Genomic DNA, 461,373 nt, shown 5'->3' with positions numbered 1-461,373 from the left:
TCAAGTTCTCGTATTCCAATATAAACTACCAGACAATCTGAAGAAACTGAGGTTCGATAGTTTGAACTATTTAATGCTTTCTGCTATTCTCCTTGCTATGACGGGGTCAATTTTAATCTACAAATCATTCGAAATAAAGGAGACGGATAAGATTAAAAAATTTGCCACCTATCTTCAGTTGGATCGCGATATTGATGGAGAGTATTTGCTTTCTAATCTTATGCGACAAATCAAGAATGATTTAGTCATCAATAGTAAAATGATCAACCCTCAGAGTCAGAGGGAAAGCATTATTCAGCGCATAAAAAGAACTTATTTTAATACCTATTTCAATAATTATGAAATTGAAATTGCGCTGTTTGACGAAAAAGGAAAATCAATATCCAAAAAACATAAAGGGAAAACTGTTGAAGAATTGAGACAGAAATATCAGTTTCCTGAGTTTTACACAAGCTTTGAGGGTATATATTATGATGGTCAGATGGATCTGCAAAAACGCAAAAAGTTTGTCTGCTTTGTTGAATTAGAACGCTATCGAAATGTAACGGGATATCTCGAAATAGAACTGCGATTGAAAAAATTCTCTGGTAAACGAGTACTTCCTCAGCTATTAGTGGATAGATCTCAGCGCTCAACTACTGATTACGATTATGCGATTTATCAATCTGGTGAACTGATTTATAAATCAGGAGAATTTGATTTTGAATCGCTTGTGAATAGTGATTTGTTGGATAATTCTGAATTATACCTTTCTGGAATCGAAGAAGATGGCTACTTTTATTTAGGTTCGAGATCTGGTGCTAAATCAATATTGATCGCTAGCCCAGTGTATCCAAATGCCAATATAGTTTCTAACTTTTCATTTTTATTCGCACTCTTTTTGGGTGTAGCTAGCTTAATTTTTCTTCTCAATTATACACTACTTCCAAATGATACCATTCAACTTAATTTCTCCACAAAGATTTTACTTTATTCAGGAGCTTCCTTTGTTATTCCGCTTGTATTAGTTGGTGTAGCTGTGATGACAAGTACTGACGCTTCTAATAGACGGGAAATTGATAAATCAAACCTTAAAAAAGCATTGGTATTGACAGAGGATATCAATGATAACTTAAGTTCATTTTATACCAAGGAAATTAACAAAGAACTGTTGGAGAATAGTGTGTCGGAACTAGCACAACACTCGGGTATGGATTTGAATTTGTACAATACTGATGGTCGATTATTGGCGTCGAGTACGCCCATGATTTTTGAATCGAATATAATATCGGAGTATTTGGTGCCTGAGGCTATGAATCAACTTATTCGTAAGCGTAAAGAGAGTTTAATTTTGGAAGAGACCATTGGAAACTTCTTATATAAAACTTCTTATGCCGCTGTGTTATCGCCTGAATCTGGTGAATTGTTAGGTGTATTGGCAGCTCCCTATTTTGCATCTAAAAATCACCTGACTAGGCAGCAGGTTCAACTATTTGGAAATATTATTAACATTTTCACGTTTGTTTTTATTTTATCAATCCTTATCGCCTATTTCATTATTTCTAAATTGACTAAGCCAATTGTAGCCATTGCGGATCGCCTGCATCAAACAGGTTTTGTGCAAGTCAATGAACCCATCGAATGGAATACGGATGATGAAATTGGAACGTTGGTCAATGAGTACAATAACATGCTTGGGAAATTGGAGAGTACAAAAATTGAATTAGCCAGAAATGAAAAAGAAGCAGCATGGCGCGAAATGGCTAAGCAGGTAGCTCATGAGATCAAAAATCCTTTGACACCCATGAAGCTTACCATTCAACACCTACATAGAATCCTAAAGGACAAGGAGGGAGATAAAAAATCCCTCGAAATCCTGCTAAGCCAAATTGATACTTTAGACGAAATCGTTACTTCGTTTAGTCATTTTGCTAAGATGCCAACTCCAGAAAGAGAGCCTTTTGACATCCGTCAAACACTCGAAAAATCAATTGATTTGCATGTGGATAAGAAAATCGAGAAAGAATTGGAATCTGGCGTATTCAAAGTGATGGGGGACAAAAAACTATTTGGAAGAATTTTCAACAATCTAATATTGAATGCATTTCAAGCGATGAAGTCAACGAAAGATGCCAGCCTTTTTGTGTCTTTGCTAAAACAAAATGATAGTGTTCATATTAGATTTAAGGATAAGGGCGAAGGAATGGCTAAAGACATCCAGGATAAAGTATTTACACCAAACTTTAGCACTAAAGAAACCGGATCAGGGATTGGCTTAGCAGTAGCCAAAAGAGGAATAGAGCATGCAGGAGGAAACATCTGGTTTGAAACCGAATTAGGTTTGGGCACCACTTTTCACATCGAACTTCCACTTTATAAAGAAGTGTAATGAGAATCAAGGCATATTTTACTCATGCCAAAATTGGTAGCTCCTTCTTCTTATACTTGTTTGTATTACTTCATAATCAGTCCGTATGGGCTCAATCATCGCTAAGATGTCAAACTTTCAAAAGCAGCGAAACTGCAATCGCCCTGACGGATAGCTTAATCATTGACCCTGAATCAATTGTATTAGAACCAAACTTAGCATTCGAGTTTGATTCGGGAAATAATCGAATAACTACGCTTACTCCAGCAGCGCAAGAAATTGAAATTTGCTATCGAGTGATTCCTTTACAATGGAATAAAGTATACGTCCATAAGTCAAAAAGCCTCTATGACTCAACGGCTTCATTTACCGAACGACCCATTATCAACAACTATGTATATCAAAAAGAGGAGTTGTTTTCTACTCCTGAGATTTACAAAACTGGTAGTTTGACCCGTGGAGTTACCTTCGGAAATTCACAAAGTTTGAATGTGAATTCGGTTTTTAATTTTCAGATGGATGGGAAGCTATCTGATAATTTGAACATTCGTGCGGATATCACAGATCAAAATGTGCCGTTTCAGCCAGAAGGTAATACACAACAGCTTCGTGAATTTGATAATATCACTTTCGAAATATACAATGACAATCTTTCGCTGAAGGCTGGAGATGTGGTTTTGACTAATGGTCGATCAAATTTCTTGAGGCATTATAAAAATGTACAAGGAGGCCAATTTGACATCACTTATAGCATCAATGAAAAGGTAGCTGCGAGATCGAGCATTGCAGTTGCCGCTGCCAAAGGTCAATTTGCTGACGTTACTGTGACTGCTATCGAGGGACTTCAAGGGCCATATCAATTGCCAGGGCCAGATGGACAAAAATTTGTGGTGGTTTTGGCTAATTCGGAGCAGGTGTTTTTAGATGGAAAATTAATGACAAGAGGGTATAATCATGATTATATCATAGACTACAACTTAGGAGAAATAACATTTAACCCAACTATTCAGATTACTCAATTTTCCCGGATAAGAGTAACTTACGAATATTCGGATCAGAATTATAGCCGATCTGTGATCAATGCCAGACAAGAAATCATTACTCCTAAAAGTAATTTTCACTTCGAATATTATCGTGAAAAAGACAATGAGAACAAACCATTGGCATTTTTGCTATCAGATAGCGACAAATTACTCATGAGTCAAGCTGGCGACGATCAATTGCCAATACCCTTGGAAGGAGGCAATGAATCTGACTATAATTCTAACGCCGTCTTGTATGAAAAAATGGATACCCTAGATCTAGATGGGAATCCAACCGAAATCTATGTGTATTCCAGAGATTCCACCATGCAGTTATATAAAGTATCTTTTTCTAATGTCGGTACTGGCAATGGCAGCTATCAGCTATTAATTAATGACGTGAACGGTCGTGTTTACGAATGGGTGTCCCCCACTGGAGGGGTTAACCAAGGTTCTTATTCAGCGGTGCGATTTGTACCAGCTCCAAATGCCAGACAACTCCTTGTATTAGGTGCAGAAACCAAATTGGCACCTTTTATTAAAACTTACGGCGAGGTCGCGTTCTCAAATCAAGATTTGAATTTGTATTCTTCTTTAGGAAATAGCGACAATAAAGATTTGGCTTATAAAGTGGGTTTATTGGTGGAGGATATGCCATTAGAAAATATGCCTAAATCTCACCTCTCTGCTAGTCTGGATTTTGAACATGATGGCGCAGATTTTAAACCCATTGACCGATACCGTTCTATAGAATATGATCGTGATTGGAGCTATAGCCCTCAATTAGACACTTTTAGAACAGCTGATAACATTTTAAACAGTTCTGTTTCAATTCACCGAGACTACCAAAATTTACTAACCGGACGGTTTTCATTGCGTAAAAAGGAGAATGCCATAGATGGTTTTCAACACGAAGTGGAAATGAAAAAAAGTGTGGGGCCTGTTAAACTTTCTGCTGGTCACTTTTATTTAAAAAATGAAAATTTGATTGAAAAATCAGCATGGCGGAGATGGTTTGGTGAAGTTTTTATGGATCGATTTTTTATAGTGCCTGGCTACAAAATACAACAAGACGAGAATGAAGTCAGACTTACTGAAAATGATTCGTTGTACCGTACAGCCATGAATTTTACAGCACACCAATTCTATTTAAGAAACAATGATTCTCTGAAAGTCAAATACAGGTTGGACTATACGCTTAGAGAAGATAGAAATGTGCAAGAAGGTTTTCTGTTGCCTTTCTCGAAGTCCAAAACACTTTCTGCCAATACTTCTGCAAATGTGAATCAAGCTAATCGATTGGACTTGACATTTACCTATCGCCAAGTTGCTTATCAAGAAGCATTCAGCTATCTCGAAGATGAGAATTCTATACTTGGACGGCTCAATTGGCAGGGAGGACTTTGGGATGGTCATGTACGTACCGACCTCTCCTATGCTACTTCTAGTAGTAGAGAAATTTTGCGGGAGTACATTTATGTCGAAGTGGCCGCTGGAGAGGGAACCCATACTTGGCGGGATTTAAATGGCGATGGAGTACAGGATTTGACAGAATTTTTTGAGGCGATCAATTTTGATGAGCGAACTTACATACGAGTATTTGTACCAACTACAGAATTCGTAAATGCTTTCAATACGGTTTTCATATTTTCTGTGAATTCTCAAATGCCTAAAAGCTGGAACAACAATGGTGGAATAGTAGAAGTATTGAGCAAAATTTCTAACCGCTCTAGTGTGAACATCAACAAGAAGAATACGAATTCGGATTTCAATTCAAGGTTCAATCCATTTGAATTAGATATTGCCAATGCGGATTTAATATTTGTTCGTGAGGCATTGAGAACCGTTTTTTTTTACAACCGTTCGGGTCGAGGGTTTGGTGGTGATGTAGGTTATTTGGTTAATCATTCTAAGCAATTAATTTCTAGAGGTATAGAATCCAGAGCTACTCGGGAATACAGTTTCAATTTACGTTTTCATTTGAGTCAGGAGCTTTCTCTTACCGGTGGTTTCAAACAGTCAGAAAAGGAAAATGCTTCACAGTTTCAAGAGAATCGCAATTATTTGATCAAAGCGAAGGAACTCATACCTGGCCTTATATGGCAGCCTGCCAATAACCTTAGATTTAGTAGTACCTACAGATTGGCTGTCAAGAATAATGTATTGGTACTCGATGGAAATGAAAATTCTAAAATTCACGAGATGGTTTTCGAATCTCGCTGGTCCAATGGTGTGAAAAATGCGCTGAATGCAAATTTCCGAATAGTAGATATCGCTTTCGAAGGCGACTTGACCAATGCAGCATCCTATGAATTATTAGAAGCACTCCAGCCAGGGACTAATTATTCATGGCAATTTAATTACAGTCAAAAGCTCCTTTCAGGACTGCAAATGAATCTGGGATATGAGGGTCGAAAGTCTCTGGATCGACCAGTGATTCACATGGGCCGAATGCAGGTAACCGCCCTGTTTTAGTGTATAATTCATTTTCCGTTGAACGTTGAAACTCCTATGTCTGTCGAATTTTCCCAGCACTTGGTATAATTAATTTTTTTCTGGTGAGTTAATTATAGTACTTCGAATAGAAAACAAATCCATCCTGTTATGATGTTACTTAGTTATCTCGTTAAAAAAGGGGACGAATTTTACTGGAAGATGTTTAAGCTCGTAGCCGCCGTAATAAGCTATTCTGCATTTCTAATATTACTCTGGGTCAATACCTGATCAACCCCTCTGACGTTTCACATTTCGCATTAAGTTATTGGCAAAAATGAAGTCTTGAAGTTCTTTGACTTCACAGTCGAAAATGGATTCGTTATTACCTTCCCATAGTTTTTGGCCTTGGAATATGAAGCTTACCTTATCGCCAATTTCCATAACGGAATTCATGTCGTGAGTTACTACTACGGTAGTGATATTTAATTCTTCTGTAATTTCTTTGATTAGGTTATCAATGGTAATGGATGTTTGAGGATCGAGACCTGAATTGGGCTCATCACAAAACAAATACTTAGAGTTGTTCACAATAGCTCGGGCAATACCCACACGCTTCTTCATGCCACCGCTGATTTCAGACGGCATTTTTTCATTGACGTTCGTCAATTCTACTCTTTCCAAACAGTGATTGACACGATCTAATTTTTCTTCCTTACTCATTGAAGTCAATACATTGAGTGGGAACATTACGTTTTCTTCAACAGTCATAGAATCAAAAAGTGCTCCCCCTTGAAAAAGCATGCCGATTTCTCTTCTGATTTCTGTTTTTAGATTTTTACCTGCATTCGTAAAATCTCTTCCATCAAAAAGAACCTGTCCTTCGTCTGGCTTTATCAAGCCTACGATATTTTTGAGCAGCACACTTTTGCCAGTTCCACTGGCACCAATGATTAGATTTGTTTTTCCTTGATCAAAGGATATACTGATATCTTTGATGACCTCTTTGCCATTAAATGACTTACTGATATTTTGTGCTTCTATCATCCTTAGAGTAAGAGTTTAGTGAGCAAAAAGTCAGCTGTGAGAATCCCAATACAGCTGTTTGTAACGGCGGCTGTACTTGCTTGACCAACCTCTAAAGCACCGCCACTAGTGAAATAGCCTTTATATGCAGAAATAGCAGCTACGACCAAGGCGAAAGTAAATGACTTGGTTAACGCAAAGAATACATTGTACTCCACAAATTCATATCGAATCCCATAGATGTATTCATAGCCCGTCAAAGTACCTGTCAATGTTCCAGCGAGATAGCCACCCAAAATGCAAAGGAAAGCAGACAGTACCACTAACATAGGATAGGTAAAGAAAGAGGCAATGATTTTAGGTAGCACCAGATACGAAGCAGAATTGATCCCCATGACCTCCAAGGCATCTATTTGCTCTGATATACGCATGGTGCCTAATTCGCCGGCAATATTGGACCCTACCTTACCAGCATAGACGATGGCCATTACCGTAGGGGCTAATTCTAAAATGGTCATATCTCGTACCACAAGTGATATGACATAATTCGGAATAAATGGACTGACCAGATTGTAGGCCGTTTGCAAGGTGGTCACTGCGCCAATAAAGATAGAAACTATCGAAACGATGAAGATTGAGTTGACTCCAATCTTCATGCATTCATCTATAGTTAATCGTACATAAGTGAGAAAACTTTCTCTCCTCACAAACATAGATCCGATAAATAGTATAAAGCGTCCTAGGCTAGCCATTTAGTTTTTCAATTTCGCCACCAAAATAACAATTTTAGACTACCTCTCAGAATTTAAAATCACTTTACCGACAATTATTTTTGTAAACCTTTAATTTGCTACCAACAATAAAAGAATAACTATGAATAAGACGATTGTGGTATCTGGTGGAACGAAAGGAATCGGTAGAGCCATTATTGAAAAATTTGTCTCTGAAGGATTTGATGTAGTGACATGCGCAAGAAATCAGAAGGATTTGGATGAATTGGCTCATTCAATTAGCCAGTCGCAAATCCATACATTTCGAGCGGATTTGTCCAAAATAGCAGACGTAAAAAAATTCGTTGAATTTGTGAACGCTTCTGTCGAGAGAGTAGACGTATTAGTGAACAATACGGGCACATTCATCCCGGGTGAAATTCATACGGAAGATGAAGGAGCTCTGGAGCTAATGATCAATACCAACTTATACAGTGCGTACCATTTATCAAGGGGACTTATCCCTAAAATGCTTGAGAATAAAAGTGGAGACATATTTAACATTTGTTCTGTTGCTGGATTAAAAGCGTATCCCAATGGCGGTTCTTATAGTATATCCAAATTTGCGATGCATGGTATGTCTTTAGGGTTACGAGAAGAGTTGAAACCCCACGGTATTCGTGTTACATCTGTACATCCTGGTGCCACGCTCACTGCTAGTTGGGAGGGAGTGGATTTACCTGAAGAGCGATTTATTAAATCATCGGATGTAGCTGATGCTATTTGGTCGGTGTACCAACTATCCAAAAATTCTGTCATTGAAGAATTAGTTATCCGTCCGCAGTTAGGGGATATCTAATCTTTTCCAGCGTTTAGAACTTTGGAAAAGCCTGTCCTCACTATTTTTGCATTATGTCTGATTCACATAAATATTGCCCTTCATTAATCGATTACAAAAGAAGGGAGACAATCGAAGTAAACATAGGAGGCGTACCCATGGGTGCAAATAATCCTATCCGTGTTCAATCCATGACCACAGTAGACACCATGGATACAGAAGGCTCTATAGAGCAGTCTATCCGCATGGTGGAATCAGGATGTGAATATGTAAGAATCACCGCACCTAGTATCAAGGAAGCACAAAACCTTGAAGAAATCAAAAGAGGACTTAGAGCCAAAGGATATCAGGTGCCTTTAGTGGCAGATATTCACTTTACACCTAATGCAGCAGAACTGGCGGCTAAAATCGTAGAAAAAGTTCGTGTGAACCCTGGCAACTATGCCGACAAAAAGAAATTTGAGGAGCTGGCTTATACAGATGAGACCTATGAGTTAGAACTTAAAAGAATCAGACAAAAATTTGAGCCATTGGTCAAGCTTTGCAAGGAACATGGTACGGCCATGCGAATAGGCACGAATCACGGCTCATTGTCAGATCGGATCATGGGTCGCTTTGGCGATACCCCGCTGGGTATGGTGGAGTCAGCTTTGGAATTCCTTCGCATCTGTGAAGATTTAGAATTCTATGACATCGTCATTTCTATGAAGGCCAGCAATACCCGAGTGATGGTACAAGCCTATCGGCTTTTGGTGCATAAATTGGAAGAAGAGGGTTTGAGGCCTTATCCCTTGCACTTGGGAGTGACTGAAGCAGGAGATGGTGAAGATGGAAGAATCAAATCTGCTGTTGGTATTGGCGCATTATTAGAAGACGGCTTGGGTGATACAGTTCGAGTTTCGCTTACCGAAGAACCAGAATTTGAAGCTCCAGTTGCTCAAGCATTGGTAGATCGATATTCAGATAGAGCAGGTCATGGGGCAATTGCTCCATTGGCGGAAAGCCCTGTAAATCCCTTCGTGTATGAAAGGAGAGTTACTCAGGAAGTTTTGAATCTTGGTGATCATAATGTACCCAGAGTCATTGCTGATTTCAGCAAAAAGGGAAAAATTGAGATCAAAGACCTGAAAGAAATTGGACATTTCTACTTGCCAGAGCCAGACAAGTGGCGCATGAATGACACTGGTGCGGATTATATCTATTCTGGTATTAATCCTATTGAATTCATGCTACCCAATGGATTGCAGGAGATTATAGACTATTCGGTTTGGAAAGATTTGTCCGATCAAAACAACAAATATCCACTGGTCACTATAGATGAATTGAGCACTGTGGATAAAGAACAGGTCACATTTGTATCTATGGAGGCCAATGAGTTAAATAAAATAGACCAATTACAAGGTCATACTCAGGCTATCATTCTGCTGCATACGGCCAATAAACATGCCATGGCCTCACTTCGCAGATTCGTTTTTGAATTGATTATTAAAGAATTAACCCTGCCCATAGTGATCAATTGGCATCAGGAGATTTCCGACAAGGAAGACTTTCAATTGGCTTCGGCTACTGATATTGGTGGCCTTTTGATCGATGGTTTGGGTGATGGTGTGATGCTAGCGGGCAATGGCAATAAAAAGGTAGAAAATGAGACGGCTTTTGGCATCCTTCAGGCTGCTAGAACTCGTATGACTAAGACGGAATATATCTCGTGTCCGTCATGCGGAAGAACTTTGTTCGATCTGCAAGAAACTACGGCCATGATTAGAAAAAGAACTGATCACCTCAAAGGAGTGAAGATTGGCATCATGGGTTGTATCGTCAATGGACCTGGCGAGATGGCAGATGCGGATTACGGATATGTTGGTTCAGGTAAAGACAAGATTACTTTATACCGTGGACAAGAAGTGGTGAAGCGTGCCGTGCATTCGGATTACGCAGTAGATGAATTGATTCAAATCATAAAAGACGACGGTAGCTGGGTGGAACCAGAAGCCATAGACGCAATCTTAAACTAATGGAAGAAAAGAAAGAAAAAAGTGGGTGGAAGGAGTTCTTCTCTTTAGGAGAAGTATTTGGATATTTTTTTAGAAAAAATGACCCCAATCAGAAAAAGGACCTCAATCTCCGTATGATGCACGGCATCAACAAATTTGCCATTATTGCGTTTCTCTTGGGTATGATTTATTTCATCATAAAGAAAACACTTTTGCAATAATGATCGATGTAGAAACCTACCGAGAATACTGCCTGTCTAAACCGGGCGTAACAGAGAGCTGTCCTTTTGGACCTGATACGCTAGTTTTCAAAGTCATGAACAAAATGTTTGCCCTAACTAACCTCGCTTCCTTCGAATTTATTAATCTCAAATGTGAGCCCGAACGAGCACAGGAACTCCGTGATCAGCACGAAGCCATTCGTCCCGGTTATCACATGAATAAGCAGCATTGGAATTCTGTCTATATGGATGGCACCTTACCTGATCAGTTGATTTACGAGTTGATTGACCATTCTTACGAATTGATTGTAGATAGCTTGCCAAAAAAACTGAAAGAGGAATGGAAAGACCTGAAGAGATAGTCGATGTAGAAATTTCCCTTTAATTCTACTTTACCCTATTGTTTACAAAAAGGTTATTACTTCTAACTCCTATACCATTTAAGCAAAGAATTACCGTTTATGTAAGGATTAATATTATTTCAGTGCTATCTTTTCTTTGAAGAATTAAAAAAAGATTAACCCATTCCATTCAATTTAATGTAGTAATGGAAAATAATTTCGTACCCTAACTTAAACTACATAGCATGAAAAAATTCACCTTACTATTACTCATTTTAATCCCTTTATTTTCTTATTCACAGACTATTTTCATCAATGAAATACACTACGATAATGACGGTGGTGATGTGAATGAAGGTATTGAAATAGCAGGGCCAGCTGGCACTGATTTAAGTTCCTTTTCTTTGATCTTGTACAACGGAAATGGAGGCGCAGTTTATAATACTGAGGCACTATCAGGAGTGATTCCTGATTTACAAAACGGATTTGGAACCGTATTCTTTTCAATCTTGGGATTACAAAATGGATCACCAGATGGTGTTGCATTCGTCGATGGTTCAAATCAAGTCATACAGTTCCTGAGTTACGAAGGAACAATAACAGGGGTAGGAGGGGCTGCTGATGGCCTTTTGAGCCAAGATTTAGGAGTAGCTGAATCCAGCACTACACCTGAAGGTCTTTCTCTTCAATTGGTAGGTGAGGGCACTACTTACTCGGATTTCACATGGGCAACTGAAGCTTCAAGTTCATATGATGCCATCAATCTGGGTCAGACCTTTGGAATGAGCGAGCCAACCATTTTCATTAATGAAATTCATTATGATAATGAAAGTGGAGACGTAAATGAAGGCATTGAAGTAGCAGGAACCGCTGGTACTGATTTAGCTGGATGGGCTTTGCTAATGTATAATGGTAGCAACGGCACTCTTTACAACACGGTTAATTTGTCTGGAGTTGTTCCTGATCAGGATTCAGGATATGGCACATTGTCTTTTTCTATTTCGGGCATCCAAAATGGGGCACCTGATGGGGTGGCTTTGGTCAATGCAGAAGATGAAATTATTCAATTTCTGAGTTATGAAGGAAATTTTGTGGCCGTCGGTGGTCTGGCAGATGGATTGGAAAGCGTAGATATTGGTATAAGCGAAACTGGTAGCACGTCAGCAGATTTTTCATTACAACTTACTGGCGAAGGTCAATCGTATGAGTCATTTACATGGATTGCTGAGGCGAGCACTTTTGGAGCCATCAATACTAGCCAATCTTTTGGTGAAGGAAATCCAGATCCAGATCCAGACCCTGAGCCAGTGTCAGGATTACTCTTTATCAATGAAATTCATTATGATAATGCAAGTACTGATAGCAATGAAGGTATTGAAGTGGCGGGAACCGCTGGTCTTGATCTTTCGGGTTGGACACTAATACTTTACAACGGAAACGGCGGTACAGCATACAATACAGTAAACTTGTCTGGTACTCTTCCAGAACAGCAAGCTGGATTTGGAACAGCTTTTTTTGCTATAAGCGGTCTCCAAAATGGCTCACCTGATGGTGTTGCATTGGCTGACCCTGACAATAATTTAATTCAATTTTTAAGTTATGAAGGTTCATTTACAGCCATAGGCGGTGCAGCAGATGGCATCCAAAGCGAAGATATTGGTGTAGAAGAAACAAGTTCCACAGCGATTGGGTTGTCATTGCAGTTAGAAGGAGCAGGTTCTTCTTACGAGGACTTTAGCTGGGCTGAGGTGACAACATCTACATACGATCTAGTGAATGTCAATCAAACTTTCGAATCACCTGTGCAGCACGTTTTTATTAATGAAATTCACTATGACAATGCCAGTACGGATTTAGGAGAAGGTGTTGAAGTTGCTGGAAATGCGGGCATAGACTTAGCGGGTTGGTCATTGGTTCTATACAATGGTAGCGGAGGAGCTCCTTATAACACAGTCGCTTTGAGCGGACTTATCCCCGATCAAGACAATGGATATGGCACGGTTTCTTATAGTATATCTGGAATTCAAAATGGAAGCCCAGATGGTGTTGCTTTGGTATCACCAGATAGTGTGGTGCAATTTCTTAGCTACGAAGGAACAATGTTAGCTGTAGGTGGTCCTGCGGATGGTCTACAAAGTGAAGAAATTTCACAAAGTGAAACAAGTAGTACACCAGAAGGACAGTCGCTACAATTGGTAGGAACTGGACAGGCTTATAGTGATTTTGAATGGGCTGCCCCTCAAAACAATACTTTTGGTCTAGTCAATACTTTACAAAGCTTTGGAGGACCAATTGTGGTGGAACCTCCAGTTTCTGATACAGTTACGGTAGCCCAAGCCAGACAGCTGCCACTGAATAGTGAAGTCGTGCTTCTTGCCGTTTTGACAGCCACTGATCATTTTGGTGGGCCATCTTATTTACAAGACGAAACAGCTGGTATTGCGTTATTTGACCCAATAGTTCAAGGAGAAGGATTATTTGACATCGGAGACCAAGTTTGGGTTTCTGCCGTTGTGGGTGAATATAGTGGCCAAATCCAACTCGTGAATGTGGAGAGTGTTGAATTGGTGAATTCGGGTGTTGAGATCATTCCTCCAGTCGTTACGTTAGACCAACTCGGTGATTATGAAGGTCAATTGGTGACTATCAGTGATTATACTTTCGATGTTTCTGAAGGGGTATTATTTCCGAATACCAACTATAATATTACGGATCTTACTGCTACAGCAGAAGTTAGAATTGACGGAAATACCGATTTGGTAGGCCGAAACCGACCAGAAATACCAACTACCATTACAGGAGTAGTAGGTAGGTACCAAACCTTTTTGCAGCTACTTCCTAGATTTATAGCTGATCTTCCTGGAAACACACCTTACGAATCAGGTGGATCAGATATACCTTATAATCAAACGCTGGATATCGCCACATGGAATATGGAATTTTTTGGAACTACGATCAGTGGATATGGACCTTCAGATGTGACTTTGCAGGCCAGCAATGCTGCAACAGTGCTTTCAGCATTGAATGCCGATATTATCGCAGTACAAGAGGTATCAAACGATGAACTTCTTCAGTCTATCGTGGATGGAATGACCAATTATCAATTGGTTTGTTCGGATGTTTATTCTTATTCTTTTGAGGAGCCAGATCCAAACAACCCTTTTCCTGCTCAAAAGCTTTGTTACATCTATGATACTTCAGTAGCAAACCTAGTTTCGGAACGAGCAGTGTTTGATGAGTTTTATACACAAGCCAGACAAGGAGAGATTACTGATCTGGATGATTATCCCACATCAAGTGGGGCGAGTTCTTTTTGGTCGAGTGGAAGATTGCCTTATCAATTGATCGCTGATGTGACCGTCATGGGTACGACTAAAAGAATCAATCTGATCAACCTTCACGCCAAATCAGGTTCTTCTTCAAGCGATTTAACTCGTAGAGCATATGACCTTGCCGTATTAAAGGATTCTCTGGATGCTGATTACTCATCTGATGCTGTTGTTATATTGGGTGATTACAACGATAATGTAACCACATCTATCGGTGGTGGCCCCTCTACCTATGAAGTCATTTTGAATGATACAGATAATTTTGACGCTATTACAAGGTCTTTAAGTGAAAGCTTCACGCCGACCTATATCGGTGGGTCTGGTAGCACGATTGACCATATCACGATCAGCAATGAGTTGTTTGAAGATGTGATAGAAGGATCTGAAGCCATTTATTTCCCTTTCAATAGTATTGAAAACTACGAAGGAACCACTTCTGATCACTTGCCAGTAGTGGCACGGTTCGACATTGTGCCTCCAGTTGAAGCTGAAATTACTGAAGAGCAAACGGTTTTCTTAGGCTACGGACCCATGGAGTCTACTCTGCTTACAGCGACCCCAATTGGAGGTGCAGCACCCTATACTTTTGCTTGGAGTAATGGAGAAAGCACAGCTACCATTACTATTGCTCCAGAAGAATCTACTACCTATTCAGTGATAATAACTGATGCCAATGGCGAATCTGTAGAAGCTTCATCCTTGGTGAATGTTGTTGATGTGTCCTGTGGTTCTTGGAGAGGTCATCGCAAAGTGCAGCTATGCTTTCGAGGAAATAGTTTGTGTGTGCCTGAACTCGTAGCGACTAAGTTGATCAGTAGAGGAGCCGTTTTAGGCGATTGCAACGAAGAAGAATCTATTCGTCTGTCTCATTTTGAAGTGTCTCCTAATCCATTTCGTGATCAGGTGAATTTGAGTCTAAAGAGCAATAAAGATGCTTCAGTTGGTGTGATAATAAAATCACTTTGGACTGGACGGACTGTTTATCAAGGTGATGAGGTGGTGATGTCAGGAGACAATGAGTTTAATATTGATCTAAGTGACGAGCGTTGTGGTTTTTATGTGTTGATTATTACGAATCAAGCCACCGGTCGAGTAGAAAAAATACTAAGACTCTACAAAAGATAATTTCTAATTAGAACTATAGTGTAAAGGTCTTGGTGAAAATTGCCAAGACCTTTTTTTATCTAAAAATATAGTTAGTTGGTTGAAAATGAGCAATGATTATTTGATGGGTTGGACTAAAAGAATAATTGATACGACTCTTTAATGATTTCTACAATCGACTGGTACAAAACTTCATATCAAAAAAAAATATTGATTAAATTAGTGTTCAACCAGTTAGAGAAAAGACCATGACAGTATTATACGTGGATGACGAGTCTATACCTCGCATCATATTCGAGAAAATATTTGATCCTAAGTATTCCATCATGATGGCCGATTCAGGTCAAGAAGGGCTGAAAAAGTTAACGCAAATCAAAGATGATTTTATTGTAATCATTAGCGACATGCGAATGCCTGGTATGGATGGTGTGGATTTTATCCAAGAAGCTAGGGCGAAATACAGTAACATCGAATGTTTTATCCTGACTTCTATGGATGACGAACCAAAGATCAAGCAGGCTATTGAAGACAGTTTGATCAGTAAAGTCTTTCACAAACCTTTGAATGCATCAGAAGTAGAAGCAGCTATCGAAGAGGCCGTGAGTCGGGTGGCTTGACAGGTTTTCGCTACCGACTCTCCACAAATTTCTTGAAATTCATTAACCAGCGCTTAATTGGTTTTTTGTAAATACTCGGAACCAATATGGCCATGAGTCGCGGCATCACCCAATTGATGCGAGTGTACTCGATGAAACTGGTGTACTGTGTTTGATTTTCGGAAATCGAGGTAAACGTGCACTTCATGGTATTGTCCATATGCGTATGGTGATAGTGAGCTTCAAAAGATCCAGGAAGATTGTTGGCTGTGATTGTCTCAGTCAATTCCATTTTTTGATTTCCATGCTCATAAAGCATTTTAGAAACTGCTCCATTTTCTCCAGCTACACCACTTATTAGTTCTTTGCTTACAAAGCCCTCTTGATATTCTTTGAGGCAAGCAGAATCTGCAAAATATTTAACTACCATATCCAGTGGTTTGTCTATGACTATTTGCGTTTCAATCTTCATCTTTAAAAACCAGTAGTTTATTTAAATTTAGCCCATATTAAAGCCATTACTTCGAGTAACCTCTTTAATTTTAGACAAAACCCAAAAAATGACATACAAATACTTAGCGCTTGGTGACTCTTATACCATTGGAGAAGCCGTAGCGGCAGACGAGCGATGGCCGCATATCCTACAAGGTCGATTAGTTGGTGATGGAATCAAAGTAGAATTACCCAAGATTATAGCTACCACTGGTTGGACCACGGATGAACTCCAAGCGGCTATTGACAAAGAAAACCCAGCTAAAAACTACGATTTGGTCTCGCTCTTGATAGGAGTGAACAACCAATATCGCGGCTATCCCATCGACCAATACAAAAAGGAATTTGAATCCTTGCTTCAGCAAGCCATAGCCTTTGCTAAAGGCAAATCCGAACGAACTTTTGTCTTGTCGATTCCTGACTACGGCGTAACACCATTCGCAGCATCTAAAGACCCAGCCAAAATCGCGAAAGAACTAGATCAATATAATGCCATAGCCAAGGCTATTTGTGAAAAATATCAGGTGGCTTTTGTAGACATCACACCTGGTAGCAGGCGAGCAGCAAGCGAACCATCATTGGTCGCAGAAGATGGTCTGCATCCCTCAGGCAAAATGTATAAAGAATGGGTGGATGTTGCCTATCCTGTGGTGAAATCCATGCTTTCTGAGTAAAATTGTACTATTTGGAGATAATATGTTGATATTAGATTTGAAGGCGTAATAGTCTTTCAAGAATACAAGAGATTAATTATATATATCAGGAAATATTATCCATTTTTGAGGGTTAGTGATTGTATCCACCTAATCCCTAATTGAATAAAATTTGTGAGGAGAACTAGTTTTCCTATATTGTTTGTGTTATGCCTTGTTTTTTACGCTTGTAAAGACAACGTGGTATGCCCTGCCTTTCAGAGTACCTATATTCTGGACGATTCCTTGCGCTTTGCTAAATACTCCTATTTTGCCAATGATAGCACACCGAAATTAGCTTTGGCTTCTCGACGAACTAAGTATGGCGTAAATAAGAAAACCAGCCTGTTTCGAAAAAATTATGAGCTGATGACTGCCCCAAAGAAAAATGTGCTGTCACCAATTCCTGAGGATACCACAGAGTTAATCATTGATCAGGGCGAATTCTTGGCAGAAGATTTCGTGGACACGGATACCTTAGGCGTAGATTCCTTGTCTACTGCTCCTTTGTTGGCGCAGGTAGAGGAGGACACTGTACCAAAAGGGCCTCGATATAAATATCGATATGAGGAAACTGCTGCGCACAATCAAGAGCAGGTATATTACAACAAATATTTTGGTGAGTTATTTATTGATAACCGTCCGCCTCCTTCTCCTGAGAAGTTGGAAGAAGAGCTAGCTCAAGAGTCGGATACGACCCAAGTGAAAAAGAAAGGCCTAGGAGGTTTGTTCAAAAAGAACAAAGATGAAAAACAAGCCGAACCCGAAAGTGCAACCGAAGAAACCGTTGTAGAGGAAGAAGGAGCACTTGAAGAAACGCAAGAAGTTCAAGAAGACATACCAGAAGAGCCTGAAGAAGATGGACAATAACCCATCTGATTTTCATTAATTTTCCATTCGTTTATTAATTATTTTCGTAGCGTATTTTATGCTAGATAATTCCATACCCTTAGCGGAAAAATTGAGACCCCAGACCCTGGATGAGCTGGTGGGTCAGGATCATTTGAAGAATATTCTGAATCGAGCCATTAATTCTGGAGCTGTACCTTCCATGATCTTGTGGGGACCTCCTGGTGTGGGTAAAACTACCATTGCTAATATCATTGCCAATTCAGCTAAAATGCCATTTTTCACTTTAAGTGCCATCAGTGCAGGAGTGAAAGACATTCGTGAAGTCATTCAAAAATCTAGATTAGGGTCAAAAGCAATTCTGTTCATTGATGAGATTCATAGATTCAATAAAGGGCAACAAGATGCACTCTTGGGTGCGGTTGAAAAAGGTCAGGTTTCACTGATTGGTGCTACTACGGAGAATCCAAGTTTTGAAGTTAATGCTGCATTGCTCTCGAGATGTCAGGTGTATACGCTCAATGCTTTAGCAAAAGAAAATTTGACCGAACTGATAGACAAAGCCCTCAATCATCCTGATATTTTCAAAGACAAGAAAGTAACCATCAAAGAAGATCAGGCTCTAATGCGATTGTCTGGCGGAGATGGTCGTAAGCTGCTCAATCTGCTGGAACTGGTGGTCGATTCCCTAGACAAGAAGGCAGTAGTTACCAATGAAGTGGTGACAGAGATTGCACAAAAGAAAGCCGCCATCTATGACAAGAGCGGCGAAATGCATTACGATATCATTTCTGCTTTTATCAAATCCATTCGAGGGAGTGACCCGAATGCAGCGGTTTATTATTTGGCAAGAATGATCGAAGGGGGAGAGGATGTAAAGTTTATCGCTAGACGATTATTGATATTGGCCTCAGAAGACATTGGCAATGCCAATCCTACGGCGCTGGTGATCGCCAACAATGCTTTTCAGGCAGTGAATGTGATTGGCTATCCAGAGTCTAGAATCATTCTCAGTCAGTGCGTGACGTATCTGGCTTGCTCTGCCAAAAGCAATGCTTCTTATATGGCCATCAACAAAGCACAACAGTTAGTACGTGAGACAGGTGATTTGTCTATTCCTTTAGGCATTCGTAATGCGCCAACCAAGCTCATGAAAGAAATTGGTTATGGAGAGGGCTACAAATATGCCCATGATCATGCGGGCAATTTCGTGGACTTCGAGTTTATGCCAGAGGAAGTGAAAGGAAAGACATTATTTAATCCTGGAAAAAATCCTCGTGAAGAAGAAATGAGAAAAAAGCTCAAGGCGCAGTGGAAAAGTAAGTATGGGTATTAGGTAAGATGGTTATCTTTCAATTTTTAATCTCTATCCATATTTCTGGAGAAGAGATGTATGCTATATCCTTACCGTTATTTGGATAAGCGCGCAATTTATATTTCCCTTCTTCAGTAAATCTGAAATATCCAGGAGAACCTCTAAATGCCTCTCTCGCTGATTTTGTAATGACCCATTCTTCAGTATATGATGAATTCTGATTAATTACTGTATCCTGATATTGTATTCTCACACCATTAGGATGCTTTTCAGTTTCGATATATTTATGACTAGGATCGTATGGGTTCAAAGGATACCATTCGACTCTCAAACCAAAGGATGGAATATTAGCGTTCTTTGAAATTGAGAATGTCTTATCACTTGTACCTGTGTTTATTAAATTAAAAAATATCTTAATGTCTTCTCCTAATTGGTATCTTTTCTTATTTGAAGTGATTGAAATGTCCCACAAATTTTTTCGTAAGAGGTCACTAAAATCCTTCCTTTCATTTTCTGCATTTTTTTCAGAATAGAATTCTGGATATTTCTGTTGAAGAGTATCAAGGTAATTCAATGCCTCCTGTATTTGTACAATAAAATTGTCAGAATAATTATCTCTTCGGAGTTTGACCTGCTCAAAGAGAATATTTGGGTAGAGATTTGTTGATGGATATTTTATTAAAAAATCTTCATATAATTTAATTGCAATAGGATTGTAAGAATTATCACCTCCTTCATGAGAGCCATTTTCTGTATACTGGAGCATTGTGAATTCTGCATCATCTGCAAACAAGCTGTTTGGATATATGTTCAACAGAGAATCGTAATATGAAAATGGGTAAGTCATATCCGTAGAGCTAGCTTCAGTATCGCGTCCTACAAATCGAAATAGTTGGAAATATATATTTCCAACTTTCCATAAACGCTCATCTTCACTTACCTCTTCAGTTTTTATATTTTGTAGTCGATCATAAGCTTCCTTCGTTTTTTTCATTTTTGTCTCATGATAAATAATTCGTGTTTCAGGAAATTTTGACTGGAGTATTGTGTCTAATCTAAGAGCGACTTCCACATTGCCTTGATAGTTTAATTGCGTAATTGAATTAAGGTAAAAGCTCGACAAAATTTCGTCGTCATCAACAGAGTCTCTCATATAGTCCATCAGATTCAAAATCTCTTGCATATTATATCTCGTGGTAGTTAATTGAGATTTCATACCCTTTATTCGATCGATTATATCGTTATTGGCACTTGTTTCAAACTCATTTTTAGCTAGTTCATATATTTCATAGGCTTTTTTGAAAGAATTATTCTTTCTATAGAAACCAAGAGAATCTGCATATGCAATGAATGCATTTTCAGAATTGATCCTGTCTTTGGTGTCTTCACTTAACTGAATTAAATAATCTTTTCTGAATACTTGAATAATATGCCTAGTGTTTAAAAAAACCTTATCATCCAAAATGCATATTTGTCTAATATTATCGACCACAGGAGGTGATAAGATTTTTAGTTCAAATGTTTTTTTGTTAAGTATGAAAATGTTTAGACCCCTCCAAAACCAAATGTGTTCATTCCCATTTTCCATTTGAAAGCGTTGTCTTTGACCTTTCTTCTTTATTGTATTTAATGAGTCATTTTTGATATCATATTGAATTAATCCTTTGCTTAGACTTCCATTTAATATCCAAATCATATCATTTTCAGCAATCACATTATTGATGTCAAAAGGGTAAATGAAAATTGGCTTTACTTTGTCATCTTTCTGAATGTAGATATTTGGAGATTGATAATCAGTAGTTTTATACTGAGTAATTTCTATACCATTGATTGACCTTGATTGTAGTATTTCTTTTTCAAAATTCGTTGATAAAATTTTATCATCTTCAAAGTTGTATTCATACTTCTCATTTATTGATAGTATGTTCTTTGAGAGTATTTGAATATTTCTGATATGCACTTCAGATAATCCTCTGGCGGTATTCATCGTTTTTCTATTGATGGTAAATAGACCATCCCATGTACCAATGAATATGTGTGTTTTTGAGAATTTGACAGTAGAAACCGGACGAATACTGCTGTATTCATAGTTTAAATCGCTTTGAGGGTCATAGACATAAATTCCTTTACGAAAATTGCAGATCCAAATGAATTGAGTAAAAGGGTCTACGAAAATGGAATTCCGCTTTAGACCATAAGAATATTTACCAAACCTTCTGTTTAAATTGGACCAAGTGCTGTCCTTTAAGTTGAGTTCATATGAATCGCTATTAGTACTAAACGTCCAGATGAGCGCTGAGCCAAATGGCGCAAAGGTGAAGTCATCTATTTCAATCGTGTCATTCTGATAAAGAACTACATCTATGTCCTCTGCTATGAACGTTAACCGTGATGCCAGTTTTTCTTTTTCTTCTGAGTTAGACTTTGGGCTACAACAAATGAGTATAAAAGTAAAGAGATAAAAATGTTTCATCTTAATTGGCTAAATAACGATTGATTTTTATGTAGCGGAATGTCTTTCAATTTTGCTGTATTCCACTAAATAAAATGTGCTCTAAATTAGCGAATCGCACAAATGTACACAGTAGTTACCTTTATTCAATTAAGATTGTACTTTCAAGGTATTTAAATTTTGAATGAGCTTTCAACTATGATCGGTATTTAGCATTCAATTTAGAAAGGAGGGAGGAGAACTGCTAACCGAGAGGTTGTATTTTTAAAAACTGACCATAAACAATCTAGTAAGAAATCCAGCTTTTTCCAGAAACCAGCACTGAACCCCCCTGCAAATTGTAAAACCATTCGGTATAGCCTGTGGTTTGGGAAGAATGTCATAACTTAGAATTGCCCTGCTCAAGGGCGGAATGATATGACAATCAATGCGGACTTATATTAACTATATCCTTCTTGTTTTTATGCTATTGCTGACATTCGCTCAAGAGGTCAGTGCACAGATGATTTACCCGCACAAATTTTTTGGTGCAAGGGAGTATGGATCAGGGCGAGATGTTTGGAGCATACAGCAGGCAAATGACGGTCGGTTGTACTTCGGTACTTCCTCTACACTGGCCAGGTTTGATGGCGAGCGATGGGAGCACACAGCCATTCCAGGGGACAATACGATTTATACTATTGGAGTTTCTGAAGGTGATCAGCACGTGTTTATAGGTGCGGGAGGCAGGTTCGGTTATTTTGATGAAGCCCTCACATACCACCCGCTTAGTGAGCAACTCCCTGATTCAGTTGCAGATTTTGGAACCATCTGGAATATAGTAGTGAGCCCCGATGGAGTTTACTTCAGGGCTACTAAGTACATCTTTCGTTTTCACGAAGAACAACTTGAAGTAATCAGCGGTGTGGGTGATTCGGAACGCCCTTTTGATTTGATTGCTATGGTGGATGGAGAGATTTTTACCCACATTAGAGGGATTGGACTTGCCAAAATTGTAGGTAGTCGATTGGAGCTGCTTGATGGTCTTGGGTTCGATCTAAAAACAAATGCCTACTTGCCTCACCCAGAAGGCATACTCATCGCTTCGAGGTATGATGGACTTTTTTTATTCGATGGGGATCGCGTCCGACCATTTATTTCCGAGGCCGACGAACTTTTCAAAGCACATCATATCTACCATGGAATTACCCTAAAAGACGGCAACTTTGCCTTTGATATACTCGGGGAAGTTCAGTATGGAGATGGTGATTTTGACTTAAGTGCCACGGCCAGTTCAGGATTGTCTATCACCTACACCAGCTCTGATGAAACTGTAGCCGCTGTCTCTGAAAATATTGTGACCATTGTAGGCGTAGGTACTACCACTATTACCGCTTCTCAGGGAGGAAACTCCGATTACAATTCGGCATCTGATGAGATGCAAGATTTGACTGTTGAAAAGGCGGAAGCGATTGTGACCATAACCGAACTTAACCAGACAACCGATGGACTCACAAAAGAAGTGACAGTTGCCACCTCTCCTGAAGGGCTTTCGGTTTTCGTGACGTACGATGGAGAACCAACGGCTCCCTCGGCAGCCGGTAGCTACGAGGTGGAAGCCATCATTGACGATGTAAACTATAATGGTTCTGCCAAGGAAACGTTACAACTGACCGATCCTGTGGTTTCGGGAATCAATAATAGACGATCTACGGGTTCTTTTAATGTGTATCCTAATCCGGTTCGATCGTTTGTCACAATAGAAACAGATAATGGATCTGAGGCTAATATGATTCGCGTATATGACCTCAGCGGCCACCTTAAAAAAGAAGAAGCATTCAATGGATCAAAACACTTACTCAATCTACAACTGCAACCAAGTGGAGTCTTCTTGCTTATCATTAGTGACAAGAGTGGCGCCTTGCTACTTCGCCAGATAGTCAAAAAAGAGTAAAAACGATTCTTTGGACTTTCGGAATTCCTTTGGCTCTTTGGCCAAAGGTTTTTTGATCTGAGCGTACGAATTTTAGACGAGCAATGTTCAAGCATTGCAGTGAAGCTAGATGAGGTTAATTACAAACCTTAACTTCGTTAAGTTATGCTAGCTTTTTTGGATGCCCAGCTAGTAATACCTGTACGAAATTGGTGAGGTTGTTTTGACCAAGGTTAATGTCCAGCCTTTTTTTACAAGTGCTTTAACCTTTGTACAATTATTCTCTATTCGACCATACATTGTTGTACTCCGTATTTTTATGAAATGGCCGATATTAAAAAGAGAATCAAAGTAATGATGCTTACCACGGTTGTGAAAATTCCTGTGCCTTTAGACTTGGTCCATCCAGACAGTCCTATGATCGCTAATAGTGATAAAAGTCCCACCATATATCCAAAAAAACCAATTATTCTTGGGGTGTTTAAATCGCTTTGGTTGACTTCTGTAGGATAACCTTCTGTGGTAGCCAGTAATATATTTGTCATGGCAAATACAGCAGTAAGAAATCCGCCAGAAGAAGTTGTAGCCAGTTTTAAAATGATATTGCTCAGCCGGGTTTTCGATTCACTTATCAGTAAGTTAGCTGTTAAGGCTATAGAAAAGCCGCCTAAGAATACTGACGTGAGTATGAATTGACTGGCAAGTTTGTTCCAATATTCAAAAGGTAATTCTACCATGCTATCTATAGTTAGATGTGATTATAAGTTAGAGTGTTGTATTGCTGCTTTTGTTATTCTTCTTTCTTGTATTGTAAAAACCAATCGTAAATGGATACAGTAAATGAAGTCTTCTCAGTCATTGTTGTAAACTGATCTGAATAGACTCTGCTCCAGGCATCATGTCCTGTGTCATTAAAAACAGTAATTCTTGCTTTAATCTCTGGATTGTCAGCATTTATGGCCTCCACCAATGGAACTGACCCGAAATTTTCAAAAGGGGGTACCGTAGTGTCAGAGTCTCCGTGAAATGCCCAGATCGGTATTTTAGTGAGGTTGGTGACTATATGTGCTTCTCCTCTTGCACTGATAGGTACAATGGCCGCGACATAATTGTCGTCTCCTCTTTCTCCTATATAATACCATGTACCTCCGCCTCCCAAACTTAGGCCAGTGAGGTAGATTCTCTTTGTGTTGATTTGATATTCATCTATCATATATTTAATAAAATCGTGAATGTCTTGATGATTCCAATACCAGGGAGTCTTGAGTCTTGGAGAAGCTACTATATAAGGAAATGAAGGCTTCCATTTCCCGTTCTGGATGAGACCTGGAGGAGTTGTGCCTATGAGAAGTTCATTCAATTCTTCTTCATCAGTGCCTGTGTATTCAGTAGGATCCCATCCATGCAAAAATACTAACAAGGGAAACTCTGCTCCATTTTCTGTATATCCACTGGGTGTATACACAAAATGACCATACACAGCATCAGTTGAGCCCAATGGATATGCCACATGAATACCTCCTACATCCTCAGGTAAATCTTGCAGGTCAGTAGAATCTATAGTCAAAGTAGGTTGCAGAGGAGTGTCCTGATATTCCGTTGGAGGCACTTCCGTATTGGAGGTATCGCAAGACGAAAAAAGTAGCGTTAGGATTATTGCTACAGGAAGTAAATTATTATTGATCGATGACTTCTTAGAGCTTGAAAAAGATGTTTTTTTCAAGCCTATTTGATTGATTAAGTCTATTGTAATTTTTAGGAATTTCATTTATTAGTTACATCGACCAGTTATCGGTAGTATACCAATCGCAAATGAATAACACTAAACTAGTGAAATCTGCCGTGTCCGGCAAAGAGGTGTATCCAAAGTTTGCAGAAAGCGGAGCTACTTAAGCTAATAAGGCCTTCCACAATGCATGGGTATCTTATCGGTCTTTAATTGTTATTGAATTTCAATAACGTATGATGTGATTGACTTTATTTTCGTCCCTTTTGCTGCTTGAAATACATAAAAGTCCGAAAATGCATATTTTTTCCCACTTTCCATTTTTATAATTCCGTTAGCTGCTCCTTCTTTTCCGTGCGATAATATTTGGTCGATTTTCAACTCTGTCGACTTTTCAGATTGCATTTTTTCCATTTCTTGGATGAATTTTTCTTTTCCCTCGATATTTCTATCTCCAATGATTTTCCAAATAATTTCATCCGTGATGCTGTCGACAATAAACGCTATATCACCTTTAGCAAAAGCAATATTGAAGTTTTTTAGGAATTCCATTTTCGGTGAGTTCCCACAATTTGGACTTGAAATGATTTTTGTCATTTAGGCAAACATTAAATTCAGTTCTGATTTTTTTAGCTTGTTACCAATTAGGAACCAGCGATCACATTGATCGTTATTAGCTTTTAATTTATAAAAAAATCGATTAGGACTGTATGCAATTTTTATAGACTAATGGAACACCTTCTTTCTAGCATCACCGTATCCCTCCAAACTCCATGCTGTTGAGCGATTTTTTCTCGTTGGCCTACGAGTCTGAACCCTAAGCTTTCGTGCAAGCGAACACTGGCTTCATTTTCGGGAAAAGTAACTGCTTGTAACGTCCAGATTCCCTTGGCTTCTGATTGACTGATGAGTTCTTTGAGTAGTTTTTTGCCGATGCCCTTGCCTAAGTGATTAACATCGATATAAATACTGACTTCAGCTACTCCGCGGTAAGCATGCCTTTTTGAAACAGGGGAAAGCGCAGCCCAACCGATCACTGAGCCGTCTGTTCCCTTCGCCACCAGTCTCGGCTCAGGCAGATGACTCTCATCCCAAACATCCCAGTTGGGTGTTTGGGTTTCGAATGTGGCCTGATTGGTATCTATTCCATCCTGATAGATGCGTTCGACGGCTGGCCAATGCTCTGGTAGCATGCGGCCGATGGTCATAGTCCTCTATCTGCTACAAATTTTTGTGCAAAGTCTTTGATCATTTTTTGTGTGGATCGGAAGCTGTCCAAAATCTCTTCTTCGGAACCAGTCGCTTTGGCTGGGTCAGGGAAGTTGTGATGAACACGCTCTCCGGTTCCTGGGATATATGGACAATTCTCTTGTGCATGATCACAAACTGTGATGATGTAATCGAATTTGATGTCTAGATATTCCGTAATGTTGTTGGAGGTATTGGAGGAGAGGTCTATTCCATCTTCTGCCATCACTTTGATGGCTCTGGGGTTCACCCCATGAGTTTCTATTCCGGCACTGTAAACGTTGAGTTGATCGCTGGCGAAGTGATTGAAATAGCCTTCGGCAATTTGACTTCTACAACTATTGCCAGTACATAAGATGATAAGATTTTTCATTTGATTGTTTTAAGTAATATGTGGGTTGTTGCAAATGAAGAGGTGGCTCGATACTCCGAGCCACATTTATTTTTTCAACAACATTGTCGAGCGTTCGGGTTCAAGCTTGGTTTACATACCGTTGGTTTAGCGAATAACTCTAATCGAATGTTGCCATCAGCAAACAATACATCTTCTACGCTGAAGTTCGAAGTTCTGATTTCGAGATCGCCATATTCAAAAAATACTTCTGCTTCTTCATCCATGGGTTTCAATTGCTCGACTTTGTCAAATATGTCTAGAGCTTTTTTAGAAGTCCAAGGTTTTCTCATTTGTTCGAGTGGGTTGACCATGAGCTGGATAATGGTTTGTTTGTAGCTGTCAGGATTGCCGCCGCAGTCCACTGACTCAATGGTAGCATTTTTGACTTCAGTAATGTGAAATGTAGGCTTGATAAATTTGCCGCTTTCGATTTCAAACTCTAACCCCAACTCTGGATTTTCTCTAAGGATGTTTAAAAATTCTGATGTTTTCATATTGATTGTAAAATTACGATTAATAATTGATTAATCCTATTATCGTAAAAATACGATGAAAGTTACGTCGTTATAGAAATAAATAAAAAAAGGGCTCTGAAATTAATTTCAGAGCCCTTTTGTAGAAATAAAATATTTTCTACTTGATGGTGAACTCCACTTTTGTCTGATCCCATACGATAGATACTACACCTGCATCAGATATATTGATGGCAAAGCTTTCAATTACATCGTCTAGGCTAGTGGTAGAAACTTTGAATCGACCAATATCTTTTGATTTATCATAATCGTAAGCGCCCCATTGTTTAGCGTTTGAATTGATGATAATAGTCCACTCAGATTTGCCAGGAATCGTAAAAAGCGCATATTTTCCCGCTTTTACATCTAGTTCTCCAACTTTTGCGTCCTTGGATAATTCCAATGTTGTGGCTTCATTGGCTCCTGTTCTCCAAACTTTATCGAATGGAACCAATCCTCCATAAATATCTCTCCCCTTTTTTGACGGGCTGCTATAGTTGATGGTAATGTCGGTACCATTTACAGTCGCTTTTGATACTTTGGGAGGGCTGGCTTTTTGCTGAGCATGCAAGCTCGTTCCGGCCATTAGGCAAGCAATCAAAAAACTGTAGGCAGTAATTGTTATATTCTTTTTCATAAGGTGAAATTATTAGTTTGGTTTGACAACGGATTAATGTTGACTTAAGTTCGTATTATTTTTTAAAAGGATGGAAGGCTCATATTCATATTTTTCCAAATTCTCAGAATTTTAAATTAACTTGACGATCTGATTATCCACCACCTCTAATAAGCATAATGAAGAGACAAATTAAGGTTTTAATAATTGATGATGACGAAATAAACAATCTGATTTGTACTAAAGTGATCAAAGATTATAACCCTGAGATGCTGGTAGAATCATTAACAAGTTCTACTAAAGGTCTCACACATTTAGAAGATTTGGTTAAGAACAAACCAGAGGAATTGCCCGACGTGATTTTATTGGATATCAATATGCCGACGATTAGCGGATGGGATTTTATCCGTGAGTATCGAAAAATGATGACTGCAGTGGAAAGTGAAAAAATAAAACTTTTTGTGCTTACCTCTTCTCAGTATTATCAGGATGCAGAATTAGCCGATCAGTATAGAGAAGTGCAGAAGCTCTTTACCAAACCTTTGACCTCTGATATTCTTAAAGAAATTGATACTTATCTGAATTAACGAATCTTTAGTTCGCCAAGCGATTTTTTGAAATTTGATACGATCTCATCTTTGAGATGGTGTTGGCCATCTTTTACTTTCCAGTCTCCATCCACTACCGTTCCATTGAAATTTGTCCGATCTCCACTATATACAAGTGTCGATAAAATATGCTCAGGTCTGCTAGTACCAATCAATGGCGAACTAGCATCAAGTATAACCGCATCAAAGGGTTGACCAATAGTAAAGTAATTTTCAGACTTGTTTCCCATGGCCTTTCTGCCACTTTTTATTACCATGTCTATTCCAAAAGCACCAGTATCTCCGTTGGTGTCCGAAATGAACTGATTTCTTCTGTGCGTTGTCAAACGCTGTCCATAATCAAGGATTCGTAATTCTTCCAATGGATTCAATCCAATATGACTATCTGTGCCAATGGACCATTTCCCTCCTTTTTGTTGGAAAGATTGGAGTGGGAAAATCCCATCGCCCAAATTGCCTTCCGTGGATGGGCAAAGCACGACGTGGGCGCCTGATTGGGCTATACCCATCACTTCAGAGTCAACTAAATGTGTAGCATGTACCAAGTGAAAGTTCCCATTTACATCATAGTTGTCCAACAACCACTCAACAGGTCTTTGTTTATAAAAGTCTAAACAATCTGATACTTCTTTGAGCTGTTCGGCGATGTGCATGTGAATGGGTAAGTCTTTCGCTTCAGCAAAAGCCGCCCGCATCGACGATTCATCTACCGCCCGCAAAGAATGAATGCCCAATCCTATATTAGCTTTAGCGTAAGATTGAGTAGCTTTCTCAGATGAGTCTAAAAGTTCTAGGTAGTCCATTGCAGTGGCAGAAATAAACCTCCTTTGTTTTTCTACAGGATTTTGACCAAATCCACCTTTTTGATAAAAAATAGGAACCAGCGTAATGCCAATGCCAGCTGTTTTGGCTGCGCTGACTAATCGTTGGCCCATTTCAGCCAGGTTGGTGTAAGGCTTGCCGTTTGGGTCGTGATGTACGTAGTGAAACTCTGCTACATGGGTATAGCCGTGAGACAGCATTTCGGCATAAAGCATCGCGGCAATATGCTCGAACTGATCTGGATTCATGGACAGCGCAATATTGTACATGGTCTCGCGCCAGCTCCAAAAGTCATCCTGAGAGGTAGGGTCGGGGTGAATCTCCGCCAAACCAGACATGGCATACTGAAAGGAGTGCGAGTGCGCATTCTGGAATCCCGGAATGGCAAATCCACTTACAGTTTCGATATCTCCTTCCAATTTTTCAGTAGAGATATTGGAAATGATTCCTTTATTGTCAACTTCCACAAATGCTGGACACATCCAACCCTCATTGGTCAGTAAACCCTCAAATTTGAATATTTTGTTCATCGATTCATCTCGTTTAGTGTGCCAATAAGTGTTTCGAATAGCTGACCAAGATTTTGACGCACCAAGTTTGCTCGATTTTCATCATATTTTGTTTCACCATCATCCATGTAAACCGTCTTTGCCATTTCTAATTGTAAGGCATGTATGTTTTTTTGAGGCTGGCCAAACGTCCTTGTGAGATTGCCTCCTTTGAAAGGGTGGTTGTGGTTGAATGAATAAGAGGTGTTGGATAAAACCTTTGTCGCTGCTTCTATTATTTGAAGAGCTGCTGCTTTTTCATCTGCATCACCAAGGATCAGATCAGGGAATTTTTCTGCTCTGATACCTGGAACATATTGCCGGATCGAGTGTGCATCGAAAAACAGTACATGTTTGAATTGCTTTTGGAGTTTGGTAAGTTCTAGACGGATTTGATCATAATAAGGGTAGTAATAACTACTGATCCTTCGATTGATTTCTTCTTGAGAAGGTCCCTCATTTAAATAAATGTTCTTATCGTTAAAATCAGTGGTGGGGCATAAGGCCGTAATTACGCGGCCATCGTTGTACAGTGGTTTGCTCTCAGCGTTTCTATTCAAGTCAATTACCCATCGACTGTATTTTGCTTTCACCATTTTGATTCCCAAATCTCCTACGAAATCATACAATTGATCGACAAACCAATCCGTGTCGTCAATGGCTTTAATCATTTCTGGGTCGTATTGGTCACGAATACCATCCGGTATATCAGTTCCACAGTGAGGAACACTGACTAGGATGGGTACTTGGATGGCTTTGGGTTCAATAATTTCAAATGACATATGCGAATTTAATTTTTTTGAATCGTATATATGACCTCTCAATTCGACTTTACTTATCGCTTAATACTTTTTGATCTTATAACTTTGTGCAATAAATAAAGACTATGATCATTTTAGACAACGCCGTACTCTCAGACGATATCAAAGAAAGACACTTTGTGTGTGATCTCAACAAGTGTCATGGGGCGTGCTGTGTGGAAGGAGACTTGGGAGCGCCGTTGGAAACTGATGAACTGCCCAAATTAGAAGAAGTGCTGGAGGCGGTAAAGCCGTATATGTCGGAAAAAGGACTGATGGTTTTGGAAACAGAGGGTAGTTATATCCTAGATGAGGAAGGAGATTATTCTACAACAACCATAGAAGGACGAGAATGCGCTTTTGCCATCTATGATGATAAGAATATCCTGAAATGTGCCATAGAGCAAGCTTATTTAGATGGAAAAACTAAATGGAAGAAACCCATTTCATGCCATCTATATCCGATTAGAATCACCAAGTATGATCACTATGATGCATTGAATTATGATCAGTGGGATATTTGTGATCCGGCTTGTAAACTTGGTGATGAGTTGAAAGTGCCTATTTACAAATTTTTGAAAGAGCCTCTCATCCGAAAATATGGAGAGAAGTGGTATGATCAATTAGTTTTAGAAATTGAGGGTATTTAAAGTTTACGTTCGATAATTTGAATGAGTGAGTCTGAAGCGGCGTTAATACCTTTTTCAGTTCCTAGTATATCGCCTTTTATGATCATGATTAATAATAGTGCATCTACATATTCCGTCTTGGAGTTTATTTGGAATACTTGTTGCGTAAGTCCATTACAGAAAGAGTTGTAAGTGTGTACCGATTCGTAGTACCCCGTGATGGATTCTAATAATTCACTATCCATACCAGAAAGCACCTCGCTGAATTTTGCTGATTCGTAGGTCGGCGTACGCAACGGAAACAATTGAAGTCCTTGCCATTTTGGGATTTTGCTCCAAGCACCATTCCATATAAAGGGTTTAGTCAATTCTTCTTCGGTGCTCTTGGATAAGATACTATCAGCCGTTTGCGTCATGGACCCATGATAAGGAATGACTCGATTAAGTTGGTTTTTGTGGCTCTTTAATTCTTTTATGATATGAGAAAGAATCACTTTTTGGCGGTTTCTATCTTTTCGGCCAGAATTCCACTCATTGAGTAAGAGGCCAAGAAATACTCCAAAAATGACAATGATGATTTGAGTGAAATACTCCCAGATTTTTTGCTTAAACATGGTTAAATGAGATTGGTATTAATGGAGCTAATATAATTATCAAATTTTATCATTGAGACCTTCAGATTCAAGAATTCGATTCATTTCTATAATAATAGTATCTAATTCTTCAGATGATATTTTGAGTTTGTCTATCAGATCCATTTTGCTTTTCATATCTTTTTCCTGAACAATGATGGACATTAACCCTTGCATTCTACTCAACGGAGCTCTTACCTCATGCGAATTGAGATGAGCATACTTGAGCAGTTGTTTGTATTGCTCTTGTACTTTTTGAGTTCGATCTTTGACCATGCGATCTAGATTTTCATTTATTTCTTTTAATTCAGCGTTGGCATTCGCCAATTCGGCAGTTCTTGTTTTTACATCTGATACTAAAGTTTTTTTATGTTTTTCCAGTGATCTTCTGATTTGCAATTGAATTAAGAAAATGCTAGTTACAAAAGATGAACTTACTATTTCGAATCTTGCAGTAAACATTACTTCTTGATAATTAACCCAAAAGGAAGGTTCTTGACTGATTCCACTAATGATATTTACAACAATAATTGCGGGAGCCAGAAAGACGCCGTAATAGATTAGTGTCAGTAGTACCCATAAGAGTCCCTGAATATAATAGTTGTACTCGTTTTTGTAAATGACCCTATAATAATAGAAACCAAAAAATAGGGATATGAAATGCATGGAAAAATTGGCCAAATAGGAGCCATTTGGTGCCGTGTTCATCGTAGTAAGCAAGCATTCAATGATTAAATAAAGTGGGTTGTTGAGGTAAAATAGGCTAATTAATAGAGGGATTTCTCTGAAGTCTGTAGCCACACCTGATAGACCAGGAACTTTGAATTGCACAAAACCTAACAAATATGAGATGATCCCAAAAAGCGTTGCATAGCCTATTTGTGAAGTATACTTATTCTCAAAACCCCACTTGAATGCTGCCATATTGAATGATAATATTTGGCCCCACCCAATATACTAAAAAACAATGTTTATGGCCTAAACAGGCTATTTGGATTTTGTTTACCAAAGCGTTATTTGCAATCAATCAGGCAATTAGCTAATTTGGTAGGAATTCAGATTGGGAAAATTAATTATAATGAAGCGAACCAAAATGTGCGGCCCATCTGAAAGAGCACAGGATCTTGGTTCAACCTGCTTAATATCACCTGTATTTAGATGGGCTGAGGAGTAATTGATTAGAGAAAATCAATCACTCTTTCAGCTTATTTTTTATTCTCTTTTACATTCTATTTTCCAAAAAGGAAAAGCCACAGTATTACCAACGTCTATCCATTCTCCAATCCAGCTATAGCCTTTATCGCTGAAATTGTGAAAAGTGAGTCTTGAATATCCATCATAACCTTGTGGTGATTGCTGTGTTCTGTAGAGTATGATTTTGTCTTTTTCCAGATTGCCTATCCAGTGCGACAAAGGCGCTCCAGTTGAGGAAGAACTGTAATAGTGAACATTCCATCGAGCACTATCTACATCATACTGACGAATACTTCCTGAATGAGCCCCATCTTGTTTGAGAGTAAAGTCTTGTACGCCCATGCCATTCAAAATATATTGAAAAGTCCAAGTCATATCCACGGGTTCTCCCCATTCGCCATCTGATCCTTTTCTATAAGACTTGCAGTTGCAAGTTCCGATCATGGGTTCGTAATCTTTGATTTGTTCTGGAGCCTCTGGATTTGGTTTGCCATAAGGGTTCTTTTTACTGGGCGCATAATCATATTGTCCGAAACATGAGAAGCTGATAAGTGCGAAAAGCACGCCAATTATTTGAGTTTTCATAGTATTTATTTTTTTAACTAATATCCGCCTTCTAATGGGATTCCCCTAGGTTGATGCAGTAAGCGTAGGCAGATTTGCAGTAAACTAGTTCGTTGCTTGCAAATAGGATTTGATGTGAGCAACTCTGCTTTGAGCAATGTCAACTTTGGTTTGATCATCTAGGGTAAGATAGGAGTTGGAATTGTAACTGACTTCGGACACTTTTTTCATGTTGACTATCGCCTTGCGATGTACGCGTAAGAACTGAAGGTCTTGTAGCTTTTTCTCGAGTGCTTTGAGTGAGTTTCTCATGGCATAGGAGTGTTGACTAGTGGTATGGATTTTTACGCAATAATCATAAGCTTCAATCCATACAATATCTGAAAGGGGAATGATTTTATTTTTGTTTCCAATTTTGATAGATAAAGCCTGAGGACTTTCTGTTCGCACTTGATTTTGTAAATTCAGAATTTCTATAGCCAAATTTTGATTGGTGTTGACCATACGGAATAGACCAATCATTGCGCCATATGAAAGCGTATAGATCGGTGCCTTCTGGAAAAAGAAAAACACGCAATTATCCCAAAGACTTTCAAATTTTAATATTTGATCTGAAATACCAATATGCAGCAATGAAATGAGTAATACATTGATAGCAATGAGGATAATAAGATGTTGAACAATGGACCAAACTTTGGTCAAATGGAAGATTCGGTCAGACTGACCCGTATAAATTACAATTCCAAAATAAATTAAAGAGGTGAGCAGCCACACTATCCAGCGATAGGCATGACCAATGGCGAGCTCTATAATAGAAAACTGGTCAGAAGGCACGAGATCAAACTGCAAAATGTAATAATACTGCTGAAAGGATTCGAAAATAATTAGAATTATTACCATCAACAGGGCGTACCATGTGAATTCATGATACTTGACCATCAAAAACCGAAGGAAGTCTATTAGTTTATATGAAGATTTTTGATTCATTAGTTCGCCAGTAGGTCATTTATTTTATCCTCAGTCTTGTTTCTGATTTTGTCATACAGATTATTCTGAAAGGAATGAAAATGCTCTTTTGAAGTACTTTCCTTAATAACACCAGCTTCAAGATAATGAATGTAATCGCATAAATCGAATAGGGAATTCAATATATGAGATGTAATTAGTATTGTTTTATTTTTTTTCCTGAGTGTTAATAGAATAGAATGAAGCACTCGGCCTGATTCCAGATCCAGTCCATTGAATGGCTCATCTAGAATCAAAAAAGGTTTATCTAATTTTAAGACCCCAAATATTGCTAACTTCTTTTTCATGCCCGTTGAATAATCATCTATGACTTGATCTAGAGGAAGCTGGAAGATTTCATTCCAATCTGAAATGTTAAAAATTTTATTGGGAAAAAGTTCTAAGTATTCTCGACCAGTGATATTTGGATAGAAATAATTTTCAGTCGGTAAATATGCGATTTGCTTCTTAGTAAGTGCTTCAGTTTGAAACTTAAAAGAACCAGATTTTGGTTTGATAAGTCCATGAAGTGCATTCAGTAGGGAAGTTTTACCTGCACCGTTAAGTCCTACGAGACCATGAATTTTGTTTGTTTCAAGATTGAGTTGAAGTTGATTTAGAACATTGGCATCTGAACCGTATGAAATAGTGAGTTTATTAATTGAAATCATGGAGGTAAGTGTTTAGTGTTTTAATGGCTTTAAAATGTAATTTGATACTAAGCGCCCATATCGCGGGTAGAATAAATGGAAGTGCAAACACAAGTGCTCCAAGAGATAATAGTACTTTATTTCTACTCGTATTGTTTTGCGGTTCATAGAAGGCATATTTAATAGTTAGTGCATAATATTGATAGGAGAGTAAGACCATAATGAGAATCAAAGGAAGGTACCAACTCTTCAAATGAAAAATGCAGAATAGAAGAAAGAGGGGTGCATATAACATAACTGAGAAAAGTATCATGCCACTAATCCTAGTTGAGAAATAGCCTTTAGCGTTTTGCTGCGAGGCAGTTAGTATACTAAGAGATTCATTCTGATCGTAGCAACCTATCATGAGTAAGCCGATCAGTAATATTGTAAGTATACCAAATCCCATTTGAAAGGAAAAAAACATTCCTACTACCCATAATATTATAATCAGATATAAATATCTTCTAAACCAGCTTTTCCACTCAAAGTATTGATCTGAGATGAATTTTAAGCTATGTGCGGCCTTTGCACCTGAACCGAGAGGTGAAGTGGTATTCACTAGAGCAAATAGTGACAATAAATGAATAATAATATAATCAAATTGGTATGATATGATAAGTCCAATCAATATGGGAATTGATGTCACAAGATATTCGATGAAACAAACAAGTTTGTGTTTTTCTATGTAAGCCTTCAAAAAATTAAGATCGGGACGAAACCAATGGAAAGATGCGAATAGAAATATGTGAGCAACTAGTGAGATCAAACTGCTTTGCCTTTGACTGGCGAGAACCGTAATACCACATATCGTCATGGCTAGTATTACAGCCAATACAGATTGGTAAAGCCAATTGACTTCTTTGAAAATATATCTTAGCTGTTTGAATCGCAGCTCTAGAAAAACCTTAATCATTAAATTCTTTTGCTCATTAGTTTCCTTTTCTTATTGATTTATTACAGTCCCATGGTTTAATTTATTTTCAATAAACACGGTAGAAAAATAATAATTTCCAATTTTGGACAATTGGAAATACTTGGATCAATTTTCAAAAAAGAAAATTTTGTATCTTTAGATCACTATGAATATCAATCTAACCCTAGGAGCTGTTGTTTTCTTATTGTGGTCAACATTCAGTACCTGGTATTATGTCTGTCAAATCAAAGGACTATGCCTAGAATCAACAACAGATGTAGAAACCCCTATGGCGAATGTGGCACCTACACAGCCACCAGCTGAGCCAGCAGTTGAAGTCAAAGAAGAACCTGTTTTACAGCCTATTCTCATTACAGAAGATCAAATCTATTTTGCTAAAAACTCAACTCAATTTTTGGATCCGACTTATGTTGAAAGTGTGGCGACCAACTTAAAATCTGAAATTGAAGGAAGAACGGTAGATATTTCTATCGTGGGATATACCTGTGATTTGGGAAGAGAAGCCTATAATTATCAACTTGGATTAGATCGGGCAGAAGCAATTCAAAATTTCTTAGAAAATAGAAACATAGAAAATTCAAATTTCAAAACAAGTTCGAAAGGAGAAAGCGAAGCATCGCCCGGAACAGAAGAACAACGCCAAAAAGATAGAAAAGTATCCATCACCATAAAATCAACGGACTAATGACTCAGGCAATTTTAGAAATAGTAGGTATGCTACTTGGCGCACTGGCAATAGGAATATTTTTCACGTATCAATATTGGAAATCTAAGTCCAATAAAATTGCTCAAAGTAATGATTCTTTGAATCGTGAAATCGATAGTTTAAAATCAAAAGAAAAAGAGCTGGAATTAAAACTAGCCAATCAAACAACAGTCGAAAAACCAGCAGCAGCACCGAAAACAATTAAACCTGCAGAATCCCCACAAGACAATGGAAAGTCTGATGCGTTGGAAGCTGAATTGAAAAATTTGGAAAAAGAGGTAAGAGCGCAAAAGAAAAAGGCCAAAGAATTGAGAGCTTCTGTAAAAGAATTGAAGCACGACCTCGAAATCAAAGACGAACAACTCGGAGAGAAAGAAAGGGAATTAGAAGAGGTATCGGGTCATTTTCAGACACATAATATTTCTTACTACAAGCAGATTGATGGCAAGCGATACAAAGCGGCAACTTTAGCAGAAGCAGATGAGGCGGTAGCTGGTGCTGGTGATGGACGAATTTCAAAAGCTGATGCTGAAAAAATATTTGCACTTATTTCAGATGGACATTCTTATACCCAAGTAGAAAAGGACACGATGCATTACATCCGAGAGAATTACAATTGGACCCCCGAGGCTGACGAGCTATTTAGAAGGAAAGTAAGGAGTTGGGCTGCCAAAGGGCATCATTTGGACTGATTTTCTACTCGTCTTTGATCACATCTACCGGATTGGCCAAAGCAGCTTTCACAGAATGGAAACCAGAAATGGCTAATGTGAGCCCAAGAATAGACAATCCAGATACTACAAATACCCAATAAGAAATTTCAACTCTGTATTCAAAATCCTGCAGCCATTGTTGCATCAAATAGATTGTTGCAGGTATGCTCAGTACTATGGATATAAATATGAGTTTAGCGTGCTGTTTAGATAGGAGCACGGCTAATTGCCAAACAGTGGCGCCTACTATTTTTCGAATCCCAATTTCTTTAGTGCGTTGTTCTATGGCATAGATAATTATTCCCAATAGACCAAGACTCGCGATTAGAATGGCTAAACTAGAGAACAAAGAAAGGACTTTCAGGAAGTTCTGTTCTTCTTCAAAGTCAGCTGCAAAAACCTCATCTACAAATTGGTATTCAAATGGGCGATCTATGATGAACTCCTGCCACTTTGATTCCATTTTAGTAAGTAAATCGGTGACCTGACCAACGGATGCAGTCTTCATGGAAAGGACTAGATAATGATGACCGCTAGCATATAGGCCAGATTCTAAGTGAAATAAGGCAAATGAGTCCACCGTTCCTCTCAGTCCGCGATAGTTGAAATCTTTAATTACTCCTATTATCTGGAATTCCTTGTCATTATTGCCATAGTCATAGACTATTTTTCTGTCTAGTACAGATTCATCAAGGTTCCAGCCTATTGTCCGGATGGTTGTTTCACTAACAATGACTGAATTGACATCATCTGGGAATGCTTTAGAAAAATTTCTTCCGTACAAAAGTGGCACTTGCAGCGTAGATAGATATTGATCATCTACAAGCGTATAGTCAATTGGAGTTGTTTTGACAGGCGCATTGACAGGCTCAAATTGATCGCCTGACCAGTGATAAGGAGGTACGTCAGTGCATATAGTTCCATGTTTGATCCCAGAGATTTTGCTCAGCTCGTTATAGAATGTTTCTCTCTCGGACGGTTCCATCCATTCCATATTTTGAATCGTTACCAAGTTACTTTTCTCAAACCCCACATCTTTTTCATTGGTAAACTTGAGTTGATTAAAAGCAATGAGGGTACAAGAAATCAATATTACAGAAATAGTGAATTGGACAATCACTAGCCCGTTTCTGAGTGGTGCGCTCTCTTTGCCACTTTTGATTTTACCCTTCATGGCATCTATCGGTTTGAAAGCACTTAGAAACAGTGCAGGATATCCGCCGGCGACAAGACTCATGCCTAAAACAAGAGCCAATAGTAGGCCCAATACTTTTAGTTCGAAGATGTCAGTAAATGATAAACGTACTTGAGTTAAATCACTAAAAAATGGCAAAACATACCATAGGACGACAATTCCAAGAACAGCGGAAAGCACACAATAAATTAGGGATTCAGTCATATAGCCCAAACTCAATTGCCATCTAGAAGAGCCTAATAATTTTTTGATTCCTGAATATTTTGCTCGTTTTAGATGTTGAGTCGTGGTGAGGTTAGTAAAATTGATGCAAGACAGTAATATGATAAATGTAGCAGCCATACCATAGGCATAAACAATTTGGACATTTACGGGTTGATTGATGCGGTTTAGGACGTGAGTATTAAGGTGGATATCGGACAATGGTTGTAAGAAAATATCCCATTGTTTACCTTCTTTCAGATAATCGTCATAGGACATATTCATTACACGTTGCAAAGTCTGCTCTGCATGAATTCGCGGAATATCTTTTATTTTTTCTCTTACTACAGAGAGATCAGCCTTGGAGTCTAATTCAACGAAAGTGACAAAACCCGTCCATACCCACGACCAGTTCTGTTGTTTCACCCTGCGAATACTATTCATTGGCATTAGCATATCAAAGGTGATATGTGAATTGGCTGGAACATCAGCCAGTACGCCTGCCACCTTATGTATATAAGTATTACCGGCATACTCAAGTTCTAGTGTCTCATTTATTGGATTTTTGTCTCCGAAGTATTTCTTGCTTGTAGATTTTGTAATTAGAATATTTTTCGGATCCGATAATAGACTTCCATTTTCATTTCCACTAAGCAATGGAAATGAAAACATTTCTAGAAAATTCGAGTCGGCTGCAATTATATTTGGCTCTTTAAAAGAGACTTTTTGGCCGCTTCCATTTTTGTATGTGACTAAATATTCTTGCTGAGGGAATAATCTTGTGCCTCTTTTTACTTCTGGTATATCTTCGGTTATAGCAAAAACAACCCCCGGACCTGTAGAACCAAATTGCTCATCGACCTGATCACTCCAAATGAAAGTTTGATTGACCCTAAATAGATGATCACCATTTTCATGGTAATTATCAAAACTCGTTTGATAATCGACATATAAATAGATCAGCAAAGAGGTGCATATTCCGGTAGACAAGCCAAGAATATTGATCAATGAGAAGAGTTTGTTACGCTTCAAGTTTCTGAAAAATTGAGCAAAGTAATGTTTTAGCATAATTTCAAGTATAAGTCGAAAAGAAAGAAACTAATTTTATGCCACAACTGTAATGCGCAATATGTCAATGGGTTATGGATTATTAAGGACTGAGTAATTGTACATAATCGGACGAAATTTAAATTTCTGCACTCAATGTCGTCTGAATGTAGTCTAGTTACTCGCTTCTGTAACTCGTTTATTTAGTTTGATTTTCTGTTTTCCTTTTCTGATTCTGATATTCAATACTTCCACAATAAGTGAAAAGAATACAGCAAAATAGATATAACCTTTAGGAACGTGATGACCCATGGCTTCTACAGTCAACATAAACCCGATCAGAATCAGAAAAGAAAGTGCCAGTACTTCTAGAGACGGGTGCTTAGAAATAAACGCACTGATTTTTCCTGCAAAAGCCATCATAATGAACATGGCAATGATTACAGCTATGATCATGATTGTCAGTTGGCTGGTCAGTCCAACAGCCGTTAAGATAGAATCAAAAGAGAAAATAATATCTAGCATGATAATTTGAGCAATAGTGCTAGCCAGTGTGGCGGTAGTTTTGGATACTGTTTCGTGAGATTCCATAACTTCCATTTTATGACCAATTTCAACGGTGCTTTTGGCTATTAAGAACAACCCACCACCAGCTAAGATTAAATCTCTACCACTGAATGCATGACCGAACAAAGAGAAAAGCGGTTCAGAAAAACTAATAATCCAGGTAATTCCAAAAAGTAGCCCAATTCTAAAGACCAATGCACACATCAATCCAATATTTCGAGCCTTGGCTTGCTGCTCTTTTGGTAGCTTATTTGAGACAATTGAAATAAAAATAATATTGTCTACACCTAGGACTATTTCCAAAAAGGTAAGTGTCAATAAGGCAATGAGGGATTCTGGTGTAAGTAAGGCTTCCATAGTTGTATCAGTTGAATAGATTCCAATATTAATAATCTGAGTTGTATTACTAATATCAGTAGCTAATTTTTTTATTAATAAAAACTTATTTAATATTTGTAACTACGAATAACGTAATTCCGTTAATCTCACAAGTATGAAATTAGAAGAAGTAATAAAGCAGGCATCGTTTAAAAATTCAAAGGAGAAAGCCATCATCAATGTCTTGTATACAAGCAATTGGCTGAGGGATAGATCGGAAAGTGTTTTGAAGCCTAAAGGCATAAATGAACAGCATTTTAATATCCTTCGAATTTTGAGAGGTAGGCATCCTCATACGATCTGTCCAGGAGAAATTAAGGAAGTTTTAATCAATAAGAGAGGAGACTTGACAAGGCTTTTGGACAAGTTGGTTGCCATGGAATTGGTAAATAGGGATATTAATCCAGAAAATCGGCGAATGATCAATTTGAAAATTTCTAATTCAGGTATGGAATTGCTATCAGATTTGGATCCGAAGTTTGAGGAGCTGAATCAAAAGAATAATGCACTGACCAAAGAAGAATCTGAGCAGCTGAGTGATTTATTAGATAAAATGAGAGGGTAAATTTTTTGCCTTAAAATTCGTAATTACAATAAACGTAAAAACAAGTATAAAATGAAAAAGATAATAGCTTTTGCAGGGAGTAATAGCTCTACATCTATAAATGTTCAATTAGTAAAGTACGCCTCTTCCTTGATTGAGCAGGCTGAGGTGGAGTTTCTAGATCTTAGAGACTATGATGCACCTATATATAGTGCAGATATCGAAAAAGTGGGCATACCTCAACCCATCAAGAATCTTGTATCCAAACTTGCTGAAGGTGATGCCTATATTATAGGATCACCAGAGCACAACGGAAGCCTAACGGCATTCATGAAAAACACAATTGATTGGGCATCAAGAGTGGAGGCTAAATTTTTGGGTGGTAAGCCTGTTTTACTATTGAGCACTTCTGGAGGAAAACGTGGGGCTGCCAGCAGTTTGGAAGACCTTAATAATAAAATGAAATATTTTGCAGGCGAAGTAGCAGCTACATTCAGTCTTGGATCATTCTATGATACATTTGATAAAGAGAAAGGAGTAATCACTAATGAGGAGGAAAAACAAATCATCGCTGAAGCAATTGTTCAGTTTGAGAAGGCATTATAAGGATCAATAGCAATTAAATATCGAATGAAAAGAATAGCACATTTATTAAACAATCCCAATGCTGAAGATTTGGGCAAATTTCTAATCAGGTTCATTTTAGCTTTCGGGATGCTCTTTCATGGCTGGGGCAAACTCACAGGAGGAGCCAATAAAATTGCAGGAATGTTGGAAGGTATGAGTATTCCGAGTTTTATTGGATATGGAGTTGTTGTTGGGGAATTCGTTGCACTTCTATTGATCATAGTGGGATTCAAATCCCGATTAGCCGGACTTATAATGTCCTTTACTATGCTGGTAGCCTTATTATTAGTGCATACTGGAGATATTTTTAGTGTGAGTGACCGTGGTGTTTGGGCTATAGAACTATTGGCTATTTATTTAGTTGGAGGAATAGCCATCGCATTTCTGGGATCTGGGAAATACAGCATATCCAAAGGTGAGGGAGATTGGGATTGATCTAAACAATAAATCATAGTAAAGAAAAAGCTCTGATTTCTATCGGAGCTTTTTTCGTATCTTGAAGAATGACTATTAGAAAACTAGAATCAGGTGATATTGAGGTAGCCAGCAGGTTGATTGAATCTGTGAGTGATAGATATATACGTGATGATTTTTCTAAACTAGGTTATCAAAATTATAAACAAAAGGTTTTGGATGACGGGATGCGGGGAAACATGGAAGAAGGCTTTATGTATTGGGCTGCTTTTGAAAGCGAAGCACTGATAGGAATAATCTCCGTTAAACCGCCCAGCCACCTTTTTAATTTATTTGTCCATATGGATCATCAACGCAAAGGTGTTGCAATGCAATTATGGAAACATGTATTGTCGCAACTCCACCCTAAAACCGTGACTGTCTATTCATCAAGTTATGCAGTCGTGTTATATGAAAAGTTAGGATTTGTTTCTAACGGGTCGAAAATAGTCTCGAATGAGCTGACTTGCTACCCAATGTTGTGGTCTGAGGATCAAACGAGAGCATGATAAAATCATTCAGAAAATGCCAATTTTGAAGGAAATGCTTATAAGGTAGGTAATTCGCCTATGATTTTTGGCCTCGAATATTCCATTAATCTGCGATTGGAGCTAGAATACCCACTTTTACTTTTTAGCGGATTTTTGACCTCATTTTTATTTCCTCTTTGCGTAAAAAATTATTTACGGATATCCTGTATTTTTTTATAGCTAATTGGTGCTCATCTTTGAACTATAGAATTTTATTATTCACAACGGATTAGTTGAATTGGATTAAAAATTTAAAATTATGCAAGGATATTTCATCAGATCGTCGAGAGTTACACCATCAGTTTACTTCAATCCTAAAAAGGAGCTTTTGGATCTACGTGGGAAGTCGAGCCCTGAAAATCCTTTGAACTTTTATGGTTCACTACTTTTGAATATGGATAAATATGTGGAAAGTAGCGCAGGTAATATAACTGTGAATCTTGCGTTTGAATATTTTAATACCAGCTCATCAAAGTGCATATTCAACTTGCTAAGAAAATTAGATAATATCAATCAGTTAGGAAAAAGAGTAATTGTAAACTGGTATTATGAGAATGACGATGAGGATATGCTGGAGGCAGGAGAAGATTTTAGCTCATTCTTTGGATACAAATTCAATTTTGTGTCAGTGCCAGTAATTAATTCACTAGGAGAAGAAACAGAAAAAGAACCGCAATTAAACGCGGCATAAAATATTAATTGGGACAGAAAACAATAAAGTTATGAAACCGAAATTCAAATCAGCAGAAAGAGCAGTAAGACAGGTAGTTGTAGGTACATTATTGACCTTCGGGTTCGTGCTGGCCTGCACGATGTTGAGTGTTATGATATAATTACAAAGGAGTCAGCAGCAGAGAGATTAGTAGTTCGACCGTAAGCAATTACCTGCAAGTATCACGGTTGAAAGATAGGGTTCGTTTTTGCCAGCTATGGGAATTAAAGGTATTTGACGAAGACTCTAAAGTAATTTATTAAGGTGGTTAAGGTTGCGCGAAAGCGTGACCTTTTTTTTGTTTTGCTGACTAAAAATGCCCTCAAAAATTCGCCTCAGCGACGTATTGACGTCTTACATCAACGCTCCTAGCAATTCCTCCAATATTTTTATTAAATTTAGTAAAGAGAAAAGGGTTGTCTTATTTATTCATATAATGGGTAAACTGCGCTTCCTTTGATGAAAAATAAGCTAAATCCACCAGCATGTCTAGTACACAGATTCAGGAAGAAAAGTATCTGGATATCATTAATCAATTTGCCCTAGGTCTGCTCAATCAGAGCACGATCAAGGAAACGCTGTGGAGTGTAATAGACAATGTGGTCTCCAAATTGGACTTTTACGATTGTGCCATTTATTTGCTAGATGAGAAAAAAGAGCATTTAATTCAAGTAGCTTCACAAGCTTATAAAGATAAAGAACCCAGAAATACAGATGCCACTTTAATAAGAGTGGGCACAGGAATCGTGGGCAAAGCTGCGCTCGATCAAAAAGCTACAATTACCAAAGACACGAGCTTAAGTGATGATTATATCACAGACGATCAGTGGCGTTTTTCAGAGATCACGGTTCCCATTATACATGAAAATGAACTGATTGGAGTCATTGATTCGGAACATCCTGAAAAGAATTTTTTCCAACCCATTCACTTAAATATTCTAACCACCATTGCTTCTATGGTGGCAATTAAAATTGTTCAAGCCCGCCATTTAGAAAACTTAGAAGAAAGAGAAAAGAGCTTTGACTTGATCTATAGTAGCACGAATGATCTCATGTTTTTGATGGAGGTTGAACCGAATGAAGTTTTTAGATGCGTTTCGGTGAATCGCGCATATTTAGAATTGTCAGGTAAAGATAAAAAAGAGGTGATCGGAAAGACCATAGATGAAATTTGGGATACTAATCATGCACAAGTCATAATAACCTATTATCAGCAAGCTATAGCCACAAAAAAACCAGTTACTTACCAAATCCAGTTTGATAGTGAAGAAGGCCAAAGAATAATAGAGACAAAAGTCACTCCTGTCTTTGATTATCGTGGAAAATGCACCAATCTATCTGGTATCTCCAGAGACATAACAGCTGCTCAAGTGGCCAAAAATGAGCTTAAATATGAGAGGGAAAAATATCAAACACTTTTTTCAAAGGCCAACGATGCCATATTCATTTCAAAAGAAGATATAATCATTGAATGTAATGAACGGACTTTAGAAATATTTGGCAGAGAACGAGAGGAGTTGATAGGCCATAGCCCGTATGAGCTGTCACCCGAATTTCAGCCGGATGGAGGTGCTTCAAATCGGCGTATGGATATGGGAAACTTCCAATGGGTTCACAATAAAAAAGACGGGACTCCCTTTACAGCAGATGTCACTTTGTCCAGATTCATTTTTAAAAATGAGGAATACACCCAAGCCATCATTCGAGATGTGTCCGAAAGAATTGAAGCTGAAGAAATATTACGTGCGAGTGAAAAAAGATATCGAACGATTTTTGAAAACTCCTTGGATGGAATATATAAAAGTACCCCAGAAGGTAAATTTGTCGAAGTTAGTCCGGCATTAGTAGCTATGCTGGGGTATGGCTCTGAGGAGGAACTTCTCGCAATTGACATAAAAAAGGATCTATATTTCAAAGAAAAAGATCGTTTCAAACATTCCAATCAATACAGATTAAAGAAGAAAAATGGTGAAGAAATTTGGGTGGAAGATCATGGTTTCTACCATTATGATGATATGGGAAAAGTGATGTTCCACCAAGGTATTTTAAGAGACGTGACCGCTAAGAATCAAAAGCAAAAGGAGATGGAAAACCTTTTAAATATGACTAGCGATCAAAATAAAAGGCTACAAAATTTTGCCCATATTGTTTCTCACAACATTCGTTCTCACAGCGCCAATCTCACTTCTTTAGTTTCCTTCATGGAAATGACTCAAGATAAAAAGGAGAAGGAGAAAATGTTTCAAATGTTGAAGAGTAGTACCGGTCAGTTGGAAGAAACAATCATGAATCTCAATGAGATTATTACGGTCAACCAAAACTTGAACAAGCCAATTGAAAAAAGGAATCTTTTAGAAGAAGTTGAAAAAACACTACAAGTACTCAATGGCGAAGTGTTAGAAAGTGGGGTGGAAATTAAGGTGAAAGTCCCAGAGCAGCTCGAGCTTCAAATCATACCTGCTTATTTAGATAGTATATTATTGAATCTGATAAGTAATGCATTGAAATATCGAAGAGAAGAAGCAAAGAGTGAAATAAATATAAGGGCTAAAAAGACAGATGGAGCAGTTGAGATTCAAATTTCCGACAACGGATTAGGAATTGATATGAGCACACATGGCGATAAAATATTTGGTATGTACAAGACATTTCATCACAATGAAGATGCAAGAGGGTTTGGATTATATATTACCAAAAATCAAATTGAAGCTATGAAGGGAAGAATTGAAGTTGAAAGTGAAGTAAACAAGGGCACTACATTTATAATTTATTTCCATGAAATCCATTAATTCAATTTTTGTGGTTGAAGATGACCCCATTTCATCTTACGTAATTAAGCTTGCCTTACAACAACACCCCGCATTTGATGAGGCGCTCGAATTTAAAAATGGTCAGGTGGCAGTAGATTATCTTAATGAAAACACCAGCAATGGAGATTTGCCAGAACTCATTTTGCTGGACATTAACATGCCTGTAATGGATGGTTGGGACTTTTTAGAGCATTTTTCAGCCATGGACTCGAGCAAAGAAATTCCAGTTGTGATGTTGACGTCATCCATCAACCCAAACGATATCGAAAAGGCGAAAGCTCACCATTTGGTCAAAGGCTTTTTATCCAAGCCCTTAAATAAAGAAAAGCTGGATGAAATTTTGACTTTTATATAATTTAAGATCCAGGAAAACCCTCACTTGTAATGGTTTCCACGATTTGTTTCATATGACGCTGGGTATGCCCGCTCATGAACAGTATGACCTGATACGTATCTACTGTTCCGAAAGGAAAATCGTAGTATCGATTTCTCAGATCCTCTTTTGTTTTTTTTACAAAAATAATATTGGATTTTCTTTGCAAATTGAAGGCATCGAGAGATCCTTGAAAAGAACCAAAACTATTGGTCGGTTCAAATTCTGGACGGGTTTTTACTTTCTGATCTCGACTAGTGATGATAGCCAAAAGCTGATCATCAGCCATTTTAACTTCACTTCTTTTAGAGGGATCTGGATCGGTTTTTAGAGCCATCTCTACGATACCAAAAATGTTCTTTTCAGAAATTGCAATATGTTCCATGGTTTCTGCAATTGACCACGCATCCTCACCTGGCTTATAGTTCAGCTGATCCTCCGATAGGTCTTTTACTGCAATTAACAATTCACTCTGAGATTGTTTCAAATAATTAATTGCAGTGGATTTTTCTTCTTTAGTAAGTTTCTGTTGAGCGTAGGTATTCAAGCCAAGAAGAAGCAAAGCTTGTATAAGCATTAAGGTTTTAAAGTTTTTCATGATGTATTGACTTGTTTAGAATGAGGACGCTTGGTTTAATTCGATTAGAAAAAAAATCTAAGTTTTCATTATGAAGATAATCAGAACTTGCGCTTGATTCCAATTTTGGCTGTGATCTTTTTCTGATGCTAACTAAACTGTTTGAATATCGTATCTTCGATCTAAACAAACCACAATGAACCGATCCAAAGCTTCGTTAACCTTTATTTTTATAACACTTTTAGTCGATGTCATTGGATTAGGAATAATCATTCCAGTGATTCCAGATCTTATCAAAGAGCTGATCAATGGCTCATTGGCAGAAGCGGCATTGTATGGCGGATGGCTTATGTTTTCTTATGCTAGTATGCAATTTGTATTTTCACCAATCATGGGTGGATTGGGTGATCAATATGGTCGTAGACCTGTATTATTAATTTCTTTATTTGGTTTTGGACTTGATTATTTACTCTTGGCTTGGGCACCTACTATTGGCTGGTTATTCGTGGGACGAATATTGGCTGGTATCACAGGAGCAAGTATGACTACGGCTTCCGCCTATATAGCAGATATTAGCAAGCCAGAAGACCGTGCTAAAAATTTCGGAATGATTGGAGCCGCTTTTGGACTCGGATTCATAATTGGGCCAGTGATCGGAGGACTACTTGGTGTGTATGGTTCTAGAGTGCCGTTTGTAGCTGCAGCGGTATTGACCTTACTCAATTGGCTTTACGGTTATTTTATCTTGCCAGAATCACTTGCGAAGGACAAACGAAGAAAATTTAACTGGAAACGTGCCAATCCGGTAGGGTCGCTCATTCAGCTCAAAAAATTTCCAGTTACAGTTAGTCTGATGGTGGCTATGTTTTTTGTGTATCTGGCTTCGCATGCTACGCAAAGTACTTGGGCCTATTATACCATGGAAAAATTTGGATGGGATGTCAAGATGGTAGGGTATTCTCTTGGGTTTGTCGGGCTCATGGTGGCCATCGTTCAAGGTGGGCTCGTGCGAATAGTCATACCCAAAATCGGAGATAGAAATGGGGTGTACTTAGGACTCACACTGTATTTTATCGGATTTGTCTTGTTCGCCTTTGCATCTGAAGGCTGGATGATGTTTGTATTTATGGTTCCTTATGCTCTGAGTGGATTTGCAGGGCCTTCGCTCCAGAGTATCATGACTGGTCAGATTCCTGAAGATCAGCAAGGAGAATTGCAGGGTGCGATTACCAGTATGATCAGCCTGACTGCGATCATTGGACCACCTTTGATGACAGATTTGTTTGCTCGTTTCACCAATGAATCTTTGGGTTTGTATTTTCCTGGCGCACCTTATTTGATGGGTGCCATTTTTACCTTTATGAGTATTGGTTTTGCCTTGCGAACATTAAGAAAATATTCTAGTGCTTTTGGATAAATTTCATAGCAAAGCAACCCCATGTGTAATTTTTGCATCCTAATGGAGACTAATACTTAAACTCAAAATAAAAAACCAAACATGCTCGCATTTACTGCTCACAGAAAATCCTCAATTTTCTGTGTTTTAATTCTCCTAATTACATTCAATTCTTTTTCTCAAGGCATCAAAGGCACGATCAAATCGACTAATGGTGAGCCGCTTCCATTTGCTACCATATATGTCCGAAATATTGAAACTGGGTCCACTTCAAACGAAGAAGGCTACTTCGAATATCCTTTGCCAGCAGGCAAGTACGATTTGGTTTTTCAATACATGGGCTACAAATCCGTGGTCAAATTTGTAGAAGTCACCAACGGATTTTCTGAAGTAAATGTGAAACTAGACCCTCAGACCATTGTGCTTCGTGATGTAGAAATCCGCGCTGGTAAAGAAGACCCTGCCTACACCATCATGCGGAAGGCCATTGCAAAAGCCAAATTTCATCAAAACCAATTGGATAGCTATGAGGCAGAAGTGTATATCAAAGGTTCTGGGCGGTTGATTGACTCTCCTTTCTTTTTGCGTAAGCAAATGGCTAAGGAAGGCATGGATTCCACCACAGCTTTTGTAACTGAGTCTATTTCACAGGTGAAATTTACACGTCCAAATAAGTATGAGGAAGAAGTACTGTCTATAAGAAGTAATGGAGACGACAACAATACCAGTCCGATGGAATATCTCAAAGGCAGTTTCTATGAGTCTCAAGTAGCTAGTGCAATTTCACCACTCTCGCCAAAAGCATTTGGCTATTATAAGTTTGAGTATTTAGGAACGTATACCGATCAAGGCTATGACTATAGTAAAATTCGAGTGATCCCTCGGTCTAAAGGTGATGATGTGTTCGAAGGCGAGATTGACATAGTGGAGGAATATTGGAGCATTCATAGTCTCAATTTGAAAACGAGTTATCTGGGTATAGAATTTTTAATCAACCAGATTTACAACCCCATTGAAAACAAAGTTTGGTTGCCTATCAGTCATCAGTTCGATGTAGAGGGTACATTTTTTGGTTTTGAATTTGAGTACAATTATTTGGCTACAGCCAAAAATTACAAGATCGAACTGAACAAAGACCTGGACGTAGAGCTAGTGGTGATCGATGAAAAAGTGGACAAAGAGTTGGCCGCAAAACTCGAAGCACAAAACAAAAATGTGGATAGTGAAGTGATAGAAAAAGTGCAATCAGGCAAAGAAATGACACGCAAGGAACTTCGGAAACTGATGCGGGAATATGAGAAGTTAGAATTAGAAAAAGATACCGTTCAAAACGTAGAATTTGTATCTAATATCACCGTAGACTCTCTTGCTTTTAAGAAAGATTCAAGCTTTTGGCAGTCTGTTCGACCCATTCCATTATCTGAATACGAAATCAAAGGCTATCACAAGATGGACAGCATGGCTGTGGTAAACAAAAAAGAATCTGAAGGAGATACGATTAAAACCAAAGCAGGAAAAGAAAATTTTAAAATTTATGATTTGCTATTAGGCAACACTTACAAAATAGGTGACAAAACACATCTTGAATTGAAACCACTTCTAGCAAGCCTTAATTTCAACACGGTGGAAGGCTATAATTTGTATTATGAGTTGGCCTACACAAAGACTTTCGAGAATAAATCATGGTTGGAAATCGCTCCTCTCGTACGTTATGGCTTTTCTATCAATCAGCTGCAGAGTAAGCTGAAGACTAACTATAAATTTGGCAATGAGAATCTAATCTTAGAAGGCGGAAGGTATGTCTATCAAATCAATCCTGATGAACCAATTTATCCGATTCTGAACTCACTGACTACTTTGATGCTGGAAAGTAACTACATGAAAATCTATCAAAAGGAATTTGTTTCACTGAAATATGCACACAAAATATCAGACAAATATAGAATAGGATTATCAGCAGAATATACTAATAGATTGCCGATGGAAAACCAGACCAGCCATACCTGGTTCAATCAAGAAGACAAAGAATATACACCCAATGCACCCATAAACGCTGAGTTGGGAAACACCACCTTTCTTGAGCATCAGGCTTTTTTGACTGGATTGAGTCTCACGATGAAACCATGGCAGAAGTACTACATTAAAAACAAGGAAAGAGAATCTATCAACCGCTCGTCGCCAGAGATAACGCTGGCGTATGATAATGCCATTCCAATCGGAGATGCTGAGATTTCTTATCACAAAGTGTCTGCGGACGTTACACATGCGCTGGATATTGGTATCAGAGGTCGTCTGAGTTTTAGAGTTGGGGGAGGTGGTTTCCTAGCGAAGGACAGCCTTACTTTCCTGGACTACAACCATTTCATGGGTAACAGAACACCCATTCAGGATGTAGATGTAGTGAAGAGTTATCGTTTGCTACCCTACTACAACTTCAGTACGGATGGTGCCTACTTCAATTTGCTCACCCATTATCAGTTTAGAAAGCTTTTCTGGTCCCGCTTCAAGTTTGCCAGAAAAAGAGGCGTCAAAGAGAGCGTCTTCGTTAATTATTTGGGTACAGATTCAGCTCAGAACTATACTGAAGTTGGTTACAGCATCGATAATATATTTAGGCTATTCAGACTGGAAGGTGTAGCAGCCTTTCAGGATGGCGAGTATGTGGATTGGGGTATTCGGTTTGGTGTTGCTGCTTTCTTGGATGAGATGTTTAATTTTTGAGTGATAGAATCGTCAGATTGAAGCTCTTAACGCCTAATCAATTGCAATATTCTTCTGAAACGCTGTCTCAAATGAAATAGTCGTATCGGTTCCTTCTACACCAGCCAGCGGATGAATCCGACCATAAAGCACATCGCGAAGGTGGCTGTTGTCTTTCGCAAATATTTTAATAATCAGAGCATACTTGCCAGTGATGTTTGAGCATTCCACTATTTCAGGGATTTCCTTGAGTGCAGCGATCAAACTATTCACATATTTCGCGTTGGTTACCTGAATTCTCGTCATGGCCTCCGTCGTGTACCCAAGTACTTTTGGATCGAAGACATAGGTGGCATTTTTGATCACTCCAGATTGCTTGAGTTTATTTACCCGCTGGTGAACCATCGTATTAGAAATCCCTAGTTCACTTGCTAAAGTTGAATAAGGAACACGGGCATTTTCACCCAGTCGACGGAGAATTTTTTTATCTGTATCGTCAAATTGACTGATCATGTTTCGTATGGAGATTGAATAACGTCAAAAATAACTAATATGTCCTTGTAAAAGTTAAAATGATCTAAAAAGTATAAATAATGAATTAAATGGGTTGATATATAATTAATAAAGAAAAATATGACTTCATTTTGCATTCAAATATTTAAGCTATGCAACACGAAGAAATCATCGATATTTTTTGGAAGGAATACGTAAAAACTACACCTTCTGCGGGCAAAATCCATGAGCTATTAGAAGCAAAAGGGGAGAAAATCAGTAATGATCACATCGCTTTCCGTACGTTCAATCACCCAAGCATCAATGTGGAGCAATTGGCTAAACCATTTTTGGCTTGTGGGTATGTGGAAAAAGACGATTATGTTTTTGAAGCAAAAAAATTAAGAGCTAAACATTACGAGCATCCTGATGCAAGAGCTCCTAAAATATTTATCAGTGAATTACTCTTAGAAGAATTTTCTCAAGAACTTCAATACATTGTGTTGAATAAAATCAACCAGATTCCAATGGGTCTGATCGAGACCAATTCAACCATTTTTGCAGGCAGACCTTGGGGAACCATATCTCATGAAACTTATTTGAAATTGAGAGAGGAATCAGAATACGCGGCTTGGATGTATGTTTATGGTTTCTGTGCCAATCATTTTACTATCAACGTAAATCAACTGACGGCCATCGAATCTTTAGAAGAAATGAACAATTTCTTGAAAGAAAATGGTTTTCCGATGAATGTATCAGGTGGTGAAATCAAAGGCTCACCCGAGGCATTACTTGAGCAGGCGAGCATATTAGCTGACAAAAAAGCTATTGAATTTGCCGAGGGATCATTTGAAGTGCCTTCATGTTACTATGAGTTTGCTAGAAGATACAAAGATGCAAGCGGTCAACTTTTCAATGGATTTATCGCAAAGTCTGCCGACAAAATATTTGAAAGCACGAATGCGGCTTCATAAGACAAGACTCCTAAATTAACATTTAACCCAAAATGATAAGTCAGCTCAGGCGCTTCGGCGAGGGCTGACTTTTTTTATACCTAATCGTCATTACCCGATTTATTCGGGTAATCCCTCTCAGATTGCAGATGGCCTGAATACTCCGCCGTCTAACTGTGCAATGACGACACATACTTGCCTTTCTCCTTGATTTTGAGTAACTTATCTACTCCCAAAAATTATTTTATTATGAATCTCATCACAAAAATTGACCAATGGATGGATGCACGATTCGCTCCAGCCTGGTTAGACTTACTTAGAGTCATTCTCGGATTATTTTTATTTATCAAAGGCCTCATTTTTACAGCCAATTTTCAAGTGCTCGCAGACAATGTCCAATCGATGGGCATGGTATATATGGCCGTGATAGCTGCGCATTACATTTATTTAGTGCATGCTGCAGGCGGATTGATGATCGCGCTCGGAGCTTATACTCGAGTGATGTGTGCGCTGAATATACCCATTCTTACTGGTGCAGTCATATTTAATGCTACCCATTTCTTGACCATTGATAGTTTAATGGAATTAGAAATGTCTGCTTTGGTATTATTAGGGTTGATTGTTTACTTCCTATTCGGAGGAGGTCGTTTCTCAGTAGATGAGCTCCGACGTAGAGATGCCAAGCGTAAACAAGAGCTGGCTGGGTTTTAAGCTAACTTCTTTTTATTGTCATTTCGCAATGATTTCGACGTAAGTCGGAAGATTGGAGAAATCTTCTTATTGAGAAGCTGGCTACTTGAAACTCAGAAGATCCCTTCGCAAGCTACGGGATGACTTAAGTGTTAAAAGCCTGTGAGAAACTTTGCATCCCTTAAAAATTCCCCAAATCAGCGATTCTTCTATCTTTACAGGACTGGTAAAGGTTATTAAAAACGTTCGAAAAATTCTTAAATGTGTGGCAGATACGTCATCGTAACTAAAATTAATAAAATTGAGAAGCGCTTTAATGTGGAGGCTTCAGATTCAAGCGGCTACCAGCCGAATGTAAATGTTTCTCATGGGAATATGGCACCAGTGATTACAAATGATAAGCCCAATGAACTTCAGTTTTTTATGTTTGGATTTAGCCCTTCATGGGCATCCAAGCTCACTTATATAGTTAATGCTCGGGCTGAAGGTGATCAAAACAAAGAGAACGACCCGAAGTACAGTGGAGGATTTGGAATCATACGAAAACCCATGTTCAGACAAGCGATACGGTCTACTCGATGTTTGATCCCAGCGGATTGTTTTATCGAAGGGTCGCATCACTATGGATTGTCAAAGCCGTACGCCATTTACAAGCAAAATGGTGATAGACCATTTTCATTTGCTGGCATTTGGGATGAGTGGGTAGATAAATCCACTGGAGAAGTTTTTAAAACTTTTGCTATTATCACGACCATGAGCAATACGGTGACCCAAGCTATTGGCCATCCACGTTCCCCTGTGATGCTTAGCCGAGAGGAAGAGTCCATCTGGCTGTCTAATGACTCAGACCTTAATGAAATTACCACCTTACTTAAACCTTACCCTGGGGATGAGCTAAATGCTTATCCTATTTCAGCGGCCATCAAAAGTCCAACGGCCAATGGAATGGATCTACTAAGGCCTGTGGGGCAAAGACTCTCAAAAGAATATGACTACGAAATTTATAACGTCTTGGAAGTTGAAGGTATGGGAGAGTCAAAAGACAAGAAACGGTTCGAAAGAGGGACTCAAGGCAATTTGTTTGATTGAATTGTCGAATGGATGTTCTGAATGTTGAGTGAGTCACAAAACTTTGCACCCCTCATAACTTCCCCAAATCGCTGATTCGTATATCTTTGCGGCTATGGCAAAAAATGACGATCAGAATCTATTAAAAAAGATCATAGCTCACTCCAAAGAGTATGGTTACGTATTCCCTTCTAGCGAAATATACGATGGCCTCAGTGCTACTTACGACTACGGTCAATATGGTGCAGAATTGAAGAAAAACATTCGGGACTATTGGTGGAAAGCCATGGTGCAAATGAATGAAAACATTGTAGGAATCGATGCCTCTATATTCATGCACCCGACCACGTGGAAGGCTTCCGGTCATGTGGATGCTTTCAACGATCCGATGATTGATAATAAGGATTCTAAAAAGCGATATAGGGCTGATGTGCTGATTGAAGACTTTGTGGCTAAGATTGAGGCTAAAATTGACAAAGAAGTAACAAAGGCAGAAAAGCGATTTGGTGATGCCTTCAATAAAGAAGAATTTTTGTCTACCAACGGCAGAGTCTTAGACAATCAAAAGAAAATTGATACCATCAATGCCCGATTCAAAAAAGATATAGAAGAAGAAAACTTTGATGATCTGAAATTATTGATAGAAGAATTAGGGATCGCGTGTCCAGTTAGTGGATCTAAAAATTGGACGGAAGTCAAACAATTCAATTTGATGTTCTCTACCGAGCTTGGAGCGGTAACCGAGGGAGCGAGCAAAATATACCTAAGACCAGAAACAGCACAAGGCATTTTTGTGAATTATCTCAATGTGCAGAAAACTGGACGATTGAAATTGCCATTTGGAATTGCTCAGACCGGAAAGGCATTTAGAAATGAAATTATAGCACGTCAGTTCATCTTCCGTATGCGTGAATTTGAGCAGATGGAAATGCAGTTTTTCATCAAGCCAGGAACGGAAATGGAATGGTACGAAAACTGGAAAGAAAAAAGAATCAACTGGCATAAGTCCTTAGGGTTAGGCGAGGAAAACTACCGTTTTCACGATCACTTAAATTTGGCACATTATGCCAATGCAGCCTGTGACATTGAATTCAATTTTCCGATGGGCTTCAAGGAGCTAGAAGGGATTCATTCTCGTACAGATTTCGATTTAAAAGCGCACGAAGAGTTTAGTGGCAAGAAATTGCAGTTTTTCGATTCAGAAGAAGAGCGATCTTATGTGCCATATGTGGTGGAGACATCGATTGGGTTAGATCGTATGTTTTTGGCGGTACTGTCTAGTGCGTATACGGAAGAGACATTGGAAGATGGAAGTAGCAGAATAGTGCTTCGTATCCCTCCTGTATTAGCACCTGTGAAAGCAGCCGTTTTACCTTTGGTGAATAAAGACGGTTTACCAGAAAAAGCTCGTGAGATCATGGAAGAACTGAAGTATTCGGTCAATGTCCAAATGGATGTGAAAGATGCTATTGGTAGACGATACAGACGACAAGACGCTATTGGAACTCCTTATTGTATTACGGTAGATCATCAGACTTTGGAAGATGGTATGGTGACCATCCGTGAGAGAGATTCTATGGAGCAACGTAGAGTGTCCGTAGATGAAGTCGTAGCCGAAATAGAAAAAGCAGTAGACTTGAAGCAATTATTGAAAACATTATAATCATTACAGATTAGGACAAGTAAGGCTCGCATTGCGGGCCTTTTTTGTGTCTTCATATTGACCGGGAGAGAGATGTCACCCACGGCAGAACAGTCTACAGTGGACTGCTCTGCTTTCGCGTTAGAAGTGACGTTGATATATCAGAACAAACTTTGCCACCCAACCAATCTTCCTTATCTTTTCTTCATGGATATTCTGTACTTGGTATTAGCGGCGGCTGGCTTGTTTGGATTGGCACTTGTGCTAGCCAATTTGTGGTCGATAGGGGTGGCTTGGCGCAAAGCAAAGAGCTGTGGGTTATCTGTTACATTTGTAGAAGCTCAATCACTTACCAAGTTCTTCGAATTAAAAAATGAGTTCCTTGATGCTTGCGTAAAACTGAAGGCCATAGACCCGAAAATATCAATTAGAGATGTGGTAAGACATCACATGGCTGACGGAGATACGCAGGCGCTGCTGTCGCATTGGAAACAGTTGCAAGCAGAGCAGGCTCCAATCACATTCAAGTCTTTAATTCTCTATGATTTAGCAGGCAAGGATATGGATCAGCTGATTGAGAACCTCAATAGAGAATACGAGCTCATCATATCAGACATTGAAGAGCATGGATTGGATGTTTACTACTATTGTAAATTTAAAATTTCCGGTGACAGCTCTGGATGGATTATACCTGATTTGAATGAATTCAAGAAAACAATTGAAGAGAAAATTAATCTGGCCTTATTGTCAGGAGACCTTTCGAATTTTGAGGCTTTGGCGAATTTTATCAAAGAAGAATACCTCAATGAAAAATTCTGGAATTCACTTTGTCATGGACAGATCATTGATCAACAAATTCGTATAACTAAAGGATGAAAGTCTATTGTTTAACGGGTCTGGGTGCAGATACATCGGTTTTTGATTTACTCAAAATCAATCATACTAAAGTATATATCGAGTGGATACCCACACACCCATGGGAGACTATGAATGCCTATGCCAAAAGGTTATGTGATCAGATTGATCATTCAGAGCCTTTTGTGTTACTCGGCGTTTCTTTCGGAGGCATGCTGGCAGTAGAAATGAATAAATTCATCCAACCAAGGAAAACTATTCTTATTACATCATCAGCTCGAAAAAGCGAAATGCCGCTTTGGATTCAGCTGGTTTCTAAGATCAAATTGAATCGGATAATTCCTTCTTTCTTTTTTGGGTCTAATCCCAGATGGCTGATCTTTTTTTCGGGAGTTAAATCTGAAAGGGGTAAAAAACTAGTGACTAAAATCGTCAATAATTCGGATCGGAAACTAACTAAACTCTTTGTCGACCAAGTACTGACTTGGAACAATGAATGGCTTCCTGAAAATGTAGAAAGAATATATGCCAATCAGGATAAGTTGCTTATCCCCCCGAAGGGGATAGATGGCAGGTTTATAGAAAACGCTGGGCATTTTGCTATTATAGAAAACGTCAAAGAAATATCCGTACTTGTGGATGAGATTTTGTCTGATTTGAATTGATATATTTACCGAATGACTAATTTCATCTTGCTAATCTTACTACAGACTGAGCCTCCTTCTAATGACTCTTTTGATGTGGTGATATTAGCTTTTTTAAGTGTTGCCGTGATTATTTTGGCAGGAATGACCGGGAGAGTGAATATGGGATTTCAAGTGCCAGGGTTTCCTCGGCCTCTATCCGCAAAAAGGAAACAAATCCTAAATAAACATTTCCCTTTTTACAAGCAACTTACTCCTGATAGACGAAAAAGATTCGAGCAAAAAGTGCAATATTTCATCCATGTCAAAGAATTCATTCCAAGACAAATTCCTATAGTAACTGAGGAGATGAAAGTGCTGATTTCGGCCTGTGCAGTTCAATTGACCTTCGGTTACCCAAAGGTGTTTTTAAGTCATTTCAAACGTATTTTGGTCTATCCTGACAATTATTATTCAACCATTAATAAAACCTATCACAAAGGCGAAGTCAATCCTAGATTTAGGACAATCGTACTCTCATGGAAGGCGTTCGTAGAAGGGTATTTCAATCCAATAGACGGGAGGAATTTAGGCTTACATGAGATGGCTCATGCACTTAGATTAGAAAATCTAATTACCAATGCAGAGTTCAATTTTTTGGATGAAGAAGTACTTCAGCATTGGCAATATTTGGCTGATCAGGAAATGGCAAGCATTAAAGAGGGAAATAGCCGAATGTTTAGAGAATATGCAGGAACTGATCCAGATGAGTTTTTTTCGGTAGCCATAGAAAACTTTTTCGAACGCCCCGAAAAATTTAAAAGCCTGATGCCCAATCTCTATGCGATCTTAGTGCTACTTTTGAAGCAAGATCCTTTAAATCCGATTTGAGAATGGCCAAAAGAAAGCCACATGCTGCAAGTATTAGAAATCAAGACACAGCCACTGTCAAGGATGTGATTGATGCTATGCTCAAATCTTATAATCTCAATAAGAAGTTTGACCAGACCACTCTTCTATCTACATGGAACAAAATAATGGGACAGGCCATAGCCAACCGTACATCCAAGTTGGAAGTACGAAACAATGTGCTCATAGTAACGCTCAATTCTGCACCTCTGAAACACGAACTCAATCAATCCCGTCACAAAGTACTTGAACTCTTAGAAAAGGAGTTTGGTAAACCAGTAGTGAGAGATGTGTTGTTTGTATAATCAAATCTAAAATGCCTAAATTGGTTTTAATAAAATTGAAATCTAATCCTCGTGGCTAAGCCTACTATTCTAATCATGTTTTCTGGCGGAGTTGACTCTGCTGGCGTATTGCATGAGTTATTGTCTAACGAAAAATACAAGTCATACGCTCTCATTGTCCACCATATTCATATTTGGAATAGAGAAAATCGAGCACTTGCAGAAGTGGAAGCAGTTAAAAAAATTCTTAATTGTTATATGCAACAAGGGGAACCTCAATTCCTTTTTACACAAAGCACTTTTGACACCAGAGGTTTTGCTCCTTTGAAATCCAATAGATTTCCAATGGATATGGATGTGTGCGCATTTACAGCTTCTCAAATATGTGCAGCTCGACCTGATGTGGTGCATGTCGCTATGGGGAGAACCAAAACTGATGTAGAAGGTGGGGGAGATGGTTTTGAACTAAGAATGCAGAGAGCCCAGGCCATTTTTAAATCTTCGTTAAGCCTCGAAAAACATAAAACAGCGGAATACATTTTTCCCGTCGTTGATTACACCAAACAAGAAATTTGGAATTTTCTACCAGACGAGGTAAGGCAATCAACTTGGTGGTGTAGGCGACCCGTTTATGAGAATAAGGTAGCTAAACCTTGCGGTAATTGTTCTACATGCAAGGAGATGTCAAAAATAATTGATTCTTAGTGGAGAGACTTTTTGAGCACATCAACAAATTCAGCGAGGTTTCAGAAGAAGATTTGAAATTGATTGAAAGTGTGGTTTCGAAAAAAGTGATTCAGAAAAAGGATCACCTTTTAACTACTGGTCATAAGTGCCACCACAAATATTTTATTCTTTCTGGATGTATGCGATCCTATTTTGTAAACAAAAAAGGTGCAGAACAAATCGTCAATTTTGGGATAGAGAATTGGTGGATGACGGACTATGATAGTTTCGTCAACGAGAGCATTTCTCATATCAATATTCAGGCATTAGAAAATTGTGAAGTGTTACGGTTGAGTAAATCGGATTTTGATGATATCGTCTCAATTTCACCGGCACTCAATAATTACTTTCGTGTGATTTTAGAGAAGAGGCATATTGCAGATCAAAGACGAATTCAATACATGTTCAATATGTCCGGGGAGGAAATATTTGATCATTTCAACAACAGCAACCCTGATTTTGTACAACGTATCCCACAATACATGCTGGCTTCCTATCTTGGATTTACTCCGGAATTTCTAAGTAAAATAAGAAAGAAAAAAGCTGAGACCGGTTCTTAAACTACATTAAGAAATACATCCATTTACTTCCAGAGATTTGAGTAATAAATATTTTACTCTAAAATCATTTTAAAAATGGAACGAATAAGTTTTCAAAATACCCCAGATGGATTGTATAATGGACTCTATGCTATGGGGAATTACCTGGATAAGATTGGTCTAGATAAGCAGTTGCAATACTTAGTGGATTATCGTGTTTCTCAGATTAATGAATGCGCTTTTTGTTTGGATATGCATTTCAAAGAAGCAATTGCAGCCGGAGAATCTACTGTACGTCTGAGCATGCTTTCTGCTTGGAGAGATTCAGATAGATTCAGTGAAAAAGAAGCAGTCATTCTTAGATATGCCGAAGCATTGACCTCTCTTCCGAACAACAATATTGATGAGGATATATATGGACCTATGAAAAAGCATTTCGATGACAATGAAATAGCGGCTTGGACATTAGCCATTGTTCGAATCAATTGTTGGAATCGATTGATGAAGGCTTTTAAAACAAAGGCAGGTGAATACAAAGTCGGGCAGTTTGCATGACGAATTGGTCGACTAATTGGGTGGTTGGTCGACCTATTTTTGGCTCTTGTGGTGCGTGACAGTGTATTATTTGTAAAAATGACTATATTCTATCAAGAATAGAAAGTCAATGAAGCAAAAAGACTTAATCGCCCAGCTAGAGCACACCAATGATCGGCTGTGGTCTTACGATACCGAACTGATTTGCACTTATGTGAATTCGAACATGAGTGAGGATTATCTCAGGGCCTTTGGTCGGAGATTGACCATAGGGTTGTATGTTCTCGATAATGTACCAGAACCGATTTTTTCGATTTGGAAAGAAAGATATCAGCGGGCACTTGCTGGGGAACGGTTTACTATTGTAGATCATTTTGAAATAGAAGGTGTCCCTGAGTATGTCGAGGTAAGTTTTAATCCCATCCGTGAGAATGGAAAAATCGTTAGCGTGGCTTGCTCATCTAGGGATATTTCTGTTGGTAAGAGAACCGAACTCAGACTCGAGCAGAGTGAAGCCAATCTACATGCACAGATAGAAAATACCACGGACAGTATATGGTCAGTCAATGACAAGTACGCTTTGGTGACTATGAATTCGGTTTTTAAACGTGAATTTGATCGGGTGTTTCGCAGTGACCTTCATTTGGGAGATGTTATTATTGATTACTTACCTGAACCTCACCGCACGATTTGGAAAGATAGATACGATCGTTCTTTGGCAGGAGAGAAATTTGAATTAGTGGAAACGCACGAATTCGAAAAACCACCAGTTCATATTTCAATTTCTTATAACCCGGTAAGTGTAGAAAACAAAATTGTAGGAGTTGCTTGTTTTACTAGAGATATCACCGCATTAAAGACTTCTGAAGTGGATTTGAAAGGGGCTCTAGCTTCCAGAGACAAACTTTTTTCTGTGATCGCTCACGATTTGCGAGGACCGATTGCTAACATCCTTCAACTGACCAAATTGCTGAAAAAACAAAAAGGTGATATTGAAGTGCACCAAAGTGCCTTGAATTTGCTCGCCAATTCTTCTGCCAGCGTGTATCGTCTATTAGACAATCTGCTCAATTGGGCGCTGTCGCAGCAAGGAATTATAGAGCTTAAACCTGAGAAACATCAGCTTAAGGGTTTGGTTCATTCCGCCATGGAAGCCTATCTGATCAATGCAAATTTGAAAAGGTTGAATGTAAAAGTTGACATCAAGGAAGATCTATTTGTGGTTGCTGATAAATCCACTTTTAGCAGCGTGATTGCTAATCTTTTTAATAATGCCATTAAATACACCAGCAAAGGGGGTACAATTTGTTTTGATGCAATTCCTAATGACGAATTAGTGACTGTTCAGATTAAAGATACTGGTATTGGGATGTCAAAGGAGCAAATCGAATCATTACTCAAAAAGAACTTAATAAAATCTACTTTGGGAACTAAGCACGAAAAAGGCACAGGTTTAGGGCTGGTGCTCACCAAGGAGTTTGTAAAGCTGAATAAAGGTCAATTGAATATAAAAAGTGAGGTAGGTAAAGGATCCATCTTTGAATTTACTGTCCCCACAGCATCATGATTTAGGCCATGGTATGGAAGACGTTCTGTACATCGTCGTCCTCTTCTAATTTTTCTAGCAGTTTATTTACATCCTCTTGCTCTGCTTCAGACAGCTCCTTTGTAGTGGTAGGAATTCTTTCAAATCCAGAGGATAAAATTTCGATGTTGTTTTCTTCAAAATACTTCTGAAGCGAACCGAAATCAGCAAATCCACCATAGACCATCATGCCGTCTTCATCATCAAAAACTTCTTCTGCTCCAAAGTCGATTAACTCCAACTCAAGTTCTTCCGCATCTAGATCAAATGTTTCTTTGTTGAGTCGGAAGTTGCATTGGTGTTCGAACATGAATTCTACAGAGCCAGAGGTACCCAGATTACCATCGCACTTCGTGAAATAGCTTCTTACATTGGCCACAGTTCTGTTGTTATTGTCTGTAGCTGTTTCTACAAGTACCGCAATACCGTGTGGCGCATAGCCTTCGAAAAGTGTTTCCTTAAAGTCGCCTTGAGCCTTATCTGAAGCACGTTTTATGGCTCGCTCTATATTGTCTTTAGGCATGTTGGCTGCCTTAGCATTTTGCATCACAGCACGCAGGCGTGAGTTGGTATTTGGGTCAGGTCCGCCAGCTTTTACAGCAATTACGATGTCCTTACCAATTCGGGTGAATGTCCTTGACATGGCACCCCATCTCTTCAATTTACGTGCTTTTCTAAATTCAAATGCTCTTCCCATTTCTAAAGATATTTTAAGGTTACAAATATAGGAATCAGGATTTAAGATTCAATGCTCTTTTATCTTATAGCTATTGAATTTTGAACCTTAAATCTTGATCTAATCAATTGTCAATTTCACATTCCTTGAACGTGATCCCATGAGATGCTAACTCACTCAAGACTGGTTCGTAAATCTCCTTTTCCGTAGGAATGTGAACACCTTTTGGACTCATTTTTCCCTGCAAAATCAATTGTGCTGAAACTGCCAGTGGCAAGCCCACAGTCTTCGACATGGCAGTACGAACGGCATCTTCGCCTTCTATAGCCATGTAGGATTGAATTTGTTTCAATTCTTTTCCTTCATAATACTCAAACTTGTGCCACATCACAATCATGTCTTTTTCATCTGCTGTGATAGTCCATTTCTTCTTTAAGATATGTTCTAGAATTTGTGCTGGCGTACCTTTTTTCAAACCAACCAATTCATCCTCAAATAGACCGAGCCACTTCAGTTTGTACATTTCATCAGATTCCAAATCTAGATTTAGATAATGAGCCAATTTCAATTCTATAGAATCATCTGGATTAAATGATAAAAAAGAATTGATAAACTGTCTGTGAGTCATTTTATCTACTTCGTGCAATTCATAAGTATCGTCAGTGGCTCCTAGTTGAACAAATACATCCCAAGCTTTACAGTAGCCCACTTGTCTTAAGGTTCCTCTGTAGAGAGTCTTAATATCTTGCAGCTTATAAGCATCCAGATATTTTAAAGAATCTCTGTTTGCATATCCTTCAAAATAGCCATACTCAGGGATGTGAATCACTTCAGTTCTTCTGAATAACTTTTGATAAGGAATATATTTATATCGGCCTTCTTGGATGAATTTAGTATAGCCTTGTCCAGCTAATACTACGTTTCTAGGATTCCATGTGAACTTATACTTCCAAGGATTGTCATCATTGCTTGGAGCTAATAATCCTCCGGTAAAAGTTTCAAATGCTCTCAGTTCATGACCAGCTTCTCTGATTCTATCCAGAACTTTCATGGCAGACATGTGGTCTATACCTGGATCAAGTCCCATTTCCATGATTAATCCAGCATTATTTTTCTCAAATTCTTCGTGGAGCGACTTGATCTCGTCCGTCACGTAGGAGGCAGTGAGCATATTAATGCCATGAGCTGCGCAGATTTTGGCTACATGGATATGAAATGAAGCTGGCATCATAGAGATGACCAGGTCAAACCCTTCTGTCAATTTTTGCTGATGTGCTTCATTGAAAATATCGAAAGCCATGGCTTCACCTCTTGTGCTGCCATTGATTTTATCTTTGGCAAGCGCCTCATCCAAATCTCCTACCACCACTTGCCAGTCGTTCGCATCTGCGTGATCTAGTAAAAATTCAATCAATGTGGAGGAAGATCTTCCTGCACCAAGTACAAGTACTTTTTTCATTATAAGTGTATTATGTTTTGGGTATTCATGCTGTTTTTATGAGCCTTACTAGACCCAAAAAAGAAGCAAATTATTCCATTTTCGAGGCGACTAACAAAACATTTAGTTAAAAAAATAAGTATTAAATTGTCCATCGCACTTTAGTGCATTTAAACCTAGATTTCTAGCCATGGCCAAAAAAGTAACCCAGCAAGTAGAAGCAGAAATATTCGATTATTCGGAGTTGAACGCCAGAGAAAAAACGCTGGTAGACGATGCCAAAGAGGCAGTGGCAAATGCGTATGCACCTTATTCCAATTTTCATGTAGGTGCAGCAGTTTTATTAGCCAGTGGCATCGTGGTGAAAGGTAGCAATCAGGAAAATGCAGCGTATCCCTCTGGCCTCTGTGCAGAACGAGTGGCTATCTTTAGTGCAGGCGCCAATTATCCCAACGAACAAGTGAAGATGATAGCCATAGCTGCCAAGCCTAATGAAGCGCATGATTTCGTAATGGCTTCTTCTTGTGGCAACTGTAGACAAGCCATGATGGAATATGACAGCAAGCAAGAAGAGCCTATCCAGCTGCTTTTTGTGCGTCCTAACAATGAGATTATGAAAACGACGGTGGGAGACTTATTGCCTTTTGGATTTGATTCGAAGAGTTTGAGGGGGTGAAACAAAAAAGCTCCGTATCTCTACGAAGCTTTCTGGGTGAAAGACCGGACTCGAACCGGCGACCTCCTGGACCACAACCAGGCGTTCTAACCAACTGAACTACAATCACCATATTTCATCAACCCTATTGGTTGGTTGACCCCTTAAAAAGGAGTGCAAATTTAGAAATTTGTGTTCTTAAAATCCAAAATTAATTCAGCATTTATTTTCTGTCGAACATTAATCGTTCGCCATTCATGCCTTCGTTCATTTGTCCATTGGCATAAGCCAGATGTCCAGACACAAAAGTATGAGTGATTTTGCTTCTAAATGACTGACCTTCAAATGGGCTCCAGCCGCATTTCGAAAGTACATTTTCTTTTTTTACTAGCCATTTATCTGCTGTATCTACCAACACTAAATCAGCATAGTACCCTTCTCTAATATAGCCTCTATCTTTAACTTCGAATAGAATTGCAGGATTGTGACACATCTTTTCCACCACTCGTTCAATAGATATTTTTCCATTTAGATGATGTTCGAGCATGGCAGGTAAGGCATGTTGAACGAGAGGGCCACCTGATGGACAGTTGAGATAGTCGTTATCTTTCTCTTCAATGGTATGTGGTGCATGGTCCGTGGCAATCACGTCAATTTTGTCATCCAGCATCGCCTGAAAAATGGTATCTCGATCAAAGGCAGTTTTTACCGCAGGATTCCATTTGATCAATCCTCCTTTGGTGTGATAGTCCTCATCAGAAAACCACATGTGATGAATACAAGCTTCAGAAGTAATAAGCTTATCTTTTAGTGGAATAGAATTGTCGAACAGCTCTGTTTCTTTTCCTGTAGAGATATGCAAAACATGAAACTTGGTGTTGTTGGCTTTGGCCAATGCCACTGCTTTAGAAGATGATAGGTAGCAAGCCTCTTCACTTCTAATTAAAGGGTGAGCGGAGAATGGGATTTTACCGTTATACTTCTCTTTGAAAAGTTCCGTATTTCTACGAACGGTAGATTCATCTTCGCAATGCGCCGCTACAATCAGTTCCGCTCTTGAAAATAGTTCGGTCAAAGTCTTTTCATTATCTACGAGCATGTTGCCAGTAGAAGATCCCATGAAAACTTTGATCCCACAGACCTTCTGCCTATTGGTTTTCATCACTTCTTCAATGTTGTCGTTAGAAGCTCCCATGAAAAAGGAGTAATTGGCTAACGACGATTGAGCAGCAATGTCATACTTGTCTTGAAGCAATTTCTGAGTGAGTGCATTCGGAACCGTATTGGGCATTTCCATGAAAGAAGTAATGCCACCAGCAACTGCAGCTCTACTTTCAGTATAAATATCAGCTTTATGCGTTAGTCCAGGCTCTCTGAAATGGACCTGATCATCTATGAGTCCGGGCAGTAAGAATTTGCCGTCAGCATCAATAGTCTCAGCTGTATCATGCGAAAGCCCAAATCCAATTTTTTCTATTCGCTGGTCCTTTATCAACACGTCGTGAGCTAGAATGCTACCTTCATTTACGATTTTAGCGTTTTTGATAAGTGTATATTTGGCCATTCTTCTGATTTTATTCAATGAAAGTCTGATTTGTACAATTGACATCAAGAATCGAGTGAAACTTAATAAATTGCATCACAAAATTAATTGGCTCCTGCTACTAATTGCTATCCATGGCGAATAACATCGAAAATTTCTCAGATTTTAAGTTCAACAAGCAAGTGCTAAACGCTATTGAAGATGCAGGATATGCTTCGCCAACACCTATCCAAAAGAAAGCAATTCCACTGATTTTATCTGGTCACGATGTAATGGGCATCGCACAAACGGGTACCGGAAAGACAGCTGCGTTCGTATTGCCACTACTCATGAAATTGAAATATGCTCAAGGACAAGACCCAAGGGCTTTGATATTAGCACCCACTCGAGAGCTGGCCATTCAGATCAATGAAAACATTAAAAAGTATGCTACCTATGTTGACTTGAGATTCACAGCAGTTTATGGAGGTACTGGTATGAAGGTTCAAGAAGAAAAATTGTCGGAAGGAATAGATATACTGGTGGCTACGCCTGGGCGATTTATGGATTTATACCGCAAAAGAGCATTTGGCACCAAACAATTGAAAACATTGGTCATCGACGAAGCTGATAAAATGATGGATATGGGATTTATGCCTCAGATTCGAAAGATTTTAGAAATTATCCCTGTGAAAAGGCAAAATCTGCTTTTTTCGGCTACCATGTCGGCCATTGTTGAAAATCTATCTGCTGAGTTTTTAGAATTTCCGGAAAAAGTTGAAGTGACTCCGCAATCTTCCACAGTTGATACGATTACTCAGTCTTTGTTTTTGATTCCAAATTTCAAATCAAAAATCAATCTACTAGGCCATTTATTAGAGAATGAAGAACTGAAAAGAGTGATCATTTTTGTGAAGACGAAGGCAAATGCAGATAACATTTTTAAGTTTATAGATCGTAAGGTCACTAAATCTGTAAAAGTGATTCACGGCAACAAAGCTCAAAATACAAGATTAAACTCTATTGATGCCTTTAAAAATGGTGACATTAAAATTTTGGTAGCTACTGATGTAGCGGCTAGAGGCCTTGATGTGAGCATGGTTTCTCATGTGATTAATTTTGACGTGCCATTAATTTATGAAGATTATGTGCATCGAATTGGTCGTACTGGGAGGGCAGAAAATACTGGTATCGCTATTACGTTTGCCAATCGGGCGGAGGAATTCCATATCGAACAAATAGAAAAACTAATAGAAAAGAAAATTGAGATAGAATCAATACCAGCTGAAGTAAATATTGAAAAGACGCCTTTTGTTGAGCAACAAGAACAATTAAGAGAAATTGACTACCGAAAGAAGAAATTGGACCCTACTTATCAGGGGGCATTCCATGATAAAAAAATTAAAAAGTCAAAAGGTTCAAAAAAGAAGCGCTAGAACACATTCCATTCGTCTAAGGAATTGGCTGATTCGTCGAAAAAATATTTTGATTCATAGAATTTAATTCAACAGGATAAAGAAAGAGGTTATAATTGCTACAGAAAGATGGATTAAAAAGTCTTTCTTTCCATAGCTGGTTGAAAAGATCTTGTGGGGAATAGGTACATCGGTACCTAATCCCACAAGTATCGATCCTCATCCTTATCAACTTCAGCTCCAAATCATCACAATAATTCCAGGTAACAAAGTATCATTTTAAGAGAATTAGTTCGTCTTTTTTTGACTTATTCAGATTAGATTTGCGCAAAATTTTCGAAGGAAAATGTATTTGTTTGAATAGCTATAAATCCCGAATTAAAATGATAGCAAATCTTAACGAGCGTACCCATTTTCAGCATAGACATAATGGGCCATCTAATGATGATATTTCGCAGATGTTGGACGCAATTGGAGTCAATTCTGTAGATGATTTAATTGATCAGACTGTACCAGAAAACATCAGAAAAAGAACAAAACTGAATATTCCGGAAGCATTAGATGAGTTTAGCTATGTTAGATCGGTCAAGGAAATAGCTAGTAAAAATAAAGTTTTCAAGTCTTTTATTGGTTTAGGTTATTACAACTGTGTGACGCCAGCAGTCATTCAAAGAAATATTCTGGAAAATCCAGGGTGGTATACTGCTTATACTCCTTATCAGGCAGAAATTGCTCAGGGTAGGTTAGAGGCTTTGGTGAATTTTCAAACCATGGTTTCAGACCTCACAGGAATGGAGATTGCCAATGCATCACTTTTGGATGAAGCTACCGCAGCTGCTGAAGCCATGTCCATGCAGTTTTCATTGAGAAAAAAGGATAAAAAAGCTGCCAATAAATATTTTGTTGACGAAAGAATTTTTCCTCAGACATTAGACGTACTCAAAACCAGAGCTTTGCCAATAGGCATTGAATTGGTTATCGATAAATATGAAAATATTGATATTTCTGAGCCAGATTATTTTGGATTGATTGTACAGTATCCAAACGCAGAAGGAAGTGTAGAAAATTACAAAGAGCTCTTTAGTCTTGCTCAAGAAAACCAAGTGTTTATTACCGCGGCAACAGACCTAATGAGTTTAGTATTACTAACTCCTCCAGGTGAAATGGGCGCGGATGTAGTAGTAGGAACGACGCAGAGATTTGGTGTTCCTATGGGATTTGGAGGCCCACATGCTGGCTTTTTCGCAACAAGAGAAGAATATAAGAGACAAATACCAGGTAGAATTATTGGTGTTTCGCAAGATAGTCATGGCAACAAGGCCTATCGAATGGCGCTGCAAACAAGAGAGCAGCACATCAGAAGAGAAAAAGCTACTTCCAATATCTGTACTGCTCAAGTATTATTGGGTGTGATTGCCGGCGCTTATGCAGTGTATCATGGACCAAATGGATTAAAAAGAATTGCTTCCAGAATCCATGGTTTGGCATTGTTGGCCTGTAAGTATCTGGGTGAAATGGGCTTTGAGCAAGAAAACAAAGTATTTTTTGACACTTTGAAAATCAAAGCCGATGATGTGCTGAAAGAAAAAGTTAGGACTGAAGCAGAATCTAGAGGCATCAATTTCAATTATTATGGCGACGGATCAATAGGTGTTGCATTTGATGAGACGCACACCGTAGATGAGTTGGTAGAGGTGGTTGCTATTTTTGGAAAAATAGGATCTACAGTAATTGATTCTTCATCTGTTATTGAAGCTGCTAATCAGGTAGAAATCAATTTCAACGGAGATTTTGACAGGACATCTTCTTTTATGGAGCATCCAGTGTATCAAAAACATCAATCTGAGCACGAAATGCTTAGATATTTAAAAAGACTAGAAAACAAGGATTTGTCCTTGGCTCACTCTATGATTTCACTGGGGTCTTGTACCATGAAATTAAATGCTACTTCTGAAATGGTTCCAATCACATGGCCAGAGTTTGCACAAATGCATCCTTTTGCACCTGTCAGTCAAACCGATGGCTATAGAGAATTGATCTCTAATTTAACGGAATGGCTGTCTGAGATTACTGGATTTTATACTACCTCCTTACAACCGAATTCAGGAGCGCAAGGAGAGTATGCTGGACTGTTAGTTATTAAGGCTTTTCAAGCAGATAAAGGAGAAAGCCATAGAGATATTACGATTATCCCAACATCTGCGCACGGCACCAATCCTGCCAGTGCGGTTATGGCAGGAAACAAGGTGGTGCTGGTTCAGTGCGACGAGAAAGGCAATATAGACGTAGCCGACCTAAAAGCTAAAGCCGAACAATACAAGGATACACTTTCATCTTTAATGATCACCTATCCATCTACTCACGGCGTATTTGAAGAAAGTGTGATTGAAATCTGCGAAATCATTCATCAAAATGGTGGCCAAGTATATATGGATGGTGCAAATATGAATGCTCAGGTTGGACTCACGAGTCCTGGTCATATAGGCGCTGATGTTTGTCACTTGAATTTGCATAAGACTTTTGCTATCCCTCATGGTGGTGGTGGTCCTGGTATAGGGCCAATTGGTGTAGCCAAGCATTTAGCACCTTACTTGCCAGGAAGTCCATTGGTAGACATTGATAATGGAAAAGCAATAAGTTCAATTTCTGCGGCACCATTTGGTAGTGCTGGTGTATTGCCTATTTCTTATGGTTACGTAGCTATGATGGGGCCTGATGGCTTATTGAATGCCACAAAAATGGCCATTCTAAATGCCAATTACATCAAGTCTAGATTGGAAACAAAGTTCCCTATTCTCTATACTGGAATAAATGGTAGGTGCGCACATGAAATGATCGTGGATTGTAGAGCATTCAAATCATTCGGGATAGAAGTAGAAGATATTGCCAAACGATTGATGGATTATGGATTTCATGCTCCTACTGTTTCTTTTCCTGTAGCTGGTACACTTATGATCGAGCCAACTGAGAGTGAAACTAAAGAGGAATTAGATAGGTTCTGTGATGCTTTATTGCAAATCAGAGAAGAGGTTGAAGCCGTTGAAAATGGAACGATGGATGCCAATGACAATGTATTGAAAAATGCACCACATACTGCAGATTCAGTATTGTCTGATGATTGGAATCATAGCTATTCGAGATCTGAAGCAGCTTATCCACTGGATTATCTAAGAACGAATAAATTTTGGCCTTCTGTGGGTAGAGTAGATAATGCATATGGAGATAGACATTTGTTCTGTAGCTGTATTCCTGTTGAGGAATTTGAAGAAGAAGCTATAGAGGCTTAGAAACTCGGGCAACCGTCTTTTGACAATTGCCATTATAAGTTCAAGTCAAAGCCTAGCTTGGCAAGGTTTTGGCTTGAATTTTACTTAAATTCAATCAATGAAAAAACCTTTACTTCTCCTTTTTATATTCGTTATAGTCAGTTGTTCTTTGCTTATTGGGCAAGGAGCGGTGAATTCTAATGAAGAGAAGACTGCGTTGAATTTTGCTCGTCCAGAAGAAAGCACACTCAATTATAATAGTAAGTTAGTTGCCAAACCCTTGGATTATGAATTGTCCGCTGTGGGGGATCATTCCTTCAAAGTGAAATTCATCAACCAACCTTCTGATTACTTAGATATTAAAATCTATGATGTAATTGGTAATTTGATCCTCAAGGAAAGCGTAAAACAAGCTAAAGACTCAGAATTGGAATATCAATTTGATGAGATCAAATCGAAGATTTTTGTCATCAAAGTCAAATCTGGCAAGGAGAATCTTACAAAAAAGATAAACCTCTAATTTATTTCCTGGTTCGTGCCATCAGTACTGAACTTCACATTCATTTTACGGCTTTTTTTTGCTTATATTGTGTCCGATATTGATACAGTTTTTTGTTCAATATGGAGCGCTTTTATATTAAGCGTATGGCTAAAACATGCTTTGTGTGTTATAGGCATGTATTTTAATAATTGGCACATATTCTGAATAACAAGATTACATAAAAGAAAAAGACCGTGGAAAAAGAACTAGGAAACATACTAATAATTGACGATGATGAAGATGTGCTATTTGCAGCTAAAATGCTGCTAAAGAAACATGCCAAGAATGTCATCATTGAAAAAAACCCAAAGAAGATTCCTTTTTTGATGAACAATGATACTTACGATGTGATTTTGCTGGATATGAATTTCAGTAAAGACATCACCAGTGGTAAGGAAGGGTTCTATTGGTTGGAACAGATATTAGAACGTGATCCTAAAGCCGTGGTGATTTTGATAACCGCATTTGGAGATGTAGAAATGGCTGTTCGTGCCTTGAAAGAGGGAGCAACAGACTTCGTGTTAAAGCCGTGGCAAAATGAAAAATTGTTGGCCACTTTGAATACAGCTGTCAAGTTAAAAAAATCTTACAAAGAAGTAGATCAACTCAAATCGGCTAAAAAGCAACTCGAAGAAGAATTAAACCAACCCTTCAAAGAAATAATAGGTGAAAGTCAAGCGATCAAAGACGTATTTAAGATCATAGAAAAGGTGGCGCAAACGGATGCCAATGTCTTGATCTTGGGTGAAAATGGAACTGGCAAGGAGTTGATTTCAAGAGCCATTCATACGCAATCACTTCGAAAAGACAATGTTTTTGTAGGAGTGGATATGGGAGCGATCACAGAGACACTTTTTGAAAGTGAGCTGTTCGGTCACAAAAAGGGATCGTTTACCGATGCGAAAGAAGACAGAACGGGCCGATTCGAAGTGGCAAATAAGGGTTCGTTATTTCTTGATGAAATAGGTAACCTGAGTTTGCCACTTCAGTCTAAGTTACTTACCGTTATTCAAAATAGGCAGGTGACAAAAATTGGTGCCAATAAGGCTTCTAATATTGATATACGTCTTATATGTGCTACGAACATGCCTATTTATGATATGGTGGAGGAGAGCACTTTTAGGCAGGATTTATTGTATCGTATCAATACGGTTGAAATTCACTTGCCTGCATTAAGAGAACGATTGGATGATATTCCTTTATTGGCGGAGCATTTTGTAAAAACTTATAGTTCAAAGTACAGAAAAAGTGGAAAAAAGATAGGTGCAGCAGCACTTAAAAAATTACAAAAATATCATTGGCCAGGAAATATAAGAGAATTGCAACATGCCATCGAGCGTGCGGTAATTATGAGTGACGAATCTTCATTGTCACCGGATGATTTCTTTTTCTTGAATCATAAACCAGAAGGTCAGACAGATAACGAAGAAAATACTTTTAATCTAGATGAAGTAGAAAGAAATGTAATCAAAAAAGCCATTGATAGACATGATGGCAACATATCGAAAGCAGCCAAGGAACTAGGATTGACAAGAGCATCACTTTATCGCCGATTGGAAAAGCATGGCCTATAGTAATAATTTCAAGCTTAATCTTATCGTACGTGTGCTTTTGATTTTTTGCACGTGCATTTTCTTGGTCAACCTCTTTTATACCGAGTCTTATACGCTTACAAAAGTGCTTGTTTCTTGCCTTTTGGCGTATGAAGTCTATGTGTTGATTAAGTATTTGGACAAAACCAATCGAGAATTGGCGGGATTTCTGAATTCCATTAAATATGACGATTTCACTCATACTTATACCACCAAAAAGTCAGGTACCTCCATGGATGGACTGTATGAGCAGTTCAATAATGTAATTAAAAAGTTTCGTGAGATCAGAGCCGAGAAAGAAGCGCAACACAACTATTTACGAACCATTGTTCAACACGTAGGTATTGGGATTATCACATTCGATAAAAGCGGAGAAATTCAAATTATCAATTCAACAGCAAAATCACTATTAGGAGTAGACCTCATCAAAAATGTGAAACAACTGAGTAGTGTGAGTGAAGAGCTAGTAAATAGTTTGATGGAATTGAAAACGGGTGGTCGCGACCTGATGAAAATCGAGAAGAAGGGAGAAGAAGTTCAATTGGCCATCTATGCTATTGAATTGATGCGAAGGGATGAAGAATTCAAATTGATTTCTATCCAAAACATTAAGAGTGAATTGGAAGAAAAGGAGATGGATGCATGGCAGAATTTGATCCGTGTATTAACACACGAAATCATGAATTCGGTTACGCCCATTTCTTCATTGGCAGCTACGATCGAAACAGAATTAGAATCTCAGATCAATGCTGAAGATTTTAAAATTGAAAATATTTCTAAAGAGGATTTATCTGACTTCCATATGGCTCTTCATACCATTCATAAGCGAAGTGATGGATTGATCAAATTTGTGAGTGACTTCAGAAACTTAACAAGGATTCCTATTCCTCAGTTAGAAGATATTCTGATCTGTGATTTGATTAGACCCATGTTGAATCTGCTCAGATTTGATTTAGAACAAAATGATATCAAGGTAAATCTGGATATAGTTCCTGAACAATTGATGATCAGAGTGGACAAGGAGCAAGTAGAACAAGTACTGATTAATCTGTTGAAAAATGCCATTCAGGCCATGGGCGAAAATGAAGAACTTAAAAAGGCTAAAGAAATTTCAATAAGTGCCGTTGTAGAAAATGATGAACGTATAACAGTCAAAATAAAAGATAACGGAACAGGTATAGATGAGGAGGCATTGAAAAAGGTTTTTATTCCATTCTTTACCACTAAAAAGTCTGGCTCAGGAATTGGCCTCAGTTTATCCAAACAAATTATGCGAAAGCATAACGGAAACATCTCCGTTCAATCTGTAGTTAATGAAGGGACAGAGTTTACACTTACTTTCCCTAGATAGAATTATTTTCAAACTTATCAGTCATGGAAGTATGTACCCTAATTATATTAGTGGTTAGAATACGTTTTCATGGCGATCATTAGCAAAAAAAAGATACCATTTACCATTAGCCAAAAGCTAAGGACCTACTTGCATAAGTACAAGCGGACTATCGCTGTGCCCATCGAATATGAGAGTTTGCTTCGTTACGATAACTCAATTCCATTATATGATTCTCAAGGTGTAGATACACTTTGGGAAACCGTTTTTTATCCGCAATCGGACATGGCTATGATTCATCATGATTTGAAGCAGATATATTCAGAAATCAAAGCGGATGGAGATGTGAGCGTCATGGATCACCTCATGGTGGAGCGTGTCGACATTTGCCAATATGGAAATACAAAGCCTTTTCGAGTCCGGATAGTCAATAGAATCAATGACAATTTTGATTATTTCTACATCAAAAATGCGGATGCATCCAGAATCTATGGATTAGAATTAGAGCATTTGTTGTCTCCTAACAGGATCAATTATGTGGTACATAAAAACACATTGATTGAAGAGCATATAGCGGGTATTCCTGGAGATCAGTTTATCAAAGAATACCTGAAAGACAAGAATTTGAATGAAATTCGTTTAGCTAAGGAGTTTGTAAAGTTCAATGAAAGGTGTTTTGTGAGGCTTCTTGGAGACATGCATTCAAGTAATTTTGTAGTCAATATTATTCCAGATTTCGAACAAATATCTTATCGACTCAAGGCGATAGATTTTGATCAGCAATCGTATGAAGGGAGAAAGAATATATATCTGCCTCAATATTTCAAACAAAATAATGCGCTAATCAATATGGGGCTTAAACACATGACTCCCGAGACTGTACGTCAATATCAAAAAGAGGAGCGGTCGTTGATAGCTAATCGCCTGCGCGTAGCCAGGTATAGAGTGGTTGATTTGATGCGAGCTATGATCGATGATACGATTTCCTTTCCTAAAAATGTATTATCACTAAAAAAAGACCTTGCAGAATTTTATCACGAACCTAAATTTATGAAATGCCGAAATATGGGTGAAATTGTGAAAATGAGTCTTTGGATGGTATTCAAAAAAACAGAAATGTATAATTTTTAAGCATATGAAAAACCTGATTGTTTTATTCCTTATGGTCCTCATAGCTTCCTGTGGAGCAAAAAAAAATGAGCCGGAAGTTGTGTTTGAACAAGACAAAGATGTAAATCTGCCTGCGGAGGGCTTCAATTACGAGGCCTCTGATCCGGAAGCAGTAATTATTGCCGATAAAGTAATGACAGCCATGGGGGGTCGAAAGGCTTGGGATGAGACCCGATATATCACTTGGACTTTCTTTGGCAAAAGAAAACTGTTGTGGGATAAACACACAGGGGATGTTAGGATCGATTATTTAGATAGAAAGGAAAAGCTATTGGTTAATATCAATAGTTTGAATGGAAAGGCATCTGTAGACGGGGAGGAAATAACAGATGCAGATTCTTTGGCAGGCTATTTGAAGAAAGCTAAGAGTATATGGATCAATGACTCCTATTGGTTAGTGATGCCATTCAAGTTGAAAGACGCGGGAGTGTCCTTATATTATTTAGGAAATGACACCACAGCATTGGGCATGGAGTCCTTCGTGCTTCAACTGGCTTTCGAAAATGTAGGCGATACTCCCAACAACATTTATAATGTTTGGGTTGATGCTGAAAGTAATTTAGTGACTCAGTGGGCATTTTTTGAAAACTCGGAGCAGCCGAATCCAAGTTTTATTACTCCTTGGGATGATTATAAAAAATATGGTAATATCATGTTGTCTGGGGGTAGAGGCAAGGGCCAGCTTACAGAAATAAAAGTATTAAACGAAGTACCAGAAAACGCTTTTACTTCGTTCGGAAAAGTGACTATAACGACTAAAAATTTATAAAAATGATTGTATTAAAAAAACTTTCTTTATTTGGATTACTGATTTGCTTGAGCCTGACTGTATGGGCGGAAGACGGAATTTTTATTTTATCTAAAACTAAAACGTTGAAGAGTGGAAGTGTAGCTACATCCGAAATTTACCTGACTGCCGATAAAATGTTAGTGAAAAATTCTGGGTCGGACAATAGTACGATCATTTTCGACGGTAGCTCAGAGGTCTTTACTTTTATAGACAATAAGAAAAAGGAATATTATCAATTTGACAAGGCGACTTTACTTCAGTTAAAGGAACAAATCAAAATGATGGCCAAAATGATGAAACAATTTGCTGCTAACATGCCAGAAGAACAAAAAGCTAAATTCGACCAAATATTGAACCCATCCAATGGCGATTTAATGACTTACAATGCCAATGGTAAAAATGTAAAAATTGGCTCTTGGAATACAGTAGGATATGACGGATTGAACGATGGGAGCAAAGTGCTTCAGATGAATATTGCATCATATGGTACACTAGGCGTAAGTGAGAGTGAATTTGGAGTAATGAAGCAAATGATGAATTATTTCAAAGAAAACCTTCAAGAAGTTGTGGCTTTGTTGCCAACAGGCGGATCGTTTTCTCAGCTCAATTTTGACGAGAAGAGTCCAATATTAAAAGACGGTATTCCTGTAAAAACAATTGCTTATAAAGAGGGCGAAGCCGTCAACGAAAATACTGTGGAAACGTTAGCGAAGAAATCAATATCGTCTGACCAATTCAAGGTACCTGCAGGCTACAAGCAACAGCAAATCAATATGCAGAGCATGGGTAGATAAGCATTATCCATCCTCAAATGAAATTAAAGACAGTCTAATGGCTGTCTTTTTTGTTTCTAAAAGTAAAATTTGGCGGCGAAGCTTAGAGCTTTCAGCTGGACTCTGGTATTGGTCTCTTCTATGGGCGTTCTTCCAGATTGGCTTTCGATTGCAAGTACAAAACTATCTGAACCAGTATAAGCTATTCTGGCATTAAATGAAGAAGTGAGTTTTCCTTGAGTTGAAAATACATTGGTGAGTGTATTGGCATATCCTCCTAAAACAACGGAAACGGGTAAATTAATCCACTTTTTAAAATTTAAAGAAATATTGGCAGCTGTATAATATTGCCACGATGGATCAGATCTTTCAAGCGTTTCGCCATAAGCCAATTGAGCATCTGCATGAAAAGCTATACTGGGACCGATGGCATAGGATGCAGTAAGGCCGCCACCGCCATTCAATGCAGGAACATCTCTAGTCAAATCAGCATAAGGTTTACTTGCTATGAGATCTGCGAAATACTGATTGACATCAACAATACTAGATTCAGTATTGGTCAATTTAAAATAACCTGAAAGCGCAAATTTTTTGGTGTGCTTGATTTTGAAAAGAACCCCGGGTTCAACCGTGATGATAGTATTTACCCCACTAATGAAAATGCTTTGGGCGTTATTTCCAATGCGAGCCGAATAATTGGCATTGACAAAAAAGCAAATCCAATCTTTAACTTTTTGAGTGTATCCAAATTTTAGATTTACAAAAAGTAATTCTCCGGATAGGTTGAAAATAGTAGAATCTCCTGCGGGAACACCATCTGTAGTAAATACTCCGGATTCTCCAAGGCCTAATTCTAAAAAAAATGAAGTATTTGTAAAAGGGGACTTCATCCCTTCGAAATTGGCATATATGTTGTTGTTGAGCATGGGAATCTTCCCTTGTTTTTGCTCAATCTGCGAAAAGGAATGAAGAACTAGTCCTAGATAAAAGAAAAGTATCCAAATCGTCTTTTTCATTTGGTGTTTTCTGTTTTACTTAGAAAAAACCACGTAAGCTTTGTTTCTCCTGTAGTTGATTTTACTCTTGGGACATTCCCAAAGGGTAATTCTAATCCGCTTGACATATTGACCAAGCCCTGCGTATACATCAGATCGATGGAGAATCGAGATTTTTTTATTTTGAATATATAACCCAATCCAAATATCGCCGAGTAATTAATATTAGTAATGTATGAGCCAATGTCAATGTCTTCTCCTGTCTTTAATTCGTTTAAATTGGATTTTAAATTGAAAGCAGACTCTATTCCAGCCATAAATTGCCAGCGTTTGTTATCAGAAATCAGTTTGAGAAGAATTGGAAGAGCAAAGTAATCAAACTCTAATACGGAAATATCTACTAATCTAGGAACCGAAGGCTCTTCTATCCCCTGATCTATTTGATCGTAATACTCTTCATTTTCTTCATACACTGTTCCAGCTATATTTTTATAACCAGGAATAGCTGTGAGGTAGACATCTTCTTTTATTGGGATATCAAGAACTAGGCCTACAGACATAGAACTATGCATTCGAAACCCCACATCGAACAGCTTTTTTACTCGATCCCCTTCAAATTGATTGGTTACTGAACCAACATAAAGACCAATTGCTTTTTGGCTATAAGCTGAATTTGCCATGAATAATATGGAAATTAATGAAGCCAGATAAACCATTCGATCTTTCATCAATTCAAATATAAAGATCAGAATGAGATAGGAGCATGAATTTCAAATTGAATAGAAAGAATATTATCATTTCCATTTTTATTCCCCCAGATTCCCAAGTTATCTAAGTAGTCCGTAATTGGATTGATAAACCCAAATTGGATTCCAAAAGCAAAATCGTTAGGCAGATAGTACTTAGCTCCAAGTTGAGTGGGTAGTTGGATGATCATGTTACGATAACTCTCGCCTATGGGTCTGGTATCAGGTTGGTCTATCAGATCGTTGTCATATTGATCTTTAGGATTAAATCGAAATAATCCTATGCCTTGTGAAATATATACCTTTAGTTGTTCTCTATGCACAAAGTTGTACTGAGCTTCATAGTTCAGCCCAAAGAAACTGGTTTTAAAATAGGTGTTTGGAGTGGCAGTAATTCCAGTATTGTCTGTCGTGGTGTAATCTAGCTCCTGTCCTGAAATAGAACCAATCGCAACCTTGATATTGCCATTTAGTTTTTTGTCTTTGTTCAACTTGAGGCCAAAGTTGAATAGCAATGATCCGCTAGAGTAAGCACTTCCAAGGTCACCACTGTAGAAAGCCGGTCCTATACCCACATGAATTTCTTTTCTTTTTCGCTGAAGTGAGTCCTGAGATTGACTTTCATAGCTGGCTAAGAGACAGCCAATGAGTAAGAAGAGAAAAAATCTATTTTTCATAGTAAAAAAATAACCACGCCATATGAACAGCGTGGTTACTAAAATAAATATTGTATTTCGAATTAAATAATTTTACAAATCAGTCAAGTCGAATGATTCCATAAAGGCAGTGGTAAACTGTCCAGATTTGTAAACCTCATCATCCATTAATTTGATATGAAAAGGGATTGTAGTTTTTATTCCCTCAATTACAAATTCACTCAATGCTCTTTTCATCCTTACTATGGCTTCTTCTCTTGTTTGAGCAGAAACAATCAGCTTGGCAATCATAGAGTCATAGTTTGGCGGAATGGTGTATCCAGCATATACATGACTATCTACCCGTACACCATGTCCTCCAGGCATGTGGAGGTGAGTGATTTTTCCTGGTGAAGGACGGAAATCTTTCGCAGGATCCTCTGCATTGATTCTGCATTCGATCGCGTGAAGCTGTGGAAAATAATTTTTTCCAGAAATTTTGATTCCTGCAGCTACTTTGATTTGCTCTTTGATCAAGTCAAAATCAGTTACTTCTTCAGTAATTGGATGCTCTACCTGGATACGAGTATTCATTTCCATGAAAAAGAAGTCTCCATGCTTGTCCAGAAGAAATTCTACAGTTCCTGCTCCTTCGTATTTAATGGCTTCTGCTCCTAAGATGGCAGCTTTACCCATCTCTTCACGCAGCTTTTGAGTCATTTTTTTAGCCGGGGAAGGTGTTTCTTCAGTCAGCTTCTGATGTCTTCTCTGAATCGAACAGTCACGCTCTGACAAGTGACAAGCACGTCCATTGCTATCGCCAATGATCTGAATTTCTACATGGCGCGGTTCCTCAACGAATTTCTCAAGGTACATGCCATCGTTCCCGAAGGCCGCTTTGGACTCTTGTCGAGCATCATCCCAAGCTTTTTGAAATCCACTTTCTTCCTTCACTATTCTCATACCTCGTCCACCACCTCCGGCCGTAGCTTTTAGGATCACAGGATATTTGATCTTCTTAGCGATTTTCTTTCCTTCTTCTACAGAACTTAACAGTCCTTCCGAACCAGGAATGGTTGGAACGCCAGCTTTTTTCATGGTGTCCTTGGCAGTAGCCTTGTCACCCATGTTGTTGATCATATCTGCACTTGCACCAATAAACTTGATGTTGTACTCTTCACAAAGTTGTGAGAATTCGGCATTTTCTGAGAGGAAACCAAATCCAGGATGAATCGCATCAGCATTGGTAATTTCCGCAGCCGAAATGATGGTTTTCATATTCAAGTAAGAGTCCTTACTTGGTGGAGGACCGATACATACGGCTTCGTCGGCAAATTTGACGTGCAAACTTTCTTTGTCGGCTGTAGAGTAGATAGCTACAGTGCTAATACCCATTTCACGACAAGTTCGAATGATTCTTAATGCAATTTCGCCTCTATTGGCTATTAATATTTTTTTAAACACGTGTCAGTCTTTAATTTCTACAAATCAATTATGACGGGTCAACCAAAAATAATGGCTGATCGTATTCTACTGGTTGAGAATCGTCTACTAGAACTTTTACAATTGTTCCTGATACTTCAGATTCGATCTCATTAAAAAGCTTCATTGCCTCAACGATACATACCGTAGAGCCAGCAGATACTTTGTCACCTACGTTTACAAATGCTGGAGATTCAGGATTTGCAGATCTGTAGAAAGTACCAATCATAGGTGATTTGATTTCAACATGATTGCCTGCAGGAGCACTGTCTGCAGCAGGAGCGGTAGGAGCAGCAGCGGCTGGTGCTGGTGCGGCAGCTACCGGAGCGGCAACTGGTGCAGGAGCAGCAGCTCTTTCTACTATCTGAGTATCATTGCTTCTCTTGATATTAACTTTGAATTCTTCCGTTTCTATCTTTACTTCTTCCAGCCCTGAACTTGACAAGAAGTCTATCAATTCTTTGATTTCTTTTACCTTCATCTGCTAAGTGTTTATTCGTTTATGTCAGTTCAAACAAAGTTCAAACTCTATCAATTAGTTAGTGATGTTTATGGAACTTACTTGTTCCAAATTATTTCTATAGTTAAAATTAAAGAGAATCACTTGATTTAAAAATTGGGTGACGCTCATAAAAAAAGAGTAAGAATTACTTCTTTACTCTTTCTACATAATTTCCTGTTTTACTTTCTACTTTTATGATGTCTCCCTGGTTTACAAAAAGAGGAACCTGAATAGAGGCCCCCGTTTCAGTAGTTGCCGGTTTAGAGGCATTGGTAGCAGTGTCTCCTTTCAAGCCTGGTTCTGTGTATGTGATTTCCATGATCACATGATTTGGTAATTCACAACCAAGGATTTGCTCTTCTTCAGCATGAAAGATGATTTCTACCTGTTCGCCATCTTTCAAGAATTGAGGGGCATCTATAAGAGCTTCCTCAATATTGACTTGCTCGTAGGTGTCATTATCCATGAAGTTGTATCCCAAATCGTCTTTATAAAGAAATTGATAATTTCTTCTTTCGATTCGAGCAGTATTCACTTTGTGCCCGGAGGTGAATGTATTGTCAATAACTTTACCAGTTTTGACGTTTTTTAATTTTGTACGGACAAAGGCAGGGCCTTTGCCTGGTTTTACATGCTGAAATTCGATGATGAAATACAAACCGTGGTTGTATTCAATGCACATCCCATTTTTAAAGTCAGCGGTTGAAGCCATTTTCTTACTTTTTAAATGTTGTCTTATTTAGAATCGTATGCCCACTTTAAATAAATGGATCCCCAGGTGAATCCGCCACCGAATGCAGCAAGGATTACATTATCACCTTTTTTTAATTGTTTTTCGTAGTCCCAGAGACAAAGTGGAAGTGTTCCACTGGTCGTGTTGCCGTATTTTTCAATATTGAGCATCACCTTGTCTTCATTTACCTCCATTCGACGGGCAGTGGCATCAATAATTCTTTTGTTCGCTTGATGCGGAACCAACCAGGCAATGTCATCGCCTGTTAAATTATTTTTTTCCATGATTTCAGCTGCAATATCCGCCATGTTTGTAACGGCAAATTTAAAAACGGCAGAACCTTCTTGTACAGCGAAATGCTTATCTGCTTGAACGCTTTCCACAGTAGCAGGCATACGGCTACCACCTCCTGGCATTTGTAGGTACTGAGCGCCTGAACCGTCGGATCTTAGGATAGAATCCATTAAACCTACATCCTCAGTAGTGGGCTCTAGTAAAACTGCTCCACCACCGTCACCAAAAATTATACAAGTAGCTCGATCTTTATAATTTACTATGGAGGACATTTTGTCCGCTCCTATGATTAATACTTTCTTGTACTTGCCTGTTTCAATGAATTGCGACCCTGTTGTAAGAGCGTAAAGAAAACCAGAGCAAGCCGCTGAGATGTCGTAACTGAATGAATTGATGGCGCCAAGTTCATCAGCTATGATGTTTGCCGTAGCTGGAAAGGGCATATCAGGTGTTACAGTAGCACAAATGATAAGATCAATATCTTCAGGCTTCGTGTTGGTCTTTTCCAGAAGAGCTTTAGATGCTTTGACACCCATTACAGAAGTTCCTTGTCCTTCTCCTTTCAATATGCGTCTCTCCTTGATGCCTGTTCGAGTGGTTATCCATTCGTCGTTTGTATCAACGATGGTTTCCAATTCCTTATTCGTAAGTACGTAATCAGGAACGTAACCATGAACACCTGTAATTGCTGCTCTTATTTTAGTCATTTGAAATGTTTATTCTTTTGAACTGGTCAGTCTATTTGGCAAATAGCCAAAAACGTTGGCAATTTAATGAATTAATTGACTTTTGGTAGCCAGAATCGACTATCAAAATAGTATGCGTGCATAACTGATATAAAACACAGAAAGTCTGCTTGAAAAGCAGACTTCATATTTTTTATAAAAGTTCAAAAGAAATATTAAGCTAATACTTCTTTTTCTATCACTACCTTGCCTTTGTAGTACAATTTGCCTTCGTGCCAGTAAGCTCTGTGTGGTAAATGTGCTTCACCAGTTGTAGCGCAAACTACATAGTTTTTAGCTTCTGCTTTGTAGTGCGTTCTTCTCTTGTCTCTTCTCTGCTTCGAGGTTTTACGCTTTGGATGTGCCATCTTTCTTTTATTTTAATTCTTTAAATCCTTAATATTTTTCAGCGCAGCCCATCTTGGGTCTATCGCGTCCGTATCATCTTTTTCGTCGGTGTTTTCATCTTCAGATGTGTAGACCAACGTTACTTCTTCCTCTTCGTCCTCCTCTTCATCTTGAAAGTCGGGGTGGATCTTTTTCATCGGAACAGCTACTGTCAAGTATTCGTAAATATTTGATTCTACGTTGATACTCTCTTGTGTGCTTGGTATGATCAAAAGATCATCTCTGCTGTCGTCGAATTCCTCACCGTACTTGACGATCAAGTTTTCTTCAATATTGAGGGGATAATCAAATGACTTGAGACTTCTGTCGCAAATCAATTCAATCACTCCTTCAATTTTAAAATCTATTGAAATTAGTGTTTCTTTTTTTTCTAAAATCACGGTACACTTTCCATGACCGGACTCAATTACACTTTCTTCAATATTTTCAAAGAGCTTCTTGTCAAACTCAAAATCAAATTCATGAACCCCTAATTTGAGCCCATAGATATCAATTTTATATAGTCTGTTTCCTTTCATTTTTCCTTATATAGGAAATGAGTGCGCAAATTTAGATATATATTGTTAATAATTAAAATCTTATCTAGAAATTTGAAAGGAAATAATAAGTACTGAGAAATGCCAGAGACTATGCATAAGGATCTTAATCAATTTACACAACGGTTTGAACCAGATCTCCTAGCTGAAATCAATTCATTAGGACAAATAAAAAAATTTAAGGCAGGTAAAGTGTTGATTGATTTTGGATCCAATGTGAAAAGTATTCCATTATTATTATCTGGATCAATAAAGATCATAAGGGAAGATCCAAATGGAAATGAACTTTTTTTATACTTTCTTGGAGGAGGTGATACCTGCGCGATGAGTCTGACCTGTTGCATGAGTCATAAAAAGAGTGAAATTAAGGCCATTGCAGAGGAGGATACGGAGGTGATTATGGTTCCACTTGAATATATGGATGGATGGATGAAATATGCTACATGGAGGCAGTTTGTGTTTGGTTCTTACAATGAACGATTCGAAGAAATGCTTCAAGCTGTGGATTCACTTGCATTTATGAAGTTGGATGAACGGTTGATGAATTATTTGTTGGATTGTAAACAAAGTGCTGGGGATTTTGCTATTAATAAAACCCATCAGCAAATAGCAAAGGATTTAAATACTTCTAGAGTGGTTATATCACGCTTACTCAAAAAACTTGAATTGGAAGATAAAATCGAGTTGCATCGGAATAAAATCGAGATTTTATAAGCGTAACAATAGTTACAAATTACGCTAAACGAATCCATTACATTTGCAGATAGTATTAGAACGCATAGATGAGTAACATATTTCCATTTCTTAAATCACTCAATAATTATAACAAGGCAAAATTTAGGCTTGACATATCAGCTGGTTTAGTAGTAGGCGTCATGTTGATTCCGCAGGGAATGGCCTATGCCATGATCGCTGGGTTACCGCCTGTGTATGGATTGTATACCGCTATTTTTCCTTCGCTTTTATATACTTTTTTTGGAACCTCTCGGCACGTGTCTGTTGGCCCAGTAGCCATGGACTCCCTGATCTTGTTTGCAGGAGTGAGTACTATAGCTGTCGTTGGGACCGATCAATATATAGGGTGGGTAATTGCAATTAGTTTCATGGTCGGACTCTTACAGTTTTCCTTTGGCGTGTTGCGGCTAGGCTTTTTGGCCAATTTTTTATCAAAGCCAGTTATACTAGGATTTACTTTTGCAGCGGCAGTTTTGATTTCAATCAAGCAATTGAAATACTTATTGCAAATCAACCCTGATCAATACACTAATATTTTTACCGAATTGCTATTCTATATCTCTCATATTGGCGAAGTACATATGGCAACGTTTTCACTTTCGGTTAGTGCAGTGATATTGTTAGTTGTTGGTAAAAAAATTCGCCCAAAATTTCCTACTAGTTTATTGGTTGTTGTCCTGGGCATTTTGTCTTCTTACTTCTTAGATTTTAGTCAACTAGGAATTGAAGTTGTCGGAATAATGCCTACAGGATTTCCAGCTTTTTCATTGCCTGCATGGGAGGGTTTGCCTTGGAAACCGGCTGCATCGATTGCATTTACACTGGCACTTATGGGTTTTGTAGAAATTTATTCTATAGGTCAACGGCTTCAAGACAAACACAAATCAGAATATGAAATAGATCCCAATAGGGAGTTAGTTAGTATTGGATTGGGCAATATGGTTGGCTCTTTTTTCAAATCATTTCCAGCGACTGCTGGATTCAGCCGATCCGCAGTAAATGAGTCTTCAGGTGCTCAAACTGGAGTTGCAGCATTGATTTCTATTTTAGTTGTGATACTTACTTTGTTTTTTTTAATGCCTGTTTTTCAATACTTACCAAATGCGATATTGGGTGCAATTATTTTCGTTGCCATATTAGGATTGATTGATACAAAGCTTGCATATAAATTATGGAGAAATGATAGACATGATTTCTTCATGTTTGTTTCATCCATATTGGGCACATTGGTTTTTGGAATTGAATATGGTATTGGTTTAGGTATTGTATTGTCATTATTAGTTCTTATTTACAAAACCTCTACGCCACACATGGCAGTTTTAGGTAGAGTGGTAGGCACATCCTATTTTAGAAATCTGGAGCGCTTCGATTCTGCAGTTGATGATGAATTCGTAAGTATTTTACGATTTGATGCTCGATTATTTTTTGCGAATGTTAGATCGTTAAAATCCAAGGTAGAAGATCTGGTAAAGAAAAAACCAGCTATGAGGAAATTTGTTTTAGATGCACAAAGCATGATCGATATGGACTCTAGTGGAATGGATGGTTTGGAAGATATCATAGATTATTTGAACCAGAAAAACATAGAGTTTCATATGGTAAATATTATTGGCCCAGTGCGTGATAAATTGTTTAATTCCAGATTGATTGAAAAGATTGGGTTAGCTTTTGTTCATGACTGTATTTCCGATGCCATCAACGAAGGTGCTGATGAAACCAAGTTGACCTATCAAACCAATTTGAATAAATAATCATTCATTGATCAAAGAGATGGCAGATCTAATTTCATCTCGAAGCGAATGAAGGTACTCTGGTAGATATTCTTGATTCATATCAAGCAACCAAAAATCTCCATTCGGAAGCTCCAAATAGATTCCGCCTCCATCTGCAGCATCTGGAGCTCCTATTATAGTTGCTTTTTCATTGAGTAATTCGGAAGGAATTTCAATTTTCGATTCTTTCAATCGCTCAAATATGGATTGATCAAGTTTGATGAATTCACTTTCATAAACGCTTTGACTGCTAGGGTATAAGTCATTTGCGTCTTCAAATATAGCATTTGGAGTGAGTTTGAATATTTCAATACATTCTTCACCTAAACAAAAACCATAGAAATGTCCGAAAATAATATATTCGGCATCTGCTTTGGTTAATGCATCTTCAATTGGAATAGCAGACTGATCATTACAAGATGTTATAAAGATTACGATTAAAAAAAATGCAGCTAAGGATTTCATGATTTGTATCTTATTTTTACTAAGACACATTTGTTGATCTAATGGTTGGAAACTTGATAATGATTTTAAATATTAGAACAGTTTTTTATTATAAAGTGATTTTCTAATGAAGTATATCTTACTTTTTTTTATTACTCTGGTTTTCTTCGGGAGTGCGGTCGGACAATCTCGAGCTGAAAAAAAGAAGTCAAAAAAGGAACAAAAGGCAAAATCTTTTGCAGAGGTGAAAGAGTTTTTTGAGAATGGAGAATTCCAGTTTGTGGCAGAATGGGCAGATACTCAAAAAGGCCGTAGAGTGAATTTAATTTCAAACCCTAATTCATTTTCAAAAAAGGAAAATAAAATCAATGCAAATTTACCCTATTTCGGAGTTGTGCAAGTGGCTACAATGGACGGAGATGCAGGAATAAGTATTGAGAATGAATCGCCTCATGAAGAGGACGTAAAGTACAACGACAAGAAATTTAGGATTATCTATAAATTTAATGTCAAGTCTTCTCGGGGAGGAGAAATACTAAGTTGCATCTTCACTATTCATTTTAATAAGAGTGCTTCACTTTCTATTAGAAGCTCTCAGAGAAATCAGATTTCTTATACTGGGGAAATCTCCCCGTTCAACTAATTTAAAACTTGCGGTATTATTTTTTGATCGAAAATCAAATTTAGGACATAGGGATATATGTAATTGGATTATTCTAATGCGTATCTAAAATCTATCGAATATAAATCCTCATTCATCGATTCCATTCACCTGAAGTAAGAAAAAATTTACTGATTTGTATAGGTAGCCAGATTGGTATTATGAGAAATGCTTTAGGACACTTTTGAATTTCAGTATATGAAAACCTTAATCACCTTTTTGATATTAAGCTTAGTGCTTGTTTTGAATACCAAGGGTCAATTTTATTCTGGCAAATTCGAAAGTGTACCTGTGCTTGAGGATTTTGATCATTTTGTTGTACATCAGCATCCTCATCATCATAAATATGGAGGAACCCTTGATGTAAAGGCTTTTGTAAAATCAGGAGAATTGTGGCATAGTACCGCAGAGCCAGTTGATGAGGAAACAGCAAAAGTGTTTATTGAAAAATTTGGACAGGGACTTGATATTTTGTCTGTCTATGAACTAGATATTGAATTAGACGGTGAGGTATGGGAGTTTTTCATGTTGGGATATGAGAATGAATACAAGAAGGCCAGTTTTGTGGTCGTAGAAGAAATATTTGACGATATATATGACAGTGAGCCAGTGGAAGTACATACTTTCCATTGGGACAGAAGCACTGCAAAGAGATAGCTGATTTTGGAATTTAGTGGATTAATGCTTCGTGTTTGACGGCACACTTGCAAGAATTTGCAATGAAGCACATTTGATTGGCCTTGTGGTGTAACTGCAAGGCCAATTCTTTTTTTTGAGGGTCTGAGATAGTAACTTCTGGCTTTAAAATTACTTCGATAAAAGCTCCACTACCATCTTTGTATTCTTCCATTTCTCCAATGGCCTCATCTCGATAGTCTATGACAATAATTCCTTCCTCTGAACATAGATGTAAATACCAAAGCATGTGACAGCTACTTAAAGAGAATAAAAACAATTCTTCTGGATTGTATCTGCTCGGATTTCCCATGAATGCTGGGTCAGAAGAACCTGCTATCACTGGTTTGCCTTCTACCCGAATGTTGTAGGATCGATCATAAGATTTATAATTTTTAGTTCCTTCTCCACGGTTTCCTGTCCAGATCAGTGAACTTTGATAGGAATGTATTTTAGCCATTGATTTGAATTGTCTAGCCCTAAAAAAAGCCCTATGAAATTATAGGGCTTGTAGTGATATTTTATTCGGGTGTTTTTTCGTCTGGAAATTCTTCTTTGAAATTGACCCAGAATTCCTCGAGAGTAGACTTCATATCTTTTCTTAAGTATATCAGCCCAAATAAATTGGGGAGTGTCATTACAGCTATCGTAATAGCTGAAAGCGTCCAAATGATCGTAGTATCTGTGAATGCCGCAAAGAAAAAGGCGACTACATATACTATTCTATAGTACTTTACAGAACCACTTCCCCATAAAAAGGTCATCGCTCGATCTCCGTAATAGGACCATGAGATCGCTGTGCTAAAAGCAAATAGTAAGAGTCCTATGGATACAATATATTGTCCCCAATCCCCAAAGAAACCTCTAGTAAATGCAATTGTTGTAAGCGGGGCGCTATGAACTAACGACTTTCCAGTAAAGGTTACATTGAGGTCACTTGGCTTTCCATTCAGAATATTGACCTTACCCGTAAAAAGTTGGCCATCTTTAAAGATTTTAACTTCTTCAGCCAAAGACCTTGCATGAATGATAGTGATATCATTTTCTATGATTCCATTGTTAACTTCCAGGTTTCCTGAAAATTCAGGAAGCAAAGTCTCACCTGAGATATGGCCATATAAGCTTTCTACCCCTTCATCTGTTTGATCAGTAAATTCTGAACCGACTAGAATACTCATATCGGAAACCTGAAAATCATTGACGTGTTTTTCATTCCAAACTCCGGAAGAGAGCAATACAAGGCCTGTAATGGAACAAATGATAATGGTATCAATGAAAGGTTCTAAAATGGCAACCATGCCTTCTGAAACAGGTTCGTGACCTTTTGCAGATGCATGGGCGATAGGAGCGCTACCTTGACCAGCCTCGTTAGAGAATAACCCTCTATTTACACCTCGATTGAATGCGAAGGCTATGGATGCGCCAATAAAACCACCTGATGCAGCTGAGCCTGAAAACAAATCGGCAAAAATTGAAACGAACGAAGATCCGATATTTTCAATATTAAAGAGGATAACTGCAAATGCTCCAATAAAGTAGATAAGAGCCATGCCAGGGACAAGTTTTTCAGTAACTGCGGCAATTCTTTTAATTCCTCCAATGATAACAATGGCTAATAAAAACGCTAATACTCCACCTGTAACAATATGGTCAATGTCGAATGTGGCATTTAGCGAATTAGCAATACTATTAACCTGTGGTAAACTCCCTGTGCCAAATGAAGATAAAACAGTGGCAATAGCGAATGCCGCGGCCAACCATTTCATATTCATCTTATTTTTCATGAAATACATAGGGCCTCCTGCCATCGTTCCATCAGCAGTTTTCTCTCTGTATTTATGCGAAAGTGTAACTTCAACGAATTTGGTACACATACCCAATGCCGCAGTAACAAGCATCCAAAACAGAGCGGCTGGCCCTCCAATATGTATGGCCAGCGCTACTCCAGCAATGTTTCCAGTACCTACTGTACCAGATAGCGCTGTTGCTAGTGCTTGAAAGTGGGAGGTATCGCCTTCATCATCTGATTTATCGAATTTGCCTTTGACTACCTTAATAGCAAAGCCGAAATACCTAATCTGAGGAAATTTGAGGTAGATGGTAAAAAACAGCCCGGTTCCGAGCAGCGCATATGGAAACCAAATGGCACTTCCAATAAAACTGTCAATGAGGAGTAAAAATTCGTTGAGTTGCTGCATAAGCCGGGGTTAATTAATTTTTAGTTAGTTGTGACCGACAAAAATATAAAAACTGACAAGGAATAAAACTGGAAGGGACTATATTATATGACTGGCAAAAAAATACCTCCAGACCGTTTGGTCGGGAGGTTCTCACTAGCTCCACCTGTAACTTAAGAGCTATAAAATCACTTAACGCTCACCAAGGGTTCATTTCAATCAAACAAATAAAGTAATGGTGAGCAAATACATAAGTATTGAAAATACTAGCTTTAAGATTTTCATGCTTCATTAATTTATACTTAAGTAAGATTAGCCATTTACTAAGATTAATGTAATACCTAATAGTAGGTATATTGAGGCCATTTCTACTTAGAATAGCGAAAACCATCAATCATGCCTTCTTGTATGGCATATTTGGTAAGACCAATTAATGATTTGGTTTTTAATTTCTTCCCAATGTGCTTTCGATGTGTATCAACGGTTCGAACACTGATTTCCAATTTTTCAGCAATTTCCTGCGAAGAACATTCATTGACTATCAATGCTAAAACTTCTTTTTCTCTTTCAGATAATTTCATTGGGCATTGTTGTGACTGACAATCAAATATTGCTTGTTATTAATCTCCATACAATCCGTATTGGTAGGGATATTTGGATGAAATTTGAATTTCCAACTGTCATATTTTGAAATCGTTTTAGTTTTACGATAATCTTATGGAAGCACTACTTCATTTAAAACAAAAAGTAAATGAACTGTCAGAGATGACAGGCGAGGAATGGTTGGATTTTTCTTCTAGATGGAAACCTTGGAACGTGAGCAGGGGGAATTATATCATTCAGACAGGCCAAGTAGAAAAATATTTTTACTTTGTTCATGATGGGGTGCTCAGAGCATTTTTGTTAAATAATGGAGCAGATATAAGTGTTGGATTTACATACAAGGGTGATTTTACTGGAGCTTATGACTCGTTTCTTGAGCAACAAGCAGCCGATTGGAGTATTCAAGCCACTACTCCTGCCGCATTACTAAGAATAGGATATACGGATCTTATGGCGATGTTTGATCGTTACAAATCTGTAGAACGCTGGGGAAGGTTGTTTAACGCTCGGGCGCTGATTGGAATGGCCAGACGACAAGTGGAGGTGCGTAGTTTTTCAGCCGAAGAGCGATTTGATCGTCTATTCGAACAAAGCCCGCACATCTTCCAATTGGTATCACAAAAACATCTGGCATCTTATGTTGGAATGACGCCTGAGACTTTTAGTCGGATGAGGAAACAACGTTTAGAAAAAGAATAAGTGCTGAAATTTTTCTTGATCTAGATCAATTTTTGATCCAAATCCACCGATTACCTTTACAAAAAAAACTCAAAATGGACAAAATAGAATTAATTGATTCACTTATTGAAGATACCCAAGAGGTAAAAGAGGAGGCCACACGATTTGCTTCTTTGGATCAGGAGGAATTGAATTTCAAACCTAGTCCTGAGCAGTGGAGTGTGTTGGAATGCATAGAACATCTCAACATTGCAGATGCACACTACATTGCCCAATTCGACAAAAAACTGAATACTGCTCCAGTATCGAATAATCAGGACTTCAAGCCAGGCTGGATGGGAAATTATTTTGTAATGAGTATCAAACCTAAAGAAGACGGTACGATTCCGTCTCCTATGAAAACGTTGAAAAAATTCCGCCCTGAGGTGAACGTGCAATATGATACCCTTTCAAAATTTTTGGAAGATCAGGATCACTTGATAGGTGCGCTAGAGAAGAGTAAGTCGTTGGATTTGAATAAACTTAAAATCACATCTGCGATTGGGCCTATTGTAACTTTTAAGCTTGGAGATGCTTTTAGGTTTTTGATTGGACACAATCAACGACATATTATTCAGGCTCAGCGTGTGCTTAAAAAATTGGAATTGACCTCCTAAACGGATTGAACTAATTCATTTCTAAAGGCAAATTTGATTAGACCAACGATCGTTTTTGATTTGGTTTTTTTCAGAATGTGCTTGCGATGTGTGTCCACGGTGCGCTTACTTATAAACAACTGATCAGCTATTTCTTCACTCGAAAATTCTTGTACGATCAATTGTAAGATTTCTAGTTCTCTTTCGGTTAGGCATTCGGTTTCGTCAGTAATTTGTTTTTGTTTTTCTATTTTTTCGAGCATGAGAGACATGACCTCTTTGCTGTAGAAAGTACTGCCATCAGTGATGCGGTCTAATGCATTAAGCAGTTCTTTTTTTCCGGTGTTTTTTAGGATATATCCTTCTGCTTCGGACATTAATATTTCACCTACTGTTTCTCTATTGTTGTGCATGGATAGCACTATCACTTTTATATCGTGATATTTTTCCTTTACCGTTTTTACCAATTCAGTGCCTGACATTCCAGGCATACTCAAGTCTGAAATAAGTATGTCCACTTCATGATTGGCCAAAAGGTCTAATGCTGTTTGTCCATCGTTGGCTTGATGCTTAATTTGATATTTATTTTGACCGATCAATAAAGATTGAATGCCATCTATGAACATTTGATGGTCATCTACGATTAGCATGTTATAAGATTCTTTATCCATCAGACGGCTAGTTTTAGTGAAATTTCGGAACCATTTCCTGGGCTAGAATCTATGTGTACTTCGCCATTGAGGATTTCCATCCTAGATTGGATGTTTAGCCACCCAATCCCGCTAGATGTGGTAATCATATGAGGATCAAATCCTTTCCCATCGTCTTTTATGATTATACTCAGCGGTTCTTGCTTGACTACTTTCAACCAGATATTTTTAGCTTCTGCATACTTCAGTGCATTGTTTAAGACTTCTTGAATAACACGATACAAAGCAATGGCCTCACTTTCTGGTAGGTCAATTCGATCGGAAGGAAGGTCAATATGTACTTTTACATCTCCCGCATCATTGATGATGTGAACCTGTTCCTTAATGGCTGCTTCGAAGCCGATAGAGATGAGTGCATTGGGCATCATATTGTGCGAAATGTGCCTGACCTCAGTGACAGCATCATCTATTAGCTTTAAAGAGTTTTGCCATTGTTTGTCCACCTCAGATTTCACCATATCTTCCAAAGCAGAGATATTTAGTCGAGCAGTCGACAGCAATTGGCCCAAGCCGTCGTGCAGTTCTTGGGCAATCCGTTTTCGTTCTTTTTCCTCTCCTTCGATTAGAGACTTAAACCCAAGTTTTTGATTGATTGCTTTTTCTTCTGCTAGCAGAGTACGTTGTTTTTGTTTATATCGATTGAAGGATAAAAAACCAATCAAAATAAATAGACCAATTCCGCCGATTGAGGCATAAAATCTGTTGTTGGCATTCTTTATTTCAGATGCACTGAGTTCATTCTCTATAGATAATAATTCAATTTCCTTTTCTTTTTTTTCTGTTTCGTATTGCGTTTGAAGAGTAAGAATTGCCTTGCTTTTTTCTAAATTAAAAATACTGTCATTAAACATTTGTGCTTGCTGGAGATGTTTATAGGCATTTTTATAGTCTCCCAGCTTTACATAGGACTGTTGCAACATATCGTATCCAAAACGTATCAAATCTGTGTATCCTATAGGCGTAGCAAGTGCTATGGATTCTTCAAAATATGGTATGGCTTTTTTGTACTGACCTACATGGAAATAATTTTCTCCTGTAATCACCGTGTTGATTGCTACACCTTGGTCATCACCAATGAGTTTTCGAATCTCTGTGGATTGATCAACAAATTTTTTAGCACCGACTAAATTGCCTTTTCTCAACTCATATTCTGCAAAATCCAAATATGCATAACCTAATCCTATACTGTCTTGATCTTGTTTTCGAATTTCAAAAGCCTTGAGCATGTAGGGGTGAGCTTCGTCGTATTTGTCCTGTTTCATTAAAAAAGTCATTTTGAAGCCATAGTAAGTTCCTTGCGTTTTAGTGTCATTGGCAATTTGAGCTGCTTGATAGGCCTTATCTGCGGTTTCATTTGCTATTTCGTACTGACCATGTCTATGATAAAAACCTGCCAACTCGATGCTGGTTCGCCCAATGCCACGGTGATCTTGGAGTGAGTCAAAAATAGAAAGCGCATATAAATAGCTGGGTAGAGATTGCTCGAAATCCCCTCGTAGGTATGTCGCCACTCCATGATAAAGGCTTGCATACGCAGCTTTTTTTGTCCATCCATTCGACTCGGCGATATTTTTTGCTTCTTTCGTCATCAAGATGGCACTATCGAAATTTAGACTGTAAATCTCGTAATAGTTGTCGATCACGTAGCCTACAAATGCCTCATCATTTAGACTTCTTGCATGTTGGAATAAAGAATCCTTAGATTCACAAAAAGCTTCGATTGCTCCAAATGTTAGTAAAATGGATACGATAAAGGCTTTGGATGAATCAGATCCAAAAACCTTTGATAGGAATACGGCGAACATAACTTTATTTCCTTTTCAAGTTGATAAAAGCTGGAATTCGCTGGTCGAATAGATGCATACTAAATTAAACCAATCGTTCCAAGTATTGAAAGTCGATAGGATTTTCTTTTTTATACAGCTAATTTAATATTGACTTCGCAGCCTTCTCCAATGTCACTTTGAATTTTAAATTCTCCGTTAAGCAGCTCAATTCTTGATGCTATATTTCTCCACCCAATGCCACTAGACGATTTTATTTGGTTGATATCAAACCCTTGCCCATCGTCTTTTATTAACACTTGAATACCATTGTGATCAGTAATAGTCAACCAAATATGCTGTGCCTTGGCATATTTCAATGCGTTGTTCAACACTTCCTGGATGACTCGGTATAGCGCGATGGCTTCATTTTCTTCTAAGTTGATTTTTTCACTAGGCAATTCACTATGGATTTTCACCTGACCCGCATCATTAATAATGTGGATTTGCTCTTTCAATGCAGCTTCAAAACCTATAGAAATGAGTGCATTGGGCATCATATTGTGCGAAATGTGTCTGACTTCAGTTACAGCATCGTCAATTAATTTTAAAGAGTTTTGCCATTGTTTGTCTACTTCAGACTTTACCATATCTTCCAAAGCAGAGATATTTAGTCGAGCGGTCGACAGCAATTGGCCCAAGCCATCGTGTAGCTCTTGGGCAATTCTTTTTCGTTCTTTTTCTTCGCCTTCAATCAGGGATTTAAATCCTAGTTTTTGGTTGATAGCTTTTTCTTCTGCTAGTAGAGCCCGTTGCTTGTGCTTATATCGATTGAATAGAAGAAAAATGGTCAGTAATAATAACCCTGTTGTACCTATTGCGGCCATTAATCGATTATTCGCTATTTGAATTTCTGATACTTGGAGCTGATTTTCTATTGATAAGAGCTCTATTTCTTGCTCTTTTTTCTCTGTTTCATATTGTGTTTTTAATTCTAGAATTGACTTATTTTTCTCTTGATTAAAAATAGAATCTCCTAACGATTTGTGAATTTTATAATAAGTAAGGGATTTGCTATGTAAGTTGAGATTTTCGTATAGTTGACTGAATACCAGATATGCTTGATGCATTTGGCGAGTATTCCCTAAAACCTCAATTTCATTGATCAGTCCCGGCGCCATTTTTTTTGCTTCCATCAAACGACCTGCTAATCTATACGAATCACATAGATTCACTTTAATCATTATACTTCTATTGTTTTTGCCATTATTCTTGATCAAAACTAGTGCTTGTTCTAAATACTGAATGGCTTTATCATGTTGTAGAAGGTGATTGTGAAGTACCGCAAGGTTTGATAAAATATCTATCATTCCGTTGGTGTAATTGGTGGCTTCTGCCAGCTGTAATGCTTCCATGTATGCTTCCATGGCTTTGTCATATTGGTTGAGGTTTTTATACAACACGGCCAAATTGATATAGGTGCCAACAGCACCACGCTGATCTCCATGTTTGAGTTTGATTCGAAGTGATTTTTGATAATAATCATTAGCCTCATCATAATTATTCAAATCTGATAATAGCATCGCCATATTATTATAAGATTTAGCCACTGCAAGTTCATTGCCCAAACTATCTTCTATTACAGTTGATTTAAGCAGATACTCAAATGCATTTTGAAAATTGCCCTGATACTGGAATGTTAACCCGATGTTGTTGTAGCACCTTGCCATGTCTTTTGCATTCTTCTCAGAAAGCGCCATATCGAGGCTTTTAGTAAATTGTTCACGGGCTTTACTATACTCACTTTGATAGAAATAAGTAATTCCACGATTCATAAAAATCGAACTTAGAATTTCATAATCTTGAAATTCACCCCCATCAATTTCTGCTTCTGTAAAATAGAAATGAGCAGAGTCATACTGGCTTTTGTAGTTAAATGTGGAGGCAAGTTTGATTTTGGACAGCGCTTCTTTCTTCTTGTCATCAAACTGCTTAGATAAACGGATGGCAAGCTTAAACGTATTATGAGCTGAATCCAGATTGATTTGAGTCAGTTCAGTTCCTAGTTCAATGAGAGGATCAATTTGATCATGACCTTGTGCAGTCTTGAGCACTTGATTCAGACTATCAATTTTGTGATCAATATTTGTTTGTTGAGCATAAGATGTGACTACTGTTGAGGTAATTATTAAACTCAAAACAGTTTTGATATTTAAATAAGGCATGGTGATTAGCTTTTTGTAAAAATTAGCTAATCATATTCAGAAAATAAGTTTTGAAATAGGAAAATTGAATTTCAAGCTTACTCAGCTTATCTAATCAAACCATTGAGGTCATCAACTATTGTATTCGTAGAACTGTCTGGAGAGGATTTTTCAGTCTGTATTTCTTCTGTTTGTTTTAATTCAATTTCATCCAAAGTATCAGTGCAAGAACTAAATAAGGATACAAATAAAAGCGAGCTGAGAATTTTTTTCATTTTCTTAAGTTTAAGTAGATATGAAATTTAATACAGAAACTGCATTCTAAAAATTAGAATGCAAATTTTTTCTAAAAATGGTTGGATCAACCTTAAACCAATCGCTCTAAGTATTGGAAGTCAATGTGATTTACTTTTTTCAGCGCATCTATCTTTTCTTTTGCCTGCTGGGCATCCGCATGCTTAGATTTTGCCCCTATGAGCATGATGTTTTTTCGAGTATGTTCATTGGAGACAAATTCAAACACTTTGGACTGGTAGCCATGTTGCTCTAGAATGAGGGCTCTTATAGTATCTGTCACCATTTCAAAATGCCGTTCCTGAAAAATACCATATTGCAGCAATGGACTTTCTTGAGTTTTGCCTTTGACCTGCTGGCGGACTTGTTTGTGACAGCATGGTGCACATACGATCAAATCGGAGTTAGCGGCAATTGCCTTGGCAAGAGCATCATCAGTAGCAGTATCACAAGCATGTAATGCGATTAATACATCTATGCTTTCGTTGTTGTAGTCTTCAATTCTCTGATTGATGAACTGCAGTTGCTCAAAACCGCATTTTTTTGCTTTATCATTACAAAAATCAACCAGTTCCTGACGCAGTTCAATACCAGTGATTGTTACGTCAAGTCCTTTTTCACGTTGAAGAAAGTCATAAAGCGCAAAAGTGAGATATCCCTTGCCCGACCCCATGTCTACTAAACTGAGTACCTTTTTTTTGACATTTGTTTCAATCTGATGATCCATGATTTCCAGATATTTGTTGATCTGGCGGTATTTGTCGGCCATCTTAGGAATAAGTTCACCCGAATGGGTAGTAATGCCCAACTCGGATAAATAAGGTGCATCTAGAGGGGCGCGCTTGATTTTTTTCTTATCATGTGAATTTGATACGCTGGCTTGGGAAGTCTTGGATTCCGTGATTGTAGCTTTACCCTTTTTATTCAGCATCAGTTGATAGGTTGCTTCTGTCGTGAGCAATGTTGCATGTTTGAATTTGTCAGAAAGCTGTGATTCTAATTCGGCCAGACCATCATTTAGGTCAAAATTTTTTGTGAGGTCTTTGGTCTTGTGTCGGAAGTTAAATGAGAGTTTTTCATTTTCCTTCATTTCAACCAGCCTGATGAAAATATTTTGAAGACCATTTGATTTATATCTGGGTTTGCTTAGCGTTAGCTTACTAAATTCGCTTGCTTTAATGACCTCACTTACTTTTTCGACAAACTCCTCAATGCTTTTCATTTGGCAAAAGTAACAGGTTCTCTATTTTTTGACTTTTTTTGGGCGTACAATCGCATGATATGATAAAAGTATCCGTCATTATTCCAACATACAATCGCCCAGAATCTCTACAAGTTGCTGTTCAATCTGTGTTGGATCAAGGTGTTGTTGATGTGGAGGTTATTATCATAGATGACGCCAGTAACGAAAGTCATATTCCAGCCATAGAAGAAGTAGCGCTCTTGTCTAAGGAAATAACGCTTTTTAGTAGGCAAGAAAACCATGGTGTTTCTTCATGCAGAAATTTAGGACTGAAGGAAGCAAAGGGTGAGTTTGTTGTGTTTCTCGACGATGATGATGTTTTGTTAGCTGGCATGTTAGAACGATCAATAGCTGCTATAGAAAGAGCAAATGCAGATATTGTTAGTTGCCGATCAGCTGTAAAAGGTTCGCAGATAACAAAAAACAAATTAAAAAGATATAATGCACAGCAGCAGGATGAGCTTGATTTGTATGATATGGAAAATTCTCCTGCCGAACATATTTTTTTATATGCTCCTCAAATTCACACATTCTTGTTTAGAAAAAAATCTATAATCGACGTCAAGTTTGTCGAGCAACTCAACTATGGGGAGGACATGGTATTTTGGATGAAATTGGCGGAGAAAGGTTTGATCTTCAAGAAGCTAGATTTTGTAGGAGTAGTTTATAACTTAAATCCATCAAGTGCTTCTTCTAAAGAACCAGTTGAATCTAAAATAAGGTTCTATAATTATTTGTTGAGAAACCTTAAACTAAGTAACCAGACAAAAAACTTGGTATATATAAAATTGTCTTATTTGAGCTTTTCGCAAAGAAGGTGGTCAGTCATCAAGTGGTTTATTAAGTCATTGACGAGACCAAACCTCTTGATTAAACATGTTCGATTCTATTTCAAAAGTCTTTAGGTCGCGAAAATTTCAATATCACTGGTGCGTTTCCTTTCATTTGATACGTGCTCTTGGCGTGATCACTTGCATCAAGTCCATTATTGTCAAGCCCAATCCAAATTTCATTTTCGTGGAGGAGTAAGGCTTCTGCCATTCCATACTTTTCTGGTTCGTATAGCTTGCCATTGGCATGGCTGGCTACATGTTTGTAATGGAATTTCTGAACCACCTGTTTTGTAGTGGTGTTTACCTTTGTTACATAATTCCCATTCCGTTCTAGCATATATAGATGCCCATTTTCAAACTTTGCGTCAGAAAAATCATTGCTTTCGGTTTGTGGAATATCAAATTGATCAACAATTTTCCAATTGTTCATATCAACTGCAATGATATTCCTAGGTTGACGTTCTTTGACCAGATACATAATCTGTTGATCACAATCAATAGCTAATCCTTCCCAACCAGCATTTTTCCATGTTTCAGGATATAGCTTAAAATCTTCAAAATTTATAGGTATTATTTCAAGCGTATTAGAATTGGGTTTCAAAACATTAATTGTGCCTGTGTATTCATTAGCTAAGTACATAGAGCCATCGCAATGATCTATGGCTTCCAAGTCTAATCTTTCTGGAGTGGTAATGGATCTAACTTCATTGGCGGTCCAGCTATTGTCACTAAAGATGGGGACATACAAATAGGTGTTCCATGGCTTATCAGCCACTATAAAAATGGTGTCATTTTTTTTGGTGATTCCACTAAAGTCAAAATTGAGCGTATCTGACTTTATCATTTGATGGACAGAAATCAATTTGAGCTCAGAATAGGAGTTTTCCTCTTTCGGATTAAATGCCCATCGATAGCTTAGTAGAAGAACTAGGCCTAAGGTTAATGTTTTCATTTTTTTGCTACTGAAGATTTAATTTTATTAAACCCTTTCTATCATAGCTCCAATAGCATTGAGTCTCTGATCAATATTTTGGTAGCCTCTGTCTATTTGTTCTACATTGTGGATCAAACTTTCGCCTTCCGCCGACATTGCAGCAATGAGCAAAGAAACACCAGCTCTAATATCGGGAGAAGTCATCTGAATTCCTCGTAATGGCGCAGATTTGTTTAGTCCGATCACGGTCGCCCTATGTGGATCACATAGTATGATTTGTGCCCCCATATCAATCAGTTTATCTACAAAAAACAGTCTACTTTCAAACATTTTTTGATGAATGAGGACTGTGCCCTTGGCTTGTGTGGCTGTGACTAATGCAATGCTCAACAAATCAGGAGTAAATCCAGGCCAAATTGCATCAGCAATCGTCATGATCGAACCATCTATAAATGTTTCAATCTCATAATGTTCTTGAGCAGGAATATGAATATCATCTCCTTTGAAATCCATCTTTATCCCAAGCCTTTTGAATATGTCTGGAATAATTCCCAAATGCTCTATTCCTGCATTTTTGATAGTCAGATCAGATTGAGTCATTGCTGCAAGACCGATAAAACTCCCAATTTCAATCATATCTGGAAGCATGGTGTGCTCAGTTCCTCCCAATTCCTCAACACCTTCAATGGTCAATAGGTTGGATCCTACACCACTGATATTTCCACCCATTCGATTGATCATCTTACACAGCTGCTGAAGATAAGGCTCGCAGGCTGCATTGTAAATGGTGGTTTTACCTTTTGCTAATGAAGCTGCCATCACAATGTTGGCTGTACCCGTTACAGATGCTTCGTCAAGTAGCATGTATGTGCCTTCAAGGTGTGAGGCATCAATATTGTAATAACCGGTTTTCTTTTCGTATTTAAATTTGGCTCCGAGCTTTTGGAATCCGTCAAAATGGGTGTCAAGTCTTCTTCTCCCAATTTTATCACCTCCAGGCTGAGGAATTTTACCTTTTTTGAATCGGGCAAGCATTGGTCCCAGAATCATAATCGACCCTCTTAAGGAACTGGCCATTTTACGATATTGTTCTGTTTCCAGAAAATGAATATCGACATCGTCAGCTTGAAATGAATATGATTCTTCTCCCAGTTTTTGGACCTTTACGCCCATTTCCTGAAGCAATTCTATCAGCTTGTTGACATCCCTAATATTAGGAACCTTATGTATGGTTACTAGCTCTTTAGTTAGTAATACCGCGGATAAAATTTGAAGCGATTCGTTTTTGGCGCCCTGAGGAATGATTTCGCCATTTAGAGATTGACCTCCAACGACCCGGAATGAAGCCATTTATCTTCTTCTTTTGTGATTGGAATTTCTTTTGTTTCTGTTGTTTCTATTTCGATCGTTTCGATCATTGTTGTCTCGATCGTTACGTCTTTCTTTTCGTATCGGCTCAAATAGATTTCCAGCTTTTACTTTTTCCATGTCGATATCCAACTGATTTTTGGACAGCTTACGGATATTTTTATACACCACGTCATCTTCAATACTGTCTCTATTGTAAGAATAAATGAAAGTCTTCATCAATTTCCCAATGTGGATGATAGCAGCTTCCTGTTCTTCCGCATCTTCCAACGTAATGGCTTTATCGACTAAGAGTTCAATGTTTTTACCGAAATGTCTGAAAGTAATTTCATTATTAGAGTAGCCTAATTTTTCAGGTTTTTTCTCTAAGATTTCCTTACTAGGAGTCGGAAATGGTCCATCAATATCTATGGTGAAATTTGATATGATGTGAAGATCATCCCACAGCTTTTGCTCAACTTCAGGAGTATTTTGCATGGCTGGGTTGATTTGTTTCATCAACTCCACCATTGTTGCTGCTTTTTTTGATCTTTCCTCTTTGTCTTCGATTGTATTTAGATGAGCGACTAAGTCTTGTACGTTTCTACCGTATTCTTTTAAAGTAACGTCCTCTCTAACTGTATTGTATTTTATCATGAGATGTGATTTGCTCTTTGTGCAAGGTTCAAAATTAACCCATTAATTAATATAATATAGCACAGAATATAATTTTAACTGATTTAGTGGCCGATATCAGCAAATGAGAGAAATAAATAGCGGATGCTGTAACTCAAAGAAATGTTTTTGAGTTCTAACCCTATCTATATCGCAAAAACTTAAATGATTAAAAATATACTCTGGGTTGTTGGGGGAGCTGTAATTCTTTTTGCAACAATCGTAATCTTTCAAATTGCTACCACAAGAAATCATAGCCCAGCTGCTACTACAGAACTAATTACATCAGACTATCAGATCAAAGTCAAGTACTGCAGACCGTACAAAAAAGGGAGGGAAATATTTGGAGAACTACTTCCTTATGATACCTACTGGCGAACTGGTGCTAATGAGCCTACGATCATTACGTTTTCTGATGAATTTACATTTGGAAACCAAACAGTTGAGGCGGGAAGCTATAGGTTATACACGATCCCGGGCGAAAAGCAATGGCAAGTGGTCCTCAATTCAGAGACGGAAAAATGGGGATTGTGGGAACCAGATTTTGCGCTGGATATAGCCAATATTACTGTACCTGTCATGCAGTCGGATTCCTGCGCAGAGCAGTTTTTAATTCAAATCGTCGAAAATGGAAATGGAGCAGAGATTGCCATGATTTGGGACTTTACCAAAGTAGTGGTTCCTATAAAAATTTAAAAATATTTGATCGAGGTGCAACTTTTTGACCCTTGCCTACATCTTATACATGTACTCATAATACAATGAGGTCAGAAGAGACGCTTCTGCACCCCAATGGTCAAAAACAGTTAAAAATGAAAAACAGGTGCCAGTTATATGGTGCCTGTTTTTTTATGTGAAGCCATTTCATTTGTTTAGCTTGCTGCCTAATAAAAATTTGGACAGGCCAGATTTCTTACTCCATTCTATTTATGACAAGGACTGGCTTTTGCACACTTCTTTTACTTTTCATTTGTTTCATTACTTCAGGCCAATCATCAGATGCTCTTACGGGATATGACATTGCCAAACGAATGTTTGAAGCTTCGAGCAAGATTCAGGCGCTGACCTATACTATAACAAAACAGGAACGAATAGATGGTGAAATGACTCGGCAGATTTCATTCACCAAAATGCAGAAAAGCCCTTATAAGGTATATCTTCGACAATCCTTTCCTAACGATGGTATGGAGGTGCTTTACGTTAAGAATGAAAACAATAACAAAGCACTTATCAACCCAAATGGATTTCCTTGGTTGAATTTGAAACTAAATCCGATGGACGGTATCATGCGTAATGACCAACATCATACCATTTTTCAGTCAGGCTTCGATCATGTTGTTTCTATTTTGGAATTTCTCTGTGATAAATATCAGAGCGAAATTGATGATATGGTCGTTTATAATGGGATCGTTGAGCAACAAGGACGACCAAGTTATTCCATCACTTTCAGCAACCCATATTTTGCAATTAAGACATATACAGTACTTAAAGATGAATCGATAGAAGATATTGCGGATAAGTATAAGTTGAGTGCATATATGATTCTAGAGCATAACCCTTCGATTAAAGAATACGATGACGTGGAAGAGGGGCAGGAGATCATGATTCCCAACGATTATTCTCCTAAGCTGCATTTGGCTATTGATACAGCTGATTTTGTTCCATTGAAAATGGAAGTGATAGATGATAAGGGATTATATGAAATGTACGAATACTCTCAGGTCGTAATTAATCCTGAACTAGACGAACAGGACTTTTCATCTGAAAATAAGGATTATGGTTTTTGATTTAAAGCTTGATAACAGACAGAGTCAAAAAAAACCTTCTTATGTTCAAGACATAAGAAGGTTTTTATCTGAAGGAACTAGCCTGCCAGATTTTATTTAAATGCAGGAATCCCAGTAATCTCCTGCCCCAAGATCAGCAAATGAATATCATGCGTACCTTCGTAAGTCACAACTGATTCCAAATTCATCATGTGACGCATCATTGGATACTCTCCAGTAATGCCCATACCACCATGAATCTGCCTAGCTTCTCTTGCAATATCGAGTGCAGTAGCTACCGCATTTCTTTTAGCCATTGATATCATTGGTGTGGTGGCTTTGCCTTCTTCGAACATTTTACCCAATTTCCAGTTGAGCAGCTGAGCCTTGGTGATTTCTGTCAACATTTCTGACAATTTCTTCTGAATCAACTGAAATGACCCGATGGGTTTATCGAATTGAACTCTTTCGAGCGAATATCTTCGGGCAGAATCGTAACAGTCCATAGCTGCACCAATAGCACCCCAAGCGATTCCAAATCGAGCAGAATCTAAGCACATCATGGGTGCTCCCAATCCACTTTTATTAGGCAACAAATTCTCTTTTGGTACCTTCACGTTGTCAAAAACGAGTTCGCCTGTGCAACTAGCTCTTAAAGACCATTTGCCATGAGTTTCTGGCGTAGAAAAGCCTTCCATCCCTCGTTCTACTACTAGACCATGAATTCTTCCTTCTTCATTCTTTGCCCAAACTACGGCAACATCCGCTTTAGGTGCATTGGAGATCCACATTTTTGCGCCATTCAACAAATAGTGATCTCCCATATCTTTGAAGTTAGTTACCATGCCACTTGGATTAGATCCATGATCCGGTTCTGTAAGTCCAAAACATCCTAACCATTCACCAGACGCGAGCTTTGGTAGGTATTTATTTCTTTGTTCTTCATTGCCAAATTTGTAAATCGGGTACATGACCAAAGAGCCTTGAACGGAAGCTGTGGAACGCATGCCGGAATCTCCTCTTTCTATTTCCTGCATGATTAAGCCATAAGAAATGTAATCCATACCACCTCCGCCATATTGGGTAGGTATAGTTGGGCCGAAAGCTCCGATGTCACCAAACTTTTTCACCATCGGATATTCAAAATGGTTCTTTTCAGCCCATTCTTCAATGTTTGGAGTGATTTCTTTTTTTACAAAATCCCGAATAGATCCTCGGATCATTTTGTGTTCTTCGGTCAATAAATCATCGATTTGATAAAAATCTGGAGATTCGAATTCGTCTGTGAAATTTGATTTCATGAGAAGGGCTGTTGTTTATAATTGTTATTAAATCATTCGGGGCTCAAAATATTACCGATTTGGGTAATAATGAAATTTGCAGCTCGCAATCTGTCATTATCCTTTGAACAAGTTAAAATTGTATCAATTGTATTTTTATTAAGTCAAAAAATGATATTTGTCAGATTGAAGCAATTTATTGAGTAATTATCTACGGAATCCATGAATTAAGTCCAATAATTACTTTTGATCTTTGTAGGTTGTTCAAAAATAGACCCAAATTTACAATATTAAACGACAACAATACCCACATGACGAAATCGAATTTTGATAAGAAAATATTGGATCAACTCCATCAGCTAGAAGATAAATATGAGGCCATGGGACAGGATTTGTCTTCCTATTTGGATGGGTTGCTACACGCCGATTATCTGACGTATTGGGATTATATCCATCTCGACACACTGCTGAGTTTACAAAATCCCAAGACTCAATTTCCCGATGAAAAAATATTCATTATCTATCATCAAATCACAGAATTGTATTTCAAATTGATTCTAAATGAAATTGAGCAATTGGCTTTTGATGATGAAATAGACGCCGATCGATTTTTGATCCGACTCAACAGAATCAATAGGTATTTATTGCATTTAGTTGATTCATTTGATGTGATGATTGATGGAATGGATCAAAAGCAGTTTCTGAATTTTCGAATGTCATTATTGCCAGCGAGTGGCTTTCAATCTGCTCAGATCAGAATGTTTGAGATTTCATGTACAGATTTGCTGAATTTGGTAGAAGAATCCAAAAGACCTGAGATGGAAAAAGAAAGTCTGGACGAAATGTATAATTACCTGTATTGGAAACGGGGTGCAACAGAGTTGGCGACAGGTAAAAAGACACTAACGCTCAAACAATTTGAAAATAAATACTCTGGAGAATTTTTACAGCTGGCTAATAAATATAAAAGTGAGAATATCTGGAAAAAGTATGAGTCACACTATAAATCCGCGGATCAAGCTCCAGAAATAGTAGAAACACTCAAAAAGTTGGATCAATTGTCTAATGTGCAATGGCGCCTGGCTCATTACAAATCGGCTGTGCGATATTTGCAGAGAGATCCTGAAGTAATTGCAGCTACTGGTGGAACCAACTGGCAAAAGTATCTACCTCCAAGATTTCAAAGAGTAATATTCTTCCCAGCGTTATGGAGTCAAGAAGAAAAAGACAATTGGGGTAAAAGTTGGGTAGATGAGACTGTCTTTAAGAAATAATTGAATTGAGAATAATTCTTTACATATCGTTTTTGCTAACAAGCACATTCACTTTTGGTCAAGGTGTGAAAATGAACACTTATTTTGATCAGGAGAAGACTGTGGTCAAAGAAACGTTTGTAGTAGATGATACAATTTCTAACCGACTCAACGGGCCTTATACTTCGTATTACCTATCTGGTATAAAAAAATCTGAAGGCTTTTATACCAACAACAAAGCTTCGGGTGATTGGGTTTATTATTTCGAAAATGGTAAAGTGAGACAAACTGGTTCGTTTCTTCTTGGTCGAACGGTGGGTATTTGGTCGGATTATTTTGAGAATGGCAAATTACGTTCTGAGGGAATCTTGTCGAATGGAAAAAAAGGTGGTGAATGGTCTTATTATTATGAAGCAGGCAGTCTCAAAAGCAGAGGTCAATACGACGATGAGATAAGAACGGGTACTTGGAGTTACTATTACGAAGAAGGTGGACTTAAGGCTCAGACACTTTTTAAGAATGGAAGTGGAATTTACAAAGAGTTTTATGTTTCTGGAAAACTGAAAATGCAAGGGCTCAACAAATCGGGAAAGAGCGATAGTCTTTGGGTATATTATTTTGAAACTGGCGAAAAAATGGCAGAAGGCTATTTTAAAAATGGGCTCAAAACAGGGCCTTGGAAATATTTTTATAAAAACGGAAAGGTTTCGGCTGAAGGTGGTTATGAAAAAGGCCAAACTTTGGGCAATTGGATTTATTATTATCCGGATGGAGCTAAAAGTGCTGAAGGATTGCAAAAAAATGGAACCAAGGACGGTTATTGGAAGATGTTTTATGAATCGGGTGAAACCAAAGGAGTAGGTGAATTCGATGAAGGAACTGGGGCATATAAAGAGTATTATATCAGTGGAAACCTCAAAGTGACAGGTCAATTCAAGGGGGATTACAACTTTGGGAAATGGACTTACTATGATGAAGAAGGTAATATAGAAGGGTCGGCCTTGTTTGATGAAAATGGGAAGGGCGAATACGAAGGGTACTACTTGAATGGAAATTTGAAGATGAAAGGTCAATTGTCGCAAGGAAGAAGAGAAGGTGAATGGACACTATTCAAGAGAAATGGAGAAGTAGCTGGAACTTATTTACCTGTTTATGGAGATAATAATCCAGTTTTTCTTAAAAGCGAAGCTTTCGCCCAGCAGGTTAATGACGAAGATTATGAAAAGCCAGAATATAAATTCAAAAATAAAAAATCAAGATATTTCACCGCCCGTGTCAATGAATACAAAGGGGTGATTTTTGGGTCGAACCCGCTGTACTCTCTGCTGGGTTATATGCCACTGGCGGTGGAATATTATTTGCAAGAAAGACAGGGCTACGAACTCATTTACACTTATCATAGGAATCCATTTTATGAAAACCATAATAAACTGGAAACGGGAGATTTGTTTTCTACAGGATCAAGCGTCGTAGCACGGCAGAAATTTTACAGTAAAGATGAGACATTTGGTATGTTTTATTTTGGACATTTGATTGGAGCAGATTTCATCAATCATTCCACTCATGTGAGTGAAGGAGGAACCTTGAATACCAGTGAAGTTCATGCTAAGGAGAACAGATACTATTACGGGGTATTTATTGGTGATCGATGGCTGAAAGATCCGGCAAATGCGGGACTTACCATAGACGTTTATATTGGGGTCGGTATCGGCCAACGTTTATATTCTCCGCAATACGATGGAAATACCTATGATTCTTATTTCTATTCTTTAAATAAATCAGGGACTTACATACCAGTTTTCTTTGGGATAAATATTGGCTATCTCGGATTCAAAAAGACTAAGAATCCGATACCTTCGCCCAGATAAATACCACTCATGAACAAAATATTGAAGTACAGGCTTAAGCCTGAAGTAGCACTGGATGAAGCCAATTTGGATGCTTTTATTTCTCCAAAAATCAAAGGAGGTGCCAATTGGAAGCTACTAAAACGATCCATTGATGCTCGTGGAAGGAAAGTTTCGGTAGATGTGGAGATTGGTCTTTACGATGATAAAGTTGATCCTTGGTCTATCACTTATCATAAGCCAGAGCTCAATGTATCTTCAAGACCCATAGTTTTGATCATTGGTACAGGCCCAGCGGGGCTTTTTGCGGCGCTTCGTTGTTTAGAGTTGGGAGCAAAACCCATACTTTTTGAAAGAGGCAAAGATGTTCAGGATCGTCGTAGGGATTTGGCAAAAATTAATAAAGAGCACATCGTTAATCCTGATTCTAATTATTGTTTTGGTGAGGGAGGAGCAGGAACCTATTCGGATGGTAAATTATATACCCGATCAAAGAAGCGAGGTGATGTACGGCGAATTTTAGAGATGCTCGTGGTGCATGGTGCGAGTGAGGATATTCTCAAAGACACACATCCACATATTGGGACCAACAAGCTCCCGAAGGTGATTGCAGATATTCGAGAAACGATTATTACTTGTGGAGGAGAAATTCATTTCAATAGTAGGGTAGTTGACTTTATTGTCAACAAAGGAGAGTTAAAAGGTGTGATTTTGGCCAATGGAGAGAGGCATGAAGGTGAGGGAGTTATATTAGCTACAGGGCATTCTGCCAGAGATATATTTGAGCTACTGAAAAATAAAAATATCACCATCGAATCAAAACCATTTGCTTTAGGCGTAAGAGTGGAGCACCCTCAAACATTGATCGACAGCATACAATACCACTGTGATCATAAAGGGAAATACCTACCCGCAGCTCCCTATGCCTTAACAACCCAAACAAGACTGAATGATATTCAAAGAGGAGTTTTTTCATTTTGTATGTGTCCTGGGGGGTTTATTGTGCCTTCAGCTACAGCGCCTGGTGAAGTGGTAGTAAATGGAATGAGTCCTTCCCGACGTGATTCTAAATTTGCCAATTCTGGAATTGTGGTAGCCATCGAAAATGATGATTTAAAAGATTATCACAAACATGGAGATTTTGCTGCATTGGCTTTTCAATCTGAGATAGAGAAAAAAGCTTGTGAGATGACAGGTGGACAGCAGAAAGCGCCGGCGCAGAGATTGAGTGATTTTATTGGGGATCAATTGTCGCAGAATTTACCAGATTGTTCTTATCAGCCTGGACTAGAGTCGACTAAGCTTTCAGATGTTTTACCAACACATATTTTCAAACGTTTGCAACTAGGATTTAAAGACTTTGGAAAGAAATCCAAAGGCTATGTGACTACCGAAGCCGTGGTAGTCGGAGTAGAGAGCAGAACCTCATCACCAGTGCATATTCCAAGAAAATCAGATACTTGGGAACATATTCAACTGAAAAGATTGTTTCCTTGTGGAGAAGGGGCTGGCTATGCTGGAGGAATCATGTCAGCCGCGATAGACGGAGAAAAATGTGCCGAAAAACTAGTAGAGAAATACATTAATGTCTGAAAATAAAAAATTAACTGTTGTACTGGGAGCAACAACTGATCCATCGAGATACGCTTATCTGGCGGCAGAAAGATTAAAGAATCATAAAGAAGACTTCAAACTAGTAAGTATCAAAAAAGGTGAGGTTTTTGGTCAGCAATTTCTGGATTTGAAATCCAAACCTTTCATCGAAAATGTGCATACCATTACGCTCTATATTGGTGCTATTCATTTGAGTCAATGGCAAGATTATATGCTCAGCCTGAATCCTGAGCGTATCATATTCAATCCAGGAACAGAAAATATGGAACTGGCAAAAGCGGCCGAAGCAAAAGGTATAGAGACTGTTTTTGGATGCACATTGGTCATGTTAGGGACTGGACAATACTAGTCAGTTAGGAAAGTTCTACGGTCAATTGTATTTTTAACTCAACTTTGTACCATTAGATTTTCCTTTTGAGAAATTTGATAATTATCATATTGACTGTCATTCCTAACCTATTATGTGCTCAGAAAAAGGAATACAAACGCTTTGAGACTAGGCCTATCCATGAAAACTATATCATAGATTACTCAGATCAACTTTCTATCAAAATCTACGGCATTCTAAAATCCAATAAAATTGCGCATGTCAATTATGAAACAGAACAAAAGATTGAGTACAAGCCCAACGAAAATTTCAATATAGGATTTGGATTAGGTTACAAATGGTTTGGTCTTGATCTAGCATTCAATCTTTCAGGTGTCAATAATGACGATGATATCTATGGTCATACCAAGAGGTTCGATATTCAGTCTAATATTTATACCAGACAATTTGCAATAGACATTCACTGGCAGAAATATCGAGGTTATTATGGTTCTAACCCAGAAGACTATCGAACGAGTTTTGACCCAGACAACCCTTACCCAATACGACCAGACATACGAACAGTCAATTATCGATTGAGTGCATTGTACATTTTTAAACATGACAAATTTTCTTATCGAAGTGCATTTACATATAATGAAAGACAGATTAAAGGAACAGGATCTTTTCTTGCTGGTCCATTTTTCAACTATTATAGGATGGATGCTGACTCGACCCTGATTCCACTAGAAGCCCAAAGTGATTTTGATTCTGAATATGATTTTAGGGGAAGTGAGTATATAAATTTCGGTCTTGCTGGTGGTTATGCACACAATTTTGTTATTGGCAAACGAGTGTTTTTTTCAATAACTATGGCCTTGGGGCTAGGTCCTGAGATCAAAAAGACACCAGCTCTTGATGGAAGGGAAGCATCGAACAAAAGTAAATTTGTAGGGCAGGCTGTGATTCGTGCTGCTATGGGATACAATTCTGAAAAATTTTATGCTGGTCTATCTTCAGTAGGAGTTTATTCTGGAGAAAGAGAAGAGGAAGATTATCTGGAAAGAGGTGTGAGTCACCTCAAAATTTTCATTGGTAAACGATTTAACCCACCCAAATTCTTATTGCCAAAGAAAAAATAAAATCCTACTTCAAGTTCTCACCTTCTTGTAGCACATTCATAGAATCGTAGATTAAAATTTTAGACCAAAGGCTACCGCAATCCGATAAAAATTTCTTGTGTGCAGGTTCTACCTGATATTTGTCTTGTTCTTCTTTGGAGCCGAAAGTGACCATCAAATGATAGCTGTAAGAATTGTCAACTACATCTCTAGCCGTGAGCGCTGGCACGCCTAAATGAGCCGATCGGATGTATTCCGAATTTTCTATCAATTCGTTCAGCCCAGTTTCAATTTTATTTTTGTCTGCCTCGCTATCGGGATTATTGAGCCAAATCAATACCGAGTGAGCAAACTGGCCACTGATCATATCTTTGGTTTGCACCGGTTCACAACTTGTAAAACACCAGATTAGGAGGAATAAGAAAGTGAGATTTTTCATGATGCGTCTTTAAAAATTTGGTCTAATATAGTCATTGAAAAAGAAATATCCTTGTTTGGGTATTTTGGGTGTTAAACATTTCAGAAGACCATAAATAGCTAGGATGCTTCTAAAGTTGGATTTTGTTTGGAGGGATAATTCATTTAACTTTTCTATATACAAACTGTAATAAGTACTATGAAAATTTTTAAAATTGGAACATTCATGATTCTTAGTGTTTTACTGATGCAATGTGGATCACAAGAAGAAACAGTAAACCGGTTAAATGCACAGATAGACTCATTGAAGATGGAGCTTTCAGATCTGAATCAATCGAATATGAAGCTTACACTTGAAAATGATGATCATTTTACTGTGATACAAAATCTGAATGAAGATTTGGCCAAACTGCGTGGTGATGAAAAATCAGAACCTGTTGTGACTTCTGCAATACGACAGTTAATTAAAGATGTGCATTTAGGCTGGGAAGATTTAGGCAAGAGTAAATCTAAAGAATTACTGATGGCGAATTTTTTAGAAAAATACTCAGTCAACGCAGTAAGGTTTGATTTGAATAATAATCCTAACGCAAAACAGAGTAATTACAAAACCTTTGAAGCTCATTTAGATGAATTGATTGAAAGGCAAGGTATTTCAATCAACTTCGGGAAAGTAGAAATTTTATCTTCTGAGATCAAGGAAGATTTTTTCTATGTAGCCTATAAAACAACAGGTCGAGTGTATCAAGAAAACAAAGAAGTCATGACCAAGTCATTGATAAGTGTGATCAGTGGAAGGATTACTGATAAGGCTAGGATTGGGAACTACTCTTGGGTAGCCATCGACCAATGATAGTTGAATACCGACTGACATAATTAAAAATGGCACTAACTTAAATTGGTGCCATTTTTAATTATGGGCCTTCATTCAAAAATTAACTTCTATTTAAAAAACATCATCTAGCCTGCTGAAACCCATATTTATTTACAGTAGTAAAATGTAATTTTCAATTTCAACCAAAGAAAGATTGAAATGAAAAAGCTATTTATATTCTGCATAGGCCTATGCCTGTGCAGAATCGGTATTTGTCAGGTCGAAAAAATCAACAATGGATATAATCTCAAAGAGCATTGCGATCCTTCCAATTGTAAATATTTCAAATTCACGAATAATGTGAGTTTTCCTCAAGGAGAAGGAACAGATTGGGAAATGGCCAATTCTGAAATTGCTGTTAAGAACACTGGATTTTACTTGTTGACTGGTGATATGTACGTGAAAGGCGAAGAAATGGGAGCAAGGCTCAAATTTGAAATAGAGCTATTTAATTCGAGCGACGAAATCATTTTCACAACCCAAACGGACTTGATAGAATATTATTCCGAACCTGGGTTTGCCGAGCCCATAGTTTTGAGTGGGAAGATTCCTGCTGATATAGCGAAAGAAATGGATTTCCTGAATTTTATGGTGATCGAAAGTGAGACCGTTCCCTATTACGAATTAGCTACCGACTGTTATGGGCCTTGCAACAATTATCAACTAAACGCCAGTATTAAAGCGTTGAAAAAATCAAAATAGTATTTAATATCCGCATCCAAAATCCATTCCTATTGGAGATCCAGCAGGAATAACTTCAGCTGTTTTGCTTTTAAAATCGGACGGATCTTCTTGAAATTGTTGAATGAGTTGCAAAGCATATTGACGATTGGCTGTTGCTCCCTTGTCATAGGTTTGACTTTTGGTTGCCAGTTTGTTTTTTAGCTTGATAAGAGTTTGATAGACTATCGCATTTACCTGAGGGTTTGTGTCAGAGCTAGTTGCTAGTTGCATCAATTGATTTAGCAAGTTTAAGTTAATGACATTTTGAATCTCTCCTAAATATCCTGATTTCGGTTTTTGATACCAGGTAGCAGCTAACATTTTGTCCAGTAGAAGTTCAAATTCAGGCTGGCTAGCATCACGACTATTGTATTCGATCATTCTAGAAGCTCGTTGCGGATTGAGCATTAAAGAGAATGTAAAATCAGCAGCTGTTTCTGCCGCTCCTAATGCATCGAAATTCGGACTCGTTCGTAATTTGACTAATTCATTGGTACGGGTTTCATGCAAAGGTCTAGGAGGTAGAAGCATTAGAAGATCTTCTGACAATGTTAAAGCAGAAGGAGTTACCGTTTTTAACAAAGCATCTATAGCTTGAATTTGAGAATCGCCTGGGACAGCCTGGGTAATCAACTGACCATCTCCTTTGAGGGCATATCTATAATTTCGGCCTCCTATTAGTTTGACTGCAGCTTCAACCTGATATCGATGTAAAAAATATATAGGAACTAGTACTTCTTCTAAATGAGCGTAGGCCACGTCATTTTTAATTGAATTTCGTCCTAAATTATCGAGTGCGAGGGCACGCACATTCATGATGTGGTTGAGTTCGGCAACTGGACTTTTCCCGTTATCCCATAAGTGGGCATAAGGATGAGAACCTCCAGCTGGTCGAGCATCCTGATCGGAGAGGAAAGTCAAACCATTGGCTAAAGATTTAGTTATGATTGCCTGTAGTGCCTCTTCTTCATTCATTTGATCTGAAAACTGAGTGTATCCATAGGCAATAGCCACCTTGTCCCAAGCCCCTATTTTGTCTTCATAGGCATTATCTAAAGATATTTGGCCATCAATCAATTCAATTTTAGGATGAGGATAATCCATCACTGAGGCACGATCTTCGGCACTGGAAGTATAGCTATGAGCTAGGCCTAATGTATGTCCCACTTCATGAGCGGATAATTGTCTTAGTCGTGCTAGTGCCATTTCTTTCATGGCTGGATTAGTTGCTGAGTCGTTTTCATAAGGAGAAAGTAAGCCTTCAGCAATAAGATAATCTTGTCTCACTCGTAACGAGCCCAAAGAAACATGACCTTTAATAATTTCGCCCGTCCTTGGGTCAACCACACTGGCTCCATAGGACCAACCCCTGGTCGAGCGATGCACCCATTGAATGATATTGTATCGGGCATCCATCGGATCGACGCCTTCAGGTAAAAGCTTGACTTGGAATGCGTCTTTGAATCCTGCGGCTTCAAAAGCCTGATTCCACCAAGATGCACCTTCTAATAAAGCACTTCTGATCGGCTCTGGTGCTCCTCGGTCGAGATAATAGACTATCGGTTCCACTGCTTCAGAAATTTTAGCATTTGGGTCTTTCTTGATCAACCGATGACGACAAGTAAACTTTTTCAATAAGGGCTCATCAATAGGTGTGGCGTAGTCATAATATTCGATTCCGTAGTATCCAGCTCTTGGGTCAAATTTTCTTTTTTGATAGTCACTGTCAGGTAATTGAACAAATGAATGGTGAACCGTCACTGTAACTGCTTCCGCCGAAGGAGTAACTGTGTTTATCCAATTGCCTTGTGGTTGGCCTGTAAAAGTAAGAATGGCATCAAATTCTGTGTTTTTTGGAAAATTTTTGATCCTTTCTTCATTCAATGCAGATCGACTTAAATCAAGCTGATAGTTGCCTTGATTTGTTTGTGCCAAGGTTTGTATGATCCCTACAGCATCTCTAATAATAAAATCTGTAATATCAATTTTGAAAGTGCTGTTGTTGTTTTCAAGGATTTCAAAGCCCCATATAACCGACTGTGCAAATGCCTCCTCGACGGCACGAGTTTCGTCAATATTATTGCTAATGGCACGAAAGTTATAATTGGGTTGAATTAAAAGAAGCTTAGTTCCGGCTTTAGAAAATTTCACGATTTTTTCACCGCTTAACTGACCTCTGTCCAGTCCAATATCATTAGATCCTACGCCTGAAGATAAAGAAGGTAGGTAGAGAAATTCTTCCTCCAAACGTGAGATATGTAAATAAATTCGACCCGTATTTTCATCTAAAGAATAGTCTATAAACCCTCGAAATAAACTCTCAGTAGTTTCATTTATTTCTTTGGGCGATTTATTTTTAGTTCTTTTTTGAGCGCAAACTTCTGAACACATCAGTGCCAATAGAGTTAAAATATAAAGTGGCTTCATTTTAGAGTTGAGTTTTTGAGTCGATCAGTATTTCGTGAATTTATTTGCAATAAATGCTAGACACTTTCTAAGTGTGTCATAGTATAATGTCATATAGAAAAAGGCCGTCATGAGCCAAATGACAATAATATTGAAGTAGAATGTACTGATTTGAATATTGCCAAAGACCTTGACAGGCGCATAAAAATGTGCATTTCCAAAATTTGAATCAGGCGTTTTGAAAATTGGGTCTTTTTTCTGAATCAATTCATCTTCGGCTTCGTATATTTTTTCTATTTCATCTCGATTGGTGACCAGGTTTTCCAGCGTCTTATTATGGTTTTTGTTTTTGAGATCCAGCAGTCCATCCTTCCCTATGGTCTCTACTAGTTCATAATAATGAGACTCCCTTTCTTTGACTGCTTCGTCTTTTAGGTTTTTATATTTCTTTTTCAACAAATTCAATTGCGCTAAAATCTGATGGTGAGAAGTAGAATCATACTTATCCATGGTAAGGAAGCGCAATCGATAGAATTGTGTATTGCCGTCTTTGCTCTGAATTTTTTCTAGTTCCTTTCTACATATATCTATTTCATGTTGTAAAGCTTCGGATTGATTTCCTGCTTCTACATTGGTGTAAACTAATCTCAGTTTAGCTTGAATTTTAGGTATTAAGTAGGCAAAATTGAAACTAGCATCACTCATCCTTTTGTCATAATCGAAAAAATTTCTTTCGTAGTCGTTGTTTCTAAAAAGCTCAACTGCTAGGGCTTCATATGCCCATCTTGAAACCATGGTATCACCGATGACTGGCACATGTTTTTTGTCTCCTATTTTGTGATGTAATTCATCAAATTTGATCATAGCACCTCCTAACAGGAGCTGGGGTACCAATATCAATGGAATCAAAATGTAAATAGTGACAATAGAATTTAAACCAGAAGAAATGTTTAGACCGATCATATTGGCAAAACAAGCCGTCGAGAATAGCACCAACCAAAAGCTAAAACTCAGATTATTGATTTCTAAAAGGTAATTACCAAACCAAACAAAAATGAACATCTGAAGCGCAGAAAGGCCAAATAGGTAGATGATTTTTGAATTGATGTAGCTGAATCGACTGAGGTTCAGAAACGATTCCCGCTCCAGTACTTTTTTGTCTTTGAAAATTTCCTCTGCACTGACTGAGAGCCCCAGAAAAAGCGCAACCACTACAGTCATAAATAGATAAACTGGAATGTTTTTGTTTTCGCTAAAGATGTATTGACTGCCTTCAGAGTATTTTGAGAGAATACCCAGAATCAATGCCAAAAGTGGCGGCTCAAATAGATTGAGCAATATGTATTGAAGGTTCGTTTTTTTGGAAAGCAATATCCTTTGAAGGAAAATGTTTGATTGCTGGGCCAGATTAGGGATCAAGAAGTTGGAAGGAGGCAGAGCAGTTTGAAACTTGATCTTCTTTATTTTAGGAGCAATATTCTCCTTGTATTTGTCGTACCACTCTGCTGGTGTTATTTTTCGTCTTTTGGTGGCTTCACCGTTGTCGTTTATCACTTTAGACTCGATGATATGTAGAATCTGCTCTGGGATTACATTTCCACATACCCGACATTCACTTTCTGCTGCGTTTACCTGTGTATTCATTGTTTTGAAATACACGACTGCATCTACAGGATTGCCATTATAAATGGGATACCCACCCTTATCCAAAAGCCATAGTTTGTCAAATAATTTGTAGATATCAGAAGAGGGCTGGTGAATGATGGCAATCACCAATTTACCTTTTCTACTTTGCTCTTTCAATAAGTTCATGACTACTTCAGAGTCCATTGAAGATAGCCCTGAGGTAGGTTCATCCACAAAAAGCACAGAAGGCTCTCTGAGCAACTCCAAGGCGATATTGAGTCGTTTACGTTGACCGCCACTTATAAACTTATTAAGCGGGCTGCCTACTTCTAAATCTCGAATTTCATCAATGTCCAGATCTTCAAGCACTTTGTTGATTGCTTGATCCAATCGTTTCTTAGAAAAGTCGCTGAAAGACAACCTCGCATTGAAAAACAAATTTTGGTAAACAGTGAGCTCTTCAAATAATAAATCATCCTGTGGAACATAGCCAATTACCCCAGATTGAACACATCTAGGAATGCTGTGTCCATTGATTTTTATTTTTCCATCCGATGGATTCAGTTTTCCATTCAACAGGTTAATGAGTGTGGACTTTCCTGTGCCACTTCCTCCCATAATACCTATGAGCTGACCGGATTCTTCGTAGAAACTGAAAGGTTGAATGCCATTCGTACTGTTTTTGAAACGGAACTGCATTTCGTCCCCATGAAGCACCAGATTGACTTTTTTAAGATCAAGTAAGAATTTTTTACTGATCTCTGATTCATATATAGGCTCAATGGTACTTCCTTTAATGATGGAGCCAGACTTGAGTATATAGGTTTTATTCTTGGATATCTTATTTCCCTCCAAATACAAATTAAGTGGCCCATCATACTGTATTACAAATGTGCCTATGCTCTGAATGAATAGTACTTTGATTTGCCCAAATAAATTTTCAACATGAATATGCCTGAATTCAGTAATCCCAGGTTCTTTCTTTTTTTTCATCATCCAGGCGATCTCCTCAGGCCATTCAGTCACCTTGTTGTCGATGATCATTCCATTGGGCTTGGACAATTCTTTTATTTCTGGATCAAGGATGAAAGAAGTAATGTCACTAATCTCCTGCTTTGGAAGGTTGAAGTTTAAAGCAACCAACTGCATAAAGTCATTCTCCTTTTCAGAAACCTTATCGTCTGTGTTGATCAGCTCTACTAGCTGAATAAAAACAATAACACGCTCATGCTGAAGAAGTTCTTTGTTGAGTTGTTGGCAAATTTTAGTAACCTGAATGATGTTTTTAGTCTCATTTTCGAGTTCCTCTTCAGAGGAAGAAGCCTCCCGTCGATAAAACTCTACATAATCTTGATACAGATTCAAGTACTGTACAGCGAGCTCGTGATTAAGTTGTGCTTGTAGATAGGGCTCTACGATGATATGACCCGAATCAACGACTTCGTCTTTTACACTTTCAATAATGGCAAACAAGCGCATCAAGGCGTTGATAATCGATTCACTCATGGAGTTAAGTTAATTGTTTTAGGTTTAGAAATTAAAGATAGAAAAAAAGGCATCCAATCCGATGGCTATCGGGGCTGGATGCCTTTTAATTAATTCGATTTTCTTATTAAGCTTAGCCTATGATTTCATTTCTTGTGCTTTCGACATTGCTTGAAATGTCATCTAGTTGACCTTTTGTAATTCCTATAGCCGGATCTACGCCTTCGTATATGATTTTCATAAACTCTAACAAAGGTCTTACTGATTCAATGTCAGGGTCTTCAGCATATTTTGAAGCAAACTCAGCCAATTTGATGGCTGATTTCTTTTGCTCTGCCACAATGTTGAGCATTCTAGGGTCGTAATCACTAGAAATAGCCAATTGGCAAGTAATGTATATGCCTTCGATCCAGCTACCAGCGACTACTAAGAAAGACATTTTGTCTTGTCCAGCCTTGTTAAGTTCAGTGTATGTGTTGTAAAATGATTTTGTAACGATAAGAATCAAAGAATCTTTATTGTCAAGATTTTTCTCAACTCGTGCCACCATATCATCATCAAATACACCTGGGATTGACAAACCATCGATGAGTACTTTAGAAGCCTTCAGCATTTGCATGGTTTCTTCTTGGCTATTGTAAGTACAAGCATAACTTAAGTCAGCTCCATAAATACCCAAATTCAGTGCCTTGTCTCTTTGGGTTTCGTATTTATCTACATTATCGATTGGATTGGTAATATTCCATACGAATGCTGCCCCTGCATCTTGTAGTAATTCTGTTACTTCGAATGAGGTCGGAATCGGGTATTCAAATTCTTTCTTTACTTTTTCTTTTACATTTTCTAAAGTCGCTTTTTCAGCTTCATCAGATTTTTTACCTGAACTGCAAGCAACAATTGTAGTCGCAAGCATGGCGATACATAGGATATTTAGAATATTTTTCATGGTATTGATTTAAAGGTCATCTCTTAACAATTGAGGCAATTTAAAAGATTGGAATAGAAAAGTAAAGCCAAATCAAAAATTTGATCTGGCTTCGTCAAGTGTGATAAGTTTATATTTTTTTTACAGCGCTATTTATTCATTCGCGGCACTATATATGGCATCCAATAGACCGTTTTGTTTTTTATCATTCCGAAGCTCCCAAAACATAATACCACCCAGTCTTTTTTCTTTCGCATACTGAACTTTTGCAACTAATGACTTAGGGTCATCATAGGTCGCGAACTGGCCAAGGCTTTCGCTGTAAGCGTAAGGTGCCATGGAAGTACTGTCCCAAAAGATTTGAAATCCGTTATCAGCGGACAATGTGCTGTCCAGATTGGGGTAACCGATTCCTTTTAGGAATTTTCCTGATTGGTATAGGCCGCTGTTCTCTTTTGCAACATTTTCCCAAACTCGAGCATAAAAAGCAGCGCCAATTACAATTTTCTCACTGGGTACGCCTATTGAATCAAGAAATTGAACCGCATAATCCGTAGATACTTCTTGTGATGGATTGGAGAAAAGAGCAGTGTGATGGCCAGTTTCTGTACTATATCCATTGATCAAGTCGTAAGACATCAAGTTGACACGATTAAAAAGGGGCATTACCTTATCCCATTCTACAGATTCAATAAGAAATTGATCGAAGCCACCAGCGGCAAAGCTGAGTTCATACTGATCACCTAAAACCGCTCGCAGTTCTACCACTAAGGCAGTAAAATTTTGTTTGTCTTCAGGTTTGAATGTATGGCCGGGGAAACCTTCGATGGCAGGATATTCCCAGTCCAAGTCAATTCCATCTGCGTTATAAACTTGGAGCATATCTTTTACTGAAGCCGCAAATACTTTTCTATTTTCATCGCTAGAGAATACGGACGAGCAAGTTTCACAGCCTCCCCAACCTCCAAGCGAAACCAATACTTTTAAGTCTGGGAATTGTTTTTTTAGCGCAGTGATCTGTAGCAGAGATAGACTGTCTTCAGCATTATCTATGGTCAGCTGATTGCCTTTGAGGTGCATAAAACTGAAAATAATTTGATCCAATTTATCAATAGGGTAGTCTGATATATCTGAGCCACTGCCACTGTAGTAGGCAATAATATCAAAAGATGACTCATCAACTTCTTCAATTGCTTCTTGTGGTGCGTCTTTAGTGCTACACGCAGACCCTAAAAGTACCATGCCAACAAGAATTAAAAAATGCTTCTTAATATTCATATATGATTTTTAAAAATGAAAAATGAATTCATCATGCCTTCTTGATGAAGGTAAATCATAAGAATAACTTGAAGAAAGGTATTCGCTGAACAGAAGATTTGTATATCTGAATGGGACTTATAAGCTACTCATCCCAAAGATTAGAAACCGTGTAATCAGATCCGGGCAAGGCGAAAAATTCTCCTGTCACATACCTGAAGTGCTTGTCTAACGAATTGATTGAATCCATCTCATCCGAGGAAAGTTTAATATTGGCTGCTTCTTGGTTTTGCTTGAGTCTGCCTTCGTTGGTTGATTTTGGGATCACTACGGTATCTCGATTGACGGCCCAGGCAACAAGAATTTGAGCAGGCGAATATCCGTGTTTTTCAGCTATTTTTTTAATAATGGGGATCTCAAATAAATCAGGTTCGTTGTCTGCTTTCATTTGAGCAGCACGATCACGTGATCCAAGAGGAGAGTAAGCGGTGACTACAATGTTTTCTTCTTTGCAGAATTGGAGCAATTCTTTTTGCTGGAGGAGAGGATGCAACTCTACTTGATTAACCTCTATTTTTTGTGTCGCCGATAAGTTGACTTGTTTAATTTTCTTGACACTAAAATTAGAAACACCAATATGTTTCGTCAAACCAGCTGATTGAACACTTTCCATGCCTCTCCAGGTATCTTCTAGCGGAATATCTGAAAGGCTAATCAATCCACTTGCATCTTGTGGAAAGATGACATCTTTGCGATGCGCCACCGGCCAATGTATAAGATAAAGGTCTAGATAGTCCAATTGCAAGGACTTAAGTGTGATATTTAAACACTCTTTTACTTCAGCTTCATGATGATGGGTATTCCATAGTTTGGATGTGATCCACAGCTCTTCTCTGTTGACTTCTCCAGTCATGATAGCGTCATTCAGAGCAGCGCCGATTTCCACTTCGTTTTGATAGATATATGCACAATCAAAATGCCTATAGCCTACTGAGATCGCCGTACGAATCGCTTTGTAAACTTCTCCGGGTTCAGACTTCCAAGTGCCAAGCCCTAAGGCGGGCATTTGATCACCGTTACTCAATGGATATGTTTTCATAAAACAGATTTTATCTAAAAGTACAAGTTTTCTTAACAGAGTAAAAATGTAATGACACAAAAAAACCTCTTGAGTAAGCTCAAGAGGTTTTTATTATATTCTAATATTACTTTTTAGAAATTGAACTTAAATATCCATTCTCCGTCAACTACAAGAACTCTACCAGAGCCACTAGTACTAACATCAAAAGTCAATTCTAAAGCATTCTTACCTACACTCATGGACATATCAGTCCCATCGCTTCTAGATACAATTGTACCTGTATCATTACCGAATTCCCAATTGCCAGAAGCAGGCCAAACTAAAAGTTGGTCTCCTGTAGCGGTAGTTGTATATGAACCACCATCCTGATTTCCAGAAAATGTCACAGTAAACCCATCCCAGTCGATGTCACCATTATTTCCATCTAATTTGGCACTAGATACTGTTGCTGTACCTTGAACAAGTAATTCTGCCTGATCTGAAAGAGTAGTATCTTCTTCTTCTCCTCCATCATCATCTCCTCCACAGCTCGCCATTGCTACTACGAGTGATAGGAACAAGGAGTACTTAAAAATGTTTACAAAATGTTTCATTGTTGTTGTGTGTTTTAAAATTTATAAAATCCTAATCCATCAAAAATATACTTTTTTGGATATTATACCTAATAACCCGATTACATTTCGATCAAAAAATAATGAGAATGAATCGCTAACTGGGAAAACTTCGTAGAGTAATTTTGTTTAGGCATCTTTTTTCACAATAGTAGCCGTCATTTCGCCTTCACAGACCAATTTGCCTCCTACTTTTGCTGTGCCTTTCATTTTGGCAATTCCTCTTCGGATGGGGGCTAGTAATTCACATTGGATTTCGAGGGTATCACCTGGTAAAACCATTTTCCTGAATTTGAACTTTTCCACTCCTAAGAAGTAGGCCCAATAATTTTCTGGATCAGGCACTGAGGTGAGTACCAAAATACCACCGATTTGTGCCATAGCTTCAATTTGCAAAACCCCTGGCATGACAGGATTATCAGGAAAGTGCCCTTGAAAGAAAGGCTCATTAAAAGTCACATTTTTTATTCCTGCTACTGTCGTATCATCTTTATAATAAATTTTGTCTATCAAAAGAAATGGATAGCGGTGAGGTAAAATTTTCGTGATTTGATTGATGTCAAAAGCCGCTGGCATCGTTGGATCATATGCCGGAACTACGGATTCGGTTTTTTCCATACTAATATTATTAACAATTGTTTGATTTGATTTGCTGGCAATTTAGTGAAAATTCTAGAAGATGAGATTGAAGCAATCAAAATTAGAATGATCATTTTGGGTCTGGAATTTCACAAGCCCTACCCGTTAATAATTGACTTTCGGATCAATCCACCTCTGGCCAACAGAAAAAGTGTTTGGTTACGATCTTACTCATCGCTTTTATGTTTGGCAAATCCGTGGCTTTGACGATGTCTAGTGTGAGTCCTTTTTTGGTCAGGATTTTTATTTTTTGCCCACTAGAAATGTAAGCGGAGTTGCTGATTTGACCTGATCCAGTATAATATTCCAGCTCTTCAGCATTAAGCTTATATTGGTTTTGAACTTTGTTTTTCAATCTTTCCACCCACTCATCAAGTGGTCTTTCACTGGCCAGTATGATTTTAAAAATTTTCCGTTCCAACAGTTTGGTGCTTAAGCCCGATAAAACCGTGTCTTCATGCTCTCGCCAAAATTTCATAGAACCCCAGATATCACTGTCGTCTAACAAGGCAAATAGATCTAAGATTTCAGGGTCTTCATTGAAATGCTTCAATTCAATGTTGCGTTCCAATAGCATTTTTAATGCAGGAGTGGCTTCTACTTTTACTCCGTGCTGCGTGAGGTGCTTGGCTCTTTTGATCAATTTGATCAACATTTCTTCTCCACTCACGGCAGTTTTATGTAGATAAACCTGCCAGTACATGAGTCGTCGTGCACTCAAGAAATTCTCTATGCTATAGATGCCTTTTTCTTCGACTACAATTTCGTCGTCTTTCACATTCAGCATATTGATGATCCGTTCAGAACCTATATGGCCTTCTGAGACTCCAGTGAAATAGCTGTCACGTTTGAGGTAATCGAGCCTATCAATATCAAGCTGGCTAGAAACCAATTGGTAGAAAAATTTTCTTGGGTATTGGTTGGTGAAAATTTGCAACGCAGTGGTTAGGGCACCATTGAATTCCTGATTAAGTCTTTCAAAGAAAAGGACTGATATTTTCTCATGCGTAACGTTGTTGAGCAGATTAAACTCTAGCGTATGTGAGAATGGGCCATGTCCGATATCATGTAGTAAAATAGCAATCAGACAAGCTTCAAATTCATCATCGGAAATATCTACTCTTTTTGAGCGTAGGCTATACAACGCTTGTTGCATCAAATACATTGAACCAATAGCATGATGGAATCGGGTATGCAAAGCGCCAGGGTAAATAAGACTGGTAAGCCCAAGCTGTTTGATCTGTCGCAGACGCTGAAAGAAGGGGTGTTCAATGATTTCAAAAATCAGATCATTCGGAATGGTGATAAAGCCATAGACCGGATCATTGATGATTTTGTTTTTGTTAGTCGTCAAATTGAGATACGATTAGTAGGTAGTTGTGTGCGGTTTCCCTTATTTTGAACCATCGTGCAAATTAATTGTTCGAATTATTCAAAGAAATATACAATATGCGAAATTATGAAATATTATGGGCTGATGATGAGATTGATCTTTTAAAGCCCCATATACTTTTTTTGAATAATAAAGGATACAATGTCACTGGAGTGAATAGTGGCTCGGATGCATTGGATGAAATGAATAAAAATGTTTTCGACGTTGTCTTTTTGGACGAAAATATGCCTGGGCTGACGGGATTGGAAACTTTGGCGGAAATTAAAACTCATCATCCCAATGTACCTGTGGTTATGATTACCAAAAGTGAAGAGGAGCATATCATGGAGGAGGCGATAGGTGCAAAGATTGCCGACTATTTGATAAAACCATTGAATCCCAATCAAATCTTGCTTTCTGTAAAGAAAATACTAGATAATAAACGTCTGGTGACGGAAAAAACCAACATGAGTTATCAGCAAGATTTTAGAAACATTAGCTCTGCTGTGAATGAAAACTTGGATTTTCAGGAGTGGATAGATGTTTATAAAAAGATGGTTTATTGGGAATTGGAAATTGATGAAACAGAAGAGCGAGCAATGGCAGAAGTGCTCAATATGCAAAAAGACGAAGCTAATTCTGAGTTTTGTGATTTCATTACCTCTAATTATGCGACTTGGCTAAATGATCCTAACGCTGAGAAACCTCTTTTGTCACATCGAATTATGCGAGAGCAAGTATTTCCTTTGCTTGAGGATAAGAAACCCGTGTTTTTCTTTTTGATTGACAATTTGAGATATGATCAATGGGAAATATTAGAACCCATTATTTCTGAATACTACAACGTAGAAAAAGAGGTGCCTTTTTACGCCACATTGCCTACAACTACAGCCTACTCAAGAAATTCAATATTCAGCGGTATGCTTCCTGATGAAATGGCCAAAAAGCATAGTGATATTTGGATATCTGAGGATGGTGAAGAGGGAAAAAATATGCAGGAAGAAGAATTCCTAAGAAGAAACTTGAAGAGAAATAACCATGACATCAGTTTTTCTTATCATAAAATTCTGCAAAAGCAGCAAGGACGTCAGTTGGTTACGAACATCAATAACTTGCTAAATAATGACCTGAATGCCATTGTTTATAATTTTATTGATGTCCTTTCGCACGCCAGAACGGATATGAAAATGATACGTGAATTGGCGCCAGATGAGCCAGCCTATAGATCATTGACCTTGTCTTGGTTTAAGCATTCTACGCTATTAGAATTGCTTCAAATTTTAGCTCAGAAAGATGTTAAAGTAATTATTACTACGGATCATGGAACGATCCGAGTGAAAAAGCCTTTTAAAATCGTAGGAGACAAGAAAACAAACACTAACCTTCGGTACAAAGTGGGGAAAAACCTTAATGTAGATAATACAAATGGTGTTTTTATCTGTAGAAATCCAGAGGAAATTCATCTTCCAAAAGAAAATGTTTCAAGTTCATATATTTTCGGGATGAAGGATGATTTTTTCGTTTACCCCAATAATTTTAATCACTTTGTAAATTACTACAAGGATACTTTTCAGCATGGAGGTATATCTATGGAAGAAATGATTGTTCCTTTGATTCACTTAACCCCCAAGAGTTAAAAGCAGTGCAGTTAATATTATCCGATCTAGAGAAAATTGATAAGGTCGCACAGGAAATCATCAAATATGCTGGAAATGAAAAAATTTGGCTATTTGAAGGCGAAATGGGTGCAGGCAAAACGACATTGATCAAAGCCATTTGCAAGCAGTTAGGGATTGTAGATGACACCAGTTCACCCACTTTTGCTTTGGTAAATGTGTATGAAAATAAAAAGGAGCAAGAATTTTATCATTTTGATTTTTATAGGTTAGAAGAAGAGGTGGAAGCCATAGATATAGGAGCCGATGAATATTTCTACTCTGGCCGACCTTGCTTTATAGAATGGTCTGACAAGATACCCTCCCTAATCCCATCTAAAAACCTAAAAATTAGTATTAACTTAGATGCTGAAAGGAATAGAATTATCAGCCTAAGTAAGCATGAATAAGCAATTGATGGGAAGCGTATCCGCACTGGTGGAAGAATCAAAACTGTATCCTCAAGAGAAATTGGCGGCTATACGTACCTCCAACCAATCCTTGAATATTGGTATTCCAAAAGAGAATTCTACTTATGAAAATAGAGTGCCGCTAACGCCTAAAGCTGTGGCGGCATTGACCAATCATGGTCATAAAGTCCTTATAGAGACAGGTACAGGCAATGCAGCTAATTTTTTTGATAAAGAATATACAGAAGCTGGGGCTAATATTACCAAAAGTGCAAGTGAGGTATTTAAATCTGACATTATTATCAAAGTAGAGTTTCCGACAAAAAAGGAAATTGAAATGATGAGTATGGGCAAAACCATCATTTCTACGATTCATGCTGACAAAGATTTGGGTCAAAGGCTTTCTTTGTTGAATGAAAAGAAAGCAACAGCCATAGGTTATGAATTCATAGAAGATCAGATTGGGGGATTGCCCATAGTAAGAGCTATGAGCGAAATAGTGGGAGCAGTGGTGATACCTACAGCTGCAGAATATCTCACGACCAACCAAGGCGGAATAGGAATTATATTGGGTGGAATCACGGGAGTTCCACCAACAAACGTAGTGATATTGGGAGCTGGTACGGTTGCTGAATATGCTGCCAGAACGGCCTTAGGTTTAGGGGCATCGGTGAAAGTGTTCGACAGACATTTGTACAAATTGCATAGACTGAAGCACATTTTGTCTTCTCCTGTCTTTACTTCTACCATTGATCAAGTGGCCTTAAAAAAAGCATTGATGGAAGCTGATGTAGTGATAGGTGCCGTTCGGGCTGATAAAGGCACACTTAAGAAAATAGTGAGTGAAGATATGGTCAAAGCCATGAAAAGCAGTGCCGTAGTTGTTGATGTGAGTATTGATGAAGGTGGCTGTTTTGAAACTTCTAAACCCACTAATTTGAAAAATCCTGTATTTGAAAAGTTTGGAGTTAAGCACTATTGTGTACCCAATATAGCTTCTAAAGTACCAAGGACTTCTACTAAAGTTTTAAGCAACATCTTTACTCCAATCCTCAATAATATTGCGAATAGTGGAGGTGTGGATCAAATGATTTTTGAGAATAAATGGTTTATGAAAGGTGTGTATACCTACAAAGGATACATGACCAATTATCATTTGTCGGAAAAATTCAAGTTAAGATTCAAGGATCTTAATCTGCTAATGGCAGCAAGATTTTAGAATTTATTTTCCTTCGTTACATTCAGCCAAAGCTTTTTCAGCTTCATCTGCCCTACGTCTTGCAGTAGTAGCTTGTTCTTTAGAAAAATCTGCAAGTTTGATTTGTTCTGTTAGCTGAGCTTTAGATTCCATAAGCTCTTTTTTGAGTTGTTCATTTTCCGCTTCTAACTCGCCAGAGCAAGATGATGCGGCAAAGGCAACGACTAAAGTACTTGCCAGGATGGTGAGTTTAAAATTCATTCTAAAAAGGATTGATTTGTATATTTCTTTAAAGTAGTTATAAAATAGAATACTTCCAATGAAAGTTTTTGTTTTTGAGTTTAAATTATAGTTGAGCTTCTAATATTGCTATTTTGGCTTCGGCATCTGCTTTTTTCTTGCGCTCCATAGCAATGACTTGCTCAGGCGCGTTATTTACAAATCTGTCGTTGTTTAATTTCTTGTCAATACCAACTATAAACCCTTTGAGCCTTCCTATTTCTTTCTTGGCATCTTCTTTTTGATCTTCCGCGTTGGCATGTTCACCAAGCGGAATGAAAAATTCATTTCTATTGACAATAAAACTCGAGGCGTTCTCTACTTTTTCGTTAGAATATGCAATAGAACTGATGTTTGCCAGTTTCTGAATGACTACTTCATGTCGATTGAATCTACTGGAATCTTCTGAATTAATGATCAGTTGTAATTCTGTTTTAGGAGATATTCCAAAGTTATTTCTGATATTTCTAGATTGTGAAATGATTTCAAATACCTCTGCGGTTAGTTCCAACTCTTCCTTTTTGATTGAGGCAACAGCTGGCCACTTTGCTATGATCAAGTAATCATTCTCACTTCTGTCTTTGATGTTTTTCCATATTTCTTCTGAAATAAAAGGCATGAAAGGATGTATCATGCGCATCAATTGCTCAATGAATCCGATGGCTTGATTTATTGTTTTTTGATCTGTAGGTTGCCGATAAGCGGGCTTAATCATCTCTAAATACCAAGAGCAGAAATCATCCCAAACCAGCTTGTATGTTGCCATTAAGGCTTCTGACAATCTAAATTTGGAGAATAAATCATTGATTTCCTCTAGAGCTTCATTGAATCGGTTTTCAAACCATGTAGCGGCTACAGCAGCGGCTGGATCTTGAGGAATATCTTTTACTTCCCATGATTTAATCAATCTAAAGGCATTCCAAATTTTGTTTGAAAAATTTCGACCTTGTTCGCAAAGTTTCTCATCAAAAAGCAAGTCATTTCCTGCAGCAGAACTCAAAAGCATGCCTACTCTAACTCCATCGGCTCCGTATTTGTCCAAAAGTCCAAGTGCATCTGGGGAATTCCCTAAAGATTTGGACATTTTTCGACGCTGAAGGTCACGTACCATTCCTGTGAAATATACTTTTTCGAATGGCTTGTCTTTACCAAATTCATAGCCAGATATGATCATTCTTGCCACCCAGAAGAAGATAATATCCCACCCGGTTACGAGTACTTGTGTAGGGTAGTAATACTTGTATTCTTCATTTTCTGGATTTCTGAACCCATCAAAAACAGAGATAGGAAGCAAAGCGCTGCTAAACCAAGTGTCAACAACGTCTTCATCGCGCTTTAAGTCATTCATGGTGAGTGACTGATCTCCTGAATCTTTTTTGGCCATTGCCAGTGCTTCTTCTGGCGTTTTTCCTACTGCCACTCCATCTTGGCCATAGTAATAAGCAGGGATTTGTTGTCCCCACCAAAGTTGTCTTGAAATGGGCCAGTCTTTGATATTCTCTAACCAGTGTTTGTAGGTGTTTTTGAATTTTTCTGGGAAGAATTCAATGTTGTCGTTCATGACATTTTCTAGTGCTGGAGTCACTAGTTTTTGCATGTCTACAAACCATTGCAAAGAGAGTTTTGGTTCAATGGCAGTATCAGGGTTTCTTTCAGAGAAACCAACTTTATGTCTCAAATTCTCAGTTTTAACTAAGCTTCCAAGATTTTTTAATTCTTTTGAAATGAGTTTTCTAGCACTTTCTCGAGATTCACCAATATAGAATTGCGCTTTTTCATTGAGCGTGCCGTCGTCATTTAGAATGTCAATAGTTTCAAGATTATGCTTTTGACCCAAATCATAATCATTGGTATCATGAGCTGGCGTTACTTTCAGACAGCCTGTTCCAAATTCAATATCAACATAGTCATCTTCAATAATTGGAATTACTCGGTTTACCAAAGGTACAATTGCCTTTTTGCCTTTTAGATGGGTGTACCTTTCATCACTAGGATTGATACAAATGGCTGTGTCGCCTAAAATAGTTTCAGGACGTGTGGTTGCGATAGTTACAAACTCATCAGACCCCTCAATGGCGTACTGAACATGATAAAGTGCTGCATCAACCTCTTTAAAAATCACTTCTTCATTAGAAATGGTTGTTTGGGCAGTTGGATCCCAGTTCACCATTTTATAATCTCTATATACAAGTCCTTTTTTGAAATAGCTAATAAACACTTCCTCTACGGCTTCAGAATTTTTCTCGTCCATTGTAAAGAATGTTCTATCCCAATCGCATGAAGCACCGAGTCTTTGCAATTGATTCAAGATAATTCCACCATATTTCTCTTTCCATTCCCAGGCATGAGATAAGAACTCTTCGCGGCTAAGGTCAGATTTTTTTATCCCTTGTTCTCGAAGCATACCGACTACTTTCGCTTCAGTGGCAATTGATGCGTGATCTGTGCCAGGGATCCAACAAGCCTCTTTGCCTTCCATTCTGGCTTTTCTAATCAGTACATCTTGAATGGTATTGTTGAGCATGTGACCCATGTGAAGAAGTCCTGTCACATTTGGAGGAGGAATAAGAATAGTATAAGGTTCTTTATCAGGGTTGGGTTCTGAATGAAAAAAACCTTTATCTAGCCATTCTTGGTAGATTTTTCCTTCAACTTCTGCTGGATTGTATTTTGTAGAAATGGACATTGCTCGTCATTAAAAAAATTGAACGGCAAAATTATAAAAATTAAGCGCATAGCCACTTTTTTTAGTCGGTAATGTGGCTGTGAACTCGAATCAAATGAAAATAAAAAAAGAATACTTTTCAGTATTCCTTTTTGAATATTTGTTATCCGTTAAAATTAGGACTCTTCGGCCACAGGAGTTTCTTCTTCTACGCCGTTTATTTTATTACGAATACCTAATTCCATTTCTTCCATGAGTTCAGGATTATCAAGTAATAAATTCTTTACTGAATCACGACCTTGACCTAATTTGTTTCCTTTGTATGAGAACCAAGAACCTGCTTTGTTGATAATGCTAAGCTCTACTCCCAAATCGATAATTTCTCCTACTTTCGAAATGCCTTCCCCATACATAATATCAAACTCAACCACTTTAAACGGAGGGGCAACTTTGTTTTTCACCACTTTCACTCTGGTTCTATTACCAAGAACGTTATCAGCACTTTCTTTAATCTGCCCAATTCTCCGTATGTCTAGACGAACAGAAGAATAAAACTTAAGTGCATTACCACCAGTGGTAGTCTCAGGATTCCCGAACATCACACCTATCTTTTCTCGAAGCTGATTGATGAAAATACATGTACAACCTGTTTTGTTGATGGCTCCAGTTAGTTTTCTTAAAGCCTGGCTCATTAATCGAGCCTGAAGCCCCATTTTACTTTCGCCCATTTCTCCTTCGAGTTCTGCCTTAGGTACAAGTGCTGCAACCGAATCAATGACAATAATGTCAATGGCACCAGAACGAATCAAATGTTCGGCGATTTCAAGCGCTTGCTCACCATTATCTGGTTGAGAAATGAGGAGGTTTTCTGTGTCAATCCCTAGTTTTTCGGCATATACTTTATCGAATGCGTGCTCGGCATCTATAAAAGCTGCCATGCCACCTTGTTTTTGTGCTTCTGCAATGCAGTGTAGGGTAAGTGTCGTTTTACCTGAAGATTCAGGGCCGTAGATTTCTACGATTCTACCTCTCGGTACACCTCCTACTCCCAAAGCAATATCTAGACTAATTGAGCCAGTCGGAATAGAAGGGATGTCAACCACTACATTATCAGATAATTTCATTACAGCTCCCTTACCATAAGATTTTTCAAGTTTATCTATGGTTAGTTGAAGTGCTTTCAGTTTCTCAGTATTTTCACTCATTATGAGGTGTTTTTCTAGTTCTATAAATCATGTGCAATTTATTTGAATTTTGTAATTATTCATGATTTCACACATTTCATTAATAATAAAAATATTAGCAAATATATAGTTATTAAAATTACAATTGGAAGTAAATACTAAAAAAATTAGCAATAAGCATATTGAATTTTTATGCTTTGCTATTGAGTATATGGGTTTATGGTGTTTAGTTTTGACAAAAGACACTTGAATGAATAAAAACTTAAAATTCCTTTTAATCTCCTTTTTAATAATAGGTGCTATTTTAAAACATGAAATGATCAGCTATTTGTACATGCAAGGTAAAGGGCAGTTTGAAGTGCTTTGGAAAGCCAAACCAATAGAAGATTTATTGAATGATGATTCTGTAAGTGAAGAACTTAAAATCAAGATTTTATTAATTGAGGAAATAAAATCTTTTGCTAAGGTTGAATTAAGCCTAGATTCTGATGGTTTATACACTACTCTTTATGGCCAGCAAGGGAAAGATATTTTATGGAATCTTACTGCATGCGAACCCTACGCATTAAAATCTGTGGAGTGGACTTTCCCAATAGTTGGTTGTGTTTCATACAAAGGATTTTTCGACTTGGATATAGCAAAAAGAGAAGAACAAGAATTAATAGGAAAAGGATTTGATACGCGTATTAGACCAGTGAATGCTTGGTCAACTTTGGGATGGTTTTCAGACCCAATCCTTTCTAATAATTTGGACAGAAGCAATGGAGGCATTGCAGAGTTATTTATTCATGAAATAACACATGGCAATATCTTCCTTAAAGATTCAATAACCTTTAATGAAAATTTGGCATCTTTTATTGGTGAGCAAGGTGCTATGTTGTTTTTGAAGAAAAAATTTGGCCCTGAGAGTGCAGAATTAAAAGAGTACTATCAATCAGAAAGAGATGCTCAACGCTTTATTAATCATTGTTTGAAAGGCGTATTGGAACTGGATTCCTTGTATCAATCATTTCCTGAAGATATGGAGACTGCCAAAAAAGATGAGATTAAAAAGTTATACATGACCCATTGGGCAGCCAGATTAGACTCGATTTCTTTTTTTGATAAAACAGCTTATCATGGTCGATTTGATAAAAAACTACCGAATAATGCATTTTTCATGGCATTTGATCGCTATGACTCAAAAAAGGAAGCATTTGCTCAGCAGCTAAAATTTGAGTTTAACGATGATTTAAAGGCTTTTATTCGGTTTTATAAGGAACAATAGTCTTTGAATTAATTATATTTCCTTTGTATTAAATAATTGTTATGTCTTTCTGTAACTCAAGTATTAGTAATTAATATTTGAGAATTTGCGTGAAGAAATTATTAATTCAAATTTCACAGTTATAAGATAATTACATTCTAATATGTCAGGGAATAAAAAAATCCTAGTAGTAGATGACGAAGTTGATATTCTAGATCTATTGAAATACAATCTAGAGAAGGAAGGGTATCAAGTAGAGGTGGCGGATAATGGAATTAAAGGAGTGGAGATTGCTCAGAAATTTATTCCCGATTTAATTCTTTTGGATATCATGATGCCAGGACAAGATGGTGTAGAAACTTGCCGACAAGTCCGTGAGATCAAATCTCTTTCAAACACTTTTGTGCTCTTTTTGACTGCTCGAGTAGAGGAGTACTCTGAAATTGCAGCATTCGATAGCGGAGCAGATGACTATTTGACAAAACCCATAAAACCGCGTGCATTGATGAGTCGAATCAATGCCATTTTCAGACGTTCTAGCAAGGATATAGATGTCGAAGAGAAAATTACAGCAGGCGATTTGGTTATTGATAGACAAAGTTATTTAGTCTCACAAAACGATAAAGAGTTTACGCTACCTAAAAAGGAATTTGAGTTGTTGTTCTTTTTAGCTCAACACCCAGGCAAAGTTTTTAGCCGAGATGATTTGTTGGTTAACATTTGGGGAACGGACGTATTTGTGTTAGCTAGAACAGTGGATGTTCATATTAGAAAAGTGCGAGAAAAAATTGGAGATGGCTATATTACTACAATTAAGGGCGTAGGGTATAAATTTGAGCTTGACTAATCACAATTGAATGTTATTGAATTCTAGGGGACTGGCTCTGGTATTGGCTGCAAGCATTGCAGTCATCATAGGAGCAAGTTTAATACTTGTGCCAGACCTTCCTGCATACGTTTTTTGGCTCATTCCTATTATTTGTTTTGGAACAAGCTACATCCTTATTAATGTAGTTCTTGAGTTTTTGTTTTTCAAGGAATTGAGAAACATCTATGACATGTTCGAGAAAATCAGAAATAATAATTTAGCCACATTAGAACCTAAGAGAACATACGGGCACAGTTCTTTGAATCAAATTCAACAAGAAATTTACTCTTACGCCCATGTAAAACAGTCCGAAATTGAAGAGTTAAAGCAAATGGCGAAGTTCAGGCGTCAATTTCTGGCAGATGTCTCTCATGAACTCAAAACGCCAATTTTTGCGGCGCAGGGATTTGTTCACACACTCTTAGATGGTGCCATAGACGACAAGTCTATTAGAATGAAATTCCTCAAAAAGGCAGCAAAAAACCTAGATGGCTTAGATGCACTTGTTCAGGACCTGTTAACTGTATCACATATGGAAGCAGGAGATATTACCATGCAATTTGAACCAACTAATATTTGCACAGTAGTAGAGGAGATTTTTGATCAACTTGAAGAGCGTGCAGCAAAAAAAGGAATCGAATTAGAGCTGAAAAGTGATCAGGACAAAATTTTGGTTTTAGCAGATAATCAAAGAATTCATCAAGTGTTTGTCAATTTGGTATCGAATGCTATAAAATATTCGGATGAGAATGGGGATGTTAGCGTCACCTTGAAACCGAATATTGACAAATTGGACATTATAGTCAAAGACAATGGGATTGGTATCCCATCAGAGCATTTGAATCGCGTCTTTGAGAGATTTTATAGAGTGGACAAAAGCAGATCAAAGGCGCAAGGAGGTACTGGATTAGGACTTTCCATCGTGAAGCATATCGTTGAAGCCCATTCTAGCGAAATCAAAGTGGTGAGTAATGTAGGAGAAGGCTCCTCATTTAGTTTTGAATTAGACCTCTATAAATCAGAGTAGAATTCAAAGCTTCCTTTCTTTATTAATTAAATTCATCTGTACTTTGCCTCATGAAGAAAAATGTTTGGAATGCGGAAGATCTGGTTGTCTATGATGATGACAACTATACCATTATTAATAAGCCCGCTCATTTATCTACACTTGAAGATAGAAACGATAGTGCCAATGTATTAAAGTTGTTTAGAGCTATAGATGATAATTATCAAGTCTGCCATAGATTGGATAAGGAAACTAGTGGAGCTTTACTTTTGGCTAAAAACGAAGAGGCCTTCAAAGTAGCCGCATTGCAGTTTCAAGAACGAAAGGTTGAGAAAGTTTATCACGCATTAGTCAAGGGCAGATTTATGAATGAAGTTATTCAAGTTGATGTACCATTGAGGACATCAGGGTCAGGACGTGTTCTGTGTGATAAAAGATCGGGCAAAGAGGCCGTGACTTTATTAAGGCCAAAGCACTTTTTTAAAGATTATACCTTAGTTGAAGCCAAGCCAATAACAGGAAGGACACACCAAATCAGAGTGCATCTTGCTTATCTTAATTTTCCTATTTGCGGTGATGAATTGTATGGAGGTGAACCTATATTTCTTTCATCAATTAAAAAAGGGTTTAAATCTAAGCCAAACCAAGAGGAGAGACCGTTATTTAATCGCGTCGGGCTTCATTCGCGCAGTATAAAACTAACAAACGTTAATAAAAATATTATTTCGTGTAATTGCGATTATCCAAAGGATATGGACATTATTTTGGAAAAGCTTAGTAAGTTCAATTAGTATTTTACAAAAAATAGAATATTATACTCATATCTTGAAGAAATGAAATGTCGCCAATTGATGAGAGCCTTCAAATAATTTTAATAATGTTTCATAAATGTTGTCAAAATGATAATATTGCGAGTACTATAATTGTCGATATTAGAATAGTAGCAATTCTAATGCTGGTGATTGAATTATATTGAAATAAAGAATTAAACCAATTTTTGGCAGTATTTGCTGAAAGATTTTTTATTTTATTTTTAACTAAACCATATTTTATTATGAGAAAACTATTACTGATTTTCTTGTTCGTGTCAGGCTTGATAGCACAAGCCTCCGCACAGGACAGGACGGTTTCTGGTAAAGTGACATCCGCTGAGGATGATTCAACACTTCCGGGAGTGACAGTTGTGTTGAAAGGCACGACTACAGGTACTACCACAGATTTAGATGGTAATTACAAATTGTCCGTTCCAGGAGATGGCGGAATTCTTGTTTATTCTTTTGTGGGTCTTGCTACTCAAGAAATTGAGATTGGAGCAAGAAGTGTGATCGATCTTGTGATGCAACCTGATGCTCAGCAACTTTCAGAGGTTGTTGTAACTGCGTTTGGTGTTGAGCGAGAAGAAAAATCGCTTGGTTATTCTGTTCAAGAATTGGATGGTGATAATCTTACTGAAGCAAGAGAAAACAATATTGTTAACGCTCTTTCAGGTCAAATTGCTGGTGTACAAGTAACAAACGGCTCTGGAAACGTTGGATCTTCAAGTAGAATTGTATTAAGAGGCCCTTCTTCTTTGACTGGAGAAAATCAGCCACTTTTTGTTGTGGATGGAATTCCGATCAACAACACAAACTATAGAACAGATGCAACTACTGCAGCATTTGGTGGTGCAGATATGCCAAATGGAGCTTCTGATATTAACCCTGATGATATTGAAACAATTTCAGTATTGAAAGGTGCAAATGCAGCAGCTTTATATGGCTCTAGAGCAGCAAATGGTGTGATTCTTATCACAACTAAAAAAGGTAAAGGAACTAAAGGAATTGGAGTTTCAATTAACTCAAACGTTACTTTCCAAAATCCTTTGAAATTACCTAGCTATCAGAATTCTTATGGTGGAGGATATGATCCTAATTATTATGAGTGGGTAGATGGAACACACGGAAGTGGTGGAGCAGATGAAAGTTGGGGACCAGCATTGGATCAAGGATTAGAATTTAGACAATTCACAGATCAAGATGGATCAGCCAGTCCTTGGGTTTCTAGACCTGATAATGTGAAGGATTTCTTCGAAACAGGAGTAACTCTAACTAATAACATTGCGCTTACAGGTGGGAATGACAAAGCTCATTTTAGACTTTCTTATACTAATTTAGATCAGAGCGGTATGCTTTATAATACCGATATGAAGAGAAACACAGTCGCTGTAAGTGGTGGAGCTCAACTTACTGAAAAATTATCAACAGAAGCATCTATTAACTATGTGAAATCTGGTTCTGATAATATTGCAGGAGGTGGATATGATAATAACAACTCAATGCAGCAGTTTACTTGGTTTCAAAGACAAGTTGATATTGCAGCTTTGAAAGATTACAAAAATCTTCCTCTTAATTCAGGTGGAACTTCAGCTGATGGTACGCCATTGAACTGGAATACAAACTTTAATAACAACCCATATTGGGTGTTGGACAACAATACCAACTCATTCTCTAAGACTAGAGTTTTTGGTAATGTAAAAATCAATTATGCTATTACCGACTGGTTAAGCGTAATGGTTAGGTCTGGTACTGATTTCTTCACTGATTTACAAGAATATCAAAGAGCGCATAACTCAAATGATTTTCCTAATGGATTTTATGAGGAGTATGCTAGAACTTGGCAGGAGACGAATTCTGATTTTGCATTGACTTTCAACAAAGATTTCAATGAAGATTTTGGTGTCACTGTAATGGGTGGAGGAAATTTAAGAAAGGAGACATACTCTAGAAATATAATGACTGCTGATGAATTAGAGATTCCAGGTACATATACTATAGCAAACTCAGCTTTGCCTATCGTAGCTAGTAGCTTTGATTCGGAAAGAGCTATGCAAAGTTTGTATGGAACAGCGCAGTTTAGATTCAGAAATTATGTGTTTTTGGATGTAACAGCAAGAAATGACTGGTCAAGTACATTGCCAGAAGCAAATAATTCATTCTTCTATCCTTCTGCTTCTGTAAGTGCGATTGTGTCTGATATTTTAGATATTCAGTCAAACGTATTGTCATTTGCAAAAATTAGAGCGAGTTGGGCACAAGTAGGATCTGATACGGATGCATTTCAAGTGCAGGATGTATTTACTTTGAGAGATGATAAATGGAATGGATCTGTTACTCAAGCGACAAGAGCTCAAAAATTATTGAACCCAGATTTGAAGCCTGAAATTACAACGTCTATTGAATTTGGAGTTGATTTAAGATTCTTGAATGATAGATTCGGAGTTCAAGCAACATATTTTGACGCAACAAGTACAGATCTAATTGTAGAAGTTGATGTTTCTGGTGCTTCTGGATATACTTCAAAAGTTTCGAATGTTGGAGAAATGAATAATAAAGGTATTGAACTACAGTTGAATGCAACTCCACTTAAAATTGGAGATTTCACATGGGATATTGTAGCAAACTATGCCAGAATTAGAAATGAAGTTGTTACTCTAGGAGGTGTTGATAACCTAAGATTAGATGGCCAATGGAATGTGGACGTAGTTGCAAGACCAGGAGAATCTTACCCTGCACTATATGGACCTGATTTCCAAAGAGATAGTGATGGGAATGTAATTCATTCAAACGGACTACCTCAAAAGGATCCTACAAGTAAAGTATTAGGTTCTGCTTTCCCTGATTGGACTGGTGGAATTAGCAATACTTTCAGCTTTAAAGGGATTAGCCTTGGCGTATTAGTAGATGCTAAGATTGGTGGTGAAATATACAGTATGACCAACGCATGGGGACGTTATGCTGGTATCTTGGAAGAAACACTAATCGGACGTGAAGACGGTATTGTTGGTGTTGGTGTGATGCAACAAGGTGTAGATGGTGATGGAGATCCTATTTATGTTCCAAACAATGTAGTTGCAGACGCTCAGTCTTACAATCACGCATCATTTGGCAATAATGTTGCTTACGGATCTGTGTTTGATGCGAGCTATGTTAAACTTCGTCAAATCATCCTTGGTTACAAATTACCAAGCGCATGGTTAGAAAACACACCATTTACATCAGTAAGTGTTTCTGCAGTTGGTAGAAATTTGGCAATATTATACTCTAAGGCACCACATATTGATCCAGAGACTGGATTTAGTAATGGTAATGGCCAGGGTATTGAGCATGCGCAAATTCCTTCTGCTAGAAGCATTGGGTTCAATGTGAATCTTAAGTTTTAAGCTTTAAACGATTTTAGATATGAAATTTAAAATAAATTATAAAATATTGTCTTTGTGCCTATTAACCATATTTGCGGTTTCGGCATGTACAGATGACTTTGAGGAAATGAACACAAACCCTAATGGGCCTGTAGTCATTCCTTCGGATCTTGTTTTAGCAGGTATTATTGAAACAACTGCTGATCGACTTTTTGATACTTTTCATGGTGGAGATATGGCAACATGGTCTCAACAGTTTGGTAAAGTACAGTATAACGATGAAGAGCGTTATAGCCCGAGAGCTACAGTATTGAACAATACATGGAATGGATTTTTCTCTGTAGGCTTAACTGATGCAAAGGAAATGGCAGTTTTAGCTAGAGCAGAAGGAAATGAGGCTAATATTGGAGTTGCTTATGCTCTTCAAGCCTACTTGTATTCTTTACTGGTTGAAATGTACGGACCAATTCCTTTCACTGAATCAATTTTAGCTTCAGAAGGTAATACTACTCCTGCTTATGATGATGAACAAACTGTCTATGAAGGTTGTATTGCATTACTAGATAGTGCAGTAACTAAACTTCAGGGTGAAGGAACCATTAGTGCAGCTCAGGACATTATGTACGAAGGAGATGCTGGCAAATGGATGAAGTTTGCAAATTCTTTGAAATTCAGATTGTTGATGAGAATGGCAAGTGCAGGAGAGAACGTAAGTAGCGATCTTCAAGCAGTTGTAAACAGTGGTGTACATTTCACTTCAAATGATGACAATGCTCAATTGAATTATTTGTCTACTAATCCTAACGCCAATCCATTATGGAATGACGTTATTTTTGGTACGAGAAGTGAGTGGAAGATTAACCAAACGATTGTCCAGTTGATGGAAGGTTTGGCTGATCCTAGGCTAAATGTTTATGCACAACCTAATGACGCTGGAATTATCAGAGGTGTTGCTCCAGGTATTATTAATCCTACAATTAATGGATTTGATTATGTGAATACTTCGGCACTTGGGGAATATATTTTAGCTCCAGACGCACCAGGTGTTTTTATGTCTTATTCTGAATTGATGTTTTTAGTAGCTGAAGCTGCCAAAAGAGGATACATTTCAGGAGGTGATGCTACAGCTCAAGCGTCATACGAAGCGGGTATTGCTGCTTCTTTTGATACGTATAACGGGTTCAAGAATGCTGATGGTTCTACAATCGCAATTGATGCTACTTCCTATATGAGTAGTTCTGCGGTTGCATACAGTTCTGCAACTGCGTTGACTCAAATTGCAACTCAGAATTATATTGCTTTATTCGGACAAGGCCAAGAAGCTTATACAGAATGGAGACGAACTAAAATTCCTGTTCTACCTTCAATTGCAGATCCATTGGCTGATTTAGCTGGAGATGGTATTCCTACAAGGTATACATATCCTACTGATGAGCAGACTTTGAATGCAGCTAATTATAACGCAGCCTCAAAGATGCTTGATGGTGGGGATGAATTAGATTCACCGCTTTGGTTTATGAACTAATCTTAATTTTAAATTAGTAAGAAAGATGAAAAACATATTATATATATATATTCTGGCTTCTGCTGTTCTATTCTCGTCTTGTAATGATAGCGAGGATTTGATGACAGATGGAGCTATGGAAGGTGCTATTTTGAATATTTCAGGATCAAGTGGTTCATTGGCAGGTGCTCCTGCAGCTGGTATGGATTTGGCAGATGCTGAGATTGAATTCCAATTAGCTGAATTGAATTACAACATTGGCTTTGAAGGTAATTCAGGATTAAATGTTGATAAATTAATTGTCACAAAAACTTACGATGGTCAAACTGTCGAAGTGGCTGAGGCTAATGGTGGAAAGAATGGCTCTTTGAGCGTTGAGTATTCCTCATTGTCTGATTATTTAGAAGGGTTTGATGGTGTTTCTGAATCAGATCTAAGAATTGGTGATGTGATAGCTTTCAAAACCGTTATCGTAATGAATGACGGTAGAGAACTTGATTACCCAAGTGGTAACTTGAGTATTGGTATCTCTTGTCTTGCAGACTTGTCTGGAACGTACATGATGACTAACACAGTATGTCCTACTTCTCCAAGTTTGCCAAGAGAGGTTACAATTACCAAAAATGCAGATGGTAGTTGGCATTTAACTCGTGCAGATGGTGGATTATTAAGTACTTGCTCTACGAATACAACGTTATTGAATGCAGGTAACATCATTGAGCAATGTGGAGAAATACTTCCTAGTATCGATCTTGATTTTGGTTCTGCTGGTGGAAGTTATGACATTGGTGATATTGCAGGAGGAACATGGGATGCCGCTTCTGGTACACTTACGATGGAGCATACGCAGTCATTTTTCTCATGGGCAGGTGCATCGTACACATCTACCTACGTTAGACAATAATTTTTGACTTTTAATCATATCAATATGAAATTGAATAAATTAAAATACATCATTCCAGTGGCTCTGTTAGGCTTTGTGCTTTGGAGCTGCGATGAGAGTGACAATACGGGAGATTCTGGATTGACTCCAAATAATCCTTCTGTAGATATTACCGCATTGAGTAATTCGTTTACTATCGATGAGCAGGATACTACGTTTGTAATTACTGCAACATTGAGTGAAGCTGCTATCGTTGATATTAGCTTAGATGTAAATACCAGTGGTACAGCAACTGAAGATGAGGATTATGAATTAAGTGCGCATCAAATGATTATACCACGAGGTAGCCTTACTACTTCTATGGAGGTGATCATTCATGCAGATGAAGTAACGGCAGAAGAGGATGAAACGCTTATCGTTAGTATTGGAGATGATACTAATGCAAATGCACGGATTACTACTACTGAATTTAGTTTTACACTAAACAATGCTTTGGATTTTGCAGTGAACGACTACGTAGAGATCTCACTTTCTTGGGATAATGGTGAATTGGCTCCAGATGGTTCTTCTTCGTACTGTGATGTTGTAGATTTCGATATTTACATTTTACCTGACGGTTCTGGCAGTACTGCTGATGATGTGACAGGAGGAATGGCTACAGGTTCTTGTCCTGAAAGTTCTGATTTGGATCTTGCCGATGGAACTTATAACATCTATAAGTCTTTGTGGAAGAGTACTACTTCTACAGCAGGTACTGTAGATTGGGGTGAGTTAAGTTTTGATGTTCCAATTACTGTTACAATTACTCGATATAATAATGACGGTACGATTGACGGACAAACGTCATGGACTGAAGGAGCTGATGAAACAATTACTACAGCAGCTGCGAATCATAACTTGTTTTTCGGTGTAGGTAACTTAATTGTATCTGATGGAAACTATTCATTTGAATCTCCTGCAGGTGATACTACAGGTGAGGTGAAAATTGATAATTCTGTTAATTATCATGTCGAATAGTCGATTAGATTATTAATTAATATACTAAAAGAGGTTGCTTGTTTAGGCAACCTCTTTTTTTTGCCCATGTGTCCCGTCCTGAAATAACTTGGTAAGAAATTGACTTATTATGAAGTTGTCGAGTTAAATGTTCAATCAAATAAAACAGACGTAGAAGGATTGTACTATAGGCTTTAAATCAGCTCTGGAAATGATGTTAAAATGTTATCTGATCCAAGTAGCTTATGGGATTTAGCGAAAGTGTACTGTTTTGTTCTTGCTTAAAAATGAAAAGTAGGATAGTCTTATAAAAATTGGTGAAGATAATTACAGGCTGTTACACACTAGCATAAAGGAATCGGGCAAAGAATCGTGCTGTAATAATGGTGAAGAATCTATGTATAAATCTGTATGTAGTTATTAAGTAAAAGAATTAGCAATACCTATAAGAGTATAAACGGCAAGACAGTGTAAATGAATTGACTGCCAGCCGTTAGTATATAAATAGAGAATTGTTACAGTTTGCTCTTTTGTAAGGAACCAACTCCTTATGGATTACCAATAAACAGGTTGAGTAGTCGTAGTACGAGGAAGCACCAAACAATCGTCTGGAAATACTGGTAACCCACTTCTCTCAGGTAGTGATACCCCTAAAATCTCAATCGTGTCCGCCTTGACATCTGAAACGGTAAAGTATCCAACTACGGGTTCATCAATGTTGTCAATGTTTAAGATGTTACCCCTGATAATTGCAGGTGGAGCATCAAATATGTCACCGCTTATAGATATTTGAGATTCAAGTAACTGATAAAAATTATAGGCTTCTTGACTGAGGCTATATCGCTTAGCTGCCAAAACGTATTTGTTATAAAATCTGTAACCATCGTCTGGAAGAAAAAACAATTCCGCATCTGTAAGATCACTGCCTCTTGGAAACGAACTGAGAATGAGTTGCGAGCCGCTTTCAGTTTGCCAGCAGTCTGCACAACAGGATTTAGGCATTGGTGTGGGAGGCATTCCGCCGACGTATAGTTCTGGGTAGGTTTTGATTAGATAGGTACCTGAATACTTCCACATATAGTGACTGGCTGTGCTGGATGTTTTTCGAAACCTGGCATATACATCAGTACCACCTTGATAATCTACGTTACCTGTAGATGTTACAACGGGATATTTGTTAAATGTAGTGTACAGCGAGTCGAGGTCTACGGCTTCTATGGCTGCTTCAGGAAGTGAATTGTACGACTTATCGTCAACTTCTATGGTGAGTATATATTTTCTGCCAATCTCTGCTTTAAAGTTGTCTGGCCCAAAATAGAATCCGTTTTCGGTATGAATGAACCTGATATTGTTTCCAAGATCGTCTCTCAAAGCTACTTTCGCACCAATTACACCTTTTATAGTACCCTCGAAAATATCACCGTATCTGGCTGTTTCTGTTACTCTAATGGATTGTTCAATGTCTTCAGTGGTAATATGTGCCTCAACCACCAAAACAGTTTCAAACTCACTATTATCCACATCGAGCGGTTGACTACAAAAGTTAAAAATACTTGCTAGGGCTATTAATAATATTGGACGAAGTCTCATTATTCGAAATTAAAAGTGACTGATACAGAAGGAAATGGAGTAGTTAATAATATCAATTGATAAGGTTGTGGTGGGGCACCTTCGGTATCTTGATAGTAGATAGAGAAAGGGTTGCTCCTTCCATAGACATTGTATACAGAGAAGTTAAATTCTCCTTGATATTTTTTTAAGAACGTAAAGTCTCTCGTAAGAGATAGGTCGAGTCGGTGATAAAATGGACCTCTCGCATTATTTCTTTCAGTGTAAAGCGGTAGGATTTGACCTGCATAATTGAATTTTCCAACCGGTTTAGTAAAGACTTGCCCACTTTTTAAAGTAAGTGTGGTTGATAGCTTCCACTTTTTAGGAAGCTCATAGACCAATACATTGGTGAAATTGTGTGGGCGGTCATAGTTGGCGGGATACCAATCTCCTCCGTTGATAGATTCTATTTCATTGAAAGCTCCTCTAATTCTACGTTCACTTCGCGAGTAGGTATAACTAATCCAGCCATTTAATCTACCAGAGGTATTGCTCTTTATGTAAAGTTCTAGTCCATATGATTTTCCAAATCCAGTGAGTAGCTCAGTTTCAATGTGATCATTTAGGAAGAGTTCGGCGCCATCTTTATAGTCAACAATATTGTTTACTGTCTTATAAAAGACTTCTACCGAAGTTTCAATTTTGTTGTCTCTGAAATTTTTATAGAGCCCTACTGATGCTTGATCAGCAATTTGAGGTTTCAATTCATTGTCACTAAGCTTCCAAGTGTCGCTTGGAGCAATAGCGTTTGTGTTAGAAATCAAATGTATATATTGATACATCCTGTTTAGAGCAACTTTAAAGGAGGTTGATGAGTTAATACTATATCTAGCAGATAGCCTAGGTTCCCAGCCTGTGTAAGTGGTAATTACATCTCCATTTGCATAATAGGTGGTATCAGTAAGATTTTCTTCGCTCAATGGTTCGTGTGGGCGATAGCCATAAATAGCATGTTCGCCTAGATACTGATAAATGTTATATCTTAAACCTGCAGAAAAGGAGATTTTTTTTGATGGGGAAACATCTAATTCTAAATAGCCGGCAAATTCATTGGCATGTTCTTCTTGAACTTTTTGAGTAACAAGGCTATTGGCTTCTGATGGTTGAGGAATGAGCTCACCGGGTTGGAGATTTGTTCTTGAGAAATCAACTCCAGCGTTTACTGATAATTTATCAGATTGCATGTACTCAAAATCTACTTTTCCAATGAGGTTTTCAATTTCTGCATTAAGCTCAAAGGCATTAATTGAACTGTTGTTTTTGATTTGATTTTTATACTGACTTTGGGATAGACTGATTTTACTACTAAGCTTATCCGAAAAGCTATGATTCCAACTAATTGATTGATTAAAATTGGACCAATGATAGGAGGTGTCTCCTACGAAATTAAAGCTATCTGTGCTTCTGTATAGAGCATATTTAATCTTGTTCTTGTCGTTTAGTCGATAATCAGCAATCACATTGACATCAGAAAAATCGGCAGAACTTTCGCTGATTTGAGGATTGTTAAACGCATTTAAGATATAATCTAAATACGACTTCCTTGCGCTAACTAATACGGCTAACTTATCCTTAATGACTGGCCCCTCTACCATTATACTGGAAGCACTGACTCCGACAGTTGCTTTTGCCTTCCATTTGTTATAATCACCAGACCTATACTCAATATCTAATACTGAGGAAGCTCTTCCTCCAAAGCTCGCGGGTACAGCACCTTTATATAGTGATACATTCGAAACCACATCAGCATTGAAAGCTGTATAAAAACCAAACAAGTGTGATGGATTGTAAATCGGGACACCGCCTAATAAAATCAGGTTTTGATCGGCGGATCCCCCTCGCACATTAAAACCACTTGATAACTCTGACCCAGTGTTTACACCTGGTAGCATAGCGATAGATTTGATAATATCGACCTCGCCCATAGCTTTTGGTAATTCTTTGATAGATTCTATTGACAAAGAACTTTTCCCTACATTGGTGCTTGAGACATTTGCATCCGGCCGTTCGCCAGAGATCACCACAGCATCCAATTCCTTAACGTTTGGTTTTACATACAATGTGAATTTTCCACTACCTCTAACATCAATAACAAATGTACTCGTTGTGTAGCCTATGGATTGCACGTTGATTTTATGTTGTCCTAATGGAACTCGAGCTTTGAAATCACCATTTATGTCAGTGACCGTTGCAATATTCTGATCCGCGATTCTCACTATTGCCCCAATAAGACCTTCGCCAGTTTCCTGATCCTTTAATGTTCCGAAAATTGCGTCTTTTTTATCAACGTTATTGAATTTTTCTCCGTCAACAATTGTAACTTTTTGGCCAAATGAAGTCATACAGGATGCTGCGATGACTGCAAAGGTTAGTAAATATTTTTTCATTAATTATTAAATTCAAAAGGTTCGAATTTCCAGAATTCCATTTCGTCAGCATTGTCTTCGGTAGACCCCCGGATTATATAAATAGCGCTATTTTTTTTGAAATGCGAAATGTTTTTAAAGTTCCTATCTCCAGGGAATGTTATTTTTTCAAGCTGAAGTTCCCCTAGAATATCAGTGCTATTTACCAGATTACTTAGAATGAAAAGCCCGTAAACAAGTTGGTTGTCAACTACTTGGGCTATTCCTTCTTGAGATATTTTGGTGGGGAAGTCATTTTTCCTTATAAAGGATTCAGTTTGAAAATCAAATGACCAAACCTCTTCATTATTATTGGTCAATAGTATTTCTGAACCCAGATTAAATGACGGTGTTGACGTGTCGTACTCAAAGGGGAGTTCACCCATATTGGTCCATACGCCGTTTTCAAACTTATAGAAGAGTTTTAATGGTTGGTATAGAGCATCTCGTCCTCCCAATACATATACGATATCGTTGTGTTCTGCGGCAAAGGAGGCGTAAGATACGAATGGAGTGGAGGGAAGCGTGGTATAACTTCCATTTTCATATTTGTAAAATCCATTTTCTAGTTGATAAACAAGGCTTTGTCCTATCGCAATTTGCTCTGAAGACCCTGAACCAAAGTATCCACTAGGGGTGCTGAAAGCTCCTTCGACAGGAATGATAGATGAAGGAACTATGGTTTGTGTCCATTGAAATGTGGTTAAATCTAGACTGTACATTTGTGTATTGGGAGTCCCGTCTTTATACATTCCCATGCTGAGATTGGCTGTATGAGTATTTAGAAAAGTAATGCCATTAAAAAAAGGAGGATTGTTTATGTTTGATAACTGAGTCCATTTCCCAGTTTCATAATAAAAGGTGTCCACTGCGTAAGATATTCCTTCCATAGTAGCAATTATTGGTTGTTTATAACCTTGCTGAACTTTTGGTACCTTAACCCATACTTCATAGTCTCCAAATCGATCGGTAATTTCGGCAGGAGTTGTACCAAACTTTATACTTAGATCGTTTGTTAGGTTTCGTCCAGTGATTTTTGTTATTTCCCCATCTTTACCTATTGTTCTTGATACATTATTAATTACACCTTCAAATGTGCTGAAGGTTTTAGATTCGCTAAAGTAGATATTATCAGAAGTGGAAAAATAGGCTTTATAATAATAGTCACTCGTTTGTGAAAGGGAGTCGATCTCTGAATAATATAAGCCAGTTGTGTTTTTACTCCCTAGGGATTTAATAATAGGGTCATTAAATTCCTCGTCACTTGCTAGATAAAATCCATGGTCATTGATAGATTCATTGTTTTCAACTACTCGGGCCAATAATCGTACTTTATTACTGGATAAATAGATGAGATCTTCTAACTGAACAACATTATCTTGGAGGTTCTCTTCCGTGAACATGCATGAATGCAATGCGAAAACCCAAATGGAAAATACGACTACTAGTAACTGTTTCATGAAATAGGTTAATGAAAACGAAAGGGTTTGATTTTAATGCAGATGGCGAAAATAGTATCAAATTTGTTATAATAATGAATGAATCGTCCGATTTGTATGAATGGTAGATACTGATGATGGATGTCAGTTTTATTGTTTGGAAAAGAAGCACTCTTCTTGGATCGCATCTTTACTGTATTTTTGATTAAAGGAGAGTTTTTATTAAGATCTTCAGGGATAAAGCTTTAGTTAAACTTTGAAGTTCATTATTGATAGAACCAGTTTATCCATGGTTCGATTTTCAATCTTGTCTTAGTATTAAATTTTACGATTGAACTTATATGGTTTGTTCGAATTATAACTATATGGTCTAAAGTGGCTAACTATATAAATGTGCGAGTTCTTTGTTTGATAGATGAGAAAAACTAGATAATCCTGATTTATTCATGCGTGAGAGCAAAAATCAGGTGATGCTTTTTGCAAAATCAAACATTTGGAGTTTATTTCTTTAAAGTAGTTACATATTTTATAACATGTATTGCATTTCAAAAATTAAACTTCTATTTTTGTGTCCCTTTTTGAGGGGAGTAGGATTTTGACTAGAAAAAATCGATAAAACAGTGGATTCAATAAGTTATAAAACAGCGATGACCAACAAGGCAACTGCCAGTAAAAACTGGATAGTTGTAGATGCTGATGGAAAAGTATTGGGAAGATTGGCTAGTGAAGTGGCCAAGATGATAAGAGGCAAGCACAAACCTGGGTATTCCCCTAACGTGGATTGCGGTGATAACGTGATCGTTATCAACTCTGATAAGGTGAAAATGACTGGGAAAAAGTGGACAGATAAGAAATATATCTCACACACTGGGTACCCAGGAGGACAGAGAGAGCAAACCCCTAACGAAGTATTGGCTAAGTCATCCACTATTCTTGTTGAAAGAGCTGTAAGAGGGATGCTTCCTAAGAACAGACTTGGAAGAGCTTTGTTTGGAAACTTGTTTGTATATGAAGGCACTGAGCACAAGCACGAAGCTCAAAGTCCTAAAGAGATAAAATTATAATCTAGATGGAAGTAACTAACACCATTGGAAGAAGAAAAACATCTGTAGCCAGATTGTTTATGACACCTGGAAAAGGTGAGGTAAAAATCAACAATAGGGAATTGAAAGAATATTTCCCATTTGAAATCTATCAAACTATCGTAAAGCAGCCATTAGTTTTGGTTGAAGAAGATGGAAACTTTGATTTTAAAGTGAATGTTGGTGGCGGTGGCTACAAAGGCCAGGCTGAAGCAATAAGATTAGCAATATCAAGAGCATTGGTAGAAGTAAATCCAGAGCACAGACCGGCGTTGAAAAAAGAAGGTTTCATGACTAGAGACCCTAGAATGGTAGAACGTAAGAAGCCAGGTAGAAGAAAGGCGAGAAGAGCGTTCCAGTTCAGTAAACGTTAATCATATTTTATTTTTATATATAAGTAAACTTAATGGCTAAAATAGAGCATAAAGACTTACTTGATGCTGGTGTTCATTTCGGACACTTGACGAGAAAGTGGGATCCACGTATGGCGCCGTATATCTTCATGGAGAAGAACGGTATCCATATTATCGATCTACATAAATCGCTTGAATGCCTCGAAGAAGCATCAAATGCACTCAAGCAGATCGTGAAATCAGGACGAAAAGTAATGTTCGTTGCTACCAAAAAGCAAGCACGTGAAATCGTAACTGAGGAAGCAAAGAGATTAAGAATGCCTTACGTAACCGACAGATGGTTAGGTGGTATGCTGACTAACTTTGCGACCATTAGAAAATCTCTTAAGAAGATGTCTTCTATGGACAAGATGTTGAAAGATGATGCTTTCAAGAATCTTGCAAAAAGAGAAAAGTTGATGATTAGTAGAGAGAAAATCAAATTAGAAAGAGTCCTTGGAGGAATCGCTGATTTGACAAGACTTCCTGCAGCACTTTTCGTAGTAGATATCAAAAGAGAACATATCGCTATTAAAGAAGCACAGAAATTGAACATTCCTGTATTCGCAATGGTAGATACTAACTCTGATCCAAATCAGGTGGACTTTCCAATTCCTGCAAATGATGATGCATTCAAATCAATTCAATTGATTATTGGTCACATCGGTAAAGAAATGGAAGAAGCACTTGCTGAAAGAAAGAAAGATAGAGACGAGAAGAAGGATCAGGAAGAGGCAGCCGCAAAAGCAGCCGCTGATGAAAAAGCAGAGACAGCAGAATAATTACTAAGTAAATATTCGTTACAATATAAGAAAATTGAACATTGATTACTCGGTGTTCAATTTTTGTTTAAATCGATTTTAAAAGACATAAATACATTAATAATGGCAATTACTGCACAAGATGTAAACAAGCTACGTCAGATGACTGGAGCTGGTATGATGGATTGTAAGAAAGCTTTGGTTGAATCTGATGGTGATTTCGACAAAGCGATCGAAATTCTAAGAAAAAAAGGTCAGAAAGTTTCTGCTTCCAGAGCAGATAGAGAAACTAACGAAGGTATTGTAATCGTAAAAACAAACGAAGACCATACGGTTGGTGTATTGGTCGCATTTTCTTGCGAAACTGACTTTGTTGCTAAAAACGAAGAATTTGTTGCTTTGGGTGAAAAACTAGCTACAGCGGCATTTACTAACAAGCCTGCTGATGCAGCAGCATTGAAAGCATTGAAAGCTGATGGTGACTTGACATTCAATGACAAAATCACTGAATTGATAGGTAAGATCGGTGAGAAATTGGATATCGTTGCTTATGAAGTGATGGAAGGGGAAGCAGTTGTTCCTTATATCCATGCTGGTAGCAAATTAGGAGTTTTAGTTTCGTTGAAAAATACCAACGGTGCTGATGTACTTGCTGCGGGTAAAGATGTAGGAATGCAAATTGCAGCAATGAACCCAATCGCTGTTGATAAGGATGGTGTAGATTCTACAGTGGTAGAGAAGGAAATCGAAATTGGAAAAGATCAAGCAAGACAAGAAGGCAAGCCAGAAGCTATGTTGGAAAAAATTGCTATGGGTAAATTGAACAAGTTCTATAAAGAGAATACTTTGTTGAGCCAGGCTTTTGTAAAAGACGGCGGAATGAATATTTCACAGTACTTGGACAGCGTGAGCAAAGGAATGACTGTTGCTGAATTCAAAAGAATCACAATCGGATAATTTAAAATCCAATGATAATAAAAAAGCCATTTCGATATCGAAATGGCTTTTTTTGTGCTCTGTGAGTTGGGTTTTACTTTTTGCCAAATAGTTTTCTCAACTTTGATTTTTTCTCAACTACAGGCTCTTCTACAACAATTCCTGCGAGCCAGTTAGAGGCGGGTTGCGTGTAGTCGAATTTCTGAGACTCGATAGATGGATTTACCTTTTTAATGGCTTCAGCCAATACGTTTGAGGCTATGGTAGCCATAGGAGATTCCGATTCTAGAACGGCAATTTTGTCTATTTTCAAAATCATGTCTTTCCCTTCTTTATTTACAAAATCATTTTTGATCCAAATTCTGCATTCCCCATCATATCCTTCTAGCGAGCGTCTATCCACCAGCCAATGCACATTTTCATGTTCTTTAGCAATTGCTATAGCCATTCGCATGATTTTTTGCATGGATGCTAATCCGACAGTCCCTTTCCACCCAAACTGGAAAGTCGTGTTGTCTTCGTCAAATTGAAAAATCGCGTCTTCTGCTTCAAAAAGAGTTTTCATAAGAAATTTTTATTTCTGGTTGTAAAATCTGTGAAAGGCGGAGCGCAAAATTAGTTCAAATCAAAAAGATAAACTAGTCAGACTCCGATGAAAAAGTCATTAATACATGAAAGGAAATGTAATGGTTTGATAAATTTGCCACCTATTTAAACAAATCATATTCAATGACATCAGATCAATTGAAAGAAGCAAAGGCCCGAGTGAGTGATCTCCGGGGCTATCTTTGACTACGATATTAAAGTAAAAGAAGTAGAAGAGGAAGAATCCATTACTACTCAAGCAGATTTTTGGAATGACCCAAAACAGGCTGAAGCCATGCTCAAGCAAATCAAAGCCAAGAAAATTTGGACGGATGGCTTTGAAAAGGTGAATTCCATGTGCGAAGACCTTGAGACACTTTATGAGTTTTACGAAGTAGATGAAGTCGAAATGACTGAGATCGATGCGGAGTACAAGAAATTTATAGTGGTGCTGGAGGAACTGGAATTCAAGCGAATGCTTAGTGGCGAAGAGGATCAGTTAGGTGCAGTGATGGAGATCAATCCAGGTGCTGGCGGAACTGAAAGTATGGATTGGGCTTCCATATTGATGCGAATGTATATCATGTGGGGTGAGAAGAATGGCTTCTCAGTAAAACAATTGAACTATCAGGCAGGTGAAACCGCAGGTGTGAAGTCGGCAACTCTAGAGTTCGATGGCCCATTTGGCTACGGATATCTCAAGTCCGAAATCGGAGTGCATAGATTGGTCAGAATTTCACCATTTGATTCGGGAGGGAGGAGACACACTTCATTTGTTTCTGTTTATGTTTATCCTATCGTAGATGATTCTATTGAGATTGAAATCAATCAGGGAGATATTGAATGGCAAACTTCTCGATCAGGAGGAGCTGGTGGCCAGAACGTAAACAAGGTAGAAACTAAGGTGCAGTTAACACACAAACCTTCAGGGATAGTTATAGTTTGTTCTATTGAACGATCACAATTAGCCAACAAGGAGCACGCCATGAAAATGCTTAAATCTCGACTTTATCAAATTGAAGTGGATAAACGCAATGAGAAACGTGACGAAGTGGAAAGCAACAAAATGAAAATCGACTTTGGAAGTCAAATAAGAAATTACGTATTACATCCCTATAAATTGATAAAAGACGCCCGAACCGGAGTGGAGCGAACAGATGTGCAGAATGTATTGGATGGTGATTTGGAGGATTACATCAAAGCTTTTTTAATGGGGCAGGGCCTAGAAACCGACTAAATGATATTAGCAGCTATCGACATAGGTTCGAACGCCGTGAGGCTTCAAATCAACCGCCCCATCACCTATGATGGGGTCACTATTTTTAAAAAGCTTCAATACATACGTTTCCCATTGCGTTTGGGCTCTGACGTATTTGAAAATAGTCAAATCGGAGATGAAAAGTTTCGCGAGTTTGTCAAGCTCATGCAAGCTTTTAAGAACATGATTGATTTGTACAAGGTAGATGAGTATTATGCCTGTGCAACTTCTGCTATGCGCGAAGCTGAAAATGGAAATGCATTGGTACAAGCCGTGAATGCGGCTTGTGATTTGGATATCAATATCATCAGCGGTGATATGGAGGCTGAGTTGATCAATAGAGTGATTGCCTTTAACCTTCAGCCAGACGAGCAGTACTTACACATAGATGTAGGTGGTGGTAGCACGGAATTGACACTTTATCATGGTGATCAAAAGGTGGTGTCTAAATCTTTCCCGCTAGGCACTGTAAGAATGCTGAAACATTCAGAAAGGGCAGAAACTTGGAGCGAAATGCTCCAATGGATATTGGATCACAAGGGCAAAGTAGGACATCTGATAGCCATTGGTACTGGAGGTAACATTCGTAAACTCTATGAATTAACGAATAAAGAAAAAGGGAAATATATCGGTTTGAAGAAGCTAGAGGAGGAGTTAGAGATTCTAAAGAATATGGCTTATGAGGAGCGAGTGGTTAATCTCCAGCTCAATGAGGATAGAGCTGATGTAATTATTCCTGCCTCAGAAATATACATCACGATAATGAAAAAAGCTGGCGCACGAAAGATCATGGTTCCGGATGTTGGCTTGAAGGATGGTATTATCAGTTATCTTTATGATAAGAATGTCTTGAACAAACAGATTTAAGTATCTTAAAGTCTTGAAGAAGATAGTATCAAAAACCAAAGTAGCTGCTGAGTTTGTAAAAAGCGAAATCTGGAAAACCACCGATGCGGAAGGTTGGAAAGGTTTTAGACTCAGAGTGTTAAAAATTCTAGTCATCACGGCTAAAGAATTCAAAAAAGATAATATTGTACTTCAGGCTTCGGCTTTGACCTACTTGACGATCCTATCCATCGTTCCTGTAGTCGCTATGATTTTCGGAATTGCCAAAGGTTTTGGAATAGAAAACCTAATAAGAAAAGAGCTCGATAAGATTTTTATAGGTCAGGAAGTGGTGAAAGAAACCATTTTTGATTTCGCTCATAATCTACTTGCCAATACCAAGGGAGGAGTAATTATCGGCGTATCCATTGTCGTTCTCTTTTTTACAGTAATGAAGCTATTGAATAATATTGAAGTGGTGTTCAATAGCATTTGGGGCAAACAGAAAGGACGAATTCTAATAAGGAAATTCACTGATTATTTGGCGATGATTGTCATCTCCCCAATATTAATCATACTATCAAGTGGGGTTACTATTTTTGTTCAGAACCAATTACTGGTGATTGGCCAAAATGGTGAAATGGAGGCATTAATCACGCCTGTAGCAGCTTTTTTTGTGCAGCTGTCACCTTATGTGCTGATATGGCTTCTGTTTAGCATGATCTACGTGATTATGCCCAATACGAAAGTTAAATTTGTAAATGGGTTAATTGCTGGTGTCATTGCTGGTACCATTTTTCAATTGGTACAAAAAGGGTTCATTACGTTTTCATTTTTAATGGGTAACTATGGAGCCGTCTATGGAGGTCTGGCAGTCCTTCCCTTATTCTTTATTTTTTGCCAGCTCAGTTGGGTCATTGTTTTTATTGGAGGTGAATTGTCCTATGCAATTCAAAAAGTAGATGAATACATCCCTGATGAAACCAACATCAAGTTTAGCATGGTTGAGAAGAATAAAATTGCACTTTTGATAGTACACGCTGTGGTCAAGGCATTCGAAAAAGATGACGAACCTTGGACAAAAAGAGAGTTGTCCATAAAGCTCCTGATCCCTCATAGATTTGTTAGTAACGCAGTAAATCGACTGGTTTCCGCTGGTGTATTAGTGAGAAGCCTGAGCGATAAAGGCGTCAATTACATTTATTTACCGGCATTGGATATCAATCAAATTGATATAGATCTAGTGTTAAAAAGACTGGAGGAAGATGGAGATAGGAAGCTTCATCATTCAAAAATCAAATCAATTGCTTCGCTAGATCGAGCGATCAATCAATTGAATATTGATATTGAAAAGTCCAAAGGAAATAAATTACTGAAGAATATTTAGTCACACTCTTTTAGTATAATTCATTGTTGAAATAGTTATATTTACTTAGCCAAATATGGATAAGTAAAGAAAGGAACAATGAAGCACTCCACTAAACTCCCTTGGCGATGGGGCATTTTTACCATTTGCCTATCGCTACTCGTACAATCTTGTATTCTCGAAGAAGATAATCCTCCCGATGATGATGGTGATGGAATAGAAAATGCAGTAGACTTGTGTCCAAATATTGCCAATCCAAAGCAAGAAGATTCTGATGATGATGGAATAGGTGACGCATGCGAAACAGATATTGACAAAGATGGTGTAATTGATGATATAGATAATTGTCCAACTATTGCCAATCCAGATCAAGAAGATGGCAATGAAGATGGTATAGGTGATGCTTGTGAGGGCGATATTGATGAAGATGGTGTCATTGATTATGAAGACAACTGTCCAGAAACTCCAAATCCAGATCAGGCTGATGCCAATGAAGATGGTATTGGAGATGTGTGCGAAGGAGACGATGATGAAGACGGCGTCTTAAATTATTTAGACAATTGCCCGGACACGGCGAACGAGGATCAAGCAGATTTCGATGGAGATGGCATTGGCGATGTGTGTGATGAAACTACCACTGCTGAAGATAAAACGCATATTCAGAATGCCTTGGATGAGTCGTACAACTGCATTAGAAATTTGAAAAATGGGGATGGGTTAGATTTTATTTTCGAAGATATGCTCGCGTTCTCTGGAGGGGAATTTGGAGACGAGCCTTGGGGAGATGCACTGATGGAAAACCTCATGACTGATTTATTTGAAAATTTAGATGAGACTGAATCCATCGGACTATTTTTAGAAGAGATAGGAGGTGTATATGCTTTTTCTAAATCAGACAGCACTTGGACACAAAGCTCAACATCTACCACGCGATTAGAGTTGCAGTTTCCTTCAACAGCTGATGTTAGTGGTAATAACTCAAGTATTATTCTTGAAGACTATGATGAACAGGCTGTTGTTATCGAAGAAGAGACTTACAATCTACCTACTTCTATGAGCTTGAGCTTAGAAGTGGATGAGGTGGAACAGATGGCATTAAGGTTAAATGAATTGGTTTATGGCACTGGAAGCCTGCCAATTCCTACCAAAGTAGATATTGAAATATTTCTTAATCCTACTACATTTCATATTGTTTTCGACAACTCAGAAACTAATCAATATTCCTTAGCCCTAGATATTTCTAATCAAGATGAATGCGGTTATGGAGTCGCTTTGGATGTAGAGTTAGCTCACGATGATTTCGAAAACTTAGTATTAGAGAAAGATATTGAATCACTTACAGCAGAAGTGTATTTGGGTTCTCTTTCAGTAGTGACGGCTTCTGATTTGGCGCCTTTGTTTGCTCTGACAGACCCTACGGAAGCTCAAATCAATGAATTGGTAGACTTAGATCTGCTGATTAATGGATATAAAATAGCAGACATTGAGTATAATGAGTCTGAAGAGATATTATACTTAATCTTCAAAGACAACAGCAAGGAAGATGCGTTCAACTACTTTGAAGACTTCTTCAATGACGTATTAGGATTGATTGAAGACTATACTGGTGATCTAGGAGATTTGTTTAATTAAAAATTAACTAACAGCGCATTAATATTTTTTCTGACGTTGCTTGAAGGACCAAGTGAAGTGAAAAACTGCCACTACAGTACCATCTGCGGTTATACCCTCTGTTCTGAGTTTCACAGTTTCTGATTCTCCTGAGGCCATGCATTTTTCTACAGCTTCAAATACTTTGTTTCCTTCAGCGCACGTGAATTTCACGCGAGTGGTTGCTCTTTTCACAAATTCACCATCCATTCCTACGATAATGGAAGCTATTCCTGGTTTGATGCCTTCTATAGCCATAAGTGCTATTGCCCCAGTCGAAAGTTCAGCAGCCATGGCCATAACAGCAAAGTACATCGAGCGAAAAGGATTTTGGTTGAGCCACCTGTGAGCCACTGTAGTCGTCGCATGATCAGATTCTAATGCTATCACTTTCATACCAGAAGCCCACCCTAGTGGGATTTTAAAAAATAGGAATGATCTGAATAACCAGACGTTGAGCATGCGTTTTCTATATCGCTCTTGCAATTGAGATAATGTCATTTGATACTTATTAATGTAAAAGTGAATCTAGTCATTTAGTCAATGACGACCAATTTCATTCAAAACTATGACATAGATCATCATTCGATTCAAATACTTAAGTACATTTGCCTCATGCTTTTGCGGATCATCTCCATATTGCTCATTTCAGTCATGATGTACAAGCCCATCTTGTGCACATGGACGGTCGTAGATTTTGCAATGAATAGAGATTATATCGCAGCTTATCTCTGCGAAAATCAGGATCAACCAGAATTAGAATGTCAAGGCAAGTGTTTTTTGATGACGAAGCTCAAAAATCAAATGAATGACAGTCAAGAACACAAGGCAAAGCAATTGACACAGCTTAGTAAAATAGAAGTGATGAGTTTACATGCGGCATCAAAATTTGCTTTTGGCAATTCAGGTTTCATTTCTCTCATCAGTCCAGATGATCCAAATACTAGTACTGGCTACTTGGCTGGTATTTTTCACCCACCTATCGTTTGAGGTTGTCTTTTTAGATGACCAAATAATTAAAATTTTTATTCCCAAGTGAGGGAAATATAGTATTCACTCTTTGTACTAGAGAGTGCATCATTTAATTATTAAAACATATAATAATATGGACTTCGATGTCCAAATCACAATATTTCAAACGATGAAAAATTTACATAAAATATTATTAATTGCAGTTTTAGCTATAGCTCAAGCTTGTTCGGATGACAATGAAAAGGATGACATGAATCCAACAGATGGCATGATAGAAGTGGCTTCAGTAGCTGTCCCTGATTCAGACTTCAAAGTAGTAATGTTCGTTGATGAAAACGAAACATTGGAAGTGGGCTACAATGAATTTTCCTTGGGCCTTTACACCAATGATGGGGAATGGTTGAGCAACTCACATTTGAGTATTACACCAATGATGGATATGTCCGAAATGGATATGATGCACAGTGCGCCTTTTGAATCCGACGAGCATGACGCAAGTATGGAGATGTTACAAACATTTGCCACTGTATTTGTTATGCCTTCTATGATGGGCGATTGGACTTTGGATGTTAGCATCATGGAAATGGATTCTGAATTTGAAGGTGAAGTATCTCTTCCTGTTACCGTAACTGAACCTGAATTAACCAGACTTAAATCTGTTACCAGCAATGAAGTGGGTTATTTCATTACCATGATAAACAATCCAGATTTTGCGGTTGACAGCAATGAAATTGAGTTTACTATTCACAAACGTGAGACAATGATGAGTTGGCCAGCAGTGGAAGATTTCACTATCGAAATCGAACCAGAAATGCCAGCCATGGGCCATGGTTCTCCAAACAACGTAAACCCAGTACATGAGGGTAACGGACATTACAAAGGCACGGTGAATTTTACCATGACGGGTGACTGGGTGATCAATGTCATTGTGAAAGACGGTGATACTGTGATTTTAGAAGACGAATTCGAGGTAGTTTTATAATCTTAAAGAATCCTTCAAGACAGAGTCTTGAAGGATTCCTGAATTATGCAAAAGCATATATTTTATACCGTTTTTATAATTGCCCTTTTGCCAATGGTCGGCAAGGCTCAGATTTCGCAAGATGCGTGGCTGGATTCTATTCAAAGCGAATCCTACATCGGTATGGAGGTGTGGTTGGATGAAATGGAGCTGGCTAGTAGCCGTCAACTTGAGGAGAATGCCACTTTTGGTTTCTACAAAAACAACCCATTGAATAGCACAGAAGAGGTGCTTTCTAGACTGCCAGGCATGAGTATGATCCGTAGAGGTAACTACGCCTGGGAACCTACGATCAACGGATTGAGCAGCGGACAGATCAATGTCGCGATCGATGGCATGCGAATGTTTGGTGCTTGTACCGACAAGATGGATCCAGTTTCATCCTATGTGGAGCCCAATAATCTGGAAAGCATAATTATCGAAAAAGGAGGCAGTGGAAGTGCACATGGTAGCACGGTAGGTGGTGCTGTGGACTTCAAACTCAAGCGCCCTAAGTTCAATAGTGCGATAAGTGGAAGTCTTAATTCCAGATATGAAACCGTTTCCAATGGCATTAGTCAGTCCGCTAGTTTGAGTTATGGTACGGACAAGTTGGCGATACGTATGAATGGTAGCTATCGTAGCTATCAGGATTATATAGATGGTAACGGCGAAGAAGTTTATCCTTCTGGATACAAAAAGCTAAACTACTCCCTCAGTGGCGCTTATCGAGTCAAGAGCAATAATTTGATCAATTTCGATTTTTTGATTGATGATGCCAGAGACATTGGTTATCCGGGATTGCCTATGGATGTGGCTTTCGCGAAAGCAAAAATTGGAGCAGTGAGCTATACCCTATTTGAGCCAGTGAATTGGATCAAGGAAGTAGAATTTAAGGCTTACGCTAATGCGGTAGATCATTTAATGGACGATTCGAAAAGGGCCGATGTACCAGTCAGAATGGACATGCCAGGAGAAACTAAGACGTATGGAGGCTATGCACAGGCCAGTAGCATGTCTGGTGATCACACGATCAAGGCCAAACTGGATGGATATGCCACCAATGCCTATGCGGAAATGACGATGTTCATTCCCAATGAGCGCGATATGTTTATGCTCACTTGGCCAGATGTAGACCGTCAGGACATAGGCATTTTTGTTTCGGATAGTTGGCAAACTACGGAGCAATTGACCACTCAAATCAATATTCGAGCAGAGCAGGCTTTTACGCAAATGAATAGCGACATGGGCAAAGGTCAGTTTGCTGTTTTTGGTTATGAGGAAGACGACTTTCAGGTCAATCATTTGGTGTTGAATACGGGTGTATCTGCAGAATATCAATGGTCTCCAGCACTTTCTACAAAAGTAGGCGGGAGCTATGGCGAACGACTACCTTCTGTTTCTGAATTGTATGGATTTTACTTGTACAATAATTTCGACGGATATGACTATTTAGGCAATCCAGAGATCAAAAAAGAGGGTTCGTATCAGCTGACCGCATCCCTGAAATATCAGCCCATGGACAAGCTGGAACTAAACGTCAGCGGATTCCACTATTGGTTCAATGATTATATCATAGGGTACATAGATGAAAGCTTAGATGCCATGACGATCGGCGCCAAAGGAGTAAAAGTGTATGAAAATGTAGATGGCGTGACGTTTACTGGATTTGATGCGCAAGTTTTGTACAGTGCTTCTCAATTTTTTCAGATACTGTATGGCGTGAAGGCCACTTATGCCACAGATGGAGAGGGCATTCCATTGCCGTTGATTCCACCTTTGAAAAACAACTTGACGCTCGTAGGGCAAGTCAAAGGTTTTAAACTGCAAGCAGAAGGCGAGTGGTCCATCGCCCAAAATCAGATCAGTGAAAATACTGGAGAAATTGCTACGCCAGCTTATCAGCTGATTCACTTGCGCACCAGTAAGGATTGGGATTTGGAGAAAATGAATTTGGGATTTTCTTTAGGTGTAGAAAATTTGCTAGACGAAAGCTATCGAGAGCATCTCGATTGGGGTGGCGTATTACGACCAGGAAGAAACTTCTATGCTTCGCTCAAGGTGGGTTTCTGAAAGTCCACTCATCTAATTGAATACGTCATCACACGGCGAGAGTCCGGGTGATCCGCCAGAAGGAGAGCAGCTGTATCCAAATCAGATTGCCCAGACTTACGCTACACAATGACGAGCGAAATTCCAACCCTTCCAAAGTTCAAAACTTTGGAAGGGTTTTTTATTGAGTCGAAAGCCGTTTTTACTATCTTCGGGAGTTATATAATAGATATATAGTCACCTTTGTCGCTATATCACTACGTTGGGCACAATACCTTCCAAACCAAATGAAGCAGACCTTTCTAATTTTTTTAATTGTTGCAGCAGCTTGTACTAATAAAAGTGAAACTTCAACTGAAAATCCTGAAACCAAGGATGAAGCAAACGTGCAACCACAAACGGAGGAATCAATTCAAGAGCTGGAAGAAGAAGTTGTTGAGGAACATGAAAAATCTCAGCTGACTCTTTATTTGAACGGTATTTACGAATATGACTACCCGAACGATACGAAAGACATGAACGAAAATCAATATGTCGCATTTAGAAAAAATGGTGATACGGTTGATGCATGGTATTTTGGAACTTCGGATGAATTTGATGAAGCAAGAGAAGGGTATTTGCCAGGCTATTTTGTTTCAAAAATCCAAAGTCTTTCGAATAAGGGTGACTCCATATTTTTTTCAGTACTAACGGCTAATAATCAATGCTATACTAAGAGACCACCAATTGGGATAGTAGATAAAACAGAATTAGATAAGTCATTCGAGAAGTGGCACGATTACGGAGAGATCCAAACAATAGATTATGCTGGAAAACTTGATGGGCTTAAGTTGTACATTTCAATGTTTGGAGAAACAAGAACGTATAAAAAAACTCGGAATTATTTTCACCCTGGTATTGACAACTATGATCCGACTAAATGTCAGAAAGCTCCTCTACTTCAAATTGACCAAAACATAGATAACCTCACTGAAGAGATGGTATTAGATTTCTTAGGTACATTCAGCGTGATCTGTGAAGCGAATGTGGAATTTGGACAATGGAGTAACGAACTATTGTTCAAAATTCTTTCAACGAATCCTGAACTTGCACTCAAAGTATTCTCGAAAAGTTTGAGCGAACTCGATACAACAAGCATCTATGAGGAACTAGAATCTCCCCTGCATGATTTAATACCAATTGACAGCATTACTTCAAAGATTGAACCTTTGGAAATTGACGAACAACTAAAGAAATCTGTGCTTGAGAGACTTGAAAATCTTAAATAACTGTGCCCAACAAGCACTATCATCCATAAGCTAACTGAGCTATTTGCAAAGGCTGGAGCTATCCGATACTTTTATAGAAATTTGAAAAGTCCAGCTTACGGATGATAGCTGGACGTTAACCTTCATGCAGTTATGAGAAAAATCGCAGATACTTTCAAACGAAAATGGTCAGAATATATCCTTGAAATAATAGTAATTGTTTTGAGTATTTTCGGAGGATTAGAACTTGAAAATTGGAATGAAAATAGAAAAGAAAAGCAAGCTCTAAAAAATTATCTGGAAAAGATCGCAACGAACATTAAAGAAGATATAATAGTGGCTCAAAACATGTTGGAATCCAGAAAAGACCATTCTGACCTTTGTGCTGATGCTACTGAAATGATTGCGAATCGAGATTTTACAAGTGAAGCCCAATCGACAATTACCAATGCTGTTTTCGTAATGATAATTGAGCAACCACTCAACTACAATAGAAGTGGATTTGAGTCATTAAAGAGTTCTGGATACCTGCAGCATCTGGACAACCCTAAAGTTGAGGAATTGATTTATGAATATTACAATGCTTCTGATAAGGTAATATTCGAAGAAAACAGTCTCCAAATATGGGCTAATGATTTGGATCTCCAATTGCACAAATCCGGATTTTTCTCTCAATGGATTGAACTTGAAGCCAGGCCAAATCAGAATATTCAGGAAGTATTGGGTAATTATACAGATCAATTGTGTGAACATGAAGGACATGATATTGTCCTTTCTCTTTTATATAGGGGATATTTATTCACAGCCTACTTAACAGGGTTTTATGAAGAACAAATTATTGCTGGAAAAGAGGTGATAAAGGCAATTAATGCATTCAGAAATGAATAAGTACGAAAAACAGATGGCTAACAATATATAAAAAAACATAGGGTTCTTCTGCAATCCGAAAGTTCATGGGGTTCTAGTAAGTTCGCCAAGTAAAATATAAATTTAGAAATCGGTCTTGGCTCGTAGGTCAGGAAAGCAAGGTGCTATTAAATCCCTACATTTTTTATCAAGACGATATCTATATCTTAAAAGCGCAGATTTCGTTAACTTTATAGTATGACTGCCGAACAGAGAAAAATATCGCTTATCAACTGGATTACGAACCTTCAAGATGAAGATGTGCTTGAGCAGATTGAAGGAATTCAAAAATCGTCACTGGACGAACTCCCTGATGCGATCGTTAAACTGCTAGAAATAGCTAACTCAGAGCCTGAAGAAAGTCTTACAGTTCATACTTCAGTTCGAGACATTTTGAAATGAAAGAAGTTCGCTGGACTGAAACTGCGAAGCAGACTCTTCAGGAAACGTCAGACTTTATTCTTGAACTTTGGGACTCAAGGATTAAAGAAGAATTCTTAGATCAACTTGAATATCGAATTGAACAAGTTCAACGAAATCCTGAATTAGGGTCCTCATTAGAACACACTCCCTTCAGAAAACTTATAGTTCATAAGACAGTTTCACTGTTCTATGTGAACGACTTGGAATACATCAAAATTCTGGTGATTTGGGACAACCGATCTGATCCTGACGAACTGCTTGAAAAACTCACAGATGCTAACAAACACTAACGGGCAAGGCCACATGAGCCATTTTTAGTGCTCATCGGGCTAAACCGCTCACCATTCCACCAGGTTAATTTTAGTGGTTTCTACCCTGCCCTTCTGCTAGGTTTGATTTCTTGTGTTTCGCAGTGGCTTTCTGGAAGTTAATCGCACCGTTCAGGTGAGCTCTTTCTCCGCTATTTATTACTTTTATGTCCACGCCCGCTAGTTGGGCGTTGGAAGCAATTAAGAATCCATTTATGAAGGTCTATTTTCTTCTCTTTTCATTTTGGTTACTCACCACTGACTTATTTGGACAAAGTATTACTCATTTGTCGTTAACCTATTCTCCCGTTTCAACATTTCGAAGAATTAGCAATAACAATGAATTAGTATCTTCAGAGTTAGTTAATATCTTAGACAGCCTTGATAGCCCATTTTTTGGAGGGATTATAAAGTTCGATATTTCGCATCAATTTAAAAATCACAATCGTATTAGTGGAGGGATTAGTTACAAGCGACTCGGTAAAACTATAACAAAGCAATATTGGACTTACGAACCTGACCTAGAAAACCCATATACGATTCCGTCTCCTGATGACTTCTATATAATTGAAGATGTTGCAAAAGAATCATACAACTATTTATCCTTATCTCTCTCTTTTGGACGTAATTTCAAATTGAATAGCAAACTAACAATAACACCTTTTGTTGGGGTTGACCTAGATTATCTATTAAGTTTCAACAGCCAATATGAAGATGACATGGTTAACTACAAGGATTTAGTTCTCGCAGGAACAGCAAAGATTCAAATTGAGTATATGTTGTCGGAAAAATGGTGTATTCAACTAGCATCAATATACAATCAATCTTTTATGCCAAATTCAACAATAGAATACATACATGACGATAGACAATATGCCGACTTACTAGATTTCGAAGTAAAGCAATTTAGCTACTATTACGGAGTAGAATTAGGTATTGCTTTCAAAATGAAAAAATGAGGCTGACATACTGAGATCAAATCATGGCGGCTCAGAGGTAGTTGAAAACCCTCTGCATTCTGGAAGCCCCGCCATATCTCAGATTAGCACTATGGAATCGAAAAGGGATAGAATACGCGTTCCGGCCCAAATCAGAGATTTGGCTATCTTGTAGCCGAAAAAAAATACACGCCAAGCACCACAGAGGATAGCTGGGCGCTGTGCTTCATCATGAGAAACGGTTAACCAATGTTAAAATTCTTTAGAAAAATTCGCCAAAACGTACTTATGGAAAACAAAACGGGAAAGTATTTTAAATATGCGATTGGCGAAATAATCCTTGTCGTCATTGGAATACTGATTGCCCTTTCAATTAATAACTGGAATGAACAACGAAAAGAAAATCAAAAAGAACAAATCATATTAAGAAGACTAGAAAAGGAATTTAAAGCCAATAAGGAACAGCTTATTAGCAAGATAAACCAAAGAAATAACATCATTAATAATTGTAAGCGGCTATTGTATTTTTATAGTGAACCCAAAAAAGCTAAGCGAGATAGTATGATGTTTTTTTTGAGTAGTATTCTTCCAACTACTTTTGATCCAATTCAAAATGACTTTGTACTTTCTGGAACTATTGAAATTTTAAAAAATGAAGAGCTAAAACAATTACTTGTTAATTGGAGTACAGATGTTATTCAACTTCAAGAAGTAGAACAAATGTTTCTGAGATACGCAGAACAAGACCTTTTTTCCTATACAACTGAAATAGGTATACGACGCGATATACTATACCATTTTTGGAATCAGGCTCAGCCTGGCATGCTAGAATCTAACCAAGTGACTAATTTAATATCCCAAAAATCTAATCTTAAAGCCCAGACAAAAGAAGATTTATTAGCTGACCCGAGATTAGAAGGTCTTATTGCGCAGTCACTTATTTACAATATGTTTAATAATGAAGAAGCTGAAACTTTAATGAAGAGAATTAAATATATTCTTCAAGTTTTAAATACTGAAATTAAAGAATAACGAAAGCACACCTTATACAAAACGTCCTCAAAACACCAACTAATGCAGATCTGGTACTCAAACCCGTCGATCAAGTCGCAATCCGGCTATTCATGGAGAATATAAGAATATCCGACCCAACGAAAGTTAAATTTTCTTTTGGTCGTAAATCACTTGATCCTAAAACCACAGAGATAACAACGAGTAACTTCGAATGAGCCTCATTTCAATTTTTAAAAATAATTTCAATTATTAGCTTTTAAAAAAAGGGGATTAGCTTACATAGGAATAAGATGATAATTATCTTCCTATTCCAAAATCAAATTAACTAAAGCTAAGCTCAATGAAATCTAAAATTAGTTCACTCCTGACTGGAGTAATTCTTACCGCCTTCTCAAGCTTGAGTGCTCAAGAAAGTATCAACAGAGAAATTTTGCCAATTATATCAGCCGAGGCTGCTACATATACAGAGTTGGATGTACGAAATACCAAACCGCCCAAGCGATTTCAGGTGACTGCACCAGAGGGAGCTCCTAACGTTGTCATCGTGCTCATAGATGATTTGGGAATAGGGGCTACGAAAACATTTGGCGGCCCAATCAACACGCCTACCATGGATCAATTGGCTGGGAATGGACTGCGCTACAATAATTTTCATACCACGGCGCTTTGCTCTCCTTCACGGATGGCCATCAAAACAGGTAGAAATCACCATACCTGTAATACAGGATCTATTATGGAAACGGCAACTGCTTATCCAGGCAACACGGGTTCACTGCCAAAAAGCGTAGCGCCATTGGCTGAAATGCTAAGATTGAATGGATACAGCACAGCCGCCTTCGGAAAATGGCATGAAACAGCCGCTTGGGAGACCAGTGTTTCTGGGCCATTTGATCGTTGGCCAACACACCAGGGGTTCGATAAGTTTTATGGATTCATTGGAGGAGAAACGGATCAATGGGCACCATTAATCTATGACGGATTGAAAAAGGTGAACCCACCAAAAATGGAGAATTACCATTTCACCACAGACATGACCAATCAGGCCATCAATTGGGTGAAAGCACAACAGTCCATGACGCCAGACAAACCGTTCTTTGTGTATTTCTCTACGGGGGCGGTTCATGCACCCCACCATGTTTCTAAAGAATGGTCGGATAAGTACAAAGGGAAATTTGATCAAGGTTGGGATGAGGTGCGAAAAGCCACTGTGAAAAGGATGAAATCCATGGGAATCATTCCTGAAAACACCAATTTGGGGCCTAAACCAAAAGACATTAAAGATTGGAATAAACTCACTGATAATGAAAGAAAGCTTTTCGCCCGCCAGGCAGAAGTTTTTGCAGGATTTATGGAAATGACTGATTATGAAGTGGGTCGATTGGTAGAGGCCATCGAAGAGATCGGAGAATTGGACAATACCCTGGTGATGTTCATAGCTGGCGACAATGGTACCAGTGCAGAAGGCGGCATGGTAGGCATGTACAATGAAATGACTTACTTCAATGGTGTAGAAGAAAAAGTAGAGGACTTACTTCCATTGATCGACGATTGGGGATTGGAAAATACTTTTCCACATATGGCCGCTGGATGGGCAGTAGCCTTTGATGCTCCATTTACCTGGACGAAGCAAGTGGCCTCAGATTTTGGAGGTACACGAAATGGTATGATTGTTCATTACCCTCAGGGTGTGAAGGAGAAAAATGGGATACGGACCCAGTTTTCGCATGTCACGGATGTAGCACCTACCATCCTGGAAGCAGCAGGCTTGCCCGAGCCCAAAGTCGTGAATGGGGTACCACAAATACCAATGGCTGGTGCAAGTTTAGTTTATAGTTTTAACGATGCGAAGGCCGCCGAAAGACACAATATTCAGTATTTCGAAATGTTTGGGAATAGAGCAATCTATAACAATGGATGGTTCGCAAGAACGATTCACAGAGCACCGTGGCAAGTGAGCAACCTACCACCATTAGATACTGATGTTTGGGATCTTTATAACGTAAAAGAAGATTTTAGTCTGACGAAAAATTTGGCTTCAAAGTATCCGGAGAAACTGGAGTATTTGAAAGGCCTCTTTATGGCTGAGGCTGAAAAATATCACGTGCTTCCTATTGATGACAGAACCATTGAGCGGGCAAACGCAGAATTGGCAGGAAGACCTGATTTATTAGGTGGCCGAAAAAGCCTATTGCTTTATGAAGGCATGGAAGGAATGATGGAAAATACATTCATGAACATCAAGAATAAATCATTTTCTATTACGGCCGACGTTGAAATTCCCAAAGGCGGTGCTAAGGGCGTGATACTGACACAAGGTGGAAGATTTGGCGGATGGTCTGTGTATGTCAAAGATGGCAAACCATCATTTATCTATAATTTCCTTGGATTGGAAAATTATGTAGTTTCAAGTGAATCTGAGTTGGTCGAAGGTCGAACTTCAGTGAAAATTGAATTTGCGTATGATGGAGGAGGTTATGGCAAAGGTGGAGAAGTTACTGTTCTGGTAGATGGAAAATCAGTGGCCAAAGGTCGTGTAGAAAAAACACAACCCAACATCTTTTCGGCCGATGAAACAGCAGATGTAGGGTTAGATAATCAAACCCCAGTAGCGGTAACCGAAAATATTGGCTATGGACCTGTGGAGACAAAATTCACTGGTAAGATTCATAAAATTCTGTTAGAAGTAGAATGATCTAGCATTGATTGTATTGAGGGTAAATTACCCTCAATACAATTTTATCGATTAATAAAACTATGCTCTCCCTTAGGCCCAACTGCGAAAACTGCAACAAATCCCTGGCCCCTAACAGCACCGAGGCCATGATTTGTAGCTATGAATGCACCTTCTGCTCAGCATGTGTAAATGAAGTACTACACAATGTCTGCCCTAACTGTGGAGGTGGTTTTGAGAAAAGACCCATTCGCCCAAAAAGTGAATTGCGAAAGCATCCATCAAGTATAGAGCCAGTGCTAAAGCCTGTCGATCAAGTCGCATTCCGACCACTCATGGAGAAAAATAAGAATATCCTTCCCGAAGAAAGGTAAATTTTCATTTTGGTTGTAAATTGTAAATCGCTTGATCCTCAGGCTATTTAAATAACGATATTTTAGCATTTCAAACCCATCCCAAAATGAGATTTTCATACGCGCTTTCCATTCTGACCCTCACTTTTGCTTGCGAACCGACTAAAGACGCATCCGAAACGATTGACAATCCTTATGTAGTCGCACTCAACGAACCCGTTGATTTTGCGAATGCTACGGCGGATGACCTGCAGGAGTACGGTGAATACACCATCAATCAGTCCGCTAAAGCTGTAGCCGATATCAAAGCGGTCAGTACGCCGACTTTCGAAAATATATTCGGCACGTTTGATGACATCAGTAACAACATGTCTACAGCGTCAAGTAAGAGCTTCTTGATGTACTGGACTTCTCCTGATTCTGTGATTCGAGCTACTGGTTTGGCAGGATACAAGAGAATAGACTCATTATCTACTGGAATCTACTCCGACAAGGCGTTGTACGATAAAATGGTGAGTTATACCGAAACCGAAGAATATGCTAGCCTGAGTGAAAAAAAGAAACTGTTGGTGGATGATTTGATCGATGGATTCGAACTGTCGGGTGTAAGCTTAGGTGAAGAAGACTTAGTAGCCTATAAAAAGCTAAACAAAGAAATCAATGATTTAACTGCCGAATATGCTACGAATATGAATACAGCCAATGAGTTGTTGATATTGAATGAAGTTGGAGCAGAGGGTTTGCCTGAAAATTTTAAGAAAACCTATGCCTCTGGTGAGGGCAGATATGAAGTTCCCGTAATCAATGCTACTTCTGGACCGGTGATGAAGAACTCGTCAAGGGAGATGACTAGAAAGAACTATTATATGAAATTCTATAATCGCGCTTCGGATAAGAATTTAGCCATTTTGGATGCGCTGGTGCAGAAGAGATATGAACTGGCGCAGTTGATGGGATATGATACTTATGCCGACTATAATCTGGTGCCAAAAATGGCCAAAAATCCTGACAATGTCTGGGACTTTGTGAATGGTTTAGTGGAAGCAAGTACAGACAAGGCTATTAAAGATCTGGAAGAATTGGATCAAGCCAGAATGAATAGTACAGGTAGGACAGATTCATTGTTAGATCCTTGGGATATTTCTTATTATAAAAATGAAATATTGAAAACTGAATACAACGTGGACCCAGAGGAAATCAGAAACTACCTGCCTATGGATGATTGTTTGGAAGGCATGTTTGCCGTGTATCAAAATCTATTGAATCTGGAGTTCAAAAAGGTAGAAAATGGCAGCGTGTGGCATGAAGAAGTGGATATGTATGAGGTATACGAAGAAGGACGATTGAAAGGTAGATTCTATCTGGATTTATTCCCAAGACCAAATAAAGAAACCTGGTTTTACTGTGTGCCATTGGTAAGCGGTAAGGCAAAAGAGGGAGGATATGAAGTGCCAGAGGCCATGCTATTGGGCAACTTCACTCGACCGACCGAGACACTTCCATCGCTCCTGAGTCATGGGGAACTGAGTACTTTATTTCATGAGTTTGGGCACATCATGGATAAAATGGCTTATGAGGGAGAATTTTCATTACAATCGGGTTCGAAATCTGATTTTACAGAAGCCATGTCTCAGATTTTTGAAAACTGGATATGGGATTATGAAACCTTGAGTTCATTTGCTAGACATTATGAAACTGGCGAGGTTTTACCGGAAGAAACCTTCAATAACATGTTAAATGCAAAGAATGTGTCTTCTGGTTATTCTTCAATTAGATCACTAAGAAACTGTATCTACGACTTGAATTTGTACAACTTGTATGATCCTGAAAACAAAATCTCTACAGATGATCTATGGAAGAAAATAGATGAGGAAATGGGCGTCATGAATGGTCATGTAGAAGGGACACATTATCAGGCCAGCTGGATTCACATCAATACGCACCCGGTTTATTATTATGGCTATTTGTGGTCAGATGTATATGCGCAAGATATGTTTAGTGTATTTGAGAAGAATGGTTTGCAAGATCAGGCTACTGGTGTGAAATACAGAAAGCTGATTTTGGCTAATGGCTCGCAGCGAGACGTTGTTGAGGCTGTAGAGGAATTTCTAGGCCGACCATCTAACAACGAGGCTTACATGAAGAGCCTAGGGTTATAATCCAGCGACTGAAGCATGATGGTCTTGCCTCAAATGAATGCCTTCGGTATGACAACAAGCCTTAGTCAGCAACAAGTAGCTGCCTAAACGCCTCCGTATCATATTTCGCCATACCTGTATGTTTGGCGATGATTTTTCCTTCTGGTGAAATCACAAAAGTGGTGGGTATAGATCGGCTGCTGAAGATTTTAGGAAGTGAGGAGGCCAATTGATAAACCGGAAACGAATAAGACTTCCTATCTAGGAAGTTCTTGGCTTTATCAAAATTTTCGTCTTGACTGATCAAGACAAAAGCTACATTTTCATTCTTTACTTTTTCGTACAAATCGTGAATATCGGGCATCTCTGCTACGCAAGGTGGGCACCAAGTGGCCCAAAAGTTGAGAAAGACTGTTTGGCCTTTGAACCGATTGAAATCCACTATATTTCCTTGTTCACCTATTAGCCGAAAATTGTAATCTGCTATTTGTTGATCTTTTGCATCAATGGTTTCGGTTTGTATGATACCTGTTGACAAAACCAAGCGCTGCATAAACCCAACCACTTCCGCGTAACCGAATAAGTAGAACATGACGACTAGCGCAATGATAAGCCACCAATCGGATAAGAATTTTTTCATAAATATTTGTAATTCAATCTCCTTGGTAAGGATGTGGAAAACTTCTTTGAACTTATACAAAAGTTGAGTGATAATAATTCCTCGAGGTGATTAAATTTGATGCACTCAATTTTTCAATTACCATAAATTAACAGAATCACATGAGTCAAAAGCATATTTCTTTGATTGCCTCTGAGCATAATGTTCCAGTATCTGGTGTTGCCGCTATTGTTGCCTTATTAGACGAAGGTGCTACCGTTCCATTTATCTCTCGATATAGAAAAGAACAGACAGGCAGTTTGGATGAAGTGGCAGTGGCTTATGTAAAAGATCGTATTGGCAAGTTACGTGACTTGGATAAAAGAAGAGAGGCCATTCTGAAATCTATTGAAGAGCAGGGGAAGCTGACCGATCAATTGAAAAAGAAAATTGATGGTGCATTGACCATGACGGAGTTAGAGGATATCTATTTGCCGTATAAGCCAAAAAGAAAAACAAAAGGTTCTATGGCCAAAGAGAAAGGGTTGGAGCCATTGGCAAAAGCCATATTCGAACAAGGCCTTGGTGATCCGGACGAAATGGCTCTTCAATATGTCAATGAGGAAAAAGGAGTGGCAGATGTAGAAGAAGCCTTGCAAGGCGCAAGAGATATTATGGCAGAATGGGTGAGTGAAAATGCCGAAATACGTGGAGGATTGAGAAAGTTGTTTTTAGATAAAGCAGTGATCAAATCTACCGTGATGAAAGGCAAAGAGCAGGAGGGACAGAAATACAAAGATTACTTCGAATGGGAAGAGCCGCTAAAAAAATGTCCTTCGCACAGATTGTTGGCGATGAGAAGAGGCGAAAAAGAAATGATTTTGTCCCTAGACATATTTCCAGATGAAAATGAGGCTAATTTTTTATTAGAGAAAAAAGTAATCACTGGTCAAAATGCCAACGTCAAGCAAGTAAAACTGGCATTGAAAGACGCCTACAAACGACTGCTAAAACCTTCCATGGAAACCGAAACCAGAGTATCCACAAAGAAGACTGCTGATGATGAAGCCATTCAAGTATTTTCAGAAAACTTGAGGCAATTGTTGTTATCTCCTGCACTAGGTCAAAAAAATGTTTTGGCTCTTGATCCAGGTTTTAGGACTGGCTGTAAAGTTGTGTGTTTGGATAAACAGGGAAAGTTGTTGGAATTTGAAGCGATTTTTCCTCATGAGCCGCAAAGAAGAACCCGCGAAGCTGCAGAAACAATCAAGCACATGGTGGCAAAACATGATATTGAAGCGATTGCGATTGGAAACGGAACTGCGAGTAGGGAGTCAGAAAGTTTTATTCGGTCGATTGGATTACCATCCAATGTCATTATCGCGATGGTAAGTGAAAGTGGTGCGTCCATTTATTCAGCTTCTGAAGTGGCAAGAGAAGAATTCCCTGATCAGGATTTGACTGTGAGAGGTGCCGTATCTATTGGGAGAAGGATGATGGATCCATTGGCGGAATTGGTGAAAATTGATGCCAAGTCTATTGGTGTTGGTCAGTATCAGCATGATGTTGATCAAAACTCCTTGAAACATTCCCTCGATGATGTAGTAGAGAGCTGTGTAAATGGCGTAGGCGTAGAGTTGAATACAGCCAGCAAGCAACTGTTGACTTATGTTTCGGGATTGGGGCCGCAATTGGCAGACAACATTGTCAAATTCAGAAATGAAAATGGCCCATTCAAAAATAGGGCAGCTTTGAAAAAAGTGCCAAGAATGGGAGATAAGGCATTTGAGCAAGCAGCAGGTTTTTTGCGGATTCGCGAAAGTGATAATGTGCTAGACGCTAGTGCTGTGCATCCAGAGCGGTACGCTACCGTACAAAAAATGGCTGCTGACTTGAATAGTACGGTTGCCAATTTGGTTAAAGACTCTTCGGTAAGAGCAAAAATTGACCCTAAAAATTATGTAACGGACGAAGTAGGACTGCCAACCTTGAAAGACATCATGGACGAACTGGCTAAACCTGGACGCGATCCTCGCGAGCAATACGAGGTCTTTTCTTTTCAAGAAGGAGTCAATGAAATGAATGATTTGAAAGTAGGTATGAAATTACCAGGACTTGTGACTAATATCACGAAATTTGGTGCCTTTGTAGATGTAGGTGTCCATCAAGATGGGTTGGTTCATGTGAGTCAACTCTCGGATTCATTTGTGAGTGATCCCGCAGCTGTAGTCAAATTGCAGCAGCAAGTTCAGGTTACGGTTACTGAGATCAATATAGCGCAAAAACGGATTTCTTTATCTATGAAATCAGACCCATTTGGGAAACCAAAAAAGAAATTTGAGAGAAAACAAGAAGCAAAACAGGAAGTACAAGGAGACCTGCAATCCAAATTAGCAATGCTCAAAGGAAAATTTAATAACTAAATCTTCGTTTTATGGTATTAGTGGGGATTTCACCTAGAAAAAGTCTAATTTAATCAAGGAAAAATCTTTTATTACTTTTGTAGTAAACCAAAAAATCAATCATAATAAAGATAGAAATGCAGAAATCAATCGTACTAGCGCTCAGTATTCTTTCTTGTTGCGTGTTCCAATCTTCTTTTGCTCAGAAAAAAATAAAATATGATAAGGATATATTTCCTCTCATCGAGGCGAAAAACTATGATGAGGCGATGCCTCTGTTGTGGAGTTTTCTGTCTGATCCTAAAAATGCAGAGGAGCCTAATGCCAATCTTCAGGTAGGACTATATTATGAGGGGCTGGTTGATCAATATCATATTGTATCAGATTCGACGGCTATTTTAGGAGCTTCTGATACAGCAGTTGTTTACCTGACTAAGGCCAAAACTTTGATTACTGAAAAGGAATTGAAGAAAAATGATGAATTCTACCAAGCTTTTCATAGAAGGGATTTAAGAACTGGTGATTTCGGAATTAAAATATCTGATGTTCAATTAGATATTGAAAAGAAACTCCAAAGTCTTCGAAATGTTAATAAATATGCCAAGTCTATTTATGCTGATTTGTATAGCATCAATAGTGCGAATGAGCTTTCGATGGCCACTTATAAAGCACTTTCTTCCCAATACCCTAACATTAATGACTTGTATCTCATGGCAAGTGAGGAATTGAAGGATAGTTTAGTGACAGTCATAGATAAAAACACAGAAATTAAGGAAAAATTCGAGAATGTCAGGGATGCGGTAAGTCGGATAGGAAAAAAAGGATATAGTCCAGAACTCGAGTGGAAAGAAATTAGTGTATATGGCGAAGATGGTTTGAGTACTGTAGATTTTTTCGCTAACGATGTAGTGGCTTGGAACTATGGGCTTTGGGCAGAGAATACACATGATGTGATTAAAAGAGATGTTTTCAGACTTAAAAGCCAGATTAGTCAAACGATGAAAGATATAAAGCTAGAATCCAATCAAATAAATAGTGGGTCTGGAATCTTAAATGAGAAACCCATTACAGCATTAGATTCAAGTTTACTGGCCGACATTGACAAGTTTGACGAACAAGCTTTGTCTAAGGATTTACTTATCATTCAGTTAAGTGAAAACAAATTTGATTACTTAACCAATGAAAGCATAAATGAGCGATTAGCAAATATTGATGATGTGGATTATCAATTGGCCGTTTCTGATAGTGTGGTTCAACTTATTGGCATTATGGAAAAATCGGTGGCTACATTAGTTGAGCCAGGGATTACCATTGGTACAAAAAAATATGGCGAGTTGGTAAATGAGACCTACGGTGGAGATATTGGTTTGATCAAATATCGAAAAGAGATGGAAGCCAAACTCACCTCTGCAAAAAGTAAATGGTCGAATTATAATGAGCAATATCGAATTAGGGCACGCTGGGGTGTAAGTGAGGACGGATTAGATTCGCTGTATCTCATTCCTCGGATGGACACTACTTACGTTCCGCATGATTTCTCTAAATTCTATTCTATCGTTTCTATGAAAGACGATTCATCCAATACCTATGTGGTAGGTTTAGAATTTAAAGGGGCTACCGACAAAGGGTTTGTTGCCAAAATCAATAACGCGAGAAAGATTGAGTGGAAAAAGAATTTTGCATTGACTAGTTTCAAATACAGTGATAGTGAGTTTTTGGTTTCGGGAGCGTTTATCCCTTCTCAGGAAGGCACAATTGCGTCATATATCTTCTCTATGGTGCCTGATTCTAAAAACAATATCATAGCAATTTCTACTACACCTCAAGGAGAGATGAATTGGGTCAATCAGTTGAAAATAAGTCGAGCGCCAGTAGATGTGAAATTTAATGACATTGTAAAAGAAACCATCTTCTATACTAAAACAGAAAAAGAGTTGGAGAATGGAGCGGGAGACCCTAATGATCCTGGGTATTTTGTAGTGGATAGAAGTGGCAACGTTAGATAATCGAATTTTATTTCTTGGGTGGGTACTGCTTTGTGGATTAACACAGTGTGGTACTGATGATATCAGCAAATCGTTTGGTTCGGATCAAGCGAATAGGCTGTTGTCTGCTGATGATACCAAAGCGTGGTCACTTTTTGCACGAACAGAAGATGGTACCAATGTGTTCAATGATTGTCTTGAAGGCAACACACTGACATTCATTAATGAAACAAGTGAGGACTCATTATATATGCTGGGCCGAAAAGTAAACTGTGGATCATCTTCTTCTACCGACACACTGTATAAAGCAAAGTATACCCTGGATGCTGATGCTAATGAGACCTTTCAAAATTTGATTAGTCTGACAGACGAATCATTTGAAACCATAGAATCAATCCAAGTGGAGGAGTTGACATCCATGCTGTTGAAGATCAGTTATACTGTAGACGGAAAGGCAATTGAAGAGCGGTATGCTCACTAATTTTCTTCATTTTTCATTTTCACTTAGGATTGCCTATTTATCTTTCTAATTTTGCGCTAGGAACAAAATCTCTATTATGAAACCGACAGACGTCAGCAGGTCTTTGCTAGACGATTTTATAGGTGCTGTTGGTTACATCGCCCCGGCGAACCGGTGACCATTAAATAAATATTAGCACATGAAATTTTACAACTCAATAATCGATACAATTGGAGATACTCCATTGGTCAAACTCAACAGTGTAGCTCACGGCGTAAAAGGTACCATCCTTGTTAAACTTGAGTATTTCAATCCAGGTAATTCTATGAAGGATCGTATGGCTTTGAAAATGATAGAGGATGCAGAAAAAGCGGGTATTCTGAAACCAGGAGGTACTATTATAGAAGGTACGTCTGGAAACACAGGAATGGGATTGGCATTGGCTGCAATCTCAAAGGGTTATAAATGTATCTTTACTTTGGCTGATAAACAAAGCCCTGAGAAAATGGACATTTTGAGAGCGGTCGGCGCCGAAGTGCACGTTTGTCCAACAAATGTTGAGCCCGAAGATCCACGCTCGTACTATTCTGTAGCTAAAAAATTGAATGAAGAAATTCCGAATTCGTTTTATCCCAACCAGTACGACAATATTTCAAATGCGCTGGCACACTACGAAAGTACGGGTCCAGAAATTTGGAGAGATACTGAAGGTAAAATCACGCATTATGCCGCAGGAGTTGGTACAGGTGGTTCTATGTGTGGAGTAGCGAAATATCTGAAAGAACAAAATAAAGACGTAGTATCAGTAGGAATTGATACTTACGGATCTGTATTTAAGAAATATAAAGAAACAGGTCAATTTGATGAAAATGAAGTATATCCATATCTGACAGAGGGGATCGGTGAGGATATTTTACCTAAGAACGTCGACTTCAGCTTGATCGATCATTTTGTAAAAGTGACAGATAAGGACGGTGCATTAATGACCAGAAGACTGGCCAAGGAAGAAGGAATGTTTGTGGGGTGGTCATGCGGATCAGCAGTGCACGGTGCTATCGAATATGCAAAGGAGAACCTGAAAGAAGACGATGTCATGGTAATTATTATGCCAGATCATGGAACTCGATACTTGGGCAAAATCTACAATGACAACTGGATGCAAGACCATGGTTTCACCGAAACAGGTACTTTCGCTACGGCTAGAGATATTGTAGCTAGTAAGAATGGCCAGGGAGAATTATTTACTGTAAAAAGCTCAGCTAAGATCGGTGAAGTGATTTCCACGATGAACGAACATGGCATAGATCAGGCACCTGTAGTGAAGGATGATCAGTTTGTGGGTAGTATCTCCGATGCCAAAATCTTAAAGGCATTGATTGCGAATCCTGAACTAAAAGACCAACCAATTTCTGAAATCATGGATGCTTCCTTTAAGTTCATCGCATTAGACAATACAGTAGATGTAATGTCTAAAATTCTAGACAAAGACACCAAAGCATTGCTCGTACGAGACGACAAGAACAAAGTACATATTTTGACACAAACTGATTTGTTGGTCAGTTTGACTAAGTAAATTTTTATATCAACAATGAAAAGCACTGTTAGATAATAACAGTGCTTTTTTATGCCCTAAGGTTAAGAACGGCCATTTTAATGGTCAGCAGATGATTTAATTTGTTAATTTGCCTTATGCGCTTTTTAAAAATACCTCTGTTTCTTTTTTTTGTAATCTGCCAAATCAGTACCGTTCGAGCTCAACTAGATAGTTTAAAGCAAGAACTTAATACAGCTGCTGGAGAAACAAGAATTGATATTCTCAATAAGATCGCCTTTACCTTTGGATATTCTAATGTGGACTCAGCACGCAAGTACGCAGTGCTTGCTCAGCAAGAGGCCGGTCATTTGAACTATGAGGAAGGTCTCCTTGATTCATGGCTCAATTTAGGTTACGCTTATTTTGACGAAGGACAGACAGATACCGCCATAGTAATTATCAAAAAACTGATAGGCACAGCGCAGCAACAAAAATATATTGACCCTGAAATGGAAGCCTATCTGGCCTTAGGGATCATGTTTGATGACAAAAAAAAATTGGACAGTGCAGCCTGGGCTTATCGTCAAATGATTGTATTAGGGAAAACCCACGATAAAATCCAAAAAACAACGGCTGCCATAGGTAATTTGGGCAATCTATATCGACAGCAAGGGCTTTACGATTTAGCCATTGCTCAGTATGTGGAAGCAGCCGAATTGAACCTTGAGCAAGGATATGATCATAAACAGGCCAACTACCTTTCGAATGTGGGTGCAGTCTATCTTGAAACCGAAGATTATGAAAAGGCATGTGAATATTCTGGGAAGGCCTATGAGTTGATCAAGGATACGGACTACACCCGGGCCAAATGGTACGCCCGGACAGGGTTATGTTTGGCGCTGAGCAACCTGGGTCGGTTTGAAGAAGCAGAGGCAGGATTTAGCGAAATTCTAGAGGAAGCCAAGGCACTCAACGATGTATATCAGATACCCACCTCACTACACAATCTGGCAGACACCTATAATGACTCTGAGAGGTATGACGAAGCTTTGGTGTTTTGTCTGGAGGCACTCGAGCGATTCGAAGCATTAGAGTCCAAAGGAGCCATCGTGCAAACACATACTTTGCTGTGTTTGATCTATGGCAATCTTAATCAGGAGAAAAAAGGATTGGCACATTGTGACATAGCGCTAGAAATGGCGCAGGCTAATAACCTATCTTCCACTTTATTGGATATATACAAAATTCAATCTGAAGTCGAGGCTCTAGCCAATCAATTTGAACCCGCTTATCATACGCGTTTGTTGTACGAAAACATCAAAGATGAGCAGTTGGGCAAACAAAAGGAGAAAAATATAGCCGCACTCAATACCAAATTTGAAACCAGAGAAAAGGAGCTAGAAATAAAAGTACAGCAAGAAAAACTTGAGGCTCAGGATCAACGGATCAGCCAGCAACGTACCATTCAACTACTCAGCTTGATTGTACTAATTTTTGTAGGAGGCATGGCGTTTTTGATTTGGCGAAATGCTAAAAAGCAACGCCAGATTAATAAACAGCTCTACGAACAAAAGGAAGTGATAGAAAAGACAAGTAAGGAAAGAGAAACCTTGCTCAAGGAGATTCATCACAGAGTAAAAAATAATCTACAAGTCATTTCCAGCTTGTTGAGTATGCAGTCTCGTCAGATGGAAGAAGGAGAAGCAAAAAGCGCTGTTCGAGAAGGTCAAAGCAGAATCAAATCCATGTCTCTGATTCATCAGAAACTATACAATCAAGATGAGCTTTCAAGAATCAACATGAAGGAATACATTGATGAATTGAGTGGTTTTTTATTTAATAGTTTTAAACCAGGTGATAAAATCAAGCAAATCGTAGAATCCGAAGATATTTTGTTGGATGTAGACACAGCCGTACCCATAGGCTTGATAATCAATGAACTGATTTCTAATGCACTTAAATATGCTTTTCTTCATGCCGAAGAAGGGCAAATTAGCATAAGCTTAAAAAATTTGGGTAATGGCTGCCAATTGCAAGTAGCAGATACCGGCCATGGTCTACCCGAAGGATTCGATCAAAAACAAAGTATGGGCATGCGACTCGTTCATATTTTGGTTGATCAACTCAATGGCGAATTACAGATTGATCAATCAAAAGGCACATTATTTACAATATTTTTTGATGATAAGCGAGCAGCATAATATATTTTCACCAAATGATTCGGATACTCATTGTCGAAGATGAATTGATCATAGCCAATGATCTGAAAGATATATTGGAATCTATGGACTATGAGGTGCTTGGTATAGCCAAAAGTTATGACGTAGCCAAGCGAATTTTAGAAAGCGAAATTCCAGATATCGTTTTGCTCGACATCCAGATCGAAGGATCAAGAGACGGCATAGAGTTGGCACAATTGATCAAACAGAAGTTTCAAATTCCATTCGTATTTATTTCCTCTCACACGGACAAGGCTACCTTAGAAAGAGCCAAGGATTGTCAACCCAATGGGTTTCTTGTGAAGCCGTTTGAAGATGATGATGTAAGAGTGGCTGTTGAGCTAGCATTGAGTAATTTTTCTAAAGAACAGAATGCCGGGCTCGATGAAGACCATGCTGGATTTGTGATGAATGACAGTCTCTTCATTCGTCAAAAAAACCTGTCAGTCAAAGTGAAATACGATGAAATCATGTATGCTAGTGCAGATGCCAATTACTGTACCTTGTACTTATCGGATAAAAAATATGTCCTCAGATCTACACTAAAAGAGCTGGAGCAAAAACTGTCAGACAGAAGGTTTTTTAGATCACATAAGTCGTTTCTAATCAATTTAAATAATCTAACCGCAGTACATTCCGAATACCTTTGCATAGGTGATGAAGAGCTGCCTATTGGACGAGAACAACAGTCTTGGTTGATGAAGCAGATCAACAAAATTTAGTTTTACAGTTTTATTTCAATCCAAAATTCTGCTGATTAAATACAGTATTTCGCAGTTAATCCCAGCTTTCAAGTTAGGTTATTAATTAAGCCCTAGTATTGAATTTTCACAAACTATTTTAGATAACCATGAAAATTTTAATACTTGGAATGCGCCTTCTGGCCCTTTTATTTTTTTTAATTTCCCTTCAATCTTGTGATTTAGAAGATCTACTGGAGGATGATGATCAGACAGAAAGTATTTCTGGAAGTATCCCTTCCATATTTGTTGGCAGTTGGTATTCAGAAAGTGGTACTTATTTGTATGAGATTGGTTCCATAAATTCAGATTACTTTATCATGACAGGTAATGCTGAATATTATTATGATGAGTATACGTTCTTAGATGATGTGTATGAAGTAGAAGGAAGGTCTGCTTCTGGTTCAAGTAAAGATTTCTATTTAAGGACTACTTCTGTTTCTGGAGTAATAGAAATCTCTCAGGTAAGTGCCAGTTCTGGCTACACCAAGGTCAGTGAGGGTTGGGCTGCTGATGAAGAAGAAGAGGAGGAGGAAGAGGAAGAAGAGCCACTAGAAAGAATTCCCGATGAGTACTTAGGAACTTGGTATAACGTCAGCGGGGTTCACATTTTTACCGTAGAGGACGATATCAGTCGCTATATTCAAACCAACAATATTGTTTACTATTTTGATGATGAGAATATCTCCGAGCCAGCAAGCGGAATTACTGAAGTAGTAGGAACGAGTACTGGCGGTTCAGTTAAGCAGTTTTATTTTAGTGCAGGGAGTAGTAGTTCTCAAGTGGAGATCTCAACAACTTCATATACTGAAGGATTCAACTATTACTGGAATTCTATATCTGCAATTTCTACGCCAGTGGCACAGTTTAGTGCATCCAGCCAGTCTATAGAACCGGGACAAGAAATTACTTTTACAGACGAATCCATGTTTGTGGGTTCATATGAATGGACATTCGAGGGAGGGACTCCAAGTTCATCTACCGAGAAGAACCCCGTCGTTACGTACGATTCACCCGGTATTTTTGATGTGACTTTGAAGGTGACCAATGCCGTAGGTTCAGATACTGAAGTAAAGAATGACCACATCACAGTAGAAAGCCCCAAAGTGATTCGCGGGTTTGCCTGGTGTGGAAATCCTACTACTAGTAGTTATACCGCCAATTCAGGTTATTCCTTTAATTCCGAAGGGGGTTCAATTACCATTAGTAGATCAACTACAGGTTCTTATGCGGTTACTTTTGGAGGTATGGCCATGTCGAATAGTCACGTGCAAGCATCACTTTATGGTACCAGTGAAGGGGCAGTCAGAGTATTGTCTTGGGGCAACTCAGGAGCGGATTTGGTTGCTAATGTTCGGACATTCGATAATGCTGCGAATTTGGCTGACCGATCATTTACCATCTTTGTGACCGGAGAAGGTTTTGAAGGTGCATATTTGTATGCCGACCAGGAATCATCTGGAGGATATACGCCAGATACCTCTAAATCCTACAATAGCAGCGGAGGATCACCAACAATCAGTAGCCCTTCTGTAGGAACTTATACGGTCACGATCCCAGATGTGGGAGATAACCTTGGGAATGTACAAGTAACAGCTTCTAATGCGGTTAGCGCCATCGCCAAAATTAATAGTTGGTACGTTTCGAACGGTGATCTGAAAGTGGAGGTAAGGACTTACCATTCTGGAACGGGTGATCTAAAAGATGCAAAATTCAATCTGCTTTTCACCAAGAGTTTGACTAACATGACTGGAGCATACTGCTGGGCAGACCTTGAAACTGCCGGATCGGCATATACGCCACTAAGAACAGGTAATTCGAGTGGTGGTGGCATTACATCTCAAAAGGTGTCTACAGGCATGTATGAGGTGACCATCAAACAACAAGCTGGATCTGGTAATACCATCTTGGTAACCGGCTATGGAGCTAATAATAACAAGGCCGTCATTAGATCATGGAGCACAAATGGGGACGATATGATCGCCACTGTGAATACCTACAATAGCGCTGGAACCCTTACGGATGCAGAATTCACTTTGTTCACCATATACGGCGATTAACGAAATCAATAAATATCAGATGTGCGCTTTCTAGTTTGTGAAAAACGATGAATCTAAATTGAGCCGCATCTGGTTTTTACTTGGATATGTTGCCACAAACGAGTGGTGACATATCCTAAAAAAAATCCCTTTCTGAGCTCCAGAAAGGGATTTTTTGATTTATAAATGGTCATAAAAAACATGGCCTACTTTTTGTATTTCATGTTTTGTTAACCATCCGTTATTAATATGAAATACTGGATTTTAGGTTTTAGAATTCTAGCGTTCCTCATGTTTATGTTAATCGTGTTCGCTAGGTAATGTTTGGGAAGACAGTCCTTAATTGTTTATTTCTTTGAGTAGCTGCTCTGTTGCTTTTTTCAGCTGACTGTCTTCATTTCTGCTTCGTTCATCTGGTGCATTATCTAAAATAATGTCTGGAACTGCAGGTCCCAATTCCATATTTTCTCCAGTTGCTTTTACATACCAGGCACGAAAAGGTAACCTGATCAAGCTACCATCTATCAACCGTCTTCCGCTAGTGGATATTACAGCTCCGAAAGTAGGTTTCCCAACCAAAGTACCTACACCTAAATGCTTGTACGCATGTGAAAATATTTCTGCATTGGAATAGCTACTTTCATTGCATAGCGCAATGGAAGGCTTAGTCCAAGCTGGTAATGGCAACCTTTCACTATAAGGATAGTAATCGGCAAATTCTTTGTTGTTGTCCAAGCTTTCAGTAGCTCCTCTCGGAATCGTATAAGCATGTTGCTTCACATTCAAAATGGCCATTAGATGATCTGTTGTCCATCCTCCACCATTGAACCTTACGTCGATGACAATGCCCTTCTTGCCATATCCAGCTGCAGCTAATTCTCTTTCGAATCGTTCGAAGCTCGACCAACCCATAGCTTGAATATGGATATAGCCAAGTTGCCCATTGGAAAATTCATCTACTAGTTTCTTTTTTGATTGTACCCAGGCTTTGTATCGAGCGTTGCTATTACTGGAGACTGGTCTGATTTCAACTTCTCTATTTTGTCCATCGGTACTTTTTACTGAAAGTAAAACTCGCTCATCAGCTGTCTCATTCATCAAATCATAATAATTCACATTCGAGGTGATGGAAGTTCCATTCACTGCGGTGATTGTTTCGCCAATCTTAATAGTACTAATCTCTCTATCGGCTGGCATTTGGGGTAGTTTACTAATGACTTGCACGCCATCCGCTACAGGTTTGAGTTCTACGCCAATGAGACCAGTCTTAGTTGATTGGACTTCTTTGCGCAGATCTCCTCGATAGAGTCCCATATGACTGGCATTTATCTGACCAAGCATTTGATTGAACACCGTGTTGAAGTCTTCTCGAGTGGATGCTTTCATTGCCAATGGCTTATAAATGGATTTAAGATTATTGAAATCTTGCCCGTGAAAATTAGGATCATAAAATCGTTTATCCAGTGCCTTCCAAGCTTCTTCGAATATTTGATTCAATTCTTCTTTGAAATCTATATTCAACTTAGCTGAAATTGGGAGTGCTTCTTTTTTATCGTTAGACAGTTTGAATCTGGCCGGTTTACCTCCTTTCATGGTTGCATAGATGTATTCATTTTTAGCTCCCATGTATAGACTAGAAGGCTCTTCGCCGCCTGAAGTTATCGCTGTGTGGTCTTTTTTATCCCATGATATTTTGAACAAATCGACGTCTACTTTTGCAGGTTTTCCCCAGCCATCAGTACTAGTGCGGTAATAAATCGTTTTACCATCTTTAGAAACCAGTGGGCTAATTTCATTGCCATAAAAGGCAGTCACTTGTTCTAGCCTTTCATGAATGTCTTCAAAGTCGATTTGAATGGGAGTGATGCTATTCTCTTCTTTTTTATCATCTGACTTTCCTTTATTCTTTTTCTTTGAGGAATCAGGTTCGCTCTTAGGCTTTTTTTCTTCATCGTCTTCGTATTTCCACTCGTCGGCAGTTTTTTCCCAATCAGATTTTTTCAACCAAAGAAACCAGATGTCATAATCGCCGTTGCTACGGGCTGATGTAAATACTAGTTTACTTCCATCAGGACTCCATACAGGATCGCTGTCAAGTTTTGGATGCATGGAGATGTTGACTGGGCTCTTACTGCCGTCTGCTTTTAGAATGTAGATCTCTTCATTGAAATTCAAGTCATCCATGCTGTAAGCCAGCCATTTAGAGTCAGGTGACCAAGACACACCGTATGGTTGCGCCCAGCCAGACAATAGAGTTTTTTCATTAGAAATAAATCCCTTATTAGAGATGGAAGCCGATAAAAACTGACCACCACCTCGTCTAAATACAAGCGTTTTGAGGTCAGGTGAGATCACAAGGTCTGATTCTTCTTCAGGAGTATTTGTTATTTTGGATACATCCAATTTTAAAGTTTTAAACAAATTCCCTTCGCTTATGTCGCCTGACCGAACGGCGTAGATGTCATAATTTCCTCCTCGATCAGATACAAATAGGAGTGTTGAGTCATTTACCCATTGAGGTTCTAGGTCTCTATATGGTGAATTAGAAAGGTTGATAGTTCTGCTTTTTTCCTTATCATTTTCAGTAATAAAGATTTCACCTCTTATAACCAAAGCACTATAATCTCCACTTGGAGATGGGATAATTTGATCCACATCATTACGGTATGTTTTTCTCTCTATTGGGTCAAATCTATAGTCAGATCCTATGGCCAAATTAATTGGAGTAGTCTGCTTGGATGAAACATTTACTGAAAGCAGTTGGTCACCTTTATCCAGTAAAATGGTTTGTCCGTTATTGCCAACGCTAAATGAGCTAATGCCCATATCTGCAAATGATGTGACGGCCTGTACATCTCCACTTATTGCGCCATTGGTATCCAGCGTTAATTGATGAACATTATATTTTCCACTTCGGGCTGATTGAAAGAATAATGTCTGATCATTACCCCACTTCGGATAGATGTCGTTGTGAGTATCTGTAGTTAACTGGCTATAGGAATTATTTTGCGAATCATACAACCAAATATCAGTGTTGGCAGGGCCATTGTAGGCTTCTCTTTCATCTCGACAAGAACCTTTTACAAAGGCTACAAATCGTCCATTTGGAGATTGTGTGGCATAGAATCCTAAGGCATTCATATAACGATAAGGCGTGCCTCCAGATAGGTTGACGACTTGTACTTCATTATCCCATTCAATCAAGCGATAGTTTCTGTTTCCATGAAAAAGCACTTTTCCATCCTGAGTGACATCACTGGGTGTGTCGCTTGATGAATGAAAAGTCAATTGCTTAGGTAATCCTCCAGTTAGACTGATGTAATAAACATCATTGTTGCCATTCCGGTCACTTCTGAAAACCATTCCTTCTCCGTCAGGTGTCCAAAATGGTTTCGTTTCATAACCTTCATGAATGGTTAGTCTTCGTGGGCTAGTTCCATCTGCATTCGCTGTCCATATATCTCCTTGATAGGAGAAGGCCATTTGATTGCCATCGGGGCTCAGCACAGGAAAGTTGATTAAAGGATTAGAGATTTGGGCGAAGCTAGAAAATGCGACTGCCCATGCCAAAAGGGTTAATGTCAATTTTTGCATAGAATATTGAGTTTTATCAGATACTAAAATAGAATATTATCCTTTACCTCTATGCTCATTTTTTTTATTGGTATTATTTTGAATTGATCGGTCTAAAAAAGATACCTTTCCAGGTATTGATACCTGAATCGGGAAATACTTTATTTAAATTCTACTCCAGAATAGCAGCTGATGATGAGATATCTGATGCGTGGTTTGAGGCACAATTCAAGTTTATGGCCAACTCATTGGTTGATGCGTTGGCCTGCTGAAGCTGGTGTTTATTAATCGTTTGGTTATAAATTTCCCATAACTGATCATGCAGACTTTCTATTGTTCTGGTTTGCACAAAATTTAGAGCTTCTTGACTCATTTGCTTGTGCATTTCATGGTTAGAAAGAATCTCTACTATTCTATTGGCAAATTTCTTGGCTTTCCTTGGCTTGACTAAGAAACCGGTCTTATTGTTTTTGACAATTTCTGAAGGACCACCAGCATCTGCTGCCACCACGGGAAGTCCAGAAGCCATGGCTTCGATGACTACGTTGCCAAATGTTTCGGATTCAGAAGGAAAGAAAAAGAGGTCACAAGAAGCATATATTTTTGCTAAATCTATACCTACCTTTTTGCCTGTAAATACGGCCTTAGGCATTTTGTTTTCAAGCCAATCTCGTTTGGGACCATCACCTGTAATAATCATGGTGATTGTTTTGTCAGCTTTTCGAAGTTTTTTGTAGACTTTAAAGATTGTCTTCATTTCCTTTTCTTTGATAAGTCGACTTACAAAAAGCACTTTTTTGTTTCCTTCTGGAATGACTACATCAAAAAGTGTCTCGTCGCGGAATGTCGGATTGAAGTTTTTGACATTTAATGATCGACCCCAAACTTTAAGCTTACTTGCTGATATGCCTAATTTTAGCAAGTCTTTTTTGACTGTTCGGGTTGGGACTAGAGTTAAGTCTGAATTTCTATAGTACCACATGAATAAATACTTGGCTATTCTGCCTATTAGAAAATCGCCTGCTCGCCCAACGTAATATTTTAAATATAATGGATAGTGCGTGTGATAAATATTGACTACTGGAAGGTGGTTTTTCTGCCCATATTTAATGGCGAATCTTCCGAACAAGGAAGGAGAAGTGAAATGAATAAGGTCAGGGGAGAATTGATCTAAGACATTTTTCAGTTTTTTGTTATAAGGCAAGCCTAAACGATACCCTTTTTGTGCGGGTACCTTCAAGTAGGGACACAAATGAATTTTATGAGGGATGGACTGGAGGTCCTTTGGTGGATGGGAGGTAATAACTAGAACTTCAAATTGATCCTTGGGAATAGCATGCAAGATTTTATGAAGGGTCACACTCACTCCATCAAAGTTTTCCTCAAGTATATCTGCAAAAATGGCTATTTTCCTCATGGCGAAATTCATGCTGTTTCGTAAAAATCGACCAACAAGAAGCCAACTCTAAAAAAATAGGGTTATTAAAAAGGCAAGCTTTTTTTAATGGAAATTTAACTTCAAATAATCGAGCACAGCATCAGACAACGATGGCATAACATTGAAAGAGGGGTGGTTGTCTGTCTGAGTTTCAAGACTAAGAATAAATTCATGAATTAACTCCGGTTGAACTGTGTCAAAAGAACTACTCAATCCATATCCTAAATGCTCCATATACATCGCATTAGCCTTTTGTTCAAAGTCATCAGGTTTGTACAACAGCAACAAAGGTTTCTGAAGTGCCAGAGATTCGAAGATGATATTGGAACCAGCTGAGCTGACTACACCATTGGCTCCTGATAACATTTGCTTAAACTTCATATTATCTGAAGGGTAGTTTTGGATTCCATTAATGTTAACTGGATGGCCGAAATTTTTTATTTTCATTCCATTGGCTGTTAAGGCTTCTAATACGGAATGACCATTTCCATCTCTAAAGTAAGAAATCAGATAGTCGCCTCTATCGTTTTCAAATTCATCAAAACTCAAATCTGGCTTGACCAATATGGATTTGTTATCCTTGGTTGGAAGTTCGCAAAAATGTATGATGAACTTATGACTGGCCCATTGACTGGCTATACGAACTTTGAAATTTTCTCTTAATAGCTCACTTTTAGGTAATTGGACCGGATGCTTACAATAAGGAAATACAAGTCCGTGACCAATGGACAGAATGGGAATGCCCAGCAACTTCGCAACCCATGTGCTCGGAGCGTCACCATCTGAAATCAGTACATCGGGTCGAAATTTTCGCAGCTGCCTGTAATCTTCAATTAATCTTTTAATAAAATCAATCACAGATGACTCGGGAAAAATGGAATCGATTTGCTCTACTTCATAATTTTCTTCAAGTACTGGAAGTGCATCACGCCCAACATAAACCTTAAGCTTATATTTCCTTAATATTAGCTTTTTGAGAAGATAGTGTGCTCTAGTTGAATGTCCCCGCCCTCGTCCATGAACGTAATATGCGATTCTCAGAGGCATCTCCTAAATTCGGTTGGATCAGGGGTGTTATTAGCCTTAATGATCATTGAAATAAAGTTAAAATTCATTTTTAAAAAGCGTGTTTTCATTTAATAGGAGCAGTGTTTTGCCCAAATCTCAGTTAATTCATGACCCCTCACTTAGTTGTAAGTTGTCGTTCTGTTTGACACATAAAAATAGGTGGGATTCTTTGAAAATGACACTCTTGAAAAATCTTAACGATAATTTAATAGACCGAAAATCCATTGAGTTTATTCTGATGGATTTTGACGAAGGCAATCAGGTCAAAAACTGGATAATCAAAGAGTTTGGTGAATATCTAAGCGATGGATACTTAAAATATTTTCATTGTCCAGGTTTGGAAGAATGGAATGCTTCCATAGCTAAAAACACAAGCCACAAAGTAGCTACAGGTGCAGTTCTTGTGAATCTTGATTGTGACAATTACACGGGTCTCCGCGGTGGTGCTTTTGTTTTGGAGCAGTTTCGACAAGCAGAGCAAAATATTGTGTTGTGGCAATTTTCAAAAATTAAAGAAGACGGTTCATTTGGTAGAATATCCATTACCAGAGATTTATTCAAATTTTTGGGTGGATACAACGAATCTTTTTTGCCCATGGGATATCAAGATGATGATCTTATGGCTAGAGCGAAAGCGAGTGGAGCACTTCTAGTTCACAGAAGGAATCCGGAATTCAACCAAGCCATACCCAATGAAAAATACAAGCCAGCAACAATGACTTACAAGCAAATGAAAATGACAAATAAAGCTAAATCCAAAAAAAACATCAGACTAGGTAGGCTCATGGCTAATTCAGGACAGTTTGGCTTGGAAGAGATCTATGTGCTGGATGTAGATGGTAAGATGGTCAGGTATGAAAAATTGAATCACTGATATGAAATTTTTAATCCTACTTAAAAAGGCTTCTCCCAGAGTTTTCATTTTGGCAATATTCGTTAGCGTGCTCTCTGGAGTTTGTTCTACGTATGTCATCAAGCTCATCCATCAGTATATCAAATTTGGATTGGTAGAAGGTCAAAACTTTTTCACACAATTTGCGATTTCCGTCTTTTGTTTCGGTGTGTTTGGCGTGCTATCCTCTTACTTTATTTCGGTACTTACCCAGTCTATGGTATTCAAGTTAAGAGTAGAATTATCCAAAAAGATTTTAAACGCCTCATTTCAAAAAATTGAAAGAAAACTCGATCTTGTTCTTCCTGTTCTCACAGCAGATATCAACTTAGTATCCGCAAGTATGAATCGGTTGCCCCCAGTCGTGACTGGTTTGGCGACGGCCATTGGGTGTTTGATTTATCTATTCTATTTATCGTGGGTTTTGACTTTAGGGTGTACTGTCATTTTTGCATTTGGTTTTGTTGTCAATTATGTGGCTCTACCATATCTGAAAAAATACAGCGAACAGGCTAGAGAAGAATGGGATAAGATTCACAAAAATTTTGAAGGAGTGGTTCTTGGAATGAAGGAATTGAAACTGAATCAAGACCATCGCGAAAATTTCATTCGTAAAAACATTGAACCAAGCTGCCTTAACGAAAGAGCATTCCGTGTAAAAGAAGAGACCTTATATGCTGTGTCTGCAAGAGTGATCGAGGTAGTGTTATTTTTTGGAGTTGGGATTCTCATATTTTTGATTGATGGGAATGATTTAATTACTAAGGAGTCTTTTGGTAATTATTTACTCGTACTACTTTTTACAGTGGCTCCACTTGCCACAGTGAGTGGCTTCCTCAAGCATCTCAAGCGAACTCAAGTTTCCCTCAACAAAATTGAACAAATCGGAATTTCATTAGCATCCGAACTAGAGGATCAACAAGCTGATAAAGTCGCGCCAAATTGGAGTTCTGATCTAGATCCCATTTTTTCACTTTCCAATGTGCATTTCAATTACGGTCAGGATGAAAATTTTTCTATTGGCCCGCTCAACATGGCAGTAATGAAAGGAGAGATTATTTATGTGGTAGGCGGGAATGGTAGTGGTAAAACGACCTTCATTAAAACGCTGACAGGACTGTATCAAGCAACAAGTGGAGAACTTTGGTTTAAAAATCAGAAAATTGATCAGCATAGTCTCGATCATTATAGGAAACATTTTGCAGGGGTTTTCACGGACTATCATTTGTTTGATGATCTGCACCATATCGAAAATAGGATGATAGACATTCATGCAGAGGCATTGCTTGAGCAATTAGAAATTGGTCACAAGGTGCAAATTAGGGACAAGAAAATTTCAACGACCAGATTGTCGTACGGTCAGCGAAAGAGATTAGCCATGATGGTCTCTATTTTGGAAGATAAAGAGATTTACATTTTCGACGAGTGGGCTGCCAATCAAGATCCCTATTTCAAGGAAATATTCTATGCGAAATTATTACCACAGCTTAAAGATCTCGGAAAAACTATAGTGGCTATTTCACACGATGAAAAATACTTTTCATACGCAGACCGAGTGGTGAAAATGGAAGAAGGTGAGCTTGTTGAAATCAATTATCCTAAAGATGTTTTGTCTAGTTGATTGTAATAATTTTTGGAGTCCAAGTGGTGGAGGGGTTCGTCGCTATCATTTGGAAAAAATAAACTACTACAAAAAAAGGAATGACATCAAGTATGTGTTTGTGATGCATGATGCAAAAACATACACAGAAAAAATAGGCGATAATATTTTCATAGAACACCTGAAAGTACCTAAAGTATTGGGGCAATGGGAATATCGCTACCTCGTTCGACAATCAGTCTTGGAGCCTCTGCTGCTCAAACTAAACCCCGATGTGATTGAAGTTGGTTCGCCTTACTTCATGCCTCGAATTGTAAATTCAATTGTGAAGAAACATCAGCTAAAATCTAAGGTTTTTGGGTTTTGGCATGCTGATTTTCCTGTCACCTATGTAAGGAGATTTTTGAATAAAATGCCATTCAATATGGCTCAAAAAGGAGAATCAATCGCTTGGAGATTTGCCAGAAAACATTACAATTCAATGGATGGAGTAATTGCTTCAAGTCAAATAATTATTGACCGAATGAAAGACAATGGGATGACCAACATCCAATTTGTACCTTTGGGTGTAGATAAGGATGCTTTTCATCTATCCAAGCGAGACGAAAAAATGGTTGCTAAACTCAAAGTTGGCGAACCTGACCGACTAATTATGTTTTTTCCTCATAGATTCTGTCGCGAGAAGGGCTTGAGGCTATTGCTAGTTGCTTATCCGCTGCTTTGCAAACGACTCAGTCATGAGCCTACCTTGTTGTTGGCAGGGACGGGTCCGGATCTTGGTTTGGTCAAATCTGCTGCAAATACACATACTCATATTCATTATCTCGGCTTTGTGAAAGAGATAAATGATATGGCCGCATATTATGCAAGTGCAGATTTAGGTTTTGCTTTGAGTAGCTGGGAGACTTTTGGGCTATCCTTAGTAGAGTCCTTGAGCGCTGGTCTACCGCTAATTGCCGCTAATGATGGTGCTGCCAAAGAGCACATAGAAAAATCCGAGGCGGGGTTGGTTCTTGATGAGTTAACGGCGGAAGAATTGTGTGAGAAAATAGTGGCGTTTTCAGAATTGAAGAATAAGTCTGAATGGAAAGAAAAAGCCAGAAAGTATGCCGAAAATTTAAGTTGGAAAAACTGTTTTGATCGTCAATTGAGTAGCTACCAAAACGTTTAGGTTTCTAAAAATCGCCATTTGATTAGTTGGCCAATTTTTAACTTATCCATCCAAATTCCCCATGGGAAGCCGATTAGAATGAGCTCAGACATAAATTTACCAAACCAAATATTCATAGTTAGGAAAATTCCAATATGCATCCCAATAATAGCCAATGTAATAAACGGCCTGGTACGTTTGAACCACAATAGAAATCCGAAAAATTCAGTTGTGATTCCAATAATCAAAATGATTGTAGCAATGGGTACACTTAAAAAGGCCAATTCTTGAAGAAAATTGTATTCTGCCATACCATATTTAGATAAGTGGTCTACGCTTTTCTCACTCATCCAAAGCCACAAATGACGACCATCCGTCCATTGAATTCCAGTAGCAATAAGCTTTGAAAATGAAGCAGTAGTGTATCCAAACCCAACGAAAAAATAGACCAGACCCATAGTAACACCTTGGCGATATCTATTTTCATCATATAGATAAACACCCAGACCCAAAGCCAATAGACTCAATCCTATAAAATTTGCACTATGTGGGATTTCTCCCAGACAATATCTAGCGCAAAAAAGTAAATGTAGCAGTCCAAAGCAGGCCAAGTATAGCCACTTAGGGCCAATTCTAACAAAGGCCAAAATGCTGAGCAAGGTTAAAGTTCCAGCGAACCATAAAGGAAGCTCATTGCCATGCATAAAACCAATATTAATATGCGTGGCGATGCCTAATGGGAGAACAACTTCCTTGATTTTTAAGGTATAAAATGCCCACGACCATGCGAGATCTATTGAATTGAAAATTACATATGCTTCGAATATTTTGAAGTAAATCTTTTGACCAGTAGTTAGTTGGGTACCGGATCCAAACAAATTAACAATTACTTGATCAGTGATTTTCATTTTGGAAGTAAATGGAAGTATCCAGAGATGGATTAAAATGATTGCCTTTTTGATCGAATAGTATAAATGGTAGTGCTGATGTCTCCACATTGGAATCATCAGTCAATCGACCAGAGACTTTGACCGCCAGTAACCTTCGATTTTTAAGATGCTCTTCTCCTATCATAAATCTGAGTGCAGCTACCCGATCGTTGTTCCAGTCTTTTGTTTTACACACGAAGTTGGAATAGTCAATATTGTCTATTTCTAAAGAAGTAGTAGTGGCAGGATTTCCAGGAAGGTCAGGGTAATTGGTGATCTTCCAGATTAGAGAGTCTGGCATATCGCTTACATCTCGAATGAGTGCACGTGTCCACGGCTGACCAGCCTTGGAGAACATAGGATAGATGCTAAATGGCCAAAACTCACCTTTATGGGTGGCTACCAGAAAACCATTAACTATAAACAAGAGAAGTAAAATTCTTCTTGCCTGTTTTCTAAACATGAGTCTTTTTATTCATAGCCAAATATATTTAGTGAGGGATTAGAATAAGCTCTGAATGGCTTGACTTTACTAAAACATAACACAGTCTTGATCTACAGTAAAAATTATAACTAAGGCTTAATAATGGCTTAAAAAACAGGAGATATCTAAAATGTACTTTTAACAATAGTTTTAAAATGTATTCAAGATGTTTTTCAAGCACTTAAAAAAGACGGAAAGAATTAGTTGGTTAGTACTATTGTTAGGCTTTGTGATGGTTGCGGTTCTGAGCTGTTCAGAAGCCGAAGACCCTCAACCCAATCAATCCAAGGAAGAACAACAAGAAAGTAGAGATCAGTTACTCGAACTGATAGGCGCTATTGACTCTTGATTCATAAGAATGAATCTATTCCAAATCCAGCATTGTAACCATCCAAATCCGGTTGACATGACATGAATAAATGAAATGTGGATGTTGTTACCCAGGACAAAGTGGTTGAATACCTCAAATACAAAAACCAAACTAAACAAGAACCATTTTTTAGGGCTAAAGTAGGAGAGGCCTCCTATTAAAGCGAAAATTCCTACTGATCCCCCCATCCAAGCTCTGGCAAATCCATAAGAAACAAAATGAGTATCTGGCCAGAAGATTTGCAAAATATTGAACAGTCCACCGAAAAACAGTCCAATCAAAAGGTAGGTGAAAAAATAAATGAACATCGTAGCCTTGGTTCCATGCTGGGATTCAAAGGATTGCACTGGAAACATGAAGCCAAATAGGGTAACAAAAAGAATGTGGACGAAATCATTATGAAACCATGCAGTAGTCAAGCCAGTGGCCATAAAGTGCCAAAAATCGGTTTTAAACTGCCCCATCCACATCATCCACTCGCATTGCAACATCATTTGCCAGGTGCCTTCGTCGCAATTTCTACGAGGGGCAAATCCTAATGTGGCTAGAATGTACCAAACGATTAAAAGATAAAGTAGACTAAATTTTCTACTAAGAACCCATTGTCGAACGGAATGATAACCAGTGCCTTGCGGATTAGTCCATGGCCAGATGTATGGAATCCATTGTTTGCTGGCTTTATTTTGATTAGACCCCAAAAGATTTACATTTTATATATCCAAACAATTGTTTGGTCGATAAAAAATTGTTGTGCTGTGTTTTCTGAAGCTTGTTGGCTTAATGCCAGAAAAAGTGAGATGTCTAAAATCCTGCTTTTTATAATATTCGAACACTTCTTTGTAACCCTTTCTATCACTATCGTCTAATATCAGAACGCCGTCGGATGTAAGCTGAGCACAAGCATTTTTCGCGCAAGCCACCCTATGACGACCATCAATTAGAATCAATTGATAAAGTATCTCTTCACCTTCAGTCAGAATGGCATTTGCATAATTTCGATCAAGCTCATAGTATTTAACCTCAGCATTTTCCAAATGAGCAATTTCTTTTCTTACCTTTTGGTACCATATCTGGTCATATTCAATTGACTTGACTGTCTTGAGCTTGCTAGCAAAATATTGCGTTGAAAATCCTGATCCATACTCAAATAAAGACAGGTCGGCATTGAGTCTTTCAGAGAAAAAATCAAGAATGGCGTAATTCATCCAGGGAATAGGATTGCCATTTGCATCCACAGGTTTTTTCTCACTTTGTGATTTTAAATAGGCCTCCCGTACAAAATAAGACTCCTTGTGAAAAGAGAAATTGTAGAAGGTTTCGAATACCCGGGTCCATTTCATTCTAAAAATGATAAAAAGTGACTTGGTTAGGTTGGATTGGTAATACGCAATTGCAATGTAGATGATAGAAACTAGGATTCAGAGTGGTTTTTGGTGAGTTAACATAAACTTATTCTTTACGGAATTATACGTTAACATTCGCCTATCTATATGATTAGAATATTGATATTTCACTATCAATTATTAGAAGAGGGTTACGTTCAATCTTGTTTGCTTCTATGATTTTATCATACATATTTGCACTTCAATATCGAAGAAATTGAATAAAAACGCACCCATCGGAATTTTTGATAGCGGAGTCGGGGGACTTACGGTAGCTCAAGCAGTTAAAAAACTGTTGCCAGAAGAAGATATGATTTACTTCGGCGACAGTGCACATTTGCCGTATGGGGATAAGTCAGCTGCTACTATTCAAGCCTATTCAATCAAAATCACAGACATTTTACTCCAGCGCGGATGCAAAGTAATTTTGATTGCTTGCAATTCGGCTTCAGCTGCAGCTTTCGATCTGATCAAAGCTTACGTAGGAAGTAAAGCCCACGTAATCAATGTGATCGATCCTGTGATCGAGCACCTGAAGGAAGGTGCGTCTAGAAAAAAGGTGGGTTTGATTGGGACGCTTCAGACGGTTAATTCAAAAGTCTTTGAAACTAAAATCAAAAACGAAAAGGTAGATGTTGAGTTGAGCGCTTTGGCTACACCTTTGTTGGTACCTATGATTGAAGAAGGTTTTATCCATGATTCGATCAGTCATGAGATTATCGCCACTTATTTAAGTGACCCTTCGTTGGCCGAAATAGACGCTTTGATCTTAGGATGCACACATTATCCAATCATCAAAGAAGACATAAAAGAATTTTATAAAAACGAGGTAGAGTTGGTTGATTCTGCTAATATTGTAGCACGAAGCTTAAAACAGCAATTAAAGGCCCTGAATTTACTAAGCGACAAAACAGAAGGTAATGATCAATTTCTCGTATCAGACTACACCCCAGCTTTTGAAAAAGCAGCACGCCTTTTCTTCAACAAGGAAATTCACCTTGAGAAGTACCCTCTCTGGGAGTAATTGTTGCTGTTGTTGTTGCTAATTTGATCTTAAAAATCGGATCATTCTTTTCTGCCTATCAGACTGGCTAATCGTCTGGAAATTCCTCTGAGAATTCTTAACTTACTTTTTATTTAATTACTGATGATAGCATTCTTATTCTATCTCCCTTTTATGTTAGTGTTTGTGCTTTTGGCTGTCTATGCTGAGCGCAAAGTATCTGCTTTTATGCAAGACAGGTTGGGGCCTATGGTAGTGGGTAAGTATGGTATTCTTCAAACTTTCGCTGATACGCTGAAAATGCTTCAGAAGGAAGACATCATTACTAAATCTGCTGATAAGGTGCTATTTATAATGGCGCCTGTAGTCATTTTCACTTCGATTTTTGCTGGTTTTGCGGTCTTGCCTTTGACTTCTGACATTGTCGGTTCGCAAGTAGAAACAGGCGTCTTCTTTTTGATGGCCGTGATTTCTCTAGATGTGATTGGGATTCTCATGGCAGGGTGGGGATCCAATAGTAAGTTTTCACTTTTTGGTTCTTTGCGTGCCGTGGCACAAATCGTGTCCTATGAAATTCCTCTTGGACTTTCTATTCTTTGTGTAGTCATGGTCACCCAAACGTTGAATCTACAAGAGATGTCGATTCAGCAGGGCCTTCTGAATACTGAAAATGCTTATGGTGGTTTTCTCTCATGGAATGTGATGCGGTATCCGATGCTCTGGATGGTATTCATCATTTATTTCATAGCTTCTTTGGCAGAATCCAATCGCACCCCTTTTGATTTGCCAGAATCTGAGTCTGAACTCATCGGAGGATTCCATACTGAATACTCAGGGTTTAGATGGGCGATCATTATGCTTGGTGAATATGGCATGATGCTTTTGGTCTCATTAGTGGCCGTGATCCTTTTTTTTGGTAGTTGGAATACTGCTTTGCCAAACTTGGGGCCAATGAAATTGGCGGATTGGACAACTGGAACGCACGGAACCATATTGGCAGATGCGATTGGGATTTTTTGGTTGATAGGTAAAGCCATGGTTCTAGTTTTTATACAGATGTGGGTTCGCTGGACATTCCCAAGGGTGAGAGTGGATCAAATGATGGCTCTGAGTTGGAAATACTTGACACCGATAGCTCTGTTAATGGTTTTTATATGTGGCATTTGGAAATTGTGGATAGGCTAACTGACTGAAAGATTTGAAACAATATTTTAAAAATATCATCCAAACTTCTTCTTCGCTCCTCTACGGGTTGAAGATCACCATGCGCCACTTCTGGCAAGCAAGGAATTCTCGTAAGCCAGTAGGTGTGGAGGATAAAACCTATTTTGAGCAAAAAGATGGAATTGTGACTTTGCAATATCCATTTGAGGAATTGCCTGTGCCCGATACGGGCCGTTACCAATTGCACAATGAAATCGACGACTGTATTGTTTGCGATAAATGTGCTAAAGTTTGTCCAGTCAATTGTATTGATATAGAGCCCGTTCGAGCCGTAGAAGAAATTGGAAAAACCTCTGATGGGACGTCCAAAAGAATCTATGCAGCCAAGTTTGACATTGACATGTCGAAATGTTGCTTTTGTGGCCTCTGTACGGTGGTTTGTCCTACAGAGTGTCTCACCATGACCAAAGACTACGATTTCAGTGTCTTTGATTTGAAAGAGCACAATTTCGAATTTGGTGATATGAGTCCTGAATTGGTAGCTGAGAAGCAGGCAGAATTTGAAGCCCATCAAGCTGAGAAAGAAAAAGCCAAAGCGGTAGCCGCTGCAGCCAAAGCTGAAAGTGCAACTTCTGAGGAGGTACAAAAGCCTGCTTCCGCTAAAGCTACGGCTGGCAAGGGTGGTTTTAAACCAAAGGTGAAAATGGGTAAATCGGCTGTTCCTAAGCCTTCAACAGAAAAATCGGAGGCAGGCGCTGCTACTGGAGAAGCCAAGCCAGCACGGCCAGCATTCAAGCCAAAGGTGAAACCTGTTATAAAACCTACAGATACGGCTGGTGCCGAGGACAAACCAAAAGCTGCAAAACCAGTATTCAAACCGAAAGTGAAACCAGTAGTTAAGAAGGCAGAAGAGGCTAGCGATGATAAACCAAAGGCTGCTAAACCTGCCTCTTCGGCGAGCAGGCCTGTGTTTAAGCCAAAAATAAAACCTGTAGTAAAAAAGAAAGAGGATCTGACTGAAGATCAATCGGAAGTTAAAAGTGAAAAACCGAAAGCTAAGAAGCCGGTTTTCAGACCTAAAATCAAACCTACCTCCCCAAAAGGTTCGGCAGATAAACTTGCCTCTGATGAACCTACGGCTGGTAAACCCAAAAAGAAAGATTAAGTGGAAGGATTGAATAGCATAGCGTTTTATATTCTGGCCGGATTCTCCGTGTTCTCAGCCTTGGGGATACTCTTTTCTCGAAATGTAGTACATGCTGTTTTTATGCTTGTATTGGTGTTTATGGGTATTGCAGGCGTATTCATCATTTCCAATGCCGAGTTTGTGGGGGTTACACAGATTATGATCTACATAGGTGGTATTTTAATTCTGATGATGTTTGGTATCATGCTCACACATCGCATCGATGGCAATCGACTCGAAACGCAAAATAGGAGAGTAGTTATTGGCAGCCTTTTAGGATTAGGTCTCTTAGGAGTATTACTATATCCATTGAAAGAAGGCTTTCCGCTTTTTGATTTTGAGAAAGGAGTAGAAAGTGGTTTAAATGTAACCGAACAAATCGGAGTTCATCTGATGACCACTGAATTAATCGCACTAGAAGTCACCGCAGTATTATTACTGATGGCGCTCGTGGGAGCAGCCTACATCGCAGGATACAATTTAAAAAAGAAACATGGTACCGATTGAGCATTACATCATATTCAGTTCCTTGTTGCTAGTCATTGGACTAGTCATCATTCTCATCAAGCGGAGTGTGATTATGATCCTAGCTGGGATAGAGTTGATATTGAATGCAGCTAATATCAATCTGATCGCATTTTCTCAAAATGACCCCAATCTATCTGGACAGATGATGACATTATTTGTCATCGTGGTAGCTGTGGCTGAATCGGCCGTAGCATTAGCTATTGTTTATCAGATATTCAGACATCAAGGGGTGTCGGATCTAGACCAACTCAACGAACTCAAGGGCTGATGAATAATATGTGGTTATATATCATCTTATTTGCTCCACTTTTAAGTGCTGGAGTATCCTTTTTTGTTTTGAAAAAACAGGCTGGCCTTGTGCTAGTGTCCTTTTCAACTTTGACCTTGGTTGCTTCAGTTTTAGCCTGGTTCAGTTTCCCTTTTGATTCGGGCATCGAAATGGATTGGATGATTGTGGGGGCAAACCGTTTTCAGGTGGGTTTGTATTATGATCAACTCGCCGGTATCATGGCGATTGTAGTAGCTATTGTGGCATTGTTGGTGGCTATCTTCTCCTTGGAGTACATGAAGCACGATGAGGCGCAGCCTCGATATTTTGCCTTGCTTGGCTTGTTTGCCTTTTCTATGTATGGTATTGTGTTGGCTTCCAATCTGTTGTTGACGTTTGTGTTCTGGGAGTTGGTCGGATTTAGCTCTTATCTGCTGATCGGTTTTTGGTTCGAAAAAGAAGCACCGCCTATTTCGTCCTTCAAGGCATTTTTGATGAATAAAATTGGAGACATCGGTTTCTTGCTTGGGATTTTCATCCTGTTCGCCTATTTCAAAACATTAAACATTCAATCCCTCATTGGGCTCGACCCATTGAATGCTGGTTTGCCTACAACAATGCTTGTGCTGATGGGCATTGGATTGTTTCTTGCTGCAGTGGGTAAGTCGGCTCAGTTTCCGCTTCAAACTTGGTTGCCAGATGCCATGACGGGTCCTACGCCAGTTTCGGCCTTGATTCACGCAGCGACCATGGTAGCGGCTGGCGTGTATTTGATGGTTCGAGTCTTTCCTTTGTTAGCGCCTGAGGTGCTAACTATAATTGGTGTGATTGGAGGAATTACTGCCTTTATGGGAGCCTTTGCAGCATTCGCGCAAAATGACATCAAGAAGATTTTGGCCTATTCCACAGTTTCCCAGCTGGGCTATATGATTATGGCAGTGGGTGCTGGTTTTCCAATTGCTGCATTCATGCATCTTACAACACACGCCTTTTTCAAAGCGGGTCTGTTTTTGTGTTCTGGTAGCATTATCCACTATTTCCACGAGACCCAACATGACGAAGGTTTGTCCGCCGATCAGCCTGAATTTGACCCTCAAGACATTCGAAATATGGGTGGAATGCGAAAAGTGCTACCCGTAACTTTCATTGCATTCACATTTTGTATGTTATCTCTGGCTGGCTTGCCTTTGTTTTCAGGTTTTCTTTCTAAAGAGATGATTTTGAATGGATTGGCTTCCGCCAATCATCTACCAATGTTTGTTATGGTTTTTGGATTTTCGTCTGTATTTATGACGGCTGCTTATATGGCTCGCCTGTATTTTAAAGTATTTTTCAATGGTGATGCTCAGGGTAAAAAATATAAAGAAGCAAGTACTGTGAAGCTGCCACTTTTGGTGCTTTCACTGCTTTCCATTGGCTTTGTTTTTTCTGTAAATCCATTGAATCCTGATAACAGCTGGTTATTGCCAATACTAGATCAATTTAGTGGAAAAGCAATCGCAGGACATTTCACTATTGTGCCTATTTTATCTATTGGCCTCTCATTGACTGGTTTGTTGTTTTCCTTTTTCTATGTAGAAAAGAAAATGTTTGTTGGCTTGGTTTTGAGTATCAAATCATTGACGTACCAGTTGTCCAATAAAAACTTCTTTTTGGATGATATCTACAAGACCACGATCGTTCGAGGTTCCTTACTTTTGGCGAAAGCCACCTATTGGTGGGATCAGCAGGTGGTAGATCGTATAGTGAATGTGATTGGAAAAACTCAAGTGGTACTTGCTTATTTGACTGGTTGGTTCGATAGGAATGTCGTAGATGGCGGTGTGAAGCTGGTGGTATGGACTGCAAATTTTAGTGGCAACAGAACTCGCCAAATTCAAGGAGGAAACTTGCAGGGTTATTTGGTCTGGGCAGTTTTCGGATTGCTTCTAATTTTTTATTTTTTGAACTTTTGATTGGATAAATATGGCAATGGATCATTTACTTTCTTGGTTGATCTTTATTCCGTTGATCGCAGCGGTGATCATGCTAGTCATTCCTAAATCTCATGCACATCTCTATAAGTGGATATCGCTTGGTGCGTTGGGTGTGGTAACGGCTCTTTCCGTTGTATTGGTTTGTGTTTTTGATCAGCAAGTGATTGGTTATGGAGCAGAGAGCATTCAATTTGCACAGCAGATCGACTGGATTCAATTGAATGTAGGTTCGTTCGGAAGTCTATTGGTTCAATATTACATAGGCGTAGATGGATTGAGTTTGGCTTTAGTATTATTGTCAGCAATCATTTTGTTCATTGGAGTGATCTCCTCATGGAATATCAAACAAAATATTAAAGGTTATTTTTTGCTTTACATGGTGCTCAGTACCAGTGTGATTGGCTGTTTTGTGGCCTTAGATTTCTTTCTGTTTTATCTCTTCTTCGAGTTCATGCTTTTGCCGATGTACTTTTTAATAGGTATATGGGGGGGCAAACGGAGAGCTTATGCATCTATCAAATTCTTTATTTATACGCTAGTCGGATCATTGTTGATTTTAATGGTGATGATTGGACTCAACCTGTCGGTAGTTCAAAATCCAGATTCTACGGTTCATACTTTTGACATTATGAAAATGATGAATCCAGATAATTTCATCTCTGGTTCATTGTTGGCTTTGGATTTCGATGGACTGCTATTTGGAATGACTTATAGAGCATGGGCGTTCATTCTGTTGATCATAGGGTTTGCTATTAAGTTACCTGCCGTTCCTGTACATACTTGGTTACCCGATGCACACGTGGAGGCACCAACACCAATTTCTGTAGTCCTAGCTGGAATTTTATTGAAAATAGGAGGGTACGGTTTTTACCGAATTGGCTATACGATATTTCCTGATGGTGCTCTAGCCTATGGCTGGTGGATTGCACTTTTTGGAGTAATCGCTATCGTCTACGCCGCTTTAGTAGCCATGGCTCAGGCTGATTTAAAAAGGTTAATTGCTTATTCGTCGGTTTCCCACATGGGATTTGTGATGTTGGGTATGGCAGCGCTGACTGTGGAAGGCAGTGCGGGTGCGCTCTTTCAAATGTTTAGCCATGGAATTATCTCCGGCCTACTTTTTTTGATGGCAGGCGTGCTGTATGACCGAACGGGCGATCGTATGATTGCCAACTACAGTGGATTGGCATCCAAAATGCCTTGGTTCAGTGTGGCGGTAGTGATTTCCTTCTTTGCGGCGCTTGGGTTGCCAGGCTTCTCTGGATTTATTGCAGAGTTTTTGGTGCTTGTAGGTGCGTTCGATGGTGCTATCAATGGTTCGATTGTAGATATTTTTATGCCTATCCTTGGTTTACTCGGGTTGGTTTTAGGAGCGGCTTATTTCCTCTGGACTATCCAAAGGATGTTTTTTGGGAAATACTGGGTGCGAGAAGAGAGTTGGTTGTTGCCTGACCTTAATACTCGGGAATGGATCATGATTGTGCCTTTAGTCCTTCTGGTATTGCTTTTCGGAATATTCCCTAACCTACTGCTTGATTTAGCCAATGAAACTGTGACAGGCTTCGTCGATTATGTGAATACACAAGGACAAGAAAATCTTGACCTTATAAATGCTGTCGAGCGATGAATTTGAGTACATTAGATCAGCAACTACAAACCATTCTCGGAGATTTTGGTATTTTATTGCCAGAGGCGATACTCGTCATTGGCAGTTTTGTACTCATCATTATGCAATTAATCCTGAAGGATAAAGGAAGCCAAATCAAGACCATTTTTAATCTCTTTTTATTAGGACTGATTTCATTGTCCATATCATCCGCCTCGGTTCCAGGAAATTATTTTAATGGGTTGTTATCAGTAACATCTGTCAACGGTCTGGCCACGCCATTTTTTATATTAGTAACTGGTGTGATTTTACTTTACCCTAGAGGGGAAGCGTTGCTCAAACGAGGTGAGTATCACTTTTTGTTATTGATGATATTGCTTGGCGCCATGCTTCTGATTCAAGTCAATAATTTATTGTTGGTTTATCTATCCTTAGAGCTAATATCTATCACTTCCTATATACTCGTTACGTTCAATTTTGATCGAAAAGGCTTTGAAGCTGGCATCAAATACCTGCTTTTTGGAGCGATGTCAAGTGGATTGATGTTGTATGGATTGTCTTTGATATATGGATTGACTGGGACACTCCAAATTGATCAAATAGGCATTTTCATTGGTCAACAACCTGATTTGGGTCTTTGGTTGCCGATGGCTTTGGTGCTATTTTTCGTGGGTATTTGGTTTAAACTTTCTCTCGCTCCTATGCATATTTGGTCTCCTGATGTTTACGAAGCAGGTCCGACTCCGATAGTTGCATACATATCTATTGTGCCGAAAGTAGCAGTTTTGATCTTTTTCACACAGTTTGCCATTTCTGCTCAATTGGATGCTTTGTCTTTCGATTGGAAAATGATATTTGCTGGATTAGCAATTGTTAGCATGTTCGTTGGAAATCTTACTGCTCTCAATCAGACCAATGCCAAAAGAATGATGGCTTACTCGTCTATAGCACACTCTGGGATGCTCGTGATAGGAGTAATCGTGGGAAATGCTTTTGGTATACAGTCCATGCTGTTTTATGGGATTGTGTATGGATTTATGAATTTGGGTGTCTTTTATCTGATAGATATATTTCATCAGCAGGGATTTACTGAAATCAAATCGTTGTCAGGATTGGGTCGAAATTTTCCATTGATGGGAGTTCTGGCAGTAATCTTAATGATCTCATTAACCGGTCTTCCGCCTACCGGCGGGTTTACTGCTAAGCTTTTGATGTTTACTTCTTTGTGGGATTATTATCAATTTGATGGAAGCCAATACTTGATTTGGTTGTTTGGATTGGGATTGTTGAATACAGCTATTTCCCTTTTTTATTATTTAAAAATCCCATATTATTTATTCATTCACTCAAGTGATGAAAAAAAAGAAATAAATTTCTCAAAAAAAGATGGCATTATAGTGTCTATCATCGTGTTCCTAGTTTTATTACTATTCTTTAAAGCCGACCTATTGCTGAACGTATTAAATCAGTTTAACTTTGCACTTTAAGAAGTGATATGAGCGACCCTATTAAACATGAGTGCGGGATAGCGCACCTCCGTTTGAGAAAACCCCTACAGTACTATATAGACAAGTACAATACACCCCTCTATGGCGCCAATAAGCTGCTACTTCTGATGAAGAAGATGCAGAATAGAGGACAAGATGGGGCGGGAATTGCCAATATAAAACTGGGACTTGAGCCTGGTTATCGATATATCAGTCGATACCGATCCATCGATGCAAATTCATTGCAAAAGATCTTTGATAAGGTGGCTAAAAAATTCAACAAGGCACTTAAAGAAGGAGGAAAGGAGAATTTCCTGGATGAACAGTGGCTGAAAAAAAATTACGGATTTACTGGAGAAGTATGGTTAGGGCATTTACGCTATGGAACCCACGGTAAAAACAGTATTGAAAGTTGTCATCCATTCTTAAGACAAAACAATTGGCGATCTAGAAATCTAGTTGTAGCTGGAAACTTCAACATGACCAATGTGGATGAGCTTTTTGATATTCTGATATCATTGGGCCAGAATCCAAAAGAAAAGACCGATACCGTAACGGTAATGGAGAAAATTGGTCATTTTCTAGATGAAGAAAATCAAGAAATTTTCGACAAGCACAAATTCAAACTATCTAATAAAGACATCACAAAAAAGATAGAAGAAGAGCTTTCGATGATCAATATCCTGAAAAAATCATGTAAGGATTTTGACGGGGGATATACCATGGCTGGCATGGTAGGTCACGGCGCTTCATTTGTGGCTCGTGATCCTGCAGGTATCCGCCCCGCTTACTATTACGCGGATGAAGAAGTGGTGATTGTGGCTTCGGAAAAACCGGCCATAAAGACGGCAACCAATTGTGCATACGAAGATATTAAAGAAATTACGCCAGGGCATGCATTGATCATCAATCAGGACGGTAGTTTTTCTGAAGAGCAGTTTATAGATATGCTGCCAAAGAAATCATGCAGTTTTGAACGAATTTATTTTTCGAGAAGTTCTGATCCAGATATTTATCGTGAAAGAAAAAAACTAGGAGAACTCTTAGTGCCAAAAGTCCTTCAGTCAGTCAATTTCGATCTTAAGAATACCATATTTTCATTCATCCCGAATTCAGCAGAGACCGCCTTTTTAGGTCTTATGAGTGGTTTGGATGAATACTTAGTGGCCAAGCGTAAAGAAATTATTATTGATGGCAAACCACACACTGGTGACCTTGAAGATATCTTGTCTTTTCGGCCTCGAGTAGAAAAAATGGTAATCAAAGACGCCAAACTTCGAACATTTATAGCGGATGATTCTTCTCGAAATGAATTAGTTGCTAATGTGTATGATACTACCTACGAGGTAGTGAATAAAGGAATTGACAATCTGGTGATTATAGATGATTCGATCGTAAGAGGTACTACGCTGGAGAAAAGTATCTTGACTTTGCTCGACAAGTTGGAACCTAAGAAAATCGTGATTGTATCTTCTGCCCCTCAAATCAGATTTCCTGATTGTTACGGAATTGATATGAGTAAAATGAAAGATTTCGTTGCTTTCAGAGCAGTGCTTGAGCTGCTAGAAGAAAACGACAAAACTTATATGCTAGAAGAGGTTTTAGCAAAATGTGAGGAGTCTGAAGGAAATACTGATGCGCCGAATCACGTTTTGGATTTGTATAAGCCATTCACAGCAGATGAAGTATCGGCGAAGATTACGGAAATTGTTCGGCCTAAAGACATGAAAGCGGATTTGGAAGTCATTTTCCAATCAGTAGACAATCTACATAAGGCTTGTCCAGATCATAAAGGAGATTGGTATTTTACTGGAAACTTCCCAACTGTAGGGGGCAATCGTGTAGTGAATAAATCATTCGTTAACTTCATGAAAGGGGTGACAGTAAGAGCATATTGAAAATAGCTTTTATAATGAAATTGAAAGGCCACATTAGTGGCCTTTTTGCTTTAGGATTGTGGAGAATCGAATGTAACAATGAAAGTAGTGCCGCTACCTAGTTCGGACTCACATGCCAAAGTTGCATTCAAAAGTTGAACGTATTTGAGCACAATTGACAACCCAATTCCGCTAGAAGATTCGCCAGCTGTAGGCTTGGCAGATAAAGTCTGGAACTTTTTAAACATACTTAGTTGATCATCCTCTGAAATACCAGGTCCCTCATCTCGGAGCTGAACCTGAACGGTATTTTCTTTTTGTATAGCAGTTAAATAGATGCTTTTATTGAGGGGTGTGAATTTGATGGCATTGGACAGCAAATTATCGAAGATATGGAAGATATACTCCTTTAGTCCTGTAATCTTGAGATCAGGTTCTAAGTTAGTGTGAATAGTAATTTGCTTATCAGTAGCTGCTTGTGAAAAATTGTTTGTGATCTCTTTCAAACTATTGCTAAGATTGACTTCCTGATAAGTATCCGTTTTTTGTGATTCTATTTTTTCGACGTCCAGAATTCTCGTCACCATGTCGCTTAATCTTTTGGATTCATTTGTAATATGATTCAGCATTTTTACTTCTTCTGGTTTTAGCTCTGCCTCGTGAAGAATTTTAGAGATACTATTGATGTTGTTTATTGGAGCTCGAAGGTCATGTGACAAGATGTGAATGTAGCTGTTCTTTTCATCATTTAGATTAGTCAATTCCTCGTTTCTAATGCTTAGCAAGCTGTTTTTTTGTTCGATGGTTTTTTGATGAGCCATGAGAGTTTTGTTGGCTTTCGATTTTATTTTACTTCTATTGAAAAGGAAAAAGGCAATGAGGAGGACAAAAGCAACTGCTATGAGCAACACATTTTTTATGAGTTCCTGTTGCTCGGCTTCTTGTTTGTTTTTTGCAATTTCCTCATCCATAAACATCTTTTCCTGCATGAGAAGTACCATTTCTTCATTTTGATGATTAGAAAAGTTCTTGATAAAGTCATTGAACTCAGATCCAAAATACCTTTGAACACTTCCCTTTTTTGTTTTGGCAAATTCTTCGCTTTTTAAATACGCATTGAATGGTTCGTCCCAATCGGAATCTTTATTAAAAATTACACCAAGTCCGTGTCCTTTTTTTGCGTAAGCATTGAGACGTTTGATTGGCAGGTCTTTGTTGAGCGCTAGCAAATATCTCGTGAGGTCGCTATATCCGAATGTTTTCGGTGATGAGATCAATTCTTCAATTATTTGGGTACTCTGTTCTATATAACGAATATCAAAATGTGCTCCGGTTTCCCGAATTAATTTCAGGTTTTGATCGTAAGTTGTTCCTAGTACAGATATCGCAGTAAATTCATTATAAGGATTCTCAAATTCACTTTCATCAAAAATAGAAGGATTCGATCTGTGCGTGACTAACACCTGAAAATCTGGGAAATAAGGTACTGAGAATTTAACATTTCGTTCTCGATCCGCAGTCCAGGAAATGATATCTAACCCAATATCCCCTGCATGTTCTTTGGTTTGAATTTGGTCAAAAATCTCAGCCATGGTATTCCATTCAATCCAATGGTATTGAATGTGCACACCGTATTGGTTAGCCAAATAGCGCTGAAAACCGACCATCATTTCATATTCAAGTCCTTCCAGTTCGCCATTATTAGTCATTAAAAAAGGGTCGTTCAATTTGTATTGAATGGCGATTATTCCTGCTTTTTGCTTTTGTGCTTGCTCCCAAGTAAGGTTACTAGCCCATACTGTAGGTTTAGGAACCAAAGTAATGAAAATGAATAAAATGAAAATGGATTGAATACTAAGAAATGGGGTCTTCCTCATAGCTTTAATGTACCATATAATTGCGTTGGTACAAGATAATCAAATTTGATGCCTATTTATGATTAGATACCTTTTGGTAAGTAGAGTGTGAAATTCAGCAGCTGGTATGACAGGTTACCACTCAAACATGACCATTAAATTAGGTGCAAATCCGAGCGCATTTCTATCTATCCATACGGGAGGAGGAGGGTTGCCTCTAAAGGCACGGTCAATTAGATTCTCAGTGTCAAATACATTGATAATAGAAAGCCCGAAGGTGGCTGACCAATTTCTTTTATCGGTTCTAGGGATTTTGTATGAGGCCGAAAAATCTAGAGAATGTACATTTGGGTAGCGCTCTGGCTGGTCAGCAAATGGATTCGGTTGTTTTGGGACGTCAGGAGGAAGGTTGTCTTGAGCTCGCTGATAAATGACTTCTACATAGGCAATTTCTAAAGATTGTGCATTTAGCCCCGATCCGTATTTCCAAACTCCTGATAGCTTCCATCTGTCTTTTTGAAAAGCGGATCCAACATAAATGACATGAGGTTGAACATATTTTGACTTATAAGTAGTTTGGTTTGTAGTATCTAACGTGATCTTCGAGCCACCATAAGAATAACCAACCCAGGCTGTAGTGGCTTTGTTTAAGGCTCTTTTTAAATAAGTATCAAAACCATAGAGCACATTGTTGGCAGTAAAATAGTCACTGGTATTATTTAGAAAGAGGCTTTCATAGTACGTGATGTTATTGGCAGTTTTGTAAAAGGCTTCTACGTCAAGCAACCATTGATCTTGATTGATTGTAAAGCCTGTCATGTATTGCATGCCATTTATGACATGGCCATCATCCTCTTGGGCTAATTGCCACAAGGCATTATCAAAACCACCTACACCAATTTGCAGATTTCGTACTTGACTTAGAAACTGATGATAGCGACCAGTCGAAGCTTTGATATTCAACCAATGATTGACGGAATAATTGGCTTGTACTCTTGGAGATAAGTAGAAAGCTTGTTTTGGGCTGAAATAACTTCCTCTTATTCCCAATTGGAAACTTAGTTTTTCGCCATACCAGTGCAAATTGGCAAAAGGTGATAAAGTGTGTGCTTTAAAATTGTCGTCTCGGATGACCAGTTGGGTCACACCACTAGTGATATTATCGGTTGTATTGAAGTAATTCAATTGAGTAACTTGTCTCTTGTAATCAATTCCAACTTGCAAGTCATGCGATGGTTGATTAATTCTTGAAAACTCTATCCTGGCATTATAATCTTTAATTGTATTATCTGCTTTTATTTCTCCCATTGGAGAAGGAGAATGGCTAGAATAGGTGTAGCTACCCAAAGTGTTTATGAGTGAAGCGGACCAATTATTGTTGATCTTATATTGCCATTTAGAATTGATGCCATAGTTTTCAAAGTTGATTCCTTCCATATTATTACTTGCGACACCCTTGACTAAATTGTAATCCAAATCAGAATTACTATAAATTCCGGAGATTGAAATTTCATTCTTACTATTAGGTTTAGCAATTAGTTTGACATGGTAATCCTGAAAAGTGGCATTTACATCCGAAGTAATATTACCCTCGTCATCAGCTATGCCAGTAGCAGCAAATATGGATTCAGTGATGGCATTGAGCTTAGGGGATCTGACGGAGGGTGGATACGAGTGTCTGGCTCCTACAACTAATCCAATTTTTTTGTTCAATGGGGTTTTAGCATAAACCATCGCGTACAGCGTGTTCGCACCGATTCCATATCTAGACTCATTATCAATTTCATCCTCTGTATTGATATAAACTGCTCCACCTACTCGGCCACCATCTCTTGGGTGGTATCCGCTACGATAAACCTCTACATCGTTGACTACTTTTTGATTGTATGGCGAAATGGTGCCAAAATAATGACCCCTATGATACATTGGAATGTTGTCAAATAAGATGAGAGATTGATCAGGAGCTGTGCCTCGAATGAATAAATTTCCAGGTCTGCCGTCAGGGGTAGTTATACCCGGTAGGGCAGCCAATGAGGCGAAAATATCTCCATCAGTTTCACCAGGTAGAAGGGGTAGATCTTTGACTTCAATAGTGATATTTTGTTGACTTGGATCCATATTAATCCCTTTGGTGATATAGTCCTCAATTATTACATCATTCAACAAATAGGTTTGAGTCATCAGTTGAATGTCCAGTGAGTTTTGATTGAGCAGATATTCAAAAGGTAAGATCTTTTTTTCATAGCCAGGAGCATAAACGATTATTGTGTCTGATAGCGAGGGCTTATATTGAAAAGTAGCCTTTTCTTGATCAAGTTTAATATCCGTTGGGTTCGAGTTGATTAAAACGAAAAATGGTGGTAAGATTTGAGTAGAAGCAAGAGAATCGGTGAGTTTAATTGAATAAGCACTCTCAGTTAATACGATGGTATAAAAATCTTCTCCGACAGAAGTTATTTTCACAGGCAACTCAGCTTGAGCCTTTTCTATAAACTCATACAAACTACTGTTTGTATCAAATTCCTTTTGAATGTACGCAATTACAGCTGGGTCGTACGAGAACCTAGCATCCAGCTTCTTTTCATATTGTTTGATCGCCTGGAGGAAGGGGAGGATTGGCTGTGCTTTTAACACACCCATCCCAATGCACATTAGAAATGTGATGAATAATAAATGCCGCATGTTCAACTTTTCTCTTATTCGGACAAATATAGTGTTTTGTCTTCAAGACGATAAGTGATTTCCAATGTCGGGAAAATTATTTGAAGAGACTGATTGAGATTGTTTTTGGGGATAGAGCCAGTAAATCGCCGTGCTAGATTTACATTTTTAAATTCTACTTTCAGTCCAAAATTTGATTCGAGCTCATCGAGTACTTGTTTTAGAGGAGCATTGTCAAAAGTGATATGATCCTTTATCCAATCCGGATATTCCAGATCAAATAGTTTTTTTGCACCCCAAATTCCTTCGAAAAACAAACTGGACTCGCCTTTACTAAGTTCTATAGACTCGCCTTTGGTTGCTGTAGCTCGCACACGTCCTTCATAACAAACGGCATGCAGTGCTTGCTCCATCTGATACACTGTAAATCTAGTGCCTAGTACAGAAACTGTACCTTCAGAAGTTACTACTTCAAAACCACCTTTTTGAGGTACTTCGATATATGCTTTTCCCTTCAACTCTAGTCTGCGTTTACCACCTGTCCAATCTTTCTTTTTCCATTGAACGCTTGAATTGGCACTTAAATAGAGCGTGGACGTGCCGTCAGGTAGTGTAATCGTTTGGGATTCCCCATAGGCGGTTTCATACGTCGTAGTTGTGATGGACTGATAGAGCATAGGGCCTACAAATATGGCCAACAAAATGGCTGCTGCTATGGAGAAATATTTCCAAGTATTCATAGCAATTACCCTAGTTTCTTTTTTAACATTCAACACATCTTGCATGTCAAAAACAGAAGTGTCATTATTAGGTACCCAATGATCTATTTCTTCAGTTATTTGCAGGTATTTCAGGAACTCATCATGAGACAGGTGCTTCTTTGCTTCTTCAGCAGAAATATCTCCGTTCAACCATTGAACGAGTATGGCATCCTTGTCTGTGTGATTGTTTTCCATGACTTTTTTATTTTTCTAATCTTAAGACGGTTTAAGTGCTATTAACCCTACCTAAATTGAAAAGTGGTTAAGTTCGTCCAAGTTGGCACGAATTGATTTCAGAGAAGAAGTAATATGTTTTTCAACTGTTTTTACCGAAACCTCTAATGCATCAGCAATTTCTTGATTTTTCATTTTGTCTATTCGGCTCATCAAAAAAACGACACGTTGTTTTTCAGGTAAGTCAGAAACTACTGCTTCCAATTGTTCTTTAAATTCATCCACTTGATAAAGAAATTCAGGATTGGATTCTAATTGAGCTTCACTTCTGTCACTGCGTTTTTCAAACTTGAGAACAACTTTTTGATGAGCTGTATCATCTAGAAATATCCTGTTTGCGGTTGTAAAAAGGAAGCTTTTGGCCTTGTCGAAAGCTACCTTACTGCAGTTATTCCATAATCTGATAAAAGCTTCCTGAGCACAATCTTTCGCTTTCTCCAAGCTTCCAAATCGATAGAATAAAAAATTCCTTAAAGGAACTTCGTGAGCTTTGTGTAATCGGGAAAAAGACTGCTCTTCACAAACAGAGGGCTGATCCATATTTTTTTTGGTGGTGGTTTTCAAATATAATCACCTTATAAGAGATGAAAAGGCTTATTCTTAATTTTTGGAACAATTTTGGATTAGAACAACAAATACTAGAGTAGGGTACTTCTGAGTTACTCCGTTGTATTGTTGAAATTGATTAGAGAAAATGAAGAGGATTATAATTATTGCACTTATCGGAGTTCTGACATGGTCTGAATGGACTGTGGCTCAAGACCAAGGTAGTACATCTATGACTGAGCAAGGAGTTAATGAAGAGTTGAATTCTAAGCAGCTTTTAGAAATTTATCCAAATCCAACTTCAGAATATTTAAATATTTCACAACAACAATTTGATGGCAGTATTTCCCAATTGGAAATTGTTGACCTTTCAGGTCACACCATTTATAAAGTCACAGAAAGATTTACCCAACTTTCTATTTTTGTCGGGAACTGGCAAAAGGGTATATACATGGTATTTTTTCGACAAGGCAATACTGAAGTGAAACACAAAATAGTAGTGCAATAGCGCTTTGATTTGAGGTTATGTGATAAGTCAGCCCGTCAGAAGGATAAGCTATGAGAAGCATCTGCTGAGGGCTGACTCACTTTGTTACTCTACTCTTAATGATTCAATCGGGTTAACTCTGGATGCTTTGATGGCATGATACCCAATCACTATAACGGCTATGGCCAAGGTGGCCATTCCGCTCATTACAAATGGCAGACTTGTAATTTCTATTCTGTAAGCAAAATTCTCCAACCATTGTTTGGTAAGATATATCGTGACTGGAATAGAAAGAACAATCGCTAATAAAAGCTGAAATACAAATCCTTTAATAAGCAATCTGAATATGGAAACTGGAGATGCTCCCATGACTTTGCGGATACCAATTTCTTTGATTTTACTATTGGCAACCAACATAATTAAACCAAACAAGCCGAGCCCAGCAATAAGTATAGAGAGCACCGTTGCAATCACAATTAACTTATTCATACGAGCTTCGCTTTCGTACTGCCTGCTGATACGGTCGTCAATGAATTCGAAATTGGGAGCTTCGGATGGAAAAGTTGCTTCCCATTCGTTTTCCAAAATTTCGATCGCATCGTGTAGATTGTTTCCATTGTATGTAAATACAATTTTAGGTACGTATGAATCTTTTACATCCGCATCAGTCACGCCAGCGAAGATTGGCATGATGTTTTGCACGATCACCAAAGGTTCGACCTCTGTATGCAAAGAAGAATAATGAAAATCTTTCACCACACCAATGATTTGATGTTCACCAAATTCTGGGCCTGGCAATTTTCCACCAACGGGGTTTTCTAAGCCAAAATATTTGGCGGCACTTTGGTTGATTATGACTGACTGTCTTTGGTCCAACCCGTTGTCCACTTCAAAATTTCTACCTTGTATAGGTTCAATATTGAAAGCATTCAGGTATTCGGCATTGACTACGAGCAGGCGAAACCATTTGAAATCATCGTTATCATCATTAAATGCCACATGTGTCCATCCATTGGACCCAAACAGATGATTGCCTAGAGCTATTTTTGATATTTTTGGATGCTTTTCGAGTTTTGTTTTTAAAAGCTCTCCATTCTCCATACCTGAAATAAGCACATCGCGAATTCCTCGGCCATTGGGGTCTATGGGCAACTGAGCCGAGATCACAGCTTTATAGTCATAGCCAAGGTCTTTGTCCATCAAGTAGTCAATTTGCTTGCGCATAATCAAAACAGTGCTGATCAGAAAAACAGTGACCAAAAACTGCAAAACAACTAAACCCTTACGAGCGGCAAGTTTTCCAGTGGTCTGATTACTGCCATTGATAATGTTGATGGTCTTAAAAGCTGTAACAATGAGCGCAGGGTATGTACCAGCTATTAGCCCAATGGTGAGTCCGATGGCCAGATAAACTCCTATATGCCACCATTCAAATTGGAAAAAAATCTCTGTGCCTGTGAGTGCATTGAATGTAGGGATTAAGAAAAATGTAACGACCGTACCGATAGTCATAGCCACTATGGCCAATACTAGACTTTCACTTAAATACTGGTAGATCAAAGTATGCTTGGAAGCACCAAGAACCTTGCGCATGCCTACTTCTTTCGATCTTTTTAAAGATTGGCCGGCTGATAATGTGGTATAATTAACACATGCCATTATCAATACCAGTAAACCAATGGCGCCGAGTATCATCACATATTGCGGATTGCCTACTGGAGCATTGCCTAATGGAATGTCAGGATTCAAATGAATGTCTGTCAAAGGTTGAAATCCGATTTGGTATTGATCCTTTTCAAGCGGCTGATCACCATATGTCACCCCTTGACTCAAGACTACATCTTGTGTTTTACTTTCTACAGATGAAATATTGGTGCCTTCCTTTAGCAGTACATAGGTTTCAGGTATAATATTAAACCATGCAGTGTAAAGCCGATCAGGATAAATTCGACGACCGTTTTCTGCTGAAATGGCCATATCAAAGCGGATACTAGACTCTACTGGAAAATCTTCAAACACTGCTGAGACCGTCAGGTCATGAATCAAAGTGTCTATTTCCACGGCGATTGTTTTTCCCATTGGATTTTCCTGCCCAAAGTATTTTTCGGCATAGCGCTTCGAAATGGCAATATGCTCTCTGGAAGGCAGGAAAGTAGATCGATCTCCGTAGATCAAAGTAATATCGAAGACTTCTAAAAAGTCCGGACTAATCAGTGCGATGATTTCGTCTATTCGTTTTTCATTTCTTCCCACCAAAAAGTCATTTTCAATGTACTGGACAGCTCTTTCTATTTCAGGGAAATTTTCCTCAAATAATGATTCGAAGAGGAGAGGTGTATGTGAATTGAAAAACTCGCGGCCATCTCCATAGTTCTCTTTCACCCAGCTTCGGTAGATTCTATCCTTTTTGCTATGATAGTGATCGTAAGTAACTTCTTGCTTCACGTAGAGGCCTAAAAGTAGGAAGCAAGTAATACCTAAAGTCAGACCGAGTAAATTAATAGCGCTGTTGAATTTATCTCTCCACAGCACACGAAAGGCGATTTTTAAGTTGTTTTTAGTCATGGTAAAAAATGAGTTATTGAGTTTTTGATTTTCTTTTAGAGCTGATAATCTAAAGGAGCGGAGTACCAGCCAGACATATAAATATTTGGCATGATTGGTTTGTCCCTGTTGAACCTTTTGCTCAAAAATTTCATACAAGTCCCCCTGCAAGTCTTCGAGTAAATCGGGGTGACAATACCAAGCAAGAAACCGATCGGCCCATTTGGGTGGTTGTTTATTCATTAGATTCCAGCAAATGCTAGTTTTGGCATTTTGTTGTATAGCGAGACTCTAAGCTCCATCGTGTCATCAAGCACTTTTCTTCCCACTTGCGTTAGTACAAAGAAGCGTTTTCGTCGACCACCACGATCAGCCGTAGCTCCGCCCATTTCGGATTGGGTGAACCCCTTTTTTTCTAGACGACGAAGCACAGAATGCACTGCAGTGACATCCATTTTTCGATTGGTGTTTTTTTTGATTTCTTCTAGAATGGCTACCGCATAAGCTTCTTCATATAGTGAGCCTATGGTGAGTAGTACCAATTCTTCCAATTCTCCTAAATGTTCTCCTTTCATGATTTCAAAGGTTTGTTGTACAATTATACAAGAAATAAAATAATTAGTTGTGTGTTTGTACAACTAATACAAAAATCAAATGTTCCGAAATGACTATTTCAACTCCGTATTCACAACAATCTAATTAGCTTTTCTGGCAGTTAAGAGTTTGATAAATTTGCACAATGAGACCAGCAGAATTAGATTCTGGCATTTTATATCAATATAGATGCATGGATGGAAGTGCCTAATGAAATGGAGGATTAGTGAGTAATAAAAAAAGTTTTGAGCATGCCAGATTTCAGCTACCTATGATCTATTCGGAAGACCTTGCGAATATAGGAATCAGGTGAATACTCAAATGATGAAAGCTATTCAGAGCTGGGTAAAGAAATATTAGACTTCTATCAATAAAACAATAAAGCCTTCAGAATGCGAAGGCTTTGTAGTTTTATGTCTCTAACTGATACTAATCCTCGTCTTCCAGATCATTCTCATCTTCATCGTCTTCATCTTCATCGTTATCGGTCAGATAATCAAATGCAGCAGTCATGTCGCCATAGGATTGTTGAAAGATAATTTTACCTTCATTATTAAAGTCGAAAGACTCATATACTTTCACAATTACAGACTTTTCCTCTGTAGAATCTGTCGCTGACTTAATCATCTTCCAGTCTCCGTAATAACGAACTGAACCATCTACTTTTTTGGTGTCAACACTTACACCTGGCAATAAAACTGGATCTGTAAGTAGTTGAAGGTCGAAAGCACCCAAAAACATCTTGTCCATAGCTTTGATGTCGTCTAGACTCAAAGAATCTTTATCTCCAAAACTTGTGCCTCGAATGATTACATCATCAGCATACCAAGCATCATAATCCAAATTTTCGGATTTATAGCCTTCAATGTAAGCCATTACGACTTTCGAATTAGTATCAAATGCTTCATTAGCGGCATTGTCTTGAGGGGGCTGACATGCACTGAGCACTAGCAAAATGCAAATCATTGAGTTAAATAGATTCATTGGTAAGTTTTAAGTTTGTTTTACTTCAATTTAGCGAAATAACTTTGCTAAGTTCGAACTCCCCTAGAAATCAATTATTTACGATTGATACAAATGTTGAATTAGGAACCTTTGATTTAGATTTAAATGAAATTTGAAGGATGATTAATAAAGCACTACTCCTTATTGATATTCAAGATGGACTTGATGAGGTGGAATATTATGGTGGCCAGCGCAACAATCCAGATGCTGAAGCGAATTGTAGAAGAGTTTTAAACCTATATAGGGAGAGGAATTGGCCAATTTTTCATGTCAAACACAATTCTGTGAATCCAGAGTCACCATTGTACCCAACCAAACAGGGCAATCTGATAAAAGCTATTGTTGCTCCAATCAATAATGAGTCTATAATTGAGAAAAATGTAAACAGTGCTTTTGTGGGAACTGACCTCAAAGAACGATTGGATGAGCAGCAAATAGACGATTTGACGATTGTAGGGCTTACTACGGAGCATTGTGTGTCTACGACTGCAAGAATGGCTGCAAATTTGGGGTTTCAAGTCACAGTTGTTTCAGATGCGACGGCAGCTTTTAACAAAGTGGGAGTAAACAAAGAAATCTATAATGCGGAGGTCATTCACTTGACTTCTTTGGCCACGTTAAATGGTGAGTTTGCAAGGATTGTAGATACGCAAACCGTGCTGGATGAGGCTTAGGCTTTTAGACTGACGAAAAAGGTGCTGCCTTTGCCTACTTTTGATTCAAGCCAGACTTTGCCCCCAAGATCTTTCACATATTTTTTAACAATAGATAGGCCTAATCCCGTGGATGACTCATTGCCCGTAGGTTCGGCACTCAGCTTTTGAAAACGCTGGAATATCAAGCCTTTATCTTCTTCAGTAAATCCAGGTCCTTGATCAATTATTTTAAATATGATTTGCCCCTCCTTTTTGTTGACTTTTAAGTTGATTTCTGTGTCTTGAGGAGAGAATTTGACTGCATTAGAGAGTAAATTTTCAAGGACAAGAAATAATAGCAAGTGGTCTGTTTCTATGGTCAGTTTACTATTTGGAACCTTCACTTTCAAATCAATGCTTTTGTTGGTCGCTGCTGGCATATACCTTGAAGACACATCATCTACCAATTGAGCAATATCTACTTCTTCTTTTAGAACCGCTTTGTTACTGCTGTCAAGTGTGCTTGGGTTAAGAATTTTTGCAATCATCTGACTCATTCGATTAGCAGTCGTACCAATTTTTTCCAGGTAGTCTTTTTGTTCGTCATTCAAATTTTTGTTGTCATTGGTCATAATTCCCAATAACCCAAGAATGTTACTTAATGGAGATCTGAGGTCGTGAGCCAATATATTCACCAAATTATTTTTGTCTTCATTCAAAGCTAAGAGCTGAGCATTCCTGTTCATCAGCTGTTCGTTTTTTTGACGGATGTCTTTTTGTTGTAATTCTATTTGATCCTTTTGCTCAATGATGAGATTTGTGGTTTTTTGATTTTTGTAGAATAGGTACATGATAATGATCAAAAAAAGCAGCACAGTTCCAATCCCAAGAATCAATATTCGCTTGTACGTTTTTTCTTCTTCTAATTTTAGGTTTGCATTTTTTATTAGTGCCAGTTGGATTTCTTTTTCTTTAGTTAGAATATAAGTCCCCAATTGTTCTCGATCATAAGTGTTATCAATAAACTGATACAATTCACTCCCCAGATACTTGGCTATGATATCTGCTATTTGTGGTTTAAAATTTTCATCTTTTAGAAATTCATTGAATGGAATATCCCAGTCACTGGATGGAGGCATGATGAATCCATAACCTATTCCCCTTACAGTAAAGAAGTTTTGGCGGATTAAATCACGGCCATTCTTTATCCATATCAGATAAATAGGTAAGTCAATGAATCCGAACATATTATCTGAGCGACTAATATGATCAAGTACGTTTTTATCACTATCTATATAATTGATTTTGAAATCCATACCTAGATCATCCCGCATACGTTTTAAAAATTTTTCGTAGGTAGTACCAGCGATCGTGACAGCAGTCATATCTTTCATCAAGTCATGAATATCTTGCAGTTGGCGAACGATTGGTGTGCCTTGACTGGAGACCAAAACGGTAATGTCAGGCAAATAGGAATCTGTAAATTTTAATCTTTGCTGACGTTCTTTTGTAATTGAAAAGGCAGAAACCCCAATGAGATTTTGATGATTTGATGCTGCTACTTCGTCAAGGATACCTCCAAAACTATCCGCTTGTACCCAATTAAGATTTAGATCAATTCCGTGCTCTTGTTTTATATACTCACCAAATGCCTCAAAGATTTCATATTCCAAGCCCGTTAATTCCTGCTCGTTATTGTAATGAACAAAAGGAACTGAAGTGTACCAGAGTAAATCTAGTTGAGCTTTTTTATCTTCTTGCGCTTGTTTCCAAGAACTGGCTAAGATGCAGTTTGGAACACAAACAAATAAGGCTAGAATAATCAAGTAGAAGCGCATACATTAAATATGCTGAATAAACTTGGTTTTCGCAATTTAAGAATGGTTGAATATAAAAAGGACATCATGCTAAGCATGATGTCCTTTTGTTATCTACTGCAGTTTTTTGTATTTGATCCGCTTTGGTTCTACGTTTCCTTGACGCTTCATTCTATTCTCTTCATAAGCTGAGAAAGGCCCATCAAAGAAATACACCTGGCTATCTCCTTCGAATGCCAATGTGTGAGTGCATACTCTATCCAAAAACCATCTGTCGTGACTTATGATCACTGCACATCCAGCGAAATTTTCTAATGCTTCTTCTAAGGCCCTGAGCGTGTTGACATCCAAATCATTGGTAGGCTCATCAAGAAGCAGCAGATTTGCACCTTGCTTCAAAGTCATGGCTAAGTGTACTCGGTTTCGCTCTCCACCTGATAGCGCACCTACTTTTTTACCTTGATCTGAACCACCAAAATTGAACTTACTCACATATGCTCTGGAATTCATTTGTTTTCCTCCCAATTCAATCAGTTCATTACCATCAGAGATCACTTCCCAAACTGATTTATTAGGATCCAGATCATCATGCTCTTGATCTACATAAGCGATCTGGACTGTTGACCCAATGTCAAAAGATCCACTGTCTGGTTTTTCCTTGCCGGTAATCATATTGAAAAGAGTAGTCTTACCAGCGCCATTGGGCCCTACGATTCCTACGATGCCTGCTTGAGGAAGAGAAAATGAAAGATTTTCATATAAAAGCTTGTCGCCAAATGCTTTCGATACACCTTCCACTTCAATTACTTTGTCACCCAATCTTGGCCCTGGCGGAATATAGAGTTCTAATTTGCTTTCTCTCTCGTTGGCATCTTGTCCAGCGAGTTTATCGTATGCAGCGAGTCTGGCTTTGCCTTTCGCTTGGCGACCTTTGGGAGTCATTCGAACCCATTCTAATTCTCGCTCTAGTGTTTTTTGTCTTTTTGACTCAGTTTTCTCTTCTTGAGCCAATCTTTTTTGTTTCTGATCCAACCAAGAGGAATAGTTGCCTTTCCATGGAATGCCTTCGCCACGATCCAATTCAAGGATCCAGCCAGCTACATTGTCTAAGAAATATCTATCGTGAGTTACAGCTATTACCGTTCCTTTGTATTGATTTAGATATTGTTCCAGCCAAAGCACAGATTCTGCATCTAAGTGGTTGGTAGGTTCATCTAATAAGAGTACATCTGGTTCTTGTAGCAAAAGGCGGCAAAGTGCTACTCTTCTTTTCTCGCCACCTGACAGGTTCTCTATTTTGGCATCTCCAGGAGGCGTTCGGAGTGCATCCATCGCCCTTTCTAATCTGCTGTCCAGTTCCCAAGCATTGGCCGCGTCAAGTTTTTCTTGTACCACCGCTTGATCCTGTATCAACTTATCCATAGCGTCAGGATTGTCCAATACCTCTGGGTCTGTAAATTTGGCATTGATGTCCTCAAATTGTTGAAGTAAATCAACGATCTCCTGAACCCCTTCCTCTACCACTTGTTTAACGGTTTTAGATGCGTCGAGCTGAGGCTCTTGCTCTAGTAGACCAACGCTATATTCACTAGAAGAAACCACTTCACCTTGATATTCTTTATCTATGCCAGCAATGATTTTAAGAAGCGACGATTTACCAGAGCCATTAAGGCCTAAGACACCGATTTTAGCACCATAAAAAAAGGAGAGGTAAATATTTTTTAAAACTTGTTTCTGTGGAGGGTAAATCTTACTTACCCCAGCCATAGAAAAGATGATTTTTTCGTCGCTCATGGATCGTATTTTTTCTGACAAATATGCAAAAAATATTCTGCCTTTAGCCTGATTTTGTAAATTTGCAGCCGATTTATCAAAGTAAAGGCATTCGCCAAATATTGTGGAAATACCATTCGGTCACGTAGAAAATAATAAACTCTTTCGGTCAGCTTTTGGACAAGTGGAGGCACTGGAGTTAAAAGAAATCAAAGAGGATGAACTAACGGCAGCAGTCGCTTATTTCACTACTAAATACAACAAGCTTAAAACTAAGCTGGACGATATTGAAAAGAAAATCAATACTGAAAGTAACAAGGGCTCATTTCTTTCAAGTCTACAGAATATTGCAGATTCTATTCCTTCACATGATGGATTGGGTGACTATCAGGTTCTATTGGATCGGATTATTCCTTTGGAGTCATTATTGGAGGATTATATACAAAAAAATAGAGCTAAAAACACAGATATTAAGCAGGCTTTACTTTTGGAGCTAGATGCCATATTAGCAAATAATGATCAGGAAGAGGCTTTTGAGCAAATCAAAGATTTGAAGTCTAGGTGGTTGAAAACGGGGAGTGCTGATCAATCAGTAAGAGCTGAGTTGGAAGAAAAGTTTAAATCTGGTGTCGACGGTTTCTTTGAAAAAAGAAACGCTTTCACCGAAGACAAAAAGATGCTAGTAAAAGCACGGCTGGATGAGTATCAATCCATCATAGTTGAGATCAAGTCTTTCATTGAAAATAAGGATTTTCAAAAAAGCCTTGATCGCGTGAAAGAGCTTCAGAAACAATGGAAGGAAGTGGGAAGAATTCCTGAAAAGGACTTCAAAGCCATTAACGATAATTATTGGAAGGTTACCCAAGACTACTTTGATAAGCAAAAGAAGCGAAAAATATCAGATCGAAAGCTTAAAGCCAAAGACGGAAAAGAAAGCCTGAAAAATAAAAAAGAGATTCTTGAGGAATTGAAAGCGGCAGTTCAAAATGCTTTTGGAGGTGATGTTAAGGCATTTGACACTTTAAAAACTAAATGGAAGAATAGTGGGCACGTTTCTAAAAAGTCTCATCCTGAAGTGCACGAATCTTTTATGCAACTTTCTAGAGAGTGGCAAGAAAGGCAGTTTATTTGGAGCTTAGCACAGAAAAAGAACAAAGGATTTGCCAAAAAAGATGAAAAGAGTCAATTCAAGGATTTACTGAAAGTCATCCGTGATTTGCTTTACCGAGATGAAACAGAGCTAAAGTCCTTCAATGAAAATATGGGTAATATGCACATCAACAAAGGTTCTTTTGTAGATATGCTAAATGACAAGCTCAAAACCCAACAAGACAAAGTCTCCCTCAAAAAGAATCTCTTGAAAGAATGTCAAGAGAAAATAAAACAACTCTAAGGGTAGATGCGTTAGGAGATCAAAAAATATCTGAATCATTTTGATATCAGTTGTATTTTTTTTTGATACCAATTATATTAAGTAAAATAAATCCTGAGATAAATGGGTCAATAGTTTGATTATTGATTGAAAAATTTATTTTTGCACGATTATATAAAACACCAGAATTAAAGCAAGTAAATTATGTATTGGACACTAGAATTAGCATCATATTTGGAGGACGCCCCTTGGCCGGCTTCAAAAGATGAATTGATTGATTATTCTATTCGATCTGGCGCTCCTTTGGAAGTGGTTGAAAACTTGCAGGAGTTGGAGGACGATGGGCATCCATTTGAAACAATCGAAGAAATATGGCCGGATTATCCTACCAAAGAAGACTTCTTCTTTAATGAAGACGAGTATTAGTCTCTTGCTGCCAAACTTTTAATAAGAAATTGAGCCTGGCTTTCTATGAAAGGTCAGGCATTTTATTTTCTCCTTTTCAGTATCGAAGTGGCAATCATCAGGTCTTCTGGTGTCGTAATTTTTAAATTGTCATAGCTGCCTTCTACCAAATGTATTGGCTCGCCATGAGCCTCCAGCACACTAGCGTCATCTGTAAAAGCGTTGGATTCGCTATTTTTGAAAGCATTTTTTATGAGATCAACCTTAAATGTCTGCGGGGTTTGGATGCTATAAAACTGGTTTCGATCGACAGCTTTATTTTGTCCACCTACCTTTTGTCTGATTGAGTCTTTCATTTGAACAGCCGCTATTCCATTGCCCGTTTTTCGCGCTTGAACCACGGTGCGTTGGATTACTTCGCTAGAGATGAGCGGCCTTGCCCCATCGTGAATGGCCACGATGCCATCTTCATTAATTACACTCAGCCCGTTTTTCACAGAATCAAACCTTGTGGATCCTCCTGTAGTGATTTGATGAGTCGTTTTATAATTGTGTTGTTTTACCAAACCTTGCCAGGTTTTTAGATGGTCTTCTGGCAAGACTAGTATAAGGTGCATGGTTAAGCCAGAATTATAGAAGGCATCTAAAGTGTGCATCAGAATAGGTCTGCCTTCTAATTCAATAAATTGTTTTGGTTGGGCGGTCTGCATTCTGCTCCCAGATCCGCCAGCCACTATCACCACATAGTTTTTCATTGTGACAATATTAGGTGATTCTATAAAACAAAAAAACTCTGAAGTAGTCTCCAGAGTTTTTCATATTGTTTTTTTAATCTTATTAGATGATCAACATGGCATCGCCATAACTGAAGAACCTATATTTTTCTTTGATAGCTACCTGATAAGCTTCCATGATCAAATCAAATCCACCGAATGCTGCTGCATTCATCAGAAGCGTTGATTCTGGTAAGTGGAAGTTGGTGACCAAAGATTTTACAATTTTAAAATCATAAGGAGGAAAAATAAATTTATCTGTCCAGCCTTCGTTAGCTTTCAGGCGGTCATTGGCATTTACCGAAGATTCTAATGCACGAAGGACTGTTGTACCAATCGCACATACTTTTTTCTTTTCGTCAAGCACCTTATTGACCAATTGGGCTGTTTCTTCTGATACTATATAGTTTTCAGAATCCATTTTGTGCTTGGTCAAATCCTCTACGTCTACTGGTCTGAATGTGCCCAACCCTAAGTGCAGTGTAACTGCTTCAGTATCTACACCTTTAAGCTCAAGTCTTTTGAGCATTTGTCTGGTAAAGTGAATACCAGCAGTTGGGGCAGCTACAGCGCCCACATTTTCGGCATAGATGGTTTGAAATCTTTCTCTATCTTCAGGTTCAGTTTTTCTTGCTATTTCTTTTGGAAGAGGAGTCTCACCCAATTCGTCAATTGACTTGTAGAATTCTTCATCCGTACCGTCAAAAAGGAATCTGATAGTTCTTCCTCTTGAAGTCGTGTTGTCAATCACTTCAGCAACTAAGTCTCCTTCACCGAAGTACAACTTGTTTCCAACTCTAATTTTTCTCGCAGGATCTACCAGTACATCCCAAAGATGAAGTTCTTTGTTGAGTTCTCTAAGTAAGAAAACTTCGATCTTAGCTCCAGTTTTTTCTTTGTTTCCATATAATCTAGCTGGAAATACTTTAGTGTCATTTAGAATGACACTATCACCTTCGTCTAAGTAACTGATTAAATCCTTGAATACTTTATGCTCGATCTCTCCAGTATCCTTGTGTACGACCATTAAACGAGATTCATCTCTATTTTCAGTAGGATAAAGCGCTAATAATCCTGGTGGGAGGTCAAATTTGAATTCTGATAATTTCATCTGTTTGTATTTTATTTAATCAGTACACGAAACAGGCCGATACGAATAATTATTCTCGTGGCAAGCTTCATATAAATCTGTTTTTTTGGAATGGATTCTGAATTGAATACGTGGCTGAAAAAGGAAGTTTAAAATATTCAATTGCATTCATGTAATAAAAGTAACGATTGTACGACCAATACGTCAAAATAAGAGGGCAAAATTAGTAAATTGTTCCGATAAATATTGCTTGTAAATAAATTTATTATACGATGCTCATCATTCGTTTGATTTGGGAAAGTTTTCGATTTGCCTTCAATGCTTTGAGGATGAACATGATCCGTACTGTTTTGTCTTTTTTAGGCGTTACCATAGGGATTTTTGCCATTATTTCAGTTTTCACTTTAGTGGACTCTTTGCAGAGAAATATTAATAACAGTTTGAACTTTTTGGGAGCAGATAATGTGATTTTAGAAAAATGGCCTTATCAGTTTGGAGGTAAGTTCTATCCTTGGTGGAAGTATTATCAAAGACCAAATACAGATTATGAGGAGTTTAAATATTTGCAAGCCAATTTAGTCAACCATGATGGTGTTGCTATTTATGCTTATAAATCAAATATAACGGCCAAGCAAGGAAGTAATAGTAGCGCTGGACTGAACATGATAGGGGTTTCCTACGGTTATAAGGATATTAATGATTTGCAATTGGCTTCGGGAAGGTATTTCAGTATTCAGGAAACCGAAAATGCAAGCAACGTAGCGTTGATAGGTCAACGATCCGCAACAGAATTGTTCCCATTTCAATCTCCACTTGGACAAATACTGAAAGTGCAAGGCACAAAATTCATGGTAATTGGAGTGATTGAGGAGGAAGGGGAGGCTTTGCTGAATACTCCCAGTAATGATGACAATATTTTGATTCCTTATAAAACGCTCAGTAAGTTTTATTTGGTAAGTAAGTATAAGGGCATAGGTTCTTCCATCAACATCAAAGGCATGGATGACGATCCTGGGCAAGAACGATTAGAAGGCGAGTTGACTGGGTTGATGAGAAAGAAACGTGGACTAAGGCCCAAAGAAGAAAATAATTTTGCCTTAAACCGACCAGAGGCTTTTGCTACCTTTCTCAGTCAAGTATTTGACATTTTAAATTTGGCAGGATGGATTATTGGAAGCTTTTCGATTTTAGTGGGTGGCTTTGGTATAGCCAATATCATGTTTGTGTCTGTTCGTGAGCGAACCAATATTATAGGGATTCAAAAATCTCTGGGTGCAAAGAACAATTTCATTTTGTTTCAATTTCTGTTCGAGTCCGTTTTTTTAAGCTCGATTGGAGGTGGTTTTGGTATTTTACTGGTTTACTTTCTTACATTCATGGACTTGGGTTCGCTAGAGCTTGTTATGAGTTTGAATAACGTACTAATTGGTTTCTGTGTGTCTGTAATAATAGGTATCATATCTGGAATGGTGCCTGCAGGATTAGCCGCTCGAATGGATCCGGTTGTTGCCATAAGGTCATAAAAAAAGGACTCATTTTGAGTCCTTAAAATTTTCCAGGATTTTATGAAATCTTTAGTTTTAAATAGCTGATTTCAAATTATTAATTTTTCCCGTAAGTTTTTCTTAATTTTCTGCTGCTACACTATCTACAGCTTCAGTAGCTAGAGAGTCAACAGCCTCCATTGCTTCTTCAGCCATGTCAGTTGCTTCTTCAGCCACTTCTTCAACAGCTTCAGTTGCTTCTTCCATTGGAGCTTCTTCAGTGCTTTCAGATGACCCTTTTGAGCCACATCCTACTACAAATAAAAAACTCATTGCCGCAGCAATCAAACTAAGGTTTCTTAAAAACTTCATAAATACGAATTGGTTTAGTGAAACTTGAAGCTAGAACGATAATTTCACTTTACCAAGAAAAATTGTTAATGTTTGTTAACGGTTTTACTTAACTATCAGGTAGTCAAATAATTACGGTTTAATCATTGAATTGACTCATAGTTCTTGAAATACCTATGGTGCAAAAAGAAAGAATCATTTCGCAGGCTTTATCCATGGAAAAAGGCAGGTTTTTTAATTGTTCTTTTGTGAACTGGCTTAGTACGTAGTCCACTTGCTGGCCTTTGTGGAAATCATTTCCAATTCCAAACTTGAGACGTGCATAGTTGTTTCCTCCAGTTTGTTCATCAATATTTTTCAAACCATTATGTCCAGCATTATTGCCTTTGGCTCGCATGCGCAAATGATCTTGTGGCAGCGCTATGTCATCTGTGATGACCAGCAAATTCTCTTTACTTATTTTAAGGTCTTGCATCCAGAAATTGACTGCCTTACCACTCAAGTTCATGTAAGTGGTGGGCTTAATGAGGTGAATGGTTCTTCCTTTGTATTTGAATTCACATTTGTTGGCGAGCTTGGTGTGCTCGAATTTGGCACCCTGGGCTTCTGCCAATCGGTCGAGAACTAAAAAGCCAATATTGTGACGAGTGAGTTCATACTCGGGGCCGATATTGCCTAGGCCTGCAATGAGATATTTCATTCGATTTTTTTTAAAAGAAAATTAATACTTAAAAGTCAAAAAAAAATCCCACTCAAGGAGCAGGATTTTTAAAATCGTTTTGTGAATGCTTATTCAGCTGCAGGGGCTTCTTCTCCTTCAGCTCCTTCTTCAGCTCCTTCAACGCCTTCTTCTTCGCCCTCCTCATCAGCAGATTTGCCTCTCAATGCTCTAGGTACTTCAACAACAGCGATTGACGCTTGTGGCGTATCTAGAATTTCGAAGTTATCTGTGATAACGTCACTTACTTTGATTGCTTTACCAAAATCAAGCGCAGTGATATCTAGATCGATATGCTCTGGCATGTTTTTAGGCAATGCTTTGATAGTTAGTAATCTTCTTTTGTGAATCAATGTACCACCGTTAGATACACCTTTAGATACACCTGTCAAGTGAACTGGAATATCCATTTTGATAGTTTTTCCAGCAAACCACTGTAAGAAGTCTACGTGTAAGATCATTTCACTTACTGGGTGAAATTGAATGTCTTGCATAATACATCCATACTCAGTTCCTTCTACATTCACATTTACAAAGTGAGCTTCAGAAGTATAAACCAATTCTCTGAAAAGAATGGCTGGTGCTGAAAAGTGAATTTGCTCTTCGCCACCGTAAATTACACATGGTACTTGACCCTCGGCACGAAGATTTTTCGCTTCAGTTTTGCCGAGATTCGCTCTTTTATACCCTACAATCTCTATAGTTTTCATACTATTATATATATGTTATTGAATAAATAATGAACTAATTGATTCGTGGTCATGGATTTTTCTGATTGCTTTTGCAAAAAGCTCTGCCATGCTAGCCACTTTTATTTTCGAAGATTGACCTTCGTTGATTTTGATACTGTCAGTTACGACCAACTCTTCCAATTCAGAGCTGTCTACATTCTCATAAGCCTTGCCTGATAGAATCGGGTGCGTACAAAATGCTCGTACAGAAATGGCGCCTTTTTCTTTCAATAAATTGGCCGCTTTGGTTAACGTGCCAGCAGTATCTATAATGTCATCAACAAGGATGACATTTTTTCCTTCTACATCACCAATGACCTGCATAGATGCAATTTCATTGGCTCTTTTTCTATGTTTATCACAAACGACCATGTCTGCCTCGAAGAACTTGGCAAATTCTCTTACTCGTTTTGTGCTTCCTACGTCAGGAGCAGCAAAAATTAAATTGTCAAGCTTCAATTCCTTGATATAAGGCACAAATATCGAAGCACTTACTAAGTGATCTACTGGAATATCAAAAAATCCTTGAATTTGGTCTGCGTGTAAGTCACAAGTCATCAAACGATCCGCGCCAGCTGCCTGCAATACATTGGCCATGAGTTTGGCTGCGATTGAAACTCTAGGCTTGTCCTTTCTGTCCTGACGAGCATAGCCATAATAAGGAACCACACAAGTCACCGACTTAGCACTCGCTCTTTTGGCAGCATCGATCATGAGCAAAAGCTCTATAAAATTGTCTGAAGGTCCAGTAGTTTGAATGATGAAAACATCACATCCGCGAACAGTTTCGTTATAACTAAATGAAAGTTCACCATCGCTGAATTTTTTGGAAGTAGAGTTACCAAGTGGTTTACCGTAACTATTAGCGATTTTGGTGGCTAATTCTTTGGAACCGTTTCCGGCGAAGATTTTAACTGCAGACATGTCTCGTGCGTTAGTGAAATAAAAGAAGCTATCTCAAGTGAGACAGCTTCTTTTTTGTTGGCCTACTAGGGCTCGAACCTAGACTCTTCTGGACCAAAACCAGACGTGTTGCCAGTTACACCATAGGCCAATCTTATACCCCCTCTTATTTTGGGAACACAAAAGTAGAAATTTGCTTGAATAAAGCCAAGGGTTGGCAATAAAAAAGGTGAATATTTTTACTCTTTTTTTAGTTATGCCCCTCAACCCATTTTTTGGCGTTGATAAACGCCTGAATCCAAGGGGTAATTTCGTTTGATGATTCTGTATAGTGTGCCCAATTCCAAGGAAATAAAGAACGCTCCAAATGTGGCATCATAGCTAAGTGCCTACCATCTTTGGAATAAACTCCAGCTACATTATAATCAGAACCATTAGGATTGCCCGGATAAGCTTCGTTAGCATATTTCATACATACGGTATAGTCACTTTCAGTTTGTGGCAATACAAACTTACCTTCTCCATGCGCTACCCAAACGCCTAGTCGTGTGTCAGATAGATTTCCGAGCATGATGGAATCATTTTGAGAAATGGTAACATCAAGGAATATCGATTCAAATTTCCCTGAAGCATTGTGTTCCATCTTAGGATGATTCTCGATTTCAGGGAATACCAAACCAAGTTCCATCATCAATTGACAGCCATTGCATACGCCTAAACTTAATGTATCTGGTCTGGCATAGAAATCCTTCAGTGTCGCATTGGCTTTCTCGTTGTATAAGAAGGCGCCTGCCCAGCCTTTGGCAGAACCCAAAACATCTGAGTTGGAGAATCCGCCAACAAATACGATCATATTCACGTCTGTCAAATCTTCTCTTCCAGAAATCAGATCTGTCATGTGCACATCTTTCACGTCAAAACCTGCTAGGTGCAATGCGTATGCCATTTCCCTATCGCCATTGACTCCTTTCTCTCTAATAATTGCCGCTTTGGTTCCAGACTTTTCTTTTCTTGATTGGTTGATACCAAGGTCTTTTAGCTGACCAGTCCACTCTTTAGGAAACTGGTACTGAAGAGCTTGCTTTTTATAGCTTTCAAATCTAGACTTGGCATTAGTAGCTTCTGTTTGATGCTGCTCAAGCAAGTAAGAAGTTTTGAACCAAGTGTCTCTTAAACTATTAATATCAAGAGATATACTTTGTTCTTTAGTTTTTACACTGAATTTTCTGTCTAAGTTGATTTGACCTATCGATTTAAAATCTATTCCTTCTAGTGCATTTAATGAAGTATCATTCTTCACTTGAATAACAAGTGCTGGGCTCTCGCTAAATGCAATTTGCGAAAGGTTTGAGTCTAACATACTTAAATCAATTCCTGCTCCACTCTGAGTAGTGGGGAAATGCATCTCCAGCAGAGTAGTGATTAAGCCTCCGGCAGAAATATCGTGTCCCGCCAGTACATTTCCTTCTTTGATTAGCTGTTGTACTGCTGCAAATGCCTTTTTGAAATAGTCTGCTTCAGGTGAAGAGGCAGGGTTAGTTCCTACTGCATTTTTAATCTGACCAAAACTAGAGCCGTCTAGTGCAAATGATCCATCAGAAAGTGGTATATAAATAAGCGTAGAGTCAGACACCGGCTTGACGTCTGGCGTTACGGTCTGACGAATATCCGAAACTTCAGCTACAGTGGAGATAATTACAGTGCCTGGTGAGTCAACTGTTTTGCCATCATTGTATTTCTGTGTCATGGACAAAGAATCCTTTCCAGTAGGGATATTAATACCCAAAGAGATCGCATATTTACTCACTGCTTCCACAGCCTCATATAATCTGGCTCTTTCTCCATCGGTTTTTGTCGGCCACATCCAATTGGCACTTAAAGAAACCCCATTCAATCCATGAGTTAATGGTGCCCATATGAGATTAGTCAATGCCTTAGTAATCGCTAGCTGTGAACCTTTGGCAGGATTAGCAATAGCAGCTACTGGTGCATGACCAATAGAAGTAGCGATCCCTTTGTTGTTTACAAAGTCTAAAGCCATCACAGCCACATTGTTTAGCGGCAATTGAATTTCTCCACAAGTCTGTTGTTTGGCAACCCGACCAGTTACTGACCGGTCTACTTTGTTTGTTAGCCAGTCTTTACAAGCTACGGCTTCAAGCTGCAGCACTTGCTTCAAGTCTTCTGTAAAATCCGCATCATTAGAAGAAGTGGATTGATAGGGTTTATTAAGTTTTTTGTCCTTCAGGATGGTTTTTGGTGCTGAGCCAAACATGTCTGAAAGTCCCCAGTCCATGGCAGCCTTGTCACTGTCCTTGTGCTTCATGGTAAATTTCATATCGCCAGTCGCTTCTCCTGCTACAAATAATGGAGCACGTTCACGGTCTGCTATTTCTTTCAATCCAGCGATGTCTTTTTCAGCGATGGCTAATCCCATTCTTTCTTGAGATTCGTTACCTATGATTTCTTTATTGGATAGGGTAGGATCCCCCACTGGCAATTGATCAATATCGATTTGCCCACCAATATCTTCGATCAATTCAGACAGACAGTTCAAGTGGCCACCTGCACCATGATCATGCACTGAAACAATTGGATTTTTATCACTTTCTGCCAATGCTCTGAGTGCATTAGCCACTCTCTTCTGCATTTCAGGATTGGATCGTTGGATGGCGTTCAGTTCGATGGCGTTTGAATGCTCTCCAGTAGATACTGAAGATACAGCACCACCACCCATACCGATGCGGTAGTTGTCGCCGCCCATTACAACGATTTTGTCCCCTTTGGTCAATGGTTTTTTCTGAGCATGTTCCAGTTTCCCGTATCCTACACCACCTGCCATCATAATGACTTTGTCGAAACCTTGTGTGTCTCCATTCTCTTCATGTTCGAAGGTGAGTACACTTCCACAGATGAGTGGCATTCCAAATTTGTTTCCAAAATCACTCGCACCATTAGATGCCTTGATTAAGATGTCTAACGGTGTTTGGTAGAGCCAATCTCTAGCTTTAATGTTTTCTTCCCACTTTTTCCCTTTTTCCAACCTTGGATAAGAGGTCATATAAACAGCAGTTCCAGCCAATGGAATACTGCCTTGCCCACCAGCCATACGATCCCTGATTTCACCTCCTGATCCAGTGGCGGCACCATTGAAAGGTTCAACGGTGGTTGGGAAGTTGTGTGTTTCTGCTTTGAGCGAAATCACCGAATCAATGTCTTTAGTTTCGAAGTAGTCTGCTTGATTCTGTGTTTTTGGTGCAAACTGCTCTATTTTCGGACCTTTAATGAATGCCACATTGTCTTTGTAAGCTGACTCGATTTGTCCAGGATGTTCTTGAGAGGTCTTCTTTATGAGTTTAAAAAGTGATTCTGGCTTTTCTTCACCATCGATGATAAACTGACCATTAAATATCTTGTGGCGACAGTGCTCCGAATTCACTTGGGAAAATCCAAATACTTCGCTGTCCGTCAGTGGACGACCTAGTTTTTTAGCTACACCTTCTAAATAAACGACTTCTTCTTCACTCAAAGCCAGTCCTTCACTCTGGTTATAACTTCTAATGTCGTTAATATCTTGAATGGGTTCAGGTTGGTTGTTTATTGTAAATGTCTCTTCACCAAGTACATCATATTTTTGATTTAGCATTGCATCAAAAGCACCTTCTGTGTAGAATTCTTCGATTCTCTCAATGCCTTCTATGCCCATGTTTTGAGTGATCTCAACCGCATTCGTACTCCATGGAGTAATCATTTCTTGTCGTGGCCCTATAAATGAGCCAGATAGAGATTTTTCGGACAAGACTTCCGCATTTCCAAAAAGCCATTGCAGCTTTTCTATTTCTGTAGCGTTGAGGTCGGATTTTGATTGAAGAAGGTAGTAGGTCGTAGTGTTTTTCTTGAATATAAAGATCATCGAAGAAGGACTGTTTATCAGCCGCAAAAGTAAGATGAAATTGGGAAGTACTTATAACCTATTGCTCAATATTTAGTTTAAAATGTAAATGAATAATTTGGTTTAGGAGAGTTTGAATGTAATGGGAAGTATCATACGAACATTTACAGGTCGACCTCTTAACATTCCTGGTTTCCAATTGGGTGAATTTTTTATCACTTCAATTGCTACTGCATCACAATCAGCGGACAAACCTTTCAATATTTTTGTATTCACGACTTGACCCTGTTTATTGATTCCGAATTGTACAAATACGATGCCTTGAGTGTCATTTTTTCTAGCAGACTTAGGGTATTTTAGGTTTTTGCTAATGTATTTATAAAATCCGGCTAGCCCTTTTGCTGGCTCAGGTTGGATGCTGAGTTGATTATATGTGATTTGAGTTCCATCCTCCAAAAAAGACATTCCATCAATTAAATATCCATTTTCATAGGATTCACGATAGAGTACTCGTCCTTCTGTGGAAAAACCTTCCCAATTACCATTTTTAAATCCATCGACAACAAGACCAGTGTCTTTCAGTTTTAGGTTTGAATAATAAGATCTAAAAATACCTTGTCCGTCTTTTACCATTGTATTCCCTAAAGAATCCCAACTATTCTCTATTCTTATGTTGATAGTATCTTTCGTCAAAGTATTTGTATGGTTTATAATTCGAAAGCTAATTTCTTCCTGCTTCTGTCCATTTGGGAAATAGGAACTTAAGTCCAATACAAATCGGCCTTCTGATATTTTATAAATGGACATTAGACTGCTGTCAGGATAAAATTCGTAAACCAACCCAATGCTATTTCCTTGTTTATCAGAATTCTTAGTAAGTTTTAAATGGTTGTTAGAGATATAATATTCCCTTTCAATGATTTGGGCATCATTGGATTCAATTATCTTATAGTAAAACGCATTTTCTACGGGACATTCCTCATCGTTTTCATTGAAATAGTATTTTTGATTTTCTTGTGCGGTGACAGTGAAATAAGTTACAAGATAAATAGCTAATAAAAGGATGTTTTTCATTTTGATTCTTGTAAAAGGAATTTTTTAATTGTTGGTAATGATAGATCAATTAACTCATGATGCGGACTTTCAATGATGGAAATTGAAGCTGAGTTAAGTCTATCAAAAAAAGATTGATGTTTTTCAGGTATGATGATTCTGTCGTACTTGCCAAAAATGAGATGTGTTTTGAATTTGGCTTGATTGATCAAATGTACTAAGTCAGTTTGTTTAAGTCTTAAGTGTTTTAATGTGATCCAACATTTCAGCACGCGAAGCCTTTGTTCTTCATCCTTCAATTGACTTTTTGAGAATTTAATGGTCCAAGGGTTCATCAATCTGGTTTTTTCAATGATATTCAGAAAAATAAAAAAGGGCTGTGGGTTATTCATAAAAAACCGAAACATCTGCTGGGGGCCTAAGGGAAAAGTTGCGAACTCAAATGATCTTCTTTTTACTATTCCATCTGGAGCCATGAAAATGCAGTGATCAATACGATCACTAAAGGAATTAATTGTACTGGTCACATATCGTCCTCCCATGCTATATCCTAGTATAGAAAATCTGTCGATATTCAATTCATTCAAAAATCCATTCAATATCTTCTTCCATTCTTTATGCGTCATGTATTTGGCACCTTTGACTCGGTCGCTTCTACCATGAAAGAATAAATTGACACTTATCACTTGGTAATTTTCAATTTCAAACGAGAAGTTTTCAAATACTAGATAGTCCTGACCAAAACCATGAAAACAAATCAGTGATTTTTTACCATGACCATAAATCATGTATTCTAATTGTATGTTAGGTGAAAAGATGTAGAGTTGGGGTGAATTGTTCATTGCGGACAAAAAAATACGAGAAAAATTCGAACAAATATTCGTTTCGTTCGTAGAAACTTCGGAAACTTTTGGTAATAATAAAGTTTCCTTAGTTCCTTTGCCTTACAATGATTATTAATACAAAAGAGAAAATACTGGAAAATGCCGAAGCACTCTTCAATAAATATGGAGTGCGAAGTGTTTCAATGGATGACATTGCTAGAGAGTTATCGATTTCAAAAAAAACAATTTATCAGTTTTTTAAGGATAAGGACGAGCTAGTAACTCTTATCACAAAAGGGCACATAGACCGTGAAAGAGCGACTATGGCTGAAATAAAAAACACAACTTCGAATGCTGTGGAAGAGTTGTTTAACCTTTCACACTGTATTAGGGAGCATATCAAGGAGATCAATCCTTCTATGCTTTTTGATATTCAAAAATTTCATCCTAATGCATGGGCACTTTGGCTGGAATACAAAAGTGTGTTCATTAAAAACACCATTTTAGATGTGATAGCCAAAGGGAAGAGTGAAGGATATTTTAGACAAAAACTAGATGCTGAGATCATCTCTACTTTCCGAGTTGAATCCATTGAGTTGAGTTTTGATGATAAAATATTTCCAAGAGACAAATTTGAATTTACTGACGTGCAAATGGCCTTATTTGATCATTTCGTACATGGACTAATGACTGTTAAAGGTCAAGAATTATATAATAGCTTGATAGATGCTAAATCTTATGAGAGTAATTAAACAACCAATACTTTTAATACTACTTACCATGAGTTTGATGGCAGTTCACCAGGTGAGCAATGGCCAAAACTCCGAATCGATGAGCGTCTCCTTAGAAGAGGCGATAAATTATGCATTAGAGAACAACCAGCAAGTAATAAATGCCAGGTTAGAAGAAGAAATTGCTGACCGTCAGGTTGGAGAAATTCTAGCGGATGGCTTGCCTCAGGTGAACCTGAATGCTGATCTTACACATAATTATAAAATCCCTCAGACTCCTGTTACCAGTGATTTTGCTACAGGAGAGCCACTTGAAGAAACATTGTACATTCCTTTTGGTGCAGATTATACCAGCCAATGGGGAGCGTCATTTTCTCAAATGGTTTTTGATGGATCGTTTTTTATAGGCTTGGAAGCAGCAAAGACTTTTACCCAACTTTCCAAAAAGGATCATATCAAAACTAAAATTGATATAGCTGAGGTAGTATCCAAAGCATATTTTGGTGTTTTGGTTAATGTGGAGAGATTGGCTTTAGTCGAGCGCAATTATTCGAGACTGGATTCTTTACTTCAAGAAACACAAATCATGTATGAGAATGGTTTTGCCGAGAAGATAGATGTGAATAGAGTAAAAGTTCAATTCAACAATGTGAAAGTCGAGAAGAACAATTACCAACAGATTGTTGATTTGTCAGAATCGCTCCTCAAGTTTCAAATGGGTTTAAAACCCAATGCATCTATTGTACTTACTGATGAGATCCAATCTATTGGGTATTTCGATTTTGAATTGGCCAATAATTTCACCTATGAGCAGCGTATAGAATACTCGCAAATGAATATTCGAAAAGAGCTCAAGCAATTGGATATCAAAAATGTAAGAGCTAAGTACTATCCCAAAATCGACCTTATAGCCAACTATGGTAGAAATACAGGTAATACCTCGTTGGACGGTGTTTTTACTGACGAATGGTTCGGTGCAGGAGCTATCGGCTTACGGGCTTCTATGCCAATTTTCGATGGTATGAGAAAACGTCGTCAGGTGCAGCAGCGACAGCTTCAAGCAAAACAAATTGACTACTCTTTGAATTTATTAGAAAATAATATTGATATCGAGATAGAGCAGGCCTTGACTACGTACAATCGTCAAATTGAAATGATGCAGGCTCAACGAGAAAATATGGATTTATCTCAGGAAGTCTACGAGGTAGCCAAGATTAAATACAATGAGGGCGTTGGGTCGAATATTGAAGTTATCGACGCCGATGCTACTTACAAACAAGCACAAATAAACTTTTATAATGCGCTCTATGACGCGCTCATCTCAAAAATTGACCTGCAGAAAGCCTACGGCATTTTGCTCTAAGCTAATAATCACTTTAAAAATGAAAAAATTAACATACATCATTCCATTGATTCTTGTTTTTGCTATCAGCTGTTCTAGCGATTTGGAAACAAAGAAAAAAGAAGTTGAAGAGCTTAAGAATCAAATTCAAGATCTAAAAGGACAAGTGATTGGCCTCGAAGAAGAAATCAGAAAAGAAGACCCAGCTTATGGGAAAATCAAAGCGAATAAAACACTCATTACAGTTTTAGACGTAGCACCAAGATACTTTGAGCATAAAATTGAAGTTAGAGGCGCCATCGAATCTAGAACCAATGTAACGGTAAGCCCACAGGTGCCGGGGAAAATAGTAAGAGTAAATGTTATTGCTGGCCAAAGTGTAAAAAAGGGACAAGTCTTATTTTCGTTGGATAGTGAGATCATCAAAAACAACGTGGCCGAACTTGAAACGGCGTTGGAATTGGCCAATATTATGGCCACAAAACAAGAGAATCTTTGGGAAAAAAATATTGGAACTGAAGTTCAATATTTACAAGCCAAAAACAACAAGGAGTCTTTGGAGAGAAAATTAGCTACTGCTAAATCTCAATTGGATCAAACTAGAGTCTTGGCTCCGTTTTCTGGAACTGTAGACGCTATGGATGCCAAAATTGGAGAAATGGCTCAGCCTGGTATCCCTCTAGTTAGAATCGTAAATCCCAATGATGTACACATAAGTTCAGATGTTTCAGAGCGATTCATAGGTAAGTTCAAAAAAGCCGATAAAGTGGATATTTATTTTCCTTCTCAGGATAGAGAAATGATTAGCCAAATAGCTTCTGTTGGTCAAGTAATTAACAGCCAGAATAGAACATTTGAAATGGAGGTTTTTCTACCAACGTTGGATTTTATTGTTAAGCCTAATCAAGTAGTCGTACTTAATTTAAAAGACTACGAGAATACGAATGCATTGGTAGTGCCGACAAAACTCATTCAGAAGGATAATACAGGGTCATTTGTATATGAAATCGTAAAAGATGGAAACAACCTCATCTCGAAAAAGGTGTATGTAAAAACTGGTATAACCTTCAACAATGAGACAGAAATAATTGCAGGGTTGAAAGCAAACCAACGTCTGGCAAATAAAGGCTTCCGCGACCTTTCTGAAGGAGTAGTGGTAAGCATCCTTAAGGATAATTCTGCCAATTAATCTAAAACTCAAAAGAAATTGACATGGCTGATAGCAATGTAAAAAATAAACAAATAGAGAAGGAGTTTGGGCTGACCACTCTCTCGATCAACAACAGAACCACGGTGCTAGTATTGAGTGCCCTGATCGTATTGATGGGGATCTCAACTTATATAAATCTTCCGAAGGAAAGTTTTCCAGAGGTAAGACAACCCAAAGTGTATATAGGTACACCACATCCAGGAAACTCACCAGTGGATATGGAAAATTTAATTACCAGACCAATAGAGAAGGAATTAAATACTATTGCTTCTGTGGAAGAAATCAGGTCTACATCAGTTCAGGATTATTCCACAATAATCGTAGAGTTTACATCTACAACCTTGATAGAAGATGCTTTGACTAAAGTCAAAGATGCCGTAGATAAAGCGAAAACGGAATTGCCAAATGATTTGGAAAAGGATCCGAATATTTTTGAAATGAATCTTTCGGAGTTTCCCGTACTGAACATTAACCTATCAGGTAATTTTAGTATAGAAGAATTGAATGACTATGCCGAAGATTTGGAAGATGAAATTGAAAAAATCAGTCAGATTTCCAAGGTGGATATTCGTGGAGTAGATGAGAAGGAGGTTAGAGTAAATGTTGATCCATATCAAATGGAAGCTCGATTGGTAAATTTCGGAGATATCGAAAATGCCATTCGTTCTGAAAATATCACACTTTCTGGAGGTAATCTAAAAGAAGGCGACATTCGTAGATCTATAAGAGTGGTGGGTGAGTTCGATGACCCAATGGATTTGCTCAAAGTGGTTGTCAAACACGAAAAGGGCAACATTGTTTATCTAGGAGATATCGCTGAAATTGAGTTTGATTATAAAGAAAAACAAAATTATGCACGTCTGAATGGCAAGCCAGTGGTTATGCTTGATATTGTTAAAAGAAGTGGTGAAAACTTACTGATTGCGACAGACAAAATAGATGAAATTATTGCCGACTTTAAAGCCAATAGATTTCCTGAAGGCATGGAGGTCACCAAGACGAACGACCAATCTCAGCAAACTAGAGATATGGTAAGTAGTTTGGAAAACAATATCATCTCTGGAGTTTTGCTGGTAGTACTTGTGCTGCTATTCTTTTTAGGTACAAGAAATGCCCTATTTGTAGGAGTAGCCATCCCACTTTCCATGTTCATGGCCTTCATGATACTTGGCATGTTTGGGATTACGATCAACATGATGGTATTGTTTTCATTGATTATGGCCTTAGGTATGCTGGTGGACAATGGGATTGTAGTAGTGGAAAATGTCTATCGCTTGAGAGAACAGGGGCTGTCTCCATACCAAGCTACTAAAAGGGGAGTTGGTGAAGTAGCATGGCCTATTATCGCCTCTACTGCGACTACTTTAGCGGCATTTTTACCTTTAGCTTTTTGGCCAGGAATAATGGGTGAATTCATGAAATTCTTGCCTATTACTTTGATGGTGACCTTAGGTTCTTCACTTTTCGTTGCACTCGTGATCAATCCTGTTTTGATTACAGCATTCATGAAGCTGGATGATGGCAAACCGGCTGATAAGAAAAAGATATTTACTTATTTTGGAATTTCGCTGGTATTGGGGATCATTCTAATACTCATTAGTGCTCCCGCGATCGGACGATTATCAATAGCATTGGGTCTAATTATCCTACTCAATGTATTTGTTCTTATTCCCATTTCTAGAAAATTTCAGAGCTCATTTCTGCCTTGGTTAGAGGGGATTTATAGTAAGTCAATGAAATTTGCCTTAGAAGGATGGAAGCCCTATTTGTTTTTCTGGGGCACTGTAGGCATGTTGTTTTTCTCGATCATGTTAATGCAAGTATTTCCTCCTAACGTTGAATTTTTTCCTAAAACGCCACCAAAATATGTGAATGTATTTGTGGAGTATCCAATAGGAACAGACGTAGAAACAACCAATAGATTTACTTCTAAACTGGAAAAGAAAGTAGCAGAATTGGTAAAGCCATATGGCGATGTAGTAGAATCTATTACAGTAAATGTAGGTGCCGGTGCAGCTGATCCTATGGATCAATCTGCTTTCGGACAAAGCGATACCCCAAACAAAGCCAGAATCACAGTAAACTTTGTTGAGTTTAGAGATAGAAATGGCGTTTCGACCAATGATATTTTGGACAAAATCAGGTCTTCCATGGCAGGGCACCCAGGTGTGTCAGTGACCGTGGATCAAAACAACGATGGCCCTCCTGTTGGTAAGCCAATTAGTATTGAGATTATTGGGGATGATTTCGCCACTTTAATTGATTTATCAGAGCAGATGAAAAAGTTTATCAATAAATCAGGTATTGAAGGTATTGAAAAGTTGAAATCTGATCTAGAGACTGGGAAGCCCGAATTGGTGGTTGACATTGACCGTGATAATGCAAGAAGGTTTGGGTTATCTACACAATCCATTGCGATGGAAATCAGAACAGCACTATTTGGGAAAGAAGTTTCCAAATACAAGAAGGGTGAAGACGACTATGAAATTCAAGTAAGATTGGCAGAAAAATATAGATATGATATTGATGCATTAATGAATAAAAGTATTGTCTATAGAAATCAATCTAATGGTAAAATAGTAAGTGTACCAATTTCATCCGTGGCCAAAGCTGAATTGAGTTCTACCTATGGGTCTATTAGAAGAAAAGATTTGAATCGCGTTGCCACATTGACTTCTAACGTGGTAAGTGGGCATAATGCTACGTTGATTAACGACCAAATCAAAGCTTTATTAAGCGATTTCAAAATGCCAATAGGCTATGAATTTAGATTTGGTGGAGAGCAGGAGAAACAAGCCAAAGAGATGGCTTTCTTGAGCAAAGCGCTTTTGATCGCAGTATTTATGATTTTCTTGATCATCGTGTCTCAGTTTAATAAAATCACTACTCCTTTCATTATCATGATGTCGGTTGTATTAAGTACAATCGGTGTATTCCTAGGCTTGGTCATTTTTCAAATGAACTTTGTGGTGATCATGACGATGATTGGTATTATTTCTTTAGCAGGAATTGTTGTAAACAATGCTATCGTATTGATTGACTTTATCGAACTCAGTCGAAATCAAATGAGAATGGATAAAGGCATTGATAAATTAGAGATGAGTGATATTATTGACGCAATTTCTACAGCTGGAGCTACTCGTCTGCGTCCGGTACTTTTGACTGCTATTACTACGATATTGGGATTGATTCCATTGGCAGTCGGAATTAATATCGATTTCATCAACTTTTTCGCCAATTTAAATGCAGATTTTTATTTGGGAGGAGATAATGTAGCATTCTGGGGGCCTATGTCTTGGACTATTATTTTCGGATTGACATTCGCCACTTTCTTGACATTGTTTATTGTGCCAGTGATGTACTTATTCTTTGCTAAAGTGAATAGAAAATTGGGGATAAGCTAAAATCCTATGAATTTAAGGTAATTGAAGCGAGACTTTGTAAAAGGTCTCGCTTTTTTTGTATCTTTTTAAAAGGATTCCGTGCATATATTTGCTGTCCAAAAATTAGAACAACATTTATATATCTGATGATAAACTTCGATGATACCCAAGTGGCATTCGCAGACAAGTCGAATTTTGATTTGAAAAGAATGTATTTCCTTTTTCTTTCTATGAACAATCCTATGATTGCTCGATTTGGAATTTGGATGACTGTTTTCGCACTTAAAATTCATTTGCCTATCAAATGGATGATCAAGAAAACCATTTTCGCTCAATTTTGTGGAGGAGAATCATTAGAGGATTCTAAAGGAACAGTTGAGAAATTGGGTCAATCTCACATCCGAACTATTCTCGATTATTCAGTAGAAGGTGAAGACTCCGAACAAGTTTTTGATGACAATCGAGATGAAATCATTCGTTCACTAGAATTAGCTGCCACGACAGAGAATATCCCGACTGGGGTGATGAAACTGACCGGTTTTACAGAGTTCAGCTTACTAGCTAAAAAACAAAGTGATACCGCACTTTCAGCAGATGAAGAAAATAGATATTCAGTTTTTCTTGAAAGAGTGGATCAGATTTGTGCCAAGGCTGTAGAAGTAAAAAAGTATTTGTTTATCGATGCGGAAGAAACTTGGATTCAAGACGTCATAGATGAGGTGGTTTATACTATGATGGAAAAATACAATAAAGAGACTGTGTACATCTTCAATACTTACCAAATGTACAGAACAGCATCTTTGCAAAATCTGAAGAATGCCCATCAACAAGGTTTGGACCGTCACTTCAAAGTGGGAGCCAAATTAGTGAGAGGTGCTTATATGGAGAAGGAGCGTGAACGAGCAGAACAAAAAGGATATACTGATCCGATCCAACCAAACAAAAAAGCTTCAGATGATGATTATGATGCAGCTGTAGCCTACTGCCTAGAGCATATCAATGACGTTTATCTATGCGTAGGCACTCACAACGAGAATAGCTGCAAGTTGACAGTCGAGCTCATGGATCACCATGGCATTGCAAAGGCAGACCCTAAAGTTTATTTTGCTCAGCTGTTCGGTATGAGTGAAAACTTGTCCTATACCTTGGCCAACGAAGGTTATAATATAGCTAAATATGTGCCATATGGACCAGTCGCTAAGGTACTCCCTTATCTAATGAGAAGAGCCGAGGAGAATACTTCGATTGCAGGGCAATCGAGTCGGGAGTTGACGCTGGTTAAAAAAGAAATTGCAAGAAGAAAACAAGTATAAAAGCATTCCCAAAGTTCTTAACTCTAGGAACATTGAAATAGAACAAGACTGATACAACATTACCTTCCTTCAATTTTTTGATTGGTAATTTTTAGTCACGGCTTTTTGGTTGAACAAAAATGATTAACTTCCGAGTTTTTAATACCAAAAATGCACTAGCGAATGAGTACAAGCAGTGAGAAGAGAGAGCCTTCGCTTTTAGAGGCATTCATACCCATTATTTTTCTAATCATTTTTCTATCTATAAATGTATCCATCTTCGGAGATGATGCACTCTCTGGATCCAATCAGATCGTGCTCATATTATCCGCGATGGTAGCTGCCATTATGGCTGTTAGGTTGGGATTCAAATGGAAAGACATTCAAAAATCAATGGTCAAAAGTATCACGTCGGCCATGGGTTCTATTTTGATTTTATTGATGATTGGCTCATTGGCCGGGAGTTGGTTGATCAGTGGAGTGGTGCCTGCTATGATTTATTATGGATTGCAAATATTGAATCCGACTATTTTTCTCTTTGCTGCATGTACAGTTTGCGCCATTGTTTCAATGGCTACAGGAAGTTCATGGACTACAGCCGCCACGGTAGGGATAGCTTTAATTGGGATCGGCCAAGCTATGGGAATTCACGAAGGAATTGTTGCAGGTGCGATATTGTCAGGCGCCTATTTTGGTGATAAAATGTCTCCACTTTCAGATACTACCAATTTGGCACCCGCTATGGCAGGTACGGATTTGTTTACTCATATCCGGTACATGGCTTATACCACGTTTCCTTCTATCGGGATTACGTTGGTGATATTTTTAATCATGGGTTTTTTCAATTCCGCACCAGAAACTAGTGTCAATACTGGTGAGGTACTATCGGCTATTACATCAAAATTTCATATTTCTGGTTGGTTATTCATAGTTCCAATTGTCGTTATCATCCTCATTGTCAAGAAATTACCCGCATTCCCAGCTTTGCTAATCGGGACTCTATTAGGTGTTCTTTTTGCATTAATCTTCCAGAGAGAAGTCATTTCGGAGGTGTCAGGATATACTGGAGTCTATTGGAAAACCATGTTTGTTGGTGTGATGAAAGCACTATACGGACATGTGGGAGTGACCACTTCCAACGAAATGGTGAATGAATTATTAAGCTCTGGAGGTATGTACAAAATGCTTAATACCATCTGGCTGATCATGTCTGCTATGATGTTTGGCGGAGTAATGGAAGGTGCAGGAATGCTGAGAGTCATAGCTAGAGCCATCATGAATAAAATTGAGTCAAGTGGCGCATTGATAGCCTCTACAGCCGGCACTTGCATGTTTTTCAATGCAACTGCGTCGGATCAATATTTAGCGATTGTTGTACCTGGAAGAATGTATGCTGATCTTTATAAAGAGAAGGATTTAGCACCTGAAAATTTAAGCCGTACACTAGAGGATTCTGGAACCGTTACATCCGTACTGGTACCTTGGAATACCTGTGGGGCCTATCACTCTAGTGTGCTGGGTGTGGGGGTATTGGCGTTTGCTCCATATTGTTTTTTCAATATCATTAGCCCATTTATGACTATATTATTCGGATATTTAAAAATCAAAATCCGCCGATTAAGTGATGTAAAATAAGAGTTGAATGAAGATTAGAAAGATTACGAAACAGGAAGTGAATGAACTTCCTTTGATGAGATACGAAGGGAAATATCAGATAATCGATGACGAAAGTCAAGTGAAAGAAGCAGTGGAAGCCTGCAAAAAAGCTTCAATTCTAGGCTTTGATACCGAAACAAAACCTGCCTTTAGAAAAGGTGAATCCTATCCAGTAGCCTTATTGCAGTTGTCATTGCCTGACATGGCATATCTTTTTAGATTAAATAAAATTAGTCTATCGAAAGATATCGTGAGTTTGTTTGAAGATCCTAAAATTAAAATTGTAGGAATAGGCATCAGAGATGATATCAAAGATTTGCAAAAGCTTAGAAATTTCAACCCTTTGGCATTTGTCGATTTGAATGAGCTTGGAGCCAAACTTGGATTTGAAAGCATTGGCGCAAGGAATTATGCGGGTATGTTTATGAATCACAGAATTTCTAAAAGTCAGCAGGTATCCAATTGGGAAAATGAAGTGCTTACGGAGTCGCAAATAAGTTATGCAGCCACAGATGCCTGGATTTGTCTTGACATATACAACAAGATGATGGAGATTAAGGCCAAGAAAGAATAGTATCATATTTTATTCATATTTTCAGAATCAATAGTATTTCTGCTAGGTAATTTATTTCTATATTTATCGTTAGGCAGTTTACTGGGCCGACAACCCTTCTTAAAGAATTAAATGGCGCATGAATAATCTTAGAAAAAAGCAGACCAACCAATTAAACCATCTCAAAAATATAGTCGCCTTCAGAGATCTGATGGAAGGGTCAGATGTGAATATTGTCTACCTCGGTAAGATTACGCAAAATACTATCAATGGTATTACTGCGATGACGGAGGAAGATATGACCGATAAAAAAGAAGACAAAAAAGTGTCTCGTCGTGTTTATCATGTTATGATCGAAGCCCTTCAGAATATTTGTAAGCATGCGGATAGTACAGCAGAATATGCTTCTGATAGCTTAGAAGATGGATTAGCTAAAGATGGTATTTTCTTGATCGGTGATAATGACTATGAATATTATGTGACCACTGGGAATCAGATTTCACTAGACAATGCCGTCAGACTACGAGATATTCTGGATCGTGTCAATTCACTTGACAAAGAAGAACTGCGGTCGCTACACAAAACGACCATGGAGAATACCACAATTTCTGAAAAGGGCGGCGCTGGATTAGGGTTCATAGATATAAAAAAACGTACAGGTACCGAGTATGAGTATTATTTTGAACCTCTGGATGCAAAGCATTGCTTCTTTATTCTCACTATTAGAATCAGAAAAGAGGACGTATAAAGTTTTAGTCCAATAAGTCAGTACTTCACTTTACCTCATTGTTCAGGAAAGTCAATGCTTTCATTTCAACAATAAATTCGCTATATTAAATAATATAATTATTGCTAGAATTAGCAATTAATCAACCTATTAGTAGGGTAAGCGGTTTTACCTAAAAGAAAATATAGGTACAAAAACGGATTGAATTGTGGTCTGAAATTCTCTAATATTGAATCTTAGAATAATTATAGACCATTTTAATAAAAAAGAATTTAGAATAATTCGATTGTCGCAATGGATGGATATTTCATAAGGCCTACTGGTACAACCCCATCGGTAAATTTCCGACCTGCAAACGGGGAGTTGGAGCTTCGTGGCAATTCGATGCCTGATGATCCATTGAGCTTTTATGGACATGTATTCAGTCATTTGCCAGAGTTGAACAATCAGGAACTTCAGGCAATCAATGTAAATTTCGCTCTCAAGAACATAGAAGATTCCATCACCTATCTCCATATTTTGGTGAAGAAATTGATTTCACTTGCTACTGATAAAAGGCCACTCAACATCACGTGGTATTACGAGAAAAACAGAACCAATATTCTTGATATCGGGCGTGAGATTAGCGAACACTACAATCATCCATTTAGATTTGTCGAAGTATTCAAAATCAAGGATCAATTGCGACAAGCATCATAGGTCTGTATTCTATTTAATCTTTTCTTTTTTTTTGGTTTGTAATATGATTTTCTATTAAGGAAATGGGGTGTGAATATTAAATGGTGTTTCGCATCCTAAATGATTTGAAAGTTATCATTTAATTGTAGAATCATGTATATTAGAAAAAACCAATTAGACCTGAATTTTTAACATAATTCAATAAGACCAACAGAGTGTATCGGTCGGAAACAGAGTATGAAAAGAGAGATTATTTTTTTTGCAGCTATAATCGCAATAATCATCAATATGACCAGCTTCGAGGCAGAAGCGTACAAATTGATAACCACTATTGATATATCTCAGACTGACTCTTCAATCACTCAAGAAAGTACTTCTGATGCTGATAATTCATTTTCTACCTTAACTATCCTATTGATCGTTTTACTGTTGGGAGTATCTGCAGGTGCCTACTATTATTTATCTACCTTGAAAAAGGAGGTATTCTCTAAGGATTTGCAATTGAGTGATTTTCATCGTCAGTTGAAGACCAAAGAAGCCCATGTAGCCAAAATTCAGCAGGCCTATCAAAAGACAGTTGGGCAGAAAAAAGAAATGAAAGAAGTATTCGCTAAAGAATACAATAAGCTAGTAGGCAAATACAAAGAGCTTTTGAAAATCAAAGAGAAACTTTCAGAACAACAGGCGGCCAGAGAAGAACTAGAAGAAACAAGTAAAACACTCGAAAAAACACAGGCGCTATTGTTGCAATCCGAAAAAATGTCATCACTAGGTCAGCTGACTGCTGGTATTGCTCATGAGATTAACAATCCCGTGAATTTTGTGGCCAACGGTGTGAATACTTTGAAGGACAATTTCAAACAGCTTAATGTTTTTATAGAAAATTACAAAAGAATATGCGAGCTGGAGAGTTTGGAAGAAATAAAGAAATATTATAAAATTCAGAGAGAAGACGATCATCATTTTACAGATTTGCAAACATCAACGGATGAATCACTGGATGATGTAGAATATGGAACAACTCGAATCACAGAAATTGTAAATGGTCTTCGGGTATTTGCCCGTCACGATGAAGTGGAGATCAAAGAAGCAAATCTTAACGAAGTGGTCGAAAATGCAATTGTGATTCTAAAACCTAAATACAAGAAGAAAGCCAAAGTGCTAAAGGATTTGGATGCGAATATTAAACCCATCAAATGCTTGCCTGGTCAGCTCAACCAAGCACTCGTCAACCTCATAGCTAATGCCTGTGATGCCATTGATTTCAAAGGAACAATCAATGTGAAGACCGAAGAACTGGACGATGACAACGTTAAAATCTCCATTAGAGACAATGGTAAAGGCATGTCCGAAGAAATGGTCAAAAAAATATTCGACCCGTTTTTCACAACTAAGGAAGTGGGTAAAGGAACTGGATTGGGTTTAGCCATTACCTATGGTATAATTGAAAAGCACAATGGTTCAATTTCAGTAGAGAGTGAAGAGGGTAAAGGGACGGAGTTTGTAATCACTATCCCTAAAAAGCTCAGAAAAGTTAATAAATCAATGGACTCAGCCATAGCTTAATTTTATTGTGGAAGGAATACTTAATAGAACATATAAAGACGAAGAAGTAAAAAGATTCAACATTCTCTACGTCGATGACGAGGAGGTTAATTTGCGAATATTTCAGCGAGCCTTCAAACGGCATTACAATGTCTTTACAGCAGAATCTGGAGCAGACGCGATCAAAATCTTAGAAAGTAACCGTATTGACCTCATCATGTCGGATCAGCGCATGCCAGGAATGACTGGTGTTGAATTGTTGATAAAAATAGTGCCACAATACCCGAATATCGCCCGTATGATCATGACTGGGTTTAGTGACGAAGATGAAATTATCAGGGTGGATAAAGAGGTTGGATTAGATCGATTTTTGGTTAAGCCTTGGAATCAAGAAGACCTCAAAGAGGAATTTGATAAAGCCTTAGAATTGCGAAATCCGACAGAAGATGCTGAACCAGAACCAGAACCAAAAGTGGCAACTAAACCTGCACCTGAGGTAAAGAAAAAAGCTACAGTACCTGCTAAGACGGCTACGCCTTCTAAACAAGAACTCAAAAAAGAAATAATTAAGTCTGTAGAGGCCAGAAAAAACATGATGTCCACGGTCAATATGGATCAGGTCATCGAATTTAATGTTTCACTTAGAGAATCTCTATTACCTAGACAGGAGGAACTTCGATTATATGTCGATGATGCATTTGTTCTATATGAGCACAACCGAGTCAATCACAATGGCTATTGGTTCGGCGAAGTTTCGGATAAATTGCTCATCACTTCCTTCAATACAAACTCAGGAGTCATTCATGCACTGACATTGAATACATTCATTTGTGCTACACTCATGGAGTTGATGTATAAAGATAGAATATTTGATCCGAGCGAAATTTTATCTTCTCTTTCTACAAGAATTCAAAACAGGTTTTTTGGAAAAAAATACGATGAGAATATCTGCTCAGTAGATATTGCTCTGCTGGTTTATGACAAGCAGGATGAGTCATTGTTGTTTGGAGGGGCGAATCATAATTTGTATTCTTTCAGTAAGAATGGAGAATTCAAAACCCTTTCTGGAAATATTTCCCCTCTCATTCCAGGAGTAGAACCAGAAGTGAAGGTGTTACAGTTTGATACTTTTGAAGTTTCTGAATTGTACTTTATTTCTAATAATGTGATTGATGATAGCACTAAGAAATCTGAAAGCAATTCAGCATTATTGAGTACTCAGCTGCTTCTTGAAGAATTACACAAGTTTCCGATGATAATGCAGGCAAAATTGCTTCATGAGTACAAATACAAAAGTTTAGTTGGTGTACGCTTTTAGGTGGAATTACTTTCAGAAATATAATTTGATGAATAAATAAGATGGCGATAGGCAATAATTTAAAAAAGGGAAATAAAAGCGAACCTTCAAAAAAGAAGGGTGTCATTGCTGAAAAAAAGGTAGAAAGCCCATCAGTAGAAAAAAAAGTAACCAAAGAGGCCTCTAAATCTGTATCGCAGGGTACTAAAGAGGTGAAAAAAGATACAACTCAATCATTGAATAAATTAAATCATGAATTGGAAAAATCTCAGCAAGTAGAGGAGAATAGCAGAATGCTGGTAGTATTCCCAGTCGGAAAAGAGGAATATGCATTTGAGATTAGCCAAATCAAAGAAGTAGTACCTGTACCGCCGATTTCTCCAGTTCCTCAGACGGGAGCGTACATCTTAGGCGTGGCCAATGTAAGAGGAAATGTGTTGGCTGTGGTAGACTTAGCAAGAAAATTTGGTCTGAAAAAAGGTCAGGATGAAGACCATATCAAATATGTGGTTGTGATCAAAAGTGAGGATGTAAAAGTCGCTGTGGCTTCTAGCCAGGTACCGGAGACTCTTATGATCAGGGAAAGTCAAATAGACAGCACAGCCGATGTGATGAGAAAAACCAATAGTGAACAGGGTTTTATCAATGGAGTAGTAAAAAAGGATAATAGAATGATAATTCTCATTGACATTTTAGAAATGGTCAAAGAGAGTCAAGAGTGATACGAAGCAAAAACGCATGAGCAAACTGAGAAAACTAAAAATTAGGCAGAAAATGATGCTATATATTATGGGGGCTACAGCACTCTTATATATCGTCATTTTTAGTTATGTCGGGTTCAAGTTAAAGGACGAATCATTAAAGGAGTCTATCAAATTGGCAGACTCGTATGCCATTCAAAAGTCCAACAACATTAACGCTCGAATGCAAGAAGATTTATCTATCACAAGGTCTATGGCTGTCATTTTAAGTGACTATGCTGATTTACCCGCTGATACCAGATATGAAATGCAAAAGTCATTAATGACAAGTATTCTAAAAAAATATAAATCGTATGATGCGATTTGGATGAGTTGGGAGTTAAGTGCCATTGATCCTGATTGGATATTGCCATATGGTAGACGGAGAATTACGTATTTCAGAAATGGAGATCAAATTGGCGAGACCATTGAAACAATTGATACAGATGGAAAAGATTTGACAGGTGACTATTATCGAATGAAAGCCAATCTCAACGAAGAAATGGCAGAGCCATATTTGAGCCTAGATTATGAAGATGAATCCTCAAATGGATACCTGATTACCTCGCCATGTGTGCCTATTATGAAAGGGAATAAGTTTATAGGGCTGATTGGTACGGATTATTCGATTTCGAATTATTCAGAAATAATTGATGATTCGAAGTACGAACATGGTTCTTCATTTTTGGTAGCAAACAGCGGCATGATAGCCACTAATGACAATAAAGAAATGGCAGTGGGTTCTGTTTCAGACCTGACTTATTATAATGAAGAATTCAATGTGTTGAAAAACATCGCCGAAGGAAAATTTACTTCCTACATCACCTATGATGAGAAAATGACAGAAGACATCTATGTGTCTTTTGCTCCTATAGCCTTGAATAGAGCTTCCTTGCCTTGGTCAGTTGGAACCGTATTGCCGCTAAGTGGTATAAGCAATACTTTTTCAATTGCATTTAGTTTTTTGATTTCAGCCGGAATTGTTGGTTTCTTTCTCATGAGTTTCATTATTTGGAAAATATCAGGGCGATTTACCAATAGGATCAAAGCGACCAATGACGCAATGAAAGAACTGTCTCATGGCAACCTAGATCGTTCGCTATTGCTCAATATTGAAACTGGAGATGAGATTGGAGAAATGCAAGGTTCTCTCAATGAATTGGTGTCCCAATTAAGTTATAAAGCTGAATTCTCTCGAGAAATTGGAGAAGGTAATTTGAATGCATCTTTTGAGGTATCTAGTGAACAAGATGTTCTGGGAATTTCCTTGATGAAAATGAGAGATAATCTTCAAACCGTCATCAATGAAACCAATGGTGTAATTAGAGATGCGGCTGAAGATGGAAATTTCAACTCCAGAGTTGAAGAAGAAGGAAAAACAGGCGCTTGGTATGAGCTTAGTGCTTCTATAAACAATTTGTTGGGCTCGTTTGTAGCTCCATTGATTGTCCTCAACAGAATCATCAAGGCTATGGCTGATGGCGACCTCACTAAGCGATATACGGATGATGTAAAAGGTGAAATTAAAGAAATGGCCGACAACTTTAATTTGGCTTTAGATAATGTGGATGGGCTTTTGCATCAAATTTCTAAAAGCACAGGAGTTGTAGATGAGGCATCTACGGAGATGAAAGTGACTACAGAAGAGATGAGGACTAACACTTCTGAGATAGCATCTGCTATTGCAGAAATGAGTAACGGTGCTCAAAATCAAGTGTCAAAAGTAGATGAATCATCCACGTTAATTGAAGGAATTTTGAGTTCCTCAAATGAAATGGCTTCGAAAGCAGAAACCATTAACCTTGCGGCGAAAAATGTAGCAGAGCGAAGTAACAAAGGGTTAGAAATGATGAACAAAGTAGTGTTCAATATGGATGACATTTCTGAGTATTCAACCAAAACTCAGGATTCCATAAAAGTACTCACCGAAAGATCAAAGGAAATAACCAGAGTGCTCGGAGTAATCACGGAAATTGCTTCCCAAACAAACCTATTGGCATTGAATGCTGCCATTGAGGCCGCTCAAGCGGGAGATGCTGGCCGTGGATTCGCAGTAGTAGCCGAAGAAATTAGAAAATTAGCAGAAGACTCAAGAACGTCTGCTAAGGAAATTGAATTATTGGTTAGTGGTGTTCAAAAAGACACTAAAGGGGCAGCTGACATAATTGAAATTATGAATGCGAGTGTGAAAAATGGAAGTGAAGCTTCGAGTGAAGCTTCAGATGTTTTTAAACAAATACTTGATTCAGCATCAGAGAATTTGAATTATTCTGAAGAGATCCTAAACGACACCAAATTGCAGATCGGAGATATCAATGAAGTGGTTTCACTTACCGAGTCAATTGTAGTAATTGCCGAAGAAACTGCAGCAGGAACTGAGCAGGTGGCCAGTTCGGCAACTGAGCTTTCTTCGGGTATGGAATCGTTTAATGACAAAACACAAAGCTTGGCTATGGTAGCTGAAAGCCTCAAAGATGGAGTGAGTATGGTTAAACTGTCTGGAACAGCAAATGATAATACTGCGATATTCAGAATGCGTGAAGCATTTGAACGCGAGAAAATGCTCTTGGATGCTCTGTTAGACTACATGCCAGACACTATATATTTCAAAGATCTGGAAAGTAAATTTCTAAGAAATAGCACATCCCATGTCAAGCAATTAGGAGCGGACTCCAATCAAGATTTAATAGGGAAAAGTGATTTTGATTTCTTTGGTGAACATGCTCAACGCGCTTATGATGATGAAATGCGCATAATAAGTACAGGAGAGCCTTTGCTCAACATAGAAGAAAAAGTAGACCGGCAAGATGGTACTACTATATATGTATCCACAACTAAATTACCGCTGAAGGATTTGGACGGAAAAATCATAGGTACTTATGGGATCACAAGAGACATAACAGAAATCAAATTGGCCTCAAAACGAGAAAGTGAGGTTCGTCAGCAGCAGATTCAAGGTCATTTGAACATGATCAAGAAGCAGAATGAACTTTTCGGTGATATATTAAACTTAGTTGACTATAAGATTGCACTAAAAGACCCTAATGGTGTGATCTATCTAGTAAATGATGCTGTGGCTAAGGATTTTGGATGTCCACCTTCTGAAATAATCGGCAAAAGTGATTTTGATTTTTACGACAGAGAATTTGCAGAAAAAATTAAGGAAAAAGAGGAGCAGTTAGTTGCTGCAAGAGAACCAGTTATAAGTCTTGAAAAAGTAAAATTTCAGAGTAATTTCAAGTACTGGTTAATAAGAAAAGAGCCAATTCTGATCCCTGAATTTGAGGACTGGGGATTGTTGGTAATTCAAAATGAAATTGAAGAAGATAAAGTTAATGATACTTACCTGACAAGTTTAAAGGAGAAGTATCCGATGATTGTCATAGACATATGATAGACAAAAACTTTGAGTAAGATTAAAGAAAAATTATGATCAATAATATCACTGTTAGGAAAAAGATGATGTTTTTCATCTTGGGGATTACTGTAATAATCTATTTGATGACGCTCGGATATATCGGATTTAGTTTAAGGGTAAAAGCTATTGATGAAGCTGAGCTTTTGGCGGATACTTACGCCTCAACTAAAGCGAATGAAATAAAAGCTAGTCTAAATGAAGATTTAGCTATTTCTCGATCAATGGCTCACATACTTGAAAGATTCGTTGATTATCCGAGAGAAGAACGGGATAGTATCAGAAAGGAACTAATGATAGGAGTCCTACTAGACAATCCAAAGTATGATGCAGTCTTCATGAGTTGGGAACTTAGCGCGATAGATCCTACCTGGAATTTACCTTATGGCAGAGAGAGACAAAATTTCTACATAAGAGATGGGAAGATTCAATCATCATCTGAAATTGCCAATGCTCAAGGGGATGATATAGGCAGTGTATATCATGGGCTCAAAGTGAACAAAAAGGAGGAATTATCTGAGCCTTATATGTATGCAGACTATGACTACAGTAAGGTCAATAGAGATTCGATTTTGGGTACTTCCACAGTGCTTCCGCTGCTTGCAGGAGATGTATTCTTGGGGTGTATTGGTGCCGATCTGTCCCTAAACGATTTTCAATCAATGTCAGAAATTGAATTCTATAATGATGGTTTTGCTTTTTTAGTATCGGCTGGAGGGAGCATTATAGCTCATCAGGACACGACATTATTCAACTCTTCATTATATGATTTAAGTTTTGTGAAGGATTTAACATTCGACTTGAAAGATTCTGTTGCTAGAGGTGAAAGCTTTTCATTTACGGTATTTGATGATGGTATAGGAGAGGATGCTTATGTGTCATTTTCTCCAATTAGATTGGGAAAAACAGATCAAACTTGGTGGGCAGCGACTATGGTTCCAGTTTCGGAAATCACAGCCTCATTTAATCGTACTTTGATCATCACTACAATTGTAGGTTTGGCAGGCTTGGCGGTGTTATTTGTTATCATACTAAGGATATCTAATCACATTACTTCATCGATAGAAATGTCAAATGATTTACTAAAGGATTTGGCAAAAGGAAACATAAATTCCAGCAGAAAATTGATCGTAAAATCTAGTGATGAGTTGGGCGAAATGGCGGATTCAGTGAATGTTTTGATGGATGAATTAAGCAAGAAAACTGCTTTTTCAAAGCACATAGGTGAAGGCAACTTGGATACTATTTTTCAGGTAGCCAGTGAGCAAGATATATTAGGGCATTCATTGATAGTGATGCGAGACAATCTAAAGAATGTTTTAGATGATGTAAAAGAAGTAGCCGAACAGGCTGGGGCAGAAGGTAACCTCAGTGCCCGAATTGAGACAGAAGGAAAACAAGGAGGATGGAAAGATGTTAGTGAATCTGTAAACAACCTTCTAGAGTCTGTTTCAACTCCGGTCATGGCAGTGAATTCCATCGTAAATTCTATGGCCGAAGGTGATTTGACGGAAAGATTCAGAGCGCATGCAAATGGAGATATGGCGCGACTTTCTGGTAACCTAAACAAAGCACTAGACAGTTTGACAGATTTGCTTTTAAACATCTCTAAAAACGCCAATTTTGTAGATGAGTCGTCTGCCGAAATGAGTGTGGTCAGCGAAGAAATGAATACCAATACGAGAGAAATTGCATCAGCCATTTCGGAAATGAGCAATGGTGCCCAAACTCAAGTGAGCAAAGTTGACGAATCATCTAATTTGGTAGAAGGTATTTTGAAATCGTCAAACGAAATGGGTGAACGAGCTGAAACCATCAACGAAGCGGCTAAACTCGGTGTGGCGAGTAGTGAGAAAGGCATGGACATGGTGAATAAGGTGGTGTTCAATATGGTCGATATATCTGAGTATTCTACGAAGACTCACCACTCCATTCAGGTGCTCACCGAGCGTTCTGCAGAAATTACAAGAGTGTTGAGTGTGATCACGGAAATTGCCTCTCAAACGAATTTACTGGCATTGAATGCGGCCATCGAAGCAGCACAAGCAGGAGATGCAGGTCGTGGATTTGCTGTTGTGGCGGAGGAAATCAGGAAGCTCGCTGAGGATTCAAGAAATTCGGCTAAAGAAATTGAAAAACTAGTTAATGATGTGCAAGCAGATACCACAGAAGCGGCTAAGGTGATTGGTATTATGAGTGAGAGTGTGAAGAATGGGGAGCAAGCTTCTAAAGAAGCTTCAGAGGTATTCAAAGAAATTTCTGACACATCGGACAGAACTTTCCGACACTCACAAGAAATATTGGAGGCGACCAAATTGCAGGTCAAGGATATTAATGCTGTAGTTGCTATTACAGAAAATGTAGTAGTGATAGCAGAAGAAACAGCTGCAGGTACAGAGCAGGTGGCTAGTTCAGCTACTGAGTTGTCCTCGGGCATGATGGGCTATACAGAAAAATCACAGCAGTTGGCCAAGGTAGCGGAAGATTTGAAAAGTGGCATAAGCAAGTTTTTACTAACCCAAGAAAGTGATACTAAATCAGCTGATTAGATGACTAAAATAATTGCAATAGTGAACCAAAAAGGAGGAACAGGTAAGACCACTACAACTGTGAATCTGGGCTGTGCTTTAGCTAAAAAAGGCAAGAAAGTTTTGTTGGTCGATTTGGACGCACAAGGCAATCTGAGCTATTCACTGGGTATATTAGAAATAGAAAAGTCCATTGGACAAGTCATTTTAGGAGAGGTGAATATTGAAGATATTTTGGTATCTACGGAAGGGTTGGATATCGCACCCGCCGAAATCGATCTGGCCGATGTGGAAATCAACATCGCTGGTGAATTGGCAAGAGAATCAATTCTGAAAAAAGTTTTGGAGCAGGTTAAAGGCTATGACTATGTATTAATTGACTGCCCACCTTCACTGTCATTACTTACGATAAATGCGCTAAATGCAGCAAGTCGTGTGATTGTACCCCTGCAAATGGAAGTGTTAAGTCTTCAGGGATTGGATCAGATAATTACTACAATTAATCAGATCAAAGAGGTGCTCAATGAAGAATTACAGATCATGGGATTACTTCCTGTTATGGTAGATAGTAGAAGAAAATTGAGTAGAGAAATCTACGAGCACATAGAGGAGAACTATAAATTCAAAATTTTTAATTCTAGAATTAGAACGAATGTGAGGGCAAGTGAAGCACCTTCTTTTGGAGAAAGCTTAATTAGTTATGCTCCGACTTCTAATGGAGCAAAGGACTACATGGCTTTTGCAGACGAAATATTAAAAGCTAAATAAGATAAAATTTCAGAGTCGATGGCTTTAGGAAAGAACATAAAGAAAGATAAATTGATCCCTTCTAAATCGAAGAAGGAGGAGAAAACGGTGAAGGCTAAGAAAAAACCGGCAACAAAACCTGTCAAAAAAACGAAGCCAAAACCAAAAAAAGCAACGAGTAAGACGGTAAAATCTCCAGTTTTAGAAAAGAGAGTGAAGGAAGAGGTGATTTCCTCTACAGCTATAGAAAAAGTAGAGGAAAAGTCTGTGCAGTCAAAAGCCAAAAGGGTTCTTCCAGCGAATTTCCTGACGAAGGAGGAAATGGAGGAACGGAATAGACTGAAAGCCAAATACGATCAGGATATTCTGAAGTTGAGAGGCCGAAATGTACAATTGATAGTCTTCAAGCTCGGAGGTGAGCGTTATGCGTTAGAAATTGATAAAGTAAAGGAAATAGTACCAGCTCCAGAAGTGTCCAAATTACCACGCGCTCCCAAATTTATGAAAGGGGTGGCGAATATAAGAGGTACGGTTATGGTCATCATGGATCTTGAAGAAAAATTCGAATTGTTCAAATCTGAAGAAATTTCAGATAAAACGTTTGCATTAGTTATTAAAAACGATCGCTTCAAGGCTGGAATCTTAGTGAGTGAAGTGCCAACTACCCTCAAGGTACAAGGCGATATCATAGAGAGCTCATCTGGAATCATGAGTAATACTGTTTTAGATGAGACCTTCATTAAGGGATTAATCAAGCAAGAAGAAGGTATGATTATTTTGCTTGATATCATTGAGTTGATAGAAAGTGATGAAATAAGAGTAATAGCCGAGTCTGTGGAAGACGGCAATTAATATGAAAGACACGAGAGTACTCATAGCGGACGATTCAGGCTTTATGCGCCTTTTGATTTCAGATATTTTATCTGAAAATGAAGGTATGCAAGTAGTAGGTGCTGCTGTGGATGGAAAAGATGCGGTAGCCAAAGTGAAAGAGCTAAAACCTGATGTGCTTCTTTTGGACATGAATATGGGTGAATACGACGGTATTTATGCTGTCAAACGCATTATGAAGGAGTGTCCGTTGCCCATTTTAATTTTAAGTGCAGTGGGCAATACCAATCTACAACCGATTTTTGATGCGCTCCAGGAAGGTGCTGTGGATTACTTAAATAAACCTTCCAGAGGCAATGCCAAAATGCGTCTCATTGAGGCGGAACTTATTCAGAAAATTAGGAGTGTAACTCGGGCCAAACCAATGGCCGTGAAGCCTAATAGTAAAAACACGAATCAGCACACTTTTGATGAAAAAAGTAAATATGATTTAATAGTCATTGGCGCTTCAACAGGAGGACCCAGTGCCCTAGAAGAAGTTATTGTTTCATTGCCTTCCAATTTGAACGTACCCGTGGTGATTGGTCAGCACATGCCTACCAATTTTATAGCCCCATTCGTAAAGAGACTCAACAAATTGAGTCCGCTCAATGTGGTGGTGGGTACCAAAGGGATGGAACCAACAGCAGGCACAGTAATCATAGCACCAGGTACTGGCAATATGGTTTTGGTAACAAAAGGAAAAAAGGTGAAGCTAGATTTTACCGATCAGCAATATAAAGAATACAACAATCCATCGATCAACTCAATCATGTTGTCAGCGGCAAAAGTGTATGGCGCTAAAACTTTAGGAGCGATATTGACGGGAATGGGAAAAGATGGAGTAGAAGGAATGAAGGCCATAAAAGAGGCAGGAGGTTACACAATTGCGCAAAATGAAAGGTCGAGCATTATTTATGGAATGCCAAAGGCTGCGGTGCAATGTGGTGCAATTGACAAGTCAATTGATATTAAAGAAATAGGAAGTTTTATAGTCAATAGTTTATAAAATAGGAAAAAGTTGAAATCCAAAGAAGAAGAATATAAAGAGCTCTTTCATTCGGAAGCACTTGAGAATTTCGAGGAACTAAACCGTCTGTTTACTGATCTGGAAAATGATCACACAGATTTCAATGCAATCAATTCGATATTTCGAATTGTGCATACCCTCAAGGGTAATGCCATGGGGATGGGATTTGATGACATTGCTGCACTAACGCACGTGATGGAAGATGTAATGGGCACAGTTCAGCAAGGTAACATGACGCTCAACAAAGACCTTTTTGACAGCTTATTTAAAGCCAATGATAAATTGGGTGCGCTGATAGATGCTTTGAAAAGCGGAGAGAGAGTTTCCTATCTAGGCATTAAAACAAAGCTATTTGTATTGTTGGAGAAACACTCAAAGGCCACAGAGTTAAAGTTGCAAACACAGCCCAATGAGCCGTCTAGTGAGTCAATTACTGATGCTAAGCCTCAAGTGGAGGATAAGGAGCAATCCAATGTAGAAGAGGAAGTTCAAGATGAGGTTTTGGTACCTACTGGCGACATGAGTAATACTACTCAGGCTGTGAAGTCCGAAATTACATTTACAGATGTCATTCAGATACCTGTCAAAAAGATGGATGAGCTGATGACTATGGTTGGTCAATTGATTATCGAAAGGGACAGGCTGATCACTTTGAATAGCGTGGATGGCAAACGAACATCAGAATTTGAAGGATTGCAGCGGATCACTTCAGATCTACAATATGGTGTGATGAATGCCCGAATGGTAACGGTCGGTTTTTTATTCAATAAGTTTCATCGAATTGTACGTGATGTCGCCTCCATAGAAAACAAAAATGTGAGCTTAGTTCTTCAGGGGACAGAGTGTGAGATTGACAGAAATATCCTTAAAATCATGAGTGACGCCATGATTCACTTGGTAAGGAATGCAGTAAGCCATGGCATTGAAAAAAGCGAAGACAGAAGAGCAAAGGGTAAACCGGATAAAGGAACCATTATACTTAGCGCACATTATGAGAAGGATAATGTAGTGATCGAAGTGGCAGACGATGGAAATGGAATCGATGCCAGTGTCATCCGTAGAAAGATTGTTGAAAAAGGCTTGGCTAGTAAAGAACTTGCACAGCAACTTTCAGATCAAGAGGTGATCATGTACATATTTGAACCTGGTTTTTCTAATGCCGAAAAAATCACAGAAATATCAGGTCGAGGCGTAGGTATGGATGTGGTGAAAAAAGCTGCTGAATCCATTGGAGGTCAGATCAATGTAGAAACGGAGGTTGGTATGGGCTCCACCATAAAACTGAATCTCCCATCTTCCATGGCTCTAAAAGGAGCATTGTTGTTCGAGCTGGAAGAGCAAGAATATGCAGTAGCCTTGTCGTATACTGAGGCAGTGATCTCCTTGTCTAAAAGTGAGATTCATAGAATTACAGATGGGCTTATGGCTCAATACTTGGATCAAACCATTCCGATCATATTCTTGAAGGATATTGTTTCGCTTGAGAAACTGGCCGATTGTCAGAAGGAGGGCGTACTTCATCAATCTTTTGAGGCATTGGAAGAAGATGCTAGACTAGATGTAATTGTACTTTCTTATGCAGGCAAATTACTTGGAGTAGTTGTAGATCGTTTACTCCAACAAAAGGAAATTATAGAAAAATCAATGGTTCGCCCATTGGAAAAAACGAAATTATTGAGTGGTACCACCATCTTAGGTAATGGTAAGGTATGTTTAGTAATTGATGTGACGACCATCTCAGATTTGATGTTCAAAACATTAGCTCAAAAAACAGTAGAAACTGAAAATCAGATATAAACTCATTGACCATGTTTAATAATTTAACAGAGAGGGAAAACAGCGCTACCGAGAAAATACTCAAGTTTGGACTGTCAAAAGCAGCACAAGCTTTTAAAAGTATTTTGAACTCCGAAGCCACCTTAGTAGGTATATCATCTAGTTTGGATCGAATAGATGATGTGCCAAAGTATTGTACAAAATCTGATGGTAAAACGCACCTGTTGAAGACGGAATTGGTAGGTGATCTCAAGGGTTTCTGTCATCTCATTTTTTCGGAACACGAAGTTCAGAAAATTCAAAATGCTGGTTTGCCAGAGGAAGTGCTGATGAATAACAATCCAGAAACAAGGTTGATGAAATTAGAGTTTTTAACGGAGATTGATAACATGGTAGCAGGTTCTGTTGTCACTCAATTAGCCAACTTTCTTGATCTAGAAATTTATGGTAATGTACCTTCACTACATGTCATGCAAGCAGGGGAAGTAAATAAGTATATTAAAGCAGAGTCTGCGGTCTATGATTCTGCTGTAGAATTCAGAGCAAATTTTAGCATACCCGAATTGGGTGTTGAGCCAGAGTTTGTTTGGTTGCTTCAAGAAAATTTCCTATCTAAGATTAAGGAAAAAGCAGAAAATGTATTAGCCAAAGAATTAACTTAATCAATGGGTAAATGATAGGTAAACCAAAACAAACGTGATAGATAGTATATCAGATGAAGAACTAGATGCGTTGATGCAGGCCTTGAAAAATAGGTACGGGCTAGATTTCACCAATTATGAAAAGAAGTCTCTGAAGAGGAGTATTGTGCGTCTCATGATGAAACACAAAATGGGTTCAATGCTCGAATTGTGGGCAAAAATCATCAAAGACAAAGAATTTTTCGAACGTGGGATCGATGACTTATTGGTAAACCTGACGGAGCTTTTTAGAAACCCAGATGCCTGGATAGTGATCAAAGAAAAGATTCTAGATCATTATAAAGCTAAGCCAAGGCTTAATGTCTGGCATGCGGGATGTTCGACGGGTGAAGAAGTTTATACCATGGCCATTGTATTAGAGGAAAAGGGTCTGTTGCAAAAGACAAAAGCGCTGGCCACAGACCTTAGTGATAGAGCCTTGAAAAAAGCAAAAGCCGGTGATTATTCACTAATCATTCTGGAGCAATACCTGAAACCGTTCCTATCTTTTTACCCGAATAAAAAGATGGCTGACTTTTTCAATTTTAATGAGTTTCATGCCACCATAAAACCAGCCTATAAAAGCCATGTGACCTTTGAACGACATAACCTCGTCCATGATGGCATGGTCACCAAACACGATATTATTTTTTGTCGAAATGTCATGATTTATTTCGATGAAAAACTCAAAATTCAAGTACTCGAATTATTTCACAAAAGCCTGAATGACGAAGGTTTTTTAGTGATTGGCTATTATGATATCATGCCAGATTCTGGTAAAGCATTGTTCGAAGTATTTGATGTGAAAACAAGAATTTATAAAAAGAAGAAAATTTAATAACACGCAGATGAGCAAGAAAGTATTAATAGTAGACGACTCCATGTACATGCGTACATTGATCAAGGATACGTTGAAATCTGAAGGATATGAAATCGTAGGAGAAGCACCAAATGGTGAGGCCGCGATAGATTTGGCAATGGAATTGTCTCCAGATTTGATCACATTGGATAACATCCTTCCGGATATGATCGGAACGGATATTCTAAAAGTGTTTAAGGATCAGGGAATCGCTTCTAAAGTCATCATGGTGAGCGCTGTCGGTCAGCAATCAGTGATCAACGAAGGTATTGAGTTGGGTGCTTCAGAATACATTGTCAAGCCATTCACTTCAGAAGATTTGTTGGCTGTTGTCAATCGAGTCATGTAGCTACTGGCTCTTTTAGTGAAAGAGAATATCGTATCCGTCAGTTTCCAACTGATGGTACTTCGATTTGTTGAATTGATAATGAAAAGCTCCCTTTTTTGAGGTAGTCTTATCTTTTGTGTCCAATTTTTCAAGTAGGCCAGTTGCTAATATTTTCTTTCGGAAATTTCTGTCATCTATCTCTTTCTGATAGATTTCCTGATATAGCTTGAACAACTGAGGCAAAGTGAATTTTGGTGGAAGTAGATTGAACCCCACAGGTCTTCTCCGTGCATTGTCCTGAAGTTTAGCTAATGCGTCCGTTATCATTTGTGCATGATCTACGACCAAATCAGGAATATCGTGGAGCTCAAACCAAGCCGCCTCATGCCTTTCTACCAGCTCTTTTCTGTAGGACTGCAATTGTATAAGACTGTAATAGGCAATGGAAATTACGCGATCTCCCGGATCACGGTCCACACTGCTGTAACAGTGCAACTGCTCCAAAAAAACACTTTCTAATCCCGTAAATTCAGTGAGGATTCTAGAGGCAGCCACTACGGCAGACTCATTGGGCTGAACAAAACTACCTACCAGTGACCATTGTCCCGCAAAGGGTTCTACCTTCCTTTTGAATAAGAGGACCTTAAGCTTCTCTTCTTCACTATCAAATCCGAAAATTACATTATCTACAGCTACCAGTATGGGCTGGCCTTTTATATATGCAGTGGAACTTTGGTCGGACATTAGTTTTTGGTTTGAGTCCAAATTAACAGGATTATTCATAATTGTACATAATACGGTTGTAAATTAATTTATAAACGTTAAATTTACGTTTATAAAATTTGATACAAATGTCTCAAGATATAGAGGAGGTAAAAAGAATATTCATTGAGCGCTTTGGTAGCGAGCCGTTGGTAATTCGGGCACCAGGTAGAATCAATATCATTGGAGAACATACCGACTATAATGACGGATTTGTTTTGCCTGCGGCTATTGATCTTGCTGTATATCTGTTCATTCAAAAGAGTGATACTGATCGCTCAAAGCTCATGGCTTTGAACTTGGATGAGTCTTATTCTTTCTGCACGCAGGATGCACTTGTTCCTGTAAAACAAGACTGGGTTAATTTTTTTTTAGGTGTTATTGATCAATTCCAAATCGCAGGACATAATATAGAAGGGTTTAATTTGATGTTTACCAGCGACATCCCGATAGGTTCTGGCTTGTCTTCCTCTGCAGCTTTGGAATGTGGTTTTGGTCAGGCACTCAGTGAGTTGTTTGACCTTCAGGTCGATAAAGTGGAATTGGCAAAAATGGGACAAGCAGCCGAACATAAGTTTGCTGGAGTCAAATGTGGAATCATGGATCAGTTCGCTAGCTGCATGGGAAGACAAGATCATGTGGTGAAATTGGATTGTAGAAGCCTTGAATATGAATTCTATCCTGCAGATTTTAAGGATTATGAGTTGGTTTTGTTTGATTCTAATGTCAAACACAATCTGGCTGATTCTCAATACAACATCAGAAGATCACAGTGTGAAGAAGGAGTGAAGGTCATTCAATTTATTAATTCCAGTGTAGCATCTCTTCGAGATGCTACACTGGATGATTTAGCTCGAGCCCAATCAGAAATGGAAGAAGTAGTTTATCGAAGGTGCAAGTATGTAATAGAAGAAAATATAAGAGTACAGGCCGTATGCAAAGCCCTTCAATGTGGTAATATTGAGGAAGTAGGAAATCTCTTGCTGGAGACACATAAAGGATTGAGAGACGACTATGAAGTGAGCTGCAAGGAATTGGATACACTTATAGAAATAGCTTCGGCACGTGATGGGCACATCGGAGGCCGAATGATGGGCGGCGGTTTTGGTGGTTGCACGATCAACTTAATAGAAAAACGAAAAGTAAATGATGTAATCACTGAAGTCACTAAACGATACCATGAAATATTGGGAATAGAAACTAAAGTTTATCGTGTAGCGATTGCAAATGGAGTAGGACGGTATAATTAAAAAGCCAAATGGAATTTAACGCAAATGATCATTCGCATAGACGATTGAATATATTGACTGGCGAATGGGTACAAGTATCTCCTCATCGATCTAAACGCCCCTGGCAGGGACAAGTAGAGAAATTGTCCATGGATCGACGACCAGCGTATGATGACAAATGTTATTTGTGCCCGACCAACGAAAGAATCGGGGGTGAACAAAATCCAGATTATAAGGATGTGTATGCTTTCACCAATGATTTTGCAGCTTTGCAATCAGACATTCCATCGGGCGGTGAAGAAAATGGATTGCTTCAATCCAAAAGCGAGCGAGGATTGTGCAAAGTCATTTGTTTCTCACCTCGCCATGATTTGACCATTCCTGAAATGGATACAGATCAAATCAAACTGGTCGTGGATTTGTGGGTAGATCAGTGCCAAGAGATTGGTGCTTTAGATTTTATCAACCACATTCAAATTTTCGAAAATAAAGGTGCTGTGATGGGCTGTTCTAATCCCCATCCTCACGGTCAAATCTGGGCGCAGGAGACGGTACCTGTGGAGCCTGCTAAAAAGCAATCGAGACAATGGGCGCATTATGAAAAAACAGGGAGTAACCTTTTATTGGACTATTTATCACAAGAGCTTAAACAGCAAGATAGAATCATATTTGAAAATGATCACATGGCAGTTTTAGTGCCATTTTGGGCGGTGTGGCCTTACGAAGCTATGATCGTTCCTAAACAGAAAATGGCACGCATTACTGAAATGAATCAGGAAGAAAGATTCGCTCTTGCAGAAGCCTATCGTTATCTGACCATCAAGTATGATAATTTGTTCGAAACTTCATTTCCTTATTCAGCAGGGATCCATCAAGCACCCTACGACGGCGATTCGCATGAAGAGTGGCAGTGGCATATGACGTTTTATCCTCCATTGTTGCGATCCGCCACCGTTAAAAAGTTTATGGTGGGATACGAAATGTTAGGCAACCCGCAGAGAGATATCACGCCAGAATTTGCGGCAAACCAGATCAACAAGCAGTCTGAAATCCACTATTTAAACAAATAGGAATCAGTTAATTCTGGTGATTTTCAATATAGAAACAGGTTCAACGAAGTACTGATCCAATTCTTCCTGCCTTTGAATTTCCTTGACAACTTCCATTCCTTGGGTCACCTGACCAAAAGCGGCAAAACCATATCCATCGGGATTTCTGGCACCCCCGAAGTCGAGCGAAGGCTGCGAGCCAATACATATAAAAAAGCTACAAGTAGCAGAATTGGGTTGGTCTCGCGCCATGGATAAGGTGCCATTTTGATGCGAGAGGCCTGTTTTTTCAGTGGTTTCAATTTTAATCGGAGCCATTTCTTCTTCTTCCGGCATATCACCACCTTGGATCACTTCTATTTGGATTTTTCTTTCTGCCTCGTTGGCAGGTGTACATGCTCTAAAAAAGCTAGAATTGGTGTATAAACCAGCATCTACATAACTTAGAAAGTTAGCAACAGTCACTGGTGCCTTTTCTGGATATAGTTCAATTTCAATATCCCCCATAGAGGTTTCTATTTTACAATGAATGGTCTTTTCCGAACATTGAAAAAATAAGAGGGTTATTAGACCTGCGAGAATGGAATGGCGCATAAGAATAAAGATTAATGATTGAATTTATCTATTGAAAAGATAGGTATAAAATTTACTTGTTTTAACGTCAGCGATTAAATTGCTCAGTAATTATCCTAATTAATCTTTATATTCAATTCTAGAATCCAACTTCTGAACTTTGAGCGAAATATTCATTAGCTATATCCCGGAAGACAAACGCAGAGCCAGACAACTTGCTGAAGTGCTCGATGAGTTTGGCTGGTCTGTTTGGTGGGAATCCGCAATTGCTGATGATGAGCATTTCGATGCTCAGATCCAATCCGCATTGAAAAAGGCCCATTGTATCGTTGTACTTTGGTCACCTGGCGCCGTGGGTAATGCTACTATTTTGGAGCAATCTCAACTTGGACTCAAGAAAAAAAATCTGGTGTCTCTTGTTTACGATGACGTTCACAATCATCAAACGCTTCCTATATCAGAGTATACCAATCTTTCACATTGGAAAGGAGACGCAGCCGACAAAGGCATTCGTATTTTATTGGGCGATATTTATGATCTGATCGGTCACCCTCCCAAACGGACTACTGAGCGTTTATTTAGGAATTTGGTGACCTTTGTGTCTTTGATGCTGGTCGTGGTTTGGACTACATTTATTCTGTCTATTCAGCATAGAAATAAAACGCAGGAAGCTCGGGACTGGGGAGAATATTTGACAGCAAACGAAAGTATGGGCTATCAAGAATACCTTCAACTTTACCCAGAAGGCAAGTTCATTCGTACGGCTAAATTCAAAATAGACAGTTTGCATGAAGCGGAAAGCTGGGAGAAAGCTCTGATTGCCAATTCTGTGGAAGTATTGGAAGCTTATATTCAAGAAAACCCTAAAGGTTCTTATAAAGATGCTGCCTTTGCTCGAATTGCAGAGTTGAAAGACGAGTCTGCCTGGCAGGAGGCTACAGAAGAAAATACCGTAGTGAGTTACAAGGTCTATCTCAGACTTTCACCCAATGGCAAGTTTGCCAACGAGGCCGAACGAATCATTGCGGAAAGGACAAAACCCAAGGCAGTAGCCAAAGCCAGACCTGTAGAAAAAACTTATTTGCTTGAAACCTTTTCTGCACCCAAACCAGTGCTCAGTGTGGCAGTAGCGCCTAATGGACGTAGAATTCTGACCAAAGGCTGGGACAATACTGCCTGGCTCTGGGATCTGCAAGGCAACTTGATCGAGGAACTCAAAGGGCATACCGATTGGTTGACTTCAGTCGCTTTTTCACCCAACGGCAATCGAATGGCGACTGGCTCATGGGATAAAACAGCAAAACTCTATGATGTAAATGGACGAATGATTGGTGAGTTTAATGGCCACACTTTTCATGTGAGTGATGTCGCTTTTTCTCCTGACGGAGAATACCTGGCTACGGCTTCTTTCGACAAAACAGCACGGCTGTACAAGCTAGATGGAACCTTCGTGCAATCCTTTGAGGGACACAAGGAATGGATCAATGCAGTGGCATTCTCTCCAGATGGCAAGTACATTCTCACAGCATCCAACGACCATACCGCCCGCATGTGGGATTTGAAAGGTAATATGGTGGCGGAGTTTTCAGGACATATTCATTGGGTGACTTCTGTCGCTTTCTCCCCAGATGGCAAGTTCATCATCACGGGATCGAAAGATAAGACTGCCAGAATCTGGCGACTGAAAGACCGTAAAAACAAAAAACTAATCGCACACACCAAACCAGTCAATGCTGTAGCTTTTTCTCCTGATGGCAAAAAAGTGGTCACGGCATCAGCAGATCACACCGCTATCCTATGGACACTCAACGGCAAAGAACTTCGTCGCTACACCAAACACAAAGGTCAAATCAACGATGTTGCCTTTACTCCAGATGGACGAAAAATCCTGACAGGGTCTAGTGATCGTACAGCGAAATTATGGGAGGTAGAGTGATACTTGACTGAATTAATTATTCATGTGGTTTATCTTAAAAACAACTAGGGGATACTTATAGGAACGAGTTCTGTGATTGAATCCAAATGATTATTACCGATCCCTCAGCCGATACATAAACTTCAAACCACTCCAGTCCGAGTCTATGGCAGCAACTTTCACGTCGACTAAGCCGGCATCTAGCATATAGTCACGGATGTGGTTTTCTCTGAACGGGGAGGGCAGTTCGGAAGACAGCTTGACCCAACTGACCCATATCGAACCATTTTTCTTGAGAAAGTGGATTTGTTTAGCAGCTACTTTCAGATCATTTTCTTCCCGACAAAAGACATGGATGAAGTCCAAAGATTCTGATTCTGGGTGATTTACTTGTTCGACTAGTTCGGGCCAGTCAGAAAATAAGCCATGGTAGTGATCGGGTGCATTGACGAGTAAAACCTTGAATGCGGATTTAATGCCAAGCTTCTTGGCCAGTGGTGTGGAAGAGTATCCAGCAGTCATTATTGATTGGAAGAGTGAATCTTAAAGATAATAAGAAATTCATTGAGGTTGGCAGTAGATTCCACCGATATATCACATTATTGTCCTTAAAATCCTCGATATTTAAAGCTGGAAAACGGAATTCAAAAAGTGTGTTTCTTTTTCTTACCCCACTCCAAAACTTCTAGTTCTAATTTTCTTATTAATTAAACGAATCGAATTTATGAATTTAGAATCGAAGTATTCCTATGTCCTTATAGTGTTAATTACTTTTTTGATAGGGATGGGTTGCGAACCAAAGCAAAGCACCAATCTCGCAGCTCATACACTTATTCCTCATCCAGCGGAAATCGTGGCCACGGGCGAAAGATTTCTGTTAGCTTCAACTTTTACTGTTCAAATAGCAGATGAGTCTTTGCAAAACCTGGCTGATTACCTTATAGGTGAAAAGTCATTATTTAAAATGGTAGACTCTCAAGATGCTGATCTATTGCTGACTTTGAATGCCAATGACCAAAAATTAGGTGAGGAAGGCTATGAGCTTGAAATTACCAAAAGTCAAATTAGTATTTCGGCGAATCAGCCACAAGGGATATTCTATGGACTGCAGACATTGATGCAGCTGATGCCTTTGTCAGGGGATGAATCTGTAGAACTGCCAACGGGTACAATCAGAGACTACCCGCGGTATGCTTATCGAGGATCTATGTTGGATGTATCTAGGCACTTCTTTGGAGTCGATGATGTGAAGCGCTATATCGATTTTATAGCTGCCTATAAGATGAATATTTTGCACCTGCATCTCACTGATGATCAGGGTTGGCGAATTGAGATTAAATCTAAACCCAACTTGACTGCTATGGGTGCATCTACAGAAGTTGGAGGAGGGCCGGGTGGTTTTTATACACAAATGCAGTATCTGGAGATGGTACAGTATGCAGCGGATCGATTCATTACCATTATTCCTGAAATTGATATCCCTGGGCACACACAGGCGGCTTTGGCTTCGTATCCAGAACTCAACTGTGATGGTAAGGCAGGAAAGTTGTACACGGGGACTAAAGTTGGTTTTAGCACACTTTGTACAGATAGCGAAGCAACTTACCAATTTGTAGACGTCGTGATCCAGGAATTGGCAGCGATCACTCCTGGTCCTTACATTCACATTGGCGGTGATGAGTCGCATGCGACTAAAAAAGAGGACTACATCTACTTCATCAATCGGGTGCAGAAAATTGTAAGTAAATATGATAAGATATTGATAGGGTGGGATGAAGTCGCTCAAGGCGAAATTGATAATGAATCCATGGTGCAGCAATGGAATAGCGCTAGTAATGCTACCCTCGCTGCAGAAAAAGGCAATAAAATCATTCTGTCACCAGCGAAACTGGCTTATATGGATATGAAATATGACAGTACGAGCCGTATTGGTTATGACTGGGCGGCTTTGATTGAAGTGGATCAAGCTTACAATTGGAATCCAGATACGATCAACGAGACCGTATCTCCACAATTGATCTATGGTATAGAAGCTCCTCTTTGGACGGAGACGGTAGAAAACATGAAGGATATTGAATACTTGGTATTTCCCCGACTTCTGGGCTACGCTGAAATAGGCTGGTCGCCACAGTCAGTCAGGAAGTGGGGAGATTATCGTACACGACTGGCTACTTATGGTTCTCGATTTGAAGCTGATGACATCGGATATTATCGTTCACCTTTGGTAGATTGGGGGAAGCGAGATTCCATTTTTGTCAAATAACCAAAGCGGCTAAAAAAGAAATGCCGCAGCGTGCGGGCTGCGGCATTAAAAGGCATGATAAATGGGCTTAGACTCCCATTTTTCTTAAGTAAGCTACTAATTCATAATTAGTAGCTTGTTATTGTTTTGTTATTTTAATAATACTATACTAGTAAAAACTGGACTTAAACTGACTATTATAAATGCAGTCTGATATTGAATCGGTTGAAAATCTTCATCAAATAAAGCATTAGAAATGAAAATATCATACACCAAAGTATACCAGGAATTCCACTTGAGAAATATTCTGGAATGATTTGCAATCCTATGGCTAAATTGAAATAAATAATGATCCCTGGAAGAATATAAATCAATAGGGGATTGGCAGCAGCAGGCATAAAGAAATTGCTCCATGCGGTTTTCTTTTTCACTTCCATCAGCCCATACAGCGCATAATAAATGAAGGTACATATGCCAGCGGAGTACAATGTCCAGGATGGCGTACCACGAATTTTTGAAACTTCGTAATACGGTCTTAAAAGATAGCCCAATAGAAAGAATAAAAGTCCAAATCCGATGACTTTCCAGTGAATTTCAGGTGAGTTTTTGCCGTCAAAAAACAAGAGTGAAATAATGACCCCAGCACAAACTAAGGTCACATGAGTTAGATGTCCAGCAAGAAACTTGAACCAGCCGAATTCTCTAACGGCCAATCCGTCCGTTAAATTGAGACAATTGGCTAACACACAAATGAAGAAAAATACAATTAGCGCTTTTAGGTTGCCATTGGTAAACCAATAGAAGACCACAGTAAATAAGTATGCCCACCCGATCAGACCTAAGATGCCCCACCATTTTGGAGTCATTCCGATGGATCCATTGTCTTGAACATATAAGAAATACAATGTCACAAATCCGAGCATACCGCCATATTGCAGGACGTTTTTCCAGATTGTTGGGAAATCGGTGGTGTATTTGTTCCAAATAGGAATGGGGAGTAGGTAAGCTAAAAATGCCCAAAACGCTGGGGTGATGTACATTTTAGCTTCATTGTACCCATATTCAGCATTGACCATGAATAAGCCCATAACGATCAAGGCCAATGAGCGCTTGAGAGTATGTTTCCAAATGATGGTTGGTTGGTCTCCTTTGACTAGTCTGGCATTGAAGGCAAATGGAACTGACATGCCTACTATAAAGAGGAAGGCTGGGAAAACCAGGTCCACAAATGTCATGGCGTCGGCATCAGCTGGCATGTGCTTCATCCATTGAGGTACATCGGACACACTTGCCAACTCATTCACAAAAATCATTACCAAAATAGTAATCCCCCTAAAGGCATCGATAGAGACGATGCGCCCATTGTACAAATTTTCTTTGATTGTCATTTTAGATTCATTAGATGCAAAGTAAAATACACTTCACATCTAAATAAAATCAAAAAATTAGCTCAATGGCATTTAATTAGGTATTAACGGATAGTTTATGACAAAGCAGCCAGCGCCTTTTCAAAATCGGGGTCTTGTACGATTTCAGGTACTTGTTCAGAATATATGACTTTGTGATTTTCATCGAGCACCACGATAGCACGAGAATGTAAGTGCGCCATTGGGCCATCTGTGATCGTTACTTCATAATCTTTTCCAAATTGGCCAGTGGCAAAATCAGATACAGTTTCAACACTGTCGATACCTTCTGCTCCACAGAATCGGGCTTGTGCGAAAGGTAAATCTCTGGAGATACAAAGTATTTTAGTGTTTGACAGTCCTGCGGCTTTTTCATTGAAAGTTCGGACAGATGCAGCGCAAATTCCAGTATCGATACTAGGGAATATATTCAGAATTACACGTGAGCCCTTATAATCTGCAAGCGATACATGAGATAGATCGTTTTTGATCAAGTCAAAATCTGGTGCTTGTGTGCCATTAGCAGGTAAGTTTCCAATGGTATGAATTTCGTTGCCTTTTAGTGTGATAGAAGCCATAATAAGTTTTTTTAGTTTGATAGAGTAAATATAGGCATAGGAGTGGCTGATGCTATTAACAGGAAGGAAAATACTTTTAAATGGACTTCAAATTGACTATACTTAATGTGAGAAAAATCACTTATTAGATTCAAAACCAGCGTATTGGAATATTATTTTCAATTGTAAGTACGTAGCAGTTATGAATAATGATTTTTTCTCATTAACCAATTAACCAAAATGGCCTCTAACAAAAAATGGTGGGTACTTATCTCCACGCTATTACTCATTTCTCTTGTTTTCCTCTTTTATTTCTTTGTTTATGTCAAGAATAAAGAAAACGAAATAATTGTCAATAACATGCGTGTATTGAATCAGATCAACAAAAACATTGGATCTAGACTTGATACTTTTTATAAAATTCATGAATCTGAATTTAATGATGCTAAAACCAAAAGAGAAATCCATGATGGAACAACTAAAAGATTGGGTAAAGCGATCTCTGAGACAAATGATGACGTTATACAGAGACTGAAAAATGAGGGCTTCTCTGCAAGTAATAACGATTCAACTGAGAGCATAATAAAAAACAATAGTATAATTTTTTATTATGATGCTGGTAATTATAAATATACACAGGAGCCACAGGAAATTTTTGATTACCCACTTATTCAACGTAAAGATATTTTTGACTTCATCACTATTAGTGAGCTCAGCGATGATGGTAAGGAGCTTTCTATCCTATATACTAATGGCACTACAGGAATAAGTTATCTACCCGGTGATTCTACTCATTCTAATTTTAGTTCAAGGAGCTTTTTTGAAATGATTTTTGGGTATCAAGAATTTGTGGTTTTCAATTCTTCTTTACACAATCATAAGGATGTATATGTCACAGGTTATGTGAATAAAGCAAAATTTAATGATCTTAAAAGAGAGGTCTCGGTATTTACTATTACGTTAACTGTAATCATCATAATTCTGATGCTGTTGAGTCTTCCATTACTCAAACTTAGAATAATGAGTAATGTAGAAAGACTGCATATATCTGATGTCTTTTTGTCTGCTGGCGCTACTGTAATAGGTGCTTCTGTACTACTCATTTTACTTCTTTTTTTTAGTTCAAATATCTTGTATGAGCGCAATAATCAAGAAGAAAAGCTAAAGCAGTTGTCAGTGAGAGTAAAGGAAGGGTTCTATCAGGAATTGGATTCTGCTTTGGCCAATATGAAAAGGATTAAAAGTCGGACACATCATGGTTTGAGCGCATATTTCAGTGCAGCAATGAGTAGGAATGCAAATGCCACACAATATTGCTCGTTCTTCAAGAATCTGCCAGAGCCGGATATCTATCAGAACAATCGCCTATTGTCCTTTAAAAATTCATATGATTATGTTGATCAATTTGGGTATCCAAATGGTTATTTCTGGGCGGATAGAGCAGGTAAGGTTAATCTATCACTATCTCAACTGATCAACCCACCACAGAAAGGAGCTAATTTGAATCACCGATCTTATGTGATGGATGTGGTCAATCGATCCACCATAAAATATCGCGATGATAATATAGCCATCGAATCCGTTCGATCAATTTATGAAGGTGTATATGAAGTTGGGTTGGGCATGGCAACAGATGTTCCGGATCTACCAATTCTTGCGCAGAGCAGTACATTTGTTAGTCTTTTTGATCCTATAATGGAGCAAGGCTATGGCTTTTGCATTTTTGATAAGAAGGGAAAAACATTATTCCATTCTGACAAATCTAGAAATCTAAATGAAAATTTTTTAGATGAAACGCAGCAGGAATTCAACACCTATCTTAATAGTGGAATGGATCATTTTGGATCAGTGGTGTATGCTGGTTCAAGACATTTTGCCTATATGTCTCCATTGAAAGAATTGGAAGGACTTTATCTTGCCACCTTTGTAAATAAGCAGTTTGTAAGATCGCCCAATGTAATCGCGATGAATGCTACTATTGTGGCACAGTTTGTTTTCTTGATCTTGCTGACTTTGATTTTTGTGATTTTATATTCTTCAACTTTCAAAAGAAGCAAATTAAGACAACGTGTATTTCCATTCAATTGGCTTCGTCCTTATATCACTTCAGATCTTCGTTATCAGAAGATTTATTCCAAACTGTTAGAATCTAATATTATCGCAGCTATTTTTCTGTTTTGGATTGGATTAAAAATGGAAAGTGCTGAAGGCAAAATCTTTGCATTAGTATTTATTTTGACAGCATTGATCATGCTCCATTTCTATATCTTGTCACTCAATTTACCCTTTCAGAAGAAAATATATACCCTCTTTTCAAAAACAAATTACCCTAAGATATTTTTACTTTTTTGTTTCATATTCCTAACCTTGAGCTCTTGGGAGTATTTCACACGTTATTTTCTGCAAGGCCAATTTGTAGATTCGATCTGGTTTGTATCGTTCAATCTGATTTCTGCGATCTGGGTTTATCCTTTATTCAAAAATGTGCTTTCAAAAAGGCATCAGCCTATTTCTGACGTATTCGAACATCAAGAAGAATCTAATGAAAATCTTGATTTGGAAGAACTAATATATGATTCTGGAGTCCCATCAGATAAGGACGAAATATCCGTGCATTCAGAAAATGAGACCAATTTTTTACATAGAAAATTCTTAGCATATAAAATTTACATTTTCACATGGATCATACTTTTAGCTATTATTCCTACGTCAATTTTCTTTTCCATCACTTTTAAAAAAGAAAAGAGTATCATGTACAAGAGCAACTTACATGCTGTGCATACTCAGGAGAAAAATTGGAGATCGAAAAAGGCTCTAGCCTATTTCGAAAAGAACGAAAAAGGGAAGCTGAAAGTAAAGGATTTAAATTACTTTCTTGAGGGGATGGAAAAGCAAACAGTTGACCTAGAAGGCAAGGTTGATTCTGTGAATGAACTTACAAAGTTGAGGTTGTCTATCACTCAAAAAACACCATTTACCAGACATGTCATTCCAGCTGGTTTCTACCAATTTAAGTGTTTTGCAGATACTCAAGAAGCGAAAAGCTCCGTATTTGATGAATACTATCAATATGTGAGATTTTATTTTGATAATTATGGAAAGCAAAGTCAAGGATATATCAAGGATTTTAGTCATGAACAAGACTGGGTATTGAGTAATGACCGCATGTATTTCAATGATACAAAAATGCTTATACAAGGTAATTCGCAATCTTTGACTGATATTTTCACTAAATATCCATTATTACATATCATATTATTAATTACTCTTTTGGTATTAGTGTACAAATTGAGCGAATATGCTTTGCATCGAATTTTCGGTTTAGACTTCAAAGACTATGTGGATCAAATGGTAGGCGTTAAAGACCTAGATGGTTTGGTAGAGGAAATAGAGCAGGTGATAAAATTTTCCTTCAGCAGTGAAAATAACAATAGTATAGGGGCTATTAAAGGAAGTAAATCAGGTGAATCCAAAACTAAAATTTCAGGCTATAATCTGACCAGTTCATTCAATAATTGTTTGATCACTGGTGTTAATGCGTCGCACTTATTTCGAGTAAGAGAGCGACTTAGAAAGAACGACGATTTTCATTTTGTAACCATCGATTTTTTTGATCTTAAACACGGAGATATCGACGATTTTGAAAAAGAAGAAAAAGTCGAAAACTATATTGAAGCGACTAAACTCAATAATATCATACTGAAAATTGCAAATCTTTCAGGAAAAAGTATAGATAGTTTTATGAGGGATGCTTTACAAGGGAAGGTCAAAAAGCAATCGAAGCCGATATTGGTATATATTGAGCATTTTGAGTATGCATACAATGACAGAGCCTACAACAAAAGAAAAATGCTAATCTTAGAAAGATTAGTAGACAATCCCTCTATAAGGGTAGTAATATCTTCAGAAGTAGATCCTAAAAAGATTTATAATTTTCATCAATCCAGTATCGAATTGCTGAAAAAGAAACTGGCAAATAATGATGATGAATTTATGCAAACTAGGAGTTTACTACGAGAAATTAGCGTAGACTATAAAAAATGGATGCATTTGATGGGGGGATTTTATAAAATTACGGCTCCTCTCGAAATGACAACAAAGGAATACGTCAATTCGAAAGATGATGTGCTCAGCGAAGAGTTAAAAAATGGGGTGTACCTCAATCAGCTCATCAATCGATATGAGAAAAATTATGATCCAGATATTTCTGAAGAAGATTACACGCTAAATATTCAAGAGTTGTCATCTTCCTATTATTTTTCAATATGGGGTTCGTTATCGAAAGAGGAAAGACTTATTGTTTATGATATAGCAAAGGACAAGTTTGTAAATACTAACAATGTAAACGGAATTATAGACTTGCTGCACAAAGGCATCCTAAAATTTGATCATTCGCTTCGACTAATGAACGAAAGTTTTACCAATTTTATATTATCAGAGGTACATAGCAATGAGGCATTGGAAAGAGAAATGGAGTCTAGAAAAAAAGGCAAGTGGAGTACAGCCTCTGCTGTCATTATTTTGGTAATCATTAGTTTAATCATCTTTGTGTCCTTCGGAAAAGTAAGTGCTCTAAATGATGTGAATGCTTTAGTAAGTTCTTTAGGTGCTGTATTAGCACTATTTTTAAGAGTGAGCGGCTTGGTGTCAATCGGTGGAGGATCTAAATAGCTGAAGGAAACAAAAAAGCCGCTTTAATAATCAAAGCGGCTTTATTTATATTAATTCTCTTCAGTATCCATCTTAACTGGATCAGGTACTTTTCCAGGTTGTAGGAAATCTTCTTCGTTGACCATATCTGCTTTGCCAAGATAAGTCCAGCTGATCACATCCGTATATTTGTCAATCACTCGATTGATATCTTCAAGAGTCACTGCGTTTACACGTTCGGTGAAATTCTCAGCCATTTCCCAACCGCCTTTGAGCTCATTGCTTCCTAAGCTTTGAGATTGAGAAGAAAGTGTTTCTTGTCCCATGTAGAACTGGGTCAGGTATTTCTGTTTCTTGTTGATCAATTCCTTCTCGTCAAATCCCACTTTCTTTAATTTACTTATTTCATCCACCATCACCTGAATAGATTGCTTGGGGTCAGTGGTAGAGATATAAATGAGATTGTATGGATTAGTTACTTTGCCATTGTCATAGTAGGAATAGGGAGCATACGACAAGCTTCTTTTCGTTCTCAACTCTACAAAATATCGCTCACTCAATATACTCATGGCGATCATCATGGCTGTTCCATCTTCAGAAGCCAATGTCGGCGCACTCATGATACCAGCAATATAATTGGTGGCAATGTCTCTGTCATTGATATTGTTTGATACATCTCCAAGCATGTTTCTTTCCTCAACTGGAGGAAGAGTTCCCTTTGGGAGTTTGGCGAGCGATGCTGCTACTTTCTTCTTCAAATCTGCCACATCCAAATCACCCACCACTACAAGAAAGCTTCGATCTTTCCCGATTATTTTGTTGTAGTAAGATTTCAAATCTTCAAGGCTTAAATTTTCCAATGATTGGGCAGATCCATTTGGATTCTTTTCATAGTTTTTGCCTTTGAATACATTGGCCATTGCAGCTTGAGATAAACTCTGATCAGGATCAGCGTCGTTTTGTTTGGCTGCCGCAATCAGCTGGTCTTTTAGTAGTTGATATTGCTGTTCATCAAAAGCAGGATTCATGATCGCATCTACGAACAATTCCCAAGACGCATCCCAGTTTTGCTTTACACAACGCATATTGATTTGACCGTAGTCATAGTTGGTACCTGCAGCTACGGTAGTACTCATTTTTTCCAGAGCAGTGCTGTAGGCCAACTTATCCGTATTGGTAGTGCCGCCAGTTACGGCCAGCTGAAGTGCAAAATCCTCAATCCCGCTTTGCTCCAAATCGTAGTTGGCAGTACCTCCACCTATAAATAATCTGGCACTTACTATTTCTTTTGGCACAGATTTATAAATTACTTTTAAGCCTTTTACTTCAAACTCTTGAGTTTGACCAAAAATTGGGCTCACCCAAATCAGACAGGCAAGCAGAGCTATGTTTGTTCTTAGAATATTCTTCATCATCTTATTTTTTTAGGTAGGCTTGCAATGAATTGAGTTCCATGTTTTCTTTCATTTCTGGCGACACGAGTAGACCAGTTACACTTGGCTTGTTCTTTACATAGTTTCTGACAAAAGCTTGGATATCTTCTCGGGTCACTTTGTTCAGGTTTTCTACATAGTTGGTATAGTATTCTATGCTAGCAGAAGACCACCAGTACGTCACCGTATGAATGAATTGAGAAGTTTTCTCTCTACTATATGCTTCTTGAATAGCCAGCATATTTTTTGCCGTTTCCATTTGCTCATCGGTAAAGTAATCATCCGAATCCCATTGTGCGATCTCCGCATCTAAGGCAGCAAAAGCTTCTGTGACTTTTTCTGGATTGGGTACCATAAAAATATAAACTGGCCCTACGTATTTATTGGTGGAGTAACCCACGTTCACATTCATGGCCAATCCACTTTCGACCAAGTTTTGCTGAAGCTTTGAAGACCGTTGTGATAAAATAAAGCTAAATACGTCTGCTGCATAAGTCGCAGGTATATCATTTCGTGTATCTGGCCCATGGTATCGTATCAATCCAATAGGCGTCTGAGCATTTTCATTCTCTGTAATGAAATAGGTGTCTTCCTTCAGTGATTCAAATTCTGGAATAGGATATTTTTCGAATGGATCGAAATCGGAAGGCTTCCAATCACCAAATACCTTTTTGGCTTTAGCCAATACTTCTTCGTGATCTACATCGCCAGCCACTACTAAAATGGAATTGTTTGGGTGATAGTATTTCCCCTGAACGATTTTCATTTTTTCTGTAGTTGCCGTCAAAATCACATCATGATCTCCTATGACATTTTTTCTGCTGTACAAGTCTCCCCACATCTGGCGGTCGCTGTCTCGAAAAAGGAAGAAGACAGGATTGGACTCAGCACGCTGAAATTCACCATCTACCACAGGGTTTTCATTTTTCATTTCTTGCTCATCGAATAATGGGTAGCGAATGGCGGAGTTCATAAACTCCATACCTTCTTGCACTTTCAGATTGCTGAGTGTCACGAAGTAATTGACACGCTCGCCAGAGGTAGTACCGTTGAATACGATGCCTAATTCTTTGGTGCGTTCTAGGAAGGCTTCTTGTGAAGGCAAATCTTTGTTGGCCTTGAAGAACATGTGCTCGTAGAGGTGAGACAGTCCATCGAATTCGGGCGATTCGGTATATCCACCATTACGCACGGTGATTTCTATGGTTGCTAGTGGCACGGTGTTGTCCTCTATCGTCAGGACTTCCAAGCCATTGTCTAGGGTTTCTAAAAAGAAATTGTCTGGGAGTTTTTGCTGAGCAAAGGCAGGTGCCGAAGCGAAAAGCAATCCCAAAGTCAGGATTTTGATTGTTTTCATGAGTTTTTGAATTTATTAAAGGGTTAATCTATAAACTAACTGGAAAAATAGGAATAATAAATACATAGGAGGAAGATTTCTTTTGTAATCTGACGCTATGTTTCCCTTTATAGACTTCTAGGACTACGGAAAAGTTGTATCTATTTCAATGTATTTTAAAACAGAGCCAGATATATATGATCCGTATTTGTCTTATGCTATCAACTGTGGGGTTGAAGTCACATTAATGAAGGAGTTTTAATAATTGTTTTATAACATGGTAGCTTAAATGAGTCGGCACGATTTATGTCTATACAGGATCTCAACCAAAAATCAGTTACGTGAAATTTACCGTCATATTTCTTCTCTCTACATTATTATCTTGTGTAAGTCCATATAAAATACATAAACTTAAACCAATAGGAGAGCGATCTTATTGGGATTGGGGGCGGCATTATGCCATTTCAGAAGTAAATAATCTAGAATTGAAAATCGCATATGAGAATAATACTTGGGACGAACTAGGTTTTAATATTGAGGTAATTAACAAGAGAGAAGATACAGTCCTCGTTGAACCTGAAATATTTTTCATCGAATACTTAGAAGTTCTAAGTGAAAATAGTCACGGTGCAATTAGAAAATCAATTGATCCTGAGAAAAAAATCACTGAATTAGAGAAGCAAATTTCTCGACATAAAGCTGATGAAATAAATACAGCGACAAGGCAACTTTTTGAGGTGGTGCTTGAAGTGGCCTCAGACGTATCTGAATCTACCCAAAATAAAACTGATGAAGAAAAGATTCAAAAGGATATAGAAAGGCAACAGAATCGTGAATGGAGAGATTCAGAAAATCAGCAATTGAAACTTCAACAAATGTCTTTAAATCAAAAAAGAAAATATTATGATATGACCTTGCTGCGAAAGACTTCTTTACCTCCAAACACCAAAATATTTGGTAAATCAAATTTTATTTTGAGTAAAACGGCCAAGTTTTACCGGGTGTATATCCCAATAGAAATGGATACGATGATTTTTGAATTTGAACAAAATATTCTCACTCCCTAGTAAGAACCTAACCATAGTTGATAGGAAGGAAAATAAACGATTTACAAATTAAACTAAGAGGATATACTCATATAAGTCAGCAAATCAGCTATTTCTCAATTTTAATTAGAGTACGTAATCGATTTCGATGCAAATGAATTAAGCAATCAAAACCATGATTGACATTATGGCTGAAAAGAAAGGCGAGTCATTAGAGGAATGGAAAAAAATACTGAAAGAAAAAGCCTGTGAAAAGCCTGGTGAGTCCGTGAAGTATTTGAAAACTAAACATGGAGTCACCCACGGTTTTGCCGATACCATTGTCTCGCTCTCAAAAGAAGAAAATCAATCTTCAGAAGATTTGGTAGAAATGCAATGCAAAGGAAAGGGGAGTCTGCTGCCGATCTAAGAAGCATTGATAGTTTACTTAAAAACACTAGGTAATGATGTGACGATCACGCCAAAAAAAGGGAGTATCAGCCTTGTCAGGAAACATCAGTTTGTGCTCATCAAACCAGCCACAAAAATAAGGATCGATTTGGGGTTCAAACTCAAAGACAAACCCATTACAGATAGATTTGGTACCATGTGTACGCATCGAGTGATGATTGCTGAAGTTTCCGAGGTTGACAATGAATTGAAGAGTTGGATGCAGGAAGCTTTTGAGCAATCCGTTTAAATTGCACCTTTTAAACATTAAGATTAATTTCAGCTATGCGAAAAATAAAATTTGTCATTTTATTCCTAACATTAACCTTATCCATCTCTGGATTTACACAAGATAAACCCGCTTATCGATTATTTAATAATAGTGGAAAAGCAGCGAAGTATAATAAGATGATTCAGGACTTGTCGAACAGCGACATGGTCTTTTTTGGAGAATATCACACCAACCCTATTTCACATTGGTTGCAATTAGAAGTGAGTAAAAGCTTATATGAAATCAGAGGTAAAGACTTGTTCTTTGGTGCAGAGATGTTTGAAAGTGGGAATCAATTGGTTTTAGATGAATATTTGAAAGGGTTTTACCCTGAAGATAAAATGCTTCCAGAAATGACACAATTGTGGGGCAATTTCCAGACAGATTATAAACCTCTTTTAGAATACGCAAAGGAAAATCAATTGAGGTTTATAGCAACCAATATTCCAAGAAGGTATGCTTCAATAATCAATAAAAATGGTATTGAGTCACTTGAAAAATTGAGCCCTGAAGCACGTGCTTTGATTAGTCCAGATTTACAGAAATATTTTGATCCCTCGGTAAAAGCTTATGCTGAAATAGCTCAGTACATGGGTGAACATGTGCCTCCAAATATTCTGAATATTCAGATGGCTCAAGCTTCCAAAGATGCCACTATGGCTTATTTTTCCCTCAAAAACTTCAATGAAGGTGATTTGCTGCTTCACTTTCAGGGTACTTATCATTCTAATTATGACCAAGGTATTATTTGGTGGATAAACAAAATTCGTCCTGGCTTGATAATCAAATCTATAACAACTGTAATGCAGTCAGAATGGGATGAATTGAATAAAGAAGAAAAAGAAACGATAGCGGACTATATCATTGTGGTGGATGATAACATGACTCAGACTAAAAGGGATTAATTCATGTTTTAAACAAATGAGGGGTTTTTAATCAACCGAAGCAAATATCACTTATGTCCTAGTTGATAGATCTTCACTTGCAGCTGAGTTTCTACCCATCATTTTCAACTCCTTCAAATTACCCATCATTTCTCAGATTGATTTATATTTAAAGTACATCTAAAAAAATACGCCATGGACCAAGCACTCAAAACCATGATTGACAATATGCCTGAAAAGACAGGCAAGGCATTAGACGAATGGAAAAAGATACTGAAGGAAAAAGCCTTTGAAAAGCATGGTGAGGCTGTGAAGTATTTGAAAACTGAACATGGAATCACCCACGGCTTTGCCAATACCATAGTCTTGCTATCAAAAGAGCAAAATCAATCTTCAGAAGATTTGGTAGGAATGCAATACAAAGGAAAAGAGAGTCTTTTACCTATCTATGAGGCGTTGGTTCGTTACCTAAAGTCTTTGGGTAGCGATGTGACGATTACTCCCAAAAAGGGCAGCGTCAGCATCATCAGGAAGCGTCAGTTTGTATTGATCAAACCTGCCACCAAATCACGAATAGATTTGGGGTTCAAACTTAAAGACAAACCCACCACAGATAGATTGGGTGACTCAGGCCCATTTGGTACCATGTGCACGCATCGAGTGATGATTGAAGAAGTATCCGAGGTTGACAATGAATTGAAGATTTGGATGCAGGAAGCCTATGACCAATCAGTTTGATACCAAAGGATTACCGCTTTCTTTCATAAGAATATGAATACTATAAAATCTGGAATATTATCTTTTGGCATGTCAGGCCAAATTTTTCATGCACCTTTTTTGGATACTCATCAAGGTTTTGAGCTCTGTGCGGTGGTAGAACGATCAAAAAAGAAAGCCAAGTCCATTTATCCACAAATCAAAAGTTATGATTCGGTCGATGATTTGATAGTTGATGATAGTATCGAGTTGGTCGTTGTCAACACACCGAATGTTACCCATTTCGAGTTTGCACTAAAGGCACTGCAGGCCAAAAAGCATGTTTTGGTAGAAAAGCCTTTTGCTATAACTTCTGAGGAGGCTAAACATCTTTATCAGGTCGCTAGGGAAAATAATGTTCAGATTTTTCCCTACCACAACAGGCGATACGACAGTGACTTTCTATCTGTAAAAAGCGTGTTGGAATCAGGCCAGCTGGGTGATTTGGTAGAAGCTCATTTTCGATTTGACAGATACAAGCTTGAACTTGGTTCCAAGATACCCAAAGAGACTCCAGTGCCTGGAGGTGGTTTGTTGTATGATTTGGGGCCGCATATTTTGGATCAGTCGCTTTCACTCTTTGGCAAACCAGAAAAGTGGGAGAAGAATCTGGGTCACTTTCGTCCCAATACTAAAGTGGATGATTATGCAAACATTCATCTGACTTACCCCAGTGGATTACAAGTTTTCCTTACAGGAAGCTTGCTGGTCGCAGCTCCCTTGCCTTCTTTCGTGGTTCATGGGACGCAAGGCTCCTACATCAAAAACAGAACAGATGTACAAGAAAAGCAATTGTCCGAAGGCATGCGTCCGGGAGATACAGGTTACGGTATCGAATCTGATGAAGCCGAAGGCATGCTAACGATTGTATCTAGTGATGGAGAAAAAACTCAAAAACGCATCCAAGCAGAGCCATCTTCTTATATGCACCTTTTTGAGGATGTTTATCAAGCGATAAGAGAAGGTAAATCCTATCCTGTTACCGAAGATCAAATCATTCAGCAGTTGGAAATTCTGGAAAAGTAAGGAGATAAACACTCATTAATGATTGCTATGAAAAATTCTAAAGTTGACTTCTTTTTTGATAAGACATCCAAATGGCAAGCTGAGTATGCGAAGCTTAGACAGCTTGTGCTCGATTGTCAGCTCAAAGAGGAGTTAAAGTGGGGGTGCCCATGCTATACCTTCCAGCAAAGCAATGTAGTGCTCATCCATGGTTTCAAAGAATACTGTGCCCTACTTTTTCATAAAGGCGTTTTGCTCAAAGACACTGAAAACTTGCTCATACAGCAGACCGCAAACGTGCAATCTGCACGTCAGATTCGTTTCACAAGCTTGGACGAAATTGTGAAAAATGAAGCAATCCTGAAAGCTTATCTCTTTGAAGCGATCGAGGTAGAGCGGTTAGGTTTGGAAGTCAAAATGAAGAAAACTGCTGAATTTGATAGGCCAGAAGAACTTGAACAAGCGCTTGGGGCAGACGCAGAACTAAAAGCCGCTTTTGAGTCCTTAACGCCAGGGAGGCAAAGAGGATACCTTCTACACTTTTCTCAACCGAAACAGTCCAAAACGCGTGTGTCAAGAATAGAAAAGTGTAGGCCACTTATTTTTGATGGAAAAGGATGGAATGAAAGATAAAAAACAGCTAAGCCAATTATTCTTCCTAAGTTTTGCCGTTGATACCAAAAGTTGTGTCGTTCAAAGATTTCATTAGCTAATTCACTGATTTTACTGCTGTTTTGCATCGTAATCTAATATCTAGAAGTTTTTATGATTCGGTCCATACTTATAGCCATTCTTATTCTAACGTCTTTTGCAGTTCAGGCACAAACCCGAACACAAATCATGGGCAAAGTAGTAGATAGCGAAAGCAACATGCCAGTAGAGTTTGCTACAGTGGCTGTAATAGACCCTGAGACAAAAAAACCAATCACTGGAGCCACCACTTCATTGGAAGGTACCTTTGCATTCAGTACTACAGTAACGGAGTTTGAAATTGAGATTAGTTTTATTGGGTTTGAAAAACGAGTGATTAGTGACTTTCAGATTACAAACAACCGTGTGGATTTGGGAACTGTTGTTATTAAAAGTGATAGCAAACAGCTAGATGAGATTGTGGTGCAGGGTGAAAAATCTCAGACTGAGTTTAGAATTGATAAAAGAGTATTTAATGTGGGGTCTGATCTCAGTGCAGCAGGTGCCAGCGCTTTAGATGTACTCACCAATGTCCCCTCCGTAAATGTGAACATAGAAGGGCAAGTAAGTTTAAGGGGAAGTACGGGCGTACAAATTCTCATTGATGGTAAGCCATCTATCCTCACTGCAAGCAACGATGGTAATGCGCTTGGATCCATTACCGCTGATATGATAGAAAGTGTAGAGGTCATCACCAACCCATCTGCGAAATACGAAGCGGAGGGTACATCAGGCATCATCAATATCGTATTAAAAAAGGAAGAGAAAAAAGGAACGAACGGCTCTATTTCCATCAATGGCGGGGTGCCCCATAACCATAGTATTGGTTTTAGTTTGAATCATAGAACGGAGAAATTCAATCTGTTTTCACAATTCGGAGTGGGTTATAGAGAGTTGCCGAGAGATAAAACCGCCTACAATCAAGATTTAGTGACTGACACGACCATTTATTCTGAAGGTGAGGAATTCAGAAATGAGAAATTCTATAATGTAATCCTTGGGACAGACTATCACATCAACGATCGCAATGTCATCACTTTGTCGGGTAATTATGCCTTAGAGCTTGAAGACCAGCCATCGGAAACTGATTTTTCTATGGTGGATGGTTCTGGTAACGTCCTTTCACAATGGCAAAGAACCGAAGAAACGGAGGCCACCAACCCAAAGTATCAATTTGATTTGCAATACAAAAGAGATTTTGAAGATCATAAAGATCACGATTTGTTGGTGTCTGCCACAGGTAGCTTCTTTGGCAAAACTCAGTCCTCAGATTTTTTGGATGAAACGACAGGAGGAAATGAAAATCAAGACGCCCAACAAAAAACAGAAACTACTTTCGACGAAGGCAAATACACTTTTAAGTTGGATTATACCAAACCATTTTCTGATGGGTTCATGCTTGAAACAGGGGGGCAGTATTTACTCAATGATGTAGGCAATGATTATGCAGTTCGGAATTTAGTCGATGGGGAATACGTGATAGACACCACACAGACGAACGACTTTGAGTATAATCAGGATGTGCTTGGTGTATATAGTACAGTAGCATACGAAAAGAATAGCTGGGGTTTGAAACTTGGGTTGCGCATTGAAAATACAGAGCTCAATACTTTGTTGGCCAATACTGGAGAAACCAATCATCAGAATTACACCAATTTCTTCCCTACGATTCACACCTCTTATAAATTGAAGGAAAGTATGTCTGTTCAAGCGGGCTATTCTCGACGCATCTATCGTCCTCGACTATGGGATCTGAACCCATTTTTCAACATTCGGAATAACTACAATATTCGTCAGGGGAATCCTGATCTTTTGCCAGAATATACAGATTCGTATGAGGTGAGTGGTATTTATAATAAAGATGCGTTGTCTTTGAGCACTTCCGTATATCACAGGTACACCACTGGGGTGATAGAACGCATATCCTATTTTGAAGACAATGTAAACATTACTCGACCTGAAAATATTGGAACCAATAATGCGACAGGTTTAGAGGTAAATGTCCAGTATGAACCTTTGAAATGGTTGACCGTCAACGCGGATTTTAATTACAACTATTTTGTGAGAAATGGAGAATTAGAAGGGCAGATTTTCGACTTTACTGCAGATCAATTGACTACGAAATTGACTACGAAGATGAAGCTTCCTCATGATTTTGATTTTGAGATGACAGGCAATTACCGTGGACCTTACCAAACTGTGCAAGGAGAAGTGTCAGATATGATTTTTCTGGATTTAGGAGCAAGAAAAAAGATACTTAAGGGTAAAGGGGTGATCAATATGAGCGTCAGAGATGTGTTTGCTTCTAGAATTAGAGAGAGCTTTGTGAACCAGCCAGAATATAATCTTTACGATCGATCATTACGTGGTCGATTCGTCACCGTTGGTTTCAGCTATGGATTTGGCAAGGGTGAGGCGATGACCTATTCCGGACGAAGACGATAGTTTTTTTTAAGTGATGTATATTTGAAAATATCACTTTTAAAATCAAATGATGCCTAACCTAAGTCCTAAAAAACTATTTCTAATTGACGCATGTGGAGCGATAGTGTCAGCGGTTATGCTCGGGTTAGTCCTGACTAGATTAGAGCCTATGATAGGAATGCCTTCTTCCGTACTCCAGTTTCTAGCCAGTATAGCATGTGTTTTTGCCGTTTATTCATTTTTTTTCTTCTGGCAGACACCAGCAAACTGGCGACTCTATTTAAGAGCTATTGCCTTGGCCAATTTATCTTATTGCCTGTTGACAATTTATTTGGTTGTAAAGCTCTACGACCAAATAACTCTTTTAGGCATGACCTATTTTATGGCTGAATTGATCGTTCTGTTGGCCCTGATAGTGTTTGAATGGAAAAGATCCTTTTCGGAAGAAAAGAGTTAAGGAAATGCACTAATGTTTAAGTGTGTAAAACCAAATTCAATTAACGGGTCTTTCTATAATTCAAAATCGCCCAGGTATTGAAAAAAGCTGCAAATCCAGTCATAACCAAAAAATGAGGCATCACATCTCTTAGTCCGCTGCCTTTGAGTACGATCATTCTGGTCACTTCAATAAAGTAGGTGACTGGGTTGGATTTGGCTATGGCCTGAGACCAGCCAGGCATACTTTCGATAGGCGTGAACAAGCCACTCATGAGAATAAAAATCATCATGAAGAAAAAGGCAATCGACATGGCTTGCTGCTGGGTTTCCGCGTAGGTGGAAATTAACAAACCAAGTCCGAGAAGTGCAATCAGATAAAGCGATAAGTATCCATAAAGCAAGAGCAAGCTACCTATAGGCACGATGCCGTAAATCCATTGGCCTACCACAAAAAGTCCTATGGTAAAAACAACCATCCCAATCACCCAAAAGGGAATCAGTTTGCCCAAAATGAAATGATGTTTTCTGATGGGCGTCACGTTGATTTGCTCTATCGTTCCGATTTCCTTTTCTTTCACGATGTTCAAAGCACACATATAAGCGCCCACCATCGTGACCAAAACCACTAAGATGCCTGGCACCATAAAAAAGCTATAATCCAGATCTGTGTTGAACCAATGGGTGGAGGTAATCTCAATATTGGGCTGCTTGTTGATTTTGGTTGTTGGCATCCATTCCATTCGAATGTTTTGATTGAATCGCTGGATGATTTGGGATAGATAAGCCCCTCCAATGTTCGCTTTGGTTCCGTTGATGGCATTGACGGCGATAAACAAATTACTGGCTTGCTCCTTAAAAAGATTGCGTTCAAAATGAGCCGGAATCTCTAAAACCAAATCAGTCGCATCGTTTTCAATTCCTTGAAAAGCTTCGTTATAAGATTGCTCAAAGGCAACAAGTTTGAAATAGCCAGAAGCAATGATGTCTGTAGCCAATTGCTGGGAATAGGTGGAGTGATCGTGATCCACAATAGAAATATTGATATTCTTCACTTCATAATCTGCTGCCAAAGGCATGATGAGGAGTTGAATGATCGGCATCACGAAAATCATCGGCAACAAGGCCTTGTTTCGGAAGATCTGTTTAAACTCTTTCTGCAAAAGGAATCTCAGTGTTCTCATGCCAGTCTGATTTTGAATTTTTTGAAACTGATGAACAACAGAAAAAATGTCATACCCAACAGGATAAGGGTTTCCTTCCAAATGGCTTCAAACCCTAGGCCTTTGATCATGACCGATTTCACAATGATATAATACCATTTGGACGGAACAATATTTGAAATGATCTGCAAGGGCCAGGGCATATTTTCGATCGGAAACATAAATCCGGTAAATAGCAATGTCGGGATCATCATACCCATCAGTGAAATCAACATGGCGGCTTGCTGTGAGTTGGTGCTATTGGAGATCAACAAGCCCAAGGCAAGTGCTGCGAGTATCAGTAAGGCGCTTTCTGCAAATAGCAAGAAGATGCTACCGGCTATAGGTAAGTCCAGCATAAAAACACTTAATAGCAATATAATCGTCAGGTTGAGCAAGGACAAAGCAAAATAAGGAAGTGCTTTGGAAATAATCACCCAAATGGGATTGATGGGGGAGACCAAGAGGATTTCCATGGTTCCCATTTCTTTCTCTTTCACGATAGATACTGAGGTCATGAGTACACATACCAGCAACAAGACCAATGCCATGACGCCAGGGACATAGTTGGTCACACCTTTCAATTCGGGATTATAAATCATTCGGATTTCTGTGCTGATCTGATAAGGAAGTTTCTGCGTAGGAGAAATACTTCTTTGATAATCCATAATAATGGAAGAGATGTAGTTAGTCAAGGTATTAGCCGTATTTGGATCAGACGCATCTGTAATAATCTGTACTTGCGCATGATACTCGTGTAGGAGACTTTGTTCGAAATTTTGTGGAAATACTACAACTGCCTTGGCTCTGCCTGTATTGAAAGCGGATGCAATGGCTTCGGCTCCTAGGATGCTTCTTTCTAATTTGAAGTTGCTACTTGCGGCTAGTTTTTCAGTGATAGCAAACGTCGTTTCATCCTTGGCATAGTCGCATACCACTATACTGGAATCTTTTATTTCATTGGTCAATGCGAAGCCAAAAAGAAGAATTTGAGCAATCGGCAAACCAAAAAGCATCAGGAGTGTCTTCGAGTCTCTGAACACGTGATAAAATTCTTTCCTGACGAATGAATAAAACTGTTTCATAGATTTAATCTCCTCGTTTGGCTCCTCGGGCTAATTCAAAAAATACATCATCCATGGTCGCGGCTTTAAATTGCTTTTTTAAGTTGGCTGGCGTATCCAAAGCTCGAATCTCACCATCTACCATCATTGATAGACGATTGCAATATTCTGCTTCATCCATGTAGTGCGTGGTTACAAATACAGTGATGCCACGGGCAGATGCTTCATAGATCAAATCCCAAAATTGTCGGCGGGTGACGGGGTCTACACCACCAGTGGGCTCATCCAGAAATACGATTTTAGGTTCGTGCAAAATCGCCACGGAGAAAGATAATTTTTGCTTCCAACCTAGCGGTAGCGAGCCGACCAGTTTGTCCACTGCTTCCTGCATGCCCAATTTGTCGATCAGCGCTTCTCCTTTGTTTTTTATTTCCTGATTGGAAAGACCATAGATACCCGCAAAAAATTTGATGTTTTCCATGACTGTCAAGTCTTCATACAAGCTGAATTTTTGACTCATATAGCCAATGCTTTTTTTGATCTGTTCGGTCTCTTTATAAATGTCACAATTGGCTATGGTAGCGCTTCCTGAACTAGGCTTTGAAAGACCGCAGAGCATGCGAATCGCTGTGGTTTTGCCAGCGCCATTGGCTCCCAAAAAACCAAATATTTCACCTTTATAGACTTCAAAGGTGATTTCATTGGCGGCTATAAAGTCCCCAAAGCGTTTGGTCAATCGATCAGTTTTGATGACGATCTCTTTCATGTCAAGCGTTCATCAAATGAATAAAACAATCTTCAATGGTCGGTGTAGTCTGATGGCAATCCAGATTTTTATGCGACTGATTAGTAAGAAAATGGAGTAAATCATCCGATCGATCGACATCATCAGTAAATGAAAAATGATGGTATTCACCAAAGGAATTAGTTCCACTTACAAAATCCACTTGCCTGAGATCATGCAGAAGTTTACTCATGTTGGCTGCTTTGATCGCGTAGAGTTGTTGAGGATATTGAGCCGTGATTTGTGTGGGTTGGTCGATCGACATGATTTTGCCATCCTGAATCAAGGCGATTCGTTCGCAGAGGGTAGCTTCATCCATATATGGAGTAGAGACTAAGATGGTGATACCTTCGGCTTTCAAACGTTTCAGCATTTCCCAAAATTCTTTTCTGCTCACCGTATCGACTCCAGTGGTGGGTTCATCCAGAAAAAGTACGGTTGGGCGATGAATGAGCGCACAGCATAAGGCCAGTTTCTGCTTCATGCCACCAGAGAGTTTGCCAGCCCTTCGTGTTTTGAATGGTTCGATCTGACTATATATGTCTTTGATGAGGTCATAGTTTTCCTGAATAGAGGTGCCAAAAAGTGTAGCGAAAAAATCCAGATTTTCTTCTACTGTTAGATCTTGATACAAGGAGAATTTGCCTGGCATATAGCCTATTCGCTTTCTGATTTCTCTGTAATCTTTTGCTACATCGAATCCATTGACCGAAGCTTCACCGCTATCCGCCAGCAATAAGGTGGTTAGTATTCGGAAAATGCTGGTTTTGCCTGCGCCGTCTGGGCCTATCAGACCGAATAATTCGCCTTTTTCTACTTCAAAAGAAACATCATCAACTGCTTGAATCGCTCCATTGTCATAGGTTTTGGTGATATGGTTGAGTATTACATCGCTCACCTTTAGAGGAATTGAATTTCGCCGTACATCCCTATTTTGTAGCTGCCATCGTTGACCACCGAAACTTTGACTGCATAGACCAGATTGGCCCTTTCATCTTTGGTTTGGATGGTTTTTGGTGTGAATTCTGCTTTTTCGCTGATCCAAATGATCTGGCCTTGGGTGGTTTTCATTCCGCCGTTTCCATCGTCTGTTTTTACGGTCACTTCTTGGTTTAGCTTGATGGTTGCGAGTTGATTGCCTGTGATATAAACCCGAAGTATGAGCGTGGAGAGATCTGCTATTTTATAGAGTACTTTTCCAGGCTGGGTCATTTCATAGGCTTCGGCGTACTTGCCAAGTACTGTTCCGTCGACCGGATTGATGATTTTATACTTTTGAAGCATATCATCGAGCTGTTCCAATTGATAGTTCAATGAATTGGCATCTTGATCTAAACCATTTAGATTGATAGTGAGTGTAGATCTTTGTGCGGCGATCTGTTTTTTGAGGGTCTCCACCTGAGCGTTGATATCATCAAGCTGTTTGGTAGTGGCTGCATCTTCTTTTACCAGATTTGTGATTCGCTTTTGCTCATTTTGTGCCGTTTTAAGTTGCGTTTGCAAAGTGGCGAGTTGTACAGATACGTTGGGCTTTCTGCTCAGCATCGCTTGTATTTGAGCTTCCAGTTGTTTCTTTTTTAGATAAGTCTGTGTACTGTCTATATAGCCGATCCATTGTCCAGCCCTGAGCTGCTGTCCCTCTTGGATGTCAAATGATTGGATAACTCCTGAGGCTTCCGACGATAAGATCGTTTCGACCGCTTCAAATGCCCCGGAAGCATCAAAGTCTTTTTCTGATGTAGTGCAACTTGTTGTACTTATGACCAGGCACGCGATTAAATAGGGGATGGTATTTTTCATATCGATTAGTTTCCAGTATCGGTTTTGAGTTGATAGACCGCCATGAGATATTGTATATCATGGATGATCATTTGAAGGTTAGCTGTATTCTCATCGTTGATCCGAGTCAATAATTGAGAGGTGGTAGCCACACCATTTTTGTATTTTGTTTCATACGAGGCGCGTATGGATTTTTTTAGATTGATGATTTCTTTATCCCGTTCAAGCAATTCTTGATATTTTTTGATCTCTTGTTGAGTCTGACTTACTTGCAATTGGGTATGATACAAAAATGTTTCTTCCTGCACTTGAATCATCTGACGATTGATTTCGGAGATATTATTATTGTTCTTGTTTTTGTACAAGGGGCTTAGACTCCAAGATGCACTCAGACCAGCTACTAAAATGTTGTTGAGACTGCTGGGACCAAAATTGATCCCGGGCTGGATGAAGGTGCCAAAGCCTAGCAATCCAATTTTAGGGTAGAGTAGTGCTTTATTGAGTCCGTCTTGAGAATCAATCAATTTTCGCTGATGGTCAAATACAGATAATTCAAGTCGGTTAATTTGATGGTCAAATGCAACCGCTTTTTCGGGCTTGATTAGTTTGGTATTTGCGCCCAAATCCGTGCCTATCATGGCTGATAGCATTTTTTTGTATGATTCGCTGGCATAAATCAATTCGGTTCTTTTTTGTGCTGCATTGATGATTTCCACTTTTATTTCATCTAAATCTGATTGATAGGCGGTGCCATTGGCAACGTGCGTTTCGATCAATTTGTAATTGGTCTGTAAGTTTTTCTCGAGGAAACCTAGTTGTTTGAGTTGCTCCTCAAGGAGCAGGATGCCAAAGAAAAGATGGTTTACTCGCTCACGGATTTCGTAGATAGAAACTTCCAATTCAATGTTTTGTAAAGCAGCCTTGGCTTTCGCGATTTCTTTGTAATTTTTAGTCATACCGCCATCCCAAATGGGCTGATTGACTTGTAGCACTGAGATGAAATTGGCCTCCGTTGAGGTGCCTTGACTGGCTGATGGAGCCCCACTGATCACGCCACCAATTAGCGTGACGTCAAATTGAGGCAAATAGGCTTTACTCGCATTGGAGATCGTGTATTCGCTAGCCTTATTTATCAAATCAAATTGTTGGATCAGTGGATAGTTCTGGGCTGCTGAGTCTTGCACTTGATCTATGGTCCAGGTAGAAGGCTGACTACGGGATGACGCACTAGTTACCACAAGTAGTAGGGCACACGCAGCAAAGTTTTTGAGTTGTAGTATCATGGATAGCTTAGTTATCTAGAATCATTTTGATCCATTTTGGAATTAATTTCTTTCGCTCCAACATCATTTTTTTGAATTCTGGGTCGGACATATGACTGATGCCTTTGATCATGGGCTTTGCAAGAAAAGGAAAGATGGTGAGTGAGGTAAGGTTCACTAGAATTTGCATGGAAGCTTGAGGACTGGTGTCAGGCATTTTGGCACGTAGTTGTTGGAAGAACACCGATTGAAGTATGGTTTCTTTCTGTTGGATTATTTCCAACAAATGTCCCGGTTTGTTTTTGAGCTCACCAATGATGAAATAGGGTAAGTTGGGCTGACTCATAAGCATGTCTATATAGGAATCAACAAACTGCTCTAATTTCTCTGTCAAGGAGGTGTTAGGATCGTTTAGCGTGGAAAGTACACCTTTCATAAAATGTTGAAAAGTTTCCAGCATGATCATTTCGAAGAGTTGGGACTTACTTTTGAAGTAATAATTAAGAAGGGCCAAGTTGATACCTGATTTTTCAGCTATATCTCTAGTTCTGGTGGCTTCATACCCCTTCTCAATAAATAACGACCTTGCAGCCTCTTTGATTTTATCTTCAGCTTTGAGTGTTTTGGTCATGTTCGGTTGTTAGATCAACTTGATTAAAATTAATTAAATCAATTGATTTAATCAAATGATTAACTTTTATCTTAAGGCAGGAGAACAAAACGGGTTGAATTTGGAATATTTGGTTTCCATAATCATTATAGATGTGATATCTTGTAACAAACTAGCTTATGAAATTATGAGAATTGCTACTATTATCATTCGAGTATTGCTGGGGCTTTTGTTTGTCTTTGCTTCAGGCTCTTATTTTCTGAATTTAGTTCCAGAACCAGAGTTGGCTGGTAACATGAAAACCTTTAATGATGGGCTGAATGCTGCAGGTTATCTGATGCCAACAGTAAAATTTTTGGAATTGATTTGTGGTTTGGCTTTCCTGACTGGTCGTTTTGTACCACTGGCTACAGTGGTCATTTTCCCGATTGCCATCAACATTTTAGGTGTACACACTTTTCTTGCACCTGAAGGGTTGCCCATAGCCCTATTTGTCCTGCTGTCTAATTTGTTTTTAGCCTATCGTAATTGGCCACATTATCAAGGCTTGTTAGAAAGCAAATAGATTTGTTTTTTGACTAAATTACTAGTACTTGAATTGAGCTACATTTTTTATTGAAATCAACTGGTCTATGAATAAGCACAAGCTTTCTACTTTCGTATTTGTTGTCAACGGTATCTTGTTTTTCCTTGGGGGAGCTGGATTGCTAGGAGATGGAAAGGTGCTGTTTGGAGCTATTCAGATAGTGGCGGGTGCCTGTAACATGGCTATATTGGTGGGCACAAGAAAAAGTCACAGACGTCATATCATCAACCTCCTGATTTTATTGATGAATGTGGTAGTAGCTGGATCCATAGCTTGGGACTATACCATAGCAGGAAAACAATACATTCAGTATGCATGGCTAGTAGCAGCCTTGATGTCGCTGGCTGCTTTTGGCATCCAGTTGCGCAAGGGAAATTCAGCGGAGTAACATTTCACATTTCGGCAGTTGAACAGGATTGAATCAACTTGAACAGCCTTGACTAGCCAGCTTTTTATCAATGGTTCTAATTTGTAATAACCAAAATAAAAAGCAATGAAAAAGTCGATCTTATTACTACTCATCATCATTTCTCTATTCACTCATTCCAACGCTCAGGAGGTGCTCCCGATAGATACCAGTACTTGGGATTTTCAAGGACGTGGTTATGTGATTGAAGAGTTTAAAGGGAAAAAGGCCGTTTACCTAATCGGTGCTATGTCACTGAAGGATATAAAATTTCTGAATGGTACGATTGAATACGATATCTTTTTAAAAGAAGAAAGATGTTATCCGGGCGTATACTTCAGATTGGCAGATGAAAAAAATGGCGAACAATTTTTTATGCGATTGCACTTATCAGGATTAGAGGATGCGACTCAGGCCGCACCGTTAGTCAACAATCTTACCCCTTGGCAGTTGATGTTTGGCGAGCGTTATTCCTTTCCATATACATTCAACTACAGTGGGTGGACACATGTAAAAATAGTGGTGAATGGCAAGCAAGCGCAGGTTTATTTGGACTATGCGACAACGCCTCATTTGTCTTGGGATCTTACTATGCCAGTGCAAGCTGGTGATGTCATCTTGCGAGGAGGTAGAGTCACTGGATTGCATATTGCAGATATCAAAATAGATCCAAATGCCACCGAAATCAAAAACTTTAATCCCATAAAAAGGGAGCCAATTGAAGGTCTGGTTCCTGAATGGGAAATTTCCGACATGTTTGAAGAGAAGCAGCTGGAAGACCCTTCAAAACTGCAGACTGTAATAGATGAAAGGAAATGGGGTAGGTCTGTACTAGTGGAGGAAGGCACTGCAGCCAATATTTCAAAAGTTCAAGATTTGTACAATGGAGAACCAGGCGAAACCGTCTTTGCTAAAATCACCATACAATCGGATCGAGATCAGCTCAAATTATTTGAGTTTGGTTATAGTGATCGAGTGGTTACAATCCTCAATGGAAAGCCGATTTATAAGGGCACAAATTTTTGGCGCTCTAGGGATTATAGATATTTGGGGACTATCGGGCTCTTCGATGCGGTTTATTTAGATCTGAAAAAAGGCAAAAACACCTTACTCCTTGCTGTGTCCGAAAGTTTTGGTGGCTGGTTGGTCACTGGTAGAATAAAGGATATGGAAGGTATAAAGATTAAGTAGTAACATGGGGCTATTTATTATGAAGAAAAAAGGATGGCTATGCAATTGGCCATCCTTTTTTAATACTTAATTGCAAATTTTTGGTTAGTTCAATTAAGCTGGGTTTATAGTTATTACATAACTATTTCCTGAGGGGTTTGTTTGAGTAAACTTGAAATTGCCGTTGAAGGTAAATTCATGCTTTCCCACTGCTGGATCATCAAGATAGATCCTACCTGGATTCAAATTTGAATCCACGAATTGTGCGTCAAAACCAACGCCTCTGGGAAAGAAAGAACTATTCCCCATTGAAATCAAACAATTATCTCCATTCGCGATTTTTGTTGCTACTGGAGGTTTAATGTTCCAAGTAGAATCATCATTTACTTGAGAGATTGTTGTGAAAACAATAACATGTCCTGTGTTATTTACAATTTCACATGATGCACCCATTGCCATAATAATAGTGTTTAAGTTATAAAAAATTGTTAGTTGAAATCAGACTAGTTAGAATTAATCTAGTCTTGATTTCTTGGTAAAGGTGAGTCGATCAATGAATGAAAAGATCAGGCTATAAGGGTATATCTATAGTTACCAATTTGTAGGTACCTATCAGTAAAAATGGGTACTTGAAGGGAATAAGCTTGGAAATGTTAAATGATTGAGATGACTTTAGTATGGTGATATTTAATTGCAATTGATTGTCAATTCTTCTTTCACTTTTTTCTCATCATCTAGAATCTCATAAAATGAATCCAAATAACCCATCATGTGATTCTTGGATTTGGAACTGAGTAACGAAGAACTTTGAATGAGTTCATAGAGCATGGCTTTTTTAGCCTGAAATTTCAGTAAAGTGGACTGATATACTTCAAATTCCTCACAAGGCCCTCTAAAGAGACGCTGAGTGATATCTTCTATGGGTAGAACATCTGCAGGAATGGCGTAAGGAGGATTTACAATTCCACAATAATCAAAGTCATACGGAATGGCAAGGGGAATAATAAAGTTTGAAGTATTGTTGGGCAACATGGTTTTCATATTGTGACGAGCCAGGATAGAGTAATCCGTATTGCCAATTAAATAATTGAATATGGAAACCATGTGCCTGTTTGATGGCGGAAATTGGCCATAATAAAACTTAGAATCACCGTCAATATAGCTCGCCAATCTGTCTGCCATGGCTTTAGTAGGTTCTATCAGAAAGGCAAACCTCTCGAATTCCACATTCCCTCTTTTCTTACCGGTATCATAGTATTTCACCTTTAGCAATCGAACTCGGAAACTTGAATCTGTCATTATATTCAACATTTTGTAGACATAATATTCAGCAAGCAAATACTGATCGTAAGTAGATCCTGATTTGCAATTGCCTACCATTTTCATTTTATCAAATGATTTGAGCATTTCGAGTTTCACCTTCTTTTTAGGAAAGTCCAATTTCAGTGGAGGGTAGAAGCAGTTTTCTCGTCGAAAGTTGCCTCTGGCTCTCACGCCTATTTTTCTCTGCACATCAACGCTGTCATTGAAAGCAAATTCTATCACTGCTTTCTGATATTTTGAGGTGTCTTTTTTTCTATTTAAAATTTTGAAATTGGATTTGATCGTAATTTCGAAAATGGAGTCGTTGCCAAACAAATCGTATGTATTCATGTTGGAATCCACACCATCTCTGAATGATGCATTTGATTGATACAATTCGTCAAAATCGTGCTGAGCTAGCGAAAGAAAAGGCAAGCATAGAAGGATGAAGTTGATAACAAGTTTTTGCATGAGTATGAAAGAACAAATCCTAAATCACAAATATATTTAAATTGATTTTGATCAACTTAGAACTGATTTTTGTTGAGTTTTTTGAAGGAGGGGTATTTTGATAATCGATACCACACGGTTTAAGATTAATATCTAAGCTTATACCTTTATTAATTATTTTGAAATAGATAAACTTACGCTAGACATGCATGACATACTCCTTCAAAATATAAGGCAACTCGTTTCAGTGAATGAGAGTGAATCGGAGCTGATTAAAGACTCTTTTAAAATTGTACCTCTCAAAAAGAAGGAATTCTTGCTAAGAAAAGGAGAATACTCCAATCATATGCGGTTTATCGCCAAAGGCTGTCTTAAACTTTATCGGGTTGATGAAGTAGGGGCAGAGCATATCCTTCAATTTGGCATTGAAGGATGGTGGATGAATGACCTTTTTGCCTATCTGACAGAGAAACCAGCGACTTATTATATCCAAGCGATCACGGACAGTGTGGTTCTTCAGATACACAGAGATGCACTGGAGAGACTTTTTGATCAAATTCATATGATCGATCGTTTTTTTAGAATTAAAACCCAAAACGGATATGTGGCGCTTCAAGAAAGAACAGTAGATCATATGAGCCAAACTGTGGAGCAACGTTACTTAGAATTCATCACTCGGTATAGAAGTATGGAGCAGCAGATTCCTCAATACATGATAGCTTCCTACTTGGGTGTCACACCAGAGCACCTCAGTGCCATACGCAAAAAATTGAGTGTGCAAGATCGATCTTAAGATACCTTAAGGAAATTGATTTTCATGATTTCAAACTTTGTAAGAAAAAGTTAAAATCATGAAAGTAACAACAATCATTTTAGTAGGGCTGTTTTTTTCCATTACGGTAAATGCGCAGTCTAAAGAAACAGTTGGGGAAAGCCCATGGGGATCTGATGATGAAATCGGTACCCTGAATATGATGACCGAAGCATCTCAGCTTCAGGTGCTATCCGAAGTGTCTAGCGGAAAAATCTATGACCTCAGTGTAGAGTATTTTGTAGGTATGCCCAGTTTCCATTCACTAGGAGATCCTGGGTATCAATATTGGCTTACGCATACACCGCATGGTACCGTAGTGGACAATCCAAACGGTCTCGGTGCAGCAATGAATAAAAAAGTCAGCTATACTGGAGATGCTATTTCTATGTACACCCATATGGGTACTCACATAGACGCGCTAAATCATTTTGGCCTAGATGGAAAAATCTGGAATGGGTTTACTCCCGAAGAGTACTTAGGAGACAAGGGATGGAAGAAGACTGGCTCAGAAAGTATTCCTCCAATTATCGCCAGAGGGGTACTGATTGATGTGGCTTCTGCTAAAGGGACACTGCCAAAAAACTATAGAATCACTGAAAAAGATTTACGACTGACACTTGAAAAACAGCAAATCAAGCTGAATAAAGGTGATGTCGTATTGATTCGGACAGGTCAAGCCCAATTTTATGAAGATGCCAATCACTATCTCGATAACTATCCCGGTATTAGCCTCGATGCGGTAAAATGGCTCGTGGAAGATCAAGGAATCATGTTATTGGGCGCTGATAATTTAAGCTTTGAAGCCTTTCCGCCAGAGCGTGAGGACAATTGGGTGCCGGTGCATACTTATTTATTGGCTGAGAAAGGAGTCATGTTTATCGAGCAGATGCAATTGGAGGAACTTGCCTCGGATCAGGTTTATGAATTTGCGTTCATTGCCGCATCCTTAAAATTGAGAGGAGCTAGCGGTTCGCCTATGCGTCCGATAGCCATTCCTACCATATCAAAACGATAAGACAATGAGTCATTTATCATTGTTCATTCTTTCGTTTTCTGTCGGAATCATGGTGGTGATCCAAGGAGGAATCAATGCACGACTAGGTGTCTTGCTAAACAATTCTTTGCTAGCCACTTCTACCGCCTTGGTGATGAGCGCCACTTTCACGCTCGTAGCTGTATTTGTCACAGTCAGACAGCTGCCGAGCCTGGAGCAGTTAAAGGGCGTTCCCAGCTACATGTGGTTTACCGGTGGAATTCTAAGCTTCATAGCGGTCACACTGTTTTATTACATCATTCCACGCATTGGTATTTCTACCGCAGTCACTTTCGGATTAGCAGGTCAGATTCTTTTTGCAGCTATAGCTGGTCATTTTGGTTGGTTTGACATGCCTATTGAGCCAATATCACTTAAAAAAACGATCGGAATAATGGTGATGATTCTTGGAGTGATACTTATCAAATTTTAATGAACATGGATTTAATAAAAGCAAATATCGAAAATCTCACCAGCCTATGGAATGTAGGTGGTGCCGCTTCCGGAAACCTGATTGCAACAGAAGAATATTCCGTGAGCGTAGTTTCAGATTCGGAATGGCCAAACAAACTATGGTTTCATAAAAACCCAGAGCGGAATGAACTTAAATCTGTTCTAGATCAATGGAAGGCTAATGATATCACCATACCGATATGGGAGCCGATTGATCATGAGCAAGAAGTGATTTTGAGATCATATGATTTTGAATTGAAAAATGAGTTAACGGGCATGTCAATATGCCTTGATCGGATAGCAAAAGCGAATAATGACTTGCGCTTGATCAAGGTAAATGACAGTAAGACCGCCGTAGTTTGGTCTGAACTTTTTCAAGAAGCATTTGGCTACTTAATTCATCCCAAAACAATAGCGCTTACCATGGATAAAATCGACTACTTCATTGGAAAAAGTGAAGGGGAAAACATTGGAACGGCAGTGCTTTTTCAGCGTGACGAGCAGGTGGTTGGGATTCACTCCATGGGCGTAGTGCCGGCACATAGAAGAAAAGGACATGCGAATAATCTTTTAATCAATGTATTAAGCTTGGCTCAAGCAAAAGGAGCGAAGTACGCCACACTGCAAGCTTCCTCCATGGGAAAAGGACTGTATCTAAAGACTGGATTTAGTGAAGATTTCCAATTAAAAAACTTTAAAAAACTAATAAAATGAAATTAATAGAAAATCTAAATTGGCGTTACGCCACAAAAATATTTGACGCTAGCAAAAAAGTGGCTAAAGAAGAATTAGAAATGCTCAAAGAAGCCATCAGGCTTTCTGTATCTGCGTATGGACTGCAGTTATACAAAGTGCTCATCATCGAAAATGATGAAATCAGAACGGAACTCAGAACAGCTTCATGGGATCAAAAGCAGATCACAGATGCCTCGCATCTATTTGTATTCTGTAATTATACCACGAATTATGACGAGCATGTCGACAGCTATATTCAGCGGGTCATTGAAGCGCAGGGATCGGATGAGGAGGCACTCAAAAGATATGGAGGTTTTATCAAAGATAGTATCAAAAACATGCCATCGGATGAACGGAAAAGTTGGTCAGAAAAGCAAACCTACCTTGCGCTCAATAATTTGCTGCTTGCCTGCGCCGAGATGAAGATAGATGCTTGTCCAATGGAAGGATTCGAAAATAGTAGCTACAACCGTATACTTGGTCTCGACGAAATGGGTATGAATGCTGCGGTTATTGCAACAGTAGGTTATAGAGCAGAAGAAGATGAAGCCCAAGCCAGAAAGAAGGTGAGAAAATCCACCGAAGAATTATTTAAATTGGCATAAAGCAAACTTGATCATGAGTGATATACAAAGAAATAAAACAAGACTAACAGGTATTTTATACCTGTTAGTGATTATATGTGCTGGCTTTAGCCAAGGTTATGTGAGAGGATCTCTTGTTGTTTTTGGAGATGCAGCTGAAACCATAGAAAACATATCTTCTGCTTTGGGGTTGTTCAGAGTAGGATTGGCCACCGATCTTGTTGCATTCCTATTGGATGTGGCAATTTCTGTTTTGCTTTATCAATTGCTCAAATCGGTAAATCAAACCTTGGCCATGGTCTCATCCGCTTTTAGGCTGATTGCGCATCCCGCTATTGGCAGTTTGAACTTACTCAACCATTACATGGTATTGGAAGTATTAGGCGGAAATATGGATCCTGTCCAACAGGAGATTTGGACCATGCTTTTCCTCAACGCACACAATTATGGATATCTATTGGCAGGCGCCTTTTTTGGTGTGCATTGTTTCTTGCTTGGTATTTTGTTGTATCGTTCTCATCTGTTTTCTTCTGTTTTTGGGATTCTGATGATGGTCGCTTCTTTGGGCTATTTGCTGGAGTCATTTGGAGATTTTCTTTATCCAGGAAATGAATACTTGCTGGCAAATGTGGTAGGCTTTACGGCTGGAATTGCAGAAGTATCTTTTACTATTTATCTATTGATAAAAAAGGAATAGTAAAAAACCTACACTGCACAATTATTAGGCTCAAACCTGAATAAGCATAAGAGCAAGAAGCAATTACACTTCTGTAGTCCCCACCACCTGCATGGTCTCAAGACTTGGGTCTTTACTTCCACCAAGCGGTTCTATCGTAACCGCAAAAGCAGCTGCGGAGGCTACAGATTTCATTTTAAGTAAGTCAGATCCAGAATCAAACACACCCATGTCTACAGGTACACCATCCACAATGGCCCAGAGCTGATATTGCTGATCTTGGCTCAGCGCTTGCAGATTTTGAATTTTGAGATAAACATCTCGCGTACTGCTATTCCAGTAGACCGTAGCGAGCGATTCAGGTGAATTTTCCGTGCCATTCATCGCTACTCGTGCGAAATTGGGATTGCCTAAGATCTCTACATCTGTCTCTAGGTTTCTGAGCCTTTGGTTGACAAACTGATAGTTGTCCGCTACTTCCTGGTTTTGTGTGATCATCACTGCCAACTGATCCTCTGCCGACTGCCATTGACTATAGAAATAAAACGCCAGTACAGAAGCCAATACCGCTATCGACACCGAAGCGGCTATGGCAAAATTGAAGGACTGCTTTTCCACTGGCATCTTCAGTACTTTGGTCTCGTGGTTCTTTAGCGCTAGTTGACCTTTGATTTTATCTTGTAGGTGAGTAGGAGGAGTGATGGCCAGGTGATTGGCAAGCGCACCCATGGTGCTTTCGATCAATTCCAGCTCTTGTTTGATTTCGTTATGGGTTTCGCATAGGCGTTCAACCTCGGCTTTTTCAGCCCCAGAGAGCTCGCCCAAAGCGTAAAGCTCTAAAATACCGGATGATATGTATTCCTCGATATTCATCTGACGTCTAACGTTTTTCTAAAATAAATCAGTGCCGAACGCACTCTTGTCTTTACCGTGCCCAGCGGAAGGTTTAGCTCTTCTGCTGCCTCTGCCTGAGTAAACCCACCAAAATACACCAAGTCCATCACCTGTTTCTGATTTTCATCTAGCTGATCTAGCAATTCGCGAACCCCTATACCGTCTTCGGTAGAAGGCGTGCTTTCACGATCCAGTTTATATACGGCATTTCCTACCTGATCGGATTTGCGACGCTGACTCATTTCTTTCGAGCGCAGTTTGTCAATCGCCAAGTTACGAGTCAAATTGAGCATCCAGGTAAATAGTTTCCCTTTAGCCACATCGTATGAATGGATCTTATCGTAAATTTTGAGAAAAGCATCTTGCAGTACTTCGTCCGCAATGTCTTGATCTACTACGACTCTGGAAACTACCCCATACAAAGCCGCCGAGTAGTTGGTGTACAAGTTCTCAAATCCTTTTTCGTCTTTACTGACGAGTAGGCGAACCAATTCCGATTCTGGGATTTGCAAAGTGGTGTAACTCAGTGTTTGGTTTGTTGAAGGAAAAGATAGTGATTTTTTTATAAGTCTATGGGCAAATGACTTTTTGAGAAATGGGGAAATAAAACCCCTTGCTTTTCGCTGTTATTTTCGGTATTCTTGTTTACCGTCTGTCCAGCAGCCAGACGGTCCCGCCAATTGATGCGCCTTAGGCTGTATCCACTGGCCTAACCGCAGCACTTCTGAGAGAAAATATTGTACAATAACTATATCCGGTTGTTAGCAAACATTAAAAAATGAACACAGAAGATAAAATTGACAAGCTAAAAGAATTTAAGAACGAAGATGCCTTTCGAAAATTCTTAATTGACTTTTTAATTAAAAGTAATTTTAAGGATGTGTTTCATACGCACAGGTACGGTGCTCCCGAACAAGGTAAAGATATCATTGGTAGAATTGAACACCCTATTACAGGTAATGATTGGTTTGCTTTTGTTGTAAAGAAAGGGAGAATCTCAGGTGGAACTAATGAAATTGAAACGATTAAGAATCAAATTTTACAGTCATTCGAATACCCTTATCTAGGATTGACAGGAGAAGAAATAAAAATTAATAAAGTAATAGTTGTAACGAATGAAAATTTTACTGGAGGAGCTCAGTCTCAAATTGCAACAAGTCCAAAACTCAAAGCCTACAACAACTTTTCATTTTGGTGGAATGAAAATCTAATTCCATTAATCGATAAAAATTACAATGATTTTTGGTTGCCTGGTGATTCTTTTGCCAAAGAGTTCTCAAAAAATTTCATAAAAGAACTTGAACAAGAAATCAGTGTAAAGGAATTAAGCCTTCAAAAAGTTGATGACAAAAAAATTCAAAGATTAATCGATATTTTCGTTGAACCAAAGATTACAATAGAAGAGGTTGAAGAGGATAAAAAAACGAAAGAGAAAAGAATTCAGAATAAAAAATTCCGAATAGAAACCCTAAACAAAATTGAAGAGAATTACTTGTTATCGGGAGAACAAGGTGCAGGTAAAACAAAAATTCTTAACAAAATTGCTTGTCAACTTGCCTTACCTGAAAATATTTCCAATAGCCATCAAATTCCAATACGCCTTAAGGCGTTAAATTTAAAAGGTGTAGATTTTAACATTCAAACTAGAGTGGATTTCAACCTTGACAAGTATGGTGATATTTTCTTTGAAAAAGAATTAATCAATAACTATCAAGTAATACTACTTATTGACGATTTTGACTTATTAAAATCTAGTGAAAGAGATATTTTAAAACAAAAGTTAGAGGAATATTGCGCTGAAAATCAGACATACTTCATAATTACATACAGTAAAAATGAACTTGGTATCAATGATTCAGTAAAAACCGTAAAAATCCACAATTTCAATACAAAGCAAATTGAAAGCTTTATCAATAAGTTCTTTGAAGGAACGACTGGTAGGTCAGAAAAATTTATTCAGATTTTAAAGGAAAGTAATATTTTATCAAAGCTCCCTACTACTCCTCTTACAATTTCGCTTATTTCACTTTTGTATGACCAAAATAACTTTGAAATACCTGCTACACTAAGCGATATTTATTCGGATTTTACGAATGTCTTACTTGGGAAAGTTGAGGTTTATAATAAAACGGAACTTTTAACTTTCAATTTAAAACGGAGGATATTCACTTCTTTGGCCCTAAAAATGATGGATGAGAGAATGTATGAAATTTCACTTGCAAATTTCACATCTTTCGTAAATTCTTTTCTGTCTGAAAGAAGCTATCAAAAACAATCTGATGAAGAAATTTTGGATATAATAGAAAAATCGCACCTATTATACAAAACAGATGAAGACGTTATAGGGTTCAAAAAACAAGCATTTATAGAATTTTTAGCGGCGGTTGAAGTTTATCACCATAAAAGGGGTAGTCATTATTCAAAGCTTATAGAAAACTTCAATGATATTCCTTGGCAAAATACAGCAATATTCTATGCTGGTCAATCAAAGGAACTTGATGATATGATAGATGATGTAGTTAATAATGCTCCAAATAATAATCTTAGAGATTGGTTTATTAACTCTAGCGGAATGGGTTATTTGGCACAGGCGTTATATCAAACCAAACCATCTGAACGACGGAAATTGGTTTTAAAGGCTTTAGATAATTTAATTTTAGCTTATCGTGAAATTAAACCATTAACACAAGACTCAAATTCAATGTTTTATGAAATGCCTATGCCTCTTCTATTAGGAACAATAAATCATTGGTATAACGAGAATTTCAAATCAATAACTTTGACTGCAACTCTAGAACAGAGTTTTGACCAATTATATGCAGACAATCTTGATTTTGAAGAAACATTCAAGCTTTTAATGATATCTAGTACATTGATGACTCCGTATATTAACTCAGATAAAAAATTTGAAAAGCTACTTGAAAAAGAAGAATTCATAAATCACCCAATACTTCCTTTAGTTGCTGATTTTGTTATAGAACTTGGTTTAATAAATAAAAAGAATGTTAAACCTGATATAAAAGATCGTATCGTTTCTCAGTTAAAAAAGAAAAGACAGTATTTAAAGGAAGTAATAAAGGAACCAGCTTATAGGTTTAATGAGTCATTTGCAATTGAAAATAAATAACGTTTGCTAACAATGGCAATAGATAATGTGGGGTTTAGTGGTTAAGGAGAGCTCCCCCCAATGGCGCGTTTAGCCATTTTCGGTGTAACGCGTGACACCCATTTGGCGTTTACTCAACTCTTTTGTAAGATCAAAAAGGGTAGAAGTTACGTTCCTACTCAAATCAGAGATTTGGCTATCTTGTAGCCGAACCTTAAACTAAATCACACGCTACGTTTGATACAGTCGACGTTGTGTGTAATGATTTTAGAAGGCTTTATGAAGTAATTGCATGAAACTCAGTAACAGAATAATATCGCTACTAATTGCCTTAACCTATGTTTTAACAGGCACTTTTTACGCTTATGAAATAGTATCTAATTCTATAAACGGAGGGATTCAATATTACATTCTACTTCCTGTTTCGGTTTTACCAGCTTTTATTCTTTTTGTAGAACCTGAACCAATATTGTACATCGCAACATGTCAACTCTTAACATTTGCATTGGTATATCTAATCACTTTTTCGATGGTAACTTTAATCCGAGGGAAACTCACGAAAAACTAGCTTAACGAAAAAATACACACAACATGGTGTAGTCACGAATGCCCTTACGAGCTTTCCGAATCAATGCCAGAATCAGCACCGCCGCTCCTCGCGGAATCTCTAGAATACCGATAACGCATTCGAGGTTTCCTTGGCGGTCTAAATCTGAGCTAATGGCTAAACAGACTTTTGTGGTTGTGCGCGGATCGGCTATCTTTCTGCCTTAATCAAACTGTGAGGGCACATCGTCCTACACAGGTTAGCGCCAACTTTCTGTATGATTTTGATTTGTGTTGACGGATCTGTGCGCCGCACCCCAACCTGACACCGCTCCTGTTTCGATCACTTTTCTGCACCTTTCTTTCGTTTATAAATGAATCGACTCACTTATAATCCCTAACAACACACTTTCGTTTCCTATGAGTACACTTCAGTTTCCAAAAGCATACATTGAATAGCTGAAAGCACACTTCAACCTCCCATGAACATACTTTGAACAGCCGAGTGCATACTTTAACCTCCCAAGAGCGTACTTTGAACAGCCGAGAGCATACTTTAATCTCCCAAGAGCATACTTTAACTACCCAAGAACACTCTTGGATTCCTTTATACCATAATTGATGTGACTTGTGGCGGTTGACTGCAGAACGAGAAGATGAACAGCAGCAATAACTTCTGACCTTTGCCGGTCATTAATAAATGGCGCTAACAATGGATAGATCGTCATGCCTTTACGTGAGCGGTGGAAGTCCGAGACTTCACTGCCATCGGAACGCTGTTCCGATCGGGAAACAATACAAGGCCGATCAATCCCTAGACTGTGCCGTGACCGCAGCTAACCCAACAGAATTCCAGATTAAAGCTTTTGTTGTTGTTGATCGGATCAGCTAGTTTAGAGGCTTTACAAACTTTTCCGGCTAGACACGCCGTCTATCCGGTCGTTAATACCCTCCAAAAAACAAAACCCCATCAGCGCCCTGCTACAATACACCAAACCCACGTGGCAAGCCAGTGCTGACAAGACTACATAAAAAATTGTGCAGCTAAAAGGCTAAAAATCCTTTAACCCATATTTTCAACAAAAGGCTGTTGTCGGACACGCTTTCCCGTGGCTGCATAGATCGCATTGGCTAATGCTGCAGCAATCGGCGGGAGCGATGGTTCGCCCAGACCCGTAGGGTCAATGCCGTTTTGCACGAAAAATATCTCGATGGCCTGAGGCGCTTCTTGGTGACGCATCAGTCTGTACTTGTTGAAGTTGCTCTGATCGGGTTGACCGTCAGTAAAGGTCATGGCGCTGTACATGGCATGACCGATGCCGTCTATGATGCCTCCTTCGACCTGATTTTTAGCGCCTTCAGGATTTACTACTATTCCACAGTCGATAGCACACCATACCTTTTGTATTTTAGGGAGATCATTTTCCATTTTGATGTCAACTACCTGAGCGACGTACGAGTTGTGACAATAGTAGGCAGATACGCCTCTCGAGATGCCCGGCATAGCGGAATCCCAGTTTGATTTTTCTCTCACCAGTTTGAGTACGCCAGCATAGCGCTTTGGGTCATAGTCGTTGTTTTCTCCTACGGGATTGGCTATCGCTCGGTCCAATAGTTCCAATCGAAAGTCAATGGGATCTTTACCCGCAGCTTCCGCCACTTCATCTAAAAATGATTGTTCTCCGAAAGCGATAAAATTGGATCGTGGTGCACGCCAGGCACCTACTGAAATGTTTGTCTTTAATTCTTGATCCTCTGCCAGATAGTGGTCTACCGCACCTGCCGGAAAGCGATCGTTAAAAACGGTTTGTCTATCGGTACTCGCACCTCTTACTTTAAATCCAGTAAGATTATTGTCGCTATCTAATGCGGCTTCATATTTTATCTGATAAGCTGGACGATAAGTGCCTTGGGTCATGTCATCCTCTCTGGTATAAATCAGTTTGACAGGCGCATTCATTTTTTGTGAAATCACAGCAGCTTCAAGCGCAAAGTTTCCATAAAGTCGCCTGCCAAATCCACCGCCCATGCGAGTCATCATGATAGAAATTTTATCTTCTGACATACCTAAAACGCTGGCTAAGGTTTTGTGCAGGTATTCTGGTGTTTGGATGGGACCAACCAGCTCAGCTTTGTCTTTGGTGACATGGGCAAAGAAGTTCATGGGTTCCATGGTATTGTGCGCCAGAAAGGGCGCACCGTATTTTTGACTGATCACTTGGCTCGCCTGCTCAAATGCCTGATCGGGATTGCCATCAATTCTTTTATCTTCCTCTTGCTCTTCTTGATCCACCAGGTCGGTGAGTTGTCGGATGTGATCCGCGGAATGCTCCCCGTCGGATACTTTTTCCCAAGTTACTTTCAGGGCCTTTTTTGCAGCCAAGACTTCCCAAGTACTGTTGCCTACTACTACGGCTAACTCTGGAAAAGCATTCACATCAGACCATTGTTTGTCGACGCCTTCAGGAAGTGAATTAATTGCGAAGATGTCGAGAATTCCCGGCATGGATCGGGCTTCAGTATCATCGATCGACTTTAGTTTCATACCAAAGGCAGGCGGATGGATCATCATGGCGATGAGCATGCCTTCTTTTTTGTAGTCCAAACCAAAGAGAGGTGCTCCTTTCATCAATTTAGGGCCATCTACATTTTTGGTTGGCTGACCGATGATCTTGAAATCTTTAGGGTCTTTGAGGGCTACTTCCTCAGGTACGGCAATATTGGCTGCCGAAGAAGCAATTGCTCCATAGCTGATGGTTTTTCCTGCACCGTCGCTTATGATCCCGTTTTCAGTTTTTAAGTCCGCCACAGGGACGTTCCATTTTTTACTTGCCACTTCCAGGAGCATACGTCTCGCAGTGGCTCCAGCCATTCGGAGGCTTTGCCACCCTTTTCGGATCGATTGACTCCCGCCAGCCAATTGGCGTACGTATTTTTGATTGTCATATCCCGCTTGTTCGACCACTACGTCTTTCCAGGCCACATCCAGTTCTTCAGCCACAATCATAGGCATGGAAGTTTTTACATTTTGCCCAATCTCGGGATTGGGAGACATGATAGTCACGATGCCATTGTCACCAATTTTCAGAAAGGCGTTTATGTCGAACCATTCTTCTGGCATGTCTTTGAGCTGGCTCGAAGTAGGCGTGCACGAAGCCAACCAACTGAAGCCAAGTACCAAGCCGCCGCTTGCCGTCGAGGATACTTTTAGAAAAGATCGTCTGTTATATTTTGTTTTGATCAGGGTCATTGTTCTGCTGATTTTGGAATGGGATTAAACTTCTTTGGCGGCGGTTTTAATCGCAGCTTTGATCCGAGTGTAGGTGCCACATCGGCAAATGTTGCCGTTCATGGCTTGTGCTATATCTTCATCCGATGGATCAGCATTTCGTTCCAAAAGGGATACGGCATTCATGATTTGTCCTGACTGGCAGTAGCCACATTGGGCTACATCGTGTTCGATCCATGCTTTTTGTACGGGGTGATCTCCGTTTTCAGAAAGCCCTTCTATGGTTGTGATGGATTTATCACCAATACTGGAGATAGGTAATAAGCAGGATCTGATGGCTGTCCCGTTCAAATGAACCGTACAGGCGCCACATTGTCCAATGCCACAACCGAATTTAGTGCCGACCAGATCCATATGATCCCTCAGTACCCAGAGCAGCGGCGTCTCCGGTGCCACGTCAATTTGATGGGTACTATTGTTTATGTTTAAAGTGAATTGAGCCATAGATTTAAATTTACTTGAATTGTAGGTGCCATCCAATCACTTCTAAATTAAACGGTGATCCGAAGATAATTAGTTTACGTCTGGTCAATCGACAAATGTGATTTGTGGCAAATAAACAACAGGTTTGGTCGGGTGAATGGTAAGAATTTCTATGGTAGGATATATTAAAAAAAAGCCTCCCCCCGCTGGCGCAAGATGAGCCTTGCCTGCGGCAGGCAGGCGAAGCGTAACTTGTGACTAATAATGAAAAGCAGAGTTTCCCACTCCGTCCCATTCTCAAATACGACTGGAACTTGGTTTAGCATTTGAAGTGCGCGTGTATCTTTATTTCTATATCGTCCTGATCTTACTTTAGTACAGATAGCAATACACCACACAATTCCCGAATATACCTTTTAATCAAAAATAGAATCGATATATAAACCACTTGTGGTTATATTCGGTTAGCCATCATTAAACAAAAGGTATGGAATCAAAGAAAAAAGGAATTGATCGAAGAGATTTTTTGGAGATTTCAGGCAAGACCGCAGTAGGCATCAGTCTGACTACTTTACCACTTTGGTCTTCCTCCTGCAACGAAATAGTAAATTCCAAAACCACACAAGGGGCCTGCTATCACGATTGCCCGGACCGGTGCAGCTGGAAGGTGAAAACCGTAGACAACAAGGTCATTGGTTTTGAAGCCAATCAAGACCAGTACTCCGCTGGAAAACTGTGCAACAAAATGGCAGATTTCCCTAACGATGTCACCTACCATCCGAATCGGATCTTAACGCCTCTAAAAAGAACAGGTCTCAAAGGAAAAGGCGAATTTGAAAAGATCAGCTGGGAGCAAGCCATCAGCGAGGTAGCTGCCAAACTCCAGTCTATCATAGAGGAAAAAGGCGGGGAAGCCATTCTCCCCTATAGTTTTGGTGGCAATCAGGGCAAAGTCCAGGGAAAAGCCATTCCAAATCGATTTTTTGCTCATATTGGCGCCAGCCAGCTAGAAAGAACCATTTGTGGGGATACAGCAGTAGCCGGAGTGTTGGCCACCAATGGCCAAACGACAGGTGCACTTCCTGAAGACATTGTTCATAGCCGATACATTATCCTTTGGGGTACGAATCCTGTGCGTTCGAACCAACATCTCTGGCCTTTTATTCAAAAGGCTAAAGCGCAAGGGGCCACTATTGTTTCGGTCGATCCCTTCCGTTCCGAGACTTCAGAGCAAGCCGACTGGCACATTCAACCCACTCCAGGTACCGATTCAGCGCTGGCGTTGGGACTCATGTATGTCATTCTCAAAGAAAACCTGCAGGATCAGGATTATATTGACCGATATACGTTGGGGATCGAAGAGTTAAAAGCGCATGTGCAAAAATATGATCCGGCATCTGTATCGCAAATCACTGGTCTGGAAGAGGATACCATTATTTCATTGGCTAAAGCCTATGCACAAAGCTCACCTTCTTTGATTCGGGTGCTGATTGGTATGGAGCATCAGGTCAATGGAGCCAGTGCCTTTAGAGCGGTGGCCATGTTGCCGGCTTTGACAGGTGCCTGGCGACAATTGGGTGGTGGATTGATGCACATGACCTATGAGCTATTCGGCGAATCATTGAATTGGGAAAGCATCAACTTACCTCAAGAGTTGGCCAATCAGCAAACCCGATCAATCAATATGATAGAGTTGGGAAAAGCATTGACTAGCAAGGATCTAAATCCTAGCATAGATGCATTATTTGTGTTTAATTCGAATCCAGCAGTGACCACGCCCAACCAAAACCTGATTCTTAAGGGATTGGAAAGGGAAGACTTATTGACTGTAGTATCAGAGCATTTCATGACGGATACCGCACGATACGCTGACTATATTTTTCCAGCCACCACTGTGCTTGAAAATTGGGATATTCTAGATTCTTGGGGATCGACCTATATCAATATCAACGAGCCAGCCATTGAGCCCTTGGGTGAATCAAAACCTAACTCCGATCTTTTCAGATTATTGGCTCAGGAAATGGGATTCGAAGATTCGTACCTATATGATTCAGATATTGGAATAGTAAAGAAAACACTACAAAGTGATCATGAATATCTCAAGGGGATCACTTTTGAATCACTGAGAAAAACAGGCGGACAAAGATTGAATCTGCCTGAACCATGGATGCCACATGCGGAAGGCAATTTTAAAACCAAAACAGGAAAGTGCCATTTCTATGATGAGGAAATGGAGCCGAATCTGCCCACTTATATTCCCAAGGAGTATAATAGAACAGACCAAGAGCAATATCCGCTGCACTTATTAACGATTAAAACACCCAAATATCTGCTGAATAGTAGTCATTCAAATATTTCCCATATCCTTAAAAAAGAAGGGAAGCCCTTCTTGGAAGTGCACCCCGATGATGCATCCTTTAGAAACATAGTGGATGGTGATGAATTGAAAGTATATAATCAACGAGGTCGAGTGTTTATTACGGCTCGTATCAGTAGAAAGGTCACACAAGGCGTGGTATGTATGCCTCAAGGATATTGGCCTTCTCTGTTGAAAGGGGGCTCTTCGGCCAATGCGCTCACAGACGATCTCTTAACCGATATGGGACGTGGAGCAGCCATACAAGAGGCGAAGGTTGAAATAGTAAAGGCTTAAACCAAACGTCTAGCCAACGCACTGAAAAATACACTAGAACACAAAATCCATAAAATATGAAATTTGATATTGATTCAGAGACTTATGAAGAAATTGCCAAGGTGATTCATAGCAGTGAAAGTCCTGTAGGCATAGATGCCAAAAAGACCCACATCCTGATATTGAACAAACTGCAAGAACTCTCCGATCGAATGGAGCGTATGGAGCAGTCCCTCAAGAAGGATTGACCTTCAGAGCGAAGGCCTTATCGGGTATTCAGACCGAGATTTTTCCACCACATATACATCCGGCTGGATATTTCGTCGTAGGGTTTGTTCCAGGCCCTCAGTAATGTCACCTACAGCATGCGCTTCGTACACGAAAGGTACAAATCACGCACGTTGTTAAACTTAGACCACAATTACTATTCCTGATTGGTAGGGACGTTGATGAAGCTCTGTGCTGACACGTGTTTGGATTGCGAACCACCATAAATACCTATGGATATGATGATGGCGGCTACGACGCCTATGATATATATGATCACCTTTTTCATGTTTGTTGTTTTTTGAATTTCATTCTAATGAGTTTTTGATTGGTGGGTTCATGCACCGACTCAGCGATGGGTTCAAATCCGTACCGGTCGTAAAAGGCTCGCCCAATTTTATTTTCTTTGAACACTTCTACTTCGAGTTCAGGATGGCTTTCGCTCACATGATCCATCAGTTGTTTGCCGAGGCCTTGTCCATGTTTATCCGGATGGACAAATATGGCGCCTACCTCATTGCCAATCATGCTAATAAAGCCTTCCAGCTCATCACCCGAAGAGACTACCCAAGTCACTGTATTGGGTAAATAGATTTCCCGTACTTTCTTTTTTTCATGCTCCATAAAGTCCGACTCCAAAAAGGGATGGGCAAGGGAGGAGGATTGAAACCATACGTTGACGATGGAATCAGTATCTGTTGTTTTATATGCTCTAATCATTGCTTTATATTTTGTGTTTTTGTGAATGGAATAGACTTTTCGATGCATCCATTCATTGATTACGAAAGCAAAAATGCAGACCCTATGAGCCCCAATCGACTCATGCGATGATATGAGACATCATTTTTCTAATGCCTGTAAAAGGTGTTTGGAAGTGTAAAAGCGTAGATTGTGTATTAACCCTTTGTTGCTTTTTCTTTAGAAGCGGAGAACTGAGACTTGTATTCTTTTGGCGTGAGGCCAGTGAGTTGCTTGAATATCCTATTCATGGAGGCCTTTGAATTGAAACCGCTATCAAAGCCTAATCCAAGAATGGTGAAGTTTTGTTTTTTAGGGTCAGTCAGCAGTTTTTTGAAATGTTCCACGCGGTATTGATTCACATAATCATAAAAGGTGATTCCAGCTTTGCTATTCAGCGTTTGAGAAATTTTGTGTGTAGTGACTTCTAGCTTTTCGGCGAGATGGTGCACCTTCAACTCAGCATTGAGATGGAGCGATTCATCTTCGAACAACCGATTGATTTGAGTTTGTAATTGGTTCAGATCCTCATCGCTGAGTGTGGAGGATTGATACTTTTGACCTGGTTTATCTGATTTCAGAACCACAGACCTGTTTACCGGATCATAATCAAAAAACTCAGCCACGGCATACTGCCGGATACCGTGATAGCTCAGGTAGACCATGAGGATCACAAACCAAACATTAAAAATCGGTCGGATATCTTCGATGCTTGTGGCTATTTCCAGACTCAAAGCACCCCAGGCGATAAATGCTGTGAACTTAAGGATAAGATAAATCCAAATGAAGTTTTTGAGCCACAGGAGATTAACTTGTGCGATGTCAGAGTAGTTGTTTTTAAGGGTATGATCATAGGCCTTGGTTTTTGATAAAAGCCAAAACAATGCACCGACATTGAAGACGTCATGTGCGAGTAAAAATATTTTATAGGGAACAGGCGGCGTGTTATAGATCTCGTTCAGGTCGACCAGCGTATAATCCGATAGGCAGAAATCTGTCAATAGGAAAATGTTCCAAATGACTGCATACAGACCAAACCACCACCATTCTTTTCTCAGCTGATGGCCTTCATCTAATAACAAAGCGGCATAAGTCAGGAAGGAAGCAAAGAGGTAAGGCGTGAGTAAGCTTCGAATAATCAGATTGGTATGAGTCAGGCCCTGCCGAATCCAAAGATCGATCACAAAATAGGAGGCAAGCAAACCAATCACCGCAATCAGCCAATAGTCGTTGGTATTTTTACCTTTCTTCGTAATTACGAACAAAAGCATAATGCACAACACACTGGCTCCTACGATGTTCACTACAATCATAAGCACAATTATATAGTACTTCATGCAGAATGCCTGGTTGTAGCGTATGCCCGACGACTCTGCACTGTTCAACTTTTATTGATTGGCTTCGCCAATGCAGTGAGGTGGGAGACCCAAAACAAAAGCCACAGCTCGTTGTACTCGCTGGATCTTTATGCATTCCCAATGGCGCGTTTAGCCATTTTCGGTGTAACGCGTGACACCCATTTGGCGTTTACTCAACTCTTTTGTAAGATCAAAAAGGGTAGAAGTTACGTTCCTACTCAAATCAAAGATTTGGCTATCTTGTAGCCGAAACTTAAACCCAATCAAGCGCCACAAATAATGCAGCGGCGCAAGGCATAATTAAAACGAATCAATGAAAATTACCGACGCTGAGTTTGAACATTTGTTTAAAGAGCACCAGCCTAAATTGAAATCATTCATCTATCGGTTGGTGACTAACACAGAAGATGTGGAGGATTTAAGTCAGGAAATTTTTATCAGGGCCTATAAAAACATTCATTCTTTTCAAGAAAAATCTTCCTTCAAAACTTGGCTGTTTGCCATCGCTAGTAATCTGATCAAAGACCATTTTAAAGCCCAAAAAAGATGGACGAGAAATGCGCAAGACAACTGTAGTCAATCCATCAAAAATGAGCCAGAATTGCAGCAAGAAGTCATGGAGGTGTATTTTAAGGATGACTTTGAAATTAAGAATCACATTGATTATTGTTTTACCTGTGTCATGAAATATCTACCACTGGAGCGGCACATTGCCATCATGATGGCAGATATCTATGATTTTAAGGTGAATGAAATTGCAGAGGTATTAAACAAAACCATGGGCAGCGTCAAACATATGCTCTTCACCTCACGAAAAACCATGAAACAGGTGTTTGATGAAGATTGCACCTTGATTCATAAAACAGGCGCATGCTGGAAATGTTCTGAACTCAGCAATACCGGAAATTCTAAAGCCGAAACCCAAAGAAAAATCACAGCACTAGAATTGGTAAAAGCAAAAGAACAAGCCAACGCCACCAAGCTATACCAGATGAGAACTGCCTTGATCAAAGGCATTGACCCTTTGCAAAGCAGCAACTTTCAACTCCACGATTTCTTATTGAATCAAACCGATCGTGCCAACGGAAAAACCTACCCGAAAGTAGAGAAGGAGTGTAAAGATTTATAAAATTTCATTTTTCACAACCGTTTTTGATTGTACTGAAGTCTAAAGGATAAATAGTACAAACTTAAAAACGTGAAAAATGAAAAAATTTATGGTATTCATTTACCCTCAAGGGGAATCAATTTTCAACCTTCCAGAAGAATCACAACAAAAGCACATGCAGAAAGTAGGGGCTTATTTGGGTGAGTTAAAAGAAAATGGGCTTTTGCTGGATGCACAACCCTTACAGCCCTTCGGGACTATTCTTTCTGGTAACAAAGCCACACTAACTGTAGAGGCGATTGATCAAGCAAACATTGCTGGGTTTTATACACTTCAAGCAAATGATCTAGAGACACTGATTGCGACTTTAAAAAATGATCCTCGTTTCGAGGATGCCAGCTGGCAATTGGAGATCAGAGAGATATTGGAAATGATGTAGCACCCACAAAGAATTAAATAAGATGAATTTTAAAAAGACAATTATAGTACGAGCAACTAAAGAGCAGGCGTATGAAGCGGTGACTAGTGGCATCAGAAACTGGTGGGGCAATAGCCATGCGACCATCTCAAAAATAGGCGACCAGTTTTCTATCTTTTTTGAAGAAGAAACGGAGTGGCGTTTTGAAGCGACCGTTTTAGATCCATTCAATGAAGTGCATTGGAAATGTATCTATGCCAACCACCATTTTTCTAATCTCAAAGACATTGAAGAAGAATGGTTGGATAGCGAAATAGTGTTCAAGTTTAAAGATTTGAATGAGGATAAGATTGAATTGAATTTTGAGCACCAAGGGCTTACGCCAGAGTTGAACTGCTACGAAATATGCGATGCAGGATGGACTCATTTTATCGCTACAAGTCTAAAGCAGTTTTTAGAAACAGGAAAAGGAGTGCCTAATTTGGTAGAATAAAACGTTACCGAATACTAGATAAATAGTAGCGGTTTGGGATTGATTCCAAACCGCTTTTCCTTAAATCGATCTCTCCAGTTCGGTCCCATATCCAACTACGACTGGAACTTGGTTTAGCATTTGAAGTGTGTGTCCAGACCTACCCTGTCACTCTATCTGCTTACCTCTTTTGAATACATATTTAATGTTTTTGGTATGGCTGATGTCTTCCAAAGGATTGTTATTCAAAACGACCAGATTGGCTAGTTTGCCTTTTTCTATGGTGCCGATGTTTTTTTCTTCTCCTAGTCCTTCTGCATTCACAATGGTAGCGGCCCTCAACGCGTCAATGTTTGTTAGGCCAACCGTAGTCAATAATTCCAGTTCTTTGTGAAGGTTGATGGTGCCATCTTCAGAGATCATGTGGTCCGAGCCAGCGCCAATTTTTACACTGTATTGGTAGGCGGTTTTTACCGTTTTCATTCCAACCAGGTATTTTGTCGAATCAATTTCCTCACCCTCTCCGGCGTCATCTAATCCAAAGGTGTAGATGAATAAAGTAGCATCTAAAATGCTATTGTTTTTATTCATCGCAGTGAATAATTGTTTCACCTCTTTGGTGTTTTCATCCCAGGCAATATCATTTAGTTTTTTCCGATAAGCTTGGAGTTCTTCTTGGCTTTCGAAGGAATGCCTCCCTCTGATATCTCCTTTTACAAATTCGTATTGGACGAGGTGTCCGGCATGTGACATCACATCAGCCCCACCGTTGGTAATGTCCATGGCTTTCGTAGGCGGTACGACCCCATGTGACCACACTTTTAAGCCTTGTCTTTTGGCTTCATCCGATACCTGTTTAAACAAGTCTTTGTCTACGTTTAGATATACTTTTATGGCCGTTGCACCCATTCCTTTGGCTTCAGCCACTACTTGTCTCAAATCTGATTCAGACGTAATGGCCCGCAGCCAGGATACTTCCCCTGCTTTGGCCCCTTTGGCCACTTCTTGCGGTCTTGGATCTTGTTCAAAAAACTCTGGCCCCGCGATGATAGTAGAAAAGAAGACGTCTGGCCCCACATCCTCTCCAATCTTCATGTTTTTCTGCAAAAGAGTGAGCATTCTGCCATCACCTCCCATGTCTCTTACGCCGGTAATCCCTTGCTGCACCGCAGTTTGCAAATGCGCTTGGGCTTCCTTTAATGTGCCATGGGTGATGTGAACGTGAGCGTCTATTAAACCAGGAATGATAAACTTTCCCTCAAGGTCATAAGTGATAGCTCCTTTGGGAAGGGTTAGTGAATGGCTGTAGTCGATAGCCGCTATTTTGTCTTCCTGGATAAGGAGGGTGCCCTTTTTTCCAAAATCAGAAATTGCATCAATGATGGTTGCATTTTTTAAAACAATATAACTGGACGTAGAGTCGGTTTGACCAACAGCTGAAAAGCTAAGGACGGAAATCAGAAGTAAATGAAGAATAAAGGTTTTCATGAGGAATGCATTTAGTTTTTTTGAGATTTTACTGCGAAGTAGCCCAGCATGGCACCTAGTACAATATTCCAGAGGGATAAAAGCCCGATGCGCAAGTGCGGCGGAAGTATGAATACCGTCGTCATCGCAGGGATCCAAAACCAGACCAGCGACCACCAGGCTTTTTGAAGACTCGCCCAGTCCATCTCTTTGCCTTCTATCTTGTTGTCCGTAAATCGGTGAAAAGTAACGAAGACAGGGCCGTAGATGATATTGGCAAAAAAAGAGACCGAAAGCGCGTAGAGGAAAGAACCTTTGGCCAAGTTGAACCACCATCCTTTCAGGATTATGACATCCATATAAGCGAAGAATCCTGTGAAGGCATATTTGAAAGTAATGCCAAGAAATGCCCAAATCAGCGCTTTCAAAATGAGTTTCCATGGCCCAGGACCGAAGAAATACCACTTTTTCATTCGAATACGCACAGCAAGGAGTTCGCCCAATGTGCCAAGTATGCCGATCTGTACGGCACTGGACAGCAAGGGGTAGTTTTTCACAAAATCTAAATAGGCTTCTATCATGATTGTCTTTTTAGGTGATACATGGCAACCGTAGTTTTAAAAAATAATCTCTTGGTTAAGTTTTATTCATACAATAATGGGCTGCTGCTAAGTCTTCGATGGCCACGCCCACTGATTTGAAAACAGTGCGTTTCGATGCTTTTATTAAAGACTTGTCTTTCAATAACTCATGAATGTCTGCTTGGATCAGTGTCTCTACCGCCAAATCTTCTTCTGTGGCTGGAATGATCAAATCACCCGCTTCTTGCGTAGCGGCGAGATAATTATCTACAAATACATCCGCTTGCAAAACGACTTCTGAGGCAAGCTCTCTGGCATCCGGTGTACAAGCACCTACGGCATTGATGTGCACCCTTTCTTTCAAGGATTGGTCTTGCAAAATGGGCTGGCGGGCAGCAGTGACAGTGCAGATAATATCTGCGGCTGCTGTGGCGTCTTCAACGCTTTCATAAACTGTAAATTTAATGTTCTTGTATTTCGAGCTGACTTTATCGCAGAAAGCCGCAGCGCGGGATTCGTTTTGACTCCAGATCGTCACGTTTTGAATCGCTCTTACTTCACAGATAGCTTCCAGGTGCATTTCCGCTTGCTTTCCGCTACCTAGCAGGCATAAGTTGGTGGCATTTTCTGTGGCTAATAAATCGGTCATCAGTGCACTGACGGCCGCTGTTCTGATAGCCGTGATCATATCCGCATCGAAGCTAGCCAGCAACTTCCCAGTTTTTGTTTCAAAAAGATGCAAGATGCCTTGATGCGAGCTTAGACCTTGCTTATAGTTTTCTGGAAACACACTCAACACTTTGATGCCCATGATTTGATAGGTGCGGATGTAGGCCGGCATCATGCCTAATATGCCTACGGGCTGCTCTGGTAATATCATTTTGGATCGTAAGGGGTTGATCAATCCTTCTTTGTCCATAGCAAACAATTCTTTCATAGCCGCTATGCACCCGTTCATGGAGAGCAGCTGAGCGATTTGTTCCGATGAATAAAAATCAGTCATACTAGGGTCTTACGTTGGCTATGATTTGCTTCAGTACTTTCTTAAAGATCAGTAATTCGTCTTTTTCAATCCCTTTTTCGGCATCGTGGGTGATGTCCGATGCTGCGGTTAGTGCTTCGTTTTCAATGTTTTTCCCATTTTCCGTAAGGAAGATGAGTTTGTCTCTTTTGTCTGAGCCATGTTTTTGCTTGACGACGAGCCCCTTTTTGATTAACCCATCTATTTGCCGAGTGATGGTACTCTTTTCTTTGCTCGCTCGTTTGGCCAGCTCTTGTTGGTTGATGCCATCTTCATTCCACAAGTAGAATAATATGCGCCATTGCTCCACGGTAATGTTTAGGCTTGGCCGTGTGAGCGCGGTCTCTAATCGACTGGCTAAAAGGCGCGAGGTTACACTGACCAACCGAGACGATGAATTGTATTGTTCTTGTTTGATAGTTTAAGGATTTATTAGTTGTAATATACAACTAATAAATGACTTGGGAATTAATCTTAATGGGCTGTAAATGCAAAAAGTCCCGTACATCGTACGAGGCTTTAGTCTTGCAGAGAAGGAGGGATCGATAGGACCGACCCTCGGCCCCCGGTGCCTTGTGGCACATTGCGCCAAATTTTGATCATAAAAAAAGCCTCACACTTTCGTGTAAGGCCTTTGCAGAGAAGGAGGGATCGATGGGACCGACCCTCGGCCCCCAGTGCCTTGCGGCACATTGTGCCAAATTTTGATCATAAAAAAAGCCTCACACTTTCGTGTAAGGCCTTTGCAGAGAAGGAGGGATTCGAACCCCCGGTACCTTGCGGCACGCTGGTTTTCAAGACCAGTGCATTCGACCACTCTGCCACTTCTCTAGGTCGTTATGTGATTTTCTCACTTTTGAGAAAATTGTATCCATCGATTGATTTAAAAAATATCTCTCGACGATAAGCTTCAGACTTAGATTCAAACACCTCTTGATAGTGTAGAACCCATGGCCTTTTTGCTTTTGTTGATCTAACCCTTCCAGCATTATGCCTTCTAAGTCGCAAATCAATATTTTTGGTATGACCGTAATAATAACTACCGTCAATTTCACTTTTCAATATATAGGTAAAGAACATTTTTCTTTCCTTTATTCGAACCCCCAGTATCTTGTTGCATGGCAATCCCCTTGGGGCGGCACGCTGGTTTTTCCCGAAGGGATCACTACGTGGCAAGACCAGTGCATTCGACCACTCTGCCACTTCTCTAGGTCGTTTTTATTTCCATTCCTTTGAATGGGAGTGCAAATGTAGAATAATAATTTTTTTTGACAAGGGTGGACTGAAAAATATTTTCAATCAGTCAAAAATAGATGTAGTTGTCTCGATTTTGTCGGATACTACTGCACGATCCACACTGGCATTGTATTCAAATCCTACGAGCAATATAAGTGATAGCAGATACAGCCATACCATCAAAGCAATGAGCATTCCGAGTGAGCCGTAGAACTTGTTGTAGTTAGAAAAATTGTTAATGTAAAATGAAAAAGCATACGAAGTAGCGACACAAGCTACTGCCGAGAATACAGCACCTGTAGAAAAGAAAGTCCATCGATCATGTATCGCTGGTGCAAAATAATAGATCATGGATATAGCAATGAAAAAGGCAATGATAATGACGCAGTATTTTAATGCCGTAAGTAGGTAGATGATGTAATCCTGTGTGATTAAACCCTCAGCCGATAGGTAATTCAATACCAATTTTCCTATCACCATTAGGATAATGGAAAAGAAGAGGACAGAAGATAAGACTAGCGTCAGGCCTGTGGCTATGATTCTGGTTCTGAAAAATCCTCTCTTGTCATTTGTTTTGTAAATGCTGTTGAATGTAGCCATGAGACTATGCATGCCATTCGTGGCTAGAATTAGCGCCAGAAGCGCACCAAAAGAAAGCAATCCTTGTCGTTTGTTGCTGATAATGTCGTGGATGGTACCATCGGCAGCTTCATACATAGCTTCTGGCATCACCGTCCCCAAAAAATTCATGATACTTTCTGTATCAATATGGGGAATGACAGAATGGATATATGGAATCAGTGTAAAAATGAAAATGATGGAAGGAAAAATAGCAAGTGTAAAACTAAAAGCTACACCATTAGCCTTATTGATCAAACCATGCTTGCTGGTATTCTCAAAAAACAAATCCAGCGTATTGTAAAGTGTGGTTTGCCTTTTGTTTAGTTTGATTGACTTAAGCCTCCTTATGAGATTAAGGTACCATTGGTAATACAACAAATGTTTATGAAGGTTTTTTCTTTTCATGCGAAATAGGGCTTCAAAAACTTAACTAGTTGTTCTGGAACTCTACAAGGCCTGTTACTTGCCATATTAATAAAAACTAATGTAGTCTCTCCAGTATTAATGAGCTGATTTTGCTCATTAAATATTTCATATTCAAAAATGATCTTTGCCTTCGGGAAGGTAGGAATTTTTACTTTTATAGTTAACAATTCATCATACTTACCAGGAAGCAAGTAGTTGGTGTTCATGTTGATGACAGGCATCATGATGCCGCTTTTTTCCATTTCGTTGTAAGAAAACCCAAGTTGACGAAGGGTCTCTACTCTGCCAATTTCGTAATACATGGCGTAGTTGCCATAGTACACATATTTCATTTGATCAGTCTCTGAGTATCTAACTCTGGTTTTGGTTTGGGCTTCAAACATTTAGATTTTTGAAATTAACATGCAATGGATTCTGAAATATATTGTATTTTTCTTATACAAAGATGTACAATTTGATAGTAAATATTTTGATAAGACCTTGGCTTTTCACGCTATTCTTTTTTGGACTTTATGGTGCCACTCAGGCTTCAAAATTATCTATAAAGTATAAACGACCAAATTCAGACCGGTATCTTGAAATTTTTCGTGCCTTAAAATCCAATCATAACTCCATCTATGGTGAATCTACTGACTATTTGAAAAGTGTATATCGTTGGCCAGACAAGATTGAGGTCATGGTGACGACTTGTGATGCATTAAACTCTAGTTATACTCCAGACGCCAAGCAAATTGTCATTTGTTATGAATCTCTGTATCAGAAAATAAATGACTATCCAGAAAACACGAACTCTGATGAAGCTTATGAACGTCGTGTATTTCAAAATGTCATGTTCACCTTTTGGCATGAGATAGGGCATGCACTCATGGATCAGTATGGGATGTGTGAGGGTAGAAATGTCAAAAGCTTGGAGATGCTTGCTGATGAGTTCGCGATTTTGTCAATGCTTTGGAGAGAAGAGGATTACTGGAAAGGCATTGTCATGATTAGTGCTTTGCATTACAAGAGTAAATCGGAGCGCATGCAGGGCAAAAATTATGAATCCCATCCTTCAGATGAATTGAGATATCAAAAAATGATTGTTTTGCTTTATGGTTTTGCCCAAAAATCTTATGCTAAGTTAAAAACTGAAGTCGATCAATTGGTGTGGTTAGACCAGTCAGCGCACGAATATTATTTGGGAAGAAGTGCCTTTTGGGAAGAAAATCTTCGGAATCACACGCGGTCGGATTTTTTTAATTATTGACTGTCAGCTATTTAAAAACATAGATAGCCTGCTCCTAAATCCTTTGTTTTTCTATTTTTGTTGGAAACAACATACCCTATGAACCTGGAATTCAACAAAAACGAAGACGCATACAAGCAGTTAATCTCTGAACTCAAGCATAAACTTAAAAAAGTAAAGCTTGGAGGAGGAGAAAAGAAAATAGAAGCACAGCATGCTAAAGGAAAACTGACGGCTAGAGAGCGAATTGATTATTTGATCGATGACCCAAAGGATTTTGTTGAAGTAGGAGCTTTTGTAGGAGAAGGCATGTATGCCGAACAAGGTGGCTGTCCTTCGGGAGGTGTGGTCATGGGCATCGGTCACGTGCAAGGCAGGCAGTGTGTAGTCGTAGCTAACGACGCCACTGTGAAAGCTGGTGCTTGGTTTCCAATCACAGCTAAGAAAAACCTACGCGCACAAGAAATTGCAATGGAAAACCGATTGCCGATCATCTATTTGGTGGATAGTGCTGGGGTTTATTTACCGATGCAAAACGAAATTTTCCCAGATAAAGAGCATTTTGGCCGTCAGTTTAGAAACAACGCCAAGATGTCCTCTATGGGAATCGTACAAGTAGCTGCCATCATGGGAAGTTGTGTGGCTGGAGGTGCTTATCTGCCCATCATGTCAGACGAAGCCATGATCGTAGATAAAACAGGTTCGATCTTTTTGGCTGGAAGTTATTTGGTGAAGGCGGCTATTGGTGAAACCATTGATAATGAAACGTTAGGAGGGGCGACTACTCATTGTGAAATTTCAGGTGTCACAGATAACAAATACGACAGTGACCAGGAGTGCTTAGATGCCATTAAGAAAATATTTGACAAAATTGGAGATTTCGATAAAGCAGGATTCAACCGTGAAGCGCCCAAAAAACCTAAGCTGGATGAAAAAGAGATCTATGGTTTGCTGCCAGTAGATCGCGTGAAGCCTTATGAAATGCGCGAGATCATCAAACGCATGACGGATGATTCCGGATTTGATGAATATAAGGCCGATTATGGTCAATCTATTGTTTGTGGGTATGGGAGAATTGATGGCTGGGCAGTGGGTATTGTGGCCAATCAAAGAACCGTAGTGAAAACTAAAAAAGGTGAAATGCAGATGGGTGGAGTGATCTATTCAGATTCAGCAGATAAGTCAGCACGTTTCATCATGAATTGCAACCAGCGAAAAATACCATTGGTTTTTTTACATGATGTGAGTGGATTTATGGTAGGTAGCAAGTCTGAGCATGGTGGTATCATCAAAGACGGTGCTAAAATGGTGAATGCCATGGCTAATTCTGTTGTACCAAAATTCACCTTCATCCTTGGAAACTCTTACGGTGCAGGCAACTATGCCATGTGTGGTAAAGCTTACGACCCAAGATTAATTTATGCTTGGCCAACTTCGAAATTGGCTGTAATGAGTGGGGCTTCAGCCTCAAAGACCTTGTTGCAAATCAAGGTTTCGGCTATGAAGGCCAAAGGCCAGGAGGTCTCAGAAGAAGATCAGAAAAAATTCCTTGCAGAGATTACAGATAAATATAATGAAGAGCTGAGCCCATATTATGCAGCATCCAGACTTTGGGTGGATGGCGTAATCGATCCATTGGAGACTCGAAGAATTATATCTTCCGGTATAGAGGCAGCCAATCATGCGCCTATCGAAAAACCGTTTAACGTAGGTGTGATCCAGACCTAAAACAAATTATCTATTCAGGTCGGTATGAATTAAACGCCTTTTTTCGTATATTAATTTAACAACTTGTTATTTTGGTATTTCGGTTTCTGAATCAACAACATTGGAAAAAATAAACGAAAAAGAACTTAAGGCTTTGATCTCCTTATTGGAAGATGAAGATCATGAAATTCTTGTGCATGTAGAAGAAAAGCTCCTTTCATTCGGGACAGATGTCATCCCATTTTTGGAAAAGGAATGGATGAATAATAGCTTGATCCCACGGGTGCGGGAAAAAATTGAAGACATCATTCATGATCTTCAATATGACCTTTTAAGTGAAAAGCTGATCGCTTGGAAAGAGTCAGGAGCAGAGGATCTGCTGGAAGGCATGATGCTCGTGGCGAATTACCAATACCCTGATCTTAATCTGAAGTTTCTGACCAGAAAGTTTGAGCAGTATTATCACAATGCCTGGAGAGAATTTTCTGAAGACTTGTCTCCAATGGAGCAAATCAAAGTGCTCAATGATGTGTTTTTTAATAAAATGAAATTCAGACCGAACGCCAAGAATTTCCATTCACCGGCTAACGGTATGATCAATGTGGTTTTGGAATCCAAAAGGGGTAATCCACTGAGTTTGTGTGTGGTGTATTTGCTTTTGGCCCAGCGATTGAAAATGCCAATTTACGGCGTGAATCTACCCAATCTGTTTATTGTTACCTATAAAACAAAGGATACACAGTTCTATATCAATGTGTTCAACAACGGTATCATCTTTACCACAGATGACATCAATAACTACATCAATCAGCTGAAGTTGGAGAGAAACGAAATCTACTATCAGCCATGTAGCCATGTGGATATAGTGGCGCGAGCATTGAGAAATTTGATTTCTTCTTTTGAAAAATTAGGTGAGTATAAAAAAGCTGATGATATCAAAATGCTCCTTCAGTCAGTAGATGAGATGAGTTATTAACCATTTCTACAAAAAAAAGTCATGCTCATAATGAACATGACTTTATAATTCTTCTTCCAGAAGTTTATTGAATAGGGTAATAAACCTCTGTTCTCCATTGAGCGGTGTCTGTTTCCATCATTGGATCAGTAACGTAGATTTCATAACCATTACCACTTGGTTCTAATTCGTTGAATTCCATGTAGGCTTGCAATTGCTTGTGCGTGTCATCTAATAGATTGTAATCTCCCATATGCACACCTAATACTGCCTTTCCTCCAGTAGTTTGTCCGGCTACAATACTTTCGTCAGAGACTTCTCCAGTTTCAGCCACAGGAATAGCGATATCAGCTTCCCATCCGCTTTCACTATAGTCCACATACACAGACATCGGCTGACCAGCTCCCATAACACCGTTGGCATTGATGTAGCCTAACAACTGGCCATAGATTTCTCCCATTCTAGGGCCTATAGACTCAGGTTGGGTTACATCAAAAACCTCTCTTATGGCGAGATAATTGATAGGTTCTGCATCAACTTCACTGATTTCAATGGTGAATACTGGTTTAGACTCTACTCTGCTTTTTAGATTAGCTAGTCCTTCTTCATACGTAGGGCCCAACATAGATTCCATCATCAATCCCATCAATTTGTAAAGTGGATTGCTGCCCATGTCTCCTTCAAATGTCCAGGTAACTTGCGTGCCACCATCAGATTCCTCTAAAGTAAAATCTGCATAAGATGGTTCGTCAAAACCACCGAAATAGAGTTCAGTTCTAACTTTCTGATTTGGAATGGCCTCTACGACTTCTTGCGAGCCAGTTCCGACTTCGTCATGAGTGCTTTCCCATTCTTTTTTAGATCCAACGCCTGAATCAGGGCCAGAAAAAGTGTAAGTGGTGCCATCAGGGTCGATTTGATCCCAAGGAGACCATTTGTTTGTTTTTTTAAGATTAGCCACTTCTTCGTAGATGGAAGAAGGTTCTGCATTGATAACAGTAGATCTTTCCAAAGTTACATTACTCGGAATTACCAATCCAATTACAAGAATTAGTCCAACCAAAATGGCCAGAACTAATAAAACCTTTTTTAAAATATTCATTGTTTAGTGTGTTAGTTTTGTTCAGACAAGATAATCAAATTGTCAATTCCATTCAATACCTATCGAAGAATCGATAATAGATGTCATCTGATTAACATTTGAGCATGAATATATCTTCACAAACCAAATATGCCACGTTTCCGCAGCGACTTTTTGCATTCAATATTGATTTTTTGGTATTCCTTGTAACAGCCGTATTGCTTTCTTTTTTGATTAAAGATGATTATTGGTTTTGGGGTATTCTTTTCAGCTTGGTTTGTGTTTATCATGCAGCCTTCGAGAGCTCAGGTTGGCAGGCCACTTTTGGAAAAAAATATGCTAACATTTTAGTAGTTAACGAGCTTGGGAGACGACTTACTTTTTTTCAGGCCCTACTAAGAATTATCACAAAATATCTCTCTTTATTGCTATTTTTTGGCGGATTTTTCATGATCTACTTTAGAAAGGATCGAAGAGGTCTTCACGATGTTTTAGTCAAAACTTATGTGGTAAATAGGAGTAATTAGGATAAGGCCATACCTAAATCTCATAAATAGTTGAGTAGTAGTAAAAAATGTCAACTATTCCCTGTGCGGTATGGAAATTAATTTTAATTTTAGGACTTGTTACAAACAGTAATAGAACCAATTCGCATAAGCACTAATCAGGTATGAAAAGTTTTTTTGACAGATTTGAGAATTTCTTTGAAGGATTTATATTTTGGAGTAGATGGGTGCAAGCCCCAATGTATGGAGGCCTGATAATAGGTGCATTTCTTTATATGTGGAAGTTCTTCCAAGAACTAGCCCACATGTACCACCAAGTAATTGGTGGAGATATTGAGTCGAAAGTTATGCTTACGTTATTGAGCTTAGTGGATATCTCGATGGTAATGAACCTGGTGGTGATGGTAACTATTGGTGGATATTCGATCTTTACTAGTAAGATTGACGTAGATATGCACGATGATAAGCCACTGTGGTTGGAAGGATTGGATGCAGGTATGCTTAAAATTAAATTGGCAACCTCGCTAGCGTCTATTTCTGGGGTGCAATTATTGAAAACATTTGTAAACTATAGGGAAGCAGCAGAGAAAGCTGGATCTGAAGGGATTATCATTGAAATTGTGATTCACATGGTATTCATATTCTCAGCACTCTTATTAGGATATACTGAAAAAATCATACATTCTTATCCTCATGGTCTAGCTGGTCACGGTCATGACGAAGAGGAAGAAGATCATGAAAAAGAGCATAAAGAGGAAGTTTAATATTTTCTTACTGAAAAAATTGAAGTCCCGATTTATCGGGACTTTTTTTATGGCTATGAAAAACGAAGAGACAAAAAATCCATGGAAAAAAGTGTCAGGGAAGGAAGTATATGACAACCCCTGGATTGCTGTAGAAGAACATCAAGTGCTCAATCCATCCGGCAATCCTGGAATTTATGGAAAGGTTCATTTTAAGAACAAAGCTTTAGGAATCGTTACATTGGATGAAGACCTAAATACTTGGCTGGTAGGCCAATATCGCTACACGATAGAAGAGTATTCTTGGGAGATCCCGATGGGTGGTGGATTGATAAATGAAAGCATTTTGAAATCAGCACAAAGGGAACTTAAAGAAGAAACGGGTATCACAGCCAAAAGCTGGGAAAACATACTTCGGATCCATACTTCTAATTCAGCTACAGATGAGGAGGGGTATGTTTTTGTGGCGCGTGAGTTGACTTTTGGTGAAACTGAATTTGAGGATACAGAAGATCTGAAAATAAAAAAACTTCCTTTGGAAGAAGCCGTTAGGCTGGTGATGGAAAATGAAATAACCGATAGCTTGAGTATCGCAGGATTATTAAAAACTAAAATACTGATTGATGAAGAAAAGCTTTGATTAGCGTTTGCAAACAGTCCTTAACCCCAAAACATTGACCTTAAAAGAACACTTCCGAACGAATATCACACTGGCTTATCCTGTCATGCTGAGTCAGATGGGGCATATATTAGTGGCCGTTGCCGATAGTATGATGGTTGGACGATTAGGTACTGTTCCATTAGCTTCTGTATCGTTGGCCAATAGTGTATTTTCTGTGATTATGCTGTTTGGATTGGGAGTGTCTTATGGAATGACTCCTCTAATTGCCTCGGCTGATGGTGCCAATGATAAGCGTATGGGAGCCAAATTCTTCAAGCATGGTGTTTATCTCAATTCTGCATTGGGAATTATCTTATTGTTCATAGGGTTGATCGTTGGAGAAGGGCTGATTCTATTAGATCAGGATACTGAAGTATTGGCTGGCGCACTTCCTTATTTTAATATTTTGGTACTCAGCCTGTTACCCTTGATGGTCTTCCAGTCTTTCCGTCAATTTGCTGAAGGGCTTTCTATGACACGGCAGGCCATGTACATTTCTGTTGCGGGCAATGCGCTCAATGTATTTTTTAATTATGGGTTGATCTATGGTGAATTAGGAATGCCAGAAATGGGTCTTATCGGTGCAGGGTGGGCGAGTTTAATCTCTCGTGTCATTATGGCTATATCTATGGTGGCTTTTGTGCTCACTTACAAGCCATTGAGAAGATACGTGATGCTTTGGTCTAAGATCAAGCTACGACCATTTGTGATGCGTAGAATATTAAATATTGGTGTGCCTTCGGGATTGCAGTATATTTTTGAAATAGGGGCATTTAGCATGGCGGCAGTCATGGTGGGATGGATAGGAGCAGAAGCACTAGCCGCACATCAAATTGCCTTGAACCTATCGGCAATCACTTATATGATAGCTACTGGTATATCTGCGGCTGGAGCAATAAGAACAGGTAATCAATTGGGAAGAAAGGATTATCCCACACTTCGGATGGCAGGTATGACTTGTTTTGCTATGGCTGCCATTATGATGGCCTTTTTTGGAGCAGGGTTTATTTTTGGGAATACCTATTTACCGACCTGGTATATCAATGAACCAGTGGTTATTGAAATGGCTAGTAGTTTGTTGATTATCGCGGCGTTTTTTCAAATTTCAGATGGTGTGCAAGCAGTAGGGCTTGGCGTGTTGCGTGGTATGGCCGATGTGAAAGTCCCAACTTTTGTAACCTTATTTGCCTATTGGTTTATGGCTATTCCTTTGGGTTATCTGTTTGGTGTTTATTTGGAATGGGGAGCCATTGGTATTTGGGTAGCTTTATTGATTGGGCTTACTTTAGCGGCAATCATGCACTTGGCAAGATTTCATGTCCTTTCTAAAAGATATATGCTTAAAAACCGGTGATTTTGGCCAGGTACTGATCAAACTCATCGGTCATTAAAATTTCTGTTTTCAGGCCGAGCGCTTGCGTCTCTTTTATTAACAATTCCTGATCTACATACAGCCAATCGAACCAATCTCCCTTTTTGCCTTTGTATTCGTACTGATATTGGATTTCTCCAAAATAGTGATCCGGTTTTTCTAAACCTTCTTCATACAAATATGAAATGTCTGATGAGTCAAGGATGATTTGGCCTCCAGGATTGAGCAATTGATTACAATGCTTGAAGAAATAGGGGAGTCCATCTAGTTTGCCAGCAAGACCCAGACCGTTCATTAAAAAGAGAAGGGTGTCGTATTTGCTGTCATGTGCAAAAAAATCTTCATCAACGATTTTCTCCATGCCCGAATGGCGTAAGGTCTCAATGCAACCTGGAGAGTTTTCAAGCGCTGTTGCATCCATTTCAAAAGCTTGCATAAAAAGAGCATGAGCACCTGCGCCAGCACCAACATCCAGGATTTTCCCATCGCACGAAGTAATGGCCAAATTCTCTAATTCTGTAAAATCCTGATGATCTCTAAAGAATACTTCAACGGGCATTTCTTCTGGCTCACCATAAGAATTGTAAGTTTTGAGGGAAACAGTATGGTCTCCCTTGTAAAAATCGAATATAGCTTCGCCGTGTACGTCCTTCAAAACCTATTTGAACATATTCATTCCTGAGAGTGCTCTTTTAGCTCCACCCATCTTGTTCATGGTCTTCATCATCTTTCGCATCTGATCGAATTGCTTTAGCAATTGATTGACTTCTTGAATAGACGTTCCGCTTCCTTTGGCAATGCGCTGTTTTCTGCTGCCATTGAGTAGGTCTGGTTCTTCTCTTTCTTTGATAGTCATTGATTTTATAATGGCTTCAATAGGTTTTAATGAATCATCATCAATGTCCACGTCTTTGATCGCTTTTCCTACACCTGGAATCATGCCCATCAAATCCTTGAGGTTACCCATTTTCTTGATTTGTTCCAGCTGAGAAAGGAAATCATCAAATCCGAATTGATTTTTTCGGATCTTCTTTTGAATTCTTTTGGCTTCTTCCTCGTCGAATGTGTTTTGTGCTTTTTCCACAAGGGAAACCACATCACCCATCCCTAGGATTCTATTGGCCATCCTATCTGGGTGAAAAACATCCAAAGCATCCAGCTTCTCACCAGAACTAATGAATTTGATCGGCTTATCAACAACCTTACGAATCGTTAAGGCTGCTCCACCTCGAGTATCACCATCCAATTTGGTCAATACTACACCATTGAAATCCAAGCGATCGTTGAAAGTCTTCGCTGTGTTTACCGCATCCTGACCAGTCATCGAGTCCACTACAAAAAGTGTCTCTGCTGGGTTGAGGGCTTTTTTGAGTGCCTCAATCTCATTCATCATCTGTTCATCTACTGCCAGACGTCCAGCGGTATCAACAATGATGGTTTTTTTGTTGTTTTCTTTTGCGTACTTAAGTGCGTTTTTAGCAATCTTAAGTGCGTCCTTGTTCTCAGGCTCAGCATATACATCGACCTCAATTTGCTCTCCTAATACTTTCAACTGACCTATCGCGGCTGGTCTATAAATATCACAGGCTACAAGCAATACATTTCTGTTTTGAGCTTTGAGGTGTCGTGCTAATTTTCCTGAAAAAGTTGTTTTTCCTGATCCTTGAAGACCTGATATGAGGATAACATTTGGATCGCCTTTGAGATTGATTTCTTCACTCTGACCACCCATTAGCTCGGTCAATTCCTCAGAGACGATCTTGGTTAATAATTGGCCAGGAGAAACGGCAATTAATACATCTTGTCCAAGAGCTTTTTCCTTGATGGAATCTGTGACCTCTTTAGCTACTTTGAAGTTAACATCTGCATCAATTAGCGCGCGTCTAATTTCTTTAACAGTTGTAGCTACGTTAATTTCAGTTATTCTTCCCTGCCCCTTAAGATTTTTAAAGGCCTTGTCGAGCTTTACACTAAGATTATCAAACATAATTTTTGATTCGTATTAATTGAATTCTAATTGGAATACCAAGTTTTAGACAAGTACTCAAATTGCTAAAAGCTGCTTTTTATGTAATTGTCACATGGACCCCATGTAATTATTCTGCAAAACTAATGATTCCATTTCAATGATTGAAAAGGAATGATTGAATGTTCTATGGGTTCTTGCTTGAATATTTATTTTTTGATGATTTGAAACATTTTTCTGTTGATTCAGTATTATACTAAAGATTGTACCTTGTATAACATAGTAATGAAAATCAAAAACTCATGAACAAACTCATAATATTATTTGGTCTATTGATAGGATTTCAATCGGCTGAAGCACAAAACGGCCGAGTACGTGAACGCGACTTGGAAGGTGTATGGAAAATGAAAATCTCTCTTGATGAGGACGTATTCGAGCAAGAAATAAGTGATGAAGACAATGCTTTTGCAAGATTGATACTTAGAGCTACGGGCAACCTAGTAGAAGGTATTCTAGACGAAATAGATATTGAATTAGAATTTCGTGACAACCATGAGTGTCGAATTTATGTGTCTGCTTTTGGAGAAGAAGAAGTGGAGTATTCGGAATGGTATATCAACAGTAGAGGAGAATTATATATCGACGATTCAGATTCCTTTCAAATGGGAGATGATGAATACTGGATCTTTGAAGACGGTGTTTTAGTCGCCTATGAAGACGGAAGACCATTAGATGATGACGCGGCAGTGTATATGGTGAGGGTGGATTGATAAGAAATAGCACATAGCTTTGTGGCAGCTATCTATTCGACTCCGAACATCTTCAATACCTCGTTGCGATAGCTGCTGCCTACAGGTAAACGAGAGTCTCCAAATTCAAGCATGTTGCCTTCTAGTCCTGTGATTTGATGAATGGAGACAATATAAGACTTGTGTATGCGGATAAATTGATCTGAGGGCAATGAGTCCTCAAGTTCCTTTAAAGAAAGAAGTGCCATGATCTTTTTTTGAGATTTGGTATGAAATGTCACATAAGCTTTTTGTCCTTCTACATATATTAAGTCGTCAAAATTAATTTTATACAATCGACGATCAGCTCGGACAGTCAGGTAGGTGTCTCGGATAGTAGCATTAACTTCTATAAGTGGGGTGTTCGGTTTGTTTTCGAATTTGTCAATGACCTTATTGACAGCTTGGTAGAACCGGTCAAATGAAAATGGCTTGAGCAAATAATCGGTAATATTCAAGTTGAATCCTTCTAGTGCGTACTCTTGATAAGCAGTAGTAAAGATCACTTCGGGAACATGTTTCAGACTTTTAATAAATGCCACACCTGTGATGTCTGGCATTTGAATATCGAGAAATATCAAGTTGACAGTCCCAGATTTGATCAGATCCATTGCTTTGAGTGGTGAATTAAATGAACCGAGTAAGTTGAGCTGTGGCACTTTATCCACGTAGTTTTTCAGATACTCGCGAGCCAGTCTTTCATCATCTATTATTAGACAGTTGATTTCCATGTTTAGAGGTCAATGATTAAATCTACGCAATACACATCATCTTTGATCGTATTTGTTAAACTGAACCTATCAGGATAAATGATTTCAAGTCGATGTTTTACGTTTTTGACACCCATGCCGCTACCTGATTGAGCACTGTTCTTGGGGATACTATTGACAACGCTAAAATGCAATCCTGCATCCGTTTTGGCAATGATTATTTCTACAAATGCCTTCTGGTCTTCTTCTACGCGACTGTATTTAAAGGCATTTTCAATCAATGGGACAAGCAACATTGGTGCGAGTTCTACGTCATCTAGGTTAGCTATTCCTTTAAAGGAAATATTTTGGTCATGTTCAGATTTCATCTTCTGAAATGCAGTAAAATTCTCGATATACTTTACTTCTGAAGAAAGTGGTACCTTATCCATGCTACAATCGTAAAACACATATCTGAGCATCTCCGACAACTTCAATATCGACTCAGGTGTTGACTTAGCATTCATATAGCTTAGAGAATAGATGTTGTTGAGTGCATTAAAGATAAAATGAGGGTCTATTTGTGCTTTGAGTAGCTTTAATTCCGTTTCCAGTTTTTCTTGTGTCAATTGTTTTTCGCGTTCTTCTAGTTTTCTTTTTTGCTTATACATCATATAGAATGTACCAGACATGTAGGCAAAAATGTCAATTAGAAAAATTCTTATAAAGTGAAAGCCCATTCTTGGTGGCCTTCCACGTAATCTTTCTGGTGACGGCAAGAAATTGACCTCTATTACTAAATAGACAAGAGTAAAAGTCAAAACGACAAGTATAGAGATGAATATATATTTATTGAATTGTTGATTAAACTTTGGGTAGACCCAAAGAATATTGGCCGAATAAATAGCAAATAACTTGATGGTAGTTGCAATTGCTAAAATCAGTGCTAAATTGAAGCTCATGAATCTAGTGTTCATACTCATCAAAAGACACAGGACTAATAGCCAAGCAAGGAATCCATACCATTTTTTATCTATAGATTTCATATTATCCACATAGATTAATTTGGTTCACTAAGTGTCACTTTCATTTTTAATGTTTTGTCAGCTGACATGGACTGAGCTCCAGCTGGAGAACCTGAAGGTCTTCCTGACCCACCGCCTCTTGGCCCACCTGCTCCTCCTGGTCCACTACCAGAACGACCACCAGGACCGCTTCCTCTCGACATAACACCAGAAGGTGAGCTTGGATTTTCCAAGCCCTTTATTCTTGTCTCAATTTTCAATGCCGATGCAGAGGCATCATCATACGAATAACCATCACCATATATTTCTACTAATGGAATTTGAACAATTAAATGAACTTTTTGATCATTTCCATAAAATTGAAAGGTAAAATCTTTGTCAGTCAAATCAGCCCTTTCAATAGTACCTTTTGATATTTGAAAGCCGGAGGTGAAAACCGAGGTAGTTATGGATAGATACTCCTGTTTCGGATCAAATAGGTTATCCCTTTGCTTTGACTCTTTCATTTCCGTGAGTGCTGGTTTTGACAATACCGGAAATACGATTGACGCATTGGTTTTTGGTTTTACCTTTGATTGTATTTTCAATTCAAAACCTCCAGCCATAAATTTCATTTGTGATTCTCTATCTGGAAATTGATACTCTAGGTAAAGTAGCTCCAGATTGTTTTTCACGTCATAAGATAATTTAGCACTTGAATCATACATTCGAGGCGTTTTTCTTTCTTGCTGTTCACTTGCTAATTCTTCTCCATTCGTCCATTTAGATACTACGCTTTGACCATATACCCATTGGCTAAACAGTACAAGAGTGAAGAGTAGTCTGACTTTTTTCATTTGCTGAATGTTTGTTTCAATGCAAAGAAACACCAGCTTGGCTTTTGTCCTATTTTTTTGAACGAAGCGGGTCAATGGCCGAACAAACCTGAGTATTAATCGAACATTCAGGTTCATTAGTGATTTACCACGTTTAATACAGATTTATGGTCTGTTGGTTCATAAAATTTCTCATTCTAAAATCAATGAACCAGTATTACATCATTATAAGGTCAACAAATGAAAGTTGGAACGATAAAATAAATGAAGCCATTCAATTTAGTATTAAAACTAGTAGACATGAAAAAGAACATAATTGTATTATTATCGATGCTCACATTCAGTATTGGAGCAATGGCACAGCCTCCTGGACGTATGGATCCAAACGAAATGATCGCTCGTGAAAAGCAAAATATTTATAAAAAGATCACTGATCTATCTGATGATCAAAAATTGCTCATAGATGGAATTTATGAGGAGTTTGGTGATACTATGATAGAGACCCGTAAGGAAATGCGCAATGGTAATGTGCCACGCGAACAAATGAGAGAAAAAATGATGAGTACCCTAGCAGAAAAAGATGCCCTTATGGCGGATGTACTCAATGAAGATCAGCTCAAAATCTATGATGAAATGATGGCTTCCAATAAAAAGCAAATGGAGCAAATGCGTCAAAAACGTCAACAGCAAGGACAAGGGCCGCAAGGTGATCGTGGCCAAGATGGAGACATGAACCCTTCACCAGATAATTGATTTGTATGGAATAGAGTATAATAACTAGAGCATGACTTTCATTCAATTCTCTAGTTATTATAGTACCCCCAATCAAATCCCATCCAAAATCAAGTCGCTTAAAAAAATACTGATTCCAAAGTGAATAAAAATTTATTATCTGTCATTTCCATTTTTCTATTTCAAAGCTGGACCTTTGCACAAACCTCCAACTTATCTGGGGTGTTGGTTGATGCCACGGATCAGACACCTGTCGTGGGAGCGACAGTACTCATGGTCAACATTAAAGATTCGACCCAGTCAAAATATACCATCTCTGATATAGAAGGCAGATTTTTAGTTGAGAATTTAAGTCGCGCGTTTTATAAGCTTCAAATTCAGAGCCTTGGATATGTGCCGTATACACAGATATTGAGGGTTCAAGGAGTTGATGCAAATATCGGCACTGTCGGTATTGATCCAGATATCAAAACTCTCGATGATGTTGAAATTCAGGGATTTATTGCTCCAGTCGAGAAAAAAGGAGATACAATACAATACAACGCTGAGGCGTATAAAGTGAATCCAGATGCCAACGCTACTGATCTGGTCAGTAAAATGCCTGGAATTGTAGTCGATCAGGAAGGAGTCTCAGCTAATGGAGAAAGTGTCCAGCAAGTTCTATTGGACGGGAAGAGGTTTTTTGGTCAAGACCCCCTGCTTTCACTTAATACGATTCCTGCAGAAATAGTAGACAAAGTGGAAGTGTTTGATCAGCAAAGTGAGAGATCCCAATTTACTGGTGTAGATGATGGAAACACAGTGAAAACCATGAATGTAGTCACCAAAGAAGACAAACGAAATGGACAGTTTGGTAATGCTTACGCGGGCTATGGAACAGATAATCACTACAAAGCGGGTGCAACCATCAATAGCTTCAACAATGACCAACGGACTACCATTATAGGAATGACTAATGATATCAATCAACAGAATTTTAGTTCTGAGGATTTGGCAGGGATCAGTGGTCAACGACGAGGATTTCGACCTGGTGGAGGAGGAAACCTAATGGTCGGAACGCAGGATGGAATTACGCAAACCAATGCCGCAGGTATTAATTTTTCAGATGATTGGGGCGCAAAAGGAACGATTGAAGGTAGCTACTTTTTTAATCAGTCTTTTAATGACAATGACCAACAAACTAATCGTGAAATATTCCAAGGCGATAGTACACAATATTACTTGGAAGATTTAGATTCTTATTCTGAAAACCTAAATCATAGACTCCGCGCCAGATTGACTTACAACATAAACGAGGACAACAAGCTTGTCTATAAACCCAATATAAGCTATCAAGATAACCAAAGTGTCCAGAATACAATTGCTGGAACCAGTAATGAAAATAGTGAGCTGATCAACAGCACCAATAATGATTTTTTAAGTCAAAACACGGCATTTAATTTTAATAACGAATTCAGTTGGCAACACAAGTTTGAAAAAATTGGTCGATCTATGATGGTTGAAATTGAAACCCAAAATAAAAATACGGATAGAGAAAACTATTATAATGATACTGTTCAAGATTCAGTCACTCAATACTTGACAGATGAATTAGAAAACATGTTTTCCACGAAAATCGAGTACTCAGAGCCTGTAGGATTGACAGGTCAGCTTTCGGGAAGCTACAAAATCGCTTACTCTCAGAGAAACTCTGATATTCGTACTTACTACATTGATCCTGATTCCGAGGAAAAATCATTAAGCGATCAGTTATCAAACAATTTTGAAAGCAAATATGTCGTCCATCAGCCAGAAGTTTCTTTTACTAATAACAATATGGGTAAATTTATGAGGTTTAGTCTGGCTTATCAGTATGCTACGTTAGACAATCATCAATTAAGTTCTGAGACTTTAAATACGACCAACAGCTTCCATAGTATCCTTCCGACAGCTATGGGAAAGATCGACACAAAGAATGGCGATATCTTCTTAAGGTATTCTACATCTACAAGTGCTCCGTCGGTTAGCCAATTGCAAAATGTGGTCAATAATACTAATCCATTGTTTATTTCACTGGGTAATCCAGACTTAGATCAAAGCTATTCTCACAACCTCATGGTACGATGGAGTGAACCGAACCCTGATAATAATAGAACTTTTAATAATTTCACTAGAATCTCAGCTACCCAAGGGTACATTGGTAGTCAAACTACTTTTTTGAATCAAGATTCTGTACTCTCTAGTGGTGTTAATATTCAAAAAGGGACACAGATTTCACAACCAAAAAATTTCAGCGGTTACTGGAGTGTCTCCAACAATACAACGTATAGTCTATTGGTTGAAAAACTCAAATCCAACGTGAATCTTTCGTTAGGTTTGAGCTATCAGCGAATCCCAGGTGAAACCTATGGTATTAGTAATATTGCTGATTCTTATACCGCCCAAACTCGAGTTGCCTTCGTAAGCAACATCAGTGAAAATATAGACTACAATCTGTACTATCAAATCAGTGGTAACCAAACAGTGAATAGTTTTCAAGAAAATTCTAATGCAAGCTATTATACCCAAACCATCGGATTGAAATCAAATCTCATATTCTGGAAAGGACTAGTATTTCGGAATAACGTTTTTTTCGAGAAGTACAATGGGATTAGTGACTCTTTTAATTCAAATTATATTCTTTGGAATATGAGTGTTGCAAAGAAGTTTATGAAAAACAAACAAGCCGAATTGGAACTTTCAGTCTTTGATCTTTTGGGTCAAAATCAAAGTTTCTCGCAGACGGTAAGTGCAGGATATGTAGAAGAAGTTCGGACCGAAGTATTGCAACGTTATTTTATGCTGACTTTCGCCTATCAATTACGAAGATTCAAATCCAATTAGAGGACCCGAGTGGTGAATCCTACGCTAGAAAAAGCCTACGAATTATCGAGAAAACAGGAGAATATTTATCAACAAAAGACCAAAGACAAAGGTGTGGCCTTTACCAACTGGCTAGATGGTACGAAGAAGTAGAAAGGACAAGCTTCAAAAGTTTCAACACGGTAGCTAAATCCATTGAAAATCACTATCTGTCCATCTTGAACTTCTTTGAAAACAGAAGTACCAATGCTTCTACAGAGTCTTTCAATACCAAAATCCAGACCATTAGGTCTCAATTCAGAGCCGTACGGAACGTGAATTTTTCCTCTTTAGACTAGCAAATAATTATTCTTGAAATTCACTATCCCCTAATTTTTTCACTTGATCCGAAGATACCCCGTACCCTTACGTCGGGAAGCATTCATTATATTCTTTTGAAATATAATTGATTTTAGCTACTAATTTCATTTTCCAGTTTCTAACCACTCTTTAAACGGTGTAACTTTGAGCCTACTTACAATTGCTTTATCGTCCCCCCTTGTTTTTAGCTGTAGAATAATCTTTCGGTTAAAATATGGTTCTATGGAAATGACGTTGTTTCGATTCACAAGCATTTGCCTGTTAATACGAAAAAACTGATTCGGGTCGCAAACTGATTCTACATATCCCATGTTTTTGAAAATGGGAAGTTTTTCTCCCGTAAAAGTGAGCATATATACTGTTTCATAGTCGATGTAAAACAAGGCAATGTCTTTCACAAATTTCACCAAAGTTTTGTCTCGCTGTTGCGTCAAAAAACTTTGCTGATACTGATGTGTAGTTTTGATTTGAACCGGTTGTGAAAGTTTATTCTGAAAGGCCTCGACAAGCTGTTTGTACTTGTTAAGTGCATTGTGAATTTCTTCTTCTTTAAAGGGTTTTAGAATATAGTCAATGCCATTATTTTTAATGGCTTGCATGGTGTATTCGTCATAAGCAGTACAAAAAACCACAGGAGTGGTTACATCTATTTGGTTGAATATTTCAAAGCTATGTCCGTCTGCAAGCTGTATGTCCAAAAAAAGTAGGTCTAATTTATTTTGATGCTTATTAAGATAAACTACGGAATCTGATATGGTTTCTAACTGTTTCGTAACTAAAAAATCATCATCTTGTTCAATGATTTCTTTGAGCAACTTTGACGTGTGCAATTCGTCTTCTACAATTAGGACATTCATAGTTACAGTAATTTCAATTTTACAATGAAATCAGTTCCATTTTCTTCTATTTCAACTCCCTTTTCTATGCCAAGTAATTCATAGCGTTTTTGTAAATTTTTCAGTCCAAAACCAGAGTTTGTTTTAGAGGATAATTTCAATTGGATATTATTACCAATTTCAATGCGATAATTGGGCAAACTTTTTATCTGAATTTTCAGAGGTAGTTTTGAAGTCATCATGTTGTGTTTGAAGCAATTTTCGACTAGCGTTTGTATGGCTAAGGAGGGCACTTGGTGTTCTAAGTATTCATGATCGATATCTATACTCACCTTTACAGCTGCTTCATTCCTATTTTTCATTAAAAATAAATATGAGTCCAACATCTTCATTTCTTCGTAAAGTTTTAGAGTACTTGCATCATTGTATTTGAGAGTTTGCCTATAAAAGTCTCCCAAACTCAGTACAAATTGTTCTGATTTAGGTTCTTGTAGGTTCACCATGGAGCGAAGTGTATTGAGTGAGTTGAACAAAAAGTGCGGGTCAATTTTTGCGCGTAATGCTTCCAGTTGCACTTTATAATTTTCCGTTTGAAGTTGTTCCTCTTTTAGCTTCGACTGCATTAACCTTTGATTGGCTTTTAAGGCATTTTGAATGACCAGAAACAAGACAGAAGCAGAGACAAGCTTGATCAAAAACATCCACTTTTCTTTTTCATTAATCTCCACAATAGCAAGCGTGAAAAATAAATATACTACAGAAACTGCAGCAAGTATAGATGCTATGGTGTATGCTATTTTGTATCTGCTCTTTATTCGTGTTACCCGGTCTAAAATATGCCACAAAACAAATAGAACAAAAGAGGCGTACAACCATTTGGTGTAAAAATCCAGAGAAGAAATACCACTCATGTTTCGGTTCGAAAACAGGTTTAATACAGGCAGAAATACAGCCAAAACAAAGGGGAGTATTTTTTCAATCGCTAACTTCATCCATTGCTATATTATTTGCTAATTTTAATTATCATATCTACTGAAATTTATGACAGAAATGGTATAATCTGTCATTGAACAAGCTCCTTATAATTATTGTATAAATTTTTTCTTCGTGGAGAATTATTCAAAACCGTAGTTATTCTGCTTTTTTGATCAATTGTGAATGTATTCATACACGCATCATCCGAATAATCCATATAGTTTTCTATCATATCGTAGGATCTACATGAATATTTATTCTGTAGACAGCCATAACTTGGTTCAGAAGCATTGGGAGTATCATAACAATAATCATCTACGTCACATTCACCATCTCCCCAAATATGACGCAAACCTAGCCAATGTCCAATTTCATGTGTACAGGTTCTTCCTAAGTTAAATGGAGAAAATATGTAGTCAAAATCTCCTTTTTGACTACTGCCAAAATATTTATAGCCAATTACAACTCCATCAGTTTCAGCTAAGCCTCCATCAGAGTTTAAACCTGCTAATCCAGAATTGCTAGGAAATTGGGCATATCCCAGTAAATCGCGTCCGGTAAACCCTCCAAAATTTACTGTCCATATATTTAAATATTTAGTAGGATCCCAAAATGTTGCAGGCTTTAGAGTTGTTTCAATAGGGTTTCTTAGAATTCCTTTTGGCCATTCCTGTCTTCCTCCGTTTACTCGATCAATTCCTGCTTCTGCTAATTTGTTTCCACTAGGGGAATATTCAGCCAAAAAGAACATGATTTCCATATCAGCTCCTACTGAATTGATATTAAATCCATTGGTGTATTCTTTTTTTCTATAATCCTCGTTTAGTACCTCTATTTGTGATTTCACTTGTTCAAAAGTAATATTTGGTCCCTCACCTATTTCTTCACCATTATGTATTATATGAACAATAACAGGGATTTTAATTGTTTCATTTGGAGCAGTAATATTTTCATCCTCTTTTGTACATGAAATGAGCATAAGGCAACTTAAACCGATTATAGCTTTCCCAAAAAAAATACAATAAAAACGAGAACTTATATGCTCCTCGTTTTTGATAATTTGTTTTAGAATAATTAAAACGCCTTGACCTATGTTCATTATACTTTGCAAATAACTAAAAAAATCGATCAGTAGAAAATGCTGTTTTATCAACTGATCGATTTGTTCATCAAAAATTTGGGATGCTAATAATTAATAACTTACCCTTTATTCTATTAGCTTTTACGCAAAAAAATAAAGTAGAATTACCTAGACCCTTTATATCTGGTTTTTAATTCTTTCCTATTTTCCTTTTTGGCCTCTTCGAATTTTTTGAATTGTACATCTGTCAAGGTGGTCTTCATTGATTCCGTCCTAATTTTATCCGCTTCTTTTAACGATTTAAATTTGGTAACTCTTGAACCATTGCCTTCTTTTATGTCCTGAACACTACTAAAGAACTCTAAGTTAATGACTTCAACTTTGGGTACTTGTTCAGTTGTTAAGGAAAGTTGTTCTGTTTGAAGAACCATTACCTCCTTTACTTTATCATGGGTGTCGCTACTCTGAGCATTGGCATATTGTGTACAAAATATGCCAAATAATAGAATGCTTAAAAATGGGTTTTTCATTTCTTTATAGTTTTTAATTGTTACTAAAAAATCATGTGAATAATGAAGAAGTCAATTGATTATGAAGGTTGTAGAATCATTTTTGTTAATCTTCAAGCCAGGTCTGCAACAGTGCTTTTCGCTCCTCTTTTATGGTTCGGAAAGTCTTCTTCTGCTCTTCATTGAAGATACGCATCAAGGCCTTTCCCCTTTCTATACCAAGGGGCTTTATAGCCAATATTTTTTCCATTTTAGTTTTATCGCTCAACAATATTGGTTTCACTTTTTGAGCTATATCTTTATTTACTTCCAATACAGAATAGTATTGCTCTTCGTTCAAGTCGTATTTCATTTTCATGAACAGAGTGGCTTTTTCAACCCTATTTTCTAAAAGGGCTATTTCACTGAAAGACTGTGCATGAGTTGTCCCAATCATTAAAAATGCCGATAATAATGCGATTACTTTTTTTCTATTTCTACTCATGAGTTTTAACTTAAATTTAGAGATACACTGTATAAACAGTGCCATTGATGTCTAAAATAGCTGTATTGTTAGCATGAAAAGTGAGGTGGGCCGTGAACGATTTACTTTCATCATCAGTTGTAAGCAATATATTTAGCATGGCTATTCCTCCTTCAATTTTATGATTAGATTTATTGATTTTTAAGTCATTCAAAGTATTTATGACTTGAGATGTAAAGTTCCTATTATCGCTAACTTTGGACTTCTGAGTTCCATTTCTTTCGTAAGAACCGTTAAAAATAGCTGTAGTTTCAGATGGCTCTAAACCTGCTATGGTTATTTCACTTTCAAAGCTATCTTGACTGGACATTCGAAGGGCATCATAAGTTCCTGTAACCGTAGTTTCAAAATCAAAAATAGAAGGCACTTTAAGATTAGTACAAGTCAATTCGTAGTTCGCTTCTGCATTATAATCATAACTAAGATTAGAAGATGTGTCTTGGACAGCGTACACAATTGTGTACAATGTGCCACATTCAATAGCTGCTTCAGAAGTATAGCAAGCTTGCTCTTCGGCAGTTAGTGAAGCCTGCTCTACCGTTTCCGTAAGACCATAAGTTTCGGAAGATAAAGTGCCTTCCACTACATCATACGCATCTTCTTCTGTGATTTCGGTTGTTTTCGTACTTTCATCTTTTTCACAAGATGTGAAAATTGTACCCAAACTTAACATGGCTAACAAAGCTATTTGGGGTACTTTTTTAAGGTTCGAAATACTCATCTGTTTTTTCATTTCATTAATTTCTTATGGTTTCACAAATGTATAAGGAAGTAGTGCCCCTATAGTGGATAAACTACATCAAGCGGACAAAATGCAAAATGAAATGACTATTACGAGGATAACCAATTCAAAAACATGGCTGCACGTACTTTACTGACAAGTATTTTTTCTGGTGTTTCTATTTTGACTTGTATATATAATCTTCGTCCAAAGTACTGATGAACAGAGTGAATACATTCACGATTGATTATAAACTGCCGGCTTGCTTTAAAAAATTGATACGGCGATAATTTTGATTCCAGTTCATCTAGAGTATGGTTGATATGATACATTTTTCCACCACTTGTATACACCTTATTGATGCCTCCTTTGGCGTAGAAAAACAACGTGTCGGCTACTTTTATGGGAATAATTTTATCTTGAAAATAAACTAGAATAGTAGATATGGCAGGATGTACAATTTGTTCTTCCACCTTTGCAAGAGCTTCCTTTTGTTTTGTTTTTTCTTTTTCAAAAAAAGATTTCAGATTGGAAAATTTATTGATTGACTGGGTGAGCTTTTCTTCATCAATGGGTTTTAGCAAATAATCAATGCTATTGGTATTAAAAGCATCTATGGCATATTCATCATAAGCTGTGCAAAATATAATAGGGCAAGTGATTTCTAAATTTCTATAGATCTCAAAAGATAAACCATCAGATAGCTGAATATCGGAAAAGATAAGCTCAGGCATTGCGTTTTCTTCAAACCACTTTAGCGCAGATTTTACTGACGGTATAATAGCCAATACTTCAGCAGTATCCATATTATTTTCAATCATTGCTTTCAATGATTTTCCTGCTTTGGCTTCATCTTCTATGATCAATACTTTCATGGCTTATATCAAAGGCATCTTTACAGTGAAGGTTTTGCTGTCATTTGTGATTAGGATTTCGCTATTCGATAGTAGCTTATACCTTTCTGCAATGTTTTTTAATCCAATTCCGTTGCTTGTATCCATAGTAGATTTACGTTGCACATTATTGCTTACCACTAGGTGATCGTCTTCAATGTATATTTTTAAAAATAACGGGTCTTTATCCGAAATAACATTGTGCTTCACAGCATTTTCTATCAACATATGCATGGCAACGGGCGGTGTTTGCTTGCTTAGATATATATTTGGGATGTCAATGTGTACTTGCAAGCCTTCTTCAAACCGCTCTTTCAAAATGTGTAGATAGGCTTTGGTGAACTCTAATTCATCTTGTAAACTAGCCAATAAAGAACGATTTTGATTGAGCTGATACCGAAAAACATTGCTAAAATTTAAGACGTACTTTTTTGTTTCGTCATCGGGTGCAATGCTGTGCAAGGTGTTGAGCGCATTAAATAAAAAGTGTGGATTGATTTGTTGTTGCAGGGCAAACAATTTCGCTTCTAGATTTTCTTGTTTTATAGTTTCTGCATCTCGTTTTAGACGTGCCGATTCTTTGATGATGAATAATAGATAGGTAATGAAAAATAGAAATGAAGTGATGATGATTCCTCTGAAAAATGTGAATGCTAAAGTCTTTTTTTGAGAGGTTGCGTTCTTAAAACTTAAGAATTCCCAATCTGTGAAGAACAGAAATGTGTTTTGGACTAAGAAAATGATGAAAACGCCAATAATAATAGAAAGAAGAACCTTATTCAAAAGCTTCTTTATTCGTTTTGATTTTATAATATACTGAATAACAGTCCAAATGAGAATAGTGTGTAAAAAGACTGCCGAAGCACTTTCCCAACCTGGACTAAACCCTATCCTGATTTGACTTTTTGGTAAGAAAACCACTAAGGATAGAAAAGCCGCAGTAACAATGCCAATCAAAAAGTTCTTATTTCCCAAAATGATCATGATATACATGTAAAAATAAAGATTAAATAAGTGGAAGTTTATTTTTTCAACATTACGCATACAAAACATAACATGAAGTGGTCATTGTTATTAATGAGCTGCCACTGATTGCAAAATCAAAGCATAAAGCAAATACCGAATCATACTGCGAAAAAGCCTGGTTTTGGTATACGAAACCAGTTCTGAATTCACTGAAATGTTAAATATGAAAAGTTTCTAATTATGACAGATTGATCAGGGAAGTATTTCATGTCCTGACGGAATGTATGACCAAAACTCAATGAAAATTTGAAGTGTTTAATTACGAGTACTTCAAGGCTATTCATATCAAATAGCTCAAGATATTCATAAATGGCGATGTATTCTGTAAATTTTTCTATCAAAAGCCATAATGTACTACTTTATAATTCATCAATTGAATATCTGTATAAAATTGATTTACATCAGGTATAGCGACTCAAGTAGAAAGGCCAGTTGGTAGTAGTTTCTTGTGCAGTTTTATAAAGGAGCCCATAATTTGTTTGCGCTTTGCCTTTTTATCGAAATTACTTCGATAAGGGTTATGGCCGATTCATGACCGCATTTGTCAGCTTCCTTTCATTTTTCAAATACCCCAATCACTTCAGACTTTACTTTTGAAAGAGAAAGTAAAAGATACAAGAAAGTAAAAGATACAAACATGAATATTTTTAAGAAAGGATTTTATGGACTATGGCTTGTCCTAATCGCCGAAGTTGCTCAAGGTCAAGACCATGGCCTATCAAAAATACTCAATCAAAATTTTAGCCTAAGCGGGAAAGTCATTGATGAAGCCAATGGTGAAACATTGGCCTTTGCTACAGTAGGAGTTTTAGCTTCAAGTATTGGTACTGTTACTAATGCCGACGGTTTTTTTACTTTGTTAAACATACCCTCAGATACCATGACGCTGGCCATACAATACGTGGGTTACAACACTATAAATATTCCAATTAAGGAAATCGTCGAACAAGATCCCTTGGTGATTAAATTGGCAATTTCTAAACAGTTTCTGGAAGAAGTAGAAGTGAGTGCTTCCAATCTTGATAAGCAATTGATAAGTGCAAATGAAAGAATCAGTCAAATCAGTATTTCTCCAGAAGCACTTTCGTCTCTGCCGAGTATGGGAGAGAAGGATATATTTAGAAGTATCCAACTGTTACCAGGTGTGAGTGGCACCAACGAAGCTTCGTCGGGTTTATTTGTTCGTGGCGGAACGCCAGATCAAAACCTGATCGTATTAGATGGGTTTACCGTATATCATGTGGATCACTTTTACGGATTCTTCAGCGCTTTTAATCCTAACGCAATCAAAAACGTTCAGCTGCACAAAGGAGGGTTTGAATCCAAGCATGGCGGTCGTTTATCCAGTGTGATGGAACTTACTGGAAAAACAGGAAACCAAAACAAATTTTCGGGAGGAGCAGGGATTGGTGCTATCAGTGCTAATGCGTTTGTAGAAGTTCCGATTGGCGAAAAATTTAATCTATTTCTGGCGGGTAGAAGATCCTATACCGATATTATTACGAGCGGAATCTACAATGATATCTTTGACTTATATAATGACAATGAATCTACCGCCCCAAGTCAAAATCCCAGTTTGCCATCCAGACCTGGGAGGGGAGGGGTATCGAACCAACAGGAAGCAACCGAGCCATCCTTTTTCTTCTATGATGCCAATGTTAAGTTGAGTTTTAGGCCAACTGCAAAAGATATTATATCATTATCATATTACAGTGGAAAGGACGACCTTGACAATTCCAGAGCAACCGCTAATAGTTTCGAAGATGTAAATGGTGATGTGACAGCCATTGAAACTGATATAACAGATTTACTTCAGTGGGGTAATGTTGGAACAAGTCTGAGGTGGGGACGTCAATGGAATGATCGGTTTTATACAAATACAATCACAAGTTTCTCTAACTATTTTAGTGACCGAGATCGTATCAATGATGTCATCATTGACCGGGCCGATTCTGTTATCAATAGCAAAATTGGTACCGTTGAGGTTAATGACTTGATTGATTATTCATTTGCTATCAATAATGAATACCTTCTCAATCAATTTCATACGATAGAATTTGGCGTACAGTCTATATTCAATGATATCACTTATGATTTCGTGGCAAATGACACTGTAAGTGTAATCAATGAAAAGAATAAGGGCGTGCAGGTCGCCTTTTACCTTCAAGACACATGGGACGTAAATAGCAAGCTCTCAGTTATTGGAGGTCTTCGTTCCACCTATTTCGATTTGACCGATCAGATGTATTTTGAGCCAAGGCTATCAACATCTTATTCACTTAATAAGAAATGGAAGTTAAAAGCAGCTTGGGGTCACTATTACCAGTTTGTCAATCGAATTGTTCGTGAGGACGTTTCTCAAGGTAGTCGAGATTTCTGGTTGCTGGCAGACGATCAAAATAGCCCTGTGAGTTTTTCGAGACATCTAATTGCTGGAATAAGCTATGAAACTAATGGATGGCTTTTCGATATGGAGCTCTATGATAAATCGCTGGATGGAATCGTGGAGTACAGCAACCGTCAATCTGCTACTGCACTGGTGGATTTAGAGGATACGGATTATTTCTTCGAAGGAACTGGTGTAGCCAGAGGTGTCGAATGGCTAATCCAAAAAAAGACGGGTAAATACAAAGGGTGGATTAGCTATACTATTGGAGAAGTAGTACACGATATTTCGGGGATTAGTGACAATCCATTCTACGCGCAACATGATACAAGGCACGAAATCAATCTGGTTAATACCTATGAGGTTGGACGGTGGGAATTTGGTGCTACTTGGGTTTATGGTACAGGCAAACCCTACACATCTCCTTACGGTGAATATGAACTCACTACATTGGATGGTGTAACCTACAACTATATCAGTGTCGGTGCTAAAAACTCATTCAGGCTACCCAACTACCATCGATTGGATCTTTCTGCAAACTATCGTTTCAGAATTGGCGAGCAAGGAAGCGGTCAAATAGGACTATCCTTGTTCAATCTTTACAATCGTGACAATATCTGGTATAAAGAATTTCTGGTTGAGGAAGAAGAGGTAGTAGAGACAGATGTCAACCTGATTGGATTTACCCCCAACATCAACTTCAGTTTAAAATTTTAATCGATCGAATCATGAAAAATAGCATGCACATCAGACTAACAGCAATCTTTACTCTTTTTTGGTTCATCTCCTGTGAAGAGGTACCTGACTTTGAAGCTGACGATACAGTCCCAGTAGTTGAAGCTTTTCTATATGTGGACAACCCTATAGATGACATCAAGATATCCAAAGTGATCCCATTTGAATCAGAAGCCACTGACAATGAAGTTGATGGGCTGAATATTGAAATAAAATGGAACGGCAAAATCTATCCATTAGTAAATGCAGAAAATGGAGGAGGTAAGTATTTCTATCCTGGAACAGACCTTGAAATAATTAGCGGAGACAACTATGAGATTAGTTTTCAATTCGAAGGAAATATCATCTCTTCCTCTACTACTGCACCTCCAGTGCCCACAGGATTGAGTATTTCGACAAGTTCACTTGAATTGCCTCAATTGATAGACCTGATTGACATAAGGGATCTTGCGCAAAGTGAAAATAGTAATGTCAATATAGAGTGGAACAATCCCAATGGGGACTATTATTTTCTGGTGATTGAAAACCTTGAGGGTAACCCTGAGCCTATAGATCTAAATAACACCCTAAATTTCAATTTTGAATTTGTATCGTCACCGACACAAGACAATTTCTTCACCTTGATTCCATTCGTTCATTATACTCAGTTTGGGACACATCGCATTATCGTGTACAGAGTTAATGAAGAATACGCATTGCTTTATGAGACAATTGAGCAAGACTCCCGTGACCTTAATGAGCCTTTTACCAATGTAAAAAATGGAGTTGGAATTTTCTCAGGCTTTGCCAGCGATACGGTGTACCTAGAAATCAACAAGCAATGAGTGGATTAAAAGGTGTTTTTAAACAGATAAATCTGATCATAGGTATATTAAGAAGAAACAAAATGATTGAATAAAATTCTACAGCGAGTCATTGTCATGTTAGATTTAATCCTGACAATGACTTCTGGCTTTACATACAGTGTTAGTCTATTCGATAATACTTCGGAACAAAGGCGAGGTTGTTAGTCGATAAACAAAAAGGAAAGATCCAGTTCTATGACGAACAGGAGCAGCTAATGTTATACATCAAACTCTAGTATGTTAATGAAATGAAGGCAATAGTACAAGATGGGAAATCTATAGAAATAGTCAGAAACTTAATGACATCAGCAACAGAAAAGAGGAAGAGGTAAAAGACGTATTGGATAATGATCAGTATAAACAATTCCTCAAATGAGAGAGTAATTTAGAGCGAGAAGAGGTGGGTAAAAGTAGCTAGGTCTACAGGATACACTACTTCATATCCTTCAGTAAGCTGGTAGGGGTATTATTTAAATTTTTCAACACTAATATCATGATAAGAATTTGGTTTTTGTCAGTTTCATATTGTTTGTAATTACCCGATCGAATGCACAAGTCTGGGAAGAGAGAGAAAGGTTTTTGGCTATATTAAGACGAGTTTAGCTGTAAATTATCTTTCACCTATGGACATAGAAAATCCCGGAGTAAGAATTGGGTTTCATATTGGTTTTGCGCCCTCTATTTCAATAAATGAAAAATCGTATATAAAACCAGAATTAGCTTTCTCTGGTAAAAGGGGGGGAGGTTGATTATAGTTCAGTTAATGCTGGAGCGTTCAATGGAGAAATCTTCTATAAAACCAGCTATCTGAAATTTCCTATTGTCTTTTGGTATAAGGTTAATAAATTTTTGCAATTAAGACAGGTGCTTACGGGCTGTTCCTTTGGGAGCCACATTTCAATTTAATGGTTAATTTACAGTGGGCTATGGAACATTTGATAAGAATGAAATCCATGAATTCGATTATGGGCTAACGGGAGGTATTAAAGTAGGACCCTCGTGGATCAGATTTTATAACGGGCTCACCAATGTGGCAAGGACAGAACTATCCAAAGCATTTTCAGGGAATGTATCACAGCATTCTATTCAATTTTACTTTCAAAGGACTTGTATAAAAAGATGATGGGACTTCGCGAATCATTCTTAAAGAAAACCTCTTTAAATAATGAGCATTGTATGATTATCACTTTTAGCCCTAAACTTTCCGACCAATGTAAAAAAAATATATGCAAGTTATTCAATGATGGATTATGTCAATACTATTGAACCAAGTATAGAATATTAAAATGAAATGCCATAAGACTTCAAGAACTGCTTACGAAGTGACATCTTAAAGCACAAAACTATACTGAATCATACAGCGAAATAGTTTAGTTTTGGTATAGGATATAGGATCTGTATTCTCTGAAACATTAAATATGAAAAGCTTCCAATTATTGGCAGGTTGATCAGGGAAGTACTTCATATCCTGCCTGAATGTATAGCCTATACTCAATGAAAATTTGTGGTGCTTTTTCACAAGTATGTCAAGGCTGCTCATTCCATAAAGAGCTGAATATTCATAAATAGAATTGTCGTGATCTCTTTTAGATAGTCGGTACGATTCTACTTTTCCATCGAGTTCTATCGACCATTTCATACGGTCATTAAATTTATAAGTCAATTTTGGTTTTACAGGAAATACACCATACAATTCCCACTTGGGGCTGAAGTTATATTTCACGAAAATAAGGGGGGTGATTTGATGGGCTGTAAACTGTTTATTGTAGAAAAGCCCCCAACCTGTAGCGAATTTTTTGGAATGCCGTATATTATAATAGCTCCCCACACCATATCGAATGTCTTTAAAGCTAATGTCTTGGTAGTCTGAGAAAATCCCCGATTTTAAGATGATGGCAACACTATTCTTCTCATTTTTTTTCTTTTGCCACAGTAAAGTAGCCTCGGTTTGAAATACGTTGTAGTTGAAATAGTCATCAATATTGTGCTGATATCGCCCACCAAATTCCAGCTTCATTGCCAATAAAGTACTGTCATTGTATAATAGAGGCGCGTTTACAGAGGCATTTATATTATTGGAATAGCCGTTGATGGTATCATTCTTGATCTTATCAAAACTGTAGGTCATATCGAACAAGGTAAGTTCTCTGTTTTGGCTATATACATAGCTATTTATAGCAAGAGCAATTAAGAAATATAGATAACGCTTCATTATTCGCTTATTAATTTCCCGTCAGAGAGTTCAACAATCCGATCGCAGTTCGCTGCAAATTCATCATCGTGAGTAACCGATATAATGGTTTGACCTCGTTCTTTTGCCAACTCCCGAAAGATGTCAAAAACAACCTTCGTGTTTTTAGAATCGAGGTTTCCAGTGGGTTCGTCACCCATAATGATAGAAGGGGAATTGATAAGTGCTCTGGCAATAGCCACACGTTGTTGCTGCCCACCCGATATTTTAGATGATTGCTTATATTCATGTCCTTTTATACCCAAGAGCGTAAGAAGTTCTATAGCTTCGCCTTTAATTTCTTCTTTACTTTTTTTCATTAATTTGAGCGCTGGAAGCATCACATTGTCAAGCACAGTAAACTCAGGTAACAAATAATGAAACTGAAAAACAAAGCCGATATGTTCGTTTCTAAATTTCGCCAATTGATTTTGTTTCAATCCAGTTATAGCTTTACCACCCATGGTTATTTCTCCTGTATAATTGGTGTCCATTGTAGATAGCAAGTAGAGTAGTGTAGATTTTCCCGAACCCGATTTTCCAATGATAGAAACAAACTCGCCTCTATCCACCTCAAAAGAAATGTCTTTCAAAACGTGAAATGCGGTTGGTTCGTGGAAGTATTTATTTATTTTTTTTACAGAAAGTGCTTTCATCTTTTATCCTCTTAAAATTTCTACGGGGTCTACTTTAGATGCTTTGCGCGCTGGGAGATACCCCGCAATGAATGTGATGATGATACCAAAGCAAAAAGCCATTACATAATCGGCTGTGCTATATTCTACAGGAAGGGTGGTGAGTGTGGCAATTTTGAAAGGCACATTATCAACCAACCTTACAATGATATTGCCGAGCACTAAGCCCGTAATACCCCCCATAAAACCAATGACAATCGATTGGGCGAGGAAAATTTCGATGACATCTTTGCCATTAAAGCCCATCGCTTTTAAGATGGCTATCTCTTTTATTTTCTCATTTACCGTCATGTTCATAATGTTGTAAATACCAAAACCTGCTACTATCAAAATGGTGAGAGAAATGGCCACAGCTACAATATCTCTAAGCACATTGGCTGCATCTAATTGGGCATTGCCCTCTTGCCAAGCTTCTACTTTATAATCAGTGAGTTTGCTGATTTCCTCCGATAAACTTTGAGCCTTGTAATAGTCCGCTATATTTAAAAGTACCTCCGTGGCGTAGCTTTTATTTTTAGAAAAAAGTTGCCTTGCGGTGTGTATAGAAACCAATGCTCGTGTTTTGTCTGCGGCATTAGAACCGGTTTCTATCAAGCCAATGACTTTAAAGGTTTTAGTGATGCCTTCAGAAGTAGTAAGTAAAATATTGTTGCTTGTATTTACACCAATGGCTCTTGCTAAACCTGTACCTAGAATAATGCCATCCGAACGCCTATCTAATTCTTCCAAGTCTCCCTCTACAATATATTTTGCCGTTTCAAACAGTTCGTTTTCTCCTTCTATCTCGATACCGGAGAGACTTGCACTTGTTTTAGAGACGCCATTGCGTACAAAAACATTTTGGTTGAGCTGTTGCGTTACGCCTGTAATTTCATTGAAGTGGAGCAGTTTGTTTTTTATTTCATCAGCATTTTTTATACCTTCTGCGTATTGAATGTTTCGGGCGTTATTTATTATAACTATAGTATTCGGATCAGCAACATTCAGTATGGGATCTACATCTGTAGGTAAGTCGTTGTAAATTTTAATATGTGGCATAGACGTGAAAGTGATTTGCGTTTGCGCATTATTAACACCCGCCATAAAACTGTTCATAAACACATACATAGAGATGCCGAAAGTGACACTCAGTACCGCTACCAATAATTGCTTGAACCTTGTAGTAAGATGTACCTGTGCTATCTTCTGATTGGTGTTCATATTACTTTGGTTTTACAATTACATCCTTGTCAGAAATTCCTGAAATTACTTCCGTCCATTCTCCATTTTTACTGCCAATTTCTATGTTTCTTTCCTCACCGTTTTCCAGCAAGACGTAGTGTTCTTTCAAAAGGTATTCAGACGGAATTACGAGCACCCCCTGTCTATTGGCTGTTTCTATATTCGCTTGTAGTTGGGTGCCGGAGAACATTTTTTCTGGTCTTTCTATAAAGCGAGCTTCCAACACATAAGACTGTTCTGTTTTATTAAAGGCAGGGTAAATTTTGGTGACTTTTGCGGCAAAAACTGAATTAGTATACGTATTGATACTGACGGCTATGGCTTGCCCGATATTTATTTTGGTAATGTCATCTTCTGATACAAATAGCTTAATGAGGTAAGCGCCACTACCAATTTCAGCAACAGCTTCTCCTTTTCGTATCAGTTCTCCTTGCTTTTTAAACACATTGTTTACCGCGCCAGCAAGTGGTGTTATAAGTTTATAATCTGCCAGCATACTTTTAGAAGTATTTACTTGTACTAAACTTCGTTGCACATTTAGGCGTAAAGCGTCCTTGGTTTCGGTATAGCTTTTTTGCAATGCCACAAGATTGTTTTGAGCAGCGTGATATTGCAATTCCATTTTTTCAAATTCAAGTTGGGAAACAGAGTTTGTAGCATACAATTTTTTGAAACGAGTGTAGTTTTCCTGATCTAAAGCAAGCTGTTGTTTTGCCTGATTGATTTGGGTTTGAATTTGTTGCAGCCGTGGTGAATTTTCAGAAGCATTGTTCACCGCATCATGATACACGGCCAAAGCATCGTCTAATTGGTTACTGGATACATCATTTTTTAGCGTAGCAATTATTGTGGACGTGCTCACACTATCTCCTTCTTTTACGGAAATTGTTTGTACGATACCTTCTACAGTAGAAGAAACTGTATACTGATTTTCTTGCTCAATATGTCCACTGGCAAACACAGCTTCTTTAATATCTTTAGTCTCTGGGGTAGTGCTTTCCTGTTTGGTACACGAGAATAAAGTCACAGAAAAAAGTATGGCGAAGAGTGCATATTTGCCGTTATTGAATGGTCTGTTTTTGTGATTATTCATAAGTCGTAAAGTCAATTTGTCGGATGTAAATTTTGTAGTGAGAGAGCGTTAAAGAAGCAAGGCTCTGCAAATAATTGTTTTGCATTTTTAGCAAGTCTTCGTACTTATCTAGGCGTTCATCTAAACTGATAATCCCACTTTTATATTTATTCTCAGCGTGTGCGTCATTCTGTTGCTGCAGGTCCAACATCTGTTGATGATCTGCCAATAGTTGAGCTGATTTTTTTGAATCTAATAGCAGCAAGTCATCTTCTTTCTGTTTTACCAACTTGGTGTTTTTTAGCTGTAATTCTTGCAGCTGTAATTCATGCTGAGACAATATGATTTTCTGACGAGTAGAAAAGCCATTAAACACAGGGATATTGAGTTTTATGCCTACAAATTGTTGTGGCAATTTGCTTACATCATCAAATGAAAAGAAGTTATCGGTGGCCCAGTTGTAATTGTATTGGTAAAAAATACTCGCGCTGGGTAGGTGTAGTGCTTTCTTCTGTTTAAGTAACGATTCAGATTTTTTAACTTCTACTTGCTGCCAAAGTATTTCAGGATGAAGTGTTTGAATTTTAGTGTTTGCAAGCATGAAATGCTCAGGACTATCCTGTACCAAAACCGTTTCTTGGGTGTTTAATAAACTTTGCAGTTGGATGTAAAAACTCTTTACGTTATCTGTAGATTCTCCCAAAATACTGCGGGAGGATAGCTTCTGAATAGCAGCTGCATTCAGTTTTGCTTCTTCTATTATTCCCTCTTGGTACTTTTCCTTTGCACTTTCATAAATGGCAGTAGCAACCCTTAGGTTCTCTTCATAAATGGCCAGGGCTTCTTGGGTAAGTACTATAGAGTAGTAGATGGAAACCAACTGATTATAGGTGTTGAATTTAATTCTCTGTGTATTCACTTTACTCTCTTCCACTAAAATTTTAGCGGTTTGTGAAGCCATGCTTTTTTGAAAATTCAAAATATCCCATTGCGCATTTACACCTGCTGAATACGCGTGCTTTTTACCAAAGGTTAATTCATCGTAAGTTCCTTCTGGCGCTGTAGGATCCACGAGTTGAGCAGGAAGCAAAGTGGCTTGTAAAGTTATATTGTCATTATACCCTGCAGAAGCATTCAACGTAGGGAATAAATAGGCGCTAGACTCCTTAGCATTAGCAATTGCCGTCTGCTCACTAATGGCTGCAGTTTGTAGCGCAATAGCATGTTTGTCGGCATACTTCAACAGTTCGTCTAGCGAATTGAATTGTAGTTGAGCTACTACGGGAAAGCAAAACAGGGTGAATAAAGGGATCAACCAAATCTTCATGATCATCATGGTTTAGTTATCTACTCTAGTCCAAATAACTGATTTAGACATCAGTCCAAAACTCACCTTTAGTTCTAACTCATCTATGCTCAGTAAATGAGTTGTGCAGTCTGCCGTTTTATTTCTCTGTAGAATATGAACCGTCCCATCTTCATACGCACCATCTTTTTCAAACGATAGATTGGTAATTTGCTTTTTGCCTACAAAAGACGCTTCATCACTTTCTCGAATGATAGCTTCGTAGTTGTCGCCATTCTTTACAAATTCAATGACCCTACTTTTATCAGGATTCGTCCATTTGCCAAGTATCTTGTCTTCTGTGGTTTGAGCATAGGCGTTTATCCCTAATAAGACCCCTGCCACTAGTAAAATCAATCTTTGCATTTCTTTTTAGTTTTAAATTCAATGCAAACTTGGATTGGTATAAAGACCTTTAAAAAGTGTTTGTTACCGAATTGAACATTATTAGGAGTGAAGTGAACGTTAGATTACTTAAGAGTGTTGATCGCCTGTAAGTAAATCGAACCTCTATAGACACACAAACTGGGACAGTACCTCGAATTTGTGTCAACTTATTTCAGGACGGGACAGGCCTTAAAACAAAAAAAGCCCAGCAAAATGCTGAGCTTTTCGAAGTCGGGATACCAGGATTCGAACCTGGGACCCCCTGGTCCCAAACCAGGTGCGCTACCGGACTGCGCTACATCCCGATCAATAAATTGTCACCGGTATTATTGACAATTTTCGTGATCCGCTCAGGACTCGAACCTGAAACCTACTGCTTAGAAGGCAGTTGCTCTATCCAGTTGAGCTAGCAGACCATAATATCTTAGAAGACTTTTTCTTCTATTATTGCGGAGAGAGGGGGATTCGAACCCCCGGTACGATTTCTCGCACGCATGTTTAGCAAACATGTGGTTTCAGCCACTCACCCACCTCTCCAGTGGATACCAAACTAGTAGAAATGGATCGAAATCACACCTCTAGAGAACGTTTTTCCTCTCGTTTTTTTGGTGCTCCTCAAAAACGAGATGCAAATATAGCATAACATATTTTAGAACTCCAACGGCTATTTGAAAAAAGCCTGAGAAATTTGAAATATTTTCTGATTTGACGAAATTCTGCCTTAAACTGAGAAGCTGCTAAACTATTTATAGAATATTAATGACATTTTCTATGGGACGACCGATGGCCGCTTTTCCATTTTTCACCACTACTGGTCGTTCGATCAGAATGGGATGGGCTACCATGGCATCTATCCATTGTTCATCACTCAATTCTTTGTCTTTAAATTCCGCTTTGAAAATTTTCTCTCCTTTTCTTATTAATTCCAGAGGTTTGATACTTAACATGCTGACCAAATTGGTAATTTCCTCTTTTGTTGGTTGAGATTTAAGATACTCGACGATTTCAATTGCTTCGTTTTTCTCTTCCAATAGTGCAAGTGCTTGTCGGCTCTTGGTGCATCTAGGGTTGTGATATATTTTGGTCATTGCATTATAGTCTTTTTAAATAGATCATTCTGGCTTCGTCCAGCTCCTCAAAAATAGAAATTTTCAACTGCTCAAGTTCTTTTAATAAATCCTTTTTGGTGTTGATGAAATTATGGATTTTCAGAAATGAAACTCCTGAACGAAAGAAGTTGTAGTAGTGAAGCACGTAATAGCCCGACAGTGGTAGAGAGGCAAAGTACAAACTGAGAATTAGAGGATCGGAAGAAAGTTTTGCATCAAAGACAATAAAGGATAAGGCATAATAAGCTGGAAAAATAATAATACCTAAACTCATCATAATCGGGGCATAATATTCTACCTCTTTAGTGAATTTTTTAGCCAACCAGTACGGGGCTCTGAAGGGTAATAAATTCTGAATTAGCCCATATAAGTATAGTGGGAAACCAGCGATAAGATAAATTGTGCCAGATATTAAAATACTAAACTTTTGAAGCTTGCTTCGAAGTGGTTTGGTGTGTTTTGCTGTAGTTTGAAATTCGTCTAATAATTGACTGCATCGATCAATTTTTGTTTTGATGGTTTCAAATTTATTTGGAAAAGAAACTTTGAAATACTGAATGGCATTTGCAATTTCTTTTGTCAATTCAAACTCTTCGTTGTTGATTGTATTTGCTCCTTTAATCAACTGTTCTTTGTAAATCCTCTTGACTTTGAAAAAGAGATCCTCTTGTTCTTTGTCCTCTGTAGTAATGGTAAGGCTTTCGAGTGATTCTCTAATTTTTTGTGTGAGTGCCTGGACGCCAGCTATTTCATCTTTTTCATAAATGTCTTTGAACTGCTTCACCGAAATGAGTTCTCCTGTGTTGACATAGATTTTGCTTCTGAACTTGGATGGATTGCTATAATACAAGCCTATGGGTATGATTTTCACATCTAGATTGTAGTTGTTTTTTTGCTCTACACTAAGTGCAATACGTGCACCGCCAGTCTTGATTTTCCGAAGCTTTAGTTCGTGATAGCTGGTGCCTTCAGGAAATAGCATCAGTGAATTATTGGCTTCTAGGAATTTGTAACAGTCGCGAAAAGTATTTTCATTGTCAATTTTTTCTCCTGGAGCCACATCTTTGTCACGATACACAGGAATGACTCTGAAGTAAGCAAATATGGCATTCACAAAAGAGTTGACGAAAATGGAAGCGTTTCCCAAGAAGCCCACGCGCTGTTTGAATAGCGTAGCCAGGATCAATGGATCCATGAAGGTATTGGGGTGGTTACCAACAATGATAAGTGGCCCATTGGTTGGTAACTCAATAGACTTATGTATAGACACCTTTCGGAAAAATATCCGAAGGGCAATTTTGACTACTATTTTTAAAAAGTTATAGATCAAATTTTACCTTTATTAAGTTTTGCTCTGGACAGAATGATCAATCCGATTACAAAAAACAATCCCATAAATAGCATAGAGTTACGCATCGTACCCGTGAGTTGTAGAATATAGCCAAAACCCATAGTGCCCAATACAATCGCGAATTTTTCCGTGACATCGTAAAAACTAAAATAGGAAGCGGTGTCTTTGGTTCCTTCTGGGATCAATTTGGAATACGTAGATCTTGATATGGATTGAATGCCACCCATGACCAATCCAAGTAATCCTGCCAAACCATAAAATACTGTTTTGTCTGCAATGAAATAGGCGAGAATACAGATGCAAAACCAAATGATGATGGCAATAGTTATTGAAGCTTTATTTCCTTTTTTATTTGAAATGGTAGCAAAGAGATATGCTCCACCTACTGCAACTAATTGAATAATTAAAATGACGATGATCATTTCACTGGATTCCATACCTATTTCTTCCGCTGCAAAAAGGGGCGCTAGTAGCATGACAGTTTGTACACCCATACTGTAAAAAAAGAAGGAATAAAGAAACCTAATCGAGTTGACATTCTCTTTTAGACTGCTAAACACTTTTTTCAATTCGTTAAAACCTGAGCGTAACACTTCACCTGTGATTTTCCCAAATGTACGGTTGTCTTCCAGTTTGGCAAAAGCAATATGTGCAAACCCAAACCACCAAAACCCTACTAACAGAAAAACAAATCTGGTAGCACTTCCAGCTCCATCAAATCCGAAAGTCTCAGGAATCGAGACAAGAACCAAACTCACAATCAAGAGCAATACACTTCCGATGTAACCCATTGAAAACCCTCTCGCACTTACTCGGTCCATTTGATCTTCAGATGCGATTTCAGGAAGAAAGGCATTGTAAAAAACGACCGAGGAAGCATAGCCCAGACTTGCTGTGATCGCCAATAAGATTCCATATTCGATATTGCTGCCTTCAAAAAAGTAGAGTCCTATACAAGCCAGTGAACCGAGATAGGTAAAAAACCTCATGAAAGCCTTTTTGGATCCTCGATAATCAGCTACTCCAGATAGTATAGGGTACAGAATGACCGCGATCAAAAAGGAAAACGAAATGGCGTAGGAGTACAAGACAGAACTGTTAATTGAAAATCCGAAAAAACTCACCACCTCGCCATCAAAAGCAGCTTTCGTTGCGCTGTTGTAGTAAATTGGGAAAATGGCTGTAGTTACAATAAGGTTGTAAACCGAATTGGCCCAGTCGTACGAACACCAGGCATTGATGGTCTTTTTGTCGTTTAGAATCATGGGCTGAAGATAAGTAAAAATCAGGCGTTCTTGGCCATCATTTCTTCAATACTCCTGTTAAATTTCTTGTGGAATTGTTTTTTGAAATTGGTTACGTTTTTCATGCCAATGGCTTTGGCTGCTTCAGTCGGATTTTTAAGACTTTTGTTTTTAATCAGATTCTCCAAGTAATGCCATCTGATTTCTTTGATGTACTCGTGTGGTGTCAAATCCGTCAGTTTTTTGATCATACGGTAGACTTTTCTTTCGCTTGCTGCCATGGCATCAGCCAGTATGAGTACCGTTAGATCTGGATTGTCAATTTGTGCAATAACGAGTTTCTTCACTTTTTCTAGTAGATCTTTTTCAATGTCATTTATCAATGGTTTGTCGTTGACAATAATGGTGTTTCCTACATCTTTTACCCATCGCTCTTTTTGATTGAGAAGGTTCTTGATTCGTAAGAGAATTTCTTTTTTGCCAAAAGGTTTTTGGAGAATATTGTTGATACCCCTTGTTAAAACTTGAAATTGGTCGTCGGCAGTGTTTCTGGCGGAAACCACCAAGACCGGAATGGATTTCCAATCTTCGTTTTCCTGCATTTTTTCAAGTAACTCAAAACCATCCATCCAGGGCATCATCAAATCAGTAATAACTAAATCCATGGATTGGTTTTTTAGCACTTTAAGTGCCATAATGCCATTTTCAGCTTCAGTCACGTTGTAGTTTTCTTTGATCAATCGAGCGATAAATTCCCTGACTTCCGGATGGTCATCTACAAGAAGTACATTGGGTTTGTTTTGATCCTGGCCGTTAGAAGATAGTGAAATCGTCTGTTCCTGATTATAAGTTTTCTCCCAGAGTTCACTCCAGAGTTTATTTTTAGATTGAATGTATTCGGAAGTCTCAGGTACTTCAGCGATTAATTCTTCTAAAGTCAAATAGGGAAGAGTCAGTACGAAAGTAGAACCTTCTCCAATTTTTGAATGAACACTTATCTTGCCTCCATGAACCTCAACTAATTCTTTCACAAGCGATAGACCAATTCCTAGACCTTCATAGATATGATATTTGTTTTTAGGAGACTGATAGTATCTGTCAAACAAATAAGGAAGGCTGCTTTCTGGTATACCTTCACCTGTATCAGTAATTGAAATTTTCAGATCATGACCTTTAGTATCCACATGAACTATTACAGAATCCCCTTGATGCGTGTGCTTAAGTGCGTTGGTAATGAGGTTGAATATGATTTTTTCAAATTGATGTGGGTCAATAGAGATGCCAACTTGGTCTTCAATCGTGGATTCAAATGCTAAATTTACAGACTTAAATTCAGCCGAAGATTGAAACATTGAAACTAAGGAAGATAAATAAATATTGACCGGCACTTCTTTCAATTTCAGGTTTATCTTACCCTCTTCGAGTTTGGTCAGCTCATTGATTTCGTCTGTAAGAAAAAGTAACCGCTGAGCATTTTTATTGGCAACTTCCAAGTTTTGCTTAGCGTCTGAAGTGAGATATGATTCATCATCATGCTTGATCTGTTCATAGTTGCCAAGTATCAAACTCAATGGACTTCGTAAATCATGAGAAATATTGGCGAAAAATCGTGATTTCGCAAAATCAAGCTCTTCCAATTTTTTGGCTTGTGCAGATATTTGCTGGTTTAATCTTCTTCTTTCCACAGCGCGCATATAAATAATGATAGCAATTATCAAAAGGAGTAAGGATGCTGCTGAAGCTAAGATGATGATAGTTTTTTGGCGTTCTACGATTTCACGAAGAAACATGGTTTCCACTTCTTTCTTTTCTGCTTCATATTGAGATTTTAGCCCTTCAATTGTTCGTGTCGTTTGTTCATTGAAAATGGAGTCTTCATTTTCCTGATTCAATTTAAAATAGTGCAAAGCGTTTTCGTAGTCACCTCTATCTTCAGCAATGATGGAAAGATTCTCATGGATTTTGCGAATATCATTCTTGAGGTTGTTGGCTTTTGCAACTTTTAAGGATTCTTGCGAATAGTAATCTGCTGAATCGAGATTCCCTTTTTGCCTGTGTATGACGGCAATATTGTATAAACTAAAAGCTAAAGCACCTTTGTTTTTTATATGATTGATCGCATCTATGGATTCATGAAAATATTCCAAAGATTTATCCAAATCGCCCTTTCGCATGGTCAACTCAGCCAGATCCACGGCGATGGTGACCAAACCTTCTTTGTCTTGAAGTTCTTTTCTGATGTTTCTGGTTTTCAAATAATTCAGTTCGGCTTGGTCGTACTTGTCTATGCGCGAATAGGTCCGTCCAAGATTGAGGTAGACGTAAGCCAGCATGCTCTGATCATTGAGATCTTGAGCCGGAACAAGCGCTTTTTCAAAATATTCTAAAGCACCCTCGTAGTTGGTTTGGTAAATGTAAATATTACCAATATTGATATTGGAGTAACCAATTTGCTCTAGGTTTTGGGCTTCTTCTGCGGCTTTGAGAGCTTCTACAAAGTACTTAAAGGCATTGGAGTAATCGCTTTTGTTACGATAGGCAATTCCTTGAAAATTTAAGCTTTTGATGATCCCACTTTCATATTTGATTTCTTTGGAAAATTCAAAAGCTTGCTGACCGAAGTAAAGAGCAGAATCTGAGTTTACATTTCGATATTGCCAACTTAGTTGAGCCAATATTTCGGCTCGTTGGATGCCAGAAGAAAAGTGGAGGGAATCTTTGAGGCTATCTATACTCTTATTGGATTGAACAGTTTCTGCCAATGATGCATTTGCACTTAGACAAAGCAACGCTATCCACCCAACCAAAATCAGAGACCTTTTCATTTCAACCTTTAATTTCCCCTCAAATGCAACTTCGAATTTAGTGTATTTTGAATTAAAATAAATGTGACAAATGAAGGAGTAGAATGATTTGATTTTTTTATTCTGAAAAAGTCATTAACATTGACGCTTCATTTCAAACAATCAATCAGTATGAGTGCAAGTACTAAGTCTACTTTAAAGTTAATTGCCATTGTGATCGTGCTACTAATGGTCGCTATGCAACTCAATTTCATTATTATTCCATTCTTGGCTGCCTATAAATTTTGGCTGATGGTAGTCGCTGCAGTTTTGCTATTATTAGCTTCCTGATGAACTTTAATTAATAGGAACAAATGGATATCAGGCAGTTAATACATGCCATCTGTCCAGTCGACGTGTATTGAGAGCTTTTTTTTGAGTAAATTATAGTTGATTGCAACTTTTTTGAGTTGACATTCATCTTAAAAAAAACCAAAAGTCAAAACTCAATACTCATGTTCAAAAATTATCTAAAGGTTACACTTCGTAATCTGCTTAAAAACAAAGTTTTTGTTTCTATCAACATTCTAGGCTTAGGATTAGCGCTGGCCTGCTGTATAGTTGCGTATATCAACTCTAAATTCAATTGGTCATTTGATGAAAGTCATGTGCAAATTGACAATATCTATAAAGTTCATAGTGTCAGAGACGACAAAGGGGATATTCGAGAGTATGGTCGTGTGCCGTTTCCGATTGCCGATAATGTTATGAATGACATTGCAGGTGTAGATCGGGTATTTCGATATGAAAGCCACGTGTTTACCGCCAGAGATGTTCAATTGGATAAGGTATTCAATACCAGTGTTACTTACGTAGATCCTGGGTTTCTAGAATCATTCACATTTGATTTGATCAGTGGTGATTTAGATGCCTATCACCAATTGGAAAATGCAATTGTTACTCAAGAATATGCTAGCAAATTCTATGGAGAGGAAGATCCGATAGGAAAGGTACTGACTGTATTTGATGATACGGGCATGAGTTTCAATTTTACCATTGCAGGAGTAGTAGACAAGGCGCCTCAAAATTCATCTGTTCATTTCGAACTACTACTCAATTTCGAGAATAGATATAGAATGTATGATGATGGGGTAAAAGGTAGCTGGGAAGCCATGGCTCAAAATACATTTGTGTATTTGGATGACCCGAGTAAGGCAGAATCCATTGAATCTCAAATGGATAAATACATTCCTATCCAAAATGAGGCTAATCCAGGCTTTACCATTACCAAGTTTGTGCTGAGCCCGATGAACAATCATGCGCAGATATCCCAACAAATCAGATGGGACAATTTGCGAAATGCGGCACCCGCTGCTGCAACACTCACTCCACAACTTATGGCGCTGTTGATCTTGTTGGTAGCTTGTTTCAACTTTACGAACACAGCTATAGCTACATCGAATAGACGATTAAAAGAAATAGGAGTTAGAAAAGTTCTGGGAGGGAATAGAAGACAATTGATTCTTCAGTTTTTGGCTGAAAATCTTACGATCTGCTTTTTAGCTATAGTAATGTCTCTCGTCATTGCTCAGTTTTTGGTGCCCGCATACAGTGCGATGTGGGAAGGGATGGATTTAGAAATGAGCTTCTCTGAAGATTACATGTTGTATATATTTCTCGTGGGGTTATTGGTTTTTACTACGCTTTTAGCAGGCTTTTATCCTTCACTTTATGTTAGTAAGTATGATCCTGTGAGTATTCTTCGTGGTACATTGAGTATTGGAGGATCTGGTCGTTTGACTAAAATCCTTTTGGCTTGCCAATATACATTTACTGTCATAGCTATGTTTGCTAGTGTAGCTTTCGTACAAAATGCACGGTATCAGGACACTTTAGATATGGGCTATGACCGAGCCCAAGTGCTTGGTGTGAGTGTCCTCAATGACAATGAATATCAAAAAACATTAGCTTCCATGCTAGCCAATCCAGATATAGAAGCTGTAGCTAGTGCCAAAAACCACATTGGGAGAGGAAATTATGGAGCTACCTTGCTTAGTGGTGACGCAGAGGTTGATGCCAACATGATCGATGTGGGTATGGGTTATTTGGAAGTCATGGGCTTGGAGATTTTGCAGGGTCGATCATTCGAAAAAGAATTGGAAGCTTCGGATAGCGAAGGCTCCTTAATCATTAATGAAAAGGCAGTTGAGGCCTTTGGATGGACAGATCCTCTAGGCAAAAGAGTGGCCATCAATGATACAACTACACTAACTGTAGTAGGCGTGATTAAAAACTTCTACATGTATGGTTTTTGGGCACCCATCGAGCCGGTGGGTATTACGCTAAAGAGCTTGAGATTCGAAGATGATGGAACCAATAGTTTTGTGGTGGCTCGCACGAGCGTTAGTAAAATCAGAAATGTATATGATGATTTGGAATCTGATTGGAACAGTCGAATCCAGACTAAAATTTTCAATGGATTCTTTCAAGACGATTTTCTCAGAGAGGCGAAAGAAATCAACGACAACATCACCATGATTTTTGGTTTCTTGGGAATAGTCGCATTCATACTCTCTTGTCTGGGACTATACACCTTGGTCTCTATCAACTTGATGAAACGTGTGAAGGAGATTGGCGTACGGAAAGTACTAGGTAGCAGTATAGGTCGCATTGTATATTTAATCAACAAAGACTACTTTCTACTTCTGCTGATTTCTTCGTCACTGGGGGTAACCTTTGGTTATTACTTGATTGATGGGCTCATAGCAGAGATTTTTACACATTACAAAGCGATGGACGTGATCACATTCGCTACACCTATTTTAATGATTGTCCTGATTTCCTTGACCATTGCAAGTTTAAGAACCTTCAAGTTTGCTCAAGTCAATCCAGTGACGGCGCTACGATATGAATAAAAGATTAATGATTGATGAGCTGAAAAAAGGTTCGGGACATTCCCGAACCTTTTTTAGCGGATAATAATTGCTTGAAACCAAGTACTTATGTCCGTGCAAAAAATTTCTACAAAAAGTGTTTGTCCATGAAGTGCTGAAAGTCTTCTTTATATTGGTCGCTTATTGGAATGTATATGTTTTCGTCGAAAATGATACGCGATTTTTCGACGACGGATACTTCAGATAGATTAACAATAAATGATCGATGCACACGCATGAATTGATCCTTAGGAAGATGTTCTTCAATTTTTTTCATGCTCATCAATGACATCAGTGGCTTGTCGTTGATCAGGTGAATACGTACGTACTCTCGCATCCCTTCTATATATCTAATGTTTGAAAAATTGACTCTGATGACCTTGTATTCTGATTTGATGAATAGAAAATTGTCATTACTGCGAGTCTCTATTATTTCCGGGGTTTGATTCTCAAACCATGCTTTAGCTTTATTCGCTGACTTAAGAAAATCAGCATATCCAATTGGTTTTAGTAAATAATCCATTGCCTCCACTTTGAAGCCTTCTATGGCATATTCCTCATAGGCAGTGGTGAATATAACTTTCGGTGGATTATGTAGTGATTTTACAAACTCCATGCCGTTGAGATCAGGCATATTGATGTCCGTAAAAATCAGGTCAATAGATTTATTGTTCAAGACAGGAATTGCGGCTACGGCGTTATCAAAAGATTGAACCAATTCTAAAAAAGGTGTTTTTTTTATATACTCCTCCATTTGACGTAATGCCAATGGCTCATCTTCAATGGCTATGCATCTAATCATATCGGAATACTCATTTTAGCTTTAAATTCTTTGTCATCTTCTGTGACATCAAAATGGAAGTTGGATTGATACAGCAGATTCAAACGATCTCTTGTGTTACTGAGACCTATGCCATTGCTATCCTCAGAGCCTTGCTTGTGGTTACTATTGGTTATTTCAAAATTCAAAAAATGATCATCTACAGACATTTGGATATGAATATAGGAAGCAGCTTTATAACTCACCCCGTATTTAAATGCATTTTCGACCAAAGAGCTAAATAGCATGGGCGGAATTCGGATATCGGTATAATTGGAAGGGAATTTAGTTTTTAACTCTAATTTATCATTGAACCGTAAGCTCATTAGTTCCACATAATTTTTTAAAAAAGTAATTTCATTTTTCAATAAAATATGTCCTGATTCGGGTTCGGAGAGCATCGTACGCATAAGTCTAGACAATTTTATGACTGCTTCTTGCGCTTCTTCTGGATTGATAGCGATCAGCGAATGTACATTGTTGAGTGTATTCATGAAAAAATGAGGACTGATCTGATTTTTCAGAAATGAAAGTCGATTATGCACATTTTCCTTTTCCAGCTGTGTGTTGAGATGCTCGGTGTTGATAAGACGAAAGGTTGAGCGAAATCCAGTGCCTATGAGCAAGATAAACAAGGAACCAACAATATCATTTGCCAATGCGATAAGCGTTTCCCTATCTGGATCTAACCTACGTAAAGGGTGTGATTCTCTCGGTCCTCTATCCGCAAATTCAGGCGGAGGTGGTCTGTCCCTTGGCGGTTTATCTCTGGGTGATCTATCATCAAATAATTCTGAAGATGGGGGAAGAGCTTGTATTCGGTTTTTTGGTCGATCCACATAGCGAAATATGGTCAAAGTCATTACCATAACGAGTGATACGATGATATATAGCTTTCTTTTTTTTCTAAAGAGGAAATGAGGTACTGTCCAAAAGTGATTGATTGTTAACAAGAGGAGGTAGGGTGCTAGTTTTCTCCATTGCCGAAAGACTAAACTCCATTCCAGTTCATCACCAGAATAAAGAACAAATGGAGAAGCAATGGCAAAAAGAAAGAAAACCAAAAAAATGATTGTTTCCAGTCTTTGCATTTTGGCAGCCTCTGGCTTTTTTATTTTTTGTAGGTTCATTAAAGTAGGTGTAAAGAGTAAACTTAAATCATATATAATTTTTGAGACATGATTTTTGAAAGAATGAAGCAATTCCTCTCCTGGATTAGGAGTAAAAAACAGGCACTGCCAAAGGCAGCACCTGCAAAACAAATTAGTCCAAAAAACTACTGACTACTGTCTTTCTTTCCTCCACGTAGGATTTTAATTCACTTACAGCATTGCCAAAGGCATAAGTTTCCTCTTCAGCATATTCTGATATAAGCGCTTCATGTGTAGTAAATAATGTCTGTATTTTTGTAGGCTCAAAAGCATCATCCACGAAAGCTTGCAAATTGGTCTTGTATTGATCTTTGTATTTTTCAACGTCCATGATGTATCGTATAATTGGCCAATTGCTGGAAACTTCATCCATAGATAGACTTACTCCGCCACCCATTTTTCCGTCTTGCAAACTTTCATTATTGTCCCATGGAATCCAGACGAGCCGTCCTTCATCGTTGTATAAGAAATAATTGTGCGTCATCGTACCGTAAGTATCCCAATTTTGCATGACGTTGTTGGCAGCCAAATATTTGAGATAGGAATCCACGTTGAATACACTTTCTAGTTCTTCCTGCCATTGCTCTGAATCAGTGGTTCGGATATCGCTACGTAATACATCGTATAATGCAATGACATCAGAATAGTCTGCTTCATCTTCATTGGTTTTTTTGTCCATCTCTGCGTCGTTGTAGGTGCCAGATGCGAACGAAGCTGCTGTACCATCTGGTTTGTACAAATTGCCGTCGCCATCTGTGAATTGTGAATCAGGTACGGTGTCGTCTACTTCTTCTACTAACGAGTACATGCCTAGGTATTCTGATCCATTGCCACGATCTAGATATACTGCACAGAATGCGACGTGTGCAGCAGGCACACCAAAGGACCTAAAGACATCTGCAGCTACTTTTTCTCTCATGAAGGAATCATCGTTAAAGTTACTTCCGAGATTGAGCTGTTTAAAACCATAAAATCTCTGGTTGTCAATGGCCGGGTACGTGTCTTCAAATTCATCAAAGTCTAATTTGAAAGGGTATTTGTCGGTGTTGCTCTGATACGCATTTTGCAAAGAGGAGTTCCCTTTGTACCTGATGCCTACTTTGTACCATTCAGTATCTTCAAACTCCAATTTGCAGGGAACCCAAACAGGTGTAAAGTCAAGGGTAATGCTACCTCCGCCACGTGAAGATCCTAGATTTGTCTCTAGATCATCTTGCATGGCATTCCAGTTTTCTTCTTCAATGGTGATATCGATGCGAAGTACTTCGTTATCTGGAAAAACCACGTTATAATCCGGCGTTGCATCCTTGCTGTGTGTCTTTTCTGTCCAGTCAGGAGTTTCAATGTCCGTTTCACCAATAAATATATCTGAGGTGTCGTCTTCAAATTCACTGTCTCGACAAGACATCGTCGACAATAGCGAAATGATCATGATCTGTTGGATAATTTTCATATGATTATTATTAATAGTTTCGAAATTGTTTTTCACTTTTAAGCCGAAAACACTAAAACTTCAATTTGTACTTAAGCCCAATGATGTGCTTGTTTTTATATTCTTCCAGGTAGTAGTCGAGTTTGTAGCTAAGCCCTATAGAGTTGCCTTTTTTCAACTTGTAGTCTGCGCCTATGCTGTATCTCATTTTGGTGAAATCATCATTGGTGAGCTCTTGAAAGGCTTCCGCTGCCAGGTAGGGTGTTAGTTTATTCTTAGGGATATCATAAGCAAGTAGTGCTTTATACCTTAAATATTTCGTATCTGGGTCTTCTTCGAAATCAGCAATGCCTGTGTATCGAAGTCGAATCTCCGGTTCGAAATCCCCTATCTTAGTTTGGCCTTTTAGATCTAGCGCCAAACGGTGTGAATATTCTAAGTGATCACTCTTTTGATCAGCTGTAAATCTGTAGGTGGCAGTAGTACTCAAATATTTATTGATCTTGTATTTGATGCCAGTTTCCAATAAGTATTTATCAACTTCCCATTCCTTTAGTCTAATTTCTGGGTTTATAAACAGGTACCACCCTGCTCCCAGTTTTTTTTGCACAGTAAAAGAATACCAGGAAGCCGATTCGTTACTAATGCTTTGAGCATCTTGCCCGAAAGCCAAAGGACTGATTGTTCCCGTCAGAACGAGAATTGCACATCGTCGAATAACACTTTTGATTACTTTCATAACTTATTTTTTATATTCTCTGTAGAAGATTACTAGCTGTGCTACATCTCGGAGGTAGTCGATTTCTATGATTTCGAATGAGGTGATGCATAGACCAGTTCTCTTCTTGAGGTCTTCAATTAGGATGGACTGATTGACCAAATGAATGTTCTCTATATTTTCATATAGTATTGGAATGGATCGTTGATTTTTTGCATTTAAGACCTTTTCAATACACCATAACATCAGGACGATAACTGCATTGATTAAGGCTAAGCCTGAAACGTCGATTTTATTGTTCACGAGTGCATTCACTACAGAAATGCCAATAACGACAAACAGAAAAGACATTTCTTTGATAGGGATGGCATCCGTTCGATATCTAATGATGCCGAATATGGCAAAAAGACCGAGTGCGAATCCCAATTCTAACTTTACATTGGAGAGAAGAAAACACAGCAGGAACACCGTCATTCCAATGGCAAAGTAGCTGAAGTAAAAATCTGTGCTTTTGTGGTTTCTTTTATGTATCAGCCAGATCAAGGCTACTAGGGACGTTAGATTGATAAAGAGACGTATAAATAGCAGAGCGAAGTCGTACTCTTCTACGCCAGTAGCTTGTACTTGTCCCATTATCCCTTCCCAAAATGTAGCGTAAGCTGTGTTTTCTTGATTCATAATGTATGCGTTGAATTTTCAGTTTTCATTTTGTTGATTACGCGGAGCCTTTTCTTGAATCTGTTGGCCTTGAGACGTGGCTCAAGAGCCGTTCTGCCCATGCAGTATTTGCTGAATTGTGAAGGTTTTACACCAGAATTTTCAAGTATGCCTTTGATAGCTGATAGTTGATTTGATCGCTCGCGTTTGATCTCCACGACTGCTAGTTCTTTGAGATGCATCTGATGTCGACCACTTTCAAAAAAAATTCCCGTGTCAATGGTACATCTTTCGCCGCTTTGATAGTTGACTAGCGTAATTCTCTTGAATTGATTAAGTAGTTTCGGTTTTAAATCAGTTGGATCGAAGCGGCAATTCGCTCTGATATAGGCCATTTCTGGGATGGTAAAATGTGGGGTATTTATGCTTCTGAGTAGTCGGATTTTGTGCGTACGTCCTTTGTTGTTTTTGTTTTTGATTTCCAAGAAGCTGACCCCGGTGTTCTCATAGGTTCTAAATCTGATTTTCGAGCGTCGAAGTCTCCCATTGTGATGTGCCAGATACATATCATTCTCAGCGGTGTCGAAATAGATATTCTCATAATTCATTACGCTTTGATTGTTAATGCTTAAAACCTGACAGGTGGGGGCCAGAGTTTGGAGGAAATCGCCAAGTTTCGCAATGGGTAGTAGGTACTTGGTGTCTATGCGGTTCATCAGAGCTAAACCATTTAAACTTTCAAGGTCAGTAGTTGCAAAGGCATCTAACCCAGGATAAGCTTCTTGGTAATGATTGTGATTTATCGCTGTTGTTTCCATAGTGAAGCAAGTCTATGGAGATCAGATGGGGCATGAAAAAACAATCTATGAATTGGACTTTTTTATCAACGAATCGGCGATAAATCATGCAATAGGCTAAACAAAAAAATCCTCAGCTCTTTAGCTGAGGATTTTTGCTGTCACGATAGGTGACCATTACTGTATTGGACTCTTAATTACTTCTCTCTCTTTTTTCTTTCGGGTTTCTGGCTTTTCATAAATTCTTGAAACTCCTTCTTTTTGTCTTCTCCAATTTCAGCTGTTATCTGCTCTATAAATTCGTTTCTGAGCACTTCCATTGCTTCTCGATTTTTATTTTTTGTTGATTTAATCTCTTCAAAATGAGCATTGAACATGGCACTTACATTTTTCTGCTGGTCGCTAGTTAATTCTAATTGCTCAGATAGATTGCTTACCATAGTTTCAATTTCTTCTGCACTTGGTCCTTTAGGAGGTCCTTCACCTTTAGGTGGCTGCGCATAACTCGCGCATGTGGCAAAAACTGTTAATAGAATAATTCCGATGTACTTCATGATATGTGTTTTTTTGTTACAATATTTCATTTCAATTATTCAAACCTAATGGAGTTTATAAGTAGCACAAATAATAATCAACGAATGAGCCAATTCCATCTACGGATACTTGTTTATATGCAGTCCAAATCGGTGTATTCGGTTTCAAACTAAAGAGATGAATATTTTGATTAGTTTTAGATTTCTTCTAAAAACCAATTAATCATGTTCAACCACTATCTGAAAATTGCTTTCCGAAATCTTACAAGAAACAAAGTTTTTTCTGTTATCAATATCCTAGGCCTAGCGGTAGGCATGGGTGTTTGCCTGTTGATTTATCAATACATTCATTTTGAACTGAGTTTTGATGACTTTCATGAGAATGGGGAGCAGGTGTTTCGATTGACGCGAGAGGATTTGAGAGGAAGCGAAATCATAGATCGAGGGATTAATGTGCAAGAAAAATTAGGGGTTCTTGGAAAAGAACGTATTCCCGAAATACGAAAAATGGTAAGAATTCATGACTCTTTTGGGGATTTGGTTTTTATGACTAAGGATAATGAGAAAGTTTTTCAAGAGGCCAATTACTGGTATGCGGACTCCACCTTTTTTGATGTGTTTTCTTTTCCACTTAAATATGGCAATCCTAAAACGGCACTTTCTGAGCCTCACTTTATTGTGATTACAGAAGAGGTGGCTGAGAGATATTTTGGAAGTAGAGATCCTATAGGCAAAGAGATAGAAATTCATGGAGGTACTTTAAGCGGTGTATTCTCAGTAAGCGCAGTTTTAAAGTCCTTAGCTGCCAATAGTCATTTGCAGTTTGATTTTCTGATGCCTATGGAATTCCTTACGAACAATTGGCGACTATACCGAGAAGGAAATGGATGGCATTGGTACAATTTTGCCACTTATGTGGAGCTAGAAAGTAAGGCTGATCTTACATCAGTTGCATCAAAATTCGATCAAATCATTGTAGATCATATTGGAGAGGAATTGTCAAAGCACGAGGAAGAAGTTAAGATTCATTTACAGTCTCTTTCTGATATTCATTTGCATTCAGATTTTCCCGACGAACTGGTTCACAATGGCGGAAATAAACAACAATTACAATTCTATGGCTTGATTGCTGTTTTTATCCTGATTATTGCATGGGTCAACTACATCAATCTTTCGACGGCTCACTCCCTAAAAAGAATAAAAGAAATTGGTGTACGAAAGTCGATAGGTGCTTTCAAAAGGCAACTTGTTGGGCAGTTTATGACTGAAAGCTTGGTGCATAATCTGATCGGTGGCACACTAGCACTGGGTTTGGCTTATTTAGGTCTTCCATTGCTCAATGAGTTTATCGGCCAAACCTTATCATTTAGTTTGTTCCTATCGATTGGGTTTTGGGTCGGGTATGCTTTGGTGATTTTGCTAGGGGCATTGCTGGCAGGAGCCTATCCGGCCTTCGTTGTGGCCGGGTTTCAATCTATCAGTTTGATGGGGTCTAAAAAGGTGACCTCTGCTGGGAGCGCAAATTTCCGAAAAGGTCTAATTGTTTTTCAATTCATGATATCCATTTTGTTGGTATCAGGTACTTATGTGGTTTATCGTCAGACCAGCTACATGATGAAGCAAGATTTAGGAGTGAATATGGAAGAAGTCTTGGTTGTGAATGGGCCTCGTGTGGTGCTCGAGTTGGATCGAGAAATTCAATTATCAAAGTTTAATAATTTTAGAAATCAGCTAACGGCTCACCACTCTATTGTTGACGTATCGGGATCGAGTCACACTCCAGGACAAAAATTTAGCTGGGTAGGCGAAATTAGAAAGTTAGGAACGCCTCGAGAGGCTTATAAAAATGGCTACGTGGTATTCACAGATTCGCATTTTGCCAGCACTTATGACTTGCAATTTGTTTCTGGAGGCGGGTATGAATCGCACATGACTTCTTATGAGGACGGATTGATCATCAATGAAGCGGCAGTCAGCGCTTTTGGTTTGGGTACTGCAGAGCAAGCTTTGCAAGAACAACTAATTGTGAGCATTGGAGATACACTAAGGATTCTAGGAGTGGTTGCAGACGTGCATTGGCAATCGTTAAGAGACGCACATTACCCAATGGTATTTTCCTTGCACCAATTTGACAACGTCGTCTTTTCGGCCAAGGTGAAATCCAACGACATGCAGGAAACACTGGCTCTGGTTCAAGCTGCCTATCAGGAGAATTTCCCCAATGATCCCTTTGTTTATCATTTCCTCGACGAATCCTTCAATCGCCAATACCAAGCCGATCTTCAGTTCGGAAATCTATTTGCAGCCTTCTCTGGGTTAGCCATATTCATCGCCTGCTTGGGCTTGTTTGCTTTGGTGTCGTTCTCAGCTACTTTGCGGACGAAAGAGATTGGCATCAGAAAAGTACTTGGTGCCAAAGTAGGACATCTGATGGCACTGCTCTCCAAAGAGTACTTGTATCTCTTGCTCTTGGCCAATCTATTGGCACTACCAGCGGTCTGGTACTGGGGTAGCGATTGGCTCAATAACTATGCATTCAAGATCGAGATGGGTTTTGATTTATTCCTTATTCCTGGAACGGTACTTCTCATTATTTCTGCACTGACAGTCAGCTATCAGACTTTTGCCACGGCCAAGGCCAATCCAGTGGATGCGCTACGGTCGGAGTAAAAAATAAAAACCCGTCAGGTTTCAAAAACCTGACGGGTTTACTAATCAATAGCATTTTAGCTTACCCCAAAGCAATCTGCTTCATGGCAGTCATCGCTCCTCTAAGCTCTCCACCTACATACTCGATGTCGTGGCTTCTTAATACTTCATTGATCTGAATCAATGTCACATTGTCCACGCCATTGTCGATGCCATCATTGTAGTCTTTGCCAATGATGTTGGTATCAACAGTCTTCATGAAGTCAGCTAACAATGGTTTACATGCATGATCGAATAAGTAGCAGCCATACTCAGCAGTATCAGAAATCACTCGGTTCATTTCGAACAATTTCTTTCTTGCGATCGTATTGGCGATTAATGGCGTCTCATGAAGTGATTCGTAATAAGCAGAAGCACCTTGGATACCCGCTTCAGTCATCGTTTCATAAGCCAATTCAACACCAGCTCTTACCATAGCCACCATCAACAAGCCCTTGTCATAATACTCTTGCTCAGTGATGTCAGCATCAGAAGGAGCCGTTTTTTCGAAAGCAGTTTCGCCAGTCTCTGCTCTCCAGCTCAATAGATTTTTGTCATCATTCGCCCAGTCAGCCATCATAGTAGAAGAAAACTCTCCAGACATGATGTCGTCCTGATGCTTCTGGAACAACGGTCTCATGATCTCTTTCAATTCCTCAGAAACTTCGAAACATTTAACTTTTGCCGGGTTCGACAGTCTGTCTAGCATGCCAGACACACCACCGTGCTTCAATGATTCTGTGATTACTTCCCATCCGTACTGGATGAATTTAGCAGCCCAACCTTTGTCTACACCTTCAGCAACCATTTTATCGAAGCAAAGGATAGATCCAGTTTGCAACAATCCACAAAGGATCGTTTGCTCACCCATCAAATCAGACTTTACTTCTGCTACGAAAGAAGACTTCAAACAACCCGCTCTATGTCCACCAGTGGCGGCAGCATAAGCTTTGGCTTGCGCCCAACCTTTTCCTTCTGGGTCGTTCTCTGGGTGTACGGCGATCAAAGTCGGTACGCCAAATCCTCTCAAATATTCTTGTCTTACTTCTGATCCTGGAGACTTAGGTGCCACCATGATTACGGTCAAATCTTCTCTGATTTGCATGCCTTCCTCAACGATGTTGAATCCGTGAGAGTAAGAAAGTGTCGCGCCTTTTTTCATCAATGGCATCACAGCAGATACTACGTTGGTGTGCTGCTTGTCTGGTGTCAGGTTGATCACCAAGTCAGCTGAGGGGATTAGCTCTTCGTAAGTACCGACGGTGAATCCAGCTTCTGTAGTATTTACATAAGAAGCTCTTTTTTCATCGATAGCTGCTTGTCTCAAAGCATAAGAGATGTCCAATCCAGAGTCTCTCATGTTCAAGCCCTGGTTCAATCCTTGCGCGCCAGCGCCTACGATTACAATTTTCTTTCCTTTGAGTGCGTCTACGCCGTCTGCGAATTCAGACCCGTCCATAAACTCCGCCTGATCCAACTGATTCAGTTGCTCTCTTAGCGGTAATGTGTTAAAGTAATTTCCCATATCTATAATTTGTTTCTTTATTGCTTTGTTTTCCTCTTTTCATTTCGAGCGTTAGCGAGAAATCTTAATAAGCTCAATAAGATTTCTCCTTCCAGTCGAAATGACAAAAGAGTTTGATTATCTGCTTTCTTGCATCCCATCAGAGTTACTCGCAGAGAACTCTGATGTTTGACACTCGTCACCATTGTTGGTCTGTCGCCGTTGTTGGTCTTGTGACCAACAATACCATCCTCAGATCTCATGAGACATTTCTCAGATTACAAAGATGAGGGGGCTTGCGCCAACAATTGTGGTGGAAAAATGAAAAGTTTAGGTACTTTTCAACGATTCTCTCTGTAGTCTAGTGGGGTAATGCCTTCGGACTTCTTGAAAAATTTGGTGAAATACGACTGATCCTTAAAACTGAGATGATCGGCGATTTGTGTGATAGAGTAGTCCGAATACTTCAAAAGTCGCTTGATTTCTATGATTTGTTTCTCACGAATGAGCTCTTTTGATGTTTTCGATGTTCTTTCCTTGACTAAATGCGTCAGATGATTTTCGCTGACATTGAGCAAATCAGCGTAGTCTTTGATGCTGAGGTTTTGTTGGTATTTTTCCTCGATCAGTTCGCGAAAGCGTTTGACTAACACATGGCCTTTCTGCCTTACGCCTTCCAATTGCTCTGGTGGATAGAGTCGCTCACAGCTGCACAAGATCAATTCCAAAAGGGCGTGTGATAATTCATAACTGCCTTGATCTGTTTTGCTCATTTCCTCACACCCTTTTTTGAATAGCGATGCTAAAAACGCCTGATCGGACGAATCCTTGATCAACAATGGAGGGTTGTCCTGCTTCACATTGAAGAAGAAGGGATATTCTAATAATTTGTTCTGATTGCTTTTATCAAGCAAATAAAACTCACCTGTGAATAAAAAAATGTAGCCAGATACGTCTTCAGACAATTCTAGTTTATGTGCTTGCCCAGGACTGAGAAAGAAAATACAAGGCGGTTGTATTTCATAGCTGTTGTTGTCGATGATGTGCACACCCGAGCCTTGCGTGAGAAACAGTACTTCAAAAAAATCATGGCAATGTGGATACTCCACCTCAAAGTGTCGATTGGCATCAAACACCTCTATTTGATAAGGTTTCTCTCCTCCTTCTTTGAATTTTTCAATGCTGTAAACTGGTATGCCTTTCATTGGGGGTAAAGATAGTCACGCCAATGATACCGTCATAGCCCGGCGGTAGTCCGGGCTATCTGTTTCGGTATAGTAGTTTGTTTGCAAACAGCAGAACTCAGCGATATGGATTCCCCGAATGCTCCTTCCAGTCGCCTCGGAGAATGACGTTGTTACTTAAGGCTGTGAACAATACCTTGAGATCCTCCTTCCCCTGGCACCAATTCAAAACTGTTCGTGGGAGACAATCCGGGCTCGACTCTGTGTGAAACATAGATGATAGTGGTTTCGCCTTCGTGAGCAATACGGTTGATGAGATGAATCATCTGGGCAGCGCTTTCATCATCCAGATCCACTGAAGCTTCGTCCAAAATAAGCAAGGGTGGGTGCTTCACCATCGCTCTTGCAATCATGATCATTCGCTGATGACACATGGATAAGTCTATGAATGGCCTTTCAGCCAGATGAGAAAGTCCGATGAAATTTAGCCATTCATTAGCCAGTTTGGTTTGCTGGTCGGAAGGGATATGATAAAGTCCCACCGAATCGAAAAAGCCTGAAATGATCATTTCTCTGGTCAATTGCCTTCTTTTAAACTGGAAGGTCATGTTGGTAGTGAAGTAGCCTACCTTTTGTTTGATGTCCCAGATGGTTTCACCGCTTCCTTTTTGTTGGCCGAAGAGTTTGATATTCTGACCGTAGGCTTTTGGATTATCACCTGTGATCATAGTGAGTAAGGTGGTTTTACCGCTTCCATTGGGTCCATAGAGGTGCCAAAACTGGCCTTTGTTGATGACCCAGCTGATGTTTTTCAGAATGCATTTGTCTAAGTAGGATACACTCACTTGGTTGAACGAAACTAGCGGATTGTCGAAGATTGGGAGCTTATGAAGTGGATCAGGTAGTGGGTGTTGGTTCTCAGCTTGGGCAAAATGGTCTGCTTTTTTATCGCGGCCTTTCTTTTCAAGTTTACCTTTCTGGTAGGTGAACTGTTCTTTCAAAAAAGGCAAACGGTCATTTTCACGAGAATAAATATTTATAATATTCGAGTGATTTGAATGTGTTTTTAATAAATCAATAATTCTTTCTCTGGCCTTAGTATCCAAATTGTCCAACAAATGATCGAGGATAAGCACGACTGGATTTAGACTCAACGTATATCGAAGAAAAGCCTGCTTACGTTCACCAGAAGACATAGAGTTAAGTGTCTGACCGTTTTGTATCAGTATATCTTCGTTGTCATGAATCAATTCTTCGTCTATGAATTTGAGAATGGTCTTTGGAGAAATGATGTGAACTTTATATTCCTCCATCCACAGAAAAGCTGGTATGTACTTTTTATCAAACAGCCCAGTCATTAAAGGTTGACGTTCTGGTGCATTATCTAATTTGATATTCCAGTGGTGGTACTTATGTGTCATAAATGGTTGCAAATCTTATACTCAACACAAATATGCATGCTTCTTTTAAATGTAGAGCATTTTCCTCAGTTGAGTCGAGAATGGGACAATAGATTTTACTGAATATGTTGAAAAACAATCACCAGAGAGTTTTTTGCCGCTTGGACTGATTTTTTCTTAACTAAGTGTACTTGACGAGATACCGATTAAAAGACACAATCATGAAAGACATAAAAAACTTATTAGTTCCAATAGATTTTACTGAGGAATCCGTAGCCGGCCTAAAAGCTGCCAATCAGTTTGCTACAAAATTTAAAAGCCAAGTGCACGTCGTGCATTTCTTACCTTATCACCCTGTGGTTACACCTGTATACCCAGGTGATGCTTCCATGATTGTAAATTCAGCGGTTCAGGAACAGCAGATGGAGAGAGAGAAGACCCATGTGCTGAAAAAATTAAAAAACGAAATGGACCTCTACTTGAGTGAAGGATTAAGAGGTCAGATATATATAGTGAGTGACACACTCAATTCAGGAATGAACGATCTACTGGACGATATAAAAGTCGATTTGATCGTTTCTGGTACATCTGGAACCAATAACTTGGTTGAAAAATTTTCTGGAAACAATACCGAGAAAATGATTCGTAAGTCAGGTATTCCAGTGCTTGCGGTGTCCAACTATGCAGATATTACACTCGATGATGTACTGATTGCCACTGATTTGAGTACGGAATTACCTACCCGCTTGTACGATATGTGCAGGCTCTTAGAAAATCACGGAGCCACCATTCATTTTGTAAATGTGGATACCACTGAGTTGCTCAACGAAGCTGATATTTTGCCAAAAATGTCGGCGTTAGTTAAAGCACTAAGGATCAATAACTATAGAATTCACATTGTGTCCAATAAAGGAGAAGTGAATGGCATCATGAAAATAGTTGATCAGATTCACCCAGGACTGATTCTGATGAAGACCTATCAAAAATCTAACTTCTGGACCTTCTTCGAAGGTAGTTTGGCAGAAAAAGTCATACACGAAACAGAAGTTCCAGTTCTAGTTGAGCAGGTGTAATTGTGGAGAAAAGTCCCCAAGATCATTCTGGTTGTTGAATTTAATTCACCTTATTTTATAACAATATGGCCATAATGCATGAATTAGGTCTGTTGAGGTGAAAGGAATGGTTTTGGGTACTAATACAACTAGCGGATAACAATATGAGGAGAGTCCTCACTTTTTAATCACTAAATACAAATTGAATATGAATCATAGAAATAATTATATACACTTTTTAGCCTTGGCTTTCTTAATCATACTGGCCAGCTGCTCCACAAATACTAAAAAAACTGAAGCAGCGGAATCTATGGAGGAAGTAAAAGAAGAAGCGCTAGAAGCTAAGAGTGAGTTGAAGACAGCGTACACAGATGCCATTGAAGCAGTAGATAAGAAAATTGCTGGATTAGAAGAAAAGTTAGAAGGAGCGACCGATGAGGTGAAGGAGGATGTAACTGCGACCTTGGATAAGCTTAAGACTCAGAGACAGAAAATGGCAGATGAATTAGAGGAAATGACAGAAGCTTCTAGCGAAAATTGGGAAGAGGTAAAAGACGAATCGAAAGACGTGTTGATTACCTATCAAGCTAAAATTGATAGCCTGACTATAGAAGCCGAAGAATTATTCAATTAACAATCCCCCTTTTTTAAAGTAGATAATGGTCAGGCCACTCGGCCTGATCATTTCTTTATCCTTTCTAATATCAAATCCAGAAATAATGAAAACACATATGAATATCACACAGCAACTGATCAAATCACATTTAGTTACCGGGGATATGACGCCTGGCTCAGAAATCGGACTACGAATAGACCATGTCCTACAACAGGATGCGACTGGTACGTTGGTCATGCTTGAGCTACAGGCCATGGGATTGGCCAAAGTAAAGGCTGAAAAAGCAGTTCAATATGTCGATCATAACTTACTTCAAACGGATTTCAAAAATGCGGATGATCATGCCTTCTTACAGGCAGCTACGCAGAAAATGGGTTATTATTATAGCCGTGCCGGCAATGGTATTAGCCATGTTGTGCACATGGAACAATTTGGTGTGCCAGGCAAAAGTTTATTAGGATCTGACAGTCATTCATGCGCGGGCGGAGGTTTGGGTATGTTGGCTATTGGTACTGGTGGACTGGATGTAGCTATGGCGGCGGCAGGAGAGCCGTACTATGTGAAGATGCCAAAAGTATTAGGTGTAGAATTGACAGGTAAATTACCCGAATGGGTCAGTGCCAAGGATGTGGTATTGGAAATGCTGCGTCGATACGATGTGAAAGGTGCCAAAGGATATGTCATTGAATATTATGGCGAAGGAATAAAAAATCTAAGTACGTGGGATCGTCATGTGATTGCCAATATGGGTACCGAAATGGGAGCCACTTCTACGGTTTTCCCATCAGATGAAAGAACAAAAGAATTTTTGACCCAACAAGGCAGAGCCGATGATTGGGTAGAACTAAAAGCCGAAGAGGATGCGACTTATGATCTCACCGATCATATTGATTTGTCCAAAGTAGAGCCGATGATTGCTTGCCCATGCAGTCCAGGCAATGTAGTTCCTGTCAGCAAGGTGGCAGGAAGGAAAATCTCACAGGTAGTGGTAGGCTCATCAGCCAATCCAGGATATCGTGATTTTTGGATGGTTTCTCAAATCGTCAAAAACAAACAAGTACCAGCTCATATCTCACTTGATGTCAATCCATCTTCCAGACAAACAATTCAGACGCTTACTGCCGATGGAGCTATGGGAGAATTGATGGGCTCGGGAGCTAGATTTCATCAAACCGGATGTATGGGCTGTATCGGAATGGGACAAGCACCTGCTAGTGGGAAAATCAGCTTGAGAACTATGCCAAGAAATTTCTCAGGAAGGTCAGGTACCAAAGATGACCAAGTGTATCTATGTAGCCCAGAAACAGCTGCAGCTAGTGCTTTGAATGGAGAAATTACAGACCCTAGAACCTTGGGATTTGATTATCCGAAATTCGAAGAACCGAATCAAGTAAAGTCTGGCTTGACAGTCATTTTCCCTCCTGAAAAGTCTAAAAGTAAGGTGAAACTAGAGATGGGCCCGAATATCAAACCTATTCCGAAATTCGGTCGATTGGAGTGTGAATTTCAACTACCCGTGATATTAAAAATGGGTGACAATATATCTACTGATGAAATATTGAAGGCTGGTGCAGAAGTGCTTCCACTCAGAAGTAACATACCCGAAATAAGCAAATATGCCTACCAGGCACTGTCGAAAGATTTTTATAAACGAGCCAAATTAAGCAGTGACGGCCATATCGTAATCGCTGGAGAAAATTATGCACAAGGCTCCTCTCGCGAGCATGCTGCTTTAGCACCGAGATACCTCGGTCAAAAGGCAGTCATTGCCAAAAGCTATGCTAGAATTGGGTGGCAAAATTTGGTCAATTTCGGCATTATCCCATTCGAATTTGAAGATCCTTCAGATTACCATGATATAGACGAAAATGACGTCATTCTATTTACGGAGCTCAGAGAAGCCATTCAAAGCGATAAGCCCATATTGGTGAAGAACATCTCTATCAATAAGGAAATAGCAGTGAAAACTAGACTGAGTGAACGACAGATACGCGTACTGCTGGCGGGTGGTGTAATCAACGATTTAAAAGAAAGAGCTGAAATGGTCAATTCCAAAAAAGCAGTGGAAGAACTGGCTGAAGCCTAATATCAACACAAAATTTAAACATCAAATGAAAAAGTTAAATATTAAAATAAAGCAATTAATCAGTGAATTGAAACTCGCTGAAATCATGTTTAGAAAGACATCCATTAGGATGACCGATCAGCCAGTGAAAGATCAGCTAGCTACCTTAGCCGATCGGAAGGTTAAGTTCATCATGAGTATTGTCAACCAATACGATGTGAAATTGGAAACTTTAATGTATGAAGTGTCCGATTCCATACGCCCAGAGTGGGAGAAGCTCGAAATAAAAATGGATCACTTACTCTTGCAAGGATGGGAAAAAGACATTCTGGACAATTGTATTGATAGAGAAAAGAAAATTTTGAGTTATTACAAAGACCTATCTCAGGACTCCTCATACGATGATTTTATGACGGAACTGTTCACGAGTCAGCTGTCAGAGACCTATGATTTCATCAATGAATTGGAGGATACCAAAGAAGTTTATCTATCTATTTTCTCACTCTAGATGAATAGACTGACAGGACGGTAGGTTGTTGTAAAGGTGGTTTTGAACTAACTTGAGGAATATATTACACACATTTAATATGAATTATTGATGCTTATGAAGGCACTCATTGTAGATGACGAGGACGATATCGGCATGATGGTATCTCGGATTTTAATCAAAGAAGGTTTAGAGGCAGAACATGTCAATCGCATTGCGGCGGCCAAAGCCAAAGTGAAAGATGGTGATTATCAGGCCTACTTGTTGGATTTAAACCTTCCGGATGGAACCGGATTCGATCTGATTCCTTTGATTCGTGCAAAGTCGCCCAATGCCAGGGTAATCGTAATCAGCGCGCATGATGGAGCATATGAAATGCAAAGAGTAGAAGAAGAAAAAATAGACATATTCATTAAAAAACCATTTACCAAAAGTCAGATCATTGAAGCCATTCAAGGCTAGTGGTAGGATAACAAACACCTATGAAAAAAATCCTTATAGTCGATGATGAACCCGATATTTGCCTTTTACTCAGGAAGTACTTTACTAAAAAGGGCTACGAAGCATTTAGTCAACCCAATGGAGAAGGAGCTATCAAATGGCTCAAATCCAATGAAGTAGATTTGGTGATCTGTGACTTTAAATTGCCTGATTATACTGGATTAGAAATCCTTCAAAAAATAAAGATCATTAGTGCAAAGATTCAGGTCATCATCATCACTGGATATTCTGACGTACGAGTGGCAGTAGATGCGCTCAAAAAAGGAGCTTACGATTACGTTACAAAACCACTATATCCAGACGAGATTCTTGTCACCGTAGAACAAGCACTTCAATTCAGACACGAAGCTGAGGCTAATTCTACAGCTGGAAAGCCTGCGGAAAATTCTGTCAAAAAGGTGGTTGCCTCACATTCAGATTTTATATCAGGCACCAGCCATCAGGCACAAGCTGTTCTCAAACACATAGACTTGATTGCAGCCACAGACATGTCTGTAGTGATTGAAGGAGAAACTGGCACTGGAAAAGAATATGTCGCCCGATCCATTCATGAAAAAAGCCACAGAGATCAAAAACCCTTCGTAGCGGTTGATTGTGGGGCGTTACCCATGGAACTAGCCGCTAGCGAACTTTTTGGGCATTTAAAAGGGGCTTTTACTGGCGCAATTCAAGATAAAAAAGGCTGTTTCGAAAGAGCCAATGGTGGTACATTATTTCTGGATGAAATTGGAAACCTGAGTTATGAAAATCAGCTGAATCTATTGAGAGTGTTGCAAGAGCGCGTCGTGCGTAAAGTAGGAGGGGCAGAGGAGCAATCTGTAGATGTTCGGGTACTGGTAGCCACTAACGAAAACCTAAGGGAAAAGGTGAAGTCGGGAGAATTTAGAGAGGATATTTATTTCCGTCTGAATGAATTCAAAATAGAATTATCACCATTGAGAGAACGGCCAGAAGATATTGAAGTATTTGCACAACACTTTCTGTCATTGGCCAATCAGCAGCTGAAAAAAGAAGTCCAAGGCTTCTCTTCAGATGTTATTCCAATCATCAGAACCTACAGCTGGCCAGGTAATTTACGGGAATTGAAAAATGTGATTAAAAGAGGCGTGTTGTTGTGCACAAGCGACACCATAGGTGCAGAGTGCCTGCCTCAGGAAATTTTGACACCATCTGTGCAAGACGAAAATATGGATATGGTGTTCAATGGAGGGATCCCGTCAAGTTTGAAGGCAGTGACAGAACAAGCAGAAAAGCAGGCGATCCTACTCGTTCTAGAAAAGACCAATAAGAACAAAAGCAAAACAGCAGAACTGCTTGGCGTAGATAGAAAAACGTTATACAATAAAATGCGAGCTTACGGCATAGAGGTCTGATAATTGGCTGACTATTTCCTAAATTACTCCTAGCGTGAATTTTACTACCATTTACATCTAACTAGCATACATTGGAACAAATTGAAGGTTTGAATGAAGGGGCTGTAGAAGGACTACTCAAAAGTATTCTAGATAGCGCCTTTAATGGCATAATGACACTCAAAGCCATAAGAAAGGATGACCAGATCATCGATTTTGAATGGCAATTTGTCAATGATGTGGCCGAAGAAATTCTAGGGTATGATTCAGAAAAACTGCTAGCACACAAACTACTCGATGTACTCCCTCACAACAAAACGGATGGCTTATTTGAAAGCTATAAATCTGTAGCGGAAACGGGAGAACTGAAAACCTTTGAACAGCATTATGCAGGTGACAATACAGAAAAGTGGTATAAAATAGCCATTGTGAAAATGGGAGACGGTGTCACCGTTACATTTCAGGATGTGTCTGATCTCAAAGAGGCTATCCTAGAAGTAGAAGCCAGAGAGAAAAAGTACCAAAAGTTGTTTGAAGAGTCGATTGATGCCATCTTTCAAGCCGATGCAAAATTTCGTTTTTTAGATGTGAATAGTTCCTTGTTGCAATTGTTCAAATATGAATCGGAGGATTTACTAAAGCTTTCACTGAAGGATCTTATTCTGGATCAGCAAGAATATGAAAACTTCAAAAAAATGTTGACGAGCGAAAAACGTGTAGAAGAATACGAGTTGGAAATGCATGATGCTGAAGGGCAAAAGAAGATTTGTATTGTCAACAGTGTCTTGCTGATCAATCCGGAGAGCAAGAAGAAAAGTTATATCGGAGTCATCCGAGATATGACCAAACGTAGACAAGCGGACAAGGAACTGGTTCAGGCAGAAAAACTCTCCATGACTGGGAAAATTGCAAGAACCATAGCGCACGAGGTAAGAAATCCGCTCACCAACTTGACCCTTGCACTAGAGCAACTCAGAGATGAAGTCACTGAAGAAATAGAAGATGCAGATCTCTATTTTTCCATCATCAAAAGAAACTCTGACCGAATTGGTCAGCTGATTACAGATCTTCTGAATTCTTCGAAGCCTAAAGATTTGAAGCTAGTTCAGCAGTCCATTAATCAAGTAGTCAAGCAATCCATAGCTTTAGTGAGAGACCGCCTCAATCTTCAGAACATGACACTTCATGAAAAACTGGATGACAATCTTCCGGAAATTGCACTGGACACGGACCAAATCAATATTGCACTACTCAACCTATTCATCAATGCCATAGAAGCCATGAAGCCAGATCAAGGTCAGTTGGAAATAACAACTCAACTATCCGGTGATCGAGTGATTGTGATCGTTTCCGACAATGGTAAAGGTTTAAGTAAAGAAGATATGAGCAAGCTGTTCGAACCATTTTTCACAGGAAAAACAGAAGGTACTGGGCTAGGACTCACCACAGTTCAAAACATCATCCGAAGTCACAAAGGAAATATACATGCTGAAAGTGAAGTAGGTAAGGGAACGAGCTTTACCATTAGTTTTCCAACCATGTGAGGAAATTATTGCCCAATCATCTATTAAACTCCGCGTAAATCCACATTACTTTTAGTAAAAACCCGCTTTAGAGCTTATCAGTGCCTTGGTACGTTATTCGCAACTCTTCTGGTAAAAACAATTAAAAATAGAAGATTATGGATAACAACATATTAGATATACAAAAACCAAAAAAGAAAACATTTGCATCATTGGGCTATTCGAAGCTCGAAACCGCAGAGCTGGTAGATGTCATGAATAAGCTATTGGCCAACTATGCCGTTCACTATCAGAAGCTCAGAAACTTTCACTGGAATGTGCGAGGAGGAGATTTTTTCGATATTCATGAAAAATTCGAATCGCAGTATAAAACGGCGAGCGTTGTGATCGACGAAATCGCGGAAAGGATTAGGATTTTTGGTCAGATGCCGCTGAGTACTTTGAGAGAATTTCTCGAAAACTCTGATATCAAAGAGTCAGGAACGGACCTTACTGGCCTGGAAATGGTAAAGGAAATCATCAAAGATTATCATATTCTATTGGAGCATTTGTTTGCAACCATAGAAGTAGCTATCGAAAATGGAGATAGTGGCACAGAAGAAATGATGAAAGGCTTTGTGAAACAAGTGGAGAAAGACCATTGGATGCTGACAGCTTTTGCCCATCAGGGGTAATCAAAAAATACAATTCAAATGCCTCAAAGGTTTTGAGGTTACTCACTAAAAATAGATAAACATGAAAGCGTTAAGAATAATATCAACATTCATTATTGGAGCAGGAGCAGGATTAGCTGCCGGATATTTAACAGCTCCAAGAAGTGGAAAAGAATCTAGAGAAAAATTGGTGGATGAATCAAAAGAGTATAAAGATGCTTTAGAAAAAGCAGCTACTCTGAAGTTGGCTGAAGCCAAAAGCATATTGAATAAGACCATCAAAGAAAAGTCCACTCAAGGCAAACAAATCCTTGATCGGGTAGCTGAAAAAGCTACTATGTAAGCTGGATTATGATCTATGTAGTGAGGATAGGTCGGAGGTACCTTTCGAGGGAATCCGGCTTATCCTCGCTGCATTTTCTCCTTTAGTACAACTATACCTAGTAAAACTAAACCCTCATTACAATGGAATTCAATTTGAATAAAGCAATAGAAATTTTAAGTGGAAAGCTATCCAACTGGCTAGAGTCACTCACCGCCTTGCTACCTAACATGGTAGTAGCTGTTTTTGTACTGGTCGTTTCATACATCACGGCGCGTATGTTGAGGATGGGGGTGAGCAATCTCATGCGACGTTTTTCGGCGAAAGAAGCTATTAATAGCCTATTTTCAACTATCGTGTATTTGACAGCCCTTGGTGTTGGATTGATCGTAGCGCTCAATGTACTTCACTTGCAGCAGACGGTTACTTCACTGCTCGCCGGTGCAGGTATCATTGGTTTGGCACTTGGTTTTGCTTTTCAGGACATTGCTGCCAATTTCATTTCAGGCGTGCTCATAGCCTTCAGAAAACCCATCCAGTTGGGGGATATTATAGAAACTAAATCCTTCATGGGTACAGTAGAAAAAATAGATCTGCGGGTAACTATGCTTCGTACTTTTCAGGGCCTTCATGTCATCATACCGAACAAGGATGTATTTCAATCGCCCGTGACCAACTATACCAAAACATCGGACCGTCGTATTGATCTGGAAGTTGGTGTATCTTATGCCGATGATCTCGAAAAGGTAAAAGAAGTGGCTATACATGCTGTCTCGGAATTGCCCTACTTGTTGCCTAATAAGGAAGTGGAACTTCATTATACCTCATTCGGGGATAGCTCCATCAACTTCAAGTTGATGATCTGGGTGCATTATCCCGATGAGCCAGGTTTTTTGAAAGCGCAAAGCGATGCGATTATCGCCGTCAAAAAAGCATTCGACGAAAATGACATTACTATTCCATTCCCAATTCGCACCCTGGATTTTGGGATCAAAGGAGGCAAAGAACTTTCTGAGATGAAAACTAATGTTGGCAATCTTAAGGCATCGGCAAACGGAAAAACCAAAGCGCTTGAGGAGAATTAAAATTTGTCAAACTGGTGAATAAAGAGCCCTGACTAGAAAAAAGTCAGGGTTTTTTGTGCCCTCATTTATTCGGCCAAGGGTTGGCTTTGGCTGCTATTGTCTGATTTTTATTTTGCGTATAAGGCAACAATAAACCTTTCCGTCTTCTATTGACGTTTTCATGATAATTCATTCACATATCGGCTACATATAGGAAGAATATAAACGTATTTTTACATGAGCTAGGCGAATAGGCCTTTGCGTAATTTTAAATCTGATTGAGATAGGGCCAGCTATCTTTCATTGTCCTAGTAGTCGAATAGACGATTTTAAGATAAAAGTGAATAATAAATCATTTTTCAAACAAAAGATCATTCATGAAGCCAACCACACACTACACAAAAAGTGGACGTATTAATATTGCCTATCAAGTTTTCGGTTCTGGCCCAATAGATTTGGTATATATCCCTGGCTGGGTATCCAATATAGATTGGATGTGGGCTTGTCCAGAATTAGTTCATTTCTTTGATGAATTGGGTAAAATTGCACGAGTAGTTCTCTTTGATAAAAGGGGAACTGGGCTTTCAGATCGGGTGGTAGAACTTTCAACTTTGGAGGAAAGAATGGACGATATCCGCGCAGTGATGGACGCTGTAGGTTCTGAAAAAGCCATTTTGTTTGGTCACTCTGAGGGAGGGTCTGTTTCAGCACTTTTTGCGGCTACTTATCCTAATCGTATTATTTCTTTGATCACTTTTGGTGTGTTTGCAAAGAGGAGGTATGCTGAGGACTATCCATGGGCACCTACCGACGAAGAGCGTCAGGCTGTTTACGATATGATCGAAAATAGCTGGGGGAGTGGTGAGATGGGTTTAGAATCATTAGCCCCTTCCAAGGCGAATGATAGAGTGTTTATGGAATGGTTGGCCAATTATTTTCGATCGGGAGCCAGCCCTAGCGCAGCCATGGTACTGACCAAAATGAATACACAAGTCGATATTATTGATATTCTGGGATCGATCAAGGTGCCTACGTTGATGATGCAACGCGTCAATGATATCGATGTGAAAATAGAGGAGGGTAGATTTATTGCAGATAGAATCAAGGGAGCGAAATTTGTAGAATTCGAAGGAGACGATCATCTCTTTTGGGTGGGCAATACGATTGAAGTCTTGGAAGAAATGCGGGCTTTTATATTAAATGAAAAGCCGGAAAAGGTATATGAAGAGCGGCTGTACACTATAGTGGCGGCGAGAGTAATAGCAGGTGATGGTTCAGTTGGCAATATCCAAGATATTATAAGTCAATATGTCTCTCAGTATAAAGGTAAAGTTGTTCAGCAGGAGCATGACGTATTCATAGCCACATTCGAAGGACCCAGCAGGGCGGTTCATTGTAGTATTGATCTAGTAGATGCTATAAGCAGATCGAATGCTGAATTGGCCATCGGTATTCACATTCGTGAAGGTGCTATAGATACTTCTCAGTTTATTAGTGGGGAAACACAGGGTTTTACCGAGTCTATGCTTCAGCTGGCAAAACCTGGGCAGGTACTCATTACACAGACAGTAAAATACTTATTAATGGGCACAGGCTTGAGTTTCCTTCCAAAAGAAGAGGTTTTTCAGACCATATCGGGCGAATCGCTTTCACTTTTCCGTGTATTGGATGACTCAAGAGTAGGGCTTCCATTGGATGATATGCCCCAACTACAGGTGGCTAGGAATGATTCTTTTCTAGAGAATGTCTTGCAAATTATTGAAGAGCATTTGAGCAATGAATCCTTTGGTGTAGAGCCACTTTGTAGAGAAATGGGTACGAGTGAACGCCAGTTGCAACGCAAGCTAAAGGCAATCACCAACAAATCTCCCAACCAGTTGATCTCGTCAGTACGTTTGCATAGAGCTAAGGAACTCTTACTCAATCAACAGCTCAATATTTCAGAGGTTGCATTTCAGACTGGATTTTCAAGCCCATCCTATTTTTCCAAATCATTCAAGAAGGAGTTCAACCTGAGCCCATCAGAACTATTGCAAAAATAGATTCGAGTTTTAATGGCATTTTATTCAGTCTAGGGAGACCTTCTTATGAAGGTACAATGATCAATTTTCAATGTCGGAAAAATCACAGCTCTGTCGGGTTTTTCTCGTTGCCTTGTCGGAAATGTTATTGGATTAGACGGATTTGTTTCAGACTTCTGAAGACCTTACATTCAAATTTGCAGGAAATAATGTGATCCATTGATCCAATTGAATTTTCTGCCATGTATAAACACCGTTTACTAAAGTTTCTCTGCTATTTGTTATTATTAGGTACCGTGTCGTGTGTCTGGGATCAAATAAATCCTGAATTCAATTGCTCTATTTCACCAATTCAAACTGAGCTATTGGAGCGAATTGATGCTGAATGCGGTAAAGCTATTGGAAGATTCTCGATAGCAGTTTCTGGTGGAGAGCCCCCATACACTTTTTCATCAGAAGCAGGTACAAATGCTGATGGCGTATTTGAAAATGTAGGATCAGGTAGTTATACAGTGCTGATTGTGGATACTAATGGTTGCTCAGACGAAATAACCGTAGAGGTGCTGAATTCAGATGGTGTCAACCTTGACAATATTTCAACCACTGATGCAGGGTGTCAAACCTCGCAAGGTACAATAGAGATTGACGTTTCTGGAGGAGTTGAGCCATACATCTTTAGTCTTAATGGTGGCAATACTCAGCAGAATAATAGCTTTTCAGGATTAGCAGGTGGCACCCATCAAATAAGCGTAGTAGATCAAGAAGGATGTGAGATTACGACTAGCATAAAACTGAATTCGGGAGTGGGTTTTAGTGCAGTGGAAAGCATCATCAAAAGCAGGTGTACCAGTTGCCATGGAAAAACTGCATCTCCAAGTTTCGGGTCATTCGATGAAATCAAAACTTCTGCTAGTCGAATCAAAGCGAGAACGGGCGCAGGTACCATGCCACCTAGTGGTTCAATTCCTCAAAGTGAGATAGATGCGATTGCCTGTTGGGTAAATGACGGAGCACTTTCTGACTAATCAATAAATCATACTAATTATTCAATCGTTACCGCTTGCTGAATTGGCAAACGACACAAACTAAAAATTTAAAAACATGAAGAACGGAATTTTGACTTTTTTGATAGTAGTTGTGGCATGTGCGCACGCTATGGCCCAACCGCTTATAGATCGAGAAGGTGTGGCTTCTTTTTTCTCAGAAGCACCTATGGAAGATATAGAGGCGGTCAACAGAGAGGTGCTAGGAGCAATCGATCTTGACAAAGGAACGCTGGCTGTGTCCATGCTAATGAAGAAGTTTCATTTTGACAAGAGTTTGATGGAAGAGCATTTTAATGAGAACTATCTCGAGTCTGAGAAATACCCAAAAGCAACTTTCAAGGGAATGATAAAGAATTTGGCAGCTCTGGACTTTTCAAAAGAAGGAACTTTTGAAGCAGAGGCTGAGGGTGAAATGGAAATTCATGGAGTGGCAAAACCATTATCCACAATGGTGAGGTTTGAGGTTGCTTCTTCAACCTTGAAAGCGTCAACAGATTTTTCGATTTCAATCGCTGATCATGACATTGATATACCAAAGTTGGTAATCAAGAATATCGCTGAAGTAGTTGAAGTTAAAGCTGTCTTTAATTTCAAAAAATAACTACCATGAAACGATTAGCTACAATTTTTTTCATGCTTAGCATTTCTATGACTCTTGCAGCGCAGGACGATTTACTGGCAAGTCTGGAAGAAGAGCAAGCAGATGAGACTACTTTGATAGAAGCTACTTTCAAAGGGACGCGAGTCATCAATGGTCACTCTGTCGAAACTAGGAAAAAGGGAGTCATGGATTTTATGATCTCTCACCGATTTGGAACCATAGATGGAGGTGCCTACGAACTGTTTGGGCTGGATCAGGCTTCAATACGAATAGGGCTGGAATACGCCGTGACTGATCGTTTGTATTTAGGGTTGGGACGAAGCTCTTATGAAAAGACCTATGATGGATTTGTGAAGTTTCGATTACTAAGGCAGTCTACTGGCAGTAAGATCATGCCACTTTCAGTGACATGGCTGAGCTCGACAGCTGTCAAGACATTGAAGTCTCCAGAGTTAGATCTGAGCTTCCAAGACAAACTAGCCTTTACCAATCAATTATTGATCGCTCGCAAGTTTGGTAATGGAATTTCGCTTCAGCTAGTGCCTACATGGGTACACCGAAACTTAATTCAGGAGGGTGATTTGAACAACGACATATTCGCCTTAGGGGTCGGTGGTCGCATCAAATTTTCTCAACGTGTCGCCTTGTGTGCAGAATATTACTATCAATTTCAACACCTCAACGAAGGAACTACGAATGCGATTGCCATTGGCTTCGATATAGAAACTGGAGGGCATGTATTTCAGCTTCAGTTTACCAATGCTACCGCCATGGTGCCTAAAGGATTTATCACTGAAACTACCAATGATTTTTTTGATGGCGAAATTCATTTCGGATTCAATATCTCAAGAACATTTCAGGTCAACTAAAAAATATACTCGCTTTCTCAGACTACATATCAATGCCGTGATTTCTTGTGCAACAGGTACCTCTGAATCTTGCTATGCTATGAGTCGAATAAATCAATTACAATAATTTTTTAAAAATCTACAACTAATGAAAAGTTTATTTAAGCAAATGAATGCCATGTTTCTAATGGCAGCATTAATCGCAGCATCAGCCTGTGGGGATGATAATGAAGAACCAAAAGTTGAAGCGGGTTCAATGATCAAACTGTACAATGACGCCACTTTAGGGGATGTATTGACTGATGCTAACGGTATGATATTATATGTCTTCGCCAAGGATGTAGCAGGAAGTAGTTCGTGCCTTGAGGGATGTCTGGATAGCTGGCCTATTTTCTACACAGAGGAAGCGGAGATTGGGTCAGGACTGGAAAGTGCTGATTTTGGTGTCATCACTCATACGAATGGCTCTATGCAGACTACATACAAGGGATGGCCACTTTATTACTATGCGCCTGCTGGAGATGGAGAAGTAGAAGCAGCAAACAGCACATCTGGAGAGGCTGTTGGGGGAGTATGGTTTGTGGCTAAGCCCAATTATACGATCATGTATGCCAATGCACAACTTGTCGGTAATGATGGAAATAACTACACTTCTGACTATGAAGAAGGAGATGGTGCAACCGCCTATTTTGTGAATTCACAAGGAAGAACTATTTACACTTTCGTAAACGATTCAAAAGACACTAACAACTACACAGCCAGTGACTTTTCTAATGACGCCGTGTGGCCAGTTTACACAAAAGAGCTTGATGGTATTGTATCTACTCTTGACGCTTCTGATTTCGGAACAATAGACGTGTTTGGCGAAAGCCAAATGACTTATAAAGGATGGCCATTGTACTACTTTGGTCAGGACACAGAAAGAGGAGACACAAAGGGCGTAAGTGTACCAAGTCCTGGAGTATGGCCTGTCGTAAACAAGAACATAGCTGCCGCTGAATAGGCAGCATAGCAATATTAGGTTTAAGTAAATAGTGTCAAAGGGCATTGCGCAATCAATGTCCTTTTTTGTATCATTCACTCTGGTATTTAACAAGTCGGATTTTTACATGATTTAGTTAAAAAGGTGGCAGTATTCGTCGGAATTATGATAGCACAGAGGATATATGATTAATTACTTTTGTGCAGCAATAATCATAACAAAGGGAACAATTGGTTGAGCTCATATTGGGTAGACTAGATGTTTTTTTGTTTCCTGATCATGGAGAGTTTAATAAGTATGCCTTCATTGAGTTGGCAGTATGATGAGAATTAAAAGGCATCTGGTTTTCCAGTTGCCTTTTTACTTTTTACGGAATCGTTGCAGTGTCGGAAAATTCATTGAAATCGTCGGATTTGTGATAGTTGACTGACTTTTGTTTTTTTAGTTTTGAAGAATAGAAACGCAGAGTAATTAGCGACCGAACATGCACACTGTTTTAGCGGTTCGGTCGCTCCTTCTTCGCAAGATCTTTTCAATCAGCTTTTTTACCATTTCGAAACACTCCAATTAGTGTAAATGAGTGGTCCAGAAATTATAGAATTTGACAAGAAAGAGTCTTGTTCTATGATATTTTAACAATAGAAGTTCTGACTCTTGTCAGAGCGATACGTTATGACCTTAAAATTTCACAAGGTCATCTAGATTAGGAGATGTAGTTACTTTCGACTACTAAATCAGTTCTGAAACTGATTTTGAAAGAGAATTTTGATCCTTTGCCAACCTGACTTTTTAACTTGATTTCACTACCGAAAAGCTTTAAGATATGCTTGGTGATGGACAAGCCAAGACCTGTTCCACCATATTTTCTAGTGGTATCAGAGTCAGCTTGGATGAAGTTGTCAAAAATGATTTGCTGTTGGTCTGTAGCTATCCCAATACCCGTGTCTTCTACCACGAATTTCAATTTGATCTTTTTCTTACTCTTTTTGATAGGTTTGATGCTTAGCAGCACACTGCCTTCATCAGTGAATTTTAGACTATTGCTCAGTAGGTTGTTCAGCACTTGCGACAATCGACCAGGGTCGCCAATCAATTGAGAAGGAACCTCATCGCTAACATCTATTTTCAGCTTAATCCCTTTTTTCAATGCTTCATTTCCAAAACCATCACTGATGCCTTTTACAAGTAGGTTCAAATCGAATGGAGTTGACTCTAGTTCTAGTTTGCCCGATTCAAGCTTATTTAAGTCCAGTATATCATTGAGTAACCTGAGTAGATTTTCTGCTGAAAATTTGAGCATATTCAAATTCTCAATCTGGTGTGGTTTTGGATTGTCTTCTAACAGCAAATGGATGGAGCCAATGACAACATTCATGGGCGTGCGGACTTCATGACTCATGACAGATAGAAAATCTGCTTTCGCCTTTGCAGCAATGAGCGCATTTTCCTTTTCTCTTTCGATGATCTCATTCTTACGTTCTATTTCGATGTTTTTATCTTTCAATGCCTCCATCGTTCTTGCTTTGGCCAGATAGGCCCAATAGAGGAAGAGAAGCAGTATAGCTATTATGAATAAAACACTGAAGGCAATATTTCTAACAGAAGTTTGATAGATATTCTCCTTATTCAATAACCCTATTTCCTGTTGCTGTCTATCGAAGTCATACTTTGATTCAATTTCCTTGATATTGCTTGTCATTTCGCTTTTGCGAATAATATTCAGCAATTCATTGTACTTTTCGTGGTAACCCAGGGCGACTTGATAGTTATTTAGCGATTTGTATAAGGTGGTTAAATTCAGAAGGCATTCTAGCGTGACGTTCTGAGTTCCTAGTTCTTGACTGAGACTTAATGCCTTTAGTAAAAACTTTTCTGCTTGATTCAGGTCTTGTTCTAGCAAGTGCGTTTTACCAAGAATGATGGAAGTCTCGGACATGCCTTTCTTGTTTTCTTCTGATTCGAAAAACGAATAGGCCTTTTGAGCATGTTTCAAGGCCAATTGAGGCTTGTGAGTGTACATGTATAATTCGCCTAATCCCCAATGGGTATAAGCAAGTCCCTGCTCGTCATTTAGAGCAATCAGCATTTCTAGTGCTGAGAAATAATGAAGAAGTGATTGGTCGTAGTTCTTCATCTGCATGTGCAGGGAGGCCACTTGTATCATGGAGTATGAGATACCAAGAGAATCTCCAAGCTGCTGCTCTATTTGCAGTGATTTTTTATGATAGGCTAATGATTTGGCCGTGTCTGCCAGACTTTGATAGACCATACCACAATTGTTGTAAATTCTTGCCAATCCTTGCTTGTCCCCATTGGCTTCGTATATATCCAAAGCCATGAGGAAATAGGTAACTGCAGTTTCATGATTGCCTTCGATGTCGTAGGAAATGGCTAGATTATTTAGTGCATCTGCCTTGCCGGGTTGGTAGTTTATTTCATCGGCCAGCTCGATGGCTAGTTTACAATATTCTCGCGAAGAGTCCAGATGAATGAAGGCATATTCAAAACCTAGTTTGGCAAGAAGTTTTACGCGAGAAGTATCTGAAGAGCTGTTTTGAAGTCTAAATTTGAGAGAATCGGTCTGCTCAGCATGGACATATCCATAGCACAAAAAGGCAATCAGAGTATGTACCAATAGTTTCTTCATTAGCAAATAGGAAAGTTAGTCCTAGTAAATTCCTAAAGAATGAGTAACAGTAAAAGCAATAAGTAGGTTTTTCTGAAAACTACTGCGAATTGTACTAGTACGTCGTCTTACGGTGCAATTCTTCTTGTCAATTGTCCTCTTTATTCCCGAGTTCTACATTAGCTGCATACACGAATAAACTGAAAACAACCACACCCACAATAAATATAAATTCTCCTGTGATGATCATGATCGGTCAGGGTTTTTTCCAATAAGTTTGATGTAATTGGCACCGCAGATAATGGAAGGAACCCAGAGCCCAACAAAAATTCCTGCTTCACTTTGACCATTGAACCATAAGGACACCGATAGCAGAAAGGATACAAATGCTGCAATGAGAAAGATTTTGTCTGATTTTTTCATGCTTTAAAGTAATAAAGAAATAGAACTTAAAACCCATATTCAGTCTATCCAGAACCTTCGGCTCCTGCTTTGACTTATTGTCTAGCTGACAATTCATGGTTAAGTTTAAGTTTATTTCAACTGTTCAAATCTAGATGACCAAACATAGAATCTATACCATGAGCTTTGCGGGAGTCTATCCACACTACGTGACCAAAGCTGAGAAAAAAGGCCGAACCAAGGCGGAGGTAGATCAAATCATTCATTGGCTGACAGGCTATGATCAACAAGGTCTGGAAGAAATTTTGGAAAAGAAAGTGGTCTTCGAAGCCTTCTTTGAGGATGCCCCACACCTCAATCCCAATCGAAAACTAATCAAAGGCGTAGTCTGCGGTATCCGGGTAGAAAACATCGAAGAACCCCTCATGCAAGAAGTTCGCTATCTGGACAAACTCATAGACGAACTGGCCAGAGGAAAAAAGATGGAGAAGATTTTGAGGGCGGGGTGATTATGTTAGTGTAGAATTTGTATGGATTCAAAACCAATGAAAAGCCATTTATGCCACGATTGACCTACAGAGTTTATGTGATAGAATTGTCTAAGCGTGTTTTTACTGAAAATACTCGATTTCGTGCGGCTAATCCACAATTCAATGGCGTGCTAGAATGCCTATATGTTGGAATGACTAGTAAAGATCCAAAAGAACGATTTGAACAACATAAAAAAGGAACCTTGAGCAAGAGAGGTCATAAGCTTTCTTCAAATATCGTTCAGAAATATGGTGCCTACCTTCGTCCGAATTTATACAACCATATAGCACCCATGACAACCAGAGCCGAGGCGCTAAAAATGGAAGAAAAGTTGGCTTTGGAATTGCGTAGGAAGCGATATGCCGTTTGGTTTAATTAGTTTATACAATCTAAGCCCAGCTTCGTGTCCTCACGAACCTAAAACAATAAAATTTCTGTGTTTATTAGAGTCGTATCCAACAAATCTCTGCTGATCGGAGGTTAAATGATAGCGATCCTAAGACCAGAGAGAGCACTAAAGCTCATCGTTGCTAATCTTCTGAATTATCAAAGCCTGGAAGAAAAATTCGTACATCAGGAATGTGCATATGAAAGTACCCGAGGCCATTTTCAATATTAGCGGGATAGTTGATGGGTTCACCCAAGCTTCCAGCAAATGGACGTCTGGTGCCTCTCAGGTCGAGAAAGTCATAGTATTCCTGACTGATATTGGCCAAGGTTACCAAGACGGTATCGCCTGGTGCGTAATCTCTAAAGAAAACTCGATAGTCGTAATTGATGAGTTCACCATCCTGACCCGCATCGGTAAATAATTCGGTGAAAGGATTGACATTAACGCTAAACTCTTCATTGATCAGCTGCACATTGGACATGTACCAATTAGGGCCTGGTGGGTCTTGTAGTTTCATAGAGACGTTGACAATTGAATCAAACTCATTGATTTCAACGAATATACCTACTGAATCAAAACCCACAAACGGCAACATGGCGGCGGAAGCACGAACGGGATTTTGATTGAAAGGATTTTCAAATGAAAGCGAATAGGTCTCACCTGGCAGTTGTGGGATATCAGTGCCTACATACAGTCCTAATTCAATATTGTCTAGCTCATACGACTCACCCAATACTTCAATTGTTACATCCAGACTGTCAATCAGCAATGAGCTAACTAGCTCCTCATAGTCATCTTCACGTCCACCATCCAATGCGTTGAAATTTTTGGTAATGGCAATGGCCAAAAATTGTTCTGGAAGATTCTGCGAGCCCACCACTACGGTATTTTCTGGAATAGGGACGTCGTCTACAGACAATGGGTCTGGTAAGCATGCGGATAGCACGATTAGAAGGCTGATGATATGAAGAAACCCGATTCTCATTTGATAAATTTGAAATTATATGTGATAGAAGGCAAAAGGCCCAACAGCCCAGGTTGCTCATATTTATAGGCGTTTGTGTTTTCGTCATATACGATCGTAATAGCGATGGGTGTAGCTCTGTTGTACACGTTGTATAGGCTGAATTGCCAATCTCCCTGCCATTTGCGACCTGGCTTCTGCTTGCCTTTCAGTATAATACTCAAATCCAGTCGGTGTGTATTTGCCAGTCTCACAGAATTGCGATCTGGATAGATCGGGATCAGGTCGGCACCTGTAGCGGATGCATTGGGAATGGCATAATAGCCAATGATCGGTGTGAATTTCGCACCAGAGATAAATTCCCAAATCATTGAAAATGACCAGCGGTCGTTCAAACTGTAGTTGGTGACCAAAGCGGCATTGTGACGCCTGTCATATCGCGCTGGAAAGGTAAGTCCTTTGTTTAATTCATCGAACGTACGATGCGACCATGAAAGTGTGTAAGACAACCATCCCCTGAGTCTGCCCACGTCTTTTCTCAGTAGCCATTCAAATCCATAAGACTCCCCATTACCTTGTAAAAGGCCATTGCGAAAATCAGGGTTCAGGACAAGATTGGTACCTTCTCGAAACTCAACTAGATTGCTCAGTTGCTTATAATAAACCTCTGCGCTCAACACGATCTCTTTAGATGGCATAAGCTTGCTCACGCCTAGCGTCCACTGATTGGCTGTTTGGGGTTTTACTACTGGATCCACTGGATACCAAATGTCCGTAGGCAAGGCGAAAGAAGAACTGGAAACCCGATGTATATACTGGCTCATGCGGGTGTAGCTCGCCTTCAAGGCCCAGTTCGGGTCTATGGCATAGCGAAGCGCAACTCTGGGCTCTGGTTGCCAATAATTAGTGCCTTCAACCAAAGCTGCGGAAGCACGTGCACCCAGTATGCCTTCAAATTTCCCTTGTTTGAATTCCCACTCTCCGAAGATGGCTCCTTCGAAGACGTTGATCACGTCACCTCCACTGCTGGGAATCACCTCGGCCAATTCTCCTTCTACGTCAATTAGGTTGGTATTGACTGACCTCCTAATCGTACTAAAACCCATGTGCAACTTGTTATTTTCTGATAGGGGCAGGGTAACCTTCTGTTTTAGTCCCAAATCTTCGATGTCTGAGACCACATTTAGACTATTGTCTTGATAGTAGTTGTTGATTTTGTAATCAAATCGAGTGAATGTCAGATCAGTAGTTGATGAGAATCGGTGAAATTCCTTTTCCAGAGATAGGGTTTGGATGAGATTGCCGATGACAAAAGAAGTTCCGCTGGGATCATTATTACTCCCTCTGGCACCTGTATAATCCAATACGTCGTCTCCGAAATAAAAGCCGTAGTGTAGACGAGTGGTTTTATTCAGTGCGTAGTCCACGTTGACATTCATATCATAGAAATAGTAGGGCAGTTCCTCTCCACCGATCAAGGTTACGACTTGGTCAGCGTAGGTTCTGCGGCCAGCGATTTGAACCGCTAGTTTATCTTTGATAATCGGAATCTCTGCTGAAACTCGTGAAGATATCAGGCCGATACCACCTTCAATCCTTAGCTGAGCTTTGCTGATTTCTTTCGACCGAATGTCGATGATTGAGGAAAGCCTGCCACCATATTCGGCAGGGAACCCACCAGTCATAATGTTTACCTCTCCGATGGCCGAAGGGTTGAATACGGACAAAAAGCCAAAGAGGTGTCCCGTATTGTATACGGTGGCTCCATCCAAAAGTACCAAGTTTTGGTCAGCCGCACCACCTCTAACAAAGAAGTCATTCGACCCTTCGATTCCTTTTGAAGCACCAGGCATGAGGGTGATTACTTTAATGAAATCAGGTTCTCCAGCCATCGAGGGCAATTGAAAAATCACATCCTTTCGGAGCGTATGCATGCTGGGTCTGATCTTGTCAAATTGCTCTATAGAAGGTGAGCGTAGGGCGTTTACTTCTACTTCTTGCAAGTATTGGTTGGTCGGGCGCAGGAGGAGCGGTTCGTTCTCGGGTATTTGAGCGGCCAGCATATGAAGTTTGTCATAGCCAATAAACGAAAAGGCTATGCTGTCTTTAGGATTCGCTAGGACATGATATATCCCACTAGAATCTGCCACGCTCACATAGCCAGAGTTCAGGTTTTGAATGCTGGCAAATGGCAGCACTTGACCCGTGATGGCGTCAGCCAATGTGCCCTCGATCCTGGACTGACTACTGGCCGAATGCGTGATCAGCAGTAGGGTTAAGGAGCCTATGATACAGGGGATATATAATCTATCGGTTATAGACATCTCTTAATATATAATCATAAATCACTGAAAAGCGGATAGTCTAATAACTATTTTTTGTATGAATTAATTCGATTTTAGAATAAATACTGAAGTTACCTAAAGATGGGTAGCGGATAGACAGATAAAATGGGCATGGAAGAACTAAAATATTGTATAATATTCAGATTAAATTGTCGTTATCCAATAAATTTATTTAATCTAACCAGTATTATCTATGAAAAACATCATCGTATTATTCGCCATTATCGTCATTTCCAGTAGCACACCACTATTGGCTCAGCAGGAAGTAGAGAGAGCATTAGGAGATTTTAAAGCCGTGTCTGTAGACTATGGCATCCAGGCAGAGTTGCTCAAAGGCACCTCGAATAAAGTAGTGCTGACCGTCAGCGGAACCAAGGAGGATAAAGTCACGGCTGAGGTTGTAGCAGGTCAACTGCTTCTGACCTTTAAGAACACCAAGAAGCTGGAAGGGGTATCTGTCAGCGCCAAAATCTACACCACAAGTGCCATAGAAGGGATTGCTGTCAGTAATAAGGCCACCCTCAGCGTGAAGGATGTACCAGCTGCCAGTAGTTTGAAAATAGTCGTGACCACGGGCAGTAAGCTAGACATGACCGCTAAAACCCAATCTGCCGTTGTGTCCATAGGTAGGTCGGCAAAAGCCCAGTTGGCCATTGAAGCTACTAAATTGGACGCCACTATATCAGGGAAGGGAAGGCTGGATATCACTGGCAAAGCAGAGTTGCTCAAGGTAAATGCTAATACTTCGGGTGTGTACAAAGGCTATGGCCTACAGTGCCAATCGCTGACAGCGCAAGCGCATGGCAATGGCAGAGCCGAGGTTTCGGTATCAGAAACGCTGGTGGCCAATGTAGTGAGTGGCGGAAAAGTGCTTTACAGGGGCAACCCAACCCTGAAAGTGAATAATACAGGCTCTGGCATCGTAGAAAAAGCTGAGGACTGATAGGCCTAGGTGGTAGTAACCTCTTTACTTTCATTTAACTTTTTCAAAGTTCTATCTAGCATTTCAGAAAAGCCTGAAACGCTTTAACTCATTGGAAGAACAACTTTGGAAAAGTATGGGGAAGCCCTTTCTCATCAGGGGTCATAGGACAACCTACGATTTGGGAGTAGTCACGCGTTACGCCGAAAAGGCTAAACGCCAGTGGAGGCTTCACTTCAAGTAAACGCTTTTCCTTTGTACCTCCTTCGTAGACTAGTTCCGCGATCTGTCTTCACCAGCAGACCTGCCTATAGTACTCCAGCAAGCGGAATTTAGTGAAGATAAGCTTCTGAATCAGTTTTTCGTTGTGATACATATGTTTGCAGTTCTAAAACATCACTATAAAAGTCTCCTGGGTTGTTCAAGAACGAATATCCTGATACTTCGCTCGTGGCAGATTGCTCAATTAACGTAGACATGTCTTCATACTGTGCTTGCATTTTAGTAGACTCAAATGGACCATTGATAAAATCATTAATATATGCATCGTATTTGTCCCTATATTCAGGCACGGCAATAATGTATGAGATCAATGGCCAGTCATCTCCGACTTCACTCATTTCGAATGATAGCGCTCCTTTGCCCAAATCATCGGCAAAAGCCATGTTGTTGTCCCAAGGAATCCATTTAATGAGATCGTCTGCTGGATCATGGTACAAGTAGTAATTGTGGTCCATTAGACCATAAGTATCCCAATTTTGGATGGTGTTGTTTACTGCCAAATACTTTAAGAAGCCATCTACATCAAATAGAGCTTCCAGATCTGCCTTCCACTTCTCAACGTTTGTGCTGCGAGTAGAGGCATGTAACGCATCATACAAGGCTTGTATGTCGCTCCAATCACCTTCATCTTCGTTAGTTTTCTTTTCAAAATGATTAAGATCAAAACCAGTTACACCAAAGCGTGCACCTTCTCCTTCAGGCTTATAACAGTTTCCTGATGAGCTGCCAAACATATTTTGAAGCATGGTGTCAAAGATAATTTCAACCATGGTGTACAAGCCATAATATTTCGGGTTTCCATCTCCTTCATCCACCCATATTTCGTAATACGCTGTTTGAGCTGCGGGCACACCAAATTCTCTAAACAAATCAGCCGCAGTCTTTTCACGCATACAAGATTGGTCAAGATAACCACTACTCATCGATACTTCTTCAAATCCATAAAAACGCTGATTTTTGATTTCAGGATATTCATCTTCGAACTTATCAAATTCAAACCTTAGGGGCAATTTATTTATACCATCTCGGCTAGCAAATTGCAAGCTTGAATTGCCCTTGTATCGTATTCCTACCTCATACCACTGTGTACCTTCATAGTAGAAGTCCGCAGCCACATAAATAGGTTTACCTTCCACACTTGTCCCTGGAGGCCTGAATCCTACAAATTGAGCTAAATCGTTTTGCATGGTCGTAAATTCATCTGTCGTCAATACAATGTCAATTCTATGAACCTTGTCTTGGGCAAACACAACTTCATAATTTGGCTCACCATATTCTGAATGTGTTTCTGTTGTCCAATCATCCAATCCGAACCCGCTTTCAACGTCTTCTTCAAATATTTCTTGCTGACAAGAAAATAATCCCAAAAAAATAAGGCAGACGCTCGCAAACAGCTTAGTAGTGAATGTTGTCATTATTTTTTGTTTTTAAGGGTGTAGGTATATTTGAGTCTTAATATATTGGTCGTTTTGGGGTGTGTAGTGTTCAATTCTTTTTCCAGACGGTAAGAAACCCCGATTTTACCCAGTTTTTTGATCTTATAGTTGGTCCCGACTGTCAATCGGTAACCAGAGAGGCCGTCATAAGTTTCTCCATCCAGCGGATTGAATATTTCTCCGGATATTTCTGGGTCTAGTTTCCAATTTTTGATGTTGTAATCTGCCGTGGCTTTGAATCGAACGTATTTTTCGGGATCACCTTCATTTGAGCTATGTACACTCAATTCACTACGATCCTGATATCTGACTCTATACTTGAATGAGAAACGATCCAACTTGTGTTTGTAGCTGGCATCAAAATGGTATCGGAAATAATGCTCGTAGCCTTGTTTATTTCCCTTGTTGTCATTTTTGTTGATCAGACGCAGCCCTAATCCAACTTCAAATTTTTTGGATAATTTGTAATCAGTGGTGAACTGTGTCAAAAAACTTTTTATCTCACTTGAATTGTTGTCCAGCCGGATTTGCTCCTGCAGACCAAATGTCCACTTTTTGTCAAGTTTGTATTTAAGTGCCAGTGAAGTCCAGGATTCAAAATCTTGAACCTCTACATAATCTCCACTTTGAGCCATACCGAACATTGGAAGGCTCATCATTATTGCGATTATTATTCTTTTTAGCATTTTACAGTCCGTTGTAATAGTGAATGGTTACTACAGCAGTGTCCTTTAAAAAATCAACCTTGCCTATGGTTATTTTTTCGATAGGGAGCCCCGTTCTGGTTTCTAAATCGGTTTTTAAAGAGCTGTAGTTTTCTGGTTTGATATTGTCGATATTTTCATAGATAATTTCCTTGGTAACTAATCTTTTCAGATGCCAGACATGCTCCAATATGGCAATGGAAGTTACGATGACACCATTGGCCATAAGTATTTCTGCATAGCTCATCTTTTTATTGGCCAATGAATTGATAACTGAAATCCCTATGACGACAAATAGATAGGTCATCTCTTTGATCGGTATTGCATCAGTCCTATATCTGATAATGCCGAATATGGCGAATAGACCTAAGGCCATGCCGATATCCAATTCGTATTTTTTAAGTGTAAAGCAAAGAAAGAACACGATCATGCTGATCATGTAATAAGTGAAGAGATAATCCCTTCTCTTAGAAGTTTGATAATATAAAAATCTTATGATTATTGTTAGGAAGAATAGATTGATGCTAAACCTTACCATCAACTTATAAAAGTCATCATCAAACAGAGGTATGTCCAAAAATTCCATCTTTATGCGTTTGCCAATTTTTCTATTTTCAAAATGTTTTTCTTGAATCGATTATACTTCAAATTATTGCATAGGCTCATTAGGCCTATGCAATACTTACTGATGCTATAAGGATGTGATTGTATTGATTTGAGTTGGGCTACAATAGGTGAGTTCCTGTTGTACCGTTCTTGTTTCATTTCTACTATAGCCAAACTGTCGAACTTCTTTTTGTTATTTCCAAAAGTGTAATTCAGATCAAAATCAATAGTGATTCTTTCTTTGTTGACAGCGTCGACCAACGTAACTCGTTTGAACCCATTCCAAAGTGAAGGAGCCAAGTCATAGTTGTTGGAGACAGTATCGTAGATGAATTGCTTGGAATGTTCTGATAAATTTATTTCAAAATCATCAATTTTAATGCGCGTTTTGGCGGTGACTCCTTTGTTGTCTTTCTGTTTTATTTCTAAAAAAAATAGCTCTGACTCTACATAGTTACGGATCCGCACTTTCGTTCGCTTGCTTCTTCCGTTGTGATGATCCTTATAGAACTTACCACACGCTGTGTCGAAGTACAAAGATCGATAGGTCATCGTCCTGTTTCCATTTATTTCAAGCACTTTGTAGTGATCTACCACGCTATTCAAGATTTTGTGAAGTTGACCTATTGGGATGAGGAACTTGGTGTCAATTCGTTTCATAAGTGACACTTCATTCATTTCATTCAAAGAGATAGTTGAGAATTTGCCTATACTTCTTACTACTTCCATTTTTACATTTTCTGACTGTATATTGGAAGCTTAGATTCTGAATGAATAGAAAGGTTTAAAGTCGTCAGCAAATATTAAAAGTGTAGTCTTGGCATATTGTGAATTGGATAAAAGACTATTTGGACTTGCAACAAAAAAGTGGACAAATAGTTACGTGATAAACAACGTAATACTCGTATGGACAAAACCGTTTGAATCATTTCTTATCATCTTTTGGGTATTTAACTGATGAACACTGAATTTCATGAATTTGTGATTTTTCATGAAATGCTTGGCTTTAAGCAATATTTTAATAGAGATTTGAGGAAATTCAAGTTTGACTGACATTAAACTTTACAATCAGGCTTGATTTTTTACATAACTAGAATCAATCTCATCATGGCTGAAAACACAAACGGTAGTAATAAGGCAGTAGGTATTATCATCACGGTATTGATCATTGTAGTCGTACTGACAGGTGGATGGTACTGGTTTAGCTACAAACCAAAACAAGAAGCCATAGAAAAGGCGAGACAGGAGCAATTGGCTAAAGCCGCTGCCCAAAAGAAACGACAAGAAGCTGCCGCACGAAAAAAGGCCAAATACGATCAGTTGATTACCAGTGCAGACAAAGCGTTCGAACAGGAGTCTTGGGAGTCTGCAAAGTCTATGTATAGTGAGGCCGCGTCACTTTATTCCAAAGAACAATATCCACAAGATCAGCTGGCCATCGTCAACGAAAAGCTGGATGAAATAGCTGCACAATCCGCAGTAGGTATCGTACAAACCCTATCATCGTCTACCGGACGATTCTATGTGGTGGTGTCCAGCAGCATAGATGGAGACCTCGCCATGGACTACGGCAACAAACTGGCTGCCGAAGGAAAAAGCGTCAAAATCATCGAGCCATTTGGTGGTGCCAGGTTTTATCGCGTTTGTCTTGCCGACTACAATACCCGAGACGAGGCCTTGATAGCAGCTAGCTCCTCCGAAGAACAGGGAGCTTGGGTGCTGGAGTTTTAAGGTGAGGCACTAATTGTTTAAATCGTCTGATATCGAGTCTAGGTGTAGTTTACAACTACACCTTTATATCCTTTTGTGCAGCTATTATATTTAGGTGTAGATACAATTTACGCCTAGTGGAGTTCATCCCAATTTTTATTCATGATTTAGACTTATGGTAGGTAACGGCCTCGGCTATGCATAGTGCGGGATTTCAAGTCCTTAAACTTTCCGCTTACCGCTAAGTTTATTTAATGCAATTACTTTCATATTAGCACTAAACCCCGCATTACGTATAACCAATGTTGTGCCTTAGTGCTTTTTATTCTTTATAAGGGCCAAGAAATTTGTCGCCATTGAAATGTACTAAATGGTCAGGATTATCCGCTATCCAAACTTCTGTTTCCCAAGCAATATCTGTCATAAATTGTCTAAACTTTGGTCTGTTCAGAAATGCAGTTACATAAACAATGTCCGCTTTGCAGTCTTTTGTAAGTTTTTGAAGTTGGATTAACCTAAGCTCGCTTATCGGACCCGAAGAGTGAACTGCTTCTATCAAGTAGAGCCAATTCTTTTTCTTTGAATAGGCAATTACATCTGGTAGCTCTTCGTGGGAAATTTCAAAGAAATTCAATTCTTCAAGTTTCTCTTTTTCTAAGTAGAGATATTTGTCTGAGGTATCTCCAACATAAAGCACTTCTGCTCCGTGTCCGTATCTCGGCAAAAAATCTTCAATAATCGCTTTTTGTAAATCATTATGCTCTCCTGCTGAAAAAGTCAGCTCACCACCTGACGGAAGAGTAACACTCACTTTTGCGATTTCTCTTTCCCTTTTCAGTTTTTTACTTAATGGCTCAATATCCTTCAATTTTTCAGAGACCATTTTCTCCCAATCCTTTGAGCCAAAATTCCTGACGAGTTCCGCATATGTAGGATTTATAGAATAGCCACGAGTTGAGTCGTTTGTAGCTGAATTTGGGCTTGATTGTAAAACAACTTCTGCAACTGTTAATAGTTTTAGGTCTTTTCTACGAATGTCATCATAAGAACCTGAACTTATATTTTCTGCAAAATGATTGTTGACGTAAATGATAATATCCCTTGTTTTGAGGGCGTATCCACTATTTAAATCTTTTGCTTTTTTGAAATCTGAAACTTTTTTAATGTCGCAACTTGCTAAAAATGCAATTGCCATTCTTTCCAATCTTCTTGGCGTGGCATCTAAAGGAATCCCAAAAGTGTCAAGGATGTAAAGCGTGGTATTTATCAGTTCCTGAACCTTAGGTGTTTTTTCGCTAAAAGTTTTTGATTTATCGGGACTGATATACTGCTTCATTCTCAAATAATTTAAGTTGGTCGTGTTCTGTAATGATGTATTTATTTTCAGCTTTTCCCATCAAGTAATTTTTGATATTTAAAGCCAAGTGATATGCGAAGTTTGGGGCAACAGCATTACCAATTTGGTTGTATTGATTAGTTTCTGTACCTGAAAACTCGAACCAATCAGGAAAACTTTGAAGCCTTGCAGCTTCTCGAACCGTGATTCTACGTCTGCGATTGTCTTTTAATCTCACTCGGTGCATATCTCCCGTTGCACCTGCTAAATTCCTGCAAGTCAAAGTTCTTGCTGGTCTATCTAAGTACAAATCTCTTGGGTTGATGCATTTTGAAGCTTTTTCATAATTCGCAACGTATCTGTCCATTGATTCTGTGAAAAACTTAGAATCGTCATCACATTGAAAGGCAAGTTCTCCTAATGCCTGACCTGCTGTTACTTTTCGGTTTACCTTTCTTGGAAAATTGATTTTTTGCTTTGAGCCAATAACTATGACACGTTCTCTGTTTTGTGGAACTTCATAGTTTACCGCATTTAAAAGGGCGTAATTGATGTAGTATCCTAAACTTTCAAGTTCTTCAATGACTTCTTTTAAATACCATTTGTTTTTGTAAAGCATTCCGCGAACATTTTCAAACAACAATACTTCAGGGTCAAGCTGTCTGATTGCAGATAAAAAAATCGGAAACCCGTCTCTTGAATCTTTTAGTCCAAGTTGTTTTCCACCTACGCTAAAAGGCTGACAAGGAGGGCCGCCAATCACAATATCAGCATTTGGGTATTTTGTTTCAACTGTCAACTTTTCGTTGAAACACTCTCCAATTAAGTTTTTGTTGTATGTATTAGTTGCCTGTTCGTCCATTTCATAACCAATGGTTTTAAACCCATTAGCTTCAAAACCAAGGGAAAGTCCACCGCAACCCGCAAAAAGGTCAACTACTGTTTTATTCAAATCAGTGTCAACCCAAGGCTTCAGTTTTTTATTTATTTCTTCCCAATATTTCATTCTTCAAAGTTACGAATTTTTGTTGTGTTTAAGGTTTCTTAGCATTAGGCACAACATACTGCTATAGACCATGCACTATAGCTACATCCGTATTTATAAATGTTTAAAAAAATGTTTTTATGCTCTCAAAATGTGCGGGAAGTCAGGCGCTGCGACACCTGACCCTACTTTAAGGTTATGCATAATTTTATTCGGATCAAATAATTGAGGGGGATTCACCCCGCTTTTCCTGATTATGTACTATTCCGTTGGGGGAATCTTCATATTTTCTGCACAAACCCCTCAGCACCCTGCAACAACCCCTCGGAGGCCTGCAAGAATCTCTCTGAGGCCTGCAAGAACCTCTCTGAGGACTGCAAGAACCCCTCAGCACCTTGCAACAACCCCTCGGAGGCCTGCAAGAACCTCTCGGAAGCCTGCAAGAACCCCTCGGAGGTCTGCAAGAAGCTCTCGGAAGGCTGCACAAACCCCTCGCAGACTTGCACAGCTCGTTGGTAGGATACAATTACCTATTAATAACAGTTGATTATTGGTTTAATATTTTGATATCATCTATTGATCGCCTATTTTCATATACCAGCAGCATTTTGGCTAACCATTAATAACTTAAAAATCATGACACGAGAACAAATCAACCGACTGGAAATGGCACAAGCCACCAACGCTTACCTCGATACACATGCTGCCGTGTGGAATGCCGTCCCGATCATCAGCAATTATAAAACCACCCTGATCCAGGCGATACAGGGCATTCAGGAGGCCTCTCTCAAGCAGGAGTCTTCACAAGTCTTTATCAGTGCCTCCCTGCGAGAGCTCAAACAGCAGATCGCACAGAAAATGGACATCCTAGACGACATACTGGAGGCCTACGCCTCAGATACTGACAATGCCGAACTCTTGTCCCAATCGACCAATTCTGCTTCGGATTACTTCCGTCTGGCCAACGAGGACTTTGAGATCAAAACCAAAAACGTGATCGACTTGCTCGATGGTCATGTAGCAGACATGGCTGACTATGGCATGTCTGCCGAGCAGATCGAAGAGGTGAAAACGTCCTTTGCGATCTTTCAGGACAAAAGAGGCGTGCCGCGCTCGTACCAGATCCAGTCTCGAGTGGCTACCCAGGATTTGGCTGCCCTGTTCGACGAGGTAAACAAAACCCTGACCCGGCTCGACAATGTACTGAAGCGATTCAAGCGTTCGGATCCTGCATTCTATGTAGGCTACGACGCCGCCCGACACGTCGTCAAGAATTGACGAAAAATCGGCGATTCAAAAGCGAAATCATAGGTCATTTCGACGTTAGCGGTCTGCCAAAGTGGAGAAATCTTAATCAACTGATAATCACCCTCAAGCTTAATGAGATTTCTCCCATTTGGTCGAAATGACCAGTGGTTGAACCCCGTTCTTTTGGGTTATAATCAGCTATTGGATCAAAAATTGGCTGATATTCATAACCACCCTGCGGATTCCGAAAGAGCAGACGAGCCGTTCAGTTATCGGTATCGTTTGGCAAGAGGTTATTCAGCCCAGAAAGGCTTATTGGCTGTTGGTCAACACGAGCTTTGTTAATAATCTGAGTAATATGTAAATTGTTTTAAAAACTAACTAACCAACTTTACCATGAAAAGAATTTCCATTTTTCTACTGCTTCTCACTTTCATCAACGTCAATGCAGTGCCTCCCCGAGGCCTCTTGTCCGTGTCCAATCAGATTGATCAAAGTCAGTCTCAAGATGAAAGTACTATCACTATTGCTACGTTCAATATCCAAATATTTGGAAAGACTAAATCAGCCAAAGAATTGGTTATGGATACTTTAGCCATGATCATACGGTCTTATGACATAGTAGCTGTTCAGGAAATAAAGAATAAGCCGAATAAAGTGCCTACGCTTTTTTTGAATAAGATAAATGAAAATGGAGCGAAATATGCAATGGTGTTGAGTGAGCGAACAGGCATGCAAGCCGATGATAAATCGTCGCAGGAGCAATACGCTTACTACTACAATACCGAAACAATCAAATCATTGGATGAGGGAGTGCTGTACGACGATTCTTCGAATGATTTTTTCCAAAGAGAACCCTTTCTAGCCGGATTTAGCGCCATCGAAGGGTCCTTTACTTTTGTGCTTTCCAGCATTCATACTCGTCCGAGTGAGGCAAAGAAAGAAATAGCAGCGTTACATGATGTCGTGAATTGGGCGAAGAATAAATATCCTGACGAAGATGACTTCATTACATTGGGCGACTTTAATGCCTCTTGTTCATATGCGTCTCCAGAAGATTTGGACCAAATGGAACTAAGAGGTGCAGCCTATCAATGGATTGTGCCTGATGATGCCGATACCAACTTGGCTAGTAAGGTCTGTGCTTATGATAGAATAGTGATTACAACCGGAGTGACTAGTGATTTCACTGGCCAATGGGGGGTTGACAATGCGTTTACCTCAAAGGTAGTTTCTGATCATTTCCCTGTCTGGGCAGAATTTTATACTAATAAAGATTAAAGCCTACTTAATCTGTGACTTGATGGATCTTTCATGAAGAGGAATTGATAATCATCACAAGATGACTTAGAAGACTATTACCAGTATACCCACGATTTTGCATAAGATCGTGGTTTTTTTATGCCCTTTTTTTGGTGTTTTTGCCCATGATTTTACAAATTTTTCCATCTTGTGGTAAAAAGTGGAGGAAAGTGGTGGATAATTCCAAAACTTCATTAAGTTTGTAGTGGTGGTTTATATTTTTCTATAACTCTATGGCTTTTTTTACAAGCGAATATGAGTGTAAGTTAGATGCTAAGGGTAGATTGGTTTTACCTGCAAAGATTAAAGCCAATCTGCCCGAAGTGTCTGGCAATCAACTCGTTGTCATGAAGGGATTCGATCCCAACTTGGTGCTGTACACCGAGCTGGAGTTTAAGAAGATGAAAAACAAATTCGCTTCTTTAAGTGATTTTGATGCCAACCAAAGGAGATTAAAAAGAAACTTTTTTCGTAGTGTCGCCGAAGTCGAATTAGACAGTGCTGGACGTTTTTTGATCCCAAAAGGCTGGATCGACCATGCCAAACTGGAGAAAAACGTGATGGTAGTAGGAGCAGGCAATACGATAGAGATATGGAGTCCGACCTTGTATGATGAATACTTGATAGACGACAACGATGAATATTCGGATTTGGCCAAGAAATTTTTAGATGAATGAGTGAATATCACAACCCCGTAATGCTGAAAGAATGTATGGAAGGGTTGGCGATCAAAGCAGACGGCATCTATGTGGATATCACTTTTGGTGGTGGTGGCCATTCCAAAGAAATTCTAAAGCACTTAGGCGAGAAAGGGAAGTTGTATGGATTTGATCAGGACGATGAAGCCCGATTGAATGCAGAAGCTATAGACAATCGTTCTTTCACATTTATTCAAACCAATTTCAGAAACCTGAAAAAATACTTGCGTCTGCATGGTGTAAAGAAGGTCGACGGCATCTTGGGAGATTTAGGTGTTTCATCTCATCAGATCAACACCGCAGAGAGAGGATTCTCTACAAGATTCGACGGCCCGCTCGACATGCGCATGAATCAGAAGCAAGGGGTATCGGCTGCTGAAATTCTTAATACTTACGAAGAGCGTGAGTTGCACAGGATTTTAGGTCAGTATGGGGAGGTGCGAAATGCGAAGACATTAGCAGCTGCCTTATGTTCGGAAAGACACTTGGCGCCATTTAAGACGATCCAGCAGTTGTTGGATGTGCTTAAAAAATTTGCACCAAAGCGGAAGGAGAACAGATATTTTGCTCAGGTGTTTCAGGGAATTCGAATAGAGGTAAATGAAGAAATGAAAGCACTAGAGGAAATGCTAGAGCAAAGTGCAGAAGTTTTGAATGAAAAAGGAAGACTGGTGATCATGTCCTACCACTCGTTGGAAGACAGACCAGTTAAAAATTTTATAAACAAAGGAAAATTTTATGGTGAATTGGAAAAGGATCTGTACGGAAATGTAAGCAAACCGCTTCAGGCCATCACTAGAAAACCAATCACCGCAAGCGATAAAGAAATAAATGAAAACAACAGGGCACGCAGTGCAAAATTGAGAATAGCAGAAAAAATCTGACCATGGCATCTAACACCTACAGACAATCCCAAGGCACCGGCGGAAGTCGGAGAAGCTTTTTTTCTCTTCTTGAAAACCTTATTAATGTCGAAAAATTCTTCGATAAAGGGCTTCCTGTGCAGTTTCTCATGCCATTTCTTTTTAGTACGGTTCTTTGTATTGTCTACATTGGCAACCTTCACTTCGCAGAGAAAAACATCAGAAAAGCCACTAAACTCAGAGTGGCTGTAGAAGATCTAAGGGCAGATTATACCACGCTCAAGGCAGATTATATGTACACCAGCAAGCAATCTGAAGTGGCCAAAAAAGCCATGACGCTTGGATTGAAAGAAAGTATTGAGCCGCCATTCAAAATCATCGAAAATCAGGAATGAGCTTTAAATCGACCATATTGCTCAGAGTACGTGTAGCCTATTTGATAGCGCTACTTTTTTCGTTTGCGATTATTTATAAAATTGTAGAAATCCAGAACTTGGATGGAGGGAAGTGGAAGAAAAAAGCAGAAAGTATTGGCCTTCAATATAGAAATGTAAAAGCCACTCGTGGCAATATCTATTCGGACAATGGCAGCTTATTGGCTACTTCATTGCCATTCTATAAAGTGGCTTTTGATCCTTCCTTGCCTAACGATCGGGTATTCAACAATGGGATTAATGAATTGTCGGAACGGCTCGCCAGGCAGTTTCGAGACTATTCGGCCACTGACTACAAACGCCGGATCATAGATGCCCGGCAGTCTGGGCGACGATACCTCGCCCTCAATCGGAAAGAGATAAACTATCAAACCAAAAAACAGATGTCGCAATGGCCCATCTTCGAAGAAGGGCGAATGCGTGGCGGAGTAATATTTGAAAAGGTGGACAAAAGGTTTCGACCTTTTTCTTATTTAGGCTATCGTACCATTGGAACCATCAATGAAGACGACAGAGGCGTGGTAGGCTTGGAATATAGTTTCAACAAAGACCTGATGGGCAGAAATGGCAAAGCCCTCTATCAAAAAATATCTGGTGGTACTTGGAAGCCGGTTTATGATGGTACGGAAGTGAAACCTCAAAATGGTTTGGACATTGTCACCACAATCAATGTGGATTTGCAGGATGTGGCTGAATCTGCATTGCTCAAAGCACTGACCAATAACGATGCGGATTATGGTTGTGTGATCGTGATGGAAGTGGCAACTGGTGAGATTAAAGCCATTTCCAACTTAAGCAAAAGAAACAAGGGGAGATACTACGAAAATTATAATTATGCAGTGGGTAGCCAGGGGTCAAGAGAGCCAGGATCCACTTTCAAGTTGGCGAGTATGATTGCTCTTTTTGAGGAGGCAAGCATAGGTCTCAATGATTCGGTTCCAACAGGAGATGGTACCATGCAGTTTTACGACCAAGTGATGAAAGATCATAAACCGGGTGGATATGGAACGCTGACTGTACAGCAAGTTTTTGAAAAATCTTCCAATATTGGTACTGCCAAGTTGATTGAGGATGAATTTGGCAGAAAGCCACAAACTTATATTGATTACCTCAACAGCATGGGATTGACAAAACCACTCGGTTTTCAGTTGATCGGAGAAGGTAAGCCATACATCAAAAGTCCATCAGATTCTACCTGGAGTGGTATTTCATTGCCTTGGATGTCACATGGTTATGAGCTAACCATGACACCACTTCATACTTTATCACTGTACAACGCAGTAGCTAATAACGGCAAAATGATTCAGCCCATATTAGTGAAACATGTCATGTCTGCCGACAAAACCATTGAAACATTTGAAACTCGAGTAATCAATAAAAAGATATGTTCTCAAATCACACTCAACAAGGTTAGAGAAATGCTGGAAGGAGTAGTAGAAAGAGGAACGGCGCAAAATATCAACGATTCTTACTACAAAATAGCAGGCAAGACAGGCACAGCTAAGCACAATAAAAACGGAAAATATATCAACAAGTATTACACTTCGTTTGCTGGTTATTTCCCGGCCGACAAGCCAAAATATAGCTGCATAGTGGTTATTGATAATCCTAAGAAGTACAGAATTTATGGAAGCGACGTATCCGCTCCGGTTTTCAAAGAAATAGCAGATAAAATCTACGCCTTGGATGTCGAGTTGAACGATCCTTTTGAAGGACAGGAAGTTGTAGAGGGTATTTTTCCTGTGATTCGAGCTGGTGAACACGAAGACCTTTCACTCATCTGCAATACCATCGGAATTTCAAACCATTTGACAGAAGAATCAGATTGGGTGAAGGCCAGGATCAATAATAATTCTATTGATTGGTCAAAACTCGATACCAAAGAGTCTGTAGTGCCTGACGTTCGAGGTATGACGTTGAGGGATGCTTTGTACCTATTGGAAAACAAAAAATTGAAAGTAACCTATTCTGGTAGTGGGAGAGTTACGCAGCAATCTGTTGTGCCAGGCTCCAACACCAACAATGCCAACCAAATAAACCTAACGCTTGGATGAGAATACTATTGAAAGACATATTGTACAAAGTGAATTTAACCTCAGTCGCTGGAGACATGGGCTTGGAAGTTACTGGTGTGCAATTTGATTCGCGAAAAGTTGAAAAAGGCAATTTGTTTGTGGCTGTAAAAGGCACACAAGTAGATGGTCATGAATACATCAATCAGGCGATCAAAAGTGGAGCGATAGCAGTAGTTTGTGAGCAGATGCCGTTGCAGCCGTCCAAAGAAATCACTTTTGTGGCAACAAAAAATTCAAGTCATGCACTAGGTATCATCGCTTCGAATTATCACGGAAACCCTTCGAAGGACCTGAAATTGGTTGGTATTACTGGCACTAATGGTAAAACGACGACGGTTACGCTTCTTTATAAGCTATTCAGGTCTTTGGGCTATCATGTTGGCATGCTTTCCACAGTAGAAAATGTAATCAATGACAACGTAGTGCCTTCCACGCATACTACCCCAGATGCGTTGAGTCTCAATGAACTCCTGGCCAAAATGGTGAAGGAAAAATGCCAGTTTGCTTTTATGGAAGTAAGCTCTCATGCTATTGATCAAAACCGTATTGTAGGGCTTTCTTTTGATGGTGCAGTTTTTATGAATATCAGTCATGACCATTTAGACTATCATGCAACTTTCGACAATTACATCAATTCTAAAAAAAGACTTTTTGATGAATTGCCCGCTTCAGCTTTTGCCTTAGTCAATTTGGACGACAAGAGGGGGCAAATCATGTTGCAAAACACCAAAGCGACTCATTATTCATTCGGCCTTAAGTTCATGACTGACTATAAAGCCAAAGTTGTCACCAATAGCTATCAAGGCTTAGAATTGGACATCAACGGTCAAAGTGTGTGGTTTAGATTGATTGGAAAATTTAATGCTTACAATTTGTTGGCAGCTTATGCCGTGGCTGAATTACTACACGAGGATAGAGAAGAGGTTTTGATGATGCTATCCGGTTTAGAGCCAGCGCCAGGAAGATTTGAAGTAGTTCAGGGTGGGTCAGATATCATCGCACTCGTAGATTATGCGCATACACCAGATGCATTGGAAAATGTGTTGCAAACCATCGATGGATTCCGCTCAGGCAATGAACAAGTGATCACTGTAGTGGGCTGCGGAGGCAATCGAGACAAGGACAAACGACCAGTCATGGCGTCAATTGCTGTGAAATGGAGCGACAAAGTGATTTTCACAGATGATAATCCAAGGGATGAAGAGTCTAAGGATATTCTAGACGATATGATGAAAGGCGTGGGCAAATCTTTTGTAAAAAAGACTCTAGTGATTCCAGATAGAAAAGAAGCAATCAAAACTGCGTGTTCGATTGCCAACGACCATGATATCATTTTGGTGGCTGGAAAAGGACATGAAGATTATCAAGAAATAAAAGGAGAAAGAACAGCTTTCGATGATCGAAAGATTTTGAAGGAAATGTTAGAACTATTTAGAAGTTAAGCGATGCTGTACTATTTATTTGAGTATTTAGATCAACAATTTAACCTCGCTGGGGCAAGTGTATTTCAGTACATCTCATTCCGTGCAGGTGTTGGTATTGTGCTATCGCTTCTGATCACTATTTTCTTTGGTAAGCGATTTATTGGCATGCTTCAAAAGCAGCAAATGGGAGAGTCCATTCGGGATTTGGGTCTTGAGGGGCAGATGGAAAAGAAAGGCACACCTACTATGGGTGGAATCATCATTATTAGTGCGATTGTGATCCCAACTTTATTGGTCGCCAAATTGGATAATATATATGTCATCTTGTTGTTGGTGACAACGATTTGGATGGGAATGATTGGTTTTTTAGATGACTATCTAAAAATCAAAAAGAAAAACAAGGAAGGCCTATCTGGCAAATTTAAAATCATCGGTCAAGTAGTGATCGGATTGATAGTGGGCGTGACTATGGTTGTTCATCAAGACATTGTGGTGCGAGATTTTAGTCAATCTGATCAGCGTATTGAAACTGCTGTAGTAGAATCTCAGGATTACCAAGATGTAAAAAGCACCATCACCACGATTCCTTTCGTCAAAAACAATGAATTCAATTACAAGTGGTTACTGCCTGACTTCATGGAAGATTATACAAACATCTTGTATGTTTTGGCTGTCATCTTCATAGTCACCTCGGTATCCAATGGCGCCAATATTACAGACGGATTGGACGGGCTGGCGGCAGGCACTTCAGCTATTATCGGGATTACACTAGCCATACTGGCTTATGTATCGGGTAACCTCATTTTCGCAGAATATCTCAATATTATGTACATCCCTGGTTCTGGTGAACTAGTGATTTTTTGTACCGCATTTGTTGGTGCATGTATTGGGTTTCTTTGGTACAACTCATACCCAGCGCAAGTATTCATGGGAGATACAGGAAGCCTCTCTATTGGTGGTGTGATTGCAGTTTTAGCCTTGGTGGTTAGAAAAGAATTATTGATTCCTGTTTTATGCGGAATCTTCGTAATTGAAAACTTATCAGTGATCATTCAGGTGAGTTATTTCAAATACACAAAAAAGAAATATGGAGAAGGAAGAAGAATATTCTTGATGTCTCCTTTGCACCATCATTATCAGAAAAAAGGCGTGCATGAAACTAAGATTGTCACTCGATTCTGGACCACAGGGATTCTGTTGGCTATTCTCACACTAGTGACATTGAAACTGAGATAATTGAAAACGAATAAAAACCATAGCGTAGCAATTTTAGGTAGCGGCGAAAGCGGCATGGGAGCCTTGCGTCTAGCTACCAAGCATGGTTTGAGTGCTTTTGTTTCAGATTCAAAAACAATCCCTGTCCACAAGCAAAGGCTGATTGAGTCTATGGGGGCTCGATTTGAAGAAGGCATTCATACCCTTGATGAATTGCTTAAATATGATGAGATCATCAAAAGCCCTGGCATTCCAGAAACGGCTGCAGTTATAGTCGAGCTGAGAAAAGCGGGTAAGTCCGTCATTTCTGAAATTGAATTTGCAAGCAGATATACGAAGGCTAAGATCATTGGGATCACAGGGTCTAATGGAAAGACTACCACTACATTATTGACCACTCATATTCTCAAAACGGCTGGATTAAATGTGGAGAGCGCAGGAAATGTGGGTAACAGCTTTTCTGATTTGCTAGTAGATAAAAACCCAGATGTGATTGTGCTGGAGTTAAGCAGTTTTCAATTGGATGGAGTAGTTGACTTCAATCCAGACCTTGCTGTGATTTTAAATATTACACCAGACCATTTGGATCGATACAATCATGATATGGAATTGTATGCAGATGCTAAATGGCGACTGGTTCAAAATATGAAAAAAGGTGCCCACTTCATTTTCAATGCTGATGATGAAATGATAACCAAGAGGGTGAATCAGAGTGATTTATCCTGCGATAAAATTCAAATTACCACTAGATCAAAAACCAGTAATGGAGCATATTTCCTCGAAGGCTATTTGATTTTCGATTGTGAAAAACTAATTCAAATTGTGCCTATCGAGGACTTACCGCTCTTGGGTCGACACAATCAATACAACCAAATGGCAGCAATACTTTCTGCCATTCAATTAGATGTAGCATTTGGTGATATCATGAAAGGGCTATCTACTTTCAAAAATGCGCCACATCGGATGGAATTGGTTGGTTATGTTCAGGACATCCCTTACATCAACGACTCCAAGGCGACCAATGTGGATGCGGTGTATTACGCACTTGATGCCATGACACGACCAGTGGTTTGGATCGCAGGAGGCGTGAATAAAGGCAATGATTATTCGCAGATCAAAACTTTGGTAAAAAATAAGGTGAACACGCTGATCTGCTTGGGCACGGACAATGCGCACTTGACAGATGAGTTTAGAAATGATGTAAATATCCTCATTGAGGTGAAAAGTGCAGAAGAAGCGATAGCTCATGCCAACGAACTGGCACAACCTGGGGAGGTGGTTTTACTTTCTCCTGCATGTGCAAGCTTCGATCTGTTCAACAACTATGAACACCGAGGAGACTTGTTCAGAGAGGAAGTTTTGAAACTAAAAAAAAATAAAGAAGCAGTAAAAGCATGATCAGAGATTGGACACATAGAAACTTGCATGGAGATCCGGTGATTTGGTTCATCGTGATTGCCTTGTCTGCTCTCAGTATATTGGTGGTTTACAGTGCTACGGGAACTTTAGCCTATAACCAAATGGAAGGTAATACAGAACATTACTTGTTCAAGCATACCTCTTTGGTGCTACTAAGTTGGGTGGCGATGTGGGTGGCTCATAAGATTGATTACAGATACTACGCCAAACTGTCAAAACTCGCACTTTACGTATCTGTGCCTTTACTTTTTATTACCTGGAAATTTGGAGTGAACATCAACGAAGCTTCACGATGGATCACTGTCCCGTTTATTAATCAGGCTTTTCAGCCTTCTGATTTAGCCAATTTTGCGCTGATTGTCACGCTAGCTTCTATGCTAGCCAAGCGCCAAGAAAACATTGATAATATCAAAGAATCTCTGATTCCGATGTTGTTGTGGATTGGATTGATCTGTGGATTGATCGCCATGACTAACCTTTCGAGTGCCGCTTTGATTTTTGTCACCTGCATGGTTGTTATGTTTATTGGACGTGTGCCTGTCAAATATTTAGCCATGCTGGTTTTGGTAGGGTGCATTGCGGGAGCGTCAGCTTTGGCGATAGGTCAGCGAGCTGGTACCGCAATAAGTAGAATTGAGTCCTTCTTATCTGAAGATGACATTCCTTTTCAAGCGGAGCAATCATTCATTGCTATTGCCAATGGCGGAACAATTCGATTTGCACCCGGAAAAAGCCAACAAAAGAATTTTTTACCTCACCCTTATTCAGATTTCATCTATGCCATCATTATTGAAGAGTATGGATTGGTTGGAGGTGTGACCGTTCTTTTTTTATATCTCGCCTTGCTCTATAGAGGAACTAGGGTCGTGGCGACTAGTGAACGAACTTATGGTGGTTTACTTTCAGCAGGGTTAAGTTTCGCGCTAGTCATGCAAGCCATGGTCAACATGGCCGTTGCAGTAGGTTTGGTGCCCATCACAGGGTTGACTTTACCACTAGTAAGTATGGGGGGAACTTCTCAGCTTTTCGTAGGAGTAGCTATTGGAATTATTCTAAGTGTGAGTAGAGGAGAAATAGAAGAGTTAGGAACATCAAGTTCTAATGAATATAGGAAAGATTCAGAAGCAGCATACGCATAAATGAAGGAGCAAAAGATATATCGAATAATGATTAGTGGCGGTGGAACCGGAGGGCATATCTATCCGGCTATTGCTATTGCTAATGCGCTTAAGGATATACAAAACGAAGTGGAGTTATTGTTCGTAGGAGCGAAAGGTCGAATGGAGATGGAAAAAGTGCCTGAAGCTGGATTCGAAATTGTTGGGTTATGGATCAGTGGATTGCAGCGAAGTCTTACTTTAAGCAATTTGTCATTTCCTTTCAAAGTGCTCTCCAGTGTTTGGAAATCATTTGCCTTACTAAGAAAATTCAAACCAGACGTAGTAGTAGGAGTAGGAGGTTATGCTAGCGGGCCATTACTTTTTGCGGCCAATAAAAAAGGGATTCCAACTTTAATTCAAGAACAAAACTCTTATCCAGGTATTACCAATAAATTATTGGCTGGCAAAGCCAATAAGATTTGTGTGGCTTATCCAGGAATGGATCGGTTTTTTGAAGAGAAAAAAATCATTGAAACTGGCAATCCTGTCAGGACAGATATTATGAATGCTGATCAAGTGCGACTCGAAGGTTTGTCGCAATTTGGATTTAGAAGTGACAAAAAAACTGTTTTGATCATTGGCGGAAGCTTAGGTGCACGTACCATCAATAATACGCTGGCAGATGGAGTCGAGCGACTACTGAGTGAGGATATACAGGTGCTATGGCAAACAGGCAAATTCTATTTCGATGAAATGAAAGAAAGAACTGCTCACATTGATTCTGAAAAGTTGAGAGTGGTTCCATTTATTAAGGAAATGGATCGAGCTTACGGCGCAGCTGATGTTGTGATCTCTAGAGCAGGAGCTTTATCGATTTCAGAACTTTGCTTAGTAGGAAAACCAGTGTTATTCGTGCCATCACCAAATGTATCCGAAGATCACCAAACCAAAAATGCATTGGCGTTGGTGAGTAGAGAAGCCGCAGAAATGATTCACGATGAAGATGCAGGAGAGCATTTGATCGAAGAAACCTTGAAACTACTCGGCAACGATCAGCAACAAAAAATTCTCAGTGCCAACATCAAAGAAATGGCCAAACCCAATGCCGCTAAAGATATTGCTCACGAAATAGTAACCATGATCGAATGAAATTAGAGCATATACATAGCGTCTATTTTATAGGGATCGGAGGGATCGGTATGAGTGCATTGGCTCGTTGGTTTCATGCCAATGGATTTGTAGTGACTGGTTATGACAAAACTTCGACTGTCCTTACAGAAAAATTGATCGAAGAGGGCATTGCTATTCATTTCGAAGATAACATCCAACTCATTCCCGAAAAGGTGAAAAATGAAGCAGAAGGGGCTTTAATTATATATACACCTGCTGTTCCCAAAGAATTGGGAGAATACCAATTCTTTATTGAAAATGGCTATGAGTTGTTCAAAAGATCTCAGGTGCTCGGTTTGTTGACTGAGTCTAAATATACGATTGCGGTAGCCGGTACTCATGGCAAAACCACAACATCATCTATGATTGCCCACTTGCTAAAATCTGCAGGAGTAGATTGCTCGGCATTTGTAGGAGGTATCATGACCAACTACGATTCTAATTTATTGATTGGGATCAATAACGATGTGATGGTCGTAGAAGCTGACGAATTTGATCGTTCGTTTTTGACTCTTCATCCTGATGTTGCCATCATTACAGCGACAGACGCAGATCATCTGGATATTTATGGTTCAAAAGACTCATTGAAGGACTCTTTTAACGCCTTCATTAAAAACATTAAAGCCAATGGAAAGCTATTTATTGAGGAAAAGGTAGCACACGAATTGGAACTCAATCCCAATGGAAACATTGGGGTTGAAACTTATGGATTGAATGGTGGAAATGTCACAGTCGACCATTTAAAAATTACTGATGCAAAATTCACTTTTGACTACAAAAGCGAGGAACGCAACATTACTGGCTTTGAATTAGCCATGCCGGGTTACCACAATGTTTCAAATGCATTGGCTGCTTTGGCGTCAGTGAGTGAATCGGTTGGTAGTGATGGCGTTTTAGTCGATGGACTCAACTCCTACAGAGGGGTGAAAAGAAGATTCGAATACATCATCAAGACGGATGGTCTGGTATTTATCGATGATTATGCGCATCATCCTGAAGAGATCAAAGCCTTATTGGAATCTGTTCGGGCGCTCTATCCAAATAAGAAAATCACAACGATTTTTCAACCACACTTATTTACTCGTACCAAAGACTTTGTAGATGGTTTTGCAGAAAGTTTATCAATGGCGGATGAAGTGATTTTATTGGATATCTATCCTGCTAGAGAATTGCCGATAGAAGGAGTCACTTCAGAGATTATCAAGGAAAAAATGACTTTGGAAAATGTAGTGCGATATGTCAAAGACGATGTATTGGCATACTTCGAAAGTAATACACCTGAGGTTTTGTTGACTGTTGGCGCAGGAAATATTGACACTTTGGTATCACCCATTAAACACCTATTGGAGAAGAAATGAAATGGCTGATTCACATATGGAAGACGTTTAAGATTGGCTTGGTGCTATTTGGCTTGGCGATTATTATTGGTTTTACCAATTCTCGTCAAAACGATCGCTATATCAATGATGTGCACATTTTGATTGACAATCAATTCGAGAATTATTTCATCAATCAAGAGGATGTGTTGAGCCTGATTAATGATAGGGGCAAGGACTACTTATTAAGTAGTGACTTTGGCAGTCTCAATCTGAAGGAATTAGAGAATCGAATCGAATCACATCAGTTTGTAAACGATGCGCAGGCCTATATCGACTTAGAAGGAAACATGTCGATAGAAGTCATACAAAATAGACCTCTTGCCAGAGTCGTAGTGTCAAATGGACCAGATTATTATATCGGGGTTAATGGTGATATACTGCCTGAATCGGAGCATTACACGGCACGTGTGGTTTTGATGCACTTAGCCAATGACAACTGGATCAATGAAGGAAATATCAAAAATTCTCAACAAGGTCTGGAAACTTTCGAATTGATCAAGTTTATCAGCCAGGATGAATTCTGGAGTGCACAAATCGCTGCCATCAGAATTGAAAAAAATCAAGAAGTGGTCCTAGAACCGCAAGTAACCAAACAAGAAATCATCTTCGGTAAACCTGAAGACATCGAAAAAAAATTTAGAAAACTAATGACCTTCTATAAGCAAATCCTGCCTTACAAAGGCTGGAATACTTATGCATCGGTCAACCTCAAATTCAAGAATCAAATCGTCTGTAAATGATAAATGGTATGGAAACAAATGAAATCATTGTAGGTCTCGACATCGGTACAACAAAGATATGTGCGATCGTTGGGCGTAAAAACGAGTTCGGAAAACTCGAAGTACTAGGTATGGGTAAGGCAGTGTCCGATGGAGTCATCCGCGGTATTGTAACTAATATCGACAAAACTATAAATGCGATTAAAAAAGCAGTGACTGAAGCTGAAGAGCAAGCAGGTATTGACATTCGAGTAGTGAATGTGGGTATCGCTGGTCAGCATATCAAGAGCTCTGTGCATCATGGATCTATCATCAGACATTCGTCTGACGATGAGATTACCATTGAAGATGTAAACAGGTTGACTAACGATATGTACAAGATCGTGATCCCACCAGGGAGCGAAATTATTCACGTGATGCCGCAAGACTACATCGTTGATTACGAAGAAGGAATCAAGGATCCAGTCGGCATGTCAGGTGTCCGTTTGGAAGCTGACTTTCATGTGATCACTGCACAAACCAATGCCATTCAAAACATCAATAAATGTGTGAGAAGAGCAGGATTGGAGATTGACAATCTGATTCTGGAGCCATTGGCTTCGAGCTTGTCGGTATTGAGCGACGAAGAGAAAGAAGCTGGTGTATGCTTAGTGGACATCGGGGGCGGTACTACAGACATCGCAATTTTCCACGAAAACATCATCCGTCACACCTCTGTGATACCATTCGGAGGTAATATCATCACTTCAGACATCAAAGATGGCTGCAATGTGCTGAATCATCAGGCGGAAATATTGAAGACCAAATTTGGACAGGCTTTAGCCGAAATGGCCAATGAAAATGAGGTGGTCTCAATCCCAGGATTGAAAAACCGTGATCCAAAAGAGATTTCTGTGAAGAATTTGGCAAGAGTGATCGAAGCCAGAATGGAAGAGATCATCGAAATGGTCCACACCAAAATTATCACCAGTGGCTATGAAAACAGACTGGCAGGCGGTATTGTAATCACAGGTGGTGGTTCGCAGTTGGTATCTATCAAGCAGTTGTTTGAATATATGACTGGTCTAGATGCTCGTGTCGGTTTCCCTAACGAACATTTAGGCAAGAGCAAAGTGGATGCGATCAAGAGTCCAATGTTTGCCACTTCAGTAGGATTGGTGCTTTGTGGTTTCAAAGCTTTGGATGACAGAGACAACAGATACTTCTTGGAGGATTCTGTGGTCAAAGAATATGACAAAAGGAAAAAACCTGCAGGAAGTTCTGATAACATCTTGAAGAAGATTTTGGAGAAAACCAAAGGGATATTAATAGACGATTTTGAAGACGGTTCAGCTCGATAATTAGGAACCTGATTCATTTGTCATTTCGAAGCTTTGCTGAGAAATCTCATTGAAATTTTAAAAAGACAATAAGATTTCTCCTCTTCGTCGAAATGACAAGTAAAAAAGAAAATAAATAAAACAGTAGGTAGTCGCTCGCGACTATTTCAAACAGATTAAACAAAACACATCATGACAGAAAGTAGTTTTAAATTTGATTTGCCTACACATCACAAATCGATCATCAAGGTGATCGGTGTAGGCGGTGGCGGTAGTAATGCCGTAAACCACATGTTTAACCAGGGTATTACCGGAGTAGAGTTCATAGTCTGCAATACGGATTCACAGGCCCTGAATACAAGTCCAATTCCCAACAAGCTCCAAATAGGAGTGAACTTGACGGAAGGACTTGGTGCTGGTGCTAATCCTGAGCAAGGAAAAAATGCGGCATTAGAAAATAAGGAAGAAATAAGAAACATGCTCAGCGAAGACACCAAAATGGTGTTTGTAACTGCTGGTATGGGTGGCGGTACAGGTACAGGTGCGGCTCCAGTCATTGCTCAAGTGGCTAAGGAGTTGGGAATTCTTACCGTAGGTATCGTTACTGTTCCTTTCAAGTTTGAAGGAAAAAAGAAAATGCGACAAGCCATGGAAGGCGTAGATGCATTAAAAGCCAATTGCGATACGGTATTGATGATTCTGAATGATAAACTGACCGAAGCTTTTGGGAGTTTGTCCGTGAATCAAGCTTTCGCTCAAGCGGATAATGTATTAACTACTGCGGCTAAAGGAATCGCAGAGATTATCACAGTTCCAGGTTATGTCAACGTGGATTTTGAAGATGTCAAGACTGTGATGAAGAATTCCGGTGGAGCGGTGATGGGATCTGCAGAGACTTCAGGAGATAGCAGAGCAAGAAGAGCAGCCGAAGAAGCAATTAATTCTCCTTTGTTGAATAACCAAAATATTGAAGGTGCCGAGAAGATTTTACTTTCAATAATTTCTGGTGATCAGGCAGAGCTTCAAATGGACGAATTGACTGAAATCACTGATTTTATGCAAGAACTAGCAGGAGATGATGCGGAAGTGATATTTGGTCATGGTGTCGATCCTGAATTAGGCGATAGCATTAGAGTGACAATAATAGCTACCGGTTTCGAAGCTGCAAATGACGATGATCTGCAGGTTAAAACCTCTCCGAAATCACAAGAACAAGAATCAGACAGAAAGGTCTTTGATTTAGATAAAGATGTGCAAACGAGTTTGTTTACTAGTGAGCCACAAGAAGTGAAGGAAGATACCTTTGAAGAAGATTTTCAATTAAAAATGAGATCTTTTTCATTCGAAAAACCAGAAAGAACTCCTGAGCCTGAGCCAAAAGCTGTAGAGGAAGAAGATCCTTTTGAAATAGAAATGAGGAAATTGTTTGAAGAGTCTCAAACTAAAAAAGTATCAGTAGATGAGCCATTGGAGGAATTGGATGGAATGGCACATCCTCCGTCGAAAAAAATCATGTTGATGGAGCAGTCCGAAGAAAGACGTCGTCGCTTAGATGGTATTAATAATGACGATGGCGTTGATGCCAATAGTTACAAAGAGAAATTCGATGTACCTGCCTATCAACGCAAAAAAGTGAATTTGAAAAACGTACCAGCTTCTTCTGAAAGCCTTGTGTCTAAATATAATTTGGATGACGAGAATCAGTTGGGCAACAATAAATTTTTACACGATAGACCGGACTAATTGAGACATTAGTAGTTAGTGTTTAGACGTTAGATTTTATCTAAATACTAAAGTCTAACTACTAAAATCTTAAAAGTTTATCTACCTGCTCTTCGAGCAGTGTGTGATACAATTCTGAAAGATTATTTTCTGTCAAATTTTCTTCTATGCGGGATAGCTTGGGCTTTTGAGCAAGCACATGCATCCCGCAATAGTTGAAAATATCTGTTAGGTGACTCAAGGCCAATCCAGCGCCTTGAACACCCGACGATATACCGACAAGTGCTGCTTTTTTGTCTCTGAAAGTATGCGGGTAAGCCAGTCCATCAATAAAAGCTTTCAATACACCAGGGAATGATCCATTATATTCTGGAACAATAAATACCATCTTTTCTGCCTCTATCATTTTCTTTCTGAAGGTATTAAACACCTTATTTTTCCCAGCTTGATCATACAAGGCAGTTTCAATAAAGTCAGCAGGCAATTCATCTAAATAGATGAGTTCTGTATTGACCCCTTTATCTTCCAATATCCCTTGATAGATATGCGCGAGTTTTTTTGAAACTGATTTTTTGCGATTGGTGCTGCTGATGATAGTGACCATATAAAATAGAAGACTAGATTTTTTAGTTGCAATTTAAGGATTTCATGAATCACAGAAAGGATGAAAACTATGCAATAAAAACAATCACTTTGGTTTTGCTCTTTTTTGAAATTGCTGATTCTTTTTTATAGTTAATAGTAAATAAATTTTATTATTATTGCGATTAATTCTCGCTATAGAGAATGTAAAAAGCTATGAAAAGGACGCCTAGCCTATCGGCGCTAACAGCGCTGACATTTCTATTGGTGCAAGCTAACTATGCACTATCGCAAGCCAATACCGAAGGTATTGGAATTGGAATCTCTCTTATTGACGAGCATGCAGCATTACATATCGAATCCCCTAATACAAACAAAGGGTTGCTGTTGCCTAGGTGGGGTGCAATAAGCACTGGCCATATAGCAGAGGATGAAAGGTTATTGGCATATTATTCAAACAAAAATCGATTTATTTTCTTCGGGAGATATGGTGGTTTGCAATGGATGTATGTAAATCCTTGGTTGACTAGCGATGTTCGTCTTGATGCAGCAACTTTTGCAACTACTCCAGGAAAAGTAGCAATTAATACAAATGCAACCCCAACTGAAAGTATGGAGGTGAATGGAAGCGTAAGTGCATACTATTCAATCGCAGATACAGATACATATGGAAATGTAATGGAAGGCTATGGAGTGCTGCCCGTTGGGGGTATTATTTTGTGGACAGGTGAAGAAGGCGATTGGCCACATAATTTTGTCCTATGTAATGGTCAGACAGCGCATAGTAGAACCACGCCAAATCTTACCGACCGATTTATTGTCGGTGGAAAAAACAATATTGGATCAAAAGGAGGAACTGATTCAAAAGCCACAACTTCAGTGCAATATGAATCTGGTGGATCTACTCAAAATAGAATTACAAGCACAGAAAATCGACCAGTATATTATCGAGCAGCATTTATTATGAGGGTCTACTAGATGAAGAATAAAATATTACCATATCAATGAGAATGAAATTAACTTCCCAAATTTTTTTATTGTTGACAATCATATGTATGTCACTTATCGGCCATGCACAAACTGAAGGTGTTGGAATTGGGACTGATGATGTCGATGCTCATGCTATCCTAGAAATCAAATCTACTGACAAGGGAGTGCTTATACCAAATGTGGAAAGTCCAAATGAAGTAGATGCCAGCCCAAGCGAATCTATGCTTATTTACAATGATAGAGATCATAGGTTTAGCTATTATGGAAAGTACAGTGGATCAACGTTTCGATGGATGGATCTTAATCCATGGTTGACAAGTGATGTTAGAATCACAGGTGCCGTGTATGCTACAATCCCCTATAAAATAGGTGTAAATATGAACAGAGAGCCTAATGCTGAATTAGAAGTTGTCGGTAAAATAAAAGCGACGGAATTTGATGGATTAGGTACTGTTCCTAAAGGAGGAATCATCATGTGGAATGGTAATTCAAGTACAATTCCTGATGGATATGCACTTTGTGATGGTGGAGGGGGTAGGCCTGACCTTAGAGGAAAGTTTATTTTAGGTGGTACAAATGCAGGCGCAACTGGAGGTGTGAATACTTCAGGAGTAACTTCAATTAGTTATAGGCATGTTGAGCAATACACTATTTCAGAACCTACTTGTTCAGCGCAACAGTATGACGGAATATATTTTCATTTAGTAGGGAAACGTGGATCAAATGATATGACTTGGGATGAATATGCACAGGGTAGTTGCTCACAAGCAGAGAATTTTGTGATTAGCGTAAAAGGTTGGACTTCTGTCACTAGTTGCACAGTAGTACCTATTCCAAATCCCAATTATTACAAAACAAAATCTGCCTGTAGAACTACAGGATATACGCAAAAGGATATAGTTACATCTACAGAAAATCGACCTGCCTATTATGTCTTAGCATATATAATGCGAGTTGATTGATAGAAAATATTGAGAATGAATGAAAAACCAACCTCACTTAAATGATAAAAAGATTACCTAACCAGCATGGCAAAAAGATTCTGATTGCATTGACCCTTCTCATGGTCCTGAGTTTAAAACTTCGGGCACAAGAGTCGCAGGTATTGGTAATCAATGACCCCGCTAACGCAGAGGAATCATATCAAGTATTAATCAAATGGTATACACCAGATTTTATTTATCCAGAAGGAGTCAATTTATATAGACGACTAGAAGGTGGGTTGCAATGGGAAAAACTAAATACCAATCCCATCAAGGTAAAAGACAGCATTAAACAAATATTTAAGCAGGCAGACCCAGATCTGGAATTTTTTGAGCAGTTGCTTCAGCGTCCTGAAGAAGCCAAAGAAGCAAGTCATCTTTTTATAAATATGATTATCAAATCTTTCCAAAGCTCGATTTTTGCTGATTATGCTGGAATATATTTTGAAGACAAGAGTGCTCGTTGGGGAAGTACTTATGAGTATCGTGTGAATAGGATATTAAAAGGCAAGGAAATCTTATTAAACATTTCGAATCCAATAAAAGTAGGGCAGTTTGAGCCTGACATTCCAGTAAAAGAAATAGAGGTATCTCAAAACAAAAAATCAATTGAATTGGATTGGCTTCCCGAGGAGAATCGGTTTTATGCGATTAACATTTATAAAACTGAAAAGGAAATCGATTCGACTTATAAAGTCAATAACAAACCTATGATGCTTACCCAAGTGATGGATAGTGGCAAATTGGTATATCCATCACCCAAGTTTATAGATGATAAACTTTCTGAAGGGCAAACCTATAGTTATGAAATAGCTGGTATTGGATTTTTCGGTGAAGAATTTGCTCGAACAGAACCTGTCGTTGTTCCATTTAGAGATACTACTCCACCAGCTCCACCCGAGGAGTTAAAAGTAGATGCAGATTCCATGAAAGTGCATTTGGAATGGCAAAGTTTAATTGATTCAGATGTAGTTGGTTTTCATGTGTTCAGAAGTGTGAAAAGTGATGGGCCTTTTGAGCGAGTCACGGATACACTTATTTCTCCACTGGAAGTGGAATATATGGATTTGCCGAGTATACCTGGTCCTTATTATTATTATGTGGCTTCCTTGGATCTTGCAGGTAATGAGGCTTCTTCGAGATTGGTCTTCGTAGAAGTTGCAGATGTGAAACCTCCTAACATTCCAAATCAACTCTCGATCAAGGTAGATTCAAGTGGTTTTAGATTGGATTGGGCCGCGAATGAGGAAGAAGATTTGTGGGGTTATATATTATTTAGGGCAGTAGAAGAAGGTGAGGAATATGTACCGCTCAATGTAGAACCTATCCAAGATAATTTCTTTAAACAAGAGTTGTCGAAAAATGTCAAAAGTACATTTTTCTATAAAATTTTAGCCATCGATACGGCCTATAACAAAAGTGAAGTGTCTGAGCCTGTATATGCACATCTTCCAGATGTAATGCCTCCTGAAAAACCAATGATTAGACAAGTTGAGCCAACAGAAAATTCGATTAGAGTGGAATGGATTCCTAATGTAGATCAAGACCTGATGGGTTATCATATGTATAGACAAGATTCCTCTATTTCTGAAGAGTTTAAAAAAATCAATCTAAATCTTATTGAACCTGGAGTGCATGGATTTACCGACAGACAGATAGTGACTAACCGCACTTACGCTTATTGCCTAACTGCTTTGGATTCTGTAAGTAACGAATCGGATTGTTCAAATATCGAATATGGCTATTTGTACAAGGAAAGGACACTTGAGGAAGTGGGTAAATTGAAATATAAGTACAATGCCAGAAAAAACAATATTTTGATCTGGTGGAATGAAGAACCTAGTCAGCACCTTGTTGGGTATGTGATGTTTAGTGGTGCAACAGAAACTGAGATGAGACCAGTAAGTGGATTACTTGTTGAATCCAATTTTACAGATACCTCGCCAGCTAATGCACCTACTGTTTTCTACAAAGTAAAAGCGGTAAGCAAAACAGGTTCTGTTGTTTATTCAGAATTGATGTCATGGAAAAACAGAAAGTATGAAGAGTAATCAAAATTATTTGATAATGATTCCATCGAATTTGATACTCAAGTTCAGTTTAGGCCTCATGGGATGGTTGCTGTCTTCCTTATGCTTGGCACAAACAAACATGGTCAATAAGGATGTAGAAATATTTATTCCTGAAGGAGCTAAAATGTTTATTTCTGGCAGTTATACAGATAATTCTACTTCGGAAATCGAAAGGTTAACTATTGGTGGAGAGTTAGAAATACAAGGAGACTTCGTAAACAATGCGACTAGTTCTAATGCCACAATCTCTGATAAGGATTTTGTGATGGGTAAAATAAAATTTACTGGAAGCGAGCTTCAAACAATTAAAGGGAACGATGGTGTTAAGTTTAGAGTACTTGAAATTGATAAACCAACTAATGACTTAGTAATAGAAAATAAAAATTTCATTAAGGATACCCTTATGCTAACGTCTGGCGATTTGAAATTGAATGGAGGTAAGCTATGCTTATTAGAAGAAACAAATACCACTTCAGGAGTTGTTTCTTACTCATCCATAAAAAAAGGAAACACAAAAGTTTCAACCAGTAATGGAGGGTTTCTTCAAGTAGAAAAATCCATTCAAAATGCTGGAGATAATCCAGCCGACATCATGGGAATTGGGCTAGGGATAAATGTAGTTGACGGACAATTCGAGGATATTTTGGTAAGGCGGACGCATGGAGAATTGACGAATGTCGGCAATGGCTATGCGGCATTAAGAAACTACTCATTAGTCTGTGGAGAGCAAGTAGATATTGATGGTATTTATTTCCAACATACAGATGAAGAGTTGGATCCTATGGGTACAGATGAATTAGCTATTTACATGTCAAAAGACAGTTTGCAATCCTGGCAAAGATTAGGTGGAACCAAAGTAGGTGACACATTTATTTATTCAGGAGATATTGCCTTGGAAGCGGGTATTAATTATGGTTTCGCTATTGCTTCAAAAACTTGCGACACGACGCCGAAGATCGGATATACAGCTTCAGCATCTAATGATTACGAAGATTTCACCAGAGATATCAACAATTACAACTTTGACATTTGTGAAGGAGAATTGTTGGAAATTGAACCGTATGATTCCTTAGGTACAACTCTATATTATGCTGAGTTCACCTATCCTGATGACAATGTGGTATCTCAATTTCAAATTGAGATTTCAGAAGAAAATATAGGTGACTTTGAAGTGCTTGCTAGAAGTACAGCAGGTTGTGAGTCAAATTCACATTTTATTTTAAACTCAAAACCTTCCCCAGTCAAGGTAATCAATGCTTCACCTACCACCACTATTTGCTTTGGACAAGAAGTAGAATACTCACATCCTGGGACAAATGATGAAGGAGGAACGATGTCTAGCCCATCCTACGTTTGGGATTTCGGTGATGCAGGAGTAACATCCGATGGCGATCCTGATCAAGCCGTACGTCATTGGACTTATGATGTCTACGGACATAAAAGAATTGCTGTTAAGGTGACTTCAGAGCATCAATGCACGAGTTCAGACACAGTGAGTTATGCGATAGCTCCAATTCCTGAGTTCGATTTTACTTTTGCCGATGTTTGTAGAGAAGAAACGGCACAATTTGATGTAGTGATCGCTGATACCATTACAGTAAATAACGATGAAAGCTTTGGAACTCGACGATCATTTATTTGGACCTATGGAGATGGTAAAAAGGATACAACCAAGAATTTATTTAATGCGCCTGTATCTTTTGATCACTTGTATACGGGGATAGATGGAATCTTGCCGGTCAAGCTCGAAATGGTGTTCGAAACTAGTGGCTGCAGGGACTCTGTTTCCCATGATATATTTATCAAGCCAAAGCCAGTGGCTGTTTTTGAGCCTCAATTCAAGAATATTTATGATGATGATGTCTGCGTTGGTGAAATCGTTACTTTCAATAACACAACCTACATCTCCGATGCTTCTGATTTATCTTATGTTTGGAATTTCGATGACGCTGAAAATTCTTTTGAACAAACACCTCTTCATCAATATGCTGGCAAGGGAGATTATGATGTCAATCTTTTTGTAACCTCAGATGTGCATGGATGTACTGATGAAATCACTCATACTGTCACAGTTTTTCCTGATCCCATAGGTGGTTTCACCATCGATGAGACAGATATTTGTTTAGATGAAGTCGCAAAGTTTACCAATGAAACCTCCATTCTAGATTCCGATCCTAACCTTACTTATTTATGGGATTTTGGTGATGGGTCCACTTCTACAGAATTCGAACCTGAGTATTTGTATACTGTACCTGGCATTTATCAAGTAGATCTCACCCGTACTTCCAAGAACGGTTGTCAAAACAAAATCACAAGAACACACAATATTCACCCCGAGCCAGTAGCTGATTTTGTAATTGTCAATGCTTGTGTAGACGATCCTGCTTTATTTGTCAGTAATTCATCTATTCTATATGATGAAATATCATTGTATGAATGGACTTTTCATGATGGAACTGATGAAGGGGATGAAGTGTCGCACATCTATACTGATGATACCGAACGTGATGTGACGCTATATATAGAGTCTTCATTTGGGTGTGATGCTACCATTACTCAAACTATTTCACCAGCTAAGCGACCCACTTTTAACATGTCACCCATAGTAACTTGTGAATCAGAGTTTGTAATTGACCCTGAAGATGGCACGGATAAATACCTGCCAGTGGGAAGTTCATTTGAATGGACAAATAGCGATGGATTGATTTTATCCAATTCACAAACTGTTCTTGTCGATCAAGGTGGATTATATAGTGTAAATATTTTGGGACCTGCTCCGCTACAATGTCAAAATGAAGAAGTGGTAAGCATTTTTGTCTTTGACCCTATAGATCTGGGTGATGATATTACCTTTTGCAAAGAAGGAAATTTGGAAGCTGAGCTCACTCATCCTATGGCTTCTAGTAGTAGTATTTCTGAAACTTACGCTTGGTTCCATAATGAGGGGGAGTTAATGGACGAGACTGACCAGACATTGTTTGTAGATGAGGCTGGAACCTATCGCATGGAGGTTGAATATACAGTTTCTGGAGTTGGCTCTTGCGAAGTTACCGATGAGGTAATTGTACAAATCGATCCAGAGTTTGTCGTAACCGTGAGTGATGAGCAATTGTGTGCGGGTGAGACTATGGATTTAGATGCGGGAGTAATTGGTGCTGATTACCAATGGTATGATTTATCAGATGGATCAAATATCGGAACGAATCAAACAGTTGAAATAAGTGAATCGGGAAGGTATCGGGTAGAAGTGACTAAGTCTTCTTGTTTTGCAGCAGCAGAGTCCATGGTTAACTTTTATAAACCTGCGGTAGTTGATTTTTATAGGCCTGAAATTGGAATTTGTGTCGGCGAAGATATTCTTTTTAGCAATTATTCATTTGTAACAGAACCAGCGAGTAGCATCGCAGCGTACGAATGGGATTTCGGGGACGGAAGCCCAATTTCAAATGAGCAACATCCTACGAAGTCGTATGATTCAGAAGGGACTTATACAGTTTCTTTATCTGTACTTACTTCAGAGGGGTGTTCCTATAGCCAAGCTTATGATTTGGAAATTGATGCATTTCCAGTTCCTGACTTTACGGTTGCTGACGCCTGTGTTGGTGAAAGTATTGATCTGCTAGCACCAGCAATCACTGGTGCTTCCTATTCATGGAATTATGGAAACGGATTGACAGGTACAGGTGTCAGTTCTAGCATAGCATATACCACTTCAGGTGATTTCGATATTGAGTTGGTTATTACTAATTCTAGTGGCTGCGAAGCATCCGTCTCTAAGTCAGTTCATATCAACGAACTTCCAAAAATAGAACTCTCTGAAAGTTTAATAACGTGTGGAGATCAGATGGATTTGGATGCGAAAAATGTAGGATCGACCTACGAATGGAAAAACGACCTTGACGAGGTAATATCTACCAATCAAACGATTAGTATATCCGAAGAGGGCGATTATACCTTGTCGATTTATTCATCAACTGGATGTGCATCAGAAAAAAACTTCTCGGTTAGCTTGAATTCTCCTGTTGCTGTCGATCTGGGTAGTGATCGGTTGGTGTGTGGTTCAGAAACGATTGATGCTGGTTTTTTTGCAGGGGCAACCTATGCCTGGTCAACCGGTGAATCTACTCAGCAAATAGAGGTGACTTCTTCTGGAACTTATAGTGTTCAGATTATAGATGGAAATGGCTGTCCGGGGTCAGGAAGTGTTGTCCTTGATTTTGAAGAATTACCTGTTTTGAACTTAGGTGCTGATATCGTCCAATGCCAAGGGTCACCCGCTGTACTTGATGCACTTAATTTTGGTTCAACCTATCTCTGGTCTACTGGAGAAACTACAAAAACTATTGAAGTGAATGCCACGGGTACCTATTCAGTAGAAGTGGAGAATGTAGCTGGATGTAAAATAATTGAAGAGATAAATATAGAAATCAATGACGTTCCAACTATTGATTTTACATACGAAGGTGATTGTAGAGGTGATTTGGGAGAGTTTACAAACCTATCTAGTATTGACTCAGGAGAAGATGTTTCTTATTCTTGGTCTTTTGGAGATGGAACTCATGCTATTCAAACCAATCCTAAAAAAGTATTTGGTACTGCTAAGTCATACTCGGTGAAGTTGACCGGCACCTCAGACCATGGATGTACGAATAGCCAAACTCAAAGTGTAATTATAAACCCATTACCTAGTACTAATTTTACTATATCTGACGGCTGTGAAGGAGAGTCACTTGAAGTTGAAAATAAATCAACAATCAGCGATGCAAGTGATTTATCCTATTATTGGTCTTTTGGAGATGGAAGTTCTTCTATGGAAGAAGACCCAGCACATTCCATAGCTGAGTCTGGATCTTACACAGTACAGCTTACAGCCATTTCTGAAGAAGGATGCCAGGCAAGTATCGGTAAGTCTTTGGAAATAAACGAATCTCCAGTCCTCGATTTTGGAGACGATATCTATACCTGTAATACTTCGATCTTGCTTGATGCAGAAAATGATGGAAGTACCTACCGATGGTCAAACAACACAACCAATCAGACTTTGACCGTAGAAAATGAAGGACTATATACGGTGGCTGTAACTCATTCATCTGGATGTAAACTAGAAGAGCAGATTTATGTGTCATTTAGAAATGGTGAACAACCTGATCTGGGAGATGAAATGGAAGCTTGTGGGCAAGTAGTACTAGACCCTAATATCACCGGTGTTTATTATGATTGGAGCACGGGGGAAAATACCGAAACCATTACTGTGGATGATTCAGGCTCTTACGGACTGACTACGATAAGTACTGATTTGTGTATCAATTCAGACGTTGTAGAAGTTCAAATAAATGAAGTCCCAGAAATAGATTTGGGGGGTGAAATAGTCGATTGTAATGGTGAAATAATTACACTGGACGCTACGCATGATCAAGCAGTCGACTATTTATGGTCTACAGGTGTTACAGAACCATCCATCCAAGTAGTCGAGGCTGGCTTATATTCGGTTGAATTAATAACAGATTTAGGATGTGCATTTTTAGAAGAGGTCGAAATTTTATTTGATCCTATTCCAGAAATTGATTTGGAAGATCAGGTGGCTGCTTGTGATGAAGTGGTACTAGACGCCGGAAAAGATGGTGACAATTACGACTGGTCAACAGGTTCTACTGAACGGTCTATCGATGTTTCTAGTTCAGGGACTTACTCTGTTTTGGTTAGCAACGGTTTTGGTTGCACCAATTATCAAGAAGTTGACGTGACTATCAATGAAAGCCCGGAAATTGACCTGGGACTTGATCAGACTATTTGTTATGGCGAAACATTGACTCTAAATACGGGCGATGAATTAAACGATCATGTTTGGTCAGATTTTTCTATAGCTAATCAATTGGAAATTGGAGCTGCGGGGCTGTATAGTGTTACCGTTACAAATGAAGATGGATGTTCCACAAGTGATGAAATCCAAATTGAGATATCTGAAAAGATTAGTTTGGGCATTGGCGAAGATAGAATTGCTTGTTCCGACTCAGACTTTGTGCTTGATGCTGGGCTTGAATCTATGATTTATGAATGGTATTCAGACCAAGGTTTCTTGGCAGACACCAAAGAATTAACCGCGGATGGCTTTGGTAGTTATTGGGTAAAAGTGAGCGATCAATTTGGGTGTTCAGAAAGTGATACCATCAAAATAATAGAAACAGATAAAAGAATTAAAGCTGGGTTTTTATCCTCTTCAATTGGTGACAGAGGAGACACCATTCAGTTTGCACAACTGTCAGAACCAGATCCAACTGCGTTCTACTGGGACTTTGGAGATGGAGCAATAAGTAATCTTGAAAACCCTCAACATCAATACCTAAGGGAAGGAGAATTTTCAGTGATGTTTGTGGCTTCCAATGAAGTTTGCACTGATACCTTGTCGAAAGATTTGACCATACGATTCGCCAAAACAATTCCTGATGAAGAAATAGCATTGGCCAAGTACACTGATTTTATTAAGGCTAGCGTGTTTCCAAACCCTATTGATGCATTTACAGAATTTGATATTGAGTTAACCAGTCCATCCGATATCACTATTGGGATTTTCGATATCCTCGGAGTTTTACAATACAATACAGTTGTTCACTCTTCGGACGAGAGTATAGTTTTTAATCTCTCTGATTATCCAAGTGGAGTCTATTTTATGAGAGCATCGGTGGGCAAAAAAACCAAACTGATAAGATTAATTAAGAAATGATATTAAGCTTCATCCAAAGGTTTTTATTGGCATCTGTTGCGATATTTCTACTATTGGCTAACGCCTTTGGTAGGCAGCAAATCAATGGTAGAACTTGTAAAACAATTCCTGCAATTGAATCAAAAACAACATTTAGAATAGAAGAAGACTCGGAATCCATTTATGTAATTCCAGTAGTATTTCATGTGGTGTATCATACAGATCTCCAGAACATAAGTGACCAACAAATATGGAGTCAGCTTTCAGTTTTGAACAATGATTTTAGGAGATACAATGCGGATGCATCGAATACAGATGAGGAATTTAAACCATTAGCAACTGATGCTAAACTAACTTTCGTTTTGGCAGATGTCGATCCGGGCAATAGACCTACTGATGGTATTACTCGGACAAAAACAGAGTCGACGGTTTTTTCAAATAATGACTTGCATGATAGTTCTGCAGGAGGGGTGGATGGCTGGGATCCTACCAAATACCTCAATATTTGGATTGCACCTTTGGCTCCTGGACTTTTAGGTTATGCCTCTTCAGTGGGTGTATCATCTCAATTCGATGGAATAGCAATCCACTATGAAAATGTTGGAGAGGAAGGCACGGCTAAAGAACCTTACCATCTCGGAAGAACGCTTACCCATGAGATGGGACATTATTTGGGAATGTCTCATTTGTGGGGGAATGGGGGATGCGAGTCTGATGATGGTATTGTGGATACACCCTTACAAGACAAGGCATTAGCAGGTTGTGATGTGGATCAAAGCTCTTGTGATTCTAAAGATATGGTTCAAAACTTCATGAATTTGGCTGATGATGATTGCTTAAATTTTTTCACAATAGGTCAAGTTCGAGTAATGAGAAGTATGCTCACTCAGTATAAACCACAATTGTTTAGAAAAGCAACAGTCTTGAATGTGAAAAATGAACTTTCAGGACTTGGAAAAATTCGATTCTACCAGAAAGGTCAAGGTGTCAATGAGATTTACTTGGAAAATATTACAAGTACAGGGGAACTCATATTGGTAAATAGCGCGGGTCGAATACTTTTTAGCAGGACAGTCAATCAACCAGAGTTGCCAATACTGGCTGATGGACAATGGTCGGTAGGCTTGTACATCGCCTACTATCAAACCCAATATCAAGTGTATGCTACAAAATTTATACTCAAAGAATAAGAAATGCGATTGAAGCGAACAGGGAAAAGAATGCTGAAAACAATCTTTATGATAGGGTTGTTTGCAACCGTATATCAGCACTTATCAGCAAAAGGGAATGAAGGAGACGCTTTTGTGGCTACTGCTGGTTTTACCGCGACCACGGTATGTGAGGGGGAAGAGACCATATTCACAAATACTTCTTCTACTTCAGCAGGGTCAATAGTTACCTACCAATGGGATTTTAAAGACGGGAATGGATCTGTATTGTCCGACCCTCGACATGTTTTTGCCTATTCAGGAACTTTCAATGTGACCTTAACTGTGCAAGACGACGATGGCGATTTTGATGTTTTTTCAACAAACGTAATAGTTCACCCAAAACCAGATGTTGGGTTCAACATAACCTCAGCTGATCAATGTGAAAGTACAGCTATCAATTTCACGAATACTTCTTCCATTCCTGCACCAGGAGTGATTGATAACTATGCTTGGGACTTTGGTGATGGCAATTCCGCAACTACCACTGATGCTTCAAATACTTATGCAAGTCCTGGTACTTACACGGTTTCATTGACTGCTACGAGTTTGGATTTGTGTGTAACGGTCTATGAAGAGGAAGTAACAATTCACCCAGAAGCAGTCGTAGACTTTGATTTTGACCATGTATGCGAAGAAAATGAATCTGTTTTTACTAACAATTCTCAAATAGCAAGTGGAAGCATGAGTTATGAATGGACCTTCGATGATGGCTCCTCTTCTACCCAAATCAACCCAACACACCTTTATGCCACTTATGGTGATTATGATGTGTTATTGCAAGTCACTTCCGATAAGGGGTGTGAAACTCAAGCCAATCAAACTGTTTCAGTTCATCCTAAAGTTACGCCTGGTTTCACGGTAGACGATGTGTGTTTTGGTGAGTCCATGGATTTTACGAATACATCGAATGTAGATGTTGGCACACTCACTTATGTCTGGGATTTTGGTGATGGAAGTGCAACATCAACTTTACAAGACCCTTCGCACGATTACGACAGCCCAGGTACCTATCTTGTTGTGCTGACGGTGACTTCAAATAACAACTGTGTTGCAACCTATTCTGAAAATGTAAATGTGAACCCTTTACCAGTGGTGAATTTTTCATTCACTGAAACCTGTGATGGTACAAATGTGGCATTCACTAACCTATCAACTATTTCTGCTGGAAGCATGACTTATGAATGGGATTTTGGTGATGGAGGTAGTTCAACAGATACTAACCCTACTCATCTCTATGCATTGGCAAATACTTACTTGGTAAGACTGACGGTAACTTCAGGATTTAATTGCGAATCAATTCTAGAGCAATCAGTAGTAGTAGACCCTACTTCGGTAGGCGGAACAGTTGCAGATGTGTCTGCTCTGTGTGAAGATGATGACACGCCAGGTTCACTCAATTTGAGTGGACATACTGGAGATGTGATAAGATGGGAAAGCTCATTGAAAGATGCGACGCCATGGTCTTCTATATCTAATACGACCACTTCATTGGATTTTGAGGACCTACCTGAAAGTACCTATTATCGAGCGGTTGTCAAAAGTGGAGCATGCGGCGAGGTGTTTTCAGCTTCTGTTTTTGTACAAATAGATGAATTATCTGAAGGCGGTTCACTCTCAGGTTCAGCTGATGCATGTTTCAATAATAATAATGGAACACTTGAGCTGACTGGCAATAACGGGAGCATACTGGAATGGCAATCTTCTACAGTCGATGCTACTTCTGGATTTGGCTCAATAGCCAATACCGCGAATAGTTTGGATTACACCGATCTGACAGCTACTACCTACTATCGAGCCGTTGTGAAAAATGGAGCATGCAGCCAAACTTATTCTTCTGTGGCTACCATTACTTCTATTCCTGAAACAGAAACTGGACTGTTAAGTGGAGCGACCACGGTTTGTAAATCTGATAATAGCGGGAGTTTGTCAATTTCAGGAAATGTGGGTGAGGTACAATATTGGGAGTCTTCATTAAATGGTCTTGAACCTTGGTCTACTATTAACAATGAAACAACAACCCTTGAATACGAAGATTTATTGACAACTACCTACTATCGAGCTGTTGTGAAAAGTGGCGTTTGCGATGCGGAAGTTGGAAACCTAGTACAGGTGGAAGTCGATGAAAACACCGTGGCTGGGGAAATCTCTGGACCAACTGATTTATGTATCGATCAGGCGGATGGTACACTGGAGCTTACTGGTGCCATAGGGAGTGTGAATAAGTGGCAGTTTGGAAACGACCTAGATGGCTGGACTGATATTACTAATACAACTACTTCAGAAACCTTTTCGGATCTAACTGAAACCACAGAATACAAAGTTTTTGTGCAGAATGGTGTTTGTTTGGAAAAGGAGACTCCTGCTTATGTAGTGAATATTCATCCATTGCCTGTGGTGTCTTTTACAAATACAGAAGTATGTCATGAGATTACAACTGAATTAACCAATACTTCTACAATTTCTTCTGGATCTTTGGAAGATGCATTCTGGGATTTTGGTGACGGTTCTTCATCCGACGATTACGACCCTGATTTTACTTTTCCTGATGACGGTTCTTTTCAGGTCGAACTCACAATGACCAGCGACATAGGATGTGAAAATTCAGCTAATCAATCCGTAACAGTTCATCCAAATCCAACCGCTGATTTTAGTTTCGAAGAGGTCTGTTTTGGTAGTGAATCAGAGTTTACAGATGTGTCCACAATAGCTTCAGGTAGTGTCGATGCTTATGCATGGGATTTTGGAGATGGCGCTTCGGCTACGGATGCCGATCCTGATTATGTGTATTCAGATTTTGGCGAATACGAGGTAGTTCTGGTAGTCACTTCAGATCAAAATTGTTCGGATGAAATCAGTCAGTTGGTAACTATTTATGAAATGCCTGTGGCGACGTTCGATGCGGAAGATCACTGCGAGGAAGAAACTTTGGCTTTTGATAACAATAGCTCAATCAGCGATGGAGGCATTTTTTACACCTGGAATTTTGGAGATGGCTATCAGTCCACAGATAGTAACCCATCGCACACATATGCAAGCGATGGAGATTATATCGTGAGTTTGACTGTAGAATCCACAGACGGGAGCTGTGTGGCTGAAGATATTCAAACCATCACTGTACACAACAAGCCGGTAGCGGGATTCAATGTAGAGAATGTTTGTTTAGGTGAAGATGTGGAATTTGAGGATACGTCTGATAATGGAGGCGGTTTACTCTCATATGCCTGGGATTTTGGAGATGGAAATAGCTCCACAGTCACTGACCCGAATCATAATTATTCTGCCATTGAATCCTATGACGTTACGCTTGAAATTAGCACAGATGAAGGGTGTACTGATACTTTTACGGACAACGTGATTGTGAATCCAGTGCCAAGTACCAACTTTTCAGCCGAAAATGTGTGTGAGAATATTGAAGTTTCTTTTACAAATCTTACCACCATTTCTTCCAGCGAGATCAATTATTCATGGGACTTTGGAGATGGTACCAACAGCACAGATATTAACCCTAGACATCTATACGATCGCAAAGGAGTTTTTACCGTGTCCTTGTCTGCTAGTACTTATCATGGATGCGAACAAGCCTATTCAACAGATATAGAAGTGAACCCAAAACCAGTTGCAGATTTTGAAGTCGAAGATGTCTGTGATGGTTATCCAAGTGCTTTTGAAAATTTGTCTTCTATTAGCCCTACAAGAGGGTTGACTTATGCCTGGGACTTTGGCGATGGCTCAAATTCAAATATGGCCACGCCTGTGAAACAATATTTGAATGATGGAGAATATACAGTTGAGCTCAATGTTACTTCCGAAGATGGATGTACCGATCAAGTCACTAAACAAGTGACGGTTTATGAGTTTCCTATGGCTGATTTTTCTGTGACCAATGCTTGCTTTGAAAATGAAGTCACTTTTGATAACCAATCTTCATCTGGTGGGTCATTGACTCATACCTGGGAATTTGGAGACGGCAATTCTTCCGTATCGATCAGCCCAAGGCATAACTATAGCTTACCTGGAAATTACGATGTCAAACTAATAGTTTCTACTATCAATGGATGTAAGGATTCTGTGTCGCAGAAAGCTACAGTATACCATTTACCTGAAGCATTTGCTGGAAATGATACCACGGTCAGCCTTGGATATGCGGTTCAGTTGCAAGGGAGTGGAGGCAACTTCTACGAATGGACACCACATGAGTCATTGGACAACCCGAATATTTACAATCCTTTTGCTAGTCCGGCCATCACCACCATTTATGAACTAACAGTATCCAACGAATACGGCTGCATCGATACGGATGAAATTCAGGTAGAAGTATTAGAGGATTATAAAATAGTTCCAACCAATGTATTAACCCCAGATGGCAATGGAATGAACGATTCCTGGACGATTGAAAATGTAGAAACCTTTGGTTCAGTGAATGTGGTGGTATTCGATAGATGGGGAAAATTAGTGTATGAAAAGAAAGGCTATCAAAATGATTGGCAAGGTACTGCGGGCGCTGATATTCTGCCTGATGGCACTTATTATTACATCATCACTTTTGATGAATCAGATCAGGCCTATAAAGGAGCTATTACCATAATTAGAAATAGATAAGTGATGAGAGCGATATTAATTCTATTGGTTGTTTTTGGATTGGGATGGTCTGCACAAGCTCAGCAGACCCCATTGTTTAGTCAGTATTATGTAAATCCATATTTGTTAAATCCAGCATTTGCAGGAAGCGATATTCAGGCTAGAGCATTTCTTACTTATAGAAAACAGTGGACGGGAATCCCAGGTGCCCCTGAGACACAAGCTTTTTCTATTGATGGAGCATTGAATAATGAAAATATGGGGCTAGGAATCATTTTATTCAATGACATCACCAATATATTGGGAAGACTCAATTTGATGGGGAGCTATTCATATAAAATTGACCTTTCGGAGCAGCAACATCTGACACTTGGAGCATCTCTTGGTGTGCTTCAGAATCGAATCTATTTTGATCGAATCAATTCGGATAGTCCAGATGACCCAACACTCCTCAATGATGTTGATAATAAAAGTGTGTTGGATGGAAATATTGGGATTAAGTATGGCTACAATAAACTTCTATTTGGGTTTGCAGTTACACAGCTATTTCAAAATGAAATTAACCATGAGAATGCAGCAGATTTTAAAACCCTGGATTTTAGTTTGATAAGGCATTATACGACCACAATTCAATATGATTTTGACTTGGGCAGAAGTTTCACACTTACGCCCATAGTTTTAATGCGAGTGGCTCAAGGGTTGTCTCCACAATTCGATATATCTGCAAACATCAATTATCAGAGCAAATTATGGGCTGGGGTTGCCTACCGTACGCAAATAGGCACCAATTTTTCCATGGGCTTTGCGATTGATGATAAATTCATCGTAGGTTATTCTTATGAAGTTCCGACGAAGAAGATCAGAGAACTTGGAAAAGGATCTCATGAATTTACCATTGGCTTGCGTCTGAATAAAATAGGCGGTGGCAAATCTACTGCAGCGCAAGAGACCAACTTTTCACCTATTTATACTTCGGATCATCATCTGGCCAATCAAGAAAAATACGATGCACTTGAACAAAAGAACCGTCAGCTTAAAGAAGAAGTTGAGGAGCAGAGTAAAGAATTGGCACTGGTGAGAAGTATGATGCAGGAGCATAGAAAGGAGTTAGAGCAGTTGATTAAAAGTTCAGCTGTTGACTTAGAAAGTAATGAGACATTTGATCCTGATCATGAATACTATTTAGTGATAGGTGCTACCAGGGATTTTCAAGAAGCAAAGACATTTCAGCGTATGATCAAGAGAGAAACTGATACGGAATCCAGAATAACTCAAAATGCAAAGAAAACATGGTATCTGATCTATTCCGGAACACTACATAGTCCAGAAGAAGCCCAAAATAAGATTAAAGCCTTAAATGAAAATAAAGTTCACGATTACATAGTAGGTACTCCTTGGGTGTATCAATCTCAAGACTAAATACCAGCCAGCTTTTGACCCGTATAAAAAATATAGCGTTCATTATAACCACCTCTTGGATAATCCTGGGATCACTTCATGAAGTATCCTTTGCTCAGGATATTGAGCAGGTGATTCAGGAGAAACCAGTCAAAGTCAGTGGTGGATTCAATGCGAACAGTACGCTATACCATGTTTCTGGGATAGAAAATAGACGAGATCCATTTTTCTGGATGCTGAGTGCCAATATCAATTTTGATATCTATGGAGTCCTGAGTATTCCATTTTCGTTTACAATCAGTCAGCAAAACAAGAATTTTGCGCAGCCACAACCTTTTAATCAATTTGGGCTAAGCCCAAAATACAAGGCAGTTACTCTGCATTTAGGATACAGAAGTATGAACTTCTCAGATTATACCTTGGCGGGAAATTTATTTTTAGGAGCTGGTGTAGAAGTCGAGCCTAAGGATTCATTCTGGAGAGTAAGTACGATGTATGGTCAATTTGCTAAACCAGTAGCGAAGTCGGCTCAGGAAGGGCTCGTGTTTGCAGAGCCCACGTTCAGAAGGAAAGGTTTTGGGGTAAAACTTGGATTGGGTAGAGAAAAACACAATGTGGATTTGATCATGTTTCGAGCAAAAGATGACGAGCATTCCATAGAGATTACCGACGAAGTAGATGTAACGCCAGAAGAAAATTTAGTTCTAGGTTTTAATACTAACCACAAAATAGGTCGTCGCATATCATTCCAATTGGAATATGCTTACAGCATGTACACAAGAGATACCAGATTGGAATCCGAGACCATTGACGATTTTACATTTGTCAACAATTTGGGTTCATTATTCACACCTAATCTGTCGTCGGATTATAACGCAGCGGTTAAATCCAAAATTCAATACAATGCCAATAACTATCAGCTCAATTTGAGCTATAGAAAAATTGACCCTGGGTTTCAAACCATGGGTTCCTCTTTTCTCAACAATGATTTAAGGGATATCTCAGGCGGGATAGCCTGGGGAATGTTTAAGCAAAGAATAAATATTGCACTCAATGCTGGCGTACAAAAAAACAATCTGGATAATCAATTAACGGCTGATGTAGCGCGAGTCATCTTTTCCAGCAATGTAAACTACGCTGCCAGTGAAAAGTTTAATGTCAATGTCAATTATTCCAATTTCAATTCCAGCACGAAACAATCACAATTGCAAGCAGACATTTTGGTCGATTCCTTAGAATTTTTCCAATTGACCCGAAGTGGTACTGTCAACCTGACTTATCAAACCAATAAGGAAATTGGCCTCAACCACAGTTTGTTTCTATCCACTACACTTCAGGATGCTTCAGATAGCGAAAATACTTCATCTACATTCTTCAATGTGACAGCTGGGCATCAGATGAGGATCGGCCAAGGATGGTCTGTGGGATTATCATATACCTACAACAAAAGCCAATCCCTGGAAATTAGCAATGTAACAACAGGCCCGATTTTTACATTGGGCAGATCATTTTTTAGTGATCGGGTGAGAAGTACCTGGTCGGCAAGTTTGCTCAATACCTACTTAGAAGGAAATCTTGAAAGCTTAGTGTCCAATGTTCGCTGGGTCAATTCGTGTAGAATAGGGAAAAAGCACAATGTTTCAATTAATGTGTATTACCTCAATAAAAATTTGAAAGCAGAAGATGCTACTGTGATTAATGAAATCAGAGGTGGAATCAATTATAGTTATAGGTTATAATCATGAAGAGAAAAACCAATCTAAATCTACAAAATCAAATGGAAACCACTTCTTCAAGTAGAAATTCCTGCATCAAAAAATTGATGGTCATGAGTTTTGGCTTGTTTTGTCTGTTGACGGCATTTGTAAGTCATGGACAGGTGCTCAGATACCCTGCAGATGTGACCCCAATATTAGGGACACCTTATTCCTTGTTTTTGAGTGATTATACTGAGCCAGGCAATAACCATCTGACGGCAACAGTACTTTTTAATGATTTTAATGAACCTCAATGGGATTTTCGATTCAGGCTGACTATCGAAAGCAATGACATTCGGCTTACTACTTCCCCTTACTTTATTCCAGCCGCGCCGATCACTGTCACTCCCGGTACCCCAGTTCAAGTATCCAGCGAAGATTGGGCACCATACTTCGACTACAACAATCTTGTGATAGAGGGTCAATCTCGAAATGAATTGATTCGATCAGGTAAAATCCCAGAAGGCTTTTATTCATTCTGTTTAGAGGTTTTAGATTATCAAACTGGAGATGTGCTGTCTAGAAAATCTTGTACTTCTGCTTGGTTGCAGCTCAATGAAACCGCACGAATTATAAGTCCACAATGTGGGAAATTCATCGACCCCAAGAATGTTCAAATTCCTATTCAATGGCAATTGTTTAATACCCAGTCGCCTAACGCTACAATGGGTACTACCCATCAACTCACAATTTGGGAAATGCTCGATGGTACTGCTGATCCACTTTCAGTGGTAGCCAACGGGCAGGCATTACAGATTTTTCAGTCCGAACCACAATCATCAACGACTTACATCTATGGCCCAGCCGACCCTATGCTGGAAATAGGGAAGCATTATGTCTATCGAATTCAGTCTTTTGATCCTGAAGGAAAAGACACTTTTAAAAATGATGGGTATAGCGAGTTCTGTCATTTTTATTATGGATGGCCAGATGGAGGTCATATAGACCTCATTTTTCCTAAAGAAGAAGGTGGGTTTCGAAGGCGAGAAGTGCCTATGGTCGAATGGTCGAGTGTAGATAACATGATCCCAGGTCAATGGGTGAGTTACCGGATCGAAATCGGGGAAATGGACGATACTGTTACCCCAGATGAAGATATTCATTTTGATCAACTCTGGTATGAGAGAGAAATATTGCCTTCAAGCAAAACTTATGATAGAAAAGCTAATATCACCCAGCAACCTGAAATTACAAAAAAGTACATCTGGCGGGTCATAGCCTATACGGATGATCAAGAAATTGGAAGGAGTGACGCAGGTGTTTTTTATGGCCCTCCGCTGGTCGAACGATTTTATGCTGGTGGTCACAAGGTATGGGTAGACGCAATATCCAATGCTGATCTCGACAGCTTATGCGGATATGGACGCATCCGGTTTTCTCCGGGATCTGATAGCTGGGTAGATGTGCGATTCAAAGGAATTAAACTCAAAGACAATGGCGGCTATTTCGTCCTTGATGAAGGTGAGTTTTTCCACGATTTGGAACAGCCATTAGTAACGGAGCTTGCTCCGGAAGTAGAAAGCAACCAGGAAGCCTATTTTAATCTCGAGAGATATCGTGTGGATAAGACTGGGATTTCAGCTTATGGAGATGTGACATGGGACTTGCCATTTGCTACTACAGCTAACGAAAAGGCAGTAGTCACTACTGAAAAAGAGTGGGTGAATTACAATGAATTTAAAGTAAACGGTGCGCTTGGTCTTAAAGAAGAAAATACCTATGAACTGCTTGACCCCTACAAATTCACCCTAGACTTATTCACTTCTTCTGAAATCTATGTCAACAGCAATGACTATCGTTTTGTATTCAATGGTCATGTGGTTTTGCCAGATAATGTGATGGGCACACAGGATAACAAACCTGTGACTATGCCATTTTTCCGAGAAGAGCAGATCTTCTATATGGAAAATGAAGACCCTCAGATTTATAATCATATATCCGTACTCAATCAAGCTCGTATGGATTTGAGGACCTCATTTTTAACCATTGATTTATCGGAAACAGCTTCACCTGACCGTTTTGATAGTCAAAAGGATTGGAAAGGGGTTTATTTCAATGATTTTGAATTGCGCTACAATTCGAATGTGGATGCTTCTGGTCAAGTGATCTTGGATGCCACATTGAGCAAACACTATTCACTTGAAGCGAATGGATATAAAAAGGCATGGGTCACAAGTGGCGGTTTGAATTTTAAAATTCAGGAGAAATTTGTGGAAAATGACAAAGGAAAATTCAATACTTTCCCATCCCAACTCAATGAAATACTTCTGAATATTGAAAATAGTAGAGTCACTGGTGAGTCATGGATTACGGGCGAAATGATGATTCCTGTGGTAAGTGTGGATGACCCTTTCACTTTTACCATACCTATTTCCAATCTGGGTTTCAGAAGTGGCTACTTAGACGATTTGGATGAAACTGCTTTTACCTTCAATGAAGGGGCTGGAGAGCAAGAGCTTCATATTGTCATCAATAGAGCAGTCTTTGCCGACAACAACCGCCTAAATATGACCATCGATATAGATTGGCCTGCTTTAGGTGTTCAAATGAACTCGTTGATTGGGTTTAAAGCTTGGGGTGATTATAGCATTGGATTCAATACCAAAAATGGATCACTTCCACTGACCAATCGACTCAATGCCAATATGAGTGGGTATCCAGTCATCTTGCATACCGTTGGCGCTGGTAGTGGTGAAGGCTATTATTCCTTTGCGAGCACGCTAGATGTTCAGCTTGGAAATGATGTGGCAGGTGGTGCAGGCGCCCCCCAGGTAAATGTGTATAGCCTGAAGGCTAATGCCTATCTTCCTAAAGATCAGGTGGTTTCTGGCGAAAGCATCATTCCCGAAGAAACACCAGAAGAACAGATAGCCAATGCAGTAGCCGAATTTGAAGCTGCAGAAGCCAGTTTGCAGAGCAAGCTGCTAGAAGGCAAAGAAGGTGCTGTTGCTAGTGCAGAAAATTTGAAAAAGAGCTTATTGGCTGGTGGGAATGCACAGGCCTTTGATGTTACAGAAATTTACGCTGGCCCTGGTTTCGATCCGGGTGAGGCGCAGATGAATCGTAGCGGTGGGTTATTTGACAAACTTTCGCCAGACCAACAAGAGCAATTCAATGAGTTAGTCACTGGTGTAGTGGCGATTATCGCTCAACCCATTACCCAGAAGATAGAATCCGAAGTAGGAAAAATCAGAGATGAAGTCACTGGCAAAATTGATGGAGTAGAGCAAAATGCCATTGAAGAGATGGAGTCAAAAATCGACGCCATTATCAAGACTGTAGCTGATGAGCTGATATCTAAACTACAAAATGATAAGATTGATGTGGTTGGACCGATCACTGAGATTGCTACGTACTCCGCAAATTCAATCAAAAAAGAAATCACTGATTCCTTCCACAAATCAGTACAAGACAACATCACACTACCCATAGTTACCCTTCTCGATGATGGAGTGACAGGAAGAGTCAACAATCTGATCATTGAACAAGGCTCTGAAATAGTCTATACGATGTTCGAAGGAGGCGATATGGATCTGGGAGCATTGGCAAGCGGTGCAGGCTCAGGAATGACCGATGTGGTCACCGACATAGGCAAAGATGCGCTCAACATGGTGAGCCCGGACAAACTATCCTCTACTGTGCAGGCCTTAGCGACAGATTTTGTGAGCAACATAGATCCGGGTGCAGTTGCTCATGATATTGCCTCTCACATTGATGAACTGATAAAAAATGCGATCAAAGATGCGGTCAATGATAAGGCCAATGAGATTGCATCTAAGTATGCCAATGAAGTCTTGAATGTTGGCTTGGGTGATTCTCAAATCCCAATAGATTTTGTGGACATCGGAGGCAAACTGGCTTCTGGAAATGCCAAAGATATTTTTGCTACTGACCCAGTTCGAGTATTGCTCAACACCCCAGTGGTCACGTTGGATGGCTATATCAATTATACACCTGACGACGTCATGTTCGGCGATGTTTGGTCTGGCGATGTGGTGATGAAGGTGAAAGTGCCTAAACCATTCGAGCTACAAGCTTTGTATTTCAATGGTAAAAAAGGTGATATTAACTATTGGTTCTGCCAAATTGATCCTGTGGGCGGTGGCAGCGAAGCTCGACAACCAGGTGACGTCCTAGGTAAAGAACCTAAAGAATTAAGCAAGCCGGTCAATTTGGGAATTGTGCAGTTGGTAGGACTGACGGGTAGGCTATATCATCACATGAGCGAGCAACCTTCTGGGGTCATTGTGCCAGATGCTGGAATGAAATATGGCGCTTATCTCAATATGGTCATGTTCGACCAGGGTGGAGGTAGTACCATGCGATTGCAACTAGCCGGCGAGATCAACTCTAAAACCAACGGAGACTATACCGTATCCCTGGAGGGTAACGCCCAAATGCTCGCCAAAAACAACTCCGTATTGGAAGGAGATAAATCTGCTGCTATCCAAGGGATAGTTCATATCAGTTACAATTCTGCGGAGGAACATTTCTTAGGGTATGCACGAGTAGACTTGAAGAATGAGGCAGTTTGTGCGAGTGGAAATCTGACGGTAGATGTGAAGCCAGGGCAATGGCGGGTGGCTTTAGGAAATCGTAATGACCGACTCATTTTCGTGCCTGGCTGTGTGGGTTGGTCGCCTACAGGCTGGTTGGATGTCAATCAAAATATTGCGGAGCTTGGGCTGGGAGTGTCTTACTCGATTGAGGCTAAAAGCCCAACGGTCAACCTTTGGGTGGTCAAGTTTAATGTCGAAGCTTCAGCTGGAGTTGCTTTTGGGGTAGTGGCCGCCGTGCAGTACAAACCCAATTTTGCCATTGCCAAGGCAGGCGTTTGGGTAGACCTATGGGCCACACTGGATGTCAACTACCAAACCAAAAAACTCATCGGCTATAGTGGTTGGAAGAGATTTACGCTGGTCGACATTTTTGTGCGGGGTGATTTGGCCATGATATTCATACCATCGCCTACCAGACTGGAAGGCAATGTCAGAGGCCATGTCAAGGTCTTGTGTTTCAAGAAAAATTTCAATTCAAGTTTAAGTATGAGCTTATAATTCGTGATGATGAGAAAACCATTCAACCAAAAAATCATTTCAATATTGCTCTTCCTCCTGCTGGGGTTGACTCCTTGGACTTCACAGGGACAAGACGGAACGGCATCCGACGAGCAAACAGAAGAGCAGATGAAAGGTGTTGTCGAAGCCTTCTTAGACTGGGCAGCTATTTCTTTTGCTACCTATACGGGTCAGCATGAAGCAGAAATGGGAAGCATTTTTGCCAAAGCCAAAGACGGGTTGGAAAAATATCCAGAGCTTCAGGAATTGATTAATGACAATACCAATGGCCAAGGTGGCATGCTGGCCGAAGGGGTAAATGCACTGACGACTAAGACGGGAGTGAAGGTGTACTTCCTGCCCGAAATAGCTAATCCAGACAATAAGTTTTATATCAATTCATTCAATGGTTTTTTGGCTGAAGGGTCGGCCAACCTTATTCCTCCATACATCTTGGTGAAGATGGATGTCAGTGGAAACAACGAAAGTGGGTATGCCGTGTCCTGTACGGTAGAGACATCAGACGATGTGAAATCCAAAAAGTACAACCTCAAAACGATGGATGCTGACAATCCATTTTTTGCTTTGAATACTACAGTACCAGAGCGGAAAAATATGGCGTCGCATATGAAGTTGTCCTTATACAATGGCGTAGGCGCGCTACACGATGAAATGGACGGCAGTCTGCGTGAGGACTTGTCAATTCTACATGCGGGCACACTCTATCGCACAGGGGAAGAACTGGAAGTGGCTTATGACAAAGACAAACCCACTGTTCTTCAGGTGGAAGATAAAGACGGTCAGGCCCCAAACAAAAGTGTGACTTGGAGTCTGGATCCATCCGATGCAGAATTTGAGACTAGTGGTCATCAGCTAACGCTCGCCCCACAAGCCGGCCAGTGGAAAGTAACGGCTAGCGCCGGAAACAAAAACACCCATATCTTCCTCAAGTCTGTAGATTTCAATTTGGATTGGAAAGACATTGTTAAAACATTGCTGTATGAAGCCTTGCAGACCAAGCTCGATCAGACCAAAGCCAAAATCGATTCGTTGGAAGCTGCCAGTCCAGGCTATGATTCCGAGCTTCAAAGTCAATTGCAGAAAATAGAAGCGGCAAACTATCCGCTTGAGACTAACAGCAACCCACTTTTTAGTGCTTATGAGCAACCACAAGTATTAACAGGTGAGGATACAGTCAAATTTTATGGTAATCCCGTACGAGCCGAGGGCTTTGAAAAATTAAGAAAATTCAAGGGGCATCTGGTCGATGTTTTACAACAAGTCAATATGGCTGCCTTTATTGACATCTTGGTGGAAGATCCCAAAAGGTTTGAGACATTGCTCAATAATATGGGCGATAATATCTCCTCATTGGTAATTGAATTGGTGGCTTCAGGACTCAATAGAACAGAGAGAGATCAGAAAATCAAAGATGTAATTTTTAATTATCTCAATACGCATTTGGTACAATTGGCAGATGCTGAGTTTGCATCAAAACATGAGAGCTACGAACTATCCGCTGCGGCAAGGCCAGAACCAAACAATCAAAAGCCAACATTAAAAAATGAAAACTATTACATCAATCCTCTGGTACATTTCAAAGGAAAAGAGGAATTCGAAGCGGAATTGAGTACCAATCTTGCTGCCATGGATGATCCTCCATTTGTAGTGATCAACTATAGCCAAGACTTGAGTTCGGAAGGTTATCTAAACCGAGCCAAAGCAGGCAAGCCAAAAGGCATAGGAGATAGACCATACAAGGTCTATACGTTGGTTAATATTCCGGGGAGTGTGATGATGGATGTTTTTAGTGAGGATGGGAGTACTCCAAGTGATGCTCTTAATTCCAGTGTGCCTTCCAAAGATATCTTCAGTTATATCCAGGCAAAGGCAAAAGAGTTGAACATGAGTAATGAAGATGTACTTGCTATATTACATTGTAAGGCCTGTCAGGAAAATAATAGTCTTACAGAGATAGAAACTACAACTCATAAAAGTGTAGAATTCGGGACTTTTAATGCTACTGCATTTACAATCAATGCTCCTAGCTTAAAATGTATCAGCATATTTTACGATCAAAAAACATCCAATCTTAATCTTACTATGAGAGAGTCATCTGGTGGGTCTAGGCCAGAGGATGAGGCAGGTCTGAAAATTACCTTTGTAGATGAGAGTGAATGGAGATGTACAAATGAACTAGAAACACTTGATTCACTACTAAACTGTCAATGGCAGAATTCAGACTTGTCTATTAAATATATAGATCAACTTTATCAAGAAGTGCTAAATTGTTTAGAGCAACAAATTAATCCTTTAGACTTTAAGACAGATTTTAGTTTTTCTTATGCCCAGAATGAAAATTTCGAAGATGTAGTCAAAGAAGTTAACAATAAGCTAAAAAATGAGTTTTTCTCTGATGTGAAAATTGCAGTTAATCTCACAAACAATCTCGGATATTCTGGGACACTCAGCACAGAAGGTTTGACGAACATTGATCAGGCAGAATTGAATTTAAAGATTCATATTGATGAGTCTAAAGGAAGAGCTTATTTAAACATTGAAGCTTCTGAAAGTTTTCTTTCCGAGTTTGTTGAATTGAGAAAGCAAGATGCTTTGGCGCGAGGAATAGATGTTAATGTTGAAGAGTTGAGAAGGCAGGTTATAGAAGATTTGGAATCTGTAGCAACACACGACATGTTTAGCTCCTTTAGTCAAGCTCTAAAATCTATTTTCAGTCAAAAAATTGGAGCCTTTGTGGAAGTGGTTCAAACTACACAAAAAGCGAGTAAGACCGTTTGGAAAGATGGTCAAATGTCACAAGCTCACTGGTGGAGCAAAGCAAATGATAGACCCGGCTGGCCAGAGTATGCAAAAATGGATCCACTTGCGGCTGGTCCAGTAGATGGGATTATTGATGAAGTAGTAGGAATTCCTATGGCTATCAGATCAATGTATGGAATTATGACCGACAATGAACAACGCCAAGCCTTTAAACAAGTCTTTACGGCAGAAGGAATGAGTGCCTTGGTTGATGGCGTAAGTAAAGAATTGAATGAAACCTTAAATGATGATGAGAAACTGAAACATGCTGGAGGAAAAACAGTGGTCTCTGTGGCATCTATGTTTATTACAGGAGGTATTTCTAAGACAGGCAAGGGAATGAGCCGTCTTCAGGAAATGATAGAAAGTTTGTCAGAGTTAAAGGAATTCAAAAGGCTTACTGCTTTTCTAGAAGATTCTAAAAAGTTGGATCGATTTGATAAGCCAGCATTTGAGATCTTGAAGAAACAATTTGATGAGGTATTTGATAAATTTCCAACAAACAGAGAACATTTAGATAAAATAATTGGCTTCACGGGTCGAAATGTATTCAGAACTAAATGGCTTCCAATGATTCATCGATTCAAAGATGTCCCTGGTATGGATAAAGTACTCAAGGAGCTTGGCGAACAATGGACCAAAAATGTAGGGCATAAGTTTGTGTTAGAATTCAGTGATCAGATGCTTAGTTCTGGAAATATCAAGAAAATTTTAAAGTTTGAGGCATCTGATTTTGATGGGGGAAAGCGTATTTACGATATTGTGTTCGAAAATAAATTTGGAAAACCTATTAGAGCCGAATTAAAAAATTGGAGAAAGTTTAATGCGTCAAATTTTAAAGGGCAATTTCTCAAGGATCTAGGTAAGATGGAAGAACTAGGCGAGTTGAAATGGTTCTTTAAGAAATCTGATGGAATTGATGCAGATAATCTGAAAGATCAAGTGCTCGCTGCACTTAAAAAAGGAGAAAATCCAATTCAAGAGCTTGATAACATACCACTTGAGCAGGTTAAAAAACTTTTAGGTGACGATTTTGGGTTATTAAATCAAGCAAATAAATCTAAAAAACTACTTCAAGGATTAGAAAATGATACTATCTTCAAATCTATTTTTGAAGTTATTTAAAAAGTATGTCCGTTCAATTTCGTATAATTAATCAGATACCTGAAGTTATTCATCACTATCAGATATTTGACGATAAGCTATTTCTGCTTAAAGGATCTATCAATGAAAGTTATTTAAGTTTTACTCCAATTGATAAAGGAGATGAGATTTCTTTCAAGGACTTCAGTGCATATGATTTTATAATGGCAGAGAAGCACATAATATTTACTACTATTCACGGGGATAAATCTTATGCTGTAGATCGATTCTCTGGAGACGTTGAACAATTGCCTTATGTGTTGCACATTAAAGGTCATCAGCATGCAGGAGAGTATTTATGTTATGGAGAGTACAATGAAAATGAGTACTTTTTGAAGATTTCTTTAAAAACTCTATCTCTACAGAATAAATATCCAATTGATATTGGTTTTGGTAATGTTAAGTACTGGAAGGGAGGTGTCTTTATCTCTACAAAGGGTAGAAATGGAGTTGTTGGATGTTTTGATATGAATAGCAATGACATCTGGCAAATCCATCTCTCTGATATGTGCGCTTACGGAGATGACGAAGAAACCATTAAAGCGGAGCTTTCCAACATTTATACAGACAGCCAAAATATTTATGCGCTGGCTGGTTTGTCAGTGGTTTGTATTGCCGTTGATTCAGGTGAGATACAATGGCATGCGAAGTTAGACACTGCACAAAGTAGAGGCTTGGTTCATAGTGGATTTATTTATACTACATCAGGCGGATATCTCAATAAAATAAACTGCAAAAGTGGTGAGATCATCTATCAAGTGAGTTTCGATTATATTATGAAATCTGGCCGTCAGGATATTGGCCCCATTAGTCAATTAGTATGGTATGATGATGGTCTTTGGACCATCATGGATGCGAATCCATCCTACTTGATTAAATTTAACCCTTCCGATGGGTCGTATCAGGAGGTTATTGCTCTTCCAGAATTGGGTATAACATCAGACTGTCATATGCCAAAATTCCACAATGACCGCATGTATATTCTTGATCATAATAACACGCTTCATATTTTCGAACAAGTGTAAACCCGCTCGGTCGCAATTGCATTGCGACTGAAACCTTCTTTAGCATTTGAAATGCGAGTTTTCTATCTTTATCATCTATGGCCAACCGCTACAAGATAAGAGACCATACCCACTGGCGCGCTTTTGTAAAGCGTGCTGATTTCCAAAAGTATTTGTAATACACATACGCAGCTTCTATCTTGTATTCATGTCCGAAAAATATAAAGCGAATCTCTTTGGAGAGCTATATTTCATTACAATCACGGTGG

General features: G+C 38.9%; 390 protein-coding genes, 6 tRNA genes and 4 pseudogenes (1 of these 400 only partly in view). 228 read left to right on the top strand and 172 right to left on the bottom strand.

Annotation, left to right across the window (positions count from 1 at the left end; all coding sequences use genetic code 11):
* Positions 1–2,368: the 3' portion of an ATP-binding protein gene (locus ABJH98_RS14520; protein WP_348308417.1), read on the top strand. Its footprint begins 1,169 nt before the window's first position; 2,368 of the gene's 3,537 nt are visible here — the last part of the coding sequence; its start codon lies beyond the left edge, outside the window; the stop codon is at positions 2,366–2,368.
* The gene (locus ABJH98_RS14515; RefSeq protein ID WP_348308416.1) at positions 2,368–5,844 is read left to right on the top strand and encodes a hypothetical protein; all 3,477 of its coding nucleotides are present in this window, start codon (positions 2,368–2,370) and stop codon (positions 5,842–5,844) included. The genes ABJH98_RS14520 and ABJH98_RS14515 overlap by 1 nt, the downstream gene beginning before the upstream one ends.
* 249 nt (positions 5,845–6,093) lie before the next feature.
* Here the strand turns inward: ABJH98_RS14515 and ABJH98_RS14510 are convergent, their stop codons facing one another.
* Positions 6,094–6,849, bottom strand: a complete 756-nt coding sequence (locus ABJH98_RS14510) for an ATP-binding cassette domain-containing protein (protein WP_348308415.1) — start codon at positions 6,847–6,849, stop codon at positions 6,094–6,096.
* 2 nt (positions 6,850–6,851) lie between these two features.
* Positions 6,852–7,580, bottom strand: a complete 729-nt coding sequence (locus ABJH98_RS14505; RefSeq protein ID WP_348308414.1) for an ABC transporter permease — start codon at positions 7,578–7,580, stop codon at positions 6,852–6,854.
* A gap of 121 nt (positions 7,581–7,701) precedes the next feature.
* Here ABJH98_RS14505 and ABJH98_RS14500 point away from each other — a divergent pair, with 121 nt between their 5' ends.
* From ABJH98_RS14500 to ABJH98_RS14475, 6 genes are all read left to right on the top strand, one after another.
* Positions 7,702–8,397 (top strand): SDR family oxidoreductase, encoded by a 696-nt coding sequence (locus ABJH98_RS14500; protein WP_348308413.1) that lies wholly within the window; start codon positions 7,702–7,704, stop codon positions 8,395–8,397.
* Between the two features lie 53 nt (positions 8,398–8,450).
* Positions 8,451–10,391, top strand: a complete 1,941-nt coding sequence (gene ispG / locus ABJH98_RS14495; protein WP_348308412.1) for a (E)-4-hydroxy-3-methylbut-2-enyl-diphosphate synthase — start codon at positions 8,451–8,453, stop codon at positions 10,389–10,391.
* Positions 10,391–10,591 carry a DUF6728 family protein gene (locus ABJH98_RS14490; RefSeq protein WP_348308411.1) on the top strand — a complete coding sequence of 67 codons (201 nt, stop codon included), beginning with the start codon at positions 10,391–10,393 and terminating at the stop codon, positions 10,589–10,591. Before ispG ends, ABJH98_RS14490 begins: the two co-directional genes overlap by 1 nt.
* The gene (locus tag ABJH98_RS14485) at positions 10,591–10,953 is read left to right on the top strand and encodes an MmcQ/YjbR family DNA-binding protein (RefSeq protein WP_348308410.1); all 363 of its coding nucleotides are present in this window, start codon (positions 10,591–10,593) and stop codon (positions 10,951–10,953) included. The genes ABJH98_RS14490 and ABJH98_RS14485 overlap by 1 nt, the downstream gene beginning before the upstream one ends.
* 224 nt (positions 10,954–11,177) lie before the next feature.
* A complete protein-coding gene (locus ABJH98_RS14480) occupies positions 11,178–15,386 on the top strand; it encodes a DUF5689 domain-containing protein (protein WP_348308409.1) in 4,209 nt (1,402 codons plus the stop codon).
* 227 nt (positions 15,387–15,613) lie between these two features.
* Complete coding sequence (locus ABJH98_RS14475; protein ID WP_348308408.1) at positions 15,614–15,982, top strand: response regulator; 369 nt, start codon at positions 15,614–15,616, stop codon at positions 15,980–15,982.
* Positions 15,983–15,992: 10 nt separating this feature from the next.
* On the opposite strand, the gene ABJH98_RS14470 is transcribed toward ABJH98_RS14475, so the two are convergent.
* Positions 15,993–16,433, bottom strand: a complete 441-nt coding sequence (locus ABJH98_RS14470; RefSeq protein WP_348308407.1) for an SRPBCC family protein — start codon at positions 16,431–16,433, stop codon at positions 15,993–15,995.
* A gap of 88 nt (positions 16,434–16,521) precedes the next feature.
* Here ABJH98_RS14470 and ABJH98_RS14465 point away from each other — a divergent pair, with 88 nt between their 5' ends.
* From ABJH98_RS14465 to ABJH98_RS14455, 3 genes are all read left to right on the top strand, one after another.
* Positions 16,522–17,127 (top strand): SGNH/GDSL hydrolase family protein, encoded by a 606-nt coding sequence (locus ABJH98_RS14465; RefSeq protein ID WP_348308406.1) that lies wholly within the window; start codon positions 16,522–16,524, stop codon positions 17,125–17,127.
* Between the two features lie 153 nt (positions 17,128–17,280).
* Positions 17,281–18,015, top strand: a complete 735-nt coding sequence (locus ABJH98_RS14460) for a hypothetical protein (protein ID WP_348308405.1) — start codon at positions 17,281–17,283, stop codon at positions 18,013–18,015.
* Positions 18,016–18,073: 58 nt separating this feature from the next.
* The gene (locus ABJH98_RS14455) at positions 18,074–19,330 is read left to right on the top strand and encodes a replication-associated recombination protein A (RefSeq protein WP_348308404.1); all 1,257 of its coding nucleotides are present in this window, start codon (positions 18,074–18,076) and stop codon (positions 19,328–19,330) included.
* A 16-nt stretch (positions 19,331–19,346) separates the two neighbouring features.
* On the opposite strand, the gene ABJH98_RS14450 is transcribed toward ABJH98_RS14455, so the two are convergent.
* Complete coding sequence (locus ABJH98_RS14450; RefSeq protein WP_348308403.1) at positions 19,347–21,782, bottom strand: hypothetical protein; 2,436 nt, start codon at positions 21,780–21,782, stop codon at positions 19,347–19,349.
* Between the two features lie 406 nt (positions 21,783–22,188).
* Here ABJH98_RS14450 and ABJH98_RS14445 point away from each other — a divergent pair, with 406 nt between their 5' ends.
* Positions 22,189–23,694, top strand: a complete 1,506-nt coding sequence (locus tag ABJH98_RS14445; RefSeq protein ID WP_348308402.1) for an MBG domain-containing protein — start codon at positions 22,189–22,191, stop codon at positions 23,692–23,694.
* Between the two features lie 296 nt (positions 23,695–23,990).
* Here ABJH98_RS14445 and ABJH98_RS14440 read toward each other — a convergent pair whose 3' ends face one another.
* The 7 genes from ABJH98_RS14440 to ABJH98_RS14410 form a co-directional block, all read right to left on the bottom strand.
* Positions 23,991–24,410, bottom strand: coding sequence for a hypothetical protein (locus ABJH98_RS14440; protein ID WP_348308401.1), 420 nt, complete (start codon positions 24,408–24,410; stop codon positions 23,991–23,993).
* Positions 24,411–24,463: 53 nt separating this feature from the next.
* Positions 24,464–25,441 carry a hypothetical protein gene (locus ABJH98_RS14435; protein WP_348308400.1) on the bottom strand — a complete coding sequence of 326 codons (978 nt, stop codon included), beginning with the start codon at positions 25,439–25,441 and terminating at the stop codon, positions 24,464–24,466.
* A 174-nt stretch (positions 25,442–25,615) separates the two neighbouring features.
* Positions 25,616–25,951, bottom strand: coding sequence for a nuclear transport factor 2 family protein (locus ABJH98_RS14430; protein WP_348308399.1), 336 nt, complete (start codon positions 25,949–25,951; stop codon positions 25,616–25,618).
* Positions 25,952–26,118: 167 nt separating this feature from the next.
* On the bottom strand, positions 26,119–26,607 hold the full coding sequence (locus ABJH98_RS14425) for an N-acetyltransferase family protein (protein ID WP_348308398.1): 489 nt from the start codon (positions 26,605–26,607) through the stop codon (positions 26,119–26,121).
* Positions 26,604–27,020 (bottom strand): arsenate reductase ArsC, encoded by a 417-nt coding sequence (locus ABJH98_RS14420; protein WP_348308397.1) that lies wholly within the window; start codon positions 27,018–27,020, stop codon positions 26,604–26,606. Before ABJH98_RS14420 ends, ABJH98_RS14425 begins: the two co-directional genes overlap by 4 nt.
* A gap of 74 nt (positions 27,021–27,094) precedes the next feature.
* Complete coding sequence (locus ABJH98_RS14415; protein ID WP_348308396.1) at positions 27,095–27,535, bottom strand: DUF6428 family protein; 441 nt, start codon at positions 27,533–27,535, stop codon at positions 27,095–27,097.
* A 139-nt stretch (positions 27,536–27,674) separates the two neighbouring features.
* Entirely contained in the window at positions 27,675–28,190 is a 516-nt protein-coding gene (locus ABJH98_RS14410; RefSeq protein WP_348308395.1) for a DUF2911 domain-containing protein, read from the bottom strand.
* A gap of 158 nt (positions 28,191–28,348) precedes the next feature.
* Between ABJH98_RS14410 and ABJH98_RS14405 the strand changes: the two genes are divergently transcribed.
* Positions 28,349–28,756: a response regulator gene (locus tag ABJH98_RS14405; protein WP_348308394.1), complete on the top strand. Its 408-nt coding sequence runs from the start codon at positions 28,349–28,351 to the stop codon at positions 28,754–28,756.
* Here ABJH98_RS14405 and hutF read toward each other — a convergent pair.
* Together hutF and ABJH98_RS14395 are read right to left on the bottom strand one after the other, a co-directional pair.
* On the bottom strand, positions 28,753–30,129 hold the full coding sequence (hutF, locus tag ABJH98_RS14400; RefSeq protein ID WP_348308393.1) for a formimidoylglutamate deiminase: 1,377 nt from the start codon (positions 30,127–30,129) through the stop codon (positions 28,753–28,755). The two genes, ABJH98_RS14405 and hutF, sit on opposite strands and share 4 nt — an antisense overlap.
* Positions 30,126–30,929 (bottom strand): N-formylglutamate amidohydrolase, encoded by an 804-nt coding sequence (locus tag ABJH98_RS14395; protein ID WP_348308392.1) that lies wholly within the window; start codon positions 30,927–30,929, stop codon positions 30,126–30,128. Before ABJH98_RS14395 ends, hutF begins: the two co-directional genes overlap by 4 nt.
* Before the next feature lie 104 nt (positions 30,930–31,033).
* On the opposite strand from ABJH98_RS14395, the gene ABJH98_RS14390 reads away from it, so the two are divergent.
* Entirely contained in the window at positions 31,034–31,597 is a 564-nt protein-coding gene (locus ABJH98_RS14390) for a DUF3109 family protein (protein WP_348308391.1), read from the top strand.
* On the opposite strand, the gene ABJH98_RS14385 is transcribed toward ABJH98_RS14390, so the two are convergent.
* The 6 genes from ABJH98_RS14385 to ABJH98_RS14360 all read right to left on the bottom strand — a co-directional run bounded on the left by ABJH98_RS14385 (position 31,594) and on the right by ABJH98_RS14360 (position 36,576).
* On the bottom strand, positions 31,594–32,190 hold the full coding sequence (locus ABJH98_RS14385) for a hypothetical protein (protein WP_348308390.1): 597 nt from the start codon (positions 32,188–32,190) through the stop codon (positions 31,594–31,596). The two genes, ABJH98_RS14390 and ABJH98_RS14385, sit on opposite strands and share 4 nt — an antisense overlap.
* A 39-nt stretch (positions 32,191–32,229) precedes the next feature.
* A complete protein-coding gene (locus tag ABJH98_RS14380) occupies positions 32,230–33,132 on the bottom strand; it encodes a hypothetical protein (protein ID WP_348308389.1) in 903 nt (300 codons plus the stop codon).
* A gap of 288 nt (positions 33,133–33,420) precedes the next feature.
* Positions 33,421–33,987 (bottom strand): hypothetical protein, encoded by a 567-nt coding sequence (locus ABJH98_RS14375; protein WP_348308388.1) that lies wholly within the window; start codon positions 33,985–33,987, stop codon positions 33,421–33,423.
* An 84-nt stretch (positions 33,988–34,071) separates the two neighbouring features.
* A complete protein-coding gene (locus ABJH98_RS14370; protein ID WP_348308387.1) occupies positions 34,072–34,953 on the bottom strand; it encodes a LytTR family DNA-binding domain-containing protein in 882 nt (293 codons plus the stop codon).
* Positions 34,953–35,642, bottom strand: coding sequence for an ATP-binding cassette domain-containing protein (locus ABJH98_RS14365; protein ID WP_348308386.1), 690 nt, complete (start codon positions 35,640–35,642; stop codon positions 34,953–34,955). The genes ABJH98_RS14370 and ABJH98_RS14365 overlap by 1 nt, the downstream gene beginning before the upstream one ends.
* Positions 35,629–36,576, bottom strand: coding sequence for a hypothetical protein (locus ABJH98_RS14360; RefSeq protein ID WP_348308385.1), 948 nt, complete (start codon positions 36,574–36,576; stop codon positions 35,629–35,631). The genes ABJH98_RS14365 and ABJH98_RS14360 overlap by 14 nt, the downstream gene beginning before the upstream one ends.
* A gap of 166 nt (positions 36,577–36,742) precedes the next feature.
* Here ABJH98_RS14360 and ABJH98_RS14355 point away from each other — a divergent pair, with 166 nt between their 5' ends.
* Both ABJH98_RS14355 and ABJH98_RS14350 read left to right on the top strand, forming a co-directional pair.
* A complete protein-coding gene (locus tag ABJH98_RS14355) occupies positions 36,743–37,282 on the top strand; it encodes an OmpA family protein (protein ID WP_348308384.1) in 540 nt (179 codons plus the stop codon).
* Complete coding sequence (locus ABJH98_RS14350) at positions 37,282–37,995, top strand: hypothetical protein (protein ID WP_348308383.1); 714 nt, start codon at positions 37,282–37,284, stop codon at positions 37,993–37,995. Before ABJH98_RS14355 ends, ABJH98_RS14350 begins: the two co-directional genes overlap by 1 nt.
* A 4-nt stretch (positions 37,996–37,999) precedes the next feature.
* On the opposite strand, the gene ABJH98_RS14345 is transcribed toward ABJH98_RS14350, so the two are convergent.
* Positions 38,000–40,480: an ABC transporter permease gene (locus ABJH98_RS14345; RefSeq protein WP_348308382.1), complete on the bottom strand. Its 2,481-nt coding sequence runs from the start codon at positions 40,478–40,480 to the stop codon at positions 38,000–38,002.
* Between the two features lie 153 nt (positions 40,481–40,633).
* Positions 40,634–41,383, bottom strand: a complete 750-nt coding sequence (locus ABJH98_RS14340) for a TerC family protein (protein WP_348308381.1) — start codon at positions 41,381–41,383, stop codon at positions 40,634–40,636.
* Positions 41,384–41,519: 136 nt separating this feature from the next.
* Between ABJH98_RS14340 and ABJH98_RS14335 the strand changes: the two genes are divergently transcribed.
* The 7 genes from ABJH98_RS14335 to ABJH98_RS14305 all read left to right on the top strand — a co-directional run bounded on the left by ABJH98_RS14335 (position 41,520) and on the right by ABJH98_RS14305 (position 47,435).
* Positions 41,520–41,969, top strand: a complete 450-nt coding sequence (locus tag ABJH98_RS14335; protein WP_348308380.1) for a MarR family transcriptional regulator — start codon at positions 41,520–41,522, stop codon at positions 41,967–41,969.
* A gap of 51 nt (positions 41,970–42,020) precedes the next feature.
* Positions 42,021–42,554, top strand: coding sequence for an NAD(P)H-dependent oxidoreductase (locus tag ABJH98_RS14330; protein WP_348308379.1), 534 nt, complete (start codon positions 42,021–42,023; stop codon positions 42,552–42,554).
* 24 nt (positions 42,555–42,578) lie between these two features.
* Entirely contained in the window at positions 42,579–43,010 is a 432-nt protein-coding gene (locus ABJH98_RS14325) for a DoxX family protein (RefSeq protein WP_348308378.1), read from the top strand.
* A 68-nt stretch (positions 43,011–43,078) separates the two neighbouring features.
* On the top strand, positions 43,079–43,537 hold the full coding sequence (locus tag ABJH98_RS14320; protein ID WP_348308377.1) for a GNAT family N-acetyltransferase: 459 nt from the start codon (positions 43,079–43,081) through the stop codon (positions 43,535–43,537).
* A gap of 280 nt (positions 43,538–43,817) precedes the next feature.
* Positions 43,818–44,249 carry a DUF1987 domain-containing protein gene (locus ABJH98_RS14315; protein WP_348308376.1) on the top strand — a complete coding sequence of 144 codons (432 nt, stop codon included), beginning with the start codon at positions 43,818–43,820 and terminating at the stop codon, positions 44,247–44,249.
* A gap of 506 nt (positions 44,250–44,755) precedes the next feature.
* A complete protein-coding gene (locus ABJH98_RS14310; RefSeq protein WP_348308375.1) occupies positions 44,756–47,059 on the top strand; it encodes a PAS domain S-box protein in 2,304 nt (767 codons plus the stop codon).
* The gene (locus ABJH98_RS14305) at positions 47,046–47,435 is read left to right on the top strand and encodes a response regulator (RefSeq protein WP_348308374.1); all 390 of its coding nucleotides are present in this window, start codon (positions 47,046–47,048) and stop codon (positions 47,433–47,435) included. Before ABJH98_RS14310 ends, ABJH98_RS14305 begins: the two co-directional genes overlap by 14 nt.
* A gap of 1 nt (position 47,436) precedes the next feature.
* On the opposite strand, the gene ABJH98_RS14300 is transcribed toward ABJH98_RS14305, so the two are convergent.
* The gene (locus tag ABJH98_RS14300) at positions 47,437–48,051 is read right to left on the bottom strand and encodes a DinB family protein (RefSeq protein WP_348308373.1); all 615 of its coding nucleotides are present in this window, start codon (positions 48,049–48,051) and stop codon (positions 47,437–47,439) included.
* 175 nt (positions 48,052–48,226) lie between these two features.
* On the opposite strand from ABJH98_RS14300, the gene ABJH98_RS14295 reads away from it, so the two are divergent.
* Positions 48,227–49,447 carry a TCR/Tet family MFS transporter gene (locus tag ABJH98_RS14295; protein WP_348308372.1) on the top strand — a complete coding sequence of 407 codons (1,221 nt, stop codon included), beginning with the start codon at positions 48,227–48,229 and terminating at the stop codon, positions 49,445–49,447.
* Positions 49,448–49,528: 81 nt separating this feature from the next.
* Complete coding sequence (locus ABJH98_RS14290) at positions 49,529–52,147, top strand: DUF5686 and carboxypeptidase regulatory-like domain-containing protein (protein ID WP_348308371.1); 2,619 nt, start codon at positions 49,529–49,531, stop codon at positions 52,145–52,147.
* Between the two features lie 33 nt (positions 52,148–52,180).
* On the opposite strand, the gene ABJH98_RS14285 is transcribed toward ABJH98_RS14290, so the two are convergent.
* Positions 52,181–52,639 (bottom strand): Lrp/AsnC family transcriptional regulator, encoded by a 459-nt coding sequence (locus tag ABJH98_RS14285; RefSeq protein WP_348308370.1) that lies wholly within the window; start codon positions 52,637–52,639, stop codon positions 52,181–52,183.
* Between the two features lie 152 nt (positions 52,640–52,791).
* On the opposite strand from ABJH98_RS14285, the gene ABJH98_RS14280 reads away from it, so the two are divergent.
* The 12 genes from ABJH98_RS14280 (at position 52,792) to ABJH98_RS14225 (ending at position 63,008) form a co-directional block, all read left to right on the top strand.
* Positions 52,792–53,592, top strand: a complete 801-nt coding sequence (locus ABJH98_RS14280; protein WP_348308369.1) for a DUF1338 domain-containing protein — start codon at positions 52,792–52,794, stop codon at positions 53,590–53,592.
* Positions 53,593–53,820: 228 nt separating this feature from the next.
* Positions 53,821–54,282: a DoxX family protein gene (locus ABJH98_RS14275; protein ID WP_348308368.1), complete on the top strand. Its 462-nt coding sequence runs from the start codon at positions 53,821–53,823 to the stop codon at positions 54,280–54,282.
* A 240-nt stretch (positions 54,283–54,522) separates the two neighbouring features.
* On the top strand, positions 54,523–55,350 hold the full coding sequence (locus ABJH98_RS14270) for an SOS response-associated peptidase (protein ID WP_348308367.1): 828 nt from the start codon (positions 54,523–54,525) through the stop codon (positions 55,348–55,350).
* Positions 55,351–55,444: 94 nt separating this feature from the next.
* Positions 55,445–56,992 (top strand): glycine--tRNA ligase, encoded by a 1,548-nt coding sequence (locus ABJH98_RS14265; protein ID WP_348308366.1) that lies wholly within the window; start codon positions 55,445–55,447, stop codon positions 56,990–56,992.
* Positions 56,993–57,064: 72 nt separating this feature from the next.
* The gene (locus ABJH98_RS14260) at positions 57,065–57,847 is read left to right on the top strand and encodes a hypothetical protein (RefSeq protein WP_348308365.1); all 783 of its coding nucleotides are present in this window, start codon (positions 57,065–57,067) and stop codon (positions 57,845–57,847) included.
* Positions 57,844–58,491, top strand: a complete 648-nt coding sequence (locus tag ABJH98_RS14255; protein ID WP_348308364.1) for an alpha/beta hydrolase — start codon at positions 57,844–57,846, stop codon at positions 58,489–58,491. The genes ABJH98_RS14260 and ABJH98_RS14255 overlap by 4 nt, the downstream gene beginning before the upstream one ends.
* Positions 58,492–58,503: 12 nt before the next feature.
* A complete protein-coding gene (locus tag ABJH98_RS14250; protein ID WP_348308363.1) occupies positions 58,504–59,340 on the top strand; it encodes a zinc-dependent peptidase in 837 nt (278 codons plus the stop codon).
* Positions 59,341–59,342: 2 nt separating this feature from the next.
* Complete coding sequence (locus ABJH98_RS14245) at positions 59,343–59,663, top strand: DUF721 domain-containing protein (RefSeq protein ID WP_348308362.1); 321 nt, start codon at positions 59,343–59,345, stop codon at positions 59,661–59,663.
* Positions 59,664–59,714: 51 nt separating this feature from the next.
* Positions 59,715–60,347, top strand: a complete 633-nt coding sequence (locus tag ABJH98_RS14240; protein ID WP_348308361.1) for a 7-cyano-7-deazaguanine synthase — start codon at positions 59,715–59,717, stop codon at positions 60,345–60,347.
* Positions 60,347–60,928, top strand: a complete 582-nt coding sequence (locus ABJH98_RS14235) for a Crp/Fnr family transcriptional regulator (protein ID WP_348308360.1) — start codon at positions 60,347–60,349, stop codon at positions 60,926–60,928. The genes ABJH98_RS14240 and ABJH98_RS14235 overlap by 1 nt, the downstream gene beginning before the upstream one ends.
* Positions 60,929–61,003: 75 nt before the next feature.
* The gene (locus ABJH98_RS14230; protein ID WP_348308359.1) at positions 61,004–61,462 is read left to right on the top strand and encodes a carboxymuconolactone decarboxylase family protein; all 459 of its coding nucleotides are present in this window, start codon (positions 61,004–61,006) and stop codon (positions 61,460–61,462) included.
* 109 nt (positions 61,463–61,571) lie between these two features.
* Positions 61,572–63,008, top strand: a complete 1,437-nt coding sequence (locus ABJH98_RS14225) for a PAS domain-containing sensor histidine kinase (protein WP_348308358.1) — start codon at positions 61,572–61,574, stop codon at positions 63,006–63,008.
* Position 63,009: 1 nt separating this feature from the next.
* Here the strand turns inward: ABJH98_RS14225 and ABJH98_RS14220 are convergent, their stop codons facing one another.
* Together ABJH98_RS14220 and ABJH98_RS14215 are read right to left on the bottom strand one after the other, a co-directional pair.
* Positions 63,010–63,723, bottom strand: a complete 714-nt coding sequence (locus ABJH98_RS14220) for a YebC/PmpR family DNA-binding transcriptional regulator (RefSeq protein ID WP_348308357.1) — start codon at positions 63,721–63,723, stop codon at positions 63,010–63,012.
* 103 nt (positions 63,724–63,826) lie between these two features.
* Positions 63,827–65,161 carry a saccharopine dehydrogenase C-terminal domain-containing protein gene (locus ABJH98_RS14215; RefSeq protein ID WP_348308356.1) on the bottom strand — a complete coding sequence of 445 codons (1,335 nt, stop codon included), beginning with the start codon at positions 65,159–65,161 and terminating at the stop codon, positions 63,827–63,829.
* 157 nt (positions 65,162–65,318) lie between these two features.
* Between ABJH98_RS14215 and cdd the strand changes: the two are divergent.
* Positions 65,319–65,816, top strand: a pseudogene (gene cdd, locus ABJH98_RS14210) (cytidine deaminase); the annotation flags it as partial.
* Between the two features lie 34 nt (positions 65,817–65,850).
* Here the strand turns inward: cdd and ABJH98_RS14205 are convergent.
* Both ABJH98_RS14205 and ABJH98_RS14200 read right to left on the bottom strand, forming a co-directional pair.
* Positions 65,851–65,926 (bottom strand) — tRNA-His (locus ABJH98_RS14205).
* A gap of 92 nt (positions 65,927–66,018) precedes the next feature.
* Positions 66,019–67,404 (bottom strand): dihydroorotase, encoded by a 1,386-nt coding sequence (locus ABJH98_RS14200; RefSeq protein WP_348308355.1) that lies wholly within the window; start codon positions 67,402–67,404, stop codon positions 66,019–66,021.
* Positions 67,405–67,472: 68 nt separating this feature from the next.
* Here ABJH98_RS14200 and ABJH98_RS14195 point away from each other — a divergent pair, with 68 nt between their 5' ends.
* The 8 genes from ABJH98_RS14195 to ABJH98_RS14160 all read left to right on the top strand — a co-directional run bounded on the left by ABJH98_RS14195 (position 67,473) and on the right by ABJH98_RS14160 (position 78,215).
* On the top strand, positions 67,473–68,753 hold the full coding sequence (locus ABJH98_RS14195) for a DEAD/DEAH box helicase (RefSeq protein WP_348308354.1): 1,281 nt from the start codon (positions 67,473–67,475) through the stop codon (positions 68,751–68,753).
* A 362-nt stretch (positions 68,754–69,115) separates the two neighbouring features.
* Positions 69,116–72,019: an aminomethyl-transferring glycine dehydrogenase gene (gcvP, locus tag ABJH98_RS14190; protein ID WP_348308353.1), complete on the top strand. Its 2,904-nt coding sequence runs from the start codon at positions 69,116–69,118 to the stop codon at positions 72,017–72,019.
* A 97-nt stretch (positions 72,020–72,116) separates the two neighbouring features.
* Complete coding sequence (locus ABJH98_RS14185; protein WP_348308352.1) at positions 72,117–72,518, top strand: hypothetical protein; 402 nt, start codon at positions 72,117–72,119, stop codon at positions 72,516–72,518.
* 215 nt (positions 72,519–72,733) lie between these two features.
* On the top strand, positions 72,734–74,113 hold the full coding sequence (locus tag ABJH98_RS14180; RefSeq protein WP_348308351.1) for a sigma-54 dependent transcriptional regulator: 1,380 nt from the start codon (positions 72,734–72,736) through the stop codon (positions 74,111–74,113).
* A complete protein-coding gene (locus tag ABJH98_RS14175) occupies positions 74,103–75,482 on the top strand; it encodes an ATP-binding protein (RefSeq protein WP_348308350.1) in 1,380 nt (459 codons plus the stop codon). The genes ABJH98_RS14180 and ABJH98_RS14175 overlap by 11 nt, the downstream gene beginning before the upstream one ends.
* 69 nt (positions 75,483–75,551) lie before the next feature.
* Positions 75,552–76,592: a hypothetical protein gene (locus ABJH98_RS14170; protein ID WP_348308349.1), complete on the top strand. Its 1,041-nt coding sequence runs from the start codon at positions 75,552–75,554 to the stop codon at positions 76,590–76,592.
* A 4-nt stretch (positions 76,593–76,596) separates the two neighbouring features.
* A complete protein-coding gene (locus ABJH98_RS14165) occupies positions 76,597–77,400 on the top strand; it encodes a hypothetical protein (protein ID WP_348308348.1) in 804 nt (267 codons plus the stop codon).
* A 2-nt stretch (positions 77,401–77,402) separates the two neighbouring features.
* Entirely contained in the window at positions 77,403–78,215 is an 813-nt protein-coding gene (locus ABJH98_RS14160; protein ID WP_348308347.1) for a hypothetical protein, read from the top strand.
* Between the two features lie 56 nt (positions 78,216–78,271).
* Here the strand turns inward: ABJH98_RS14160 and ABJH98_RS14155 are convergent, their stop codons facing one another.
* From ABJH98_RS14155 to ABJH98_RS14115, 9 genes are all read right to left on the bottom strand, one after another.
* Positions 78,272–79,210, bottom strand: a complete 939-nt coding sequence (locus ABJH98_RS14155) for a hypothetical protein (RefSeq protein WP_348308346.1) — start codon at positions 79,208–79,210, stop codon at positions 78,272–78,274.
* Entirely contained in the window at positions 79,207–79,917 is a 711-nt protein-coding gene (locus ABJH98_RS14150) for an outer membrane beta-barrel protein (RefSeq protein ID WP_348308345.1), read from the bottom strand. The genes ABJH98_RS14155 and ABJH98_RS14150 overlap by 4 nt, the downstream gene beginning before the upstream one ends.
* A gap of 17 nt (positions 79,918–79,934) precedes the next feature.
* Positions 79,935–80,612: a hypothetical protein gene (locus tag ABJH98_RS14145; protein ID WP_348308344.1), complete on the bottom strand. Its 678-nt coding sequence runs from the start codon at positions 80,610–80,612 to the stop codon at positions 79,935–79,937.
* Between the two features lie 72 nt (positions 80,613–80,684).
* Positions 80,685–82,034 (bottom strand): acetyl-CoA carboxylase biotin carboxylase subunit, encoded by a 1,350-nt coding sequence (accC, locus tag ABJH98_RS14140; RefSeq protein WP_348308343.1) that lies wholly within the window; start codon positions 82,032–82,034, stop codon positions 80,685–80,687.
* Positions 82,035–82,062: 28 nt separating this feature from the next.
* Positions 82,063–82,533: an acetyl-CoA carboxylase biotin carboxyl carrier protein gene (accB, locus tag ABJH98_RS14135; RefSeq protein WP_348308342.1), complete on the bottom strand. Its 471-nt coding sequence runs from the start codon at positions 82,531–82,533 to the stop codon at positions 82,063–82,065.
* A 166-nt stretch (positions 82,534–82,699) separates the two neighbouring features.
* Positions 82,700–83,266 (bottom strand): elongation factor P, encoded by a 567-nt coding sequence (gene efp / locus ABJH98_RS14130; protein WP_348308341.1) that lies wholly within the window; start codon positions 83,264–83,266, stop codon positions 82,700–82,702.
* A 23-nt stretch (positions 83,267–83,289) separates the two neighbouring features.
* Positions 83,290–84,288: a beta-ketoacyl-ACP synthase III gene (locus ABJH98_RS14125; RefSeq protein ID WP_348308340.1), complete on the bottom strand. Its 999-nt coding sequence runs from the start codon at positions 84,286–84,288 to the stop codon at positions 83,290–83,292.
* Positions 84,289–84,482: 194 nt separating this feature from the next.
* Complete coding sequence (rpmF, locus tag ABJH98_RS14120) at positions 84,483–84,674, bottom strand: 50S ribosomal protein L32 (protein WP_084371710.1); 192 nt, start codon at positions 84,672–84,674, stop codon at positions 84,483–84,485.
* Between the two features lie 12 nt (positions 84,675–84,686).
* The gene (locus tag ABJH98_RS14115) at positions 84,687–85,232 is read right to left on the bottom strand and encodes a DUF177 domain-containing protein (RefSeq protein ID WP_348308339.1); all 546 of its coding nucleotides are present in this window, start codon (positions 85,230–85,232) and stop codon (positions 84,687–84,689) included.
* 111 nt (positions 85,233–85,343) lie between these two features.
* Between ABJH98_RS14115 and ABJH98_RS14110 the strand changes: the two genes are divergently transcribed.
* Positions 85,344–85,964 carry a Crp/Fnr family transcriptional regulator gene (locus ABJH98_RS14110; protein ID WP_348308338.1) on the top strand — a complete coding sequence of 207 codons (621 nt, stop codon included), beginning with the start codon at positions 85,344–85,346 and terminating at the stop codon, positions 85,962–85,964.
* A gap of 68 nt (positions 85,965–86,032) precedes the next feature.
* The gene (gene sulP, locus ABJH98_RS14105) at positions 86,033–87,736 is read left to right on the top strand and encodes a sulfate permease (protein WP_348308337.1); all 1,704 of its coding nucleotides are present in this window, start codon (positions 86,033–86,035) and stop codon (positions 87,734–87,736) included.
* Here the strand turns inward: sulP and ABJH98_RS14100 are convergent, their stop codons facing one another.
* A complete protein-coding gene (locus tag ABJH98_RS14100) occupies positions 87,737–88,222 on the bottom strand; it encodes a hypothetical protein (RefSeq protein ID WP_348308336.1) in 486 nt (161 codons plus the stop codon). It abuts the gene before it with no gap.
* Between the two features lie 106 nt (positions 88,223–88,328).
* On the opposite strand from ABJH98_RS14100, the gene ABJH98_RS14095 reads away from it, so the two are divergent.
* Together ABJH98_RS14095 and ABJH98_RS14090 are read left to right on the top strand one after the other, a co-directional pair.
* Positions 88,329–88,844 carry a DUF4251 domain-containing protein gene (locus ABJH98_RS14095; protein ID WP_348308335.1) on the top strand — a complete coding sequence of 172 codons (516 nt, stop codon included), beginning with the start codon at positions 88,329–88,331 and terminating at the stop codon, positions 88,842–88,844.
* Positions 88,845–89,060: 216 nt separating this feature from the next.
* Positions 89,061–89,519 (top strand): hypothetical protein, encoded by a 459-nt coding sequence (locus ABJH98_RS14090; RefSeq protein WP_348308334.1) that lies wholly within the window; start codon positions 89,061–89,063, stop codon positions 89,517–89,519.
* 13 nt (positions 89,520–89,532) lie between these two features.
* Here ABJH98_RS14090 and ABJH98_RS14085 read toward each other — a convergent pair whose 3' ends face one another.
* The 3 genes from ABJH98_RS14085 to ABJH98_RS14075 all read right to left on the bottom strand — a co-directional run bounded on the left by ABJH98_RS14085 (position 89,533) and on the right by ABJH98_RS14075 (position 92,295).
* Positions 89,533–89,997, bottom strand: coding sequence for an OsmC family protein (locus ABJH98_RS14085; RefSeq protein WP_348308333.1), 465 nt, complete (start codon positions 89,995–89,997; stop codon positions 89,533–89,535).
* Positions 89,998–90,058: 61 nt separating this feature from the next.
* Entirely contained in the window at positions 90,059–91,735 is a 1,677-nt protein-coding gene (locus tag ABJH98_RS14080) for an amino acid carrier protein (RefSeq protein ID WP_348308332.1), read from the bottom strand.
* A 347-nt stretch (positions 91,736–92,082) separates the two neighbouring features.
* On the bottom strand, positions 92,083–92,295 hold the full coding sequence (locus ABJH98_RS14075; protein ID WP_348308331.1) for a LuxR C-terminal-related transcriptional regulator: 213 nt from the start codon (positions 92,293–92,295) through the stop codon (positions 92,083–92,085).
* Between the two features lie 136 nt (positions 92,296–92,431).
* Between ABJH98_RS14075 and ABJH98_RS14070 the strand changes: the two genes are divergently transcribed.
* Positions 92,432–93,016, top strand: coding sequence for a Crp/Fnr family transcriptional regulator (locus ABJH98_RS14070; protein WP_348308330.1), 585 nt, complete (start codon positions 92,432–92,434; stop codon positions 93,014–93,016).
* A gap of 74 nt (positions 93,017–93,090) precedes the next feature.
* On the top strand, positions 93,091–93,651 hold the full coding sequence (locus tag ABJH98_RS14065; protein WP_348308329.1) for a DinB family protein: 561 nt from the start codon (positions 93,091–93,093) through the stop codon (positions 93,649–93,651).
* Here the strand turns inward: ABJH98_RS14065 and ABJH98_RS14060 are convergent.
* The 5 genes from ABJH98_RS14060 to ABJH98_RS14040 all read right to left on the bottom strand — a co-directional run bounded on the left by ABJH98_RS14060 (position 93,648) and on the right by ABJH98_RS14040 (position 99,823).
* Positions 93,648–94,301 (bottom strand): response regulator transcription factor, encoded by a 654-nt coding sequence (locus ABJH98_RS14060; protein WP_348308328.1) that lies wholly within the window; start codon positions 94,299–94,301, stop codon positions 93,648–93,650. The genes ABJH98_RS14065 and ABJH98_RS14060 overlap by 4 nt on opposite strands.
* Positions 94,301–96,145, bottom strand: a complete 1,845-nt coding sequence (locus ABJH98_RS14055; protein ID WP_348308327.1) for a histidine kinase — start codon at positions 96,143–96,145, stop codon at positions 94,301–94,303. Before ABJH98_RS14055 ends, ABJH98_RS14060 begins: the two co-directional genes overlap by 1 nt.
* Before the next feature lie 110 nt (positions 96,146–96,255).
* Positions 96,256–98,328 (bottom strand): sensor histidine kinase, encoded by a 2,073-nt coding sequence (locus ABJH98_RS14050; protein ID WP_348308326.1) that lies wholly within the window; start codon positions 98,326–98,328, stop codon positions 96,256–96,258.
* An 86-nt stretch (positions 98,329–98,414) separates the two neighbouring features.
* On the bottom strand, positions 98,415–98,582 hold the full coding sequence (locus tag ABJH98_RS14045) for a hypothetical protein (protein WP_348308325.1): 168 nt from the start codon (positions 98,580–98,582) through the stop codon (positions 98,415–98,417).
* A 92-nt stretch (positions 98,583–98,674) separates the two neighbouring features.
* Positions 98,675–99,823, bottom strand: coding sequence for an SAM-dependent methyltransferase (locus tag ABJH98_RS14040; RefSeq protein WP_348308324.1), 1,149 nt, complete (start codon positions 99,821–99,823; stop codon positions 98,675–98,677).
* Positions 99,824–99,882: 59 nt separating this feature from the next.
* Here ABJH98_RS14040 and ABJH98_RS14035 point away from each other — a divergent pair, with 59 nt between their 5' ends.
* The gene (locus ABJH98_RS14035) at positions 99,883–100,749 is read left to right on the top strand and encodes a glycosyltransferase family 2 protein (protein WP_348308323.1); all 867 of its coding nucleotides are present in this window, start codon (positions 99,883–99,885) and stop codon (positions 100,747–100,749) included.
* Here the strand turns inward: ABJH98_RS14035 and ABJH98_RS14030 are convergent.
* Genes ABJH98_RS14030 through ABJH98_RS14020 form a run of 3 tightly spaced genes read right to left on the bottom strand, consistent with a single transcriptional unit; the run spans position 100,736 to position 103,615 of the window.
* The gene (locus ABJH98_RS14030; protein WP_348308322.1) at positions 100,736–101,629 is read right to left on the bottom strand and encodes an SdiA-regulated domain-containing protein; all 894 of its coding nucleotides are present in this window, start codon (positions 101,627–101,629) and stop codon (positions 100,736–100,738) included. The genes ABJH98_RS14035 and ABJH98_RS14030 overlap by 14 nt on opposite strands.
* A 27-nt stretch (positions 101,630–101,656) precedes the next feature.
* On the bottom strand, positions 101,657–102,961 hold the full coding sequence (murA, locus tag ABJH98_RS14025) for a UDP-N-acetylglucosamine 1-carboxyvinyltransferase (RefSeq protein WP_348308321.1): 1,305 nt from the start codon (positions 102,959–102,961) through the stop codon (positions 101,657–101,659).
* Positions 102,962–103,615, bottom strand: coding sequence for a DUF4290 domain-containing protein (locus ABJH98_RS14020; protein ID WP_348308320.1), 654 nt, complete (start codon positions 103,613–103,615; stop codon positions 102,962–102,964).
* 183 nt (positions 103,616–103,798) lie between these two features.
* Between ABJH98_RS14020 and ABJH98_RS14015 the strand changes: the two genes are divergently transcribed.
* Complete coding sequence (locus ABJH98_RS14015) at positions 103,799–104,329, top strand: DUF2911 domain-containing protein (RefSeq protein WP_348308319.1); 531 nt, start codon at positions 103,799–103,801, stop codon at positions 104,327–104,329.
* Between the two features lie 233 nt (positions 104,330–104,562).
* A complete protein-coding gene (locus ABJH98_RS14010) occupies positions 104,563–105,420 on the top strand; it encodes a DUF1571 domain-containing protein (RefSeq protein ID WP_348308318.1) in 858 nt (285 codons plus the stop codon).
* A 92-nt stretch (positions 105,421–105,512) separates the two neighbouring features.
* Here the strand turns inward: ABJH98_RS14010 and ABJH98_RS14005 are convergent, their stop codons facing one another.
* A complete protein-coding gene (locus ABJH98_RS14005; RefSeq protein WP_348308317.1) occupies positions 105,513–106,700 on the bottom strand; it encodes an acyl-CoA dehydrogenase family protein in 1,188 nt (395 codons plus the stop codon).
* Between the two features lie 290 nt (positions 106,701–106,990).
* On the opposite strand from ABJH98_RS14005, the gene ABJH98_RS14000 reads away from it, so the two are divergent.
* The 5 genes from ABJH98_RS14000 to ABJH98_RS13980 all read left to right on the top strand — a co-directional run bounded on the left by ABJH98_RS14000 (position 106,991) and on the right by ABJH98_RS13980 (position 112,842).
* On the top strand, positions 106,991–107,953 hold the full coding sequence (locus tag ABJH98_RS14000; RefSeq protein WP_348308316.1) for a tryptophan 2,3-dioxygenase family protein: 963 nt from the start codon (positions 106,991–106,993) through the stop codon (positions 107,951–107,953).
* 32 nt (positions 107,954–107,985) lie between these two features.
* A complete protein-coding gene (locus ABJH98_RS13995; protein WP_348308315.1) occupies positions 107,986–109,800 on the top strand; it encodes a hypothetical protein in 1,815 nt (604 codons plus the stop codon).
* Between the two features lie 9 nt (positions 109,801–109,809).
* Positions 109,810–111,372 carry an FAD-dependent protein gene (locus tag ABJH98_RS13990; protein WP_348308314.1) on the top strand — a complete coding sequence of 521 codons (1,563 nt, stop codon included), beginning with the start codon at positions 109,810–109,812 and terminating at the stop codon, positions 111,370–111,372.
* Positions 111,365–111,742: a CoA-binding protein gene (locus tag ABJH98_RS13985; protein ID WP_348308313.1), complete on the top strand. Its 378-nt coding sequence runs from the start codon at positions 111,365–111,367 to the stop codon at positions 111,740–111,742. Before ABJH98_RS13990 ends, ABJH98_RS13985 begins: the two co-directional genes overlap by 8 nt.
* A gap of 65 nt (positions 111,743–111,807) precedes the next feature.
* Positions 111,808–112,842 (top strand): DUF4421 domain-containing protein, encoded by a 1,035-nt coding sequence (locus ABJH98_RS13980; protein WP_348308312.1) that lies wholly within the window; start codon positions 111,808–111,810, stop codon positions 112,840–112,842.
* Positions 112,843–112,846: 4 nt separating this feature from the next.
* Here the strand turns inward: ABJH98_RS13980 and ABJH98_RS13975 are convergent, their stop codons facing one another.
* Positions 112,847–113,260, bottom strand: a complete 414-nt coding sequence (locus ABJH98_RS13975) for a Dabb family protein (RefSeq protein WP_348308311.1) — start codon at positions 113,258–113,260, stop codon at positions 112,847–112,849.
* Between the two features lie 177 nt (positions 113,261–113,437).
* Between ABJH98_RS13975 and ABJH98_RS13970 the strand changes: the two genes are divergently transcribed.
* Together ABJH98_RS13970 and ABJH98_RS13965 are read left to right on the top strand one after the other, a co-directional pair.
* A complete protein-coding gene (locus tag ABJH98_RS13970) occupies positions 113,438–114,091 on the top strand; it encodes a hypothetical protein (RefSeq protein ID WP_348308310.1) in 654 nt (217 codons plus the stop codon).
* A 180-nt stretch (positions 114,092–114,271) separates the two neighbouring features.
* Positions 114,272–114,814 (top strand): hypothetical protein, encoded by a 543-nt coding sequence (locus ABJH98_RS13965; protein WP_348308309.1) that lies wholly within the window; start codon positions 114,272–114,274, stop codon positions 114,812–114,814.
* A 3-nt stretch (positions 114,815–114,817) separates the two neighbouring features.
* Here ABJH98_RS13965 and ABJH98_RS13960 read toward each other — a convergent pair whose 3' ends face one another.
* The 8 genes and pseudogenes from ABJH98_RS13960 to ABJH98_RS13925 all read right to left on the bottom strand — a co-directional run bounded on the left by ABJH98_RS13960 (position 114,818) and on the right by ABJH98_RS13925 (position 126,219).
* Entirely contained in the window at positions 114,818–117,262 is a 2,445-nt protein-coding gene (locus ABJH98_RS13960; protein ID WP_348308308.1) for a zinc-dependent metalloprotease, read from the bottom strand.
* 24 nt (positions 117,263–117,286) lie between these two features.
* Positions 117,287–120,373 carry an ATP-binding cassette domain-containing protein gene (locus ABJH98_RS13955; RefSeq protein WP_348308307.1) on the bottom strand — a complete coding sequence of 1,029 codons (3,087 nt, stop codon included), beginning with the start codon at positions 120,371–120,373 and terminating at the stop codon, positions 117,287–117,289.
* A gap of 112 nt (positions 120,374–120,485) precedes the next feature.
* Entirely contained in the window at positions 120,486–121,298 is an 813-nt protein-coding gene (locus ABJH98_RS13950; RefSeq protein WP_348308306.1) for a hypothetical protein, read from the bottom strand.
* Between the two features lie 132 nt (positions 121,299–121,430).
* Positions 121,431–122,555: a glycoside hydrolase family 18 protein gene (locus tag ABJH98_RS13945; RefSeq protein ID WP_348308305.1), complete on the bottom strand. Its 1,125-nt coding sequence runs from the start codon at positions 122,553–122,555 to the stop codon at positions 121,431–121,433.
* Positions 122,556–122,679: 124 nt separating this feature from the next.
* Positions 122,680–123,633 carry an aldo/keto reductase gene (locus tag ABJH98_RS13940; RefSeq protein ID WP_348308304.1) on the bottom strand — a complete coding sequence of 318 codons (954 nt, stop codon included), beginning with the start codon at positions 123,631–123,633 and terminating at the stop codon, positions 122,680–122,682.
* A 113-nt stretch (positions 123,634–123,746) separates the two neighbouring features.
* Positions 123,747–124,208 carry a hypothetical protein gene (locus ABJH98_RS13935; RefSeq protein WP_348308303.1) on the bottom strand — a complete coding sequence of 154 codons (462 nt, stop codon included), beginning with the start codon at positions 124,206–124,208 and terminating at the stop codon, positions 123,747–123,749.
* Between the two features lie 147 nt (positions 124,209–124,355).
* A pseudogene (gene fabZ / locus ABJH98_RS13930) lies at positions 124,356–124,829 on the bottom strand (3-hydroxyacyl-ACP dehydratase FabZ); the annotation flags it as partial.
* A 160-nt stretch (positions 124,830–124,989) separates the two neighbouring features.
* Positions 124,990–126,219: an HD domain-containing protein gene (locus ABJH98_RS13925; RefSeq protein WP_348308302.1), complete on the bottom strand. Its 1,230-nt coding sequence runs from the start codon at positions 126,217–126,219 to the stop codon at positions 124,990–124,992.
* A 95-nt stretch (positions 126,220–126,314) separates the two neighbouring features.
* On the opposite strand from ABJH98_RS13925, the gene ABJH98_RS13920 reads away from it, so the two are divergent.
* The 3 genes from ABJH98_RS13920 to ABJH98_RS13910 are packed head-to-tail and all read left to right on the top strand — an operon-like array spanning position 126,315 to position 129,521.
* Entirely contained in the window at positions 126,315–127,874 is a 1,560-nt protein-coding gene (locus ABJH98_RS13920; RefSeq protein WP_348308301.1) for a PglZ domain-containing protein, read from the top strand.
* 5 nt (positions 127,875–127,879) lie between these two features.
* Positions 127,880–128,302, top strand: coding sequence for a tRNA (adenosine(37)-N6)-threonylcarbamoyltransferase complex ATPase subunit type 1 TsaE (gene tsaE, locus ABJH98_RS13915; RefSeq protein ID WP_348308300.1), 423 nt, complete (start codon positions 127,880–127,882; stop codon positions 128,300–128,302).
* Positions 128,295–129,521 carry an alanine dehydrogenase gene (locus ABJH98_RS13910; protein ID WP_348308299.1) on the top strand — a complete coding sequence of 409 codons (1,227 nt, stop codon included), beginning with the start codon at positions 128,295–128,297 and terminating at the stop codon, positions 129,519–129,521. The genes tsaE and ABJH98_RS13910 overlap by 8 nt, the downstream gene beginning before the upstream one ends.
* Before the next feature lie 3 nt (positions 129,522–129,524).
* Here the strand turns inward: ABJH98_RS13910 and ABJH98_RS13905 are convergent, their stop codons facing one another.
* The 3 genes from ABJH98_RS13905 to recA form a co-directional block, all read right to left on the bottom strand.
* Positions 129,525–129,761: a hypothetical protein gene (locus tag ABJH98_RS13905; protein ID WP_348308298.1), complete on the bottom strand. Its 237-nt coding sequence runs from the start codon at positions 129,759–129,761 to the stop codon at positions 129,525–129,527.
* A gap of 85 nt (positions 129,762–129,846) precedes the next feature.
* Positions 129,847–132,465 carry a valine--tRNA ligase gene (locus ABJH98_RS13900; protein WP_348308297.1) on the bottom strand — a complete coding sequence of 873 codons (2,619 nt, stop codon included), beginning with the start codon at positions 132,463–132,465 and terminating at the stop codon, positions 129,847–129,849.
* A gap of 155 nt (positions 132,466–132,620) precedes the next feature.
* Entirely contained in the window at positions 132,621–133,649 is a 1,029-nt protein-coding gene (recA, locus tag ABJH98_RS13895; protein ID WP_348308296.1) for a recombinase RecA, read from the bottom strand.
* A 229-nt stretch (positions 133,650–133,878) separates the two neighbouring features.
* On the opposite strand from recA, the gene ABJH98_RS13890 reads away from it, so the two are divergent.
* The 8 genes from ABJH98_RS13890 to ABJH98_RS13855 all read left to right on the top strand — a co-directional run bounded on the left by ABJH98_RS13890 (position 133,879) and on the right by ABJH98_RS13855 (position 144,329).
* Positions 133,879–134,895 (top strand): aminopeptidase, encoded by a 1,017-nt coding sequence (locus tag ABJH98_RS13890; RefSeq protein WP_348308295.1) that lies wholly within the window; start codon positions 133,879–133,881, stop codon positions 134,893–134,895.
* Between the two features lie 142 nt (positions 134,896–135,037).
* Positions 135,038–135,721, top strand: coding sequence for a response regulator transcription factor (locus tag ABJH98_RS13885; RefSeq protein WP_348308294.1), 684 nt, complete (start codon positions 135,038–135,040; stop codon positions 135,719–135,721).
* Between the two features lie 10 nt (positions 135,722–135,731).
* Positions 135,732–136,769, top strand: coding sequence for an ATP-binding protein (locus ABJH98_RS13880; protein ID WP_348308293.1), 1,038 nt, complete (start codon positions 135,732–135,734; stop codon positions 136,767–136,769).
* A gap of 50 nt (positions 136,770–136,819) precedes the next feature.
* A complete protein-coding gene (locus ABJH98_RS13875; protein ID WP_348308292.1) occupies positions 136,820–137,539 on the top strand; it encodes an RNA pseudouridine synthase in 720 nt (239 codons plus the stop codon).
* Between the two features lie 263 nt (positions 137,540–137,802).
* The gene (locus ABJH98_RS13870; protein WP_348308291.1) at positions 137,803–140,946 is read left to right on the top strand and encodes a SusC/RagA family TonB-linked outer membrane protein; all 3,144 of its coding nucleotides are present in this window, start codon (positions 137,803–137,805) and stop codon (positions 140,944–140,946) included.
* 19 nt (positions 140,947–140,965) lie between these two features.
* A complete protein-coding gene (locus tag ABJH98_RS13865; RefSeq protein ID WP_348308290.1) occupies positions 140,966–142,450 on the top strand; it encodes a SusD/RagB family nutrient-binding outer membrane lipoprotein in 1,485 nt (494 codons plus the stop codon).
* Positions 142,451–142,475: 25 nt separating this feature from the next.
* Positions 142,476–143,333 carry a hypothetical protein gene (locus ABJH98_RS13860; RefSeq protein WP_348308289.1) on the top strand — a complete coding sequence of 286 codons (858 nt, stop codon included), beginning with the start codon at positions 142,476–142,478 and terminating at the stop codon, positions 143,331–143,333.
* A gap of 24 nt (positions 143,334–143,357) precedes the next feature.
* Positions 143,358–144,329 (top strand): hypothetical protein, encoded by a 972-nt coding sequence (locus ABJH98_RS13855; RefSeq protein WP_348308288.1) that lies wholly within the window; start codon positions 143,358–143,360, stop codon positions 144,327–144,329.
* A gap of 534 nt (positions 144,330–144,863) precedes the next feature.
* On the opposite strand, the gene ABJH98_RS13850 is transcribed toward ABJH98_RS13855, so the two are convergent.
* From ABJH98_RS13850 to ABJH98_RS13840, 3 genes are all read right to left on the bottom strand, one after another.
* A complete protein-coding gene (locus ABJH98_RS13850; protein ID WP_348308287.1) occupies positions 144,864–145,829 on the bottom strand; it encodes a DUF4249 domain-containing protein in 966 nt (321 codons plus the stop codon).
* A gap of 68 nt (positions 145,830–145,897) precedes the next feature.
* The gene (locus ABJH98_RS13845; RefSeq protein ID WP_348308286.1) at positions 145,898–148,306 is read right to left on the bottom strand and encodes a carboxypeptidase-like regulatory domain-containing protein; all 2,409 of its coding nucleotides are present in this window, start codon (positions 148,304–148,306) and stop codon (positions 145,898–145,900) included.
* Positions 148,306–149,784, bottom strand: coding sequence for a hypothetical protein (locus ABJH98_RS13840; protein WP_348308285.1), 1,479 nt, complete (start codon positions 149,782–149,784; stop codon positions 148,306–148,308). The genes ABJH98_RS13845 and ABJH98_RS13840 overlap by 1 nt, the downstream gene beginning before the upstream one ends.
* A 599-nt stretch (positions 149,785–150,383) precedes the next feature.
* On the opposite strand from ABJH98_RS13840, the gene rplM reads away from it, so the two are divergent.
* The 4 genes from rplM to tsf all read left to right on the top strand — a co-directional run bounded on the left by rplM (position 150,384) and on the right by tsf (position 152,955).
* On the top strand, positions 150,384–150,827 hold the full coding sequence (rplM, locus tag ABJH98_RS13835) for a 50S ribosomal protein L13 (protein WP_348308284.1): 444 nt from the start codon (positions 150,384–150,386) through the stop codon (positions 150,825–150,827).
* A 5-nt stretch (positions 150,828–150,832) separates the two neighbouring features.
* Positions 150,833–151,219 (top strand): 30S ribosomal protein S9, encoded by a 387-nt coding sequence (gene rpsI, locus ABJH98_RS13830; RefSeq protein WP_348121285.1) that lies wholly within the window; start codon positions 150,833–150,835, stop codon positions 151,217–151,219.
* 32 nt (positions 151,220–151,251) lie between these two features.
* Positions 151,252–152,019: a 30S ribosomal protein S2 gene (gene rpsB / locus ABJH98_RS13825; protein WP_348308283.1), complete on the top strand. Its 768-nt coding sequence runs from the start codon at positions 151,252–151,254 to the stop codon at positions 152,017–152,019.
* A 102-nt stretch (positions 152,020–152,121) separates the two neighbouring features.
* On the top strand, positions 152,122–152,955 hold the full coding sequence (gene tsf / locus ABJH98_RS13820; protein WP_348308282.1) for a translation elongation factor Ts: 834 nt from the start codon (positions 152,122–152,124) through the stop codon (positions 152,953–152,955).
* A 73-nt stretch (positions 152,956–153,028) separates the two neighbouring features.
* Here the strand turns inward: tsf and ABJH98_RS13815 are convergent, their stop codons facing one another.
* Positions 153,029–153,499: a hypothetical protein gene (locus tag ABJH98_RS13815; RefSeq protein ID WP_348308281.1), complete on the bottom strand. Its 471-nt coding sequence runs from the start codon at positions 153,497–153,499 to the stop codon at positions 153,029–153,031.
* Between the two features lie 164 nt (positions 153,500–153,663).
* Here ABJH98_RS13815 and prfB point away from each other — a divergent pair.
* From prfB to ABJH98_RS13790, 5 genes and pseudogenes are all read left to right on the top strand, one after another.
* Positions 153,664–154,756, top strand: a protein-coding gene (gene prfB, locus ABJH98_RS13810) for a peptide chain release factor 2 (RefSeq protein ID WP_348308280.1) whose coding sequence is annotated in 2 segments (ribosomal slippage) — positions 153,664–153,723 and positions 153,725–154,756 — 1,092 coding nt in all. Because the reading frame shifts where the segments join, the coding sequence is not laid out codon by codon here.
* The gene (locus ABJH98_RS13805) at positions 154,757–155,644 is read left to right on the top strand and encodes a phosphatase (protein WP_348308279.1); all 888 of its coding nucleotides are present in this window, start codon (positions 154,757–154,759) and stop codon (positions 155,642–155,644) included.
* 13 nt (positions 155,645–155,657) lie between these two features.
* Positions 155,658–156,989, top strand: a complete 1,332-nt coding sequence (locus ABJH98_RS13800) for a YihY/virulence factor BrkB family protein (protein WP_348308278.1) — start codon at positions 155,658–155,660, stop codon at positions 156,987–156,989.
* Between the two features lie 78 nt (positions 156,990–157,067).
* Positions 157,068–157,340 (top strand): annotated as a pseudogene (locus tag ABJH98_RS13795) (thrombospondin type 3 repeat-containing protein); the annotation flags it as partial.
* Positions 157,323–157,595: pseudogene (locus ABJH98_RS13790) on the top strand (thrombospondin type 3 repeat-containing protein); the annotation flags it as partial. The pseudogenes ABJH98_RS13795 and ABJH98_RS13790, both read left to right, overlap by 18 nt.
* A 1,023-nt stretch (positions 157,596–158,618) precedes the next feature.
* On the opposite strand, the gene ABJH98_RS13785 reads toward ABJH98_RS13790, so the two are convergent.
* The gene (locus tag ABJH98_RS13785) at positions 158,619–159,119 is read right to left on the bottom strand and encodes a DUF4442 domain-containing protein (protein ID WP_348308277.1); all 501 of its coding nucleotides are present in this window, start codon (positions 159,117–159,119) and stop codon (positions 158,619–158,621) included.
* Positions 159,120–159,161: 42 nt separating this feature from the next.
* On the opposite strand from ABJH98_RS13785, the gene ABJH98_RS13780 reads away from it, so the two are divergent.
* The 12 genes from ABJH98_RS13780 to ABJH98_RS13725 all read left to right on the top strand — a co-directional run bounded on the left by ABJH98_RS13780 (position 159,162) and on the right by ABJH98_RS13725 (position 172,661).
* Positions 159,162–159,608, top strand: a complete 447-nt coding sequence (locus ABJH98_RS13780) for a hypothetical protein (protein ID WP_348308276.1) — start codon at positions 159,162–159,164, stop codon at positions 159,606–159,608.
* Between the two features lie 151 nt (positions 159,609–159,759).
* The gene (locus ABJH98_RS13775; RefSeq protein WP_348308275.1) at positions 159,760–160,572 is read left to right on the top strand and encodes a FixH family protein; all 813 of its coding nucleotides are present in this window, start codon (positions 159,760–159,762) and stop codon (positions 160,570–160,572) included.
* Positions 160,573–160,617: 45 nt separating this feature from the next.
* Positions 160,618–162,663, top strand: a complete 2,046-nt coding sequence (locus tag ABJH98_RS13770) for a TonB-dependent receptor (protein WP_348308274.1) — start codon at positions 160,618–160,620, stop codon at positions 162,661–162,663.
* A gap of 266 nt (positions 162,664–162,929) precedes the next feature.
* The gene (locus ABJH98_RS13765) at positions 162,930–163,910 is read left to right on the top strand and encodes a hypothetical protein (protein ID WP_348308273.1); all 981 of its coding nucleotides are present in this window, start codon (positions 162,930–162,932) and stop codon (positions 163,908–163,910) included.
* Positions 163,911–164,042: 132 nt separating this feature from the next.
* Positions 164,043–164,777 carry a hypothetical protein gene (locus ABJH98_RS13760; protein WP_348308272.1) on the top strand — a complete coding sequence of 245 codons (735 nt, stop codon included), beginning with the start codon at positions 164,043–164,045 and terminating at the stop codon, positions 164,775–164,777.
* Between the two features lie 216 nt (positions 164,778–164,993).
* On the top strand, positions 164,994–165,197 hold the full coding sequence (locus ABJH98_RS13755; protein ID WP_348308271.1) for a hypothetical protein: 204 nt from the start codon (positions 164,994–164,996) through the stop codon (positions 165,195–165,197).
* Positions 165,194–165,508 (top strand): type II toxin-antitoxin system RelE/ParE family toxin, encoded by a 315-nt coding sequence (locus ABJH98_RS13750; RefSeq protein ID WP_348308270.1) that lies wholly within the window; start codon positions 165,194–165,196, stop codon positions 165,506–165,508. The genes ABJH98_RS13755 and ABJH98_RS13750 overlap by 4 nt, the downstream gene beginning before the upstream one ends.
* Positions 165,509–165,741: 233 nt before the next feature.
* A complete protein-coding gene (locus ABJH98_RS13745; protein WP_348308269.1) occupies positions 165,742–166,485 on the top strand; it encodes a hypothetical protein in 744 nt (247 codons plus the stop codon).
* Positions 166,486–166,752: 267 nt separating this feature from the next.
* Positions 166,753–167,496: a DUF6090 family protein gene (locus ABJH98_RS13740; protein ID WP_348308268.1), complete on the top strand. Its 744-nt coding sequence runs from the start codon at positions 166,753–166,755 to the stop codon at positions 167,494–167,496.
* A 322-nt stretch (positions 167,497–167,818) separates the two neighbouring features.
* Positions 167,819–170,170 (top strand): arylsulfatase, encoded by a 2,352-nt coding sequence (locus ABJH98_RS13735; RefSeq protein ID WP_348308267.1) that lies wholly within the window; start codon positions 167,819–167,821, stop codon positions 170,168–170,170.
* 62 nt (positions 170,171–170,232) lie between these two features.
* Complete coding sequence (locus ABJH98_RS13730) at positions 170,233–170,523, top strand: DUF1272 domain-containing protein (RefSeq protein WP_348308266.1); 291 nt, start codon at positions 170,233–170,235, stop codon at positions 170,521–170,523.
* Positions 170,524–170,609: 86 nt separating this feature from the next.
* A complete protein-coding gene (locus ABJH98_RS13725; protein WP_348308265.1) occupies positions 170,610–172,661 on the top strand; it encodes a M3 family metallopeptidase in 2,052 nt (683 codons plus the stop codon).
* 61 nt (positions 172,662–172,722) lie between these two features.
* Here the strand turns inward: ABJH98_RS13725 and ABJH98_RS13720 are convergent, their stop codons facing one another.
* Positions 172,723–173,280 (bottom strand): TlpA disulfide reductase family protein, encoded by a 558-nt coding sequence (locus tag ABJH98_RS13720; RefSeq protein WP_348308264.1) that lies wholly within the window; start codon positions 173,278–173,280, stop codon positions 172,723–172,725.
* 140 nt (positions 173,281–173,420) lie between these two features.
* Between ABJH98_RS13720 and ABJH98_RS13715 the strand changes: the two genes are divergently transcribed.
* The 7 genes from ABJH98_RS13715 (at position 173,421) to ABJH98_RS13685 (ending at position 184,638) form a co-directional block, all read left to right on the top strand.
* Positions 173,421–175,661 (top strand): Tex family protein, encoded by a 2,241-nt coding sequence (locus ABJH98_RS13715; protein WP_348308263.1) that lies wholly within the window; start codon positions 173,421–173,423, stop codon positions 175,659–175,661.
* A gap of 116 nt (positions 175,662–175,777) precedes the next feature.
* A complete protein-coding gene (locus tag ABJH98_RS13710; protein ID WP_348308262.1) occupies positions 175,778–177,646 on the top strand; it encodes a hypothetical protein in 1,869 nt (622 codons plus the stop codon).
* The gene (locus tag ABJH98_RS13705) at positions 177,630–178,106 is read left to right on the top strand and encodes a hypothetical protein (protein ID WP_348308261.1); all 477 of its coding nucleotides are present in this window, start codon (positions 177,630–177,632) and stop codon (positions 178,104–178,106) included. The genes ABJH98_RS13710 and ABJH98_RS13705 overlap by 17 nt, the downstream gene beginning before the upstream one ends.
* A gap of 178 nt (positions 178,107–178,284) precedes the next feature.
* Positions 178,285–179,658 (top strand): pyridoxal-phosphate dependent enzyme, encoded by a 1,374-nt coding sequence (locus ABJH98_RS13700; protein WP_348308260.1) that lies wholly within the window; start codon positions 178,285–178,287, stop codon positions 179,656–179,658.
* Between the two features lie 116 nt (positions 179,659–179,774).
* Positions 179,775–181,820, top strand: coding sequence for a histidine kinase dimerization/phosphoacceptor domain -containing protein (locus ABJH98_RS13695; RefSeq protein ID WP_348308259.1), 2,046 nt, complete (start codon positions 179,775–179,777; stop codon positions 181,818–181,820).
* 14 nt (positions 181,821–181,834) lie between these two features.
* Positions 181,835–182,560, top strand: a complete 726-nt coding sequence (locus ABJH98_RS13690) for a response regulator (protein ID WP_348308258.1) — start codon at positions 181,835–181,837, stop codon at positions 182,558–182,560.
* 128 nt (positions 182,561–182,688) lie between these two features.
* Entirely contained in the window at positions 182,689–184,638 is a 1,950-nt protein-coding gene (locus ABJH98_RS13685) for a PKD domain-containing protein (protein ID WP_348308257.1), read from the top strand.
* Between the two features lie 318 nt (positions 184,639–184,956).
* On the opposite strand, the gene ABJH98_RS13680 is transcribed toward ABJH98_RS13685, so the two are convergent.
* From ABJH98_RS13680 to ABJH98_RS13670, 3 genes are all read right to left on the bottom strand, one after another.
* The gene (locus tag ABJH98_RS13680) at positions 184,957–188,211 is read right to left on the bottom strand and encodes a S41 family peptidase (RefSeq protein ID WP_348308256.1); all 3,255 of its coding nucleotides are present in this window, start codon (positions 188,209–188,211) and stop codon (positions 184,957–184,959) included.
* Positions 188,212–188,362: 151 nt separating this feature from the next.
* Positions 188,363–189,619, bottom strand: a complete 1,257-nt coding sequence (locus tag ABJH98_RS13675) for a glycosyltransferase family 1 protein (RefSeq protein WP_348308255.1) — start codon at positions 189,617–189,619, stop codon at positions 188,363–188,365.
* Between the two features lie 72 nt (positions 189,620–189,691).
* Positions 189,692–190,675, bottom strand: a complete 984-nt coding sequence (locus ABJH98_RS13670) for a glycosyltransferase family protein (RefSeq protein ID WP_348308254.1) — start codon at positions 190,673–190,675, stop codon at positions 189,692–189,694.
* A 205-nt stretch (positions 190,676–190,880) separates the two neighbouring features.
* Between ABJH98_RS13670 and ABJH98_RS13665 the strand changes: the two genes are divergently transcribed.
* Genes ABJH98_RS13665 through ABJH98_RS13655 form a run of 3 tightly spaced genes read left to right on the top strand, consistent with a single transcriptional unit; the run spans position 190,881 to position 194,359 of the window.
* Positions 190,881–191,570 carry a hypothetical protein gene (locus tag ABJH98_RS13665; RefSeq protein WP_348308253.1) on the top strand — a complete coding sequence of 230 codons (690 nt, stop codon included), beginning with the start codon at positions 190,881–190,883 and terminating at the stop codon, positions 191,568–191,570.
* A 1-nt stretch (position 191,571) separates the two neighbouring features.
* Positions 191,572–193,209, top strand: coding sequence for a cyclic peptide export ABC transporter (locus ABJH98_RS13660; RefSeq protein WP_348308252.1), 1,638 nt, complete (start codon positions 191,572–191,574; stop codon positions 193,207–193,209).
* The gene (locus ABJH98_RS13655) at positions 193,193–194,359 is read left to right on the top strand and encodes a glycosyltransferase (RefSeq protein WP_348308251.1); all 1,167 of its coding nucleotides are present in this window, start codon (positions 193,193–193,195) and stop codon (positions 194,357–194,359) included. The genes ABJH98_RS13660 and ABJH98_RS13655 overlap by 17 nt, the downstream gene beginning before the upstream one ends.
* Here the strand turns inward: ABJH98_RS13655 and ABJH98_RS13650 are convergent.
* From ABJH98_RS13650 to ABJH98_RS13635, 4 genes are all read right to left on the bottom strand, one after another.
* The gene (locus ABJH98_RS13650; protein ID WP_348308250.1) at positions 194,356–195,246 is read right to left on the bottom strand and encodes a hypothetical protein; all 891 of its coding nucleotides are present in this window, start codon (positions 195,244–195,246) and stop codon (positions 194,356–194,358) included. The genes ABJH98_RS13655 and ABJH98_RS13650 overlap by 4 nt on opposite strands.
* Positions 195,233–195,730: a hypothetical protein gene (locus ABJH98_RS13645; protein ID WP_348308249.1), complete on the bottom strand. Its 498-nt coding sequence runs from the start codon at positions 195,728–195,730 to the stop codon at positions 195,233–195,235. Before ABJH98_RS13645 ends, ABJH98_RS13650 begins: the two co-directional genes overlap by 14 nt.
* A 333-nt stretch (positions 195,731–196,063) precedes the next feature.
* The gene (locus ABJH98_RS13640; RefSeq protein WP_348308248.1) at positions 196,064–196,819 is read right to left on the bottom strand and encodes a hypothetical protein; all 756 of its coding nucleotides are present in this window, start codon (positions 196,817–196,819) and stop codon (positions 196,064–196,066) included.
* Positions 196,820–196,831: 12 nt separating this feature from the next.
* Complete coding sequence (locus ABJH98_RS13635; protein WP_348308247.1) at positions 196,832–197,461, bottom strand: hypothetical protein; 630 nt, start codon at positions 197,459–197,461, stop codon at positions 196,832–196,834.
* A gap of 259 nt (positions 197,462–197,720) precedes the next feature.
* On the opposite strand from ABJH98_RS13635, the gene murI reads away from it, so the two are divergent.
* The 9 genes from murI to ABJH98_RS13590 all read left to right on the top strand — a co-directional run bounded on the left by murI (position 197,721) and on the right by ABJH98_RS13590 (position 208,619).
* A complete protein-coding gene (gene murI, locus ABJH98_RS13630; protein ID WP_348308246.1) occupies positions 197,721–198,527 on the top strand; it encodes a glutamate racemase in 807 nt (268 codons plus the stop codon).
* A gap of 123 nt (positions 198,528–198,650) precedes the next feature.
* Positions 198,651–199,691 carry an NADH-quinone oxidoreductase subunit NuoH gene (gene nuoH / locus ABJH98_RS13625; RefSeq protein WP_348308245.1) on the top strand — a complete coding sequence of 347 codons (1,041 nt, stop codon included), beginning with the start codon at positions 198,651–198,653 and terminating at the stop codon, positions 199,689–199,691.
* 13 nt (positions 199,692–199,704) lie between these two features.
* Entirely contained in the window at positions 199,705–200,835 is a 1,131-nt protein-coding gene (locus ABJH98_RS13620) for a 4Fe-4S binding protein (protein ID WP_348308244.1), read from the top strand.
* Positions 200,836–201,363: an NADH-quinone oxidoreductase subunit J gene (locus ABJH98_RS13615; protein WP_348308243.1), complete on the top strand. Its 528-nt coding sequence runs from the start codon at positions 200,836–200,838 to the stop codon at positions 201,361–201,363. It abuts the gene before it with no gap.
* Positions 201,350–201,652 (top strand): NADH-quinone oxidoreductase subunit NuoK, encoded by a 303-nt coding sequence (gene nuoK, locus ABJH98_RS13610; protein ID WP_348308242.1) that lies wholly within the window; start codon positions 201,350–201,352, stop codon positions 201,650–201,652. The genes ABJH98_RS13615 and nuoK overlap by 14 nt, the downstream gene beginning before the upstream one ends.
* Positions 201,652–203,607, top strand: coding sequence for an NADH-quinone oxidoreductase subunit L (locus ABJH98_RS13605; RefSeq protein WP_348308241.1), 1,956 nt, complete (start codon positions 201,652–201,654; stop codon positions 203,605–203,607). The genes nuoK and ABJH98_RS13605 overlap by 1 nt, the downstream gene beginning before the upstream one ends.
* Before the next feature lie 16 nt (positions 203,608–203,623).
* Positions 203,624–205,255 (top strand): NADH-quinone oxidoreductase subunit M, encoded by a 1,632-nt coding sequence (locus tag ABJH98_RS13600; protein ID WP_348308240.1) that lies wholly within the window; start codon positions 203,624–203,626, stop codon positions 205,253–205,255.
* Entirely contained in the window at positions 205,252–206,721 is a 1,470-nt protein-coding gene (locus ABJH98_RS13595; protein WP_348308239.1) for an NADH-quinone oxidoreductase subunit N, read from the top strand. The genes ABJH98_RS13600 and ABJH98_RS13595 overlap by 4 nt, the downstream gene beginning before the upstream one ends.
* Positions 206,722–206,729: 8 nt before the next feature.
* Entirely contained in the window at positions 206,730–208,619 is a 1,890-nt protein-coding gene (locus ABJH98_RS13590; protein ID WP_348308238.1) for an amidophosphoribosyltransferase, read from the top strand.
* A gap of 50 nt (positions 208,620–208,669) precedes the next feature.
* Here the strand turns inward: ABJH98_RS13590 and ABJH98_RS13585 are convergent, their stop codons facing one another.
* The 4 genes from ABJH98_RS13585 to ABJH98_RS13570 all read right to left on the bottom strand — a co-directional run bounded on the left by ABJH98_RS13585 (position 208,670) and on the right by ABJH98_RS13570 (position 214,650).
* Positions 208,670–210,475: an ATP-binding protein gene (locus ABJH98_RS13585; RefSeq protein ID WP_348308237.1), complete on the bottom strand. Its 1,806-nt coding sequence runs from the start codon at positions 210,473–210,475 to the stop codon at positions 208,670–208,672.
* A gap of 114 nt (positions 210,476–210,589) precedes the next feature.
* On the bottom strand, positions 210,590–213,136 hold the full coding sequence (locus ABJH98_RS13580; RefSeq protein WP_348308236.1) for a TonB-dependent receptor plug domain-containing protein: 2,547 nt from the start codon (positions 213,134–213,136) through the stop codon (positions 210,590–210,592).
* Between the two features lie 14 nt (positions 213,137–213,150).
* Positions 213,151–214,071 carry a FecR domain-containing protein gene (locus tag ABJH98_RS13575; protein ID WP_348308235.1) on the bottom strand — a complete coding sequence of 307 codons (921 nt, stop codon included), beginning with the start codon at positions 214,069–214,071 and terminating at the stop codon, positions 213,151–213,153.
* A gap of 51 nt (positions 214,072–214,122) precedes the next feature.
* The gene (locus ABJH98_RS13570) at positions 214,123–214,650 is read right to left on the bottom strand and encodes a sigma-70 family RNA polymerase sigma factor (protein WP_348308234.1); all 528 of its coding nucleotides are present in this window, start codon (positions 214,648–214,650) and stop codon (positions 214,123–214,125) included.
* Between the two features lie 154 nt (positions 214,651–214,804).
* Between ABJH98_RS13570 and ABJH98_RS13565 the strand changes: the two genes are divergently transcribed.
* Positions 214,805–215,164 carry a T9SS type A sorting domain-containing protein gene (locus tag ABJH98_RS13565; protein ID WP_348308233.1) on the top strand — a complete coding sequence of 120 codons (360 nt, stop codon included), beginning with the start codon at positions 214,805–214,807 and terminating at the stop codon, positions 215,162–215,164.
* Positions 215,165–215,248: 84 nt separating this feature from the next.
* On the opposite strand, the gene ABJH98_RS13560 is transcribed toward ABJH98_RS13565, so the two are convergent.
* The 3 genes from ABJH98_RS13560 to ABJH98_RS13550 form a co-directional block, all read right to left on the bottom strand.
* Positions 215,249–217,930 (bottom strand): ABC transporter permease, encoded by a 2,682-nt coding sequence (locus ABJH98_RS13560; RefSeq protein ID WP_348308232.1) that lies wholly within the window; start codon positions 217,928–217,930, stop codon positions 215,249–215,251.
* Positions 217,930–218,262 (bottom strand): helix-turn-helix transcriptional regulator, encoded by a 333-nt coding sequence (locus ABJH98_RS13555; RefSeq protein ID WP_348308231.1) that lies wholly within the window; start codon positions 218,260–218,262, stop codon positions 217,930–217,932. Before ABJH98_RS13555 ends, ABJH98_RS13560 begins: the two co-directional genes overlap by 1 nt.
* A gap of 448 nt (positions 218,263–218,710) precedes the next feature.
* Entirely contained in the window at positions 218,711–219,265 is a 555-nt protein-coding gene (locus ABJH98_RS13550; RefSeq protein WP_348308230.1) for a hypothetical protein, read from the bottom strand.
* A 140-nt stretch (positions 219,266–219,405) separates the two neighbouring features.
* Here ABJH98_RS13550 and ABJH98_RS13545 point away from each other — a divergent pair, with 140 nt between their 5' ends.
* Positions 219,406–219,960 (top strand): cysteine hydrolase family protein, encoded by a 555-nt coding sequence (locus ABJH98_RS13545; RefSeq protein WP_348308229.1) that lies wholly within the window; start codon positions 219,406–219,408, stop codon positions 219,958–219,960.
* Here the strand turns inward: ABJH98_RS13545 and ABJH98_RS13540 are convergent.
* Positions 219,957–221,759 (bottom strand): ATP-binding protein, encoded by a 1,803-nt coding sequence (locus tag ABJH98_RS13540; RefSeq protein ID WP_348308228.1) that lies wholly within the window; start codon positions 221,757–221,759, stop codon positions 219,957–219,959. The two genes, ABJH98_RS13545 and ABJH98_RS13540, sit on opposite strands and share 4 nt — an antisense overlap.
* A 93-nt stretch (positions 221,760–221,852) precedes the next feature.
* Entirely contained in the window at positions 221,853–223,532 is a 1,680-nt protein-coding gene (gene ettA / locus ABJH98_RS13535) for an energy-dependent translational throttle protein EttA (RefSeq protein ID WP_348308227.1), read from the bottom strand.
* Positions 223,533–223,635: 103 nt separating this feature from the next.
* On the opposite strand from ettA, the gene ABJH98_RS13530 reads away from it, so the two are divergent.
* Together ABJH98_RS13530 and ABJH98_RS13525 are read left to right on the top strand one after the other, a co-directional pair.
* The gene (locus tag ABJH98_RS13530) at positions 223,636–224,904 is read left to right on the top strand and encodes a DUF349 domain-containing protein (RefSeq protein ID WP_348308226.1); all 1,269 of its coding nucleotides are present in this window, start codon (positions 223,636–223,638) and stop codon (positions 224,902–224,904) included.
* A gap of 183 nt (positions 224,905–225,087) precedes the next feature.
* On the top strand, positions 225,088–225,309 hold the full coding sequence (locus ABJH98_RS13525; RefSeq protein ID WP_084371582.1) for a DUF2795 domain-containing protein: 222 nt from the start codon (positions 225,088–225,090) through the stop codon (positions 225,307–225,309).
* A 62-nt stretch (positions 225,310–225,371) separates the two neighbouring features.
* On the opposite strand, the gene ABJH98_RS13520 is transcribed toward ABJH98_RS13525, so the two are convergent.
* Positions 225,372–226,043 (bottom strand): 2-C-methyl-D-erythritol 4-phosphate cytidylyltransferase, encoded by a 672-nt coding sequence (locus tag ABJH98_RS13520; protein ID WP_348308225.1) that lies wholly within the window; start codon positions 226,041–226,043, stop codon positions 225,372–225,374.
* Positions 226,044–226,125: 82 nt separating this feature from the next.
* Positions 226,126–227,172 carry a tRNA preQ1(34) S-adenosylmethionine ribosyltransferase-isomerase QueA gene (gene queA / locus ABJH98_RS13515; RefSeq protein ID WP_348308224.1) on the bottom strand — a complete coding sequence of 349 codons (1,047 nt, stop codon included), beginning with the start codon at positions 227,170–227,172 and terminating at the stop codon, positions 226,126–226,128.
* A gap of 251 nt (positions 227,173–227,423) precedes the next feature.
* Here queA and ABJH98_RS13510 point away from each other — a divergent pair, with 251 nt between their 5' ends.
* Positions 227,424–228,674, top strand: coding sequence for an ABC transporter permease (locus tag ABJH98_RS13510; RefSeq protein ID WP_348308223.1), 1,251 nt, complete (start codon positions 227,424–227,426; stop codon positions 228,672–228,674).
* Between the two features lie 102 nt (positions 228,675–228,776).
* On the opposite strand, the gene ABJH98_RS13505 is transcribed toward ABJH98_RS13510, so the two are convergent.
* The 8 genes from ABJH98_RS13505 to ABJH98_RS13470 form a co-directional block, all read right to left on the bottom strand.
* The gene (locus ABJH98_RS13505) at positions 228,777–229,007 is read right to left on the bottom strand and encodes a hypothetical protein (RefSeq protein WP_348308222.1); all 231 of its coding nucleotides are present in this window, start codon (positions 229,005–229,007) and stop codon (positions 228,777–228,779) included.
* A gap of 118 nt (positions 229,008–229,125) precedes the next feature.
* Positions 229,126–229,686 (bottom strand): aminoacyl-tRNA hydrolase, encoded by a 561-nt coding sequence (gene pth / locus ABJH98_RS13500; RefSeq protein WP_348308221.1) that lies wholly within the window; start codon positions 229,684–229,686, stop codon positions 229,126–229,128.
* Between the two features lie 89 nt (positions 229,687–229,775).
* A complete protein-coding gene (locus ABJH98_RS13495; RefSeq protein WP_348308220.1) occupies positions 229,776–230,414 on the bottom strand; it encodes a 50S ribosomal protein L25/general stress protein Ctc in 639 nt (212 codons plus the stop codon).
* Positions 230,415–230,429: 15 nt separating this feature from the next.
* Positions 230,430–231,359, bottom strand: coding sequence for a ribose-phosphate pyrophosphokinase (locus ABJH98_RS13490; RefSeq protein ID WP_348308219.1), 930 nt, complete (start codon positions 231,357–231,359; stop codon positions 230,430–230,432).
* Between the two features lie 57 nt (positions 231,360–231,416).
* A tRNA-Gln gene (locus ABJH98_RS13485) sits at positions 231,417–231,489 on the bottom strand.
* A 99-nt stretch (positions 231,490–231,588) separates the two neighbouring features.
* Positions 231,589–235,251: a phosphoribosylformylglycinamidine synthase gene (gene purL / locus ABJH98_RS13480; protein WP_348308218.1), complete on the bottom strand. Its 3,663-nt coding sequence runs from the start codon at positions 235,249–235,251 to the stop codon at positions 231,589–231,591.
* Positions 235,252–235,353: 102 nt separating this feature from the next.
* Positions 235,354–236,304, bottom strand: coding sequence for a TonB family protein (locus ABJH98_RS13475; RefSeq protein WP_348308217.1), 951 nt, complete (start codon positions 236,302–236,304; stop codon positions 235,354–235,356).
* Positions 236,301–237,125: an alpha/beta hydrolase gene (locus ABJH98_RS13470; protein ID WP_348308216.1), complete on the bottom strand. Its 825-nt coding sequence runs from the start codon at positions 237,123–237,125 to the stop codon at positions 236,301–236,303. Before ABJH98_RS13470 ends, ABJH98_RS13475 begins: the two co-directional genes overlap by 4 nt.
* 107 nt (positions 237,126–237,232) lie before the next feature.
* Between ABJH98_RS13470 and ABJH98_RS13465 the strand changes: the two genes are divergently transcribed.
* The 21 genes from ABJH98_RS13465 (at position 237,233) to ABJH98_RS13365 (ending at position 264,515) form a co-directional block, all read left to right on the top strand.
* A complete protein-coding gene (locus ABJH98_RS13465) occupies positions 237,233–237,859 on the top strand; it encodes a TetR/AcrR family transcriptional regulator (protein ID WP_348308215.1) in 627 nt (208 codons plus the stop codon).
* Positions 237,846–239,201 (top strand): TolC family protein, encoded by a 1,356-nt coding sequence (locus ABJH98_RS13460; protein ID WP_348308214.1) that lies wholly within the window; start codon positions 237,846–237,848, stop codon positions 239,199–239,201. The genes ABJH98_RS13465 and ABJH98_RS13460 overlap by 14 nt, the downstream gene beginning before the upstream one ends.
* Before the next feature lie 19 nt (positions 239,202–239,220).
* Positions 239,221–240,369, top strand: a complete 1,149-nt coding sequence (locus ABJH98_RS13455) for an efflux RND transporter periplasmic adaptor subunit (protein WP_348308213.1) — start codon at positions 239,221–239,223, stop codon at positions 240,367–240,369.
* A 23-nt stretch (positions 240,370–240,392) separates the two neighbouring features.
* The gene (locus tag ABJH98_RS13450; protein WP_348308212.1) at positions 240,393–243,794 is read left to right on the top strand and encodes an efflux RND transporter permease subunit; all 3,402 of its coding nucleotides are present in this window, start codon (positions 240,393–240,395) and stop codon (positions 243,792–243,794) included.
* 125 nt (positions 243,795–243,919) lie between these two features.
* On the top strand, positions 243,920–245,086 hold the full coding sequence (locus ABJH98_RS13445) for a proline dehydrogenase family protein (RefSeq protein ID WP_348308211.1): 1,167 nt from the start codon (positions 243,920–243,922) through the stop codon (positions 245,084–245,086).
* Between the two features lie 162 nt (positions 245,087–245,248).
* Positions 245,249–246,700, top strand: coding sequence for a Na+/H+ antiporter NhaC (gene nhaC / locus ABJH98_RS13440; RefSeq protein WP_348308210.1), 1,452 nt, complete (start codon positions 245,249–245,251; stop codon positions 246,698–246,700).
* Between the two features lie 7 nt (positions 246,701–246,707).
* Positions 246,708–247,295: a 3'-5' exonuclease gene (locus tag ABJH98_RS13435; protein ID WP_348308209.1), complete on the top strand. Its 588-nt coding sequence runs from the start codon at positions 246,708–246,710 to the stop codon at positions 247,293–247,295.
* Between the two features lie 118 nt (positions 247,296–247,413).
* Positions 247,414–248,022, top strand: coding sequence for a SiaB family protein kinase (locus tag ABJH98_RS13430; RefSeq protein WP_084371564.1), 609 nt, complete (start codon positions 247,414–247,416; stop codon positions 248,020–248,022).
* Between the two features lie 273 nt (positions 248,023–248,295).
* Entirely contained in the window at positions 248,296–248,700 is a 405-nt protein-coding gene (locus tag ABJH98_RS13425; RefSeq protein WP_348308208.1) for a SiaC family regulatory phosphoprotein, read from the top strand.
* Positions 248,701–248,967: 267 nt separating this feature from the next.
* The gene (locus ABJH98_RS13420) at positions 248,968–250,245 is read left to right on the top strand and encodes an ATP-binding protein (protein WP_348308207.1); all 1,278 of its coding nucleotides are present in this window, start codon (positions 248,968–248,970) and stop codon (positions 250,243–250,245) included.
* A 7-nt stretch (positions 250,246–250,252) separates the two neighbouring features.
* Positions 250,253–251,542: a response regulator gene (locus ABJH98_RS13415; RefSeq protein WP_348308206.1), complete on the top strand. Its 1,290-nt coding sequence runs from the start codon at positions 250,253–250,255 to the stop codon at positions 251,540–251,542.
* 41 nt (positions 251,543–251,583) lie between these two features.
* Entirely contained in the window at positions 251,584–252,243 is a 660-nt protein-coding gene (locus ABJH98_RS13410) for a chemotaxis protein CheW (protein ID WP_348308205.1), read from the top strand.
* Positions 252,244–252,259: 16 nt separating this feature from the next.
* Positions 252,260–255,655, top strand: a complete 3,396-nt coding sequence (locus tag ABJH98_RS13405) for a methyl-accepting chemotaxis protein (RefSeq protein WP_348308204.1) — start codon at positions 252,260–252,262, stop codon at positions 255,653–255,655.
* A 35-nt stretch (positions 255,656–255,690) separates the two neighbouring features.
* Positions 255,691–258,225 carry a methyl-accepting chemotaxis protein gene (locus ABJH98_RS13400; protein ID WP_348308203.1) on the top strand — a complete coding sequence of 845 codons (2,535 nt, stop codon included), beginning with the start codon at positions 255,691–255,693 and terminating at the stop codon, positions 258,223–258,225.
* The gene (locus tag ABJH98_RS13395) at positions 258,226–258,972 is read left to right on the top strand and encodes an AAA family ATPase (RefSeq protein ID WP_348308202.1); all 747 of its coding nucleotides are present in this window, start codon (positions 258,226–258,228) and stop codon (positions 258,970–258,972) included.
* 18 nt (positions 258,973–258,990) lie between these two features.
* A complete protein-coding gene (locus ABJH98_RS13390) occupies positions 258,991–259,803 on the top strand; it encodes a chemotaxis protein CheW (protein WP_348308201.1) in 813 nt (270 codons plus the stop codon).
* Position 259,804: 1 nt separating this feature from the next.
* Complete coding sequence (cheB, locus tag ABJH98_RS13385) at positions 259,805–260,830, top strand: chemotaxis-specific protein-glutamate methyltransferase CheB (RefSeq protein ID WP_348308200.1); 1,026 nt, start codon at positions 259,805–259,807, stop codon at positions 260,828–260,830.
* Positions 260,831–260,842: 12 nt separating this feature from the next.
* Complete coding sequence (locus ABJH98_RS13380; RefSeq protein ID WP_348308199.1) at positions 260,843–262,648, top strand: chemotaxis protein CheA; 1,806 nt, start codon at positions 260,843–260,845, stop codon at positions 262,646–262,648.
* 11 nt (positions 262,649–262,659) lie between these two features.
* Positions 262,660–263,289: a chemotaxis protein CheC gene (locus ABJH98_RS13375; protein ID WP_348308198.1), complete on the top strand. Its 630-nt coding sequence runs from the start codon at positions 262,660–262,662 to the stop codon at positions 263,287–263,289.
* 34 nt (positions 263,290–263,323) lie between these two features.
* A complete protein-coding gene (locus ABJH98_RS13370; RefSeq protein ID WP_348308197.1) occupies positions 263,324–264,145 on the top strand; it encodes a protein-glutamate O-methyltransferase CheR in 822 nt (273 codons plus the stop codon).
* Positions 264,146–264,155: 10 nt separating this feature from the next.
* Entirely contained in the window at positions 264,156–264,515 is a 360-nt protein-coding gene (locus tag ABJH98_RS13365) for a response regulator (protein ID WP_348308196.1), read from the top strand.
* Positions 264,516–264,527: 12 nt separating this feature from the next.
* Here the strand turns inward: ABJH98_RS13365 and ABJH98_RS13360 are convergent, their stop codons facing one another.
* Entirely contained in the window at positions 264,528–265,238 is a 711-nt protein-coding gene (locus ABJH98_RS13360) for an NUDIX domain-containing protein (protein WP_348308195.1), read from the bottom strand.
* 107 nt (positions 265,239–265,345) lie between these two features.
* On the opposite strand from ABJH98_RS13360, the gene ABJH98_RS13355 reads away from it, so the two are divergent.
* Positions 265,346–266,506, top strand: a complete 1,161-nt coding sequence (locus ABJH98_RS13355) for a galactokinase (RefSeq protein WP_348308194.1) — start codon at positions 265,346–265,348, stop codon at positions 266,504–266,506.
* Positions 266,507–266,514: 8 nt separating this feature from the next.
* Entirely contained in the window at positions 266,515–267,555 is a 1,041-nt protein-coding gene (locus ABJH98_RS13350) for a UDP-glucose--hexose-1-phosphate uridylyltransferase (RefSeq protein ID WP_348308193.1), read from the top strand.
* A gap of 3 nt (positions 267,556–267,558) precedes the next feature.
* Here the strand turns inward: ABJH98_RS13350 and ABJH98_RS13345 are convergent, their stop codons facing one another.
* Entirely contained in the window at positions 267,559–268,128 is a 570-nt protein-coding gene (locus ABJH98_RS13345; RefSeq protein WP_348308192.1) for a peptidylprolyl isomerase, read from the bottom strand.
* A 139-nt stretch (positions 268,129–268,267) separates the two neighbouring features.
* Here ABJH98_RS13345 and ABJH98_RS13340 point away from each other — a divergent pair, with 139 nt between their 5' ends.
* The gene (locus ABJH98_RS13340) at positions 268,268–270,043 is read left to right on the top strand and encodes a TIR domain-containing protein (RefSeq protein WP_348308191.1); all 1,776 of its coding nucleotides are present in this window, start codon (positions 268,268–268,270) and stop codon (positions 270,041–270,043) included.
* Between the two features lie 93 nt (positions 270,044–270,136).
* Here the strand turns inward: ABJH98_RS13340 and ABJH98_RS13335 are convergent, their stop codons facing one another.
* Complete coding sequence (locus ABJH98_RS13335; protein ID WP_348308190.1) at positions 270,137–270,544, bottom strand: DUF3052 domain-containing protein; 408 nt, start codon at positions 270,542–270,544, stop codon at positions 270,137–270,139.
* Positions 270,545–270,746: 202 nt separating this feature from the next.
* Between ABJH98_RS13335 and ABJH98_RS13330 the strand changes: the two genes are divergently transcribed.
* Entirely contained in the window at positions 270,747–272,285 is a 1,539-nt protein-coding gene (locus ABJH98_RS13330) for a beta-N-acetylhexosaminidase (RefSeq protein ID WP_348308189.1), read from the top strand.
* A gap of 176 nt (positions 272,286–272,461) precedes the next feature.
* Here the strand turns inward: ABJH98_RS13330 and ABJH98_RS13325 are convergent, their stop codons facing one another.
* Both ABJH98_RS13325 and tpx read right to left on the bottom strand, forming a co-directional pair.
* Positions 272,462–273,652 (bottom strand): DUF5009 domain-containing protein, encoded by a 1,191-nt coding sequence (locus ABJH98_RS13325; protein WP_348308188.1) that lies wholly within the window; start codon positions 273,650–273,652, stop codon positions 272,462–272,464.
* A 95-nt stretch (positions 273,653–273,747) separates the two neighbouring features.
* Positions 273,748–274,248 (bottom strand): thiol peroxidase, encoded by a 501-nt coding sequence (gene tpx, locus ABJH98_RS13320; RefSeq protein WP_348308187.1) that lies wholly within the window; start codon positions 274,246–274,248, stop codon positions 273,748–273,750.
* 219 nt (positions 274,249–274,467) lie between these two features.
* On the opposite strand from tpx, the gene ABJH98_RS13315 reads away from it, so the two are divergent.
* Positions 274,468–278,898, top strand: coding sequence for a hypothetical protein (locus tag ABJH98_RS13315; RefSeq protein WP_348308186.1), 4,431 nt, complete (start codon positions 274,468–274,470; stop codon positions 278,896–278,898).
* A gap of 50 nt (positions 278,899–278,948) precedes the next feature.
* On the opposite strand, the gene ABJH98_RS13310 is transcribed toward ABJH98_RS13315, so the two are convergent.
* Together ABJH98_RS13310 and ABJH98_RS13305 are read right to left on the bottom strand one after the other, a co-directional pair.
* Positions 278,949–280,292 (bottom strand): pitrilysin family protein, encoded by a 1,344-nt coding sequence (locus ABJH98_RS13310; protein ID WP_348308185.1) that lies wholly within the window; start codon positions 280,290–280,292, stop codon positions 278,949–278,951.
* Position 280,293: 1 nt separating this feature from the next.
* Positions 280,294–281,667 carry a pitrilysin family protein gene (locus ABJH98_RS13305; protein WP_348308184.1) on the bottom strand — a complete coding sequence of 458 codons (1,374 nt, stop codon included), beginning with the start codon at positions 281,665–281,667 and terminating at the stop codon, positions 280,294–280,296.
* Positions 281,668–281,987: 320 nt separating this feature from the next.
* Between ABJH98_RS13305 and ABJH98_RS13300 the strand changes: the two genes are divergently transcribed.
* From ABJH98_RS13300 to ABJH98_RS13260, 9 genes are all read left to right on the top strand, one after another.
* Positions 281,988–282,713 (top strand): hypothetical protein, encoded by a 726-nt coding sequence (locus tag ABJH98_RS13300; protein WP_348308183.1) that lies wholly within the window; start codon positions 281,988–281,990, stop codon positions 282,711–282,713.
* A gap of 154 nt (positions 282,714–282,867) precedes the next feature.
* On the top strand, positions 282,868–283,101 hold the full coding sequence (locus ABJH98_RS13295; protein WP_348308182.1) for a DUF4287 domain-containing protein: 234 nt from the start codon (positions 282,868–282,870) through the stop codon (positions 283,099–283,101).
* 6 nt (positions 283,102–283,107) lie between these two features.
* Positions 283,108–283,371, top strand: coding sequence for a DUF5655 domain-containing protein (locus tag ABJH98_RS13290; RefSeq protein WP_348308181.1), 264 nt, complete (start codon positions 283,108–283,110; stop codon positions 283,369–283,371).
* Between the two features lie 35 nt (positions 283,372–283,406).
* Complete coding sequence (locus tag ABJH98_RS13285; protein WP_348308180.1) at positions 283,407–284,297, top strand: ChaN family lipoprotein; 891 nt, start codon at positions 283,407–283,409, stop codon at positions 284,295–284,297.
* A gap of 174 nt (positions 284,298–284,471) precedes the next feature.
* Complete coding sequence (locus tag ABJH98_RS13280) at positions 284,472–285,014, top strand: DUF4287 domain-containing protein (protein WP_348308179.1); 543 nt, start codon at positions 284,472–284,474, stop codon at positions 285,012–285,014.
* A gap of 33 nt (positions 285,015–285,047) precedes the next feature.
* On the top strand, positions 285,048–286,058 hold the full coding sequence (locus ABJH98_RS13275) for a Gfo/Idh/MocA family oxidoreductase (RefSeq protein ID WP_348308178.1): 1,011 nt from the start codon (positions 285,048–285,050) through the stop codon (positions 286,056–286,058).
* 27 nt (positions 286,059–286,085) lie between these two features.
* Entirely contained in the window at positions 286,086–286,670 is a 585-nt protein-coding gene (locus tag ABJH98_RS13270) for a DUF1801 domain-containing protein (RefSeq protein WP_348308177.1), read from the top strand.
* A 207-nt stretch (positions 286,671–286,877) separates the two neighbouring features.
* Positions 286,878–289,172: an outer membrane beta-barrel family protein gene (locus ABJH98_RS13265; protein ID WP_348308176.1), complete on the top strand. Its 2,295-nt coding sequence runs from the start codon at positions 286,878–286,880 to the stop codon at positions 289,170–289,172.
* 46 nt (positions 289,173–289,218) lie between these two features.
* Complete coding sequence (locus ABJH98_RS13260) at positions 289,219–289,608, top strand: hypothetical protein (RefSeq protein ID WP_348308175.1); 390 nt, start codon at positions 289,219–289,221, stop codon at positions 289,606–289,608.
* A gap of 40 nt (positions 289,609–289,648) precedes the next feature.
* Here the strand turns inward: ABJH98_RS13260 and ABJH98_RS13255 are convergent, their stop codons facing one another.
* From ABJH98_RS13255 to ABJH98_RS13225, 7 genes are read right to left on the bottom strand one after another with little or no spacing between them, the layout of a single operon-like run.
* The gene (locus ABJH98_RS13255; RefSeq protein ID WP_348308174.1) at positions 289,649–290,770 is read right to left on the bottom strand and encodes an ABC transporter permease; all 1,122 of its coding nucleotides are present in this window, start codon (positions 290,768–290,770) and stop codon (positions 289,649–289,651) included.
* Positions 290,767–291,873, bottom strand: coding sequence for an ABC transporter permease (locus ABJH98_RS13250; protein WP_348308173.1), 1,107 nt, complete (start codon positions 291,871–291,873; stop codon positions 290,767–290,769). Before ABJH98_RS13250 ends, ABJH98_RS13255 begins: the two co-directional genes overlap by 4 nt.
* Before the next feature lie 4 nt (positions 291,874–291,877).
* Complete coding sequence (locus tag ABJH98_RS13245; RefSeq protein WP_348308172.1) at positions 291,878–292,618, bottom strand: ABC transporter ATP-binding protein; 741 nt, start codon at positions 292,616–292,618, stop codon at positions 291,878–291,880.
* 1 nt (position 292,619) lies between these two features.
* Positions 292,620–293,534, bottom strand: a complete 915-nt coding sequence (locus ABJH98_RS13240) for an ABC transporter ATP-binding protein (RefSeq protein WP_348308171.1) — start codon at positions 293,532–293,534, stop codon at positions 292,620–292,622.
* Positions 293,535–293,536: 2 nt separating this feature from the next.
* Positions 293,537–294,436, bottom strand: coding sequence for an HlyD family efflux transporter periplasmic adaptor subunit (locus tag ABJH98_RS13235; protein ID WP_348308170.1), 900 nt, complete (start codon positions 294,434–294,436; stop codon positions 293,537–293,539).
* A 5-nt stretch (positions 294,437–294,441) separates the two neighbouring features.
* Positions 294,442–295,698 (bottom strand): TolC family protein, encoded by a 1,257-nt coding sequence (locus ABJH98_RS13230; protein WP_348308169.1) that lies wholly within the window; start codon positions 295,696–295,698, stop codon positions 294,442–294,444.
* Between the two features lie 7 nt (positions 295,699–295,705).
* A complete protein-coding gene (locus tag ABJH98_RS13225) occupies positions 295,706–296,308 on the bottom strand; it encodes a TetR family transcriptional regulator (RefSeq protein ID WP_348308168.1) in 603 nt (200 codons plus the stop codon).
* Positions 296,309–296,363: 55 nt separating this feature from the next.
* Here ABJH98_RS13225 and ABJH98_RS13220 point away from each other — a divergent pair, with 55 nt between their 5' ends.
* From ABJH98_RS13220 to ABJH98_RS13210, 3 genes are all read left to right on the top strand, one after another.
* The gene (locus tag ABJH98_RS13220; RefSeq protein ID WP_348308167.1) at positions 296,364–296,852 is read left to right on the top strand and encodes a hypothetical protein; all 489 of its coding nucleotides are present in this window, start codon (positions 296,364–296,366) and stop codon (positions 296,850–296,852) included.
* Between the two features lie 67 nt (positions 296,853–296,919).
* Positions 296,920–297,261: a hypothetical protein gene (locus ABJH98_RS13215; protein WP_348308166.1), complete on the top strand. Its 342-nt coding sequence runs from the start codon at positions 296,920–296,922 to the stop codon at positions 297,259–297,261.
* Between the two features lie 105 nt (positions 297,262–297,366).
* Positions 297,367–298,470, top strand: a complete 1,104-nt coding sequence (locus tag ABJH98_RS13210) for a hypothetical protein (protein WP_348308165.1) — start codon at positions 297,367–297,369, stop codon at positions 298,468–298,470.
* Between the two features lie 93 nt (positions 298,471–298,563).
* Here the strand turns inward: ABJH98_RS13210 and ABJH98_RS13205 are convergent, their stop codons facing one another.
* Both ABJH98_RS13205 and ABJH98_RS13200 read right to left on the bottom strand, forming a co-directional pair.
* Positions 298,564–298,908, bottom strand: coding sequence for a hypothetical protein (locus tag ABJH98_RS13205; RefSeq protein ID WP_348308164.1), 345 nt, complete (start codon positions 298,906–298,908; stop codon positions 298,564–298,566).
* A 228-nt stretch (positions 298,909–299,136) separates the two neighbouring features.
* Positions 299,137–300,222, bottom strand: a complete 1,086-nt coding sequence (locus ABJH98_RS13200; RefSeq protein ID WP_348308163.1) for a hypothetical protein — start codon at positions 300,220–300,222, stop codon at positions 299,137–299,139.
* Between the two features lie 184 nt (positions 300,223–300,406).
* Here ABJH98_RS13200 and ABJH98_RS13195 point away from each other — a divergent pair, with 184 nt between their 5' ends.
* From ABJH98_RS13195 to ABJH98_RS13170, 6 genes are read left to right on the top strand one after another with little or no spacing between them, the layout of a single operon-like run.
* Positions 300,407–300,994 carry a Crp/Fnr family transcriptional regulator gene (locus ABJH98_RS13195; RefSeq protein ID WP_348308162.1) on the top strand — a complete coding sequence of 196 codons (588 nt, stop codon included), beginning with the start codon at positions 300,407–300,409 and terminating at the stop codon, positions 300,992–300,994.
* 58 nt (positions 300,995–301,052) lie between these two features.
* On the top strand, positions 301,053–302,030 hold the full coding sequence (locus tag ABJH98_RS13190) for a cyclase family protein (RefSeq protein ID WP_348308161.1): 978 nt from the start codon (positions 301,053–301,055) through the stop codon (positions 302,028–302,030).
* A 4-nt stretch (positions 302,031–302,034) separates the two neighbouring features.
* Positions 302,035–302,481 (top strand): DMT family transporter, encoded by a 447-nt coding sequence (locus ABJH98_RS13185; protein ID WP_348308160.1) that lies wholly within the window; start codon positions 302,035–302,037, stop codon positions 302,479–302,481.
* 5 nt (positions 302,482–302,486) lie between these two features.
* A complete protein-coding gene (locus ABJH98_RS13180; RefSeq protein WP_348308159.1) occupies positions 302,487–303,215 on the top strand; it encodes a GNAT family N-acetyltransferase in 729 nt (242 codons plus the stop codon).
* The gene (locus tag ABJH98_RS13175) at positions 303,212–303,841 is read left to right on the top strand and encodes an NAD(P)H-dependent oxidoreductase (RefSeq protein ID WP_348308158.1); all 630 of its coding nucleotides are present in this window, start codon (positions 303,212–303,214) and stop codon (positions 303,839–303,841) included. The genes ABJH98_RS13180 and ABJH98_RS13175 overlap by 4 nt, the downstream gene beginning before the upstream one ends.
* Positions 303,842–303,854: 13 nt before the next feature.
* On the top strand, positions 303,855–304,517 hold the full coding sequence (locus ABJH98_RS13170) for a DUF4386 domain-containing protein (protein ID WP_348308157.1): 663 nt from the start codon (positions 303,855–303,857) through the stop codon (positions 304,515–304,517).
* A gap of 63 nt (positions 304,518–304,580) precedes the next feature.
* Here the strand turns inward: ABJH98_RS13170 and ABJH98_RS13165 are convergent, their stop codons facing one another.
* Both ABJH98_RS13165 and ABJH98_RS13160 read right to left on the bottom strand, forming a co-directional pair.
* Positions 304,581–305,369 (bottom strand): anti-sigma factor, encoded by a 789-nt coding sequence (locus ABJH98_RS13165; protein WP_348308156.1) that lies wholly within the window; start codon positions 305,367–305,369, stop codon positions 304,581–304,583.
* Positions 305,366–305,902 carry a sigma-70 family RNA polymerase sigma factor gene (locus ABJH98_RS13160; protein WP_348308155.1) on the bottom strand — a complete coding sequence of 179 codons (537 nt, stop codon included), beginning with the start codon at positions 305,900–305,902 and terminating at the stop codon, positions 305,366–305,368. The genes ABJH98_RS13165 and ABJH98_RS13160 overlap by 4 nt, the downstream gene beginning before the upstream one ends.
* A gap of 266 nt (positions 305,903–306,168) precedes the next feature.
* Here ABJH98_RS13160 and ABJH98_RS13155 point away from each other — a divergent pair, with 266 nt between their 5' ends.
* Entirely contained in the window at positions 306,169–308,517 is a 2,349-nt protein-coding gene (locus tag ABJH98_RS13155; RefSeq protein WP_348308154.1) for a hypothetical protein, read from the top strand.
* Positions 308,518–310,105: 1,588 nt separating this feature from the next.
* Here the strand turns inward: ABJH98_RS13155 and ABJH98_RS13150 are convergent.
* Together ABJH98_RS13150 and ABJH98_RS13145 are read right to left on the bottom strand one after the other, a co-directional pair.
* Positions 310,106–312,292: a molybdopterin cofactor-binding domain-containing protein gene (locus ABJH98_RS13150; RefSeq protein WP_348308153.1), complete on the bottom strand. Its 2,187-nt coding sequence runs from the start codon at positions 312,290–312,292 to the stop codon at positions 310,106–310,108.
* A 24-nt stretch (positions 312,293–312,316) separates the two neighbouring features.
* Positions 312,317–312,775, bottom strand: a complete 459-nt coding sequence (locus ABJH98_RS13145) for a (2Fe-2S)-binding protein (RefSeq protein WP_348308152.1) — start codon at positions 312,773–312,775, stop codon at positions 312,317–312,319.
* 466 nt (positions 312,776–313,241) lie between these two features.
* On the opposite strand from ABJH98_RS13145, the gene ABJH98_RS13140 reads away from it, so the two are divergent.
* Both ABJH98_RS13140 and ABJH98_RS13135 read left to right on the top strand, forming a co-directional pair.
* On the top strand, positions 313,242–315,407 hold the full coding sequence (locus ABJH98_RS13140; RefSeq protein WP_348308151.1) for a molybdopterin-dependent oxidoreductase: 2,166 nt from the start codon (positions 313,242–313,244) through the stop codon (positions 315,405–315,407).
* Between the two features lie 56 nt (positions 315,408–315,463).
* Positions 315,464–315,634 carry a hypothetical protein gene (locus tag ABJH98_RS13135; RefSeq protein WP_348308150.1) on the top strand — a complete coding sequence of 57 codons (171 nt, stop codon included), beginning with the start codon at positions 315,464–315,466 and terminating at the stop codon, positions 315,632–315,634.
* Between the two features lie 176 nt (positions 315,635–315,810).
* On the opposite strand, the gene ABJH98_RS13130 is transcribed toward ABJH98_RS13135, so the two are convergent.
* From ABJH98_RS13130 to ABJH98_RS13120, 3 genes are all read right to left on the bottom strand, one after another.
* On the bottom strand, positions 315,811–315,942 hold the full coding sequence (locus ABJH98_RS13130; protein ID WP_348308149.1) for a hypothetical protein: 132 nt from the start codon (positions 315,940–315,942) through the stop codon (positions 315,811–315,813).
* Positions 315,939–316,373, bottom strand: a complete 435-nt coding sequence (locus ABJH98_RS13125) for an N-acetyltransferase (RefSeq protein WP_348308148.1) — start codon at positions 316,371–316,373, stop codon at positions 315,939–315,941. The genes ABJH98_RS13130 and ABJH98_RS13125 overlap by 4 nt, the downstream gene beginning before the upstream one ends.
* 176 nt (positions 316,374–316,549) lie before the next feature.
* Entirely contained in the window at positions 316,550–317,728 is a 1,179-nt protein-coding gene (locus ABJH98_RS13120; RefSeq protein WP_348308147.1) for a helix-turn-helix domain-containing protein, read from the bottom strand.
* A gap of 334 nt (positions 317,729–318,062) precedes the next feature.
* On the opposite strand from ABJH98_RS13120, the gene ABJH98_RS13115 reads away from it, so the two are divergent.
* From ABJH98_RS13115 to ABJH98_RS13105, 3 genes are all read left to right on the top strand, one after another.
* Complete coding sequence (locus ABJH98_RS13115; RefSeq protein WP_348308146.1) at positions 318,063–318,878, top strand: sigma-70 family RNA polymerase sigma factor; 816 nt, start codon at positions 318,063–318,065, stop codon at positions 318,876–318,878.
* A gap of 76 nt (positions 318,879–318,954) precedes the next feature.
* Positions 318,955–319,296 (top strand): YciI family protein, encoded by a 342-nt coding sequence (locus ABJH98_RS13110; protein WP_348308145.1) that lies wholly within the window; start codon positions 318,955–318,957, stop codon positions 319,294–319,296.
* Positions 319,297–319,318: 22 nt separating this feature from the next.
* Positions 319,319–319,768 carry an SRPBCC domain-containing protein gene (locus ABJH98_RS13105; protein ID WP_348308144.1) on the top strand — a complete coding sequence of 150 codons (450 nt, stop codon included), beginning with the start codon at positions 319,319–319,321 and terminating at the stop codon, positions 319,766–319,768.
* A 147-nt stretch (positions 319,769–319,915) separates the two neighbouring features.
* Here the strand turns inward: ABJH98_RS13105 and ABJH98_RS13100 are convergent, their stop codons facing one another.
* The 8 genes from ABJH98_RS13100 to ABJH98_RS13065 all read right to left on the bottom strand — a co-directional run bounded on the left by ABJH98_RS13100 (position 319,916) and on the right by ABJH98_RS13065 (position 325,482).
* Positions 319,916–321,235: an amidohydrolase family protein gene (locus tag ABJH98_RS13100; RefSeq protein WP_348308143.1), complete on the bottom strand. Its 1,320-nt coding sequence runs from the start codon at positions 321,233–321,235 to the stop codon at positions 319,916–319,918.
* 11 nt (positions 321,236–321,246) lie between these two features.
* The gene (locus ABJH98_RS13095) at positions 321,247–321,795 is read right to left on the bottom strand and encodes a hypothetical protein (protein ID WP_348308142.1); all 549 of its coding nucleotides are present in this window, start codon (positions 321,793–321,795) and stop codon (positions 321,247–321,249) included.
* Positions 321,796–321,850: 55 nt separating this feature from the next.
* Positions 321,851–322,798, bottom strand: coding sequence for an ornithine cyclodeaminase family protein (locus ABJH98_RS13090; protein WP_348308141.1), 948 nt, complete (start codon positions 322,796–322,798; stop codon positions 321,851–321,853).
* Position 322,799: 1 nt separating this feature from the next.
* A complete protein-coding gene (locus ABJH98_RS13085; RefSeq protein WP_348308140.1) occupies positions 322,800–323,126 on the bottom strand; it encodes a MarR family transcriptional regulator in 327 nt (108 codons plus the stop codon).
* Between the two features lie 436 nt (positions 323,127–323,562).
* Positions 323,563–323,647: transfer RNA gene (locus ABJH98_RS13080), tRNA-Ser, on the bottom strand.
* Between the two features lie 6 nt (positions 323,648–323,653).
* Entirely contained in the window at positions 323,654–324,019 is a 366-nt protein-coding gene (locus ABJH98_RS13075) for a GIY-YIG nuclease family protein (RefSeq protein WP_348308139.1), read from the bottom strand.
* Positions 324,020–324,115: 96 nt separating this feature from the next.
* On the bottom strand, positions 324,116–325,078 hold the full coding sequence (locus ABJH98_RS13070; protein WP_348308138.1) for a YihY/virulence factor BrkB family protein: 963 nt from the start codon (positions 325,076–325,078) through the stop codon (positions 324,116–324,118).
* Complete coding sequence (locus ABJH98_RS13065; RefSeq protein WP_348308137.1) at positions 325,075–325,482, bottom strand: thioesterase family protein; 408 nt, start codon at positions 325,480–325,482, stop codon at positions 325,075–325,077. The genes ABJH98_RS13070 and ABJH98_RS13065 overlap by 4 nt, the downstream gene beginning before the upstream one ends.
* Positions 325,483–325,544: 62 nt before the next feature.
* Here ABJH98_RS13065 and ABJH98_RS13060 point away from each other — a divergent pair, with 62 nt between their 5' ends.
* The 3 genes from ABJH98_RS13060 (at position 325,545) to ABJH98_RS13050 (ending at position 329,007) form a co-directional block, all read left to right on the top strand.
* Positions 325,545–326,345 carry a DUF4344 domain-containing metallopeptidase gene (locus ABJH98_RS13060; protein ID WP_348308136.1) on the top strand — a complete coding sequence of 267 codons (801 nt, stop codon included), beginning with the start codon at positions 325,545–325,547 and terminating at the stop codon, positions 326,343–326,345.
* Positions 326,346–326,423: 78 nt separating this feature from the next.
* The gene (locus tag ABJH98_RS13055) at positions 326,424–328,052 is read left to right on the top strand and encodes a carboxyl transferase domain-containing protein (protein ID WP_348308135.1); all 1,629 of its coding nucleotides are present in this window, start codon (positions 326,424–326,426) and stop codon (positions 328,050–328,052) included.
* Between the two features lie 100 nt (positions 328,053–328,152).
* On the top strand, positions 328,153–329,007 hold the full coding sequence (locus ABJH98_RS13050; RefSeq protein ID WP_348308134.1) for a transglutaminase-like domain-containing protein: 855 nt from the start codon (positions 328,153–328,155) through the stop codon (positions 329,005–329,007).
* Positions 329,008–329,071: 64 nt separating this feature from the next.
* On the opposite strand, the gene ABJH98_RS13045 is transcribed toward ABJH98_RS13050, so the two are convergent.
* Positions 329,072–330,088 carry an SRPBCC family protein gene (locus ABJH98_RS13045; protein ID WP_348308133.1) on the bottom strand — a complete coding sequence of 339 codons (1,017 nt, stop codon included), beginning with the start codon at positions 330,086–330,088 and terminating at the stop codon, positions 329,072–329,074.
* A gap of 104 nt (positions 330,089–330,192) precedes the next feature.
* Between ABJH98_RS13045 and ABJH98_RS13040 the strand changes: the two genes are divergently transcribed.
* The 4 genes from ABJH98_RS13040 to ABJH98_RS13025 all read left to right on the top strand — a co-directional run bounded on the left by ABJH98_RS13040 (position 330,193) and on the right by ABJH98_RS13025 (position 333,331).
* On the top strand, positions 330,193–330,594 hold the full coding sequence (locus ABJH98_RS13040; protein WP_348308132.1) for an RDD family protein: 402 nt from the start codon (positions 330,193–330,195) through the stop codon (positions 330,592–330,594).
* A 143-nt stretch (positions 330,595–330,737) separates the two neighbouring features.
* Entirely contained in the window at positions 330,738–331,337 is a 600-nt protein-coding gene (locus tag ABJH98_RS13035; RefSeq protein WP_348308131.1) for a TIGR00645 family protein, read from the top strand.
* A gap of 55 nt (positions 331,338–331,392) precedes the next feature.
* The gene (locus ABJH98_RS13030; protein WP_348308585.1) at positions 331,393–331,956 is read left to right on the top strand and encodes an NUDIX hydrolase; all 564 of its coding nucleotides are present in this window, start codon (positions 331,393–331,395) and stop codon (positions 331,954–331,956) included.
* A 34-nt stretch (positions 331,957–331,990) separates the two neighbouring features.
* Entirely contained in the window at positions 331,991–333,331 is a 1,341-nt protein-coding gene (locus ABJH98_RS13025; protein WP_348308130.1) for an MATE family efflux transporter, read from the top strand.
* Here ABJH98_RS13025 and ABJH98_RS13020 read toward each other — a convergent pair.
* A complete protein-coding gene (locus ABJH98_RS13020) occupies positions 333,318–334,004 on the bottom strand; it encodes a class I SAM-dependent methyltransferase (RefSeq protein WP_348308129.1) in 687 nt (228 codons plus the stop codon). The genes ABJH98_RS13025 and ABJH98_RS13020 overlap by 14 nt on opposite strands.
* A gap of 3 nt (positions 334,005–334,007) precedes the next feature.
* The gene (gene ffh / locus ABJH98_RS13015; protein ID WP_348308128.1) at positions 334,008–335,336 is read right to left on the bottom strand and encodes a signal recognition particle protein; all 1,329 of its coding nucleotides are present in this window, start codon (positions 335,334–335,336) and stop codon (positions 334,008–334,010) included.
* 281 nt (positions 335,337–335,617) lie between these two features.
* Here ffh and ABJH98_RS13010 point away from each other — a divergent pair, with 281 nt between their 5' ends.
* Positions 335,618–336,085: a hypothetical protein gene (locus ABJH98_RS13010; RefSeq protein WP_348308127.1), complete on the top strand. Its 468-nt coding sequence runs from the start codon at positions 335,618–335,620 to the stop codon at positions 336,083–336,085.
* A gap of 32 nt (positions 336,086–336,117) precedes the next feature.
* Here the strand turns inward: ABJH98_RS13010 and ABJH98_RS13005 are convergent, their stop codons facing one another.
* The 3 genes from ABJH98_RS13005 to ABJH98_RS12995 form a co-directional block, all read right to left on the bottom strand.
* Entirely contained in the window at positions 336,118–336,834 is a 717-nt protein-coding gene (locus tag ABJH98_RS13005) for a LytTR family DNA-binding domain-containing protein (RefSeq protein WP_348308126.1), read from the bottom strand.
* 2 nt (positions 336,835–336,836) lie between these two features.
* Complete coding sequence (locus ABJH98_RS13000; protein WP_348308125.1) at positions 336,837–337,754, bottom strand: histidine kinase; 918 nt, start codon at positions 337,752–337,754, stop codon at positions 336,837–336,839.
* A 98-nt stretch (positions 337,755–337,852) separates the two neighbouring features.
* On the bottom strand, positions 337,853–338,653 hold the full coding sequence (locus tag ABJH98_RS12995; protein WP_348308124.1) for a hypothetical protein: 801 nt from the start codon (positions 338,651–338,653) through the stop codon (positions 337,853–337,855).
* Between the two features lie 279 nt (positions 338,654–338,932).
* Here ABJH98_RS12995 and ABJH98_RS12990 point away from each other — a divergent pair, with 279 nt between their 5' ends.
* Positions 338,933–339,385: a hypothetical protein gene (locus ABJH98_RS12990; RefSeq protein ID WP_348308123.1), complete on the top strand. Its 453-nt coding sequence runs from the start codon at positions 338,933–338,935 to the stop codon at positions 339,383–339,385.
* Positions 339,386–339,505: 120 nt separating this feature from the next.
* On the top strand, positions 339,506–342,226 hold the full coding sequence (locus ABJH98_RS12985; RefSeq protein ID WP_348308122.1) for a TonB-dependent receptor: 2,721 nt from the start codon (positions 339,506–339,508) through the stop codon (positions 342,224–342,226).
* Positions 342,227–342,669: 443 nt separating this feature from the next.
* Here the strand turns inward: ABJH98_RS12985 and ABJH98_RS12980 are convergent, their stop codons facing one another.
* From ABJH98_RS12980 to ABJH98_RS12945, 8 genes are all read right to left on the bottom strand, one after another.
* Entirely contained in the window at positions 342,670–343,422 is a 753-nt protein-coding gene (locus tag ABJH98_RS12980; protein WP_348308121.1) for a LytTR family DNA-binding domain-containing protein, read from the bottom strand.
* A 2-nt stretch (positions 343,423–343,424) separates the two neighbouring features.
* Positions 343,425–344,393 (bottom strand): histidine kinase, encoded by a 969-nt coding sequence (locus ABJH98_RS12975; protein ID WP_348308120.1) that lies wholly within the window; start codon positions 344,391–344,393, stop codon positions 343,425–343,427.
* Between the two features lie 71 nt (positions 344,394–344,464).
* Positions 344,465–345,529: a zinc metalloprotease gene (locus ABJH98_RS12970; RefSeq protein WP_348308119.1), complete on the bottom strand. Its 1,065-nt coding sequence runs from the start codon at positions 345,527–345,529 to the stop codon at positions 344,465–344,467.
* A 92-nt stretch (positions 345,530–345,621) separates the two neighbouring features.
* Entirely contained in the window at positions 345,622–345,987 is a 366-nt protein-coding gene (locus ABJH98_RS12965) for a hypothetical protein (protein WP_348308118.1), read from the bottom strand.
* Between the two features lie 85 nt (positions 345,988–346,072).
* Positions 346,073–346,450: a hypothetical protein gene (locus ABJH98_RS12960; protein ID WP_348308117.1), complete on the bottom strand. Its 378-nt coding sequence runs from the start codon at positions 346,448–346,450 to the stop codon at positions 346,073–346,075.
* Between the two features lie 16 nt (positions 346,451–346,466).
* On the bottom strand, positions 346,467–347,210 hold the full coding sequence (locus ABJH98_RS12955; RefSeq protein WP_348308116.1) for a hypothetical protein: 744 nt from the start codon (positions 347,208–347,210) through the stop codon (positions 346,467–346,469).
* 110 nt (positions 347,211–347,320) lie between these two features.
* A complete protein-coding gene (locus ABJH98_RS12950; protein ID WP_348308115.1) occupies positions 347,321–348,085 on the bottom strand; it encodes a LytTR family DNA-binding domain-containing protein in 765 nt (254 codons plus the stop codon).
* Positions 348,086–348,088: 3 nt separating this feature from the next.
* Complete coding sequence (locus ABJH98_RS12945) at positions 348,089–349,096, bottom strand: histidine kinase (protein WP_348308114.1); 1,008 nt, start codon at positions 349,094–349,096, stop codon at positions 348,089–348,091.
* Between the two features lie 670 nt (positions 349,097–349,766).
* Here ABJH98_RS12945 and ABJH98_RS12940 point away from each other — a divergent pair.
* A complete protein-coding gene (locus tag ABJH98_RS12940; RefSeq protein ID WP_348308113.1) occupies positions 349,767–352,232 on the top strand; it encodes a TonB-dependent receptor in 2,466 nt (821 codons plus the stop codon).
* Positions 352,233–352,243: 11 nt separating this feature from the next.
* Entirely contained in the window at positions 352,244–353,074 is an 831-nt protein-coding gene (locus tag ABJH98_RS12935) for a DUF4249 family protein (protein WP_348308112.1), read from the top strand.
* 1,351 nt (positions 353,075–354,425) lie between these two features.
* On the opposite strand, the gene ABJH98_RS12930 is transcribed toward ABJH98_RS12935, so the two are convergent.
* From ABJH98_RS12930 to ABJH98_RS12870, 13 genes are all read right to left on the bottom strand, one after another.
* Positions 354,426–355,307 carry a DUF6268 family outer membrane beta-barrel protein gene (locus tag ABJH98_RS12930; protein ID WP_348308111.1) on the bottom strand — a complete coding sequence of 294 codons (882 nt, stop codon included), beginning with the start codon at positions 355,305–355,307 and terminating at the stop codon, positions 354,426–354,428.
* On the bottom strand, positions 355,307–355,981 hold the full coding sequence (locus tag ABJH98_RS12925) for an ABC transporter ATP-binding protein (RefSeq protein ID WP_348308110.1): 675 nt from the start codon (positions 355,979–355,981) through the stop codon (positions 355,307–355,309). Before ABJH98_RS12925 ends, ABJH98_RS12930 begins: the two co-directional genes overlap by 1 nt.
* A 3-nt stretch (positions 355,982–355,984) precedes the next feature.
* Positions 355,985–357,220, bottom strand: a complete 1,236-nt coding sequence (locus ABJH98_RS12920) for an FtsX-like permease family protein (protein WP_348308109.1) — start codon at positions 357,218–357,220, stop codon at positions 355,985–355,987.
* Between the two features lies 1 nt (position 357,221).
* Complete coding sequence (locus tag ABJH98_RS12915) at positions 357,222–358,334, bottom strand: HlyD family efflux transporter periplasmic adaptor subunit (protein ID WP_348308108.1); 1,113 nt, start codon at positions 358,332–358,334, stop codon at positions 357,222–357,224.
* Complete coding sequence (locus ABJH98_RS12910) at positions 358,327–359,640, bottom strand: TolC family protein (RefSeq protein WP_348308107.1); 1,314 nt, start codon at positions 359,638–359,640, stop codon at positions 358,327–358,329. The genes ABJH98_RS12915 and ABJH98_RS12910 overlap by 8 nt, the downstream gene beginning before the upstream one ends.
* A gap of 12 nt (positions 359,641–359,652) precedes the next feature.
* Entirely contained in the window at positions 359,653–360,024 is a 372-nt protein-coding gene (locus ABJH98_RS12905; protein WP_348308106.1) for a DUF2147 domain-containing protein, read from the bottom strand.
* A gap of 252 nt (positions 360,025–360,276) precedes the next feature.
* Positions 360,277–360,350: transfer RNA gene (locus ABJH98_RS12900), tRNA-Pro, on the bottom strand.
* A 37-nt stretch (positions 360,351–360,387) separates the two neighbouring features.
* Positions 360,388–360,461: transfer RNA gene (locus ABJH98_RS12895), tRNA-Arg, on the bottom strand.
* Between the two features lie 34 nt (positions 360,462–360,495).
* Positions 360,496–360,582 (bottom strand) — tRNA-Ser (locus tag ABJH98_RS12890).
* A 209-nt stretch (positions 360,583–360,791) separates the two neighbouring features.
* A complete protein-coding gene (gene arsC / locus ABJH98_RS12885) occupies positions 360,792–361,133 on the bottom strand; it encodes an arsenate reductase (glutaredoxin) (RefSeq protein ID WP_348308105.1) in 342 nt (113 codons plus the stop codon).
* A gap of 4 nt (positions 361,134–361,137) precedes the next feature.
* Positions 361,138–362,424, bottom strand: coding sequence for a 1-acyl-sn-glycerol-3-phosphate acyltransferase (locus ABJH98_RS12880; RefSeq protein WP_348308104.1), 1,287 nt, complete (start codon positions 362,422–362,424; stop codon positions 361,138–361,140).
* 56 nt (positions 362,425–362,480) lie between these two features.
* Positions 362,481–363,770, bottom strand: coding sequence for an MFS transporter (locus tag ABJH98_RS12875; RefSeq protein ID WP_348308103.1), 1,290 nt, complete (start codon positions 363,768–363,770; stop codon positions 362,481–362,483).
* A 20-nt stretch (positions 363,771–363,790) separates the two neighbouring features.
* Positions 363,791–366,574 (bottom strand): ATP-binding protein, encoded by a 2,784-nt coding sequence (locus tag ABJH98_RS12870; RefSeq protein WP_348308102.1) that lies wholly within the window; start codon positions 366,572–366,574, stop codon positions 363,791–363,793.
* Between the two features lie 473 nt (positions 366,575–367,047).
* Here ABJH98_RS12870 and ABJH98_RS12865 point away from each other — a divergent pair, with 473 nt between their 5' ends.
* Positions 367,048–369,447, top strand: a complete 2,400-nt coding sequence (locus ABJH98_RS12865; protein ID WP_348308101.1) for an FtsX-like permease family protein — start codon at positions 367,048–367,050, stop codon at positions 369,445–369,447.
* A 106-nt stretch (positions 369,448–369,553) separates the two neighbouring features.
* On the opposite strand, the gene ABJH98_RS12860 is transcribed toward ABJH98_RS12865, so the two are convergent.
* The 7 genes from ABJH98_RS12860 to ABJH98_RS12830 form a co-directional block, all read right to left on the bottom strand.
* A complete protein-coding gene (locus ABJH98_RS12860) occupies positions 369,554–370,267 on the bottom strand; it encodes a LytTR family DNA-binding domain-containing protein (protein ID WP_348308100.1) in 714 nt (237 codons plus the stop codon).
* Entirely contained in the window at positions 370,264–371,415 is a 1,152-nt protein-coding gene (locus ABJH98_RS12855; protein ID WP_348308099.1) for a histidine kinase, read from the bottom strand. Before ABJH98_RS12855 ends, ABJH98_RS12860 begins: the two co-directional genes overlap by 4 nt.
* Before the next feature lie 133 nt (positions 371,416–371,548).
* A complete protein-coding gene (locus ABJH98_RS12850) occupies positions 371,549–372,889 on the bottom strand; it encodes a CotH kinase family protein (protein ID WP_348308098.1) in 1,341 nt (446 codons plus the stop codon).
* 52 nt (positions 372,890–372,941) lie between these two features.
* Positions 372,942–373,607 carry a DUF2490 domain-containing protein gene (locus ABJH98_RS12845; RefSeq protein WP_348308097.1) on the bottom strand — a complete coding sequence of 222 codons (666 nt, stop codon included), beginning with the start codon at positions 373,605–373,607 and terminating at the stop codon, positions 372,942–372,944.
* A 3-nt stretch (positions 373,608–373,610) separates the two neighbouring features.
* Entirely contained in the window at positions 373,611–374,264 is a 654-nt protein-coding gene (locus ABJH98_RS12840; protein ID WP_348308096.1) for a DUF4956 domain-containing protein, read from the bottom strand.
* On the bottom strand, positions 374,261–375,061 hold the full coding sequence (locus ABJH98_RS12835; RefSeq protein WP_348308095.1) for a polyphosphate polymerase domain-containing protein: 801 nt from the start codon (positions 375,059–375,061) through the stop codon (positions 374,261–374,263). Before ABJH98_RS12835 ends, ABJH98_RS12840 begins: the two co-directional genes overlap by 4 nt.
* A 176-nt stretch (positions 375,062–375,237) precedes the next feature.
* The gene (locus ABJH98_RS12830) at positions 375,238–375,594 is read right to left on the bottom strand and encodes a hypothetical protein (RefSeq protein WP_348308094.1); all 357 of its coding nucleotides are present in this window, start codon (positions 375,592–375,594) and stop codon (positions 375,238–375,240) included.
* 204 nt (positions 375,595–375,798) lie between these two features.
* On the opposite strand from ABJH98_RS12830, the gene ABJH98_RS12825 reads away from it, so the two are divergent.
* A complete protein-coding gene (locus ABJH98_RS12825; protein ID WP_348308093.1) occupies positions 375,799–378,243 on the top strand; it encodes an FtsX-like permease family protein in 2,445 nt (814 codons plus the stop codon).
* Between the two features lie 61 nt (positions 378,244–378,304).
* Here ABJH98_RS12825 and ilvC read toward each other — a convergent pair whose 3' ends face one another.
* The 3 genes from ilvC to ABJH98_RS12810 all read right to left on the bottom strand — a co-directional run bounded on the left by ilvC (position 378,305) and on the right by ABJH98_RS12810 (position 382,370).
* Positions 378,305–379,786 carry a ketol-acid reductoisomerase gene (gene ilvC, locus ABJH98_RS12820; protein ID WP_348308092.1) on the bottom strand — a complete coding sequence of 494 codons (1,482 nt, stop codon included), beginning with the start codon at positions 379,784–379,786 and terminating at the stop codon, positions 378,305–378,307.
* A gap of 320 nt (positions 379,787–380,106) precedes the next feature.
* A complete protein-coding gene (locus ABJH98_RS12815; RefSeq protein WP_348308091.1) occupies positions 380,107–380,970 on the bottom strand; it encodes an AraC family transcriptional regulator in 864 nt (287 codons plus the stop codon).
* 152 nt (positions 380,971–381,122) lie between these two features.
* A complete protein-coding gene (locus tag ABJH98_RS12810) occupies positions 381,123–382,370 on the bottom strand; it encodes an ATP-binding cassette domain-containing protein (RefSeq protein WP_348308090.1) in 1,248 nt (415 codons plus the stop codon).
* 200 nt (positions 382,371–382,570) lie between these two features.
* Here ABJH98_RS12810 and ABJH98_RS12805 point away from each other — a divergent pair, with 200 nt between their 5' ends.
* From ABJH98_RS12805 to ABJH98_RS12735, 15 genes are all read left to right on the top strand, one after another.
* The gene (locus ABJH98_RS12805; RefSeq protein ID WP_348308089.1) at positions 382,571–383,422 is read left to right on the top strand and encodes a universal stress protein; all 852 of its coding nucleotides are present in this window, start codon (positions 382,571–382,573) and stop codon (positions 383,420–383,422) included.
* Positions 383,423–383,609: 187 nt separating this feature from the next.
* Positions 383,610–384,035 carry a hypothetical protein gene (locus tag ABJH98_RS12800; RefSeq protein ID WP_348308088.1) on the top strand — a complete coding sequence of 142 codons (426 nt, stop codon included), beginning with the start codon at positions 383,610–383,612 and terminating at the stop codon, positions 384,033–384,035.
* A gap of 85 nt (positions 384,036–384,120) precedes the next feature.
* Complete coding sequence (locus ABJH98_RS12795; protein WP_348308087.1) at positions 384,121–386,103, top strand: aconitate hydratase; 1,983 nt, start codon at positions 384,121–384,123, stop codon at positions 386,101–386,103.
* Positions 386,104–386,128: 25 nt separating this feature from the next.
* The gene (locus tag ABJH98_RS12790; RefSeq protein ID WP_348308086.1) at positions 386,129–386,590 is read left to right on the top strand and encodes a hypothetical protein; all 462 of its coding nucleotides are present in this window, start codon (positions 386,129–386,131) and stop codon (positions 386,588–386,590) included.
* 96 nt (positions 386,591–386,686) lie between these two features.
* Entirely contained in the window at positions 386,687–387,031 is a 345-nt protein-coding gene (locus ABJH98_RS12785) for a response regulator (RefSeq protein ID WP_348308085.1), read from the top strand.
* A gap of 20 nt (positions 387,032–387,051) precedes the next feature.
* Positions 387,052–388,443 (top strand): sigma-54 dependent transcriptional regulator, encoded by a 1,392-nt coding sequence (locus tag ABJH98_RS12780; RefSeq protein ID WP_348308084.1) that lies wholly within the window; start codon positions 387,052–387,054, stop codon positions 388,441–388,443.
* Positions 388,444–388,514: 71 nt separating this feature from the next.
* A complete protein-coding gene (locus ABJH98_RS12775) occupies positions 388,515–389,966 on the top strand; it encodes an ATP-binding protein (protein ID WP_348308083.1) in 1,452 nt (483 codons plus the stop codon).
* 137 nt (positions 389,967–390,103) lie between these two features.
* Positions 390,104–390,619 carry a DNA starvation/stationary phase protection protein gene (locus ABJH98_RS12770; RefSeq protein WP_348308082.1) on the top strand — a complete coding sequence of 172 codons (516 nt, stop codon included), beginning with the start codon at positions 390,104–390,106 and terminating at the stop codon, positions 390,617–390,619.
* 61 nt (positions 390,620–390,680) lie between these two features.
* A complete protein-coding gene (locus tag ABJH98_RS12765) occupies positions 390,681–390,941 on the top strand; it encodes a YtxH domain-containing protein (RefSeq protein ID WP_348308081.1) in 261 nt (86 codons plus the stop codon).
* 122 nt (positions 390,942–391,063) lie between these two features.
* Complete coding sequence (locus tag ABJH98_RS12760) at positions 391,064–392,005, top strand: mechanosensitive ion channel family protein (RefSeq protein WP_348308080.1); 942 nt, start codon at positions 391,064–391,066, stop codon at positions 392,003–392,005.
* A gap of 356 nt (positions 392,006–392,361) precedes the next feature.
* Positions 392,362–394,026 carry an alpha/beta fold hydrolase gene (locus ABJH98_RS12755; RefSeq protein WP_348308079.1) on the top strand — a complete coding sequence of 555 codons (1,665 nt, stop codon included), beginning with the start codon at positions 392,362–392,364 and terminating at the stop codon, positions 394,024–394,026.
* Between the two features lie 221 nt (positions 394,027–394,247).
* Positions 394,248–395,030, top strand: a complete 783-nt coding sequence (locus ABJH98_RS12750; RefSeq protein ID WP_348308078.1) for a c-type cytochrome — start codon at positions 394,248–394,250, stop codon at positions 395,028–395,030.
* A gap of 76 nt (positions 395,031–395,106) precedes the next feature.
* On the top strand, positions 395,107–395,652 hold the full coding sequence (locus ABJH98_RS12745) for a YceI family protein (RefSeq protein WP_348308077.1): 546 nt from the start codon (positions 395,107–395,109) through the stop codon (positions 395,650–395,652).
* A gap of 5 nt (positions 395,653–395,657) precedes the next feature.
* Positions 395,658–396,521, top strand: a complete 864-nt coding sequence (locus tag ABJH98_RS12740) for a DUF5777 family beta-barrel protein (protein WP_348308076.1) — start codon at positions 395,658–395,660, stop codon at positions 396,519–396,521.
* Positions 396,522–396,648: 127 nt separating this feature from the next.
* Positions 396,649–397,503, top strand: a complete 855-nt coding sequence (locus ABJH98_RS12735) for a hypothetical protein (protein ID WP_348308075.1) — start codon at positions 396,649–396,651, stop codon at positions 397,501–397,503.
* A 682-nt stretch (positions 397,504–398,185) separates the two neighbouring features.
* On the opposite strand, the gene ABJH98_RS12730 is transcribed toward ABJH98_RS12735, so the two are convergent.
* Together ABJH98_RS12730 and ABJH98_RS12725 are read right to left on the bottom strand one after the other, a co-directional pair.
* Positions 398,186–400,129: a tetratricopeptide repeat protein gene (locus ABJH98_RS12730; protein ID WP_348308074.1), complete on the bottom strand. Its 1,944-nt coding sequence runs from the start codon at positions 400,127–400,129 to the stop codon at positions 398,186–398,188.
* A gap of 225 nt (positions 400,130–400,354) precedes the next feature.
* Positions 400,355–400,531, bottom strand: coding sequence for a hypothetical protein (locus tag ABJH98_RS12725; RefSeq protein ID WP_348308073.1), 177 nt, complete (start codon positions 400,529–400,531; stop codon positions 400,355–400,357).
* A gap of 134 nt (positions 400,532–400,665) precedes the next feature.
* Between ABJH98_RS12725 and ABJH98_RS12720 the strand changes: the two genes are divergently transcribed.
* Both ABJH98_RS12720 and ABJH98_RS12715 read left to right on the top strand, forming a co-directional pair.
* The gene (locus ABJH98_RS12720; protein ID WP_348308072.1) at positions 400,666–401,019 is read left to right on the top strand and encodes a DUF2200 domain-containing protein; all 354 of its coding nucleotides are present in this window, start codon (positions 400,666–400,668) and stop codon (positions 401,017–401,019) included.
* A gap of 50 nt (positions 401,020–401,069) precedes the next feature.
* Entirely contained in the window at positions 401,070–401,420 is a 351-nt protein-coding gene (locus ABJH98_RS12715) for a GIY-YIG nuclease family protein (RefSeq protein ID WP_348308071.1), read from the top strand.
* Positions 401,421–401,571: 151 nt separating this feature from the next.
* On the opposite strand, the gene ABJH98_RS12710 is transcribed toward ABJH98_RS12715, so the two are convergent.
* A complete protein-coding gene (locus tag ABJH98_RS12710; protein WP_348308070.1) occupies positions 401,572–402,417 on the bottom strand; it encodes a DUF4249 family protein in 846 nt (281 codons plus the stop codon).
* Entirely contained in the window at positions 402,414–404,720 is a 2,307-nt protein-coding gene (locus tag ABJH98_RS12705; protein ID WP_348308069.1) for a TonB-dependent receptor, read from the bottom strand. The genes ABJH98_RS12710 and ABJH98_RS12705 overlap by 4 nt, the downstream gene beginning before the upstream one ends.
* A 214-nt stretch (positions 404,721–404,934) precedes the next feature.
* On the opposite strand from ABJH98_RS12705, the gene ABJH98_RS12700 reads away from it, so the two are divergent.
* Positions 404,935–405,684: a DUF2807 domain-containing protein gene (locus ABJH98_RS12700; RefSeq protein ID WP_348308068.1), complete on the top strand. Its 750-nt coding sequence runs from the start codon at positions 404,935–404,937 to the stop codon at positions 405,682–405,684.
* A gap of 311 nt (positions 405,685–405,995) precedes the next feature.
* Here ABJH98_RS12700 and ABJH98_RS12695 read toward each other — a convergent pair whose 3' ends face one another.
* Genes ABJH98_RS12695 through ABJH98_RS12680 form a run of 4 tightly spaced genes read right to left on the bottom strand, consistent with a single transcriptional unit; the run spans position 405,996 to position 409,420 of the window.
* Positions 405,996–407,360 carry a CotH kinase family protein gene (locus ABJH98_RS12695; protein WP_348308067.1) on the bottom strand — a complete coding sequence of 455 codons (1,365 nt, stop codon included), beginning with the start codon at positions 407,358–407,360 and terminating at the stop codon, positions 405,996–405,998.
* Complete coding sequence (locus ABJH98_RS12690) at positions 407,360–408,040, bottom strand: DUF2490 domain-containing protein (protein ID WP_348308066.1); 681 nt, start codon at positions 408,038–408,040, stop codon at positions 407,360–407,362. The genes ABJH98_RS12695 and ABJH98_RS12690 overlap by 1 nt, the downstream gene beginning before the upstream one ends.
* Positions 408,041–408,068: 28 nt before the next feature.
* Entirely contained in the window at positions 408,069–408,671 is a 603-nt protein-coding gene (locus tag ABJH98_RS12685) for a DUF4956 domain-containing protein (RefSeq protein WP_348308065.1), read from the bottom strand.
* 2 nt (positions 408,672–408,673) lie between these two features.
* On the bottom strand, positions 408,674–409,420 hold the full coding sequence (locus tag ABJH98_RS12680; protein WP_348308064.1) for a polyphosphate polymerase domain-containing protein: 747 nt from the start codon (positions 409,418–409,420) through the stop codon (positions 408,674–408,676).
* Between the two features lie 378 nt (positions 409,421–409,798).
* Between ABJH98_RS12680 and ABJH98_RS12675 the strand changes: the two genes are divergently transcribed.
* A complete protein-coding gene (locus ABJH98_RS12675; RefSeq protein WP_348308063.1) occupies positions 409,799–410,422 on the top strand; it encodes an SPOR domain-containing protein in 624 nt (207 codons plus the stop codon).
* A 301-nt stretch (positions 410,423–410,723) separates the two neighbouring features.
* Here the strand turns inward: ABJH98_RS12675 and ABJH98_RS12670 are convergent, their stop codons facing one another.
* Positions 410,724–411,737 (bottom strand): BsuBI/PstI family type II restriction endonuclease, encoded by a 1,014-nt coding sequence (locus tag ABJH98_RS12670; protein ID WP_348308062.1) that lies wholly within the window; start codon positions 411,735–411,737, stop codon positions 410,724–410,726.
* Positions 411,712–412,743, bottom strand: a complete 1,032-nt coding sequence (locus tag ABJH98_RS12665) for a DNA cytosine methyltransferase (RefSeq protein WP_348308061.1) — start codon at positions 412,741–412,743, stop codon at positions 411,712–411,714. The genes ABJH98_RS12670 and ABJH98_RS12665 overlap by 26 nt, the downstream gene beginning before the upstream one ends.
* 615 nt (positions 412,744–413,358) lie before the next feature.
* Between ABJH98_RS12665 and ABJH98_RS12660 the strand changes: the two genes are divergently transcribed.
* The 16 genes from ABJH98_RS12660 (at position 413,359) to ftsZ (ending at position 430,830) form a co-directional block, all read left to right on the top strand.
* Positions 413,359–414,000, top strand: coding sequence for a hypothetical protein (locus tag ABJH98_RS12660; protein ID WP_348308060.1), 642 nt, complete (start codon positions 413,359–413,361; stop codon positions 413,998–414,000).
* Between the two features lie 102 nt (positions 414,001–414,102).
* Positions 414,103–414,315, top strand: a complete 213-nt coding sequence (locus tag ABJH98_RS12655) for a hypothetical protein (RefSeq protein ID WP_348308059.1) — start codon at positions 414,103–414,105, stop codon at positions 414,313–414,315.
* Between the two features lie 51 nt (positions 414,316–414,366).
* Positions 414,367–415,251 carry an endonuclease/exonuclease/phosphatase family protein gene (locus ABJH98_RS12650; RefSeq protein WP_348308058.1) on the top strand — a complete coding sequence of 295 codons (885 nt, stop codon included), beginning with the start codon at positions 414,367–414,369 and terminating at the stop codon, positions 415,249–415,251.
* A 254-nt stretch (positions 415,252–415,505) separates the two neighbouring features.
* Positions 415,506–415,949, top strand: coding sequence for a division/cell wall cluster transcriptional repressor MraZ (mraZ, locus tag ABJH98_RS12645; protein ID WP_348308057.1), 444 nt, complete (start codon positions 415,506–415,508; stop codon positions 415,947–415,949).
* On the top strand, positions 415,946–416,854 hold the full coding sequence (gene rsmH, locus ABJH98_RS12640) for a 16S rRNA (cytosine(1402)-N(4))-methyltransferase RsmH (RefSeq protein ID WP_348308056.1): 909 nt from the start codon (positions 415,946–415,948) through the stop codon (positions 416,852–416,854). Before mraZ ends, rsmH begins: the two co-directional genes overlap by 4 nt.
* A 2-nt stretch (positions 416,855–416,856) precedes the next feature.
* Positions 416,857–417,228, top strand: a complete 372-nt coding sequence (locus ABJH98_RS12635) for an FtsL-like putative cell division protein (RefSeq protein WP_348308055.1) — start codon at positions 416,857–416,859, stop codon at positions 417,226–417,228.
* Positions 417,225–419,321, top strand: coding sequence for a penicillin-binding protein (locus tag ABJH98_RS12630; RefSeq protein WP_348308054.1), 2,097 nt, complete (start codon positions 417,225–417,227; stop codon positions 419,319–419,321). The genes ABJH98_RS12635 and ABJH98_RS12630 overlap by 4 nt, the downstream gene beginning before the upstream one ends.
* A complete protein-coding gene (locus ABJH98_RS12625) occupies positions 419,318–420,784 on the top strand; it encodes a UDP-N-acetylmuramoyl-L-alanyl-D-glutamate--2,6-diaminopimelate ligase (RefSeq protein WP_348308053.1) in 1,467 nt (488 codons plus the stop codon). The genes ABJH98_RS12630 and ABJH98_RS12625 overlap by 4 nt, the downstream gene beginning before the upstream one ends.
* Before the next feature lie 3 nt (positions 420,785–420,787).
* A complete protein-coding gene (mraY, locus tag ABJH98_RS12620) occupies positions 420,788–422,002 on the top strand; it encodes a phospho-N-acetylmuramoyl-pentapeptide-transferase (protein WP_348308052.1) in 1,215 nt (404 codons plus the stop codon).
* Positions 422,003–423,379 (top strand): UDP-N-acetylmuramoyl-L-alanine--D-glutamate ligase, encoded by a 1,377-nt coding sequence (murD, locus tag ABJH98_RS12615; protein ID WP_348308051.1) that lies wholly within the window; start codon positions 422,003–422,005, stop codon positions 423,377–423,379.
* The gene (locus ABJH98_RS12610) at positions 423,376–424,539 is read left to right on the top strand and encodes an FtsW/RodA/SpoVE family cell cycle protein (protein WP_348308050.1); all 1,164 of its coding nucleotides are present in this window, start codon (positions 423,376–423,378) and stop codon (positions 424,537–424,539) included. The genes murD and ABJH98_RS12610 overlap by 4 nt, the downstream gene beginning before the upstream one ends.
* Positions 424,540–425,649, top strand: coding sequence for an undecaprenyldiphospho-muramoylpentapeptide beta-N-acetylglucosaminyltransferase (gene murG / locus ABJH98_RS12605; protein ID WP_348308049.1), 1,110 nt, complete (start codon positions 424,540–424,542; stop codon positions 425,647–425,649).
* A complete protein-coding gene (gene murC / locus ABJH98_RS12600; RefSeq protein WP_348308048.1) occupies positions 425,646–427,028 on the top strand; it encodes a UDP-N-acetylmuramate--L-alanine ligase in 1,383 nt (460 codons plus the stop codon). Before murG ends, murC begins: the two co-directional genes overlap by 4 nt.
* Entirely contained in the window at positions 427,025–427,789 is a 765-nt protein-coding gene (locus tag ABJH98_RS12595; protein ID WP_348308047.1) for a cell division protein FtsQ, read from the top strand. The genes murC and ABJH98_RS12595 overlap by 4 nt, the downstream gene beginning before the upstream one ends.
* 8 nt (positions 427,790–427,797) lie before the next feature.
* A complete protein-coding gene (gene ftsA / locus ABJH98_RS12590; protein WP_348308046.1) occupies positions 427,798–429,108 on the top strand; it encodes a cell division protein FtsA in 1,311 nt (436 codons plus the stop codon).
* 171 nt (positions 429,109–429,279) lie between these two features.
* Positions 429,280–430,830: a cell division protein FtsZ gene (gene ftsZ / locus ABJH98_RS12585; RefSeq protein ID WP_348308045.1), complete on the top strand. Its 1,551-nt coding sequence runs from the start codon at positions 429,280–429,282 to the stop codon at positions 430,828–430,830.
* Positions 430,831–430,891: 61 nt separating this feature from the next.
* On the opposite strand, the gene ABJH98_RS12580 is transcribed toward ftsZ, so the two are convergent.
* The gene (locus tag ABJH98_RS12580) at positions 430,892–431,413 is read right to left on the bottom strand and encodes an NAD(P)H-dependent oxidoreductase (RefSeq protein ID WP_348308044.1); all 522 of its coding nucleotides are present in this window, start codon (positions 431,411–431,413) and stop codon (positions 430,892–430,894) included.
* A 194-nt stretch (positions 431,414–431,607) separates the two neighbouring features.
* Between ABJH98_RS12580 and ABJH98_RS12575 the strand changes: the two genes are divergently transcribed.
* The 11 genes from ABJH98_RS12575 to ABJH98_RS12525 all read left to right on the top strand — a co-directional run bounded on the left by ABJH98_RS12575 (position 431,608) and on the right by ABJH98_RS12525 (position 461,125).
* Positions 431,608–432,369: a hypothetical protein gene (locus tag ABJH98_RS12575; protein WP_348308043.1), complete on the top strand. Its 762-nt coding sequence runs from the start codon at positions 431,608–431,610 to the stop codon at positions 432,367–432,369.
* 77 nt (positions 432,370–432,446) lie between these two features.
* A complete protein-coding gene (locus tag ABJH98_RS12570) occupies positions 432,447–433,343 on the top strand; it encodes a hypothetical protein (RefSeq protein ID WP_348308042.1) in 897 nt (298 codons plus the stop codon).
* 41 nt (positions 433,344–433,384) lie between these two features.
* Complete coding sequence (locus tag ABJH98_RS12565; protein WP_348308041.1) at positions 433,385–435,415, top strand: hypothetical protein; 2,031 nt, start codon at positions 433,385–433,387, stop codon at positions 435,413–435,415.
* A 16-nt stretch (positions 435,416–435,431) separates the two neighbouring features.
* Positions 435,432–442,157, top strand: coding sequence for a PKD domain-containing protein (locus ABJH98_RS12560; RefSeq protein WP_348308040.1), 6,726 nt, complete (start codon positions 435,432–435,434; stop codon positions 442,155–442,157).
* Positions 442,154–443,326 carry a zinc metalloprotease gene (locus ABJH98_RS12555; protein ID WP_348308039.1) on the top strand — a complete coding sequence of 391 codons (1,173 nt, stop codon included), beginning with the start codon at positions 442,154–442,156 and terminating at the stop codon, positions 443,324–443,326. Before ABJH98_RS12560 ends, ABJH98_RS12555 begins: the two co-directional genes overlap by 4 nt.
* Positions 443,327–443,356: 30 nt before the next feature.
* Positions 443,357–447,946, top strand: a complete 4,590-nt coding sequence (locus tag ABJH98_RS12550; protein ID WP_348308038.1) for a PKD domain-containing protein — start codon at positions 443,357–443,359, stop codon at positions 447,944–447,946.
* A gap of 3 nt (positions 447,947–447,949) precedes the next feature.
* On the top strand, positions 447,950–449,344 hold the full coding sequence (locus ABJH98_RS12545) for a PorP/SprF family type IX secretion system membrane protein (protein ID WP_348308037.1): 1,395 nt from the start codon (positions 447,950–447,952) through the stop codon (positions 449,342–449,344).
* A 14-nt stretch (positions 449,345–449,358) separates the two neighbouring features.
* Positions 449,359–451,062, top strand: coding sequence for a hypothetical protein (locus tag ABJH98_RS12540; RefSeq protein WP_348308036.1), 1,704 nt, complete (start codon positions 449,359–449,361; stop codon positions 451,060–451,062).
* 2 nt (positions 451,063–451,064) lie between these two features.
* Positions 451,065–456,137: a hypothetical protein gene (locus ABJH98_RS12535; RefSeq protein ID WP_348308035.1), complete on the top strand. Its 5,073-nt coding sequence runs from the start codon at positions 451,065–451,067 to the stop codon at positions 456,135–456,137.
* A gap of 9 nt (positions 456,138–456,146) precedes the next feature.
* Positions 456,147–460,082, top strand: a complete 3,936-nt coding sequence (locus ABJH98_RS12530) for a hypothetical protein (RefSeq protein ID WP_348308034.1) — start codon at positions 456,147–456,149, stop codon at positions 460,080–460,082.
* Between the two features lie 5 nt (positions 460,083–460,087).
* Positions 460,088–461,125 carry a hypothetical protein gene (locus ABJH98_RS12525; protein WP_348308033.1) on the top strand — a complete coding sequence of 346 codons (1,038 nt, stop codon included), beginning with the start codon at positions 460,088–460,090 and terminating at the stop codon, positions 461,123–461,125.
* Positions 461,126–461,373: the final 248 nt, after the last annotated feature.

The sequence above is a fragment of the Reichenbachiella sp. genome (assembly GCF_039969095.1).
Lineage (GTDB): Bacteria > Bacteroidota > Bacteroidia > Cytophagales > Cyclobacteriaceae > Reichenbachiella.
This window is presented reverse-complemented; position numbering and strand designations above follow the sequence as displayed.

What these genes read in the sequence shown, in the direction of transcription:
- ABJH98_RS12665 (WP_348308061.1), bottom strand. Translation starts at nt 412,743, where the DNA reads ATGAAATATTGGGAAGAAATAAATAAAAAACTGAAGCCTTGGGTTGAC.
- ABJH98_RS13280 (WP_348308179.1), top strand. Translation starts at nt 284,472, where the DNA reads ATGGACCAAGCACTCAAAACCATGATTGACAATATGCCTGAAAAGACA.
- ABJH98_RS13565 (WP_348308233.1), top strand. Translation starts at nt 214,805, where the DNA reads ATGAAGAGGATTATAATTATTGCACTTATCGGAGTTCTGACATGGTCT.
- ABJH98_RS13950 (WP_348308306.1), bottom strand. Translation starts at nt 121,298, where the DNA reads ATGAAAAATATTCTAAATATCCTATGTATCGCCATGCTTGCGACTACA.
- ABJH98_RS14020 (WP_348308320.1), bottom strand. Translation starts at nt 103,615, where the DNA reads ATGATAAAATACAATACAGTTAGAGAGGACGTTACTTTAAAAGAATAC.
- ABJH98_RS13345 (WP_348308192.1), bottom strand. Translation starts at nt 268,128, where the DNA reads ATGCGCCATTCCATTCTCGCAGGTCTAATAACCCTCTTATTTTTTCAA.
- ABJH98_RS12870 (WP_348308102.1), bottom strand. Translation starts at nt 366,574, where the DNA reads ATGAAAAGGTCTCTGATTTTGGTTGGGTGGATAGCGTTGCTTTGTCTA.
- ABJH98_RS14015 (WP_348308319.1), top strand. Translation starts at nt 103,799, where the DNA reads ATGATTAAAAATATACTCTGGGTTGTTGGGGGAGCTGTAATTCTTTTT.
- ispG (WP_348308412.1), top strand. Translation starts at nt 8,451, where the DNA reads ATGTCTGATTCACATAAATATTGCCCTTCATTAATCGATTACAAAAGA.
- ABJH98_RS12865 (WP_348308101.1), top strand. Translation starts at nt 367,048, where the DNA reads ATGTTCAAAAATTATCTAAAGGTTACACTTCGTAATCTGCTTAAAAAC.
- ABJH98_RS14430 (WP_348308399.1), bottom strand. Translation starts at nt 25,951, where the DNA reads ATGGAATTCCTAAAAAACTTCAATATTGCTTTTGCTAAAGGTGATATA.
- ABJH98_RS14395 (WP_348308392.1), bottom strand. Translation starts at nt 30,929, where the DNA reads ATGTCATTTGAAATTATTGAACCCAAAGCCATCCAAGTACCCATCCTA.
- ABJH98_RS13295 (WP_348308182.1), top strand. Translation starts at nt 282,868, where the DNA reads ATGATTGACATTATGGCTGAAAAGAAAGGCGAGTCATTAGAGGAATGG.
- ABJH98_RS12675 (WP_348308063.1), top strand. Translation starts at nt 409,799, where the DNA reads ATGGCTGAAAACACAAACGGTAGTAATAAGGCAGTAGGTATTATCATC.
- ABJH98_RS14215 (WP_348308356.1), bottom strand. Translation starts at nt 65,161, where the DNA reads ATGAAAAAAGTACTTGTACTTGGTGCAGGAAGATCTTCCTCCACATTG.
- ABJH98_RS14245 (WP_348308362.1), top strand. Translation starts at nt 59,343, where the DNA reads ATGGCCAAAAGAAAGCCACATGCTGCAAGTATTAGAAATCAAGACACA.
- ABJH98_RS13185 (WP_348308160.1), top strand. Translation starts at nt 302,035, where the DNA reads ATGAGTCATTTATCATTGTTCATTCTTTCGTTTTCTGTCGGAATCATG.
- ABJH98_RS14435 (WP_348308400.1), bottom strand. Translation starts at nt 25,441, where the DNA reads ATGAAATTCCTAAAAATTACAATAGACTTAATCAATCAAATAGGCTTG.
- ABJH98_RS12845 (WP_348308097.1), bottom strand. Translation starts at nt 373,607, where the DNA reads ATGAAAGTAATCAAAAGTGTTATTCGACGATGTGCAATTCTCGTTCTG.
- ABJH98_RS12705 (WP_348308069.1), bottom strand. Translation starts at nt 404,720, where the DNA reads ATGTCTATAACCGATAGATTATATATCCCCTGTATCATAGGCTCCTTA.
- ABJH98_RS14260 (WP_348308365.1), top strand. Translation starts at nt 57,065, where the DNA reads ATGTCACCCACGGCAGAACAGTCTACAGTGGACTGCTCTGCTTTCGCG.
- tpx (WP_348308187.1), bottom strand. Translation starts at nt 274,248, where the DNA reads ATGGCTTCTATCACACTAAAAGGCAACGAAATTCATACCATTGGAAAC.
- ABJH98_RS13495 (WP_348308220.1), bottom strand. Translation starts at nt 230,414, where the DNA reads ATGAAAACTATAGAGATTGTAGGGTATAAAAGAGCGAATCTCGGCAAA.
- ABJH98_RS13115 (WP_348308146.1), top strand. Translation starts at nt 318,063, where the DNA reads ATGAAAATTACCGACGCTGAGTTTGAACATTTGTTTAAAGAGCACCAG.
- ABJH98_RS14075 (WP_348308331.1), bottom strand. Translation starts at nt 92,295, where the DNA reads ATGAAATTATCTGAAAGAGAAAAAGAAGTTTTAGCATTGATAGTCAAT.
- efp (WP_348308341.1), bottom strand. Translation starts at nt 83,266, where the DNA reads ATGGCTTCAACCGCTGACTTTAAAAATGGGATGTGCATTGAATACAAC.
- ABJH98_RS13125 (WP_348308148.1), bottom strand. Translation starts at nt 316,373, where the DNA reads ATGATTAGAGCATATAAAACAACAGATACTGATTCCATCGTCAACGTA.
- ABJH98_RS13405 (WP_348308204.1), top strand. Translation starts at nt 252,260, where the DNA reads ATGAGCAAACTGAGAAAACTAAAAATTAGGCAGAAAATGATGCTATAT.
- ABJH98_RS13840 (WP_348308285.1), bottom strand. Translation starts at nt 149,784, where the DNA reads ATGAAACAGTTACTAGTAGTCGTATTTTCCATTTGGGTTTTCGCATTG.
- ABJH98_RS12875 (WP_348308103.1), bottom strand. Translation starts at nt 363,770, where the DNA reads ATGATTCTAAACGACAAAAAGACCATCAATGCCTGGTGTTCGTACGAC.
- purL (WP_348308218.1), bottom strand. Translation starts at nt 235,251, where the DNA reads ATGATCTTTATATTCAAGAAAAACACTACGACCTACTACCTTCTTCAA.
- ABJH98_RS12960 (WP_348308117.1), bottom strand. Translation starts at nt 346,450, where the DNA reads ATGAGTAGAAATAGAAAAAAAGTAATCGCATTATTATCGGCATTTTTA.
- ABJH98_RS14455 (WP_348308404.1), top strand. Translation starts at nt 18,074, where the DNA reads ATGCTAGATAATTCCATACCCTTAGCGGAAAAATTGAGACCCCAGACC.
- mraZ (WP_348308057.1), top strand. Translation starts at nt 415,506, where the DNA reads ATGGCTTTTTTTACAAGCGAATATGAGTGTAAGTTAGATGCTAAGGGT.
- ABJH98_RS13065 (WP_348308137.1), bottom strand. Translation starts at nt 325,482, where the DNA reads ATGTTTGAAGCCCAAACCAAAACCAGAGTTAGATACTCAGAGACTGAT.
- ABJH98_RS13355 (WP_348308194.1), top strand. Translation starts at nt 265,346, where the DNA reads ATGTCTCAAGATATAGAGGAGGTAAAAAGAATATTCATTGAGCGCTTT.
- ABJH98_RS12795 (WP_348308087.1), top strand. Translation starts at nt 384,121, where the DNA reads ATGAAAACACATATGAATATCACACAGCAACTGATCAAATCACATTTA.
- ABJH98_RS14285 (WP_348308370.1), bottom strand. Translation starts at nt 52,639, where the DNA reads ATGATCAGTCAATTTGACGATACAGATAAAAAAATTCTCCGTCGACTG.
- ABJH98_RS13935 (WP_348308303.1), bottom strand. Translation starts at nt 124,208, where the DNA reads ATGAAACATTTTGTAAACATTTTTAAGTACTCCTTGTTCCTATCACTC.
- ABJH98_RS13785 (WP_348308277.1), bottom strand. Translation starts at nt 159,119, where the DNA reads ATGACATTATCTCAATTGCAAGAGCGATATAGAAAACGCATGCTCAAC.
- ABJH98_RS14225 (WP_348308358.1), top strand. Translation starts at nt 61,572, where the DNA reads ATGAAGCAAAAAGACTTAATCGCCCAGCTAGAGCACACCAATGATCGG.
- ABJH98_RS14080 (WP_348308332.1), bottom strand. Translation starts at nt 91,735, where the DNA reads ATGCAGCAACTCAACGAATTTTTACTCCTCATTGACAGTTTTATTGGA.
- ABJH98_RS14475 (WP_348308408.1), top strand. Translation starts at nt 15,614, where the DNA reads ATGACAGTATTATACGTGGATGACGAGTCTATACCTCGCATCATATTC.
- ABJH98_RS14480 (WP_348308409.1), top strand. Translation starts at nt 11,178, where the DNA reads ATGAAAAAATTCACCTTACTATTACTCATTTTAATCCCTTTATTTTCT.
- ABJH98_RS13430 (WP_084371564.1), top strand. Translation starts at nt 247,414, where the DNA reads ATGAATAATCTTAGAAAAAAGCAGACCAACCAATTAAACCATCTCAAA.
- ABJH98_RS14125 (WP_348308340.1), bottom strand. Translation starts at nt 84,288, where the DNA reads ATGACTAAAATAAGAGCAGCAATTACAGGTGTTCATGGTTACGTTCCT.
- ABJH98_RS12545 (WP_348308037.1), top strand. Translation starts at nt 447,950, where the DNA reads ATGAGAGCGATATTAATTCTATTGGTTGTTTTTGGATTGGGATGGTCT.
- ABJH98_RS14265 (WP_348308366.1), top strand. Translation starts at nt 55,445, where the DNA reads ATGGCAAAAAATGACGATCAGAATCTATTAAAAAAGATCATAGCTCAC.
- ABJH98_RS12710 (WP_348308070.1), bottom strand. Translation starts at nt 402,417, where the DNA reads ATGAGAATCGGGTTTCTTCATATCATCAGCCTTCTAATCGTGCTATCC.
- ABJH98_RS14110 (WP_348308338.1), top strand. Translation starts at nt 85,344, where the DNA reads ATGCATAAGGATCTTAATCAATTTACACAACGGTTTGAACCAGATCTC.
- murC (WP_348308048.1), top strand. Translation starts at nt 425,646, where the DNA reads ATGAAATTAGAGCATATACATAGCGTCTATTTTATAGGGATCGGAGGG.
- ABJH98_RS13910 (WP_348308299.1), top strand. Translation starts at nt 128,295, where the DNA reads ATGAATAAGCAATTGATGGGAAGCGTATCCGCACTGGTGGAAGAATCA.
- ABJH98_RS13730 (WP_348308266.1), top strand. Translation starts at nt 170,233, where the DNA reads ATGCTCTCCCTTAGGCCCAACTGCGAAAACTGCAACAAATCCCTGGCC.
- ABJH98_RS13315 (WP_348308186.1), top strand. Translation starts at nt 274,468, where the DNA reads ATGGCCTCTAACAAAAAATGGTGGGTACTTATCTCCACGCTATTACTC.
- ABJH98_RS14010 (WP_348308318.1), top strand. Translation starts at nt 104,563, where the DNA reads ATGACAAGGACTGGCTTTTGCACACTTCTTTTACTTTTCATTTGTTTC.
- hutF (WP_348308393.1), bottom strand. Translation starts at nt 30,129, where the DNA reads ATGAACAAAATATTCAAATTTGAGGGTTTACTGACCAATGAGGGTTGG.
- ABJH98_RS13105 (WP_348308144.1), top strand. Translation starts at nt 319,319, where the DNA reads ATGAATTTTAAAAAGACAATTATAGTACGAGCAACTAAAGAGCAGGCG.
- pth (WP_348308221.1), bottom strand. Translation starts at nt 229,686, where the DNA reads ATGAAATATCTCATTGCAGGCCTAGGCAATATCGGCCCCGAGTATGAA.
- ABJH98_RS12995 (WP_348308124.1), bottom strand. Translation starts at nt 338,653, where the DNA reads ATGAAAAAAGTCAGACTACTCTTCACTCTTGTACTGTTTAGCCAATGG.
- ABJH98_RS13605 (WP_348308241.1), top strand. Translation starts at nt 201,652, where the DNA reads ATGAATAATATGTGGTTATATATCATCTTATTTGCTCCACTTTTAAGT.
- ABJH98_RS14320 (WP_348308377.1), top strand. Translation starts at nt 43,079, where the DNA reads ATGACTATTAGAAAACTAGAATCAGGTGATATTGAGGTAGCCAGCAGG.
- ABJH98_RS13225 (WP_348308168.1), bottom strand. Translation starts at nt 296,308, where the DNA reads ATGACCAAAACACTCAAAGCTGAAGATAAAATCAAAGAGGCTGCAAGG.
- ABJH98_RS13285 (WP_348308180.1), top strand. Translation starts at nt 283,407, where the DNA reads ATGCGAAAAATAAAATTTGTCATTTTATTCCTAACATTAACCTTATCC.
- ABJH98_RS14150 (WP_348308345.1), bottom strand. Translation starts at nt 79,917, where the DNA reads ATGAAAGATCGAATGGTTTATCTGGCTTCATTAATTTCCATATTATTC.
- ABJH98_RS13885 (WP_348308294.1), top strand. Translation starts at nt 135,038, where the DNA reads ATGTCAGGGAATAAAAAAATCCTAGTAGTAGATGACGAAGTTGATATT.
- ABJH98_RS14100 (WP_348308336.1), bottom strand. Translation starts at nt 88,222, where the DNA reads ATGAAATCCTTAGCTGCATTTTTTTTAATCGTAATCTTTATAACATCT.
- ABJH98_RS13710 (WP_348308262.1), top strand. Translation starts at nt 175,778, where the DNA reads ATGCAGAAATCAATCGTACTAGCGCTCAGTATTCTTTCTTGTTGCGTG.
- ABJH98_RS12980 (WP_348308121.1), bottom strand. Translation starts at nt 343,422, where the DNA reads ATGAATGTCCTAATTGTAGAAGACGAATTGCACACGTCAAAGTTGCTC.
- ABJH98_RS14305 (WP_348308374.1), top strand. Translation starts at nt 47,046, where the DNA reads ATGAAATCCATTAATTCAATTTTTGTGGTTGAAGATGACCCCATTTCA.
- ABJH98_RS14185 (WP_348308352.1), top strand. Translation starts at nt 72,117, where the DNA reads ATGAAAAAACCTTTACTTCTCCTTTTTATATTCGTTATAGTCAGTTGT.
- ABJH98_RS14355 (WP_348308384.1), top strand. Translation starts at nt 36,743, where the DNA reads ATGAATATCAATCTAACCCTAGGAGCTGTTGTTTTCTTATTGTGGTCA.
- ABJH98_RS12780 (WP_348308084.1), top strand. Translation starts at nt 387,052, where the DNA reads ATGAAAAAAATCCTTATAGTCGATGATGAACCCGATATTTGCCTTTTA.
- ABJH98_RS14310 (WP_348308375.1), top strand. Translation starts at nt 44,756, where the DNA reads ATGTCTAGTACACAGATTCAGGAAGAAAAGTATCTGGATATCATTAAT.
- ABJH98_RS12720 (WP_348308072.1), top strand. Translation starts at nt 400,666, where the DNA reads ATGACCAAACATAGAATCTATACCATGAGCTTTGCGGGAGTCTATCCA.
- ABJH98_RS12810 (WP_348308090.1), bottom strand. Translation starts at nt 382,370, where the DNA reads ATGACACATAAGTACCACCACTGGAATATCAAATTAGATAATGCACCA.
- ABJH98_RS12930 (WP_348308111.1), bottom strand. Translation starts at nt 355,307, where the DNA reads ATGAAGCGTTATCTATATTTCTTAATTGCTCTTGCTATAAATAGCTAT.
- ABJH98_RS14490 (WP_348308411.1), top strand. Translation starts at nt 10,391, where the DNA reads ATGGAAGAAAAGAAAGAAAAAAGTGGGTGGAAGGAGTTCTTCTCTTTA.
- ABJH98_RS14090 (WP_348308334.1), top strand. Translation starts at nt 89,061, where the DNA reads ATGAAAACCTTAATCACCTTTTTGATATTAAGCTTAGTGCTTGTTTTG.
- nuoK (WP_348308242.1), top strand. Translation starts at nt 201,350, where the DNA reads ATGGTACCGATTGAGCATTACATCATATTCAGTTCCTTGTTGCTAGTC.
- ABJH98_RS13375 (WP_348308198.1), top strand. Translation starts at nt 262,660, where the DNA reads ATGTTTAATAATTTAACAGAGAGGGAAAACAGCGCTACCGAGAAAATA.
- ABJH98_RS13670 (WP_348308254.1), bottom strand. Translation starts at nt 190,675, where the DNA reads ATGCCTCTGAGAATCGCATATTACGTTCATGGACGAGGGCGGGGACAT.
- ABJH98_RS13040 (WP_348308132.1), top strand. Translation starts at nt 330,193, where the DNA reads ATGAATATATCTTCACAAACCAAATATGCCACGTTTCCGCAGCGACTT.
- ABJH98_RS14445 (WP_348308402.1), top strand. Translation starts at nt 22,189, where the DNA reads ATGCGGACTTATATTAACTATATCCTTCTTGTTTTTATGCTATTGCTG.
- murG (WP_348308049.1), top strand. Translation starts at nt 424,540, where the DNA reads ATGAAGGAGCAAAAGATATATCGAATAATGATTAGTGGCGGTGGAACC.
- ABJH98_RS12610 (WP_348308050.1), top strand. Translation starts at nt 423,376, where the DNA reads ATGATCAGAGATTGGACACATAGAAACTTGCATGGAGATCCGGTGATT.
- murA (WP_348308321.1), bottom strand. Translation starts at nt 102,961, where the DNA reads ATGGCTTCATTCCGGGTCGTTGGAGGTCAATCTCTAAATGGCGAAATC.
- ABJH98_RS12555 (WP_348308039.1), top strand. Translation starts at nt 442,154, where the DNA reads ATGATATTAAGCTTCATCCAAAGGTTTTTATTGGCATCTGTTGCGATA.
- ABJH98_RS12905 (WP_348308106.1), bottom strand. Translation starts at nt 360,024, where the DNA reads ATGCAAAGATTGATTTTACTAGTGGCAGGGGTCTTATTAGGGATAAAC.
- ABJH98_RS13435 (WP_348308209.1), top strand. Translation starts at nt 246,708, where the DNA reads ATGAAGATTAGAAAGATTACGAAACAGGAAGTGAATGAACTTCCTTTG.
- ABJH98_RS14370 (WP_348308387.1), bottom strand. Translation starts at nt 34,953, where the DNA reads ATGAATCAAAAATCTTCATATAAACTAATAGACTTCCTTCGGTTTTTG.
- ABJH98_RS14465 (WP_348308406.1), top strand. Translation starts at nt 16,522, where the DNA reads ATGACATACAAATACTTAGCGCTTGGTGACTCTTATACCATTGGAGAA.
- ABJH98_RS13490 (WP_348308219.1), bottom strand. Translation starts at nt 231,359, where the DNA reads ATGTCTGCAGTTAAAATCTTCGCCGGAAACGGTTCCAAAGAATTAGCC.
- ABJH98_RS12860 (WP_348308100.1), bottom strand. Translation starts at nt 370,267, where the DNA reads ATGATTAGATGCATAGCCATTGAAGATGAGCCATTGGCATTACGTCAA.
- ABJH98_RS13945 (WP_348308305.1), bottom strand. Translation starts at nt 122,555, where the DNA reads ATGAATATTAAGAAGCATTTTTTAATTCTTGTTGGCATGGTACTTTTA.
- ABJH98_RS13540 (WP_348308228.1), bottom strand. Translation starts at nt 221,759, where the DNA reads ATGCGCTTCTACTTGATTATTCTAGCCTTATTTGTTTGTGTTCCAAAC.
- ABJH98_RS14300 (WP_348308373.1), bottom strand. Translation starts at nt 48,051, where the DNA reads ATGAAAAACTTTAAAACCTTAATGCTTATACAAGCTTTGCTTCTTCTT.
- ABJH98_RS13550 (WP_348308230.1), bottom strand. Translation starts at nt 219,265, where the DNA reads ATGAATCTATTTAACTCAATGATTTGCATTTTGCTAGTGCTCAGTGCA.
- ABJH98_RS13775 (WP_348308275.1), top strand. Translation starts at nt 159,760, where the DNA reads ATGAAAAATTTACATAAAATATTATTAATTGCAGTTTTAGCTATAGCT.
- ABJH98_RS13580 (WP_348308236.1), bottom strand. Translation starts at nt 213,136, where the DNA reads ATGCGGCATTTATTATTCATCACATTTCTAATGTGCATTGGGATGGGT.
- ABJH98_RS13900 (WP_348308297.1), bottom strand. Translation starts at nt 132,465, where the DNA reads ATGTCCATTTCTACAAAATACAATCCAGCAGAAGTTGAAGGAAAAATC.
- ABJH98_RS12825 (WP_348308093.1), top strand. Translation starts at nt 375,799, where the DNA reads ATGTTCAACCACTATCTGAAAATTGCTTTCCGAAATCTTACAAGAAAC.
- ABJH98_RS14450 (WP_348308403.1), bottom strand. Translation starts at nt 21,782, where the DNA reads ATGAAACATTTTTATCTCTTTACTTTTATACTCATTTGTTGTAGCCCA.
- ABJH98_RS13760 (WP_348308272.1), top strand. Translation starts at nt 164,043, where the DNA reads ATGAGAAAAATCGCAGATACTTTCAAACGAAAATGGTCAGAATATATC.
- ABJH98_RS12690 (WP_348308066.1), bottom strand. Translation starts at nt 408,040, where the DNA reads ATGATGAGCCTTCCAATGTTCGGTATGGCTCAAAGTGGAGATTATGTA.
- ABJH98_RS12560 (WP_348308040.1), top strand. Translation starts at nt 435,432, where the DNA reads ATGATTCCATCGAATTTGATACTCAAGTTCAGTTTAGGCCTCATGGGA.
- ABJH98_RS14380 (WP_348308389.1), bottom strand. Translation starts at nt 33,132, where the DNA reads ATGGCAGCATTCAAGTGGGGTTTTGAGAATAAGTATACTTCACAAATA.
- ABJH98_RS13350 (WP_348308193.1), top strand. Translation starts at nt 266,515, where the DNA reads ATGGAATTTAACGCAAATGATCATTCGCATAGACGATTGAATATATTG.
- ABJH98_RS14000 (WP_348308316.1), top strand. Translation starts at nt 106,991, where the DNA reads ATGACGAAATCGAATTTTGATAAGAAAATATTGGATCAACTCCATCAG.
- ilvC (WP_348308092.1), bottom strand. Translation starts at nt 379,786, where the DNA reads ATGGGAAATTACTTTAACACATTACCGCTAAGAGAGCAACTGAATCAG.
- ABJH98_RS14390 (WP_348308391.1), top strand. Translation starts at nt 31,034, where the DNA reads ATGATCATTTTAGACAACGCCGTACTCTCAGACGATATCAAAGAAAGA.
- nuoH (WP_348308245.1), top strand. Translation starts at nt 198,651, where the DNA reads ATGATAGCATTCTTATTCTATCTCCCTTTTATGTTAGTGTTTGTGCTT.
- ABJH98_RS13135 (WP_348308150.1), top strand. Translation starts at nt 315,464, where the DNA reads ATGAAATTTGATATTGATTCAGAGACTTATGAAGAAATTGCCAAGGTG.
- ABJH98_RS12530 (WP_348308034.1), top strand. Translation starts at nt 456,147, where the DNA reads ATGAGAAAACCATTCAACCAAAAAATCATTTCAATATTGCTCTTCCTC.
- ABJH98_RS13740 (WP_348308268.1), top strand. Translation starts at nt 166,753, where the DNA reads ATGGAAAACAAAACGGGAAAGTATTTTAAATATGCGATTGGCGAAATA.
- ABJH98_RS13325 (WP_348308188.1), bottom strand. Translation starts at nt 273,652, where the DNA reads ATGACAATCAAAGAAAATTTGTACAATGGGCGCATCGTCTCTATCGAT.
- ftsA (WP_348308046.1), top strand. Translation starts at nt 427,798, where the DNA reads ATGGAAACAAATGAAATCATTGTAGGTCTCGACATCGGTACAACAAAG.
- recA (WP_348308296.1), bottom strand. Translation starts at nt 133,649, where the DNA reads ATGAGTGAAAATACTGAGAAACTGAAAGCACTTCAACTAACCATAGAT.
- ABJH98_RS13905 (WP_348308298.1), bottom strand. Translation starts at nt 129,761, where the DNA reads ATGAATTTTAAACTCACCATCCTGGCAAGTACTTTAGTCGTTGCCTTT.
- ABJH98_RS14295 (WP_348308372.1), top strand. Translation starts at nt 48,227, where the DNA reads ATGAACCGATCCAAAGCTTCGTTAACCTTTATTTTTATAACACTTTTA.
- ABJH98_RS13390 (WP_348308201.1), top strand. Translation starts at nt 258,991, where the DNA reads ATGGCTTTAGGAAAGAACATAAAGAAAGATAAATTGATCCCTTCTAAA.
- ABJH98_RS12650 (WP_348308058.1), top strand. Translation starts at nt 414,367, where the DNA reads ATGAAAAGAATTTCCATTTTTCTACTGCTTCTCACTTTCATCAACGTC.
- ABJH98_RS12595 (WP_348308047.1), top strand. Translation starts at nt 427,025, where the DNA reads ATGAAATGGCTGATTCACATATGGAAGACGTTTAAGATTGGCTTGGTG.
- ABJH98_RS12575 (WP_348308043.1), top strand. Translation starts at nt 431,608, where the DNA reads ATGAAAAGGACGCCTAGCCTATCGGCGCTAACAGCGCTGACATTTCTA.
- ABJH98_RS14315 (WP_348308376.1), top strand. Translation starts at nt 43,818, where the DNA reads ATGCAAGGATATTTCATCAGATCGTCGAGAGTTACACCATCAGTTTAC.
- ABJH98_RS14350 (WP_348308383.1), top strand. Translation starts at nt 37,282, where the DNA reads ATGACTCAGGCAATTTTAGAAATAGTAGGTATGCTACTTGGCGCACTG.
- ABJH98_RS13330 (WP_348308189.1), top strand. Translation starts at nt 270,747, where the DNA reads ATGAATTTAGAATCGAAGTATTCCTATGTCCTTATAGTGTTAATTACT.
- ABJH98_RS13070 (WP_348308138.1), bottom strand. Translation starts at nt 325,078, where the DNA reads ATGAAAAGAAAAAACCTTCATAAACATTTGTTGTATTACCAATGGTAC.
- ABJH98_RS13145 (WP_348308152.1), bottom strand. Translation starts at nt 312,775, where the DNA reads ATGGCTCAATTCACTTTAAACATAAACAATAGTACCCATCAAATTGAC.
- ABJH98_RS13560 (WP_348308232.1), bottom strand. Translation starts at nt 217,930, where the DNA reads ATGAATAAACAACCACCCAAATGGGCCGATCGGTTTCTTGCTTGGTAT.
- ABJH98_RS12855 (WP_348308099.1), bottom strand. Translation starts at nt 371,415, where the DNA reads ATGAACCTACAAAAAATAAAAAAGCCAGAGGCTGCCAAAATGCAAAGA.
- ABJH98_RS13575 (WP_348308235.1), bottom strand. Translation starts at nt 214,071, where the DNA reads ATGGAAAACAATCACACAGACAAGGATGCCATACTCGTTCAATGGTTG.
- ABJH98_RS12630 (WP_348308054.1), top strand. Translation starts at nt 417,225, where the DNA reads ATGAGCTTTAAATCGACCATATTGCTCAGAGTACGTGTAGCCTATTTG.
- ABJH98_RS13525 (WP_084371582.1), top strand. Translation starts at nt 225,088, where the DNA reads ATGTATTGGACACTAGAATTAGCATCATATTTGGAGGACGCCCCTTGG.
- ABJH98_RS13600 (WP_348308240.1), top strand. Translation starts at nt 203,624, where the DNA reads ATGGATCATTTACTTTCTTGGTTGATCTTTATTCCGTTGATCGCAGCG.
- ABJH98_RS14170 (WP_348308349.1), top strand. Translation starts at nt 75,552, where the DNA reads ATGGCGATCATTAGCAAAAAAAAGATACCATTTACCATTAGCCAAAAG.
- ABJH98_RS13255 (WP_348308174.1), bottom strand. Translation starts at nt 290,770, where the DNA reads ATGAGAACACTGAGATTCCTTTTGCAGAAAGAGTTTAAACAGATCTTC.
- ABJH98_RS13400 (WP_348308203.1), top strand. Translation starts at nt 255,691, where the DNA reads ATGATCAATAATATCACTGTTAGGAAAAAGATGATGTTTTTCATCTTG.
- ABJH98_RS14030 (WP_348308322.1), bottom strand. Translation starts at nt 101,629, where the DNA reads ATGAAAACATTAACCTTAGGCCTAGTTCTTCTACTAAGCTATCGATGG.
- ABJH98_RS13395 (WP_348308202.1), top strand. Translation starts at nt 258,226, where the DNA reads ATGACTAAAATAATTGCAATAGTGAACCAAAAAGGAGGAACAGGTAAG.
- ABJH98_RS13060 (WP_348308136.1), top strand. Translation starts at nt 325,545, where the DNA reads ATGTACAATTTGATAGTAAATATTTTGATAAGACCTTGGCTTTTCACG.
- ABJH98_RS13010 (WP_348308127.1), top strand. Translation starts at nt 335,618, where the DNA reads ATGAACAAACTCATAATATTATTTGGTCTATTGATAGGATTTCAATCG.
- ABJH98_RS13100 (WP_348308143.1), bottom strand. Translation starts at nt 321,235, where the DNA reads ATGAAAACCTTTATTCTTCATTTACTTCTGATTTCCGTCCTTAGCTTT.
- ABJH98_RS13650 (WP_348308250.1), bottom strand. Translation starts at nt 195,246, where the DNA reads ATGAAAATCACTGATCAAGTAATTGTTAATTTGTTTGGATCCGGTACC.
- ABJH98_RS14165 (WP_348308348.1), top strand. Translation starts at nt 76,597, where the DNA reads ATGAAAAACCTGATTGTTTTATTCCTTATGGTCCTCATAGCTTCCTGT.
- ABJH98_RS13170 (WP_348308157.1), top strand. Translation starts at nt 303,855, where the DNA reads ATGAGTGATATACAAAGAAATAAAACAAGACTAACAGGTATTTTATAC.
- ABJH98_RS13420 (WP_348308207.1), top strand. Translation starts at nt 248,968, where the DNA reads ATGACCAGCTTCGAGGCAGAAGCGTACAAATTGATAACCACTATTGAT.
- ABJH98_RS13150 (WP_348308153.1), bottom strand. Translation starts at nt 312,292, where the DNA reads ATGACCCTGATCAAAACAAAATATAACAGACGATCTTTTCTAAAAGTA.
- ABJH98_RS12715 (WP_348308071.1), top strand. Translation starts at nt 401,070, where the DNA reads ATGCCACGATTGACCTACAGAGTTTATGTGATAGAATTGTCTAAGCGT.
- ABJH98_RS12770 (WP_348308082.1), top strand. Translation starts at nt 390,104, where the DNA reads ATGGATAACAACATATTAGATATACAAAAACCAAAAAAGAAAACATTT.
- ABJH98_RS13735 (WP_348308267.1), top strand. Translation starts at nt 167,819, where the DNA reads ATGAAATCTAAAATTAGTTCACTCCTGACTGGAGTAATTCTTACCGCC.
- ABJH98_RS14045 (WP_348308325.1), bottom strand. Translation starts at nt 98,582, where the DNA reads ATGAAAAAAATTCTCAGCTCGCTTTTATTTGTATCCTTATTTAGTTCT.
- ABJH98_RS12680 (WP_348308064.1), bottom strand. Translation starts at nt 409,420, where the DNA reads ATGGAAGTAGTAAGAAGTATAGGCAAATTCTCAACTATCTCTTTGAAT.
- ABJH98_RS13655 (WP_348308251.1), top strand. Translation starts at nt 193,193, where the DNA reads ATGTTTTGTCTAGTTGATTGTAATAATTTTTGGAGTCCAAGTGGTGGA.
- ABJH98_RS13045 (WP_348308133.1), bottom strand. Translation starts at nt 330,088, where the DNA reads ATGAATATTTTAAAAAAGGTTTTATTAGTTCTGGCCATTTTGGTTGGA.
- ABJH98_RS12670 (WP_348308062.1), bottom strand. Translation starts at nt 411,737, where the DNA reads ATGAAGCAGTATATCAGTCCCGATAAATCAAAAACTTTTAGCGAAAAA.
- ABJH98_RS14085 (WP_348308333.1), bottom strand. Translation starts at nt 89,997, where the DNA reads ATGGCTAAAATACATTCCTATCAAAGTTCACTGATCTGGACAGGAAAC.
- ABJH98_RS14425 (WP_348308398.1), bottom strand. Translation starts at nt 26,607, where the DNA reads ATGACCATCGGCCGCATGCTACCAGAGCATTGGCCAGCCGTCGAACGC.
- ABJH98_RS13475 (WP_348308217.1), bottom strand. Translation starts at nt 236,304, where the DNA reads ATGAAAAACATCCTTTTATTAGCTATTTATCTTGTAACTTATTTCACT.
- ABJH98_RS13250 (WP_348308173.1), bottom strand. Translation starts at nt 291,873, where the DNA reads ATGAAACAGTTTTATTCATTCGTCAGGAAAGAATTTTATCACGTGTTC.
- ABJH98_RS14510 (WP_348308415.1), bottom strand. Translation starts at nt 6,849, where the DNA reads ATGATAGAAGCACAAAATATCAGTAAGTCATTTAATGGCAAAGAGGTC.
- ABJH98_RS13180 (WP_348308159.1), top strand. Translation starts at nt 302,487, where the DNA reads ATGGATTTAATAAAAGCAAATATCGAAAATCTCACCAGCCTATGGAAT.
- gcvP (WP_348308353.1), top strand. Translation starts at nt 69,116, where the DNA reads ATGATAGCAAATCTTAACGAGCGTACCCATTTTCAGCATAGACATAAT.
- ABJH98_RS14275 (WP_348308368.1), top strand. Translation starts at nt 53,821, where the DNA reads ATGAATCTCATCACAAAAATTGACCAATGGATGGATGCACGATTCGCT.
- rpmF (WP_084371710.1), bottom strand. Translation starts at nt 84,674, where the DNA reads ATGGCACATCCAAAGCGTAAAACCTCGAAGCAGAGAAGAGACAAGAGA.
- ABJH98_RS12655 (WP_348308059.1), top strand. Translation starts at nt 414,103, where the DNA reads ATGAGATTTCTCCCATTTGGTCGAAATGACCAGTGGTTGAACCCCGTT.
- ABJH98_RS13455 (WP_348308213.1), top strand. Translation starts at nt 239,221, where the DNA reads ATGAAAAAATTAACATACATCATTCCATTGATTCTTGTTTTTGCTATC.
- queA (WP_348308224.1), bottom strand. Translation starts at nt 227,172, where the DNA reads ATGAAATTATCAGAATTCAAATTTGACCTCCCACCAGGATTATTAGCG.
- ABJH98_RS14500 (WP_348308413.1), top strand. Translation starts at nt 7,702, where the DNA reads ATGAATAAGACGATTGTGGTATCTGGTGGAACGAAAGGAATCGGTAGA.
- ABJH98_RS14250 (WP_348308363.1), top strand. Translation starts at nt 58,504, where the DNA reads ATGACTAATTTCATCTTGCTAATCTTACTACAGACTGAGCCTCCTTCT.
- ABJH98_RS12965 (WP_348308118.1), bottom strand. Translation starts at nt 345,987, where the DNA reads ATGAAAAACCCATTTTTAAGCATTCTATTATTTGGCATATTTTGTACA.
- nhaC (WP_348308210.1), top strand. Translation starts at nt 245,249, where the DNA reads ATGAGTACAAGCAGTGAGAAGAGAGAGCCTTCGCTTTTAGAGGCATTC.
- ABJH98_RS13005 (WP_348308126.1), bottom strand. Translation starts at nt 336,834, where the DNA reads ATGGAAATCAACTGTCTAATAATAGATGATGAAAGACTGGCTCGCGAG.
- ABJH98_RS12935 (WP_348308112.1), top strand. Translation starts at nt 352,244, where the DNA reads ATGAAAAATAGCATGCACATCAGACTAACAGCAATCTTTACTCTTTTT.
- ABJH98_RS13470 (WP_348308216.1), bottom strand. Translation starts at nt 237,125, where the DNA reads ATGAACAATTCACCCCAACTCTACATCTTTTCACCTAACATACAATTA.
- ABJH98_RS12755 (WP_348308079.1), top strand. Translation starts at nt 392,362, where the DNA reads ATGAAGCCAACCACACACTACACAAAAAGTGGACGTATTAATATTGCC.
- ABJH98_RS12760 (WP_348308080.1), top strand. Translation starts at nt 391,064, where the DNA reads ATGGAATTCAATTTGAATAAAGCAATAGAAATTTTAAGTGGAAAGCTA.
- ABJH98_RS12740 (WP_348308076.1), top strand. Translation starts at nt 395,658, where the DNA reads ATGAAACGATTAGCTACAATTTTTTTCATGCTTAGCATTTCTATGACT.
- ABJH98_RS13190 (WP_348308161.1), top strand. Translation starts at nt 301,053, where the DNA reads ATGAAAGTAACAACAATCATTTTAGTAGGGCTGTTTTTTTCCATTACG.
- ABJH98_RS13110 (WP_348308145.1), top strand. Translation starts at nt 318,955, where the DNA reads ATGAAAAAATTTATGGTATTCATTTACCCTCAAGGGGAATCAATTTTC.
- ABJH98_RS13235 (WP_348308170.1), bottom strand. Translation starts at nt 294,436, where the DNA reads ATGAAAAATACCATCCCCTATTTAATCGCGTGCCTGGTCATAAGTACA.
- ABJH98_RS13880 (WP_348308293.1), top strand. Translation starts at nt 135,732, where the DNA reads ATGTTATTGAATTCTAGGGGACTGGCTCTGGTATTGGCTGCAAGCATT.
- ABJH98_RS14290 (WP_348308371.1), top strand. Translation starts at nt 49,529, where the DNA reads ATGCTCGCATTTACTGCTCACAGAAAATCCTCAATTTTCTGTGTTTTA.
- ABJH98_RS13220 (WP_348308167.1), top strand. Translation starts at nt 296,364, where the DNA reads ATGATTAACTTTTATCTTAAGGCAGGAGAACAAAACGGGTTGAATTTG.
- mraY (WP_348308052.1), top strand. Translation starts at nt 420,788, where the DNA reads ATGCTGTACTATTTATTTGAGTATTTAGATCAACAATTTAACCTCGCT.
- ABJH98_RS13510 (WP_348308223.1), top strand. Translation starts at nt 227,424, where the DNA reads ATGCTCATCATTCGTTTGATTTGGGAAAGTTTTCGATTTGCCTTCAAT.
- ABJH98_RS13360 (WP_348308195.1), bottom strand. Translation starts at nt 265,238, where the DNA reads ATGTCCGACCAAAGTTCCACTGCATATATAAAAGGCCAGCCCATACTG.
- ABJH98_RS14175 (WP_348308350.1), top strand. Translation starts at nt 74,103, where the DNA reads ATGGCCTATAGTAATAATTTCAAGCTTAATCTTATCGTACGTGTGCTT.
- ABJH98_RS13870 (WP_348308291.1), top strand. Translation starts at nt 137,803, where the DNA reads ATGAGAAAACTATTACTGATTTTCTTGTTCGTGTCAGGCTTGATAGCA.
- ABJH98_RS12685 (WP_348308065.1), bottom strand. Translation starts at nt 408,671, where the DNA reads ATGGAATTTTTGGACATACCTCTGTTTGATGATGACTTTTATAAGTTG.
- ettA (WP_348308227.1), bottom strand. Translation starts at nt 223,532, where the DNA reads ATGAGCGACGAAAAAATCATCTTTTCTATGGCTGGGGTAAGTAAGATT.
- ABJH98_RS14280 (WP_348308369.1), top strand. Translation starts at nt 52,792, where the DNA reads ATGCAACACGAAGAAATCATCGATATTTTTTGGAAGGAATACGTAAAA.
- ABJH98_RS12925 (WP_348308110.1), bottom strand. Translation starts at nt 355,981, where the DNA reads ATGAAAGCACTTTCTGTAAAAAAAATAAATAAATACTTCCACGAACCA.
- ABJH98_RS12800 (WP_348308088.1), top strand. Translation starts at nt 383,610, where the DNA reads ATGAATCATAGAAATAATTATATACACTTTTTAGCCTTGGCTTTCTTA.
- ABJH98_RS14410 (WP_348308395.1), bottom strand. Translation starts at nt 28,190, where the DNA reads ATGAAAAAGAATATAACAATTACTGCCTACAGTTTTTTGATTGCTTGC.
- ABJH98_RS13265 (WP_348308176.1), top strand. Translation starts at nt 286,878, where the DNA reads ATGGGCAAAGTAGTAGATAGCGAAAGCAACATGCCAGTAGAGTTTGCT.
- ABJH98_RS13685 (WP_348308257.1), top strand. Translation starts at nt 182,689, where the DNA reads ATGAAAATTTTAATACTTGGAATGCGCCTTCTGGCCCTTTTATTTTTT.
- ABJH98_RS13595 (WP_348308239.1), top strand. Translation starts at nt 205,252, where the DNA reads ATGAATTTGAGTACATTAGATCAGCAACTACAAACCATTCTCGGAGAT.
- ABJH98_RS12565 (WP_348308041.1), top strand. Translation starts at nt 433,385, where the DNA reads ATGATAAAAAGATTACCTAACCAGCATGGCAAAAAGATTCTGATTGCA.
- rpsI (WP_348121285.1), top strand. Translation starts at nt 150,833, where the DNA reads ATGGAAGTAACTAACACCATTGGAAGAAGAAAAACATCTGTAGCCAGA.
- ABJH98_RS13590 (WP_348308238.1), top strand. Translation starts at nt 206,730, where the DNA reads ATGAGCGACCCTATTAAACATGAGTGCGGGATAGCGCACCTCCGTTTG.
- ABJH98_RS12535 (WP_348308035.1), top strand. Translation starts at nt 451,065, where the DNA reads ATGAAGAGAAAAACCAATCTAAATCTACAAAATCAAATGGAAACCACT.
- ABJH98_RS12920 (WP_348308109.1), bottom strand. Translation starts at nt 357,220, where the DNA reads ATGAACACCAATCAGAAGATAGCACAGGTACATCTTACTACAAGGTTC.
- ABJH98_RS14335 (WP_348308380.1), top strand. Translation starts at nt 41,520, where the DNA reads ATGAAATTAGAAGAAGTAATAAAGCAGGCATCGTTTAAAAATTCAAAG.
- ABJH98_RS12940 (WP_348308113.1), top strand. Translation starts at nt 349,767, where the DNA reads ATGAATATTTTTAAGAAAGGATTTTATGGACTATGGCTTGTCCTAATC.
- ABJH98_RS13200 (WP_348308163.1), bottom strand. Translation starts at nt 300,222, where the DNA reads ATGCAAAAACTTGTTATCAACTTCATCCTTCTATGCTTGCCTTTTCTT.
- ABJH98_RS14345 (WP_348308382.1), bottom strand. Translation starts at nt 40,480, where the DNA reads ATGCTAAAACATTACTTTGCTCAATTTTTCAGAAACTTGAAGCGTAAC.
- ABJH98_RS12660 (WP_348308060.1), top strand. Translation starts at nt 413,359, where the DNA reads ATGACACGAGAACAAATCAACCGACTGGAAATGGCACAAGCCACCAAC.
- ABJH98_RS13230 (WP_348308169.1), bottom strand. Translation starts at nt 295,698, where the DNA reads ATGATACTACAACTCAAAAACTTTGCTGCGTGTGCCCTACTACTTGTG.
- ABJH98_RS13195 (WP_348308162.1), top strand. Translation starts at nt 300,407, where the DNA reads ATGCATGACATACTCCTTCAAAATATAAGGCAACTCGTTTCAGTGAAT.
- ABJH98_RS13175 (WP_348308158.1), top strand. Translation starts at nt 303,212, where the DNA reads ATGAAATTAATAGAAAATCTAAATTGGCGTTACGCCACAAAAATATTT.
- ABJH98_RS14420 (WP_348308397.1), bottom strand. Translation starts at nt 27,020, where the DNA reads ATGAAAAATCTTATCATCTTATGTACTGGCAATAGTTGTAGAAGTCAA.
- ABJH98_RS14115 (WP_348308339.1), bottom strand. Translation starts at nt 85,232, where the DNA reads ATGAAAGGAAACAGACTATATAAAATTGATATCTATGGGCTCAAATTA.
- ABJH98_RS12830 (WP_348308094.1), bottom strand. Translation starts at nt 375,594, where the DNA reads ATGAAGTACATCGGAATTATTCTATTAACAGTTTTTGCCACATGCGCG.
- ABJH98_RS12815 (WP_348308091.1), bottom strand. Translation starts at nt 380,970, where the DNA reads ATGAAAGGCATACCAGTTTACAGCATTGAAAAATTCAAAGAAGGAGGA.
- ABJH98_RS12915 (WP_348308108.1), bottom strand. Translation starts at nt 358,334, where the DNA reads ATGAATAATCACAAAAACAGACCATTCAATAACGGCAAATATGCACTC.
- ABJH98_RS12950 (WP_348308115.1), bottom strand. Translation starts at nt 348,085, where the DNA reads ATGAAAGTATTGATCATAGAAGATGAAGCCAAAGCAGGAAAATCATTG.
- ABJH98_RS14070 (WP_348308330.1), top strand. Translation starts at nt 92,432, where the DNA reads ATGGAAGCACTACTTCATTTAAAACAAAAAGTAAATGAACTGTCAGAG.
- ABJH98_RS13985 (WP_348308313.1), top strand. Translation starts at nt 111,365, where the DNA reads ATGTCTGAAAATAAAAAATTAACTGTTGTACTGGGAGCAACAACTGAT.
- ABJH98_RS12910 (WP_348308107.1), bottom strand. Translation starts at nt 359,640, where the DNA reads ATGAAGATTTGGTTGATCCCTTTATTCACCCTGTTTTGCTTTCCCGTA.
- ABJH98_RS14155 (WP_348308346.1), bottom strand. Translation starts at nt 79,210, where the DNA reads ATGAAAAAGACGATTTGGATACTTTTCTTTTATCTAGGACTAGTTCTT.
- ABJH98_RS13815 (WP_348308281.1), bottom strand. Translation starts at nt 153,499, where the DNA reads ATGAAAACTCTTTTTGAAGCAGAAGACGCGATTTTTCAATTTGACGAA.
- ABJH98_RS13660 (WP_348308252.1), top strand. Translation starts at nt 191,572, where the DNA reads ATGAAATTTTTAATCCTACTTAAAAAGGCTTCTCCCAGAGTTTTCATT.
- ABJH98_RS13770 (WP_348308274.1), top strand. Translation starts at nt 160,618, where the DNA reads ATGCAAAAGCATATATTTTATACCGTTTTTATAATTGCCCTTTTGCCA.
- sulP (WP_348308337.1), top strand. Translation starts at nt 86,033, where the DNA reads ATGAGTAACATATTTCCATTTCTTAAATCACTCAATAATTATAACAAG.
- ABJH98_RS13675 (WP_348308255.1), bottom strand. Translation starts at nt 189,619, where the DNA reads ATGAATTTCGCCATGAGGAAAATAGCCATTTTTGCAGATATACTTGAG.
- ABJH98_RS12550 (WP_348308038.1), top strand. Translation starts at nt 443,357, where the DNA reads ATGCTGAAAACAATCTTTATGATAGGGTTGTTTGCAACCGTATATCAG.
- ABJH98_RS12790 (WP_348308086.1), top strand. Translation starts at nt 386,129, where the DNA reads ATGAAAAAGTTAAATATTAAAATAAAGCAATTAATCAGTGAATTGAAA.
- ABJH98_RS13545 (WP_348308229.1), top strand. Translation starts at nt 219,406, where the DNA reads ATGATTAATAAAGCACTACTCCTTATTGATATTCAAGATGGACTTGAT.
- ABJH98_RS14360 (WP_348308385.1), bottom strand. Translation starts at nt 36,576, where the DNA reads ATGATTAAGGTTTTTCTAGAGCTGCGATTCAAACAGCTAAGATATATT.
- ABJH98_RS12735 (WP_348308075.1), top strand. Translation starts at nt 396,649, where the DNA reads ATGAAAAGTTTATTTAAGCAAATGAATGCCATGTTTCTAATGGCAGCA.
- ABJH98_RS13000 (WP_348308125.1), bottom strand. Translation starts at nt 337,754, where the DNA reads ATGAGCTTCAATTTAGCACTGATTTTAGCAATTGCAACTACCATCAAG.
- ABJH98_RS12695 (WP_348308067.1), bottom strand. Translation starts at nt 407,360, where the DNA reads ATGACAACATTCACTACTAAGCTGTTTGCGAGCGTCTGCCTTATTTTT.
- ABJH98_RS14375 (WP_348308388.1), bottom strand. Translation starts at nt 33,987, where the DNA reads ATGAAAACTCAAATAATTGGCGTGCTTTTCGCACTTATCAGCTTCTCA.
- ABJH98_RS13055 (WP_348308135.1), top strand. Translation starts at nt 326,424, where the DNA reads ATGAACCTGGAATTCAACAAAAACGAAGACGCATACAAGCAGTTAATC.
- ABJH98_RS12835 (WP_348308095.1), bottom strand. Translation starts at nt 375,061, where the DNA reads ATGGAAACAACAGCGATAAATCACAATCATTACCAAGAAGCTTATCCT.
- ABJH98_RS13305 (WP_348308184.1), bottom strand. Translation starts at nt 281,667, where the DNA reads ATGAAAACAATCAAAATCCTGACTTTGGGATTGCTTTTCGCTTCGGCA.
- ABJH98_RS12570 (WP_348308042.1), top strand. Translation starts at nt 432,447, where the DNA reads ATGTCACTTATCGGCCATGCACAAACTGAAGGTGTTGGAATTGGGACT.
- ABJH98_RS13335 (WP_348308190.1), bottom strand. Translation starts at nt 270,544, where the DNA reads ATGACTGCTGGATACTCTTCCACACCACTGGCCAAGAAGCTTGGCATT.
- ABJH98_RS12730 (WP_348308074.1), bottom strand. Translation starts at nt 400,129, where the DNA reads ATGAAGAAACTATTGGTACATACTCTGATTGCCTTTTTGTGCTATGGA.
- ABJH98_RS13570 (WP_348308234.1), bottom strand. Translation starts at nt 214,650, where the DNA reads ATGGATCAGCCCTCTGTTTGTGAAGAGCAGTCTTTTTCCCGATTACAC.
- ABJH98_RS13585 (WP_348308237.1), bottom strand. Translation starts at nt 210,475, where the DNA reads ATGAGGAAGACCCCATTTCTTAGTATTCAATCCATTTTCATTTTATTC.
- ABJH98_RS12955 (WP_348308116.1), bottom strand. Translation starts at nt 347,210, where the DNA reads ATGAGTATTTCGAACCTTAAAAAAGTACCCCAAATAGCTTTGTTAGCC.
- ABJH98_RS13960 (WP_348308308.1), bottom strand. Translation starts at nt 117,262, where the DNA reads ATGAAGCCACTTTATATTTTAACTCTATTGGCACTGATGTGTTCAGAA.
- ABJH98_RS14230 (WP_348308359.1), top strand. Translation starts at nt 61,004, where the DNA reads ATGGAACGAATAAGTTTTCAAAATACCCCAGATGGATTGTATAATGGA.
- ABJH98_RS13425 (WP_348308208.1), top strand. Translation starts at nt 248,296, where the DNA reads ATGGATGGATATTTCATAAGGCCTACTGGTACAACCCCATCGGTAAAT.
- ABJH98_RS12850 (WP_348308098.1), bottom strand. Translation starts at nt 372,889, where the DNA reads ATGAAAATTATCCAACAGATCATGATCATTTCGCTATTGTCGACGATG.
- ABJH98_RS13095 (WP_348308142.1), bottom strand. Translation starts at nt 321,795, where the DNA reads ATGATAGAAGCCTATTTAGATTTTGTGAAAAACTACCCCTTGCTGTCC.
- ABJH98_RS14055 (WP_348308327.1), bottom strand. Translation starts at nt 96,145, where the DNA reads ATGTTCGCCGTATTCCTATCAAAGGTTTTTGGATCTGATTCATCCAAA.
- ABJH98_RS13215 (WP_348308166.1), top strand. Translation starts at nt 296,920, where the DNA reads ATGAATAAGCACAAGCTTTCTACTTTCGTATTTGTTGTCAACGGTATC.
- ABJH98_RS13450 (WP_348308212.1), top strand. Translation starts at nt 240,393, where the DNA reads ATGGCTGATAGCAATGTAAAAAATAAACAAATAGAGAAGGAGTTTGGG.
- cheB (WP_348308200.1), top strand. Translation starts at nt 259,805, where the DNA reads ATGAAAGACACGAGAGTACTCATAGCGGACGATTCAGGCTTTATGCGC.
- ABJH98_RS13700 (WP_348308260.1), top strand. Translation starts at nt 178,285, where the DNA reads ATGAAATTTTACAACTCAATAATCGATACAATTGGAGATACTCCATTG.
- ABJH98_RS12945 (WP_348308114.1), bottom strand. Translation starts at nt 349,096, where the DNA reads ATGTATATCATGATCATTTTGGGAAATAAGAACTTTTTGATTGGCATT.
- ABJH98_RS14095 (WP_348308335.1), top strand. Translation starts at nt 88,329, where the DNA reads ATGAAGTATATCTTACTTTTTTTTATTACTCTGGTTTTCTTCGGGAGT.
- ABJH98_RS13035 (WP_348308131.1), top strand. Translation starts at nt 330,738, where the DNA reads ATGAAAAGTTTTTTTGACAGATTTGAGAATTTCTTTGAAGGATTTATA.
- ABJH98_RS12625 (WP_348308053.1), top strand. Translation starts at nt 419,318, where the DNA reads ATGAGAATACTATTGAAAGACATATTGTACAAAGTGAATTTAACCTCA.
- ABJH98_RS13975 (WP_348308311.1), bottom strand. Translation starts at nt 113,260, where the DNA reads ATGAAAAATCTCACTTTCTTATTCCTCCTAATCTGGTGTTTTACAAGT.
- ABJH98_RS14415 (WP_348308396.1), bottom strand. Translation starts at nt 27,535, where the DNA reads ATGAAAACATCAGAATTTTTAAACATCCTTAGAGAAAATCCAGAGTTG.
- ABJH98_RS13645 (WP_348308249.1), bottom strand. Translation starts at nt 195,730, where the DNA reads ATGTTTAGAAAACAGGCAAGAAGAATTTTACTTCTCTTGTTTATAGTT.
- ABJH98_RS14040 (WP_348308324.1), bottom strand. Translation starts at nt 99,823, where the DNA reads ATGAAAAGCATTGAGGAGTTTGTCGAAAAAGTAAGTGAGGTCATTAAA.
- ABJH98_RS12580 (WP_348308044.1), bottom strand. Translation starts at nt 431,413, where the DNA reads ATGGTCACTATCATCAGCAGCACCAATCGCAAAAAATCAGTTTCAAAA.
- ABJH98_RS13505 (WP_348308222.1), bottom strand. Translation starts at nt 229,007, where the DNA reads ATGAAGTTTTTAAGAAACCTTAGTTTGATTGCTGCGGCAATGAGTTTT.
- ABJH98_RS13780 (WP_348308276.1), top strand. Translation starts at nt 159,162, where the DNA reads ATGACGACCAATTTCATTCAAAACTATGACATAGATCATCATTCGATT.
- ABJH98_RS13210 (WP_348308165.1), top strand. Translation starts at nt 297,367, where the DNA reads ATGAAAAAGTCGATCTTATTACTACTCATCATCATTTCTCTATTCACT.
- ABJH98_RS13965 (WP_348308309.1), top strand. Translation starts at nt 114,272, where the DNA reads ATGAAAAAGCTATTTATATTCTGCATAGGCCTATGCCTGTGCAGAATC.
- ABJH98_RS13205 (WP_348308164.1), bottom strand. Translation starts at nt 298,908, where the DNA reads ATGGCAATGGGTGCATCATGTGAAATTGTAAATAACACAGGACATGTT.
- ABJH98_RS14195 (WP_348308354.1), top strand. Translation starts at nt 67,473, where the DNA reads ATGGCGAATAACATCGAAAATTTCTCAGATTTTAAGTTCAACAAGCAA.
- tsf (WP_348308282.1), top strand. Translation starts at nt 152,122, where the DNA reads ATGGCAATTACTGCACAAGATGTAAACAAGCTACGTCAGATGACTGGA.
- ABJH98_RS12745 (WP_348308077.1), top strand. Translation starts at nt 395,107, where the DNA reads ATGAAGAACGGAATTTTGACTTTTTTGATAGTAGTTGTGGCATGTGCG.
- ABJH98_RS13090 (WP_348308141.1), bottom strand. Translation starts at nt 322,798, where the DNA reads ATGACTGATTTTTATTCATCGGAACAAATCGCTCAGCTGCTCTCCATG.
- ABJH98_RS13955 (WP_348308307.1), bottom strand. Translation starts at nt 120,373, where the DNA reads ATGAGTGAATCGATTATCAACGCCTTGATGCGCTTGTTTGCCATTATT.
- ABJH98_RS13270 (WP_348308177.1), top strand. Translation starts at nt 286,086, where the DNA reads ATGAAAAATTCTAAAGTTGACTTCTTTTTTGATAAGACATCCAAATGG.
- ABJH98_RS14255 (WP_348308364.1), top strand. Translation starts at nt 57,844, where the DNA reads ATGAAAGTCTATTGTTTAACGGGTCTGGGTGCAGATACATCGGTTTTT.
- ABJH98_RS12805 (WP_348308089.1), top strand. Translation starts at nt 382,571, where the DNA reads ATGAAAGACATAAAAAACTTATTAGTTCCAATAGATTTTACTGAGGAA.
- ABJH98_RS13445 (WP_348308211.1), top strand. Translation starts at nt 243,920, where the DNA reads ATGATAAACTTCGATGATACCCAAGTGGCATTCGCAGACAAGTCGAAT.
- ABJH98_RS13755 (WP_348308271.1), top strand. Translation starts at nt 164,994, where the DNA reads ATGACTGCCGAACAGAGAAAAATATCGCTTATCAACTGGATTACGAAC.
- ABJH98_RS14220 (WP_348308357.1), bottom strand. Translation starts at nt 63,723, where the DNA reads ATGGGAAGAGCATTTGAATTTAGAAAAGCACGTAAATTGAAGAGATGG.
- ABJH98_RS13130 (WP_348308149.1), bottom strand. Translation starts at nt 315,942, where the DNA reads ATGAAAAAGGTGATCATATATATCATAGGCGTCGTAGCCGCCATCATC.
- ABJH98_RS12765 (WP_348308081.1), top strand. Translation starts at nt 390,681, where the DNA reads ATGAAAGCGTTAAGAATAATATCAACATTCATTATTGGAGCAGGAGCA.
- ftsZ (WP_348308045.1), top strand. Translation starts at nt 429,280, where the DNA reads ATGACAGAAAGTAGTTTTAAATTTGATTTGCCTACACATCACAAATCG.
- ABJH98_RS13275 (WP_348308178.1), top strand. Translation starts at nt 285,048, where the DNA reads ATGAATACTATAAAATCTGGAATATTATCTTTTGGCATGTCAGGCCAA.
- ABJH98_RS13245 (WP_348308172.1), bottom strand. Translation starts at nt 292,618, where the DNA reads ATGAAAGAGATCGTCATCAAAACTGATCGATTGACCAAACGCTTTGGG.
- rsmH (WP_348308056.1), top strand. Translation starts at nt 415,946, where the DNA reads ATGAGTGAATATCACAACCCCGTAATGCTGAAAGAATGTATGGAAGGG.
- ABJH98_RS14470 (WP_348308407.1), bottom strand. Translation starts at nt 16,433, where the DNA reads ATGAAGATTGAAACGCAAATAGTCATAGACAAACCACTGGATATGGTA.
- ABJH98_RS13465 (WP_348308215.1), top strand. Translation starts at nt 237,233, where the DNA reads ATGATTATTAATACAAAAGAGAAAATACTGGAAAATGCCGAAGCACTC.
- ABJH98_RS13260 (WP_348308175.1), top strand. Translation starts at nt 289,219, where the DNA reads ATGATGCCTAACCTAAGTCCTAAAAAACTATTTCTAATTGACGCATGT.
- ABJH98_RS13690 (WP_348308258.1), top strand. Translation starts at nt 181,835, where the DNA reads ATGATTCGGATACTCATTGTCGAAGATGAATTGATCATAGCCAATGAT.
- ABJH98_RS13875 (WP_348308292.1), top strand. Translation starts at nt 136,820, where the DNA reads ATGAAGAAAAATGTTTGGAATGCGGAAGATCTGGTTGTCTATGATGAT.
- ABJH98_RS12975 (WP_348308120.1), bottom strand. Translation starts at nt 344,393, where the DNA reads ATGAAGTTAGCGATTGAAAAAATACTCCCCTTTGTTTTGGCTGTATTT.
- ABJH98_RS12785 (WP_348308085.1), top strand. Translation starts at nt 386,687, where the DNA reads ATGAAGGCACTCATTGTAGATGACGAGGACGATATCGGCATGATGGTA.
- ABJH98_RS13920 (WP_348308301.1), top strand. Translation starts at nt 126,315, where the DNA reads ATGCGAAATTATGAAATATTATGGGCTGATGATGAGATTGATCTTTTA.
- ABJH98_RS13865 (WP_348308290.1), top strand. Translation starts at nt 140,966, where the DNA reads ATGAAATTTAAAATAAATTATAAAATATTGTCTTTGTGCCTATTAACC.
- ABJH98_RS14060 (WP_348308328.1), bottom strand. Translation starts at nt 94,301, where the DNA reads ATGGATAAAGAATCTTATAACATGCTAATCGTAGATGACCATCAAATG.
- ABJH98_RS14385 (WP_348308390.1), bottom strand. Translation starts at nt 32,190, where the DNA reads ATGTTTAAGCAAAAAATCTGGGAGTATTTCACTCAAATCATCATTGTC.
- ABJH98_RS13940 (WP_348308304.1), bottom strand. Translation starts at nt 123,633, where the DNA reads ATGAAAACATATCCATTGAGTAACGGTGATCAAATGCCCGCCTTAGGG.
- ABJH98_RS13165 (WP_348308156.1), bottom strand. Translation starts at nt 305,369, where the DNA reads ATGAATATCGAGGAATACATATCATCCGGTATTTTAGAGCTTTACGCT.
- ABJH98_RS13635 (WP_348308247.1), bottom strand. Translation starts at nt 197,461, where the DNA reads ATGAAATGGACCCGGGTATTCGAAACCTTCTACAATTTCTCTTTTCAC.
- ABJH98_RS13120 (WP_348308147.1), bottom strand. Translation starts at nt 317,728, where the DNA reads ATGAAGTACTATATAATTGTGCTTATGATTGTAGTGAACATCGTAGGA.
- ABJH98_RS13750 (WP_348308270.1), top strand. Translation starts at nt 165,194, where the DNA reads ATGAAAGAAGTTCGCTGGACTGAAACTGCGAAGCAGACTCTTCAGGAA.
- ABJH98_RS12525 (WP_348308033.1), top strand. Translation starts at nt 460,088, where the DNA reads ATGTCCGTTCAATTTCGTATAATTAATCAGATACCTGAAGTTATTCAT.
- ABJH98_RS13030 (WP_348308585.1), top strand. Translation starts at nt 331,393, where the DNA reads ATGAAAAACGAAGAGACAAAAAATCCATGGAAAAAAGTGTCAGGGAAG.
- arsC (WP_348308105.1), bottom strand. Translation starts at nt 361,133, where the DNA reads ATGACCAAAATATATCACAACCCTAGATGCACCAAGAGCCGACAAGCA.
- ABJH98_RS14325 (WP_348308378.1), top strand. Translation starts at nt 42,579, where the DNA reads ATGAAAAGAATAGCACATTTATTAAACAATCCCAATGCTGAAGATTTG.
- accB (WP_348308342.1), bottom strand. Translation starts at nt 82,533, where the DNA reads ATGAAGGTAAAAGAAATCAAAGAATTGATAGACTTCTTGTCAAGTTCA.
- ffh (WP_348308128.1), bottom strand. Translation starts at nt 335,336, where the DNA reads ATGTTTGATAATCTTAGTGTAAAGCTCGACAAGGCCTTTAAAAATCTT.
- ABJH98_RS14515 (WP_348308416.1), top strand. Translation starts at nt 2,368, where the DNA reads ATGAGAATCAAGGCATATTTTACTCATGCCAAAATTGGTAGCTCCTTC.
- ABJH98_RS14050 (WP_348308326.1), bottom strand. Translation starts at nt 98,328, where the DNA reads ATGCCTTATTTAAATATCAAAACTGTTTTGAGTTTAATAATTACCTCA.
- ABJH98_RS13680 (WP_348308256.1), bottom strand. Translation starts at nt 188,211, where the DNA reads ATGCAAAAATTGACATTAACCCTTTTGGCATGGGCAGTCGCATTTTCT.
- ABJH98_RS14405 (WP_348308394.1), top strand. Translation starts at nt 28,349, where the DNA reads ATGAAGAGACAAATTAAGGTTTTAATAATTGATGATGACGAAATAAAC.
- ABJH98_RS12725 (WP_348308073.1), bottom strand. Translation starts at nt 400,531, where the DNA reads ATGAAAAAATCAGACAAAATCTTTCTCATTGCAGCATTTGTATCCTTT.
- ABJH98_RS13520 (WP_348308225.1), bottom strand. Translation starts at nt 226,043, where the DNA reads ATGAAAAACTATGTGGTGATAGTGGCTGGCGGATCTGGGAGCAGAATG.
- ABJH98_RS13970 (WP_348308310.1), top strand. Translation starts at nt 113,438, where the DNA reads ATGAAAATTTTTAAAATTGGAACATTCATGATTCTTAGTGTTTTACTG.
- ABJH98_RS13695 (WP_348308259.1), top strand. Translation starts at nt 179,775, where the DNA reads ATGCGCTTTTTAAAAATACCTCTGTTTCTTTTTTTTGTAATCTGCCAA.
- ABJH98_RS13410 (WP_348308205.1), top strand. Translation starts at nt 251,584, where the DNA reads ATGGCGATAGGCAATAATTTAAAAAAGGGAAATAAAAGCGAACCTTCA.
- ABJH98_RS13715 (WP_348308263.1), top strand. Translation starts at nt 173,421, where the DNA reads ATGAGTCAAAAGCATATTTCTTTGATTGCCTCTGAGCATAATGTTCCA.
- ABJH98_RS14330 (WP_348308379.1), top strand. Translation starts at nt 42,021, where the DNA reads ATGAAAAAGATAATAGCTTTTGCAGGGAGTAATAGCTCTACATCTATA.
- ABJH98_RS14065 (WP_348308329.1), top strand. Translation starts at nt 93,091, where the DNA reads ATGGACAAAATAGAATTAATTGATTCACTTATTGAAGATACCCAAGAG.
- ABJH98_RS13460 (WP_348308214.1), top strand. Translation starts at nt 237,846, where the DNA reads ATGAGAGTAATTAAACAACCAATACTTTTAATACTACTTACCATGAGT.
- ABJH98_RS13725 (WP_348308265.1), top strand. Translation starts at nt 170,610, where the DNA reads ATGAGATTTTCATACGCGCTTTCCATTCTGACCCTCACTTTTGCTTGC.
- ABJH98_RS13765 (WP_348308273.1), top strand. Translation starts at nt 162,930, where the DNA reads ATGAAGCAGACCTTTCTAATTTTTTTAATTGTTGCAGCAGCTTGTACT.
- ABJH98_RS13140 (WP_348308151.1), top strand. Translation starts at nt 313,242, where the DNA reads ATGGAATCAAAGAAAAAAGGAATTGATCGAAGAGATTTTTTGGAGATT.
- ABJH98_RS12750 (WP_348308078.1), top strand. Translation starts at nt 394,248, where the DNA reads ATGTATAAACACCGTTTACTAAAGTTTCTCTGCTATTTGTTATTATTA.
- ABJH98_RS14145 (WP_348308344.1), bottom strand. Translation starts at nt 80,612, where the DNA reads ATGAAAAATAGATTTTTTCTCTTCTTACTCATTGGCTGTCTCTTAGCC.
- ABJH98_RS13805 (WP_348308279.1), top strand. Translation starts at nt 154,757, where the DNA reads ATGATATTAGCAGCTATCGACATAGGTTCGAACGCCGTGAGGCTTCAA.
- ABJH98_RS14505 (WP_348308414.1), bottom strand. Translation starts at nt 7,580, where the DNA reads ATGGCTAGCCTAGGACGCTTTATACTATTTATCGGATCTATGTTTGTG.
- ABJH98_RS13845 (WP_348308286.1), bottom strand. Translation starts at nt 148,306, where the DNA reads ATGAAAAAATATTTACTAACCTTTGCAGTCATCGCAGCATCCTGTATG.
- ABJH98_RS14200 (WP_348308355.1), bottom strand. Translation starts at nt 67,404, where the DNA reads ATGTCAATTGTACAAATCAGACTTTCATTGAATAAAATCAGAAGAATG.
- ABJH98_RS14485 (WP_348308410.1), top strand. Translation starts at nt 10,591, where the DNA reads ATGATCGATGTAGAAACCTACCGAGAATACTGCCTGTCTAAACCGGGC.
- ABJH98_RS12990 (WP_348308123.1), top strand. Translation starts at nt 338,933, where the DNA reads ATGAAAAAGAACATAATTGTATTATTATCGATGCTCACATTCAGTATT.
- ABJH98_RS13555 (WP_348308231.1), bottom strand. Translation starts at nt 218,262, where the DNA reads ATGAAAGGAGAACATTTAGGAGAATTGGAAGAATTGGTACTACTCACC.
- ABJH98_RS12840 (WP_348308096.1), bottom strand. Translation starts at nt 374,264, where the DNA reads ATGAATCAAGAAAACACAGCTTACGCTACATTTTGGGAAGGGATAATG.
- ABJH98_RS13720 (WP_348308264.1), bottom strand. Translation starts at nt 173,280, where the DNA reads ATGAAAAAATTCTTATCCGATTGGTGGCTTATCATTGCGCTAGTCGTC.
- ABJH98_RS13860 (WP_348308289.1), top strand. Translation starts at nt 142,476, where the DNA reads ATGAAAAACATATTATATATATATATTCTGGCTTCTGCTGTTCTATTC.
- ABJH98_RS13890 (WP_348308295.1), top strand. Translation starts at nt 133,879, where the DNA reads ATGAATAAAAACTTAAAATTCCTTTTAATCTCCTTTTTAATAATAGGT.
- ABJH98_RS13365 (WP_348308196.1), top strand. Translation starts at nt 264,156, where the DNA reads ATGAGCAAGAAAGTATTAATAGTAGACGACTCCATGTACATGCGTACA.
- ABJH98_RS13855 (WP_348308288.1), top strand. Translation starts at nt 143,358, where the DNA reads ATGAAATTGAATAAATTAAAATACATCATTCCAGTGGCTCTGTTAGGC.
- ABJH98_RS13990 (WP_348308314.1), top strand. Translation starts at nt 109,810, where the DNA reads ATGAACAAAATATTGAAGTACAGGCTTAAGCCTGAAGTAGCACTGGAT.
- rpsB (WP_348308283.1), top strand. Translation starts at nt 151,252, where the DNA reads ATGGCTAAAATAGAGCATAAAGACTTACTTGATGCTGGTGTTCATTTC.
- ABJH98_RS14440 (WP_348308401.1), bottom strand. Translation starts at nt 24,410, where the DNA reads ATGGTAGAATTACCTTTTGAATATTGGAACAAACTTGCCAGTCAATTC.
- ABJH98_RS14005 (WP_348308317.1), bottom strand. Translation starts at nt 106,700, where the DNA reads ATGAAATCAAATTTCACAGACGAATTCGAATCTCCAGATTTTTATCAA.
- ABJH98_RS12700 (WP_348308068.1), top strand. Translation starts at nt 404,935, where the DNA reads ATGAAAAACATCATCGTATTATTCGCCATTATCGTCATTTCCAGTAGC.
- ABJH98_RS14270 (WP_348308367.1), top strand. Translation starts at nt 54,523, where the DNA reads ATGTGTGGCAGATACGTCATCGTAACTAAAATTAATAAAATTGAGAAG.
- ABJH98_RS14340 (WP_348308381.1), bottom strand. Translation starts at nt 41,383, where the DNA reads ATGGAAGCCTTACTTACACCAGAATCCCTCATTGCCTTATTGACACTT.
- ABJH98_RS13745 (WP_348308269.1), top strand. Translation starts at nt 165,742, where the DNA reads ATGAAGGTCTATTTTCTTCTCTTTTCATTTTGGTTACTCACCACTGAC.
- ABJH98_RS14365 (WP_348308386.1), bottom strand. Translation starts at nt 35,642, where the DNA reads ATGATTTCAATTAATAAACTCACTATTTCATACGGTTCAGATGCCAAT.
- ABJH98_RS13310 (WP_348308185.1), bottom strand. Translation starts at nt 280,292, where the DNA reads ATGATGAAGAATATTCTAAGAACAAACATAGCTCTGCTTGCCTGTCTG.
- ABJH98_RS14160 (WP_348308347.1), top strand. Translation starts at nt 77,403, where the DNA reads ATGATTGTATTAAAAAAACTTTCTTTATTTGGATTACTGATTTGCTTG.
- ABJH98_RS13155 (WP_348308154.1), top strand. Translation starts at nt 306,169, where the DNA reads ATGAACACAGAAGATAAAATTGACAAGCTAAAAGAATTTAAGAACGAA.
- ABJH98_RS14035 (WP_348308323.1), top strand. Translation starts at nt 99,883, where the DNA reads ATGATAAAAGTATCCGTCATTATTCCAACATACAATCGCCCAGAATCT.
- ABJH98_RS12635 (WP_348308055.1), top strand. Translation starts at nt 416,857, where the DNA reads ATGGCATCTAACACCTACAGACAATCCCAAGGCACCGGCGGAAGTCGG.